At 69.9% G+C, this 456,176-nt stretch carries 365 protein-coding genes, 2 tRNA genes and 11 pseudogenes (1 of these 378 running past the window's edge); 211 read left to right on the plus strand and 167 right to left on the minus strand.

From position 1 onward, the window contains the following. A protein-coding gene (locus tag ACGFX9_RS12945) for a glycerate kinase (protein WP_393469373.1) crosses the window boundary here: on the plus strand, positions 1 to 404 show its final stretch. Its footprint begins 784 nt before the window's first position; only the last 404 of its 1,188 coding nucleotides appear in the window; its start codon lies off the left edge, out of view; it ends in the stop codon at positions 402 to 404. A gap of 124 nt (positions 405 to 528) precedes the next feature. Here the strand turns inward: ACGFX9_RS12945 and ACGFX9_RS12950 are convergent, their stop codons facing one another. Then, positions 529 to 1,728: a PucR family transcriptional regulator gene (locus ACGFX9_RS12950; RefSeq protein WP_393469376.1), complete on the minus strand. Its 1,200-nt coding sequence runs from the start codon at positions 1,726 to 1,728 to the stop codon at positions 529 to 531. Between the two features lie 259 nt (positions 1,729 to 1,987). On the opposite strand from ACGFX9_RS12950, the gene ACGFX9_RS12955 reads away from it, so the two are divergent. From ACGFX9_RS12955 to ACGFX9_RS12975, 5 genes are read left to right on the plus strand one after another with little or no spacing between them, the layout of a single operon-like run. Beyond that, the gene (locus ACGFX9_RS12955; RefSeq protein ID WP_393469379.1) at positions 1,988 to 2,800 is read left to right on the plus strand and encodes an ABC transporter ATP-binding protein; all 813 of its coding nucleotides are present in this window, start codon (positions 1,988 to 1,990) and stop codon (positions 2,798 to 2,800) included. Then, positions 2,797 to 3,615, plus strand: a complete 819-nt coding sequence (locus ACGFX9_RS12960) for an ABC transporter ATP-binding protein (RefSeq protein ID WP_393469382.1) — start codon at positions 2,797 to 2,799, stop codon at positions 3,613 to 3,615. Before ACGFX9_RS12955 ends, ACGFX9_RS12960 begins: the two co-directional genes overlap by 4 nt. Then, entirely contained in the window at positions 3,612 to 4,502 is an 891-nt protein-coding gene (locus ACGFX9_RS12965; protein WP_393469386.1) for a branched-chain amino acid ABC transporter permease, read from the plus strand. Before ACGFX9_RS12960 ends, ACGFX9_RS12965 begins: the two co-directional genes overlap by 4 nt. Next, entirely contained in the window at positions 4,495 to 5,610 is a 1,116-nt protein-coding gene (locus ACGFX9_RS12970; RefSeq protein ID WP_393469388.1) for a branched-chain amino acid ABC transporter permease, read from the plus strand. Before ACGFX9_RS12965 ends, ACGFX9_RS12970 begins: the two co-directional genes overlap by 8 nt. Next, a complete protein-coding gene (locus ACGFX9_RS12975; RefSeq protein WP_393469390.1) occupies positions 5,607 to 6,872 on the plus strand; it encodes an ABC transporter substrate-binding protein in 1,266 nt (421 codons plus the stop codon). The genes ACGFX9_RS12970 and ACGFX9_RS12975 overlap by 4 nt, the downstream gene beginning before the upstream one ends. Positions 6,873 to 7,011: 139 nt before the next feature. On the opposite strand, the gene pssA is transcribed toward ACGFX9_RS12975, so the two are convergent. The 9 genes from pssA to ACGFX9_RS13020 form a co-directional block, all read right to left on the minus strand. Beyond that, on the minus strand, positions 7,012 to 7,866 hold the full coding sequence (gene pssA / locus ACGFX9_RS12980; RefSeq protein ID WP_393469393.1) for a CDP-diacylglycerol--serine O-phosphatidyltransferase: 855 nt from the start codon (positions 7,864 to 7,866) through the stop codon (positions 7,012 to 7,014). Further along, positions 7,853 to 8,518 (minus strand): phosphatidylserine decarboxylase, encoded by a 666-nt coding sequence (locus ACGFX9_RS12985; RefSeq protein WP_249586748.1) that lies wholly within the window; start codon positions 8,516 to 8,518, stop codon positions 7,853 to 7,855. Before ACGFX9_RS12985 ends, pssA begins: the two co-directional genes overlap by 14 nt. A 170-nt stretch (positions 8,519 to 8,688) precedes the next feature. Next, entirely contained in the window at positions 8,689 to 9,894 is a 1,206-nt protein-coding gene (locus tag ACGFX9_RS12990) for an acyl-CoA dehydrogenase family protein (protein ID WP_344528704.1), read from the minus strand. Positions 9,895 to 9,896: 2 nt separating this feature from the next. Then, positions 9,897 to 10,421, minus strand: coding sequence for a MaoC family dehydratase (locus ACGFX9_RS12995; RefSeq protein ID WP_393469396.1), 525 nt, complete (start codon positions 10,419 to 10,421; stop codon positions 9,897 to 9,899). A 1-nt stretch (position 10,422) separates the two neighbouring features. After that, on the minus strand, positions 10,423 to 11,388 hold the full coding sequence (locus tag ACGFX9_RS13000) for an HpcH/HpaI aldolase/citrate lyase family protein (RefSeq protein WP_393469399.1): 966 nt from the start codon (positions 11,386 to 11,388) through the stop codon (positions 10,423 to 10,425). Then, a complete protein-coding gene (locus ACGFX9_RS13005) occupies positions 11,385 to 13,412 on the minus strand; it encodes a protein meaA (protein WP_393469402.1) in 2,028 nt (675 codons plus the stop codon). Before ACGFX9_RS13005 ends, ACGFX9_RS13000 begins: the two co-directional genes overlap by 4 nt. 16 nt (positions 13,413 to 13,428) lie before the next feature. Then, positions 13,429 to 14,766 carry a crotonyl-CoA carboxylase/reductase gene (gene ccrA / locus ACGFX9_RS13010; RefSeq protein WP_393470469.1) on the minus strand — a complete coding sequence of 446 codons (1,338 nt, stop codon included), beginning with the start codon at positions 14,764 to 14,766 and terminating at the stop codon, positions 13,429 to 13,431. Positions 14,767 to 15,171: 405 nt separating this feature from the next. Then, a complete protein-coding gene (locus tag ACGFX9_RS13015) occupies positions 15,172 to 15,975 on the minus strand; it encodes a TetR family transcriptional regulator (protein ID WP_393469405.1) in 804 nt (267 codons plus the stop codon). A gap of 166 nt (positions 15,976 to 16,141) precedes the next feature. After that, positions 16,142 to 17,923 (minus strand): 3-hydroxyacyl-CoA dehydrogenase family protein, encoded by a 1,782-nt coding sequence (locus ACGFX9_RS13020; RefSeq protein ID WP_393469408.1) that lies wholly within the window; start codon positions 17,921 to 17,923, stop codon positions 16,142 to 16,144. 357 nt (positions 17,924 to 18,280) lie between these two features. Between ACGFX9_RS13020 and ACGFX9_RS13025 the strand changes: the two genes are divergently transcribed. Continuing rightward, positions 18,281 to 18,850, plus strand: coding sequence for an adenylosuccinate lyase (locus ACGFX9_RS13025; RefSeq protein WP_393469411.1), 570 nt, complete (start codon positions 18,281 to 18,283; stop codon positions 18,848 to 18,850). Between the two features lie 166 nt (positions 18,851 to 19,016). Here the strand turns inward: ACGFX9_RS13025 and ACGFX9_RS13030 are convergent, their stop codons facing one another. After that, positions 19,017 to 20,057 (minus strand): Rv2578c family radical SAM protein, encoded by a 1,041-nt coding sequence (locus tag ACGFX9_RS13030; protein WP_393469414.1) that lies wholly within the window; start codon positions 20,055 to 20,057, stop codon positions 19,017 to 19,019. A gap of 165 nt (positions 20,058 to 20,222) precedes the next feature. Between ACGFX9_RS13030 and ACGFX9_RS13035 the strand changes: the two genes are divergently transcribed. From ACGFX9_RS13035 to ACGFX9_RS13050, 4 genes are all read left to right on the plus strand, one after another. After that, positions 20,223 to 20,666, plus strand: a complete 444-nt coding sequence (locus ACGFX9_RS13035; protein ID WP_393469417.1) for an SRPBCC family protein — start codon at positions 20,223 to 20,225, stop codon at positions 20,664 to 20,666. A gap of 217 nt (positions 20,667 to 20,883) precedes the next feature. Next, positions 20,884 to 23,298 (plus strand): MFS transporter, encoded by a 2,415-nt coding sequence (locus tag ACGFX9_RS13040; RefSeq protein ID WP_393469420.1) that lies wholly within the window; start codon positions 20,884 to 20,886, stop codon positions 23,296 to 23,298. Between the two features lie 154 nt (positions 23,299 to 23,452). Then, positions 23,453 to 25,879: a SpoIIE family protein phosphatase gene (locus ACGFX9_RS13045; protein ID WP_393469423.1), complete on the plus strand. Its 2,427-nt coding sequence runs from the start codon at positions 23,453 to 23,455 to the stop codon at positions 25,877 to 25,879. 127 nt (positions 25,880 to 26,006) lie between these two features. After that, positions 26,007 to 26,732: a methyltransferase domain-containing protein gene (locus ACGFX9_RS13050; RefSeq protein ID WP_393469427.1), complete on the plus strand. Its 726-nt coding sequence runs from the start codon at positions 26,007 to 26,009 to the stop codon at positions 26,730 to 26,732. Here ACGFX9_RS13050 and ACGFX9_RS13055 read toward each other — a convergent pair. Then, positions 26,668 to 27,618, minus strand: coding sequence for a substrate-binding domain-containing protein (locus ACGFX9_RS13055; protein ID WP_393469430.1), 951 nt, complete (start codon positions 27,616 to 27,618; stop codon positions 26,668 to 26,670). The two genes, ACGFX9_RS13050 and ACGFX9_RS13055, sit on opposite strands and share 65 nt — an antisense overlap. Here ACGFX9_RS13055 and ACGFX9_RS13060 point away from each other — a divergent pair. The 9 genes and pseudogenes from ACGFX9_RS13060 to ACGFX9_RS13100 form a co-directional block, all read left to right on the plus strand. Continuing rightward, positions 27,554 to 28,541, plus strand: a pseudogene (locus tag ACGFX9_RS13060) (MFS transporter); the annotation flags it as partial. The gene ACGFX9_RS13055 and the pseudogene ACGFX9_RS13060 sit on opposite strands and share 65 nt — an antisense overlap. 6 nt (positions 28,542 to 28,547) lie before the next feature. Continuing rightward, positions 28,548 to 29,381: a M55 family metallopeptidase gene (locus tag ACGFX9_RS13065; RefSeq protein WP_393469433.1), complete on the plus strand. Its 834-nt coding sequence runs from the start codon at positions 28,548 to 28,550 to the stop codon at positions 29,379 to 29,381. Continuing rightward, positions 29,374 to 30,723, plus strand: a complete 1,350-nt coding sequence (locus ACGFX9_RS13070) for a M20/M25/M40 family metallo-hydrolase (RefSeq protein ID WP_393469436.1) — start codon at positions 29,374 to 29,376, stop codon at positions 30,721 to 30,723. Before ACGFX9_RS13065 ends, ACGFX9_RS13070 begins: the two co-directional genes overlap by 8 nt. 42 nt (positions 30,724 to 30,765) lie before the next feature. Then, positions 30,766 to 32,751, plus strand: a complete 1,986-nt coding sequence (locus tag ACGFX9_RS13075; protein ID WP_393470472.1) for a prolyl oligopeptidase family serine peptidase — start codon at positions 30,766 to 30,768, stop codon at positions 32,749 to 32,751. Then, on the plus strand, positions 32,748 to 33,671 hold the full coding sequence (locus ACGFX9_RS13080) for an LD-carboxypeptidase (RefSeq protein ID WP_393469439.1): 924 nt from the start codon (positions 32,748 to 32,750) through the stop codon (positions 33,669 to 33,671). The genes ACGFX9_RS13075 and ACGFX9_RS13080 overlap by 4 nt, the downstream gene beginning before the upstream one ends. A gap of 165 nt (positions 33,672 to 33,836) precedes the next feature. Then, the gene (locus tag ACGFX9_RS13085) at positions 33,837 to 35,645 is read left to right on the plus strand and encodes a CocE/NonD family hydrolase (RefSeq protein ID WP_393469442.1); all 1,809 of its coding nucleotides are present in this window, start codon (positions 33,837 to 33,839) and stop codon (positions 35,643 to 35,645) included. Between the two features lie 127 nt (positions 35,646 to 35,772). Next, positions 35,773 to 36,012, plus strand: a complete 240-nt coding sequence (locus ACGFX9_RS13090; RefSeq protein WP_393469445.1) for a DUF1049 domain-containing protein — start codon at positions 35,773 to 35,775, stop codon at positions 36,010 to 36,012. 38 nt (positions 36,013 to 36,050) lie between these two features. Next, positions 36,051 to 36,617 (plus strand): GNAT family N-acetyltransferase, encoded by a 567-nt coding sequence (locus ACGFX9_RS13095; RefSeq protein WP_393469448.1) that lies wholly within the window; start codon positions 36,051 to 36,053, stop codon positions 36,615 to 36,617. A 40-nt stretch (positions 36,618 to 36,657) separates the two neighbouring features. Further along, a complete protein-coding gene (locus ACGFX9_RS13100; protein WP_393469451.1) occupies positions 36,658 to 38,637 on the plus strand; it encodes a DUF5107 domain-containing protein in 1,980 nt (659 codons plus the stop codon). Positions 38,638 to 38,716: 79 nt separating this feature from the next. Here ACGFX9_RS13100 and ACGFX9_RS13105 read toward each other — a convergent pair whose 3' ends face one another. From ACGFX9_RS13105 to ACGFX9_RS13115, 3 genes are read right to left on the minus strand one after another with little or no spacing between them, the layout of a single operon-like run. Continuing rightward, positions 38,717 to 39,070 carry a VOC family protein gene (locus tag ACGFX9_RS13105; RefSeq protein ID WP_393469454.1) on the minus strand — a complete coding sequence of 118 codons (354 nt, stop codon included), beginning with the start codon at positions 39,068 to 39,070 and terminating at the stop codon, positions 38,717 to 38,719. 10 nt (positions 39,071 to 39,080) lie between these two features. Further along, positions 39,081 to 39,677, minus strand: coding sequence for a hypothetical protein (locus ACGFX9_RS13110; RefSeq protein ID WP_393469457.1), 597 nt, complete (start codon positions 39,675 to 39,677; stop codon positions 39,081 to 39,083). A gap of 28 nt (positions 39,678 to 39,705) precedes the next feature. After that, the gene (locus ACGFX9_RS13115) at positions 39,706 to 40,806 is read right to left on the minus strand and encodes an enolase C-terminal domain-like protein (protein ID WP_393469460.1); all 1,101 of its coding nucleotides are present in this window, start codon (positions 40,804 to 40,806) and stop codon (positions 39,706 to 39,708) included. 237 nt (positions 40,807 to 41,043) lie between these two features. Between ACGFX9_RS13115 and ACGFX9_RS13120 the strand changes: the two genes are divergently transcribed. Then, on the plus strand, positions 41,044 to 42,936 hold the full coding sequence (locus ACGFX9_RS13120; protein WP_393469463.1) for a transketolase: 1,893 nt from the start codon (positions 41,044 to 41,046) through the stop codon (positions 42,934 to 42,936). Between the two features lie 6 nt (positions 42,937 to 42,942). On the opposite strand, the gene ACGFX9_RS13125 is transcribed toward ACGFX9_RS13120, so the two are convergent. Further along, the gene (locus ACGFX9_RS13125) at positions 42,943 to 43,443 is read right to left on the minus strand and encodes a hypothetical protein (protein WP_393469465.1); all 501 of its coding nucleotides are present in this window, start codon (positions 43,441 to 43,443) and stop codon (positions 42,943 to 42,945) included. Positions 43,444 to 43,775: 332 nt separating this feature from the next. On the opposite strand from ACGFX9_RS13125, the gene ACGFX9_RS13130 reads away from it, so the two are divergent. Beyond that, positions 43,776 to 44,534, plus strand: coding sequence for a GvpL/GvpF family gas vesicle protein (locus ACGFX9_RS13130; RefSeq protein WP_393469468.1), 759 nt, complete (start codon positions 43,776 to 43,778; stop codon positions 44,532 to 44,534). 66 nt (positions 44,535 to 44,600) lie between these two features. Here the strand turns inward: ACGFX9_RS13130 and ACGFX9_RS13135 are convergent, their stop codons facing one another. Then, a complete protein-coding gene (locus ACGFX9_RS13135) occupies positions 44,601 to 44,771 on the minus strand; it encodes a hydrophobic protein (RefSeq protein WP_393469472.1) in 171 nt (56 codons plus the stop codon). 153 nt (positions 44,772 to 44,924) lie between these two features. Continuing rightward, a complete protein-coding gene (locus tag ACGFX9_RS13140; RefSeq protein ID WP_393469476.1) occupies positions 44,925 to 45,734 on the minus strand; it encodes a class I SAM-dependent methyltransferase in 810 nt (269 codons plus the stop codon). Positions 45,735 to 45,960: 226 nt separating this feature from the next. Here ACGFX9_RS13140 and ACGFX9_RS13145 point away from each other — a divergent pair, with 226 nt between their 5' ends. The 3 genes from ACGFX9_RS13145 (at position 45,961) to ACGFX9_RS13155 (ending at position 49,325) form a co-directional block, all read left to right on the plus strand. After that, positions 45,961 to 47,580 carry an ABC-F family ATP-binding cassette domain-containing protein gene (locus ACGFX9_RS13145; RefSeq protein ID WP_393469479.1) on the plus strand — a complete coding sequence of 540 codons (1,620 nt, stop codon included), beginning with the start codon at positions 45,961 to 45,963 and terminating at the stop codon, positions 47,578 to 47,580. A gap of 94 nt (positions 47,581 to 47,674) precedes the next feature. Further along, complete coding sequence (locus ACGFX9_RS13150) at positions 47,675 to 48,268, plus strand: TIGR03086 family metal-binding protein (protein ID WP_393469482.1); 594 nt, start codon at positions 47,675 to 47,677, stop codon at positions 48,266 to 48,268. A gap of 88 nt (positions 48,269 to 48,356) precedes the next feature. After that, on the plus strand, positions 48,357 to 49,325 hold the full coding sequence (locus ACGFX9_RS13155) for an AraC family transcriptional regulator (RefSeq protein WP_393469484.1): 969 nt from the start codon (positions 48,357 to 48,359) through the stop codon (positions 49,323 to 49,325). 347 nt (positions 49,326 to 49,672) lie between these two features. Here the strand turns inward: ACGFX9_RS13155 and ACGFX9_RS13160 are convergent, their stop codons facing one another. Further along, on the minus strand, positions 49,673 to 50,044 hold the full coding sequence (locus ACGFX9_RS13160) for a CBS domain-containing protein (protein ID WP_393469487.1): 372 nt from the start codon (positions 50,042 to 50,044) through the stop codon (positions 49,673 to 49,675). Between the two features lie 138 nt (positions 50,045 to 50,182). Here ACGFX9_RS13160 and ACGFX9_RS13165 point away from each other — a divergent pair, with 138 nt between their 5' ends. Continuing rightward, on the plus strand, positions 50,183 to 50,332 hold the full coding sequence (locus ACGFX9_RS13165; RefSeq protein WP_393469490.1) for a hypothetical protein: 150 nt from the start codon (positions 50,183 to 50,185) through the stop codon (positions 50,330 to 50,332). A gap of 225 nt (positions 50,333 to 50,557) precedes the next feature. Then, the gene (locus ACGFX9_RS13170) at positions 50,558 to 51,355 is read left to right on the plus strand and encodes an RNA polymerase sigma factor SigF (RefSeq protein ID WP_393469493.1); all 798 of its coding nucleotides are present in this window, start codon (positions 50,558 to 50,560) and stop codon (positions 51,353 to 51,355) included. 7 nt (positions 51,356 to 51,362) lie between these two features. Here the strand turns inward: ACGFX9_RS13170 and ACGFX9_RS13175 are convergent, their stop codons facing one another. Continuing rightward, on the minus strand, positions 51,363 to 52,502 hold the full coding sequence (locus ACGFX9_RS13175) for a PAS domain-containing protein (RefSeq protein WP_393469496.1): 1,140 nt from the start codon (positions 52,500 to 52,502) through the stop codon (positions 51,363 to 51,365). 75 nt (positions 52,503 to 52,577) lie between these two features. Here ACGFX9_RS13175 and ACGFX9_RS13180 point away from each other — a divergent pair, with 75 nt between their 5' ends. Both ACGFX9_RS13180 and ACGFX9_RS13185 read left to right on the plus strand, forming a co-directional pair. Then, entirely contained in the window at positions 52,578 to 53,297 is a 720-nt protein-coding gene (locus tag ACGFX9_RS13180; RefSeq protein WP_393469499.1) for an ANTAR domain-containing response regulator, read from the plus strand. 80 nt (positions 53,298 to 53,377) lie between these two features. Further along, on the plus strand, positions 53,378 to 54,595 hold the full coding sequence (locus ACGFX9_RS13185; protein WP_393469502.1) for an aminotransferase class I/II-fold pyridoxal phosphate-dependent enzyme: 1,218 nt from the start codon (positions 53,378 to 53,380) through the stop codon (positions 54,593 to 54,595). A gap of 14 nt (positions 54,596 to 54,609) precedes the next feature. Here ACGFX9_RS13185 and ACGFX9_RS13190 read toward each other — a convergent pair whose 3' ends face one another. Next, positions 54,610 to 55,230 (minus strand): DedA family protein, encoded by a 621-nt coding sequence (locus tag ACGFX9_RS13190; protein ID WP_393469505.1) that lies wholly within the window; start codon positions 55,228 to 55,230, stop codon positions 54,610 to 54,612. Continuing rightward, the gene (locus ACGFX9_RS13195; RefSeq protein ID WP_393469508.1) at positions 55,227 to 56,015 is read right to left on the minus strand and encodes an MBL fold metallo-hydrolase; all 789 of its coding nucleotides are present in this window, start codon (positions 56,013 to 56,015) and stop codon (positions 55,227 to 55,229) included. The genes ACGFX9_RS13190 and ACGFX9_RS13195 overlap by 4 nt, the downstream gene beginning before the upstream one ends. A gap of 99 nt (positions 56,016 to 56,114) precedes the next feature. Between ACGFX9_RS13195 and ACGFX9_RS13200 the strand changes: the two genes are divergently transcribed. The 3 genes from ACGFX9_RS13200 to ACGFX9_RS13210 all read left to right on the plus strand — a co-directional run bounded on the left by ACGFX9_RS13200 (position 56,115) and on the right by ACGFX9_RS13210 (position 60,242). Then, entirely contained in the window at positions 56,115 to 56,537 is a 423-nt protein-coding gene (locus ACGFX9_RS13200; protein ID WP_393469511.1) for a hypothetical protein, read from the plus strand. Between the two features lie 68 nt (positions 56,538 to 56,605). Continuing rightward, on the plus strand, positions 56,606 to 58,753 hold the full coding sequence (locus tag ACGFX9_RS13205; protein ID WP_393469514.1) for an alkaline phosphatase family protein: 2,148 nt from the start codon (positions 56,606 to 56,608) through the stop codon (positions 58,751 to 58,753). An 82-nt stretch (positions 58,754 to 58,835) separates the two neighbouring features. Beyond that, complete coding sequence (locus ACGFX9_RS13210; RefSeq protein ID WP_393469518.1) at positions 58,836 to 60,242, plus strand: amino acid permease; 1,407 nt, start codon at positions 58,836 to 58,838, stop codon at positions 60,240 to 60,242. On the opposite strand, the gene ACGFX9_RS13215 is transcribed toward ACGFX9_RS13210, so the two are convergent. After that, positions 60,243 to 61,877, minus strand: coding sequence for a DUF6345 domain-containing protein (locus ACGFX9_RS13215; RefSeq protein ID WP_393469521.1), 1,635 nt, complete (start codon positions 61,875 to 61,877; stop codon positions 60,243 to 60,245). 261 nt (positions 61,878 to 62,138) lie between these two features. On the opposite strand from ACGFX9_RS13215, the gene ACGFX9_RS13220 reads away from it, so the two are divergent. Both ACGFX9_RS13220 and dnaK read left to right on the plus strand, forming a co-directional pair. After that, positions 62,139 to 62,564 carry an OsmC family peroxiredoxin gene (locus ACGFX9_RS13220; protein WP_393469524.1) on the plus strand — a complete coding sequence of 142 codons (426 nt, stop codon included), beginning with the start codon at positions 62,139 to 62,141 and terminating at the stop codon, positions 62,562 to 62,564. A gap of 150 nt (positions 62,565 to 62,714) precedes the next feature. Continuing rightward, positions 62,715 to 64,604 carry a molecular chaperone DnaK gene (dnaK, locus tag ACGFX9_RS13225; protein WP_393469527.1) on the plus strand — a complete coding sequence of 630 codons (1,890 nt, stop codon included), beginning with the start codon at positions 62,715 to 62,717 and terminating at the stop codon, positions 64,602 to 64,604. Positions 64,605 to 64,638: 34 nt separating this feature from the next. On the opposite strand, the gene narI is transcribed toward dnaK, so the two are convergent. The 4 genes from narI to ACGFX9_RS13245 are packed head-to-tail and all read right to left on the minus strand — an operon-like array spanning position 64,639 to position 71,226. Beyond that, positions 64,639 to 65,361 carry a respiratory nitrate reductase subunit gamma gene (gene narI / locus ACGFX9_RS13230; RefSeq protein ID WP_393469530.1) on the minus strand — a complete coding sequence of 241 codons (723 nt, stop codon included), beginning with the start codon at positions 65,359 to 65,361 and terminating at the stop codon, positions 64,639 to 64,641. After that, positions 65,361 to 65,933 (minus strand): nitrate reductase molybdenum cofactor assembly chaperone, encoded by a 573-nt coding sequence (gene narJ, locus ACGFX9_RS13235; protein ID WP_393469533.1) that lies wholly within the window; start codon positions 65,931 to 65,933, stop codon positions 65,361 to 65,363. The genes narI and narJ overlap by 1 nt, the downstream gene beginning before the upstream one ends. Beyond that, positions 65,930 to 67,543, minus strand: a complete 1,614-nt coding sequence (gene narH / locus ACGFX9_RS13240; protein ID WP_393469536.1) for a nitrate reductase subunit beta — start codon at positions 67,541 to 67,543, stop codon at positions 65,930 to 65,932. The genes narJ and narH overlap by 4 nt, the downstream gene beginning before the upstream one ends. Further along, positions 67,543 to 71,226: a nitrate reductase subunit alpha gene (locus tag ACGFX9_RS13245; RefSeq protein WP_393469539.1), complete on the minus strand. Its 3,684-nt coding sequence runs from the start codon at positions 71,224 to 71,226 to the stop codon at positions 67,543 to 67,545. The genes narH and ACGFX9_RS13245 overlap by 1 nt, the downstream gene beginning before the upstream one ends. Before the next feature lie 320 nt (positions 71,227 to 71,546). Between ACGFX9_RS13245 and ACGFX9_RS13250 the strand changes: the two genes are divergently transcribed. Next, the gene (locus tag ACGFX9_RS13250; protein ID WP_393469542.1) at positions 71,547 to 71,972 is read left to right on the plus strand and encodes a hypothetical protein; all 426 of its coding nucleotides are present in this window, start codon (positions 71,547 to 71,549) and stop codon (positions 71,970 to 71,972) included. A 31-nt stretch (positions 71,973 to 72,003) separates the two neighbouring features. Here ACGFX9_RS13250 and ACGFX9_RS13255 read toward each other — a convergent pair whose 3' ends face one another. Then, complete coding sequence (locus ACGFX9_RS13255; RefSeq protein ID WP_393469545.1) at positions 72,004 to 72,822, minus strand: helix-turn-helix domain-containing protein; 819 nt, start codon at positions 72,820 to 72,822, stop codon at positions 72,004 to 72,006. A gap of 177 nt (positions 72,823 to 72,999) precedes the next feature. Here ACGFX9_RS13255 and ACGFX9_RS13260 point away from each other — a divergent pair, with 177 nt between their 5' ends. From ACGFX9_RS13260 to fxsT, 8 genes are all read left to right on the plus strand, one after another. Continuing rightward, positions 73,000 to 73,305, plus strand: coding sequence for a 4a-hydroxytetrahydrobiopterin dehydratase (locus tag ACGFX9_RS13260; protein ID WP_393469548.1), 306 nt, complete (start codon positions 73,000 to 73,002; stop codon positions 73,303 to 73,305). Between the two features lie 6 nt (positions 73,306 to 73,311). After that, positions 73,312 to 74,091 (plus strand): class I SAM-dependent methyltransferase, encoded by a 780-nt coding sequence (locus ACGFX9_RS13265; RefSeq protein ID WP_393470475.1) that lies wholly within the window; start codon positions 73,312 to 73,314, stop codon positions 74,089 to 74,091. A 197-nt stretch (positions 74,092 to 74,288) separates the two neighbouring features. Next, positions 74,289 to 75,185: a methyltransferase gene (locus ACGFX9_RS13270; RefSeq protein WP_393469551.1), complete on the plus strand. Its 897-nt coding sequence runs from the start codon at positions 74,289 to 74,291 to the stop codon at positions 75,183 to 75,185. 136 nt (positions 75,186 to 75,321) lie between these two features. Next, positions 75,322 to 75,660: a CU044_2847 family protein gene (locus ACGFX9_RS13275; RefSeq protein ID WP_393469553.1), complete on the plus strand. Its 339-nt coding sequence runs from the start codon at positions 75,322 to 75,324 to the stop codon at positions 75,658 to 75,660. Between the two features lie 25 nt (positions 75,661 to 75,685). After that, positions 75,686 to 77,407, plus strand: coding sequence for a trypsin-like peptidase domain-containing protein (locus ACGFX9_RS13280; protein WP_393469556.1), 1,722 nt, complete (start codon positions 75,686 to 75,688; stop codon positions 77,405 to 77,407). Positions 77,408 to 77,488: 81 nt separating this feature from the next. Further along, complete coding sequence (locus ACGFX9_RS13285; protein ID WP_393469560.1) at positions 77,489 to 78,541, plus strand: AAA family ATPase; 1,053 nt, start codon at positions 77,489 to 77,491, stop codon at positions 78,539 to 78,541. Then, complete coding sequence (locus ACGFX9_RS13290; RefSeq protein ID WP_393469563.1) at positions 78,531 to 79,544, plus strand: SAV_2336 N-terminal domain-related protein; 1,014 nt, start codon at positions 78,531 to 78,533, stop codon at positions 79,542 to 79,544. The genes ACGFX9_RS13285 and ACGFX9_RS13290 overlap by 11 nt, the downstream gene beginning before the upstream one ends. Beyond that, positions 79,531 to 82,869, plus strand: coding sequence for an FxSxx-COOH system tetratricopeptide repeat protein (fxsT, locus tag ACGFX9_RS13295; RefSeq protein ID WP_393469566.1), 3,339 nt, complete (start codon positions 79,531 to 79,533; stop codon positions 82,867 to 82,869). Before ACGFX9_RS13290 ends, fxsT begins: the two co-directional genes overlap by 14 nt. Before the next feature lie 33 nt (positions 82,870 to 82,902). Here the strand turns inward: fxsT and ACGFX9_RS13300 are convergent, their stop codons facing one another. Further along, a complete protein-coding gene (locus ACGFX9_RS13300) occupies positions 82,903 to 83,694 on the minus strand; it encodes an aldo/keto reductase (RefSeq protein ID WP_393470478.1) in 792 nt (263 codons plus the stop codon). Positions 83,695 to 83,884: 190 nt separating this feature from the next. Between ACGFX9_RS13300 and ACGFX9_RS13305 the strand changes: the two genes are divergently transcribed. Then, complete coding sequence (locus tag ACGFX9_RS13305) at positions 83,885 to 84,352, plus strand: SAM-dependent methyltransferase (protein ID WP_393469569.1); 468 nt, start codon at positions 83,885 to 83,887, stop codon at positions 84,350 to 84,352. Positions 84,353 to 84,380: 28 nt separating this feature from the next. On the opposite strand, the gene ACGFX9_RS13310 is transcribed toward ACGFX9_RS13305, so the two are convergent. The 5 genes from ACGFX9_RS13310 to ACGFX9_RS13330 form a co-directional block, all read right to left on the minus strand. After that, positions 84,381 to 85,169 (minus strand): ABC transporter ATP-binding protein, encoded by a 789-nt coding sequence (locus ACGFX9_RS13310; RefSeq protein ID WP_393469571.1) that lies wholly within the window; start codon positions 85,167 to 85,169, stop codon positions 84,381 to 84,383. Next, complete coding sequence (locus ACGFX9_RS13315) at positions 85,166 to 87,925, minus strand: ATP-binding cassette domain-containing protein (RefSeq protein WP_393469574.1); 2,760 nt, start codon at positions 87,923 to 87,925, stop codon at positions 85,166 to 85,168. Before ACGFX9_RS13315 ends, ACGFX9_RS13310 begins: the two co-directional genes overlap by 4 nt. A gap of 15 nt (positions 87,926 to 87,940) precedes the next feature. Then, positions 87,941 to 89,203, minus strand: a complete 1,263-nt coding sequence (locus ACGFX9_RS13320) for an ABC transporter substrate-binding protein (RefSeq protein WP_393469577.1) — start codon at positions 89,201 to 89,203, stop codon at positions 87,941 to 87,943. A gap of 111 nt (positions 89,204 to 89,314) precedes the next feature. Next, on the minus strand, positions 89,315 to 91,138 hold the full coding sequence (locus ACGFX9_RS13325) for an AMP-dependent synthetase/ligase (RefSeq protein WP_393469580.1): 1,824 nt from the start codon (positions 91,136 to 91,138) through the stop codon (positions 89,315 to 89,317). Between the two features lie 203 nt (positions 91,139 to 91,341). Continuing rightward, the gene (locus ACGFX9_RS13330; RefSeq protein WP_393469583.1) at positions 91,342 to 92,844 is read right to left on the minus strand and encodes an MFS transporter; all 1,503 of its coding nucleotides are present in this window, start codon (positions 92,842 to 92,844) and stop codon (positions 91,342 to 91,344) included. Between the two features lie 113 nt (positions 92,845 to 92,957). On the opposite strand from ACGFX9_RS13330, the gene ACGFX9_RS13335 reads away from it, so the two are divergent. After that, positions 92,958 to 93,962, plus strand: coding sequence for an Lrp/AsnC family transcriptional regulator (locus ACGFX9_RS13335; protein WP_393469586.1), 1,005 nt, complete (start codon positions 92,958 to 92,960; stop codon positions 93,960 to 93,962). On the opposite strand, the gene ACGFX9_RS13340 is transcribed toward ACGFX9_RS13335, so the two are convergent. After that, on the minus strand, positions 93,937 to 94,824 hold the full coding sequence (locus tag ACGFX9_RS13340; protein WP_393469589.1) for a LysR substrate-binding domain-containing protein: 888 nt from the start codon (positions 94,822 to 94,824) through the stop codon (positions 93,937 to 93,939). The two genes, ACGFX9_RS13335 and ACGFX9_RS13340, sit on opposite strands and share 26 nt — an antisense overlap. 142 nt (positions 94,825 to 94,966) lie before the next feature. Between ACGFX9_RS13340 and ACGFX9_RS13345 the strand changes: the two genes are divergently transcribed. Next, complete coding sequence (locus ACGFX9_RS13345) at positions 94,967 to 95,998, plus strand: bile acid:sodium symporter family protein (protein WP_393470481.1); 1,032 nt, start codon at positions 94,967 to 94,969, stop codon at positions 95,996 to 95,998. On the opposite strand, the gene ACGFX9_RS13350 is transcribed toward ACGFX9_RS13345, so the two are convergent. The 3 genes from ACGFX9_RS13350 to ACGFX9_RS13360 form a co-directional block, all read right to left on the minus strand. Beyond that, positions 95,934 to 97,190, minus strand: coding sequence for a hypothetical protein (locus ACGFX9_RS13350; protein ID WP_393469592.1), 1,257 nt, complete (start codon positions 97,188 to 97,190; stop codon positions 95,934 to 95,936). The genes ACGFX9_RS13345 and ACGFX9_RS13350 overlap by 65 nt on opposite strands. Before the next feature lie 10 nt (positions 97,191 to 97,200). Next, entirely contained in the window at positions 97,201 to 99,102 is a 1,902-nt protein-coding gene (locus ACGFX9_RS13355) for an exo-alpha-sialidase (protein WP_393469595.1), read from the minus strand. Between the two features lie 165 nt (positions 99,103 to 99,267). Next, complete coding sequence (locus ACGFX9_RS13360; protein ID WP_393469598.1) at positions 99,268 to 100,203, minus strand: zinc-binding alcohol dehydrogenase family protein; 936 nt, start codon at positions 100,201 to 100,203, stop codon at positions 99,268 to 99,270. 95 nt (positions 100,204 to 100,298) lie between these two features. On the opposite strand from ACGFX9_RS13360, the gene ACGFX9_RS13365 reads away from it, so the two are divergent. Continuing rightward, positions 100,299 to 100,742 (plus strand): MarR family winged helix-turn-helix transcriptional regulator, encoded by a 444-nt coding sequence (locus ACGFX9_RS13365; protein WP_393469601.1) that lies wholly within the window; start codon positions 100,299 to 100,301, stop codon positions 100,740 to 100,742. Between the two features lie 80 nt (positions 100,743 to 100,822). Here the strand turns inward: ACGFX9_RS13365 and fdhD are convergent, their stop codons facing one another. The 5 genes from fdhD to ACGFX9_RS13390 are packed head-to-tail and all read right to left on the minus strand — an operon-like array spanning position 100,823 to position 107,426. Then, positions 100,823 to 101,686 (minus strand): formate dehydrogenase accessory sulfurtransferase FdhD, encoded by an 864-nt coding sequence (gene fdhD, locus ACGFX9_RS13370; RefSeq protein ID WP_393469605.1) that lies wholly within the window; start codon positions 101,684 to 101,686, stop codon positions 100,823 to 100,825. Positions 101,687 to 101,691: 5 nt separating this feature from the next. Further along, positions 101,692 to 102,552 carry a 2Fe-2S iron-sulfur cluster-binding protein gene (locus ACGFX9_RS13375; protein WP_393469608.1) on the minus strand — a complete coding sequence of 287 codons (861 nt, stop codon included), beginning with the start codon at positions 102,550 to 102,552 and terminating at the stop codon, positions 101,692 to 101,694. Beyond that, entirely contained in the window at positions 102,549 to 104,474 is a 1,926-nt protein-coding gene (locus ACGFX9_RS13380; RefSeq protein ID WP_393469611.1) for an NADH-ubiquinone oxidoreductase-F iron-sulfur binding region domain-containing protein, read from the minus strand. Before ACGFX9_RS13380 ends, ACGFX9_RS13375 begins: the two co-directional genes overlap by 4 nt. A 14-nt stretch (positions 104,475 to 104,488) precedes the next feature. Continuing rightward, a complete protein-coding gene (locus tag ACGFX9_RS13385; protein WP_393469614.1) occupies positions 104,489 to 106,438 on the minus strand; it encodes a molybdopterin oxidoreductase family protein in 1,950 nt (649 codons plus the stop codon). Positions 106,439 to 106,448: 10 nt separating this feature from the next. Next, the gene (locus ACGFX9_RS13390; protein ID WP_393469617.1) at positions 106,449 to 107,426 is read right to left on the minus strand and encodes a 2-dehydropantoate 2-reductase; all 978 of its coding nucleotides are present in this window, start codon (positions 107,424 to 107,426) and stop codon (positions 106,449 to 106,451) included. A 195-nt stretch (positions 107,427 to 107,621) separates the two neighbouring features. Between ACGFX9_RS13390 and ACGFX9_RS13395 the strand changes: the two genes are divergently transcribed. From ACGFX9_RS13395 to ACGFX9_RS13485, 19 genes are all read left to right on the plus strand, one after another. Further along, positions 107,622 to 108,956: an OFA family MFS transporter gene (locus ACGFX9_RS13395; protein WP_393469620.1), complete on the plus strand. Its 1,335-nt coding sequence runs from the start codon at positions 107,622 to 107,624 to the stop codon at positions 108,954 to 108,956. 235 nt (positions 108,957 to 109,191) lie between these two features. After that, positions 109,192 to 110,139, plus strand: a complete 948-nt coding sequence (locus ACGFX9_RS13400) for a beta-ketoacyl-ACP synthase III (RefSeq protein ID WP_393469623.1) — start codon at positions 109,192 to 109,194, stop codon at positions 110,137 to 110,139. Positions 110,140 to 110,236: 97 nt separating this feature from the next. Next, complete coding sequence (locus ACGFX9_RS13405) at positions 110,237 to 110,914, plus strand: GntR family transcriptional regulator (protein ID WP_393469626.1); 678 nt, start codon at positions 110,237 to 110,239, stop codon at positions 110,912 to 110,914. A gap of 185 nt (positions 110,915 to 111,099) precedes the next feature. After that, positions 111,100 to 112,281 carry an ROK family protein gene (locus ACGFX9_RS13410; protein WP_393469629.1) on the plus strand — a complete coding sequence of 394 codons (1,182 nt, stop codon included), beginning with the start codon at positions 111,100 to 111,102 and terminating at the stop codon, positions 112,279 to 112,281. Between the two features lie 118 nt (positions 112,282 to 112,399). Next, the gene (locus tag ACGFX9_RS13415; protein ID WP_393469631.1) at positions 112,400 to 113,917 is read left to right on the plus strand and encodes a sugar ABC transporter ATP-binding protein; all 1,518 of its coding nucleotides are present in this window, start codon (positions 112,400 to 112,402) and stop codon (positions 113,915 to 113,917) included. Further along, a complete protein-coding gene (locus tag ACGFX9_RS13420; RefSeq protein ID WP_393469634.1) occupies positions 113,914 to 114,933 on the plus strand; it encodes an ABC transporter permease in 1,020 nt (339 codons plus the stop codon). Before ACGFX9_RS13415 ends, ACGFX9_RS13420 begins: the two co-directional genes overlap by 4 nt. 56 nt (positions 114,934 to 114,989) lie before the next feature. Further along, positions 114,990 to 116,042 carry a substrate-binding domain-containing protein gene (locus tag ACGFX9_RS13425; RefSeq protein WP_393469637.1) on the plus strand — a complete coding sequence of 351 codons (1,053 nt, stop codon included), beginning with the start codon at positions 114,990 to 114,992 and terminating at the stop codon, positions 116,040 to 116,042. A gap of 48 nt (positions 116,043 to 116,090) precedes the next feature. Continuing rightward, complete coding sequence (locus ACGFX9_RS13430; RefSeq protein WP_393469640.1) at positions 116,091 to 117,332, plus strand: Gfo/Idh/MocA family protein; 1,242 nt, start codon at positions 116,091 to 116,093, stop codon at positions 117,330 to 117,332. Positions 117,333 to 117,344: 12 nt separating this feature from the next. Further along, positions 117,345 to 118,346: a sugar phosphate isomerase/epimerase family protein gene (locus ACGFX9_RS13435; RefSeq protein ID WP_393469643.1), complete on the plus strand. Its 1,002-nt coding sequence runs from the start codon at positions 117,345 to 117,347 to the stop codon at positions 118,344 to 118,346. 264 nt (positions 118,347 to 118,610) lie between these two features. Further along, entirely contained in the window at positions 118,611 to 121,112 is a 2,502-nt protein-coding gene (locus tag ACGFX9_RS13440; protein ID WP_393469646.1) for a PQQ-dependent sugar dehydrogenase, read from the plus strand. A gap of 31 nt (positions 121,113 to 121,143) precedes the next feature. Further along, positions 121,144 to 122,511, plus strand: coding sequence for a ThuA domain-containing protein (locus ACGFX9_RS13445; protein ID WP_393469649.1), 1,368 nt, complete (start codon positions 121,144 to 121,146; stop codon positions 122,509 to 122,511). 77 nt (positions 122,512 to 122,588) lie between these two features. Further along, on the plus strand, positions 122,589 to 123,767 hold the full coding sequence (locus ACGFX9_RS13450) for an inositol-3-phosphate synthase (protein ID WP_393469652.1): 1,179 nt from the start codon (positions 122,589 to 122,591) through the stop codon (positions 123,765 to 123,767). Then, positions 123,764 to 125,191, plus strand: coding sequence for a UbiA family prenyltransferase (locus ACGFX9_RS13455; protein WP_393469655.1), 1,428 nt, complete (start codon positions 123,764 to 123,766; stop codon positions 125,189 to 125,191). The genes ACGFX9_RS13450 and ACGFX9_RS13455 overlap by 4 nt, the downstream gene beginning before the upstream one ends. Further along, positions 125,188 to 126,111 carry a sugar phosphate isomerase/epimerase family protein gene (locus ACGFX9_RS13460; RefSeq protein ID WP_393469658.1) on the plus strand — a complete coding sequence of 308 codons (924 nt, stop codon included), beginning with the start codon at positions 125,188 to 125,190 and terminating at the stop codon, positions 126,109 to 126,111. Before ACGFX9_RS13455 ends, ACGFX9_RS13460 begins: the two co-directional genes overlap by 4 nt. Then, positions 126,108 to 126,791: an EboA domain-containing protein gene (locus ACGFX9_RS13465; RefSeq protein WP_393469661.1), complete on the plus strand. Its 684-nt coding sequence runs from the start codon at positions 126,108 to 126,110 to the stop codon at positions 126,789 to 126,791. Before ACGFX9_RS13460 ends, ACGFX9_RS13465 begins: the two co-directional genes overlap by 4 nt. Then, the gene (locus ACGFX9_RS13470; RefSeq protein WP_393469664.1) at positions 126,791 to 127,639 is read left to right on the plus strand and encodes a TatD family hydrolase; all 849 of its coding nucleotides are present in this window, start codon (positions 126,791 to 126,793) and stop codon (positions 127,637 to 127,639) included. Before ACGFX9_RS13465 ends, ACGFX9_RS13470 begins: the two co-directional genes overlap by 1 nt. 3 nt (positions 127,640 to 127,642) lie before the next feature. Then, positions 127,643 to 128,812: a metabolite traffic protein EboE gene (eboE, locus tag ACGFX9_RS13475; protein ID WP_393469667.1), complete on the plus strand. Its 1,170-nt coding sequence runs from the start codon at positions 127,643 to 127,645 to the stop codon at positions 128,810 to 128,812. Next, on the plus strand, positions 128,809 to 130,185 hold the full coding sequence (locus ACGFX9_RS13480) for an alkaline phosphatase family protein (RefSeq protein ID WP_393469670.1): 1,377 nt from the start codon (positions 128,809 to 128,811) through the stop codon (positions 130,183 to 130,185). The genes eboE and ACGFX9_RS13480 overlap by 4 nt, the downstream gene beginning before the upstream one ends. A 119-nt stretch (positions 130,186 to 130,304) precedes the next feature. Then, a complete protein-coding gene (locus ACGFX9_RS13485; RefSeq protein WP_393469673.1) occupies positions 130,305 to 131,465 on the plus strand; it encodes a sugar phosphate isomerase/epimerase family protein in 1,161 nt (386 codons plus the stop codon). A 67-nt stretch (positions 131,466 to 131,532) separates the two neighbouring features. Here the strand turns inward: ACGFX9_RS13485 and ACGFX9_RS13490 are convergent, their stop codons facing one another. The 5 genes from ACGFX9_RS13490 to ACGFX9_RS13510 all read right to left on the minus strand — a co-directional run bounded on the left by ACGFX9_RS13490 (position 131,533) and on the right by ACGFX9_RS13510 (position 139,513). Next, a complete protein-coding gene (locus ACGFX9_RS13490; protein ID WP_393469676.1) occupies positions 131,533 to 132,909 on the minus strand; it encodes an OFA family MFS transporter in 1,377 nt (458 codons plus the stop codon). A gap of 1 nt (position 132,910) precedes the next feature. Then, positions 132,911 to 134,299, minus strand: a complete 1,389-nt coding sequence (locus tag ACGFX9_RS13495; RefSeq protein WP_393469679.1) for an OFA family MFS transporter — start codon at positions 134,297 to 134,299, stop codon at positions 132,911 to 132,913. Between the two features lie 120 nt (positions 134,300 to 134,419). Further along, on the minus strand, positions 134,420 to 136,570 hold the full coding sequence (locus ACGFX9_RS13500; RefSeq protein ID WP_393469683.1) for an acetate--CoA ligase family protein: 2,151 nt from the start codon (positions 136,568 to 136,570) through the stop codon (positions 134,420 to 134,422). 3 nt (positions 136,571 to 136,573) lie between these two features. Further along, positions 136,574 to 137,806 (minus strand): formyl-CoA transferase, encoded by a 1,233-nt coding sequence (frc, locus tag ACGFX9_RS13505; RefSeq protein ID WP_393469686.1) that lies wholly within the window; start codon positions 137,804 to 137,806, stop codon positions 136,574 to 136,576. Between the two features lie 12 nt (positions 137,807 to 137,818). Then, the gene (locus ACGFX9_RS13510) at positions 137,819 to 139,513 is read right to left on the minus strand and encodes a thiamine pyrophosphate-binding protein (protein WP_393469689.1); all 1,695 of its coding nucleotides are present in this window, start codon (positions 139,511 to 139,513) and stop codon (positions 137,819 to 137,821) included. Positions 139,514 to 139,714: 201 nt separating this feature from the next. Here ACGFX9_RS13510 and sucC point away from each other — a divergent pair, with 201 nt between their 5' ends. The 3 genes from sucC (at position 139,715) to ACGFX9_RS13525 (ending at position 143,430) form a co-directional block, all read left to right on the plus strand. Then, on the plus strand, positions 139,715 to 140,854 hold the full coding sequence (gene sucC, locus ACGFX9_RS13515) for an ADP-forming succinate--CoA ligase subunit beta (RefSeq protein ID WP_393469692.1): 1,140 nt from the start codon (positions 139,715 to 139,717) through the stop codon (positions 140,852 to 140,854). Between the two features lie 11 nt (positions 140,855 to 140,865). Then, positions 140,866 to 141,744: a succinate--CoA ligase subunit alpha gene (sucD, locus tag ACGFX9_RS13520; RefSeq protein ID WP_393469695.1), complete on the plus strand. Its 879-nt coding sequence runs from the start codon at positions 140,866 to 140,868 to the stop codon at positions 141,742 to 141,744. 132 nt (positions 141,745 to 141,876) lie between these two features. Beyond that, on the plus strand, positions 141,877 to 143,430 hold the full coding sequence (locus ACGFX9_RS13525; protein WP_393469697.1) for an aldehyde dehydrogenase family protein: 1,554 nt from the start codon (positions 141,877 to 141,879) through the stop codon (positions 143,428 to 143,430). 53 nt (positions 143,431 to 143,483) lie between these two features. Here ACGFX9_RS13525 and ACGFX9_RS13530 read toward each other — a convergent pair whose 3' ends face one another. After that, a complete protein-coding gene (locus tag ACGFX9_RS13530; protein ID WP_393469700.1) occupies positions 143,484 to 144,821 on the minus strand; it encodes a DUF2254 domain-containing protein in 1,338 nt (445 codons plus the stop codon). Between the two features lie 140 nt (positions 144,822 to 144,961). On the opposite strand from ACGFX9_RS13530, the gene ACGFX9_RS13535 reads away from it, so the two are divergent. Next, positions 144,962 to 145,046: transfer RNA gene (locus ACGFX9_RS13535), tRNA-Leu, on the plus strand. A 108-nt stretch (positions 145,047 to 145,154) separates the two neighbouring features. On the opposite strand, the gene ACGFX9_RS13540 is transcribed toward ACGFX9_RS13535, so the two are convergent. Then, on the minus strand, positions 145,155 to 146,609 hold the full coding sequence (locus ACGFX9_RS13540; protein ID WP_393469703.1) for an MFS transporter: 1,455 nt from the start codon (positions 146,607 to 146,609) through the stop codon (positions 145,155 to 145,157). A 222-nt stretch (positions 146,610 to 146,831) separates the two neighbouring features. Between ACGFX9_RS13540 and ACGFX9_RS13545 the strand changes: the two genes are divergently transcribed. Beyond that, a complete protein-coding gene (locus ACGFX9_RS13545; protein ID WP_393470484.1) occupies positions 146,832 to 147,251 on the plus strand; it encodes a MarR family winged helix-turn-helix transcriptional regulator in 420 nt (139 codons plus the stop codon). A gap of 32 nt (positions 147,252 to 147,283) precedes the next feature. Here the strand turns inward: ACGFX9_RS13545 and ACGFX9_RS13550 are convergent, their stop codons facing one another. Then, a complete protein-coding gene (locus ACGFX9_RS13550; RefSeq protein ID WP_393469706.1) occupies positions 147,284 to 148,156 on the minus strand; it encodes a hypothetical protein in 873 nt (290 codons plus the stop codon). A gap of 126 nt (positions 148,157 to 148,282) precedes the next feature. On the opposite strand from ACGFX9_RS13550, the gene fes reads away from it, so the two are divergent. Further along, positions 148,283 to 149,578, plus strand: coding sequence for an enterochelin esterase (gene fes, locus ACGFX9_RS13555; protein WP_393469709.1), 1,296 nt, complete (start codon positions 148,283 to 148,285; stop codon positions 149,576 to 149,578). Here fes and ACGFX9_RS13560 read toward each other — a convergent pair. The 9 genes from ACGFX9_RS13560 to ACGFX9_RS13600 form a co-directional block, all read right to left on the minus strand. Next, positions 149,488 to 150,225, minus strand: a complete 738-nt coding sequence (locus tag ACGFX9_RS13560; protein WP_393469712.1) for a 4'-phosphopantetheinyl transferase family protein — start codon at positions 150,223 to 150,225, stop codon at positions 149,488 to 149,490. The two genes, fes and ACGFX9_RS13560, sit on opposite strands and share 91 nt — an antisense overlap. Further along, entirely contained in the window at positions 150,156 to 150,350 is a 195-nt protein-coding gene (locus tag ACGFX9_RS13565) for an MbtH family NRPS accessory protein (RefSeq protein WP_393469715.1), read from the minus strand. The genes ACGFX9_RS13560 and ACGFX9_RS13565 overlap by 70 nt, the downstream gene beginning before the upstream one ends. Next, the gene (locus ACGFX9_RS13570) at positions 150,347 to 154,231 is read right to left on the minus strand and encodes an amino acid adenylation domain-containing protein (protein ID WP_393469718.1); all 3,885 of its coding nucleotides are present in this window, start codon (positions 154,229 to 154,231) and stop codon (positions 150,347 to 150,349) included. The genes ACGFX9_RS13565 and ACGFX9_RS13570 overlap by 4 nt, the downstream gene beginning before the upstream one ends. Beyond that, positions 154,228 to 154,458, minus strand: a complete 231-nt coding sequence (locus ACGFX9_RS13575) for a phosphopantetheine-binding protein (RefSeq protein ID WP_393469721.1) — start codon at positions 154,456 to 154,458, stop codon at positions 154,228 to 154,230. The genes ACGFX9_RS13570 and ACGFX9_RS13575 overlap by 4 nt, the downstream gene beginning before the upstream one ends. A gap of 1 nt (position 154,459) precedes the next feature. After that, positions 154,460 to 155,092, minus strand: coding sequence for an isochorismatase family protein (locus tag ACGFX9_RS13580; RefSeq protein ID WP_393469724.1), 633 nt, complete (start codon positions 155,090 to 155,092; stop codon positions 154,460 to 154,462). Positions 155,093 to 155,154: 62 nt separating this feature from the next. Next, entirely contained in the window at positions 155,155 to 156,780 is a 1,626-nt protein-coding gene (locus ACGFX9_RS13585) for a (2,3-dihydroxybenzoyl)adenylate synthase (RefSeq protein ID WP_393469727.1), read from the minus strand. Then, positions 156,777 to 157,997: an isochorismate synthase DhbC gene (gene dhbC / locus ACGFX9_RS13590; protein ID WP_393469730.1), complete on the minus strand. Its 1,221-nt coding sequence runs from the start codon at positions 157,995 to 157,997 to the stop codon at positions 156,777 to 156,779. The genes ACGFX9_RS13585 and dhbC overlap by 4 nt, the downstream gene beginning before the upstream one ends. 39 nt (positions 157,998 to 158,036) lie before the next feature. Beyond that, positions 158,037 to 158,840, minus strand: a complete 804-nt coding sequence (locus ACGFX9_RS13595; RefSeq protein ID WP_393469732.1) for a 2,3-dihydro-2,3-dihydroxybenzoate dehydrogenase — start codon at positions 158,838 to 158,840, stop codon at positions 158,037 to 158,039. Then, a complete protein-coding gene (locus ACGFX9_RS13600) occupies positions 158,837 to 159,820 on the minus strand; it encodes an ABC transporter substrate-binding protein (RefSeq protein ID WP_393469735.1) in 984 nt (327 codons plus the stop codon). The genes ACGFX9_RS13595 and ACGFX9_RS13600 overlap by 4 nt, the downstream gene beginning before the upstream one ends. A gap of 157 nt (positions 159,821 to 159,977) precedes the next feature. Here ACGFX9_RS13600 and ACGFX9_RS13605 point away from each other — a divergent pair, with 157 nt between their 5' ends. From ACGFX9_RS13605 to ACGFX9_RS13615, 3 genes are read left to right on the plus strand one after another with little or no spacing between them, the layout of a single operon-like run. Then, the gene (locus ACGFX9_RS13605) at positions 159,978 to 161,066 is read left to right on the plus strand and encodes a FecCD family ABC transporter permease (protein WP_393469738.1); all 1,089 of its coding nucleotides are present in this window, start codon (positions 159,978 to 159,980) and stop codon (positions 161,064 to 161,066) included. A gap of 44 nt (positions 161,067 to 161,110) precedes the next feature. Next, entirely contained in the window at positions 161,111 to 162,220 is a 1,110-nt protein-coding gene (locus ACGFX9_RS13610) for a FecCD family ABC transporter permease (protein WP_393470487.1), read from the plus strand. A gap of 5 nt (positions 162,221 to 162,225) precedes the next feature. Beyond that, positions 162,226 to 163,056 (plus strand): ABC transporter ATP-binding protein, encoded by an 831-nt coding sequence (locus ACGFX9_RS13615; RefSeq protein ID WP_393469741.1) that lies wholly within the window; start codon positions 162,226 to 162,228, stop codon positions 163,054 to 163,056. Between the two features lie 51 nt (positions 163,057 to 163,107). Here ACGFX9_RS13615 and ACGFX9_RS13620 read toward each other — a convergent pair whose 3' ends face one another. After that, the gene (locus ACGFX9_RS13620) at positions 163,108 to 164,523 is read right to left on the minus strand and encodes a VWA domain-containing protein (protein ID WP_393469744.1); all 1,416 of its coding nucleotides are present in this window, start codon (positions 164,521 to 164,523) and stop codon (positions 163,108 to 163,110) included. Further along, positions 164,520 to 165,380, minus strand: a complete 861-nt coding sequence (locus tag ACGFX9_RS13625; protein WP_393469747.1) for an AAA family ATPase — start codon at positions 165,378 to 165,380, stop codon at positions 164,520 to 164,522. Before ACGFX9_RS13625 ends, ACGFX9_RS13620 begins: the two co-directional genes overlap by 4 nt. A gap of 148 nt (positions 165,381 to 165,528) precedes the next feature. Here ACGFX9_RS13625 and ACGFX9_RS13630 point away from each other — a divergent pair, with 148 nt between their 5' ends. The 3 genes from ACGFX9_RS13630 to ACGFX9_RS13640 all read left to right on the plus strand — a co-directional run bounded on the left by ACGFX9_RS13630 (position 165,529) and on the right by ACGFX9_RS13640 (position 167,788). Next, positions 165,529 to 166,026 (plus strand): winged helix-turn-helix transcriptional regulator, encoded by a 498-nt coding sequence (locus ACGFX9_RS13630; protein ID WP_393469750.1) that lies wholly within the window; start codon positions 165,529 to 165,531, stop codon positions 166,024 to 166,026. A gap of 122 nt (positions 166,027 to 166,148) precedes the next feature. Further along, positions 166,149 to 166,688: an SRPBCC family protein gene (locus ACGFX9_RS13635; RefSeq protein WP_393469753.1), complete on the plus strand. Its 540-nt coding sequence runs from the start codon at positions 166,149 to 166,151 to the stop codon at positions 166,686 to 166,688. Then, positions 166,688 to 167,788: an LLM class flavin-dependent oxidoreductase gene (locus ACGFX9_RS13640; RefSeq protein ID WP_393469756.1), complete on the plus strand. Its 1,101-nt coding sequence runs from the start codon at positions 166,688 to 166,690 to the stop codon at positions 167,786 to 167,788. Before ACGFX9_RS13635 ends, ACGFX9_RS13640 begins: the two co-directional genes overlap by 1 nt. Here ACGFX9_RS13640 and ACGFX9_RS13645 read toward each other — a convergent pair. Then, positions 167,762 to 168,892: a methyltransferase gene (locus ACGFX9_RS13645; RefSeq protein WP_393469760.1), complete on the minus strand. Its 1,131-nt coding sequence runs from the start codon at positions 168,890 to 168,892 to the stop codon at positions 167,762 to 167,764. The two genes, ACGFX9_RS13640 and ACGFX9_RS13645, sit on opposite strands and share 27 nt — an antisense overlap. Before the next feature lie 140 nt (positions 168,893 to 169,032). On the opposite strand from ACGFX9_RS13645, the gene ACGFX9_RS13650 reads away from it, so the two are divergent. Further along, on the plus strand, positions 169,033 to 170,682 hold the full coding sequence (locus ACGFX9_RS13650; protein ID WP_393469763.1) for a cytochrome bc complex cytochrome b subunit: 1,650 nt from the start codon (positions 169,033 to 169,035) through the stop codon (positions 170,680 to 170,682). A gap of 19 nt (positions 170,683 to 170,701) precedes the next feature. Here ACGFX9_RS13650 and ACGFX9_RS13655 read toward each other — a convergent pair whose 3' ends face one another. After that, positions 170,702 to 171,085, minus strand: a complete 384-nt coding sequence (locus tag ACGFX9_RS13655; RefSeq protein WP_393469766.1) for a YrdB family protein — start codon at positions 171,083 to 171,085, stop codon at positions 170,702 to 170,704. An 89-nt stretch (positions 171,086 to 171,174) separates the two neighbouring features. Here ACGFX9_RS13655 and ACGFX9_RS13660 point away from each other — a divergent pair, with 89 nt between their 5' ends. Further along, a complete protein-coding gene (locus tag ACGFX9_RS13660) occupies positions 171,175 to 171,789 on the plus strand; it encodes a TetR/AcrR family transcriptional regulator (protein WP_393469769.1) in 615 nt (204 codons plus the stop codon). Here ACGFX9_RS13660 and ACGFX9_RS13665 read toward each other — a convergent pair. Next, complete coding sequence (locus ACGFX9_RS13665) at positions 171,751 to 173,964, minus strand: germacradienol/geosmin synthase (protein ID WP_393469772.1); 2,214 nt, start codon at positions 173,962 to 173,964, stop codon at positions 171,751 to 171,753. The genes ACGFX9_RS13660 and ACGFX9_RS13665 overlap by 39 nt on opposite strands. Before the next feature lie 42 nt (positions 173,965 to 174,006). After that, positions 174,007 to 175,980 carry a hypothetical protein gene (locus ACGFX9_RS13670; protein ID WP_393469775.1) on the minus strand — a complete coding sequence of 658 codons (1,974 nt, stop codon included), beginning with the start codon at positions 175,978 to 175,980 and terminating at the stop codon, positions 174,007 to 174,009. A 223-nt stretch (positions 175,981 to 176,203) separates the two neighbouring features. On the opposite strand from ACGFX9_RS13670, the gene ACGFX9_RS13675 reads away from it, so the two are divergent. The 12 genes from ACGFX9_RS13675 (at position 176,204) to ACGFX9_RS13730 (ending at position 189,847) form a co-directional block, all read left to right on the plus strand. Next, a complete protein-coding gene (locus ACGFX9_RS13675) occupies positions 176,204 to 177,250 on the plus strand; it encodes a LacI family DNA-binding transcriptional regulator (RefSeq protein ID WP_393469778.1) in 1,047 nt (348 codons plus the stop codon). A gap of 81 nt (positions 177,251 to 177,331) precedes the next feature. Further along, on the plus strand, positions 177,332 to 178,975 hold the full coding sequence (locus tag ACGFX9_RS13680; protein ID WP_393469781.1) for an ABC transporter substrate-binding protein: 1,644 nt from the start codon (positions 177,332 to 177,334) through the stop codon (positions 178,973 to 178,975). Between the two features lie 4 nt (positions 178,976 to 178,979). Then, positions 178,980 to 180,056, plus strand: coding sequence for an ABC transporter permease (locus tag ACGFX9_RS13685; RefSeq protein WP_393469784.1), 1,077 nt, complete (start codon positions 178,980 to 178,982; stop codon positions 180,054 to 180,056). Continuing rightward, positions 180,053 to 180,973: an ABC transporter permease gene (locus tag ACGFX9_RS13690; protein ID WP_393469787.1), complete on the plus strand. Its 921-nt coding sequence runs from the start codon at positions 180,053 to 180,055 to the stop codon at positions 180,971 to 180,973. The genes ACGFX9_RS13685 and ACGFX9_RS13690 overlap by 4 nt, the downstream gene beginning before the upstream one ends. Continuing rightward, positions 180,970 to 182,001: an ABC transporter ATP-binding protein gene (locus ACGFX9_RS13695; protein WP_393469789.1), complete on the plus strand. Its 1,032-nt coding sequence runs from the start codon at positions 180,970 to 180,972 to the stop codon at positions 181,999 to 182,001. Before ACGFX9_RS13690 ends, ACGFX9_RS13695 begins: the two co-directional genes overlap by 4 nt. After that, on the plus strand, positions 181,988 to 183,010 hold the full coding sequence (locus ACGFX9_RS13700; RefSeq protein ID WP_393469791.1) for an ABC transporter ATP-binding protein: 1,023 nt from the start codon (positions 181,988 to 181,990) through the stop codon (positions 183,008 to 183,010). Before ACGFX9_RS13695 ends, ACGFX9_RS13700 begins: the two co-directional genes overlap by 14 nt. Continuing rightward, entirely contained in the window at positions 183,010 to 184,269 is a 1,260-nt protein-coding gene (locus ACGFX9_RS13705; RefSeq protein WP_393470490.1) for an alpha-L-fucosidase, read from the plus strand. Before ACGFX9_RS13700 ends, ACGFX9_RS13705 begins: the two co-directional genes overlap by 1 nt. A gap of 60 nt (positions 184,270 to 184,329) precedes the next feature. Next, entirely contained in the window at positions 184,330 to 186,267 is a 1,938-nt protein-coding gene (locus ACGFX9_RS13710; protein WP_393469794.1) for a beta-N-acetylglucosaminidase domain-containing protein, read from the plus strand. A 214-nt stretch (positions 186,268 to 186,481) separates the two neighbouring features. Then, entirely contained in the window at positions 186,482 to 187,342 is an 861-nt protein-coding gene (locus tag ACGFX9_RS13715) for a TetR/AcrR family transcriptional regulator (RefSeq protein ID WP_393469797.1), read from the plus strand. Positions 187,343 to 187,400: 58 nt separating this feature from the next. Further along, a complete protein-coding gene (locus ACGFX9_RS13720) occupies positions 187,401 to 188,297 on the plus strand; it encodes a 3-keto-5-aminohexanoate cleavage protein (RefSeq protein WP_393469800.1) in 897 nt (298 codons plus the stop codon). Positions 188,298 to 188,351: 54 nt separating this feature from the next. Then, on the plus strand, positions 188,352 to 189,344 hold the full coding sequence (locus ACGFX9_RS13725; protein ID WP_393469803.1) for a 3-hydroxyacyl-CoA dehydrogenase NAD-binding domain-containing protein: 993 nt from the start codon (positions 188,352 to 188,354) through the stop codon (positions 189,342 to 189,344). After that, complete coding sequence (locus ACGFX9_RS13730; RefSeq protein ID WP_393469806.1) at positions 189,341 to 189,847, plus strand: thioesterase family protein; 507 nt, start codon at positions 189,341 to 189,343, stop codon at positions 189,845 to 189,847. Before ACGFX9_RS13725 ends, ACGFX9_RS13730 begins: the two co-directional genes overlap by 4 nt. A gap of 19 nt (positions 189,848 to 189,866) precedes the next feature. Here the strand turns inward: ACGFX9_RS13730 and ACGFX9_RS13735 are convergent, their stop codons facing one another. The 3 genes from ACGFX9_RS13735 to ACGFX9_RS13745 form a co-directional block, all read right to left on the minus strand. Continuing rightward, positions 189,867 to 190,340 (minus strand): excalibur calcium-binding domain-containing protein, encoded by a 474-nt coding sequence (locus tag ACGFX9_RS13735; RefSeq protein WP_393469809.1) that lies wholly within the window; start codon positions 190,338 to 190,340, stop codon positions 189,867 to 189,869. Positions 190,341 to 190,444: 104 nt separating this feature from the next. After that, positions 190,445 to 191,749, minus strand: coding sequence for an MFS transporter (locus ACGFX9_RS13740; RefSeq protein ID WP_393469813.1), 1,305 nt, complete (start codon positions 191,747 to 191,749; stop codon positions 190,445 to 190,447). A gap of 102 nt (positions 191,750 to 191,851) precedes the next feature. Then, positions 191,852 to 192,727 carry a hypothetical protein gene (locus tag ACGFX9_RS13745; RefSeq protein WP_393469816.1) on the minus strand — a complete coding sequence of 292 codons (876 nt, stop codon included), beginning with the start codon at positions 192,725 to 192,727 and terminating at the stop codon, positions 191,852 to 191,854. A 129-nt stretch (positions 192,728 to 192,856) separates the two neighbouring features. Here ACGFX9_RS13745 and ACGFX9_RS13750 point away from each other — a divergent pair, with 129 nt between their 5' ends. Beyond that, positions 192,857 to 194,209: a 6-phospho-beta-glucosidase gene (locus ACGFX9_RS13750; protein WP_393469820.1), complete on the plus strand. Its 1,353-nt coding sequence runs from the start codon at positions 192,857 to 192,859 to the stop codon at positions 194,207 to 194,209. Positions 194,210 to 194,244: 35 nt separating this feature from the next. Continuing rightward, positions 194,245 to 194,634 (plus strand): (2Fe-2S) ferredoxin domain-containing protein, encoded by a 390-nt coding sequence (locus tag ACGFX9_RS13755; RefSeq protein WP_393469823.1) that lies wholly within the window; start codon positions 194,245 to 194,247, stop codon positions 194,632 to 194,634. 3 nt (positions 194,635 to 194,637) lie between these two features. Here ACGFX9_RS13755 and ACGFX9_RS13760 read toward each other — a convergent pair whose 3' ends face one another. The 3 genes from ACGFX9_RS13760 to ACGFX9_RS13770 all read right to left on the minus strand — a co-directional run bounded on the left by ACGFX9_RS13760 (position 194,638) and on the right by ACGFX9_RS13770 (position 197,089). Then, positions 194,638 to 195,138 carry an FBP domain-containing protein gene (locus tag ACGFX9_RS13760; RefSeq protein ID WP_393469826.1) on the minus strand — a complete coding sequence of 167 codons (501 nt, stop codon included), beginning with the start codon at positions 195,136 to 195,138 and terminating at the stop codon, positions 194,638 to 194,640. A 269-nt stretch (positions 195,139 to 195,407) separates the two neighbouring features. Further along, the gene (locus ACGFX9_RS13765; protein ID WP_393469829.1) at positions 195,408 to 196,166 is read right to left on the minus strand and encodes a GNAT family N-acetyltransferase; all 759 of its coding nucleotides are present in this window, start codon (positions 196,164 to 196,166) and stop codon (positions 195,408 to 195,410) included. Continuing rightward, entirely contained in the window at positions 196,163 to 197,089 is a 927-nt protein-coding gene (locus ACGFX9_RS13770) for an NADP-dependent oxidoreductase (RefSeq protein WP_393470494.1), read from the minus strand. The genes ACGFX9_RS13765 and ACGFX9_RS13770 overlap by 4 nt, the downstream gene beginning before the upstream one ends. A gap of 322 nt (positions 197,090 to 197,411) precedes the next feature. On the opposite strand from ACGFX9_RS13770, the gene ACGFX9_RS13775 reads away from it, so the two are divergent. Beyond that, positions 197,412 to 199,997: a beta-glucosidase gene (locus tag ACGFX9_RS13775; protein ID WP_393469832.1), complete on the plus strand. Its 2,586-nt coding sequence runs from the start codon at positions 197,412 to 197,414 to the stop codon at positions 199,995 to 199,997. 13 nt (positions 199,998 to 200,010) lie between these two features. Here the strand turns inward: ACGFX9_RS13775 and ACGFX9_RS13780 are convergent, their stop codons facing one another. Together ACGFX9_RS13780 and ACGFX9_RS13785 are read right to left on the minus strand one after the other, a co-directional pair. Next, positions 200,011 to 200,706, minus strand: a complete 696-nt coding sequence (locus tag ACGFX9_RS13780) for a TetR/AcrR family transcriptional regulator (RefSeq protein ID WP_393469835.1) — start codon at positions 200,704 to 200,706, stop codon at positions 200,011 to 200,013. 36 nt (positions 200,707 to 200,742) lie between these two features. Next, entirely contained in the window at positions 200,743 to 201,933 is a 1,191-nt protein-coding gene (locus tag ACGFX9_RS13785; RefSeq protein ID WP_393469837.1) for a serine hydrolase domain-containing protein, read from the minus strand. Between the two features lie 217 nt (positions 201,934 to 202,150). On the opposite strand from ACGFX9_RS13785, the gene ACGFX9_RS13790 reads away from it, so the two are divergent. Then, complete coding sequence (locus ACGFX9_RS13790) at positions 202,151 to 204,208, plus strand: phosphocholine-specific phospholipase C (protein WP_393469838.1); 2,058 nt, start codon at positions 202,151 to 202,153, stop codon at positions 204,206 to 204,208. 39 nt (positions 204,209 to 204,247) lie between these two features. On the opposite strand, the gene ACGFX9_RS13795 is transcribed toward ACGFX9_RS13790, so the two are convergent. Continuing rightward, positions 204,248 to 206,245 (minus strand): hypothetical protein, encoded by a 1,998-nt coding sequence (locus ACGFX9_RS13795; RefSeq protein ID WP_393469840.1) that lies wholly within the window; start codon positions 206,243 to 206,245, stop codon positions 204,248 to 204,250. 171 nt (positions 206,246 to 206,416) lie between these two features. On the opposite strand from ACGFX9_RS13795, the gene ACGFX9_RS13800 reads away from it, so the two are divergent. After that, entirely contained in the window at positions 206,417 to 207,427 is a 1,011-nt protein-coding gene (locus tag ACGFX9_RS13800; protein ID WP_393469842.1) for a phospholipid scramblase-related protein, read from the plus strand. 131 nt (positions 207,428 to 207,558) lie between these two features. On the opposite strand, the gene ACGFX9_RS13805 is transcribed toward ACGFX9_RS13800, so the two are convergent. Both ACGFX9_RS13805 and ACGFX9_RS13810 read right to left on the minus strand, forming a co-directional pair. Further along, complete coding sequence (locus ACGFX9_RS13805) at positions 207,559 to 208,485, minus strand: DMT family transporter (RefSeq protein ID WP_393469843.1); 927 nt, start codon at positions 208,483 to 208,485, stop codon at positions 207,559 to 207,561. Then, on the minus strand, positions 208,482 to 209,297 hold the full coding sequence (locus ACGFX9_RS13810; RefSeq protein WP_393469846.1) for a phosphatase PAP2 family protein: 816 nt from the start codon (positions 209,295 to 209,297) through the stop codon (positions 208,482 to 208,484). The genes ACGFX9_RS13805 and ACGFX9_RS13810 overlap by 4 nt, the downstream gene beginning before the upstream one ends. A 185-nt stretch (positions 209,298 to 209,482) precedes the next feature. On the opposite strand from ACGFX9_RS13810, the gene ACGFX9_RS13815 reads away from it, so the two are divergent. Continuing rightward, a complete protein-coding gene (locus ACGFX9_RS13815) occupies positions 209,483 to 210,109 on the plus strand; it encodes a TetR/AcrR family transcriptional regulator C-terminal ligand-binding domain-containing protein (protein ID WP_393469849.1) in 627 nt (208 codons plus the stop codon). A 158-nt stretch (positions 210,110 to 210,267) separates the two neighbouring features. Here the strand turns inward: ACGFX9_RS13815 and ACGFX9_RS13820 are convergent, their stop codons facing one another. The 4 genes from ACGFX9_RS13820 to ACGFX9_RS13835 form a co-directional block, all read right to left on the minus strand. Then, the gene (locus ACGFX9_RS13820; protein WP_393469853.1) at positions 210,268 to 211,278 is read right to left on the minus strand and encodes a DUF2510 domain-containing protein; all 1,011 of its coding nucleotides are present in this window, start codon (positions 211,276 to 211,278) and stop codon (positions 210,268 to 210,270) included. A 140-nt stretch (positions 211,279 to 211,418) separates the two neighbouring features. After that, positions 211,419 to 212,591 (minus strand): anhydro-N-acetylmuramic acid kinase, encoded by a 1,173-nt coding sequence (locus ACGFX9_RS13825; protein WP_393469856.1) that lies wholly within the window; start codon positions 212,589 to 212,591, stop codon positions 211,419 to 211,421. 327 nt (positions 212,592 to 212,918) lie between these two features. Further along, positions 212,919 to 213,914 carry an acyl-CoA dehydrogenase family protein gene (locus ACGFX9_RS13830; protein ID WP_393469859.1) on the minus strand — a complete coding sequence of 332 codons (996 nt, stop codon included), beginning with the start codon at positions 213,912 to 213,914 and terminating at the stop codon, positions 212,919 to 212,921. After that, entirely contained in the window at positions 213,914 to 215,146 is a 1,233-nt protein-coding gene (locus ACGFX9_RS13835; RefSeq protein ID WP_393469862.1) for an acyl-CoA dehydrogenase family protein, read from the minus strand. The genes ACGFX9_RS13830 and ACGFX9_RS13835 overlap by 1 nt, the downstream gene beginning before the upstream one ends. Before the next feature lie 106 nt (positions 215,147 to 215,252). Here ACGFX9_RS13835 and ACGFX9_RS13840 point away from each other — a divergent pair, with 106 nt between their 5' ends. The 4 genes and pseudogenes from ACGFX9_RS13840 (at position 215,253) to ACGFX9_RS13855 (ending at position 220,676) form a co-directional block, all read left to right on the plus strand. Continuing rightward, on the plus strand, positions 215,253 to 216,044 hold the full coding sequence (locus tag ACGFX9_RS13840; protein WP_393469865.1) for an SDR family oxidoreductase: 792 nt from the start codon (positions 215,253 to 215,255) through the stop codon (positions 216,042 to 216,044). A 51-nt stretch (positions 216,045 to 216,095) separates the two neighbouring features. Continuing rightward, on the plus strand, positions 216,096 to 216,683 hold the full coding sequence (locus tag ACGFX9_RS13845) for a TetR/AcrR family transcriptional regulator (protein WP_393470497.1): 588 nt from the start codon (positions 216,096 to 216,098) through the stop codon (positions 216,681 to 216,683). A gap of 58 nt (positions 216,684 to 216,741) precedes the next feature. Continuing rightward, positions 216,742 to 217,899: an acetyl-CoA C-acetyltransferase gene (locus ACGFX9_RS13850; protein ID WP_393469868.1), complete on the plus strand. Its 1,158-nt coding sequence runs from the start codon at positions 216,742 to 216,744 to the stop codon at positions 217,897 to 217,899. A gap of 129 nt (positions 217,900 to 218,028) precedes the next feature. Beyond that, positions 218,029 to 220,676: pseudogene (locus ACGFX9_RS13855) on the plus strand (ATP-binding protein). 114 nt (positions 220,677 to 220,790) lie between these two features. Here the strand turns inward: ACGFX9_RS13855 and ACGFX9_RS13860 are convergent. From ACGFX9_RS13860 to ACGFX9_RS13875, 4 genes are read right to left on the minus strand one after another with little or no spacing between them, the layout of a single operon-like run. Further along, positions 220,791 to 221,831, minus strand: coding sequence for an NAD(P)H-dependent flavin oxidoreductase (locus ACGFX9_RS13860; RefSeq protein WP_393470501.1), 1,041 nt, complete (start codon positions 221,829 to 221,831; stop codon positions 220,791 to 220,793). A 35-nt stretch (positions 221,832 to 221,866) separates the two neighbouring features. Then, positions 221,867 to 222,655, minus strand: a complete 789-nt coding sequence (locus ACGFX9_RS13865; protein WP_393469871.1) for a CoA-transferase subunit beta — start codon at positions 222,653 to 222,655, stop codon at positions 221,867 to 221,869. Then, complete coding sequence (locus ACGFX9_RS13870) at positions 222,652 to 223,548, minus strand: CoA transferase subunit A (RefSeq protein WP_393469874.1); 897 nt, start codon at positions 223,546 to 223,548, stop codon at positions 222,652 to 222,654. The genes ACGFX9_RS13865 and ACGFX9_RS13870 overlap by 4 nt, the downstream gene beginning before the upstream one ends. Further along, positions 223,545 to 224,312, minus strand: a complete 768-nt coding sequence (locus tag ACGFX9_RS13875) for an enoyl-CoA hydratase family protein (protein WP_393469876.1) — start codon at positions 224,310 to 224,312, stop codon at positions 223,545 to 223,547. Before ACGFX9_RS13875 ends, ACGFX9_RS13870 begins: the two co-directional genes overlap by 4 nt. A gap of 67 nt (positions 224,313 to 224,379) precedes the next feature. Here ACGFX9_RS13875 and ACGFX9_RS13880 point away from each other — a divergent pair, with 67 nt between their 5' ends. Both ACGFX9_RS13880 and ACGFX9_RS13885 read left to right on the plus strand, forming a co-directional pair. Then, on the plus strand, positions 224,380 to 225,147 hold the full coding sequence (locus tag ACGFX9_RS13880) for an SDR family oxidoreductase (protein ID WP_393469879.1): 768 nt from the start codon (positions 224,380 to 224,382) through the stop codon (positions 225,145 to 225,147). 20 nt (positions 225,148 to 225,167) lie between these two features. Further along, positions 225,168 to 226,100: an SDR family oxidoreductase gene (locus ACGFX9_RS13885; RefSeq protein ID WP_393469882.1), complete on the plus strand. Its 933-nt coding sequence runs from the start codon at positions 225,168 to 225,170 to the stop codon at positions 226,098 to 226,100. A 150-nt stretch (positions 226,101 to 226,250) separates the two neighbouring features. Here the strand turns inward: ACGFX9_RS13885 and ACGFX9_RS13890 are convergent, their stop codons facing one another. Next, complete coding sequence (locus ACGFX9_RS13890; protein WP_393469885.1) at positions 226,251 to 227,687, minus strand: DHA2 family efflux MFS transporter permease subunit; 1,437 nt, start codon at positions 227,685 to 227,687, stop codon at positions 226,251 to 226,253. A 155-nt stretch (positions 227,688 to 227,842) separates the two neighbouring features. Here ACGFX9_RS13890 and ACGFX9_RS13895 point away from each other — a divergent pair, with 155 nt between their 5' ends. Continuing rightward, complete coding sequence (locus ACGFX9_RS13895; RefSeq protein WP_393469888.1) at positions 227,843 to 228,511, plus strand: TetR/AcrR family transcriptional regulator; 669 nt, start codon at positions 227,843 to 227,845, stop codon at positions 228,509 to 228,511. Between the two features lie 67 nt (positions 228,512 to 228,578). After that, positions 228,579 to 229,595, plus strand: coding sequence for an alpha/beta fold hydrolase (locus ACGFX9_RS13900; protein WP_393469890.1), 1,017 nt, complete (start codon positions 228,579 to 228,581; stop codon positions 229,593 to 229,595). 61 nt (positions 229,596 to 229,656) lie between these two features. On the opposite strand, the gene ACGFX9_RS13905 is transcribed toward ACGFX9_RS13900, so the two are convergent. The 8 genes from ACGFX9_RS13905 to ACGFX9_RS13940 all read right to left on the minus strand — a co-directional run bounded on the left by ACGFX9_RS13905 (position 229,657) and on the right by ACGFX9_RS13940 (position 237,923). After that, a complete protein-coding gene (locus ACGFX9_RS13905; RefSeq protein ID WP_393469893.1) occupies positions 229,657 to 231,333 on the minus strand; it encodes a serine/threonine-protein kinase in 1,677 nt (558 codons plus the stop codon). Positions 231,334 to 231,417: 84 nt separating this feature from the next. Then, positions 231,418 to 232,530, minus strand: a complete 1,113-nt coding sequence (pcaD, locus tag ACGFX9_RS13910) for a 3-oxoadipate enol-lactonase (RefSeq protein ID WP_393469896.1) — start codon at positions 232,528 to 232,530, stop codon at positions 231,418 to 231,420. Further along, positions 232,527 to 233,870 carry a 3-carboxy-cis,cis-muconate cycloisomerase gene (gene pcaB, locus ACGFX9_RS13915; RefSeq protein ID WP_393469899.1) on the minus strand — a complete coding sequence of 448 codons (1,344 nt, stop codon included), beginning with the start codon at positions 233,868 to 233,870 and terminating at the stop codon, positions 232,527 to 232,529. Before pcaB ends, pcaD begins: the two co-directional genes overlap by 4 nt. Next, on the minus strand, positions 233,867 to 234,421 hold the full coding sequence (gene pcaG, locus ACGFX9_RS13920) for a protocatechuate 3,4-dioxygenase subunit alpha (RefSeq protein ID WP_393469902.1): 555 nt from the start codon (positions 234,419 to 234,421) through the stop codon (positions 233,867 to 233,869). Before pcaG ends, pcaB begins: the two co-directional genes overlap by 4 nt. Further along, positions 234,421 to 235,191, minus strand: a complete 771-nt coding sequence (gene pcaH, locus ACGFX9_RS13925; RefSeq protein WP_393469905.1) for a protocatechuate 3,4-dioxygenase subunit beta — start codon at positions 235,189 to 235,191, stop codon at positions 234,421 to 234,423. The genes pcaG and pcaH overlap by 1 nt, the downstream gene beginning before the upstream one ends. Before the next feature lie 61 nt (positions 235,192 to 235,252). Beyond that, a complete protein-coding gene (locus tag ACGFX9_RS13930) occupies positions 235,253 to 236,455 on the minus strand; it encodes a thiolase family protein (protein WP_393470504.1) in 1,203 nt (400 codons plus the stop codon). Between the two features lie 2 nt (positions 236,456 to 236,457). Beyond that, positions 236,458 to 237,141: a CoA transferase subunit B gene (locus ACGFX9_RS13935; protein WP_393469908.1), complete on the minus strand. Its 684-nt coding sequence runs from the start codon at positions 237,139 to 237,141 to the stop codon at positions 236,458 to 236,460. Next, positions 237,141 to 237,923, minus strand: a complete 783-nt coding sequence (locus tag ACGFX9_RS13940; RefSeq protein WP_393469911.1) for a CoA transferase subunit A — start codon at positions 237,921 to 237,923, stop codon at positions 237,141 to 237,143. The genes ACGFX9_RS13935 and ACGFX9_RS13940 overlap by 1 nt, the downstream gene beginning before the upstream one ends. A 182-nt stretch (positions 237,924 to 238,105) precedes the next feature. On the opposite strand from ACGFX9_RS13940, the gene ACGFX9_RS13945 reads away from it, so the two are divergent. After that, entirely contained in the window at positions 238,106 to 238,573 is a 468-nt protein-coding gene (locus ACGFX9_RS13945) for a MarR family winged helix-turn-helix transcriptional regulator (protein WP_393469914.1), read from the plus strand. A gap of 24 nt (positions 238,574 to 238,597) precedes the next feature. On the opposite strand, the gene ACGFX9_RS13950 is transcribed toward ACGFX9_RS13945, so the two are convergent. Together ACGFX9_RS13950 and ACGFX9_RS13955 are read right to left on the minus strand one after the other, a co-directional pair. Then, positions 238,598 to 239,536, minus strand: coding sequence for a DUF3048 domain-containing protein (locus tag ACGFX9_RS13950; RefSeq protein ID WP_393469917.1), 939 nt, complete (start codon positions 239,534 to 239,536; stop codon positions 238,598 to 238,600). Between the two features lie 36 nt (positions 239,537 to 239,572). Further along, positions 239,573 to 241,366 (minus strand): FAD-dependent oxidoreductase, encoded by a 1,794-nt coding sequence (locus ACGFX9_RS13955; protein WP_393469919.1) that lies wholly within the window; start codon positions 241,364 to 241,366, stop codon positions 239,573 to 239,575. Between the two features lie 429 nt (positions 241,367 to 241,795). Here ACGFX9_RS13955 and ACGFX9_RS13960 point away from each other — a divergent pair, with 429 nt between their 5' ends. The 5 genes from ACGFX9_RS13960 to ACGFX9_RS13980 are packed head-to-tail and all read left to right on the plus strand — an operon-like array spanning position 241,796 to position 247,140. Next, positions 241,796 to 242,890: an ABC transporter substrate-binding protein gene (locus ACGFX9_RS13960; RefSeq protein WP_393469922.1), complete on the plus strand. Its 1,095-nt coding sequence runs from the start codon at positions 241,796 to 241,798 to the stop codon at positions 242,888 to 242,890. After that, positions 242,887 to 243,741, plus strand: coding sequence for an ABC transporter permease (locus ACGFX9_RS13965; RefSeq protein ID WP_393469926.1), 855 nt, complete (start codon positions 242,887 to 242,889; stop codon positions 243,739 to 243,741). The genes ACGFX9_RS13960 and ACGFX9_RS13965 overlap by 4 nt, the downstream gene beginning before the upstream one ends. Then, positions 243,717 to 244,529, plus strand: a complete 813-nt coding sequence (locus tag ACGFX9_RS13970; protein WP_393469930.1) for an ABC transporter ATP-binding protein — start codon at positions 243,717 to 243,719, stop codon at positions 244,527 to 244,529. Before ACGFX9_RS13965 ends, ACGFX9_RS13970 begins: the two co-directional genes overlap by 25 nt. Further along, entirely contained in the window at positions 244,526 to 245,872 is a 1,347-nt protein-coding gene (locus ACGFX9_RS13975; RefSeq protein ID WP_393469933.1) for an LLM class flavin-dependent oxidoreductase, read from the plus strand. The genes ACGFX9_RS13970 and ACGFX9_RS13975 overlap by 4 nt, the downstream gene beginning before the upstream one ends. Next, positions 245,869 to 247,140 (plus strand): vanadium-dependent haloperoxidase, encoded by a 1,272-nt coding sequence (locus tag ACGFX9_RS13980; protein ID WP_393469936.1) that lies wholly within the window; start codon positions 245,869 to 245,871, stop codon positions 247,138 to 247,140. Before ACGFX9_RS13975 ends, ACGFX9_RS13980 begins: the two co-directional genes overlap by 4 nt. 15 nt (positions 247,141 to 247,155) lie before the next feature. Here ACGFX9_RS13980 and ACGFX9_RS13985 read toward each other — a convergent pair whose 3' ends face one another. Next, complete coding sequence (locus ACGFX9_RS13985) at positions 247,156 to 248,217, minus strand: ATP-dependent DNA ligase (protein WP_393469941.1); 1,062 nt, start codon at positions 248,215 to 248,217, stop codon at positions 247,156 to 247,158. A 73-nt stretch (positions 248,218 to 248,290) separates the two neighbouring features. On the opposite strand from ACGFX9_RS13985, the gene ligD reads away from it, so the two are divergent. Next, a complete protein-coding gene (gene ligD, locus ACGFX9_RS13990) occupies positions 248,291 to 249,319 on the plus strand; it encodes a non-homologous end-joining DNA ligase (protein WP_393469944.1) in 1,029 nt (342 codons plus the stop codon). 47 nt (positions 249,320 to 249,366) lie between these two features. On the opposite strand, the gene ACGFX9_RS13995 is transcribed toward ligD, so the two are convergent. The 3 genes from ACGFX9_RS13995 to ACGFX9_RS14005 all read right to left on the minus strand — a co-directional run bounded on the left by ACGFX9_RS13995 (position 249,367) and on the right by ACGFX9_RS14005 (position 256,186). Beyond that, entirely contained in the window at positions 249,367 to 251,490 is a 2,124-nt protein-coding gene (locus ACGFX9_RS13995) for a HEAT repeat domain-containing protein (protein ID WP_393469947.1), read from the minus strand. Positions 251,491 to 251,567: 77 nt separating this feature from the next. After that, positions 251,568 to 253,775, minus strand: a complete 2,208-nt coding sequence (locus ACGFX9_RS14000) for an OmpL47-type beta-barrel domain-containing protein (protein ID WP_393469950.1) — start codon at positions 253,773 to 253,775, stop codon at positions 251,568 to 251,570. Continuing rightward, positions 253,772 to 256,186 carry a ThuA domain-containing protein gene (locus tag ACGFX9_RS14005; protein ID WP_393470506.1) on the minus strand — a complete coding sequence of 805 codons (2,415 nt, stop codon included), beginning with the start codon at positions 256,184 to 256,186 and terminating at the stop codon, positions 253,772 to 253,774. The genes ACGFX9_RS14000 and ACGFX9_RS14005 overlap by 4 nt, the downstream gene beginning before the upstream one ends. A gap of 380 nt (positions 256,187 to 256,566) precedes the next feature. On the opposite strand from ACGFX9_RS14005, the gene ACGFX9_RS14010 reads away from it, so the two are divergent. From ACGFX9_RS14010 to ACGFX9_RS14025, 4 genes are all read left to right on the plus strand, one after another. Continuing rightward, entirely contained in the window at positions 256,567 to 257,607 is a 1,041-nt protein-coding gene (locus ACGFX9_RS14010) for a multicopper oxidase domain-containing protein (protein ID WP_393469953.1), read from the plus strand. Between the two features lie 182 nt (positions 257,608 to 257,789). Further along, positions 257,790 to 259,379 carry a GMC family oxidoreductase gene (locus tag ACGFX9_RS14015; protein WP_393469957.1) on the plus strand — a complete coding sequence of 530 codons (1,590 nt, stop codon included), beginning with the start codon at positions 257,790 to 257,792 and terminating at the stop codon, positions 259,377 to 259,379. A gap of 98 nt (positions 259,380 to 259,477) precedes the next feature. Further along, positions 259,478 to 260,494, plus strand: a complete 1,017-nt coding sequence (locus tag ACGFX9_RS14020; protein ID WP_393469960.1) for a LacI family DNA-binding transcriptional regulator — start codon at positions 259,478 to 259,480, stop codon at positions 260,492 to 260,494. Positions 260,495 to 260,674: 180 nt separating this feature from the next. Continuing rightward, entirely contained in the window at positions 260,675 to 260,917 is a 243-nt protein-coding gene (locus ACGFX9_RS14025) for a chaplin (RefSeq protein ID WP_393469963.1), read from the plus strand. 106 nt (positions 260,918 to 261,023) lie between these two features. Here ACGFX9_RS14025 and ACGFX9_RS14030 read toward each other — a convergent pair whose 3' ends face one another. Next, positions 261,024 to 262,250: a glycoside hydrolase family 64 protein gene (locus tag ACGFX9_RS14030; protein ID WP_393469966.1), complete on the minus strand. Its 1,227-nt coding sequence runs from the start codon at positions 262,248 to 262,250 to the stop codon at positions 261,024 to 261,026. A gap of 234 nt (positions 262,251 to 262,484) precedes the next feature. Between ACGFX9_RS14030 and ACGFX9_RS14035 the strand changes: the two genes are divergently transcribed. Continuing rightward, a complete protein-coding gene (locus ACGFX9_RS14035) occupies positions 262,485 to 263,267 on the plus strand; it encodes a VOC family protein (protein ID WP_393469969.1) in 783 nt (260 codons plus the stop codon). Positions 263,268 to 263,384: 117 nt separating this feature from the next. Continuing rightward, entirely contained in the window at positions 263,385 to 263,624 is a 240-nt protein-coding gene (locus ACGFX9_RS14040; protein ID WP_393469973.1) for a WhiB family transcriptional regulator, read from the plus strand. Between the two features lie 114 nt (positions 263,625 to 263,738). Here the strand turns inward: ACGFX9_RS14040 and ACGFX9_RS14045 are convergent, their stop codons facing one another. The 4 genes from ACGFX9_RS14045 to ACGFX9_RS14060 form a co-directional block, all read right to left on the minus strand. After that, on the minus strand, positions 263,739 to 264,710 hold the full coding sequence (locus tag ACGFX9_RS14045; protein WP_393469977.1) for an acyl-ACP desaturase: 972 nt from the start codon (positions 264,708 to 264,710) through the stop codon (positions 263,739 to 263,741). 184 nt (positions 264,711 to 264,894) lie between these two features. Next, entirely contained in the window at positions 264,895 to 265,671 is a 777-nt protein-coding gene (gene ddaH / locus ACGFX9_RS14050; protein ID WP_393469980.1) for a dimethylargininase, read from the minus strand. Between the two features lie 75 nt (positions 265,672 to 265,746). Then, positions 265,747 to 268,038, minus strand: coding sequence for an ATP-binding cassette domain-containing protein (locus ACGFX9_RS14055; RefSeq protein ID WP_393469983.1), 2,292 nt, complete (start codon positions 268,036 to 268,038; stop codon positions 265,747 to 265,749). 10 nt (positions 268,039 to 268,048) lie between these two features. Continuing rightward, positions 268,049 to 269,680, minus strand: a complete 1,632-nt coding sequence (locus ACGFX9_RS14060; protein WP_393469986.1) for an ABC-F family ATP-binding cassette domain-containing protein — start codon at positions 269,678 to 269,680, stop codon at positions 268,049 to 268,051. Between the two features lie 309 nt (positions 269,681 to 269,989). Here ACGFX9_RS14060 and ACGFX9_RS14065 point away from each other — a divergent pair, with 309 nt between their 5' ends. After that, a complete protein-coding gene (locus ACGFX9_RS14065; protein WP_393469990.1) occupies positions 269,990 to 270,679 on the plus strand; it encodes a GPP34 family phosphoprotein in 690 nt (229 codons plus the stop codon). Between the two features lie 26 nt (positions 270,680 to 270,705). Here ACGFX9_RS14065 and ACGFX9_RS14070 read toward each other — a convergent pair whose 3' ends face one another. Then, positions 270,706 to 271,122 carry an SsgA family sporulation/cell division regulator gene (locus tag ACGFX9_RS14070; RefSeq protein WP_393469994.1) on the minus strand — a complete coding sequence of 139 codons (417 nt, stop codon included), beginning with the start codon at positions 271,120 to 271,122 and terminating at the stop codon, positions 270,706 to 270,708. Between the two features lie 182 nt (positions 271,123 to 271,304). Here ACGFX9_RS14070 and ACGFX9_RS14075 point away from each other — a divergent pair, with 182 nt between their 5' ends. Beyond that, a complete protein-coding gene (locus tag ACGFX9_RS14075; protein WP_393470509.1) occupies positions 271,305 to 272,417 on the plus strand; it encodes a WD40/YVTN/BNR-like repeat-containing protein in 1,113 nt (370 codons plus the stop codon). 7 nt (positions 272,418 to 272,424) lie between these two features. On the opposite strand, the gene ACGFX9_RS14080 is transcribed toward ACGFX9_RS14075, so the two are convergent. Then, positions 272,425 to 272,721: a YciI family protein gene (locus ACGFX9_RS14080; RefSeq protein WP_393469997.1), complete on the minus strand. Its 297-nt coding sequence runs from the start codon at positions 272,719 to 272,721 to the stop codon at positions 272,425 to 272,427. Between the two features lie 212 nt (positions 272,722 to 272,933). Here ACGFX9_RS14080 and ACGFX9_RS14085 point away from each other — a divergent pair, with 212 nt between their 5' ends. Then, positions 272,934 to 273,533 carry a hypothetical protein gene (locus ACGFX9_RS14085; RefSeq protein ID WP_393470000.1) on the plus strand — a complete coding sequence of 200 codons (600 nt, stop codon included), beginning with the start codon at positions 272,934 to 272,936 and terminating at the stop codon, positions 273,531 to 273,533. A gap of 79 nt (positions 273,534 to 273,612) precedes the next feature. After that, positions 273,613 to 274,338 carry a deoxyribonuclease V gene (gene nfi, locus ACGFX9_RS14090; RefSeq protein WP_393470003.1) on the plus strand — a complete coding sequence of 242 codons (726 nt, stop codon included), beginning with the start codon at positions 273,613 to 273,615 and terminating at the stop codon, positions 274,336 to 274,338. Here nfi and ACGFX9_RS14095 read toward each other — a convergent pair. After that, positions 274,310 to 275,521, minus strand: coding sequence for a saccharopine dehydrogenase family protein (locus ACGFX9_RS14095; protein WP_393470006.1), 1,212 nt, complete (start codon positions 275,519 to 275,521; stop codon positions 274,310 to 274,312). The genes nfi and ACGFX9_RS14095 overlap by 29 nt on opposite strands. A gap of 151 nt (positions 275,522 to 275,672) precedes the next feature. Here ACGFX9_RS14095 and ACGFX9_RS14100 point away from each other — a divergent pair, with 151 nt between their 5' ends. The 5 genes from ACGFX9_RS14100 (at position 275,673) to ACGFX9_RS14120 (ending at position 282,676) form a co-directional block, all read left to right on the plus strand. Continuing rightward, complete coding sequence (locus ACGFX9_RS14100) at positions 275,673 to 276,821, plus strand: CaiB/BaiF CoA transferase family protein (protein ID WP_393470008.1); 1,149 nt, start codon at positions 275,673 to 275,675, stop codon at positions 276,819 to 276,821. After that, complete coding sequence (locus tag ACGFX9_RS14105) at positions 276,821 to 277,846, plus strand: LLM class F420-dependent oxidoreductase (RefSeq protein ID WP_393470011.1); 1,026 nt, start codon at positions 276,821 to 276,823, stop codon at positions 277,844 to 277,846. The genes ACGFX9_RS14100 and ACGFX9_RS14105 overlap by 1 nt, the downstream gene beginning before the upstream one ends. 10 nt (positions 277,847 to 277,856) lie before the next feature. Beyond that, positions 277,857 to 278,999 (plus strand): acyl-CoA dehydrogenase family protein, encoded by a 1,143-nt coding sequence (locus ACGFX9_RS14110; RefSeq protein ID WP_393470014.1) that lies wholly within the window; start codon positions 277,857 to 277,859, stop codon positions 278,997 to 278,999. A gap of 46 nt (positions 279,000 to 279,045) precedes the next feature. Then, a complete protein-coding gene (locus ACGFX9_RS14115) occupies positions 279,046 to 280,266 on the plus strand; it encodes an acetyl-CoA C-acetyltransferase (RefSeq protein ID WP_393470017.1) in 1,221 nt (406 codons plus the stop codon). Between the two features lie 238 nt (positions 280,267 to 280,504). Continuing rightward, positions 280,505 to 282,676 carry a 3-hydroxyacyl-CoA dehydrogenase NAD-binding domain-containing protein gene (locus tag ACGFX9_RS14120; RefSeq protein WP_393470020.1) on the plus strand — a complete coding sequence of 724 codons (2,172 nt, stop codon included), beginning with the start codon at positions 280,505 to 280,507 and terminating at the stop codon, positions 282,674 to 282,676. 76 nt (positions 282,677 to 282,752) lie between these two features. Here ACGFX9_RS14120 and ACGFX9_RS14125 read toward each other — a convergent pair whose 3' ends face one another. Further along, the gene (locus ACGFX9_RS14125) at positions 282,753 to 283,487 is read right to left on the minus strand and encodes a MerR family transcriptional regulator (protein ID WP_393470512.1); all 735 of its coding nucleotides are present in this window, start codon (positions 283,485 to 283,487) and stop codon (positions 282,753 to 282,755) included. Between the two features lie 181 nt (positions 283,488 to 283,668). Here ACGFX9_RS14125 and ACGFX9_RS14130 point away from each other — a divergent pair, with 181 nt between their 5' ends. From ACGFX9_RS14130 to ACGFX9_RS14140, 3 genes are all read left to right on the plus strand, one after another. Beyond that, on the plus strand, positions 283,669 to 285,480 hold the full coding sequence (locus ACGFX9_RS14130) for an AMP-dependent synthetase/ligase (protein WP_393470023.1): 1,812 nt from the start codon (positions 283,669 to 283,671) through the stop codon (positions 285,478 to 285,480). A gap of 203 nt (positions 285,481 to 285,683) precedes the next feature. Next, entirely contained in the window at positions 285,684 to 287,141 is a 1,458-nt protein-coding gene (locus ACGFX9_RS14135; RefSeq protein WP_393470025.1) for an amino acid permease, read from the plus strand. A gap of 126 nt (positions 287,142 to 287,267) precedes the next feature. Then, positions 287,268 to 288,119 carry an oxygenase MpaB family protein gene (locus tag ACGFX9_RS14140; RefSeq protein ID WP_393470029.1) on the plus strand — a complete coding sequence of 284 codons (852 nt, stop codon included), beginning with the start codon at positions 287,268 to 287,270 and terminating at the stop codon, positions 288,117 to 288,119. A gap of 83 nt (positions 288,120 to 288,202) precedes the next feature. Here the strand turns inward: ACGFX9_RS14140 and ACGFX9_RS14145 are convergent, their stop codons facing one another. Then, entirely contained in the window at positions 288,203 to 289,693 is a 1,491-nt protein-coding gene (locus tag ACGFX9_RS14145) for a M1 family metallopeptidase (protein WP_393470032.1), read from the minus strand. Between the two features lie 194 nt (positions 289,694 to 289,887). Between ACGFX9_RS14145 and ACGFX9_RS14150 the strand changes: the two genes are divergently transcribed. The 3 genes from ACGFX9_RS14150 (at position 289,888) to ACGFX9_RS14160 (ending at position 294,925) form a co-directional block, all read left to right on the plus strand. Continuing rightward, positions 289,888 to 291,852, plus strand: a complete 1,965-nt coding sequence (locus tag ACGFX9_RS14150; protein WP_393470034.1) for a Xaa-Pro dipeptidyl-peptidase — start codon at positions 289,888 to 289,890, stop codon at positions 291,850 to 291,852. Continuing rightward, positions 291,849 to 293,129 carry a M14 family metallocarboxypeptidase gene (locus ACGFX9_RS14155; RefSeq protein WP_393470036.1) on the plus strand — a complete coding sequence of 427 codons (1,281 nt, stop codon included), beginning with the start codon at positions 291,849 to 291,851 and terminating at the stop codon, positions 293,127 to 293,129. Before ACGFX9_RS14150 ends, ACGFX9_RS14155 begins: the two co-directional genes overlap by 4 nt. A gap of 131 nt (positions 293,130 to 293,260) precedes the next feature. Beyond that, a complete protein-coding gene (locus ACGFX9_RS14160; RefSeq protein WP_393470039.1) occupies positions 293,261 to 294,925 on the plus strand; it encodes a BCCT family transporter in 1,665 nt (554 codons plus the stop codon). Positions 294,926 to 294,937: 12 nt separating this feature from the next. On the opposite strand, the gene ACGFX9_RS14165 is transcribed toward ACGFX9_RS14160, so the two are convergent. After that, positions 294,938 to 295,906, minus strand: coding sequence for an FAD-dependent oxidoreductase (locus tag ACGFX9_RS14165; protein WP_393470042.1), 969 nt, complete (start codon positions 295,904 to 295,906; stop codon positions 294,938 to 294,940). 67 nt (positions 295,907 to 295,973) lie between these two features. Between ACGFX9_RS14165 and ACGFX9_RS14170 the strand changes: the two genes are divergently transcribed. The 3 genes from ACGFX9_RS14170 to ACGFX9_RS14180 all read left to right on the plus strand — a co-directional run bounded on the left by ACGFX9_RS14170 (position 295,974) and on the right by ACGFX9_RS14180 (position 298,939). Further along, entirely contained in the window at positions 295,974 to 297,005 is a 1,032-nt protein-coding gene (locus ACGFX9_RS14170; protein ID WP_393470045.1) for an oxidoreductase, read from the plus strand. 97 nt (positions 297,006 to 297,102) lie between these two features. Then, the gene (locus ACGFX9_RS14175) at positions 297,103 to 297,282 is read left to right on the plus strand and encodes a hypothetical protein (RefSeq protein WP_393470048.1); all 180 of its coding nucleotides are present in this window, start codon (positions 297,103 to 297,105) and stop codon (positions 297,280 to 297,282) included. A 13-nt stretch (positions 297,283 to 297,295) separates the two neighbouring features. Next, a complete protein-coding gene (locus ACGFX9_RS14180; RefSeq protein ID WP_393470051.1) occupies positions 297,296 to 298,939 on the plus strand; it encodes an ABC-F family ATP-binding cassette domain-containing protein in 1,644 nt (547 codons plus the stop codon). Between the two features lie 21 nt (positions 298,940 to 298,960). On the opposite strand, the gene ACGFX9_RS14185 is transcribed toward ACGFX9_RS14180, so the two are convergent. From ACGFX9_RS14185 to ACGFX9_RS14195, 3 genes are all read right to left on the minus strand, one after another. Continuing rightward, positions 298,961 to 301,342 (minus strand): Tex-like N-terminal domain-containing protein, encoded by a 2,382-nt coding sequence (locus ACGFX9_RS14185; RefSeq protein WP_393470054.1) that lies wholly within the window; start codon positions 301,340 to 301,342, stop codon positions 298,961 to 298,963. A 63-nt stretch (positions 301,343 to 301,405) separates the two neighbouring features. Further along, positions 301,406 to 301,573, minus strand: a complete 168-nt coding sequence (locus ACGFX9_RS14190; RefSeq protein ID WP_393470058.1) for an LPFR motif small protein — start codon at positions 301,571 to 301,573, stop codon at positions 301,406 to 301,408. Between the two features lie 97 nt (positions 301,574 to 301,670). Beyond that, positions 301,671 to 302,561 (minus strand): hypothetical protein, encoded by an 891-nt coding sequence (locus tag ACGFX9_RS14195; protein WP_393470061.1) that lies wholly within the window; start codon positions 302,559 to 302,561, stop codon positions 301,671 to 301,673. 134 nt (positions 302,562 to 302,695) lie between these two features. On the opposite strand from ACGFX9_RS14195, the pseudogene ACGFX9_RS14200 reads away from it, so the two are divergent. The 3 genes and pseudogenes from ACGFX9_RS14200 to ACGFX9_RS14210 form a co-directional block, all read left to right on the plus strand. Continuing rightward, positions 302,696 to 303,208, plus strand: a pseudogene (locus tag ACGFX9_RS14200) (AraC family transcriptional regulator); the annotation flags it as partial. A 192-nt stretch (positions 303,209 to 303,400) separates the two neighbouring features. Continuing rightward, positions 303,401 to 303,688, plus strand: coding sequence for a helix-turn-helix domain-containing protein (locus tag ACGFX9_RS14205; protein ID WP_393470515.1), 288 nt, complete (start codon positions 303,401 to 303,403; stop codon positions 303,686 to 303,688). Between the two features lie 7 nt (positions 303,689 to 303,695). After that, positions 303,696 to 304,328 carry a DJ-1/PfpI family protein gene (locus ACGFX9_RS14210; protein WP_393470064.1) on the plus strand — a complete coding sequence of 211 codons (633 nt, stop codon included), beginning with the start codon at positions 303,696 to 303,698 and terminating at the stop codon, positions 304,326 to 304,328. 13 nt (positions 304,329 to 304,341) lie between these two features. Here ACGFX9_RS14210 and ACGFX9_RS14215 read toward each other — a convergent pair whose 3' ends face one another. After that, positions 304,342 to 305,103 (minus strand): enoyl-CoA hydratase/isomerase family protein, encoded by a 762-nt coding sequence (locus tag ACGFX9_RS14215; RefSeq protein ID WP_393470067.1) that lies wholly within the window; start codon positions 305,101 to 305,103, stop codon positions 304,342 to 304,344. Positions 305,104 to 305,229: 126 nt separating this feature from the next. Here ACGFX9_RS14215 and ACGFX9_RS14220 point away from each other — a divergent pair, with 126 nt between their 5' ends. Further along, a complete protein-coding gene (locus tag ACGFX9_RS14220) occupies positions 305,230 to 305,859 on the plus strand; it encodes an HdeD family acid-resistance protein (protein WP_393470518.1) in 630 nt (209 codons plus the stop codon). Positions 305,860 to 306,027: 168 nt separating this feature from the next. Further along, positions 306,028 to 306,507, plus strand: coding sequence for an ATP-binding protein (locus tag ACGFX9_RS14225; protein WP_393470521.1), 480 nt, complete (start codon positions 306,028 to 306,030; stop codon positions 306,505 to 306,507). Between the two features lie 13 nt (positions 306,508 to 306,520). On the opposite strand, the gene idi is transcribed toward ACGFX9_RS14225, so the two are convergent. The 3 genes from idi to galE form a co-directional block, all read right to left on the minus strand. Then, a complete protein-coding gene (gene idi, locus ACGFX9_RS14230; RefSeq protein ID WP_393470070.1) occupies positions 306,521 to 307,114 on the minus strand; it encodes an isopentenyl-diphosphate Delta-isomerase in 594 nt (197 codons plus the stop codon). Between the two features lie 83 nt (positions 307,115 to 307,197). Further along, the gene (locus ACGFX9_RS14235) at positions 307,198 to 308,124 is read right to left on the minus strand and encodes a cation diffusion facilitator family transporter (RefSeq protein WP_393470073.1); all 927 of its coding nucleotides are present in this window, start codon (positions 308,122 to 308,124) and stop codon (positions 307,198 to 307,200) included. Positions 308,125 to 308,289: 165 nt separating this feature from the next. Then, the gene (galE, locus tag ACGFX9_RS14240) at positions 308,290 to 309,273 is read right to left on the minus strand and encodes a UDP-glucose 4-epimerase GalE (protein ID WP_393470076.1); all 984 of its coding nucleotides are present in this window, start codon (positions 309,271 to 309,273) and stop codon (positions 308,290 to 308,292) included. 260 nt (positions 309,274 to 309,533) lie between these two features. On the opposite strand from galE, the gene ACGFX9_RS14245 reads away from it, so the two are divergent. The 19 genes from ACGFX9_RS14245 (at position 309,534) to ACGFX9_RS14335 (ending at position 330,572) form a co-directional block, all read left to right on the plus strand. Then, a complete protein-coding gene (locus ACGFX9_RS14245; RefSeq protein WP_393470524.1) occupies positions 309,534 to 311,345 on the plus strand; it encodes a DUF5941 domain-containing protein in 1,812 nt (603 codons plus the stop codon). Then, entirely contained in the window at positions 311,342 to 312,079 is a 738-nt protein-coding gene (locus tag ACGFX9_RS14250) for a sugar phosphate nucleotidyltransferase (protein ID WP_393470079.1), read from the plus strand. Before ACGFX9_RS14245 ends, ACGFX9_RS14250 begins: the two co-directional genes overlap by 4 nt. Beyond that, positions 312,067 to 313,131 (plus strand): iron-containing alcohol dehydrogenase family protein, encoded by a 1,065-nt coding sequence (locus ACGFX9_RS14255; RefSeq protein WP_393470084.1) that lies wholly within the window; start codon positions 312,067 to 312,069, stop codon positions 313,129 to 313,131. The genes ACGFX9_RS14250 and ACGFX9_RS14255 overlap by 13 nt, the downstream gene beginning before the upstream one ends. Next, complete coding sequence (locus ACGFX9_RS14260) at positions 313,109 to 313,888, plus strand: CDP-alcohol phosphatidyltransferase family protein (protein WP_393470087.1); 780 nt, start codon at positions 313,109 to 313,111, stop codon at positions 313,886 to 313,888. The genes ACGFX9_RS14255 and ACGFX9_RS14260 overlap by 23 nt, the downstream gene beginning before the upstream one ends. Before the next feature lie 20 nt (positions 313,889 to 313,908). Beyond that, the gene (locus tag ACGFX9_RS14265) at positions 313,909 to 314,781 is read left to right on the plus strand and encodes a glycosyltransferase family 2 protein (RefSeq protein ID WP_393470527.1); all 873 of its coding nucleotides are present in this window, start codon (positions 313,909 to 313,911) and stop codon (positions 314,779 to 314,781) included. Between the two features lie 95 nt (positions 314,782 to 314,876). Beyond that, positions 314,877 to 315,815, plus strand: coding sequence for an ABC transporter permease (locus ACGFX9_RS14270; protein ID WP_393470089.1), 939 nt, complete (start codon positions 314,877 to 314,879; stop codon positions 315,813 to 315,815). Next, positions 315,790 to 316,593 carry an ABC transporter ATP-binding protein gene (locus ACGFX9_RS14275; RefSeq protein WP_393470530.1) on the plus strand — a complete coding sequence of 268 codons (804 nt, stop codon included), beginning with the start codon at positions 315,790 to 315,792 and terminating at the stop codon, positions 316,591 to 316,593. Before ACGFX9_RS14270 ends, ACGFX9_RS14275 begins: the two co-directional genes overlap by 26 nt. A 335-nt stretch (positions 316,594 to 316,928) precedes the next feature. Next, positions 316,929 to 317,825: a squalene synthase HpnC gene (gene hpnC, locus ACGFX9_RS14280; RefSeq protein ID WP_393470092.1), complete on the plus strand. Its 897-nt coding sequence runs from the start codon at positions 316,929 to 316,931 to the stop codon at positions 317,823 to 317,825. Further along, complete coding sequence (gene hpnD / locus ACGFX9_RS14285) at positions 317,822 to 318,772, plus strand: presqualene diphosphate synthase HpnD (protein WP_393470095.1); 951 nt, start codon at positions 317,822 to 317,824, stop codon at positions 318,770 to 318,772. Before hpnC ends, hpnD begins: the two co-directional genes overlap by 4 nt. A 124-nt stretch (positions 318,773 to 318,896) precedes the next feature. After that, positions 318,897 to 320,303, plus strand: coding sequence for a hydroxysqualene dehydroxylase HpnE (gene hpnE / locus ACGFX9_RS14290; RefSeq protein WP_393470533.1), 1,407 nt, complete (start codon positions 318,897 to 318,899; stop codon positions 320,301 to 320,303). Next, the gene (locus tag ACGFX9_RS14295; protein WP_393470098.1) at positions 320,303 to 321,430 is read left to right on the plus strand and encodes a polyprenyl synthetase family protein; all 1,128 of its coding nucleotides are present in this window, start codon (positions 320,303 to 320,305) and stop codon (positions 321,428 to 321,430) included. The genes hpnE and ACGFX9_RS14295 overlap by 1 nt, the downstream gene beginning before the upstream one ends. Before the next feature lie 103 nt (positions 321,431 to 321,533). Further along, positions 321,534 to 323,546 (plus strand): squalene--hopene cyclase, encoded by a 2,013-nt coding sequence (shc, locus tag ACGFX9_RS14300; RefSeq protein ID WP_393470101.1) that lies wholly within the window; start codon positions 321,534 to 321,536, stop codon positions 323,544 to 323,546. Next, a complete protein-coding gene (locus ACGFX9_RS14305) occupies positions 323,546 to 324,181 on the plus strand; it encodes a 1-hydroxy-2-methyl-2-butenyl 4-diphosphate reductase (protein WP_393470104.1) in 636 nt (211 codons plus the stop codon). The genes shc and ACGFX9_RS14305 overlap by 1 nt, the downstream gene beginning before the upstream one ends. 20 nt (positions 324,182 to 324,201) lie before the next feature. Beyond that, a complete protein-coding gene (gene hpnH / locus ACGFX9_RS14310) occupies positions 324,202 to 325,224 on the plus strand; it encodes an adenosyl-hopene transferase HpnH (RefSeq protein WP_393470107.1) in 1,023 nt (340 codons plus the stop codon). A 4-nt stretch (positions 325,225 to 325,228) separates the two neighbouring features. After that, positions 325,229 to 326,395, plus strand: coding sequence for a flavodoxin-dependent (E)-4-hydroxy-3-methylbut-2-enyl-diphosphate synthase (ispG, locus tag ACGFX9_RS14315; RefSeq protein WP_393470110.1), 1,167 nt, complete (start codon positions 325,229 to 325,231; stop codon positions 326,393 to 326,395). Between the two features lie 24 nt (positions 326,396 to 326,419). Continuing rightward, positions 326,420 to 328,303, plus strand: a complete 1,884-nt coding sequence (gene dxs / locus ACGFX9_RS14320) for a 1-deoxy-D-xylulose-5-phosphate synthase (RefSeq protein ID WP_393470114.1) — start codon at positions 326,420 to 326,422, stop codon at positions 328,301 to 328,303. Then, positions 328,300 to 329,685, plus strand: coding sequence for an aspartate aminotransferase family protein (locus ACGFX9_RS14325; protein ID WP_393470117.1), 1,386 nt, complete (start codon positions 328,300 to 328,302; stop codon positions 329,683 to 329,685). The genes dxs and ACGFX9_RS14325 overlap by 4 nt, the downstream gene beginning before the upstream one ends. Before the next feature lie 75 nt (positions 329,686 to 329,760). Then, complete coding sequence (locus tag ACGFX9_RS14330) at positions 329,761 to 330,399, plus strand: helix-turn-helix domain-containing protein (protein WP_393470120.1); 639 nt, start codon at positions 329,761 to 329,763, stop codon at positions 330,397 to 330,399. Between the two features lie 56 nt (positions 330,400 to 330,455). After that, complete coding sequence (locus ACGFX9_RS14335; RefSeq protein WP_389901519.1) at positions 330,456 to 330,572, plus strand: DUF6126 family protein; 117 nt, start codon at positions 330,456 to 330,458, stop codon at positions 330,570 to 330,572. Positions 330,573 to 330,594: 22 nt separating this feature from the next. Here the strand turns inward: ACGFX9_RS14335 and ACGFX9_RS14340 are convergent, their stop codons facing one another. Next, on the minus strand, positions 330,595 to 331,416 hold the full coding sequence (locus tag ACGFX9_RS14340; RefSeq protein WP_393470123.1) for a tyrosine-protein phosphatase: 822 nt from the start codon (positions 331,414 to 331,416) through the stop codon (positions 330,595 to 330,597). A gap of 182 nt (positions 331,417 to 331,598) precedes the next feature. On the opposite strand from ACGFX9_RS14340, the gene ACGFX9_RS14345 reads away from it, so the two are divergent. The 8 genes from ACGFX9_RS14345 (at position 331,599) to ACGFX9_RS14380 (ending at position 340,280) form a co-directional block, all read left to right on the plus strand. Further along, positions 331,599 to 333,716, plus strand: coding sequence for an alpha-galactosidase (locus tag ACGFX9_RS14345; RefSeq protein ID WP_393470127.1), 2,118 nt, complete (start codon positions 331,599 to 331,601; stop codon positions 333,714 to 333,716). Positions 333,717 to 333,861: 145 nt separating this feature from the next. Next, complete coding sequence (locus tag ACGFX9_RS14350; protein ID WP_393470130.1) at positions 333,862 to 334,683, plus strand: SGNH/GDSL hydrolase family protein; 822 nt, start codon at positions 333,862 to 333,864, stop codon at positions 334,681 to 334,683. A gap of 176 nt (positions 334,684 to 334,859) precedes the next feature. Beyond that, positions 334,860 to 336,083 (plus strand): MBL fold metallo-hydrolase, encoded by a 1,224-nt coding sequence (locus tag ACGFX9_RS14355; RefSeq protein WP_393470133.1) that lies wholly within the window; start codon positions 334,860 to 334,862, stop codon positions 336,081 to 336,083. Between the two features lie 353 nt (positions 336,084 to 336,436). Then, positions 336,437 to 338,260 carry an ATP-binding protein gene (locus tag ACGFX9_RS14360; RefSeq protein ID WP_393470136.1) on the plus strand — a complete coding sequence of 608 codons (1,824 nt, stop codon included), beginning with the start codon at positions 336,437 to 336,439 and terminating at the stop codon, positions 338,258 to 338,260. 68 nt (positions 338,261 to 338,328) lie between these two features. Further along, a complete protein-coding gene (locus ACGFX9_RS14365) occupies positions 338,329 to 338,763 on the plus strand; it encodes a roadblock/LC7 domain-containing protein (RefSeq protein ID WP_393470139.1) in 435 nt (144 codons plus the stop codon). A gap of 2 nt (positions 338,764 to 338,765) precedes the next feature. After that, positions 338,766 to 339,137, plus strand: coding sequence for a DUF742 domain-containing protein (locus ACGFX9_RS14370; RefSeq protein WP_393470142.1), 372 nt, complete (start codon positions 338,766 to 338,768; stop codon positions 339,135 to 339,137). After that, positions 339,115 to 339,711 (plus strand): ATP/GTP-binding protein, encoded by a 597-nt coding sequence (locus ACGFX9_RS14375; protein ID WP_393470144.1) that lies wholly within the window; start codon positions 339,115 to 339,117, stop codon positions 339,709 to 339,711. The genes ACGFX9_RS14370 and ACGFX9_RS14375 overlap by 23 nt, the downstream gene beginning before the upstream one ends. Then, positions 339,708 to 340,280: a GAF domain-containing protein gene (locus tag ACGFX9_RS14380; protein WP_393470537.1), complete on the plus strand. Its 573-nt coding sequence runs from the start codon at positions 339,708 to 339,710 to the stop codon at positions 340,278 to 340,280. Before ACGFX9_RS14375 ends, ACGFX9_RS14380 begins: the two co-directional genes overlap by 4 nt. A 33-nt stretch (positions 340,281 to 340,313) precedes the next feature. Here ACGFX9_RS14380 and ACGFX9_RS14385 read toward each other — a convergent pair whose 3' ends face one another. Beyond that, positions 340,314 to 342,230 carry a DUF2264 domain-containing protein gene (locus tag ACGFX9_RS14385; protein WP_393470148.1) on the minus strand — a complete coding sequence of 639 codons (1,917 nt, stop codon included), beginning with the start codon at positions 342,228 to 342,230 and terminating at the stop codon, positions 340,314 to 340,316. A 50-nt stretch (positions 342,231 to 342,280) separates the two neighbouring features. Next, the gene (locus ACGFX9_RS14390) at positions 342,281 to 344,752 is read right to left on the minus strand and encodes a polysaccharide lyase 8 family protein (protein ID WP_393470151.1); all 2,472 of its coding nucleotides are present in this window, start codon (positions 344,750 to 344,752) and stop codon (positions 342,281 to 342,283) included. A 223-nt stretch (positions 344,753 to 344,975) separates the two neighbouring features. On the opposite strand from ACGFX9_RS14390, the gene ACGFX9_RS14395 reads away from it, so the two are divergent. The 6 genes from ACGFX9_RS14395 (at position 344,976) to ACGFX9_RS14420 (ending at position 353,311) form a co-directional block, all read left to right on the plus strand. Continuing rightward, complete coding sequence (locus tag ACGFX9_RS14395; protein ID WP_393470153.1) at positions 344,976 to 346,451, plus strand: M1 family metallopeptidase; 1,476 nt, start codon at positions 344,976 to 344,978, stop codon at positions 346,449 to 346,451. Then, the gene (locus ACGFX9_RS14400) at positions 346,448 to 348,709 is read left to right on the plus strand and encodes a right-handed parallel beta-helix repeat-containing protein (protein ID WP_393470157.1); all 2,262 of its coding nucleotides are present in this window, start codon (positions 346,448 to 346,450) and stop codon (positions 348,707 to 348,709) included. The genes ACGFX9_RS14395 and ACGFX9_RS14400 overlap by 4 nt, the downstream gene beginning before the upstream one ends. Positions 348,710 to 348,776: 67 nt before the next feature. Then, a complete protein-coding gene (locus ACGFX9_RS14405) occupies positions 348,777 to 349,964 on the plus strand; it encodes a Gfo/Idh/MocA family protein (protein WP_393470160.1) in 1,188 nt (395 codons plus the stop codon). 124 nt (positions 349,965 to 350,088) lie between these two features. Further along, positions 350,089 to 351,117: an L-threonine 3-dehydrogenase gene (tdh, locus tag ACGFX9_RS14410; RefSeq protein WP_393470163.1), complete on the plus strand. Its 1,029-nt coding sequence runs from the start codon at positions 350,089 to 350,091 to the stop codon at positions 351,115 to 351,117. A gap of 34 nt (positions 351,118 to 351,151) precedes the next feature. Further along, positions 351,152 to 352,360: a glycine C-acetyltransferase gene (locus ACGFX9_RS14415; RefSeq protein WP_393470166.1), complete on the plus strand. Its 1,209-nt coding sequence runs from the start codon at positions 351,152 to 351,154 to the stop codon at positions 352,358 to 352,360. Between the two features lie 51 nt (positions 352,361 to 352,411). Next, positions 352,412 to 353,311, plus strand: coding sequence for a LysR family transcriptional regulator (locus ACGFX9_RS14420; protein WP_393470169.1), 900 nt, complete (start codon positions 352,412 to 352,414; stop codon positions 353,309 to 353,311). A 59-nt stretch (positions 353,312 to 353,370) separates the two neighbouring features. Here ACGFX9_RS14420 and ACGFX9_RS14425 read toward each other — a convergent pair whose 3' ends face one another. From ACGFX9_RS14425 to ACGFX9_RS14440, 4 genes are read right to left on the minus strand one after another with little or no spacing between them, the layout of a single operon-like run. Continuing rightward, positions 353,371 to 354,609, minus strand: coding sequence for a cytochrome P450 (locus ACGFX9_RS14425; RefSeq protein ID WP_393470172.1), 1,239 nt, complete (start codon positions 354,607 to 354,609; stop codon positions 353,371 to 353,373). Further along, positions 354,606 to 355,187: a cupin domain-containing protein gene (locus ACGFX9_RS14430; RefSeq protein ID WP_393470175.1), complete on the minus strand. Its 582-nt coding sequence runs from the start codon at positions 355,185 to 355,187 to the stop codon at positions 354,606 to 354,608. Before ACGFX9_RS14430 ends, ACGFX9_RS14425 begins: the two co-directional genes overlap by 4 nt. Positions 355,188 to 355,222: 35 nt before the next feature. Beyond that, on the minus strand, positions 355,223 to 356,419 hold the full coding sequence (locus ACGFX9_RS14435; RefSeq protein WP_393470177.1) for a cytochrome P450: 1,197 nt from the start codon (positions 356,417 to 356,419) through the stop codon (positions 355,223 to 355,225). Between the two features lie 31 nt (positions 356,420 to 356,450). Beyond that, the gene (locus ACGFX9_RS14440; RefSeq protein ID WP_393470181.1) at positions 356,451 to 357,572 is read right to left on the minus strand and encodes a type III polyketide synthase; all 1,122 of its coding nucleotides are present in this window, start codon (positions 357,570 to 357,572) and stop codon (positions 356,451 to 356,453) included. Between the two features lie 388 nt (positions 357,573 to 357,960). Between ACGFX9_RS14440 and ACGFX9_RS14445 the strand changes: the two genes are divergently transcribed. The 5 genes from ACGFX9_RS14445 to ACGFX9_RS14465 all read left to right on the plus strand — a co-directional run bounded on the left by ACGFX9_RS14445 (position 357,961) and on the right by ACGFX9_RS14465 (position 362,007). Further along, positions 357,961 to 358,842: an ABC transporter permease gene (locus tag ACGFX9_RS14445; protein ID WP_393470184.1), complete on the plus strand. Its 882-nt coding sequence runs from the start codon at positions 357,961 to 357,963 to the stop codon at positions 358,840 to 358,842. 46 nt (positions 358,843 to 358,888) lie between these two features. Then, the gene (locus ACGFX9_RS14450; RefSeq protein ID WP_393470188.1) at positions 358,889 to 359,917 is read left to right on the plus strand and encodes an ABC transporter substrate-binding protein; all 1,029 of its coding nucleotides are present in this window, start codon (positions 358,889 to 358,891) and stop codon (positions 359,915 to 359,917) included. Positions 359,918 to 359,955: 38 nt separating this feature from the next. Then, positions 359,956 to 360,792, plus strand: a complete 837-nt coding sequence (locus tag ACGFX9_RS14455; protein WP_393470191.1) for an ABC transporter ATP-binding protein — start codon at positions 359,956 to 359,958, stop codon at positions 360,790 to 360,792. 61 nt (positions 360,793 to 360,853) lie between these two features. Then, entirely contained in the window at positions 360,854 to 361,417 is a 564-nt protein-coding gene (locus tag ACGFX9_RS14460; RefSeq protein ID WP_393470194.1) for a helix-turn-helix domain-containing protein, read from the plus strand. Next, entirely contained in the window at positions 361,414 to 362,007 is a 594-nt protein-coding gene (locus tag ACGFX9_RS14465) for a GNAT family N-acetyltransferase (RefSeq protein ID WP_393470197.1), read from the plus strand. Before ACGFX9_RS14460 ends, ACGFX9_RS14465 begins: the two co-directional genes overlap by 4 nt. Here the strand turns inward: ACGFX9_RS14465 and ACGFX9_RS14470 are convergent. Both ACGFX9_RS14470 and ACGFX9_RS14475 read right to left on the minus strand, forming a co-directional pair. Continuing rightward, entirely contained in the window at positions 361,977 to 362,849 is an 873-nt protein-coding gene (locus tag ACGFX9_RS14470) for a sugar phosphate isomerase/epimerase family protein (RefSeq protein WP_393470199.1), read from the minus strand. The genes ACGFX9_RS14465 and ACGFX9_RS14470 overlap by 31 nt on opposite strands. Before the next feature lie 11 nt (positions 362,850 to 362,860). Continuing rightward, a complete protein-coding gene (locus ACGFX9_RS14475) occupies positions 362,861 to 366,391 on the minus strand; it encodes a ThuA domain-containing protein (RefSeq protein ID WP_393470202.1) in 3,531 nt (1,176 codons plus the stop codon). A 368-nt stretch (positions 366,392 to 366,759) separates the two neighbouring features. Here ACGFX9_RS14475 and ACGFX9_RS14480 point away from each other — a divergent pair, with 368 nt between their 5' ends. The 4 genes from ACGFX9_RS14480 (at position 366,760) to ACGFX9_RS14495 (ending at position 371,457) form a co-directional block, all read left to right on the plus strand. Beyond that, positions 366,760 to 367,782: an alpha/beta fold hydrolase gene (locus ACGFX9_RS14480; RefSeq protein ID WP_393470205.1), complete on the plus strand. Its 1,023-nt coding sequence runs from the start codon at positions 366,760 to 366,762 to the stop codon at positions 367,780 to 367,782. A 54-nt stretch (positions 367,783 to 367,836) separates the two neighbouring features. Beyond that, positions 367,837 to 368,217, plus strand: a complete 381-nt coding sequence (locus ACGFX9_RS14485; protein WP_393470208.1) for an MmcQ/YjbR family DNA-binding protein — start codon at positions 367,837 to 367,839, stop codon at positions 368,215 to 368,217. Positions 368,218 to 368,306: 89 nt separating this feature from the next. After that, the gene (locus tag ACGFX9_RS14490; protein ID WP_393470211.1) at positions 368,307 to 369,236 is read left to right on the plus strand and encodes a GNAT family N-acetyltransferase; all 930 of its coding nucleotides are present in this window, start codon (positions 368,307 to 368,309) and stop codon (positions 369,234 to 369,236) included. A gap of 892 nt (positions 369,237 to 370,128) precedes the next feature. Beyond that, positions 370,129 to 371,457, plus strand: a complete 1,329-nt coding sequence (locus tag ACGFX9_RS14495; protein ID WP_393470540.1) for an MFS transporter — start codon at positions 370,129 to 370,131, stop codon at positions 371,455 to 371,457. On the opposite strand, the gene ACGFX9_RS14500 is transcribed toward ACGFX9_RS14495, so the two are convergent. Together ACGFX9_RS14500 and ACGFX9_RS14505 are read right to left on the minus strand one after the other, a co-directional pair. Beyond that, entirely contained in the window at positions 371,423 to 372,337 is a 915-nt protein-coding gene (locus ACGFX9_RS14500; protein WP_393470214.1) for a transketolase, read from the minus strand. The two genes, ACGFX9_RS14495 and ACGFX9_RS14500, sit on opposite strands and share 35 nt — an antisense overlap. A gap of 68 nt (positions 372,338 to 372,405) precedes the next feature. Then, positions 372,406 to 373,140, minus strand: a complete 735-nt coding sequence (locus tag ACGFX9_RS14505; RefSeq protein WP_393470217.1) for a transketolase — start codon at positions 373,138 to 373,140, stop codon at positions 372,406 to 372,408. Positions 373,141 to 373,270: 130 nt separating this feature from the next. On the opposite strand from ACGFX9_RS14505, the gene ACGFX9_RS14510 reads away from it, so the two are divergent. Then, positions 373,271 to 373,344, plus strand: a tRNA-Pro gene (locus ACGFX9_RS14510). Positions 373,345 to 373,702: 358 nt separating this feature from the next. Here the strand turns inward: ACGFX9_RS14510 and ACGFX9_RS14515 are convergent. The 3 genes from ACGFX9_RS14515 to ACGFX9_RS14525 all read right to left on the minus strand — a co-directional run bounded on the left by ACGFX9_RS14515 (position 373,703) and on the right by ACGFX9_RS14525 (position 375,635). After that, positions 373,703 to 373,870: a hypothetical protein gene (locus ACGFX9_RS14515; RefSeq protein WP_393470220.1), complete on the minus strand. Its 168-nt coding sequence runs from the start codon at positions 373,868 to 373,870 to the stop codon at positions 373,703 to 373,705. Further along, the gene (locus tag ACGFX9_RS14520) at positions 373,863 to 374,141 is read right to left on the minus strand and encodes a tyrosine-type recombinase/integrase (protein ID WP_393470223.1); all 279 of its coding nucleotides are present in this window, start codon (positions 374,139 to 374,141) and stop codon (positions 373,863 to 373,865) included. Before ACGFX9_RS14520 ends, ACGFX9_RS14515 begins: the two co-directional genes overlap by 8 nt. A gap of 1,365 nt (positions 374,142 to 375,506) precedes the next feature. Continuing rightward, positions 375,507 to 375,635 carry a hypothetical protein gene (locus ACGFX9_RS14525; RefSeq protein ID WP_393470226.1) on the minus strand — a complete coding sequence of 43 codons (129 nt, stop codon included), beginning with the start codon at positions 375,633 to 375,635 and terminating at the stop codon, positions 375,507 to 375,509. A gap of 20 nt (positions 375,636 to 375,655) precedes the next feature. Between ACGFX9_RS14525 and ACGFX9_RS14530 the strand changes: the two are divergent. Continuing rightward, positions 375,656 to 375,970 (plus strand): annotated as a pseudogene (locus ACGFX9_RS14530) (IS110 family transposase); the annotation flags it as partial. Between the two features lie 153 nt (positions 375,971 to 376,123). Here the strand turns inward: ACGFX9_RS14530 and ACGFX9_RS14535 are convergent. Then, positions 376,124 to 376,489, minus strand: a complete 366-nt coding sequence (locus tag ACGFX9_RS14535) for a hypothetical protein (protein WP_393470229.1) — start codon at positions 376,487 to 376,489, stop codon at positions 376,124 to 376,126. A 372-nt stretch (positions 376,490 to 376,861) separates the two neighbouring features. Here ACGFX9_RS14535 and ACGFX9_RS14540 point away from each other — a divergent pair, with 372 nt between their 5' ends. From ACGFX9_RS14540 to ACGFX9_RS14550, 3 genes are read left to right on the plus strand one after another with little or no spacing between them, the layout of a single operon-like run. After that, the gene (locus ACGFX9_RS14540) at positions 376,862 to 377,212 is read left to right on the plus strand and encodes a hypothetical protein (RefSeq protein ID WP_393470231.1); all 351 of its coding nucleotides are present in this window, start codon (positions 376,862 to 376,864) and stop codon (positions 377,210 to 377,212) included. Continuing rightward, the gene (locus ACGFX9_RS14545) at positions 377,209 to 377,532 is read left to right on the plus strand and encodes a hypothetical protein (protein WP_393470234.1); all 324 of its coding nucleotides are present in this window, start codon (positions 377,209 to 377,211) and stop codon (positions 377,530 to 377,532) included. The genes ACGFX9_RS14540 and ACGFX9_RS14545 overlap by 4 nt, the downstream gene beginning before the upstream one ends. Beyond that, positions 377,529 to 378,017 (plus strand): hypothetical protein, encoded by a 489-nt coding sequence (locus ACGFX9_RS14550; RefSeq protein WP_393470236.1) that lies wholly within the window; start codon positions 377,529 to 377,531, stop codon positions 378,015 to 378,017. Before ACGFX9_RS14545 ends, ACGFX9_RS14550 begins: the two co-directional genes overlap by 4 nt. 586 nt (positions 378,018 to 378,603) lie before the next feature. Here the strand turns inward: ACGFX9_RS14550 and ACGFX9_RS14555 are convergent. From ACGFX9_RS14555 to drmD, 13 genes are all read right to left on the minus strand, one after another. Then, positions 378,604 to 379,017 (minus strand): hypothetical protein, encoded by a 414-nt coding sequence (locus ACGFX9_RS14555; RefSeq protein WP_393470239.1) that lies wholly within the window; start codon positions 379,015 to 379,017, stop codon positions 378,604 to 378,606. Between the two features lie 531 nt (positions 379,018 to 379,548). Continuing rightward, on the minus strand, positions 379,549 to 379,761 hold the full coding sequence (locus ACGFX9_RS14560) for a hypothetical protein (RefSeq protein ID WP_393470242.1): 213 nt from the start codon (positions 379,759 to 379,761) through the stop codon (positions 379,549 to 379,551). Positions 379,762 to 379,817: 56 nt separating this feature from the next. Beyond that, positions 379,818 to 381,887, minus strand: coding sequence for an Hsp70 family protein (locus ACGFX9_RS14565; RefSeq protein WP_393470245.1), 2,070 nt, complete (start codon positions 381,885 to 381,887; stop codon positions 379,818 to 379,820). Continuing rightward, positions 381,884 to 382,306, minus strand: a complete 423-nt coding sequence (locus ACGFX9_RS14570; RefSeq protein ID WP_393470247.1) for a hypothetical protein — start codon at positions 382,304 to 382,306, stop codon at positions 381,884 to 381,886. The genes ACGFX9_RS14565 and ACGFX9_RS14570 overlap by 4 nt, the downstream gene beginning before the upstream one ends. Before the next feature lie 274 nt (positions 382,307 to 382,580). Next, on the minus strand, positions 382,581 to 384,284 hold the full coding sequence (locus ACGFX9_RS14575) for a hypothetical protein (RefSeq protein WP_393470250.1): 1,704 nt from the start codon (positions 384,282 to 384,284) through the stop codon (positions 382,581 to 382,583). Between the two features lie 72 nt (positions 384,285 to 384,356). Continuing rightward, entirely contained in the window at positions 384,357 to 386,633 is a 2,277-nt protein-coding gene (locus tag ACGFX9_RS14580; protein ID WP_393470253.1) for a DUF262 domain-containing protein, read from the minus strand. Positions 386,634 to 386,795: 162 nt separating this feature from the next. Continuing rightward, positions 386,796 to 387,332 (minus strand): hypothetical protein, encoded by a 537-nt coding sequence (locus ACGFX9_RS14585; RefSeq protein WP_393470256.1) that lies wholly within the window; start codon positions 387,330 to 387,332, stop codon positions 386,796 to 386,798. Further along, entirely contained in the window at positions 387,329 to 388,435 is a 1,107-nt protein-coding gene (locus ACGFX9_RS14590; protein WP_393470260.1) for a helix-turn-helix domain-containing protein, read from the minus strand. The genes ACGFX9_RS14585 and ACGFX9_RS14590 overlap by 4 nt, the downstream gene beginning before the upstream one ends. A 103-nt stretch (positions 388,436 to 388,538) precedes the next feature. Continuing rightward, positions 388,539 to 389,294: a DISARM system phospholipase D-like protein DrmC gene (gene drmC / locus ACGFX9_RS14595; protein WP_393470263.1), complete on the minus strand. Its 756-nt coding sequence runs from the start codon at positions 389,292 to 389,294 to the stop codon at positions 388,539 to 388,541. Further along, positions 389,287 to 391,317, minus strand: a complete 2,031-nt coding sequence (gene drmB, locus ACGFX9_RS14600) for a DrmB family protein (protein WP_393470266.1) — start codon at positions 391,315 to 391,317, stop codon at positions 389,287 to 389,289. Before drmB ends, drmC begins: the two co-directional genes overlap by 8 nt. Continuing rightward, a complete protein-coding gene (drmA, locus tag ACGFX9_RS14605; protein WP_393470270.1) occupies positions 391,314 to 395,090 on the minus strand; it encodes a DISARM system helicase DrmA in 3,777 nt (1,258 codons plus the stop codon). The genes drmB and drmA overlap by 4 nt, the downstream gene beginning before the upstream one ends. Continuing rightward, positions 395,087 to 399,133 carry an Eco57I restriction-modification methylase domain-containing protein gene (locus tag ACGFX9_RS14610; RefSeq protein WP_393470273.1) on the minus strand — a complete coding sequence of 1,349 codons (4,047 nt, stop codon included), beginning with the start codon at positions 399,131 to 399,133 and terminating at the stop codon, positions 395,087 to 395,089. Before ACGFX9_RS14610 ends, drmA begins: the two co-directional genes overlap by 4 nt. Next, positions 399,130 to 402,354: a DISARM system SNF2-like helicase DrmD gene (gene drmD / locus ACGFX9_RS14615; RefSeq protein WP_393470276.1), complete on the minus strand. Its 3,225-nt coding sequence runs from the start codon at positions 402,352 to 402,354 to the stop codon at positions 399,130 to 399,132. Before drmD ends, ACGFX9_RS14610 begins: the two co-directional genes overlap by 4 nt. Positions 402,355 to 403,048: 694 nt before the next feature. Between drmD and ACGFX9_RS14620 the strand changes: the two genes are divergently transcribed. Next, the gene (locus tag ACGFX9_RS14620; RefSeq protein WP_393470279.1) at positions 403,049 to 403,522 is read left to right on the plus strand and encodes a type I restriction enzyme endonuclease domain-containing protein; all 474 of its coding nucleotides are present in this window, start codon (positions 403,049 to 403,051) and stop codon (positions 403,520 to 403,522) included. Between the two features lie 1,183 nt (positions 403,523 to 404,705). Here the strand turns inward: ACGFX9_RS14620 and ACGFX9_RS14625 are convergent. From ACGFX9_RS14625 to ACGFX9_RS14640, 4 genes and pseudogenes are all read right to left on the minus strand, one after another. Continuing rightward, positions 404,706 to 404,882: pseudogene (locus tag ACGFX9_RS14625) on the minus strand (HNH endonuclease); the annotation flags it as partial. Positions 404,883 to 405,216: 334 nt separating this feature from the next. After that, positions 405,217 to 406,164, minus strand: a complete 948-nt coding sequence (locus tag ACGFX9_RS14630) for a hypothetical protein (protein WP_393470282.1) — start codon at positions 406,162 to 406,164, stop codon at positions 405,217 to 405,219. Positions 406,165 to 406,260: 96 nt separating this feature from the next. Further along, entirely contained in the window at positions 406,261 to 407,268 is a 1,008-nt protein-coding gene (locus ACGFX9_RS14635) for a glycosyltransferase (RefSeq protein WP_393470285.1), read from the minus strand. Then, positions 407,269 to 407,817 (minus strand): annotated as a pseudogene (locus ACGFX9_RS14640) (aminoacyl--tRNA ligase-related protein); the annotation flags it as partial. A gap of 3 nt (positions 407,818 to 407,820) precedes the next feature. Here ACGFX9_RS14640 and ACGFX9_RS14645 point away from each other — a divergent pair. Beyond that, positions 407,821 to 409,357, plus strand: a pseudogene (locus tag ACGFX9_RS14645) (RHS repeat-associated core domain-containing protein); the annotation flags it as partial. A 620-nt stretch (positions 409,358 to 409,977) separates the two neighbouring features. Here ACGFX9_RS14645 and ACGFX9_RS14650 read toward each other — a convergent pair. Further along, the gene (locus tag ACGFX9_RS14650; RefSeq protein ID WP_393470288.1) at positions 409,978 to 411,180 is read right to left on the minus strand and encodes an IS110 family transposase; all 1,203 of its coding nucleotides are present in this window, start codon (positions 411,178 to 411,180) and stop codon (positions 409,978 to 409,980) included. A 15-nt stretch (positions 411,181 to 411,195) separates the two neighbouring features. On the opposite strand from ACGFX9_RS14650, the gene ACGFX9_RS14655 reads away from it, so the two are divergent. Continuing rightward, positions 411,196 to 413,208 carry a polyprenyl synthetase family protein gene (locus tag ACGFX9_RS14655; RefSeq protein WP_393470543.1) on the plus strand — a complete coding sequence of 671 codons (2,013 nt, stop codon included), beginning with the start codon at positions 411,196 to 411,198 and terminating at the stop codon, positions 413,206 to 413,208. A gap of 740 nt (positions 413,209 to 413,948) precedes the next feature. Here ACGFX9_RS14655 and ACGFX9_RS14660 read toward each other — a convergent pair. Both ACGFX9_RS14660 and ACGFX9_RS14665 read right to left on the minus strand, forming a co-directional pair. Beyond that, positions 413,949 to 415,295 (minus strand): cytochrome P450, encoded by a 1,347-nt coding sequence (locus tag ACGFX9_RS14660; RefSeq protein WP_393470291.1) that lies wholly within the window; start codon positions 415,293 to 415,295, stop codon positions 413,949 to 413,951. Positions 415,296 to 415,782: 487 nt separating this feature from the next. After that, positions 415,783 to 416,032 (minus strand): annotated as a pseudogene (locus ACGFX9_RS14665) (transposase); the annotation flags it as partial. Positions 416,033 to 416,339: 307 nt separating this feature from the next. Between ACGFX9_RS14665 and ACGFX9_RS14670 the strand changes: the two are divergent. The 4 genes from ACGFX9_RS14670 to ACGFX9_RS14685 all read left to right on the plus strand — a co-directional run bounded on the left by ACGFX9_RS14670 (position 416,340) and on the right by ACGFX9_RS14685 (position 419,627). Further along, positions 416,340 to 417,038 carry a site-specific integrase gene (locus ACGFX9_RS14670; protein WP_393470294.1) on the plus strand — a complete coding sequence of 233 codons (699 nt, stop codon included), beginning with the start codon at positions 416,340 to 416,342 and terminating at the stop codon, positions 417,036 to 417,038. 617 nt (positions 417,039 to 417,655) lie between these two features. Then, entirely contained in the window at positions 417,656 to 418,393 is a 738-nt protein-coding gene (locus tag ACGFX9_RS14675; protein WP_393470297.1) for an alpha/beta hydrolase-fold protein, read from the plus strand. After that, a complete protein-coding gene (locus ACGFX9_RS14680) occupies positions 418,369 to 418,773 on the plus strand; it encodes a CocE/NonD family hydrolase (protein ID WP_393470300.1) in 405 nt (134 codons plus the stop codon). Before ACGFX9_RS14675 ends, ACGFX9_RS14680 begins: the two co-directional genes overlap by 25 nt. 95 nt (positions 418,774 to 418,868) lie before the next feature. Further along, positions 418,869 to 419,627, plus strand: coding sequence for an IclR family transcriptional regulator (locus tag ACGFX9_RS14685; RefSeq protein WP_393470303.1), 759 nt, complete (start codon positions 418,869 to 418,871; stop codon positions 419,625 to 419,627). A gap of 122 nt (positions 419,628 to 419,749) precedes the next feature. Here ACGFX9_RS14685 and ACGFX9_RS14690 read toward each other — a convergent pair. Further along, a pseudogene (locus ACGFX9_RS14690) lies at positions 419,750 to 420,215 on the minus strand (DDE-type integrase/transposase/recombinase); the annotation flags it as partial. A gap of 59 nt (positions 420,216 to 420,274) precedes the next feature. On the opposite strand from ACGFX9_RS14690, the gene ACGFX9_RS14695 reads away from it, so the two are divergent. After that, complete coding sequence (locus ACGFX9_RS14695) at positions 420,275 to 420,535, plus strand: hypothetical protein (RefSeq protein ID WP_393470306.1); 261 nt, start codon at positions 420,275 to 420,277, stop codon at positions 420,533 to 420,535. Positions 420,536 to 421,059: 524 nt separating this feature from the next. Here the strand turns inward: ACGFX9_RS14695 and ACGFX9_RS14700 are convergent. Continuing rightward, positions 421,060 to 422,418 carry an MFS transporter gene (locus tag ACGFX9_RS14700; RefSeq protein ID WP_393470309.1) on the minus strand — a complete coding sequence of 453 codons (1,359 nt, stop codon included), beginning with the start codon at positions 422,416 to 422,418 and terminating at the stop codon, positions 421,060 to 421,062. A 195-nt stretch (positions 422,419 to 422,613) separates the two neighbouring features. Next, positions 422,614 to 423,144, minus strand: coding sequence for a hypothetical protein (locus tag ACGFX9_RS14705; protein ID WP_393470312.1), 531 nt, complete (start codon positions 423,142 to 423,144; stop codon positions 422,614 to 422,616). A 1,128-nt stretch (positions 423,145 to 424,272) separates the two neighbouring features. On the opposite strand from ACGFX9_RS14705, the gene ACGFX9_RS14710 reads away from it, so the two are divergent. From ACGFX9_RS14710 to ACGFX9_RS14755, 10 genes are all read left to right on the plus strand, one after another. Next, the gene (locus ACGFX9_RS14710; RefSeq protein WP_393470315.1) at positions 424,273 to 425,067 is read left to right on the plus strand and encodes a citryl-CoA lyase; all 795 of its coding nucleotides are present in this window, start codon (positions 424,273 to 424,275) and stop codon (positions 425,065 to 425,067) included. An 87-nt stretch (positions 425,068 to 425,154) separates the two neighbouring features. Further along, on the plus strand, positions 425,155 to 426,291 hold the full coding sequence (locus ACGFX9_RS14715; protein WP_393470318.1) for an acyl-CoA dehydrogenase family protein: 1,137 nt from the start codon (positions 425,155 to 425,157) through the stop codon (positions 426,289 to 426,291). A 79-nt stretch (positions 426,292 to 426,370) separates the two neighbouring features. Continuing rightward, the gene (locus ACGFX9_RS14720) at positions 426,371 to 427,174 is read left to right on the plus strand and encodes an SDR family NAD(P)-dependent oxidoreductase (RefSeq protein WP_393470322.1); all 804 of its coding nucleotides are present in this window, start codon (positions 426,371 to 426,373) and stop codon (positions 427,172 to 427,174) included. Between the two features lie 563 nt (positions 427,175 to 427,737). After that, the gene (locus tag ACGFX9_RS14725) at positions 427,738 to 427,926 is read left to right on the plus strand and encodes a hypothetical protein (RefSeq protein WP_393470325.1); all 189 of its coding nucleotides are present in this window, start codon (positions 427,738 to 427,740) and stop codon (positions 427,924 to 427,926) included. Then, on the plus strand, positions 427,923 to 429,059 hold the full coding sequence (locus tag ACGFX9_RS14730; protein WP_393470328.1) for a thiolase family protein: 1,137 nt from the start codon (positions 427,923 to 427,925) through the stop codon (positions 429,057 to 429,059). Before ACGFX9_RS14725 ends, ACGFX9_RS14730 begins: the two co-directional genes overlap by 4 nt. A 101-nt stretch (positions 429,060 to 429,160) precedes the next feature. After that, a complete protein-coding gene (locus tag ACGFX9_RS14735; protein WP_393470331.1) occupies positions 429,161 to 429,955 on the plus strand; it encodes an enoyl-CoA hydratase/isomerase family protein in 795 nt (264 codons plus the stop codon). A 66-nt stretch (positions 429,956 to 430,021) separates the two neighbouring features. Further along, the gene (locus tag ACGFX9_RS14740) at positions 430,022 to 431,218 is read left to right on the plus strand and encodes a CaiB/BaiF CoA transferase family protein (RefSeq protein ID WP_393470333.1); all 1,197 of its coding nucleotides are present in this window, start codon (positions 430,022 to 430,024) and stop codon (positions 431,216 to 431,218) included. Positions 431,219 to 431,281: 63 nt separating this feature from the next. Next, on the plus strand, positions 431,282 to 432,049 hold the full coding sequence (locus tag ACGFX9_RS14745) for a nitroreductase (RefSeq protein WP_393470336.1): 768 nt from the start codon (positions 431,282 to 431,284) through the stop codon (positions 432,047 to 432,049). A 31-nt stretch (positions 432,050 to 432,080) separates the two neighbouring features. Further along, on the plus strand, positions 432,081 to 434,054 hold the full coding sequence (locus ACGFX9_RS14750) for an MFS transporter (RefSeq protein WP_393470339.1): 1,974 nt from the start codon (positions 432,081 to 432,083) through the stop codon (positions 434,052 to 434,054). Between the two features lie 195 nt (positions 434,055 to 434,249). Continuing rightward, positions 434,250 to 435,329 (plus strand): LLM class F420-dependent oxidoreductase, encoded by a 1,080-nt coding sequence (locus ACGFX9_RS14755; RefSeq protein WP_393470341.1) that lies wholly within the window; start codon positions 434,250 to 434,252, stop codon positions 435,327 to 435,329. A 271-nt stretch (positions 435,330 to 435,600) separates the two neighbouring features. On the opposite strand, the gene ACGFX9_RS14760 is transcribed toward ACGFX9_RS14755, so the two are convergent. Together ACGFX9_RS14760 and ACGFX9_RS14765 are read right to left on the minus strand one after the other, a co-directional pair. Further along, a complete protein-coding gene (locus tag ACGFX9_RS14760; protein WP_393470344.1) occupies positions 435,601 to 436,695 on the minus strand; it encodes an integrase core domain-containing protein in 1,095 nt (364 codons plus the stop codon). A 260-nt stretch (positions 436,696 to 436,955) separates the two neighbouring features. Next, positions 436,956 to 440,939, minus strand: a complete 3,984-nt coding sequence (locus ACGFX9_RS14765; RefSeq protein WP_393470347.1) for a DEAD/DEAH box helicase — start codon at positions 440,937 to 440,939, stop codon at positions 436,956 to 436,958. A gap of 306 nt (positions 440,940 to 441,245) precedes the next feature. Here ACGFX9_RS14765 and ACGFX9_RS14770 point away from each other — a divergent pair, with 306 nt between their 5' ends. Then, a complete protein-coding gene (locus ACGFX9_RS14770) occupies positions 441,246 to 445,400 on the plus strand; it encodes a hypothetical protein (protein WP_393470350.1) in 4,155 nt (1,384 codons plus the stop codon). A 1,857-nt stretch (positions 445,401 to 447,257) separates the two neighbouring features. Here ACGFX9_RS14770 and ACGFX9_RS14775 read toward each other — a convergent pair. The 8 genes and pseudogenes from ACGFX9_RS14775 to ACGFX9_RS14810 form a co-directional block, all read right to left on the minus strand. Then, positions 447,258 to 448,274 (minus strand): hypothetical protein, encoded by a 1,017-nt coding sequence (locus ACGFX9_RS14775; RefSeq protein ID WP_393470353.1) that lies wholly within the window; start codon positions 448,272 to 448,274, stop codon positions 447,258 to 447,260. 294 nt (positions 448,275 to 448,568) lie between these two features. Next, positions 448,569 to 448,943: an SMI1/KNR4 family protein gene (locus ACGFX9_RS14780; RefSeq protein WP_393470356.1), complete on the minus strand. Its 375-nt coding sequence runs from the start codon at positions 448,941 to 448,943 to the stop codon at positions 448,569 to 448,571. Positions 448,944 to 448,948: 5 nt separating this feature from the next. Continuing rightward, positions 448,949 to 449,461: a DNA/RNA non-specific endonuclease gene (locus tag ACGFX9_RS14785; RefSeq protein WP_393470359.1), complete on the minus strand. Its 513-nt coding sequence runs from the start codon at positions 449,459 to 449,461 to the stop codon at positions 448,949 to 448,951. 78 nt (positions 449,462 to 449,539) lie between these two features. Beyond that, the gene (locus ACGFX9_RS14790; protein WP_393470546.1) at positions 449,540 to 450,250 is read right to left on the minus strand and encodes an RHS repeat-associated core domain-containing protein; all 711 of its coding nucleotides are present in this window, start codon (positions 450,248 to 450,250) and stop codon (positions 449,540 to 449,542) included. A 130-nt stretch (positions 450,251 to 450,380) separates the two neighbouring features. Further along, a pseudogene (locus tag ACGFX9_RS14795) lies at positions 450,381 to 451,198 on the minus strand (IS5 family transposase). 61 nt (positions 451,199 to 451,259) lie between these two features. After that, entirely contained in the window at positions 451,260 to 452,210 is a 951-nt protein-coding gene (locus ACGFX9_RS14800) for an endonuclease/exonuclease/phosphatase family protein (RefSeq protein ID WP_393470363.1), read from the minus strand. A 472-nt stretch (positions 452,211 to 452,682) separates the two neighbouring features. Further along, positions 452,683 to 453,318: an integrase core domain-containing protein gene (locus tag ACGFX9_RS14805; protein WP_393470366.1), complete on the minus strand. Its 636-nt coding sequence runs from the start codon at positions 453,316 to 453,318 to the stop codon at positions 452,683 to 452,685. 179 nt (positions 453,319 to 453,497) lie between these two features. Beyond that, on the minus strand, positions 453,498 to 453,746 hold the full coding sequence (locus tag ACGFX9_RS14810; RefSeq protein WP_393470368.1) for an integrase: 249 nt from the start codon (positions 453,744 to 453,746) through the stop codon (positions 453,498 to 453,500). Positions 453,747 to 453,831: 85 nt separating this feature from the next. Between ACGFX9_RS14810 and ACGFX9_RS14815 the strand changes: the two genes are divergently transcribed. The 3 genes from ACGFX9_RS14815 (at position 453,832) to ACGFX9_RS14825 (ending at position 455,285) form a co-directional block, all read left to right on the plus strand. Further along, a complete protein-coding gene (locus ACGFX9_RS14815) occupies positions 453,832 to 454,053 on the plus strand; it encodes a hypothetical protein (RefSeq protein WP_393470371.1) in 222 nt (73 codons plus the stop codon). Beyond that, positions 453,966 to 454,439 carry a transposase family protein gene (locus tag ACGFX9_RS14820; RefSeq protein WP_393470550.1) on the plus strand — a complete coding sequence of 158 codons (474 nt, stop codon included), beginning with the start codon at positions 453,966 to 453,968 and terminating at the stop codon, positions 454,437 to 454,439. The genes ACGFX9_RS14815 and ACGFX9_RS14820 overlap by 88 nt, the downstream gene beginning before the upstream one ends. A 474-nt stretch (positions 454,440 to 454,913) precedes the next feature. After that, positions 454,914 to 455,285 (plus strand): hypothetical protein, encoded by a 372-nt coding sequence (locus ACGFX9_RS14825; RefSeq protein ID WP_393470373.1) that lies wholly within the window; start codon positions 454,914 to 454,916, stop codon positions 455,283 to 455,285. A 62-nt stretch (positions 455,286 to 455,347) separates the two neighbouring features. Here ACGFX9_RS14825 and ACGFX9_RS14830 read toward each other — a convergent pair. Continuing rightward, positions 455,348 to 455,564, minus strand: a pseudogene (locus ACGFX9_RS14830) (transposase); the annotation flags it as partial. Positions 455,565 to 456,176 lie beyond the last annotated feature (612 nt).

A 456,176-nucleotide genomic window follows, 5' to 3' on the forward strand; every position in this document is an offset into this window, starting at 1 on the left:
CGGAGTCCCCGGGAGCCGGAGCGGCCGGCGGCATCGGCTACGGCGCTCTCGTCGGGCTCGGCGCGAGCTTCCGCCCCGGCATCGAGGTCATGCTGGACGTCCTCGGCTTCGCACCGGCGCTGGCGCGCGCCTCGCTGGTGATCACGGGCGAGGGCTCGCTCGACGAGCAGACCCTCCACGGCAAGGCCCCCGCCGGGGTCGCGGCGGCGGCGCGTGAGGCGGGCGTCGAGGTCATCGCGGTCTGCGGTCGCCTGGCACTCCCCGCGGAGGCGCTCGGCCGGGCGGGCATCCGACGCGCGTACGCCCTCACCGACGTGGAGCCCGACGTGGCGCGGTGCATTGCCGAGGCGGGGCCCATCCTGGAAACGGTGGCGGAGGGAATCGCCCGCGACTTCCTGAGCTGAGCGCTCCGCGGGGTGCGGTGACGTACCTGCCGCCCGGTGGGGGCTGGCCGCGCAGTTCCCCGCGCCCCTTACGGGGCGCTCCTCGGGCGGCGGCCGGGCTGGATCTCCAGCCCGGCACACCGCTCTAGCCCGGCGCCAGCCGATACGCATCCAAGGCCAACGTCATCTCCATCAGATCCCGAGGCCGCGCAAGCGACCGCGAGGTCAGCTGCTCAAGCCGCCGCAACCGGTTGAACACGGTGTTCCGGTGGCAGTAGAGGCGCCCCGCTGCCCGCCCCGCGGACCCCTCGCAGGCCAGCCACGCGTCCAGCGTCTCAAGCAGCACCGCCCGGTCACCCGGCTCAAGCGCGAGGACCTCCCCGAAGACGTCCGACACCAGCCGCCCCGCCAGCTCCGGCTGGCTCACCACCAGGGCCGTCGGCATCCGCTGGTCGAGCCGTACGATCCCGGTCGCGTCCGGCGGGCAGGTGCGCAGGGCCAGTTCGGCCAGGCGCCGCGCGTGCCCCAGCTCGGAGAGGCCTCCCACCACGGGGCTGATGCCGCCGGGCCCCGGGCACCGCCCCTCAAGCGCGGCGGCCAGTTCGTCGAGGCCCTCCTGAGCCCCGAGCGCCACCACGCCCACCTCCCGGTCCGTCCGCATCCGCCAGACGAAGCGGAACCCGGCCCGCTGGATCTGCCGGTGGAACGCCGCACGCCCGTCGCGCCGCTCGGCCCGCAGCACCACCACCGCGTACGGTCCGCGCTCCGGCAGATCGAGTCCCGCCGCCACCTGCGCGGCGAGCCCGGGCGCGGGCTGGCCCTCCAGGAGCGCGTCGAGCAGCGCCTGGAGCTGCTCGTCGGTGCGTCGCCGCAGCTCCATCTCCGTCGCCCGGTAGGCGTCCGACGCCGCCTGGGCCTGCGCGTCGACCGCCGACCACACCATCGTCGCCGAGCGCATCAGGACCGTCAGCTTCTCCGGGTCCTGCTCCACGGCGCCTTCGAGCAGCCAGTCCCACACCAGATAGCCCGCGTTGCGGTACGAGTGCACCACCAGATCGAGCGGCAGCCCCTGCTGGGCCCGCCGCCGGCCGGCGTCCTCCGCGTACTCCAGATCGCGGCGCGGTGAGGCGCGCGGCGCCGAGATGGTCTCGATGCCGATCCGCATCGCCTCCTCCGCCTCGCGCCACTGCTGGTCGTACGGCAGCACCCGCGCGTACACCGGCGAGTGCTCGAAGAGCTGCCGCAGATGTTCGTCCACCAGCTCCGGCAGCCGGGGAAGCAGCGCCTTGCACGCCTCCTCGAGGACCTTCCAGCCGTGCCCCGTCCGAGGTCTGCGCCCGCTCATGGTGCCCCCCATCGCCGCCGCCCGCCGTTCTCCTGTCTGCGGAGGATGCCACCGCCCGGCCACCCCTGGCAGGCCCCTGACACGGGGTGTTGTGCCCGTGCACAACGGGCGGCCGATAGCGCTGGTCACCCGCAGCGATTCGCCCGCGGGCCGTGGACGGGCGGGCGCGGCGGTGCTGGGCTGAGCGCCACGCGGAGCGCCGGGCCGGACAGCCGGCCGGTCGCCACGCGCGGGAACGACGGAGAACAGGGGGTCCCAGGTGGGTGGTTCCGGACTGGTCGTACAGGACGCGTCGGTCGGGTACGGGCCGGTACGCGCGCTGCGCCAGGTGTCGCTGGAGGTACCGGACGGCGCGGTGGTCGCCGTCCTCGGCGGCAACGGCGCGGGCAAGTCGACGCTCCTGCGCGCCATTTCACGCACGCTCTCCTTCCACCGGGGGGCGCTCACCACCGGCTCCATCCACTTCGGAGGGCGGCGCATCGACGGGCTGCACCCGGACCGGGTGGTCGCCGCGGGCATATCCCAAGTACCGGAAGGCAGGCAGGTGTTCGCGCGGATGACCGTCGCGGACAACCTGCGGGCGGGCGGCCTCGGTTCCGCGGGGAGCCGAGCCGCGAAAGCCGCGGCGATGGACCGCGTCCACGAACTCTTCCCCGTGCTCGCCGAGCGCGCGGGCCAGCGGGCCGGGCTCCTCTCGGGCGGCGAACAGCAGATGCTCGCGGTCGCGAGGGCGCTGATGGCCTCACCGAAGCTGCTTCTCCTGGACGAACCCTCCCTGGGGCTCGCTCCGTTGATGGCGGCGCGCATCGCCGAAACCATCCAGGAGATCAACGCCCAGGGCACCTCGGTCCTCCTCGTCGAACAGAACGCCGCCCTGGCGCTGCGCCTCGCATCGAGTGCGTACGTCCTGGACGTGGGCGAAGTCGCTCTCGCGGGCCCCGCGGACGAGCTGGCCGCCTCCGACGAGGTACGCCGCCGCTACCTCGGCGTGGTCGACGAGACCGCGGCGGCCGACGCCTCACGCGGCGTCAGCGAGCTTCCGGTGCTCGGACGTTGGGCGGGCCGACGGTGACCGACAAGCGAGCGGAAACCGATGCGCCATCTCAGGAACCCGACGTACCGACCCTGGACGTAAGGGAGTTGACCGTCCGGTTCGCTGGCCTCACCGCACTCGACGCCGTCAGCTTCACCGTCAGGCCCGGCACCGTGCACGCCGTCATCGGCCCCAATGGCGCCGGGAAGTCCACCTGCTTCAACGTCCTGTCCGGCGTCTACCGCGCCACAAGCGGCAGCGTCCGCTTCGGGGAGCAGGAGCTGACGGCGATGCCTCCGCACCGCATCGCCGACCTCGGTGTCGCGCGGATCTTCCAGAACCTCGCCCTGCCGCCACGCGCGACGGTCGCCGACAGCCTGATGCTCGGCCGTCACCGGCTCACCCGCACCGGATTCCTCGCCGCGGGCCTCCGTCTCCCGTCCGCGGCCCGCGAGGAGCGAGCCCACCGCGAACGTGTGCGGGAGATCGCCGCGTTCGTGGGCATCGAGCACCAACTGCACGCCCCGGCAGGCTCCTTGCCGTACGGGCAGCAGAAACTCGCGGAGCTGGCCCGCGCCCTGTGCATGGAGCCCCGGCTGCTCCTGCTCGACGAGCCGGTCGCGGGCATGACCGCGGACGAGCGCCGGCGCACGGCGGCCGTCATCGCGGGTGTCCGCGACAGCCTCGGAATCTCGATCGTCCTGGTGGAACACGACATGGGGGTGGTGATGCGGCTCGCGGACGCGGTGACCGTACTGGACTTCGGACGCCGTATAGCCGACGGCACTCCGGCGGACGTACAGAACGACCCGGCGGTCGTACGGGCCTACTTGGGCGAGGAGGCCACCTCATGACCACCTTCACCGAGCTTCTCCTCAACGGCCTCTCGATGGGCTCCGTCTACGCCCTGATCGCCCTCGGCTTCGTCGTCATCTTCCGGGCCACCGAGGTCGTGAACTTCGCGCACGCCTCGCTGCTCCTCACGGGCGGCTACGTCACCGCCTCCCTCCACGACGACATCGGCTTCTGGGCGGCGCTGCTCGTCGGCATCGCGGGCGCCGCCGTCGTCGGTGCCGCCATCGAGTTCCTGGTCATGCGGCGCTACCGCGGCTCGGACCACAGCGTCCTCGCCATCGTCACCATCGGCGTCGACATCCTGCTCACCACCGAACTCACCCGTCGCCTCGGCACCGACGTGCTCGCGCTCGGCGACCCCTGGGGCGACTCCGTGCTCACCATCGGGTCGGTCTCCATCGCTCACACGCGGATCGCCGCGTTCGTCGTCGCCGCGCTCCTGATCACCACTTTCCTGCTCGCCTTCCGCTACACCTCCTGGGGTGTGGCGATGCGCGCCGCGGCCGAGAGCCCGGAGACCGCCGCCCTGATGGGCGTGCGGCTTGGCAGGGTCTCGCTCGGCGCGTGGGCGGTGGCGGGCGGGCTCGCCGCCGTGGCCGCGCTCTTCCTCACCGTCTTCCCGACCCCGGGGCTCGAACGGGCCACCTCCCTCGCCGCACTGAAGGCGTTTCCCGCGGCGATACTCGGCGGCCTCGACTCCACCACGGGCGCGCTGGTCGGCGGCATCGTCGTAGGGGTCACCGAATCCCTCGCCACCGGGTACCAGAGCGAACTTACCTTCCTGGGCAGGGGATTGGGCGACCTCGCGCCCTACCTCGTCATGACCGTCATCCTCCTCATCCGGCCCGCCGGACTCTTCGGCACGAAGGAGCTCGCCCGTGTCTGAAGTCCTGACTCGCAGCCGCGAGTCGCACTCCCGAGGCCGTACGAAGCTGATGCGCCCACGGCCATACGTCTGGGGTGCGGGGGCCGTGCTCCTGCTCGCCCTGCCCTTCTACCTCGACCGGTTCTGGCTCCAGGCGGGCCTCTTCGCCATGGCCGCCGCGATCGGCGCGATCGGCATCAACCTCCTCACCGGCGCGACCGGCCAGCTCTCCATGGGGCACGCGTTCTTCCTCGCCATCGGCGCGTACGGATACTGCGTCTTCGCGGGGGAGGGGGAGGGCGGCCTGACCGGTCTCGGCCTGCCCACCTGGATCGCCGCCGCCCTGGCCGTCGGCGTCGCGGGCATCGCGGGCGGCCTCTTCAGCCCCATCGCGGGACGCCTGCGCGGCGCGTACCTCGGCATCGCGACCCTCGCCCTGATCTTCATCGGGCAGCACGTGCTCTTCAACGCCCACGACCTGACGGGCGGCTCCAACGGCCGCGACGTACCGCCGCTGAGCGTCTTCGGCATCACCTTCGACGACAGTGAACTCGTCGTCGCCGCCGTGCCGTTCGGGGCGTCGGAGAAGCTCTGGTACGCGGGGCTCGTCCTCCTGCTCGGCTGCGGGCTCTTCGCCCGTGGCGTGCTGCGCGGCAGGCCAGGGCGCGCCATGAACGCCATCCGGGACCACCGCATCGCCGCCGGCGTCATCGGAGTGCCCGTCGCCCGCTACCGGGCGGGCGTCTTCGTCCTCTCCTCGATGTACGCGGGCCTCGCCGGCGTACTGCTCGCGCTCATCTTCCAGCGCACCGTGCCGGACTACTTCGGCATGACGCTGTCCCTCGAATACCTCGCCATGATCGTCATCGGCGGCCTCGGCTCGGTAGCGGGCGCGGTGGCCGGTGCCGCCGTGGTGTCCCTGCTGCCACAGCTCCTGACCAGGTACAGCGACGCGCTGCCCCTGGTCTCGGCCCCCGGCAGTGGCGGGATCACACCGGGTGAGGCATCCCGATATCTGTACGGCGCCGCCGTCGTGGCGGTGGTGCTGTTCCTGCCCGGCGGTCTGGCCAGCATCGCCGCCCGGCGCTCCAGGCCGACATCCGGCACAACTCCAGCGGAGGAACAATGAGTTCACGCAGGCTGACAAAGGCCACCGCGGCGGCGACGGCGCTCGCCGCGCTGCTGGCGGTGGCGGGTTGCAGTTCGAAGGCGGAGGGCAACAAAGGTGACAAGGAGAGCGCGGGCGGGATCAAGACCGACGTCGGCGTCTCGGGCGAGACGATCACGCTCGGCGTGCTCACCGACATGACCGGCGTCTACGCGACCCTCGGCAAGAGCGTCACACAGGCCCAGCAGCTCTACGTGAAGCAGACCAACGCCGACGGCGGCATCTGCGGCCGCAAGCTGAAGCTGACCGTCCGCGACCACGGCTACGACCCCCAGAAGGCGGTCGCCGCGTACACCGAGCTGGAGCCGGATGTCCTCGGCTTCACCCAGTTCATCGGCTCCCCGTTCGTCGCCGCCGTCAAGCAGCGGATCGAGGGCGACAAGGCCCTCGTAGTGCCGCAGGCCTGGTCGGCGAACCTCCTGGGCAGCTCGTACGTCCGGGTCGTCGGCTCGACGTACGACCTGGAGACGATCAACGCGATCGACTTCCTGATGAAGGAGAAGGGCCTCAAGAAGGGCGACAAGCTCGGCCACGTCTACTTCGAGGGCGACTACGGCGAGAACGCCCTCAAGGGCTCGCAGTACATGGCGAAGAAGTCGGGCCTCACCGTCGTCGAGCAGAAGATCAAGGCGACCGACAACGACATGACGGCGCAGGTCGCGGCCCTGAAGAAGGCAGGCGTCAAGGGCATCGTCATCAGCGCGGGCCCCCGGCAGGCGGCCTCGCTGGTCGGGGTCGCGGCGGCGGGCAAGTTCGACGTACCGATCATCGGCAACAACTCGGCGTTCGCACCCCAGCTCCTCGGTACGCAGGCGGGCCCGGCCCTGGCCAAGAACTACTACGTGGCCTCGCCGACCCTCCCGATCGGCGGGGACACCCCCGAGGCGAAGAAGCTGGTCGCCGACTACAAGGCGGCCTACCCCAAGGACTCCCTGGACAACGGGGTGACGGCGGGCTGGACCGCCACGTCCATCTTCGGCGAGGCGCTGAAGAAGGCGTGCAAGAGCAAGGACCTCACGCGTGAGGGCGTCGACAAGGCGCTGCTGACCATCAACGACTACGACACGGGCTTCGGCGTCACGCAGGACTTCTCCGACCCCAAGGCCCCCTCGTCGAAGGAGAGCGTGATCCTGCGCCCCGACAAGAGCGCGACGGGCGGCATGAAGGTGGTCCGCGAGCCGGGCGCGGCCGAGGCGGCCGAGGGGTACACGGCGGGAGGCTGATATATCAGCCCGTGGGGGTCCCCCCTGCTCCTTCAGAGCTTGGGGGAGTTTGAGGACAGTCCGAAGGGCGATAAACGGCACGCGAAGGGGGGCCTGAACCGAATTGGTTCAGGCCCCCCTTCGCACCGTTCAAGCGCCGCTACGGCAATTGCGCCGCGCGAGCTTCACGCCGGTTGCCCCGGAAGTTGTTCACCCGGCGGGCCGTGGCGAAGAGGGGGATCACCGCACCGAGAACGACCTGGAGCGCGCAGCCGGTCTGCAGGAGCAGCAGCCCGCCCGGGGCGTCGAACGCCCAGGCCGCGAGCAGCCCCATGGCCGCGACGATCCACGCGAGCATGGCCACCGCGAGCGGACCCCGCGGCTTGGGGTACTCGACGCGGCTGACCATGAGCCAGGCCGTGCCGGTGATCGCCAGGAGCGTCGCCCAGAAGGGCAGCTCCAGGAGCACGATCGAGACGACCGTGAGCGCGCCGAAGGGCGATGGCATGCCCTGGAAGGTGCCGTCCTTCACGGTCACGCAACTGAACCGCGCAAGCCGCAGCACCACCGCCAGCAGCACCACGATGGCCCCTACCGCGGCGACTCTCTGGTGCGCGTCGTCGGCGACCATGCCGTAGACGAGCACGAAGTACGCGGGGGCCAGACCGAAGCTGATGAGGTCCGACAGGTTGTCGAGCTCCGCGCCCATCGGCGAGGAGCGCAGCTTGCGCGCCACGAGCCCGTCGAAGAGGTCGAAGACGGCAGCGCAGAGCATCAGGATCACGGTGGTCGCGGCGGAGTGCCGCGCCATGCCGCTTTCGTTGCTGCCCTGGAGGTGCGGGATGAGGATGCCGGTGGTGGTGAAGTACACCGCCATGAATCCGCACGTCGCGTTACCGAGCGTGAGGGTGTCCGCTATTGAGAGGCGCAGTGAGAGAGGCATCTCCTCATCGGCCTCGTCATCTGCCGCCTCGGGCACCCAGCCCGCCTGTGTCTCGGGATCAACCACGGTCAATGCGAGTCACCCCAGCCACGGTCTTCTGACCGACCTCGACGTCCACGTCGACACCCTCGGGGAGGTAGATGTCCACGCGAGAGCCGAAGCGGATCAGGCCGATCCGTTCGCCTTGCTCCACCTTCGTGCCCTGCGGCACGTAAGGCACGATGCGCCGCGCGACCGCGCCCGCGATCTGGATCATCTCGATGTCGCCGAGCTCGGTGTCGAAGTGCCAGACAACGCGTTCGTTGTTCTCGCTCTCCTTGTTGAACGCCGGGACGAACCCGCCGGGGATGTGCTCCACGGACGTCACCGTGCCCGCGAGGGGCGCGCGGTTGACGTGGACGTTCAGCGGGCTCATGAAGATCGCGACGCGGGTACGTCCGTCCTTCCACGGCATGATGCTCTGCACCACGCCGTCGGCCGGGGAGATGACCCGGCCCTGGGCGATGTCGCGCTCGGGGTCGCGGAAGAACCACAGCATGCCCGCCGCCAGAGCGGTGGCAGGCACGGCGATGGCCGCGGCGACCCCCGGCTTGGGAGCGCGACGCGCGCGGACCAGGCTGAGTGCCGCGGTGGCGACGGTCGGCAGGAGCCACGGCGATGCTCCGCGCGCAAGGCGTACGCCAGCGAGGCTGTCGCGTGGTGCAGAGGTTTGGCTGTGGGGCATGGATGACCTTCGTAGCGGATGATGCCGCGCGGTTAACGGGGGACGGCGGCTTTTTCCGGATGGTATCGGTTGCGAGCCACAACTGGGCAAGCCAGGAAGCGGAGTCGGCGGCCGAAGAGTGTTGACAGGGTGTGACCTTCTTCTCGAAGAAAACTCCCCAAAGCGGACATTTAGCCCTGGAGTCGATACTCTTCGAGCAGTCGCCGCCCAATGATCATTTTCTGGATCTCGGCGGTACCTTCACCGATGAGCAGCATCGGAGCCTCACGGTAGAGGCGCTCGATCTCGTACTCCTTCGAGAACCCGTAACCGCCATGAATCCGGAACGCGTCCTCTACGACTTCTTTGCAGTATTCGGATGCGAGGTACTTCGCCATCCCTGCTTCCAGGTCATTTCGTTCCCCGGAGTCCTTTTTGCGTGCTGCGTTCACCATCATCGCATGGGCGGCCTCGACCTTGGTAGCCATCTCGGCCAGCTTGAACTGAATCGCCTGGTGCTGGGCGATCGCCTTGCCGAAAGTGTGGCGTTGCTGGGCATACGAGACACCGAGCTCAAATGCACGCTGCGCCACGCCGCAACCACGCGCCGCGACATTCACGCGGCCGACTTCGACACCGTCCATCATTTGGTAAAACCCTCGGCCGGTGGTCCCGCCGAGCACACGATTGGCTGGAATTCGCAGCCCATCCATGATGAGTTCGGTGGTGTCCACCCCCTTGTATCCCATTTTGTCGATCTTGCCCGGAATGGTGAGGCCGGGGCGGACCTCTCCGAAGCCGGGCTCCTTCTCGACGAGGAAGGTCGTCATCGACTTGTGGGGCGCCGTGCCCTCCGGGTGTCCTTCGTCACTTCGGCACAGAACCGCCACCAACGTGGACGTGCCGCCATTGGTCAGCCACATCTTCTGACCGTTGAGGACGTACTCGTCGCCGTCCTTGACGCCCTTGGACGTGATCGCCGACACGTCGGAACCGAGCGCGGGTTCCGACATGGAGAACGCGCCGCGCACCTCGCCGGCCGCCATGCGCGGCAGGAAGGTGTCCTTCTGCTCCTGCGTCCCGTGCTGCTTGAGCATGTAGGCGACGATGAAGTGGGTGTTGATGATGCCGGAGACCGACATCCAGCCACGCGCTATTTCCTCGACACACAGGGCGTACGTGAGCAGCGACTCGCCCAGACCGCCGTACTCCTCGGGGATCATGAGCCCGAAGAGGCCCAACTCCTTGAGCCCGTCGACGATCTGCTGCGGGTACTCGTCACGGTGCTCCAGTTCCGTCGCGACCGGAATGATCTCCTTGTCGACGAAGTCCCGGACGGTGGACAGGATCTCCCGCTGGATGTCGGTGAGACCTGCGGTCTGCGCGAGTCGGCTCATCGCTACTTCTCCGTGCTCTTCGAAGGGGCCTTCAACTCCGGGCGGCCGGGCTGCTCGCCGCCGCGCTCCTTGATGTACGTCTCGGTGGGGACCATCACCTTGCGGCGGAACACGCACACCAGCGTGCCGTCCTGCTTGTAGCCCTTGGTCTCCACGTAGACGATCCCGCGGTCGGACTTGGACTTCGACGGGGTCTTGTCGAGGACCGTGGTCTCGCCGTAGATCGTGTCGCCGTGGAAGGTCGGCGCCACGTGCTTGAGCGACTCGACCTCCAGGTTGGCGATCGCCTTGCCCGAGACGTCCGGCACGGACATGCCCAGAAGCAGCGAGTAGATGTAGTTGCCCACGACGACGTTCTTCCCGAAGTCCGTCGTCTTCTCCGCATAGTTGCTGTCCATGTGGAGGGGGTGGTGGTTCATGGTCAGCAGGCAGAAGAGGTGGTCGTCGTACTCGGTGACCGTCTTTCCGGGCCAGTGCTTGTACACGGCGCCGACTTCGAACTCTTCGTAGGTGCGGCCGAACTGCATCTCAGGCCTCCGGGGCTTCGAACTTGGAGGTGCGCCGCATGCCGGCGGCACGGCCCTTGCCCGAGATGACGAGCGCCATCTTGCGGCTCGCCTCGTCGATCATCTCGTCGCCGAGCATCGCGGAGCCCTTCTTGCCGCCCGCCTCGGAGGTGCAGTACTCGTACGCGTCGAGGATCAGCTCGGCGTGGTCGAAGTCCTCCTGGGAGGGGGAGAAGACCTCGTTGGCGGCGTCGACCTGGCCGGGGTGCAGGACCCACTTGCCGTCGAAGCCGAGGGCGGCGGCGCGGTTCGCGACCTCGCGGTAGCCGTCGACGTTCTTGATCTGGAGGTAAGGACCGTCGATCGCCTGGAGGTTGTTGGCGCGGGCGGCCATCAGGATCTTCATCAGGATGAAGTGGTAGGCGTCCGCCGGGTAGCCGGGCGGCTGCTCGCCGACGACCAGGGACTTCATGTTGATGGAGGCCATGAAGTCGGCCGGGCCGAAGATGATCGTCTCGACGCGCGGGGAGGCCTGCGCGATCGCGTTGACGTTGTTGAGGCCCTGCGCGTTCTCGATCTGCGCCTCGATGCCGATCTTGCCGACTTCAAAGCCCATCGTCTTCTCGATCTGGGTAAGCAGGAAGTCGAGCGCGACGACCTGGTCGGCCGTCTGGACCTTCGGCAGCATGATGCAGTCGAGGTTCTGGCCCGCGCCCTCGACGACCGTGACGACATCGCGGTACGTCCACTCGGTCGTCCAGTCGTTGACGCGCACGACCCGCGTCTTGCCCGTCCAGTCGCCCTCGTTGAGGAACTTGACGATGGTGTGGCGGGCCTCCGGCTTGGCCAGCGGTGCGCAGGCGTCCTCCAGGTCGAGGAAGACCTGGTCGGCGGGGAGGCCCTGGGCCTTCTCCAGGAAGCGGGGGTTGGAACCCGGGACCGCCAGACAGGAGCGACGGGGGCGCAGGCGGTTGATGGGCGCGGTCATGCGGGGACCTCCAGAGGGTCGAGCTTGTTCGCTTTCCGGATCTCGTCGACGATACGGCCGATGATCTCCGTGATGCCGAAGTCCTTGGGGGTGAACACGGCGGCCACACCCGCCGCCTTCAGGTCCTCGGCGTCGCTGTTGGGGATGATGCCGCCCGCGATCACGGGGATGTCGGGCGCGCCCGCCTCGCGCAGGCGCACGAGCACGTCCGGCACGAGCTGCGCGTGGGAGCCGGAGAGGATCGAAAGGCCCACCGCGTGTACGTCCTCGGCGAGCGCGGCGGCGACGATCTCCTCGGGCGTGAGCCTGATGCCCTGGTAGACCACCTCGAAGCCGGCGTCACGCGCACGCACCGCGATCTGCTCGGCCCCGTTGGAGTGCCCGTCGAGCCCCGGCTTGCCGACCAGGAAGCGCAGCTTGCCGGTGCCGAGGTCGGCGGCGGTCCTCGCGACCTTGTCGCGGACCAGGGCGAGCGGGGTGCCCGCCTCCGCGGCGACGGCCACCGGGGCGCTGGAGACGCCCGTGGGCGCCCGGAACTCCCCGAAGACCTCCCGCAGGGCGCCGGACCACTCCCCGGTCGTCACACCGGCGCGTGCGCACTCCAGGGTGGCCTCCATGAGGTTGCCCGTGCCCGCGGCGACCTCCTTGAGCCGGTCCAGGGCCTTGCAGGGGCGCGGGTGGTTGAACGGCGGCTGGTAGCGGGTGTCGCGCCAGTGCTGGAGGGCGTTCACGACGCGGTTCTCGACCGCGGGGTCCACCGTCATGATCGCGGTGCCCAGGTCCGCGGTGAGCGGGTTCGGCTCGGTCGACTCGTAGCAGTTGACGCCGACGATCTTCTCCTGGCCGCCCTCGATCCGCGCCCTGCGCTCGGCGTGCGAGGAGACCAGCTGCGACTTCAGGTATCCGGACTCGACGGCGGCCATGGCGCCGCCCATCTGCTCGATGCGGTCGATCTCGGCGAGCGACTCCTCGACGAGGGACTCCACCTTGGCCTCGATGACGTGCGAGCCGTCGAAGATGTCCGCGTACTCAAGGAGGTCGCTCTCATGGGCGAGCACCTGCTGGATGCGCAGCGACCACTGCTGGTCCCACGGCCGGGGCAGGCCGAGGGCCTCGTTCCAGGCGGGCAGCTGCACGGCACGTGCGCGTGCGTCCTTGGAGAGCGTGACGGCCAGCATCTCAAGGACGATGCGCTGGACGTTGTTCTCGGGCTGCGCCTCGGTCAGGCCCAGGGAGTTGACCTGCACGCCGTAGCGGAAACGGCGCTGCTTGGGGTCGGTGATGCCGTACCGCTCGCGCGTGATCCGGTCCCAGATCCGCCCGAACGCCCGCATCTTGCACATCTCCTCGATGAAGCGGACGCCCGCGTTCACGAAGAAGGAGATACGGGCGACCACGTCACCGAACTTCTCCGGGGGGACCTGCCCGGAGTCGCGTACGGCGTCGAGCACCGCGACGGCGGTCGACATCGCGTACGCGATCTCCTGCACCGGAGTGGCCCCGGCCTCCTGCAAGTGGTAACTGCAGATGTTGATGGGGTTCCACTTGGGGATGTTCGCCACCGTGTACGTGATCATGTCGGTGGTGAGGCGGAGGGAGGGCCCCGGCGGGAAGACGTGCGTGCCGCGCGAGAGGTACTCCTTGACGATGTCGTTCTGCGTCGTCCCCTGGAGCTGCGTGATGTCCACGCCCTGCTCCTCCGCCACCACCTGATAGAGCGCCAGAAGCCACATGGCCGTGGCGTTGATCGTCATCGAGGTGTTCATCTGGTCCAGGGGGATGTCCTGGAACAGGCGCCGCATGTCGCCGACGTGGCTGACCGGGACGCCGACCCGGCCGACCTCACCTCGGGCGAGGATGTGGTCCGGGTCGTAGCCGGTCTGCGTGGGCAGGTCGAACGCGACCGAGAGGCCGGTCTGACCCTTGGCGAGGTTGCGCCGGTACAACTCGTTGGACGCCTCGGCCGTGGAGTGACCGGCGTAGGTCCGCATGAGCCACGGCCGGTCCTTCTGACGCTCTGTCATGTAGGAACCCCAGCCCTCAGACGTTACGGAAGCGGTTGATCGCGTCGATGTGCTCGGCCCGCATCTCGGGGTCGCGCACGCCGAGTCCCTCGCGCGGGGCGAGCGCGAGGACGCCGACCTTGCCCTGGTGGAGGTTGCGGTGCACGTCGTAGGCGGCCTGGCCGGTCTCTTCGAGGGAGTAGACGCGGGAGAGCGTGGGGTGGATCTTGCCCTTGGCGATGAGACGGTTGGCTTCCCAGGCCTCGCGGTAGTTCGCGAAGTGGGAGCCGACGATCTTCTTGAGGGACATCCACAGGTAGCGGTTGTCGTACTCGTGGTTGTAACCCGAGGTCGAGGCACAGGTGACGATGGTGCCGCCCTTGCGGGTGACGTACACGGAGGCGCCGAAGGTCTCGCGGCCCGGGTGCTCGAAGACGATGTCGACGTCCTCGCCGCCGGTGAGTTCGCGGATGCGCTTGCCGAAGCGCTTCCACTCCTTGGGGTCCTGGTTGTGCTCGTCCTTCCAGAACTTGTAGCCCTCGGCGTTGCGGTCGATGATCGCGTCGGCGCCCATCGCGCGGCAGATGTCCGCCTTCTGCTCGCTGGAGACGACGCAGATGGGGTTGGCGCCGCCGGCCAGCGCGAACTGGGTGGCGTAACTGCCGAGTCCGCCGCTCGCGCCCCAGATCAGGACGTTGTCGCCCTGCTTCATCCCGGCGCCGTTGCGCGAGACCAGCTGGCGGTAGGCGGTGGAGTTCACCAGGCCGGGCGATGCGGCCTCCTCCCAGCTCAGGTGGTCCGGCTTCGGCATGAGCTGGTTGGACTTCACCAGGGCGATCTCGGCGAGGCCGCCGAAGTTCGTCTCGAAGCCCCAGATGCGCTGCTCGGGGTCGAGCATCGTGTCGTTGTGGCCGTCGGAGGACTCCAGCTCCACGGACAGACAGTGCGCGACGACCTCGTCGCCGGGGTTCCAGGCGTTCACGCCGGGCCCGGTGCGCAGCACGACACCGGCCAGGTCGGAGCCGATGACGTGGTAGGGCAGGTCGTGGCGCTTGGTGAGCTCGCTGAGCCTGCCGTACCGCTCCAGGAAGCTGAACGTGGACACGGGCTCGAAGATCGAGGTCCACACGGAGTTGTAGTTGACCGAGGAGGCCATGACGGCGACCAGGGCCTCGCCCGGGCCGAGTTCGGGCACCGGCACGTCGTCCAGGTGGAGCGACTTGCGGGGGTCCTTGTCGCGGGTCTCGAGCCCGGCGAACATCTCCGCCTCGTCCTTGTGCACGGTGATCGCGCGGTACGAGTCGGGCAGGGGGAGAGCGGCGAAGTCGGCGGACGAGGTGTCCGGCGACTGGATCGCGTCCAGGATTTCCTTCACGGTGATGCCTCCGGCGAAGTACGAGCCCCCCTCTGAGGGGAGCACGCTCTTGAGGGTTACGTCGGGTGCTGCTGGTGCAGGTGGTGGAGGTGTGCCGTCGGTTCGGCGAAGGTGATGCTCGGCAGCGCTTGGTGTGGCGCGGGAGGTTGCCTGTGACGCAGGCGTCCGGGCACACGAGCCGTGGCTTGTGGGGACAGCCGGCGTACGGAAGTTCTCTGCACGCCGGCCGCCCGGACAACATCAACGTATGACACCGCGTGCCAGTGAGCAAGACACTGAGTGCCATCAATTTTTGAGCGATGATCGATCAGTGCAGGTCAGAGGGTGTGACGGCATGACAGAAGGGGCGCTACCCGTGGGTAGCGCCCCTTCGAAAGCCGAGGACAAATGGGTGGAGAGCGGGATCTATGACTCCCGCAGAGCCTTCTCGATCGTCCGCATGATCTCGTCCAGCGGTGCGTCCGTGCGGGCCACGGTGACCAGGACGTCGCCTCCGTTGCTCACCGAGGCCGCCGGGGCGGTCGTGGTGTCCCGGCCCGCCCCGATGCCCGAACCGAACGTCCGGCGCACGATGGCGAACGCGTGGTCCAGCTGGTTCTCGACGTCCCCCTGGCCGCCGGCCCGCAGCCACCGCCGCAGGACGTGGTTGTGGGCCGTCACCACCGCCGACGCCGCGACCTCCGCCAGGAGCGGGTCGTCGTTCCCGTCGTGGTGCGCCTGCTCGTCGAAGTGGCCGAGGAGATAGCGCGTGAAGAGCCGTTCGTAGCGGGCCACCGAGGCGATCTCGCGCTCGCGCAGGGTGGGCACCTCGCGCGTCAGGCGGTAGCGCTCGACGGACACGGCGGGCGAGGCCGCGTACATCTTCATGACTTCCTTGATGCCCCGGCACACCGTGTCGAGCGGGTGCTCGTGCGGCGGCGCCGCGTTCAGGACCGCCTCCGCCCGGATCAACGTGTCGTCGTGGTCCGGGAAGATCGCCTCTTCCTTGGAGCGGAAGTGGCGGAAGAAGGTCCTGCGGGCGACCCCGGCCTGCGCGGCGATCTCGTCGACCGTCGTCGCCTCGTACCCCTTGGACGCGAAGAGCTCCATCGCGGCCGTCGCCAGCTCCCGGCGCATCTTGAGCCGTTGGGCGGCGGCGCGGTTGCCCGCCGCGCTCTCCGGAACGTCGGGCGTAGCGGGCGTACGTGAGGACTTGGCGGCCTTGGGCATGCCCCGAACGTACTGCATATGCGCAGCCTGGCGCTCCTGAGGGACGGGGCCGCGCGACGGCGGGACGGGGCTGCCCGGCGGCGGGACGGGGCCGCCCGATGGTCCGAGCAGCCCGCCCCAGTCCGTGTGCGCTCCGCCCTCAGAGGCGCCCGCATCCGTTCCCGGCTTACCGCCGGGCATATTCGCGGAAGCCGCGGCCGGTCTTGCGGCCGAGGCAGCCCGCGGCCACCAGGTGTTCGAGCAGGGGAGCGGGGGCCAGGCCCGGGTCGCGGAACTCGCGGTGCAGGACCTTCTCGATGGCGAGCGAGACATCCAGGCCGACGACGTCCAGGAGCTCGAAGGGGCCCATGGGGTAGCCGCCGCCGAGCTTCATCGCGGCGTCGATGTCGTCGAGCGTCGCGTAGTGCTCCTGGACCATCTTGATCGCGTTGTTGAGGTAGGGGAACAGGAGCGCGTTCACGATGAAGCCCGCGCGGTCGCCGCAGTCCACCGGGTGCTTCTTGATCGTTGCGCAGACCTCGCGGACCGTCGCGTGCACGTCGTCGGCCGTGAGGACCGTGCGGACCACCTCGACCAGCTTCATCGCGGGCGCCGGGTTGAAGAAGTGCATGCCGATCACGTCGCCGGGACGCGAGGTGGCGCGGGCGCAGGCGACGACCGGCAGGGACGAGGTGGTGGTCGCCAGGATCGCGCCCGGCTTGCAGACCTTGTCGAACACCGCGAACAGCTGCTGCTTGATCTCCAGGTCCTCGGCGACCGCTTCGAGCGCCAGATCGACGTCGGCGAACGCGTCGTACGTACCGGCCGGAGTGATCCTCTCGAGCGTCGCCGCCGCGGCCTCCGGCGTCATCCGCCCCTTCTCGACGGAGCGCGAAAGCGACTTGCCGATACGGGCCTTGGCCTTCTCCGCCTTCTCCTCGCTGCGCGCGGCGAGGACCACGGCGTACCCACCCTTGGCGAAGACCTCGGCGATGCCCGACGCCATCGTGCCGGACCCCGCGACACCGACCGAGCGCACGGTGCGCCCGTCGTGCCCCTGCCCGCCTTCCAGCGGGGTCAGTCCGTCCAGCACGACGACCGAGCTGCCCGGCTCCTCGTACGAGTAGAAGCCGCGCCCCGACTTGCGGCCCGTGAGCCCGGCCTCGCTGAGCTGCTTGAGGATCGGCGCGGGCGCGTGCAGGCGGTCCTGCGACTCGGCGTACATCGCGTCGAGGACGGTGCGGGCGGTGTCGACGCCGATCAGGTCGAGCAGCGCCAGGGGGCCCATCGGCAGACCGCAGCCGAGCTTCATGGCGGCGTCGATGTCCTCGCGGGACGCGTACTTCGCCTCGTACATCGCGGCGGCCTGGTTGAGGTAGCCGAAGAGCAGGCCGTCGGCGACGAACCCTGGCCGGTCGCCGACCGCGACGGGCTCCTTGCCGAGCGCGTACGCCAGGTCGGTGACGGAGGCGACGGCCGCGGGCGCGGTCAGCACGGACGACACCACCTCGACGAGCTTCATCGCGGGTGCCGGATTGAAGAAGTGCAGGCCGAGGACCCGCTCGGGGCGCTGCGACTCGGCGGCGAGACGGGTCACGGACAGCGCGTTCGTGCCGGTCGCGATGATCGTCTCGGGGCGCACCACGCCGTCGAGCTCACGGACGATCTGCTGCTTGATCTCGTACGACTCCGGGGCGACCTCGATCACCAGGTCGGCGTCGGCCGCGGCCCGCAGATCGGTGAAGGTGCGGACACGGGCGAGCACGTCGCGCCGCTCGCCCTCGGTGAGGCGCTCACGGCGCACCTCACGGGCGGTCGACGACTCGATGGCGGCGACGGCCTTGGCGGCCGCCTCCTCGCTGATGTCGATGCCGATGACCTCGCGTCCCGCGCGGGCCAGGACCTCGGCGATGCCGGTGCCCATCGTGCCGAGACCGATCACGGCGACGGTGTTCAAGGGAGTGTCCATGCGTGGACTCCAGGAAGTGAGTGACGACTGAGGGGCGCACACGGGCGCGTCCAGGGAGGCGCGGCGTACGGAAAGTGCGATGCGGAGATGCGGCGTGTCGTGACCTGACCGGGCGGCGAAGAGGGCACGCCCGTGAGGAGTCGACCGGCTCTGTCCCGAAGCCGCGTCGTACTGGGGTGGAGCTGAGGTACCTGAAGTACCGAACCGACTGCACTCACGGCGGCTGCGTCACCAGGCCGCCATGAGGAAAGGAACTGCTTACGAGGAGTGTGCCCCGCTCACATGAGACTAACCGGCGAGTAACGAGCGCGCCAGTCCCCGGTGTTTGTGATCTACATCGCGGATAGGCTCCCCCGCATGGACGTGGAGTTGCGGACGGTGACGGAACGCTTACGCCGCGAGGCAGGAGTCTCGAAGGCCTACGAGAGGCTGGTCGCGACCGGCGATGTGGAGGAACTCGCGGAAGTGCTCTCGGCGGACGGACAGCCGCTGTGGGCGCGGGAGTTGGCGGCGGTCCGCCTCGGGGCCGCCGGGGACAACAGGGCCTTCGAGTCCCTGGTGCTGCTCCTCAACCACCGGGACCCCTCGCGGTGCGCCGCCGCCGCGTACGCCCTGGCCAGGCTGGGCGATCCGCGTACGGCACGGGCGGCAGCCGCCCTCGCCACCAATGAACTGCGCGTCGCCTACGCCCTGTACCCGGTGCGTCTGCTCACCGAACTGCGCGCACCCGAGTCGGCGCCGGCCCTGATCACCACCCTGGGCCGCAGGCTCGCCCCGCACGATCCGTACGGGAAGATCGCGCTCGCGTGCGTGGAGGGCCTCGGAGCGCTGGGCGACCCACGGGCCCGGCCGGTCCTGACCCGGGCATGCGGCTTCCCACGCCTGGCGGCCGCGGCGTCGGCGGCCCTGGCCCGCCTGCCGGAGTAGAGCGCCACGCGCGCGGATGGCGCGCTATCAGGACGGCGTACGCCTCGGCGCCGGTCGTGGTCCAGCTGCACCTCCAGCGAGAAGCACTGGAGCACTGGATAGTCCTTGGTCGCGCACTTCTGGGGTTCGGGCGCTGGTAAATGACCTGAAAGGCGCAGTGTGACGATCAGAGGAGAGTGAGCTGCGTGCCTCCGGCTGCGGGTACGGGCGCGGGTTCCTCCGGTACGCGGATACGGCGGGCCGCGCCCGCACGCGCGGGCCCGATGCCGAACTCCTCGGCCAGCTCGTGCACTTGCCGGGTGATCCGGCGCTGGTACCACTTGGGCGCGTAGGCCCCTTCCGCGTACAGCCGCTCGTAGCGCCGCACCAGGTGCGGATGGTGCTGGGCCAGCCAGGCCATGAACCACTCGCGCGCCCCGGGCCGCAGATGCAGCACGAGCGGCGTGACGGAGGTCGCCCCCGAAGCGGCGATGGCCCGCACGGTCGCCCGCAGCTGCTCCGGCCGGTCCCCGAGGAACGGGATCACCGGCGCCATGAGCACCCCGCACCCGATGCCGTGCTCGGTCAGCGTGCGTACGACGTCGAGCCGCCGCTCCGGAGCGGGCGTGCCCGGTTCGACGGTGCGCCACAGCTCCTGGTCGACGAAGCCGACGGACACCGAGATCCCGACATCGGTGACGGCGGCGGCCTGCCGCAGCAGGTCGAGGTCCCGCAGGATCAAGGTGCCCTTGGTGAGGATGGAGAAGGGGTTCGCGTGGTCCCGCAGGGCGGCGATGATCCCGGGCATGAGCCCGTACCGCCCCTCGGCCCTCTGGTAACAATCGACATTCGTGCCCATCGCGATGTGCTGGCCGTGCCAGCGGGGCGAGGCGAGCTGGCGGCGCAGCAGATCGGGGGCGTTGACCTTGACGACGATCTGGCTGTCGAAGCCGAGTCCCGTGTCCAGGTCGAGATAGCTGTGCGTCTTGCGCGCGAAACAGTAGACGCACGCGTGCGTGCACCCCCGGTACGGATTGACCGTCCACTCGAAGGGCATGCGGGACGCCCCCGGCACCCGGTTCACGATCGTCCTTGCCCGGATCTCGTGGAAGGTGATTCCACGGAACTCAGGTGTGTCGAAGGTCCTGGTGGTGACCGCGTCCGCGCCGAACAGCGCGGCATCCGCGACACCCCGTGACGGCCCGTCGGCGAGGTTCTCCCAGCGCATGACGCCTCCTCGGTAGCACTGACCACAGAATAGAACACATGTTCCCTTGATCGTGCGACCCGGTACCGACCCGGTGCCTCGGCGACCCCGATTTGAGGGGCCGGTACGCAGGGTGGTTGGCTTCCGGGGAACCACTACGAGTAACCGAGTGCTGGAGGAAGTGCCATGGCGCAGGTCGAGGCGACCACGGAGCGGATCATCGCGGCGCGGCCGGAGGACGTCTTCGACGCACTGGCCGACTACGAAGGCACCCGCCCGAAGATCCTGTCGGAGCACTTCAGCGAGTTCGAGGTGCGCGAGGGCGGCGACGGTGACGGCACGCTCGTCCACTGGAAGCTGCAGGCGACCAGCAAGCGCATCCGTGACTGCCTCCTTGAGGTCAGCGAGCCCACCGACGGGGAGCTCGTCGAGAAGGACCGCAACTCCTCGATGGTCACCACCTGGACCGTGACCCCGGCGGGCGAGGGCAAGTCGCGCGTGGTCGTCTCCACCGTGTGGAACGGCGCGGGCGGCATCGGCGGATTCTTCGAGAAGACCTTCGCCCCCAAGGGCCTCGGGCGGATCTACGACGAGGTGCTCGGCAAGCTCGCCGCCGAGGTCGAGAAGTAGGACAACCACCGCCCCGTCCTCAACTCCGGTAGCCCATAAGGGTTGTTGTAACGCTCACCGTTTCGAGTGGTTTTCCTTCCGGGGCAGTTGTACGCCGTAGGGCTCCCACCGGCGCATACGTGCGCAGGACCTCATGTAGGGGCGACTCGTCGCGCTTGCTCGCAGTTGTCGCGTAATGCGAGAAATGTGCGGCGAGGCGCGACGAGGGGAGCAGGACGTGGGTGGCACGACGCTGGTGAAGGGCGCCGAACGGGGGGAGCCGGAGGCGGCCTTGGCGCCTCCGGACGCCGCGGAGGCGCCTTCGCGCGACGAGCCCGCGGCTCAGGGAGGCGCACTCACCCCCGGACGCGTCCGGATGGTCTTCGTCGGCCTGATGCTCGCCCTGCTGCTCGCCGCGCTCGAGCAGATGATCGTCGCCACCGCGCTCCCGAAGATCGTCGGTGAGCTGCACGGCCTGGACAAGATGTCCTGGGCGATCACCGCCTACCTGCTCACGGCCACGGTCGGGCTGCCCATCTACGGCAAGCTCGGGGACCTCTTCGGACGCAAGGGCGTCTTCCAGTTCGCGATCGTCGTCTTCATCGTCGGCTCCGCCCTGGCCGGCTGGTCCCGGACGATGGACCAGCTCATCGCCTTCCGCGCCATCCAGGGCATCGGCGCGGGCGGACTCATGATCGGCGTACAGGCGATCATCGCGGACATCGTGCCGCCCCGGGAACGCGGGCGCTACATGGGCCTCATCGGCGCCGCGTTCGGCCTCGCGTCGGTCGCGGGACCGCTGCTCGGCGGGTTCTTCACCGACCACGTCACCTGGCGCTGGTGCTTCTACTTCAACGTGCCCTTCGGGCTCGTCACCCTCGCCGTCGTCAGCTTCGTACTGAAGCTGCCCAAGCGCACCGGCAAGGCCCGGCTCGACGTGCTCGGGGCGCTGTTGCTCGCCTCGGCCTCCACCTGCCTTGTGCTGCTCACCAGTTGGGGCGGCACCGAGTACGCGTGGGGCTCGCGCGTCATCCTGGGGCTCGGAGCCGGGGCCCTCGCCTCGACCGTGCTCTTCGTGGTCGCCGAACGGTTCGCCGCAGAACCGATCATTCCGCTGCGCCTGTTCCGTGATTCGGTCTTCAACATCACCTCTCTCGTAGGCATGGTCATCGGCGTCGCCCTCTTCGGAGCGGCCAGTTATCTGCCGACCTTCCTGCAGATGGTCGACGGCGCGAGCGCCACCGAGTCCGGACTGCTCATGCTGCCGATGATGGGCGGCATCGTCGGCGCCTCGATCCTCGCCGGACAGCTCATCAGCCACACCGGGCGCTACAAGATCTACCCGGTCCTCGGCTCCATCCTGTCCGTCATCGGCATGTGGCTCCTCTCGCGGCTCGAAACCGACACGCCCCGCCTGCACTACAGCATCTGGATGGCCGTACTCGGCGCGGGCGTCGGCCTCGTCATGCCGGTCCTCATCCTCGCCGTACAGAACGCCGTACGCCCCGGCGACCTCGGCACGGCCACCAGCGCCAACAACTACTTCCGGCAGATCGGCGGCAGCGTCGGCGCCGCGATCTTCGGCACGCTCTTCGCCCACCGGCTCGCGGACTCGCTCGCCGACCGCGTCCCGGCCGGGACCGGCCTCCCCGACCCGGAGGCCATCACCCCCCAGCTCGTCCACTCCCTGCCCGCCCCGCTGCGCGAGGCCTACATCCAGGCGTACGCCGACGCCATGCCGCGGATCTTCCTCTACCTGGTGCCGGTGCTCGTCCTCGGCATGCTGATCGCCTTCTTCCTCAAGGAGACACCCCTGTTGTCCAGCACAGCCCCCCAGAGCGCCCCCACGGCCGAGCAGCCCGCTTCCATCCCCCAGGCCCGCACCTCGTACGCCGCCGGGGTCCCCGTCTGCGGCACCGTGCAGCACCCGGACGGCACCGTCGTGCCCCGCGCCGCCCTCACCCTCATCGACGTCGGGGGCCGGCAGATCGGCCGCGGCGCGAGCGGCGACGACGGGCGGTACGCGCTCTCCACGCCGGGCTCCGGATCCTTCGTCCTGATCGCGGCAGCCGGCGGCCACCAGCCGCAGGCCGTCACCGTCACCGTCGGCGAGCGCCCCGTGGAGCTCGACGTCGTGCTCGGCGGCGCCGGGCGCCTTGCCGGGAGCGTGGTCACCGCCGACGGAACGCCCGTCAGGGACGCCGCCGTGACCCTCACCGACGTACGCGGAGAGGTCGTCGCCACCACCCGCAGCGGACGCGAAGGCGGCTACGTCATCACGGAGCTGGTGGCCGGTGAGTACACCCTGGCCGCCAGCGCCCCCGCATTCCGCCCCGCGGCCCTGCCCGTCTCCGTGCAGGCCTCCCGCGAGACCCGCCAGGACGTCGAGCTCGCGGGCGGCGCCGTCCTGCGCGGCACCGTGCGCGCGAGCGGTGGGCGGCCCGTGGAGGACGCGCGCGTGACGCTGCTCGACGCGGCGGGCAACGTCGTGGACACTCTGACGACCAGGGAGGACGGCACCTTCCGGTTCATCGATCTGTCGTCCGGCGAGTACACGGTCATCGCGGCGGGCTACCCGCCGGTGGCGACCGTCCTCCAGGTCGCGGGCGGCGGGCGTACCGAGCGGGATCTGCAGCTGGGGCACGAGGACTAGGATCCGGCGCTGGGGGGCGACGGGGGAACACCACCCGTCGGATGCGCCCCGGCGCGAGCCAATTCCCCCATTGCGCCGCATGGCAAGCCGCGCCGGTCGTACGGTGGTTGGGGCGGCGGAGGCCTTCGTGGTGCCGCCGGAAGGAGCGTTGGCCATGGATCAAGGCACCCCGGGCGGGCCGGTGGCGCAGAGTGCCGTGGCCGGCCGGATTCCGCTGGCCGTGGTCGTCGTCGACGGCGCGGGTCTGGTCTCCCACTGGAGCGTCGGCGCAAGGCGTCTCTTCGGCTACACCAGGGAAGACGCCGTGGGCACCCCGGCCGGCGACCTGCTTCCGGTGTCCGGCGCCATCCCAGAGGAGCGCACGAACTACGGGGCGTACGACGACGGCCTCGGCCCCGACCTGGAGACTTCCCTCGACGGGCGCATCTCCTACCCGGCCGCCGGGCGCGCGCGGCTCACCGTGCCCGGCCGCGGCGCCGACCGCCTGGACGTCCTGTGGTGGGCGTATCCACTGGTGGGCCCCGGGCCCGAGCGGTTGCTCGTCCTCGCCGCGGACGCCGACCGGATCGCCGACGACGAAGACCACGAGCCGGGCCAGGTGGAGCGGATAGCCCCAGGGTTCGCCCTGCACACGGACTTTCCCGGAGCGGACGAACTGGCGGAGCGGCTGCCCGAGATCCTGCCCAGCATGAGCGTCGGCGAGAGCTCCCGCATCGTGGCGCAGATCCTCGAACTGGGCTATCCCGTCCTGGAGTTCAGCAAGCAGGACCGCGTCCCCGTCACCCCGGACTGGGGCGTGCCGCGGCGCGCCGAGCGCAAGGCGCGCAGGCTGCGTGACCGGCAGGCCGCCGCTGACGGCGTCGCCCCCGAGGCCGCCCCCGAAGAGGCCGAGGACATCGAGTACGTGGCGGTGCGCGAGCGCCTTGAGTTCCTGAACGAGGTCAGCGGGCGCATCGGCTCCTCGCTCGACCTCTCCCGGACGATCATCGAGGTCAGCCGGGCCGTCGTACCGCGCTTCACCGACGTCGCAGGGACCTACCTGCGCGAACAGGTCGTCGCGGGCGAGGGATTCCCCGAAGGGGTGCCGGACGAGCGGACGATGTGGCACCGGGTGGCCCTCGAGCACACGGACGAGCCGGGCCGCTGGGACGACGTCGTCCCCGTGGGTGAGTCCATGCCGTTCCCCTCGCACACGCCGTTCTTCCAGTGCATGACCTCCGGTGACCCGGTCCTCGTACCGCGCATCACCGAGGAGATGGGCAACGCGATCGCCTCGCAGTTCGAGAAGCGCGACATCCGTCCGCTCATCAACCACCGCTCGATGCTCGTCGTACCGCTCAAGGCCCGCAACGTGGTCCTCGGGTTCATGATCCTGCTGCGCCACCAGGAGCGGCCCGTCTTCAACGACATGGACCGCGTCACCGGCGCCGAACTGGCCGCCCGCGCGGGCCTCGTGCTCGACAACGCCCGCATGTACACCTACCAGGAGAGCGTCGCCGACACCCTCCAGGACAGCATGCTGCCGCACATCGAGCCACGCATGACCGGCTGCGACATCGCCACGAGGTATCTGCCGGGCACGCTGCTCGGCCGGGTCGGCGGCGACTGGTTCGACTCCGTGAAACTGCCCGGCTCGCGCACGGCGCTCGTCGTCGGCGACGTGATGGGACACGGCCTCAACTCGGCCGCCATGATGGGCCAGTTGCGTACGGCCGTGCAGACCATGGCCGCCCTCGACCTGCCGCCCGCGCAACTCCTGCGCAACCTCGACGACCTCGCGCAACGCCTCGGCGAGCACTACCTCGCCACCTGCCTGTACGCGGTCTACGACCCCATCGTGGGCGAGCTGCACCTGGCCAACGCGGGACACATCCCGCCCGTCCTGGTCCGCGCCGACGACGGCCGCAGCGAACTCCTCGACCTGCCCACGGGGGCGCCCATCGGCGTCGGAGGCGTGCCCTTCGAGGCGGTCCGCGTGCGTGTGGCACCCGGCGACCGGCTCCTGATGTGCACGGACGGCCTCGTCGAGGTGCGCGGCGAGGACATCGGCGTAGGCCTCGCCACCCTCACCGAGACGGCGGCCCACCCGGCGGCCTCCATGGACGACGCCTGCGACACCATCATCCGGGCGCTCAACACCGGGGGCGGACGCAAGGACGACGTGGCCCTCCTGATGGCCCGCCTGAACGGCGTCGCGGACGAGGACGTCGCGAGCTGGCGGCTCGCGCTCGACCCCTGCGAGGTCGGCAGGGCGCGCGAACTGGTGCGCGAACAGCTGCGCGTCTGGTCCCGCGAGAGCCTGACCGAGACCGCCGAACTCCTGGTCAGCGAGCTCGTCACCAATGCCGTACGGCACTCGGGCGGTGGCCGCGTCGAGTTCCGCCTGGTGCGCTCGGGCCCCACGCTGATGTGCGAGGTCGAGGACGACGACCCCACCCTGCCCACGCTGATGAGCGCGGGCCCCGGCGACGAGTTCGGGCGCGGTCTGCGGATCGTCAGCGCGCTCGCCAAGGAGTGGGGCACCAGTCGTACGACCTCCGGCAAGACCGTGTGGTTCGAACTGGGCCCGCCCCGTACGTGATGGTGCGCAGCCCGTTTCGAAGACGCGGTGAATGATTGCGCCGGTGACTTGTCCGCGTACCCCGGGCGCGGTAGACCGATCTTGCCGCCGGCTTCGGCGGCCGTCGTCGCACCCTGGGGAGCTGGGCATGAGCGTCACGAGTCGGTACAGGGAGGCGTGGGAGGGGTTCTGGCGGGAGGCCCCCGGGGAACAGGGTGCCGTCCTCTGGGACGCCGAACCCGCGCTCACCGTCGGCATCCACCTCGCCCTCTTCGAACCGCACCTGACGGCCGCGGCCCTGCCCCTGGTGGACCTCGGCTGCGGCAACGGCACACAGACCCGCTTCCTCGCCGACCGCTTCCGGCGCGTCCTCGGCGCCGACCTGTCCGCCGCCGCCCTCGCACACGCACGGCGCGCCGACCCGGCGGAGCAGGTCGAGTACCGGCAGGTCGACGCCGCGGAGAAGGTCGAGGCGGAGCAGCTGCACGCGGAACTCGGCGACGTGAACCTCTATATGCGCGGGGTTCTCCACCAGTGCGAGCCCGCCGACCGCCGACCGCTCGTCGAGGGCATCGCGGCCCTCCTTGGCGAACGCGGCAGAGCCTTCGTCGTCGAACTCGCCGAGGCCGCGGGCCCCGTCCTGCGCGACCTCGTGCAGAGCCCCGCGGGACCGCCGCCGAAGCTCGCCCCGGTGTTCGCGCACGGCATCGCACCGGGCGAGGTCGCGGACGCCGCGGTGCTGGAGTACGTCGACGCGGCGGGCCTCACGGTTTTCGCACAGGGTGAACTGCCGCTCATCACCACGGAGTTCAGGCCGGACGGAACGCGGATCGAGCTGCCGTCGAGGTGGCTGGTGGTGGGCCGGGCGGACTGACGCGGCCCGGCGTCGGGGCCAGGAGGGCACCGCCCTGGCCCGTGCTCGCGGCGCCCTGCGGCACCACACTCCGGGGATCTCCCCGCGCCACGTCACGCGCCGCCTCGCGCGCGGTCCGCGCGAAGGTCTCGATCGCGCCCGTACCGTGTCCGGCCCGCCACACCAGGCCGTAACCGACCGGCTCGGCGTCGGCGAAGGGGACGTACGCGACACCGGGACGGGTGTAGTACGTCCCGGTGTGCGCGGGGGTGAGGAACGCGCCCCTGCCGCCCGCGACCAGCATCAGCGCCTCCTGCATGTTGGTCACGCCAGGACCGCGGCCGATCGCCCTGCCGGACGGCGTGCGCGAAGGGACGTGGTGTTCGAGCCGGTAGCCCGGCACCTCGCCCTCGATCGTCAGGAGCGGTACGTCGGCCAGGTCCTCCAGCGTCACCGAGTCCCGCGCGGCCAGCGGATGCGCCGCGGCGATCGCGAGGACGCGCTCCTCCGCGAGCAGTGCGGGACCGCCGCCCAGGTCCTCCTCGCGCACCGGGAACTCCGTGAGCTGCACGTCGAACTCGCCCTTGCGCAGCTGCCCGTACGGATCGCCGAGCGGCACCTCGCAGATCTCCACGGCGAGCCCCGGGTGGGAGACCCGCAGCGCCTCCGTCGCCCTCATCACGATCTCACCGGCCAGCGGATTGCCGAAGCCGACGTGCAGCACGCTGTCGATGCCGCGCGCGGTGGCCGCGGCCCGCTCCACGGCGGCGTCGATGGCCCGGTGGTGCGGCTCCAGGTCGGCGCGGAGCTGACGGCCGAGGGAGGTGAGGGCGACGCGGCGGCTCGTCGCCCGCTTCGTCACCGGGGTCGCCGCGGCCTTCATGATCCCCGCGGGCCTCTCCATCATCACCACGGGCTTCGAAGAGGGCCCGCGCCGCAACAAGGCGCTGCTCTTCTACTCCGGGACCGCAGCGGGCGGCTTCTCGATCGGCCTGGTCGTCGGCGGTCTGCTCACCGCCGTCGGCTGGCGCTGGGTCTTCTTCGTGCCCGTGGTGCTCTCCGCCCTGATCCTGACCGCCGCGCTCGCCTTCGTCCCCAAGTCCCGTCGCCGTCGAGCGCCGCTCGCCGTCCCCGCTCGTACGTCTCGGGATCTTCCGCAGCGGCGCCCTGGTCCGCGCCAACCTCTCGTGGCTGTTCTTCGCGGGCGGCTTCTTCGGATTCCAGTTCCTGGTCGTCCTCTACCTCCAGGAGCTGCGGGACTGGTCCACCCTCCAGACCAGCTTCGCGATGATCGCCATCGGCGTCGACGCGGTCCTCTCGCCCACCGTCACCCCCAGGCTGGTCGAGCGTTTCGGCAACGCCCGGGTCATCTTCGGCGGTCTGCTGCTCGCCGCGCTCTCCTACGCCCTGTTCCTGCCGGTCGGTGCCGACTGGACGTACCTGGCGATGTTCCCGAGCCTGATCATCCTCGGCCTCGGCTTCGCCCTCACCTACGGACCGCTCACCATCGTCGCCACCGAGGGCGTCAGGGAGGAGGAGCAGGGCCTGGCCGGTGGGCTCCTCTACACCGCCTTCCAGTTCGGTGCCGCGCTCGGCCTCTCCACCGACGCCGCCGTCAACGTCTGGGCCACCACGTCGAGTTCACCTTCCGCTTCGCCCTCCGCGCTCCTGGACGGCTACCGCGCGGCCCTGTGGGTCCCGCTCGCCGCGGCCCTGCTCGCCGCGCTCATCAGCGCCTTCGGGCTCCGCTCGCGGCCGGGCAAAATATTGGTGCGCGACGTGGTCACCGGCGGCGGATCTGGTCCAGGACTTGGCGAACGCGTAGCGTGAGGCCGCATGAAGATCCTGATCAGCGCCGACATGGAGGGCGCCACAGGCGTGACCTGGCCGGCCGACGTGCTGCCCGGTACGCCCCAGTGGGAGCGGTGTCGTTCCATGTTCACCTCGGACGTCAACGCCGCCGTGCTCGGCTTCTTCGACGGGGGCGCCGATGAGGTGCTCATCAACGAAGCGCACTGGAGCATGCGCAATCTGCTCCTTGAGGACCTGGACGAGCGGGCCGAGATGCTCACCGGGCGGCACAAGTCGCTCTCCATGGTGGAAGGCGTCCAGCACGACGACGTCGACGGCATCGCGTTCATCGGCTACCACACGGGCGCCGGCATGGAGGGAGTGCTCGCGCACACCTACCTCGCCAACTCGATCACCGGGGTGTGGATCAACGGCGAGAGGGCCAGCGAGGGGCTGCTCAACTCGCACGTCGTCGCCGAGTACGGCGTGCCGGTGGTCCTCGTCACCGGCGACGACCTGGCCTGTGAGGACGCGCTGGGCTACGCGCCCGGAGCGCTGAAGGTCGCCGTCAAGGACCACGTGTCGCGGTACGCGGCCGTGTGCCGCACCCCCAGGCGCACCGCATCCGACATCCGGGCCGCGGCCAAGGAGGCGGCGACGCTCGCCGTGCGGCACGAGCCCGTCCAAGGGGGTCCCTTCACCGTCGAGGTGGAATTCGACGCCGAGCATCTGTCCGCGGCGTCCACCGTCGTGCCGGGCGTCCGTCGCACCGGCGAGCGGAAGATCGCGTACACCAGCGAGACCATGTACGAGGGCATCAGAACGTTCAAGGCGGTCACGACGATCGCCTCGGCCGCAGTGGAGGAGCAGTATGGCTGAGCAGCCGACGAATGAGGCTGCCGGGCAGACCGACGGGCAAGCCCTCGACGAGGTCGTCAGATTCACCTCCGAGCTCATCCGCATCGACACCACCAACCGCGGCGGCGGCGACTGCCGGGAGCGGCCCGCCGCCGAGTACGCCGCCGAGCGCCTCGCCGGAGCCGGGCTCGAACCGGTCCTCCTGGAGCGCACGCCGGGGCGTACGAACGTCGTCGCGCGGATCGAGGGCACCGACCCCTCGGCCGACGCGCTGCTCGTCCACGGTCACCTGGACGTCGTTCCCGCCGAGGCCGCCGACTGGAGCGTGGATCCGTTCTCCGGGGAGATCCGCGACGGTGTCGTGTGGGGCCGCGGCGCCATCGACATGAAGAACATGGACGCGATGATCCTCTCCGTGGTGCGCGGCTGGGCGCGTGCGGGAGTGCGGCCCCGGCGGGACATCGTGATCGCGTTCACCGCCGACGAGGAGGCGAGCGCCGAGGACGGGTCCGGGTTCCTCGCCGATCAGCACGCCGCTCTCTTCGAGGGGTGTACGGAAGGCATCAGCGAATCCGGCGCCTTCACCTTCCACGACGGACGCGGCAACCAGCTCTACGCCATCGCCGCGGGGGAGCGCGGCACCGGCTGGCTCAAACTGACCGCGCGCGGCAAGGCGGGGCACGGCTCGAAGGTGAATCCGGCCAACGCCGTGAGCAACCTGGCGGCCGCGATCGCCCGCATCGGGAACCACCGCTGGCCCGTGCGGCTCACGCCCACGGTCCGGGCCGCCCTGACCGAACTCGCCGCGCTGTACGGGGAAGGCGCGGAACTCGACGCGCCCGGATTCGACGTGGACGCGCTCCTGGAGAAGCTCGGCCCCGCAGCCTCCCTCGTCGAGGCGACCGTACGCAACAGCGCCAACCCGACGATGCTGCAGGCCGGTTACAAGGTCAACGTCATTCCCGGCGAGGCCGTCGCCTACGTGGACGGCCGGTATCTGCCCGGCGGCGAGGAAGAGTTCGCCGCCACCCTTGACCGGCTCACCGGAGTGGACGTCGACTGGGAGTTCCACCACCGTGAGGTGGCGCTGCAGGCGCCGGTCCACTCCCCGACGTTCGCGAAGATGCGAGCCGCCGTCGAGGAGTTCGCCCCCGAGGGGCACGTCGTGCCGTACTGCATGTCCGGCGGCACGGACGCCAAGCAGTTCTCGCGGCTCGGCATCACCGGCTACGGCTTCTCGCCGCTGAGGACACCGGAGGGCTTCGACTATCAGGCTCTCTTCCACGGTGTCGACGAGTGCGTGCCGGTGGACGCACTGCACTTCGGCGTTCGCGTACTTGACCGCTATCTGCGAACGGCCTAGGGAACACAAGGGAATAGGGAATATGGGGGAAGAGAAGGAATGATGGAGACCCAGGCGTACGGATCATGGCCGTCACCCATCGACGCGGCGCTCGCCGCCACGCACGACGGCTCCCCGGCCCACGCGGGCTTCGTCGGGGCCGAGGCGTGGTGGACCGAGCCGAGGCCGAACGAAGGCGGCAGGCGTGTCCTCGTGCGGCGGCGTCCGGACGGCACGGAGGAGTCCGTGCTGCCCGAGCCGTGGAACGTGCGCAGCCGGGTCATGGAGTACGGCGGGCGTGCCTGGGCCGGGGCCGAGGGCCCCGGCGGGCCGCTGGTCGTGTTCGCCGACTTCTCCGACCAGCGCCTGTACGCCTACGAGCCCGACGCCCCGGAATCCGTCCCGCGCCCGCTGACCCCGCTCTCCACCGTTGGCGGCGGCCTGCGGTACGTCGATCCGTGCGTGCACCTGGACCGGGGGGAGGTCTGGTGCGTCCTTGAGGAGTTCACCGGCCAGGCGCCGACCGACGTGCGGCGGGTCGCCGTCGCCGTGCCGCTGGACGGCTCCGCGGCCGAGGACCGAGCGGCGGTGCGTGAACTCTCCGACGACCGGCACCGGTTCATCACCGGGCCCCGCCTCTCACCGGACGGCACGCACGCGGCGTGGATCGCCTGGGACCACCCCCGGATGCCGTGGGACGGCACGGAGCTCCTGGTCGCCGAGGTCCGCGCGGACGGCACGTTCGGCGCGCCCCGGGCCTTCGCCGGCGGCCCGGAGGAGTCCGTCCCGCAGGTGGAGTGGGCCCCCGACGGGCGGCTCCTGTTCGTCAGCGACCGCTCGGGGTGGTGGAACCTCTACCGCGGCGACCCGGCGGACGGCGACGACGGGGTGCCGATCTGTACGCGCCAGGAAGAGTTCGCCGGACCCCTGTGGCAGGTCGGCAACGAATGGTTCGCGCCCCTGGACAGCGGTCTGATCGCCGTCGTGCACGGCAAGGGCGCCACCGCGCTCGGCGTGCTCGACCCGGAGACCGGCGAGGTCGTCGACGCGGCGGGCCCCTGGACGGAGTGGGCGCCGAGCCTCGCGGTGCACGGCAGCCGGGCCGTCGGCATCGCGGCGAGCCCCCGCAGCGCCTACGAGGTCGTGGAGCTGGACACGAGCACGGGCCACGCCCGCGTGATCGGCGCCGCGCACGACGACCCGGTGGACACCGCGTACTACCCGGAGCCACGCATCCGCACCTTCAGCGGCCCGGAAGGCCGTGAGATCCACGCGCACATCTATCCGCCGCACCACCCGACCTGCATGGCGCCCGACGAGGAACTCCCGCCGTACGTGGTGTGGGTGCACGGCGGCCCGACCAGCCGCTCCCCGCTCGTACTCGACCTGGAGATCGCCTACTTCACCTCGCGCGGCATAGGCGTCGCGGAGGTCAACCACGGCGGCTCGACCGGCTACGGACGCGCGTACCGCAACCGCCTGCGCGAGCAGTGGGGCATCGTCGACGTCGAGGACTGCGCGGCCGTCGCCCTCGCCCTGGCCGACGAGGGCACCGCGGACCGCGCACGCCTGGCCATCCGCGGCGGCAGCGCGGGCGGCTGGACCACGGCCGCGTCGCTGACCACGACGGACGTGTACGCCTGCGGGACGATCATCTACCCGGTCCTGGACCTCACGGAGTGGGGCGCGGGCGGGACCCATGACTTCGAGTCGCGGTATCTGGACACGATGATCGGGCCGTTCGACGAGGTGCCGACCCGGTACGTGGAGCGCTCACCCGCGGAACACGCCGACCAGGTCACCGTGCCGTTCCTGCTGCTCCAGGGGCTCGACGACGTGATCTGTCCGCCCGAACAGGCCGAGCGGTTCGTCGCCGAACTCGAGGGACGCGGTGTGCCGTACGCGTACATCGCCTTCGAGGGCGAGGGGCACGGATTCCGCCGCGCGGACACCGTGATCCGCGCCCTGGAGGCCGAACTCTCCCTGTACGCCCAGGTGTTCCGGCTGAGACTGTCCGGCGGCACACCCACCCTGGAGCTCTCCAAGTGAAGCCCCTGACCCGTCCCGCGCGGCTGGCCCCCGGCGCGCGGGTGGCCGTCGTCGCGCCCAGCGGACCCGTTCCGGAGGAGCGGCTCCAGGCGGGCCTCGACATCCTGCGCGGCTGGGACCTGGAACCGGTCGTCGCCCCTCATGTCCTGGACGAGCACCCGCGGTTCGGCTACCTCGCGGGCACGGACGCCGGGCGCGCCCGTGACCTCCAGGAGGCGTGGTGCGACCCTTCCGTCTCCGCGGTGCTCTGCGCGCGCGGCGGCTACGGCGCCCTGCGGATGGTGGAGTCGCTCGACTGGGCGGCGATGCGGGCGGCGGGACCCAAGGTGTTCGTCGGCTACAGCGACATCACCACGCTGCACGAGGCGTTCGCGGCACGGATGGGCCTCGCGACACTGCACGGCCCGATGGTCGCGGCAGCCGACTTCCTCAAGAACGCCCGTGCGCAGGAGCATTTGAAGGCCACGCTTTTCGAACCGGAGCAGGTCCAGGTGATCGCCTCGGGCAGGCCCGCGCTCGTACCGGGCCGGGCGCGGGGCGTCACGCTCGGCGGCTGCCTCTGTCTGCTCGCCGCGGACCTCGGCGCCCCTGGGGCGCGTACGTCGGCGCGAGGAGGGCTGCTCTTCCTGGAGGACACCGGCGAGGAGAACTACCGCCTCGACCGGTATCTCACCCAGCTCGCCCGCGCGGGATGGCTGGAGGGGGTGGACGGGGTCGTGCTCGGCTCGTGGGCGGAGTGCGAGCCGTACGAGAGGGTGCGGGAGCTGCTGCTCGACCGGCTCGGCGGGCTCGGGGTGCCGATCGTCGAGGAGTTCGGGTTCGGACACTGCGAAGGGGCGCTGACGGTGCCACTCGGGGTCGCGGCGGAACTGGACGCGGACACGGGGACGTTGACGCTGGACGTGCCCGCGCTGGCGTGAATTCGCCCTCCCGTATGAACGGTCACCCTCGGTACTGAATTCTCGTCAACTTCCTTCGAGAAACCCCTGTCACGAGCGTTGACCCACACATGACACGTGTCACACCATGGCCCCTGGCCGGTTACTTACCGGTCGGTAGTCGGTTGTCCTCAGCGTGGAGGTCTCGTGTCCCGTCGTACCGCACCCCGTCGTGCCGTCTCCCGGCCCCGCGCGCCGCTCGCCCTCGCCGTCGGTGCCGCACTCGCCGCGCCCCTCGCGCTCACGGCACCGGCCCCCGCGAGCGCCACCGGCCAGTTCACCGTCACCCCGCTGAAGTTCACCGTCCAGGCGGGCGGCAGGAACTGCACCATCGACGCCGACCTCTACCGTCCGGCCGGCGTGGACGCCGCGCACCCCGCGCCCGCCGTCCTCACCACCAACGGCTTCGGCGGCAGCAAGTCGGACGGCTCGACGGCGGCCACCGGCAAGGAATTCGCCGAGCGCGGCTACGTCGGGCTCGTCTACTCCGGGCTCGGCTTCGGCAAATCCGGGTGCCTGATCTCCCTCGACGACCCGAAAATCGACGGCAAGGCGGCCTCCGGGCTCATAGACTTCCTCGCCGGGAAGCGCGCGGCCGACGACGGCACGACGATCGACTACGTCACCAAGGACGCCAAGGCCGATCCGCGCGTCGGCATGATCGGCGGTTCGTACGGCGGGGCGGTCCAGATGGCGACGGCCGCCGTCGACCGCCGGGTCGATGCCCTCGTACCGATGGTCACCTGGAACGACCTGAGCTACTCGCTCGACCCGAACAACGCGGCCGACCGCGGCGTCCCCGGCGCCGCCAAGTGGCAGTGGATGAACGGCTTCTACCTCATCGGCGAGGCCCAGCCACTCATCGAGTCGAACCTGGACCCGTCCCGCATCAACTCCATGACCTGTCTGCACTTCGTCACCCAGGCCTGCGAGACGATCCGGACACTCAACTCGGGCCGCTATCCAGCCGACAAGACCGAAGCTCTCCAGAAGTACGCCCGCAGCGTCTCGCCCGTCTCGTACCTGCCGCAGGTCAAGGCGCCGACCCTGCTGATCCAGGGCCAGACGGACACCTTGTTCAACCTCAACGAGGCGCAGGCGACGTACGAGACGCTCAAGGCGCAGGGCACCACCACGAAGATGATCTGGCAGTCCGGGGGACACAGCGGCGGCCTCACCGACCCGGCCTCAGGCGAACTCAACCTCGCGGCGGGCAACTTGGAGACGAGTTACGTAGGCAAGCGCGTCCTGTCGTGGTTCGACCGCTACCTCCAGCACAAGAAAGGCGTCGACACCGGCCCCGCCTTCGCCTACCACCAGGACTGGGTCCCCAGCGACAGCGGACCGAACGGCTCCTACGCGACCGCCTCGAAGGTGCCCGCACTCAGCCAGAAGCTGTATCTCTCCGGCGACGGCAAGCTCGTCGACAACCGCAAGAAGGTCGCCCGCGGCAGCCGTGAGTACCGCAACTGGCTGATCCCCACCAGCCACTCCGAGAGCTCACTCGCCGGCATGATCGGCCTGCCCGACCGCGCCCCGCACGACACCAAGGGCACCTATCTCGACTGGACGAGCGAGCCGCTGACCGGCGCCGTGGACGTCGTCGGCTCCGCGAAGGCCACCCTGAAGGTCGTCTCGCCCAGGACCGAGCGGGTGCAGAACTCCGGCGACGCGGCCGACAAGCTCGTCCTGTTCGCGAAGCTGTACGACATCGCGCCCGACGGCAAGAAGACGCTGGTGCGCCGGCTCGTGGCGCCCGTGCGCGTGCCGGACGTGACGAAGCCGTTCACCGTGTCGCTGCCGGGGACCGTGCACCGGTACGAGGCGGGGCACAAGCTGCAGTTCGTCGTGGCGGCAAGTGACGACGCGTACGGCGGGAACAGGGGCGTGAAGCCGGTGACCGTCACCAGCGCGCCCGAGGACACCGGGGTGCTCGAACTGCCCGTCGTCCGCTGACCCAGGCCTCACCCGCATGGCCCACACCCCCACCCCGCAGGGGCATCCACCGCGCGCGAACCAGGCCCAGCCGCCCATGCTGGTCACCGGGGGAGCGCGGTCGACGCTCCGACGGAAGGGTTCACACATGGGTCCCAACACCTCCTCGGGCGGCTCCAAGGGCGGCGGCGGTGGCGTCGTGACGCCGGGCAGGGTGGCCGTCGCCGCGGTCGTCGTCCTGATGCTCGTCTTCATCTTCGAGAACACCCGCAGCACCAAGATCAGGCTGCTGATCCCCGAAGTGACCATGCCCCTGTGGATGGCGCTGCTCGCCACCGGCGTGATCGGAGCGCTGTGCGGGGCCTACTTCATGCGGCGGCGCAGGTGAGGGCGTGGCTGCCCTTCCTGGAGGGATAGCGTGGGCGGATGCCTGACAGCACCACCTATCTCGCCGAGGGCCCCCGCGTGGGCATCCGCCCCTACACCTGCGCCGACGGCCGCGAGTTCACCGCGCGTGCGCGCGAGAGCCGTGAACTGCACCGCCCCTGGCTCTTCCCGCCCACCACGGACGAGGAGTACGCGGCCTACGCGGGCGCGCTCATCGCGGGCCGGTCCAAGACCGGGTTCCTGATCTGCGAGCGGCAGGCCGGTGGCGCCGTCGCCGGGTTCATCAACATCAACAACATCGTCGCGGGCGCCTTCCGGTGCGGGGCACTGGGGTACGGCGCCTTCGCGCACGCCGCGGGGCGTGGACTGATGGGGGAGGCGCTCGGGCTCGTCGTACGCCACGCCTTCGACGTCCTTGAGCTGCACCGCCTGGAGATCAACGTCCAGCCCGGCAACGCCGCGTCGATCGCGCTCGCCCGCCGCGGCGGCTTCCGCCGTGAGGGCTTCTCGCCGGGCTTCCTCTTCGTCGACGGGGCGTGGCGCGACCACGAACGCTGGGCGCTGACGGCCGAGATGGCGGGTCCCGCGCCCTTTGCTCAATCCTGACCGGGATAGCCCCTGGTCGGGACGGCGGCGACCGTGTTCCATGGTGATCGTGACGACCACCGTGCGACGTGACGTACTGACGCTGCCCGCCGCCCCGTTGGGCCCCGAGAACCCGCTGCCGCCGCTGCGGCCGCTGCGCAAGGCGCACACCCTGGAGGACCGCGGGAGAGAGGGCCTGCCGCGTGACATGGCGCGGCAGCTCGGGTACGAACCGCTGCGCGGCATCCTGCCGACGCGCGTCCTCGACGGGTACGGGCGGGAGCGGACCGAGACGGCGATCGACACGCTGGTCATCGAGAACGACCGGCTCCGCGCCACCGTCCTGCCCGGCTTCGGCGGCCGGGTCCACTCCCTCCTCCACAAGCCGACGGGCCGCGAACTCCTCTACCGCAACCCGGTGTTGCAGCCCGCGTCCTTCGCGCTCAACGGCGCCTGGTTCTCCGGCGGCATCGAGTGGAACATCGGCGCCACGGGCCATACGGCGCTGTCCTGCGCCCCGCTGCACGCGGCCCGGGTGACGGCGCCAGACGGCGGCGAGATGCTGCGCCTGTGGGAGTGGGAGCGGCTGCGTGACGTCCCGTTCCAGGTGGACCTGTGGCTGCCCGAGGACTCCGACTTCCTCCATGTCGGCGTGCGGATCCGCAACCCGCACGAGAAGGCGGTGCCCGTCTACTGGTGGTCCAACATCGCGGTGCCCCAGGAGCGCCGGGTCATCGCCCCGGCCGATGAGGCCTGGCACTTCGGGTACGCGGGCGGGCTGCGCAAGGTGCCGGTGCCTCGGAGTGATGACGGGGTGGACCGGACGTACCCGACGCGCAGTGAGTACGCCGCCGACTACTTCTACGACGTACCGGACCGGGCGCGGCGCTGGATCGCCGCGCTCGACGACGACGGGCACGGCCTCGTCCAGACGTCGACCGATCTGCTGCGCGGCCGCAAGCTCTTCGTCTGGGGAACGGGCACGGGCGGGCGGCGCTGGCAGGAGTGGCTGACGGAGCCGGGCACCGGCGGGTACGCGGAGATCCAGGCGGGCCTGGCGCGGACGCAGTTGGAGCACGTACGCCTTGACGCCGAGGGCGAGTTGACGTGGCTGGAGTCGTACGGTCCGATGTCGGCGGAGCCGGGGCCGGTGCACGGCGAGGACTGGCGGGCGGCGCGTGAAGAGGTGTCGGCGCGGCTCGCGGAGGCGTTGCCGCGAGGCGCGGTGGAAGCGGCGTACGACGCGTGGCGGCCGAGCGCGGACACCGCACCGGGCGAGGTCCTTGCCACGGGGTCGGGCTGGGGCGCGCTGGAAGTCCTGCGCGCGGACCACAAGCTGCCGGGAACTCCCTTCCCCGAGGCCACACTTGGCCCCGAACAGGAGCCGTGGCTGGAGCTGCTGCACTCCGGCGCCGTCCCCGAGCCGCGCAGGGTGGCTCCGCCGGGACCGACGCTGGTCGCCCCGCACTGGCGGGACATGCTGGAGACGGCGCCCGCGCGGCCGGTCGCCGAATACCACCTGGGCGTCGCGCAGTGGCACGCGGGCGACCTGGCCCAGGCGGTACGCAGCTGGGAGCGCGGCCTCGAACTCGCCCCCTCCCGGTGGCCGTTCCTGCGCTGCCTCGCGGTCGCCGACGAGGAGTCGGGCCACATCGAGCGAGCCGCCGACCGGTACGCGGAAGCCTTCGACGACCTGTGCCAGGAGCGCCGCGACGACGGCGTCCTGTGGACATCGGCGAGCGCCGCGCTGGGCAAGGAGGCGATAGGCGCCCTGCTGACCGCGGGACGACCGGCGGCGGCACGGGAAGTATGGAACCGCCTGCACGAAACGACACGAGGGGAGGGCCGCTTCCGCCTGGTGGAGATCCAACTCCTGCTGGCTGAGGGTGAGTTGACGTCGGCTCGGGCGATCTTCGACGAGGGCTTCGAGGCGGCCGACTTGCGCGAGGGCGCCGAGGTCATCGGCGAACTGTGGCACGCGGTGAGCGAGGAGGAGCTGCCTGCGCGGTACGACTTCCGGATGCGGGGGGCCGAGGGCTGAGCATTGGGGGTGCCCCAGACCCGGTACATCAGGGCCGTCGTGTGCGAGGCTGCGGGCCGGGCCCGTGGGCCGGGGCCCGTCAGGTTGTGGTGCGGCGGTCCGCGTACTCGAAGATCGCGCCGTCCGGGTGCATCGCGATGAGGTTGCGGCCCGCCGGGGTCGCGACGGGGCCGGCGACGACATGGGCGCCGGAGGCGTTCAGGATGGCGGCAGCCTCGTCCACGTCCTGCACCGCGATCGTCGCGGAGACCTTGCGGAGGATCTCCAGCTCCCGCTCGGGGCCGCTCATCAGCAGAAAGCAGCCGACCGCCGCGACCGAGACACCCCCACGCTCGAAACGCTGCGCGGGAGCGCCCGCGAGGCGTTCGTAGAAGGCGACCGAGGACTCCAGGTCCTCGACGCAGATACGCAGCGTGGCTCCCAGGATCTCCATACGGACGAGCCTAGTTGGCCCGGCCGGTGGACGTGATCGTTTCCCCGGACTTCCGCGCCGTCCACCCCGTGGCGGCCACCACATCGGCGGCGATGTCCCCGAGCCGCCGCCCGTCCGTCGGGACGCGATGCGTGCCCTTTGCCGCCCCCTCCTCCAGCCGGCGGGCCATGACGGCGCTCCTGCGCAGCTGCGCTCCGAGCTCCGAGCCCAGCTCGCGGGCGGTCAGCCGTGACTCGACGGTGGCGTCCGACGCCGTGAGGAGGACGCGGGTGATACGCGGCCCGCCGAGGGCGCCGGCGAACAGCCACTCCTCGCTGCCGAGGACCGCCGCCGTGTTCGTGTAGAGGAGCCTGCGGCAGCCGAGTTCCGCGTAGTTCGCCCACAGCGCCGCCAGATTGCGCCCGGTGATCCGGGAGCGGTCCGGGTCGCCGTCCGGCGCCGGATGGATGGCGTCGAGCGCGTCGCCCTCGATGAACGCGTGCCCCACGTCCGCCGCCCGCAGCAGCGCCGCGACCTCCAGGCCGACGGAGGACTTGCCTGCCCCGGAACGGCCGCCGATGAGCAGGAGTTCGGGCCGCGCCGCGGGGTGGTTCTCATCCGAGTCCATGCGCCGAGAGTGGCAGCCCGCGGCCCACTCACGCGACCCGGTATTCCTCCACGTTCTCCGTGCGCCGCAGCTCAAGACCGTGGCCCACGCCGCCGTCCGGGCGGACGAAACCGCCCGTCGGGTCGAGGGCGCCGTCGAAGAACATCGACTCGATCCGCACATGGTCGTGGAACCACTCGATGTGCCGAAGGTTCGGTACGCAGGCGGCCACCGCGGCGTGCGCGTGCGGGGCACAGTGCGCCGAGACCTCGATGCCGTGCGCCTGCGCGAGGGCCGCGGCACGCAGCCACTCGGTCAGGCCGCCGCAGCGCGTCGCGTCCAGCTGGAGGCAGTCCACGGAGGGGATCATCCGGGCGAAGTAGGAGAGTTCGTAGCCGTACGCCCCGGCCGCCACGTCGCAGACGAGCGCGTCCCGCACCAGGCCGAGCCCCCGCAGGTCGTCCGACGGCACCGGCTCCTGGAACCAGCCCACACCGTGCTCGGCGAGCACCCGGCCCACCCGAATCGCCTGCTTGCGGGTGTAGCCGCCGCTCGCGTCGACGTACAACTCGGCCTGTGCGCCGATGACTTCACGCGCGGTGCGCACCCGCAGCACATCGCGGGCGGCAGCGTGCCCCCAGTCCTCGCCGATCCTGATCTTGACGCGGGGTATGCCCTGGCCGTGCACCCAGCCGTTGAGCTGGGCCGCCAGATGGGTGTCGTGGTACGTCGTGAAGCCGCCGCTGCCGTAGACGGGGACCTCGTCGCGGGCCGCGCCGAGGAGACGTACGAGTGGTAACTCCAGGAGGCGCGCCTTCAGGTCCCACAGGGCGATGTCAATCGCCGAGACGGCGCACGCGGCGGCGCCGGGACGGCCGGTGTTGCGGACCGCCCGCGTCATCGCCGCGTGCGCCGCGGGGATGTCGAGCGCGTCGAGGCCGGTCACGGCGGGCGCGAGCTGCTCGGCCACCAGGGGCACGGTGGACGCGGGGGCGTAGGTCCAGCCCGTGCCCGTGGCGTCGCCCGCGGTGATCTCGGCGATCACGATGGTCGTGCTGTCCCATGCGAAGGTGCCGTCCGCCTCGGGGGCGTCCGCGGGCACCAGGTACGCGGACATGGCGGGGCTTTCGATGGGTACTGCGTCCTTCATCGGGACCGTCCTGGATCACGTGCGGGGTGGGGGAGGTGCACAGCGCGGGGCGGCATCGACGCGCGGCCCGCACGTGCGGCACCTGCTACGGCGCCGCGGTACGGGTAACCCGGAGCCCCGCAGGTAAACGGCGCGATCGGGAGCCGGGCCCCGGCGTCCGGCGGAGTTTGGCGGTGGTCCTCCAGGGGCACGCGGGGGGTTCCCCCGCGTGCCGGGAGCCGACGGTCGACGCGACCGGTGTACGGCTGGAACCGAACGCCCCCACTCCAAGGAGGACCCGCCATGACCAACAGTGAAACCGCCTCGCTCGCCCGGCAGCTGCGGGTCGACTCCGTCCGGGCCGCGGACGCCGCCGGATCCGGGCACCCCACCTCTTCGTTGTCCGCCGCCGACCTCATGGCGGTGCTCATCGAGCGACACCTCCACTACGACTTCGACCGGCCCGACCACCCCGGGAACGACCGCTTCATCCTCTCCAAGGGACACGCCTCACCCCTCCTGTACTCGGCGTACAAGGCGGCGGGCGCCGTCACCGACGACGAGCTGCTGACCTTCCGCGCACAGGACAGCCGCCTCGAAGGCCATCCGACGCCGCGCCGTCTGCCGTGGGTCGAGGTCGCCACCGGATCCCTGGGACAAGGGCTTCCCGTCGGCGTCGGCATGGCCCTTTCGGGCAAGCGGCTCGAACGGATCCCCTACCGGGTCTGGGTGGTGTGCGGCGACAGCGAGCTGGCGGAGGGCTCGGTGTGGGAGGCCGCCGAGCACGCCGGATACGAGCACCTGGACAACCTCACCGTCGTCGTCGACGTCAACCGCCTCGGGCAGCGCGGCCCGACCCGGCACGAGTGGGACCTCGACGCCTACGCCCGGCGCTTCGCCGCCTTCGGCTGGCACGTCATCGAGATCGACGGACACGACATCGACGCGATCGACCGCGCTTTCCAGGAGGCCGGCTCCACCGCCCGGCAGCCCACCGCCGTCATCGCCCGCACGGTCAAGGGCAAGGGTGTCTCCGCCGCCGAGGACCGCGAGGGCCTGCACGGCAAGCCGCTGCCGGACGCGGAGACGGCGATCGAGGAGCTGGGCGGCGTACACGAGGTACGCGTCGAGGTGCACAAGCCCGCAGCCGCGCGGACGACGCACGCGACGCGCAGCGGGCATCTGGAGCTGCCGCGCCACGAGCTGGGCGAATCCGTCGCCACCCGCGACGCCTTCGGCCAGGCGCTCACCGCCCTCGGCACCGCGCGCGGCGACGTCGTGGCCCTGGACGGCGAGGTCGGTGACTCCACGCGGACCGAGTACTTCGCCAAGGAACACCCCGAGCGCTACTTCGAGTGCTACATCGCCGAACAGCAGCTCGTCGCCTCCGCCGTGGGACTCGCGGCCCGCGGCTGGGTCCCGTACGCGTCGACGTTCGCCGCCTTCCTCAGCCGTGCCCACGACTTCGTCCGCATGGCGGCGGTCAGCGGCTCGGGCATCAACCTCGTCGGCTCCCACGCGGGCGTCGCCATCGGCCAGGACGGGCCCTCCCAGATGGGCCTCGAAGACCTGGCGATGTTCCGCGCGGTGCACGGCTCGACGGTCCTGTACCCGTGCGACGCCCACCAGACGGGGCGGCTCGTCGCACAGATGGCGGACCTCGACGGCATCCGGTACCTGCGTACGTCACGGGGGGACATGCCCGTCATCTACGGACCCGGCGAGGAGTTCCCCGTGGGCGGCTCCAAGGTCCTGCGCTCATCCGACACCGACCGGCTCACGGTCGTCGCGGCGGGCGTGACCGTGCACGAGGCGCTGACCGCCGCCGAGTTCCTCGACGAGGAGGGCATCCAGGTGCGGGTCATCGACCTGTACTCGGTCAAGCCCGTCGACCGCGCCACCCTGCGCGAGGCCGCCGAGCGGACCGGCTGTCTGCTCACCGTCGAGGACCACCGGCCCGAGGGCGGTATCGGCGACGCGGTCGCCGAGGCCTTCAGCGACGGCGGCCCGGTGCCACGCATGGTGCGGCTCGCGGTGCGGACCATGCCGGGCTCGGCGTCCCCCGCCGAGCAACTGCACGCCGCGGGCATCGACGCCGAGTCCATCGCGGCGGCGGCGCGGCTGCTCGTGGAGCAGGCGGTCGTGCGGTGACGCCGGTCAGCGCTTGCGGGCGGCCGCCCTGAACCAGGCGTTGGCCGCGGGCCGGAACATCAGGACCGTCGCCGTGAGCACCGCGCTCAGATGCAGTACGCGGCTCGCGCCGAACAGGGCGTCCACCAGACCGACATCCCGGAAGGCGTCCCCCGGTGAGTGCCCATCGGCCAGCCACTGCACGGGCCCGATCACCAGTGACAGGGTGCCGAGGACCCCGAGCCCCAGAGCGAGCGTCACGCGGGCCCAGTTCCTGCCGTGGCGCAACTGGACGGCGCACAGGACGGCCGCCGAGAACACGGCCATCCGCAGCAGCAGGCCGCCCGCGATCTCCCCGGTGGAGGCGTCACCCTCGGCGATCAGCCCGCCGACCGCGAGCACCGTCTCGAAGAAGCCCGCCACGACCGCGGTGATCCACAGGGCGAAGGCGGCGTGGACGGGCGGGGGAGCGGTGGGCTTGCCGCCGGCGGGCCGGGGGGAGGGAAGGGGAGCTCGGCGGCCTCCCAAGCCCTCCGTGCTCTCTGCGCGCCCCGGATCGCTCTGCGTGCCCCCTGTGTGCCCCGATTCGCTCTCCGTCCCCTCCGTGCGCCCCGGATCCGGGTGTCCCGGCTGTCTCCGTGTTCCGCTCGCCATGGTGTGTCTCGCTCCCCCGGCCCCACCTGGGCCGTCTCCCTGAATCCTTCCGGTGTACGCGGCGCGGGGCACGCCCGCGGGCACCCGGGTTCAGGTGTTGTCAGCACCCCTATGGACCATGGAAGGAACCCCACAGGCTCAGCTGAGGTTTGCCCATGGCGCGCGGGGTCACCCGGGCCTTGCGCGGGGAGTGAGGTGAGGGAGCAGTGAGCACGTACATCTACGGCATCGTCGGCAGCTCGTACCCGGACCCGCCGGACGGCACGAGAGGCATCGGTGAGCCACCCCGGCCCGTCCGGATCGTGCGGTGCGGCGAGCTGGCCGCGCTGGTCAGCGACGCCCCTGCGGACCTGAGGCCCACGGAAGCCGGACTGCTCGCGCACCAGGACGTCCTGTCCGACGCGGCGGCGCTGGGGGCGGTGCTCCCGATGCGCTTCGGCAGCCTCGCGCCGGACGACGAGGCGGCCCTCGCGGTCCTCGCCGAGCGGGCCGACCACTACGTGGAGCGGCTGCGGGCGTTGGACGGCAAGGTCGAGTACAACGTGCGGGCTTCGCACAACGAACGGGCCGTACTGCACCAGGTGCTCGCCGAGAACCCGGAGCTGCGCGCCATGGTGGAGGTCGATCAGCTCTCCGGGGGCGGCAGTCCCGAGCAGAAGCTACAGCTCGGCGAGCGGGTCAGCGCCACCGTGCGGGCGCGGGAGGCGGGCGACGCGGTCCGTGTGCTGCGCGCGCTGGAGCCGACCGCCGAAGCGGTCAGCGCGGGGCCCGAAGGCGCCGCGGAGCCGGAAGGCGCGGGCCGACTGGCCGACATCTCGTTCCTCGTGCACCGCGACGCGGCCCTGGGCTTCCTGTCCGCGGTCGACGAACTGCGGTCGTGCGAGCCCCACTTGGACCTTCGGGTGCGCGGTCCGCTGCCGCCGTACAGCTTCGTCGATCCGGGACCGGCCGAGCCCGCGGGCTGAAGCCCGCGGGCTCGGGAATCCGGGTTCCGCGAACGGCTGTCGGTCCGTCACCGGTGTCGGTGCGAGCTACCACCGATACCAGCGGGACCTCGTGCCGGTAGCCGTCGTGCTGCGCATCAGGAATCCGACCAGCCAGATGACGAGCACGGCGATGGCGAGCCACCAGAGAATCTTCACCGCGAACCCCGCACCGAAAAGGATCAGGGCCAGCAGAAGGACGAGCAGAATGGGAACCATAGTGTCTTACCTCCTGGTGCCCGGGTATCCCCAACAGGCCGCTTTACGCCGCCAATTGGGAACCTTTATGCATCGCCACACGTTCCATGGTTCTCGTCGGAGAGCTGACCGGCGGGCTCACCAGCAGGCTCACTTGCGGGGTCACCGGCGGGCTCACTTGCGGCAGAGGATCTCCCCGTGCAGCACGGCGAACCAGCCGTCCTCTTGCTTCCCCCACTCGCGCCACCCCTCGGCGACAGCCCGCAGTTCACCCTCGTCGGCATGCCCGCCGTCGACCACGCGTCCGGCGTACGCGGAGGCCAGCGTGCGGTCCGCCCAGAGCCCGCTCCACCAGGCGCGCTCCTCGGGTGAGCTGTAGCACCAGGTGCTCGCGCTCGCGGTGATGTCCTCGAAGCCGGCTTCCAGCGCCCAGGACTTGAGGCGGCGTCCCGCGTCCGGCTCGCCGCCGTTGGCGCGGGCCACCCGCCGGTAGAGGTCCAGCCAGCTGTCCATGGCGGGGGAGTTGGGGTGCCAGGTCATCGCCTCGTAGTCCGCGTCGCGCACCGCGATGATGCCGCCCGGCTTGCACACCCGCCGCATCTCGCTCAGCGCCCGCACCGGGTCGCCCACGTGCTGGAGCACCTGATGGGCGTGGACGACGCAGAAGGTGTCGTCGGGATAGTCCAGGGCGTGCACGTCCGCGACGGCGAACTCCATGTTCTCCAGGCCGCGTTCGGCAGCCGTGGCGCGGGCCTTCTCCAGGATGCCCGGAGCGTGGTCCACGCCCGTGACGTGGCCGTCGGGTACCAGCTCGGCCAGATCGGCGGTGATGGTGCCGGGCCCGCAGCCGATGTCAAGGACCTTCATGTGCGGCTTCAGCGAACCGACGAGGTACGCGGCCGAGTTGGCGGCGGTGCGCCAGGTGTGGGAACGCAGGACGGACTCGTGATGCCCGTGCGTGTAGACGGCGGTCTCCTTCGGCATGGCGGTACTCCTCAACGGTCGCTGCCGCTCTCTGCGGCGGATCGAACGGTACGCCGCGATGTCGAATAATGAGACCCACGTATCAATATGTGGGCAGCGTGTTCTGGGCGGTGTCCGTTCGTCACCCCGGACCAGCTGGGCAGTGAACCATCACATATATGCCCGAAACGGGTGAAGGTCCGAAACGTATTTGCCGCAACCCGTACCCCCCGCAGAGAATCCCGGCATGGGACATCTGGAAGCCGCGCACATCGAGTACTACCTGCCGGACGGCCGAGCTCTGCTCGGCGATGTCTCCTTCCGCGTCGGTGAGGGCGCCGTCGTCGCTCTCGTCGGGGCCAACGGCGCGGGCAAGACCACCCTGCTCCGCCTGATCTCGGGCGAGATCCAGCCCCACGGCGGCACCGTCACCGTCAGCGGCGGCCTCGGCGTCATGCCGCAGTTCGTGGGGTCCGTGCGCGACGAGACGACCGTGCGCGACCTGCTCGTCTCCGTGTCGAACCCCCGTATCCGCGAGACCGCGAAGGCCGTGGACGTCGCCGAGCACCTGATCATGACCGTCGACGACGAGGCCGCCCAGCTCCAGTACGCCCAGGCGCTCTCCGACTGGGCCGAGGCGCACGGCTATGAGGCCGAGACGCTCTGGGACATGTGCACCATGGCCGCGCTCGGCGTCCCGTACGACAAGGCACAGTTCCGCGAGGTCAGGACCCTCTCCGGCGGTGAGCAGAAACGCCTCGTGCTCGAAGCCCTGCTGCGCGGCGGCGACGAGGTGCTGCTCCTCGACGAGCCGGACAACTACCTCGACGTACCCGGAAAGCGCTGGCTCGAGGAGCGGCTCAAGGAGACGCGCAAGACCGTCCTGTTCGTGTCGCACGACCGCGAGCTCCTCGCCCGCGCCGCCGAGAAGATCGTCAGCGTCGAGCCGGGGCCCGCGGGCGCCGACGCCTGGGTGCACGGCGGCGGCTTCGCCACCTTCCACGAGGCGCGGCGCGAGCGGTTCGCGCGCTTCGAGGAGCTGCGCAGGCGCTGGGACGAGAAGCACGCCCAGCTGAAGAAGCTCGTGCTCAGCCTCCGGCAGGCCGCCTCGGTCAGCCATGAGCTGGCCTCGCGGTACTCCGCCGCGCAGACAAGGCTGCGGAAGTTCGAGGAGGCGGGGCCGCCGCCCGAGCCGCCGCGCGAACAGGACATCACCATGCGGCTGCACGGCGGGCGCACCGGCATCCGGGCCATCACCTGCAAGGGCCTTGAACTCACCGGCCTGATGAAGCCCTTCGACTTGGAGGTGTTCTACGGCGAGCGCGTCGCCGTCCTCGGCTCGAACGGCTCCGGCAAGTCACACTTCCTGCGCCTCCTGGCCGGCGGCGACGTCGGGCACACCGGCGAGTGGAAGCTCGGCGCACGCGTCGTCGCGGGCCACTTCGCGCAGACCCACGCCCACCCGGAGCTCTTCGGCCGCAGCCTCCTGGACATCCTGTGGCGCGAGCACGCCCAGGCCAAGGGCCCCGCCATGTCGCGGCTGCGCAGGTACGAGCTCACCGAGCAGGCGGAGCAGCGCTTCGAGCGGCTCTCGGGCGGCCAGCAGGCCCGCTTCCAGATCCTGCTCCTTGAACTGGAGGGCTCCACCGCGCTGCTGCTCGACGAGCCCACCGACAACCTCGACCTGGAATCGGCCGAGGCGTTGCAGGAGGGCCTTGAGGCATACGAGGGAACGGTCCTCGCCGTGACGCACGACCGCTGGTTCGCCCGTTCGTTCGACCGCTATCTGGTCTTCGGCAGTGACGGCCTCGTACGCGAGACGCCGGAGCCGGTGTGGGACGAGCGCCGGGTGGAGCGCAAGCGGTAACCGACGCCGGGCCGAGGAGGCCGATGCGGTAGCCGCCGCCGGCCAGGAGGCCGAAGCGGTAGCGGCTTCCCGCCTCAAGAGGACAATGGCGGGTATGGCAGACACGACTGGCACCGCGGGCCACCCGCTCCTCGCCCGGCACTCCGCCGCCCTCGAACTGTTCACCGAACGGGTGCACACGGTCCGGGCCGATCAGTGGGACGCGCCGACGCCGTGCACCGACTGGACCGTGCACGACCTCGTCAACCACCTCACCACCGAGCAGCTCTGGGTCCCCTCGCTCGTCCGCGACGGCGCCACCATCGACTCCGTCGGCGACTCCTTCGACGGTGACATGCTCGGCCCCGACCCCGTCACCTCCTGGGACACCGCCTCCGCCGCCGCCCGCGAGGCGTTCGGGGAGCCCGGCGCCCTCGACCGCACGGTCCACCTCTCCTCCGGTGACAGCGGGGCGGACTTCTACTGCGGGCAGATGATCACTGACCTCGTCGTGCACGCCTGGGACCTGTCCCGTGCGATCGGCGCGGACGAAAAGCTGCCGGACGACCTGGTCGCCTTTTCCGTAAGGGAAATCAAGCCGTACGCTGCGGACTTGGCGAAGAGCGGGCTGTTCGCCCCCGCGGTCGAACCGCCCAAGGACGCCGACGCGCAGACGGAGCTGCTGAGTCTGCTGGGGCGCGAGGTGTAGCCACGGGGGAGGACGGGAGAGGTCGGGGGAGCGGGTGGAATCGCGGGTGAGTGCTGCACCGCTGCGGACGTCCTTCAGGAGCGGGGACGTGGACGAGGCACAGCTGATGATCGGCGCCACGTTCTACAGCAACTTCATGGACGTCATCGAAGGTCCGCGCACCTTCCGGGCCGAGTTCGACGTCGGGCGGCTCGGCGCCCTCACCGTCGGCGAGATGAGCTGCGGCGCCGATGTGCGGATGCGGCTCGGCGAACTGGGCGCCTACCACGTGAACATCCTGCTCGGCGGACACATGAGCTTCCGTCAGGGCGGCGCCGCGGGCAGGGTCGCGACGGCGGAGCGGGCCGGGGTGTTCCAGCCCGTCGGCGACACGGTGGTGGAGCGGTGGAGCGGCGACTGCCGCGTCCTCGCGGTGAAGGTGGACCGCGAGGCGCTCGACCAGCGCCTCGAGCAACTCCTCGGCCGCTCCGTCCGCACCCCGCTGGAGCTCGGCCCCGAACTCGACACCACCCGTGGTCCCGGCCGCGGCTGGGCCCGGCTCGTCGCGGCGGTCATCGAGGAACTGCGCGACGAGCAGCCGGGCGCGGCACAGGACTCCGCGTCCCTGTACACGTCGCCGCTGATCGCGGCGCCCCTTCAGGAGACCATCCTGAACGGGCTGCTGCTCGCCGCCGAGCATCCCTTCCGCGCCGAACTCAACCGCCCGGCGGACAAGTTGCGTCCCGCGCCGGTGAAGCGCGCGATGGACGCCGTCCGGGAGCGGCCCGAGCATCCGTTCACCCCGACCGGACTCGCAGCCGAGGCGCGGGTGGGGGTGCGGTGGCTTCAAGAGGCGTTCCGCCGCTATGTGGGCATGTCACCGATGGCGTACGTACGGGACGTACGGCTGACCCGCGTCCGCGACGAACTGCGCGTGGCGGACCCCTGGGCGCTGAGCGTGAGCGAGGTGGCGCACCGGTGGGGCTTCAGCCATCTGGGGAGATTCGCCGAGCAGTACCGGGCCCGGTTCGGCGAACTGCCGTCGCAGACGCTGCGTGGGGCCGGACCCCGGTCGTGAGCGGTCTTGTGGCGGGCGGCGCGGTGGGCCTGCGTTATCCGGACAGTGGCCGCGCTCAGCGGATCGTGGCCGCGCGGTAGCTGATTTATCGTTTCAGCTGTCGTCGGCTGGGCCGGTCGCCGCCCACGGGTCCCTGACCCGCCCCCCGGGCGCCGCCGGGACGGACCACCGGCGACGATCCGGCCCGGCCTCGCGCCGGGTCGGGCCCGCGCCGCGGGTCCGGTCGCTCCCCCCGGCACAACCGTGCAACCGGACCCGCTCCGTCCAGGCCGGGCCAGGACCCCGCCCGGCCTGGGCGGGCCCGGCCCTCGCGGGCGATGCGCGCCACGCCGGGAGCCGCTTCTCCTTCAGGCCGATGCCGCCAGATCTCCGAGGCTCACCATGCCCACCGGCTGTCCGTCCTCGACGACGGGCAGCCTGCGTACGGCGTTCTCGAGCATCAGGCTGACCGCCGCCGACACCGCGTCATCCGGAGCGACCATCACGGGGTTGGGGGTGCAGACGGCCTGGGCGCTGACCGTGAGGGGATCGGCCCCGTCGGCGACGGCCCGCATGGCGATGTCCCGGTCGGTGAGCACGCCGACGAGCCGGCCCTCCGTCGCGACCAGGACGTGCCCGACGTCCTGAGCGCGCATCAGCTGTGCCGCTTCCACCAACGAGGCGTCGGGGCCTACCGCCACGACGCCCGGTGTCATGACGTCCCTTACGAAAACAGCCATGGTTCGGGCCCTTCTGAGGGGGGTTCGTGGTTCCGCCGCAGTACCCGTCTGCGGTCGGTCCATGCGGGTTTGCCCAAAGGAAGTAGGGAGACCCGGTCAATTCGCACCCCCCACGGGCGTCCTGGGAAAGAAGGAGTCATGGCGGTTCTCGCTGTGTTCATCCCGGTGGTGATGCTGGGCATCGTTTTGGCACTCGGCCGGTACGAGGAGTGGTTGCTGCCGTCGGTCGCGAACGTGAAGCGTGTCGCGGGCGCCGACGAGGCGGAAGCCGTTCGCCGCGCGATGTGACGAGCGGCGGGGCGGTGTCCGCTCCCCGCGGGCGCCGCCCTCCGGAGAGGCGATGTGTTTGTCCCTGGGACCTCGGGGCAAGCGAACGGAACAGTGCTTCGGACCGGAGGCACGTCCGTGGGAGTGGCTCGCGCCCCGCCCCGGGTGTGTTCCGTAGTGGATCCGCGCGCACCCCCACGGTGACTCTGTCAACCCTAGGCACCGACAAGGGAGTTGCGACGCATCATGCGTACCGACGCTCGAAAGACCAACCGGCACCCGCACGACGACGCCCCCGACACCGCGGCGTCGTTCCGCAAGCTCACCGAGATGCCGCACGGCCCCGAACGTGACGCGCTGCGTCAGGAACTGGTGCGGGCCTGGCTGCCGATGGCCGAGCGGCTCGCGAGCCGGTTCCGCAATCGCGGTGAAGCGCTCGACGACCTGCGTCAGGTGGCTGCCCTCGGTCTCGTCAAGGCCGTCGACCGGTACGACCCCGAGCGGGGCAGCGCTTTCGAGAGCTATGCCGTGCCGACCGTCACAGGTGAGATCAAGCGCCACTTCCGCGACCACATGTGGACCCTCCATGTGCCGCGCCGCGTACAGGACTTGCGCAATCGTGTGCGGTTCGCCCGCCAGGACCTGATGCAGACCGTCCCCGGGCGCACGCCGACCCTCGCCGAGATCGCCGAGAAGGCCCAGCTGTCCGAGGAGGACGCGGCCGCCGGCCTTGAGGCGCTCGAAAGTTTCACCGCGCTCTCGCTGGACGCCGAACTGCCGGGCAGCGAGGACGGTTACGCGCTGCGGGACGCGCTGGGCGCTCCCGACCCCGCCCTCGATGTCGTCATCGACCGCGAGGCCGTCAAGCCGCGCCTCGCCGCGCTGCCCGAACGGGAGCGCGACATCCTCTACATGCGGTTCTTCGGCGACATGACGCAGAGCCGGATCGCCGAGGAGCTCGGCATCTCGCAGATGCACGTCTCCCGTCTGATCAGCCGCTGCTGCGACCGCCTGCGCGACCAGGTCATGCAGGACGCCGCGTAGCCACCGCCTAGCGGCCCGCCCGCCGGGTCATGGCGAGCGCGATGTGACGCGACATCACGTCGGCCGCCCGTGCCTCGGCCATCGAGAAGGCGAGCCGGGACCCGCTCCTGAACAGTGTGAGGACACCCTCCACCGGGCCGTCCGCGCGCCCCCTCAGCGGCACGCACAGCAGGGACGTCACCTGCGCGCGTACGAGGACGGGGGCGCCGGACGAGTCCCGGCCGAAGGCCTCCGGGTCCTCCGGACGGACCTGCAGCATCGGCGCCCCGCCGCGTGCCGCCTCATCGACGAGGGGGCACGCGGCGGGCGCCTGCGCGAGGACGTCGGCGACCGGCGCGTCCTCGGGGCCGAGGACAGTCGTACGCCGCTGTCGCGCGGCCCCTTCGTCGGCTATCACCCAGTCGGCGAACCGCCCGTGCAGCACCCCGGCTGCCGCTTCGAGCACGGCCGCGCGGTTCCCGACAGGAGCGGCGAGCAGGGCGGCGGTCATGGCGTCCGCCAGGTCCATCTGGGCCGCGTGCCGGGTCGCTTCCCCGAGGTCGGGCGCGGGGAGCGGGAAGGCGTCCTGCTGCGGCGCGCGCGAACCGGTGGAGTGGACGCCCGGCTGCAGCGCCACGAGGACCGCCGTGCGCGGCTCGGCACCAGGACGCAGCGCGGTGAGGGTCGCGCGGACCGGAAGGTGCGGGTCGCGCTGGAGGTGGACGGTGAGGCTGCGGTCCCCCTCGCCGCGGGCGACCGCGGCGGTCTGCGAGCGGAACGCGACCCGGTCCGCGTGCAGCAGGAACCCGGTCAGGGGCCTGCCGGTCGCATAGCCCGCGCGTACGCCCGCCAGGCCGGTCGCCGCGAAGTTCATCCGCCGCACCACCGACTCCCGGTCGACCAGGGCGACGGGCAGCGGGAGGCGCTGGAAGATGGCCCGCAGCAGCTGCTGTTCGTCCCGGTCGGGCGAGCCGCCGCCCAGGTGTCCGTCGGCGGCGAGCCGGTCGTAGAGCGGCCTCAGCTGGTCCGCCACATGGTCGAGTTCGAATATCGCCGCGTCGAGAACCGTGCCGAGATCGTCCGCCGGTACCGAGCGGGCCGATTTCAACTCGGCTACGCGGCGCACGAAGTCCGCGAGCTCTTCACCGAACTCTTCCGCTTTGGCCATGGGTTGAACGTATCCGCTGCGATTGTTTTCCGGGGGTCATGGCGGGAAGGCGAACAAGAAGAGGAGGAAACCACCATGCCCCTCATGCCGGAACCGGACCTGGCAGGACCGGAATCAGCGCTGCCGGGCCGCAGGCTGTCGGAACTCGTCGAACAGGCCGTCCGCTGCACCACCGCTTGCTGCGGCGCGGGCACGACGGTCACCGAAGGCGGCAGTGAACATCCCGCGGCGGTGACCCACCCCGACCTCGCCGGCCTCGTCTCCGTCCAGTTGCGCTCAGGCGATGGGCCCATACCCGCCGCGCAGGAACGTGGCGCACCGGTGGACACGGGCGACCTGTTGCGCGACGAGAGGTGGCCCGAGTACCGCGCCATGGCGCTCGCCTCCGGCGTGCGCTCCAGTGTCACGCTCCCCTTCCAGCGCGCGGGGCTCACGGTCACCCTGACCCTGTTCAGCTTCCACCCCGGCACCCTGGACGACGCCCGGCACGGCCCGGCCCAGGCGCTCGGCGACCTCGCGACGACCGCCCTGGTCCGCGACCGCCACTACCGCGCGGCCCTCAGCGAACTCGACCACCTGGGCGCCGCGCTGCGCACCCGCCCCGTGGTCGACCAGGCGTGCGGCATCATCATGCACGTCCTGACCTGCGACGCGGACAAGGCCTTCACGATGCTGCGCCGCATCTCCCAGACCACGAACCGGAAACTCGCGGACGTCGCGTCCGCGGTGGTCCGGACGCGGGGACGGGGCCTTGAGCGGGAACTGACGTCGATGGCCTCGCTGGCGCAGGACTGAGGCAAGGAGCCGCGGGGCGGAAACCACCCGGCCGGGGGCCTCCGCGCGCGGCCACCGCCCGGCCGCGTTTCGATGGACGCATGCGGACGGAACCCGAAGGCCGTGGCCCTGTCCGGTACGGGCCTCCCCTGCCGGAGCCGGGGCTTCCGGTCCTGCCCGGGCTCTCCGCCGTCCTCGCAGGTGCCGCGGGCCAGGAGCACGCCGAACCACCCGGCGGCGGCCCCGCACTCCTGGACGCGGCGAGCGGCTACTGGGCCCGGCGCGGCGTCGCCGTGGAGCGCGACCAGGTCGCCGCCGCCCCCGGGGCCGCACCCCTGCTGCTCGCGCTGACCGCCGCGCTCGGCGGCGACGTCCTGCTCCCGCGCCCGTGCCCCGCGTGGTGGGCGCCCCAGGTGCGGCTGCTGGGCCGGTCGGTGTACCACGTGCCGACGCCCGCCGAGTGCGGCGGCGTCCCCGATCCGTACGCCCTCCTGGAGACCGTCCGCCGTATCCGTGACGAAGGCGGCACCCCTCGCCTGCTCGTGCTCTCCGTCGCCGACGACCCCACCGCCACCGTGCCGCCGCCGGAAGTGCTGCACGAAGCCGTGGAGGCCGCCGCGGACGAGGGCCTGCACATCGTCAGCGACGAGACCTGGCGCGACACCCTGCACCGTCCGCACGACACGGTCCTGGTCGGCCCCGCCGAGATGGCCCCCGACCGGGTGACGATTCTGAGCGACCTCTCCGGAGCGTTCCTGCCGCCCGGCTGGCCCGCCGCCGTCGCCCGCTTCCCGGCCGGTGCGTGGGCCGCCGCCCTGCGGGCCCGCACCCTGGACGTGCTCACCGCGCTCGGCGCGTTCCTCGCGACGCCGGTCGCGGCGGCGGCCTCGTACGCACTGGGCGAGCCGGACGAGATCACCGACCGCCTCATCCGCGCGACCCGCCTGCACGCGCGCGTGGCCGCCGCCGCACAGCGGGCCGTCCTCGCGGCGGGCGCGCTCGCCCGGCCCCCGCAGGCCGGCCGCCACCTCTACGTGGACCTCTCCCCGCTCCGCCCGGCCCTCGCCGAGCGCGGCGTCGGCGACTCCCAGGACCTGGAGGACTTCCTCGGTGAACGTCTCGGCCTGCCCGCGCCCGGCGGCCACCGGTTCGGCGACGAGCTCGGCGCGCTGCGCGTACGTCTGCCCACATGGCCGCTGCTCGGCTCGACCCGGCAGGAGCGCATGGACTCCCTCAACGCACCGGACGCTCTGGAACTACCGCACGTCAAGCGGGCGTTGAGCGACCTCGGATCGGCCTTCGGCGACCTTCGCGCCTAGGGCCTGTCCGGGCCCTACGACGACGCCGGCCGCCGGACCCTGCGCCACACCGTCGGCGCCGCGCTGATCAGCACCGTCAACCCGACCGCCACCGCCACGCCTTCCCATGGCTCCCTGAAGAGGGAGCCGCCGAGAATGCCGATCAGCTGGTACGTCACGGCCCAGGCGAGGCACGCCGGCAGATTCCCGCGGGCGAACTCGCGCAGCGGCATCTTCGCCATCAGGCAGGCCAGCATCACCGGAATCCGCCCGGCAGGGACGAGCCGGGAAAGGACGAGGACCAGCACACCGTGGTCGGCGAGCTTCTCCTGCGCCTGGGCGAGACGCTCCTCGGGCGCCCGGTCGCGGATCGCCGCCAGCCAGCGCGAGCCGTTCTTCGAGTGCATCCCGCGCCGGCCGAGCCAGTACAGGGCGATGTCCCCGAGGAACGCCGCGAACGCCGACACCCCGAACACCATGAGCAGCGCGAACGGCACCGTCTGATGGACGGCCACCACGGCGGCCGAGCTGACCAGCGCGCCCGTGGGCACCACCGGCACGAGCGCGCCGAGCACGATGAGCAGGAACAGCGAGGGATAGCCGAGCGCCTGCTGCGTCGACTCCGGCGGCACCTGTGCCGTCGCGGCCAGGATCACTGAGGTTCCCCCTTGGCGACCGCGGGCCGCACCCTCTCGCCGTGCCCCAGACGGTGCACCGTCACATCGGGCGCGAGCCGCGCCGCCTGGCGCACGAACTCCTCACCCGGAGTGTGGAATTCATGCGGCCGCACGGCATCCATGCCGACCGGCCAGTACGTGCCGTAGTGCACCGGCACCGCGCTGCGCGGCGCGATCTTCGCGAGGGCGATCGCCGCGCGCCCCGCGTCGAGATGACCATGGCCGAGAAACGGCCCCCAGCCGCCGACCGGAAGCAGCGCCACGTCGACCTCCCCGACTTCCTCGGCCATCGCGTCGAAGAGCCCGGTGTCACCGGCGAAGTACGTCCGCGCCTCACCCGCCACCACGAAGCCGAGCGCCGGCGAGCGATGCGGGCCCACGGGCAGCCGCCGCCCGTCGTGCCGCGCCGGCACCACGCGTACGACGAGATCGCCGACCCGCACCTCGTCCCCCGGCACGACCTCGGTCAGGTGCAGATGAGCGAGTCTGCGCGTAAGGCCCGGCACCTGCCGGCGGGCCCCGCGCGGCAGCAGCACACGGGTGCCGGGCGCGATGCCCGCGAGGGAGGGCAGATGCAGATGGTCGGCGTGCAGATGCGAGACGAGCACGGCATCCGCGACGGCCGCATCGGGCGACGGGAGCGCGCCTCCGCGCCGGCGCAGATGGGCGAGGCGGCGGGCGAACAGCGGGTCGGTGAGCACCCGCAGACCCGAATCCTCGACCGTGCAGGTGGCATGACCCCACCAGGTGATCTCCACCGGCACTCCGGTTCCTCCTTCGCGCGACTGTTTACGAGCCTACGGCCAGGAGTAGGGTCTTCGGCTGACGCCAGTGGTGAGGACGCCAGAGGTGAGGGAGACGCGATGGGAGACACCGCAAGCGTGACAGTGGTGCGGGTCGCGGCGATCGCCAGCCTGACACCGCTGGAGGAGCTGGACGACGACCCCTTCCTTGTCGACTCCCGCAGCCAGCACGCGATGTGCGCGCGGTGGGCCGCCGCCCGGGGATACGTCATCACCCGTGAACTCGTCGTCCGGGGGCTGCCTTCCGACCACGCCATGCTCTGGGCCGACGTCGACGAGGGCCTCGTGGACCTCTTCGTCGTGCCGAGCCGCCGGGTCCTCGACAGTGCCCTGCGCTCGCCGGACGAGTTCACCGCGGAGTGCGGGCGGCGCGGGGTGCGGATCGAGACGGCCGGCCTCGCGGAGCCGTCGTACGACGCGGTGATGAAGGCCCACGTCCACCGCCGTCTTTCGATGCCGACGGCGGGCTACGACGGCCGCTGACTCCGGGGGATGTCCCCGCCGTATGACACGCTGGTGTCCTGATCTGTCATGAAACGTAAGGCGGCGGCGTGGGGCGAGGGCGATGGCGGGCGGTCGGCAGCGCTCTGTGGCGGTCCGTCGCCGTGTGGGCGGTCAGCACGCTCACCCTGCTCGCGCTCGCCGGGATCCTGCCCGACTTCCAGCTGCAGTCCGACGACGGCGACAGCGCCACCCGCATCGCGGTCACCGGCGCCCTGGGGGCAGGCGCCTTCGGTCTGCTCTCCTCGCTCGTGTGGCCGCTGCTGGTCAGGGCGCTGCTGCTCGTGCCCGCGCTCGTCCTCGGGCTGCTCGCCTTCTTCCTCAACGGGTCGCTGCTGCTCCTCGCCCTGCGGCTCATCCCCGACGGCCGCGGTGAGGCCAACGCCGAGACCGCCGTCGTCGTCGCCGCCGTCATGTCCGCCGTCGCCTCCGCAACCGGCGGCGCCCTCGCCGTCCGTGACGACGACGCCTACCGCCGCCGTCTCTACCGCCTGGCCGACCGCAGGCGCCGCCGCCGGCGCGAGGGACGGACCGGTCCCGTCGCACCGGGCACCGTCTTCATCCAGCTCGACGGCGTCGGCCACGACGTCCTGCGCGCCGCCACCGACAAGGGCCTCATGCCGACCGTCGCGGGCTGGCTCGGCCAGGAGGGCACGCCGAGCCACCGCCTCACCCCCTGGCGCACCGACTGGTCGAGCCAGACCGGCGCGAGCCAGCTCGGCATCCTGCACGGCTCCAACCACGACGTCCCCGCCTTCCGCTGGTACGAGAAGGACACCGGGGAGGTCATGGTCTCCAACCGCCCCGCGTCCGCCGTCGAACTCCAGCGCCGCGCCATCGAGCGCACCGGCGACGGCGGCCTCCTCACCCTCGACGGCGCGAGCCGCGGCAACCTCTTCAGCGGCGGCGCCGAGCAGCTCGCCCTCGTCCTCTCCATGGCCGCGCGCCGCGGCAGACAGAACCGCTCGCGCGCCGGGTACTTCGCCTACTTCTCCGATCCCGCCAACGCCGTCCGCACCGCGCTCTCCTTCATCGCCGAAGTCGGCCGCGAGATCGCCGAGTCGACCCGCGCCCGGATCGGCAAGCGGCGTCCACGGGTCGGCCGGGGCGGGCTCTACCCCTTCATCCGCGCCTTCGCGACCGTCGTCGAGCGCGACGTCGTCGTCGCCGCGGTCATCGGTGACATGCTCGCCGGGCGCACCGCCGTCTACGCCGACCTCGTCGCGTACGACGAGGTGGCCCACCACTCGGGCCCCTCCGGCAGCGACGTGGACAAGGTCCTCCAGCGCCTCGACCGGTCCCTCGCGCTGATCGCGAAGGTCGCCGAACACGCCCCCCGCGCCTACCGCATCGTGGTCCTCTCCGACCACGGCCAGAGCCCCGGCGAGACCTTCCGCGCCCGCTTCGGCCTCACCCTCGCCGACCTGGTCAGGGCCGGCTGCGGCCTGCCCGTGCCGCGCAAGGCGCAGCGCACGCACAGTGGCGCCGAGGCCCGCTCGACCGTGCGCGCCGCGCTGCGCCGCCCCGTCGAGGAGGGCGCCGGAGAGCGCCGCCCCGCCCGCCGCGCGGAGCCCATCGTGCTGGCCTCCGGCAACCTCGGCCTCGTCTCCTTCCCCGACGTCCGCCGCCGCATGACCCGCGAGGAGATCGACGACCGTCACCCGGCGCTGCTTCCCACCCTCGCCAACCACCCGGGCATCGGCTTCCTCCTCGTACGCAGTGCGGAGCGCGGCCCGGTGGTCCTCGGGGCGCGCGGCGGCGAGGTCTATCTCGACGAGGAGCCGTGCGACCTCGGGCCGCTCGCCGACTTCGGTCCCGGCGCCGCCGATGCCGTGCGCCGCACCGACGGTTTCCCGCACGTCGCCGACATCATGGTCAACTCCTGGTACGACCCCCAGGACGGCGAAGTCCTCGCCTTCGAGGAGCAGATCGGCTCGCACGGCGGGCTCGGCGGCGCCCAGGCCCGCCCCTTCCTCCTGTCCCCGCTCGCGTTCTCCCCGCCGGTCGACGACGGTGACGAACTCGTCGGCGCGGAGCGGGTCCACGAGGTGCTCCGCGGTTGGCTCGGCGAGTACCAGGGACCCGAGGTTCCGCTGGTGGGAGGGGGCGTAGGGGCTGTGGACGATTCCCGGCACGAGGGCCTGGGCGACACAGCTTTTGCGGTGGCCGACCCCGTCGTACAGGACAAAACACGCTGATTTTGTACGGTTCCCGCCGTGCCCGACCATGTCTCTCGCCCCGGCGATCCCGGGCGTCCGGCACGATGAGAGGCACCACCCCATGCACGACACCGGAACCGTGATCCAGCCGGCTCCGGCCCCCGAACGGGAAGAACAGCGGACAGAGCAGGCCGAAGAGCAGAACAGCAGGCACGCCCGCCGTTTCGGACTGCCCATCGCCACCTGCCTCGTCATGGGCAACATCATCGGCGGCGGCATCTTCCTGCTCCCGGCCTCCGTCGCCCCTTTCGGGACCATCAGCCTCGTCGCGTTCGGCGTCCTGACCGCGGGCGCCATCGCCCTCGCGCTCGTCTTCGGGCGGCTCGCGCGCCGCGATCCGCGCACCGGCGGACCGTACGTCTACGCGCGTGAGGCGTTCGGCGACTTCGCCGGGTTCCTCGCCGCCTGGTCCTACTGGGCCACCACCTGGGTGTCGAACGCCGCGCTCGCCGTAGCCGCCGTCGGCTACCTGGACGTCCTGACACCGGTCAACGACCACAAGTGGACCGCCTGCCTGGCCGCCCTCGTCCTGCAACTCCTGCCGGCCCTCGCGAACCTCGCGGGCACCCGCTACGTCGGCGCGGTCCAACTCATCGCCACCGTACTGAAGTTCCTGCCCCTGCTCCTCGTCGCGGTCGGCGGGCTCTTCTTCTTCGACAGCGACAACCTCGGGCCCTTCCGGGCGAGCGGCGACAGCCCGGTCGGCGCGGTCTCGGCAGCCTCCGCGATCCTGCTCTTTTCCTACCTCGGGATCGAGTCGGCCGCCGTCAGCGCCGGTGAAGTACGCGACCCGCGCCGCAATGTCGGGCGCGCCACGATCCTCGGCACCCTCGGCGCCGCCCTCGTCTATCTGCTCGGCACCCTCGCCGTCTTCGGCACCGTCGCCCACGACAAGCTCGTCAACTCCACCGCGCCCTTCTCGGACGCCGTCGACGCCATGTTCGGCGGCTCCTGGGGCGGCACCGCGGTGGCGCTCGCCGCACTCGTCTCGATGGTCGGCGCCCTCAACGGCTGGACCCTGCTCAGCGCCCAGACGCCGTATGCCGCGGCCAAGGACGGGCTCTTCCCCAGCGCCTTCGGCAAGAAGCGGCGCGGCGTGCCGACGGCAGGCGTCCTGGTCACCGTCGTCCTCGCCTCGCTGCTCACCGTCTACAACTACACGGCGGGTTCCGGCGGCGTCTTCGAGTCCCTCGTCCTGATCACCACCTTCACCGCGACCGTGCCCTACCTCCTGGCCACCGCCGCACAGATCTACTTCCTCGTCTCCGGGCAGGGCGAGCGCGTCGACCGCGGGCGTCTTGCGCGCGACGGGGTTCTCGCGGGTGTCGCGTTCGGGTTCTCGATGTGGCTCGTCGCCGGGTCCGGGTACGCGGCCGTCTACCAGGGCGTCCTGTTCCTCTTCGTGGGTGTCCTCGTCTACGCGTGGATGGCGGCCCGCAAGAAGCGGACCGCCACTGCCACTGTCTGACTAGCGGGCTAGTGGTGCGATCACCCAGCGGCGCGTGACGAACATGCCGTCGGGCGGGCCGATCTCGATCAGCTTGCGGGCGGCCGGGTAGGCCTCGTTGCCCTCGATCTCATAGCCGACGTCGAACGTGTCAGGCACGTCCCTGACCTGCGGCTGCTGTGGTGCCTTGGCGCCCTGGCCCGGCTCGTCGGCCGTGACGGCGGCCAGCTCGGCAAGGAGCTTCTGCTGTGCCGCGGCAAGAGCCTTGCGCGGGTCGCGTTCCCGCGGCGCCGCCGACGCCGCGGCCTTGCCGCCGATGGGAGGCGGCGAGATGTCGGTGCTCGGGTCGCGCGTCGTGCCGGTGGTCGACCGGGTGGAGATCTGCGCCTGGACGATGGTGCCGTCGTTGTCGAGGGCCACACGGATCACACCGCGGTCGGGCGTGATGACCGGGATGCCGCCGAAGACCTGCCGGAAGGTCACATGGGTCTCCAGGGACACCGGCTGCCCGAGCTCGGAGCCGTCCTTCGCCCCGGAGTTCTGCATCAGGTCGTGCACGCTGTCGACGATCAGTTCGGCGCCGTCGGCGTGCTGCTGGGCGAACGTGCGCGCCGCCTCCACGGCCTGGTCGGTGGGCAGTTGGCGCAGGTTGCGGTGGTTGGCCTCGGCCAGCTTGACCCAACGTACGGCGTGCGGCGCGGTGGAGATGGTCCGGTCACCGGAAACGGCGCTGAGCACGCCCTGCCGCTCGACCTGAACCTCTTGCAGCGCCGCGGACGGGAAGCCTGCGATCCGGCCGAGCTTGGTGAGCTCGTCGGCCGGGTCGCGCGGCGCGAGCTGGACGATCTGCGGGCTGCTCGGTGCCTGCGTGATCGGCTCCCTGAGGCTGCTGCGCGCGTTGTACCAGCGCCACGCGTACCAGTTGTCCGGCACGTGCTCGCGGTAGAGGGTGCGCTCGCCGTTCAGCCGGGCGGTGGCCTCGGCCTGGTTGGCGCCGACCGCGGCGACCGAGGGCGCCTGGCCGTTGTAGATGTCCCAGCTGGCGTTCAGCCACGCGTCGGTGAACGTCTGGCCGGCCCGCCACTTCTCCCAGAACTTCTTGCCGTAGTCCGGACTGTCGATGCTGACCGACTCGAACCCGAAGATCATGCGGAAGCCGATGTTGGGCCCCGCCCAGGTGCGGATCGGGGAGTGCCCGCCGAGCACCCGCAGCGAGTTGCAGGTGGACCAGAAGACGTAGTTCGCCTTCTCGTTGCCCAGCGCCATCCGGTTGGAGACCGCGTCGCTGCGGCCGTCCCAGACCGCGCCGAGCGGCGCGAAGAAGACGCCGTTGCCGTCCATGCCGCCGTGACCCGAGTGGTAGACGGCCACCACCGCGTCCATGCCGTACCGGTCCTGCCAGTTGTCGTACGTCTCCTCGTACGCCCACACCTGCGCCCCGCCGTCCGCGAACCAGAAGTTCCGGTCGTAGAACTGCTGCAGGTACGCGAGCCAACCGGTGGCATCGGCGTGCGTGTAGAAGAGGGTGTTCTGGTTGACGAACTTCTGGATGCTGAAGGCGCCCCACCAGCCGAACGTGGAGTCGCGGTCACCAGCGGCTCCCTGCTTCTCGCCTTCCAGCGGAGACGGACCGCGTTCCGTGTAGTTCATGCGCATGGTCAAACCCCCTGAGTGGTCTCCTCGCCCCGTGGCCGAGGGGGCCTCAAAGTGTCACCGCCCGACCGCCTTGCACAGTTGCGATTCCGGCCATAGAGACCGTGCACCGGGGCTGTCGCCAGGCCACATCCTTCCCGGCCGTTCTCGTCGGCAGAGGCGTCCATGGACCGGTCTTCCGCGTGCGCCGAAGCCGGGTGTGGTCGGATGGGCGTACGGAAGTTCCGCAACGCATCACGGAACCGCACTGAAGGGAAGTACATCGTGGCTACCACGCGCTCCGCGCACACGGTCTGGGAAGGCAACCTGCTGGAGGGCTCCGGCACCGTCACCTTCGACTCCTCCGGCATCGGCGAGCAGGCCGTTTCCTGGCCGTCGCGCGCCGAGCAGGCCAACGGCAAGACCAGCCCGGAAGAGCTGATCGCCGCCGCGCACTCCAGCTGCTTCTCCATGGCCTTCTCCAACGGCCTGGACAAGGCGGGCACCCCGCCGACCCGCCTGGTGACGTCCGCCGACGTGACGTTCCAGCCGGGCACCGGCATCACCGGCATCCACCTCACCGTCGAGGGCACGGTGCCGGGCATCGACGAGGCCGCGTTCACCGCCGCCGCCGAGGACGCCAAGAAGAACTGCCCCGTCAGCCAGGCGCTGACGGGTACGACGATCACGCTGACGGCGAAGCTCGCCTGACGTCACGCTCGCCGACCGTTTCGACCGTGCCGCCGTCCCCGCCGGGGGCGGCGGCACCGTCATAGGCGGCATTGACAATGTGCCGCTCAAGTTTTGTGATGGAGGGCGGAGTACGCCGGGAAACGGGCTCGCGGTGGAAGGGGACTGGACATGGCACGTGCAGTCGGGATCGACCTCGGTACGACGAACTCGGTGGTGGCCGTCCTGGAGGGCGGTGATCCCACGGTCGTCGCCAACGCGGAGGGAGCGCGCACCACACCCTCGGTCGTCGCCTTCGCCAAGAACGGCGACGTCCTCGTGGGAGAGGTCGCCAAGCGGCAGGCGGTCACGAATGTGGAGCGCACCGCACGCTCCGTCAAACGCCATATGGGGGACGGGAGTTGGCGCTTCCCCGAGGGTGAATCCGTGAACGGCACGCGGTACACGGCGCAGGAACTCTCCGCCCGCGTCCTGCAGAAGCTCAAGCGTGACGCCGAGTCCTATCTGGGCGAGGACGTCACGGACGCGGTGGTCACCGTCCCCGCGTACTTCGACGACGCGCAGCGCCAGGCCACCAAGGAGGCCGGCGAGATCGCGGGCCTGAACGTGCTCCGCATCATCAACGAACCGACGGCGGCGGCCCTCGCGTACGGCCTCGACAAGGGCGACGACCAGACCGTCCTCGTCTTCGACCTGGGCGGCGGCACCTTCGACGTATCGCTCCTGGAGATGGGTGACGGGGTCATCGAGGTGAAGGCCACCAACGGTGACACGCAGTTGGGCGGCGACGACTGGGACCAGCGGATCGTCGAGTACCTGGTGCGGCAGTTCAAGAACGCGCACGGCGTGGACCTCGGCAAGGACAAGATGGCGGTGCAACGGCTGCGGGAGGGCGCGGAGAAGGCGAAGATCGAGCTGTCGTCGTCCAGCGAGACCGACATCAATCTGCCGTACGTGACGGCGTCGTCGGAGGGCCCCCTGCACCTGGCGGAGAAGCTGACCCGCGCTCAGTTCCAGGAGCTGACGGCGGACTTGCTGGAGCGCTGCCGCGGCCCCTTCCACCAGGCCGTGAAAGACGCGGGGGTGAAGCTCTCCGCGGTCGACCACGTGATCCTGGTGGGCGGTTCGACGCGGATGCCCGCGGTGAGTGAACTGGTCAAGGAACTCACCGGGAGCGATCCGCACAAGGGGGTCAACCCCGACGAGGTGGTGGCGCTCGGCGCGACGCTCCAGGCGGGTGTCATCAGGGGCGACGTCAAGGACGTCCTCCTCCTCGACGTGACGCCGCTGTCCCTGGGGATCGAGACCAAGGGCGGCATCATGACCAAGCTCATCGAACGCAACACGACCATTCCCACCCGGCGTTCGGAGACCTTCTCCACCGCGGAGGACAACCAGCCTTCGGTCGGCATCCAGGTCTTCCAGGGCGAGCGGGAGATCGCCGCTTACAACAAGAGGCTCGGCGTCTTCGACCTGACCGGCCTGCCGCCGGCACCGCGCGGCGTGCCCAAGATCGAGGTCACCTTCGACATCGACGCCAACGGCATCATGCACGTCTCCGCGAAGGACGAGGCCACGGGGCGTGAGCAGCGCATGACGGTGACGGGCGGCTCCGCCCTGCCCAAGGACGACATCAACCGCATGGTGCGGGAGGCGGAGGAACACGCGGAGGAGGACCGCAAACGCCGCGACGCCGCGGAGACCCGCAACCAGGCGGAGCAGCTGCTCTATCAGACGGAGCGGTTCATGCGGGAGAACGGGGAGCAGGTGCCCGCCGAGACCAGGGCTGAAGTGGACGGGGCCGCCGCGGAGTTGAAGGCGGTCCTCAAGGACAAGGGCGACGACACCGCGGCGGTGCGTGTCGCGGCGGAGAAGCTGGGGTCTGTCAGTCAGCGGATGGGGCAGGCCATGTACGCGGCGTCGGAGCAGGCCGGGGACGCGCCAACCGGGCAGGCCCCCGAGGAGGGCGTGGTCGACGCGGAGATCGTGGACGAGGAGAAGCCGGGGGAACAGCGGGAGCAGGGGGAACAGGGGGAGCAGGGCAAGGGGACTGAGGGGTAACCCCCAGTTCAGGACGGAGCGGTGAGGCGGGGGTTCAGGACCCCGTCCTCTCCCAGCCCCGCCGCTCCGGACGCGCCCCGACCCGCTTCGGGTCCCGGCTGCGGTAGACCACGTACGGCCGGAACAGATACTGCACCGGCGCGCTGAACATGTGCACGAGCCGGGTGAAGGGGATCAGCGCGAACAGTGCCATCCCCACCACCGCGTGGATCTGGTAGAGGATGGGCACGCCCGCCATCAGGTCCGTGTCCGGCTGGAGCGTGAACAGGCTCCTCGCCCAAGGAGCCATCGACTCGCGGTAGTTGAAGCCGTCGCCGGACGCGTGCGTCAGTTTCGCCACCATGCCGAGCACGATCGCCCCGAACAGCACCAGATACATCAACTTGTCGTTGGCGGTCGTCGCCCGGAACACCGGCGCGTTCGTACGCCGCCGGTAGAGCAGCAGCAGGATGCCGAGCACCAGCAGGATCCCCGCCGCCGTGCCCCCGTACAGCGAGAACAGGTGGTAGGTGTGCTCGCTCACGCCCGCCTTCTCCGTCCACGACTCCGGGATGAAGAGCCCCACCAGGTGCCCGACAAGGACGAAGAGAATCCCGTAGTGGAACATCGGCGACGCGATGTTCAGGAGCTTCGACTCGTACACCTGCGAAGAGCGCGTCGTCCAGCCGAACTTGTCGTAGCGGTAGCGCCAGATGATGCCCGCCACCAGGAGGACGAAGGCCACGTACGGGATGACGCCCCACAGCAGCGTTCTCATCAGTGCTCCCCGATCAGTGCGAAGGGTTCGAGGCCGACGTCCTCCCGCGGCGGCCCGGAACGCGCGAGCGCGAGAGCCTCCGCCCGGTCCTTCGGCGAAGGCCCCGGCAGCGTCGCGCACACCGCGTCGAGCACGGGCGCGTACGGCGTACCGAAGTCGGTGAGGGCGAGCCGCAGCAGTTCGAGGCCCGGGCGGTGTTCCTGGAGCAGGACGGGCCCCGCGTGCGCGGAGAACTCCAGGACCGCGGGCAGGAAGTCCGGCAGCTCCTCGCCGGTGAACTCAAGGCCGTGCTCGCGGTAGACCTCCTTGAAGCGGACCAGGGACATCCCGCGCCGGCGCGTGTCGCCGTCCCGCCACCAGCTCAGGTAGAGGCTGTGGCGGTTCTTGAAGTCGAAGACCTGGACGTAGTGCGCGGCAAGCTCGGAGGCGCCGGTCGCCGAGGCGTGCGCGAGGAAGCCGCTCAACTCCGGTGCTGCCTCGGCCAGTTGCGGGAGCAGCGCCCGGAACTCGTCGTCCGGGTAGGACAGGCAGTGCGCGGCTGCCTGGTAGAGCACGGCGTGATCGTCGCTCACAGTGCGTCCTTGTCGGTGGCGGCGGGCTGCTCGTCGGCGGTCTGCCGTTCCCGCAGCGTGTGGAAGTTCTCGACGGTCACAAGGGGCAGCTGCTTGCGGCCCGAGTCCTGCCCGAACGGACCGTCCCCGCCCGCTCCCGGGCCGCCGTCGAAGTCGAGGCTGCACGTGTCCGGCAGCGCCGACTCCTCCAGGCGCTGCGCGTCACCGACCGCTGCGGTCGGGATGACGTAGCGGTCCTCGTACTTGGCGATGGCGAGCAGACGGTACATCTCCTCGATCTCCTGGCCCGACATGCCGACGGCGGCGGCGACCGAACTGTCCGGGCTGCCACCGAGGTTGATGGCCCGCATGTGCGCCCGCATCGCCGCCAGCTTCTCCAGCGAGGCCCGCACCGGGCCCACGTCACCGGCCGTGAAGATCTCCGCCAGGTACTCCAGCGGGATGCGCAGGGTGTCGATCGCGCCGAACAGGTTGTCCAGGTCCTCGCCGTCGTGCCCGGTCTCGCTCAGCGCGTCCACCACCGGGGACAGCGGCGGGATGTACCAGACCATCGGCATCGTCCGGTACTCCGGGTGCAGCGGAAGCGCCACCTTGTACGTGCTGATCAGCGCATGCACGGGGGAGCGCCGCGCCGCCTCGACCCAGTCGTGGCCGATCCCCGCCTTCTCGGCCTCGCGCCGCACCTCGGGGTCCTCGGGGTCGAGGAAGACACCCAACTGGGCCTCGTACAGCGCCTTGTCGTCCTCGACCGAGGCCGCCGCCGTCACCTTGTCGGCGTCGTACAGGATCACACCGAGGTAGCGCAGGCGCCCCACGCACGTCTCCGAGCAGATGGTGGGAAGCCCCACCTCCAGGCGCGGGTAGCACATCGTGCACTTCTCGGCCTTGCCTGTGCGGTGGTTGAAGTACACCTTCTTGTACGGGCAGCCGGTCACGCACTTGCGCCAGCCGCGGCAGTGGTCCTGGTCGACCAGGACGATGCCGTCCTCCTCGCGCTTGTACATCGCGCCCGAGGGGCAGGACGCCACGCACGACGGGTTCAGACAGTGCTCGCAGATCCGCGGCAGATAGAACATGAAGGTCTGCTCGAAGGCGAACTTGACCTTTTCCGCGGCCTGTTGGCGTGTCTTGGCCACCATCGGGTCGAGGTCGCCGTACTCGGTGGAGCCGCCCAGGTTGTCGTCCCAGTTCGAGGACCACTCGATCTTCATGGGCTTGCCGCTGATCAGCGAGCGCGGTTCGGCCACCGGGTAGTCGTCGCCCAGCGGGGCGTCGGTGAGGTTCTTGTACTCGTACGTCCAGGGCTCGTAGTAGTCCTTGATCTCCGGCAGCTTGGGGTTGGAGAAGATCCCCAGGAGAGACTTGAACCGGCCGCCGTTCTTGAGCTTCAGCGCGCCCCGCTTGTTCAGCTCCCAGCCGCCGCGCCACTTCTCCTGGTCCTCGTAGCGGCGCGGATAGCCCTGTCCTGGCCGGGTCTCGACGTTGTTGAACCAGACGTACTCCATGCCGTCGCGGTTGGTCCACGCCTGCTTGCAGGTGACGGAGCAGGTGTGGCAGCCGATGCACTTGTCGAGGTTCATGACCATCGCGATCTGTGCCATAACGCGCATCAGTACTGAACCTCCTGGCTGCGGCGGCGGATGACCGTCACCTCGTCGCGCTGGTTGCCCGTCGGGCCGAGGTAGTTGAACGCCCACGACAACTGGGCGTAGCCGCCGATGAGATGGGACGGCTTGAGGATGAGGCGGGTCAGGGAGTTGTGGATGCCGCCGCGTTTGCCGGTGGTCTCCGCCTTCGGGACGTTCACCGTGCGCTCCTGCGCGTGGTGCATGTAGACCGTGCCGGCCGGCATCCGGTGCGAGACGATCGCCCGCGCCACCACCACGCCGTTGCGGTTGACCGCCTCGATCCAGTCGTTGTCCTTCACGCCGATCGCGTCCGCGTCCTGCGGAGCCATCCAGACGCACTGCCCGCCGCGGGAGAGCGACAGCATGAAGAGGTTGTCCTGGTACTCGGAGTGGATGGACCACTTGTTGTGCGGGGTGAGGTAGCGGACCGTCACCTCCTTCTCGCCGTCCGGGCCGAGGCGTGGCTCTCCGAAGAGACGGTTCATGTCGAGCGGCGGCCGGTAGACGGGCATCGCCTCGCCCAGCTCGTGCATCCAGTCGTGGTCGATGAAGAAGTGCTGTCGGCCGGTGAGCGTGTGCCAGGGCTTCAGATGCTCGGTGTTGAGCGTGAACGCCGTGTAGCGGCGCCCGCCGGACTCGCTGCCCGACCACTCGGGCGAGGTGATCACGGGGACGGGGGCCGCCTGAGTGTCGGCGTACGTGATGCGCTTGCCCTCGTGCTCCGCGGCCAGGTGCGCCATCTCCTGGCCCGTACGCGCCTCAAGGGTGTGGAAGCCCTGCGTGGCCAGGCGCCCGTTGGTCGTGCCGGACAGGGCGAGGATGGTGTTCGCCGCCTTCACCGCCGTGTCCAGGGCGGGGCGCCCGTCGGCGGGGCCGCCGCGTACGACGCCGTTGCGTTCGCGCAGTTCGTCGATCTCCTGGTCGGGCCGCAGCGCGATGCCCTTCACGGGCAGGCCCAGCTTCTCCGCCAGCGGACCGAGCGCGGCGAACTTCGCGCCGATCGCGGTGTAGTCCCGCTCGACCACCGTCAGACCCGGCATGGTCTTGCCCGGGATCGCCTCGCACTCGCCCTTGCGCCAGTCCAGGACGACACCGCCGGGCTGCGCCGTCTCGCCGGGGGTGTCGTGCTGGAGCGCGGTGGCGACGACGTCCTTGCGTACGCCGAGATGCTCCACGGACAGCTCGCTGAGCCGCTCCGCGATCGCCTTGAACGCGTCGAAGTCGGTACGGGCCTGCCAGGGCGGGTCGACGGCGGGGGTGAAGGAGTGGACGTAGGGGTGCATGTCCGTGGAGGAGAGGTCGTGCTTCTCGTACCAGGTCGCCGCGGGCAGGACCACGTCCGAGAGCAGCGTCGACGACGTCTGCCGGAAGTCCAGCGAGACGAGTAGGTCGAGCTTGCCCTCCGGGGCCTCGTCCCGCCATGTCACCGTCGAGGGCCGCTCGTCGGGTGCCGCCTCCTCCGCCCGCAGCGAGGAGTGCGTGCCAAGGAGATGCTTGGTGAAGTACTCGGCGCCCTTCGCGGACGAGCCGAGCAGATTGGCCCGCCACAGCGTCAGGACACGCGGCCAGTTCTCCGGGGCGTCCGGGTCCTCGCAGGCGAAGTTGAGGGTGCCCGCCTTGAGTTCCTCCACCACATTGGCGACCGGATCCGCCGAAGTCTCGCCCAGGACAAGGGAGTTGCGGTCGAAGGTCGGATAGGAGGGCATCCATCCCGTGCGTGCCGAGAGCGCGAGGCAGTCCGCGCCGGTCATCCCCGCGAACCGTCCCTCGCCGAGCGGCGAGGCGAGCACGTCCGCCGCGAACTTGTCGTAGCGCCACTGGTCGGTGTTCAGGAACCAGTACGCGGTGCCGATCATCTGCCGCGGTGGCCTGCTCCAGTCGTTGGCGCTCGCCAGCGTCGCCCAGCCCGTCGCCGGGCGGCACTTCTCCTGCCCCACGTAGTGCGCCCAGCCGCCGCCGTTGCGGCCCTGGCACCCGGTCAGCTGGAGCAGGGCGAGGAAGGCGCGGTAGATGGTCTCGGAGTGGAACCAGTGGTTGGTCCCCGCCCCCATGAGGATCATGCAGCGCCCGCGCGACTCCTCCGCCGTCCTCGCGAACTCCCGCGCGATCTTCACGGCCTTCGCGGCCGGGACCGAGGTGTGCGCCTCCTGCCAGGCCGGGGTTCCGGGCGCGTCGGCATCCTCGTACGAAGCGGGCCACTCGCCCGGAAGCCCCTCGCGCCCGACGCCGTACTGCGCGAGCAGCAGGTCGAAGACCGTCGTGACAAGGGGGCCGTCCTGGCCGCCGAGCCGCGTGGCCGGGACCCCGCGCCGCACGACCTCGCCACGCCCCTGCCCGTGCGTACCGCCCTCGGTGTCGAAGCGGGGCAGCAGTACCTCGACGCCCGCCGCGACATCGGAGCCGTGCAGCGAGAGCTGCGGCTCGATGCCGCCCAGCTGAAGATTCCACTTGCCCTTGCCGGACTCGGTCCAGCGGAAGCCGAGCGAGCCGTTCGGCACGGCGGGCTGCCCGGTCCTCTCGTCGAGGACCGCCGTCTTCCAGTCGCCGCCCTCGCCGCCCTGGCCGAGATCCGCGGCCCGCAGGAACTTCGACGGCACGAACGCGCCGTCGCGCTCGGTCAGCGTCACCAGGAAGGGCAGATCGGTGAACTTGCGGACGTAGTCGGTGAAGAACTCCGTCCGCCGGTCGACGAAGAACTCCTTCAGGATGACGTGGCCCATCGCGATGGCGAGCGCGCCGTCCGTACCGGGGTGCGGGTGCAGCCACTCGTCGGCGAACTTCGCGTTGTCGGCGTAGTCGGGCGCCACGACCACGACCTTCTGGCCGCGGTAGCGTGCCTCGGCCATCCAGTGCGCGTCGGGAGTCCTGGTCACCGGGACGTTGGAGCCCCACATCATCAGATACGCGGCGTCCCACCAGTCACCCGACTCCGGTACGTCGGTCTGGTCGCCGAACACCTGTGGCGAAGCCACCGGCAGATCCGCGTACCAGTCGTAGAAGGAGAGCATCGGGGCGCCGATGAGGCTCATGAAACGGGCGCCGGCCGCGTGCGACACCATCGACATCGCGGGGATGGGGGAGAAGCCCGCGACCCGGTCGGGACCGTACTTCTTGATCGTGTGCACATGCGCCGCCGCGATGATCTCGACGGCCTCGTCCCACGTCGCCCGCACCAACCCGCCCTTGCCGCGCGCCTGTTGGTAGGTCCGGCGCCGCTCCGGGTCGTCCTGGATGTCCGCCCAGGCGAGGACCGGGTCCTTCAGGCGCGACTTGGCCTCGCGGTACATCTCCAGGAGGACGCCGCGCAGGTACGGGTAGCGCACACGGGTGGGTGAGTACGTGTACCAGGAGAAGGCGGCGCCTCGGGGGCAGCCCCGCGGCTCGTACTCGGGGCGGTCGGGGCCGACGCTCGGGTAGTCCGTCTGCTGGGTCTCCCAGGTGATGATGCCGTCCTTGACGTACACCTTCCAGCGGCAGGAGCCCGTGCAGTTCACGCCGTGCGTCGAGTTCACGACCTTGTCGTGGCTCCACCGGTCCCGGTAGAAGGCGTCCGCTTCCCGGCCGCCGGTGAGCCCGATGCTGTGCAGGTCGGGGGCGGCGGTGCCACGCCGGAAGAACTTGCCCGCGCGCAGGAGGGCGGCGCCGGGCTCGGTCGTCTCTGTCACCGTTGAGCTCCCTAGGTCTGTCTTTCAACGAACCTAGGCGCGGGGTGGCGGGGGCACACGGCGGCGACGGCCGTACGGGTTGCGGGGGCGTGCGCGCGGTGCGTGGGGGGCGCGGCACTCAGGGGTGGGTGCGGCTCCTGGGTGGGCGCCGCTCCTGGGTGGGCGCCGCCCTTACCTCTGAGGTAATCGACCCCCGTGTGCCTGCCCGGCAGGGTGGTCCTACCGGATCCGGTCCGGCGCACTCCGGCCCGGATCCGGCCCCCCCTTTCCCATCCGCCCCTCATCCCTCACCCCTTCCGCGGCCTGGAGGTCGAACCCGCATGTCGACGTACTCTGCGCACCCGCTCACCGCACTGGCCCGCACGAACGACCCGAAGACGATGCTGCGCCGCTTCCTCGCCCTCGACGCGGTGGTGACCACCGGAAACGGCCTCGCGTACGCCGTCGCCTCCGGCCCGCTCGGGCGCTTCCTCGGCGTCGACGCGGGGCTTCTGCTCGGCCTCGGCGTCTTCCTCACGCTGTACGGCGTGGGCGTCGGCTACCTCGCGTCCCGCAAGAGCCCGCCCACGCTGCTCGTCCGGGGAGTGATCGAGGCGAACACGGTCTGGGCGGTGCTCAGTGTCATCGCCCTGGTCGCCTGGCTCTCGCCCAGCACGGCGGGCACGGTGTGGATCCCGCTGCAGGCCGTGACCGTCGGCGGCTTCGCCACGGTGCAGTACGGGGCGCTGCGGGCGCTCAGGGCCTAGGACCGGCCGCGCGGCCCGAGCCGCTTCGGGCTCAGGACGCCGACTGGAGGTACTTGACCGTCGCCGGGTCGGCCGGGAGCAGCGTCTCGATGGCCAGCTCGGCGACCGTCACATCCATGGGGGTGTTGAAGGTCGAGATCGACGAGATGAAGGAGAGCAGATGCCCGTCGTGCTCGATGCGCAGGGGCAGCGCGAAGCAGAGCGAGTCGCTGCCCACTCCGTCGGCCTCGAAGACGTCGACACCGGGATCCACCACCGGATACGCCGCCACCTCCTCGTACACCGCACGCAGCGCGTCGGACCGCTGCAGCGCGATCTGCCGGTCCATCTGGTGCAGCAGGTGCTCCCGCCACTCCCGCAGGTTACGGATCTTCGGGGCGAGGCCCTCCGGGTGGAGCGTGAGCCGCATGGCGTTCAGCGGCGGACGCAGGAGGTGCTCGGGGATGCCGTCGAGGATCATCGTGATGCCGCGGTTCGCGGCGATCACGTTGTACGTCGCGTCGACGACCAGGGCGGGGTAGGGCTCGTAGCCGCGCAGGAGCTGGTCGAGGCCCTCGCGCAGGGCGCCCATCGACGGGTCGTCCATGGGCGTCTCCCGGAAGCGAGGCGCGTAACCGGCCGCCAGGAGCAGCGAGTTGCGATCCCGCATCGGTACGTCGAGATGCTCGGCGAGGCGCAGCACGATCTCCTCGCTCGGGCGTGACCTGCCGGTCTCGATGAAGCTGATGTGCCGGGCCGACGAATCGGCGCGCAGGGCCAGTTCCAGCTGGCTCACCCTGCGCCGCTCGCGCCAGCCGCGCAGCAGCGGGCCGACGCCGGTACTTTCCTTGGCGGACAAGGCAGTTGTCATACCCAGACAGTAATCGAAGGTCCCGCGGCACGGGGGGCCACGCCGATGGCCTGATCAGGGCTGTGCGGACAGCTGTATGGGAGGCTGAGGAACGGAAGAATGGGCGTACCCGACGTACCCGACGTACCCACGTACGCCGTACGCACATACGCCGTACCCACGCGAAGGAGCGAGGCCATGTCACCCGAACCGCTGTCGCAGAAGGACGTGGAGGAGCGGCTCGCCGAGCTGCCCGGCTGGTCGCTCGAAGGCGACAGGATCACCCGCTCCTTCCAGCTCGGCTCGCACTTCGCGGCGACCGCGATGGTCGTCCACATCGCGCAGATCCAGGACGACATCGATCACCACTCCGACCTGACGCTCGGCTACAACACCGTCTCCCTCGCCGTGCACACGCACAGCGCGGGCGGCGCGCTCACCACGCTCGACTTCGAACTCGCCCGCAGGGTGGAGGGGTTGGCGGCACTGCACGGGGCGGTCTGAGTGTCCATGCTGGACTACGGCAAGGAAGCCGACCGCTACGACGCGTCCCGCGGCGGCGAGCCCCGCGCCGAGGCCGCTGCCGCCGCGGTCCTCGGCCTGCTGCCGCGGCACACCCGCACCCTCCTGGACGTCGCCTGCGGCACGGGCCTGGTGACGCGGGGGCTGGCCGGTGCGGGCCTGCGGGTGACGGGGGTCGACGCGGCGCACAACATGGCGCGGATGGCGGCGGGGCGGCTTCCGGGCGGCATAGTGCTCGGCGACAGCCGCCAACTCCCTTTTCCGGACGCCTCGTTCGACGCGGTGAGCGCGGTGTGGCTGCTGCATCTGCTGTCGGGCGCACAGGAGGCGGCCACGGTCGTCGCCGAGTGCGCGCGGGTGCTGCGGCCCGGCGGCGTGTTCGTCACGACGGTCGACAAGGCCGCGGCACACGACGTGGGCAGCGACATCGACACGGTGCTCGCTCCGCGCCCGGTGCGCCCCGCCGTCGACCGCGCCCAGGCGGTAGAGGCGTACGCGGCCGCACGTGGCCTGACGCCGGCGGGCAGGGCCGTGTTCCGCGGCCACGGCCAAGGCCGCACACCACGCTCCACGGCCGAGGACCTCCACCGGGGCTGGTTCACCCAGATCCCGCTCGACGGCCCACTGGCAGCGCGCCTCGCGACGGGCCTGGCGGAGCTGCCGGACCAGGATGAGCCGCGGCCGGACCCGCGGTTCGCGCTCATGTCACTTCGGAGGCCGCTCCGGGAACTGCTCGGGAAGCCGCTCGGGAGACCGCCCGTCGCGTGAACCACATCGTCCAGTTGACCAGTTGACCAGCGGCGGACTCGTCGTCCACGCCTGACGGGGACAGCCCACGCCGTTTGCCGAAACCGCAAGACGACTGGCCAGGAGGGAGGCGGCGGCGCAGGCTTGAGACGGCTGCCGGGGACACCCGCCCGGGGCGGCTGCGACCCCACCCCGACATGCGAAGGCGGCGGCAGAAGATGGCCCACGACCACGAGCACGGCCACAAGCACGGCCACACCCACGGCGGCCACCACCACGAGGACATCGACTGGGCCACCATGGGCCCCATGCTGGAGCGGAACGCGGAGCTCGCCGCCCCACAGAACCGTGAGATCGCCGCATGGCTGCGCACATGGCAGCCGGAGCCGACCCTGATCGCGGACGTCGGCAGCGGCTCGGGGTCCATCTCCTTCCTCCTCGCCGAGATCTTCCCCAAGGCTGAAGTGATCGCGGTGGACCCGGCGGAGCCGCTCCTGGAGCGCGCGCGGGAGCGGGCAGCCCGGGATGGCCTGACGGACCGGGTCAGCACCATCCAGGCGGAACTCCCCGAAGGGATCAGCGAGTTGCCGCTGGCGGACCTCCTCTGGATCGGCAGGGCCCTGCACCACGTCGGCGACCAGGAGGGAGCACTGTCCGCCCTCGCGGCCCGCCTCGCGCCGGGCGGCGCGATCGCGCTCCTGGAGGGCGGCCTGAACCAGCGCAGCCTGCCCCGCGACATCGGCTTCGGCCGGCCGGGCCTCCAGACCCGCTTCGACCTGGCGGACGAGAAGTGGTTCACGCGGATGCGCGCGGACCTGCCGGGCGCGAAGACGGTCACGGAGGACTGGCCCACGCTCCTCACCGAAGCGGGCCTGCGCCACGCGGGCACCCGCTCCTTCCTCCTGGACCTCCCGGCCCCCGTCCCGGACACCGCCCGCGCCCAGATCATCTCCGAGCTCACCCGCCGCCGAGAGATGCACGAGGACACGCTCGACGCCGACGACCTGGCAACGGTGGACCGCCTCCTCGACCCGAACGACGAACAGAGCCTGCACCACCGGCCGGATGTGTTCCTGCTGTCGGCGCAGACGGTGCATGTGGGGGTCAAGGACTGAGCCGCGTCGCAGCGAGGCGGGCAGCGGACCGGCGAGCAGTCGGTTCGCTGACGTATATGCCCAACACCGACTGCCCGAAGTGCTGTTGACGTTACCTTTTAGGCGACGTCGATCAGGCTACGGAGGGAGTCGGGCTTTGAGTGAGCTGATGCGATGGGAGTCCGACGACGGTCCCGTCGTCGTGGAAGTGGACTCCAGGGACCCGGGTTTCAGGTCGGTGTCGCGCAGGAGCGACGGCAGCGAGATCCATGATGTCGAGGGGCACTTCGGGGCGGCGCTGGGCAATGTGCGGGGTGCCGCGATGTCCGCGCTGCGGACGTTCCGTGACCAGGCGCTCGACCCCGACGGCATCGAGCTGGAATTCGGGGTCAAGTTGAGCGCCGTCGCGGGTGCCGTCATCGCCAAGACAGCCGCCGAGGGGCACTTGACCGTCAAGCTGACCTGGTCCCGGCGTGACGAGCCGGGTGAGCGATGACCGTACGAGGCGGATAATGCAAGGCATGCATTGGCGTGCCCGCATCGGCACAGTCGACGGCGCTCCCAGGGGAGCGGGCGTACTCCTCGACGGTACGCGCCTGATCACCTGTGCCCATGTCGTCGAAGGGCTCTCGGCGGTCTCCGTCACGCTGCCGGGCGTCACCGACGCACTGCCCGCGAAGGTGTCATGGTCCGGCGACTGGCGGCGCCTCGGGGACCGCGGTGACATAGCGGTGCTCGAACTCGCCCACGCCCTGCGGGTGGCGCCCTGCGCGTTCGCGCCGCTCGACACGCTGCGCCCGCGGCCGGGACGAGGCGCCCACGAACTGCGCGCGCTGGGCTTTCCCTTCGGTCATGAGCAGGACGGCACACACGTCACACTGACCACCAGCGCGGACCGGCTCCTCGGCCAGGAGTGGCTGGAGGTCGATGTCGTCCAGGCCCATCTGCGGCGTCTGGACGAGGGGTTCAGCGGTGCGGCGGTCTACGACCCCGAGTCCGGCAAGGTCGTCGGCATGGTCACTGACGCCGTCCTCGGCGGTGATCAGGAGGGTTACATCGGGCGGATGCTGCCCATCGACACCATCCGACGCCACTGGGAAGACCTGGACGACTTCCTGCCCCTGGACTGGCTGCCGGTCGAGCCGCGCCGTGAACTGCGTGCCCTGTTCGAGGGGGTGCGCCTCGATGCCGACAGTCTTGAGTTGCTCGTGCGGCGCGCCTTCCCCACCTTCCGCCGCCCGCTGCCGCCCTTCCGGTCGATCTGGCACGCCATTCGGTACGTGGGTGAGGAACTGACCGGCGACGAGCGGCTGTTGCGGCTGCTGCGCGAGCTCGGCGCGCGGCTGCCGGAAGTGGACATCGGAGTGTGGCTACGGCGCTGGATGCCCGAGCATTACGCGGAAGAGGCATACGACGGGAAGGCCACGCAACAGACGCCCGTGCCCGTCGGGTCCGTCATGTTCCGCGCGGAATCGATGACCCGTGGCGCCGGCCTCGACCTCACCGTGTGCACGGTCATCGACGGCGTCCCCGTCGGCTCGTCGGGGCCCGTCAGGATCCGCCCGCGTCAACTCCGCACCAAGGTCGAGGCGATGCTCGCCGAACAGGTCGGCCGGGTGCACGAATGCGACTGGATGCTGGAGTTCGTGGTGCCGGAGCGGCTGATGAGCGAACCCTTCGAGGAGTGGCAGATCCACGAGCCGGGGGCGGCGCGCCCCCGCCCCATGCGCACCGTGCCCGTGGTGGTCCGGCACATGGACCGCCTCAAGCCGCTCACCGTCTCCCGCTTGACCCGCAGGCGCTGGGAGACGGTGCGGGCCCGCGGCGAGACCCGGCCCCGGCGCGTGGAGTGCGGTCTTCCTTACGGCTACGACGAGTTCCACGACTGGCTGGACGCCGACGACGAGGTGTGCGCCCTCGCGTATGCCGCGACGCCCATGGGGGACTGGCTCTCGGCAGCCCTGGACACCGGTGTGCCGATCATGCTGTGGAGACGGCACGACTGTGGTGAGGACGGCCACGCACACTGCGCTCCCGACAAGTTTCTTGACAGGCTCACGGAAGCGGTGGCGGCCCTTGACCCCGACCGGTTGCCGTTCGAGATCATGAGGCTGCGCAAGGAGGCCCGCTCCCCGGACAAGGGGTGCGCCGAGCACTGCGGGCACCGGTTGACGCTCTTCTGGGACGACCCGGAGCGCAAGCCGGACCCACCGCTGGCGATGGGAATTCGGGGGGAACAGTGAGCGCACGGAGCACGAGGAGAGCAGTGAGCACCGGCAGCATGGGAAGTTCATGGAGTACGGGGAGTGCGGGGAGCGTGGAGCGTGCCTGACATCGACGGGACGGCGCCCAACTGGCGCATCTACTCCGGGAGCCGCATCCCGCACGACGGCATCGACCGCCTCCCGGCCCCGCCCCCATGGCGCACCTTCACCGGTGGCCCGGCCCTGAGCACCCCGCCGGGAGACTCCGGCAACCCGCACGCTGCCGTCAGCTACCGCCCCGGCGAGGACGCGATCCGCCAGGTCAACGCCGCGCTCTATCTGCGCAGGCCACTCCTGGTGACAGGTGCGCCAGGCACCGGCAAGTCATCCCTCGCGTACGCGGTGGCCCATGAACTCGGCCTCGGCAAGGTCCTGCACTGGCCGATCACCAGCCGCGTCACGCTCCGGGACGGCCTGTACGAATACGACCCGCTCACACGCTTGTACGCCGCGGAGCGCGCCCGCCGCGAGGACGTGAACGGCTCCCGGGGCGACGACATCGGGGACTATCTGCGCCTCGGGCCGCTCGGTACGGCGCTGCTCCCGTACGAGCGCCCCCGCGTCCTGCTCGTGGACGAGATCGACAAGAGTGACATCGACCTGCCCAACGACCTTCTCACCATCTTCGAGAAGGGGGCGTACGAGATCGTCGAGCTGGCCCGTCGCGCGGAGCCGACGGCCAGAGTGATGACAGCCGACAGCACGACCGACCGCGTCGAGATCCGCGACGGCACGGTCAGTTGTCGCGCCTTCCCCCTCGTAGTCATGACGAGCAACGGCGAGCGTGAATTCCCGCCCGCGTTCCTGCGGCGCTGCGTGACCGTGGACCTGAAACAGCCCGCGAGCGTGGCGGAGCTGACAGCGATCGTCCGCGAGCACCTCGGCCCTGTGGTCGAGGGCGAGGGGGGTGAGCTGCCCGCGGGTGCGACGGAGATCATCGACCGCTTCTTCGAGCGGCGCAGCGGTGGGCTGCTCGCGAACGACCAGCTCCTCAACGCCATCTACATGTGCCATCATGCCTCGTTCAGTGAACACCCGGAAACGGTGCGGCAGTTGGCGGACCAGGTGATGCCGTTCCTGAGCAGCGAGGCGACACGCTCCGATGGAGACTGAGCGACTGCGGAAACTGCGGGACCTGCTCGACACCCTGGGGCCCCAGGTCACTCCGCTGGAGCTCGCGGAGATGCTGTGGCTCGCGGAGCGGCTTCCTCCGGGCGAGGGGGGTGGTGAGGGCGAGGGCGATGGTGCCTACTCGCACGCTTTGCGGCCGTCGCTCGAAAGGGCGGGATACGCGTCAGTTTCGCAGGTGCGGTGGCCACGTGATCCGGAGGCCAGTGACCCGGACGCCGGCGATGCGACGGACGGCCAGGATGCGCCCGGCGACCCGTACCGCGCGGCCCTGCACATCCCGCGCGGCGCCCCCCGGCCCGGCACCGACGCCGAGGACGTCCTGGTCCCCGCCCCACAGGCCTTGCGCCACGAACTGGAGATCCAGCGCGCCCTGCGCCCGCTCAAGCAGCGTGTCCCCGACCGGCGCCGCCGCGTCCTGGACGAGGAAGCGACGGCCGCGCGCGCCGCACTCCACGCCGGTCTGCGCCCCTGGGCCCCGGTCATGGTCCCGGCCACCGACCGCCTCCTGAGCCTGGCCCTCGTCGTCGACACGAGTCCGGCGATGGAGGTGTGGCGCCCGCTCGCGCGCGAACTGCGCGAGGCGATGCAGCGCACCGGTGCCTTCCGGGACGTACGGCTCTGGCACCTGGCCGACCTCGGCGCGAGTGTCGGTATCCGCTCCTCACCCCAAGGCCCCGCACTGGCCCCGGCAGCCATGGTGGACCCGACGGGCCGCCAGGTGACCCTGGTGCTCAGCGACTGCTCGGGCCCGCACTGGTGGGGCGGGCGCACGGCCCCCGCACTGCGCCTGTGGGCCCGGCGTGGCCCCACCGCCATCCTGCAGCCTCTGCCCGAACGCCTCTGGCGCCGCACAGCGGCCCCCGCGATCCCCGGCAAGGCGATCGGCGTCCCGGGCGCACGCCCCCAACACCGCACTGCGTTTCACCCCGCACGACGGCAGGGCGGGACGCCACGCGCCGGACGCGGTCCCTGTGCCCGTCCTTGAGCTGGCTCCCGAGTGGCTGGCCGACTGGGCGGGGCTGGTGGCCGCGTCCGGCGATCAGCACCGGGACACGGCGATGGCGTACGTGAGCGCGGCACGACCACCGCACGGCCAACCACTCGCGGCGGAGGGAGACTTGACGATCACAGAGCGGATACTCCGTTTCCAGGCAGCGGCCTCGCCCACGGCGGTGGACCTGGCGGCGCATGTCGCCCTGTCGGTGCCCGCGCTGCCGGTGATGCGGCTGATCCAGCAGCGGGTCACGCCTGGCTCACGTTCCAGCGACCTCGCCGAGGTTCTCCTGAGCGGCCTTCTCGAGCCGGTCGATCCGGAGCGGGGCCTGTACGACTTCGTGCCGGGTGCGAGAAGCGCACTGCTGGAAACCCTGCCCCGCCCCGAGTCGCTGGCGGTCGCCGAACTGCTGAACCGGATCGGCGCGGAGATCGAGACCAGGGCCGGCTCGACGACCCGGGCCTTCAGGGCTGTCGTGCCGGTGGCGGAGGGGACAGGGGGCCGGGCACTCGGGGATGCGGGCCAGCCCTTCGCGCTGGTGAGCGAGGAGGCGTTGGGGCTGCTGCGGGGGCGGGCGATCCGGGTGGCGGAGCGTCCGGTGGGCGACGAGAGCGCTGTCAGCGGGGCGGGGCCGGATCCGTACGACACCGAAGGTGGGACCACGCAGGTCCACCCGCCTTCCCTGCTCGGGGGCTTCGACCCGCCCGCGACCGTCGCGTGTCCGCCGGACCTGACGAATGTGGAGGCGTGGCAGCGGTTCGTCGGCCGGAGAGATGTGCTGGAGCGCTTGGACCGGGAAATGTTCAGCCTGGGGCCATGGTCCGCGGTGCACCATGGGGTTGTCCTCCATGGGTCGGGCGGCGTGGGCAAAACCTGGCTGGCGGCGGAGTGGGCGGCCGGGGTGGCCCGGGGCGACGCCATGGGGCCGGTGTGGTGGGTGAACGCGGGGTCGCCCGCGTCGATCGTCAAGGGCCTCTCCGGCCTCACCCGGGCCCTGCAGCCCTCGGTACCGGACTTCCTTGCGAGGGAAGGGCGTTGGGAATGGGCGCTCCAGTGGCTCACCTCGCACGAGGGCTGGCTGCTCGTCTTCGACGGTGTGGAGAACCCCGAGGACGTACGCGTCCTCCTGTCCCGCCTGGGCTCGAAAGGGAATGTACTGATCACCAGCCGCCAGGCCACCGGCTGGGAGGGGATCGCCACACCCATGGAGCTGGACGTTCCCGAACTCGCCGAAGCCGTCGCGATGTTCCGCCGGCGCGCGGACGGGGAGTCCGCGGACGTGGAGCGTTTGTGCGAAGGCCTCGGGCGGTCTCCACTCGCGGTGGCGCTGGCGGCCGCGAACATCGCCGAATCAGAGATCTCCGTCGGTGCGTACCACGCCATGCTTGAGGTGGAACAGGACGAGCTGCGGGACGCCGAGGGCAAGGGGTCCAAGCCGCTCAGCCTCGGCGACAACGTCAGGCAACGCCTGCGAGCCGCCAACGCTCACCCGGCGAAGCAGCTCATGCAGATCCTGGCTTGGTACGGCCCCGAACCGATTCCCGTGGATCTCCTGGCCGGAGCCCAGTTCACGGAGTCACAGGTCTCCGATGCGTTGGAGCTTCTGATGAGTCTCCGTCTGATCGAGACCCAGGCGGCCGGGACGGTCGGTATGCCCCCCCTGGTCGCCGGCATCGTGCGCGTCAGCGAACCGGGCCACCAGGGGGTGAGCAGTGCCCGGGAGATTCAGGCGGCCCGCCGAGCGGCGGCGCGCTGCCTCGCGGACGCGCTCCCCGACGATGCGGACGACCCAGCAGGATGGCCACGCTGGCGCGCTCTTCTGCCGCACATCGAGGCGTTCGCCGGTCATTCCCCGTCCGAGGACGACGACGTGGTCTTCGGCTTTCTGCTCGCGGAGACCGCACGATTCCTCATGGCACAGGGCCAGTTGGAACGGGCCCTGGACTTCCTGCGGAGAGCGTCGGAGTCCTTGCAGAGAATCCTGGGTGCGGAGGATCCCCGAGCGCGTCGCGCCACGACGTGGCTCGCCGGAGCGTATTTGTCCTCGGGTGACACACCGCGGGCGCTTGCGCGATTCGAGGATGTACGGGCCGCGATGGAGAGGGCGGGGAGGGCCGAGGACGACCCCGAGAGGCTCGCGCTGCGAGCGGAACTCGCCGGCGCGTACCTGGTGTCGGGAGCTACGGGGCGGGCGATCAGGGAGCTGGAGGCGACCCACTCCCTCGCGGTGCGGAACCTGGGCGAGGACCACCCGGCGACCGTTCCGGTGCTGGCACGGCTCGCGGGCGCCTACCTGGCTGACGAGGAGTGGGACCGCGCGTTGTCCGCCTATCAAGAGGTGCTGGATGCATACCGGCGCGTTCTGGGCGATCTGTCGCCGCCCACGCTCGCCGCGCGCGGGGAGCTGGCGCTCGCGTTCGACAGGGTGGGGGACACGACGCGAGCGTTGGTGGAGCTCGAGCAGGTGGTGGGCGGTTACCGGGAAGTCCTGGGCGAGGGCCATCCGCGTACGCTCACGGCTCTGGCGGCCTTGGCCGGGGTGTACGAGCGCGAAGGAGTTCTGGGCCATGCCATAGCGATGTACGAGGACGCTTTGGCGCACAGCACCGAGGCCTTCGGGGACGAGCATCCGGAAACACTGGGCCTGAAGGATCGGCTGGCTCGCGCCTGCGTGCTGGCCGGGGACTTGGAGCGGGCGATTCCGCTGTACGAGGAGGGTCTGTCCAGCAGGGGCGAGGCCCTGGGCCACGAGCACCCCGAGACGCTTCGGGCGGCTGCGGCGCTGGCCGAGGCCTACCGGCGCGGGGGGATCAGGGAAAAGGCGATCGCGTTGTACGAAAGGACGCTGGCCAAACGGATCAGTGTCCTGGGGGAGTCGCACGTCGAGACCCGAAGGGCATACAGCGATCTGGCCGAAGCGCTGTTGGAGGGCGGAGAAGTGCGGCGCGCCATCGCGTTGTTGGAGACGACGCTGGACGAACGTATGACCAGCCTGGGCGACGTCCATCCAGGAACCGTGCGCACACGCCAACTGCTCGCGGAGGCCTACCAGCGGGCCGGAGAGCCGGAAGCGGCGAGCGTGCTCCATCAAGTGGCACTGGCCGGTCTGAAGAGCTCACTGGGTGAGGATCACCTCCGGACCCACGAGGCCAGGTCACATCTCGCGCATTCCCTCGCCGTGGACGGCGACATGGAGGGCGCCATCAGGCAACTGAGCCGGGCCGCCGAGGGCTTCGCCCGCGAGCTCGGCGAGGACGCCGCGGAGACAGTCGCCGCCCGCGATGCCCTGGCCCGGTGGCAGGAGCTCCGCTCCTGACCACCGGACCAAGGCCGCACACGAGGGATGCCCTCAGGCCACGTCGAACGCGGCCGGATCCGGCCCCAGCCGCCGGTCCTCGTTGAGGGCGCTGATCGCCGCCATGTCCTCGGGGTCCAGCTCGAAGCTGAAGACGTCGATGTTCTCCTTGATCCGCGACGGTGTCACGGACTTGGGGATCACCACGTTGCCCAGCTGGATGTGCCAGCGCAGGACGATCTGGGCCGGAGTGCGGCCGTGCTTCTGGGCGATCGCGACGATGGCCGGGACCTCAAGAAGGCCCTTGCCCTGGCCGAGCGGGGACCAGGCCTCCGTGGCGATGCCCTGTTCCGCGTGGAACTCGCGGGAGGCGCGCTGCTGGAGGTGCGGGTGGAGTTCGATCTGGTTGACCGCGGGGATGACCGACGTCTCGGCCAGCAACTTCTCCAGATGCTCGGGCAGGAAGTTCGAGACGCCGATGGACCTCGCCCGGCCGTCGGCCTGGATCTTCTCGAAGGCCTTGTACGTGTCCGCGGCGAGGTTCTTGGACGGCAGGGGCCAGTGGATCAGATACAGGTCCACATGGTCGAGTCCGAGCTTCTCCAGGGACGTGTCGAAGGCGCGGAGCGTCGAGTCATAGCCCTGGTCGGAATTCCAGAGCTTCGTCGTGACGAAGAGCTCCTCGCGCGCGATGCCGGAGGCTGCGATCGCCTTGCCGGTGCCCTCTTCGTTGCCGTAGATGGCAGCGGTGTCGATGCTGCGGTACCCGGCCTCCAGCGCCGTCGTGACAGCCGACGCGGCCTCGTCGTCCGGTACCTGCCAGACGCCGAAGCCGAGCTGCGGCATCTCGACGCCATTGTTCAGGATGATCGGGGGGACCTTGCTCACGAGCTCTCGATCCTTAAGTCGTCGGGTGGTACTCCCATGGTCAACGATCACATGCGGTGCCGCATTCCATGACCGGCCATTTTCATCCGGTCGCAACGTCGGCCGAAGAGGCTGACCGAAGGGCTGACCGAAGAGATAGAACCTTGTCATGCCTAGCTTCGAGATCACACCGATAGGTACAGTCCGCAACGACCGAACGGACGTCCAGCACACGGACAACTGGGGAGCCGTCCGCAGCACGATCACCGTCGACGAGCGCTTCGGCGAGGCGTGTCTGCAGGGTCTGGAGGGCTTCTCCCACGTGGAGGTGCTCTTCGTCTTCGACCAGTTCCCCGAACACGACGACCACCGCGAGCCCCGCCCCTACCGAGGCCGCTCCGACCTCCCGCCCGTCGGTGTCTTCGCCGGCCGCGGCCCCCGCAGGCCGAACCGCATCGGTGTGACGTGCTGCGCCGTCGAATCCGTCCACGGCCGCGAACTGACGGTGGTGGGCCTCGACGCGGTATCGGGCACCCCGGTCATCGATGTGAAGCCGACGATGGCGGAGTTCCGTGCGGTGGACATCAAGCAGCCCGAATGGGTCAGCCGCCTGATGTCGGAGTACTTCCGGCCGTAGACGGCCGGACGGCTGGACGGCTGGACGCCTAAGCGGCGCTTGTCCCGAGGTACGCGTCGCGCACCTTCGGGTCCGCGCGTACCTCGGCCGCCGTGCCCTCGGCCAGGACGTGGCCCAGGTCGAGGACGACGACGCGGGCGCAGAGCTCCATCACGAAGGCGACGTTGTGCTCCACGAGAAGTACCGCGCAGCCTTCCTCGTCCGCGAGGTGCCGTATGACGGCCGACAGTCGGCCTCGCTCATCGGCCGCCATCCCGGAGGCGGGCTCGTCCAGGAGCAGCACCCTGGGTGGGTCCGCCAGCGCACGCGCGAGCTCCACCATGCGGGCCTGGCCGACTGGCAGGGCGCCCGCGTAATCGTCGGAGAGGTCCGCAAGTCCGCACTCGCGCAGGACAGTTGACGCGCGCTTCCGTCGCTCCCTCTCGTGCGTACGACGGGTGGGAGCGGCAAGGAGATCCGCCGCGAGGCCGCCGCCACCGCCGCGCCACTCCTGCGCGACGAGCAGATTGTCGGCGACGGTGAGCTGTCCGAAGAGCTGCTGGCGCTGGAAGGTGCGGCGCATGCCGTGGCGGGCGCGCCAGACGGGGGAGCGGCGTGTGACGTCGACGCCGTCGAGCAGGACGCGCCCCTGGTCGGGGCGGCGGATTCCGGACACGACGTCGAACAGGGTGGTCTTTCCCGCCCCGTTGGGGCCGATGAGCCCGCAGACCTCGCCGGGGCGCAGATCCAGGTCCACCTGGGTCAGGGCGTGGATGCCGCCGAAGCGTACGCCGATGCCGTGGGCCTGCAGTATCCGGTCGTGCGCGCGCTCGCTCATGGCTGTCCCACCCCTTCGGCGTGACCGGCGTGACCGGCGTGCCCCGCGTGGCCCCGCGCGGCGATACCCAGATAGGCCTCGGTCAGCTGGTCCGCCCGTACCTCTGAGCGTGGACCGCACCAGGAGACGCGGCCTTGTGCGAGGTAGGCGACGGTGTCCGCGACGCCGAGGACCTCCGCCGCCTTCTCCTCCACCAGCAGCAACCCCGTTCCCGCGTCCCGGAGTTCGGCGAGGAGCCGGAAGACCTCGTCGACCACGCGGGGGGCGAGGCCGAGGGACGGCTCGTCGGCGATCAGTACCTTCGGCGGGCGCTGGAGGAGGGGCGCGAGGGCGAGCATCTGCTGTTCTCCTCCGGAGAGGGAACCCGCGGTGATCCTTCGCCGGGCGGCGAGGCCGCTGAACCGGTCGTAGACGGCTTCGCGCTCGGCCTTGTCGGGGAGGTGCAGCGTGAGGTTCTCCTCGATGGTGAGGCCGGGGAAGATGCCGCGGCCCTCGGGGGAGAGGGCGACCCCCGCCCTTGACCGCGTGACGGCGCCGCTGCGTGTGGCGTCCGCCCCGGCCACGTACACCCTGCCCCCGGTGGGCGCGAGGAGTCCCGCGGCGAGCTTGCAGGTCGTGGACTTGCCTGCTCCGTTGGGGCCCAGGAGGGCGACGATTTCGCCGGGGTGGACGGTGAGGGTCACTCCGTGGAGGACGGGGGCACCGTCGTAGCCCGCGTGGACGTCACGCAGGGCCAGGGAGGGCGGGGTCTCTTCCCCGATCCCGCCCCTTCCCGAAGCTGGGGGCTCCGCCCCCAGACCCCCATATCGGCCTTCGGCCTCGTCCTCAAACGCCGGACGGGCTGAAGATCCCGCCCGCCTCCGATGCATCCGCACAGAAACCGCCGCGCAATACCCATCCGGATCATTGGCCAGCGCCAGCCCCGCAAGGCCGAACAGGATCACCGGCAGCTGCACCGACTCCGTCACGTAGTCGGCGACCAGATGCGGCACGATCGCGAAGACGAGCCCCGCCACCACCGCGAACTGCGGCCTGCGTACCCCGGCGGCGACCGCGACAGCGAGCCAGATCAGGCCGGTCATGGCGGTGAAGTCGGTGGCGGTGACGCGGGTGTTGAAGGACGCGTACATCACGCCGCCGAACCCCGCGAGCCCCGCGGACAGCGTGAAGACGAGCAGCTTCGTCCGCACCACCGAGACGCCCGACGCCATCGCCGCCGCCGGAGCGGACCGCACCGCCAGCATCGCCCGCCCCGTCGCCGACCCCCGCAGCGCGCTCAGCGCGGCCACGGCCACCGTCACAAGGAGGACCATCGCCACGCCCATCGCGCGGTCGTCGCCCAGGTCGACGGGGCCGAAGACCGCCCGCGGAATCTCCCACCCGGTGTCACCGTTCCTCAACCAGCCCATCTGGAAAAGGACTTGATCGGCGAGGAAGGCCAGCGCGAGCGTGGCGAGCGCCAGTGACCGCCCGCCGAGCCGCAGCGCGGGGAGCGCGACCAGCGCCCCGAGCGCCGCCGCCGCGCAGGTCCCCACCAGCGCGGCGGCGATGAACGGCCATCCATGGCTCATCAGGAGCCCCGCGACCAGCGCCGCGCCCGTCACGAACGTCGCCTGCGCCAGGGACACCATCGCGCCGAGCCCCGTCACCACGGTGAAGGAGATGAAGACCAGCGAGATCGCGAGGCCCTGCGCGAGGATGCCGCTCCAGAAGGGCGTGGTGACCGTGTAGAACGACAGGGCGAGCAGCGCACCGCCGACCGCCCATGGCCCCCAGCGCCTGATCCAGGACCGCCCCGCCAGATAGTCGATCGGCGGCGCGTCCACCGCCGCCGTGCCCGCCGTCCGCTGCCGCCGCGTGAGCAGGAGCAGCCCGGCGAAGAGGATCAGGAAGGGCACCGCCGTGCGGAACCCGGTGATCTTCTCCGCGAAATCGGCGTACCCGGCGACCAGATTCTGCAGCACCCCGAGCCCGAGCCCGCCCGCGAACGCCAGCGGAATCGACATGAAGCGCCCGAGCACCGCCGCCGTCGCCGACACGAACAGGAAGAGGGTGAAGTCGTGCGACGAGAGCCCCAGCAAGGGCGTGGCAAGGACGCCCGCCAGGCCCGCGAGGCCCGACGACAGCATCCACGCCACCGACGAGAGCCGGTCCGCGCTCATGCCCCGCAGCTCCACCAGCGAGCGGTTGTCGACCGCCGCGCGCAGCCGGAGCCCCAGCGGTGTGTGCCGCATCAAGGCCCACAGGCCGAGCGCGACCGCGGCCGTCGCTACCCACGTGATCAGTTGGTCGGAGTCGATGCCCACGCCGTCCATCAGCTGCCAGGACCTGGCGGGGCTCGGCCCGACGCCGGGTAGACCGAACTGGTTCTCGGCCGGTTTGACGGACGCGCCCGCGTCCTCAAGGAGCTCCACCACCCACAGTCCGAGCGCGGGCAGCGCGACGAGCAGCCCGATCGTCGCCACGATCTGCGCGGTCTCGCCCACCCGCGCCAGCTTGCGGAACATCAGCCGGTCGAGTCCCCAGCCGAGCGCGGGCGCCACGACACAGACGAGAAGGAGCGCGGTCGGCACGGCCGGCCAGCCGAAGCCGGAGTGGAGTTCGTAGAAGGCGAGCGCGCAGAGGTAAGCGGTCGCGCCGTGCGCGAAGTTGAAGAGGCCGGATGCGGAGTAGGACAGGACGAGGCCCGTCGCGAGCAGCGCGTAGAGGGCGCCGGAGACGAGACCGCTCAGCACGAATCCCAGCAGGTCGGACATGGGCGACGCGCCCCTCTACTTGAAGGGGATGGGTTCGTAGCACTTGAAGGGCGCCGAGACCGCGTACTTCCCGCCCTTCAGCTGCACCATGGCCCCGCAGCCGAACGACTCCTTCTGCCCCTTGGGCAAACTGCGGTCGCCGACCATCGTGTCCTTGTCGGAGAAGCCGTTCGCCGCCCGCTGGAAGGAGGAGACGGTCAGGTCCTTGCCCGCCTTCTCGGCAATCGAGAGGAAGAGGTCAGCCGACATATAACCGGTCATCATGTGCATGTTGAGCGGGACGTCCTTGCCCGCCGTCTTCCTGATGTCCGCCTTGAACCGCTTCATGTCCGCGGTGTTCTGCTCGAACGGCTGGAAGGCCAGCAGGATGTGCACGCCGTCGAGCGCCTCCTTGGTGGCGCTCTTGGCCAGCAGGCCCGGGTCGTAGTCCGTGGGGTCGGTGATCACGCCCTTGAAGCCGGAACGCTTGACGGCCGTGAACAGGCCGATGTTGTACGGGGTCTGCATGACGGAGACGACGACATCCGGCGCCTTGCCGCCATCCGAGCGGAGAATCTCCTTCGTGTACGCCGACCAGTCGCTCGGCACGGAGGTCGCGGGCACGGTCGACTTGGCGTACGTCACCTTGTAACCGGCGGCGGCGAAGCTCTGCTTGTAGGTGCGGATGGCGAAGGTGCCCGCGTCGTTGTCGTTGGCCAGGATCGCCACCGACTTGCCCTTGGAGCCGTCGGTCACCTTCTTCAGGCCCTCGGGCCAGCTCTGCGTGATGGTGCCGCCGGGCATCGGCACCATGCAGCCGCCGAATCCGTACATGTAACTGGGGCCGCAGAACGGGGGGATGGTGCCCCAGCCGAACGTCGGCACCTTCTGCTTCTGGAGGAAGTCGGCCCCGGAGAAGGTGACCGAGCTCATCGGCGCGATCGCGAACACCTTGTCCTGCTGGACGAGTTTGCGCGCCGCCGCCAGATTCTTCCCGGGGTCCTGGCCGTCGTCCTCCGCTCCCAGGTAGTCGATCTTCCTTCCGTGTACGCCGCCTTCGGCGTTCGCGCGGTCGAAGCGGGCCCGGGCGCCGAGGTCGGTGTCCTTCTTGCTGTATCCGCTCGCGGTCGTCATGGAGACGATGCCGCCGACTTTGACGGAGTCGGCGGTCACACCCCGTACGGATCCGCCGTCCTTGCCGTCGCCGCCCGAACCACTGCTGGTGGAGGCGGAGTTGCAGGCGGTGGCGAGCAGAGTTGCGGCCACGGCGGCGGTGATGGTCCGGATAGTTCGCGACACGGGCGAGCCCCCTCCGACGAAGTGGGGCTGATTCTGTGCGCGACCTGATGAACCGTCAAGAACCGCCGCAGCAATAATTGACGCCCCATCAGATCTCAACGAGCCGCAGGGTCAAGACCGGTAGAGCGCCTCGACCTCAGCCGAGTAGGCGTTCTCGATGGCCTTGCGCTTCAGCTTCAGCGAGGGCGTGAGCAACCCATGCTCCTCGGAGAACTGATGAGCCAGTATCCGGAACGTACGGATCGACTCGGCTTGCGAGACAAGGGTGTTGGCTGCCACCACGGCCCGCCGCACCTCGGTCTCCAGATCCGGGTCGCGCACCAGGTCCGTGGGCGACATCGGAGGCTTGCGGCGCATGTTCAGCCAGTGCTCGACGGCCTCCCCGTCCAGCGTGACGAGCGCCGCGATGTACGGGCGGTCGTTGCCCACGACGATGCACTGCGCGACCAGCGGATGGTCGCGCACCCGCTCCTCCAGCTGGCCCGGCGAGACGCTCTTGCCGCCGGAGGTCACCAGGATCTCCTTCTTGCGCCCGGTGATCGTGAGGTAGCCGTCCTCGTCGAGCGCGCCCAGGTCACCGGTGGCGAGCCAGCCGTCGTGCAGGGTCGCGTCGGTGGCCTTGGGGTCGTTGAGGTAGCCCTGGAAGACGTTGCCGCCGTTCAGCCAGATCTCGCCGTCGTCCGCGATGTGCACGGTGGTGCCGGGGATCGCCTGGCCCACCGTGCCGTAGCGGGTGCGCTCGGGCGGATTGGCGGTCGCGGCGGCCGTCGACTCCGTCAGGCCGTACCCCTCGTAGATCTCGACGCCCGCGCCCGCGAAGAACAGACCGAGCCGCCGGTCCATCCCGGAGCCGCCGGACATCGCGTGCCGTACCCGGCCGCCCATGGCGTCGCGCACCTTGGCGTAGACGAGCTTCTCGAAGAGCTGGTGCTGCATGCGCAGGCCCGCCGAAGGGCCGGGACCGGTGCCGAAGGCCTTGGCCTCCATCGCGTCCGCGTACCGCACCGCGCACTCCACGGCCTTGTCGAAAGGACCCGTCTTGCCGTCCTTCTCCGCCTTGCGCCGCGCCGCGTTGAACACCTTCTCGAAGATGTACGGCACGGCCAGGATGAAGGACGGGCGGAACGCCGCCAGGTCCGGGATGAGCGCCGCCGCGTTCAGGCTCGGCTGGTGGCCCAGTTTGACCCGGCCCCTGATCGCCGCGATCTGCACCATCCGCCCGAACACGTGGGCAAGCGGCAGGAAGAGCAGCGTGGTCGCCTCGTCGCCGCGCCGGGAGTGGAAGACCGGCTCCCAGCGTTCGATGACCGTCTCCGCCTCGAACATGAAGTTCGCGTGGGAGATCAGACAGCCCTTGGGGCGGCCCGTGGTGCCCGAGGTGTAGATGATCGTGGCGATCGAGTCGGGGGTGACCGCGCGGCGGTGGCGGTTGACCACCTCGTCGTCGATGTCCAGGCCCGAGTTGTTCAGTTCGCCCACGGCGTCGGCGTCCAGCTGCCACAGCCTGCGCAGCTGCGGCAGCCGGTCGATCACCGAGCCGATCGTCATCGCGTGGTCCTCGTGCTCGACCATGGCGGCCGACACCTGCGCGTCGTGCAGCATCCAGAAGACCTGCTCGGCCGACGAGGTGGGGTAGACGGGCACCACCTGGGCGCCGACCGTCCAGAGCGCGTAGTCGAACAGTGTCCACTCGTAGCGGGTGCGGCACATGATGGCCACGCGGTCGCCGAAACGCACCCCTTGCGCGAGCAGCCCCTTGGCGAGCGACATCACCTGGTCGCGGAACTCGGCCGACGTGACGTCCTGCCACACTCCCTCGGACTTGCGGCCGAGCGCGATGCGGAGCGGATCCTCAAGGGCATGGTCGAACACGACGTCGGCAAGGCCGCCCACCGGCGGCGCCGACGCCAACGGAGGGTTCGTGAACTCGCGCAATGATGCTCCTTGTGGCGCTCCGCACAGCGCCGGTGACGGTACCCCACCGCGATGCCCGGCGGGAGAGGGTGACCGACCCCTCGGTATGTACCATCCACGCTGGTCAGCCGCTGAAATCCGGCCACAAGGGGAGGGGTGGGACAGATTACTTACGGTTGAGTAAGTTTCGGTGGCGTAATCTCCACCGAATCTGTACGCGGCGGTTACGGCTGTGGCTGCCTTTCGGAGGCCCGCCCGGCGGGTGCCGGAACCGAAGCCTCCGGTGTCGTCGGTGCCTTGCGCGCGGACCGCACCATGGCGAGGACCGCCACTCCGGCCACCAGACCGACCACGCCCGCGACGACCGCGGCGGAGTTCAGGCCGGAGGCGAAAGCCGCCCGCATCGTGTGCTCGGAAAGCGTGCCACGCATCGCCGACGCGCCGCCGCCCGCGACGGTGTGAGCCGCGTCATGGCCGAGCGTGTCCTGCATACGTGAGGTCAGCACCGTGCCGAAGACGGCGACTCCGAGCGCGTATCCGAGCTGACGGAAGGTGTTGACCGCCCCGCCCGCCATCCCCGCGTTCGCCGGCGGCACCGAGGCGAGGGCCGCGCCCGCGAGGCCCGGTGACACCAGGCCCGTGCCGATGCCCGCGAGGGTGAGGCCGGGGACGAGGGAGCCCCAGGACGACCCGGCGTCAAGGACCGCGAGGGCGATCCCGCCGGCGCCGATCAGGAGCAGACCCACGCCGATCGTCAGCCGCGCGGGCACCCCGTGCAGCAGCCGCCCGCCGATCGCGGCCACGACGAAGGACGTCGCGGCCAGCGGCAGCATGACGAGGCTGCCGGTCACCGGGCTCATGCCGAGCACGGTCTGCAGCCAGATCGAGAGGTAGGGCATCAGACCGAACGCGGCAGCGTTGTAGCCGATCGCGCCGATCAGTACGCCCGTGAAGGCGGGCATCCGCAGGAGCCTCAGGTCGAGCAGCGGATGCGCGACGCGGCGTTCGACGGCCACGAAGCCGACGAGCGCGAGCACCGACACGGCCAGGGTCACCACGGTCGGCGCCGACATCCAGCCCTCCGAACCGGCCCGCACCACGCCGTACGTCAGCGCCCCCGCGAAGAGCGCGAACGTCGCCGTCCCCGCCCAGTCGACCCGCCGCCCCGCCTGGCCCTTGGACTCCGGCACCACCCGCAGCGTCATCCACATCGCCGCGACACTCACCGGCAGGTTCACGAAGAAGATCCACCGCCAGCCGGGCCCCTCGGTGAGCAGCCCCCCGACGATCGGCCCGAGTGCAGCCGCCGCCCCGCTGACCGCACCCCAGATGCCGAGCGCGACCGACCGGTCCCGCCCCTGGTAGGCGGCGCCGAGCAGCGGCAGCGTCGTCGCGAACATCGCGGCGGCGCCAAGCCCCTGCAAGGCGCGGGCGGCCACCAGGACATCCGCGTTCGTCGCGAGCCCACAGCCGAGCGAGGCGAGCGCGAAGAGTCCGGTGCCCACGACGTTGAGCCGCCGGCGGCCGAGCACGTCCGCCGCGGCCCCGACCCCGAGCAGCAGCGCGGCAAGCGCCAGCGCGTAGCCGTCGATCACCCATTGCAGATCGCTCAGCGAGGCGTCGAGCGCCCGCGCCATGTCGGGCAGCGCCACGACCACGATCGTCACGTCCAGCAGCAGCATGAACGTCCCCAGGCATACCGCCGTCAGCGGCCCCCATGTACGCATCTCTTCAACTCTCCTCGTGCGACTTGTACGACGCGTGTGCGTGCCTCGTACGATGGACGCCGCACGGACGATCCTTGTCATCACCCATGGAAGAACGAAGGAATCCGACACCGATGGCCAGTGAACCCATGGAATTCCCCGACTCGGTGATGCAGGATCTGCTCGACGTCAAGCTCCTCCAGGCCCTGGAGGCCGACGGGCGCGCGCCCTTCAGCAAGATCGCCGCCGTCCTCGGTGTCTCCGACCAGACCGTCGCCCGCCGCTATCGCAGGCTGGTCGCCGACAGGGGCCTGCGGGTCGTCGCGGTGCGGGACCACGAGCGGCTCGGCCAGGACCAGTGGATGCTGCGGCTGCGCTGCGCCCCCGAAGGCGCCGAGGCGATCGCCGCCGCCCTGGCGCGCCGCCCCGACACCTCGTGGATCGGCCTCACCTCCGGCGGCACCGAAGTCGTCTGCTGCACCCGGCCCCGCACCCAGAGCGACCAGGACGAGCTGCTGCTCGGCAAGCTCCCGCGCACCCCGCATATCGTCGACATCCGCGCCCAGCAGATGCTGCACCGCTTCTTCGGCGGCCCGGACGGCTGGATCATGAGCCACGGGCCGCTGAGCGCGGAGCAGCTCGCGGCCCTGCGCCCGCCCGCGTCCGCCGTCCGCGCCGAAGGGCCCCTGTCGATCGACCCGGAGGACGAGCCGCTCGTCGCCGCGCTCGAACGGGACGGTCGCGCGACCTACCCGGAACTCCAGCAGGCCACCGGCCGTTCCGAGTCCGCCGTCAAACGCCGCCTCGCCGCGCTCCTGTCGTCCGGCGTGATCTACATCGACATCGAGTACGCCGATGACCTCATCGGTCTGCGCACCGGGGCGATGCTCTGGATCACCACCGCTCCCTGGGCCCTGGAGAGCGTCGGCAAGACCCTCGCGTCCCACGCGGAGATCGCCCACGCCACCGCCGTGGCGGGCCCCTCCAACATCATGGCGACAGCCGTGACCCGCGACATCCCGGCGCTTTACACCTACCTCAGCGGGAAACTCGGGCTGCTCGACGGCGTCCAGCACGTCGAGACGGCGCCGTTCATCCGCCGGATCAAGCAGCTCACCTACCGGCCCTACCCCCGCTGACGCCCCGGTGCAGCCGGTCGCCGCCCGCCAGGATCGCCGCCGCGAGCGCGTCCGCTGCCCCCTGCGCGGACGCCCGCCGCTCGCCGTGCAGCAGTACGAACTCGACCGCGCCCAGCTCCGGAAGTCCCGCCCGCTCCGGGACGCGGACCAGGCCAGGCGGGATCAGGCCCTGCGAGTGAGCCATCACGCCGAGCCCCGCGCGGGCCGCGGCGACCAGGCCGTTCAGGCTGCCGCTCGTACAGGCGATCCGCCAGGCCCGCCCGCGCCGCTCCAGGGCCTCCAGGGCCAGGGCGCGGCTGATGCCGGGCGGCGGGAACACGATGAGCGGCACCGGACGCTCGGGGTCGAGGCGCAGCCGCTCGGCGCCGATCCAGACGAGCTTGTCGTGCCGGACCAGTTCGCCGCGCGGGTCCTGCGGGCGCCGCTTGGCCAGGACCAGATCGAGTTTCCCCGCGTCGAGCCGCTCATGCAGCGTGCCGGACAGCTCGACCGTCAGCTCCAGGTCGACGTCGGGGTGGTCGTGCCGGAACGCCTCAAGGATGTCGGTGAGCCGGGTCAGGACGAAGTCCTCCGACGCCCCGAACCGCAGCCGCCCGCCGAGCCGCGTCCCGGTGAAGAACGCCGACGCCTGCTCGTGCACCTCCAGGATCCGCCGGGCGAAGCCGAGCATCGCCTCGCCGTCCTCGGTCAGCTCCACGGAGTGCGTGTCGCGCGCGAAGAGCTGGCGTCCCGTGGCGTCCTCAAGACGGCGCACGTGCTGGCTCACCGTGGACTGGCGCAGGCCGAGGCGGCGGGCCGCCTGCGTAAAGCTCAAGGTCTGGGCCACGGCAAGGAACGTACGGAGCTGCGCGGGGTCGTACACGCCCTGAGCTTATCGTGATGCGTGATGACAGTGAGAGCGGTATACGGGATTCCCGATCGCGGTGATCAGGAGGATCATCGAGAGGGCACGACATGAACCGAACCGATGGAGCAACGTGAAACGCCCGAGCTGGCCGAGCTGGATGCCGATCGACCCCTACATCCTGGCGTTGCTCGGAACGGTGGGGATCGCGGCGCTGCTCCCCGCGCGCGGCACCGGCGCCGATATCGCGGGCGGGGCCTCCACGGCCGCCGTCGGGCTCCTCTTCTTCCTCTACGGGGCGCGGCTCTCCACCCGCGAGGCGCTGGACGGCCTCAAGCACTGGCGGCTCCATGTCACGGTCCTCGCCTGTACGTTCGTCGCCTTCCCGCTGCTCGGACTCGCGGCCAAGGGTCTCGTCCCGTACGTCCTGACGCCCGCCCTCTACAGCGGGTTCCTCTTCCTGACGCTCGTGCCGTCCACGATCCAGTCGTCGATCGCCTTCACCTCCATGGCGCGCGGCAACGTACCCGCCGCGATCTGCGCGGGCTCCTTCTCCTCGCTCGCCGGCATCGTCCTCACGCCGCTGCTCGCCGCGGCCCTGCTCGGCAACAGCGGCGGCGGGTTCTCCGCGGACTCGCTCCTGAAGATCGTGCTGCAGCTGCTCGTGCCGTTCCTCGCGGGGCAGTTCCTGCGCCGCTGGATCGGGGGCTTCATCGCACGGAACAAGAAGGTGCTCGGCTTCGTCGACCGCGGCTCGATCCTGCTCGTCGTCTACACCGCGTTCAGCGAGGGCATGGTGCAGGGCATCTGGCACCAGGTGACACCGCTGCGGCTCGTCGCGCTGCTCGGCGTCGAGGCGGTGCTACTCGCCGCGATGCTCACCCTCACCTGGTACGGCGCCAAGCGGATGGGCTTCGCCCGTGGTGACAGGATCGCCATCCAGTTCGCCGGGTCGAAGAAGTCGCTCGCCGCCGGACTGCCCATGGCGAGCGTCCTGTTCGGGGCGCACGCCTCGCTCGCCGTGCTGCCGCTGATGCTCTTCCACCAGATGCAGCTGATGGTCTGCGCGGTGATCGCCAAGCGGCGCTCGCGGGATGTCGAGGCCGCCGAGGACGCCGAGGACTTCGTCAGCGAGCCGTCGCCAGCCGGACGGACACGAACCGCGGCCGGTACAGGGACACGTTCCGGCTGACGTTGGCCTGCGCGCTCGCGGGCGCCGCGTCCAGCCAGTTGACGTCGTAGCTGAGCAGCAGCCGCCCGTTGCCGCTGAGCGCCGGATGGGCCTGCGGGTTGTACGCGGCGGTGTCCTGCCTGGCCGCGCCGTCCTTCGGCAGGGGTGGCGCGAAGCCCTTGGCGGGGCCGTGCCAGGGGCCGGTGGGTGAGCACGCCCAGTAGGAGGTCACCTTGGTCAGGCCTTCGGCGCCCGCGGCCATGGTGAACAGGACGTACGTCCCCTTCACGCGCACCACCGTGAACGCGCTGCCCACGCCCTTGCGTTCACCGTCCCCGAGGACGGACCGGGGCTTCCCCGACCCGGTCCAGTCGTCGCCGTCCCAGTACCGCCACGCGCCGGGCTCCGCGAGCCTGCCCTTCGGGACGCGCGCCACATAGGCGTGCGATGCGGGGCGCGCGACCGCCTTGCCGTCGTTGCCGCCGAAGACGTACGTCCAGTCGCCGTCGTCGACCGTCGTCGTGCCGTACAGGACGCGCTTGTCCGGGTCGGGCACGGCACTCTGGTCGGAGACCTTGACGATGCCCTCGACGCGCAGATCGGGCAGCGAGAGCGTGGCGACCTCGGTGGCGGTCGGGACGCCGTAGATCCAGGGGCCCGTGCCGGTGGCGCGGGTCCACAGCAGGACGCGTACGACGTCGTCGGACGAGCCGGGGGAGCGCGGCTCGACCTTCGCGGCGACCGGCCAGCGCCACTGCTGCGGCGCCGGGTCGGGGAAGATCGGGGCGGGCAGGGTTTGTTGCAGGGTGCCCGAACGGGACATCACCACGGCCGAGTTGCGCACCATGGGCGCGGTCGTGTCCCGCCAGGTGTGCGGCTGACCGGCGGGGTTGGGCGGCGCGTGGACCTGGCCGAGGAAGGTGTCGGAGAACAGCCAGAGCAGGCGCCCGTCCGGCAGGCGCACCGAATGCGTGCCGTCACCGCCGGTCCAGTCGTCGGCCCGCGCCGTGTCGTCGCCGTAGCGGGCGAACGCCCCGGTGACCTTCTCGTCGGCGGCCCAGGACGAGACGGTGCGCGCCTCGCATGCGTCGCCGCCCTCCCGGTCGTCCGGGAGGGCGGTGAGCAGCACGGCCGCGCAGGCCAGGGCGAGCAGCAGGACGATCCAGGTCCTGCGCGCACCCCGGCCTCCGCGCTGACCTTGGTCGGCGGACACGTGCGGGACGTTAGTTGCTTCCGCTGATGTGGTCCATGGGGAGCCACGCGACGGTGTCCCGCGTCACAGGGGCCTTCGCCCCGCCATCCTGACCCAGCGCGTCGATTTCCGCGTCGCTCAACGCCCGGTCATAGACGCGTACTTCATCGATGGAACCGGTGAAGTGGGCGCGGCTGTCGACCCGTTGTCCGACGTGGAAGCCGTATCCCGAGTTGCGGGTGACCGTGCCCGGTACGTCGGCGGTGGTGATCCGCGTCCCGTCGACGGAGAGCGTGAGCTGCCCTCCGCCTCTGCGCAGCGCGATGTGGTGCCACTGGCCGTCGTTGTACGCGCCCGTGGTGCGCACGGAAGCGGACTTCGGGGGAGCCGCGCCCTCGCGCGTGGTGATCAGCCCCGTGAGGCGGTTGCTCGCGGGCTCACCGCGCAGCCACACCTGCGGCTGGTTGGTGCCTATGCCGCCCATCCACAGCAGCGGCTGCTCACCGGTGGTCGCCGAGTAGCGGAACCACAGTGATGCGGTGAAGTCCTTCGTGCCGAGCGGGAGTTGGCTGCGGAACGGCAGGCGTACGGCGTCATCCGTGCCGTCGAAGGTGAGCGCGTCGCCGAACCGGCCCTCGGTCGTTGACGCCCCGCCGAGCACGGCCGCGGGCTTCGCGTGCGGGGCGCGGTCCGCGGTCGTCGGGTCGGGGCCGCGGCGCGGTCGCAGCCAGTCCTCGGTGAAGCGCGCGAAGCGGATCTCGTCACGGGCGTCGACTGCCCCGCCCTCGTACATCAGACCCACGGTCGCGCTGTCGGCCCGCACCATGTCGGAGTAGCCGGACCAGTCCGTGGTCACCGTCGTCCCGCGGTCCACGCTGTCCCAGGTGCGGCCACCGTCGTAGGAGGAGCGGATCTGCATCGTGCGGCGGCGGTCGGGGTCACCGGGACAAGCGAGCAGCATTCGCTTGCCGAACTGCAGTGTGGAGCCCTGCACTTGGGGCGTGTAGAGGTCAGGAATGGCCTTGAAAGGCGCGACGAAGGAATCGCCACCGTCACGGCTGACGGTGTGCGTGCGGTGCCCGAGGTCGGTGCCGTCCTGCTCGCGCCCGCTGACGTAGAGCGCCCCGTCGGGCCGCTCCGTGATGGTCATCTCCGACGGCTTCTGCCGGAACGTGCCGTCAGCGGCTATCGGGTACGAGTCCTTGGCGCCGACCCGCCAGTTCTTGCCGCCGTCGTCGCTGACGGCCAGGGCGGCGTGGTTGGCGGTGATGCGACTCCCGTTCCACGTCTCGGTGTTGACGGTGAAGACGAGCCTGCCCGCGTGCCGCCCGTGGGTCAGCTGGAGGCCGTGCACGGGGCCGGTCGCGTACCAGGAGTTCCAGTCGTCGGGCAGGATCTGGTCGCTCAGGTCACGCGGCGCCGACCAACTGCGGCCGTCGTCGTCGCTGTACTGGAGGTGCGGGGTGCGGTCGCAGGGTATGGCGCAGTTCTGCCCGTCCGTGCGGCCCGTGTTCCATGTCTCCGCCAGGATGATGCGGCCGGTCCTGCGGTCCACGATGGGGGCGGGGTTCCCGTGGGTGTCGCCCGCGCCCTCGTCGACGACCTGGAGGGGGCTCCAGGTGCGGCCTCCGTCGTGCGACCGCTTGACGACGATGTCTATGTCGCCCGCGTCACTGCAGTCGTTCACCCGGCCCTCGGCGAAGGCGAGGAGCGTGCCCTTCACGGTCTTGACCACCGCGGGGATGCGGTAGCAGGCGTATCCGGGGTCCTGCGAGGCCTTGAACAGCACCTGCTGTTCGAAGCTCGCCGCACCTGGGTCCGGTGCCGCCTGGGCGGCGGGTCCGGGGAGCAGCGCCGCCCCGAAGGCGACGGCGGTCAGTGCGGCAGCGGCGGTGCGGAGGGATCTGAGACGTGCACGGAGAGCTGATGGCATGGTGCGACCCACCCTTCACGGTGACTGGACATCCTGACATCCCACGTCCAACGTTCGCGTCACAGACGCTACTTGGGTCGCTCGACACGCCACAAGAAGCGTGCGTGGTACGAATGCCCGTCACCCGGTCAGCGGGCCGGACCCCGTGGGCCCGCCCTCTTCTCGTCAGGGAATCAGGACGACTTTCCCGAGGTTGCTCCGTGCCTCGATCACCTCGTGCGCCTTCGCCGCGTCCTCAAGCGCGAACCGCGCGTGCACGGCCGGCCGCAGCTCTTTGGCCGCGAAGAGACGCCACAGCTCGCGCCGCCACGCCTCGTACACCGCGGGCCGCCCGCGTGCGATGAGCGCCATCTGGAAGCCGATGGCCGACTTGGCGCCCACGAGCAGGTCGTACGCCTGGACGGTGCCGCCGCCCGAGCTGTACGCGACGAGCCGCCCATGAGGAGCGAGCGCCCGCACGGCGGGCGTGAGGAGGTCGCCGCCGACGGCGTCGAGGACGTAGTCGACGGGCTCGCCCCAGGTCTCTTCGTCGTACGTGATGACCTCGTCGGCGCCGAGCGAGCGCAGGAAGTCCGCCTTTCCGGAGCCGCCGCCGTTGTCCGACGCCGCTCCCACGACCCGCGCGGCGCCCCGCAGCCGGGCCAGTTGCAGGGCGAGATGGCCGACCCCACTGGCGGCGGCCGTGACCAGCGCGGCCTCACCAGCGGCGGGCCGCGCGGCGTCGAGCGCGCCGTACGCGACGAGTCCGCTGCGGACCAGGGCGACCGCGTCGGCGGCGCTCGCTCCGTCCGGCACGGGCGAGGCCATCGCGGCGTGGAGCACCGCGTAGTCGGCGTACCCGTGGCCGAAGCAGAGCCCCGTGACGCGGTCGCCCGGCGCGTACCCGCTCACGCCCTCGCCGGTGGACACCACCTCCCCGGCGATCTCGCCGCCGAGCGCGATCGGCTCACGCGGCTCGCGGACCTTGCGTACGACGGGCAGGGTGACCCCGGCTGCCGCGACGTGGACGAGGAGCTCGCCGGGGCCGGGAACGGGGACGGGCGCGTCCTCGGTGAAGAGAACTTCGGGGCCACCGCTGTGTTCGTACCGAACGCGACGCATACGCAGCTCCATCAGGCCGGAGGGGGTCGTTGGGAGTCCCAACGGTACGCGTAATGTCATGGGGAAGTCCAATGATTCTCGGCTAGACTCGCCCCATGCCCAGCACTCCGCCCGCCCCGGGCGGCATCCGCACCCTGCCCAGCTGGCTCCTCGGCCGTGCGGCGGCCCGAGGCCGTGGTCTCGTCGCCGAAGCCCTCGCGGGCGAGGACATGAAGATGTGGCACCACGTGGTGCTGTCGGCCGTAGCCGATCAGGGGCCTGTCGCGCAGGCCGCGCTCGGCCGCAGCATCTCGCTCGATCCCAAGGACCTGGTCGGCGTCATCAACGACCTCCAGGACGCGGGTCTTGTCCTGCGCGCCCCCGACCCCGCCGACCGCCGCAAGAACGCGGTCACGATCACGCGGGACGGCGAGCGGACCCTTCGCCGGTGCGCCGAGGTGGCACGGCGGGCCAACGACGAACTCCTCGCGCCCCTCTCGGCCGCCGAGCGCGAGCGGTTCCTGGCCCTGCTCACCCGGATCTCGGGCACCGAGGCGTAAGGCGCGGCAGGGACCCCGCCGGCGCAGGGGGCGCTCCCCGCCGGCCGGGGTCCCGCCGCCGTGCAGCGGGGAGCCGCCGGTCAGCCCTGGGAGGCCGAGGCCCGCACGGCGATCCGGTGCTCGCCCGCGTACACGTTCATGGAGGCTCCGCGCAGGAAGCCGACCAGGGTCAGACCGGTCTCGGCGGCGAGATCGACGGCGAGGGAGGAGGGCGCGGAGACGGCGGCGAGCACCGGAATGCCCGCCATCACCGCCTTCTGCGCGAGCTCGAAGGAGGCACGCCCCGACACGAGAAGGACCGCCCGCGACAGCGGAAGGCGGCTCTCCTGGAGGGCGCGCCCGACGAGCTTGTCGACGGCGTTGTGCCGGCCCACGTCCTCCCGTATGTCGAGGAGTTCGCCGTCCTCGGAGAAGAGCGCCGCCGCGTGCAGCCCCCCGGTCCGGTCGAAGACCCGCTGTGCCGCGCGCAGCCGGTCGGGGAGGCACGCGAGCAGCTCGGTCCCGAGCCGGACCGGGGGAGCGGTGCCGCCGTCCGTGTCGTCGACGGCCCAGCGCGCCGTCGTACGGACCGCGTCCAGGCTCGCCTTGCCGCACAGGCCGCAGGACGAGGTGGTGTACACGTTGCGTTCGAGGGTGATGTCGGGCAGGACGAGCCCCGGAGCGGTCTTCACGTCGACCACGTTGTACGTGTTCGAGCCGTCCGCCGTTGCCCCGGCGCAGTAGACGATGGACTGGAGCTCGTCCGCCGAGCCGAGCACCCCCTCACTCACGAGGAAACCCGCCGCGAGCGCGAAGTCGTCGCCCGGCGTGCGCATGGTGATGGCGAGGGGCTTGCCGTTCAGCCGGATCTCCAGCGGCTCCTCGGCCACGAGGGTGTCGGGCCGCTCGCTGACGGCACCGTCCCTGATGCGGAGGACGCGGCGGCGCTCGGTGACTCGTCCCATGTCGATCAGTCCCGGTTCTGTACGTGCTGGTAGCCGAATCGGCCCTTGATGCAGAGGTTGCCGTGGGTCACCGGATTGTCGTGCGGTGAGGTGACCTTCACGATGTCATTGTCCTGCACGTGCAGGGTCAGATTGCAGCCGACTCCGCAGTACGCGCACACCGTGGTCGTCTCGGTCTGCTTCTCCTCGTCCCAGGTCCCGGCGGCCCGCATGTCGAACTCGGACTTGAAGCTGAGGGCGCCGGTCGGGCAGACCTCGATGCAGTTCCCGCAATACACGCACGCGGAATCGGTCAGCGGTCCGTCGTGCTCGACGGCGATCCGGGCGTCGAAGCCTCGGCCGACCACGGAGATGGCGAAGGTGTTCTGCCACTGGTCGCCGCAGGCGTCGACGCACTTGTAGCAGAGGATGCACTTGTCGTAGTCGCGTACGTAGAGGTCGTTGTCGACCCTGGGCTCCTCGTTGACCCGGGCGGCGTCCGGGCCGAAGCGCTCGGGCTTGGCCTCGTACTCCTTGAGCCACCCCGCGACCTTCGGAGTTGTCGACAAGTCCACCGAGGAGGCGAGCAGTTCGAGCACGACCTTGCGGCTGTGCCGGGTGCGTTCGGTGTCGGTGAGAACGGTCATGCCCGGCTCCGCCTTGCGGGAGCAGGCCGGGGCGAGGGTGAGGGCGCCCTCGACCTCGACGACACAGACCCGGCAGGCGTTCTTCGGGGTGAGGGTGTCGCCCTCGCAGAGGGTCGGGACGTCCTTGCCCGCCGCCCGGCAGGCTTCGAGGATGGTGGCCCCCTCGGGCACTCTGGCGTCCTGCCCGTCAAGCGTGAACTCGACGAGGCGGCGCGGGATTCCCAGCGGTACGGCGGTCACTTGTACGCCCCCAGGCGGTCGATGGCGGATTCCACGGCGTTCCACGCCGTCTGGCCGAGCCCGCAGATGGAGGCGTCCCGCATGGTTCTGCCCACCTCGCGCAGAAGGCCGATGTCGGCGGCGGCATCCGCCCCCGTCCGTTCGACGATGCGGTGCAGGGCCTCCTCCTGGCGGACGGTGCCGACCCGGCAGGGCACGCACTGGCCGCAGGATTCGTCACGGAAGAACTCGGCGATGCGCAGCAGGACGCGGGGGAGCGGCACGGTGTCGTCCAGGGCGAGTACGACACCCGAGCCGAGCGTGGTGCCCGTGTCCCTTGTCCCCTCGAAGGTGAGCGGGATGTCGAGCTCGTCGGGCCGTACGAAGCCTCCGGCCGCGCCGCCCAGGAGGACCGCGCGGAGGTTGTCCGGCATCCCGGCGATGGTGAGGAGCTCGCCGAGGGTGGCGCCGAAGGGGAGCTCGTAGACGCCGGGGCGTTCGACGCTTCCGGAGACGCAGAAGAGCTTGGGCCCGGTGGACTTCTCCGTGCCGATGGCGGCGTAGGCCTCCGCGCCCATGGTCAGGATCGGCAGGACGTTGACCAGGGTCTCGACGTTGTTCTCGGCGGTGGGCTTGCCGAAGAGCCCCTTCTCCACGGGGAAGGGCGGCTTGGCGCGCGGCTCCCCGCGGTACCCCTCGATGGAGTTGAAGAGGGCGGTCTCCTCGCCGCAGATGTAGGCGCCGGCGCCGCGCCGGATCTCGATGTCGAAGGCGTATCCCTGCCCGAGGATGTCCTGACCGAGCAGGCCACGCGCGCGTGCCTGCGTGATGGCGTGCTCAAGCCTTCGCAGCGCGCGCGGGTACTCGCCGCGCAGATACAGATAGCCCTTGTGGGCGCCGGTCGCGTACCCCGCGATGGTCATCGACTCGATCAGGGAGTACGGGTCGCCCTCCATGATCACCCGGTCCTTGAAGGTTCCGGGTTCGGATTCGTCGGCGTTGCAGACGAGGTAGTGCGGGTGGTCGGGCTGGGCCGCGGTGGCCTGCCACTTCCTTCCCGTGGGGAAGGCGGCGCCGCCTCGCCCGACGAGGCCGGAGTCGGTCACCTCCCGGATGACGGCGGTGGGGCCGATGGCGAAGGCGGTGCGGAGGGCGGTGTAGCCGCCGTGGGCGCGGTAGTCGTCCAGGGAGGAGGGGTCTACTGTGCCGATCCTGCCCAGGAGCAGGAGGTTTTCCTGCCCTGCCTGGGGGACGGCCAGGGCCGCGGGGGATTCTGCGGGGGCGATCTCCGGGGTGAGGGCGGCTTGGGCGAGGGTGTCGGGTGCGGCGGGGGCGAGGGTTGCGGTGACGTAGGTTTTCTCCCCGCTCCCGCCCCTACCCGGATCCTTCGGCTCCGCCGCCTGGGGTTGCCGTCGATCACCGGCTCCGCCGAGTTCGTCCTCAAACGCCGGACGGGCTGAAAGCCCCGCCCGCACCACCAACGCCGCAGGCGCCCTCTCGCACAGGCCGAGGCAGGGGCTCTGCTCGACCGCCACCCCGGACCCGGGACCGAGCCGCGCCGCGACCTCGCCGCACAGCTCGGCGCCGCCCCCGCACGCCAGGTCCGTACACACCCGCACCACCGTCGCGGGACGCGGCCGCACCGAGAACATCGAGTAGAACGTGGCCACCCCGTACCCCTCCGCCGGCGGCACCATCAGCCGTCGGCAGAGGTAGTCGAGGCCCCCCTCGCTCACCCACCCCACGCGGTCGTTGAGCGCGTGCAACCCCGGCAACAGCTCATCCCGCCGCTCCCGCGCCGCACGGCCTCCCCGCGCCCAGCGCAGATCCGCGTCGCTGCGGTCCTCGGCACCCTCCCACGCGGTCTCGGGCGGGCCGAGGAGCGCGTCGACGGCCGCCCGCTCCTCGTCCGTCGGCTTGCTGTCACCAAAGTGCAGATCCATACGTCACCCTCACCTCAGCTCACTGGCGAACTGGCTCCAGCCGGCTCGGCCGGCTCGGCCAGCTTGTCGATTCGTATCGCCGACGCCTTGAACTCCGCCGTGCCCGCGATCGGGCAATTGGCCTCGATCGTGAGCTGGTTGGTGTCGACCTCGTCGGGAAAGTGCATGGTCATGAAGGCGAGACCGGGGCGGAGTCCGGTGTCCACCCATACGGGCGCCGTCACCGTCCCGCGCCGCGAGGAGACGCGGACCTCCTCGCCCACCACGACCCCGTACCGCTCGGCGTCCTCCGGGCACAGCTCCACGTACTCGCCGCGCCGCAGCGGAGAGGCGAAACTCCCGCTCTGCACACCGGTGTTGTAGGAGTCCAGGCGACGGCCCGTCGTGAGCCGGATCGGGTACGTGTCGTCCGTGAGGTCCACCGGCGGGTCGTGCGCGACGAGACCGAAGGGCGCGAGTACGCCGCGCCGCGCGGGGTCCGACTCCCACAACCTGCCGTGCAGATACGTCGGTTCGACCCGGTCCTCCGATGGGCAGGGCCACTGGATGCCCTGCAACGACTCAAGACGGTCGTACGTCATGCCCCAGTGGTCCGGCGACACCGACCGCAGCTCGTCCCAGACCGACTGCGCGTCCGCGTACTTCCAGTCGTGGCCGAGCCGTTCGGCGAGATCGCAGAGGATGTCGATGTCCTCGCGCGCCTCACCGGGCGGTTGAAGGGCCTTGCGTACCCGCTGCACGCGACGCTCGCTGTTGGTCGTCGTACCGTCGGTCTCCGCCCAGGCGGCGGTCGCCGGCAGTACGACATCGGCCAACTCGGCTGTCTTCGTAAGGAAGATGTCCTGTACGACGAGGAAGTCCAGGGCACGCATCCGCCGCACGGCCTGCTCGCTGTCCGCCTCGGACTGCGCGGGGTTCTCGCCGATGCAGTAGACGGCCTTGAGCGCGCCCTCCTCCATCGCCTCGAACATCTCCGTCAGGTTCAGCCCGTAGCCGGGCTGGATGACGGTGTCCCAGGCCGTCTCGAACTTCAGCCGGCTCTCCGGGTCGAGGATGTCCTGGAAGCCGGGCAGCCGGTTGGGGATGGCGCCCATGTCGCCGCCGCCCTGCACGTTGTTCTGGCCGCGCAGGGGTTGCAGGCCCGAGCCGTAACGGCCCACGTGCCCGGTCAGGAGCGAGAGGTTGATCAGCGCGCGGACGTTGTCCGTGCCGTTGTGGTGCTCGGTGATCCCGAGCGTCCAGCACAGCTGCGCCCGCTCGGCGCGCGCGTACACGTGCGCCAACTCCTTGATGGCGGCGGCCGGTACGCCCGTCACCTTCTCGGCGAGGGAGAGCGTCCACGGCTCGACCAGGGCCGCGTACTCCTCGAAGCCGGACGTGGCACGCTCGATGAACGCCCGGTTGGCCAGGCCCGCGTGGATGATCTCGCGGCCGATCGCGTGCGCCATCGGGATGTCCGTGCCGACGTTCAGGCCGAGCCAGCTCTCCGCCCACTCGGCGGTCTTCGTGCGGCGCGGGTCGACAGCGTACATACGGGCGCCGTTCCTGATCCCCTTCAGGACGTGCTGGAAGAAAATCGGGTGCGCGAAGCGGGCGTTGGAGCCCCACATCACGATCAGATCGGTGTGCTCGACCTCTTCGTAAGAAGAGGTGCCGCCGCCCGATCCGAAGGCGGCCGTCAGGCCCGCGACGCTCGGCGCGTGGCAGGTGCGGTTGCAGGAGTCGACGTTGTTCGTGCCCATCACCACGCGGGCGAACTTCTGCGCCACGTAGTTCATTTCGTTGGTCGCGCGGGCGCAGGAGAACAACCCGAACGCGCCGCGCGCCGCCTCAAGTCCCGACGCGGTCCTGGACAGTGCCTCCTCCCAGGTGGCCCGGCGCAACGGCTCGTCACGCGAGTCGCGCACGAGGGGGTGGGTGAGCCGGGCGTACGTCTTGGGCACCCGGTCCCGTTTCTTGCTCATGCCGCGTTCCTCATGCCGCGCTCCTCATGCGGTCGGCCAGCAGATCCGAGATGGCGTGGACGGTACGGAGCGTCGGCACCGGAACCCCGGTGATCTCCGCGAGTTCCACGACGGCCGCGAGCAGCACGTCGAGTTCCAGCGGTTTGCCGCGCTCCAGGTCCTGGAGTGTGGAGGTGCGGTGGTCGCCGACGCGTTCGGCGCCCGCGAGGCGCCGCTCGACGGAGATGTCGGGGCGGCAGCCGAGTGCCGCCGCGACGGCGAGCGTCTCGTTCATCATGATCTCGATGACGCGGCGCGTGCCGCCGTGCAGGCACATCTCGCGCATCGTGGCGCGGGAGAGCGCGCTGATCGGGTTGAAGGAGATGTTGCCGAGCAGCTTGATCCAGATGTCGCCGCGCAGTTCGGGCTCGACGGGGCACTTCAGGCCGCCCGCCTGCATCGCCTCGCTGAACGCGAGACAGCGCTCGGAGCGCGAGCGGTCGGGCTCCCCCACGGAGAACCGGGTGCCTTCCAAGTGCCTTACGACACCCGGCCCTTCGAGCTCGGTCGCCGCGTACACCACGCAGCCGATGGCCCGTTCGGGCGCGATCACCGCACTGACCGCGCCCTCGGGGTCCACACTGCTGACGCGGTGGCCGTCGTGCGGGCCGCCGTGCCGGTGGAAGTACCACCAGGGGATGCCGTTCTGGGCGGCCACCACCGCCGTCCGCTCGTGCAGGAGCGGCTCGATCAGCGGCCCGCACGCCGCGTACGAGTTGGCCTTCAGGCCCAGGAAGACGAAGTCGACGGGGCCGATGTCGGCCGGGTCGTCGGTGGCGTGGGCCCGCGCGGTGAAGTCACCGCGGGGGCTGTGGACACGTACTCCGTGCTGCCTCATGGCCGCCAGATGCGGTCCACGGGCGACGAGATGGACGTCGGCGCCGGCGCGGTGCAGCGCGGCTCCGACATAGGCGCCGATCGCACCGGCGCCAAGGACTGCGACTCTCACGGTGGCGCGCTCCGTTCGGTCGAGGGTTCCGAAGAAGGCTCAGGATCGACATCGCATGCCATAACTGTCGATGGAATATTGTCTACAGTATGGAACTTGGCCCAGCAAGGGGTTGCGCGGCACATTGCATACCGTCGACGGAATCGGGCTCGGCCCCTTCCCAACTCCCCCCTTGTCTTCCTACTGTTCGGGATCATGAGGCCCCCCGTCGCACCTCCCGGATGGAGCCGCTGGCTCGTACCGCCCGCCGCCCTGTCCGTGCACCTCTCCATCGGCCAGGCCTACGCCTGGAGCGTCTTCAAACCCCCGCTGGAATCAGCACTCCACCTCAGCGGCACCCAGAGCGCGCTCCCCTTCCAGCTCGGCATCGTGATGCTCGGCCTCTCGGCGGCCTTCGGCGGCACCCTCGTGGAGCGCAACGGACCGCGCTGGGCGATGACGGTCGCCCTCGTCTGCTTCTCGTCCGGCTTCCTGATCGCGGCGCTCGGCGCGGCGATCAGCCAGTACTGGCTGATCGTCTTCGGGTACGGCTTCGTCGGCGGGATAGGCCTCGGCATCGGCTACATCTCGCCCGTCTCGACCCTGATCAAGTGGTTCCCCGACCGCCCCGGCATGGCGACCGGCATCGCGATCATGGGCTTCGGCGGCGGCGCGCTCATCGCCTCGCCCTGGTCCGCCCAGATGCTGGACTCCTTCGGCGCGGACAACGAGGGCATCGCGCTCGCCTTCCTCGTGCACGGCCTGACATACGCCGCCTTCATGGGACTCGGCGTGCTCCTGGTGCGGGTGCCGCGTACGGAAGGGGCGCGGGCGCCCGGTGCTCCCGGGGTGCTCGACGGGCCCCAGGTGTCGGCGCGCGCCGCCGTACGGACGCCGCAGTTCTGGTGCCTGTGGATCGTGCTCTGCATGAACGTGACCGCGGGCATCGGCATCCTGGAGAAGGCGGCGCCGATGATCACCGACTTCTTCTCCGACACCTCCACGCCGGTCTCCGTATCGGCCGCGGCGGGCTTCGTCGCCCTGCTCTCGGCCGCCAACATGGCCGGACGCATCGGCTGGTCATCGACGTCCGACCTCATCGGCCGCAAGAACGTCTACCGCGTCTACCTGGGCGTCGGGGCGCTGATGTATCTGCTGCTCGTCCTGTTCGGGGACGCGTCGAAGCCGCTCTTCATCGTCTGCGCCCTGGTGATCCTCTCCTTCTACGGAGGCGGCTTCGCGACCATCCCCGCCTACCTGAAGGACCTGTTCGGCACCTACCAGGTCGGCGCGATCCACGGCCGGCTGCTCACCGCCTGGTCCACGGCGGGCGTCCTCGGCCCGCTGATCGTCAACTGGGTCGCCGACCGTCAGGAGGAGGCGGGCAAACACGGGGCGGGGCTCTACGGCCTCTCCCTGACGATCATGATCGGTCTGCTGGTCATCGGCTTCGTGGCGAACGAGTTCGTACGTCCCGTCCATACCCGCCACCACATTCCGGCCCCGAGGGAGGAAGCCCATGACGGCACCGACCAGCACGCCGCCAAATAATCCGCCGCGCCGCCGGGGACTGATCGTCGCCGCGTGGCTCTGGGTGGGGCTTCCGCTCGGATATGGGCTGTATGAGCTCGTACACAAGGCCACCCAGCTCTTCACCGGGTGACCGGATGATGAGAAGTATCCAAAGCCCACGCCCGATTCCTGTCGCTTTACGCGTCCTGTTACTGGCGAGTCGCTGACCAGACTGGACGGTCCCGCATCTCCGGCAACAAGAGGGGACCCGTTCATGCACGGCTCACGCATCGCCGCCATCGGCCACTATCAGCCCGCCAAGATCCTCACCAACGAGGACCTGGCGGGCATGGTCGACACCAGCGACGAGTGGATCCGGTCCCGTGTGGGCATCCGTACCCGTCACATCGCGGGCCCGGACGAGCCGGTCGACGAGCTCGCCGCGCAGGCCGGGGCCAAGGCCGTCGCCGCTGCGGGCCTCACGCCCGACGCCATCGACCTGGTGCTGGTCGCCACGTCCACCGCGATCGACCGCTCGCCGAACATGGCGGCCCGGGTGGCGGCCCGCCTCGGCATCCCGTCGCCGGCCGCCATGGACATCAACGTGGTGTGCGCGGGCTTCACGCACGCGCTCGCCACCGCCGACCATGCCGTGCGGGCCGGGGGCGCGACCCGCGCCCTGGTGATCGGCGCGGACAAGATGTCCGAGGTTGCCGACTGGACGGACCGCACCACGTGCGTCCTGGTCGGGGACGGCGCGGGCGCGGCAGTCGTCGAGGCGTGCGCCCCGGACGAGGCGCCCGGCATCGGCCCGGTGCTCTGGGGCTCGGTGCCCGAGATGGGCAACGCCGTCCGCATCGAGGGCACACCCCCGCGTTTCGCGCAGGAGGGGCAGAGCGTCTACCGCTGGGCGACGACCCAGCTGCCGCCGCTGGCCCGCAAGGCCTGTGAGCGGGCCGGTCTCACCCCGGCGGACCTGGCGGCGGTCGTCCTGCACCAGGCCAACCTGCGCATCATCGAGCCGCTCGCCGAGCGGATCGGCGCGGTCAACGCGGTCGTCGCGCGCGACGTCGTGAACTCCGGCAACACCTCGGCGGGCAGCATCCCGCTCGCCCTGTCCAAGCTGGTGGAGCGCGGCGAGATCAACCACGGGGACCCGGTGCTGCTCTTCGGCTTCGGCGGCAACCTGTCGTACGCGGGACAGGTCATCCGCTGCCCGTAGCGGGGCCGCGCCATGTGACAGGCCCAACTCCCTCTGGTGCTGGCCATTGTGCTCGGTAGACTGTAGACAAAAGGCAATCGTCGACGAGGGGACCGCGATGTTGTCCACAGGACTGCCGCAGGGGGCGGTGCCCAGGCTCGAACGCCCCGGTCCGCTCCGGGAGCGGGTCTACGAAGCGCTGCTCGAACTCATCACGACCCGTGCGCTGCAGCCGGGCCAGCATCTGGTGGAGAGCGAACTGGCCGGACACCTCGGGGTGTCGCGCCAGCCCGTGCGGGAGGCGCTGCAGCGGCTCAACACCGAGGGCTGGGTCGATCTGCGGCCCGCGCAGGGCGCGTTCGTGCACGAGCCCACCGAGGAGGAGGCGGACCAGCTGCTCACGGTCCGTACGCTCCTTGAGGCGGAGGCCGCCCGGCTCGCTGCGGCCAACACGGGTACCGCGGGCATCACCGCCCTCGAAGAGCTGTGCGCCAAGGGGGAGCAGGCCGTCGCCGAGGGTGAGGTGGACTCGGTGGTGACCATCAACGCCGCCTTCCACGCCAAGGTCATGGAGCTCGCGGGCAATGTCGTCCTGGCCGAGCTCGCAGGACAGGTGGACCGACGGGTGCGGTGGTACTACACGCCGGTGGCCCGCCAGCGCGGCAAGCAGTCCTGGATCGAGCACCGTGCGCTGATCGCGGCGATCGCCGAGCGCGACGAGCGCAGGGCCACGGAGATCATGCGCGCGCACACCGAGCACACGCGGGAGACGTACCACCGGCGCGAGCGCGACTAGCGCGCCCGCGGGCTCCCCGCCACCCTTTGTCCTGTGACTGGAGAAAGTCATGGGTAATTCCTGCGCAACTTCTTCCCACCCCCGGCAGGCGCTGCTACGTTCCCCTCCAAAGCCCGACGCGAGAGACGAAAGTCGGGCGTGACGGCGTGAGTTGCCTATGAGGCGGGGAGGGGCGCGTGAGACGTATGACGGCTCGACCCGCCAATGCACACCAGGCGCGACTGCTGCGGCTGCTGCGTGACGGAGGGCCCAACTCCCGTGCCCAGCTGGGCGATCAGGTCGACCTCTCGCGGTCGAAGCTGGCCGTCGAGGTGGACCGGCTCCTGGAGACCGGACTCGTGGTCGCCGACGGACTCGCCGCCTCGCGCGGCGGCCGCCGCTCCCACAACATCCGCCTGGCCCCCGCCCTCCGCTTCCTCGGTGTGGACATCGGCGCGACCTCGGTCGACGTAGCGGTGACCAACGCCGAGCTGGAGGTCCTCGGCCACATCAACCAGCCCATGGACGTGCGCGAGGGCCCGGTCGCGGTCTTCGAGCAAGTCCTCGCCATGGCGGCCAAGTTGAAGGCCTCCGGGCTCGCGGAAGGGTTCGACGGCGCCGGAATCGGCGTCCCGGGTCCCGTCCGCTTCCCCGAGGGCGTCCCGGTCGCCCCGCCGATCATGCCGGGGTGGGACGGCTTTCCCGTACGGGAGGCCATCAGCCAGGATCTCGGCTGCCCCGTCATGGTCGACAACGACGTGAACCTGATGGCGATGGGGGAACAGCACGCGGGCGTCGCACGCTCCGTGGGCGACTTCCTCTGCGTCAAGATCGGCACCGGCATCGGCTGCGGAATCGTCGTCGGCGGTGAGGTCTACCGAGGGGTGACCGGCAGCGCGGGCGACATCGGCCACATCCAGGTCGAGCCGGACGGGCGGCCCTGCGCCTGCGGCAACAAGGGCTGCCTCGAGGCGTACTTCAGCGGCGCGGCACTCGCCCGTGACGCCGAGGACGCCGCAGGTCAAGGGCTTTCACCGGAGCTCGCGACCCGCCTCGAAGCCGCCGGGAAGCTCAGCGCGGTGGATGTCGCCGCGGCGGCCGCCGCCGGTGACGCCACCGCACTCGACCTCATCCGCGCGGGCGGCAACCGCACCGGCCAGGTCATCGCGGGCCTCGTCAGCTTCTTCAACCCGGGCCTCGTGGTGATCGGCGGCGGGGTGACCGGCCTCGGCCACACGCTGCTCGCCGCCATCCGTACGCAGGTCTACCGCCAGTCGCTGCCCCTGGCGACCGGCAACCTCCCCATCGTCCTCGGCGAGCTGGGGCCGACCGCCGGAGTCATCGGCGGAGCCCGGCTCATCAGCGACCACCTGTTCTCGCCGGCCTGACGGCCGGTCCGTACGTCCCACCCCGTACGACCTTTTCAGCACACCTCACCCAGTACAGCGCCCTGCTCTGCCCTGCCCTGCCCGAAATCGTCGGCCGCACCCGCCCAAGGGAACCGTCATGGCACCAGAACCACCGCTGCTCACCATGTCCGGCATCACCAAGTCGTTCCCCGGCGTCCGCGCCCTCGACGGCGTCGACCTCCAGGTCCAGGCCGGTGAAGTGCACTGCCTGCTCGGCCAGAACGGCGCCGGGAAATCCACGCTCATCAAGGTCCTCGCCGGGGCCCACCAGCCCGACGACGGTGAGATCACCTGGCGCGGCGAGCGCACCACGCTCAAGTCGCCCATCGCCGCCATGCGCCTCGGCATCGCCACCATCTACCAGGAGCTCGACCTGGTGGAGGGCCTGTCCGTCGCCGAGAACGTCCACCTCGGGCATGAGCCCACCGCGGCCGGGTTCGTCGTCCGCGGCCGGGAGGCGAGAGCATCAACAGCCGCCCTGCTCAAGCGACTTGGGCACAAGGAGATCGATCCCGGAACGCTCGTCGGTGACCTCTCCGCGGCCCATCAGCAGATCGTCTCGATGGCCCGCGCGCTCTCCCACGAGGTCCGTCTGATCGTCATGGACGAGCCGTCGGCCGCCCTCGACCCCGACGAGGTCGACAACCTCTTCCGCATCGTCAGCGACCTCACGGCGGACGGCGTCGCCGTCGTCTACATCTCCCACCGCCTCGAAGAGATCCGCCGCATCGGCGACCGCGTCACCGTGCTCAAGGACGGCCGCGCGGTCGCGGGCGGACTCCCCGCCAAGGAGACCCCGACCCGCGAGGTCGTCGCCCTGATGACGGGCCGCAACGTCGAGTACGTCTTCCCGGACCGTCCCGTCGAACCGCCGGTCGCCGAACCGGTGTTGAAGGTGACCGGGCTGTCCCGCGACGGCGAGTTCGAACCCCTAGACCTCGAACTGCGCCCCGGAGAGATCGTCGGCCTGGCCGGACTCGTCGGCTCCGGACGCTCCGAGATCCTGGAGACGATCTACGGCGCCCGCAAGCCGACCTCCGGTCACGTCACCGTCGGCGGACAGACGTTGAGGCCCGGCAGCGTACGCGCCGCCGTCCGCGCGGGGCTCGGACTCGCCCCCGAGGAGCGCAAGGCGCAGGCCCTGCTGATGCTGGAGTCGGTCACCAACAACGTCTCCGTCTCCTCCATGTCCCGCTTCTCACGCGGCGGTTGGCTCGACCGGGGCGCCGAGAAGAAGGCCGCACAGGCCGCGACCCGCGAGCTGTCCCTGCGCCCCGACAACCCGACCGCCCCGGTACGCACCCTCTCCGGCGGCAATCAGCAGAAGGCCGTCCTGGCCCGCTGGCTGCTCCGCGGCTGCCGCGTCCTGCTGCTCGACGAGCCCACCCGCGGTGTGGACGTCGGCGCCCGCGCCGAGCTGTACGCCGTGATCCGCAGGCTCGCCGACGACGGCCTCGCCGTCCTGCTCGTCTCCAGCGAAGTGCCCGAAGTCCTCGGCCTCGCCGACCGCGTCCTGGTGCTCCGCGAGGGCCGCGTCGTCCATACGGCGCCCGCCCGTGACCTCGACGAACACCTCGTACTCGACCTCGTACTCGAAGGGAGCCCGGCGTCATGACGCAGCCCGCATCGCCGCCACGGCCCGCCGCATCGAAGAGCGAACCGGCGGACGGCGCAAGGCCGTTGCGGACGCTCACCGCGCGTGTCGACGTGCGGACGCTGTCCCTGCTCGGTGTGCTCGCCGTCCTCGTCCTGATCGGCGGTATCACCCAGCCCGACTCGTTCCTCGACACCGACAACGTCCAGCTGATCCTGACCCAGTCGTCCGTCATCGGCGTCGTCACGGTCGGCATGACGTTCGTGATCATCTCCGGCGGCATCGACCTGTCGGTCGGCGCCATCGTCGCCCTCGCCTCGGTCTGGGCGACGACGGTGGCCACCCAGGAGTACGGCTTCGCGGGCATCCTCTTCACCGCGGTGATCGTCGGCATGGCCTGCGGCCTCGTCAACGGCATGCTCATCGCGTACGGCGGGATGGTGCCGTTCATCGCGACGCTCGCGATGCTGGCCGCGGGCCGCGGCCTCGCCCTGCAGATCACCGACGGCAAGACGCAGATGGTCACCGTGGACGGGGTGCTGAAGCTCGGTGAGCGCGACTCCTACATCCTCGGCATCCCGCCGCTCGTGCTCGTCTTCGCCGCCGTCACCGTCGTCGGCTGGCTGCTCCTGAACCGCACCACCTTCGGGCGGCGCTCGGTCGCGGTCGGCGGCAACGCGGAAGCGGCCCGCCTCGCCGGCATCGACGTACGCAGGCAGCGGCTCTATCTCTACCTGCTCTCCGGGCTCTGCTGCGGGATCGCGGCCTTCCTGCTGATCATCCTCTCCGGGTCGGGCCAGAACACCAACGGCAACCTCTACGAGCTGGACGCCATCGCCGCGGCGATCATCGGCGGCACCCTGCTCAGCGGCGGCCGGGGCACCATCACCGGCTCCGTGCTCGGCGTACTGATCTTCATCACGATCCAGAACATCTTCGCGCTGAACAACCTCCAGAGCGACGTCCAGCAGATCGCCAAGGGGGCGATCATCGTCGCCGCCGTGCTTGTCCAGCGACGCACGGCCTCCCATACCTGACCCGCTCCCTTCTTGACCGCCGATCCCTGACCCGCAGACCCGAAGGGTTCACCGCCATGCCAGACACCTCTCCATTCGCGAGCCGCAGGGGACTGCTCTTCGGAGCAGCCGCCGTGTCCACCGGGGCCCTCATCACGGGGTGCACCAGCAACGATTCCAAGGACTCCGACAGCGCATCGGACAAGGACCAGCCGGTCGCCGACGACAAGCCGGGCAAGAAGGTCACCATCGGGTTCGCGGGGCCGCAGGCCGACCACGGCTGGCTCAACGCGATCAACGACAACGCCACGGAGCGGGCGAAGAAGTACTCGGACGTGACGCTGGAGTCCACCGAGGGCTCGAACGACACGGCCGCCCAGATCGGCCAGGTCGAGACGCTGATCAACAAGAAGGTCGACGTCCTGGTGATCCTGCCGGCCGACGGCAAGGCGCTCACCCAGGTCGGCCTGAAGGCCATGAAGGCGGGCATCCCCGTCGTCAACCTCGACCGGGTCTTCGCCTCCCCGCAGGCCTACCGCTGCTGGATCGGCGGCGACAACTACGGCATGGGGCTCAACGCCGGGCACTACATCGGCGAGAAGCTCAAGGGCAAGAAGAACGCCAAGGTCGTCGAGCTCGCGGGCCTGGACAACCTGGAGCTGACCAAGCAGCGCTCGAAGGGCTTCGACGACGCCCTGAAGAACTACTCGAACATCGAGAAGGTCGCCCGGCAGGCCGCCGAGTTCACCGTCGAGTCCGGCCAGTCCAAGATGGCCCAGCTCCTCCAGGCGCAGAAGAACTTCGACGCCCTGTGGAACCACGACGACGACCAGGGCGTGGGCGCCCTGCGCGCCATCAAGCAGGCGGGCCGTGACGACTTCCTCATGGTCGGCGGCGCCGGGGCGCTCTCCGCGATGCAGGCCATCGAGTCCGACGACAGCGTCCTGAAGGCCACCGTCCTCTACCCGCCGACGATGGCCGCCTCCGCGATCGACCTGGCGCGTGCGCTCGGGCAGAGCAAGGGCGTCAGCGGCATGGCCGAGCTGGAGATCCCGGCCTTCATCACGCTGTACTCCGCGGTCGTCGACAAGGACAACCTCTCCAAGTACATGTCCACCGGCTTCAAGTGATGCGCGCTTCCGCACCCCCCACCGAGCGATTACGAGGAGGAGTACCGCATGCGTGAGACGGAACACGAGGCTGGGACAGGTAAGCGGCCACTGGGGGTGGGCATGGTCGGATACGCCTTCATGGGCGCCGCCCACTCCCAGGGCTGGCGCACCGTCGGACGCGTCTTCGATCTGCCCGTGCGGCCGGTCCTCTCGGCGGTCTGCGGACGCGACGGCAGTGCCGTGCGCGCCGCCGCGGACCGGCTCGGGTGGGCGGCGGCGGAGACCGACTGGCGCGCCCTCGTGGCCCGTGACGACGTCGACATCATCGACATCTGCACCCCTGGGGACAGCCACGCGGAGATCGCGATCGCCGCGCTCGACGCGGGCAAACACGTGCTGTGCGAGAAGCCCCTCGCCAACACCGTCGAGGAGGCGGAGGCGATGGCCGAAGCCGCCGAACGGGCCCGCGCACGGGGGCAGGTGGCCATGGTCGGCTTCAACTACCGCCGGGTGCCGGCCCTCGCGCTCGCCCGGCAGATGGTCGCCGAGGGGCGGCTCGGCACGCTGCGGCACGTGCGGGTCACCTACCTCCAGGACTGGCTGGTCGACCCCGGCTTCCCGCTGACCTGGCGGCTGCGCAAGGACCGTGCGGGTTCGGGCGCGCTCGGCGATCTCGGCGCGCACATCGTGGACCTCGCGCAGTTCCTGGTGGGGGAGCCGGTGGCGGGGGTCTCGGCGCTGACCGAGACGTTCGTACGGGAGCGGCCGCTGCTGGAGGGGGCGTCCAGCGGGCTCACCGCCGAGGGCGGCTCCGCGAGTGGTCCGGAGGGTGGCTCCGCGAGTGGTCAGGTCACGGTGGACGACGCGGCCGTCTTCACCGGCCGCTTCCCCTCGGGCGCCCTCGCCTCCTTCGAGGCGACGCGGTTCGCCGCGGGCCGCAAGAACGCCCTGCGCCTCGAACTCAACGGCTCCGGCGGCTCGTTGGCCTTCGACCTGGAGCGCCTGAACGAGCTCTCCTTCCACGATCACTCGGAGCCCGCCACATCATCGGGCTTCCGCCGCATCCTGGTGACCGAGCCGGGACACCCCTACCTGGAGGCCTGGTGGCCGCCGGGTCATGGCCTCGGCTACGAGCACACCTTCGTGCACCAGGCCCGCGATCTGCTGCACGCCATCGCCTCGGGGGAGCAGCCCGAACCGTCTTTCTCCGCGGGCCTTTCGGTGCAGCGGGTGCTCGCCGCGGTGGAGGAGAGCGCGGCGAAGAACTCGGTCTACACCCTTGTAGCTGCCACTCCCGTCACGGTCTGAGGAGGACTGTTCATGCCCCGCGACTTCACGCTCTTCACCGGCCAGTGGGCCGACCTGCCGCTCGAAGAGGTCTGCCGCCTCGCCCGTGACTTCGGCTACGACGGCCTCGAACTCGCCTGCTGGGGCGATCACTTCGAGGTGGACAAGGCGCTGAGCGACAGCTCCTACCTTGACTCGCGGCGCCAGCTCCTCGACAAGTACGGCCTCAAGTGCTGGGCGATCTCCAACCACCTGGTGGGCCAGGCCGTCTGCGACGCGATCATCGACGAGCGGCACCAGGCGATCCTGCCCGCCCGTATCTGGGGCGACGGCGAGGCGGAGGGCGTACGGCAGCGGGCGGCCCGCGAGATCGAGGACACGGCACGCGCGGCGGCGGCCTTCGGCGTCGACACCGTCATCGGCTTCACGGGCTCCGCGATCTGGCATCTGGTGGCGATGTTCCCGCCCGTGCCGGACGCGATGATCGAGCGCGGATACGACGACTTCGCCGAGCGCTGGAACCCGATCCTCGACGTCTTCGACGTACAGGGCGTCCGTTTCGCCCACGAGGTGCATCCCTCGGAGATCGCCTATGACTACTGGACAACGCAGCGTGCTCTGGAGGCCGTTGACCACCGCGCGGCCTTCGGCCTCAACTTCGACCCCTCGCACTTCGTGTGGCAGGACCTGGACCCGGTCGGCTTCCTCTACGACTTCCGGGACCGGATCTACCACGTGGACTGCAAGGAGGCCAGGCGCCGCCTCAACGGCCGCAACGGCCGCCTCGGCTCGCACCTTCCGTGGGGCGACCCGCGCCGCGGCTGGGACTTCGTGTCGGCGGGCCACGGGGACGTCCCCTGGGAGGACGTGTTCCGCATGCTGCGCTCGATCGCGTACGAGGGACCGGTCTCGGTGGAGTGGGAGGACGCGGGCATGGACCGCCTCCAGGGGGCGCCGGAAGCGCTTCGGCGACTGAAGGCGTTCGACTTCGACCCTCCGTCGGCGTCGTTCGACGCGGCGTTCGGCGGAAATTAGCCCGTCCGGCGTTTGACTCAGGGGCGGTCCCCTGGTTAGGGGGAGGGGCGCGGTGGGGGAGTTTCCCCTGCCCGCACCCACTTTGTCCACCCTGAAGCAAAAGACGAACTCCGTTACGGCACAAGGGCTTTCGGTCACGGAAGAACGTGGCTACCGTCCCTGATGTGTACAGGCCATGAACTTCTCCGGGGTGACGGCGCACCCCGGCGCCCAGCGCCCTCGCACCACACCCGCGTACGACCGTCCCCCTTCCGGAGGAACCCCGTGCACAGGAAACGCCTGAGACTCCGCAAGTCCCTCGCACTTCTCACCGGCACCTTGCTGGCCGGTGCCAGCCTTACCCTTGTCGCCCCCGCCGCGAACGCCGCCGACCCGGAGGCGGTACGCGCCGCCCGGACGCAGGCGGACAAGGCGGCGGGCAGCGCCGCCGCGGCCGAGGACTTCCAGCAAGTGACCCTCGCCAAGGGCGAGGCCGAGACGGGCGAGCCCATGACGCTCACCGTGCTCCCCGACCGCTCGGTCCTGCACACCTCCCGCGACGGCGAGCTCCGGCTCACGGACGCGGCGGGCAACACCAAGATCGCCGGAAAGATACCGGTTTACTCGCACGACGAAGAAGGCCTCCAAGGCGTCGGCCTCGACCCCAACTTCGCCGAGAACCGCGCGATCTACCTCTACTACGCGCCCCCACTCGACACCCCGGCCGGCGACGCCCCGGAGAACGGCACGGCCGAGGACTTCAAGAAGTTCGACGGCGTCAACCGCCTCTCCCGCTTCGTCCTGAAGGCCGACGGCACCCTCGACAACGCCAGCGAGAAGAAGGTCCTCGACGTCCCCGCGAGCCGCGGCATCTGCTGCCACGTCGGCGGCGACATCGACTTCGACAAGGACGGCAACCTCTACCTGTCGACGGGCGACGACTCCAACCCCTTCGCCTCGGACGGCTTCACGCCCATCGACGAGCGCGCGAACCGCAACCCCGCGTTCGACGCCCGGCGCAGCGCGGGCAACACCAACGACCTGCGCGGCAAGATCCTCCGCGTCAAGGTCGCCGACGACGGGACGTACACGGTCCCCGACGGCAACCTCTTCGCCAAGGGCACCGAGAAGACCCGCCCCGAGATCTACGCGATGGGCTTCCGCAATCCCTTCCGCATGAGCGTCGACAAGCCGACCGGCATCGTCTACGTAGGTGACTACGGACCCGACGCCGGCGCGGCCGACCCCAAGCGCGGCCCCGCGGGCCAGGTCGAGTTCGCCCGGGTGACGAAGCCCGGCAACTTCGGCTGGCCCTTCTGCACCGGCAAGAACGACGCCTATGTCGACTACGACTTCGCGACGCAGACCTCCGGCTCCGCCTTCGACTGCGCGGCCCCGAAGAACGACTCGCCGCACAACACCGGCCTGACGGACCTGCCGCCCGCGCAGGAGGCCTGGATCCCCTACGACAACGACTCCGTGCCCGAGCTCGGCTCCGGCTCCGAGTCCCCGATGGGCGGCCCCGTCTACCGCTACGACGCCGCCAACACCTCCCCGGTGAAGTTCCCCGAGGCGTACGACGGTGACTTCTTCGCCGGTGAGTTCGGGCGCCGCTGGATCAAGCGCATCGAGCAGGGCGCGGACGGCGCGGTGCAGTCCATCAACCCGTTCCCGTGGACCGGCACGCAGGTGATGGACATGGAGTTCGGCCCCGATGGCGCGCTCTACGTCCTGGACTACGGCACGGCCTGGTTCGGCGGCGACGAGAACTCCGGACTCTTCCGCATCGAGAACGCCACGGACGGCCACTCCCCGGTCGTCGAGGCGAGCGCCTCCGTGACCAGCGGCCAGACCCCGCTCAGGACGCAGTTCACCGCGAAGGCGACGGACGCCGACGGCGGGACGCTGACCTACGCCTGGGACTTCGGCGACGGCGGCAAGTCGACCCAGCAGAACCCCTCGTACACGTACAAGAAGAACGGCGTCTACACCGCGACCGTGACCGTCAAGGACTCCACAGGACGCACCGGTTCGGCCAGCGCGCACATCACCGTCGGCAACACCGCGCCCAAGGTGACCCTGGAACTCCCGGGTGACGGGCAGATGTTCACCTTCGGCGACAAGGTGCCGTTCAAGGTGACGGTGACCGACCGCGAAGACGGCGCCTCAGGCCCGATCGACTGCTCCAAGGTCAAGGTCACGCACATCCTCGGGCACGACAGCCACGGCCACCCGGTCACCTCGGCCAACGGCTGCGAAGGCACCATCCAGACGTCGGCCGACGGCGAGCACGACCCGAACGCCAACATCTTCGGGGTCTTCGACGCCGAGTACACCGACAAGGGCGCCAACGGCCAGCCCGCGCTGACCACCCACGACCAGAACGTCGTCCAGCCCAAGCACCGCCAGGGCGAGCACTACGACGGCTCCAAGGGCGTCTCCATCGTCAACCACACCCCGGCGCACGGCGGGAAGGCAGTCGGCGAGATCAACAACGGCGACTGGATCTCCTTCAAGCCCTACATCCTGGGCAACGCCACCAAGCTGACCGCGCGCGTGGCGTCGGCCGGCGCGGGCGGCACGCTCCAGGTGCGCAGCGGATCGGCCACCGGCAGGCTCCTCGGCACCGCCAAGGTCGCGCCGACCGGTTCGTGGGAGACGTACACGGACGTGAGCACCGCCATCTCCAAGGCACCCAGCAAGACCACGACGCTCTTCCTGGTCTTCAAGGGCGCGGGCTCCGGCGCGCTGTACGAGCTCGACGACTTCACCTTCACCACGAGCTGAGGCTTCACCACGAGCTGAGGAAGGAGTCACCATGCGCGCATCCGCACGGATCGCCACCGCGACCGCGGCGGCCGCACTGCTCATCGGCTGCGTGTCGGGCCCCGCGGCCTCCAAGCCGGACGGCAGGGCAGCCGCGGGCGAGAGGGTCCTGGTCTTCTCCAAGACCGCGGGCTTCAGACACGACTCGATTCCCGAGGGCATCGCGGCCATCAAGGAGCTCGGCGCGGCGAACGGTTTCGCCGTCGACGCGACCGAGGACGCCGGAGCCTTCACGGCCAAGAACCTCGCGCGGTACGACGCCGTGATCTGGCTGTCCACGACCGGCGACGTCCTCAACGCCGGCCAGCAGACGGCCTTCGAGCGCTACATCAAGAAGGGCGGCGGGTACGTGGGCGTGCACGCCGCCGCCGACACCGAGTACGACTGGCCCTTCTACGGCGGGCTCGCGGGGGCGTACTTCCAGTCGCACCCCGCGATCCAGCCCGCGAAGGTCGAGGTCGAGGACCACGGGCACCCGTCCACCGCGCACCTGCCGGGGATCTGGGAACGGACCGACGAGTGGTACAACTACCGCTCCAATCCCCGTGACCGCGCCCACGTCCTGGCCTCGCTCGACGAGTCGTCGTACACCGGCGGCTCGATGTCCGGCGACCACCCCATCGCCTGGTGCCAGGACTACCAGGGGGGCCGCTCCTTCTACACGGGCAGCGGTCACACCAAGGAGTCGTTCGCCGATCCCGCGTACCGGACACACCTGCTCGGCGGGATCCGGTGGGCGACGGGGGCGGCGCAGGCCGACTGCCGTCCGGAGAAGGGCTACACACCGCTCTTCGACGGTACGGCCAAGTCCCTGGACGCCTGGAAGCAGGCGGGCCCCGGTTCCTTCGCCCTGAACGAGGACGACGGAACGCTCACGACCGTCGGCGGCATGGGCATGCTCTGGTACGGGGCGAAGGAGCTCGGCTCCTACTCCCTCAAGCTGGACTGGCGCATGGACGGCGACGACAACTCCGGGATCTTCGTGGGCTTCCCGGCCTCCGACGACCCCTGGTCGGCCGTGAACAACGGCTATGAGATCCAGATCGACGCCACCGACGTCCCGGAGAAGACAACGGGCTCCGTCTACGGCTTCAAGTCCGCCGACTTGACGAAGCGCGACAAGGCGCTGAATCCGGCGGGGGAGTGGAACACCTATGAGCTCCGGGTCGAGGGCGAACGCCTTCGGATCTATCTCAACGGAGTGAAGATCAACGACTTCACCAACACGGATCCGGCTCGGAGCCTGCGGGAGGGCCACATCGGCATCCAGAACCACGGTGCCGATGACCAGGTCTCCTTCCGTGACATCCGGGTGAAGGACCTGCCGGCCTCCGCCGCCGCTTCTGGCGTGGGCCGCTAGACGACGGCGGGCGGGGGACGCCGGACCTCCGCCCGCCGTCTTTCTTCTCTGTATGACGTGTACGACAGGAGGCAGCCATGTCCAACTCTTCTTCCGCTGGTTCTTCTGGTTCTTCGGGTTCATCCGAGTCCTCGGGTGGCGGGCCGACCGGGGTGTGGCTGATCGGGGCGCGAGGGTCGGTCGCCACGACGGCTGTCGCCGGGTGCGCGGCCGTGGCGGCGGGTCTGCACCCGCCGACCGGCATGGTCACGGAGACCGAGCCGTTCGCGGAGTGCGGTCTGCCAACGTTGTCTTCGCTGGTCTTCGGCGGCCACGACGTGCTGGAGTGCCCGCTGCCCAAGCGGGCCGAGCAACTGGCCGCCGGGGGTGTGCTCCCGCATGGCGTCCCTTCGGCGGTGGGCGCGGAACTGGCCGCCGCGGACGCGGAGATCCGCACGGGTGGCCCCCGTGCGGGGGAGGGTGACGACAGGTCGGACGAGGAACTGATCGAGTCCTTCGCCGCCGACCTCCGGGACTTCGTACGCCGCCGGGGTCTTGCCCGGGCGGTCGTGGTGAACGTGGCTTCGACGGAGCCGCTGCCGGGTGAGGGCGAGGGGAGACTGCCGGCCAGCTCCCTCTACGCGGCGGCGGCGCTGCGGGCGGGCTGCCCGTACGTGAACTTCACCCCGTCGGTGGGCCTGCACCACCCGGCGCTCGCGTCGGCGGCCGCCGCGTCGGGGCTTCCCTACGCGGGGCGTGACGGCAAGACGGGCCAGACCCTGCTGCGCTCGGTCCTCGGCCCGATGTTCGCCCAGCGCGCGCTGGCCGTGCGGGCCTGGTCCGGCACGAACCTCCTGGGCGGCGGCGACGGCGCGGCCCTCGCCGACCCGGCCGCGGCCGCGGCGAAGAACGCGGGCAAGGAACGCGTCCTCGCGGACACGCTGGGCTCGGCACCCGAGGGCGAGGTCCACATCGACGACGTCCCGTCACTCGGTGACTGGAAGACCGCCTGGGACCACATCGCCTTCGACGGTTTCCTCGGCGCGCGGATGGTCCTCCAGACGACGTGGCAGGGCTGCGACTCGGCCCTTGCGGCACCGCTGATCCTGGACCTGGCAAGGCTGATGGCCCGCTCCCACGAACTCGGCCTCTGTGGCCCGTTGGGCGAACTGGGCTTCTACTTCAAGGACCCGGACGACGGGTCGTCGTCGGCTCTGGCAGAGCAGTACGAGTCCTTGCTGGGCTTCGCGGGGCGGTTGCGGGGGGCTTCGGTATGAGGGGGGCGGGGGAGGGGCGGGCCTCTGGTGGGGGTGGTGTCCGGCTTGGCGCAGGCCGTGACTGGGCCGAACTGCTGCGCGTCTCCGCCCTGTTCACCGTTCCCGGCGACGCCCTCGCCGGCGCGGCGGCCACGGGGCTGCGCCCGAACCGTCGCACCGCCCTGGCCATCGCCGCCTCGCTCTCCCTCTACGAAGCGGGCATGGCCCTCAACGACTGGGCGGACCGAGCGGACGACGCGGTCGAACGCCCCCACCGTCCGCTGCCCTCCGGCCGCATCGCCCCGCCGGTGGCACTGGGCGCGGCCGCCGCTCTGACAGCAGGAGGCCTGGCCCTGGCCGCGGGCGCGGGCCGACCCGCCCTGACGGTGGCTACCGCCTTGGCGGCAACCGTGTGGGCGTACGACCTGGGCCTGAAGCACACCCCGGCCGGCCCGGCAGCCATGGCAGCGGCCCGCTCCCTGGACTTGTTGCTGGGGGCGGCGGCTACGTCGACGGGGGCGATGGGCACGTTCGCGGATGCGCCGCGCGGCCCGGCGGGGCGGCGTGGGCTCAGGCTCCGGGCGGGTACGTGGTCCGGGGTGAGGGAGTGGCTCTCCGGGGCTACGGCAGCGGGACCGGCGGGAGTGTCGCCGGGCGCAGCCGCAGCCGCAGCCGCAGCCGGGGCCGGGGCCGGGGCAGTGCGAGGTGGCCTGGTGGGGCGGCGTGGGCTCAGGCTCCGGGCGGGTACGTGGTCCGGGGCGGGGGAGCGGCTCTCCGCGGCTGATGGGAGCGCTCGCTTCGGAGGGCCCGCGATTACCTGCCCCGGGACCGCCTCCGGCCTCCGCGCGGCGGTGCCCACCGCCCTCGTGCTGGGCGCCCACACCCTCGCGGTGACCGCCGTCTCGCGCCGCGAGGCAGAGGGCGGCTCCACGGCGGCACCGCTGGGCGCGCTCGCCGCGACCATCGCGCTGGCGCAGCTGCTCGCCAGGACCGGGGGTACCGACAATGGCGCCCACGCCGGAGCCGGCCTCGGCACCTCTCAACTCCCGGCGGGTCGCGGAGCCGCATCCTCCCGCGGCCTGCCGGGCTCCACTCGGGACGAGCTGACGCCGGGCTCCCTGAACCCGGGGTGGCGCACCGGCCTCGTGTCAGGCCTCGCCGCGGGACGCCCAACTGGCAGGGCAGCCTGGCGGACGGGCGCTCGCGGAGCCGTCCAGGCCGCGCTCGCCGCCACCTACGCGGCCACCGCGGCCCGCCCCCTCTTCCACGCCGCACTGAACCCCTCACCGCAGCTCACCCAACGAGCCGTAGGCGGCGGCATCCGAGCCATGATCCCGCTCCAGGCCGCCCTCGCTGCCCGCGCGGGCTCCCTGGGCCCCGCCCTCCTGACCGCCGCCTTGGCCCCAGCAGCCCGCAAGTTCGGCCGAAAGGTGAGCGTCACGTGACAAGGACAACGAACCCGCCGGCCACCCGGCCAGAAGCTTCGCACCCCCTCCGCTTCGGCTACGGCACCAACGGGCTGACCGACCTCCGGCTCGACGACGCCCTCGGTCTCCTCGCCGACCTCGGCTACGCCGGCGTCGGACTCACCCTCGACCACATGCACCTCGACCCCCTCGCCCCCGATCTCGCCGCCCGCACCCGCCACGTGGCCCGCAGCCTGGAGCGGCGCGGACTGACCGTCACGATCGAGACGGGCGCCCGCTACGTCCTCGACCCGCGCCGCAAGCACGGCCCCTCCCTCCTGGACCCCGACCCACAAGCCCGCGCCGCCCGCGTCGACCTGCTGACCCGGGCCGTCCAGGTCGCCGCTGACCTGGGCGCCCACGCCGTGCACTGCTTCAGCGGCATCACCCCCGAAGGCACCCCCGACGACATGGCCTGGCAGCGGCTCGCCGCAGCCCTCGGCCCCGTACTGGACGCCGCGTCCGGCGCCGCCGTACCACTGGCCATCGAACCCGAGCCCGGCCACCTCCTCTCCACCCTCGCCGACTTCCACCGGCTCCGTCACGCACTGGGCGACCCCGAGCCGCTGGGCCTGACCCTCGACATCGGCCACTGCCAGTGCCTCGAACCGCAATCCCCCGCCGACTGCGTACGCGCCGCCGCCCCCTGGCTACGGCACGTCCAGATCGAGGACATGCGCCGGGGCGTCCACGAACACCTCCCCTTCGGAGACGGGGAGATCGACTTCCCGCCCGTACTCGAAGCCCTGGCCTCCACCGGCTACGAAGGCCTCACCGTCGTCGAACTGCCCCGCCACTCCCACGCGGGCCCCCAACTCGCCGCCCAGTCCATCGAGTTCCTGCAGAGGGCCGCGGACGGGGCGATCCGCGTCCCCGCCGCCAGAGGAGGAACCCCGTGACCCAAGCGCCCGCCGTCGCCGACCTCCGCACCCGCCTCGAAGCCGCCCTCGACGGCGCCGCCCGCGCCTGGCTCGACCAGGCCACCGCGGAGGCCGCCTCCCACCCCGGACAGCAGGGAGAGAAGCCGCCCCCCGTATGGGAGTTGCGCTTCGCCGAGGCGGGACGACGCTGCGGCCAGGACCACGCCGACGCCGCCCGCGTACTCCTCCTGCACGCGGCCGGCGCGAACCCGGCCGCCCTCGCCCGCGTCTACGCCCAAGGCACCGCGGCCGAACGCCGCGCCATCCTGTACGCCCTGCCCTACCTGGTCCAGGGACCGGAGGCGCTGCCCCTGGTCGAGGACGCCCTGCGCACCAACGACACCCGGCTCGTCGCCGCCGCCGTCGGACCGTACGCCGCCCGGCACCTCGCCCCGCACGCCTGGCGCCACGCGGTCCTCAAGTGCCTGTTCACCGACGTCCCCGTGGAGGCCGTCGCCGAACTGGACCGCCGCGCAGGCGCCGACGCCGAACTCGCCCGCATGCTCGGCGACTACGCCGACGAACGCACCGCCGCAGGCCGCCCCGTCCCCGACGATCTGCACCGAGTCCTGGCCCTGACCGACCCTGCGGCCCTCCCCGCCACAGGGACCCCCACGGCCCCCGCGACCCCTTCCACCGGCGAGGAGCAGGAGTCCTGATGCGCATCTTCGACCCCCACATCCACATGACGTCCCGCACGACCGACGACTACCAGGCCATGTACGCCGCAGGCGTCCGCGCCGTCGTCGAGCCCGCGTTCTGGCTTGGCCAGCCCCGCACCTCCCCCGCCTCCTTCTTCGACTACTTCGACTCCCTCCTCGGCTGGGAACCCTTCCGCGCCGCCCAGTACGGCATCGCCCACCACTGCACCCTGGCCCTCAACCCGAAGGAGGCGAACGACCCCCGCTGCACCCCGGTCATCGACGAGCTGCCCCGGTATCTCATGAAGGACAACGTCGTCGCCGTCGGCGAGATCGGCTATGACTCCATGACCCCCGCCGAGGACGCCGCGTTCACCGCCCAGCTCCAGCTCGCCGCCGACCACGGACTGCCCGCGCTCGTCCACACACCGCACCGGGACAAGCTCGCAGGCCTGCGCCGCACCCTCGATGTCGTCCGGGAGTCCGCGCTGCCCCTGGACCGGGTCCTCGTCGACCACCTCAACGAGACCACCGTCAAGGAGGCCAAGGACAGCGGCTGCTGGCTCGGCTTCTCCGTCTACCCCGACACCAAGATGGACGAGGACCGGATGGTCGCCATCCTGCGCGACCACGGCACCGAGCGCGTCCTGGTCAACTCGGCCGCCGACTGGGGCAAGAGCGACCCGCTGAAGACCCGCAAGGTCGCCGACGCCATGCTGCGGTCCGGGTTCAGTGAGGACGACGTCGACCTGGTGCTGTGGCGCAACCCGGTCGCCTTCTACGGACTCAGTGGCCGCCTCGCCCTCGACGTCACGGACACCGAAGCCACCCACGAGGGCAACTCCATCCTCCGCGGCGGGGCGTGAGCCATGCGCTTCCGGCACCCCGACGGCAGCGTCGTCCACCTCGCGTACTGCACGAACGTCCACCCCGCCGAGACCCTCGACGGCGTCCTCGCGCAACTCCGCGACCACTGCGAACCCGTACGCAAGCGGCTCGGCAGGGACCGCCTCGGCATCGGCCTGTGGCTCGCCAAGGACGCCGCGCACGCCCTGGTCACCGACCCGGCCGCACTGCGCGGACTCCGTACCGAACTGGACCGGCGTGGCCTCGAAGTCGTCACCCTCAACGGCTTTCCCTATGAAGGGTTCGGCGCCGAAGAGGTCAAGTACCGCGTGTACAAGCCGGACTGGACCGACCCCGAGCGCCTCTCCCACACGACCGACCTGGCCCGTCTGCTCGCGGCTCTCCTCCCCGACGACGTCACCGAAGGCACCATCTCCACTCTTCCCCTGGCCTGGCGCACCCCCTTCGACGCCGCCCGAGCCGAAGCCGCCCGCGCCGCCCTCACCGCCCTCGCCCAACGCCTCGACGCCCTTGCGGAGTTGACCGGCAAGTCGATCCGCGTCGGCCTCGAACCGGAGCCGGGCTGCACCGTGGAGACCACGGGCGACGCGATCGCCCCCCTCACCGCGATCGGCCACGACCGCATCGGTGTCTGCGTCGACACCTGCCACCTCGCCACCTCCTTCGAGGACCCGCACACCGCGCTCGACGCGCTCGCCGCCGCGGGCATCCCCATCGTCAAGTCCCAGCTCTCCGCCGCCCTGCACGCCGAACACCCCCATCTCCCCGGAGTCCGCGAGGCCCTCGCCGCCTTCGACGAACCCCGCTTCCTGCACCAGACCCGCACCCGGACTGCCACCGGACTGCTCGGCACCGACGACCTCGGGGAATCCCTCACCGGCGACGTCCTGCCCGAGACGGCCCCCTGGCGCGCCCACTTCCACGTCCCCCTGCACGCCGCTCCCGCGCCGCCCCTCACCTCCACCCTTCCCGTACTCAAGGACACCCTCGCCGAGCTGGTCGGCGGCGCCCGTCCCCGCACCCGCCACCTCGAGGTCGAGACCTACACCTGGCAGGCGCTGCCGCCCGCCCTGCGCCCACGCTCCCGCCCCCAGCTCGCCGACGGAATCGCCGCCGAACTCACCCTCGCCCGCGATCTCCTGACAGACCTCGGCCTGAAGGAACTCCCATGAGCCCCACCCCTCTCCTCGTCCTGGACGTCGTCGGCCTCACCCCCCGTCTCCTCGACCACATGCCGCACCTCAAGTCCCTGGGCAGCTCCGGCTCCCAGGCCACGCTCGGCACCGTCCTGCCCGCCGTGACCTGCGCCGCCCAGTCCACCTTCCTCACCGGCACCACCCCCGCCGAACACGGCATCGTCGCCAACGGCTGGTACTTCCGCGAGCTCGGCGACGTACTCCTGTGGCGCCAGCACAACGGTCTGGTCGCGGGCGACAAGCTGTGGGACGCCGCCCGTCGCGCACACCCCGGCTACACCGTGGCCAATATCTGCTGGTGGTACGCCATGGGCGCCGACACCGACATCACCATCACCCCCCGTCCCGTCTACTACGCCGACGGCCGCAAGGAACCCGACTGCTACACCCGGCCCCCGGCCCTGCACGACGAACTCACCGAGAAATTCGGTACGTTCCCCCTCTTCCACTTCTGGGGCCCCGGCGCCGACATCGTCTCCAGCCGCTGGATCGTCGACGCCACGCGCCACATCATCAACACCCGCCACCCCGACCTGGCCCTGAGCTACCTCCCTCACCTCGACTACGACCTGCAGCGCTTCGGCCCCGACGACCCGCGCTCCCACCAGGCCGCCGCAGAACTCGACGCGACCATCGCCCCCCTCCTCGACGACGCCAAGGCCGAGGGCCGCACCGTCGTCGCGCTGTCCGAGTACGGCATCACCCGCGTGGACCGGCCCGTGGACATCAACCGCGCCCTGCGCCGCGCAGGCCTGCTCGAAGTGCACACGCAGGACGGCATGGAGTACCTCGACCCGATGACATCCCGTGCCTTCGCCGTCGCGGACCACCAGATCGCCCACATCTACGTCCGCAGACCCGAAGACATGGAAGTCACCCGCCAGGCACTCGCCGACCTGCCCGGAATCGAGCAACTCCTCGACGACGAGGGCAAGAAGGCCAACCACCTGGACCACCCGCGCTCCGGCGAACTCGTCGCCGTCGCCGAGCCGGACGCCTGGTTCACGTACTACTACTGGCTCGACGACGCCCGCGCGCCCGACTTCGCGCAGCTCGTCGAGATCCACCGCAAACCCGGCTACGACCCGGTCGAGCTCTTCATGGACCCCGAGGACCCCTACGTCCGCGTCAAGGCCGCGGGCGCCCTGGCCCGCAAGAAGCTCGGCATGCGCTACCGCATGGCGGTCGTGCCCCTCGACCCCTCACCTATTCGAGGCAGCCACGGCCGCCTCCCCACGAGCGACGACGACGGTCCGCTCATCATCAGCTCCACCCCCCACGCGCTTCCCGGCCGGATCCCGGCCACCGCAGTGAAATCCCTCCTCCTGGACCTGGCCGGCCTGGGCTGAGGCACACCTCGCCCCACCACCCGCCCGGTCAGGAGCAGTTACAGAAAGTGAAACACGCGTCACTGACAACGCGCCAGTGGCGTCCGCCCCGCACGTCGAAGAGCCCAAGAGAGGCACCCGTGACCGACTTCCACGACACTCCCGCCGACGAGGCCCTCAGACAGCGTCTCGGCATCGACCGCCGCCGCTTCCTCACCACGTGCACCGCCGTCGCGGCGGGCGCGGTCGCCGCGCCCGTGTTCGGCGCCGCACCGTCCTTCGCCCAGTCGCGGACGGAGGGCGGCCATGACCACGGTCACGGCCGCGAGCTGGTGCCCGCGAAGAAGCGGGGGATCATCCTGTACACGGTGCGTGACGCGACCGGCCGCGACCCGCTCGCCACCACCCTGCCCTCCGGCTTCCGCGAGGTGTTCAAGGAGCTGTCCCGCTACGGCTACAAGCAGGTCGAGTTCGCGGGCTACGGCCAGCACGCCAACGCCCCCGGCGGGGCCAACCTCGAGTCCGTCGAGGGTGCCAAACTGCTGCGTTCCTGGCTCGACGAGTACGGCCTGCGTGCCCAGGGCAACCACGGCTTCATCCCGGGGTCATGGCCGCTCTCGCAGCCCGACCTCGACACGTTCAAGAAGCACCTGGAGATCGCCAACATCCTCGGCATGGACCACATGGGCACCGGCGGCGACCCCACCAACAGCTCGTACAAGGCGGACTGGGACGTCGCCGCCGACAAGTGGAACGCCATGGGCGACATAGCGCGCAAGGCCGGCATCAAGCTCTACACCCACAACCACGACGCGGCGTACGGCTTCCTGCTCGACGGCGGTCCGCTCGACGCGCAGGGCCGTCCGACGCGCAGTTCCGGCATCCGCAAGCTGGAGTATTTCCTCAAGGCCACCGATCCGAGGACGGTCTGGCTGGAGATGGACATCTTCTGGGCGCACGTCGCGCAGTACAAGTTCCACACATACACCGCGCACGACGGCTCCCAGCGGGAGAAGGTCTTCGATCCGGCCGGGCTCGTCAGCCGCAACAACAAGCGCTACCCGCTGTTCCACGCCAAGGACGGCACCCGCAACGACACGAGCGGCCAGGGCTACGACATGGTGGCCTTCGGTGAAGGTGTCATCGACTACCGCACCTTCTTCAGCCGTGTGGGCGAGAAGAACTACCACAACCCCATGGTCGAGCAGGACAACGCGCCAAGTAGCACCAATCTGGGCCAGTCCCTGAAGTTCGCGAAGATCGGCTACGACAACCTGGCGGCCCTCCACAAGAAGCGCTGAAGCACCCGCACGCACAGCTCTCGCCGCGCGGCTTCCGCGCGGCGAGAGCTGTGTGTCGTACCCAGGGTCACGCGGTCGCCGACGCCCTCTCGCGGCCCGGCTGGCGGAGAAGCAGTGCGACGGCCGCGGCAAGCATGGAGATGCCGCCCGCGAGCGCGTACGCGCCGTTGTAGCCCCACGCGGCCACCACCATCGAGCCGAGCCCGCCGCCGAACAGGCCGCTGATCAGCTTGCCGCTGTAGACGAGCCCGTAGTTGGTGGCGTTGTAGTTCTCCCCGAAGTAGTCCGGGGTCAGCGCCGCGAACATCGGGTAGAACGCACCGCCGCCGAATCCCGAGAGGAACGCGAAGACCAGGAACAGCCACTCGCTGTGGATGGAGCCCGCCCAGATCACACCGAACTGTGAGAGCCCGAGGACCAGGATCACGAACACCAGGGTCGCCTTGCGGCCCCAGATGTCGGAGAGCCAGCCGACCACCCCGCGGCCGATGCCGTTGATGACGGCCATGAGCCCCATCGAGGTCGCGGCGACCAGCGGTCCGAACCCCACCTCCTTGGCGAAGTCCACCTGGAAGGAGATCCCGAAGATGGACACACCCGCGGTCATGACGAGGGTGAACCACATCAGGGGCAGCATGCCCGTCCTGATGGCCTCCGACGGTGTGAACTGACGTACGGCGGGCGGGTTCTTGGCGAGACTCGCCGTGTCCTTGGAGGCGCCCGACTTCTCCAGCGGATCGATGTCGGAGGGCCACCAGTTCTTCGGCGGGTCCTTGAAGAAGAAGGCGCAGGCCAGGACGACGACCAGGATGTACGCGCCGATCAGGTCGAGGACGCGGTGGTAATTGCCCGTGTCGAAGGCGTAGTTGAAGATGAAGATGAACGGAAGTGAGCCGTAGGCGAATCCGCCGTTGACGAACCCCGTCTTGGCGCCACGGCGTTCGGGGAACCATTTGGCGACCATGTTGATGCAGGTCGCGTAGACGAAGCCGGAACCCACGCCGCCGATGACACCGAACCCGATGATCGCGAGCCATACGTTGTTCAGGTGCGACAGGGCGAGGAATCCGATCATGCACATGAACGACCCGATGTACATGGCGTTGCGCGCCGTCAGGATGCCCTTCTCGCGCATCCATCCGGCCGGGAACGCTATGCCCGCCTGGAAGAAGACCCAGACGCTCAGAATCCAGAAGGTGTTGGACTGCGTCCAGCCGTGGGCGTGGGACAGCGTGTCCTCCGCCGAGCCGAACGCGTACTCGAAGACGCTGATGGCCATCATCGCGATCCACGGCAGGTACACCATGATCTTGCGGGAATGGCCGAGGATGTCCCGGTCCGTCTCGCCCACGCGGTAGACGCGGCCGTGCTCGTCGGTGATCTCGCGGTACGGGGTGCCGGCCTCCGGCGCCTTGTTGTCTGTGGCGATGGGCTCCGCCGTCATATCAGGCCATCTCCTCACCGAGGGGTTGCGGATTGGGTTTTACGCCCTTGGAGCTCGGCCTTCCCGGTTGGGAAAGGAAGAGCGCGATGAAGCCGGCGAACAGGGATATGGACCCGGCCAATGTGAATGCTCCGGTGTGGCCCCAATTGCTCACCACCACGGCGCCCATACCGGAGCCGAGGAGCCCGGAGACCAGCTTGGAGCTGTAGACCAGGCCGTAATTGGAGGCGTTGTTGTTCTCGCCGAAGTAGTCCGCCGTCATCGCCGCGAACATCGGGAAGATGGCGCCGCCTCCGAATCCGGAGATGCTGGAGAAGATCAGGAACAGCGGGAGGTTTTTCATGTCCGCGGCCCACAGAATTCCGTACTGCGAAAGGCCGAGGATGATACAGACGAAGATCAGGCAGCGTTTGCGCCCGTAGAGGTCCGAGAGCCAGCCGATGACGCCTCGGCCCGTGCCGTTGACGATGGCCTTCATCGACATGGCTGTGGCGACGATTCCGCCCGCGAATCCGGCTTCCTTGCCGATGTCCACCTGGAACGCGATGCCGAAGATGTTCACGCCCGATGTGCACAGCAGGCAGAACCACATCAGCGCGACCCGGCCGGTCTGCCACGCCTCCTTGGGCGTGTACTGCCGCACGGCGGGCGGGTTCATCGCCATCGCGCGCCGCGCACGCGGGTCGTCCGGCGGCCGCAGCGGGTCCACATCGGCCGGCCACCAGTTCTTCGGCGGGTCCTGGAAGAAGTAGCCCGCCACGGCGACCATCGCCGCGAGGAAGAGGCCGACGCTCACAAGGACCCAGCGGAAGTTCGTCAGGTCCATGAACCCGGTGAAGATGAACACGAACGGCACCGAGCCGTAGGCGAATCCGCCGTTGACGAATCCGGTCTTTCCTCCCTTTCGTTCGGGATACCACTTGCCGACCATGTTCACGCAGGTCGCGTACACCATGCCGGCGCCCATACCGCTGAACATGCCGAAGCCGATATAGGCGACGACGACATGTGGCGCGAACGCCAGTGACAGATAGCCCAGCAGCGTGCCGACAGCGCCGCACATCATCGCCCAGCGCGCCGGAAGCCTGCCGCTCTCGCGCAGTTTGCCCGCCGGGAAGGCCACCGCGGCCTGGAAGAAGACCCAGACTCCCAGCATCCAGAAGATGTGGGTGTCGCCCCAGGAATGCGCGGTGTGCAGGGTGTCCTCGGCCGACGCGAACGCGTACTCGGCCGAGCTGATGCCCATCATGCCGACCCACGGCAGGATGACCATCCACTTGCGCTTCCGGCCCATGATGTCGATATCGGTCTCGCCGACCCGGTACATCCGGCCGTTGGCGTCCGTCACCTCCCTGTACGGGACGGCTGTGGGAATGTCAGTTGTCGTCATGTCGCTTCAGCACCCCTTGCGTCGAAAAGATCCTGGCCAGCGCCCCCTGTCCAATTCCTTTCGTGTGCGCACGGGTCCCGGGGCTGGCCGACGCGCACCGCAGGCCGGCCCCAACACCGGTCACGTCATCGACCGCCCTCCCAACAGACCGGCCGCCCGGGCCCACCGGTACTTCGCGCCGAGCGCGGCCACCGGCTTCTCCGTCGTGTACGGGTACGCCACGACGCCCCGCTCGAAGAGGTACTGGCAGGCCTCCTCCACCTCGACATCGCCTGCGAGCGACGCCACGACGGGCTTCTCGATGCCGCGCTCACGGAACTCCGCGACCACGCGGGCCGTCAGTTCGGCGAAGACCATGGGAGGGGTGACGATGGTGTGCCAGTAGCCCAGGACGAGCGCGTGAATGCGCGGGTCCTCCAAGCCGAGCCTGATCGTCGCCTCGTACGTCGACGGGGGCTCGCCCCCGGTGATGTCGACGGGGTTGCCCGCCGCCCCGAAGGGCGGGATGAACGCCCGGAAGGACGCATCCAGGTCGTCGGGGATCTCCATCAGCCGCAGCCCGTTGTCGGTCACCGCGTCGGAGAGCAGCACACCGGATCCGCCCGCGCCCGTGATGATCACGATGTTGTCGCCCTGCGGGGTGGGAAGCACCGGCAACGCGCGCGCGTACTCCAGCATCTCGTTGAGCCCAGGGGCCCTGATGACGCCCGCCTGCCTGAGGATGTCGTCGTACACGGCGTCATCGCCCGCCAGGGCGCCCGTGTGCGATCCGGCGGCCTTGGCCCCCGCGGCCGTGCGTCCGGCCTTCAGGACCACGACCGGCTTCTTCGGGACGGTCGCCCGCGCGGCCTCCACGAAGGCGCGGCCGTCCTTGAGGTCCTCCAAGTGCATGGCGATGCACTTGGTGTTGGGGTCCTCGCCGAACCACGTGAGGAGATCGTCCTCGTCCAGGTCCGACTTGTTGCCGAGCCCGACGATCGCCGAAACGCCCGTCTTCGTAGTGCGCGCGAAACCGAGGATGGCCATCCCGATGCCACCGGACTGACTGGTCAGGGCGACCCCGCCCTTGACGTCGTACGGCGTGCAGAACGTGGCGCACAGGTTCTGCCACGTCGAGTAGTAGCCGTAGATGTTCGGGCCGAGCAGCCGCACCCCATGACGCTCGCCGATCTCCACGATCTCGTCCTGGAGGGCCTGTTCACCGGTCTCGGCGAACCCGGAGGGGATCAGGACAGCGTTGGGGATGCCCTTGCGACCCACCTCCTCCAAGGCCGACGCCACGAACTTTGCGGGGATCGCGAAGACCGCCACATCCACCTCGCCGGGAACGTCCGTGACACTCTTGTACGCCTTGCGGCCCAAGATGTCATCGGCCTTGGGGTTCACCGGATGGATCTCTCCGGAGAAGCCGCCGTCGATGAGGTTGCGCATCACCGAATTGCCGATCTTGCCCTGCTCGTTGGACGCGCCGATCACGGCGACGGAGCGGGGCTCCATCAGCCGCCGCATCGACGTGAGCATCTCCTCGCGCGTGTACCTGCGCCGCTGCTTGGGAACCCCTTCGGCGAGGATGACGCGGATGTCCGCGGCGATCGCCCCCTCCGGAGTGGCGATCACCGGGTTGAGGTCCACCTCTGCGATCTCCGGGAAGTCGGTGACCAGCTGGGACACCCGGCGTATCTGCTCGGCGACAGCCCACCGGTCCACCGCGGGGGCGCCCCGCACGCCGCGCAGGATCTCGGCGGCGCGGATCGAGTCGAGCATCGAGGCGGCCTCGTCCGCGTCGACCGGCGCGAGGCGGAACGTGACGTCCTTGAGGACCTCGACGAGTACGCCGCCAAGGCCGAAGGCGACGACCTTCCCGAACGTCGGATCGGTCACCGCCCCGACGATCACCTCCTGGCCGGAGGGCAGCAGCTCCTGCACCTGCACACCCTCGATGCGGGCCTTGGGTGCGTACTCACGCGCGTTCTTGACGATCTCGCAGAAGGCGGCCCGCACGTCGGCGGCGCCCTCCACCCCGACGATGACGCCGCCCGCGTCGGTCTTGTGCAGGATGTCGGGGGAGACGATCTTCATGACGACGGGCCCTTCGAAGCGGGCCGCGTGCGCCACCGCCTCGTCCACGTCCGTCGCCAGCTCCTCGCCCGGCACGGCGATCCCGTACGCGTCGGCGAGGATCTTGCCTTCCGGCGCCGTCAGCGACGTACGTCCCTCGGCGCGCACGGTGTCGAGGAGCGCCCGCACTCTCAGTGCGCGGTCTTCGGCCATCAATCAGATCACTCCGTTCGACTTGAGCAGGCGCAGTTCCTCGTCACCGAGGCCGAGCTCACCGACGAAGACCTCCGCGTTGTGCTCGCCGAGCAGCGGCGAACTGACCACGTTCACGGGGGAGTCCGACAGCTTCAGCGGCGAGCCGACCGTGGTGAAGGAGCCGCGCTGCGGGTGCGCGACCTCGACGACCATCTCGTTCGCGGCCAGCGAGGCGTCCTCGATGATCTCCTTGGTGGAGAGGATCGGTCCGCACGGGATGTTGTGGGCGTTGAGGCGCTCCAGGACGTCCCACTTGGGGAGCGTGGATGACCACTCCTCGATGAGCTGGAACATCTTGCCGAGCTTGGGGAGCCGCGCCTCCGGAGACGCCCATTCGGGGTCCTCGGCGAGCTCAGGGCGCCCGATGAGCTCGGTGAGCGGCTGCCAGCCCACGGGCTGCACGATCACGTACACGTAGTCGTTGGGCCCTCCAGGAGCGCACTTGACCGCCCAGCCGGGCTGCCCGCCGCCGCTCGCGTTGCCCGAGCGTGGCACCTCGTCCCCGAAGTCCTCGTTCGGGTACTCGGCCAGCGGCCCGTGTGCCAGGCGTTGCTGATCGCGCAGCTTGACCCGGCACAGGTTGAGCACCGCGTGCTGCATGGCCACGTTCACGCGCTGACCGCGACCGGTGTTCTCCCTCTGGAAGAGGGCGGCGAGAATGCCGGCGACGGCATGGATGCCGGTCCCGGAGTCACCGATCTGGGCGCCCGTGGCGAGCGGCGGACCGTCCTCGAAGCCCGTGGTCGACATGGAGCCGCCCATGGCCTGGGCGACCACTTCGTAGGCCTTGAACTTGGTGTAGGGGCCCTCTCCGAAGCCCTTGATCGAGGCGTAGACGATGCGCGGGTTGATCTCCTGGATGCGTTCCCAGGTGAAGCCCATGCGGTCCACGGCGCCCGGGCCGAAGTTCTCGACCATCACGTCGGAGCGCCGGATGAGCTCCGTGAGGAGCTCCTTGCCGCGCTCGGTCTTGGTGTTGAGGGTGATGCTCCGCTTGTTGCAGTTGAGCATCGTGAAGTAGAGCGAGTCGACGTCCGGGAGATCACGCAGCTGCTTGCGCGTGATGTCCCCGGAGGGCGCCTCGAGCTTCACCACGTCCGCGCCGAGCCACGCAAGGAGCTGGGTGGCGGATGGCCCGGACTGGACGTGTGTCATGTCGAGGACGCGTACGCCCTCAAGAGCCTTGGTCGTCATCGCGCGGGCTCCTCACTTGTACATGGTCTGGTTCATGGTTCCGGGGGCGTACGCGTCCGGATCGACCCATACGTTGATCAGCGAGGGCTTGCCCGACTCGCGCGCCCGCTGCAGCGCGGGGCCGATGTCGGCGGGGTCGCGGACCTCTTCGCCGTAGCCGCCCAGCATCTGGGCGAACTTGTCGTAGTGGACGTCTCCGAGGGTGTTGCCGACCCGCTCGCGTTCCTCGCCGTACTTGGCCTTCTGGCCGTAACGGATCTGGTTCATCGAGGAGTTGTTGCCGACGATTCCGACGAAGGGCAGGTTGTAGCGGACGAGCGTCTCGAAGTCCCATCCGGTCAGCGAGAAGGCACCGTCTCCGAAGAGGGCCACCACCTCCTTGTCGGGGCGTGCCTGCTTGGCGGCGAGCACGAAGGGGATGCCGACGCCGAGCGTGCCGAGCGGGCCCGGGTCCATCCAGTGGCCCGGCGACTTGGGCTGCACGACCTGACCGGAGAAGGTGACGATGTCGCCGCCGTCACCGATGTAGATGGAGTCTTCGGTAAGGAAGTCGTTGATCTCGCTGACGAGGCGGTACGGATGGATCGGCGAGGCATCCGACTTCAGGCTCGGCAGCCGCTTCTCGATCGCCGTCTGCTCGGCGGCCCGCAGCTCGTCGAGCCACTCCTTGCGCTTGGACGCACCTCCGTTGAGGCGACCGGACGCGGCTTCGGTCACCGACTTCAGGATCAGCCCCGCGTCACCGACGATGCCCAGGTCGATGTCCCTGTTCTTGCCGACGGTGCGGTAGTCGAGGTCGATCTGCACGACCGTGGCGTCCGGGGAGAGCCGCTTGCCGTAGCCCATGCGGAAGTCGAAGGGCGTCCCCACGATGACGATGAGGTCGGCGTTGGAGAAGGCGTACCGCCGCGACAGCTGGTAGTGGTGCGGGTCGCCGGGCGGCAGGGTGCCGCGCCCCGCGCCGTTCATGTAGGCGGGCACGTTCAGGGTCCGCACGAGCTCGATGGCGGACGCCGTCCCCCGTGTCGTCCACACCTGGCTGCCGAGCAGGATCGCGGGCTTCTCGGCGTGCACGAGCAGATCGGCGAGCTTCTCGATGGCCTCGGGGTCGCCGGCCGAGCGGGTGGAGGCGCGGTACTGGCCGGCCTGCGGCACTCGCGCCTTGTCCACGGGCACCTTGGCGTCGAGCACATCGCGCGGTATCTCCAGGAAGGAAGGACCCGGAGCACCGTGGTAGCACTCGCGGAACGCCATGGACACCATGTCGGCCGCGCGCGCCGTGTCCGGCACGGTCGCTGCGAACTTGGTGATGGGCGTCATCATGTCGACGTGCGGGAGGTCCTGTAGTGACCCCATCTTGTGCTGGGTGTGTGCCCCCTGGCCGCCGATAAGGAGCATGGGGGACTCCGCCCGGAAGGCGTTCGCGACGCCCGTGACGGCGTCCGTGGTGCCGGGGCCAGCCGTCACCACGGCGCATCCCGGCTTTCCGGTGAGGCGTGCGTAGCCGTCGGCCGCGTGGGCGGCGACCTGCTCGTGGCGTACGTCGACGACCTCGATCCCCTCGTCGACGCAGCCGTCGTAGATGTCGATGATGTGGCCGCCGCACAAGGTGTAGATGACCTCCACACCTTCTGCTTTGAGTGCCTTGGCGACCAGATGCCCACCGGAGATGTGGGTTTGGTTCGTGTCGCTGCTGCCGTCGGGCATGGCGAAGTCCTGTCCCTTCGTAGGGGAGTTGGAGCGCTCACACGCTGCTCGGAGGTGCTCTCGCGGTAGATTGCATACAGTCGACGAATACTGTATGAAACTTGTTATCCCGCATCCGGTGGGTGGTGTCCAGGGGGCGTGCGGCACTTTTCGGGGGTCCGGGGGTCGCTCCCCGGACCGACACAGCGGTCAGGAGCCGGAATGGACCTGTTCGAGCACCAGGCAAGGGAACTCTTCGAGGAATACGGCATCTTGGTGCCGCAAGCAGAGGTCGCCGACACGGCGAAGGAGGCACGCGAGGGCGCCGAGCGGATGGGCGGCCGCGTCGTCGTCAAGGCACAGGTGAAGACCGGAGGCCGCGGCAAGGCGGGCGGCGTCAAGATCGCAGCCGACCCGGCGGCGGCCGAGATCACGGCACGCCAGATCCTCGGCATGGACATCAAGGGCCACACCGTGCACAAGGTGATGGTGGCCCAACCCGTCGAGATCGACAGCGAGTTCTACGTCTCGTACGTCCTGGACCGCGCGGCAGGACGCTTTCTCGCGATCGCCTCCGCCGAGGGCGGCGTGGACATCGAGGAGGTGGCGGCGAGCCGCCCGGAGGCCGTCGCGCGCGTGGAGATCGATCCGGGGGAGGGAGTGGACCAGGCGAAAGCAGCCGAGATCGCCGCCGCGGCGGGACTGCCCGAAGCCGCGGCCGACGTACTCGTCAAGCTGTGGCAGGTACTGGTCCGTGAGGACGCGCTACTCGTCGAGGTGAACCCCCTCGTCCGTACCGCCCAGGGAGAGATCCTCGCCCTCGACGGCAAGGTCACCCTGGACGACAACGCCCGCTTCCGGCAGGCGCGCTGGGGCTCCGACGACTCCGCGCACGACGACCCGCTGGAGTCGAGGGCCGCTTCCAAGGGCCTCAACTACGTGAAGCTCGACGGCGAGGTCGGCATCATCGGCAACGGCGCGGGCCTCGTCATGTCCACCCTCGACGTGGTCGCGGGCTGCGGAGCGCGCCCCGCGAACTTCCTCGACATCGGAGGCGGCGCCTCCGCCCGGATCATGGCCGACGGCCTCTCCGTCATCCTCTCCGACCCCGCCGTCAAGTCCGTCTTCGTCAACGTCTTCGGCGGCATCACGGCCTGCGACGCCGTCGCCGACGGCATCGTGCAGGCCCTTGAATCCGTCCAGCTGACCAAGCCGCTCGTCGTCCGCCTCGACGGCAACAACGCCGTACGAGGCCGCGCCATCCTCGACGAACGCGCACACCCTCTCATCCAGCAGGCCACCACCATGGACGGCGCCGCACGCCGCGCCGCCGACCTCGCAGGCCACACCAACGCAGCCTAAGGAGCCGGGACATGGCGATCTACCTCACCAAGGAGAGCAAGGTCCTCGTCCAGGGCATGACCGGCGCCGAGGGCATGAAGCACACCCGCCGCATGCTCGCGGCGGGCACGAACGTCGTCGGCGGCGTCAACCCCCGCAAGGCCGGCCGCAACGTCGACTTCGACGACCGTGCCGTGCCCGTCTTCGGCTCGGTCCGCGACGGCATCGAGGCCACCGGCGCCGACGTCACCGTCGTCTTCGTGCCGCCCGCCTTCTCCAAGGCGGCGGTCGCCGAGGCCGCCGACGCCGGGATCGGTCTCGCCGTCGTCATCACGGAAGGCATTCCGGTGCACGACGCCGTCACCTTCCACGCGTACGCCAAGGAGCGCGGCACGCGCGTCATCGGCCCCAACTGCCCGGGTCTCATCACCCCCGGGCAGGCCAACGCGGGCATCATTCCCGCCGACATCACCAAACCCGGGCGCGTCGGCCTGGTGTCCAAGTCCGGCACGCTCACCTACCAACTCATGTACGAACTACGGGACATCGGGTTCTCGACCTGCGTCGGCATCGGCGGCGACCCCGTCGTCGGCACCACGCACATCGACTGCCTCGCCGCCTTCGAGGACGACCCCGAGACCGAACTCATCGTCCTCATCGGCGAGATCGGCGGCGACGCGGAGGAACGCGCCGCCGCCTACATCCAGCAGTCCGTCACCAAACCCGTCGTCGCCTACATCGCCGGTTTCACCGCCCCCGAGGGCAAGACCATGGGGCACGCGGGCGCCATCGTCTCGGGCTCGTCCGGCACCGCACGCGCGAAGCAGGAGGCGCTGGAAGCCGCCGGAGTGCGGGTCGGCGCCACACCGACAGAAACGGCCCGCCTCGTTCTCAACCAGCTGGGGGCGTGATGTCACTCATAGGTGAGCGGCCCTGACTGCACTACCGTCCCCCAGCACACACCCGCGGGGCACGAACTCAGCGCCCCGCCACGAGCCATGTACCTCCCTCCCCGACTGTGCACCGTGAGCGGAGACCCTCGAATGGCACCCACCCTCAACAGCCCCCTCGTCCTCAAAGCCGGTACGGCCTGGGCCGACGCCTGGCGACGCTGTATCGCCGTCGCGCCCGAGGCCTTCCGCGACGACCGCGTCCTGAACCTGTGGAACGGGACCTGGCAGGCGGACGGCCGGACCCTGCCGGCCACCTCACCCGTCGACGGCAGCCCCATCGCGGGCCCGCCGCGCCTCGACGCCGCCACCGCCCAGCAGGCCGTACGCGCCTCGCTCGAACAGCACCGGGCCTGGCGACACGTCCCGTTGGAGGAACGGCGCGCCCGCGTCGCCGCCACACTGGACGCTCTCGCCGAACACCGCGAACTCCTCGCGCTTCTCCTCGTCTGGGAGATCGGCAAGCCCTGGCGACTCGCCCAGGCCGATGTCGACCGGGCCATCGACGGCGTGCGCTGGTACGTCGACGGCATCGAGCCCATGGTCGAGGGCCGGACCCCGCTGGACGGTCCGGTATCCAACATCGCGAGCTGGAACTACCCGATGAGCGTGCTCGTTCACGCAGTGTTGGTACAGGCACTCGCGGGCAACGCGGTCATCGCCAAGACCCCGACCGATGGCGGCGTCGCCTGTCTCACCCTGGCCTGCGCGCTCGCCGCCCGCGAAGGGATCCCCGTCACCCTCGTCAGCGGCAGCGGGGGAGAACTGTCCGAAGCTCTGGTCCGCGCGCCGGAGATCGGCTGCGTCTCCTTCGTCGGCGGACGTGACACCGGCGCCGCGGTCGCCACGGCCGTCGCCGACCTCGGCAAGCGGCACATCCTCGAACAGGAAGGACTCAACACCTGGGGCATCTGGAACTACAGCGACTGGGACGCGCTCAGCGCCGTCATCCCCAAGCTCTTCGACTACGGCAAGCAGCGCTGCACCGCGTATCCGCGCTTCGTCGTCCAACGGGGCCTCTTCGACGAGTTCCTCGCCGCCTATCTCCCGGCCGTACGCACCCTCCGCGTCGGCCATCCCCTGGCGGTGGATCACGCCCAAGACCCGTTCCCACAACTGGACTTCGGCCCGCTGATCAACGCCGCCAAGGCGAAGGAACTGGGCGACCAGGTCGCGGAAGCGATCGACCGCGGCGCCGTGCCGCTGTACCGCGGGGCCCCGGCGGCGGACCGTTTCCTGCCCGGCCAGGACACCGACGCGTACCTCCACCCCGTCACGCTCCTCAACCCGCCCCCGTCCTCTCCGCTGCACCACGCGGAGCCCTTCGGCCCGGTCGACACCATCGTCCTGGTCGACACGGAGGCAGAGCTGCTCGCTGCCATGAACGCGTCGAACGGAGCGTTGGTCGCCACCCTGTCGACCGACGACACGGCGACGTACGAGCGCCTCGCCCCTCAGATCCGCGCGTTCAAGACGGGCCGTGGGAAGCCCCGGTCGCGCGGTGACCGGGACGAGCTGTTCGGCGGGTTCGGCGCGTCCTGGCGCGGCGCGTTCGTCGGAGGCGAGCTGCTGGTGCGCGCGGTCACCCACGGCCCGACGACGGAGCGGACGCCGGGCAACTTCCCCAGCTATCACCTGATGGCGTGAGCCCCGGGCCGGCAGCAAAGCATTAGCCCCCGACCGGCAGGGGCATCGGTCGCCTAGCCGATGCCCTGCCGGTCGGGGCGCAGGGCGAACGTGCGGTCCGCGGCCTCCGGGACCGTGCGTTCCACCTCCTGCGCGAGCAGCTCGCGATGGCGCAGGAGGGGCTCGCGGCGCTCATCGGGCGCGAGCCGCAGCAGGTCGTCGAGGCCGGCCAGCATGCGGCGCGTGACCTGCGGATTGCCGACCGCGCACCCCCGGATCTCGGCGAACCCGAGGTCCACAAGGGCGGTCCAGTCCGGCACGGGCTGCACAAGCCGGACCGCCCCGCTCCGGTCGCGGTGGCGCAGGGCGCCCAGGGGGTAGCCGGCCAGGGAGGCAAGGAACTGGATGATGCGGTCCAGGGCCTGCACGGCGGTGGTCGGGTCGTTCACCGCGGGGGAGAGGGCACGCAGAGCGATGTCGGCGAGCTGACGCAGCCCGAACCCGAGGTCCTGGTGGAAGGAGCGCTCCACACCCACGGACACCGTGTACCGCAGCGCGCGCCGCGAAGGTTCCGTACCGCCGTGCACCGTGAACAGCAAAGTGCCCGGCACCACGAAGTCGCCGATGCGGGGCAGCAGCCGCAGCACGACGCCGTGGCGTTTCGCCGCCCGCACGACGCGGGCGATGTGCACGTCCCGCAGCACCCCGGCCCGCCCGCGGTGCAGGATCCGCGCCGTCTCGGGGCCAAGACGTTCGTCGTCCACCGTTCCTTCGGGCGGGTGCTTCACGGCGACCCGGAACGACTCCCGGGCGATCCGGTCGATGACGAAGCTGATCCGCATCATGCGGAGGGTGCCGTTCACGTACGCGACGAAGAGCAGCAGGCTGAGGAACAGCATCGCCATCGCCAGGACCGACTCGACCAGCGGCACGCTCGTCAGGAGGTGGGGATCTTGCTCGCTGTCGAAGGACGTCAGCGTCATCAGTGAGAACAGGAACGTCGCCAGGAAGACGGTGAGCGTCATCTTGGTGATCCGCGACCTGATGTACAGCCGCACCACCCGCGGGCTGAACTGCCCGCTGGCCATCTGCACGGCCACCAGGGAGATGCTGAAGACGACCCCGATGAACGTCATCATGGCCGAGCCGATGGTGCTGATCACCGCCTTCGCGTCCTCGGCGATCCCCATCAGGCTCTCGACGGTGTCGTAGTCCCCGGCGTCCTGCAGCACCGTCACGAGCCGGCTGTCCAGCTCCGACGCGACGGCCCACAGCACCATGGCTCCCACAAGCCCGGCGGTGGGCGCGAACCACATGGTGTCCCGCAGGTGCTCGCGCAGCGGAGACAGCACCCGGGGCCGCCGCACCTTCGCCGCCTCACCGGGCACCCGCGTAATCAGACCATCACTCATGGTGAGACTCTAGAGGCGTCCACGCGGGCCGCCGCGCAGCCGCCCGCAGGCGTGCGGATACGCAGGTGAAAGGCACTCCGAAAGCTTGGTATTGTTGTCCATGTCGCCGCGGGGAACACCCCGCGAACGGCAGACACCTGGTCCGGGTGGCGGAATGGCAGACGCGCTAGCTTGAGGTGCTAGTGCCCTTTAACGGGCGTGGGGGTTCAAGTCCCCCCTCGGACACTTGAAGAACGTTGTATGAGTGAGGGCCGTGACCGGAAGGTCACGGCCCTCACTCGTGTTCGTGCGTCGTCAGCAGGGGGTCGCCTGGCGGCGATCACTCCACGGTGATCACGCCGTCGCCTCCTGGGCCGGGTGCGGCTCCGTCCCCGTGCCGGGCTCGGGCGCGGCGGCCACCGGCTTCACCGGGATCAGCGCCGCCACCACCGCCGCAGCGAGCCCCACCCCGCAGCCCATCAGCATGGCGGCGCGGAAGCCGCCCTCCGACGGCAGCAGGTGGCCGCCGAAGTCCGTCGTCATCTGGGCAAGGACCACCCCGATCACCGCAGCCGACACGGAGCTGCCGATCGAGCGCATCAGGGTGTTGAAACTGTTGGCCGACGCGGTCTCCGACTGCGGCACCGCGCCCATGATCAGGGCGGGCATGGCACCGTACGCCAGGCCGACGCCGGTGTTGCAGACGAGCGTCACCGCGAGAAGCCCCCAGGTCGAGCCCATCAGGAGCAGCGAGGCGCCGTAGCCGACGGCGATCACCAGGGAGCCGAGGGACAGCGTCACCTTGGGGCCGCGGGCTGCCGAGAGCTTGGCGCCGAGCGGTGCCAGCGCCATCATCATCAGGCCCGCCGGAGCCATCCACAGGCCCATCGCCATCATCGACTGGCCGAGGCCGTAGCCGGTGGCCTCCGGAAGCTGGAGGAGCTGGGGCACGACCAGCGACTGGGCGTACATCGCGAAGCCGACGAGCACCGATGCCGCGTTGGTCATGAGCACCTGCGGGCGGGCCGTGACCCGCAGATCGACCAGCGGCTCGGCGCTGCGCAGCTCCCAGGCGCCCCAGGCGAGGAGCACGACGACCGCGGTGGCGAGGAGGCCGAGCGTGGTGCCGCTCGTCCAGCCCCAGTCGGAGCCCTTCGACACGGCGAGCAGCAGAGAGATGAGACCGGCGCCGAGCCCGACCGCGCCCGGGACGTCGAAGCGCCGCGAGGACGTTCCCGCTCGCCCCGCGGGTACGAACAGCCAGGCCATGGTGGCCACCAGGAGGCTCAGGGCTGCGGTGACCCAGAACAGCACCCGCCAGCTGGCGTTCTCGGCGACCGCCGCGGAGAACGGCAGGCCGAGCGCGCCGCCCACTCCCATGGAGGCGCTCATCACGGCGATGGAGGAACCAAGGCGCTCAGGAGGCAGTACATCGCGCAGCAGGCTCACCCCCAGCGGGACCACGCCCATGCCGAGGCCTTGCAGGCCGCGCCCGACGATCATCGGGATCAGCGAGGACGACAGGGCGCAGACCACCGAGCCCAGGACGAGCGGCACCACGGAGATCAGCAGCATGCGCCGCTTGCCGTACATGTCACCGAGCCGTCCGGCCACCGGCGTCGCCACCGCCGCCGACAGGAGCGTGGCCGTGACCACCCAGGAGGCGTTCGACGCGGTGGTGTCGAGGATGCGCGGGAGGTCGCCGATGAGCGGAACGACCAGCGTCTGCATGACCGCGGCGACGATGCCCGCGAGGGCGAGTACCCCGACTATCCGCCCCGGGCGGACATCGGACTTGGAACCGACCACTGATTTCTCCCTCGACTCTTTCTGCCGTCGCGAGGCTCTCCGTATCTCCAGGAGCCCACGATGTGCACTCTACACATGATGTGCATGATGCATATCCTGAGTACGATGCATCATGGCGGCAGAGCTGGTCAGGGCAGCTCGCTATGCAGGTGAGTCAGGAACCGGAGAGTGTCCCGCGTGAGCAAGTCGAAGAAGCCCGTCCGACTGGTCGAATTCGAGACCATGCTGCTGGGTCGGCATTCACACCTCTACAACCCGCGTACGCGCGTGAGCGGCGGGCGCCTCGACCGCAGCGCGTACATCCTGCTCAGCCGCATCCAGATGGACGGCCCCATGTCCATCGGTCAGCTCAGCGAGGCGTTCGGTCTCGACGCCTCCACGCTCAACCGGCAGACCGCGGCCATGCTGCGCGCCGGCCTCGTCGACCGCATCCCCGACCCCGAAGGCGGCGTGGCCCGCAAGTTCCGCATCAGCGCCGAGGGCGAGCACCAACTCGACGCCGACCGCGCCGAGTACACCCAGGGTCTGGAGAAGGTGCTCAGTGGCTGGACAGCGGAAGAGGTGGCGGATTTCGCCGCCTTCCTCCACCGCTTCAACAGCGACATCGAGAACCTGGAAGGGCATCCCTGGCCGCGCCCCTGAACCCCTGGCCGCGCCCCTGAACGGCTCGTCGGTCAGGACTTCTTGAGCCCGTCCATCGCCGCGCGGGTGTCCGACGTGAGCATCTCCTCGACCTCCGTCGCCGTCGGCGGCTCGGTCTTGTCGTCCGTGCCGCCGTAATAGCTCCAGTGCGTCTCGATGGTGAACCAGCCCTCGCGCACGGCGAGCGTCATGCCGGTGAGGGAGTCCTTGCCCGTGGTGCGGCTCTCCTCGGTCACCAGGTACGCCTCGTCGCCGATGCCGCTCACGGCCTTGGTCTTGTAGCCGTACGTCTTCTGCGACTGGTCCTCGAACGCCTTCTGCTCCGAGGCGAACTCGCCCTGTGGGTCGGTCGCCTTGTGCCACCGGGCGGTGGAGTAGACGTAGATGCTCGAGTACGTGTCGGCGTCCGCCTCCGGGTCCTTGAGCTTGCGGCTGCAATAGCTCTGGTCGAACCCCTTCTGCCGCGATCCGTAGTGGGTCGTGGAGGTGGAGTCCGAGTCGATCTCGTACTCCTTCTTGAAGGCGTCGAGCGGAGAGGCGTCGCAGAGGTTCTTCGCGTACTGGTAACCCGCCAGATCGGCCTTCTCGCCGTCACCGCTCCCGCTGTCCGAGCCGAGGTTGCCGGTCGCGAAGAGCGCCCCAGCCCAGAGGGCCGACGCGACCACGACGCCGCCAAGTCCCCATACCCAGCCCGGCGTCGGCTTGCGCGGGCCGGCCGGGGGAGCGGGCGGGGTGGGCGGCTGGCCGTAGGGTCCTGGCTGCTGGCCGTACGGGCCCGGCTGCTGGCCGTAGGCCTGGGGCGGCACCGCGCCCGGGGGCTGCTGATAGGGGTTCGGTGGCTGTTGGTACGGATTGGGCTGACCGGGCTGACCGGGCTGGTTGGGCTGCGGATTCGGTATCGACATAGGCGGCAATGTACCGCCGGTCCCGAGGCCGCCGGGCGCTGCCCGGCCCTGGTCCGCCCCTTGGCGGCGCACTCAAGTAAGGTCACCCTTAGCTCCCGTACGCAGTGAACTCCTGGAGGCTGCCCCATGCCGCTCACCGCTCCTCCCGACGGGGCGACCCGCCGGCCGCCCCGCATCCCGCGGCCGCGGCCCGTCGAGCGGGCGGACAGCGCGTGGGTGGCCCGGGCGGTGGAGCGGGGCGGCGGCTTCTGGGAGGCCGTGCGGGCGGCGGGCGGCGCGCCGGTCGTCGAGCCCGATCCGCAGGGCGACGAGGAGCACCGGGTGGTCACGTTCCTGTGGCGCGGCACGGACGCGACCCGCGCGGTCCTCGTCCTGCCGAACAAGGTCGTCGATCCGCGGGACATGGCCCGCAATCTGATGGACCGGGTGCCGGGGACCGACATCTGGCACTGGTCGGTCCGGATGCGTGCGGACTGGCGGGCGACCTACAGCCTGTGTGTGGATGAAGGGGACGGCCCGGACGCGAGCGGATCCCAGAGCGCCTACTGGTCCTGGCTGCGCGGGCAGCAGCGCACCGACCCGCTCAACTCGCGCACGCTCAGCCGGCGTTGGGGCGGGGATCCGGTGTCGTACGTCGAGCTGCCGCACGCCCCGGCAGGCGACGACTGGCAGCGGCGTGCCGGTGTCGCACGCGGCACGGTCAGCACGCACACCGTCCACAGCGGACTGCTCGGCAACGAGCGGCGGGTGCATGTGTACGAGCCGCCGGGCGGCGGGGACGACCTGCCTGTCCTGGTGCTGATGGACGGCGAGATGTGGCAGCCGGGGCTCGATGTCGCGGCCCTCCTCGACAATCTCATCGCCGATGGGCGCATCCCGCCGCTGGCCGCCCTGCTGCCGGAATCCGTGAGCGCGGACCAGCGGTGGGGCGAACTCGCATGCAACGAACGGTTCGTACGGTTCCTGGAGACCGAGCTGCTGCCCTGGGCGGGCGAGCGGCTCTCCCTGACCGCCGATCCGGCGCGGACCGTCGTCGCGGGCCAGAGCCTGGGCGGTCTCACCGCCGCGTACGCCGCCGTGGTCGCGCCGGGGCGGTTCGGACAGGTGCTGGCGCAGTCGGGGTCCTTCTGGTGGCCGGACGGGCCCGACCTCGAACGCTCCGAGTGGCTGACCGGGCGCATCGCCGCGAGCGACAGGCTGCCCGTGCGGTTCTGGCTGTCGGCCGGCGAGCAGGAATGGGTCGCGCTGCCCGCGATGGGGAGGCTGCGCGCCACCTTGCGGGAGAAGGGGTACGACGACGCCGTGTACCGCGAGTACAACGGCGGGCACGACTACTTGTGCTGGCGCACCGAGCTCGCGGACGGTCTTGTCGGGCTGCTCGCCGCGGAGTCCGGGTCCGCGGTGGAGACCGCCGCCGCGTAGCCCTCGGGGACGGTCACGTCCTTCACCGTCCAGCCCGGTACGTCACGGGGCGCGAGCCCTGTCCCCACCAGGAGCGATGCCAGTCCGTCACCGGCGAGCCCCTCGCCCGTCCCCTTGAGGCACGCCTCCTTGCGGGTCCAGCAGCGGGCGAAGGCGAGCGGTCGGTCCGAGGCGGGGAGCGCGGCTAGTTCGGCCCGCTCCTGGGGGTGCAGGGACGCCGCCACGTCGGCCACCGCGCCCGGGGCGGGCAGCTTCTCGATGTCCGCGCCGACCGGCCGGTCCGCGAAGGCGAGCAGGGCGAGGCCGTCCGTGTGCGAGAGCGAGAAGTGCGGGCCCGCTCCTCCCGCCACGGCGGGGCGCCCGTGCGGGCCCGCGCACAGGGGGCACGGAAGCCGCGTCAGCTCCACCGCCGCCGGGGCGACGCCGAGGTACGCGCCGAGATGGCGGCGCAGGGCCGTGTGCGCCGCCGCGTACAGCTCCCGGTCCGCCGGGCGCCGCAACGCCGCCGCCCGGCGCCGCTCATCGGCGTCCAGGAGCGACACGTCGAGCGGGGCCGGGCGAACCAGATGGAGGTCCGTCACGCGGGCGGCTCCTGGAGGCGGGCCACGCAACGGCCGTACGTCTGTGGGCCGTAGACCGCGGTCCATCCCTCGGGCGCCTGGCGGAAGACGGGCCACAGCGAGTACTCGCCGAGCGCGTTCTCCAGGACCAGATGGGTCGGCTCGGCGTCGGCATCGGCGCTGGTGTCGAAGGGGTCGGGTGCGGTCGTCATGCGTGGTCCAGCTCCTTGAGACGGGCGGCGAGGACGCCGCAGACCTCGTCGAGGCGGCGCGGCTGGGTGAGCTCCGGGTGCAGGCAGTCCACGTCGTGGTTGTGGATCGGTCCGCTGATGTACGGGGCCCAGGACTCCCTGGTCAGCCAGTCCTCGGCACGCGGCGCTGCGGCCGTGAAGAACAACGCCTCGCCGTCGTACGGGCGGTGCTGGTGCTCGCGCATCAGGTGGGCGTTGTTGACCACGATGTCGATCACCGCCGTCAGCGTCCGGTCGGGGAGCCCGGCCAGGGCGCTGCCCTCGCGCCGCAGCGTGGCGAGGACGTCCTCCCGGGTCAGCTCGTCCGTCAGGTCGTAACCGGCCATCCGCAGGAGCGCCGCCAGGGCGTCCGCCTCGGCGGGGACCGCGGAGTCACGCCACTGGTCGGACGGGTAGGCGTCGAGCAGCGCGAGGAGTTCGACCTCCTCGCCCGCCTCCTGGAGGAGCACGGCGACCGTATGGGCGAGGACGCCGCCCACCGACCAGCCGAGCAGCCGGTAGGGGCCGTGTGGCCGCACAGTGCGCAGCGCGTCCACGTAGGCACTCGCCATCTCCTCCATGGTGGACGGGAGTTGGCCCTCGCCCTTCAGGCCGTGCGCCTGGAGCCCGTACACCGGCTGGCCCGGGTCGAGCCGTGCGAGCAGGCCCGAGTAGCACCAGCTCATGCCACCCGCCGGGTGGAACACGAACAGCGGAGTGCGGTCGCCGCCCTTGCGTAGCGGAAGCAGTACGTCCAGGGCGTGGTCGGTCTCACCGCGCCCCGCGTCCAGTTGGGCGGCGAGCGCGGCCGGGGTCTGGGCCTGGAAGAGCGTGCCGATGGTCAGCTCGACGCCGAGCGTGTCGCGGACCCTGGCGACCAGGCGGGCCGCCAGGAGCGAGGTGCCGCCGAGGTCGAAGAACGCGTCGTCCACGCCGAGCCGGGGCACGCCGAGGATCTCGGCGAACAGCCGGGTGAGCGTCTCCTCACGGTGGCCGCTCGGCACCCGGCCGCCGTCGCCCGACCCTTCGAAGGCGGGGGCGGGCAGGGCGCGCCGGTCCAGCTTGCCGTTCGGGCTGAGCGGGAAGGCGTCGAGGACGAGGATCGCGCCCGGCACCATGTAGTCGGGCAGCGCGCGGGCGAGCCGGGCGCGCAACTCCTCGGGGTCGGGGGCGGCTTCGGAGTCGGACGTCACGTACCCGACCAGACGCTGATCGCCGGGCCGGTCCTCGCGGACCATGACGCCGGCCGCGCTCACCGCCGGATCGGCGGCCAACTCGGCCTCGATCTCGCCCAGTTCGACGCGCAGGCCGCGCAGCTTCACCTGGTGGTCGGTGCGGCCGAGGTACTCGACCTCGCCGTGTTCGCTCCAGCGGGCCAGGTCACCCGTGCGGTACATGCGGGTGCCGGGCGGGCCGTAGGGGTCGGCGACGAAGCGGGACGCGGTCAGTTCGGGCCGCCCCAGATACTCAGCCGCCAGCTGACTGCCCGCCAGGTACAACTCGCCCTGGATGCCGGGCGGGCAGGGCTGGAGCGCCGCGTCGAGGACGTACAGGCGGGTGTTCCAGACGGGCCTGCCGATCGGCACCGGGCCCGTGGCGCCGGTGACGCACGGGTGGTAGGTCACGTCGACGGCGGCCTCGGTCGGGCCGTACAGATTGTGCAGCGGTACGCCGTCAAGGACGCGCCCGAACTCCCGCACCGTCTCGCGCGGCAGCGCCTCGCCGCTGCAGAAGACGTGCCGGAGGCCCGCGCACTCCGCCGCCGCCGGTTCGGCGAGGAACACCTGGAGCATCGACGGCACGAAATGGCAGACGGTGACGCCCTGTTCGAGGATGACGCGCGCCAGATACGCCGGGTCCTTGTGGCCGCCCGGCTCGGCGACGACGAGCGTCGCGCCGACGCGCAGCGCCCAGAAGAACTCCCACACCGACACGTCGAACCCGGACGGCGTCTTCTGCAACACCCGGTCACCGGCGGCGAGTTCATATGTCGCCTGCATCCAGCGCAGCCGGTTGTCGATCGCCGAGTGCGGTACGACGACGCCCTTGGGGCGGCCCGTCGAACCGGACGTGTAGATGACGTACGCGGGGTGGTGCGGGGTGAGCGCGCGCGGCGGGTCGTACGTGCCGTACGACGACGTGTCCAGCTGGTCCAGGGCGACGAGCGGAGCGCCCGAAGCGGGCACCCGGCCGGCGCGGTCGGCGATCACGCACGCCGGTCCGGCGTCGTCCAGCATGTACGCGAGGCGGTCCGCCGGATAGTCCGGGTCCAGGGGGAGATACGCGCCGCCCGCCTTGAGGACGGCGAGCAGCGTGATCACCAGGTCGAGGGAGCGGGGCACGGCGACCGCCGCCGGCGCGCCCGGACGTACGCCGACCTCGATGAGGTGGTGGGCGAGCCGGTTGGCGCGGGCGTTCAGCTCGGCGTACGTCAGCTTCTGGTCGCCGAAGACGAGGGCGGTGGCGTCCGGGGTGCGGACCGCCTGGGCCTCGATGGGGCCGATCAGGGTGGTGGGCGGCACCGGATGCGCGGTGGCGTTGAACTCGTCGACCACCAGGGTGAGTTCGGCGCGGCGGGCGATGGTGTGCTCGGCGAGCGCGGTGTGCGGTCCCGCGTCGGCGACGCGTTCCAGGAGTTCCATGAACCGTGCCTGGTGGGCGCCGAGTTCCTCCGGCTCGTACAGGGAGGGATTGCCGTCGTAGTCGATGCGCAGACCACTGCCGTCGGCACGGTCGTAGACGTTCACCGTGAGGTCGTCGACCGGGCCCGCGGAGAGGTTGTGGGCGTCCGTGCGGGCGCCCGCGAAGGTCAGGCCGTAGTCGAAGGGCATGACGTTGACGAGCGGCCCGACCAGTGACCGGCCATCGCCGAGCAGCCCCAGGTCACGGCGGATGTCCTCGTAGCGGTAGCGCTGGTGGCGGCGGGCGGCGCGGATGCCGAGCACCACCTGCCGGGTCAGCTCCGCGAAGGTCGCCTGCGGGGTCACCGTGAGCCGCAGCGGCAGCACGTTCATCACCATGCCGGGTACGCGAAGCGCCACCGAGCCCATGCGGCCCATCATCGGCAGGCCCAGCACCACCTCGGCCGAGCCGGTGGCCCGCGAGACGTAAAGTGCCTGTGCGGCGACGAGCACCTCGGGCCAGGTCGCCCGCATCGATGACGCCAACTCCCTCAGCCTCGCGGTCGATTCGGGGGAGAGGCGGGCGCTGCGGCGGTGGAAGGTACGGGAGGGCAGCGCGGTGCGTCCGGCGAGGTTCGGCGCGTCGGGCCGGTCGGCGAACGCGCCGTCCCAGTGGCGCCGGTCCGTCTCGAACGCCTCCGACGCGCGGTACGCCGTGTCCTCGGCGACCAGTTCCTCGAGCCGCCCGAAGGGGCTTGCCCCCGGCGCCTCGCCCGCAGCGAGCGCGGTGTACACCTCGGCCGTGCGACGGGCCAGCAGCGAGTAGCCGAAGCCGTCCATCACGATGTGGTGCACCCGCTGGTACCAGAGCCACCGCTCGTCCCCGACGCGGAACAGCGCGTGCGCGAACAGCGGCCCGGCCGCAAGGTCGAACGGCGTGGCCAGGTCCTCGCGCATCCACGCCTGAGCGTCGGCGTCCGGGTCGGAGGCGGCGCGCAGATCACGCACCTTCAGCGGAAGCGTCGGGTCGGGCACCTCCAACTGGCCCGGCCCGTCGTCCCCTTCGATGATCCGTACGCGCAGGGCGTCGGCCTCGGACACCACCTGACGCAGCGCCCTGGCGAACACGGACGGGTCGACGGGACCGTGGATCTCCAGACACTCGGCCGTGTTCTGGGCCGGACTTCCGGGGTCGAGCGCCTGCGCGAACCACATGCCCGACTGGGCAGCGGTGAGCCTCATGCCGAGGCTCCCAGAAGCGGCGCCCAGGCCTCGATGGCGGGCTGCTCGGCCAGGTCCACGAAGGTGGCGGTGATGTCGTGCTCGCGGCGCCAGCGCTCGATGAGCGACATGATGCGCACCGAGTCGAGGCCGTGGTCGACCAGGTTCTCGTCGAGAGGGATGTCGGCCGGGTCCTCGCCCAGGACGTCGGCGACGTCGGCCCGTATGAGTTCCACGCTGAGCGCCATGTCAGATTCCCTTCAGGACCGCGTCGGTGGTGGTGACGACCGCACAGCGGCCCGCCGCGTAACGCAGCGCCATGTCGTGGTCCTCCCGCGAGAAGTCGGCCACGGCGTCCGCGACGACGAACGCCTGCACGTCACGCATCCACGCGTCGCAGGCCGTCATCAGGACGCCGATGTGCGCGTACACGCCGACCACGACGATCTGGTCCCGGCCCGCCTCGCGCATGCGCTCCTCAAGGTCGGTACGGACGTACGCGCTGTACTTCCACTTCGTGAGCACGGTGTCGCCGGGCTCCGGTGCCACCGGGCCCGCGATCGCCTTGGCGTGCTCGTCGTCGGGCAGTCCGGAGCCCCAGAAGTCCTGCTGGAGCCCGCGCTCGGCCGGCGACTGGCCGCCCGGCTGCGCCGAGTACATCACGGGGATGCCCGCCGCGCGGGCCGCCTTCGCCAACTGGCCGACGTGTCCCAGGAGTTCGGTGGTCGGTGAGGTGTCCGGGGTGTAGGCGGCCAGGAAGTGGTTCTGCAGGTCATGGACGAGCAGTACCGCCCGCCGCGGGTCGATGGTCCACGCGACCCGGTTGTCGGGCAGCTCGTCGGGCGAGGGCATCGGGTACGGCGTGACGGCGGGGAGCGCCATGGTGGGGGCCTTTCGGGGAACTCAAGGTAGCTGGGTGGATCGGGTGGTGCTGCCGGGCGGGGTCAGCTGCCCGGAGCGGCGGCGGTCGACCGCTGGTCCTTCTTGCTGACCTTGCCGATGCCGGTCTGCGGGAAGGCGGTCACGAACTCCACCCGGTCGGGGACCTTGTACGCGGCCAGGCCCCGCTCCCGTACGAACTTCTTGATGGCGACGGGCTTCAGCGGTTCGGCGTCCGCGCGCATGATCACGTACGCGAGAGTCCGCTCGCCGAGGTACTCGTCGGGGACGGCGACGACCGACACGTCGTGGACGTGGGGGTGGGCGAGGATGATGTTCTCGACCTCCTCCGGCGCGATCTTCTCGCCGCCGCGGTTGATCTGGTCCTTCGCCCTGCCCTCCACCACCAGATGCCCGGTGGGGGTGCGCCTGACGATGTCGCCGGTGCGGTAGAAGCCGTCGGAGGTGAACGAGCGGGCGTTGTGCTCGGGTGCGCGCCAGTAGCCGCGGATGGTGTACGGGCCGCGGGTCAGCAGGTGACCCGCCGTGCCGTCCGGCACGTCCTGGTCGGCGTCGTCGACGACGCGTATCTCGTCGGCGGGGGAGATCGGCCGGCCCTGGGTGGTGACGATCGTCTCCGCCGGGTCGTCAAGACGCGTGTAGTTGACCAGGCCCTCCGCCATCCCGAAGACCTGCTGGAGAGTGCAGCCGAGCGCCGGGGTGACACGGCGCGCGGCCGACTCGCTGAACTTGGCGCCGCCCACAAGGAGGACGTCGAGGCTGGAGATGTCGTACGGAGTGGTGCGGCCCGCGTCGGTCCACACAAGCGCGAGCGGCGGCACGAGACCGGTGATCGTCACGCGCTCCCGCTCGATGAGCGGGAAGGCGGTGTCCGGGTCGGGCCGCGGGCACATCACGACACGGCCGCCCGCGTAGAGCAGACCCAGCGAACCGGGCGACGAGAGCGGGAAGTTGTGGGCCGCGGGCAGGGCCACGAGGTAGACGGAGTCCTCGGTCACACCGCAGAGCTCGTTCGAACCCCACAGCGAGTACATGTAGTCGTCGTGGGTGCGGGGGATCAGCTTGGGTACGCCGGTACTGCCGCCCGACAGCTGGAGGAACGCGAGGTCGGACGGGGCGGGGCCGTCGAGCGGCGTCGGCTCGCACGGCACGTCGGACAGTGCCGTGTGCTCGCCGGGGTCGCCCACGATGAACACCTCGCGCAGCGTGGGTACTTCGGCGCTGACCTTCGATGCGAGGTCGCGGTGGTCGAAGCCGCCGAGACGGTCCGGGATGACGTAGGCGACGGCCTCGGTGAACTCGCAGAAGTAGTGGATCTCCGTCTCGCGGTGCGCGGGCAGCGCGAAGACCGGCAGCGCGCCGATCCTGAAGAGCGCGAAGATCACCTCGAAGAACTCGGCGATGTTCGGCAGCTGCAAGACGACGCGGTCACCCTTGGTGATACCGCGGGCGGCGAATCCGGCGGCCAACCGCGCGGCGCGCGCGTCGAGTTCGCCGTACGTCCAGTTGCGCGGCCCATCGGTGATCGCGACGCGGTCGGGGTGTGCCTGGGCGCGCTCGCGGAGCATGCTCCCGAAGGTCTCGCCGCGCCAGTACCCGGCGGCGCGGTACCGCTCGGCGAACTCCGCCGGGATGCGGGGCGCGTCTTGGAGACTGTCGGTCCTCGTCATCGGTCGACCCCCACCGCGTCGAGGAACGTGCGGAACTTGGCGCCCGTCTCGGCCCGTTCGGCCTCCGGTGAGGAGTCGGCCACGACGCCCGCGCCCGCGAAGAGGCGCAACCGGCCGCTGCCGCCTCGCGTCTCCTCGGCCTCCGCGCAGCGGATCGTGACGACCCACTCGCCGTCCCCCTGTGCGTCGCTCCACCCGACCATGCCGGTGTAGTGACCGCGGTCGAAGGGCTCAAGCTCGCCGATCACGTCACGGGCGTGCCCGGTAGGGGTACCGCAGACGGCTGGAGTCGGGTGCAGGGCGGTGGCCAGCTCAAGGGCGGAGGTGGATGGTTCGGCCAGGTCGCCGGTGACCGTCGTCGACAGGTGCCACATGGTGGCGGTGCGGACCAGGGTGGGGCGCTCCGGCACATCGAGGTCGGTGCAGAACGGGGAGAGCGCCTTGTGCACGGCGTCCACGACGACGGCGTGCTCATGCAGGTCCTTCGCCGATTCGAGCAGCGCGGCGGCCCGGCGTACGTCCTCGGCGAGATCCGCGGAACGCGGCGTCGACCCGGCGAGCGGGTTGGCGGTCAGACGGTTGCCGCGCCGTGCGACGAGCAGCTCCGGGCTCGCACCGAGGAGGGTGCGGCCCGCGCCCGTTGGCACGGCGAAGGAGTAGCCGCGCGGGTCGCGGCGGGCGAGGCGCTGGAGCATCGCGGGCAGGTCGAGCGGGCCGTCCGTGGACAGCTCCAGGGTGCGGGCGAGGACGACCTTGTCGAACTCGCCGCTCTTCATGCGCGATACGGCGGCCTCGACCGAAGCGGCGTACTCCTCGCCCGAGGGGGCCTCGCGGACCTGCCAGCCGCCGGCGGTGACGGGCGGCGGCGTGGGCAGCGCCACGAGCGGGTCGGTGCGCAGCGCGGGCGCCCAGCGGGCCGCTTCGGGCACGGCGAGCACGGCGCGCGCGGCGGGGTCGAACGGGATGGAGCCCACCACGACCGGGGCATGGTTGCCCGCGCGGCGCTGCGCGTCGAGCGTGGCGGCGACCCGCTCCGTCAACGGCCGCTCGTCGTGCGGTACTTCGGCCGCGGTGCCGTGGGTGAGGAGCGTACGGGTCGGGGACGCGAAGAACCGGGTGTCGCCGGGTCGGTAGGCGTCGAGCAGAGCGGTTGCCGCGCCGACGGCCCCGGGGGTGGTGGGGGCGGCGACGGCGACCGCGTCGTTGGGGGGTGTCACGGATGACTCCTCGTCAAGTAGGGGAAGGCGGCGCGGTGTTCAGGCGCGCAGGGTCGCGCCGCCGTCCACGTACAGGTCGTGCAGGGTGATGTGGCGGGCCCGGTCGGACACCAGGAAGGCGACGGCGTCGGCGATGTCGGAGGGGTCGGCGATCCGGCCGAGCGGAATGCCGACCCGGTACGAGGCGGAGTCGCCGTCGATGACCCGGGCCGCGGCCTGCTCGTGGTCGCCCGTCCACAGCTGCCGCTGCATGTCGGTGTCGGTGGACCCCGGCGACACGACGTTGCAGCGCACACCGTCGCGGGCCACCTCAAGGCCGAGGCATTTGGTGAACATCGTGGCCGCGGCCTTGGACGCGGCGTACGCGGCCATCTGGGTACGGGGCACTCCGGCGGCGTTCGAGCCGACCGTCACGATGGATCCCCTGCCCCGCGCGGTCATGCGGCGGGCCGCCGCGCGGGAGGTGTGGAAGACGCCGTTCGTGTTGACGGCGAAGGTCTCCGCCCAGTCGGTGTCGGTGAGTTCGACGACCGGGGCGGGCCTGAGGACGCCCGCCACGTTGACGAGGATGTCCAACGGCCCCGCGGTGCGCTCGACTTCGTCGAACGCCGCGTCCACGGCCGCCGAGTCGGTGACGTCGAGGACCATGCCGGTGGTGCGGCCGCCGCCCGTCTTTCCGTCGACGTCTGACTGCTCCTTGACGTCCGGCGAGCGGTCGGCGGCCACGACCCGCGCGCCGCGTTCGGCGAGCGCGCGGGCCACGGCCCCGCCGATGCCCCGGCTCGCGCCGGTGACCAGGGCCACCCGGCCCGCGAGCTCCAGGTCGGTTATGCCGGAGGTCACTTGCCCATCGCCTTCTCGACGTCCGCCAGGACGGAGACGGCGGCCTGCGCGCCGCCGAGGCTGGTCCACTTCGAGCCGTCGATCTCGGTGGTGTGGTTCTTCTTGACCGCGTCGAGCTGCTTGTACGCGGCCTTGCCCTTCAGCTCCTTGAAGAGGTCGGCGTCCGGTCCGGCGGAGCCGAGCGTGCCGATGAACAGCCAGTCGGCGTCGATCTGCTTCAGGTCCTCGTCGCTGAGCGGCGTCGAGTGGCCCTCGCCCTTCTTGTTCTGGATGCCGGGACGCTTGAAGCCGAGGTCCTTCAGGACGTCGGAGATGAACACGCCCTGCTGCATGACGGCGGTGCCCTTGGCGGAGTAGCGGGCGACGGAGACGCTCGCGCCCGCGTTGTCGCCGAGGTTCTTCTTCACGGCGGCGGCCTTGGTGTCGTACTCCTTGAGGAACGCGCTCGCCTCGTCGGACTTGCCGAGCACCTTGCCGGTGATCTCCAGGGACTTCTTCCAGTCCTTGGTTCTGTCGATCGTGACGACCGTCGGCGCTATCGCCTTGAGCTGCCCCAGCACCTGCTGGTCGGCGAGCTGGCCCGCGAGGATGACGTCCGGCTTGGTCTGCAGGACCTTCTCGATGTCGGGTCCGGTGACCGCGCCGACGACCGGGATGCCCTTCGCCTGGTCGGCCAGGTACTCGGGGGCGCCCTTCTGGCCGCGGCCCGCGGAGAGGCCGACGGGCTTGACCTTCAGGGCGAGGGAGGAGTCCAGGTCCATCTCGCTCAGCGCGATGACCTTCTGGGGGTTGGCCGGAACCTTTACCTCCGCACCGGAGGCGTCGGTGACGGTCACGTTCTTCGCGGCGTTCTTGGCCTTGTCGCCCGAGCCGGAGTCGTCGGACGAGTCCGAACCGCAGGCGGAGAGCGTGAGCGCGGAGGCCAGGGTGAGGGCCGCAACCGCGGTCAGCCGGGTGCGCGGGGAGTGGTTCGAGGACATGTCCGTGATCTCCATGCTTCTGTGGTCCGGCGGTCACTCCGGACATAAAGGTCATCTCTGGCCGTGTCGGGGCATGGCGAACTGGCCCTGAAAGAGCAGGGAGTTCGCCGCCGCCCCGACTCGGGGCTCCAGGTCGAGGTTAGGTTAGGCTAACCTCATGTTGGTTGCGCAAGAGGGGCGGGTCCCAACGTCCGGATCCAGACCTCCGATACCGGGCTTGGCGAATACGCATCGCCCCACACTGTGGGCGGCCGCCGCCCTGCTCGTCCTGCTCCTGTCGCTCGGCCTGCTCTCGCTCCTGATCGGCTCCGGGTCGACACCGATGGGCCGCGCCTGGGACTTCCTCACCGGGGAACCGTCCGCGCGGGCCGACGCCCAGATCCGCCTCGCGGTCATGGACGTACGCCTTCCGCGTACGCTCGCCGCCGTCCTTGTCGGCGTCGCGCTCGGCGCCGCGGGCTGCCTCCTTCAGGCCGTCACCCGCAACCCGCTCGCCGAGACCGGGCTCCTCGGGGTCAACTCCGGGGCCGCGCTCGGCGTCGTGATCGGGCTCACGTACTTCGAAGTGACGTCGGCGTACGGGGTGTTGGCGTGGGCGCTCGTGGGCGGTATGGCCGCGAGCGCGGTGGTGCTGCTGCTGGCCGCGTCGGGGCGGGCCGCGGGCTCGCCGTTGCGGCTCGTGCTCGCCGGATCGGCGCTCGGCGCCACCTTCCACGGCATGACGTCGTACGTCCTGCTCGGCACACAATCGACCTTCGACACCTACCGCTACTGGACCATCGGTTCACTGGCGGGCCTCAAGACGTCACAGACGTACCCCCTGATCCCCTTGATCGCGGCCGGCCTGCTGATCGCCTTCTGCTGCGTACGGCCGCTGTCGGCCCTCGCGCTCGGCGACGACAGCGCTCGCTCCCTTGGCCACCATCCGGGACGGATCCGCCTGACCGTCGCGGCGGCCGTGACGCTGCTCGCGGGCTCGGCGGTGGCGCTCGCGGGGCCCATCGCCTTCCTCGGCCTGCTCGCCCCGTACGCCGCGCGGGCCGTCACCGGCCCCCGGATGGCGGGCCAGTTGGTGCTCTCCGCGCTGGTCGCGGCCAACGTCATGATCGCCGCGGACCTCCTTGCCAGGATCGTCATCCGCCCCTGGGAGACCCCCGTGAGCGTGCTTCTCGCCTTCATCGGCGGCCCCTTGCTGATCTGGATCGCGCGATCGCAGCGGATGTCGACGGCGGGGGTCGCCGCGTGAGTACTCAAGAGATGCCGGAGGCCGGGGTTCCGGAGATCGCGCAGATGCCGGAGGCCGGGGTTCCGGAGACCGCGGTTCCAGAGGGTGCGCACGAGACGCGTGCCGACATCACTCCGCCCGACTCCACCGCCGTCCGCGTCGGGACCCTCTCCTGGCTCTTCCCCTACCGCAGCGCCCTCGCCGCCGTCGGGCTCACGCTGCTTATCGCGGTGGTCGTCTCCCTCGCCACCTTCGCGAGCTCCACCGGAATGAGCTTCTCCGACAGCCTCTCCGGGCTCCTCGGAACCGGTGACTCCGCCACCGTCATGCTCGTCCGGGACTTCCGCCTCCCGCGCATCGCCGTGGGCCTGATGGTCGGCGCGGCGCTCGGCATCGCCGGGTGCCTCACCCAGACCCTCGCCGGGAACCGGCTCGCCACCCCCGACATCATCGGCGTCAACGAAGGAGCCACCGCGGCCGTCGTCGCCTCCGTCGTCGGATCGTCCACCGGCATGATCGGCGACTGGTGGCTCGGCCCGCTGGGGGCCGCCGCCGCGGCCATGGTCGTCGTCGCCTGCGCGGGCGGCGCGGGCAGCGGGGGATACCGCATCCTCGTCGTAGGCATCGGCGTCTCCACCGTCATCGGCGCCGTCACCGACCTCGTCATGTCCCGCGAGAACGACAACACCGCGGGCGGCGTCTTCCTGTGGACCGTCGGCTCGCTCAGCGGCCGGGACTGGGCCGTCGGCACCCCCCTGTCCCTGATCCTGCTCGCCCTGATCCCGCCGGCCCTCGTCGCGGGCAGCCGCCTCCAACTCCTGCGCTTCGACGACGACATGGCCGCCACCCTCGGCGTCAACGTCCGCCGCGTACGCGCCCTGACCCTCGCGCTCGCCGTCGCCCTGTCCGGCGTGGCCGTCGGCATCGGAGGACCGATCGCCTTCGTCGCGCTCGCCGCACCCGTCGTCGCCACCCGGCTCAGCGGACCCACCCGCGTCCCCGTCATCGGCTCCGCCCTGGTCGGAGCGGCGCTCGTCGGCGCCGCCGACGCGCTGGGCCGCGTCGTCGCCCCCGTGGAGATCCCGGTCGGCGTCATCACCAGCGTCCTCGGCGGACCCTTCCTCCTGTGGGTCCTCTTCGGCAAGAACTCCGAGCAGCAGACCGGAAAGGCCTGACCCCCGTGCAACTGACCGTCGAGGCGCTCACCTCCGGCTACCCCGGCCACACGGCCGCCGTGGACGGCGTCGACCTGACCATCCCCAGCGGGCAGGTCGCCGCCATCGTCGGCCCCAACGGCTGCGGCAAGTCGACCCTGCTGCGTTCCATCTCCCGCCTCCACAAGCCCAGTTCGGGCACTGTGCGCGCCGGGGACGAGGACGTGTGGCGGCTCACCCAGCGCCGCGCCGCCCACCGCATCGCGCTGCTCGCCCAGTCACCGCAGGCCCCCGAGGCGGTCACCGTCGCCGGGCTCGTCCGCTACGGCCGCCACCCGCACCAGGGCCTGTTCCGCCAGTGGTCGCGGGAGGACGAGACCGCCGTGCGCGACGCACTCGAAGCCACCGGTACGACGGACCTCGCCACGCGCCGCCTCGACCACCTCTCCGGCGGCCAGCGGCAGCGCTGCTGGCTGGCGATGGTCCTGGCCCAGCAGACACCGATCGTGCTGCTCGACGAGCCCACCAGCGCGCTCGACCTCGGCCACGCCGTCGAAGTCCTCTCCCTGGTCCGGGAAGTGGCCGCCGCCGGCCGCACCGTCGTCATGGTCCTGCACGACCTCGCGAGCGCCGCCCGCTACGCCGACACCGTGATCGCCATGAACGCGGGCAAGGTCGTCGCGAACGGCCCGGCCCGTGAGGTGGTGACCGCCGCGCTGGTCAAGGAGCTGTACGGGATCGACGCGGACATCCTCGAAGCGCCGGGCGACGGCTCCCCGGTCGTCGTACCGACACTGAACGCGAAGGCGACTACGAAGGCGACAACGACGGAGCCTACGAAAACGCCGACCGGCTGACCGCGAAGCCCGCCGCCGGCCACGCGTCCTCCCCGCCACCCACCCACCCGCTCAGACCGGCAGCAGCCGGGTGATCAGGGCGCTGAGCTGCCGGACATTGCGGCACTCGTACATCTCGACAAGCTCGGCGTAGGTGCCGGCCGCCGAGTCGCCCGTCTGCCACTGGGCGCGGCGCTCGGGGTTGAGCCAGTACACCTGGCGGGCGCGGGCCGCGACGGCGCGCAGGGCGGGGACGTTCGGGTCGCTCATGTTCGTGCGGGCGTCGCCGAGCAAGAAGACCGTGGAGCGTGAGGTGACCGCGTCGGCGTACCGCTCAGCGAACTCGCCCAGGGCGGAGCCGTAGTCACTGCTGCCGTGGTAGCCCGTGACGGCCGCTCCCGAGATGATCCGGCTGCCCAGGCCCTCGGGGTCGGCCGTGCCCCGCGCGATGAGGTCGGTGACCTCGTCGACCCGGTTGACGAAGGCGAAGACCCGCACCTTGCTGAACTGGTCGTGCAGCGCCTGGACGAGCAGCATCGTGAAGTTGGCGAAGCCCGCCACCGAACCGGACACATCGCAGAGCAGGACCAGTTCGGGGCGTGCGGGGCGGCGCCGCCGCAGCACCGGGCGCATCGGGATGCCGCCCGTGGACAGCGAACCGCGCAGCGTTCTGCGCAGGTCGATCCGGCCGCGAGCGGCGCGGCGGCGGCGCGCGGCGAGGCGCGTCGCCAGCTTGCGGGCCAGCGGCTGGACGCTCCTGCGCAGTTCGTCGAGCTGGGCGCGGCCCGCGACCAGGAAGTCGACCCGGTCGGCGGTCGGGGCGATGGCGCGCCGGGCGATCTCGTCCGTCCCGCGCCGCTCGGCGACCCGGCGGCGCGCCTCGGTGCCCACGAGCGCGCGGAAGTTCTCGATGCGGCGGCGGATCTCGTCGGCGGTGAGCCGGTCGGTGAACTCGCCTTCGGCGGATTCGGCGGATCCCTGGCGGATGCCGGCGAGGACGCGGGCCAGCAGGGTCTCAGGGCGGAGCCGGGACAGCGTCTGGTGTGACGACCACCCGTCCGAGCCTCCTGTGCCTCCCGACCCGGGCCGCGTTCCGTATCCGCCCATGCCGTCCACCGCCTCGGCCGCCAACTGGGCGAGCAGCGCCTGGTCGTCAGCGGCGAGCGCGGCGACCAGCCGGTCACGCAGGTCGTCCCTGTCGAAGCCCCGGCCCGAGTCGCTGGAGCCGCCCAGCGCGTCAGGCGCCCCGATCCCGCGCGGAAAGTACAGCTCGAAGACCGGATCGAACACCGGCCGCTGCCCCTCGCTGTGCAGCAGCGCGGCGGCGAGCCCCTCCCGTACCCGCTCCCGGTCGGCGAGGCCGAGTGCTTCCAGGGCCTGCCCGGCGTCCACCGTCTCGCCGGTGCCGATCCGGATGCCGTGCGAGCGCAGCGCCTGCACGAGTGCGGTCAGGCGCTCCGGGACCCCGGCGGCCGACGCGGCGGTCACACGGCGTCCAGGTCCAGCTTGGCCGCCGCCTTCAGCACGTCCTCCTGGTGCTTGAGGACGACGCCGAGACTGTCGCGTACGACGCCTTCGTCGAGGGAGTCGGCCCCGAGCGCGAGCAGCGTATGGGCCCAGTCGATGGTCTCCGCGACCGACGGGACCTTCCGCAGGTCCATCGCGCGCAGCGCGCCGACCACGCGGACCACGGACCGCGCGAGCGCCTCGTCGAGGCCCGGCACCTTCAGCCGGACGATGCGGCGCTCCAACTCCTCATCGGGGAAGCCGATGTGGAGGAAGAGGCAGCGGCGGCGCAGCGCCTCGGAGAGCTCACGGCTGGCGTTGGACGTGAGGACCGTGAACGGGCGGCGTGTCGCGGAGATGGTGCCCAGCTCGGGGACCGTGATCTGGAAGTCGCTCAGCACTTCGAGGAGCAGCCCCTCCACCTCGACGTCCGCCTTGTCGGTCTCGTCGATCAGGAGCACCTTCGGGTCGCTGCCGCGGATGGCGGTGAGCAGCGGGCGCGGGAGCAGGAACTCCTCGCTGAAGATGTCCGTGCGCGTCTCGTCCCACGACTCGTCGCGGCCCGCGGTGATGCGGAGGAGCTGCTTGGCGTGGTTCCACTCGTACAGCGCGCGGGACTCGTCCACGCCCTCATAGCACTGGAGCCGGACCAGGCGCGCGTCCGCGACCTGCGCGACGGCCTTGGCCAGCTCGGTCTTGCCGACACCTGCCGGGCCCTCCACGAGGAGCGGCTTGCCCAGGCGGTCGGCCAGGAAGACGGTGGTGGCGACGGCCGGCGAGGCCAGATAGCCGGTCTCGGCGAGCCGTGTGGCGACATCGTCCACGGATGAGAAGAGCAACGGAGCCTCCGGCTGGGCAGGGTGCGACGTGCGCGCGCGTCGCGCACAACGGCTTCGGCCACTTGATCAGCGCTGCGGTCCTCCCCACAACGGGGCCGCCATGTTTGCGTCGAACGTCACGTGAGCGTGCCTCTCGTATCCTTGCGGCATGAGGCGGACCTCCTTTGCCGACTGGCCCTGCTCCATCGCCCGCACCATGGACCTGCTCGGCGACTGGTGGACGCCGCTCGTGCTGCGCGAGGCGTTCTACGGCATCAAGCGGTTCGACGCCTTCCAGCAGGAGCTCGGCATCGCGCGCAACACCCTGACCGACCGGCTGCGCCGCCTGGTCGACGAGGGGCTGATGGAGAAGCGCGCCTATCAGAGCGAGCCGGTGCGCTACGACTACGTCCTCACGGAAAAGGGCCGCGACTTCTTCGGCGTCCTCGCGGTGATGAACAGCTGGGGCAACCGCTGGCTGAGCGGCGACGAGGGCGCGCCGGTCGTCTTCGAGCACGACCGCTGCGGGCACGAGGGGGCGGCCGAGGTGGTCTGCTCCCACTGCAAGGAGCCGATGTCGGCCGCGGACACGCATCCGCGCCTCGGCCCCGGCTATCCGGAGCGCCTGGCCGCACGACCGGACATCCGGGAACGCTTCAGCGGCTGAAACCCGCCCCCTCCGCGCGGCAAAGGCATGCGAGTCGACCCTTGACGAGTGAGTCTATCTACGCAACTCTCATGGTCGGCGAGGCAAGGACGAGGACGAGGGCGACAGAGAGGCGAACCACGATGGAGTGGACAGGCGCGCGCTACGCGGACCGGCCGACGGCCGAGGTGAGCAGACACATCGCGGCCTCACCGGAACGCGTATGGGAGCTCGTCTCCGACATCGCCCTGATGCCCACGCTGAGCGCGGAACTGAGGTCGGTCGAGTGGCTCGGCGGGGCGACCCGGCCCGCGTGCGGCGCCCGGTTCGTCGGCCGGAGCGAGCACGCGTCCTTCGGTGAGTGGCAGACCACGTCGTACGTCGTCGAGTGCGAGGCGCCGCACGTGTTCGCCTGGGCCGTCGAGGACCCCGAACGGCCGAGCGCCGTATGGCGGTTCACCCTCCGGGCGGCGGACGACGGCGGCACCGAGCTGACCCAGTGGATGCGGATGGGGCCCGGCCGGTCGGGCCTGTCGTACGCGATCGACCGGATGCCGGAGAAGGAACAGAAGATCGTCTTCGTACGGATGCGGGAGTTCGAGCGGAACATGGCGACGACCCTGGACGCGATCAAGCGGCTGGCTGAAGGCGCCGCCATCTCCTCCGAAGGGCGGGACGCCTGATGCGTACGTCGACGACGATCGAGGCATCCGGGGCGAACTGGCGGGAGACCGTCGACTTCGTCACCGAGGCCGAGAAGCTGGGCATGGACATCTGCTGGGTGGCGGAGGCATGGGGCTCCGAAGCCCCCTCCCCGCTCGGCTACTTGGCAGCGCGCACGGAACGCATGCTGCTCGGCTCCGCCATCATCCAGCTCGCGACCCGCACCCCTGCGGCCATCGCCCGAGCGGCGATCACCCTCTCGAACATCTCCGACGGCCGCTTCATCCTCGGCCTCGGACCGTCGGGACCGCAGGTGATCGAGGGGCTGCACGGAGTGCCGTTCGCGCGGCCCCTGACCCGGATGCGGGAGACCGTGGAGATCGTCCGCCAGGCGGCCACGGGCGAGAAGATCTCGTACGCGGGACGGGAGTTCACCATCCCGCTGCCCGGCGGCGAGGCGAAGCCCATGCGCCTGTCGATGCGCGCCGAGCACGAACTCCCCATCTACCTGGCCACTCTCTCGCCCAAGATGCTGCACCTGACCGGCGAGATCGCCGACGGCTGGCTCGGCACAAGCTTCGTACCGGAGGGCGCGAAGGAGGCCTACTTCGACCACTTGGACGCGGGCCTGGCCGCCTCCGGGCGCACCCGCTTCGACCTGAACATCTGCCAAGGCGCCGAAGTGGCCTTCGCCGACGACGAGGAGGCGCTGCGCGCGATGGTCGCGGGCCGCAAGAAGGAACTCGCCTTCAGCCTGGGCGGGATGGGCTCCTCCACCACGAACTACTACAACAACGCCTACAGCAGGCAGGGCTGGGCCGAGACCGCCGCCGAGGTCCGCGAGCGGTGGCAGGCCGGTGACCGTGACGGCGCGGCGGACCTGGTCACCGACGAGATGGTCCTGGCCACCACCCTCATCGGCACCGAGGACATGGTCCGCGAACGGCTGGGGGTGTGGCGTGCCGCGGGCGTGGACACCGTCCGCTTCTATCCGGCGGGCGAGAGCCTGGAGGCGCGGCTCACGACTCTGGGCCGGGCGCTCGACCTGGTGCGGGAGGTGGACGGGCGGCCCGGCGCGGCTACCGATCGGCCGTCAGACGGCCGTCAGACGCCACAGTGACGTGACCTCCGCCGCGCGGGCCGTGTGCAGCGGGTCCGTGGGGTCGGACGCCCGCGGGTGGCGGGGCTTGGTGTCGAGACGGTCCGCGACGCGCAGGCCCGCCGCCGCGATGGCGGAGCGCAGTTCGTCGGGGGCGCGCAGGCCCAGGTGTTCGGCCAGGTCCGACATGATCAGCCAGCCTTCGCCGCCCGGCAGGAGGTGAGCGGCCAACCCCGTGAGGAAGGCGTGGAGCATGGCGCCCTTGGGGTCGTACACACCCTGTTCCAGCGCCGAGTTGGGCTTCGCGGGGAGCCAGGGCGGGTTGCATACGATGACGGCGGCGCGGTCGGGCGGGAAGAGCTCTCCGCCGGTGGTGATCTCCACCTGGTCCGTGAAGCCGAGGCGGCTCATGTTGGCGCGGGCGCAGGCCACCGCACGAGGATTGTTGTCGGTGGCCACGACGTGGGAGATGCCTCGGTGGGCCAGGACAGCGGCGAGGACCCCGGTCCCGGTGCCGAGGTCGAAGGCCGGTCCGCCCTGTGCGGCGGGGGAGGGCAGCGGTGCCTGCGCCACCAGATCGACGTACTCACCCCTGACGGGCGAGAACACCCCGTAGTGCGGGTGGATCCGGGCGTCGAGCGCGGGGACGTCCACCCCCTTCGTACGCCATTGATGCGCGCCGATCACACCGAGCAGCTCCCGAAGCGAGACCACCGAGGGGGTCGGCCGGGGCGCGCCGTACGCCTCCTCGCAGGCGGCCCTGATGTCCGGCGCCCTGCGCAGCGACAGCGTGTAGTCCGCGCCCAGGGGCACGAGGAGCCTGCCGAGCACGCGGGCCCGGTGGCCGCTCGCGCGGCGCTGGAGGTGGAAGGCCGCCGTCGGCGACGGAGCCGCGGAGGGGGTTTTGCGGTCGACGCGGCGGCCCATCGCCAGGAGCAGCTGGCGCGCCTGGTGGTAGTCGCCCTGCCACAGCAGAGCGGTCCCCTCGCAGGCGAGGCGGTGGGCGGTGGACGCGTTCATGCGGTCGTCGGCCGTGACGACATGGCCGGGCGCCGGCAGCCCGGTCTCGGAATGCCAGCGGGCGGTGTGCTCGGTGTCGCCGTCGGTCCAGTGGATCTCGGACACAGGTACTCCTCAGTCAGTGAACGTGCGGGGCGCGGAAGGCCGACCAGCGTGCCCCTTGATCGTCAACTCCCGGTCCTGTAGGCGCTGTTGGCTGTCCGAACCCCTGGATCTACCCTGGTATCCGTCTTAGGGGGAGATGCATGAGCGGAAGCGTCGAGCACACCGGGGACAGCAAACGACCGGCCCCGGCCGGCAAGGGGGAGCGGGTCGCCGACTGGGCGGACGGCCGCCTCGGCATCAACACTCTGGCCAAGAGCCAGATGCGCAAGATCTTTCCGGACCACTGGTCTTTCATGTTCGGCGAGATCTGCCTCTACAGCTTCCTGATCCTTATCCTCACCGGCGTCTATCTCACCCTCTTCTTCGAGCCGAGCGGCGCCGAAGTCGTCTACGACGGCGTCTACACCCCGCTCAAGGGCATCCAGATGACCCGGGCGTTCGAGTCCACGGTCGACATCAGCATGGAAGTGCGCGGGGGCCTGCTGATCCGGCAGATCCACCACTGGGCGGCCGTCGTCTTCGTCGCCGCGATGCTTGTGCACATGATGCGGGTGTTCTTCACCGGCGCCTTCCGCAAGCCGCGCGAGGTCAACTGGGTCTTCGGCTGGACGCTGCTGTTCCTCGGAATCATAACCGGTCTAACCGGTTACTCTCTCCCGGATGATCTGCTCTCCGGAACCGGCATCCGCTTCGCGCAGGGCGCGATCCTCTCCGTACCGGTCGTAGGGACGTATCTCTCCTTCTTCCTCTTCGGCGGAGAGTTCCCCGGTGACGACATCATTCCGCGGCTCTTCAGCGTGCATGTGCTGCTGCTGCCGGGGATCATGCTGGGCCTGGTCGTGGCCCATCTGATCCTGGTCTTCTACCACAAGCACACCCAGTTCGCCGGGCCCGGGAAGACCGAGAAGAACGTGGTCGGAGCGCCCTTCCTGCCCATCTACATCGCCAAGGCGGGCGGCTTCTTCTTCCTCGTCTTCGGTGTCCTGGCGATCATGGGCGCGATCGCCACCATCAATCCCGTGTGGGCGATGGGCCCCTACCGCCCCGATCTGGTCTCCACCGGCGCTCAGCCCGACTGGTATCTGGGCTTCTCCGAGGGCCTGATCCGGGTGATGCCCAGCTGGGAGATCAACGCCTGGGGGCACACGCTCCAGCTCGGCGTCTTCATCCCGTTCTCGCTCTTCCCGCTGATCATGGTGGCCATCGGCGTCTATCCGTTCATCGAGTCCTGGGTCACCGGCGACAAGCGGGAGCACCACATAGCGGACCGCCCGCGCAACGCTCCCGTGCGCACCGGGCTCGGCGTGGCCTGGCTGACGCTGTTCGGTGTGCTGATGGTCGGCGGCGGCAACGACCTGTGGGCCACGCACTTCCATCTCTCCATCAACTCGATCACATGGTTCGTGCGGGTCGCCTTCTTCGCGGCGCCGGTGCTCGCCTTCTTCGTCACGCACCGGTGGTGCATGGGGCTACAGCTGCGCGACCGCGAGAAGGCGCTGCACGGCCGGGAGAGCGGCACGGTCAAACGGCTGCCGCACGGTGAGTACGTGGAAGTCCATGTCCCCCTTTCGCAAGGCGAGTTGTACACCCTGACCGCGCACGAGCAGCCCAAGCCGTACGAGCTGGGAGAGCTGGTCGACGCGAACGGCGTACCGCGCAAGGTCACCCGGGGCGAGCGAGTGCGAGCACGCCTCGGCCGGGCCATGTACGGACCATCGGCCCAGGTACCCAAGGCGACCCCCGAGGAGTACCTGGAGATCCAGCAGGGCGGCGGGGACGGGCACCACTGACGGTGGGGGAGAGAAGGCTCTACTTCGTCAGGAGCCACCACACCCGGTCGTAGGCGAGGACGTGGTAGACGATGAGGGCGATGAGGGACCAGCGGGCGGTCCGGCGGATCTCCAGGTGGTAGAGGGCCGCGACGGCCCCGAAGAACACGGCGAGTTCGAGGAGCAGCCGCAGCGGCCCTGGTGTCTCGTAGTCGGTCTCGCCCGAGCGTGACGCGTCATCCGAGACGGCGAAGGCGCCCCAGGCCCAGCCGACGAAGACGGGTAACGCGACCATGGCCGGCCAGCGCCAGGGCGATGGTGTCCTGCGCCACGCCCACAGGCCGAGGCAGCCGAGCGCGAAGAGTTCGAAGAGGAAGCGGATCAGGAGCATGGCCGGGTTGTAGGCCAGGGCGGTGGTGGTCAACGTGCCTCCAGGTGCAGGAAGTCGAGAGCACGCAGACTAATTACGCTACGGCCGTTGCGTAAAGGGGAAGGCCCAGTAAATTGGTGGCCATGACCACCACTGCCCGACGAGGCCGCCCCCGAGACGAAGGCACCGATGCCCGCATCCTCGCGGCGGCGTACGAGCTGCTCCTGGAGCGGGGGTACGAGCGCTACTCGATGGACGAGGTGGCCCAGCGGGCAGGCGTCGCCAAGACCACGCTCTACCGACGCTGGCCCACCAAGGATCACCTCGTCGTCGCCGTCGTCGCCAAGATCCAGGACGATGTCCCGGTGACGGACACCGGGGACATCCGGCACGACCTGGTGACATACCTCGCGGCGATCGTCGCGGGCCTGGACCGCATGCGCCGGGTCGGCAGGCCCGCGACGCCTGACGACCGGTCGGCCGGCCTTGTCGCGGAGATCACCGCGGCCGCCGCCCGCCATCCGGACGTGGGAGAGGCCGTACGGGCGCTCTTCGCCCGCCGCAACGCGCTGCCGCTCGCGCTCCTGGAGAGCGCACGGGCGCGCGGGGACCTCCGCCCCGACGCCCGGCCCGACCTGCTCTTCGACGCGTTGGCGGGCGCGGTCTACTACCGGCTCCTGATCACCGGCGAGCCCTTCGACGGCGACTACGCGGCAGAACTAGTCGACCAGGTACTGGCCGGAGCCCGCGCCCTGTAGACGCGGGGCCACCCCCATGCCGATCCACGAAGGGGCCGGCAGTGGGCCGTGCGACAGGTCCTCCTCGCGGTAGCGGCGGCAGTCGCGGTGCCAGGTGTAGATGCCGGCCATCCAGTTCTCCAGCTCGCGTACGTAGCCGTCGAGGATGTCCCTGGTCTCCTGGGGGAGGTTGAAGTCGTCGTACAGGACCGGGAGTTCGTGGGCCGCCACGTGCTGGAACTGGCTCAGGCGAGACCGCATCAGGTCGTCGATGATGCCGAGCGCCGTCGGATAGTCGCAGCCGAAGAAGTTCTGGACGACGAGCACGCCGTTGTGGATCTCACCCTCGTACTCGATCTCCTTCCGGTACGAGAAGACGTCGTTCATCAGCGCCGCGTAGTCGACGGCAGAGTTCTCCAGGTTCCGCATCGGGCCCGAGCGGTAGATCTCCTGCGGGACCCGCGGGCCGTGGCCCAGGCGGCACAGGCTCATGGTGAGCGGGGCGCCGAAGGTGAGGCGGCGCATCTCGATGTAGTCGACGGGGTCGGGGACGCGGTTCTGGGCCTGGTTGTCCAGCTCCCAGAGCCAGCTGGCCGTCATGACCTCGTTGGCGGTGCGCAGGGTGCGGCGCGCCCTCTGGTCCATCGGCTCCGCCGTGCGCACCCACAGGTCGGCGAGGCCACGCTCCAGGGCGTTCGTCGCCGCGGGCATGTCGGCGAAGTCCAGCGGCATGAACAGGGAGAGCCGTTCGTTGCAGAGCTTGGCGCCCGCGAGGTCGCGGGGCCTGCCGAAGACCACGGGGAAGTAGTCGTCCCCGTACGTCCCCCAGGTCAGCCACTGCGAGCCCAGGTCGAGGGCTTCGAGGTCCGCGTCCGGATGAAGGCCGGCGGCGCAGAGCGGCAAGTCGTAGCCGTACAGCTTGTGCGTGTCCCAGACGCCGGAGCCAGGCACTCCGGGTTGCGGCGCGAGCATGCCCATCCGGTCCGCCCACTCCACCGTGCGCGGACGCGCCGCCGCGAGGTGGGGCGAGAGCCTCGTAGCGAACGGCAGGTTGAAGTCGGGCAGTTGTGAGGGGCCCACCCGCTGGAAGGGGACGTGTGTGTATCCGCGCAGCCGCTGCGCGCCCGTGGCGGCGATCAGGGCCTTGATCCCGGCGGCCGACGTGCCGGGGCCGGTGGGGCCCGCGAGCGGCGAGGGCGTGGCGCCGCCCTTGTTCATGTAGCGGCTGGACACCATGTGCCACTCGTGCCCGCCGGACTGCCAGTCCTGGAGGCCCTTCGCGTACGCGAGGACGTCCGCGCACTCTCGGGGCGGCAGGCCACTCTCGGCGAAGAGCGGGGCCAGTTCGGTCAGCGCCGTGTTCTCGAACTGCTGCATCCGCGAGGTCAGGAGGTCGTTCACGGCGTCCGCCGCCTCCTGCGTGGTGCAGTTCAGGAACTTCTCCAGGACCAGGACGCCGTTGGAGAGTTCCCCCTCGTCCTCGATCTCACGCTGGTAGGAGAAGAGGTCGTTGCGGAGGTGGACGGCGTCGGAGAACGTCTCCTTCAGGACGCGCAACGGCCTGGACTCCGCGACAGAAGCGGGGACTTCGGCCCGTGTCGCGTACTCGACGAGCCCCGCCGACCAGGGCGCGCCGCCCACCTTGCGGCGCATCTCGATGTACTCGACGGGGTTGGCGATCCGGCCCTCGTTGATGTTCGAGAGCTCCCACAGGGACTCGTCGAGCAGGTTCTCCGTGCTCTCGGCGAACCGCTTCCGCCAGCCCCTCGACATGAACGGCACCGTCCGCGCCCACAGATCCGCGAGCCCCGCCTCGACCGGATTCGTCGGCTCCGGCACGGGCGTGGACAGGTCCATCGGCATGAAGGCGGGCAGCCGGTCGAGATAGGCCTTGCCGCCCTCCCGGTCCTGAGTCCGCTTGAACAGTTCGAGGAAGTGGTCGTCGAAGAAGAACACCCACACATACCAGTCGGTGACCAGGGACAGCGTGGGGCCGTCACAATCAGGGTGGGTGTACGCGCACAGGAGGGCGTAGTCGTGGGCGTCCAGGTCCCGCTGCTCCCAGACGCCCGAGCCCTCCAGCATCCCCATGCCGCGCGCCCACTTCCTGGAGTGCTCCCTGGCCTCTTCCACATGGGGATTGAGGCGGGCGGGATGATCCATGTAGAAGACGGGCAGTTCGAAGGGCTGCGACATACGGTGCTTCTCCTCGCGCGGCGACGTACGGGCAGCGGAGCACTACCCCTGCGGAGGCGGCCGATGCGGTGATCGCCGCGGTGTCACACCAACGCGTGATCCGCGGAAGTTCAAACACGCCGTGGCCGATTGCCCGCGCGTTCCGTCGGGGGCGACCGGGGTGAGGGTCAGTTCAGCCGAGGGCTCCTCGCCTCTTCTGCGCAGCGACTTCACGTAGTACACGTCGTCGTAGATCCGGCCGAGCCACTCCTGATCGCGGTGCAGGTCGTAGTGCCGGACCTGCCCGGGATCCGCGAGGCGCCAGGAGAGAAAGACCTCCGCGGTGTCGCCCTGGACGTACGCGGTGTCTACCTGGAAGTCCGCCGGGCGCCGAGGTGGCTCGAACCGCCCATCACGCAGGGCGAGTTCACCGAGGCTGACGGGCGCCGCGGTGCGTACGCCGAGAGCCGCGATCGTGCGCCCGCGGTATGCGGCGAGTGAACGGGTCGACGTCCGCCACCCCGTTCCGTGCCCCGCGGCCGACGCCTGCCACACCCAGTCGTCCGGAGCGTCGGCGAAGAGCATCCCCACCTCCGGCGCGCTGCCCGTATAGGTGAGCGAGACGGTCTCCTCGCCCGTGCGCACCGCGAGCTCCGTCTTGTAGAGGCGGACCGTGGCGGCTCCCGGGATGTGCAGCGAGGAGCCGCCGTCGTACGCACGCGTGTAGTCGAAGTGCGGAACCGCGCCGCCCTCAGGGCCCTCCGTCCAGAACTGCCAGGTGGGCAGCACGTCCTGGATCGACGCGTTGTACCAGTCCGCCTCGCTGACCCGGCGCCCCGCCAGGAAGAAGCCGCGGCCGTGCCCGGTGTTGAAGCGCGTCACGAAGGGGAACGCGCCGATCACCGACCGCTCGGCGATGTAGTGCGCCACACCGTCCCACTTGCCGGGGTCGGCGGGAGCGGGGGCGCCGGGATCATGGGCGCGGATGCGGCCGGTCCGCGTGGGGTCACCGGCCGGGCCCGACCAGTACTGCCGCTCCCGCTCGAAGACGGCGTCCTGAGCGTCGGGATCCTCGTGCCCGGGGTGCAGCTCCCAGACGAAGTGCGAGCCGAACAGGGCCCAACTGGTCCTGGCGGGCCCTGAGTCGGGGAAGATCAGCCGTGGGTCGTACTCCGGATCGAAGCCGAACTGCTCGTTCTCCGTGCCGTGGAAGACCGTCTCGTACGGATCCCTGCCGAGGCGCAGCGCCGTCACCCGGGACGTCTCCACCCCCGCCTCGGTCATCCAGTAGTTGGCGAAGAAGCTGTCGGCGGCCGACTCCAGCCAGGGGGCGTTCTCGTCGTTCAGGTGGTTGAGATAGTCCAGGCCGCCGTCGGGCCTGATCGTGTCGTACCACTGGAGGTGGAAGCCATCCGGAGCCCTCGACCGAAGATACGAGAGGAGCTCGCGCAGCCGCTTCGCCTCGTCGGGCGGGGTCTCTGCCTCATGATTGATGAAATAGCCGTCGAATCCGAAGTAACCGGCCATCTCGATGAGTTTGTCCGCCACCGGGAACGAACCGTCCGCATACCGTTCGAGATAGGGGGCGAACTCACCCGGCCTCGGCCAGAACCAGCATCCGAGACTTCTCACGCCATTGCGGTGGGCCGCGTCCGTGTAGGCGGGATTGGGCGGGTTGATCAGGCCGTGTACGACGCGCTCCGGTTCGGCGGTGGGGGAGCCGTCGACCGGCAGACCGTGCCAGGAGCCGTAGAAGTCCGAGTACTGCCAGAAGCGGAGCAGGCGGCGGGCGAAGGCGTCGTCGTACTTGCGGGCGGTGAAGAAGGCGCCGTCGTAGTCGTTGCAGAGGTTCATCACCTGGGCGCCGGTGGGGAGTCGGGGACGCGCCTGGGTGGCGGGGAACGGCGCGATGCGCTGGGCAAGCGGCACGCGCGAGCGGAAGTACCGCGCCCAGCGGTCGACTCCAGGACTCCAGGACTTCAGCGCCTCGGCGTCGTACCCGTGCATGAAGGGCTGATGGCCCGCTGCCGGGCTCATCGCGGGGCCAGTGGTGTCGGGCTCATCCGGGTGAGGGTGAAGGAGAAACGAGTGCCCGTCAATACCCCTCGCAGCGCGAAAATTGCCATTCCTACGCCCTCTTGTCCCCGCCACCTTTAGCGCTTTAGCCTGCTCGCCCTCAAGCGCTTTAGCCGAGCGTCAGCGGTCGGTCCGGCTGCCGGCCGTCAGCAGTCGGCAGCCACCACGCGAGGGGAGGTCACGCATGCGCCGCACCCCGGCCCGACGCGCCACCATCAAGGACATCGCCCTGCGGGCCGGTGTATCGGAGAGCGCGGTCTCCTTCGCGCTCAACGGCCGGCCCGGAGTCTCCGAGGCCACCCGCGACCGCGTCCGTCGCGTCGCCGAAGACCTCGGCTGGCAGCCGAGCGCCGCCGCCCGGGCGCTGTCCGGTGAGGGCTCAGGAACCGTCGGACTCGTCCTGGCGCGCCCGGCGAAGACACTCGGCGTCGAGTCGTTCTTCCTCCAACTGGTCTCCGGGATCCAGGAGGTGCTCTCACGGCGCAAGCTCGGCCTGCTCTTCCAGGTCGTCGAGGACATCGACGCCGAGTGCGCGGTCTACCGCCGCTGGTGGGCCGAGCACCGGGTGGACGGCATGCTCGTCGTCGACCCGCGCGGGCCGGATCCGCGGCTCGCGCTCCTGGACGAACTGGGGCTTCCCGCGGTCGTCGTGGGCACCCTCCCGGAACCGCACACCGAGTACTCCGGCATCTCCAACCTCTGGGCCGACGACGCCCTCGCCATGGCCTCCATCGTCGACCACCTGTACGCCCTCGGCCACCGCCGCATCGCGCACATCGCGGGCCTGCCCGACCTCACCCACACCCGGCGGCGCATCCACTCCCTGCGGGTGGAGGCCGACCGGCGCGGGCTGCGTGACGTGGACTCGGTCACCACGGACTACTCCGACACCCAGGGCGCCGAGGCGACCCGCCGCGTCCTGGCGTGGGACCCGCGGCCCACCGCGATCGTCTACGACAACGACGTCCTGGCCGTCGCCGGTCTTGGCGTCACCGCCGAGCGCGGCATCGCCGTTCCGGCAGGGCTGGCCATCGTCGCCTGGGACGACTCCGTCCTCACCCGCTCCACCCACCCCGCGCTCACCGCCCTCGTCCGCGACACCGCCCTCTACGGAGGGCACGCCGCCGAGCAGCTGATCGCCCTCCTGGACGGCGGCCCCGCCGTACGCGTCCAGGACGAACTCCCGCACTTGGAGGCGCGCGGCAGCACCGCGGCCCGCGCCGCCCCCTGACCCGCGCCGCTCCGTGACCGGCCACGCACCCGCACAGTCCCCGCTCGCCCGACAACGTTGCCAACCGGAGGTATCAACGCCATGAAGTGGACCAGACTGGGCGTCACGGGCGCGGCCGCTCTCGCGCTCGCCGTCACCGCGGCAGGCTGTTCGGCGACCCCCGCCGCCTCCGGGGGCGGCGGCACCGACGTGCTGACCGTGAACATGGGCTTCTCCGGCAACACCATCCCCCGCAACTTCAGCCCCTTCTCCCTCAAGGCGAGCCAGGGCACCTTCGGCTTCCAGTACGAGCCGCTGTTCTCCTTCAACACCCTCCAGGGCGGCAAGTTCGTCCCCTGGCTCGCCACCAAGTACGCCTGGTCCGACGGCGGCAAGAAGATCACCATCGATCTGGACAAGCGCGCCAACTGGAGCGACGGCACCAAGCTGACCGCCAAGGACGTCGTCTTCGCCCTGAAGTACGTCACCAAGCAGGACCTGCCCGTGGACTGGAAGTTCGACTACGAGAAGGTGACGGCCACCGACGACCACACCGTCGTGATCACCTTCGACACCCCCGGCTACGCCCGCCTGCGCAGCATCGGCTCCATCCGCCCCGTCCCGGAGAAGATCTGGAAGGGCAAGGACGGCAAGACCTTCACCAACCCCGAGCCGGTGGCGAGCGGCCCCTACACGCTCAAGCGGTACGCGGCCCAGCAGCTCACCTTCGAGGCCAGGGACGACTACTGGAAGCAGAAGGTCCCGGTGAAGACCCTCAAGGCGCCGGTGGTCGCCTCGTCATCCGAGATAGGCAAGCTGCTCAGCGGCGAGGTCGAGTGGAGCGGCGGTGCCGTTCCCGACGTGAAGAAGTCGTACGTGCAGAAGGACCCGAAGAACCACCACGCCTGGTACCCCACCTACGGCGGCACCTACATGTTCTTCAACCACAAGAAGGCACCCTTCAAGGACGTCCACGTCCGCAAGGGCATCTCGCTCGCCGTCAACCGCTCCGAGCTCGCCGACGTAGGCAACCCGGGCATGTTCAAGCCGCTCAACCTCACCGGGCTCGACTCCAAGACGCAGGGCAAGTGGATCGACCCCCGGTATCAGGACGCCGTGCAACCCAAGCCCGAACTCGCCGCGGCGGAGAAGGAGTTCGCCAAGGCCGGATACGAGAAGAAGGACGGCAGGCTCGTCGGCGAGGACGGCAAGCAGCTCAGCTTCAAGATCCTGGAGGTGACCGAGTTCGCCGACGCCATCCAGCGCGACAGGGTCCTCGCCCAGCAGCTGAAGCAGGCCGGCATCGCGGTCGAGGTCGAACCCGTGGCGAGCGCGCAGCTCGACACGGCACGCCAGGAGGCCAAGTTCGACGTCCTGGTCGGCGGCGCCGTCTTCTACAATACGCCGTACAACTTCTACAAGGACATGCTGCACAGCGAGAACGGCGGCATCTGGACCAACTACGGCCACTACAAGAGCGCCAAGGCCGACGGCATCCTCAAGGACATGGAGCGCGCCGGGGACGACGCGACCATCAAGAAGCTCTCCGCGAAGCTGGAGAAGCTGATGATCGACGAGGTGCCCGCCGCCCCGCTCATCACGAACGGCGCCTCCACCCAGTACAGCAGCAAGAACTGGACCGGCTGGCCGGACGAGAAGAACCCCTACGCCATCCCCGCCCCCTGGGCGGGACCCACCGACATGGTGCAGACGGTCCTGTCGCTGCGCCCGGTGAAGGCGGGCTAGGCGGATGACGGCCTCCTCCGAAGCGGTGGCTGTGGTCGCGGCGCGGGAGAGCCCGAAGGGTCGGCGAGGGCGCCGTCCGCGACTCGGCGCCGCCCGCTACTTCGTGCAGCGGCTCGGCTTCTATCTCGCCGCCGCCTGGATCGCCATCACGCTCAACTTCCTGTTGCCCCGGCTCATGCCGGGTGACCCCGCCTCCGCGCTCATCGCACAGATGCGGGGCCGCTCGGCGCTCAGCGGGGAACAGATCGCCAGCATCTACCGGCTCTTCGGCGACCCGGGCGAATCCCTCTGGAGCCAGTACGTCACCTACCTCGGGCAGGTGGCGCACCTCGACTTCGGGCTCTCGGTGGCGTTCTTCCCGACGCCGGTGTGGGAGATCATCAGCGCGGCACTGCCGTGGACGATCGGGCTCGTCGGCATCACCGCCGTCCTCTCCTTCGTCATCGGCACCGCGGGCGGCATCATGGCGGGCGGCCGCGCGGGCTCGCGCACGGACTCCGTGGCGACGCCCGCCGCGATGTTCCTCAACGCGCTGCCCACCTTCTGGATCGCCCTGCTCTTCGTCCTCGTCTTCGGCTTCCAACTGGCGTGGCTGCCGACCGGCGGGGCGTACGACGGGGACCTGACGCCCGGCTTCTCGGCCGCGTTCATCGGCAGTGTCATCAGCCATGCCGCGCTGCCCGCGCTGACCATCGCGCTCGGCTGGTCGGCCACGTGGTTCATCGGCATGCGGAACATGATGATCACGACGGTCTCCGAGGACTATGTGCTCCTGGCCCGCGCCAAGGGGCTCGGCAGGAGCCGGGTGATGTTCCGGTACGCGGCGCGCAACGCGATCCTGCCCAGCGTCGCGGGCTTCGCGATCAACATCGGCAACGTGGTCGGCGGACAGCTCCTGGTGGAGGCCGTCTTCGCGTATCCCGGCGTCGGCTATCTGCTCTACCAGTCGGTGGCCAGCGTCGACTATCCGCTGATGCAGGCGCTGTTCCTGATGGTCTCGCTCTCGGTGCTCGCCGCGAACTTCCTCGCCGACTCCGTGTACGGACTGATCGACCCGCGCGCCAGGGAGGGCCGCTCATGAACCTCAAAATGGCACCTCGCCTGCCGGAGAACCGCAAGGTGCGGGCCGGGCTCGCGATCCTCGCGTTTCTCGCGCTGCTCACGGTGGCGGGACCCTTCCTCGTGGAGGACGTCTTCGGGCTCTCCGCCACCGCCATCCACACCGCCGACGGCATGCAACCCCCTTCCGGTGAGCACCTGTTGGGAACGACCGCCACCGGCGAGGACGTGCTGGCCCAGCTGGTCGTGGGGAGCCGCGTCTCGCTGCTCGTGGGCCTGGTCGCCGCCGTCATCTCCACCACCCTGTCGGTGCTGGTCGGCGTCGCGGGCGGCTATCTGGGCGGCACACCGGACGCGCTGCTCACCGCGGGCACGAACATCGCCCTGGTCATTCCCAGCCTGCCGCTGCTGATCATCGTCGCCAGCTACGTCAAGGGGCGCGGGGGCTGGCTCACGGTGGCCCTCATCATCGGCCTCACGTCCTGGCCGTGGGGCGCCCGCGGCAAACGCGCGCAGACGCTCTCGCTGCGGCGGCGGGACTTCGTGACGGCCGCCGAGATGACCGGCGAGAGCCGCTGGTGGATCATCACCCGCGAGCTGATCCCGAGCATGGCGCCGCTCATCTCGGCGAGTTTCCTGTCCGCCGTGGTCCTCTCGATGTTCGCCGACGCCGGGCTCTCCTTCATCGGCCTCGGCAACATCAACCTCACCAGCTGGGGCTCGATGCTCTACTGGGCGCAGAACGCGTCGGCACTCGCGCGCGGCGCCTGGTGGTGGTTCATCCCGCCCGGCGCGTGCATCGCCGTCGTCGGCATCGCGGCGGGCCTCATCAACTTCGGCATCGACGAGATCGCCAACCCCCGGCTGCGCAGGCCGAGCCGGGCGGTACGGCGACGGGCCGCGGCGGTTGCCCTGCGCACACCCGAGGAGGCGCGATGAACGACAGCCGGGACGTGCTCCTGTCCGCGCGCGGTCTGCGCGTCGACTACTTCGACCAGGCGGAGCCGGTCCACGCCGTACGCGACGTCGACCTCACCCTCTACCGCGGGGAGACCCTCGGGATCGTAGGAGAGAGCGGCTGCGGCAAGTCCACCCTGGTCACGGCCCTGACCCGCCTCGAACGTCCGCCGGCCGTGACGACGGGCGGCACGGTGGACTTCCACGGTGAGGGCGGCCCGGTCGACCTGCTGCGGCTCGGCGAACGCGAACTGCGCGCCCTGCGCTGGGAGCGCATCGCGATCGTCTTCCAGAGCGCGATGAACGCCCTGAACCCGGTACACCGGCTCGGCGCGCAGTTCGCCGACGTCCTGCGGCTGCACCGCGGCCTGTCACGGGCGAAGGCCTGGCAGCGGGCCGAGGACCTGCTAGGCATGGTCGGCATCCCCGCCGACCGGGTGCGGGCCTACCCGCACGAGCTGTCCGGCGGCATGCGGCAGCGCGCGACGATCGCCCTCGCGCTCGCCTGCGAACCGGACCTCGTGGTGATGGACGAGCCGACGACAGCCGTGGACGTGGTGATGCAGCGCCAGATTCTGCGCCAAGTTGCACGTCTGAAAAGGGAGTTGGGGTTCTCGGTCATCTTCATCACGCACGACCTGTCCCTCCTCATCGAGATCGCCGACCGGATCGCCGTCATGTACGCGGGCCGCGTCGTCGAGACCGGCCCGGCGAGGCAGCTGTACACCGACCCGCGGCACCCCTACACCGCCGCCCTGCGCAGCGCCTTCCCGCCGCTGCACGGGCCGCGTCGCGAGATCACCGGCATCCCCGGATCACCGCCGGGCCTGCGGCCCCCACCGTCCGGCTGCCCCTTCCATCCGCGCTGCCCGAAGCGGTTCGACCCCTGCGACGAAGAGGTTCCGCCGCTGCTCGGCGGGGAGGGCGGCGAGGTCGCCTGTCACCTCCACGACGAGCGTCACCTGGACCCCGCACGCCACGAGCCGAGGAGCACCAATGTCCCTGGGTGAACCGGTACTTGAGGCCCGCGAGGTCACCAAACGTTTCCCCCTGCACGGCCCGGGCCTGCACGGCCAGGTGGTCCGCGCCGTCGAACCCACCACCCTCGCCCTCCACCAGGGCCGCATCACCGCCCTCGTCGGCGAGAGCGGCAGCGGAAAGTCCACGCTCGCCCGGCTGCTCGCGCTCGGCTACCCGCCGAGCGAGGGCGAGATCCGCCTCGACGGCGCACCGGTGGCGGCGGCGCGCTCGGCCAAGGGCAAACGGGCGTACTACCGCCAGGTGCAGATGGTGTTCCAGGACCCCTTCTCCTCGCTCAGCCCGGTGCACCGGCTGCGCTACATCCTCGGCCGCCCGCTGCGGCTGCACGGACACGTCCGGGGCAGGGCGGAGACCGAGAAAGCGGTCACCGACCTCCTGGAGCGGGTCAACCTCACCCCTGCCGACCAGTTCATCGACAAGTTCCCGCACGAGCTGTCGGGCGGACAGCGCCAGCGCGTCGCCATCGCCCGCGCGCTCGCCGCCCGCCCCAAGGTGCTGCTCGGCGACGAACCGGTGTCGATGCTGGACGTCTCCATCCGCCTCGACATCCTCAACCTGCTCGGCAGGCTCCGTGACGACGAGGGCCTGGCGATCCTCTACATCACCCACGACATCGCAAGCGCCCGCTACTTCGCCGACGAGATCAAGGTGCTCTACGCGGGCCAGCTCGTCGAGTCGGGTCCAAGTGACGCGATCGTGGAGAACCCCCGACACCCGTACACCCGGCTCCTGTTGGAGTCCGCGCCCGACCCGGACCGCGGCGGACTCCTCGACGAACCAGACGCCCCGGACGTCCTCGACGACGAGGAGACGCTCGGCGAACCACCGAGCCTCGTCGACCCGCCCACCGGCTGCCGGTTCCACCCGCGCTGCCCGATCGCCAGGCCGGTCTGCGCCACGGCCTTCCCGCCGCGCACGCACTTCGACGACGGGCAGTGGACGCACTGCTGGAGCTACGACGAGGAGAACTTCCAGTGATACAGCCGTGGTTCACGAATTCCAAGCTGGGCATCTTCCTCCACTGGGGCATCTACAGCGTGGACGGCGTGGCCGAGTCCTGGTCCTTCTTCCACGACGAGGTGCCCTACGACCGCTACATGGCCCAGCTCGACGGTTTCACCGCCTCCGCGTACGACCCCGAGGCCTGGGCGGATCTCTTCGTCCGGGCGGGCGCCCGTTACGCCGTCCTGACCGCCAAGCATCACGACGGGGTCGCCCTCTGGGACACGGCGGCGAACGACCTGTCGGTGGTCAAGCGCACCCCGGCGGGCCGCGACCTCATCACTCCGTACGTCGCCGCCCTGCGCGCCCGTGGCATCAAAGTCGGCCTGTACTACTCCCACTTGGACTGGTCACACCCCGACTACGCCACCGTGCGCCCCGATGGACAGGACCCGGCAGAGCGCGGCAACCGCTACTCGATGCCCGCAGCCGGGGAGGAGAACGAGGCGAGGTGGGCGGACTTCCTCGCCTTCCACCGCGTACAAGTGCGGGAACTCCTGGAGCGCTTCGAGCCGGACCTGCTGTGGTTCGACGGCGAGTGGGAACGCAGCCCCGAGCAGTGGCGGATGGCGGAACTCGCCGAGGAGATCCGCGCTCTGTCGCCGCACACCGTCGTCAACGGCCGCCTCACCGGTCATGGCGACTACGCCACCCCGGAGCAGGGCGTCCCGATCGAACCGCCCGCCCAGCCATGGGAGTTGTGCCTCACCGTCAACGACTCCTGGGGGTATCAGCCGCAGGACGCCCACCACAAGTCACCCCGTCAGCTCGTCCGCATCTTCGTCGAGGCAGTCGGAGGCGGCGGCAATCTGCTGCTCGACGTCGGCCCGAAGGAGGACGGCACGCTGCTGCCCGAGCAGATCGAGCGGCTCGAAGCGCTGGGGGAGTGGACGTCCCGGCACGCCGCCGCCGTCTACGACACGGTGCGAGGCCTGCCGCACGGCCACTTCTACGGCCCTTCGACGCTCTCCGCCGACCGCCGCACCCTGTATCTGTTCCTCTTCGACCGGCCCAACGAGTACGTGGTGGTGCGCGGCGTACGCAACGGCGTGATCTCCGCCCGCGTGCTGGGGAGGGACACCGCCGTCCGGCACGATCGGGTCGGCGGCCTCGGTGACGTACCCGGCTGGGAGTACGTCCACCTCACCGACGACGTGCTCGATCCGCTCTGCACGGTTATCGCCCTCGAACTCGACCGCGAACTGGACCTGTACCGCGCGCATACGCGCGACTGAGCACCCCTCGTCGGCCCACCTGACCCCACCCGCACCCCCATCAAGAAGCCCGGAGGTTCCATGCCCCGCTCCACCCGCACGCTCAGACCGCGTACGGCGCTCCTCGCGCTGGCCGTCCTCGCCGTCCCCCTGGCCCCGGCGGCATCCGCCGCGCAACCCCCGGCCAAGGAGGAAGCCGTGTCCCGTCGGCTCCCCGTCGTCTCCCCGACCCCGCAGCACATGGCCCGCGCCGGCGACGACGTGCCGCTGGCCCGGCGCGCCGAACTCGTCGTCGGTGACGACACGGACGAGGCGGCCCGAAGCCGCGTCACCGAGACGCTGCGCGCCCACGGGGTGCGTGACATCGACGTACGCACGAAGGCGTCGGGCCGTGCGCCGCTGACCGTGCTGCTCGGCCCCGCGACCCGGCCCGACATCGCGAAGGCCCTGCGCGACGCGTTGGTCCCGGAACAGACCGAGGGGTACGCGCTGCGGGCCGAGCGCCGCACCGTCGCGCTCGGCGGCAAGGACGCGACCGGGCAGTTCTACGCGGCGCAGACGCTCGGCCGGCTCGTGTCCAAGGGGCGGATCGCGGGGGCCGAGGTCTCCGACTACCCCGCCATGCCGCTGCGCGGCAGCATCGAAGGGTTCTACGGTCCGCCGTGGACCGAGGCCGAACGCCTGGACCAGATGGACTTCCTGGGCGACACCAAGGCCAACACGTACGTGTACGCGCCCAAGGACGACCCCTATCACCGCGAGAAGTGGCGCGAGCCCTACCCCGCGGACAAGCTCACCGAGCTCGGCAAGCTGGTGGACCGCGCCACCGCCAACCACGTCCGCTTCACCTTCGCGGTCTCGCCGGGCGGCTCCATCTGCTACTCGGACCCGGCGGACGTCAAGGCGCTGACGGCGAAGCTCCAGGCGCTGTACGACCTCGGGGTGCGGTCCTTCTCGGTGCCGCTTGACGACATCAGCTACACCAAGTGGAACTGCGATGCGGACAAGACGAAGTTCGGCGAGCCGGGCCGTGGTTCCGCCGCGAAGGCGCAGGTGGGGCTCCTCAACACCATCCAGCGGGACTTCATCGCGAAGCGCGAGGGCGCCAATCCGCTGCAGATGGTGCCCACCGAGTACGGGGACCTCACGGACACCGCGTACAAGCAGACGATGCGGGCGGAGCTCGACGGCGCCGTGGAGGTGATGTGGACGGGCACGGACGTGGTCCCGCCGGAGATCACCAACTCCCAGGCGGAGAAGGCCGCCGAGCTCTTCGGGCGGAAGGTCTTCGTCTGGGACAACTATCCGGTGAACGACTTCGCTCGTACCGCCGGGCGCCTGCTGCTCGCGCCCTACGACAAGCGCGAGCCGGGCCTCTCCGGTCACCTGAGCGGCATCGTGTCCAACCCGATGAACCAGGAGGGGGCCAGCAAGCTCGCCGTCTTCACCATGAACGACTTCTCGTGGAACGACCGCGGGTACGAACGGGCGAGGTCGGGGCGGCAGGCCGCGCTGTATCTCGCCGGGGGCGATGAACGGGTCGCCGACGCGGTGCAGACGTTCGTGGACCTCAACCACGCGGCGCCCACCTTCGGAGAGTCGAACTGGCAGCCGCAGTCGCCCGTGCTCGGGCCGAAGCTTGACGCGTTCTGGAAGCGGTACGAGAGTGATCCCTCCGGGGCGGTACGAGGGCTGCGCCCCACGGCGCGGGAGATCGAACGGGTTCCGGCGGTGCTGCGGGCCGGGGTTCCCGATGAGCTCTTCCTGCATGACGCGAAGCAGTGGCTCGACGCGACGGAACTGTGGGGTTCCGCGATGCGGCACGGCCTTGCGGCGCTTTCCTTCGCCCAGGAGGGGGACGATGCGGGGGCTGCGCGGGAGCGGGCCTCGATGGAGTCCCTCGTGAAGCGGGCCCGTGCGATTTCCGTCGACCCGGCGGAGCATCATCAGGTGGGGCCGGTGAAGATTGCTGATCCTTACCTGGATGAGTTCTTCACGGGGGTGCTGGACCGGACCTAGGCCGCCCGCTTCGCGGCGGATCTTTCCCGCCCACCCACCCGATTGCCCCGTAGTGGTGAGCGAGTGGGTGGGTGGCTGGGGTGGTTCCGAAGCTTCCCAAGCTTCCTATTGCGGTAACTGAGGAGTCAGTCAGGATCGCAATATCGGCGTTAACTGCAGAAAGAGCCGCCCCTAGAATTGCGATCCGCTCAATCCCCAGGTAGCGTCACCGCCCATGCAGCAAGACCCCGAGGTCGCGGACAGGGTCCGCAAAGTCATCGCCGACGCCGGTGCGACCCAGCGTGAATTCGCCCGGCGCATCGTCATGGACCCCTCCAAGCTCTCCCGCTCCCTCGGCGGCACCCGCCGCTTCACCGCCGCCGAGCTCGCCCGCATCGCGGACACCGGCGGGGTCGACGCGGGCTGGCTCCTCGGGACCCATGCCCAGGCTCAGGCCGCGGCCCCTCAGATGCGGCGCGAACGCACCTCCGCCGCCCCGGAAGGCGGGCGCCCGCTCCAGATCGTCCGGGAAACCGTGCGGCTCGTCGCGGAGCGGGGCTTTCACGCCGTCCGTGTCACGGACATCGCCGAGGCCTGCGCCACCAGCACCGCCGCCATCCACTACCACTTCCCCGGCCGCGACGACCTCCTCGAAGCCGCCGTCCGCTGGTGCATGGACGAGGACACCGCGCGCCGCGCGGCCCGTATCGCGGACGCCGCCGACGCCGCCGACGAGCTGCGCCAGCTGATCGAACTGCAGATCCCGCGCACCCCGCAGCAGCGCTGGCAGTGGAGTGTCTGGCTCGACCTGTGGGCCGAGGCCGCCCGCTCCACCGCCGTCGGCCGGATGCACGCCGACTACTACCGGCAGTGGCGCTCGACCGTCGCCGACGTCATCCGGCGCGGCGTCGACCAGGGCGTGTTCCGCCCCGTCGACCCGCAGTCCGCCGCGCTGCGGCTCACCGCGCTGATCGACGGTCTCGCCACCCAGGTCCTCGCCACCACCCCGGGCGCCGACGGCACGACCACCGACGACATGCACGAGGCGCTGCTCGTGTACGTCGACGCGACGCTCGCCGCGCCGAGACCCGCGTAAGCATTCAGCGAAACAGTTGCCGCACCCCCAACACCCCACCCCCGAGGGAGAGTTCACCATGCCCGTGAACCAAGACGTCATCATCACCGCCGCCCTCACCGGCGCGGGCGACACCGTACGCAAGAGTCCCCACGTCCCCGTCACGCCCGAGCAGATAGCCACCTCCGCCGTGGAGGCCGCCGAGGCCGGCGCCGCCGTCGTACACATCCACGTACGCGACCCCGAGACCGGCGACCCCTCGCGTGACCCGCGCCTCTACCGCGAGGTCGTCGAGCGCATCAAGGAGACCGGCACCGACGTCGTCATCAACCTCACCGCGGGCATGGGCGGCGACCTCGTCATCGATCCGGTCGAGCCGCTGAAGGAGCTCGGCGAGCTGCCCGGCACCGACCTCGTCGGCGGCCTCGACCGGCTCCCGCACGTCGAGGACCTGCTCCCCGACATCTGCACCCTCGACTGCGGCTCCCTCAACTTCGGCGACAACCTCTACATCTCCACCCCCGACATGCTGCGCCAGGGCGCCAAGCGCATCCAAGAGCTCGGCGTGCGGCCCGAGTTGGAGATCTTCGACACCGGCCAGCTCTGGTTCGCCAAGCAGCTCCTGGCTGAGGGGCTGCTCGACAACCCCACCGTCTTCCAGCTCTGCATGGGCATCCCGTGGGGCGCCCCCGCCGACCCGGGCGTCCTCCAGGCCATGGTCAACATGCTCCCCGAAGGCGCCCAGTGGGCCAGCTTCGCGCTCGGCCGCATGCAGATGCCGTGGGTCGCCCAGTCCATCCTGCTCGGCGGACAGGTCCGCGTCGGCCTGGAGGACAACCTCTACCTCGGCAAGGGCAACAAGGTCAGCAACGCCCAACTCGTCGAGCGCGCCGTGCAGATCACCGAGAACCTCGGCTCGCGCGTCGCCACCCCGGACGAGGCCCGCCAGAAGCTGGGCCTCAAGCCCCGTTCCTGATCTCCCCCCCCCCAAAACGAGACTCTCTCTCCCCCCACGATGAGTAGGACCCGTATGAACGACATAGCCACGCCTCCCGCCCCCTGCGCCCCCGAAGACGTACGCCGCATAGCCTGCGTAGGCGCCGGAGTCATCGGCGGCGGCTGGGTCGCCCACTACCTCGCCCGCGGCTACGACGTCACCGCCTGGGACCCCGCCCCCGACGCAGAGCAGAAGCTGCGCCGCCTGGTCGACGCCGCATGGCCCGCGCTCATCCAGCTCGGCCTCGCCGAAGGAGCGTCCCCGGAGCGCCTGCGCGTCACGCCGACCCTCGAAGAGGCCGTCGCCGACGCCCAGTTCGTGCAGGAGAGCGCCCCCGAGAAGCTGGAGCTCAAGCGCGATCTGCTGGCCCAGCTCGACGCCGCCGCGCCCGCCGGAGTCGTCATCGCGTCCTCCACCTCCGGCTACCCGATGACCGACATGCAGACCACGGCAGCCGACCCGGGCCGCCTCGTCGTCGGGCACCCCTTCAACCCGCCCTACCTCATCCCGCTCGTCGAGGTCGTCGGCGGCGACAAGACCGCGCCGCACGCGGTCACTTGGGCCTCCCGCTTCTACGAGGTCGCGGGCAAGTCCGTGATCACGATGGCGAGCGAGGTGCCCGGCTTCATCGCCAACCGCCTCCAGGAGGCCCTCTGGCGCGAGGCCCTGCACATGGTCGCCAACGGCGAGGCCACGGTGAAGGAGATCGACGACTCGATCACCGAAGGACCCGGCCTGCGCTGGGCGTTCATGGGCCCCATGCTCACCTTCGCGCTCGCCGGCGGCGAGGGCGGCATGGCCCACATGCTCGACCACTTCGGCCCGTCCCTGAAGTCACCGTGGACGCGCCTCGAAGCACCCGAGCTCGACAAGGAGTTGTACGACGCCGTGGTCGCCGGTTGCGACGACGCAGCGGACGGCCGGACCATCGCCGACCTGGTCGCCGAGCGCGACCAGGGAGTCATCGACGTACTGCGGGCGACGGGACGCCTGCCGCAGCAGCGTGCACAGGAGGAGACCAAGTGAGCGAGATCGTGCCCGTCGAGCCCCTGCCTCTCCTGCACCGGACCGTACGGCCCGAGTGGATCGACTACAACGGCCATATGAGCGAGGCGTTCTACGTCCTCGTCTTCGGCTACGCCACCGACGCCATGATGATCGAGACCGGCCTGCACGCGGGATACCGCGAGGCCACCGGCTGCTCGCTCTACACGGTCGAGGCGCACATCCGCTATCTCGACGACGTAGCGGAGGGCGCGCACCTCGCCGTCCGCACCCGCATCCTGGGCGCGGACGCCAAGAAGGCCCGCTTCACCCACGAGCTGTACGTGGTCGAGGAGGCCGACGCGGCTGTCGCTCCGGAAGCGACCCCCGTGGCGACGACGGAACTCCTCGCCATCCACGTCGACCAGAACGCGGGCAGGTCGGCCCCCTTCCCGGACGCGATCCGCGAACACCTGACGGCCCTCGCAGAAACGCCCCCGGAGTGGGCGGGCCGAGCCATCGGCCCCGTACCCCGCGAGCCGTAGCCATAGCCGTACGGCAGCGTCAGCTGTCGCAGCCGACGCCGTCCCCGTCACGGTCGAGGTGAGGCCCGTAGCCGGGTTCGCCACGGTGAATGGGCGCGGCTCCGGCGGCACGGGCTTCCGTGCAGTTCCCGTAGGAGACGCTGCCGCCCCCTCCGGTGCTGGAGCCGCCGTCACCCGAGCCGGGGTCGGCCGCTTCCGGCTGGGCGGTGACGGTGGCCTTCACCGTCTTGGTGGCCTTGACGGTCTTGGTGACGGTGGGAGCGGGCTTCGGCTTGGCCGTCTCGGTCGCGGTCGCCGTCGCTGTCGCCGTGACGGTGGACGTCGGGCCCGCCTCCTTCGCGGCGGCCTTCGTGGCGCTGCCGCCGTCGTCACCGAGACCGGCACCGAGGCCGATGCAGAAGGTGAGGAAGAGGGCGGGGAGCACGAAGCGCTTGCGTGCCCACTTCGGTGCGGGTCTCGGTGCCGACGGCGGTGCGGGATATGGATTGGTCATGGTGCCCCCCTGGTGCGGTAAAGAGGCATGACGCTAGTCCCGCGATGTGCGGATGTGAAGATAATCTGTGCGAGCAGTGGTGAATTCGTGACCAACGAGGGCGGCTAGCGCTCCAGTTCCTTGTGTGCTGTCTCCGGAAGCCTGAGATACACGGCCGATGAGGCGAGGCAGAGCACAGCCACGTACCAAGGGAAGAGGCCCGGTTCGCCGAGTTCCTTGAACAGGGTGCCCATGTACGGGGCCGTGCCGCCGAACAGCGCGACGGTGAGCGAGTACGGGAAGCCGATGCCCGCGGCCCGGACGCGTGCCGGGAAGACCTCCGCGTTCACGGCCGCCGAGATCGAGGTGAAGCCCGTGAGCAGCACCATGCCCGCGCACTGCACCATCAGCAGCGAACCGAACGAGCCGTCCAGGGACCGCAGCAGCGGCACGCTCAGGGCGGCGAAGCCTATGCCGAAGAAGAGCAGGAGCGGCCTGCGGCCGAAGCGGTCGGAGAGCAGGCCGCCGACCGGCTGGAGCAGCGCGAAGAACGCGAGCGAGAGGGTGCCGGACAGCAGCGCCTGGCTCTTGCTGATGTCGGTGTTGAGCTCGGCGTACGTCGGAAGGTACGACGTCCACGTGTAGTACGCGATCGTGCCGCCCGCCGTGATGCCGCAGATCAGCAGGGACTGGCGCGGATGCTTGCGCAGGGCGTCGAACAGGCCGGGGCGTTCGGACGCGTCATCGGGTGCCTCATGTGTCTCGTACGCACCTTGCCTGATCCAGAAGCCGACCAGGCTGAGCACGGCGCCGATGACGAACGGCAGCCGCCAGCCCCAGCCGTCCATCTGCCCCTCGGAGAGGACGCTGACCAGCAGGGCCGCCACGCCTGACGCGGCGAGCTGGCCCGCGCTCGTGGACACGTACTGGAAACTGGAGAAGAGACCGCGCCGCCCGGGCCCCGCGGACTCGACGAGGAACGTCGTCGACGCCGCGAACTCGCCGCCCACGGACAGACCTTGGAGCAGCCGCGCAAGGACGAGGGCGACCGGAGCGAGCACCCCCACGGACGCGTAGGTGGGGGTCAGGCCGACGAGCAGACTGCTGCCGCCCATCAGCAGGATCGTGACGGTCAGCGCCGCGCGCCGCCCGCGCCGGTCGGCGACCGCGCCCATGAGCAGGCCGCCGACGGGGCGCATGAAGAAGCCGACGGCGAAGACGGCGAACGTGGAGAGCAGGGGCACGAGGGAGTTGCCCGAGCCCTTGGGGAAAACCTGGTCGGCGATGTACGTCGCGAGGAACGTGTACGCATACCAGTCGTACCACTCCACGGCGTTGCCCACCGATGCGGCGAGCAGCTGCCGCACCGGGCGGCGGGGCTGAGCGGGGAGTGTGTCGGTGACGGCCTCTGGCCGGTGTTGCTCTGTCATGATCGCGACCATCCCCCGCCCGGCCCCGTCGCACACGTCCGTGGTGTTCAGGATGTGTGCAGGTCAGGTCAGGTCTCGCTCAGGCCGGGGCAGCCGGGCGGGTCAGCCGGTCGTCGGCTTGTACGCGTAGACCGATGTCGTCACGAGACACGGCGACGGCGGGACGACCTCGGCGCGCAGGGTGCGGCGCTCCGCGTCGTAGTCGACGCCCTCCGTCTCGAATGTGCCGGAGCAGATGCTCCGCTGCGGTGCGGCGAACAGGCTCGTGACCTTGCCGGTGACGGGCTTCCCGTCGAGCGCGCGCTCCAACTCCACCTGGAGGATGGGCCGGTCCTCGGGCCACAGTTCCTTCGATGCGTCGTTGGAAGCGCAGACGAGCCGGGTGGCGGAGACGAAGTCGCAGCCCTGGATGTCGCGCACCGGCTTGTCGAGCGAGATCTGTCCGGCCTGGGGGAGCGCGCCGCCGGTGGGCGGGGTCGTGGAGTTGAGGAGCGGGGCGGGGAAGACCTGGAGGCGGTTCTGGTCGCCCCATTCGCCGGACACCAGCCACTGGTTGTCGGGCGAGACGGAGGCGAAGGAGTTGTTGAGCTTCTCGCCCGTGTCGAGCTGGTGCTCGTAGAGGTAGCGCTTCCCGCCGGGGGTGGTCACGGCGAACATCTTCGACTTCGCGTCGTCGCCGCCCTGGTACGCGTCGACGGTGTGCCCGGCGGCTATGTCCGGGTCGCCGACGTGGGTCCAGCCCTTGATGCGCAGGTCGAGCGGTACCGAGCCGAGGCCTCGGTAGAGGAGGCTGCCGTCGGCGCGGCTCGCCAGGCCCTGGCTGCCGGTGAGGGAGTTGACGGAGGATGAGCCGGATTCCTGCCAGCCGCCGGGGGATCTCGGGGACTCGGCGGAGGCGGGACCGGCTGTCGCCGCGGCCAGGGTGAGGGCGCCGAGCAGGGCGACGGTTGCCTTCGCGGACGTCTTGAGGGGTGTCATCGGTGCGCTACCTCCGTGGGGGGTCGATCGCTGCCGGGCAATCGTACGTAACGTGACCTCTGTCGACGGGTGAGTTCTGACAGGTCGACAGATGTACGCGCGCCGGTTGCGACAGAAGGTGGTTGAGACGTGAAGCTGGTCATTCTCGGTGGCGGCGGATTCCGCGTCCCGCTCGTGTACGGGGCGCTGCTCGGCGACCATGCCGAAGGCCGCGTCACCGAGGTCGTGCTGCACGACCTGGACGCGGGGCGGCTCGGCGCGGTCGCCCGCGTACTGGCCGAGCAGGCAGCCGGGGTGCAGGACGCGCCGACTGTGACGGCCACGACCGATCTCGACGAGGCGTTGCGCGGCGCGGACTTCGTGTTCTCCGCGATCCGGGTGGGCGGCCTGGAGGGACGTGCGGCCGACGAGCGGGTCGCCCTCGCGGAGGGTGTCCTGGGCCAGGAGACCGTGGGCGCGGGCGGCATCGCGTACGGCCTGCGGACGGTGCCCGTGGCCGTCGACATCGCACGCCGGGTGCGGGAGCTCGCCCCGGACGCGTGGGTCATCAACTTCACCAATCCCGCGGGCCTGGTCACCGAAGCCATGTCCCGGCACATCGGCGACCGGGTCATCGGCATCTGCGACTCGCCGGTGGGCCTTGGCCGCCGGGTGGCGCGGATGCTGGGCGGCGATCCGGACGAGGCGTACATCGACTATGTGGGGCTCAACCACCTGGGCTGGCTGCGGGGCCTGCGGATCGGGGGCCGCGACGAACTGCCGCGGCTGATGGCCGACAGCGAGATGCTGGGTTCCTTCGAGGAGGGAAGGCTGTTCGGGCCCGAGTGGCTGCAGTCGCTGGGGTCGATCCCGAACGAGTACTTGCACTACTACTACTTCAACCGCGAGGCGGTACGCGCGTACCAGGAGGCCGAGCAGACGCGGGGCGCGTTCCTGCGCGACCAACAGGCGCGCTTCTACGACGAGTTGAAGGGGAACGGGGCTTCCACCTCAGCGCTGAGGGCCTGGGACGAGACGCGCGCCGAGCGTGAGGCCACGTACATGTCGGAGAACCGGGAGGCTGCCGGGGTCGGGGAGCGGGCTGCCGAGGACCTCGAATCCGGCGGCTACGAAAAGGTCGCCCTGGCCCTGATGCGGGCCATCGCACGCGACGAGCGGACGACGCTGATCCTCAACGTCCGCAATCGCACGACCCTTTCGGCACTGGACGCGGAGGCGGTGATCGAGGTGCCGTGCTCGGTCGACGCCAACGGCGCGCATCCCCTGGCCACCGATCCGCTCCCCGGGCACGCGACGGGACTCGTATGCGCGGTGAAGGCGGTGGAGCGAGAAGTCCTCTCCGCCGCGGAGAGCGGTTCAAGAGCCACCGCCGTGAAGGCATTCGCCCTGCACCCACTGGTGGACTCGGTAGCGGTGGCCCGAAGGCTCCTGGACGGCTACAGGGAGGCGCATCCGGGGTTGGGGTATCTGGACCGGGCATAGCGCGGCACGGACAACGGGGCTGAGATGATCACGGGATGAGTCCCGTCATTTCCATCGGATCCGCCGCCGCCCGACCCTGCACGCTGGTCGTGTGCAGGGGCTGCTGCTGCGGCAACGCGCGCAAGCATCCCGGCATCGACCACGCCTGGCAGCTTGCGCGGCTGCGGGGCGCGGCCGCGGAGTCGGCGGGGAGGTTCGCGGTGCGGACCAGTGAGTGTCTGGGGCCCTGCGGCCAGGCGAACATCATCGTCGTACAGCCCTCCCGCGAGGGCCGCCGCCGAGGAGGCCGGGCCGTCTGGGTCGGATTCGCCATGGACGACGAATCGATCGACGAGATACTCGACTGGGCCGCGGCGGGCGGCCCCGGAATCGCCGCACCATCGGCCGCGCTGACACTTCAGGTGGTGGACCCCCGTAAGACCTGAGACTCAGCCCTCAAGCACCTTGTCGACAAAGCCATGCAGGTTGCCCAGGGTGCGCGCGTTCTGCTCCTCCACGGTGAGGCTCTCCTCGAAGCGGCGGGCCAGCGCCGTGATCTTCTTCCCCCGTACATACAGGGAGCAGGCCAGGTCCGCGCAGATGTAGATGCCGACCGAGTTGCCCTCACGGCCCGCCGCACCGGAGCGGGGCGCCACGAGCAACGTGATGCCCGACCCGGCCTGCGGGGTCACGCAGACCGAGCAGATGCTGGACTTGAGCAGACTCTTGCGTACGCCTGTCGAGGCACGCAGCGCGAGACCCACGTACGCACCGTCCCGCTCCGTCACGATGTAGCCGCGGTCCGGCGCCTTGGGGTCACGCCACCCAAGAAAGTCCAGGTCGGCCCAGGGGGTGTCCGGAAAGCCCACAGGGAGAGTGAGCCTACGGGCCTCGCCCTTGGAGCAGTTGACGAAGGACGCGCGGATCTCTTTCTCGCCGATCGGTTCCATGATCCGGAATTTACCAACGAGAAAGCGAATCCGTCCTCCCCTTTTCGCCCGCCCCGCCCCGCCGCCCGCGGTCGTAGCCCGCGCCTGCACTTACCCGCAGTCGGCAGCGCTCGCGAGGGGACGTGTCGGTATGTCTGCCCGGAGCACGGTGAGCCGGACTCCGGCGCCGAAGCACCAGAGCGTTCGGACCGTGATAGCGAGGACGGACATACCGGCGCGGCCCCGCCCCACAGACGGAGCAGGACCGCACCCCGCAGCCGCGTCCCGCGTCAGGCCGCCCCGCCCGGCACTCGCGCCGACACAAACCGAGTAGTACGCCGCAGCCGAAACCCGAGGGTCTCGTACAACCGGATCGCCCCCGTGTTCCGCGCAGACGTATGCAGAAACGGAGTCTCCCCGCGCGAGCGAATCCCGAAGGCCACCGCAAGGACGAGCCGCGAGGCGAGACCCTCCCCCCGGTACGCGGGATCCGTGCAGACCGCGCTGATCTCCGTCCACCCCGGCGGACGCAACCGCTCACCGGCCATGGCCACAAGAGCACCCCCACGACGTATGCCGAGGTAAGTGCCCAGCTCAACCGTCCGCGGAAGGAAGGGACCAGGCTGCGTGCGCGCGACCAGGTCCAGCATCTCCGGCACATCCTCCGCCCCGAGCCGCACCGCCTCCGGATCAGGCGCGGCGTCCACCCCGTCATCCACCAACTGGACGCCCTCCATGTCGAAGGTCACCTCCCACCCGGCAGGCAGAGCCACCCGCACCCCGGGCAACGGCACCTCCGCGCCGGCCCCCGCCAGCGCCGCGAGATCGGCCCAGTCGCCGGGTTCCGGGGCTTCGGGCAGACCGAGCCACGGCGAAACGTCCAGCTGATACCGCACCACGCGCCCGCGCCGCTCGGCGAACCGGGCATGGGGCCCGTTCAACGCGGCGTAGGCGGGATTGTCCAGAGGATGCACCAGGGAGGATCCACCGCCAAGAGACCCCCCGCCTCCAGCCACCCCGTTCAAGGCCTCAAGGCCAGTCCCGCTCATGCCCCCACCTCAATCACAACCTTGCCCCGCGCATGCCCGCCCTCCACAGCCCGCAGCGCCTCCCCGGCCCGCTCCAGCGGATACACCGCCGTCACCTCAGGCCGCAGCACCCCGTCCACGGCAAGCCGCGCCACCGCGTCCAGAACCTCGCTGGTCCGGGCCCGCGCGACCGCCGCCCCGCCCAGCTCGCCGACCGTCTCCTTGGCCGCGGCCGTGATCAGCTTCCCCCGGCGGTCGGAGAGGAGGGACGCCACCGCCGACAGATCCTCGCCCCCGACCAGATCGAAGACCGCGTCCACCCGCCCGCCGGGCGCAGCCGCCCGCACCCGGTCCACGAGATCGGGCCCAGACGGCACATGTACCACCCCCAGGGACTCGACGAACTCCTTCTTGCCCGCGCTGGCCGTACCCACGACGAAAACACCAAGATGCCGAGCGAGCCGCGCCGCGGCCACGCCCACACCACCCCCCACCCCGGTGATCAACAGCGTCGCCCCGGCAGGCAGATCCAGCTGGCGCACCCCGTCGTACGCGGTGGCCGCCGCGACCGGCAGCGCCGCCGCCTCCGCGAAGGTCAGGTCCACCGGCTTGTGCGCGGTGAGCGAGGCGGGCAGGAGGGTGTACTCGGCATAGCCGCCGGTGTCCGGGTTGCCGAACACCGCATCGCCGACGGCGAAACCGCCGACCCCCGCGCCGACCCCCTCGACCACCCCGGAGACCTCGCTCCCCAGCACCTCGGGGAACACGACGGGCGGCGCCCCCGGCCTCCGCTTGCCCGCCCGCAGCTTCCAGTCCACGGGGTTCACCCCGGCCGCGCGCACCGCGACCAGGAGCTGTCCCGGGCCCGGCTCCGGCCGGCCTTGGTCGACGAAGGCTTCCACTTCGGGGCCGCCGTACCGGGTGAATACGTACGCCTTGGGCATGTGCTCCCTCGCTTCGAGCTCTGAACCGACGTGGCGGTCACGGGTGTCACCTTGGACGACCGCCATGATCCCCCGGCTATTCCCCGGGCGGCCGGGCGTTCACGAGGTCGCAATGAGAGCCACAGTCACCCACCCGCACACAAAGCGATCCACAAACTGAACAGCCCACAAACTTTTCCCCGCACGAGCCTTGACCTTAAGCGTTCAACCAATCAAGACTCAGGCCCCGAACACCCGCACTGGCGCGGATGACGCATTCAGCTCTTGGCGTCGCCGGACCAGTTCCGCCTGCCCAGAGCCGCGTTCCGGAGGCCATTTCGCCATGCCTGCCACCACACGTCGTGAACTTCTGAAGCAACTGGGCGGCACCGCGGCCGCCTTCGCCTTCGTGGCCGCCGCCAGCCCGCTCGCCGCAGCCACGCCCGCCACGGCGGCTACCGGAGCCACCCGCTCCACGGACGCCCGCCGCGTCCAGCGCCTCCTCGCCCGCCTCACCCTCGACGAGAAGCTCAGCCTCGTCCACGGCGCCACCGACCCGAGAAGACTCGGCCAGGCGGGATACCTCCCCGGCATCAAACGCCTTGGCATACCGGAGCTGCGCCTGTCCGACGGACCGGCCGGGGTGAACGTCACCAGGTCGGCGACGGGCCTGCCGCCGGTCTCCACGCTCGGCGCCGCGTTCAGCCCCCGCCTCGCCCGCGAGTACGGCGCGGTGATGGGCCGCGAGGGCCGGGCCCTCGGCATGGACGTACTGCTCGCCCCGCAGATCGAGCTCTCCCGTACCCCGTTGTTCAGCCGCAACAAGGACCAGTCGGGCGAGGACCCCTATCTGAACGGTCTGATCGGCGCCGCGCAGGTCGAGGGCGTCCAGGCGCAGGGCATGCTCGCCCAGGCCAAGCACTTCATCGCCAACAACCAGCGCCTGCACGAGTTCGACCGCGAGAAGCCGGAGAACTCCTACGACTTCGTGGTCGACGACCGCACCCTGCACGAGCTGTACCTGCCCGCCTTCGAAGCCGTCGTCCGCGCCGGGGTCTCCTCGGTCATGTCGGCGTACAACCACCTCAACGGCGAGTGGAACAGCGAGAACCGCACCGTCCTCACCGACATCCTCCGCGGCGAGCTCGGCTTCAAGGGCTTCGTCACCTCGGACTGGGGCGCCACCCACTCCACCGGGGCGATCGAGGACGGTCTCGACATGCAGATGTGGGACGGGTCGTACTTCGGTGCGCCTTTGAAGAAGGCCATCCAAGGCGGCTCCATCCCCGAGGCCGCCCTGGACACGGCCGTCTCCCGCATCCTCGGCCAGTACGACGCCTTCGGCATGCTCGACGGCAGCCGGGTGCCCGCGCCCAGGTCCGTGGACGTCAGCGCGGGGGCTCGCGTGGCCCGCGAAGTCGCCACGCAGGGCGCGGTGTTGCTCGCCAACGACGGCGGCCTTCCGCTGTCCCGCGCGGCCCTGCACAGCCTCGCGCTCATCGGCCCGACCGCCGGACAGGTCGCCGTCTCGGTCTCGGGCGAGCGCGCGTACGGCTTCGAGGACCGGATGATCAGCCCGCTCGAAGCGCTGCGGCGCACGAGCAAGCGGACGATCTCCTACGAGGTCGGCGTCGATCTCACGGGGACCGCTGTGCCCGCGTCCGCGTTCCCCGAGGGCCTTACCCGCAAGGGCGGCGGCACGGACAAGGCCGTCGACTTCACGGGCAAGAGGGCGCTGCCCGTGGGGACGGCCGCCGAGTGGACCGGTACGTTCGTGCCGCCCACCAGCGGCGAGTACGCGCTGAAGATCCAGGGCTGGGGCGCCGCGGTCTCGGTGAGCCTGGACGGCAAGGAGATCGCGGCAGCGGGGGCGGCGCGCGACAGCTTCACGCGCAAGTGGTCCTCGATCGTCCCGACCACGGACGGCCTGGACAACGGACAGGCCGCGCCCGCCGAGCTGACGGGCGGCCGTGCCTACCGCGTCACGGTCAAGGCCACCGGCTGGGACGAGACAATCGCCGAACGCGGCCCGGTCCAGGTGAGGTTCGCCTGGGTGACGCCCCAGCAGCGCACGGCCTCCGTCGAGGCGGCGGTACGCCTGGCCAAGCGGGTCCATACCCCTGTCGTCTTCGCCTTCAACGGCGAGGGCGGCGCGCTCGGCGGCAGCGGCGACCTCACCACGCTCGCGCTCCCCGCCCACCAGGACGAGCTGATCGCGGCGGTCGCGGCGGCCAACCCCCGTACCGTCGTCGTCCTCAACACGGGCTGCCCGGTGACGATGCCATGGCTCGGCAAGGTCGGCAAAGGCAAGGTCGGCACCGTCCTGCACGCGGGGTACGTCGGCCAGGAAGGCGGCTGGTCGACGGCGGACCTCCTGCTCGGCCGCGCGAACCCCGGCGGCAAGGCGACGATGACCTGGCCGAAGAAGGAAGCCGACCACCCCACGCTGGACCCCGCGCACCCGGAGCGCTACTACGGCGTCGACGGCGTGGTGACGTACAGCGAGGGCATCTTCACCGGCTACCGAGGCTTCGACAAGGCGGGCATCGAGCCCCTCTTCCCCTTCGGGCACGGCCTCTCCTACACGGAGTTCGGCTACCGCGGCCTGTCCGTGGGCCGGGCGGGCACGGGCTACGAGGTGTCGTTCACGGTGACCAACCGGGGGCGGCGTACGGGCGCTGAGGTGCCGCAGGTGTACGTGGGCGCGCCGCGCGAGGCGGGCGTGGAGATGGCGGTGAAGACCCTCGCGGGCTTCGAGCGGGTCGAGCTGCGGGCGGGGGAGTCGCGCCGGGTCACGGTGCGGATCGACGGACGGCAGCTGTCGTACTGGGACACGGACGGCGCCCGTTGGGTGCGTCCGGAGGGGCGTCGCGCGGTGCTCGTGGGGGCGTCGTCGCGCGATATCCGGCTGACAGGGGCGGCCGGCTAGGGGCAGGGAACCCCTAGGCCCCGGAGTCCGCTTCGGCCGGCTCGTCCAGGCCCTTGCCGTCCACGGTGAGCGCGCGGGTGAGCCGGTCGAGGTGGGCGCGGTACAACGCCACGAAGTCCAGGCGGCCCTCGGCGACGGCCCACTGGACCTGGAGGCCGTCGGAGACGGCGAGGATCTCGCGGGCGACGCCTTCCGCGTCGATGTCGGCTCTCAACTGCCCTGATTCCGCGCAGCGTTGGAGAGTGTCCGCGAGGGCGTGGGCGACGCGTTCGTAGCGTTCGGCGAAGTAGCCGTGCGCCGGGTGCGCGGGGTCACCGGCCTCCGCCGACAGCTTCGTATAGAGCTGGATGAGGCCGGGCTGGGTGAGGTTGTACTGGGCCAGGGCGAGCACCTCCCGGAAGAGCGCGCGCACATCGTTGCCCCCGGGACCGGGACCGGGACCGGGACCGGGGCTCAGTCGTCCGAAGGTGCGGACGGTGCGGTCCTCGCGGGCCTCGAGAACCGCCATCAGGAGGCGCTGCTTCGAGCCGAAGTGGTGGGTGATGACGGTGGCGGAGGTGCCCGCCTCCGTGGCGATCTTCGCCAGGGAGGAGTTCAGATAGCCCGCCTTGGCGAAGAGGGCGAGGGCGGCGTCGATGATGGCCGCCCTGCGGGTGTCGGCGGCGGCGTACTGCCCGCTGGGGCGGTGGCGGGGGGTGGGTTGCTCCATGGGGGAGAGGCTAAGGGGAGAGATGAAGAACCCCTCCTAACGCAACCCCCGATACACCGCCCCCACCACATGCACGCTCCGCAGATCCTCCCCCGAAGTCCCGCTCCCCATCCGGTTCATCACGTACGCGTAAGCGACCCTGTTCTCCGGATCGGCGAAGGCGTAGGACCCGCCCGCGCCGCCGTGGCCGAATGCCCGCGGATTGGGCCCTGCCTGCCCGTACAGGTTCAGCATGTAGCCGAGCCCCCACTCCCACTTCTCGCCCCACGGCGTCCCCGCCGCGAGAACTACATCCCGCTCAGCAGGCTCTCCCTGCCGCGTCCGCAACTGTTCCAGTGCCGCCTCGCTCAGCAACTCCCCGCCGCCCAGAGCCGCATAGACCGTCGCGAGCCCTCGCGCGGAGGCGTGCCCATTGGCCGCGGGGATCTCGGCGCACCGATAGGCGGCACTGTTCACGTTCCCGACGGGGAGGTACCCCAGGGCGAGCGTGACGGGGGCCAGCGGATGGGCGTCGATCGACGCCACCGGCGGGTCGGGCGGCGGTGAGGAACCGAGCACACTGCGCGGGCCGCCCTCCGCGGGGGCGGCCGGTCTCACCAGGTCCGCGCACCGGCTGTGCTCACTCTCCGGAGTGCCCACGTAGACGTCCGCGCCCAGCGGCCCCGTGACCTCGCGGCGCAGGAACGTGCCGAGCGAGACCCCGGTGATGCGGCGCACCACCTCGCCCACGAGATAGCCGAAGGTCACCGCGTGGTACCCCTGCGCCGAGCCGGGCTTCCACCACGGCGGCGTCGCGGCGAGCGCCGCGCACACCTTGTCCCAGTCGTAGAGGTCCTCCGACGTCATGGGCTCGCGCGGCGCGATCACTCCGGAGCGATGGCTGAGCAGCCAGCGCACCGGGATGTCCGCCTTGCCCTCCTGTGCGAACTCCGGCCAGTACCGCGCCACCGGGGCGTCCAGATCCAGTTCGCCGCGGTCGACGAGCAGATGCGCGCAGAGCGCGGTCATCCCCTTCGTGGTGGAGTACACGTTCACCAGGGAATCGCGCTCCCACGCGCGCGTGCCCTCCTTGTCCGCGTCGCCGCCCCACAGGTCGACGACGAACTCGCCGTCGACCGTGACCGCGACGGACGCCCCGAGATCGCCGCGCTCGGCGAAGTTCCGCTCGAACTCCTCACGGACGCCCTCGAACGCGGGTGCACAGGTGCCATGGATACGCGCGGTCATGACTCTCCTCGCTCGCAGGAAGCGCCGACCCGCCCCATCCTCCCGCATGGTTGCCCACGGCACCTAGGGTCTGTCGGGGCGGCTTGTGTCCCGCGCATCAGCAATTGGACTTCTCTTCACATCCAGGTCACCGCCCCTTCCCTCATCCTTGCTCCCCTTGAAACACTTCACCCGCTCGCGTCCCTCACACCCCACACTTACGAGGTCGAAACCACCCATGCCTGAACTCAATCGGCGCCGATTCATGCAGCTCGCCGGTGGCACCGCCGCTTTCGCGAGCCTCTCGCAGAGCATCAGCCGTGCCGCCGCCCTGCCCGCCCAGCGTCGCTCCGGTTCCATCGAGGACGTCGAGCACATCGTCGTCCTGATGCAGGAAAATCGGTCCTTCGACCACTATTTCGGGACCATGAAGGGCGTACGAGGCTTCGGCGACCCGCGCCCGGTGACCCTGCCCAGCGGCAAGTCGGTCTGGCACCAGTCCGGTGGCGGCAAGGAGGTCCTGCCCTTCCACCCGGACGCCGAGGACCTCGGCATGCAGTTCATCGCGGGGCTCGACCACGACTGGGCCGGTGGCCACAGCGCCTTCAGCAACGGCAAGTACGACAACTGGATCCCCGCCAAGTCCGAGCGGACGATGGCATATCTGACGCGCGAGGACATACCGTTCCATCACGCGCTCGCCGACGCGTTCACCGTCTGCGACGACTACCACTGCTCGTTCATGGGGGCCACCGACCCCAACCGCTACTACATGCTGTCGGGCCACGTCGGCAACGACGGCAAGGGCGGCGGCCCGGTCCTCGGCAACCAGGAGGCGGGGTACGACTGGACGACGTACGCCGAGCGCCTCGAGCAGGCCGGGGTCTCCTGGAAGGTCTACCAGGACATCGGCGACGGCCTGGACGCGGCCGGACACTGGGGCTGGATCGACGACGCCTACCGCGGGAACTACGGCGACAACTCGCTCCTCTACTTCAACAAGTACCGCAACGCCAAGCCCGGCGACCCCCTCTACGACAAGGCCCGCACCGGCACGAACGTGAAGGCGGGCGACGGCTACTTCGACCTCCTGAAGGCCGACGTGAAGGCGGACAAGCTCCCCAAGATCTCCTGGGTCGCCGCGCCCGAGGCCTTCTGCGAGCACCCGAACTGGCCCGTGAACTACGGCGCCTGGTACATCGCACAGGTCCTCGATGCCCTCACCTCCAACCCCGAGGTGTGGGCCAAGACGGCGCTGTTCATCACGTACGACGAGAACGACGGCTACTTCGACCACGTCGTCCCGCCCTACGTCCCCTCCTCCGCCGACCAGGGCCTGTCCACCGTGGACACGAAGCTCGACTACTTCCCGGGCAACGCCCAGTACGCCGCCGGACACTACGGCCTCGGCCAGCGCGTCCCGATGCTCGTCGTCTCGCCGTGGAGCACCGGCGGCTACGTCAACTCGCAGGTCTTCGACCACACCTCGATCCTCCAGTTCATGGAGAAGCGCTTCGGAGTGCGGGAGACCAACATCTCGCCGTGGCGCCGCGCCATCTGCGGAGACCTCACCTCCGCCTTCGACTTCGCGGGCAAGGACATCGACCCCGCGAAGCTGCCGGACACCGACGCGTACGAGCCGCCGGACAACAAGCGCCACCCCGACTACGTGCCCAAGGCGCCCGCGCAGGCGAACCTGCCCAAGCAGGAGCCCGGCTCCCGGCCCGCGCGCCCGCTGCCGTACGTCCCGCTGGTGGACGGGGCGGGCACTCCCGCAGACGGAAAGTTCACGCTCACCTTCAGCGCGGGCGCCGCGGCGGGTGCCTGCTTCCACGTCCGCTCCGGCAACCGCACGGACGGGCCCTGGACGTACACCACGGAGGCGGGGAAGAAGATCTCCGACACCTGGAACACGGCCTACTCGAAGGGCGCGTACGACCTGTCGGTGTTCGGCCCGAACGGCTTCCTGCGCGTCTTCAAGGGACCCGGCAAGACCGCGGGCCCCGAGGTGACCGCCCGCCACGACAAGACCACCGGCAACCTCAAACTGACCCTGAGGAACGCGGGCGGCACGGACGTCAACCTCAGCGTCTCCAACGCCTACGGAGGCGCCGCCCAGACGTTCAAGGTCAAGGCGGGCGGCACCGTCGAGCACACCGTCGACCTGCGGGCGAGCAAGCGCTGGTACGACGTGAGCGTGAAGTCCGACAAGGACGGCACGTTCCTGCGCCGCCTCGCCGGGCACGTCGAGACCGGCCGCGCCGGTGTGAGCGACCCCGCGATCATCACCGCGTGAACGCCTGACGCCCTCTGCTCCGTGGGGCCCGTCGCCGGACTACAGCTCCGGCGGCGGCCCCCACGCGCCCAGGTCCGGGCGGCCCCAGGGCAGCCCGGTCCGCTCGCAGGCGAGCCGCAGCTCCTCGGGGTCGGGGACGTTCAGGCTCTCCTTGCGGATGACCTGGCCCGTCGGGGACCAGACGAGGAGCGCGTCGACGCCACCGTCGTGGTCGTCGACGCCGACACCGCCGACCGTGGGCCGCGCGTGCTCCCACTCGGCCTTCCCCTGGCCGCCGTTGGCCGCCATCCGGATGCCGCGCCCGCCGAGTACGAGGGCCGGGCGGCGGCGGTCATACATCCAGCCGCAGAGTGCGCCGGCCGCGGCACCGGCGGGGACGCCCCAGGCCGCCCAGCTCAGACCGCTGTCGAACAGATAGCGCAGCTTGAAGGCGAGTACGCCCATGACGATGACGCCCGCGAGCACGCCGGTGATGTAGTACCACTTGCGGGTTCCCCCTGGCATGCCCACCGTCACGTCGGAGGCGGGCGCGGGGGCTGCCGGGGGAGCGGCGTACGGGGACGGGGCGGGCGCGGTCGGCGTGTTCTGCGCGGTCTGTGCCGAGAGCCCTGCGAACGCCGCCGACTCGTACGCGTCCCGCTCCGGATCGCTCACCGGATAGCCCAACGCCCGCGCCTGGTCACGCAGTTCGCTGCGCGAGACCCGCAGCGCGCCGAGCGGCGCGTGCAGCAGTTCCTCGCCCCGCGTGCCGCGGAGCCGCAGCCAGGGGTGCCCTGAGCGGGTGTGCAGTTCGAGGCCGCCGATCTCCGTGCGCGGGATGCGGATCGCGCCGTGCTCGCCCTCCCAGCCCACGTGGTCGGCGCCGAGGGTGAACCGTGCCTCGGGCAGCAGCTGGTGGGGCAGGAAGCCGGGGTCCACGTCGTAGGTGTTGCTGCGCTGCTGGTCCTGGATGACGCGGTAGCCGCGCGAGCGGAGCACGGCGAGCAGTTCGTCCGGCGGGATGTCACCCGAGTAGGAGGTGGAGAGCAGGGACAGGTCGTGGCCGTAGAACTGCAGGATGAGCGAGACGCTGACCTTGCCGTCGCCCAGATCCCGGGTGAGGTCGGTGGGCACGATCCCGGCGATCGCGGACGCGGGCAGCTCCGTCGTGCCGAACCACGGGTCGCGGGCGGTGATGCCCTGCGGGCTGACGGTCCAGTGCGCGGGCGGGGTGCGCAGGACGCGGTAGAACGAACCGGCAGCCCACACCAGAACCACCATGGCGAGCGAGCTGATCAGGGCAACCCGCCCCTCGATGCCGCCGTCCGAGGGCACGATGACCGCGCCCAGACCGACAAGACCGACGACACCGAAGCCGATCCGGCGCCCCAACTTGCGGGAGCGGACGTCCGCTTCCGGCCGGGACAGCTCGATGGGGCCGACCGCTTGTGCGGGCAGTGGCCCTTCGGCGGCGGCCGAGAGCAGCGCCGCCTCGCGCCGCGAGAAGCCGGCCTCGCGCGCTGCCGCGTTGCCCTCCGGTTCACCGGGCCCGTCGAAGAGCCGCAGCGGTGCGCCGAGCCGCCGCGTGGTGATCCAGAAGGGGAACATGGCGATGGCCATGTCCTCCAGGCCCATCGCGCAGAGGTTGCCGACCTTGGTCGAGCCGTAGTCGGTGGGCGCGCGCACTTCGAGGGCCATCGCGCTCAGGAGCAGGGGGTGCTCCCGCGAGAAGGAGTACGTCTCCGTGGCCCGGCCCCCGCGCAGGCGCTGCAGGCCGGCGCCGCTCAACCGCCAGACGGTGCGCGCCCGCAGGCGCGGCCAGGCGGCGCCGAGCAGCCAGCCGAGCAGCGCGGCGGCGAGCGGCAGCAGCGTACGCAGAAGGGTGTCGTCGGCGCTCACGTACGCGAGGACGCCCGCGAAGAGCGCCGTCAGCGGTGGCATCCACCATGGCGCGAAGACGGACCTCGGCCTGTTCGACTCGATGAACGGTCCCGCGACCGAAGCCGCCAGGTCCTGTCGCGCCGCCGCCGCGCGTGCTGATGCGCGTGCTGATTCCATGCTGATGCCTCCCCGTGAGTCGCCCGAGCCTGCCGCCGAACCGAGGAGGCCGTCAAATCGCCCGCGCGCCTACCACGCGAGGCGTGACCCGGGGCTCGGTCGGCGAGTCCGACGTCACAGCACCTGCCAAAGGCTGGCGAACGCCCCCTGCCCGCGGGGTAGTGTGCGCGGGTGACGACGCATTCGAACACTCCTGCAGGCTGGTATCCGGACCCCCAGGGCGCGCCCCAGCTGCTGCGCTGGTGGGACGGTTCCCAGTGGACCCAGCACACCAGCGCGGACCAGCAGGGCGGCGGCCAGGGCCAGCAGGCCCCGCAGCAGCCCCAGCAGGTCCCGCAGCAGGCCCAACCGGCCCAGCAGCAGCCGGTCCAGCAGCAGGCGCAGCAGCATGCGCAGGCCCAGTACGGCCAGCAGCAGGGGCAGTTCGGCCAGCAGCAGGGTCAGCCCCAGGCCGCCCAGCAGCAGGCCCAGGGCCAGGGCCACTACGGTCACCCTCAGCAGGCGGCTCCGCAGGTCGACCCGGCCAGGGTGCAGCGCCAGGTCCAGCAGCAGGCCGGGGTCGCGCCCGCCGCTCAGGGCGGCGGCACGCTCTTCACCGAGCCGGTCCTTGTGGTGAACCAGAAGGCCAAGCTCATCGAGCTGACGAACGAGTACAGCGTCATGGACCAGTCGGGCAACACGCTCGGCACGGTCGTCCAGGTAGGCCAGAGCACGCTGAAGAAGGTCGCGCGCTTCGTCTCCAGCATCGACCAGTTCATGACGCACAAGCTGGAGATCCGCGACGCGTACGGCCAGCCGGTGCTCCAGCTGACCCGGCCCCGCAAGTTCATGAAGTCGCGGGTGATCGTCGAGCGCGCGGACGGGCAGCCGATCGGTGAGATCGTCCAGCAGAACATGATCGGCAAGATCAACTTCGCGATCATGGTCGACGGGCAGCAGGCCGGCGCGATCAAGGCCGAGAACTGGCGTGCCTGGAACTTCTCGATCGTCGACCACGCCGACAACGAGGTCGCCCGGATCACGAAGACCTGGGAAGGCCTCGCCAAGACGATGTTCACGACCGCGGACAACTACGTCCTGCAGATCCACTACCAGCTGCCCGAGCCGCTGCTCAGCCTTGTCGTGGCGACGGCGCTGACGGTCGACACCGCCCTGAAGCAGGATTCGCGCGGCTTCGGGTAAGGGTCTCTCCCTCTCGTACGGCATCGGCCGCGCCCTGCATCCAGGGGCGCGGCCGATGCCGGTTCTGTTGTCTGCGGGTCCGTCGTGGCTTGTCGCGCCGTTCCCCGCGCCCCTGACGGGGCGCCTCCTGCTCAGCGGTGTGACAGATGTAGTGCGGCGGGTTCCGCTTGGCCTGGAAGGGATGGCAGGAAGTCCTCCGAGGACAGCTCCGAGGGTGCCTTCGAGACCGCCTCGTCCCGCGGCGAGCGGGTCAGTACGACCACTCCGTACGCCGCGATCGCCGCGCCCCCGCCCGCGAGGAACAGCCCGCCCACGCCGCCCTGCAGCCGTTCCCCGAGGAGCGTCAGGCCGATGGCCGCGGCGGCCAGCGGGTTGGCCAGGGTGACGACGGCGAGCGGCGCCCCGAGCCCCCCGCGGTACGCGGTCTGGGACAGGAAGAGGCCTCCCACGGCGAACGCCGCGACGAGCAGCGCCACGATGATCACCTGAGGGCTGAGCAGCGGACCCGTGCGGTCCGTCGCGGCGACCGTGACGGTCTGGGTCAGCGCCGAGGCGACGCCCGATGCGAACCCGGAAGCCGTCGCGTGCCGAAGCCCCGGCCGCGCACCCGGGCGGGAGAGGACGCCGATCACGGCCATCGTGCCGCCCGCCACGGCCAGCGCCTCGGTCAGCGTCAGCGTGTCGTCGGGCGCGGGCCCGGAAGCGGTGAGCAGCAGGGCGCCGAGCCCGATGAGCGTGAGACCCGTGCCACGCCACTCCAGCGGCGTGACGCGCCGCCCCGCGAGCCGGGCGCCCAGCGGTACGGCGGCGACGAGCGTGAGCGCGCCGAGCGGCTGGACCAGGGTGAGCGGCCCGTACTTCAGGGCCGCCACGTGCAGCAGCGCCGCGGACGCGTTGAGCCCGACGGACGACCACCAGGTCCCGCTGCCGAGCAGCCGCAGGAAGCCGTCGCCGGTGCTCGTGATGCGGGCGGCCAGGCGTTCCTGGGCCACGGCGGCACAGGCGTACGCGGCTGCCGAGACGAGGGAGAGCGCGACGGCGAGGAGGGTGGCGTTCACCGGCGGACCCCCGGTGCGGCCAGCTCGCGGGCGGCGGGCGCGTGCCGTCGCACGACGAGCGAACGCGCGGGATCCGGCAGCTTGATCACGGCGAGTGCGACGCCGAGCAGCGCGGTCACCACGAGGGCGTCGAGCCAGTAGTGATTGGCGGTGCCGACGACCACGAGCAGGGTGATCAGCGGGTGCAGCAGCCACAGCCACCGCCACCGCGAGGAGGTCGCGGCGATGAGTCCGACGGCCAGCATCAGTGCCCACCCGAAGTGCAGGGACGGCATCGCGGCGAACTGGTTGGCCATCGTGTCGGTCTGCGGGGCTGCGCCGTAGACGGTCGGCCCGTACACCTGGCCGGTGTCCACGAGCCCGGTCGCCTCCAGCATCCGGGGCGGCGCGAGCGGGAAGGTCAGGTGCAGCACGAGGGCCGCCGCGGTCAGCGCGGCGAGCACCCGGCGGCTCCATACGTAGTGCCGGGGCCGGCGCAGATAGAGCCAGACCAGGAACAGCACGGTGGCCGGGAAGTGCACGGTCGCGTAGTAGGTGTTCGCGATGTGCACCAGGGTGTCGCTGCCGAGCAGCACACCTTGTACGCCGCCCTCGCCTGGCAGGTGCAGGGCGCGCTCGGCGTTCCACACGTGGTGGGCGTTGCGAAAGGCCTCATCGGTGTGGCCGTTGGCCAGCTGCCTGCCGAATTTGTAGACGAGAAAGAGTCCTACGACGAGGAGGAGCTCGCGGACGAGGGGCGGTCGGGCAGATGTGTCCGGCTCCCGGACGGCTATGTCCGGTTCCCTTTCGGCAGGCTCGGTTCGGGATTCCATCCCCCGGCCCCTTTACGTGATGACTGGGTGGTGCGGGTAGTGAGTGAGGGATCGCCCCGCTCATCGATACGTCAGTGTACCGATACGTTCGTGTACCGATACGCCAGTGTACCGATACGGAGGCGTACCGGTACACTGGCGTATCGATAGGGTCGGTCGAAGCCGACGCACCGAGGAGAAGAGTCATGACGCCGCCGGACCAGGCACCAGACGCAGAGACAGCCGACCCCGTGGGCTCGTCGCGCCGCTCCAAGCTCACGCCCGAGCGTGAGCAGGAGTTCTACGACGCCGTCCTGGACCAGCTCCGCGAGTGCGGATACGACGCCGTGACCATGGAGGGTGTGGCCTCGACCACCCGGTGCAGCAAATCCACGCTCTACCGCCAGTGGAAGACGAAGCCCCAGTTCGTGGCGGCGGCGCTGCGTGCCAACCGCTGCGTGCGCTTCGCGGGCATCGACACCGGCACGCTCGCCGGCGATCTGCGCGAGGCGGCGCGGGCCGCGGGGGAGTGGTCGAGCCGGGACAGCATGCTGGTCCAGGCGCTGAGCCACGCGGTGCTTCAGGACGAGGACCTGCGCAACGCGCTGCGCGAGGCGCTCGTGGAGCCGGAGACGCGGGCTCTGGACGAACTGGTCGAGCGGGGGGTGGCCCGGGGCGAGATCGCCGCGGACCATCCGGCGACGAAGTTCATCACGGCCCAGCTCATGGGCGTGGTCCGGGCCCGCCCGCTTCTCGAGGGCAAGTACGCGGACGAGCAGTATCTGTCCGACTTCGTGGAGGCGTGCGTGCTGCCCGCCCTGGGTCTCACCTGACCCACCTGATCGTGGACCGGAGCCCGCTGGATGACGGGCCCCGATCTGCCTGCGCCGCGCCGCACCGTGGGGACGGGGGTGGCGTGGCCAACCTTGGCCGGGCGGTCCGGAACCCTCGTGGTTCCGTCCCGCCCGGCCCTATGCGACCCGGCCCCGCGTCACACTTCCTGGCCGTTGCCGCCTCCGCCGCCCGCCGCGGCCTTGATGCCCTTGGTGATCTCGTCCATCACGGACAGCTTCGGCGACTTGTCGTTGACGTCGATGCCGAAGCGGACGATGACCATCGTGCCCTTCACGGTGGGCGAGGGGAAGGCGAGCGACTGCACATAGCCGTCGTCGCTCTTCTCCGTGACGGCCTTCCAGCGGACGAGGTAACCCTTCTCGCCTGCGACGGTGACGGCCTTGGACTCCAGCTCCTTGTGCGAGGTGATCTTGCCGTAGGTCTTGCCGCCGTAGGACTCCTTGGCGTTCAAGGCGATGTCGGCCTTGGCGGCCTTCTCGGCGGTCTTCTCCTTGTTCTTGAACCCCTCGGCGGGTCCGGCGTAGGCGCCGCCCCGGGAGCAGGTCTTGGAGGCTTCCCTCGGGCAGGGGTAGGGGCCCGTCGTCACCGAGGCGCCGCCCTTCGGGCCCGACGTGCCGGTCCACTCGTCGGGCACGGGCATGCTGATGCCGCTGAGGATGTCGGTGGCGTACCCCTCCTCGCTGGGCGGCGAGGCGGAGGGGCCGCCGGGGGGCTGGGAGGACTCGGGGTCCTTGGGGTCCTGCGGGTCCTGGGGCGCGCCGGGCTTCGACGGGGCGGAGCTCGCGGGGGGTTTGGCGGCGTTGTCGTTGTCGCCGTCCCCGCTGTCATCGGCGGTCAGGAAGTAGACGCCGCCGCCGATACCGGCCAGGACGACGAGGGCCACACCTACGGCGATTCCCGTACGGAGGCCGCGCCGCTGGGCGGTGGGCTGTTCCGGGTAGGCGGGGTAGCCCGGGTAGGCGGCCGGGGCGCTTACCGGTGCGCCTGCCGGGGCGGTGGGCGGATAGGCCGGGGGAGCCGCCGGGGCGGAGCCCACCGCGCGGACCTGGTCGGTCCATATGGTCCCGTCCCACCAACGCTCGGTACGGGGGCCGTCGGTTATCTGTCCGGGGTCGGGGTACCAGCCGGGAGGGGTTACCTGGGTCATGGGCGTCAGGGTATGAGTATTCGGTGAAAGGCGGATGAGAGGGGGCTGTTAGCGGGGCCATTGCTCGCCGGGGCCCGGTGTACTCGCCCCAGGGGAAGCCAAGTTCAGCGGCTCCTGCCATGCTCACCGCGTCCGCCCGTCTACTGTCCCCGGCCGTCCACCACCAGCCGCGCGGGCCCGCTGCCGCCCCTCTGCTCAGGTACCCGCACGCCGCTCCGCCCCGGAGTGAGCGACCCCAGCACGCTCGGATGCCGGGCCCCGGTGCTCTCCGGGACCGTCCCCGGAAGGCCGTGCGCCGTCAGGAAGCCGAGCACGGCGAACGCGTACGCCTCCTTCGCGGCGGACGAGAGCCCGAGCTCATCGGAGGTGCGCAGCGGAATCCCGGCCCCCAACTCGGCCCGCAGGAACGCCATCAGCGTCGGATTGCGCGTGCCGCCGCCGGAGACGATGACCTCGGATGCGCCGACCGAGCGGACGGCGTCGGCGACCGTGCGGGCGGTCAGCCGGGTGAGCGTGGCGATGACGTCTTCGGGGGCCAGGGCCTCGTATCCGCTGAGGGCCGTTCGCAGATAGGGCAGGTGGAAGAGTTCCTTGCCGGTGGTCTTGGGTGCGGGCAGCGCGTAGTACGGCTCGCGCAGCAGCCCGGCCAGCAGCCCTTCGTCGACCGTGCCGCGCGCGGCCATCTCGCCGTCGAGGTCGTACGTGAGCCGCTCCCGCGTCAGTTCGCGTACGGCGACGTCGATGAGGGCGTTGGCGGGTCCCGTGTCGAAGGCGGTGCCGTCCGGGGCGGTGATGTTGGCGATGCCGCCGAGGTTCAGCGCGGCGGGGGCGCCGGGCCTGCCGCGCAGCCACATCTGGTCGACGATGCTGACCAGGGGCGCGCCCTGGCCGCCGGCGGCGATGTCACGGGGGCGGAAGTCGCTGACGACCGGCAGCCCCGTCGCCTCGGCGATCCACGCGGGCTGCCCGATCTGCAGGGTGCCGCGCGCCTGGCCGTCCTCCACCCAGTGGTAGACCGTCTGCCCGTGCGAGGCGACCAACTCGGCGCGTCCGTCGCACAGTTCCCGGTCGGCCTCGGCCGCGGCCGAGGCGAAGGCCTGCCCGATGCGGGTGTCGAGGCGGCAGACGTCCGCAAGTGTGGTGGCGGCGGGCGGCAGCGCGGCGCCCAGCGCTTCTCTCAGCGACTCGTCATACCCGCGGGTGATGAGACCCAGCGGGGAGAGCAGCAGCCGGTCGCCGTCGATCGTCAGGTCGGCCGCCGCCGCGTCGATGGCGTCGTACGAAGTCCCCGACATCAGCCCGATTACGCGCACGTGCCGCCCCTCTCGCTCTCCTCACCAGTGCGTTTGATCATCGCAGCGATGACGGGGCACGCGCACTCGCACGTACGATCCAGTTCTGGTCGCGGAACCGGCAGAGGGGGCGACTTGTCCATGTCCACCACGGGATCGCCCGGCCCACGCCCGAAAACGCACCGCACGAACCTCACCCGAATCGACTGCACCCGAACCGGCGGCACCCGAACCGGTGGCACTCGAATCGACAGCACCTGAACCGACGGCACCTGGAGCGGATCGGCCGCCGCCGCCCGCTCGTCCCGTCCCTGCCGCGCGACGAGGCGCGGGCCTCGGCCCCGGCGGTCAGCCGTCCTCCCGTCCCGTCGACAACACCAATCCCCGGCACACCGCGGGGCTGCCCCACGCGCCCCGGAGCGCCCGTGCCTTCGTCAGCCACAGTGACAAGTCGTACTCCGCCGTGTAACCGATCGCGCCGTGCAGTTGCAGTGCCGCCCGCGCCGCGCCGTACGCTGCTTCGCTCGCCGCTGCCTTTGCCGCCGCGACGTCTGCTCTCCGCATCGTCAACGCCGCCCCGTACAGCAGCGGTCGGGCGAACTCCAGGGCTATCAGGACGTCCGCCAAGCGGTGCTTGACCGCCTGGAAGCCGCCGATCGGGGTGCCGAACTGGGTGCGCTGCTTGACGTACGCGACTGTCTTGTCCAGCAGGGCGAGTCCGACGCCCAGTGCCTGCGCGGCCGTCGCGAGCGAGGCCCAGGTGGCCGCGTACCTGGCGGACTCCGTCACCGCCGGGCCCGCTGCCAGGAGTTCGCCGCCGGGCCGCAGGCGTGCGAGGCGTCGCGTCGGGTCCAGGGATCGCTCCACGCGCGCCTGCCCGGCGGACAGGCGTAGTTCCGCGTCCTCGGCGCTCAGGCGTAGCGTCGCCGCGTCCGCGTCCAGCGCGAACGGGCCCCCTTCGGGGAGGGTGAGTGTCGCGATGGCATCCCCTGAGGCCAGGGGAGGGAGCAGTCGCTTGGCCGGGGCCGCATCGCCGAGCTCTGCCAAGCGGCCGAGCAGCGCGGCCACCGCCACCGTCTCGACCACCGGACCCGGCACGGCATGCCGCCCCAACTCGACGTACGACAGGGCTACTTCGACCGGGAGCGGCCCCACCCCCTCGTACTCCTCCGGGACTGCGAGCGCGAACACGCCCGCTTCCGCGAGGCGCCCCCATGCCGCCCGCCCCAGGGCCTGGTCCCCCGCGGCCCAGGCCCGCGCCGCCGCCGGAGTGTCCGCCGCCGTCAGCATCGCGTCGAGCGAGCGCGTGAACTCGCGCTGCTCGTCGTCGAGGAGGAACCTCATCAGCGCCGTCCCTTCGGCAGGCCGAGCAGCCGCTCGGCGATGATGTCGCGCTGGATCTCGTTCGTGCCCGCGTAGATGGGACCGGCGAGCGAGAAGATGTACCCCTCCGCCCACTCGCAACCGGCACCGTCGCCGCCCGTCAACTCGCCCTCCGGGCCCAGGAGATCCAGCGCCGTCTCGTGCAGCGCGATGTCGTACTCGGACCAGAAGACCTTGTTCAGGCTCGACTCGGCGCCGATCGTCTCGCCCGCGGCGAAGCGCGACGCGTTGGCCCAGGTGAACAGCTGGTAGGCGCGCGCCCCGATCACGGCGTCTGCCACCCGGTCGCGCAGCGCCGTGTCCGCGGGGTCGCCGTGCGCGTGCCACTGCCGCACCAGACGGTCGGCCGTGGCGACGAAGCGGCCGGGTGAACGCAGGGTCAGGCCACGCTCGTTGCCGGTCGTCGACATGGCGATCCGCCAGCCCTGGCCGGGCTCGCCGATCACGTCCTCGTCCGGTACGAAGACGTCGTCGAGGAAGAGCTCCGCGAAGGCGGGCTTGCCGTCCAGGCGGCCGATGGGGCGGACGGTCACGCCGTCCGCGTCGAGCGGGAACATCAGATACGTCAGGCCCCGGTGCGGCTTGACCTTGCCGGTCTGGTTGCTCCCGTTGCCCTCGTCGCTCCCCTCACTCCCCTCACTCCCCTTACTCCCGTTGCTCTCGTGCGGACCGCTGCGGAAGAGGCCGAAGGCGCGGTCGGCGAACGCGGCCCGCGAAGACCACGTCTTCTGCCCGCTGATCAGCCAACCGCCCTCCGTGCGGCGCGCGGTGGAGCGCAGAGAGGCCAGGTCCGAGCCCGACTCCGGCTCCGACCAGGCCTGCGCCCAGATCACCTCGCCGCGCGCCATCGGCGGCAGCACCCGCGCACGCTGCTCGTCGGTCCCGAAGTCGAAGAGGGTCGGCGCGAGGAGGTTGATGCCGTTCTGCGAGACCCGGCCGGGGCCGCCCGCGGCGAAGTACTCCTCCTCGAACACCAGCCACTTGACGATGTCGACGCCCTGCCCGCCGTACTCCTCGGGCCAGGAGACCACCGACCAGCGGTCGGCCGCGAGCTCGCCCTCCCAGGCGCGATGGGCCGCGAAACCCTCCCGGGTCTCCAGCGACGGCAGCGGCTCATCCGGCACATGCCCGGCGAGCCAGGCGCGCGCCCGCTGCCTGAACTCCTCTTCCCCGGCGGTGAAGTCGAGGTCCATCAATGCCCACCTCTTCGGTCGGATCTTCCCCAGCGGTCTTCCCTAACAAGTGTTTGGTAGATTACCCTGAGGTGAGTCAGTCGTCGAGAGCTGAGGAGGCCGGGGCATGGACGCACCAGACGCACCCACGTATGTGCCGGGGCATGGTCTGCTCGCGGGCCGCACGGCCGTCATCACCGCCGCGGCCGGAGCCGGCATCGGCGGCGCCACCGCCCGCCGTTTCCTGGAGGAGGGCGCGCGCATCGTCATAGGCGACGCCCACCCGCGCCGCACGAAGGAGACGGTGGAGGCGCTGACCGGGGAGTTCGGCGCCGGCCGAGTCGACGGGACGCCGTGCGACGTCACGGACGAAGCCCAGGTCCAGGCTCTCTACGACCTGGCGGAGCAGCGCCACGGCGGCCTCGACATCGTCGTGAACAACGCGGGACTCGGTGGCACCGCCGAGCTCACCGAGATGACCGACGAGCAGTGGGACAAGGTCATGGACGTCACGCTGAACGGCACGTTCCGCTCCCTCAGAGCCGCCCTGCGCCGCATGCGCGCCGCCGGCCGCGGCGGCGTGATCGTGAACAACGCCTCCGTGCTCGGCTGGCGAGCCCAGGCAGGCCAGGCGCACTACGCCGCGGCGAAGGCAGGCGTCATGGCCCTCACCCGCTGCGCCGCCGTCGAAGCCGCGCCCCACGGCATACGGATCAACGCGGTGTCGCCCAGCCTCGCCATGCACCCGCACCTCGCCAAGGTCACCTCGCCCGAGCTCCTCGAAGAGCTCACCGCGCGCGAGGCGTTCGGGCGCCACGCCGAGCCCTGGGAGATAGCCAACGTCATCGTCTTCCTGGCCGGTGACTACTCCTCGTACATGACGGGGGAGACGGTCTCTGTCAGCAACCAGCACGCCTAGGCGGAGAATGACCGTGTGCCGAAACCGAAGCAGACCAGCAAGAAGGCCCCGGTGAGCCCCTCACCCGAGCGCCGCAAAGAACTCCTCGCCATCGCGGCCGACGTCTTCGCCGAACAGGGGTACAACGCGACCACGGTCCGCAAGATCGCGGACGCCGCGGGCATGCTCGCCGGCAGCCTCTACTACCACTTCGATTCCAAGGAGTCGATGCTCGAAGAGATCCTCTCCACCTTCCTCACCGAGCTGTGGGACGGGTACGACACCGTGCTCCAGTCGCAGCTCGACCCCCGCGAAACCCTTGAGGCGCTCGTCACCGAGTCCTTCCGGGAGATCGACCGGCACCGCTCGGCCGTGGCCATCTACCAGAAGGAGTCCAGACATCTGGTCGCACAGGCGCGCTTCCAGTACCTCGCCGACTCGCAGCAGCGCTTCGAGAAGGCGTGGCTGACGACGCTGGAGCGCGGCGTCGCGGAGAGCGTCTTCCGCGACGACCTGGACGTCCGGCTCGCCTACCGCTTCGTGCGCGACACCGTCTGGGTCGCCGCGTCCTGGTACCGCCCCGGGGGCGGCCACAGCCCCGAGGAGATCGCCCGCCAGTACCTGTCGATGGTCCTGGACGGCATCGCCGTACGCACGTAGGAGGCGCGTCGTCACCCCGGCGACCGCACCGACCGAGGAGCACGAGGAGTACGCAGTCATGGCCGAGGCCTACATCGTCGAAGCGGTCCGCACTCCCGTCGGCAGGCGCAAGGGGGGCCTCTCGGCCGTCCACCCCGCCGACCTGGGAGCCCATGTCCTGAAGGCACTCGTCGAGCGCACCGGCGTCGACCCCGCCGCCGTCGAGGACGTCGTCTTCGGCTGTCTGGACACGGTCGGACCGCAGGCCGGGGACATCGCCCGCACCTCCTGGCTGGCGGCAGGACTGCCCGAGGAGGTGCCAGGCGTGACGATCGACCGGCAGTGCGGATCCTCCCAGCAGGCCGTGCACTTCGCGGCGCAGGGTGTCCTGTCCGGCACCCAGGACCTCGTTGTCGCGGGCGGCACCCAGAACATGTCGATGATCCCCATCGCGTTCGCCTCCCGGCAGGCCGCCGAACCGCTCGGCCTCACCGAAGGCCCGTTCGCGGGCAGCGAGGGCTGGCGCGCCCGCTACGGCGACCGGCCCGTCAACCAGTTTTACGGCGCCCAGCTGATCGCGGAGAAGTGGGGTATCACCCGCCGTGACATGGAGGAGTTCGCCCTCCGCTCGCACCAGCGGGCCGTCCGCGCGATCGACGAGGGCCGCTTCGACCGCGAACTGGCCGCCTATGGAGACGTGACCACCGACGAGGGCCCGCGTCGCGACACGACCCTGGAGAAGATGGCGGGCCTCAAGCCCGTCCTGGACGAGGGCACCATCACGGCGGCCTGCTCCTCGCAGGTGTCGGACGGCGCCGCCGCCATGCTCATAGCGAGCGAACGGGCCGTGCGGGAACACGGGTTGACGCCCCGCGCCCGTATCCATCACCTCTCGGTGCGCGGCGAGGACCCGATCCGGATGCTGTCCGCGCCGATCCCCGCCACCGCGTACGCCCTCAAGAAGACCGGCATGAGCATCGGCGACATCGACCTCGTCGAGATCAACGAAGCTTTCGCGCCCGTTGCCCTCGCCTGGCTGAAGGAGACGGGAGCCGACCCGGAGAAGGTCAACGTCAACGGCGGCGCGATAGCCCTCGGCCACCCACTCGGCGCGACCGGCGTCAAGTTGATGACGACGCTCCTGCACGAACTGGAGCGCACCGGCGGCCGGTTCGGCCTCCAGACCATGTGCGAAGGCGGCGGCCAGGCGAACGTCACCGTCATCGAGCGCCTCTGACCGCGTCCAGTTCCTGGCCCGTCCCTCACCCCTTGCGGCAGTTGCTGCCCGGACCCCGCACCTCGGGGCCCTCTCCCCGGCTAGTCTCGATGTCTGTACGTCGATTGAGCGACCTCGGGAGGTAGCGCGATGACACAGGGACGGCCCGGAGGTGGCACCTGGGCCCCGCTGTGGGAGCGCGACGCGGAGCTCGCCGCGGCCGCACGGGCCGTCGACGAGCTGTGCTCCGACTCGGCCACGGCGGGCGGACTGCTCGTCTTCCAAGGTGAGGCGGGCATCGGCAAGACGGCCCTGCTGTCCGAGGTCCGGCGCATCGCGGAAGGGCGGGCCACGGTGTGGTCCGCGCGGGGCGGTGAGACCGTCACCTCCGTCCCCTTCAACGTCGTACGGCAGTTGCTGCAGCCGGCGCTCCTCGATCTGTCGCCCGAGGAGGCCAGGGAGTATCTCGGCGACCGGTACGAGATCGCCGGACCCGCGCTGGGCATAGTCGAGCCGGGCGGCAGGCAGGCCGACCCACAAGGCGTCTGCGACGGCCTGGTCGAGGTGGTCGCGCGCTTTTCGGGACTGAACTGGCCGCTCGTCCTGCTCATCGACGACGCGCACTGGGCCGACCAGGAGACCCTGCACTGGCTGGCCGCGTTCGCCCAGCGCCTCGACGAACTGCCGGTCCTCGTCGTGGTCGCCCACCGCCCGGACGAAGCCGACGGCGAAAGCGCCCGCCACCTCGCGGCGGTCGGCGCCGCGGCCCGCCCCACGCCCCCGCTGCGCGCCCTCACCCCGGACGCGGTGGCCGGGCTCACCCGCGCCACCCTCGGCGAGCACGCGGACCCGCCCTTCTGCCGGGAGGTATGGGCGGTCACCGGCGGCAATCCGTACGAATCAGTGGAACTGCTCGCCAAGGTGCAGGACAGCGATCTTGATCCGGTGGAGGGCTCCGCCGCCGAACTGCGCGCCCTGAACCGCTCGGCGCGCGGCCGTGGCCTCGTCGCCCGGCTCGAAGGACTCGGCACGGACGTCACACGTTCGCGTGGGCCGCCGCGATCCTCGGCACCGCCATCCCGCTCGACCTCGCCGCCGCGCTCGCCGGTCTTACCCACGGGACGGCCGAGCGGTGCGCGGAGCGGCTGCGCACCGCGCGCATCCTGCTCGGCGGCGAAGAGGGCCTGGAGTTCGTCCACCCGCTGATCGCCAGCGCCGTCTACCGCTCGATCCCCGGCGCCACCCGCACCGCGATGCACGGCCAGGCCGCCTGGGCGGTCACCCTGTCGGGGCGTGGCGCGGCCGCCGCGTCCCGGCATCTCCTGGAGGTCCATCCGGACGACGACCCCGAGCTGGTCAAGCAGCTGCGCGAGGCGGCGGCCGAGCACCTCGCGGTCGGCGCTCCCGACGCGTCCCGCCGCTGCCTCGAACGCGCCCTGCGGGAACCGCCCCTGCCCGAGATCCGGGCCAGCGTTCTCTACGAGCTGGGCTGCGCCACGCTCCTCACCTCGCCCGTCACGACCATCGGCCACCTGCGCGAGGCCCTCCACACGCCGGGCCTGGACCGCGGGATGCGCGTGGACGCCGTCTGCCGTCTCTCCCAAGCCCTTGTGCACAATGACCAGTTGGAGGAGGCCCTGCGCGTCGTGGACGCCGAGGCCGCCCGCCTTGAGCCTGGGCCTGACCGGATGCGGCTGCAGGGCGTCCACTACATGTGGGAGGGCATCCACGCGCGTGAGCATGACGCGACGGGCCGTTCGCGCAGTCTCGCGGCGGTCGCGGGACCGCTGTCCGGACGCGACAACTCCGAGCGCGCGCTGCTGACCCTGCGCGCCTTCGACGCCATGACCCGCGGGGAGAACGCGGAGGAGATCGTCGAGCTCTGCGACCGCGGCCTCGTCAACGGCCGCCTCGCGCCCGGGCTCGGCTGGACCGACACGCAGTGGGGCTTCGAGCTCCTGATGATGCTCGGCGGCGCCTACATCTTCACCGACCGCCTCGACCGCGCCGAGAGCCTCTTCGTCGAGGGGGTCCGTGGCTACGAGACGGCGGGCTGGAGCGGCGGCCATCTCGCCCTCGCCAACGCCTGGCTCGGTCTGGTGCACCGCAGGCGCGGACGGCTCGTCGAGGCGGAGGCCTCGCTGCGGGAGAGCCTGCGCCTGGCCGACCGGGTCGGCACCGGGCTCCCGATGCACTGGGACGCCGCCTGCAAGCTCATCGAAACGTTGCTCGCCCGCGGCAAGGTCGACGAGGCCCAGGAGATCGCCGACCGCTACGGCATCGCGCCGCCCTACCCCTCCACGATCTTCCTGCCCGACATCCACTCCGTGCGGGGCCGCCTGCTGATCGCCACGGGGCAACGGCGGGAGGGAGTAGCCGAGTTGGAGGTGGCGGCCAAGACGGCCAACGAACGCGGCCGCTACAACACGGTCGTCAACCCCTGGGCGTACGACCTCGCCCGGGTACTCGCCGTGGAGGACCCGCGTCGGGCCGGCGAACTGGTCGCGGACGCACGGGTCCAGGCGGAGTTCTTCGGCACGGAGACCGCGATCGGTGAGGCGCTGCGCTGTGCGGCGTCCCTGGAGAGCGGCCAGCGGGCGATCACCCTGTACGAGCGGGCCGTCGCCTGCCTGGAGGCGTCCCCGTGCGCCTACGAACACGCGGTCGCACGGGTCGAGTACGGCATAGCGGCGGGGTCCGCGAGCGAGCTGGCGCGGGGCCTCGCGCTGGCCGAGTCATGCGGGGCGGACGGGCTGGTCGCCCGGGCGCGGGCGTCGTTGGAGGTGGCGGGAGTGTGAGGTGGGGACCTTTCCCTGAGCCCCACCGCGTTCCTCATCCCCACTGCCGCGGAGCCGCCAACAGACACAGCCGGGAAGGGCCGGGCTCGGGCAGAGACCGCCGAAGGCCACCGCTCAGCTCAGCCGCCCCACCACCTCCGCCGCCTCCACCATCACGCGCGACACCAGCTCCTCGCACGAGGGCAGGTCCCCGATGACCCCCGCCACCTGCCCCGAAGCCATGACCCCCGCCTCCGGCAGCCCGTCCACCATCGCCGACTTCAACATCATCGGTGTGTTCGCGGCCAGCAGCACCTGACTCCACGTCAGCTGCTTGCCGTGCCGCATCGCAAGCCCGTCCTTGACCATCTCCCCCCACCCCATCCCGGATATCTTCCGGAACGCCGCCGCGTGCCGCACGGCCCGCGCGAGGGACGCCGCCCGCCCCGACTTCTCCAGCGAGGCGACCAGCTCCGTCCGCAGCATTCGGTGCGGGAGCCCGTCCACCCGCGTGGTCACCGTGACGTCCTTGACCGAAGCTGCCAGATAGCGCGCCTTGACCGCGTCCGGCACCGTCGAGTCGGACGTCAGCAGGAAGCGCGTGCCCATCGCGATCCCCGCCGCGCCGTAGGCCAGCGCGGCGACGAGCCCCCGCCCGTCGAAGAAGCCGCCCGCCGCGACCACCGGTATGTCCACCGCGTCCACGACCTGCGGCAACAGCACCGTCGAAGCGACCTCCCCGGTGTGCCCGCCGCCCTCGCCGCCCTGTACGACGACCGCGTCCGCGCCCCATGCCGCGACCTTCTCGGCATGGCGGCGCGCGCCGATGGACGGGATGACGACCACCCCGGCGTCCTTCAGCTCCGCGATCAGCTCCTTCGAGGGGGCCAGTGCGAAGGACGCGACCCGCACGCCTTCCTCGACGATGACCCGCACCCGGTCCCGCGCGTCACCCGCGTCCGCGCGCAGGTTGACCCCGAAAGGCTCGCCCGTACGGGACTTGACCTCACGGACGGCCGACCGCAGCTGGTCGACCGTCATCGTCGCGGAGGCCAGGATGCCGAGGGCGCCCGCGTTCGCCGTCGCGGAGACCAGGCGGGGGCCCGCCACCCAGCCCATGCCGGTCTGCACGAGGGGATATCTGACCCCGACCAGTTTGGTCAGCGCCGTCTCCATGGCCGCCGGGGGAGGGGCCGGAGCCGACGTCGGTGTCACGAGCGCACCTCGCGCTCGCGCAGGCCGCCGGGGTCCAGCACGTCCCGGATCAGGCGCAGTTCCTCCGCCGTCGGCTCGCGGGTGAACGGGACGTCGTCCCCTGCCGCGAGGGCGAAGCCGGTCGCCTCGCGCACCTGGTCGACCGTCACGCCCGGATGCCGGGACACCAGGCGCATCGCGTGGTCCGCCGCCCCGAAGTCGAAGACGCCGAGGTCCGACACGACCCGGCGCAGGTCATGGAAGCGGGTCGCCGATGGACCGGCAGCCGCCGCGCTGTCGTAACCGACGCCGCTGATCATGTCGACCTTCGCGACGAAGACGCGCGTCGAGTGGCGGGGGATCCAGTAACTCACGGGGTTGTTCAGGGTGTTGACCGGGGCGCCGCGTACGCCGAGCAGTTGGCGCTTGGGCTGATTCCAGTCGCCGATGCAGGAGATGTTCTGGTTCCCGAAGCGGTCGATCTGGCTCGCGCCCATCATCACGTGACGCCTGCCGCCCATGACCATCGTCAGGTGCCTGCGGTACGGAAGCCAGCCCTCCGTCACCCCGGACGGCTCACCCACGGCGGGTACGTCGCCGATCAGGAGCGCCTCCCCGTCCGTCAGCAGCAGCTCCGGCGAGAACGTCAGCTTGGCCAGGCGGGCGGCGATCGCGGGAACCGTGCCCATCGGGGAGGCGAGGATCTCGCCGGCGTCCCGCCAGGCCTCGGCGCAGGCGATCACGCAGTACTCCGCGCGGGTGGCCACGGCCGGGCCCGGCGCCGCCGTCGAGTCGGTGTCCGTCATCGCTGCTCCTTGTGCCAGGTCCGCACGGCCTCTTGGTACTCCCGCTCGGTGCCGGAGAGGAAGCGTTCCTCGAACGCCTTCCACGTCTCGGGGTCGCCCGCCGCGACGGCGTACGCCTTCTGGAAGGGCTCGTCGCGGCCGTAGTCCGGCACGCACGACGTGAAGTGCGCGCCCTTGGGTGTCTCGGCGACCCCCGTCACCGAGTGCCGGGAGATCAGCATCGTCTGAGGCGCCGCGTGCTCGGTGAGCTCACTGGACCCGATGATCCGCTCGCACGACACGTACGCCGTGTCGGCCGCCTCGCAGAACAAGTCGTCGAAGTACGGGTCGGGTCCGAGGTATTGGGCGTTGCCGAGGTGGTCCGCGCGGTTCAGGTGGACCAGTGCCGCGTCCATCCGCAGGGCGGGCACGGCGACCAGTTCCTCCCCGTCCTCGTACGGCGAAGTGACCGTACGCAGCTGGGGGTTGACCCGCAGGACGTCCGAACCGAGGCCCGCGCGGATCGGCAGGAACGGCAGCCGCTGGGCGCCCGCCGTCAGGCCCTGCATGAACATCGCCTCGTCCAGCTCGACCAGTTCGAAGGCGCCACGCTCGCGTGCCGCGCGGAAGTGCGGCTCCAGGGGGATGGAGTCCAGCGTCGTGAACGCCGTGATGAGCCTGCGGATCTTCCCGGCGGCGGCGAGCAGGCCGATGTCCGGGCCGCCGTACGAGACGACGGTGAGGTCCGTGATCCCGGACTTCAGCAGGGCCCGCACCAGAGCCATGGGTTTGCGGCGCGACCCCCAGCCGCCGATGCCGAGCGTCATCCCGCTCCGCAGCCGCCCCACGATCTCGTCGGGCGTCATGGTCTTGTCGGCCACGCCCGGGAACCGGGTCCTGTCCTTCTCCGTCATGCCCTGCCCTCCTCGTTCCTTCCGGGGCCTGTCCCGAAGCCCTCGCGGACGCGGTCGGCCAGGCCGCTCAGGTTCGCCTCGAAGGTGAAGCCCTGCTCGAAGCGGTAGCTCCGGTGCACGTCGACCGGGTCGATGCCGTTGATCGCGGCCTTGGCGAAGCGCAGCAGTGTTCCGTCCTTGCGGGCGATCTCGCGCGCCAGCTCCAGCGCCGCATCGCGCAGTTCCGCGCGCGGGACGACCCGCCACACGGAGCCGTGCGCGTGCAGCTCGGCCGCGGTGACCGTGCGCGAGGTGTAGTACAGGGCGCGCATCAGGTGCTGGGGCACCAGGCGGGCGAGGTGCGTGGCGGCGCCGAGCGCGCCGCGGTCCAGCTCGGGAAGCCCGAAGGTCGCGTCCTCGCTCGCCACGATCGCGTCCGCGTTGCCGACCAGGCCGATGCCGCCGCCCAGACAGAAGCCGTTGACCGCGGCGACGACCGGTACCTCGCATTCATAGACCGCTGAAAACGCTTCGTAACACCCGCGGTTGGCGCCTATCAGCGCGCCATGGCCGCTGTCGCGCTGCATCTCCTTGATGTCCACGCCCGCGTTGAAACCACGGCCATCGGCGGCGAGGACGACGCAGCGCGTCCCGGGGTCGCGGCCCGCCGTGCGCACCGCGTCGGCCAGGTCGAACCAGCCCTGCACGGGCAGGGCGTTGACGGGTGGGTAGTCGACGGTGACGACGGCCACGCCTTTGTCCGGGGTCGAGGTGGAGACAGACATCGGGAGATCCGCTACCTTTCAACCAGGCTCTTCAACCAAACATTTGTTAGTTGGAAAGGTAGCAGCGATGACTGACACCCAACAGGTGGTCGTCGTCACCGGCGGCACCCGCGGCGTCGGCGCCGGCATCGCCCGCAGCTTCCTCGCCGCCGGTGCGCGGGTCGTCGTCTGCGCCCGCAGGCCGCCGGAGCGCCCGGTCGAAGCGGGGGGCGCCGTGGCCGAATTCCGGCCCCTCGACCTGCGTGACGCGGTGGCGGCGCACACCTTCTTCGCCGAAGTGGCCGCCGATCACGGTCGTCTCGACGCGCTGGTGAACAACGCGGGCGGCACGCCTTTCGGGCTGCTCGCCGAGTCCGCCCCGGCGCGCCAGGCCAAGATCGTCGAACTCAACCTGCTGGCGCCGCTGTACGCGTCCTTGGCGGCGTACGAGGTGATGCGCGGCCAGGCGGCGGGCGCGGCCAGCATCACCATGATCGGGAGCGTGAGCGGCACCCGGCCCTCACCCGGCACCGGCGCCTATGGCGCGGCCAAGGCGGGCCTGGAGAACCTCGCGCGCACGATGGCCGTCGAGTGGGCGCCGCAGGTGCGGGTGAACACCGTCGTCCTCGGCCTTGCCCGCACCGAGAGCGCCCATCTGCACTACGGGGACGAGGACGGTATCGCGCAGGTCGCCCGGACCGTACCGCTCGGGCGTCTCGCCGACCCCTCGGACGTCGGGGACGCCTGCGTCTTCCTCGCATCCGACGGCGCGCGCTACATCAGCGGCGCCGCGCTGCACCTGCACGGGGGCGGCGAGCGCCCCGCGTTCCTGGACGCCGCGTCCGTCAACCACTGAACGCATCCGAGGAGTTCCCCATGACCTCAGCCGACAAGCCCGGAACAGGAATCTGCGAGGACCGTGTCGTGATCGTCACGGGCGCGGGCCGCGGCCTCGGCCGTGCGCACGCGCGCGCGTACGCCGCCGAGGGCGCCAAGGTCGTCGTCAACGACCTCGGCGTGGGGCCCGACGGCTCAGGGGTGTCCGGCGGGCCCGCGCAGGAGGTCGTCGACGAGATCCGCGCGGCGGGCGGCGACGCCTTCGCACACGGCGGTGACATCGCCACGTCCGAGGGCGCCGCGTCCCTGGTGCGGGCCGCACTTGACGTCTACGGACGTCTCGACACCCTCGTCAACAACGCGGGGTTCCTCCGGGACCGGATGCTGGTCAACCTTGAGGAGGACGACTGGGACGCGGTGATGCGCGTGCACCTGAAGGGTCATTTCCTGCCGCTGAAGCATGCGGCCGCGTACTGGCGGGGCGAGGCGAAGGCCGGGCGCGCGCGGCACGCGTGCGTGGTCAACACCAGCTCCGGGGCGGGCCTGTTGGGGAGCGTCGGGCAGGGGAACTACAGCGCGGCCAAGGCCGGGATCCTGGGCCTCACCCTGGTCGCTTCCGCGGAATTCGCCTCCTACGGAGTGCGGGTCAACGCGATCGCGCCTGCCGCGCGGACGCGGATGACGGAAGAGACGTTCGCGGAGGACATGGCCGCGCCTGAGGAGGGCGGCTTTGACGCGATGGCTCCGGAGAACGTGTCGCCGGTCGTCGTCTGGCTCGGCTCCGAGGCGTCGGCGGGGGTGACGGGCCGCGTCTTCGCAGCGGAAGCGGGGCGCATCACCGTCATGGAGGGCTGGCGGCCTGGCCCGACCGCCGACAAGGGGGCACGCTGGACCCCGGCGGAAGCGGGCGAGGCGACGCTGAAGCTGCTCTCCGGGGCGGAGGTTCCTCTGCCGGTGTATGGGGCGCGGTAGGGGGGCCCGCCCCCAGGCGCGACCGAGGCCGACACCCCCAACTGCCCTACGAGCGCCCCCGGCGAGGGCAGCGACACGAACGAGCCCAAGCCCGGCGGCCAACAGCGAGCCAGGCCCCGTCAGAGCCTGGCGGCGCTTCCGCCCGGCAGGTCAGTGCACGTGCGGCCCCCCGCTGAGCCGCGGCTTCCCCCGCGGTACCAGCGCGAACGTCGCTGCCGCGCTGACCACGGCCGCGACGGCGCACACCAGGAACGCGTCCGTGAAGCCGCCGCTCGTCCCGCCCTCGATGCCCGACGCGGCGACCGTCGAGACGACGGCGACGCCGATCGAACCACCCACCTCGTGGAAGGTATTGACCACCCCGGAGGCGACGCCCGCCTCCTCCGGTGCGATGTACCCCAGCGCGGTAGTAGTCGCCGCCACGAACACCGAACCAAGCCCCAGCGCCGCCACCGACATACCCGGCACCACAGTCGCCCACGCGGAGCCGTCCGGCCCCGCTCCGGTGAGCAGACCGGTGCCGAGCCCCGCGAGCGCGAGCCCCACGCCCGCGGTCGGCCGTGCGCCGACCCTGCCCACGAAGTGTCCGCCGATGTGCGCCCCGACCCCCGTGGCGACGGCCACCGGAAGGAACAGCACCCCGGTCCTCAGGGCGCTGTAGCCACGTACCTCCTGGAGGAACACCGAACCCAGGAAGAAGAGGGAGATCAGCAGCGCCGTCGCGACCAGCATCAGGTACGCGCCCACGACCACCGGGCGGCGCCGCAGGACCGCCAGGTCGATCAGCGGTGCCCGCTGTGCCCGTTCGACGGCGGCGAAGGCTCCGTAGGCCACCACCGCCGCCGCCACGGACACCAGCGTCCGGGGGCCCGACCAGCCCGAGTCACCCGCCGCGACGAGGCCGTAGATGAGCGAGCCCGTACCGGCGGTGACGAGCAGGGCGCCCGGGATGTCCAGGCGGGCGGGCCGTGGCGCGCGGGCGGGGACGACGGCGGGCAGGGCCAGCAACAGGGCTGTCCCGATGGGCACGTTGACGTAGAAGATCCACTCCCAGCCGGGACCGTCCGTCAGGATCCCGCCGAGGAGAACACCGATCGCCGCCCCCGCACCGCCGATCGCCGCCCATACCCCCAGCGCGCGATGACGGTCGCGGCCGTGGAAGGACGTGGTGACGATCGCGAGGGCCGAGGGGGAGAGCAGCGCTGCTCCGACGCCCTGCGCGGTACGGCCCGCGAGGAGCGTCGCCGCGTCCGAGGCGAGTCCCGTCATCAGGGAGGCGACGGTGAACAGGGCGAGCCCGGCGAGCAGGGTGCGGCGCGTCCCGAGAACGTCCGCGAGCCGCCCGCCGAGCAGCATCAGACCGCCGAAACAGAGGGTGTACGTCGTGACGACCCAAGTCAGCGCGGTGCGCCCGAGGTTGAGGTCGGCGGCGATGCTCGGCAGCGCGACGTTCACGACGGTCACATCGAGCACCAGCATGAACTGGGCGACGCACAGCAGCGCGAGCGCCAGCCACGGGCGCGGGCCGGTGGGAGGTGGCGCGGCCGTATGGGGTGCGGCGGCCGGGGTCGGGTGGGGATGCGTCATCGCAGGTCCTTGGGAGGAGAAGAAGTGGGGCGGTGGCAAGCAGGCGTGGTCGCCCGCTTGCCACCGCAGGCGTCGTCGCCTGACGCATCTGAACTGTACTGACTAGTTCACATGAACTCAACTGTTCAGTTCAGTTCGCTGGTAAAGTACGGCGCATGCGACACCAAGGCAGCGCAACCGCAAACGGCGAGGGAAAAAGCGCCCGACCCACGGGCCCTCGCGCGGAACGCAAGCGCGAGGCCATCGTCCAGGCGGCCCGCACCCTCTTCCTGCGCGAGGGATTCGGCGTCGGCATGGACGCCATCGCGGCCGAGGCGGGCGTGTCCAAGGTGACCGTCTACAACCACTTCGGCAACAAGGAAGCGCTGTTCACCGCGGTGATCGCGGGCGCGCTCGACGAGCCACTCGCCGCCTCCTCCTCGGTCGCCGCGCTCGACGGCCTCACCGAGGCGCACGATCTGCGCGAGGCGTTCCTGAAGGCGGCCCGCATCTGGGTCGACGCCGTCCGCACCGATCAGGAGATGAACGCGCTGCGGCATCTCGTCGCCCGCGAGATCCACCGCTTCCCGTCGCTGGGCACGGCATGGGAGCAGCACGGCCCGGAGAGCCACCACCCGGCGATCGCGGGCGCGTTGCGCGACCTCGCGGACCAAGGGCGCCTCACCATCCCGGACATGGAGGCCGCGGTCATCCAGCTCTACTCCCTGCTCGTCTTCCCGCACCTCGTCTTCGGCTCGTACGGAACCGACATCAGCGACGACCTGACGGAGCGCCTGATCGTGGCCGGTGTCGACATGTTTCTGGGGTGCTACGCGGCGGGGTAGCCCGAATTACGCCACCCGAAACCGCCCTGAAACCACCCCACCGCCCCGCCTGCCTACACTCCGGCGCATGGCGCGGATCCTGCCCTTCCAGTCCAGGCGGCTTCCCACCGGCGACGAGAGCGGGGCGACCCTGCGCTTCCGTACCGTGCACGGATACCGGCGCGCGTACCGCGTCGCCGGTGAAGGGCCCGCGATCCTGCTGATCCACGGCATCGGCGACTCGTCGGCGACGTGGTCCCCGCTCATTCCCCAACTGGCCCGCAGTCACACGGTCATCGCCCCCGACCTGCTCGGCCACGGTGCCTCCGAGAAGCCACGCGCCGATTACTCGGTGGCCGCGTACGCCAACGGAGTCCGGGATCTGCTCGGCGTACTGGGCGTCGAGCGCGTCACCCTCATCGGGCACTCGTTCGGCGGCGGAGTCGCCATGCAGTTCGCCTACCAGTTCCCCGAGCGCGTCGACCGGCTCGTCCTCGTGAGCACGGGAGGAGTCGGCCCGCAGGTCAGCCCGGTGCTGCGGGGTGTCTCACTGCCCGGCGCCGCGCTGCTGCTCTCCCTGCTCGAACTGCCGGGCGCCGACCTGCCGGTGCGTGCGGTGGTCGCGCTGCTCCGGCTGCTCGACACCGGACTCGGGCAGGACGCCCCCGAGTTGATGGGCCTGGTCGACGCGCTGCCGGACGTCTGGGCGCGGACCGCGTTCATCCGCACCCTGCGGTCCGTCGTCGACTGGCGCGGCCAGGTGGTCACCATGCTGGACCGCTGTTACCTCGCCCAGGGCATGCCGACGCTCCTCGTCTGGGGCGACAGGGACAGCGTCCTGCCCGTCGATCACGCGTTCACCGCGCACGAGGCGATGCCCGGCAGCCGCCTTGAGATCTTCCCGGGCGCCGGGCACTTCCCCTTCCACAGCGACCCCGCCCGCTTCCTCTCCCTCGTCCAGGAGTTCATCGGCGCGACGGAACCGGCCAATTGGAGCATCGAGCAGTGGTGGCGCCTGCTGCGGGCCGGGCGGCCGGGCGACGACGCGTACGACGACGAGATCGAGCGGCGCTACCGCGAGGCGAGCGAGCGGAGCGCCACCTGACCACAGCCGTGGACACCTGACTCAGGCCGCTGGACACCTGACTCAGGCGCTGACCAATGGCTCAGGCCGCCTTCCAGACCGTCATGTCCGCGCTCAGGAAACTGACCCCGTCCTGCGGCATCGCGGTCGACTTCACCAGGACCACGAGCAGGGCGATGTCTCCGGCGGGGTTCTTCACACAGATCTCGCTGCCGGCCGCCACCGCGGCCAGCGGCAGGTCATGACTGTCGGCACCCTTGAGGGCGACACGGCACGAGTCGAGGGTGGCCCCCGGCTTGCCGTACAGCGGGGTGAACACGCTGGTGTCGCTCTCCAGCGCACAGCTGTCGTCGTCGCAGGCGAAGCGGATGTCGCCCTTGCGGTCCTTGCGGTCGACCGGCTCCCTGAGGCTCACGGAGTTCTTCTCGTCGAACCACTCCTGGGGATGCGCGACGGGTCGCGGTGGGGTGGACGCGTTCGAGGAAGAGCCGGAGGAGGGGCGCGACCCACCTGACGCCCCCTCGCTCCTGTCGCCTGACCCTGAGTTCGCGTCGGTCCCGGTCTTCTCACCGGCCGCTGATCTCTCGTCGTCCCCCGAGGTCCCCCCGGATGCCGCCCCGGACCCCGACGACCGTTCGGACACCGACGAACCGGACTTCGACGACGAGTCCCGCTGCCGGAGCAGGTCCGTCGCGTCCATGACCGTCCACGTAAGGCCCGTAAGGGCCAGCGCGCCCGCCGTCACGGCCGCCGTGATGAGCGCGGCGCGCCTGCGGCGGGACCTCGGCTCCTCCGGCACCGTCGGCCGCGGAGGCGCGAACATCGGCAGCGGATGCACCGGGGTGGGGTCGGGGACCGGAGCCGGAACCGCCACCTCCGGCCCGGCGACCTCCCGCCAGACGGTCGGCCCCGCGCCCGCGGAGGCGTCCGCGCCGAGCCGCTGCCGGCACCACTCGACGATCTCCGCCAGGGTGGCCCGCTCCGCCGGGTCCGCGGCAAGGCAACGGGCGAACAGCGGCCGGAGCTGCGCGGGCAGAAGGGACAGGTCCGGCTCTGAGTGCACGATGCGGTACAGCACGCTGACCGAGGGCCCGTCCCCGTACAGCGGCTCACCCAGTGCCGCGAACGCCGCGGTCTGGCCGAGCGCGAAGACGTCGGTGGCCGCCGTGACCGCGACCCCGGACGCCTGCTCGGGAGCCATGAACTGAGGAGTTCCCGCGACGGAACCGGTGACGGTGTGCGGGGAAGTGACGCTGGAGGTCAGCGAGATACCGAAGTCGATCACGCGCGGCCCGTCGGCGGCGAGCAGCACGTTCGACGGCTTCAGGTCCCGGTGGACGATTCCCGCGGCATGGATGGCCTGGAGCGCCTCGGCCACCCCCGCCATCAGCCACAGCACCGCGGGCACCGGCAGCGGTCCGCGCCGGGCGACGGCGTCCGAGAGGGAGGGCCCGGGCACGTACAGCGTGGCGAGCCAGGGCGGCACGCCGTCCGCGTCGGCGTCGATCAGCTCGGCCGTGTACGCGCCCCGGACCCGCTGGGCCGCCCTTATCTCCCGGCCGAACCGCCGCCGGAACGCCGGGTCGTCGGCCAGCTCGGGCCGGACGACCTTGATCGCGACCGCGCGCCCGCCCTGCGTGTGCGACAGGTAGACGCGGCCCATGCCTCCCGCGCCGATCCGGGCGGCGAGCCGGTAACCGGCCACCACGGGCGGATCGTCCGCCTGCAACGGCTGGAACACCTCAGTGGCGTTGTTCATCGGCCCACGTCCCCCTTGATCCCCTGCTCCCCTGATCCCCCTGATCAGCAGCAGCCTAAAGGGTGCCCCGTGACCGCTGCTCCGCTACTCCTCGGCGAGGACCCGCTGCGCCACCGCGAACGCCGAATTGGCCGCGGGGACACCGCAGTAGACGGCCGTCTGGAGCAGGACCGCGCCGATCTCCTCGGGCGAGAGGCCGTTGCGGCGGGCCGCACGGACATGCATGGCCAGCTCGTCGTAGTGCCCGTGCGCGACCAGGGCGGTCATGGTGATCATGCTGCGTTCGCGGTGCGCGAGGGTGGGGTCGGTCCAGATCTCGCCCCAGGCGTAGCGGGAGATGAAGTCCTGGAAGCGGGCCGTGAAGGGCGTGGTGTTCCCCTGCGCGCGGTCCACGTGCGCGTCGCCGAGCACCGCGCGGCGCACCGCCATCCCGCTCGCGGCAGCGCCCGTGAAGTGCGTCCGCAGCGCGGCGATCACGGCCTCCGGCCGCTCCACGGGCGCCAGATGCGAGGCGCCCGCAAGTTCGGTGAGCGAGGCGCCCGGCACGGCGTCGGCGATCTCGCGCGCGTGGGCGGGTGGTGTCGCCGGGTCCTCGCGGCCCGCGATCACGAGCGTGGGCGCGGTGATGGACGCCAGGGACTCCGTGATGTCGTACGCCGCCAGCGCGTCGCAGCACGCCGCGTACGCGTCCGGGTCGGTGGTCCGGTGGTCGTCCACCAGGCGGGGGACCGTGAACCCGGGCGTGAACCAGCGGTCCGGCGCGGACTCCGCGAGGGCGTCGAGGCCTTCGCGGCGTACGAGTGCCGCGCGCTCCTGCCAGCGGGCGCTGCCGCCGAAGTGCGCCGATGAGCAGATGACGGCGAGGCTCTCCACCCGCTCCGGGTGGTGCGCGGCAAGGTGCAGTCCGATCGCGCCGCCGAGCGAGACACCCGCGTACGCGAAGCGGTCGATGCCCAGGGAGTCGGCGAGCGCGATGACCAGCGCGGCCAGGTCGGCGACGCTCGCTCCCGGGCCGATCAGATCGGCGGGGGACTTGCCGTGACCGGGAAGGTCCCAGCGTATGACCCGGTGGGTGGTGGTCAGTTCGGGCGCTACGGCGTCCCACAGCGCGGTGGAGGTGCCGACGGAGGAACCGAGCAGGAGAGGGGGCGCGGTGGGGGCGCCTTCGATGGTGTGGTGCGGCAGCTTGGCGGTCATCGTCGCTCCAGGGCTCGGTCCGTGAGGGTTCCGGCGGAGCCGGTGTAACGGAGGGGGTCGGTGAGTTCGGTGAGGTCGACGGCCGCCAGGTCGGGCTCGTCGGCAAGTACATCCGCGAGGGTCCTGCCCTCGTCCCGGGTGCGGCGGGCGGCGGCGGTGAGGATTTCCTTCGCGCGGGCCCGCCCGAGGAGAGGCGTCAGCTCTGCGGTGAGTCGTTCGGAGACGATCAACCCGTGGGTGAGGCCGAGGTGTTCACGCATCGTCTCCGGGTGGACCCGGAGATTCTCCGTGAGCTCCGCCGCGTGATCGCAGGCGCCGCCGATCGTGCGGAGCAGGTCGCGCAAAGGTTCCCACTCCGCGTGCCAGGGGCCCGCCGGGCGTTCGTCATCGGCGACCATCGAGGCGTGCAGCACTGCCGCCAGGGCGGGGGTGCGGCGGGCCGCAGCAGCGATGAGGGTGGAGCGTACGGGGTTCGCCTTGTGGGGCATGGCGGACGAGCCGCCGCCCGATCCCTCGGAGAGCTCGGCGATCTCGGTGCGGGTCAGGGTGAGTACGTCCGCCGCCGTCTTGCCCAGGGCGCCCCCGGTGAAGGCCAGGGCCGCGGCGAGGTCGGCGACCGGGGTGCGCAGGGTGTGCCAGGGGAGTGCGGGTTCGGCGAGGTCCAGGTGGCGGGCGTAGGCCGGGACAAGGGCCTCGACCGCCCCCGGGCGATCGCCATCCGCGTACGCCCCGAAAGCGGCCAACGTCCCTGCCGCGCCGCCCAGTTGGGCGGGCAGCGCGTCACGCACGATCCGCACCCTGTCCCGCGCGTCGAGCACCAGCGCGCGCCAGCCCGCCGCCTTGAGACCGAAGGTCGTCGGCACCGCGTGCTGGGTCAGGGTGCGGCCCGGCATCACCGTGTCCCGGTGCGCCGATGCGAGGCGCGCGAGTGCCGCCTCCGTACGGGACAGGTCGGCCAGGATCAGGCCGAGCGTGCGCCGCGCGACCAGCATCATCGCCGTGTCCATGATGTCCTGGCTCGTCGCGCCCCGGTGGACGTACGGCGCCGCCTCCGCGGGCACCGCCGCCGTCAGGTCCGCGACCAGTGGGATCACCGGGTTGCCGCCGGTCCGCGCGCGCAGCGCCAGGTCGCGTACGTCGAAGCGGCCCGCGTCGGCCGCCGCCGTGACGGCCGTCGCCGCCTCCGCCGGAGCCAGACCCACCGCCGCCTGGGCCTGCGTCAGCGCCGCCTCCGCGTCCAGCATCGCCTGCAGAAAGGCGGCGTCGCCCGTCGCGGCCTCGGCCGGGGAGCCCGCCCGCCCGGGGGCGAGCAGTCCGAGATCGGTACCGTCAGAACTCACTGAAACTCCAGGAACACCGTTTCGCCCTCGCCCTGAAGGCGGATGTCGAAACGGTACGTGTGCGACGTCTCGGCCCGGGTGATCAGCGTCGCGCGCCGCGCCGGATCGAGGGCGCCGAGGAGCGCGTCGCCCGGCTCGTCGACCAGGTAGGCGCGGGTGTAGAGGTGGTGGAGCAGACCGCGCGCGAAGACCGCGACGGCGATGTACGAGACGCCGCCCGGCGGCAGCGTACGGATCGTGTAGTGGCCGTCCGCGTCGGTCGGGACACGGCCGAAGCCGGTGAACGCGAGGCCGTCGCGGCCGATGACCTCGCCGGTGACCGGGTCGTGGCGCAGCGAGCCCGGCGCGCCCGTCCGGGAACCGTCGGGTGCGGGCTGCCAGGTCTCGATCAGCGCGTCGGGTACGGGGTTCCCGGCGCCGTCGTACACATATCCGTGCAGGGTGATGGTCTCCGGATGGCCGACCGGTGCGACCTCGCCGCCGCGCGGGAAGGGCAGCGCGTAGCCGTAGAACGGGCCGACGGTCTGGGAGGGGGTGGGAGCGTACGACATCAGTGCTGGTCGCCTTCCTCGAAGAGCGTCGCGGAGGGGCCGTCGAGGACGATGTCCCAGCGGAAGCCGAGCGACCACTCGGGGGTGGACAGATCGTGGTCGTAGGCGGAGACCAGACGCTGACGCGCCGACTCGTCGGTGACCGAGCGCAGGACAGGGTCGTAGGGGAACAGCGGGTCGCCCGGGAAGTACATCTGCGTCACCAGACGCTGCGTGAACGCCGTGCCGAAGAGCGAGAAGTGGATGTGCGCGGGGCGCCAGGCGTTGACGTGGTTGCGCCACGGGTAGGCGCCCGGCTTGATCGTCGTGAAGGAGTACGTTCCCTCGTCGTCGGTCAGGCAGCGGCCGAAGCCCGTGAAGTTGGGGTCGAGCGGCGCCGGGTGCTGGTCGAGCTGATGGGCGTACCGGCCGGACGCGTTGGCCTGCCACAGCTCGACCAACTGGCCGCGCACGGGGCGCCCTTCGCGGTCCAGGACACGGCCGGAGACGGTGATCCGCTCGCCGAGCGGCTCGCCCAGGTGCTGGCGCGTCAGGTCGTGGTCGAGGGCGGTGATGTCGGTGACGCCGAACGCGGGACCGCTCAGCTCCACCGCCTCCGGGTCGTGCAGCGGGATCAGCGGCTGCTTGGGGTGACGGAAGTGGCTGCTGCGGTACGGGGGATAGTCGCGCGGCGGGTGGTCGGAGGGCGCGGCCGAAGCCTGCGCCTTGGCGACCTCCGTGTCTATCTCTCGCTGGCTCAGCCCGTCGGGCAGGGGTGGGGTGAGGGTCATGTCTCTCGACTCCGTGAGTACGGCTGGTGCTGGCGGTCGGCGGCGGATCAAACGGAACGGCTCAGCGTTCGAGTACCAGGGCCAGGCCCTGGCCGACGCCGATGCAGAGGGTGGCGACGCCCGTGCCCGAGCCGCGCCGGGCGAGCTGGTGGGCGACGGTCCCGGCGAGACGGGCGCCGGACGCGCCGAGCGGATGCCCGAGTGCGATGGCGCCGCCCTGCGGGTTCAGGACGTCGGGGTCGAGGTCCGGCCACTCGGCCGCGCACCCCAACACCTGGGCGGCGAAAGCCTCGTTGAGCTCAAGAGTGCTCAGGTCGCCGAACGTCCGGCCCGCCTTCGCCAGGGCGCGGTTGACGGCCTCGACCGGCGCCAGCCCGAAGTAGTGCGGCTCGATAGCGGAGACGGCGGACGCCGAGACGCGGGCCAGCGGCTCGCGCCCGGTGGCCCGCAGGCCCTCCTCGTCGACCAGGAGCAGCGCGGCGGCGCCGTCGTTGAGCGGCGAGGCGTTGCCGGGCGTGACCGTGCCGTCCGTAGTGCGGAAGGACGGCTTCAGGTTGGCCATTGCCTCCAGGGACGCGTCGGCGCGTACGCATTCGTCGCGTTCGAAGAGGACCGGCTCGCCCTTGCGGCGGGGGATGGAGACCGGCGCGATCTCCGCGTCGAACAGGCCGTCCTTCTGTGCCGCCGCCGCTTTCTGATGACTGTTCAGGGCGTACGCGTCCTGCTGTTCGCGCGTGATCCGGTGCTTGTCCGCGATGAGTTCGGCGCTCTCGCCGAGCGGCACCGTCCACTGCGGCTCCATCTTCGGGTTGACCATGCGCCAGCCCAGCGTGGTGGAGTACAGCTCGGTATGCCCGGCGGGGAAGGGGCTCTCGCTCTTCGGCAGGACGTAGGGGGCGCGGGTCATCGACTCGACTCCGCCGGCCAGGGCGATGGAGACGTCGCCGAGCGCGATGGCCCGCGCGGCCTGGATGACGGCTTCGAGCCCGGAGGCGCAGAGCCGGTTGACGGTCACGCCCGGCACCGTCACGGGGAGACCGGCGAGCAGGGCGGCCATGCGTCCGACGTTGCGGTTCTCCTCGCCCGCGCCGTTGGCGTTGCCGAAGTAGACGTCGCCGATCCGCGCGGGGTCCAAGTCCGGCGTACGGGCGAGGAGTTCGCGGATGGCGTGTGCGCCGAGGTCGTCGGGGCGGACGCTCGCGAGCGCGCCCTTGTACTTGCCGACGGGGGTGCGCACGGCGTCGACGATGTAGACGTCACGCAGGCTCATGACGGGGTTCCTTCGGAGACGACATCAGAGAGGGCTTCGGAGATGGCTTCGGGGACGCGGACCTTGGTGGCGGTCGTGGCGGCGATCTCGCCGACGCCGACGCCCGGCGCCAACTCCACGAGTTCCAGGCCCTCTTCGGTGACATCGAGGACGCAGAGGTCGGTGATGATCCGGTTGACGCAGCCCTTGCCGGTCAGGGGCAGCGCGCACTCCTCAAGGATCTTGGGGGAGCCGTCCTTGGCGGTGTGGGTCATCGCCACGATGACCGTGCGGGCCCCGTGCACCAGGTCCATCGCGCCGCCGATCCCCGTGATCATCTTGCCGGGTACGGCCCAGTTGGCGAGGTCCCCGCGCGCCGAGACCTGCATCGCGCCGAGCACCGCCACGTCGATGTGGCCGCCGCGGATCATCCCGAAGGAGAGCGCGGAGTCGAAGTAGGAGGCGCCCGGCTGGACGGTGACCGTCTCCTTGCCCGCGTTGATGAGGTCGGGGTCCACCTCGGCCTCGGTGGGGTAGCGGCCGACCCCGAGGATGCCGTTCTCGGACTCCAGGATCACCTCAACGCCCTCGGGGAGGTAGTTCGGGATCAGGGTGGGCAGGCCGATGCCCAGGTTCACGTACTGCCCGTCACGCAGTTCGCGTGCGGCGCGTGCGGCCATCTGCTCGCGTGTCCAGGCCATCAGCCGCTCACCGTTCCTCGTGCCGAAGGCGCGGAAACCGTGCGCTTCTCGATCTGCTTGTCGGCGGCCTGCTCGGGGGTGAGCGCGACGACCCGCTGTACGTAGATCCCCGGCAGATGCACGGCATCCGGGTCGATCTCGCCGGGCTCGACGAGTTCCTCCACCTCGGCGACCGTGACCCGCCCGGCCATCGCGGCCAGCGGGTTGAAGTTGCGGGTGGACTTGTTGAAGACGAGGTTCCCGTGCCGGTCGCCCTTCGCGGCCCGCACCAGCGCGAAGTCGGTGCGGATGCCGTGCTCCAGGACGTACTCCACGCCGTCGAACTCCCGCACCTCCTTGGGCGGCGAGGCGAGCGAGACCCCGCCGTCGCCGTCGTAGCGCCAGGGGAGACCGCCGTCGGCGACCTGCGTGCCCACTCCGGCCGGCGTGTAGAACGCGGGGATACCACAGCCCCCGGCCCGCAGCCGCTCGGCGAGCGTGCCCTGCGGGATCATCTCGACCTCCAGCTCACCGCCCAGGTACTGGCGCGCGAACTCCTTGTTGCCGCCGATGTACGACCCGGTCACGCGGGCGATCCGGCCCGCCGAAAGCAGCACCGCGAGGCCCGTGTCCATCGCCCCGCAGTTGTTCGACACCACCGAGAGGCCCGAGACGCCGGCCTCGTGCAGCGCCCCGATCAGCACCCCCGGCACGCCGCTGAGCCCGAACCCGCCCACCGCGAGGGACATGCCGTCCCGTATGTCGGCCACCGCGTCGGCGGCCGAGGCCACCACCTTGTCCATCCGTCGAGCCCCATCTCTTCCAGGCCTTCGATGCCCCAGTAATTAATCAGGGCACTGACTATCTCTGCGAGGTGGAACTTACGCTGCCACTCGTTCCCTAAGCCGTCAAGGGCGAGTATTGTTCAGTACACCTACGAAAAAGACCCCGCATAGAGCAGCAGGGCGAGGCAGTGGAGGAACACATGGCGGCGGTGGACCTGACCACCCACCCCGGGCATCTGGCCCGGCGGCTGCAGCAGGCGCACTATCTGCTGTGGAACACGATGGTCTCCGAGGAGATCACCTCGCCGCAGTTCGCCGTCCTGAACGCCCTCGTCGCCGAGCCGGGCCTCGACCAGCGCACCGTCGGCGAGCGGGTCGGCCTCGACCGGTCGACCATCGCGGAGGTCATCAGCCGGCTGATCCGCCGCGAGCTGCTCGACAAGGTGCGCGACCCGCAGGACGGCCGCCGGTACCTCCTGCACCTCACCGACGAGGGCAAGCGCACGCACCGCAAGCTGACCGTGCGGACGGCCCGGATGAACCAGATCTTCCTCGGCCCGCTCTCCGCGGAGGAGCAGACGGTGTTCTTCGACCTGATCCAGCGGGTCTCGGACGCGGCCGAGGGCCTGCGCAACCCCACGGAGCCCGTCGCCGCGACCAACGGCTGACCTGCCCGCGATCCCTCGCGCCCCTCACGCCTTGGCGTACACCACCCACACCTGGCCCTTCGCGAACGGCAGCGGCCTGCGGCCCTCCTCCGTCGTGAACTCCGTGCCGGAGCGCCCGGCCGGCCGTTCCCAGTGCGCCTTGTAGGCGCGGCCGTCACGCAGGACCCGCGCCTTGCCCGAACCGACGGTCTCGGTGAACGGCGTGACATTGCCCGAGCGGTCGTGGAAACGGGACTCGTGCACCTTCACGTACTGCACGACGACCGTCGACGCGCCCAGCGTCCCGCCGTCCGTGGTGCGGGCCCGCTCCCCGTCCATGGAGACCAGCCAGCGCTGCCGCTCGGCCGACCAGCTGAAGGTGAACCGCGCCGCGGGGAAGCGGACGGTCTCCTCACGCTCCGGGGTGCCGCCCTTGGGGCGCGGACCGAAGCGGAAGCCCGTGCTCTCCAGGCCTCCCTCGCGCGGGTCGGCCTTCAGCGCCTTGGGGCGTACGAAGAGGTTGTGCGGGGCCACCTTGCCGCCTCCCCGGAAGTAGGCGCCGGTCGGTGCCTTGCCGGGTGGAAGGGGCCGCAGGGGAGCGGTCGCGATCAGCGGCAGGAGCTTCGACTGGGCGCCGGAGAACGCGAGTGCCGGGTCTTCGAACTGCCGGAGCAGTTCGAGGTCCGTCTCCCGCGCGCTGCGCACCGGGCCGATGACGGGCGGCAGCCGCCCCGCGTACACCGCCATCAGCCGGCTGAGGCCCGCCTCCACCTGTTCCGCGTAGACGACGTCCGCCGCGTCGAGCCCCGTCTGTGGGCGCGCCGGGCCCACGTTGTCGATCTTCACGGCGAGTATGCGGCCGTCGGACGACGGCGGGTTCGGTCCGTCCGTCTTGCTCAGGGTGCAGCCCGGCGCCAGGGCCAGGGTGGCGGCGGCCGCCACCACCGCCACCGCCGTACGTCGGGTCTGTGTCCACGGTCGCATACGGGGTTCCTACCCTCCTGCGCCCCGCCTTGCCCCTCAGCCCAGATCGAGGGCGTTGCGCAGGCCGAGCCGGTAGCGGGTGCGGTCGTGGCGCTTGAGGAGCTCGATCGCCGGAGCGCGGTACATGGAAGCCACCGTGCAGGGTTCGGAATCCGAACCGACCCTCTTCAGAAGTGCGTTCACCGCCTGGCGTGCCGACGTGTTGGCGCCCTCCATCGTCGCGAGGTCGATCGGCACGGCCACGTAGTCACCCGCCAGATAGAAGTTGGGGATCTTCGTGGCGGCCGAGGGACGGTTGTGGAGGGTGCCTACCGGGTGGATGAGGAGCTCGTCCTCGTTGGTCGGGTTCGGCGTCCCGATGCCGTCGACGCCGGGGTCCAGGAACCACGAGTGCAGCTTGCCGTCGCTCAGGACCACCTTGCCGGTGTCGTTGAGTGCGGCCTTGAGCTGGGCCCACACCTCCTTGGCGACCTCGTCGCGCGTGCACTGCTTGGCCGTCTTCCCGTACAGGATCCCCGGCTTGTCCCACTCGGAGATGTCCACCGAGAGGCACTCGACCGCGCGGCCGTCCCCGTAGTCCGCCGCGAAGTCGCGGCCCGGCCAGTGGCCCGCCTGCGCGATGCCGGTGAGCGACCAGGGCGAGTCGATGAGGTTGAAGTGGCCCTTCACCACGGGCGGGCGCTCCGTCAGATAGAACTGAATACCCGTCATCCAGTCTGTCTCCAGCTTGTCGCAGCGCGCCAACTGCGGGTCCGTCGCCTTGAGTTCCGCGCTCCATGTCCTGCGCGCGTGCTCCACCGGCATGGCCTGGATGTAGTGGTCGGCGGTGATGTCCTCCACCGTGCCGTCCGGATCCTCGATTTCGGCCTTCGTGACGCGGCCGTCGGCGAAGCCGAGGCGGCGCACGGTCCAGCCGATGCGGAACTCCACGCCGAGCGACTTCAGATGAGCCACCCAGGGGTCGATCCATGCCTCGTTCGTCGGCGCGTTCAGGAGCCGGTCGGGCGGGCCGTCCGCGCCCCGGCCGAGCGCGTTGAAGACGAAGGCCTCGCCGAGCGTGCCGACGGTACGCGTGCTCGCCACCTCGGCCTTGGTGGCGACGATGTTGCGGGTGACGCCGATCGCGAGGATGCGCTGGTAGTCCTTCGACATCTTCGCGGCGCGCACGAACTCCCACCAGGGCGTCGACTCCCAGGTGGCATCGCGGCGTTCGTCGCAGCTGGTGAGGAAGACCAGGGCGCGGTTCACGAAGTACGCCACCTCGTGCGCGGGCAGGTTGAACGCGGTGTCCAGGAGCGCGGTCAGCGCCCGCCCGATGTCGTCCAGGGTGAGCTGCTCCGGCTTGCTGCCCGGCCACGGGACCGGCATGCGGATGTCCTCGCGCCCGGTGCGGGCGAACGACATCTCGCGCGGCGCCGCCAGGTTGTCCCAGACGCCGTTGGCGTTCCCCGGGAAGGGGATGCGGCGCATCGTGTCCGGGAGGTTGTGGTAGATCCCGGGGATGAACCGGAACCCGTGCTCGCCCGGCAGCGGCTTGCGGTTGCCCTTCGCGCTCTGCGGTACGTCCATGCTGCGGGCCTTGCCGCCGAGCGCACGGCGTTCGTAGACCGTGACGGCGAAGCCGCGCTCGGCCAGTTCATGGGCGGCGGTGAGCCCGGCGACGCCGCCGCCGAGCACGGCTACGGACGTCTTCGCGGGGTCAGCTCTTGGGGCGCGGTCGTCGGCCGTTGCCGGTAGCGCCGCCGTTCCCAGCGCGGCCACGCCGCCCGCCGCTGCCGCCCCCGCGACGAACGTCCGTCTCGTGCTGCCCGCAGCTACCGGGTGCGCCATGTCCCGTCCCCCTTACCGTAGGTAACTCCCGTGTCAGGCGCCGGAGCTTACGGTCGCCGCCGGTGACGTGGAAGCGGCGTGCGGTCACGTGACCGAACAATGGCGTGATTGCGCTGCCGGGGTGTCGCGGAGCTGGGCGAGACGCAGTGGTGTGACGCGCGTATGGCAGCAGTACGAAGGCTGCGTTTCCGGAAAGCCGGGGCGGGTGAGATGACTTGACCCTCTCTTGGTGGCGTGGCTAGTTTCGACGCCATGCGAATATCCCGGCGGTTCAAGCAGCGGCGCGCTGTTGATCTGATGCACGTCTGTGCCGCCCTGTGTAGCTGACCTTCGGAGCACACGTTTCCCCGTAAGAAGCCGCAGGGAATTCCCCTGTTTTTCCCCTGCCCGGCTTCCCCTCCGTGAAGGTCCGCACTCCGGGAAGAAGTCATGCCCACACATATACGGGCGGCGCTCAGCGCTGCCCTCCTCGCACCGCTGCTCCTTGCCGGGTGCGCCGGCAACACCTCGTCGACCACGACCGTCGACGCCAAGAAGGTCTCCGCCAAGATCCCGGAGAAAGTGGATCCGGACACCACCCTCACCATCGGGGCACCGGAGATCCAGGTCGCCCTGAAACTCTCCGGACAGCTCGACAAGATTCCCTTCAAGGTGAAATGGGCCAACATCAGCGGCGGCCCCCAGTGCTCCGAGGCATTCCGGGCGCATTCCCTCGATGTGTGCTCCGCGGCGGAAATCCCGTCCATTCACGCCCACTGGACGGGACTCGACACGAAATTGGTGGCCGCCAAATTCCGCAAGGACCCGCTGAAGCACCCCACGTACGAACTCGGCATCGCACCGGGCGCGGACATCGACACGCTGAAGGACCTGCGCGGCAAGAAGATCGCCTACAGCCCTGGCCAGGCGCAGGGCGCCCTCGTCCTGCGCATCCTCGCCAAGGCAGGGCTCAGCAAGGACGACGTGGAACTGGTCGAACTGCCGAGCACCGGTGACGTCTATCCCTCCGCGCTCGGCAGCGGCCAGGTCGACGCGGCGCCGCTCGGCAGCGTGAACATCAAGCGATACCCCGCGAAGTACGGCAAGGACGGCGCGAAGACGATCAAGCACGGACTGCGGGACGACCCCGGCCATCTGTGGGTCCCGACCGAGTCCGTGGAGAACCCCAAGAAGGCCGCCGCCATCAGGGAGTTCGTGAAGTACTGGGCTCGCGCAGGTGAGTGGGCCGACCAGCATCCCAAGGAGTGGATCGACGGCTATTACGTCAAGGACCAGGGTCTGAGCCGCGCGGACGGCGAGTACCTGGTCAAGGGCGTCGGCCACCCCGACATTCCGGCCGACTGGACCTCCGCCATCGCCCGGCAGCAGAAGACCGTCGACCTGCTGGCGAAGGAGACCGGAAAGAAGACCTTCGACGCGGAGGTCCTCTTCGACCGGCGGTACGAGTCCGTCGCCGCGGACGCGATCAAGTCCGGTGCGCTCAAGTCCGGTGTACTCAAGTCCGGTGCGAAAGAGGGGACATGAGCGCCCAGGCACCGACTCTGACCAAGGCCGCCGCCCGCAGCGAACCCGTGGCCAAGAAGCGCTCCCGCCCCCGCCGCCGCAGGCTCGGGCCCGGCAGGCCCATCCCGTACGGCTGGGCGATCGGCCCCGTGCTGCTGCTCGCGATCTGGTCGGCGGGGTCGGCCGCCGGGTTCATCGACGCCCGTAACCTCTCCGCGCCCTGGACCGTGGTGAGCACAGCGGGTGATCTGATCGCCGAGGGGAGACTCCAGTCGAACCTCGCCACATCGGCCGAACGCGCCGCCCTCGGGCTGCTGTTCGGCACTCTGGCCGGGCTCGCCCTGGCGGTCGTCGCGGGGCTCAGCAGGCTCGGGGAGGGCATCGTCGACGGGCCCGTGCAGATCAAGCGGGCGATCCCCTCGCTCGCGCTGATCCCGCTGCTCATCCTCTGGTTCGGCATCGGCGAGTCGATGAAGGTCATCACCATCGCGCTCGGTGTGTTCGTACCCGTCTACATCCACACCCACAACGGCCTCAGGACGATCGACGGCCGGTACGCCGAACTCGCCGAGACGGTCCGGCTCTCGCGCGCCGGGTTCGTGCGCCACGTCGTTCTGCCGGGCGCGCTGCCGGGCTTCCTGCTCGGCATGCGGTTCGCGGTCACCGCGGCGTGGCTCTCGCTCGTCGTGGTCGAGCAGGTCAACGCGACCAGCGGCATCGGCTACATGATGGAGCTCGCCCGCACCTACGGGCAGACCGACATCATCATCGTCGGCCTCGTCGTGTACGGCCTCCTCGGCCTCATCTCGGACGCACTGGTCCGGCTCGTGGAGAGGAAGGCACTGTCATGGCGACGCACACTGGCGGGCTGACTGTCGATGGCCCGACGGTCGACGGGCCGACGGTCCGGATCGAAGGGCTCGTACGCTCCTTCGGCGACCGCACGATATTGGACCACCTCGAACTCGTCATCGGCGCAGGGGAGTTCGTGGCGCTCCTCGGGCGCAGTGGCTCCGGGAAGTCCACGCTCCTGCGAGCCCTCGCGGGGCTCGACCACGAGGTGGCGGGCAGCGGCGAACTGTCGGCGCCCGGCGATGTGTCGGTCGTCTTCCAGGACGCCCGGCTGCTGCCCTGGAAGCGCGTCCTGGACAACGTCGTCCTCGGACTCACAGGTCCGGGCGCACGTGAGCGCGGACAGGCGGCGCTCGCCGAGGTGGGCCTCGCGGGCCGCGAGAACGCCTGGCCCGCGGACCTGTCCGGCGGCGAACAGCAGCGGGTCTCGCTCGCCCGCTCCCTGGTGCGCGAGCCCCAACTCCTCCTCGCCGACGAGCCGTTCGGCGCCCTTGACGCGCTCACACGGATCCGTATGCACGCCTTGCTGCGGCGCCTGTGCGAGGCGCACCGCCCCGCCGTGCTCCTGGTCACCCATGACGTCGACGAGGCGATCGTCCTCGCCGACCGGGTGGTGGTCCTGGACGAGGGGCGCATCGCGGCCGACGTGACGGTGGACCTGCCCGCGCCGCGCGGGCAGGGGACGCCTCAGTACGCGGCACTGCGGGGGCGGCTGCTGCGGCAACTCGGAGTCGATCCGGCCGACGGTGACCCCGGAAGTACCGGGAGCGCCGAGCCCACGCGCGAGGGAGAGGTGGCCGCCGCATGAGCCGCCGCGAGCTGCACCTCAACCTCTTCGTCTACCCCGGCGGACACCACGAGGCCGCCTGGCGCCACCACGGCACCGACCCCGAGCGGTTCCTGGACATCGGCTTCTACCAGGACCTCGCCCGGCGCGCCGAGGCCGCCACCTTCGACGGGATCTTCTTCGCCGACGGTCCGGCCCTCGCCGACAACGTCCGCTACGCGAGCCGCTTCCGCCTGGAGCCCTTCACCTGGCTCTCCGCGATCGCCGCCGTCACCGAACGCGTCGGCCTCATCGCGACGGCGTCCACCACCTACACCGAGCCGTACAACCTGGCCCGGCTCTTCGCCTCGCTCGACCACCTCAGCCGTGGCCGCGCGGGGTGGAACATCGTCACCACCGGAGCGCCCCAGGCCGCCCTGAACTTCGGCCTCGACGCACACCCCGTGCACGCCGAACGGTACGACCGGGCAAGGGAGTTCCTCGACGTCGTCACCAAACTCTGGGACAGCTGGGAGGACGAGGCGCTCGTCGCCGACCAGAAGACCGGACTCTTCGCCGACACCGACCGCATCCACGCCATCGATCACGCCGGGCCGCACCTCAAGGTGCGCGGCCCGCTGAACACCCCGCGCACCCCGCAAGGCCGCCCCGTCTACGTACAGGCGGGCTCATCGGAGGACGGCCGTGCCTTCGCCGCGCGGTACGCGGAGGCCGTGTTCACCGCGCACCAGACCCTCGGCAACGGCCAGGACTTCTACGCCGACCTCAAGAAGCGGGTCGCGCTGGCCGGGCGTGACCCCGACAAGGTGCTCGTCCTGCCCGGCATCAGCCCCTTCATCGGCTCCACGGAGGCCGAAGCGCGCGCCCTGCACGACGAGTTCGACGAACTCACCCAGCCCGACTACTCGTTGCAGCTCCTGCACCGCATGCTCGGCCTGCGCCTCACCGCCGAGCAACTGGACGGGCCCGTACCCCGCGAACTCATCGAGACCGGCGGGGAGCGCGGCAACGGCAGCCGCTTCCAGGTGATCCTCGACATCATCGACCGTGAACAGCCCACGGTGCGCGGCCTGTTGCACCGGCTCGCCGGGGCCCGCGGACACCGCGTCATCGCCGGGACGCCCGAGCAGGTCGCCGACCAGATCCAGGAGTGGTTCGAGCAGGGGGCGGCCGACGGGTTCAACGTCATGCCGCCAGGGCTCCCCGGCGGCTTCGACCTCTTCGCCGACCACGTCGTGCCGATCCTGCGCTCCCGCGGCCTGTTCCGCACCGAGTACACCGGCACGACCCTGCGCGACCACTACGGCCTTGACCGCCCCGCCAGCCAGTACGCCGACTCTGCACTCGCCAAGGAGAGTTCGTGACCGTGTTCAGATCCCGCCCCGCACTTACCGCGCTCGGCGCCACCGCTCTCCTCGCCGTCTCCACGGCGGTACCGTCCGAGGCCGCGACGCCGACATCCGTGACTTCCGCTGCCGCATCGCGCTCGTCAGTGGCGCTCGACTGGTACGACACGACCGCGGAGACCATCACCTCGGCCGGGGCCAGCACCCAAGTGACCAACAACCGTACCTGGGCGATCAGTTGGCTGGCCGCCGCCCGCGCCACCGGAACCGTCCCGCGAGGCGTGGACCGCGCCGAATACCAGGACGCAGCCCTCGCCTCCGCCGTCCACGACGCGCTCATCGCCCTCGCGCCCGCCCGCACCCGGGAGCTGGACGCGGCGCTGCGCGAGACCCTCGACGCCATCCCGGACGGCACCGCCGAGGACAGGGGAGTGGCCGCCGGGTCCCGTCAGGCCGCCCTGACCCTGAAGTCCCGCGAGGGCGACGGACTCGACCCCGCGTCGGTCAACGCGCCCTTCACCGTGCCGCCCGCCGCCCCCGGCGTCTGGCAGCCCACCCCGCCCGCCTACGCCCCCGCCACGCAGTACGGCAACCGCCTCGCCAAGCCCTTCGTGCTCCGCGGCGCCGACCAGTACCGGCTGCCCGCACCGCCGGCGCCCGGCTCCCGGCAGTACAAGGCGGACCTCGCCGAGGTGCGCGCCTACGGCGTCAGGGAAGGCAGCAGGCGCACCGCGCACCAGACCGAGACCGCCAACTTCTGGTACGGCTCATCGCTGACGCTCTACACCGCGCCCCTGCGCGTCGCCGTCGACCGGGCCCCGCGCTCGCCCGCGGCCCGCGCCCGCCTGGTCGCGCTCTTCCACGTCGCGTCCGTCGACACCCAGATCGCCACCTCCGACAGCAAGTACGCCCACCAGCGCTGGCGCCCGGTCACCGCGATCCGCACCGGCGACATCGGCCAGGACCCGGCGTGGACCCCGCTGCACGACACACCCGCCCACCCCGACTACCCGAGCGGCCACACCACGTACTCCGGAGCGGCCGAAGGCGTCCTCGATGCGCTCGCGGGCCCGCGCACTGCCCCGTACGACCTCACAAGCCCCACCGCACCCGGCGTGACCCGCACCTACACCGACTGGCACCGGCTCACCGCGGAGAACGTGGAGGCCCGCGTCTTCTCCGGCATCCACACCCGCGCGGCCGACGAGGCCGGGGTCAAGCTAGGCCGGCAGGTGGCGGGGGAGACGCTCCGCGACGCCGAAGGCCTCCTGCGCCCGGCCCGCTGACGCCGCCCGCGTCGGCTACCGCAGCACATCCGCCAGGTCGTACCGGACCGGCTCCTCCAGCTGGGCGAACGTACAGCTGTCAGGGGTACGGTCCGGTCGCCAGGTCCGGAACCGGGCCGTGTGCCGGAAGCGCCGCCCGTTCTCCATGTGGTCGTAGGCCACCTCGCAGACGCGGGAGGGACTCAGCGGCACCCAGGACAGGTCCTTCTTGCCCGACCAGCGGCTCGGGGCGCCCGGCATCCGGGACGTCTCGTGCGCGGCCTCATCCGCCCAGGCCGCCCAGGGGTGACCCTCCGCGGAGTCCATGAGCAGGGGCGCCAGCTCGTCGATCAGCTCGGCGCGCCGCCGCATGGTGAACGCGGCGCAGACACCGACGTGCTGCAGGGCGCCCTCGTCGTCGTACAGGCCGAGGAGCAGCGAACCGACGATGGGGCCGCTCTTGTGGAGGCGGTAGCCCGCGACCACGCAGTCCGCGGTGCGCTCGTGCTTGATCTTGAACATCAGGCGTTCGTCCTGCCGGTAGCGCAGGTCGAGCGGCTTGGCGATGACACCGTCGAGGCCCGCGCCCTCGTACTGCTCGAACCATGCCCGGGCCAGTTCGGGGTCCGTGGTGGCGGGCGCGAGATGCACGGGGGCGCTGACGCCCTCCAGGGTCCGCTCCAGGCGCGTACGCCGGTCGGTGAGGGGCGTGTCGAGGAGCGCCTCGTCGTCCAGGGCGAGGAGGTCGAAGGCCACGAACGAGGCGGGGGTCCGCTCGGCGAGCGTCCGCACCCGGGAGGCGGCGGGATGGATGCGCTCGGTGAGCGCGTCGAAGTCGAGCCTGCCGTTCCGGGCGATGACGACCTCCCCGTCCACGACGCAACGGGCGGGCAGGCGGTCGAGGAGGGCCTGGGCCAGCTCGGGGAAATAGCGGGTCAGCGGCTTGCCCGTGCGGCTGCCGATCTCCAGGTCGGCGCCGTCCCGGAAGACGATGGCGCGGAAGCCGTCCCACTTGGCCTCGTACTGCATGCCCGGCGGGATCCTCGCCACGGGCTTGGCGAGCATGGGCTTGACGGGGGGCATCACCGGCAGATCCATGGTCCGATTCTGCGGTGCTTCGCCGCATATCGCCCGGTGTGCGGGGATTGTCCACCCCACTTAGCGTGGCTCCATGGGCGAAGCACAGGGCAAGAGCGCGGCCGTGGAGATCGACACGGGGGAGCGGAAGGTACGCCTGTCGAGCCCCGACCGCGTGGTCTTCCCCGAGCGTGGCTTCACCAAGCTGGACGTCGCCCAGTACTTCGTATCCGTGGGCCCCGGCATCCTGCGCGCGCTCAGGAACCGCCCCACGACCCTGCAGCGCTACCCGGACGGCGCGGCGGGCGAGTTCTTCTACCAGAAGCGCGCCCCGAAGAACCACCCCGACTGGATCCCCACCGCCACCATCGCCTTCCCCAGCGGCCGCACCGCGGACGAGATGTGCCCCACCGAGGTGGCCGCCGTGATCTGGGCCGCCCAGTTCAACACGCTGACCTTCCACCCCTGGCCGGTACGGCGCGACGACACCGACCATCCTGACGAACTCCGCATCGACCTGGACCCGCAGCCCGGCACGGACTACGCCGACGCGGTGCGCGCCGCGCACGAGCTCCGCGCCGTCCTGGACGAGTACGGCCTCCAGGGCTGGCCCAAGACGTCCGGCGGGCGCGGCATCCACGTCTTCGTGCCGATCGAACCGCGGTGGGACTTCACTGGGGTGCGCCGTGCCGCGATCGCCTGCGGGCGCGAGCTTGAGCGCCGGATGCCGGACGCCGTCACGACCGCGTGGTGGAAGGAGGAGCGGGGAGCGAAGATCTTCGTCGACTACAACCAGACCGCCCGCGACCGCACCATCGCCTCCGCCTACTCGGTGCGGCCCCGGCCCAACGCCCCCGTGTCGGCGCCGCTGCGCTGGGACGAGATCGACGACGCGGTCCCGGAGGACTTCGACATCGGCACCATGCCGGAGCGGTTCGCCCAGGTCGGCGACGTACACGCGGACATGGAGAAGCACGCCTTCGGTCTGGAGGCGCTCCTCGAACTCGCCCGCAGGGACGAACAGGACCACAGCCTCGGCGACCTGCCCTATCCGCCCGAGTACCCGAAGATGCCGGGCGAGCCGAAGCGGGTGCAGCCGAGCAGGGCGAGGCACGAGGACTGAGCGTCAGGCAGCGCGACGGCGGCGGGCCCGAGCGGCCTCGGGACCGCTCAGCGGCTCAGTTCGGCCACTATGCGGCGGCAGCTCCTCAGGAGGCCCTCGTCCTTCGCGACGTCATAGCGCATGTTGCCCTCCGCCCCGTAGTTGTTATGGCGGCGCGTGGACGCCAGTTCACCGTGGATCAAAGGGAGGGCCGGGGCCGCTGCCCCGCCCATGCCGAGGAGACACGCGGCCGTCTCGGGGCGGGAGTCCGGTTCCGCCGTCCACTGATGCAGCAGCACCGGCAGGGCCTCCGACACATCGCCCCGTATCTTCCATAGCGCGACCGCCACCTGCGCCGACCGGCCGTTGGCCATCAGCTCGCGGAGCCGGGGAACGAGCGGCTCCGCCTTGGGGCCGAGCGCGCCCGCGATGCGCAGGGCGACCTCGCGGGCGTACCAGCGGTCTCCGGCGAGGGCGTCGTGCAGCGCGGGCAGGACGCGATCTGTCTCGCCCGTCACCGCACGGAGGGCGTCCGCCGCCTCCAGCCGGTTGCCCGCCGCTGCATCGGACGTCAACTCCCGCAGAAGCGGGGCTGTTTCAGCCGCCTCGGGGCCGAACCGTGCGACGGCCCGCAGCGCCGCCCACTGCGTCATGCCGCCGCTCTCGCTGTGTAGGGCGGCGGCTATCAGGGGAAGTGACGCGGCGGGGGCCAGGACACCCAGTGCCTTGACCAGACGCATACGGGACTCCCCGCGCGCGGTGGGATTCAGCTCGGCCAGCCTGCCGTGCAGGACGGGCACGAGGGCATTCGCCGCGGGGCCCAGCGCTTCGACCCAGTCGTCAAGGTACTCCGGGATGGCGCCGCCGCTCTCCAGCGCCGCTGCGAGATGGGGGACCGCCCGCACGTCGCCCTGCAGCGCGAGCGCCTTCAGGGCTCCGCCGAACAGCGAACGCTGCCAGTCGCCCGGTTCCCAGTCGTCCTCCCACTCGACAAGGCACGCCTCCAGGACGTCCGCCGTCACCCGGGCGATGGGGTGCACGTGCGCCAACTCGCTCAGTGCTGCCCGGGACAGCCGCTCATCGTGCGCGGCGAGCTGCCGGGCAAGCAGGGCCACCGCGAGATCGTCCGGCGCGCGCCAGCCGGTCAGGAGGCGGCCGCTCTCCTCGACCGCGGCCATGCGCTGTCCCCAGTCCGCACCGCACAGCTGTGCGCGCAGCAGTCCGAACCGCTCCTCCGTGCGGTCACCGAGCGCGATGTGCAGATCCTTCAGCAGATCGCCGGTGAGGTCGGCGTCGATGCTCGCCCGGTGCGCTGTCTCCAGGTCCCGCAGGTACGACACCATCGTGTCTGTACGTGGCCGTTCGGGCCCGGCGGTTGCCTTCGTCTCCTCTCGCGCGCTCTCGTACGCGATCCGCATCACGTCCGCCGCGATCCCCACGCTGTCCGGGGGTAGCAAGTGCGGTGCGCACCGGGCCAGTTGGGCGAGGATCGTGAGCTGGAGCTCCGGATCGGCAGTCCTCGACGACAGGACTCCGGCCAGGCAGGCACCCGCCTCCGCCCCGAGCAGTTCCCCGTGGTCCACGCCGAGCCTGCCGATCGCGGCCGCCAGAGAACGTACGACCTCGCTGTCCTGCTCCTCGGCGAGCCGGGTCCGCAGCGCGGCGAACACGCGAGCGGGATCGCCGTGCAGATGGGCCAGCGCACCCGGCACCGCCGCGCGTAGACCCGGATCGGGATCGGCGACGCGCTCCAGGAAGAAGTCGGCGCGCCCCCGCACCAGCGCGGCGGCGTCCACGAAATTCGCCACCCACTCCGCGTCCTCCGCCTCGTCCTCGAAGAGCCCGCCGATCTCCTCGGGGTCTGGCTCCTGCGCACCGGCGACGCTGCGCAGCAGATCCACGATCGAGCCCTTGTCCTCGACCGACGCATGGTCCAACAGGTCGAAGAGATAGGGGACGCAGGCGACCGTAGAGTCGTACACATCCCCCTGGTGATGCACCGCCCCGTACATCCCGTCCAGCGCCACCTCCCGCTCCGCCGGGTCCGCAGACGCGAGGCCGCGCAGCAGATCCGGCACGTCCGAAGCGTCGCCGTACGCGTGATTCATCGACGCCCAGTCGATGTCGTCGATCCCCGCGAACATCCCAGCTGCCCCGCTTCCCCCGTGCTCGTACCTGTTGATCAAAAGCATGCCGCACGCCACTGACAACGGCGCCCCCGCCCCATGAGGGGGCGAGGGCGCCGAGGCTGATCAGGGGGTTTCTCCTCCTACAGCTCCTTGACCCTGATGTCCCGGTACGAGATCACGTCCGTGACCCCGTGCACCTGCAGCCCGACATAGCCGGACGAGTACCGCCGTCCGTCCGTGCCGGGGTCGTCGCCACGCGGCGGTGTGAAGTCCTGGCCGCCCGTGTTGTCGAACTCGTTCAGCAGGACGCCGTTGCGGTAGACCGAGTAGTGCTGGTCCACCACCCGGATCTCGTAGTCGTTCCACGTGCCCTTCGGGGTGACGCCGGCGCCGCCGAGGCCCACCCGGTCGAAGCCGTAGATCGACCCCGTCTTGTACATGTCGCCGTCAGGCTTGTCGAGCACCTGCACCTCGTGCCCGTACTTGATGGCGACCCACTCCGGACGTGACTCCTCCGGGTGGTCGTGGACCTGTGGGAAGCGCACGAAGACACCGCCGTTGGCGTTTCCGTTGCCCGGCGCGTCGTCCCGCCACTGGAGCTTCAGCGAGAAGTCGCCGTACTTGCGCTCGGGGAACCACAGCATGCCCATGCCCTCGACGGTCGTGCTGCTGGTGATCGAACCATCCGCGTTCAGGCCGAACTTGCCGCCGCCCACCTGCTCCCACTTGTTGAGGGAGTCCTGGGTGCCGTCGAAGATCTTGCGGTAGCCCTCCGTCTGGCCGGGCTTGCCGATACCGGACTGCTTGGCGGCGCGGTTGATCTTGTTGTACTCGCGCTGGTCGATCTCACCGGCCTTCAGGAGCTTGTCCGTGACGCTCTTGACGTGCTTCAGGAAGAGCGCGTGGGACGTCCACTCCTTCTCGTCCTCGATCAACTCGTTGATGCGGCACCGGTTGTTGGTGACGCGGTTCGGGATACCGGTGTCGACCGTTCCGACGATGACCGTCAACCGCTCGTCGAACTCGGGGCAGTTGGGGGCGGGAACCCCGCCGCCCTCCGCGACGGTGAAGGAGACGTCCTTGGCCGCCGAGGTGTTGCCCGCCTTGTCGCTCGCGCGGTACGCCACCGTGTGCCGGCCCACGCGGTCGACGACGACCGGAGCGGCGTACGCGAGATACGGACCGCCGTCGAGGGAGTACTCGACCTTGTCGACGCCCGAGTCGGCGTCCGTCGCGGTGACTGTCACCTTCGCCTTGCCGACGTACGCGCCGTCCGAGTTCTTGTCGCCCTCGACCTTCGCGGCCGTCTCCGGCGGCGTCTTGTCCTCGACCGGCGGCGTGACCACGGTGAACTCGACGGACTTCTCCGCCGCCTGGTTCCCCGCCTTGTCGGACGCGCGGTAGCGGATCTTGTGCGCGCCCGCCGCGTGGACCATGACCGGCGCTGTGTACGCCGTCCAGGCGCCGCCGTCCCCGATCGCGTACTCGATCTTGTTGACGCCGGAGCCGGTGTCGGACGCCGTCACGGTGACGGTCGCCATCCCGACGTACTCGCCCTTGTCGTTCTTCTCGCCGCTCACCGTGGCCGAGGTCTCCGGTGGCGTCTTGTCGTCGGTCGACGGCGGGACCACCGTGAAGTCGACGGATTTCTCCGCCGCCACGTTGCCCGCCTTGTCGCTCGCCCGATAGCGGATCTTGTGGGTGCCGACCTGGTCGACGACCACGGGCGCCGTGTACGGCTGCCAGGCGCCGTCCGCTCCGACCGCGAACTCGGTCTTGTCGACGCCCGAGCCCGCGTCGGTCGCCGTCACCGAGACGGTGGCGGAACCGACGTACGCGCCATCGGCGTTGGTCTGCCCCTCGACCTTGGCAGCGGTCTCGGGAGCCGTGGTGTCCTCGCCGCCGCCCTCGGTCACCACGAGGATGCCCTGCATCGAGCCGTGGCCGGGGATCGTGCAGTGGTAGCGGTAACGGCCGGGCGTGAGGGTGACCTCGGCGGTGTGCTTGCCGCCCTGGTCGTCGTTCGGGTTGGCCAGGATGTTCAGTGGTACGTCGTTGTTGTACTCGGGGTCGGAGACGTCGAATGTCAGCGTGTGCGGCATGCCCGTGTCGTTGCCGGTCGCCACGCTGTTCTCGAAGACGATCGTCGTCGCGCCCGCGACCGCCGTGGCGGGCGCGGATGCGTACTTGTCGATGCCGTTGTTCGCGGTCCAGGTCAGTGTCTGGGCGGCCGCGGCGCCTGGGTTGTCGGGCTGGCTCGCGGCCGTCGACGTCAGGCCGAGCACCATCAGGAGCGACGCGAGAAGCGCCGTCCAGAGTCTTCGCTTGCGTATCGCGGGCAATGTCATCCCGCCCTCCTTGCCAGGTCCTTGGCGGCCGGCGTGGCCTCGCCGCCCGAGTAAGTGACGCGCCACAGAGCCGACTTGGGGTCCGAGGTGAAGAAACCGCGGCCGTAGTCCAGGACGTAGAGCGAACCGTCGGGGGCGAACTTCCAGTCCATGAGGTTCTTGATGCCGTCGTTGCCGATCGGGATGATCTTCTTCAGCGATTCGGCGTGCGTCGGAAGACCACCGCTGCCGACCGTCTTCGGGTCGGTGAGCACCGCGTGCCGCGGCTGGTCGCCGTCGTAGAAGTCACCGACGAACCACTTGCCGTCCCAGTACGAAGGCCACTTGTCCGCGCTGGTGCTCGCGGCGTCGTAGCGGTAGACCGGGCCGTTCATCGTGGCCTGGCCGCCGCCCTTGAGCCACGGCAGGAGCTGCTTCTGCTCCTCCGTCTTGTAGCTCGGGACGCCGTTCGCGTCGCGCGGGTAGTCGATGCCGCCGCCCTGCGGCGAGTACCAGATGTTGTTCGGCTCGGCCGGCGGGATGTTCACCAGGCCGTCGTTGTTGGGCGACTCGTTCTTGAGCTTCTTGCAGTCGTACCAGCCCAGCGGCTTCGTCGGGTCCGGCAGATTGCGGTCGCGGTAGGGCTGGTTGTTGCCCATGCAGTACGGCCAGCCGCGGTTGGACGCATGCGTGATCGCGGCGAACGTGTCGTACTTCGCCGGGCCCCACGTAGTCGACGGCGCACCGGCGTCCGGGCCGACCCAACCCGCGTACAGCGTGTCGGTCTTCTTGTCGATGGAGATGCGCGCCGGGTTCCTGACGCCCATCACATAGATCTCGCCGCGCGTCTTGCCGCCGCCCTCGTCCGGCTCCTTGCCCGTGAAGAGGTTGCCGTCGGGGAGCGTGTACGTCCCGTCGGCCTCCGGGTGGATGCGCAGGATCTTGCCGTTGAGGTTGTTGGTGTTGCCCGCAGTGCGGCGCGCGTCGGCGAAGGAGACGCCCTTGAAGTTCGGCTGCGGGTTGTTGCCCGAGTAACCGTCGCTGAAGCCCGAGGAGTTGTTGTCACCGGTGGCGATGTAGAGATTGCCCTTGGAGTCCCAGGCCATCCCGCCGCCCGCGTGGCAGCAACTGTGGATCTGCACCGGCCACTTGAGCAGGACCTTCTCGCTCGCGAGGTCCAGCTTGTTCGTGGTCTGGTCGAGCGTGAAGCGCGAGACATAGCGCTCGGCCATGTGCGTCTCACGGTTGATCTTCGAGTGGGGCGTGTAGTGCAGATACACCCAGCCGTTCTGCTCGAACTTCGGGTCCAGCTCAATCCCGAGCAGTCCCTCTTCGACCTTGATCAGCTCATCGCCGCCGCCCTTGTTGCCGAAGACGGTGAGCGCTCCCGCGAGGGCCGTCTTCTTGGTCTTGGGGTCGTAGACGTGGATCTCGCCCTTGCCCTTGCCGATGTCCGGGTTGTTCCAGTCGGTGATGACCGGCTGGGAGGAGTCGGCGCCGCCGCGGCCGATGTAGAAGACGCGGCCGTCGGGCGCGGTGACCAGGCCGTGCGGCTCGCCGATCTGGTCGTTCTGGCCCGGCTGGTTGGGCTGGGTCAGACGCGTCGCCTTGTAGTTGGCGTTGATCGTCGACTTGCAGTCGGCGCGCGCGATGCGGGTCGTCCACAGCAGGGCGCCGCGCAGGTGCTGGCGGAAGTCGGTCTCGTCGTACGAGGACGCCGTGCCGCCCATGCCGGTGTAGAAGGAGCGTCCGCCGTCGTAGTCACGGCACCAGGAGACCGGGTGGTCCGCGCCGTTCTTGCTCGCGCCCGGCTGGTACGTCGACTCGCGTACGCGGGCCACAGTGTGCACGTCACCGGACGGGTTCTTGGTCCAGTTCAGCCACTGGTCGGGGCGCTTCCACTGCAGGGGCAGGTCCTTGGTCGCCGGATTCTCCCGGTCGCCGACCTCGACGGTGGCGCGCTGTACGTTCGTGGGGCTGGAATCGGCGGGGCGAGCGCCGATCAGGCCGGTGAACCAGTTCGAGTACGGCTCGGCGCGGGCCGCGTCATGGACGCCGAGGAAGCCGCCGCCCGCCTCCATGTAGGCCTCGAGACCCGCCTCCTGCTCCGGGTCGAGGATGTCGCCGCCGCCGGTCAGGAAGGCGACCGCGTTGAACTTGCCGAGCTTGGTCTCGTTCGTGAAGACCGCTGGGTCGTCGGTCGCCTCGATCTTGAACCGCTGGGCGGCCGGGCCGGACAGGCCGATCTTCTCGATGGCCTCGATGCCCGCGTTGACGACGGGGGACTCGTCGCCGCCCGCGGCCGATCCGTGGAAGACGAGGACGCGCACGTTCGCCTGGCCTGGCGGCGAGGGGAGGGACATCGTTGTCAACGGTGGCTCGGGATAGGGCCGCGCGGTCGCGGCCTGCGCGGAGAGGGCGCCGGTGACCATGGCTCCGGAGAGCAGGGCGGCGGCCCAGGCGCGGCGCGAGCGGATGCGGTTCGGGCTCCGGTTCTGGTTCCGGTTCCGGCTCCCGGTCCGGTTCTCGGTCCGGTTCTTGCGGTTCGGTCTGCGTCTGACTCTGCTCAACCCTCGTACAGCCAAGGGCTCTTGATGCGGTGTGAGCCGCATGAGTACACCCACCCCTCGTCGGTCACAGCAACAGGCGCGGATGAAGCTAGACTTCTTTTTGCCACTCGCCAAGAGGTATCACCGGAATTCCGCGAACTTTGTCCTGAGTGTGGATAAACGAAGATTCCCTCGCTACCGTGTGGCCGTCCCCGGGGCCACCTGCGCCCCGTCAGTCTCCGTACCGCAGTGGGGAGTTCGGCATGGACCGACGGAGCTTCAACCGGCGGATGCTCGTGGGTGGGGCGGTCGCGACGGCAGGGGTGACATCGTTGTCGCTGGCGACCGCGCCCGAGGCGAGCACGGCCGAAGGGCCGAAGACCGCGCCGGCGGGCGGCGAGGTGCGCCGCATCAAGATGTTCGCGGAGAAGCTGCCGGACGGGCAGATGGGTTACGGCCTGGAGAAGGGCAAGGCGACCGTCCCCGGCCCGCTCATCGAGCTGAACGAGGGCGACACGCTGCACATCGAGTTCGAGAACACGATGGACGTGAACGCCAGCCTGCACGTGCACGGCATGGACTACGAGATCTCCAGCGACGGCACGAAGCACACCAAGAGCGACGTCGAGCCGGGCGGCAAGCGGACGTACACCTGGCGTACGCACGCGCCGGGCCGACGCAAGGACGGCACCTGGCGCCCCGGTACCGCGGGTTACTGGCACTACCACGACCACGTCGTCGGCACCGACCACGGCACCGGCGGGGTGCGCAAGGGGCTCTACGGACCGCTGATCGTGCGCCGTAAGGGCGACCTGCTGCCGGACAAGACGTTCACGATCGTCTTCAACGACATGACGATCAACAACAAGGCGGGACACGACACCCCCAACTTCGAGGCCACGGTGGGGGATCGGGTCGAGTTCGTCTCCATCACGCACGGCGAGTATTACCACACGTTCCACGTCCACGGTCACCGCTGGGCGGACAACCGCACGGGCCTGCTCACCGGCCCCGAAGACCCGAGCCAGATCCTCGACGACAAGATCACCGGCCCGGGGGACTCGTTCGGCTTCCAGGTCATCGCGGGGGAGGGGGTGGGCGCGGGCGCCTGGATGTACCACTGCCATGTGCAGAGCCACTCGGACATGGGGATGGCGGGCCTGTTCCTGGTCAAGAAGGCGGACGGGACGATCCCGGACTACGAGCCGCATCACGCGACTGGGGCGAGCGACTCCGGTGGGGCCGACTCCGGGGAGTCCGGGGCGTCCGGGGAGCCTGGGGCGGCCGGGCACGATCACGGCTAGAGGCGCCCGACAGGGCGGGCGCGCCGGATGCCGGGGGCCGATGCGGGCCAGAGGCGGACGCCACGTGGAGATGTTGTGGGACACGCCGATCCGCGCGCCATCTCCTTACCCGGCGGTACACGTTGGGTGTACTCCTTGTACGCCTCATCCATGCGCGCTAACTGACGCCCCAGGGAGTCGAGTTGAGCAAGGACAGCGTGTACGACTACGTCATCGTCGGTGCGGGCTCCGCGGGGTGCGTCCTCGCCGCACGCCTCTCCGAGGATCCCGCGATACGAGTGGCGCTCGTCGAATCCGGACCACGTGACCGCAAGCCCGAGATCCGTATACCGGCCGCCTTCCCGAAGCTGTTCAAGACGCCCTACGACTGGGACTTCACCACCGCGAAGCAGCCCGCCCTCAACGGCCGCGAACTGTACTGGCCACGCGGCCACACCCTGGGCGGCTGCTCCTCGCTGAACGCCATGATGTGGGTGCGCGGCCACCGCGACGACTACGACGCCTGGGGCGAGGCCGCGGGGCCCGAATGGTCCTACGACGCCCTTGAGCCCTACTTCAGGCGCGCCGAGCGGTGGACGGGCCCGGCCGCCACCGGCAGCGCGTACGGAACCGAAGGGCCGCTGAGGATCTCCCCGCCCCGCGACCTCAACTTGACGACCACCGCGTTCCTCGACGCCTGCCGCGAGACCGGCCTTCGCGAGCTGAGGCAGCTGAACGGGCCCGACCACAGCGGCTTCGCGCTCACCCCGGTAAACCAGCGCCGAGGCCGCCGCTGGAGCACCGTCGACGGCTATTTGAAGCCCGCGAGGCGCCGCCGCAACCTGGACGTCCTGACCGACGCGCGGGTCCGCAGGCTGGAGCTGGACGGGACGCGCGTGGCCGGTGTCATCGCCGACGGGGTCCCCGGGAAGCTGATCGCCCGCCGCGAAGTGATCCTCAGCGCGGGCGCCATCGGCTCCCCGCAGCTTCTCCAGGCCTCCGGCATCGGCGACCCGGACGACCTCGCGAGGGCGGGCATCAGTACGCGCGTCGCCTCCCCGGGCGTCGGCCGCCGCCTCCAGGACCACCTCTCCTACCCGGTCACCGTGCGCTGCCCGCAGCCCATCACGCTGACCGGCGCGGACTCCCTGGCCAACGTCGGCCGATTCCTGCTCGCCGGGCGCGGCCCCCTCACGTCGAACGTGGGCGAAGCCGTCGCCTTCATCAAGACGAGGCCCGAACTGACGGCGCCCGACGTCGAGTTGATCTACGCCCCGGTCCCCTTCGTCAACCACGGCCTGACCCCGCCCACCGAACACGGAATCACGATCGGCGTGGTGCTGCTCCAGCCGGAGAGCGAGGGCCGGATCACGCCGAAGGGGCCGGGTGTCGGTTCGGCGCCCCACATAGACCCGGGCTACCTCACGGCGGAGGCCGACCTCCGCACGCTCGTCGCCGGGGTGCGCCGCGCCGAGGAACTGCTCGCGGGCCGCGCCCTCGCGCCGTACACATCGGATCCGCTCGCGCCGTATCCGGGCGCGGTCGACGACGCGACGCTCGCCCGCTCGATCCGCGGGGCGGCCGAGACGCTCTACCACCCGGTCGGCACCTGCCGGATGGGCAGCGACGAGGAGTCGGTCACGGACCCGGCGCTGCGGGTGAGGGGAACACAGGCGCTACGGGTGGTGGACGCCTCCGTCATGCCGCGGATCACGCGCGGTCACACGCAGGCCCCGACGGTGGCGCTCGCGGAGAAGGCGGCCGAGCTGATCAGGGCGGACGCGACGAAGTGACGCGACGAGGCGAGGCGGGTGGGTGGCTCCGCCCGCCTCGCCGGTCAGTCGTATCCTGACCTGCGCGTACCAGCCAGCCGCCACCGAGGAGCCCCCACGTGACCGAGCCGCCGAGCGCTGCCCCGCGCCCCACACTGGAGGCCGTGGCCGCCCGCGCCGGAGTCTCCCGGGCCACGGTGTCCCGCGTCGTCAACGGCGACACGGGCGTACGCGAGGCGCTCGCCGAGAAGGTCAAGCGGGCGGTCGACGAGCTCGGCTACGTACCGAACCGCGCCGCCCGCAGTCTGGTGACCCGCCGCCACGACGCGGTAGCCGTGGTGATCGCCGAACCGGAGACCCGGGTCTTCGCCGACCCCTTCTTCGCTCTGCAACTGCGGGGCATCAGCAAGGAGTTGACGTCACGTGACGTCCAGCTTGTGCTGCTCCTGACCGAGGGCCGGGACGATCACGTACGGGTCGGCCGCTATCTGTCCGGCGGGCACGTCGACGGCGCCCTCGTCTTCTCCCTGCACCTCGACGACCCGCTGCCCGGCATCATCCAGGGCGCGGGCGTGCCGACGGTGTTCGGCGGGCGCCCGGGGTGGCCGGAGGGGACGGTGACGTCCCCGTACGTCGACTGCGACAACCGCGGCGGTGCGCGGGATGCCGTACGCCATCTGGTCTCGCTCGGCCGCAGCCGCATCGCGCACATCACGGGCGCACTCGACCAGACGTCGGCGGTGGACCGCCTGGACGGCTTCCGCGATGTCGTGCCCGAGATGGGGGAGAGGCTGGTCGCGGAGGGCGACTTCACCCCGGCAGGGGGCGAGCGCGCGATGCGCGAACTCCTCGACCGGGTCCCGGACGTGGACGCCGTCTTCGCCGCGAACGACCTGTCGGCGGCGGGGGCGATGAGGGTGCTGCGGGAGCGGGGGAGGCGGGTGCCGGAGGATGTCGCGGTGGTCGGCTTCGACGACATGCTGCCGGTGGCCGAGCAGATGGATCCGCCGCTTACGACGGTGCGTCAGGACATCGAGGGGATGGGCCGGTTGATGGCGCGCATGCTGCTGGCGCGTGATGTCCCGGCTCAGAGTGTGGTGCTGTCCACGGAGCTGGTGCGCAGGGGATCGGCGTAGGGGGGGGCGACTCCTCGTGGGCGCGGTCGGAGGCGAAGTCGGAAGTCGGGACAGGGTGATGACCGCCTTTCGTCCCACGAAAGGGTGCCTTCGTTACCCCGCACGGTCCACCCGGCGTTTTTATCGCACCGTCTCCGGGTGAGGCTCGCTTCAGCACTTCCCCTCAACGGAGGTAACACCATGCGCAAGTGCGCGATCCTGGCAGCAGCGGCGTTCACCGCGGTCACCGTCATCGGCGGGGCCGGCTCCGCCGTCGCCAACCCGGGCCCCGGCGCCCACGCCGGGGGCACGGCACAGAACTCGCCGGGCGTCCTCAGCGGCAACGTCATCCAGGTCCCCGTTGACATTCCCATCAACGTGTGCGGCAACTCCGTGAACGTCGTCGGCCTCCTCAACCCGGCCGCAGGGAACCACTGCAAGTAAGCCTCCGGACCGGCGGGCGATGGCTGCCGGACGGCACACCGCCCCGTCGCGACCAGCGCGCGACGGGGCGGCGTACGTGGGGGCAGGGGAGGCCCGGGCCGGGACGCTAGGCGCCGACGCTCACCGTGAACCGCCGCGGATTGCCGTCATGTGCGGCTCCGGACACGTCGGGCTCCCCGTCCGGCCGGACGTCGTCGTACGGGAAGGCGTACCCGATGGGCGAGTTGCCGTGCACCACCCGCGCCCAGTGGTTGGTCACATCGCCCTTGTAGTAGTCCCCTGATCCGGCCCCGTTCGGCTGTTCCGGGTTGGTCAGCATGATGCTGCGGTTGAACCCCGCCGCGAGCCGGGCAAGCAGCCCCTTCTTGTCGTCAGGGTCGCCCGGGTTGTTGGTGAACGGCCCGTGGTTGCAGGTGAAGATGTCCTTCGACGTCGGCTTCGGGAACGAGTGTCCGCCGTTGAACGTCAGTGTGTCGCCGCTCACCCGTCCGGTGAACACGCCCCGGCCGCCCTGCAGATCGATCTTCAGGTCGGTGCCGCGGTACTTCTCCCACGTCTGGTCGATGTAGCTGTTCCACACGTCGCGGAACGGCATCTGGTCGGGCCGGTCGAAGTACGGGGCCATGAGATTCTGCGGCGAGATGACGCGCAGTACGTCGCCGCTGTCCCCCCGGATCACCAGGTCACCCCACGGCTGCCCGTCCTTGGCCTGCTGGGCGGCGAGATCGGCGGCGATCTTGTCCACGGCTCCGTCCGGCAGCGGCGCCACCGTGTGTGTGGCGTCCCCTTCCAGCGTCAGGCCGATGGGCAGCGCGGTCACGAGATCCACGTAGCTGATGTTGGCGTACAGCTGCGAGCTGTTGAAGGTGAACTCACAGAACGACCAGGTGCGCGCGTAGTTGGCGTCTTCCTTGGTCGCGAACGCGGGCTCGACGAGCGAAGGGCCGGGGTTGAGGAAGAAGTCCAGCTTGTCGTCCCGTACGAAGTAGACGCGGGCGCCGTACATCTGAGGGAGCGTCAGGATCTTCGGCGCGGAACCCGCGGCGCCGAGCGGGATCGCGCAGTCGACCGGCAGAGGGGTCTGCGGGGCGGAGGGTGAGTCGGGGCGGTAGACGCCACCGTCCGGCTTCAGCAGGACCCAGCGGTCGGTGCCCTGCTCGTGGCCGGTGACGTAGGCGCGCACGGTGCCGGGCAACGACTTGTTCTGGAGGGCGAGTTCGCAGGTCGCGGGGGCCGCCTTGGCGCTGGGGCTGAGGGTGCTGCCCCAGACCGGATAGGTGAGGGCTCCGGCGGCGCCGGCGGCAGTGGACAGGAACACTCGACGCGATATCACGGAAGGTCTCCCGGGATGTGTGGGGGGAACAGGCGGGGGATGCGGCGGGGCCGTGGGGGATGGCCGGCCGTGTGGTGCGACCACTGTCGCCTCGGTGAAATCGAGCGTCAAGAGTTGTGGCTGAGAGCGCTCTCAGAATTTTTGTTCCTTCACAAGATGGCGGCCCGTACGCGTTGTCAGTGCCGGGTGCCAGACTCGGAGAGACGGACGAGAGATGCGACAAAGGAGTCGATCATGCTCAATACCCGTTATGTCGCAGGGGCTCCCACGTGGGTGGACCTCGGCAGCCCGGATCTGGAAAGCGCCCACGCTTTCTACCGCGCACTCTTCGGCTGGGAGTACCGCTCGAGCGGCGAGGAATACGGCGGATACGGCACGTATCAGGCCGACGGCAAGGCCGTGGCGGGCGCCATGACCGTCACCGCCGATCAGGCCCCTCCGGCCTGGACGCTCTACTTCAAGACGCCGGACGCCGACGCGACGGCCAAGGCGGTCGAACAGGCGGGCGGCAGCGAGATCTACCCGGCCATGGATGTCGGCGACCTCGGCCGCATGGCGGTCTTCGCCGACGCCCAAGGGGTCGGCTTCGCCGTATGGCAGCCGGGCAAGAACAAGGGCCTTGACCTGGTCGACGCCCCGAACAGCCTGTGCTGGACCGAGCTCTGCACCCCGGACATCAAGGCGGCCCAGGACTTCTACGGCTCCGTGTTCGGCTGGTCCACCTCCACCGCTTCCCTCGGCGGCGGTTCGTACACGATGGTGCACCCCAGGAGCGGCACCGAGGACGACATGTTCGGTGGCCTGTGGCCGCTGGCCGACGCCCCGGAGGAGATAGCAGCCGGGCCGTACTGGACTCCGTACTTCCAGGTGACCGACATCGACGCGGTGATCGCCCAGGCCGAGCCGGCCGGGGGCACGGTGCGGGTGGGGCGCATGGACCTGGAGGGCGTCGGCAGCTTCGCCAAGCTCGCCGATCCATCCGGGGCGCGGTTCGCGCTGATGCAGCCGGGAGGATAGGACGGCAACGTTTCGTCATGACCTCCCTGGGCAAGCAGGAGGTGCCTGAACGGCGCCCGCAGCGGCGTTGATCGTTCGTTGATCCTTTGTTTCGCGCGCCCTGCCAGCATCGACGGCATGCAGATCCACATGACAGCCGAGCCGGAACTCGCCTGGCAGAAGCAGGCCCTGTGCGCCCAGACGGGAGCCGAGTTCTTCTTCCCCGAACCAGGCAGCTCGGTGCGCGAGGCGAAGTACATCTGCCAGCTCTGCGAGATGCGCCCGGCATGCCTTGAGTACGCCCTGGCCCACGACGAGCGGTTCGGCGTCTGGGGCGGGCTCTCCGAGAAGGAGCGGCTCCGCCTCAGGCGTACGTGACGTACGAGTGGCGGCAGCGCACCGCGAGAAATGCGGGTGGGTGGGCGGGTACTGGACCCACCCACCCCGAAGAAGGCCCCCGAAGAAGGCCCTCAAAGGGAGCCCTCGAAGGGGCTACTTGCCCCGGGCCACCAGCCGCGCCTTGCGGGCGGCGAGCTTCTCGTCGAACTTGGACGCCTCGGAGTCGAGGCCGCTCATGAAGAAGCCGAGCTCCTCCTGCGCCTTGAGGCCCTCCGGGCCGAGCCCGTCGATTTCCAGGACCTTCAGGAAGCGCAGAACCGGCTGGATCACGTCGTCGTGGTGGATCCGGATGTTGTAGACCTCGCCGATCGCCATCTGCGCGGCGGCCCGCTCGAAGCCCGGCATGCCGTGCCCCGGCATGCGGAAGTTGACGACGACGTCCCGGACGGCCTGCATCGTCAGGTCGGGCGCCAGCTCGAAGGCGGCCTTCAGGAGGTTGCGGTAGAAGACCATGTGGAGGTTCTCGTCGGTCGCGATGCGCGCCAGCATCCGGTCGCAGACCGGGTCACCGGACTGGTGCCCCGTGTTCCGGTGCGAGATGCGCGTGGCCAGCTCCTGGAAGGCGACGTACGCGACGGAGTGCAGCATCGAGTGCCGGTTGTCCGACTCGAAGCCCTCGCTCATGTGCGCCATGCGGAACTGCTCGAGCTGGTCCGGGTCGACGGCACGCGAGGCGAGGAGATAGTCGCGCATCACGATGCCGTGGCGCCCCTCCTCCGCCGTCCAGCGGTGCACCCAGGTGCCCCAGGCGCCGTCGCGGCCGAAGAGCGAGGCGATCTCGTGGTGGTAGCTGGGGAGGTTGTCCTCGGTCAGGAGGTTGACGACGAGGGCGATGCGGCCGATGTCGGTGACCGGGGACTGGCCCTTCTCCCAGGCCTCGCCGTCCTCGAAGAAGCCGGGGAAGTTCCGGGCGTCCGAGAACGGGACGTACTCGTGCGGCATCCAGTCCTTGGTCACCTTCAGGTGCCGGTTGAGTTCCTGCTCGACTACTTCTTCCAGGGCGAACAGCAACCGGGCGTCGGTCCAGTCTTCCGTGCTGCCGAGATGGGGAGAGGTGATCGTCACAGAGGCTCCAGGGGGGACGAGGAGTTTTTCTTACGGATTTCGTGCGTAGGGGTTACGCGGTCGCAGAGCGGGTGCTACCTACCTACGGTCTCGTAGGTTACGTTGCCGTAGGTTAAGCCCTCCGTAAAGTGCTCGAGACGCCGGGCCCCATGGGCATCTCTCGCATCAGGCGCCCCAGGACTGGTCAGGCGTACAGCTCCCTCAAGCGTACCGAGAGGCATGTCACACAGCCTTCGAGCTTCTCAAACTCGCGGATATCCACCACGACCGGATCGAAACCAAGGTCCGCGAAGAGCTCCGCACTTTTCGGCGCGCTGGCAGCGAGCAGCAGCTTCGAGCCGCCGAGCAGCACCACATGGGCCCCCGACTCCTCGGGCACCGGCAGGAAGCGGGGGAAGAGCGAGGGGGTGTCCACGAGCGGTGGGTGGCCGATGACGGTGCCGTCCGGCAGCGCAGTCACCGCGGACTTCAAATGCAGGACCTTACTGACGGGTACGGTCACGATCCGCGCCCCCAGCGGCTCGAAAGCGGCCCTCAGCTGCCGCACCCCCGCCGCGTTCGTCCGCCCGCCACGCCCTACGTAGATTGTGTCGCCGACCTTGAGGATGTCGCCGCCGTCCAGCGTGCCCGGATCCCACACCCAGTTCACCGAGGCGCCGAGCCGGGCCACCGCCTCCTCCACGGCCGCCGTCTCCGCCCGGCGCGACTCGGCGCCGGGACGGGCGATCAGCGCCACGTTGCGGAAGACGACGACCGCGTCCTCGACGAAGACCGAGTCCGGGCAGTCGTCGGCGGGCTCCACCTCGACGGTCTCCCAGCCGTGCGCCCGCAGCGCGTCCCCGTACGCCTCCCACTGCTCAAGGGCGAGAGCGGCGTCGACCGGGGCCCGCTCGATGTGCGTGACGAGGCCTTCGGCGAGGCGCGGGCCGGGACGGCGGATCAGCGCTTTCTGGCTTGGCACGGGGTGTTCTCCGTAGGGACGCGGCGGCGGGGGCGCCCCGCCCGGCACGGCGCCGGGCCGGGGTGTTGCCGCACATCATGCAGTGCGTGAGGGGTCCAGGCCCAGGTCTCGCCGCAGATGAGCGGCGGTGAACGAGCCGTCCGCCCCGATCAGCCGCTGAGGTGTCCCCTCGAAGACGACGCGTCCGCCGTGCTTGCCGCCGTCGGGTCCCAGGTCGATCACCCAGTCCGCGTGCTTGACGACCTCCAAGTTGTGCTCGACGACGATCACGGTGTTCCCCGCGTCGACGAGCCGGTCCAGGAGGGCGAGCAGGCCGTCCACGTCCGCCATGTGCAGGCCGGTCGTCGGCTCGTCCAGGACGTACGTGGTGCCCGAGCGGTGCAGCTGGGTGGCGAGCTTGATGCGCTGCCGCTCGCCGCCCGACAGGGTGCTCAGCGGCTGCCCGAGTGTCAGATAGGTGAGCCCCACGTCACGCAGGGCGCGCAGCCGGCGGCGTACGGCGATGTCGTCGACGGCGGCGAGGAAGTCAAGGGCGCGCCCGGCCGTCATGTCCAGGACGTCCGCGATGGAGCTGGAGCCGACGGTCAGCCGCAGCACCTCGTCCTTGAAGCGGCGCCCCTCGCACGCCTCGCAGGTCGTCGTCACCGGGTCCATGAAGGCGAGGTCGCTGTAGATGATCCCGCGCCCCTGGCAACGCTCGCACGCACCACGGGAGTTGAAGCTGAAGAGCCCCGCATCCTCGCCCGTCTCCCGCGCGAAGAGCTTGCGCAGCGAGTCCATGATCCCGAGGTACGTCGCCGGGGTCGACCGTCCCGAGATGCCGATGCCCGACTGGTCGACGACCACGGCGTCCGGATGCTCGGCGACGAACACCCGCGACACCAGCGTGCTCTTGCCGGAGCCCGCGACCCCCGTCACCGCGGTGAGCACCCCGGTCGGCACGCGCACGCTGACGTCCTTGAGGTTGTGCAGGTCGGCGCCCTTGACCCACTGCCCGCCGACGGCCTCGCGCGGGCTCTCCTTGACGCCCGTCGAGCGCCGCAGATGCCGGCCCGTGAGCGTGTCCGCCCGCCGCAGCTCGTCCGGTGTCCCCTCGAAGACGACCAGACCACCGCCGGTGCCCGCGGTCGGCCCCATGTCGACGACGTGGTCGGCGACGGTGATCACGTCCGGGTCGTGCTCGACGACCAGGACGGTGTTGCCCTTGTCGCGCAGGCGCAGCAGCAGGTCGTTGAGGCGGCCCACATCGCGCGGGTGCAGGCCGACGCTCGGTTCGTCGAAGATGTACGTCATCCCGGTCAGGCTGGAGCCGAGATGGCGGACCATCTTCAGGCGCTGGCCCTCGCCGCCGGACAGGGTGGACGTCTCGCGGCCGAGGCTGAGATAGCCGAGGCCGATCGCCTCGATGCGCTCAAGCGCTGTCACGGCCGCCGCCGCGACCGGGCCCGCCACCGGGCCCTCGATCCGCTCCAGGGCGGCGATGAGGTCGGTGACCTCCATGCGCGCGCAGTCCGCGATGCTCAGGCCGTCGATACGGGTGGCTAGGGCCGCCGCGTTGAGCCGCGCCCCGTGGCAGACGTCGCACTCGCCCTCGACGAGGAAGCCCTGCACCAGATCGCGGGTCTTCTGGGAGAGCGCCGACAGATCCCGGTTGAGGTAGAGCCGCTCGAAACGGTCGGCGAGCCCTTCGTAGTCGATGTCCCGCGCCCCGCCCGTGTTGTCGACGCTGACCTTGCCGCTCTTCTTGCCGCCGCGCATGAGGAACTGCCGTTCCGCCGCGGTGAATTGGCCCACCGGCTTGCGCGTGTCCAGGTCGGGGGTGTTGGTGTACGTCTGGCCCTGCCAGGTCCCCGCGGCGAACGGCGGGAAGAGGATCGCGCCGTCCGCCAGGGACGTGGCGGGGTCGATGATGCGGTCGTAGTCGGGCCGCACTGTCTTGCCCAGGCCGTGGCACTCGGGGCACATGCCCGACGGGTCGTTGAACGAGTACGCGGTGGCCGGCCCCGCACTCGGTGTGCCGTGCCGCGAGAACAGCACGCGCATCACCGAGTAGATGTCCGTCATCGTGCCCACCGTGGAGCGGGAGTGGCCGCCGATCGGCTTCTGGTCGACGACGATCGCGGGCGAGAGATCCTCGATGCCGTCCGCATGCGGCCGTTCGTACTTGGGCAGCCGGTTGCGGACGAACCACGTGAAGGTCTCGTTCAGCTGACGCTGCGACTCGACCGCGATCGTGTCGAAGACGACCGACGACTTCCCCGACCCCGAGACGCCGGTGAAGACCGTGAGCCGGTCCTTCGGAATACGCAGGCTCACCTCCTTCAGGTTGTTCTCACGGGCTCCGGTGATGGTGATGTATTGGTGCATACAGACGAAGCTAGCCAAAATACCCGACAGCTTCTGACGTGATTTCCTTCATTTCTCCGTCGAGAAGCAGCCAGCGCGTGATGCCGATGGACTCAAGGAACGGCACGTCGTGACTGGCCACGATCAGGGCTCCCTCGTACGACTCCAGGGCCGTGGCCAGCTGTTTCACGGATGCCATGTCGAGGTTGTTCGTCGGCTCGTCGAGCATCAGGAGCTGCGGCGCGGGCTCCGCGAGCAGCAGCGCGGCCAGCGCCGCCCGGAACCGTTCGCCGCCCGACAGGGTCGCCGCCTGCTGGTCGGCCCGCGCGCCCTTGAACAGGAAGCGGGCCAGGCGGGCCCGGATCCGGTTCTTGGTGGCTTCGGGTGCAAAGCGGGCCACGTTCTCGGCGACGGACAGATCGTCGTCGAGTACGTCGAGACGCTGCGGCAGGAAACGCAGCGGGACATGCGCGAGCGCCTCCCCTTCCACGGGGTCGAGCTCCCCGTTGATGGTGCGCAGGAGCGTCGTCTTGCCCGCGCCGTTGCGGCCGACCAGCGCGATCCGCTCCGGCCCGCGTAGCTCGAACTGGCCCTGCACGCGCGCTCCGTAACGCAGGGTCAGACCGCTCAGCGTGAGGACCGTGCGGCCCGGTGGAACCGCTGTGAACGGCAGGTCGACGCGGATCTCGTCGTCGTCCCGCACCGCCTCGACGGCGTCGTCCAGGCGCTCCTTCGCCTCGCTGAGTTTCTCCTCGTGCATGATGCGGTGCTTGCCCGCGGACACCTGGGCCTGGCGCTTGCGCTCGCTCATGATGACCTTCGGCTCGCGCTTGGTGTCCCACATCTTCTGGCCGTACCGCTTGCGGCGGGCCAACTTGACCTGCGCGTCGGCAAGTTCACGCTTCTGCTTCTTGAGGTCGGACTCGGCGACGCGCACCATGCGCTCGGCCGCCTCCTGCTCGGCGGCCAGCGCTTCCTCGTAGGCGGTGAAGTTGCCTCCGTACCACTTGACCTCGCCGTCCCGCAGATCGGCGATCTGGTCGACCAGGTCGAGGAGTTCACGGTCGTGGCTGACCACGACCAGGACTCCCGGCCAGGAGTCGACGGCCGCGTACAGGCGTCGACGGGCGTACAGGTCAAGGTTGTTGGTGGGTTCGTCGAGCAGCAGGACATCGGGCCGGCGCAGCAGCAGCGCGGCGAGCCGCAGCAGCACGGACTCGCCGCCCGACACCTCGCCGGTCGTGCGGTCGAGGCCGATGTGGCCGAGGCCGAGCTGATCGAGGGTCGCGACGGCGCGCTCCTCGACGTCCCAGTCGTCGCCGACCGCCGTGAAGTGCTCCTCGGCCACGTCGCCCGCCTCGATGGCGTGCAGGGCGGCGCGGGCCGGGGCGATACCGAGCACCTCGTCGACGCGCAGACCGGTGTCGAGGGTGACGTTCTGCGGAAGGTATCCGATGTCACCCGCGACGCGGATCGCACCCTCGGTCGGCATCAGTTCACCGGCGATGAGCTTCAACAGGGTTGATTTACCTGACCCGTTGACGCCGACGAGCCCGGTCCTGCCGGGCCCGAAGGCCGCCTGGAGCCCGTCGAAGACATTGGTGCCGTCCGCCCAGGTGAAGTCGAGCGCCGTGCAGGTGATGGAGGTGGGGGAAGTAGACATACAGGCCTCGCGATTGCGTGAGATGAAGCGCGGTCAGGGGCAACGCGTTTCGGGACACCGCGGGGCGCGACAGCACTACGGAGGCAGAGTCATCAGCGGGGGAGGGCGGAAAGAAAGGCCCTGCGCCGGGGGACGGCTCGTACGCCGAGGTCGCACGCTACGCACACGGCCGAGCCGTGTGACGCGGTGACTCCAGACCTCAGACGAGCAACGTCCTACTCCTATCGGCGACAACAGAACCGCTGTACACCGTAGGGCGCGACTCGGCCGCCGTCAACGTTTTATCGTGACCGCGAACAAGGAGGCCCCATGCCCTACGGCTCGCTCTCGCTGCCGACCCGGATCTACCTGCTGGCCTGGGACACCGGCCGGAACAGGATCACGGGCGCCCCCGATCTGCACTTGGCCGTCCGGGCCTGCGCGCTCGCCGAGCTGGCCCAGCGCCGGCTCGTCACGGACGTGGACGGCATCGTCACACCGGTCTTCGGCGCACGCACCGGTGAGCCCGCGCTCGATGGTCTCCTGGAACTCATCGAGGAGTCCCGGCCCCGCACATGGCGCGGCTGGATGACGCACAAGGCCCGCGACACCCGGGCCGCCGTCCGCGACCAGCTGGTCTCCGAGGGCTATCTGCGAGCCGAACGCACGCGGGTCTTCGGGATCTTCCCCGCCAGGCGCTACGAACTTCAACGCGCCGGATACGTGGAGGTCCTGCACGCCGAGGCGCTCGCGGTCCTGCACGGTCCGGTGCCGGTGTCCGAGGTCCCCGAGGGAGACGCGGCCCTGGTGGTCTGCGCGGCGACGGGCAAACTGCGAGGCGTCGTCCCGGGCAAGGACCGCAGGCGCTACAGCGACCGCATCGACGAGCTCACCGACCGCAGCGGGGCCTCGGCTCCGGGGCTTCCCGAGGTGATGCGCGCGCTGCGCAAGGCGCTGGCGTCAGCGGTGTCGTCGGCGGAGGCGGCCAGGTCGTCCAGTGGTGGGGGCGGCGGGGGCTGAGGGTGTGGGGCTGACGCGGGCCGGGTTCAGCGGGCGTCCCGCATCAGCTCGGCGAGATCCTGGTCCAGGTCGAGGTGCAGATGCTCCTCGCCCGTGGGGACCAGGGCCAGGGAGCGGTGCAGGAAGCGGCGCACCTCACCGGTGCGGATGTGCACGATCGCCGTGCCCTCGGGCGCGTGGAACTCCACGACGGTGCGGTCGAAGCCGTACGGCCGCACGCGTACGTCGCCGTCGCCCACCGCCTGCTCCATTCCCTGGGCGAGCAGTTCGCGGGCGAAGGTCCAGTAGACCTCCACGCCCTCCAGGGTCGCCGGGGCGGGAAAGCTCATCCGGACGGCGAACGGATCGGCGCGGTCGTAATGGAGCGTCGCGGGGATGGTCGACATCCGCGGCGCGGCGGCAACCAGGCGGGCCTCGACGGCTTGCTCGATGTGGTTGGACAACGCCTGCTCCCTTACTCACGGCTGGACGACTCGGGTCGCACTCTCATAGACGTCGGAATGAGGGAATCCGTGCACGCGAACACAGAGTGACCTCGGTCACCGTGGCCTCTTCACCGTCTTCACAGAAACCCCGGCAGGAATCCCGCGTTCCGGTGGTAACTTCGCCCGCCATGACGTCCTTCATGAAGTCCTTGGGGAAGACGAGATGGGCGCGGTCCACGGGCCGTGCGGTGACGGTGGGACTGTGCGGGGCGGCTCTCGCCGCGACGGCACTGGCGGCGCCCGGGCTCGCCCAGGCGGCGCCGGAGCGTCCTTCGCGGCCGGGCGCCGGCTGGGATCTCAAGGACAGCGGCACCGACGCGCGCTTCCGGGGTCTCGCCGCCGTTACCGGGAACACCGCCTGGGCGGCCGGTTCGAAGGGCACGGTGCTGCGCACCTCCGACGGCGGCGGGAGCTGGCGGAACGTCTCGCCGCCCGGAGCCGCGGATCTTGAGTTCCGCGACATCGAGGCGTTCGACGGCCGCCGCGCGGTGGTCCTGGCCATCGGTGAGGGCGAGGCCTCCCGGGTCTTTCGCACGGCGGACGGCGGGGCGACCTGGACGGAGTCCTTCCGGAACACCGACCCGAAGGCCTTCTACGACTGCATGACGTTCTTCGACCAGCGCCACGGCCTGGCCATGAGCGACCCGGTGGACGGCAAGTACCGCATCCTGTCCACCGCGGACGGCGGCCACTCCTGGAAGGTCCTGCCCAGCGACGGCATGCCGGCGGCCCAGGAGGGCGAGTCGGGCTTCGCGGCGAGCGGCCAGTGCCTGGTGAGTTCGGGCTCCCGTGACGTGTGGCTGGCCACCGGCGGCGCGGCACGGGCGCGTGTGCTGCACTCCGCCGACCGAGGCCGCACCTGGACGGCCACCGACGCGCCGATCCCGGCGGGCGATCCGGCACTCGGGGTCTTCGGCCTCGCCTTCCGGGACCGTACGCACGGCATCGCGGTCGGCGGTGACTACCGCGCCGGTCAGCCCTCGCCCAGGGCCGCCGCCACGACCCGCGACGGCGGCCGCACCTGGACCCCGTCCGCCGAGCCCGTGCCCGCCTACCGCTCGGGGGTGGCCTGGCTGCCGGGAAGCCGCCGGGGCGCGCTCGCGGTCGGGCCGACGGGCACGGACGTCACGTCGGACGGCGGGCGCAGCTGGCGGACGGTCGACGCGGGGTCGTACGACACCGTGGACTGCACCCGCGACCGGACCTGCTGGGCGTCCGGCGAGAAGGGCCGGATCGCGCGCTGGGAGCGGTGAAGCGGGGTCAGGGCAACTGCTGCCGGTAGGGGGCGAGTTCGGGGGCCGTCTTGGTGGCGATGAACTCCGTGACGCGGTAGGCGCAGACTTCGGCGAGCACGAAGGGATCGCTCGCCGTGATCTTCTCGATCTCCGCGCGGTCCTCGCCCACGGCGAGGATCACGCCGCCGTCGCGCGGGTTCTTGCGCCCGGAGGCGATGAAGACGCCCTGCTCGTACAGCTGGTCGAGCCAGGCGACGTGGGCTTCCAGCGCCTCGTCGACGGCGGACACGGGTGCGGTGTAGGTCAACTCAAGAACGAACATGATCGCGAGGCTACCGCCGGGCGCCGACAGGCGCGCCCGCTGGGATGTTCGCTTTGCATCACATTCGTAGCAAGTGTGAACGCATCTCGTGTGTACGGTGCGGAACCGCCTCGACCGCTTGCGTAGTCGACTCGTATGCTGACCGCTCAACCGGCCGCTCCATACGCTGACTTCGTGGTGGGCGGCCGACCCATTTCTGCCAGGAGTTCACTTTGCTGTACAGGAAGACCGCTTTGCGCGTTGCCGCGCCCGTGGCTGTGCTCGCCCTCGCCCTGACGGGATGCGGCGGCGACGACAAGGCGTCGGGTTCCGCCGACGAGAAGCCGCAGGCGAAGGCGAGCTCGAAGCCGTCGCCCAAGTCCGGCGGGCAGCTCGGCACGGGGGAGAGCGCCACGGGCAAGGTGAAGGAGGGTGACGCAAAGGTCACCTACGAGATCACCGCGCAGAAGGTGGACCTGGGCACGGAGGCCGACACCAAGAAGATGGTGGCGGACCCCAAGGAGGCCAAGGGCCTGGTCCCGGCCATCGCCTACGTGAAGTACACGCACAAGTCCGGCCCGGCCCTCACCGAGACCCCCGACGCCAACGACGGCGCCAGGGTCTTCGCTGACGGTCAGCGCGGAACCCTGGTCATCGGCGCCGCCGAGGACGCCCCCGGCTGCGAGGACGCCTCGTCCATCGAGGGCTGGAAGCAGGGCGAGAGCCACGTCCTGTGCGAGACCTACCTGGTCCCCAAGGACGCGAAGGACCTGGAGATCCAGTGGTCCGAGGAGGACGGCGAGCCGTTCATCTGGAAGTTCGCGGCCAAGTAGGCGACTGAGCGCCGTACGGCCGGGCGGGCTGCTCAGCCCGCCCGGCCGTACGGCGAAAAGGCCTAGTCTTGACCGCACCATGACGACCCACACCGCTGCCCTGGCCCGCGTCCCCGTGGGCTGGCCCACCGACGAGCCGACCGCCCGTGCCGTCCAGGACGAACTCCGCGCCCGGGTCGTACACGACGAAGCGGGACCGCCACCGGGCACGGGACACGTCACGGGGGTCGACGTCGCCTACGACGACGAGCGTGACGTCGTCGCCGCCGCGGTCGTCGTGCTCGACGCCGCGACGCTCGACGTCGTCGAGGAGGCGACCGCGGTGGGGAGCGTGGCCTTCCCCTACGTGCCGGGGCTGCTCGCGTTCCGCGAGATCCCCACCGTGCTGGCGGCTCTCGGAGCACTCGAAGCCGACCCCGGCCTCGTCGTCTGTGACGGCTACGGCATCGCCCATCCCCGCCGGTTCGGCCTCGCGAGCCACCTCGGCGTGCTCACAGGCCTGCCCACGATCGGCGTGGCCAAGAATCCCTTCACGTTCACGTACGAGGCTCCCGGCGCGCCGCGGGGCAGCGCGGCCCCCCTGCTCGACGGGGAGGAAGAGATCGGCCGCGCCCTGCGCACCCGCGAGGGCGTCAAGCCGGTCTTCGTCTCCGTCGGCCACCGCGTGAGCCTGGACAACGCCTGCGCCCACACCCTGCACTTGGCGCCGCGCTACCGCCTGCCGGAGTCGACGAGGCGAGCGGACGCCCTGTGCCGACAGGCCCTGCGCACCACCGTCAGCGCGACGCCACCACCCGGAAGCTGAGCCCCGCCGCCGTCAGCCGCGCCGTCAGCGCGTCGCCCATCGCCACCGCCGGGGTCACCTGTCCGCAGACCGCGGGCAAGTCGTCGTCGAGGGCGAGGCACAGCGCCGCCTCGCCGAGCATCTTCGCCGTCTCGTCGTATCCCGGGTCACCGCCCGAGACTTCGGTGAAGACCCGCTTGCCGCCTCCCTCGCCGACGAACCGCACGGAGAACCAGCTCGCCGCCCTGCGCCGCTCGCTCGGACCCTCGCCCGGCTTGAGCCGCGACGACAACCACCGCCGTGCGGGCGGCAGTTGAGCCGCCGTCACCAGACCCGCGACGGCCGCCGCGCCGCCAAACGCGAACGGCAGCGTCTTGACCGCCGCGTAGTGCCGGTAGCGGAAGTCGGGCCCGTAGCGCTCAAGCGCCCGCGCCGAGCGCTGCACCACCTGCGGGTCGATCGTCGGCAGGGGCAGGGCCCAGGCGCCGACCTCGCCCGCGTACCGGGGCGCGCTCGGCGGGGCGTACGCCTTGCGGCCCACCAGACGGGGCTCGTGCCGGCGCCGGTCGCGCGCGGCGGCCAGCATCTGCGGGCCCCGCGCGAACTGTTCGAGGGCCGAGGCGAACGTGCCGCCGGAGAACGTCGCGTTGCTGCGCACGAAGCCGTCGACCCGCAGCGGCACGTCCTGGGGAAGCTGCCCCACCGTGAAGTACGCGCCCAGGTCGTGCGGGATCGAGTCGAAGCCGCAGGAGTGCACGAGGCGCGCGCCCGTCTCCCGTGCGCGGCCGTCATGCCGCACGTACATCAGGTCGACGAACTCCGGCTCACCGGTGAGGTCCACGTAGTCCGTGCCCGCCTCCGCGCACGCGGCGACGAGCTCCTGCCCGTACGTGAGATAGGGCCCGACGGTCGTGGCCACCACGCGCGCGTGGCCCGCCATCTCGCGCAGGGACGCGGGGTCCGCCACGTCCGCGCGCACGAGGGGGAGCTCCGCACAGGCCGGATGGGCTTCGGTGAGCTTGTCCCGCAGCCGCTCCAGCTTCCCGGTGTCACGCCCCGCGATCGCCCAGCGCAGCCCGTCGGGCGCGTTCGCGGCGAGGTACTCCGCGGTGAGCACGCCGACGAAACCGGTCGCCCCGAAGAGCACGATGTCGTACGTGCGGTCCGCCGCACGCTCCTTGCCGTTGCCGTTCTGACTGGTCATGGCACCTCTCTGCCGTGAGCCCCGCGCCGATGTCGGTGGCTGAGGCTAGCGGAATTGGCTAAGCGCTTGCTTGCTAGGGTCTTGTGCAGAGTGGAACACGTTCTTAGCATCGCTGGTGTTACATCAGTTGTGTCATAGCGCTGGGGGCTCAATGGCAGTGCCGGACAAGAGCGTTCACGGGCCGCTCGCAGGGGTGCGCGTGGTGGAGCTGGCGGGCATCGGGCCCGGCCCGTTCGCGGCCATGCTCCTCGCCGACCTCGGCGCCGATGTCGTACGCGTCGACCGCCCGGGCGGCGGCGGCCTCGCGGTCAATCCCGAGTACGACGTCACCAACCGCAACAAACGCTCCGTGATCGTCGACCTCAAGGCGGCGGACGGCGCGGAACGCGTCCTGGACCTGGTCGACCGCGCCGATGTGCTGATCGAGGGCTACCGGCCCGGCGTCGCCGAGCGCCTCGGAGTCGGGCCCGGCACCTGCCACGCCCGCAACCCGAAGCTCGTCTACGGACGGATGACCGGCTGGGGTCAGCAGGGCCCGCTCGCCCAGCGCGCCGGGCACGACATCGCGTACATCGCGATCACCGGCACCCTCGGCATGATCGGCGACCCCGGCGAGCCGCCCACAGTCCCCGCGAACCTCGTCGGCGACTACGCGGGCGGTTCGCTCTACCTCGTCGTCGGCATCCTCGCGGCACTGCACCACGCGCGCGCGAGCGGCACCGGCCAGGTCGTGGACGCCGCGATCGTCGACGGCACCGCCCACCTCACGTCGATGATCCACGGCATGCTCGCGGCCGGCGGCTGGCAGGACAGGCGCGGTGCCAACCTCCTGGACGGCGGCTGCCCGTTCTACGGCAACTACGAGACGGCGGACGGCAATTACATGGCCGTGGGCGCCCTTGAGCAGCAGTTCTACGACGAGTTCATCGCCCTGCTCGGCCTGACGGACGAGGCACCCGCCCGCAAGGACCTCGCGCGCTGGGGCGAACTGCGCGAGGCGGTCGCCGCCCGCTTCAAGACCCGTACGCGCGAGGAGTGGACGGCGGTCTTCGAGGGTTCCGACGCGTGCGTCGCGCCCGTGCTCTCCCTGCGCGAGGCCCCCCGCCACCCGCACCTCGCCGCCCGCGGCACCTTCGTCGACCACGGCGGCATCACCCAGCCCGCCCCCGCGCCCCGCTTCTCCGCGACCCCCACGGACATCCGCTCAGGCCCCGCCCAGCCGGGCGCGGACACCGAGGCCGTGGCCCGCGACTGGGGCGTACCGCGACTGAAGGACACCCTCACGAAGGAAGACGACTGATGGAGATCTCCGCACCTCTCGCCTACGCGGGCGATCCGCGGCAGGCCGCCGACGACATCGCGGCCCTGGAGTCCGCGGGCCTGGACGCCGTCTGGGTGGCGGAGGCCTACGGCTTCGACTCGCCCACCATCATGGGCTACCTGGCCGCGCGCACCGAGCGTATGAGGATCGGCGCCGCCATCCTCAACGTCTACTCGCGCACCCCCGCCCTCATCGCCCAGACGGCAGCCGGACTCGACGCGATCTCCGGCGGGCGGGCGATCATCGGACTCGGTGCGTCGGGCCCGCAGGTCGTCGAGGGCTGGCACGGCAAGGCGTACGACAAGCCGCTCGCCCGCACCCGCGAGGCCATCGAGCTGACCCGCCGCATCCTGCGCCGCGAGGTCATCGACCACCACGGCATCACGGACATGCCGCTGCCCGAGGAAAAGGGCGGCAGGCTGGGCAAGCCGCTGAAGATCCTCACCAAGCCCGTCCGCTCCGAAGTGCCCCTGTACGTGGCATCGCTCGGCCCGGCCAACGTCCGTATGACCGCCGAGATCGCCGACGGCTGGCTGCCCACCCTGTTCATCCCGGAAAAGGCCCACCAGGTGTGGGGCGCTTCGCTCGCCGAGGGCAAGGAGAAGCGCGATCCGGCGCTCGGCCCCTTGCAGACGGTCGCGGGCGGACTGCTCGCCATCGGTGACGACGCGGCTGCCGTACGGGATTTCGCCCGGCCCCAGATCGCCCTCTACGTAGGGGGCATGGGCGCTGTGGGGAAGAACTTCTACAACGACCTCGCGGTCGCGTACGGCTACGAGAAGGAAGCGAGGCGCATCCAGGAGCTGTATCTGTCGGGCAAGAAGAAGGAAGCCGAGGCCGCCGTCCCGGACGAGTTCTGCGAGCTCATGTCGCTGTGCGGGCCCGAGGGGTACGTCCGCGAGCGTGTCGAGGCCTTCCGCGCGGCAGGCGTCGACATGCTCAACGTCATTCCCGTCGGTCCCGAGCCGGCCAAGTTGATCGAAACCGTCAAGGGCTGGCTCTAGGAGGCCGAACGTGAAGCGACAGATCTTCTCCGCGGAACACGAGGCGTTCCGCGAGACCGTGCGCACCTTCCTCGCCAAGGAGGTGCTGCCCCACTACGAACAGTGGGAGCAGGACGGCATCGTCAGCCGTGACGCCTGGCTCGCCGCGGGCAGGCAGGGGCTGCTCGGGCTCGCGGTGCCCGAGGAGTTCGGCGGCGGCGGCAACACCGACTTCCGCTACAGTGCCGTCATCGCCGAGGAGTTCACGCGCGCGGGCGCGGCCGGGCTCGCGGTCGGCCTGCACAACGACATCATCGGCCCGTATCTGACCTCCCTGGCCACCGACGAGCAGAAGCGGCGCTGGCTGCCCGGCTTCTGCGCCGGCGAGATCATCACGGCCATCGCGATGACCGAGCCGGGCGCGGGCTCCGACCTCCAGGGCATCCGCACCACCGCCACCGATCAGGGCGATCACTGGCTGCTCAACGGTTCCAAGACGTTCATCTCGAACGGCATCCTCGCCGACCTCGTCATCGTCGTCGCCAAGACGTCGGCGGAGGGCGGCGCCAAGGGCCTGTCCCTGTTGGTCGTCGAGCGCGGCGCTGAGGGCTTCGAGCGCGGCCGCAACCTCGACAAGATCGGCCAGAAGTCCCAGGACACCGCCGAGCTGTTCTTCAACGACGTACGCGTCCCCAAGGAGAACCTCCTCGGCGAGCTCGACGGCGCCTTCATCCACCTGATGACGAACCTCGCGCAGGAGCGCATGGGCATCGCCGTCGCCGGGATCGCCGCCGCCGAGCACCTCCTGGACATCACCACGACGTACGTGAAGGAGCGCGAGGCCTTCGGGCGCCCGCTCTCCAAGCTCCAGCACATCCGCTTCGAGATCGCCGAGATGGCCACCGAGTGCGCCGTCACCCGTACGTTCCTCGACCGCTGCATCGTCGATCACTCGAACGGGGAACTCGACGCCGTGCACGCCTCGATGGCCAAGTGGTGGGCCACCGAGCTGCAGAAGCGCGTCGCCGACCGCTGCCTCCAACTGCACGGCGGCTACGGCTACATGTCCGAGTACCGCGTCGCCAAGGCCTTTACCGACGGCCGTATCCAGACGATCTACGGAGGGACGACCGAGATCATGAAGGAGATCATCGGCCGCTCTCTGCTGGCCTGAGCCTTCCCCACCCTCACCTGCACAGTTCTTGCGAAAGGCTGCTGTCTTGACCACCGAAGCGTACGTATACGACGCGATCCGCACCCCGCGCGGACGCGGCAAGGCCAATGGCGCCCTGCACGGCACCAAGCCGATCGACCTCGTCGTCGGCCTGATCCACGAGATCCGGGCGCGGTTCCCCGACCTGGATCCGGCGGCCGTCGACGACATCGTCCTCGGCGTCGTGGGCCCCGTCGGCGACCAGGGCTCCGACATCGCGCGCGTCGCGGCGATCGCCGCCGGGCTGCCCGACACCGTCGCGGGCGTCCAGGAGAACCGCTTCTGTGCCTCGGGTCTCGAAGCGGTCAACATGGCCGCGATGAAGGTGCGTTCGGGCTGGGAGGACCTCGTCCTCGCGGGCGGCGTCGAGTCGATGTCGCGCGTCCCGATGGGCTCGGACGGCGGCGCCTGGTTCGCCGACCCGATGACCAACTACGAGACGGGCTTCGTGCCGCAGGGCATCGGCGCCGACCTGATCGCCACCATCGAGGGCTACACACGGCGTGACGTCGACGAGTACGCGGCCCTGTCCCAGGAGCGCGCCGCCGCTGCCTGGAAGGACAACCGTTTCGAGAAGTCCGTGGTGCCGGTGAAGGACCGCAGCGGCCTGGTCGTCCTCGACCACGACGAGTACATGCGCCCGGGCACCACCGCCGATTCGCTCGCCAAGCTGAAGCCGTCCTTCAAGGACATCGGCGACCTCGGCGGCTTCGACGCCGTCGCGCTGCAGAAGTACCACTGGGTCGAGAAGATCGACCACGTCCACCACGCGGGCAACTCCTCCGGCATCGTGGACGGCGCCGCGCTTGTGGCCATCGGCACGAAGGAGGTCGGCGAGCGCTACGGGCTCGCGCCGCGCGCCCGGATCGTCTCCGCGGCCGTCTCCGGCTCCGAGCCGACCATCATGCTCACCGGCCCCGCGCCTGCCGCCCGGAAGGCGCTCGCCAAGGCGGGGCTGACCATCGACGACATCGACCTCGTCGAGATCAACGAGGCCTTCGCGGCCGTCGTCCTGCGCTTCGTCAAGGACATGGGCCTGTCCCTGGACAAGGTCAACGTCAACGGCGGCGCGATTGCGTTGGGCCATCCCTTGGGCGCGACCGGGGCGATGATCCTCGGCACTTTGGTCGACGAGCTCGAGCGGCGGGACCTGCGGTACGGCTTGGCCACGTTGTGCGTGGGCGGGGGCATGGGGATCGCCACGATCGTGGAACGGATCTCCGGCTAGGCGCCGTGGGGCTGTTGTCCGTTGCCGACTGCGGGTGCGTCGTGGTTGCTCGCGCAGTTCCCCGCGCCCCTGAGGCATGCGGCTGCGCCGCGCCTCATGAAGGCGCACGCAGTGCGCCCTTCAGGGGCGCGGGGAACTGCGCGATCAGCCCCCACTCACCGGCAGTCGGCGACGAACGGCACCACCCACCCCAGTAGCCGCTCACCCCGCTCATCACAGACTTCACGGAGACCGAACCATGACGCAGAGCACCACCATCCGCTGGGAGATGGACGCCACCGGCATCCTCACCCTCGTCCTCGACGACCCCAACCAGTCCGCGAACACCATGAACCAGGGGTTCAAGGACTCCATCGCGGCGATCGCCGAGCGCGCGGAGGCCGAGAAGGACTCCATTCGCGGCATCATCTACACCTCCGCCAAGAAGACCTTCTTCGCGGGCGGCGACCTGAAGGACATGATGCAGGCGGGCCCCGAGAACGCGCAGCACGCGTTCGAGGCGGGCGTCGCCATCAAGAGCTCCCTGCGCCGCATCGAGACCCTGGGCAAGCCGGTCGTCGCCGCCATCAACGGCGCGGCCCTCGGCGGCGGTTACGAGATCGCCCTGGCCAGCCACCACCGCGTCGCGCTCGACGCGCCCGGCTCCAAGATCGGCCTGCCCGAGGTCACCCTCGGCCTGCTCCCGGCGGGCGGCGGCGTGACCCGCACCGTACGCCTCATGGGCATCGCGGACGCGCTCCTGAAGGTGCTGCTCCAGGGCACGCAGTACTCCCCGAAGCGCGCCCTGGAGAACGGCCTCGTCCACGAAGTGGCCGCCACCCGCGAGGAGATGATCGAGAAGGCCCGCGCCTTCATCGACGCCAACCCGGAGTCGGCCCAGCCCTGGGACAAGCCCGGCTACCGCATCCCCGGTGGCACCCCGGCCAACCCGAAGTTCGCGGCGAACCTGCCCGCCTTCCCGGCCAACCTGAAGAAGCAGATCAACGGCGCCCCCTACCCGGCCCCGCGCAACATCCTGGCGGCGGCCGTCGAGGGCTCGCAGGTCGACTTCGAGACCGCGCTGACCATCGAGGCCCGCTACTTCACCGAGCTGGTCACCGGGCAGACCGCGAAGAACATGATCCAGGCGTTCTTCTTCGACCTCCAGGCCGTCAACTCCGGCGCCAACAGGCCCAAGGGCATCGAGGCCCGCAAGGTCCGCAAGGCCGCCGTCCTCGGCGCCGGGATGATGGGCGCGGGCATCGCCTACTCCTGTGCCCGCGCGGGCATCGAGGTCGTCCTCAAGGATGTGTCGGCCGAAGCCGCCGCCAAGGGCAAGGCGTACTCCGAGAAGCTGTGCGCCAAGGCGGTGCAGCGGGGGCGTACGACCCAGGAGAAGGCCGACGCGCTGCTCGCCCGCATCACGCCGACCGCCGACCCGCGGGACCTCGCGGGCTGCGACGCCGTGATCGAGGCCGTCTTCGAGGACACCTCGCTCAAGCACAAGGTGTTCCAGGAGATCCAGGACGTCATCGAGCCTGACGCCCTGCTCTGCTCCAACACCTCGACGCTGCCCATCACCCAGCTCGCCGAGGGCGTCACCCGGCCCGTCGACTTCATCGGCCTGCACTTCTTCTCGCCCGTCGACAAGATGCCGCTCGTCGAGATCATCAAGGGCGAGCGGACCGGGGGCGAGGCGCTTGCCCGCGCCTTCGACCTCGTACGCCAGATCAACAAGACGCCGATCGTCGTCAACGACTCGCGCGGCTTCTTCACCTCGCGCGTCATCGGGCACTTCATCAACGAAGGCGTCGCGATGGTCGGCGAAGGCATCGAGCCCGCGTCCATCGAGCAGGCGGCGGCCCAGGCGGGCTACCCGGCGAAGGTCCTCTCCCTGATGGACGAGCTGACCCTCACCCTGCCGCGCAAGATCCGCAACGAGACGAAGCGCGCCGTGGAGGAGGCCGGCGGCAGCTGGGCCGGGCACCCATCGGACACCGTCATCGACCGCATGGTCGACGAGTTCGAGCGCCCCGGCAGGAGCGGGGGAGCGGGCTTCTACGACTACGTGGACGGCAAGCGCGCGGGTCTCTGGCCGGGCCTGCGCGAGCACTTCACCAAGCCGGGCACGCAGATCCCGTTCGAGGACATGCAGGAGCGGATGCTGTTCTCCGAGGCGCTGGACACCGTGCGCCTGGTGGAGGAGGGCGTCCTGACGTCCGTCGCGGACGCCAACATCGGTTCCATCTTCGGCATCGGCTTCCCCGGCTGGACGGGCGGTGTCCTCCAGTACATCAACGGGTACGAAGGCGGCCTCCCCGGATTCACGGCACGCGCGCGTGAGTTGGCCGACCGCTACGGGGAGCGGTTCACGCCGCCCGCGCTGCTGGTCGAAAAGGCCGACAGGGGCGAGAAGTTCAGCGACGCCTGAGTTTGGTTATCGGCGCCTGACCCCAGTCATCGACGCCTGACCCCGGCCCCGCGCAGGACACGCACCCGGGAGTGGCTCAGCTTTCCTTGAGCCACTCCCGGAGCTCCTCCTTCAAGGAGCGCTGGAACGCGGTCACCAGGGCCTGCACCACCATCGGCTGCATATGGGCCGACAGGGAGCGCATCGCCGCCACGTGCTCCGGGTCCGACTCCCGCTCCCGGTAGGGGCCCCACACCTCGTCGCGGAAGAGCCGGGACATCTCGTGGGCCGCCGCGCGGGTGTGCTCCATCAGGACCGTGCGCGCCGCCAGGATCGTCTCGTGCGCGATGGGTACGTCGAGCAGCTCAACGCCCAGGCGCAACAGCCCCGGATCGACGCGATACGCCCCCAGGGTCTCCGTGGTCGCGACGACGCCCATCGCCGCGAGCCGGTCCAGGTCCCCGTCCGTCAGCGACCGGCCCGCCCTGCGCTCCAGCTCCGGCAGGTCGGTGTCCTCGGCCGAGTCGGGGGCCCACGAGGCCACCACCGCGCGGTGGATGGCGAGGTCGTGGGCGCTCAGGTCGGGCGGAAGCTGCTCCAGGTACCGCTCGATCGCGGCCAGTGTCATGCCCTGGTGCTGCAACTCCTCGATGAGCCCGAGCCGGGACAGATGCTCCTGCCCGTAGTGACCGACCCGGCGCGGGCCGATCACGGGCGGCGGCAGCAGACCCTTGGTGCTGTAGAAGCGGATCGTGCGGACGGTGACGCCCGCGCGCGCGGCCAGTTCGTCGACCGTGAGCGTCGGCTCTTCGGTGTCCGACGTCGTCGACATCGTCATGGCAGCGCCTCGCCTCCCCAGTTGTGCACCAGCGGTTGTGCACCGGCGGTCGTGTACCCCTAGTTGTGCACCGGCGGTTGTGCGCCGATCCAGTGCAACAGTATTGCTGTCTCACCACTGTTGTGAAAGCGTCCCGGCCAGTCACTTGCTTCGTCGATGACGCCAGGAGGCGGTCATGACCACGATCCTGCGACTCCCCGGTGAACCCGCCGACCTCACGCTTCCCGCCCTGCTGCTGCGCAACGCCGAGGACCACGGCGACCTCCCCGCGCTCTCCTGGCGCACCACGCCCGGAGGGGAGTGGACGACACTGACCTGGCGTGAGGCACGCCGCAAGATCGCCGTCCTGGCCGCCGGGTACGCGGCGCTCGGCGTACGGCGCGGCGAACACGTACTGATGATGATGGGCAACCGCCCCGAACACTGGCTGAGCGACCTCGCCCTCGTGCACCTCGGCGCCGTCCCCGTCACGGTGTACGGCACCTCGGCCCCCGACCAGATCGCGCACATCGCCCGGCACAGCCGTGCCCGCTTCGCGATCGTCGAGGGCGCCCGCGAGCTGGCCCGCTGGGAGCCCCTCCTGGCGGACAGCACGGCACCACTGGAGCGCCTGGTCGTCGTCGAGGGGGCCGAGGCGGGCCCGCACCGCGCGTACGGCTCCCTGCACGCCACCGGAGGCCGGCTGTTCGATCCGGACGCCTTCGAAGAGGGCTGGCGCGAGTCCAGGGCCAAGGACCCGCTCACCGTCGTCTACACCTCGGGCACCACAGGCGACCCCAAGGGCGTGCGCATCACGCACCGCAACGTCGTCCTCGACAGCGTGGCCCTGGACGCCGTCGTCTCCCTGCCCGATCACGTCGAGCACATCTGCTACCTCCCCTTCGCCCACATCGCGGAACGGATGCTGAGCATCTACCTGGCGGTGTTCCGTGCCGCGCACGTCTACCTGTGCGCGGACCCGGCCGCCGTCGCGGCGACCGCGCGCGAGCTGCACCCCGCGCAGTTCTTCGGGGTTCCGCGCGTCTGGGAGAAGCTCGCCACGTCCGTACGGGCCGCGCTCGCGGGCCTTCCCGACGAGCGGCGGCAGGCCATCGAGGCGGCGAACGAGACGGCACGCGCGCGTGTGGCGTACGTGGAGCGCGGCGAGGACCCGCCCGCCGACGTCGAGGCTGCCTACCGCGAGGCCAAGGAGAAGATCCTGGACCCACTGCTCTCCCTGGCGGGCTTCGACCGCCTGGTGTGGACGGCGAGCGCGTCAGCGCCCATGCCACAGGACGTGGTGCGCTTCTGGGCGGGCTTCGGAATCGTGATCATGGATGCCTGGGGCCTGACGGAAACGACAGGTGTCGCCACCACCAACAGCCCCGCCGGCTTCCGCCTCGGCTCGGTCGGCAAGCCCCTGACCGGACTCGAGGTCCGCACCGCCGACGACGGCGAGATCCTGGTGCGCGGCGAGACGGTCTTCGACGGCTATCTCCTGCCGGACGGCGGCGTCGAGCGTGCCTGTGACGAGGAAGGCTGGTTCGCCACCGGTGACATCGGGCGGATCGACGAGGACGGCTTCCTCTGGCTCACCGACCGCAAGAAGGAAATCATCGTGACCTCCACGGGCAAGAACGTCTCGCCCGCGCTCGTCGAGAACACCCTCAAGGAGCACCCCCTCATCGGCCAGGCCCTCGTCCACGGAGACGGCCGCTCCTACCTGGTGGCGCTGCTCGTCCTCGACGCCGAAATGGCCCCCGCGTGGGCCGCCGCGCGGGGGATCACGGGCGACCCGGTGGAGAGCGAGGCCGTGCAGGAGGAGATCGCGCGGGCCGTCGAGGAGGCCAACGCGCGCCTCAACCGCACCGAGCAGATCAAGCGGTACCGGCTGCTCGGCGAGGAGTGGGGCCCGGAGACGGGGGAGCTGACACCGTCCCTGAAGCTGCGGCGCAGGATCATCAGGGAGAAGTACGAGGACGCCATCGACGCTCTGTACGCCACGTGATTCACGAGCCATACACCCGGTGGTCATCGCGTGTACATCCCCTGCCCACCATGTGAGAAGTGCCGCTATGTGACGTGCGCCACCGCATGCCGGGGGATCTCTGGGGGAAGGTGTCGCGTCGGTCCACGCACGACAGGGGTGTCGTGGGCCGGAGCACATCCGGACACCGGAGTTTTCCGGGCACCAGAGAGTAGACCCCCCACGTGAGCAAGGAAGCCGTAGACACGGCCGCTGCGGACGCATCCCGCACAGATGCGTCCCAGGCCCCCGCGGACGCGGGCGACGCCGGTTACAGCAAGGACCTCAAGGCCCGTCACGTCAACATGATCGCCATCGGTGGCGCGATCGGAACTGGACTCTTTCTCGGTGCGGGCGGCCGCCTGCACTCCGCGGGCCCCGCGCTCGCCGTCGCGTACCTCGTGTGCGGCATCTTCGCCTTCTTCGTCGTACGCGCTCTCGGCGAGATGGTCATCTACCGGCCGTCGTCGGGTTCGTTCGTCAGTTACGCGCGTGAGTTCCTCGGCGAGAAGGGCGCCTACGTCGCCGGCTGGATGTACTTCCTCAACTGGTCGACCACCGGCATCGCCGACATCACCGCGATCGCGCTCTACACGCACTACTGGAGCTTCTTCACCGACATACCCCAGTGGGTGCTCGCGCTGATCGCCCTGGCCGTCGTCCTCGTGATCAACCTGATCTCGGTGAAGTACTTCGGCGAGATGGAGTTCTGGTTCGCGATCGTCAAGGTCGCCGCCCTGGTCGCCTTCATGCTGATCGGCATCTTCCTGCTGGTCACCCAGCACGACGTCGACGGCCAGACGCCCGGCCTGAGCGTGATCACCGACAACGGCGGCTTCCTGCCGCACGGCCTGATGCCGGTCGTGATCGTCATGCAGGGTGTCGTCTTCGCGTACGCCTCGCTGGAGCTGGTCGGCGTCGCGGCGGGCGAGACGGCCGAGCCGCAGAAGGTCGTCCCGCGCGCGGTGAACTCCATCATGTGGCGCGTGGGCCTCTTCTACGTCGGCTCTGTCATCCTGCTCGCGCTTCTGCTCCCCGGGTCGGTGTACTCGGCGGACCAGAGCCCCTTCGTGACGGTCCTGTCCAAGATCGGCGTTCCCGCGGCCGGTGACGTGATGAACCTGGTCGTCCTCACGGCGGCCATGTCCTCGCTGAACTCGGGCCTGTACTCCACGGGCCGCATCCTGCGCTCGATGGCGATGGCGGGTTCGGCGCCGAAGTTCACCGCCAGGATGAACCGCAGCCAGGTCCCCTACGGCGGCATCCTGCTCACCTCCGCGGTGTGCGTGCTCGGCGTCGGCCTGAACTTCCTCATGCCTAGCCAGGCCTTCGAGATCGTCCTGAACGTGGCGTCCCTCGGCATCATCAGCACCTGGGTGATCATCATGATCTGTCACCTGGCGTTCGTCCGCCGCGCCAAGGAGGGCCTGATCAGCCGCCCCAGCTTCCGGCTGCCGGGCAGCCCGGTCACGGAGATCGTCACGATCGCCTTCCTGCTCGCGGTCCTCGGCCTGATGTGGAAGGACCCCGAGATCGGCCGCAAGACGCTCTACCTCATCCCGATCATCGCGGCGGCGCTGGCCGTCGGCTGGTACGGAATCCGCAAGAGGGTGGACCGCGAGACAGCGGGCCTCACGAAGTAACGGCCAACGGCCAACGACTCACAGCCCCGCGCCCCGTAAGGGGCGCGGGGCTGTGGCATACCCTCTGGCGCCCACCCCGACGCCGCCGCCCGGTAGGCGCCAGGCGGTCGCATACTGGAATACGCCATGAAGACCGAGGACCACCGCGACCCAGCCCCGCCCCCGCCCGGCGGCATCCTCTGGAGCATCGCCGGGGACATCCGCGTGTTCCTGACCCTCCCCGCCGCCCTGACCATGCAGGTCGCGCACCCCGCTGTCGGCGCCGGGGTCGACGAGCACTCCGTCTTCCGGACGGACCCGTGGGGCCGGGGCGAACGCTCGGTGCGCTCGGTGCTGCTCTGGGTGTACGGGGGTCAGGAAGCGGCAGCGGAAGGCCGCAGGCTGCGGGCCCTGCACAAGACGATCCAGGGCACGGACGCGCACGGCCGCCGCTATCACGCGCTGCAGCCCGCGAACTACGCCTGGGTGCACGCCACGGGGTTCCCCGTCTACCAGCACGCCCAGAAGTATCTCGGGCGGCGGCCCTTCACCGAGGCGCAGGAGCGGCAGCTCTACGCGGAGTGGCTCCAGGTGGGGCGGATACTCGGGATACATGACCGGGACATGCCCCAGTCGATCGAGGAGTTCTGGCCGTACTACCGCAAGATGCTGGCCGACGAGCTGGAGGAGACGGAAGTGGTGCGCGACCTGGTCGCCACCGACCGCCCGGTCCCACCGCCCGACCGGGGGCCCTTCCTCCTGCGCCTGCTCCTCCGCACCCTCTGGCCGGCCCTTCTGCCGCCCCTGGCGCGCTTCCGCCGCTTCGTCACGATAGGCCTGATGCCGCCGGACGCGCGGGAAGCCATAGGTCTGCCCTGGACCCGGGACCAGGAACGAAGGCTGCGCCGCTTCTGCCTCGTCGTACGCACGGTGGTCCCGCTGCTGCCGGAGCGGCTGCGGTATCTGCCGATGGCCCGCGAGGCGAGGCGGCGGCGCTGACGCGCTGAAACCCACGCCGCCCGACTGCGGGGCAATCGGGCGGCGTGGGCGGGAAACATCCGCCGCGAAGCGGCGGCTCGGTCTCAGTGACCGTGCACACCATTCGTGGCAGCGATCCCCTTCCACGACTTGGGCGCGGCCGGGACCCCCGCGGTACGCGAGACCCCGGCACGGTCGGCGGCCGGAGCGGACGGCTTCGACGGCTGGTAGAGCCACGCGTCGAACAGCGAGGCGAGCGGCTTCCCCGAAACCTTCTCCGCGTACTTCACGAAGTCACCCACCTTCGCGTTCCCGTACGCGTGCTCCTTGGGCCAGCCCTTCAGAATCGCCGAGAAGGACTCCTCGCCCACCGCGTTGCGCAGCGCCTGCAGGGCCAGCGCACCGCGGTCGTAGACGGCGATGTCGAACTGGTTGTCCGGGCCCGGGTCGCCCGGCTTGACCTTCCAGAAGGGGTCGTCGGCGGGGTGCTGGGCGTACACGTAGTCGGCCAGTTCCTGCGCCGTGCCCTCGCCCTCCTTCTCCGACCACAGCCACTGGCTGTACCGAGCGAAGCCCTCGTTGATCCAGATGTCCTTCCAGCCGTCGACGGACACGCTGTCGCCGTACCACTGGTGGGCGAGCTCGTGCACCACGACGGAGACGTTGGAGCCGTTCGCGAACTGCCTCGGGCTGTAGAACGGCCGCGTCTGGGTCTCCAGGGCGAAGCCGCTCGTCACGTTCGGGACGTACCCGCCAAGGGCGTTGAACGGGTACTTGCCGAAGACCGTCTCCAGCCACTCCGCGACCTCGGTCGAGCGCTCGATGCTCGCCCGCGCGGCGCCCGCGTTGTCGCCGAGGTCCTTGCTGTAGGCGTTCAGGACCGGCAGACCGTCCGCGGTCTTGTCGGTCGTGATGTCGAACTTGCCGACGGCGAGCGTCGTCAGATAGCTGGCCTGCGGCTTGTTCGAGCGCCAGTTGAAACGCGTCCAGCCGAGCTTCGAACTCTGCGACTGCAGCACGCCGTTGGAGATGGCCTGCGAGCCGTCCGGCACGGAGACCGAGACGTCGTACGTCGCCTTGTCGAGCGGGTGGTCGTTGGACGGGTACCACCAGGCGGCCGAGTCCGGCTCCTGGGCGGCCACGCCACCGTCCGGCGTACGCGCCCACGCCGTGAAGCCGTTGATCTTCACCTCGGACGGCTTGCCCGCGTAACGGACCACCACGGTGATCGGCGTGCCCTTGGGCAGTCCGGCCGCCGGGGTTATCTCCAGCTCCTGCTCGCCCGACTTCTTGAAGGCCGCCTTCTTGCCGTTGACGCGCACCTCGCTGACCTTCAGGCCGAGGTCGAGGTTGAAGCGGGAAAGGTCCTGCGTCGTTACGGCGTTGAGGGTCGCCGTGCCTTCGAGCAGGTCGGTCTTCGGCTGGTACTTCAGCCGCAGGTCGTAGTGCGAGACGTCGTAGCCGCCGTTGCCGCCTGCCGGGTAGTAGGGGTCGCCGATACCCGGGGCTCCAGGCGTGAAGTCAGCGGCCGATGCCGGGATCGCCAGCAGCAGGGAGGCCGCCAGCGCGCCCGGGGCGATGAGTCTGCGGTGCACAAGAGCTCCAAGTCGTAGGGGCACTTCGGTAGATGGGTCGACCATATTGAGCGCCCTGGCCACGCGTCATGTCCATGGTCGCTGCTGTCACACGATCGCCATTCGGCCGACATGTGCCAAAACACCCCATGAGCCTGACGCCGTCGCGTAGGGCCCTCTGTCGCGCGGGAGTTGACCGGTGTACCTTCCGCGCCATGCCGATACGTGCGCGTCGCACGCGCTTGATCCGGAGATCCCTTGTGACGGCCGCTCTGGCCGCCCTGCTGTCCACACTCATGTCCCCGGGCGCCGCACAAGGGGCGCCCGGCGCCCCGCGTGAGAGCAAGCCCGTCTACTCGTACGAGAGCGCGATCCGGGAGTCCGTCTGGGTCGACACCAAGATCGACGGCGACGACGACGGGAAGACCGACCGCGTCGCCGTGGACATCGTCCGCCCCCGCGAACCCGCCCAACAGGGCCGGAAAATACCCGTGATCATGGATGCCAGCCCGTACTACTCCTGCTGCGGGCGCGGCAACGAAAGCCAGAAGAAGACATACGACGCGGACGGCAACCCCGTCCAGTTCCCGCTCTACTACGACAACTACTTCGTGCCCCGCGGCTATGGCTTCGTCGCCGTCGACCTCGCGGGCACCAACCGCTCCGACGGCTGCGTGGACGTCGGGGGCCGCTCCGACATCCAGTCCGCCAAGGCCGTCGTCGACTGGCTGAACGGCCGGGCCCGCGGCTACACCACCCGCACCGGAGGCAAGGACGCCAAGGCGTCCTGGACCAACGGCGTCACCGGGATGATCGGCAAGAGCTACGACGGCACCATCGCCAACGGCGTGGCCGCCACTGGAGTGCGAGGGCTCAAGACCATCGTGCCCATCGGCGCGATCTCCTCCTGGTACGACTACTACTTCGCCAAGGGAGCCCCGCTCTACGACAGCGGCCCCGAGTGGCTCTCGGACTACGTGGAGAGCCCCGAGGCCAGGGCCCGCTGCGCCGCCGTACAGAAGAGACTTGTCGACGAAGCGCCGCGCACCGGCGACTGGACCCGGCTCTGGGACGAGCGCGACTACACCCCGGACGCGGACAAGGTGAAGGCCAGCGTCTTCGCCGTACACGGCATGCAGGACCTGAACGTCCGCACCAAGCACTTCGGGCAGTGGTGGGACGCGCTCGCGGACGAGGGCGTCGACCGCAAGGTATGGCTCAGCCAGACCGGCCACGTCGACCCGTTCGACTTCCGTCGCGCGGAGTGGGTGCGCACCTTGCACCGCTGGTTCGACCACGAACTCCTCGGCTACGACAACGGCGTCGACCGCGAGCCGATGGCCGACATCGAGCGCGCCCCCGGGCAGTGGACCACCGACCGCGTCTGGCCCCCGCGCGCCACGGACACGGTGAAACTCCGCCCCGGCAAGGGCACTTCACCGGGCGTCGGCACCCTCGGCACACGTCAGGGCACCGGCAGCGAGACCTTCACCGACGACCCGAAGCTGAGCGAGACCGACTGGGCCGCCCAGATCGACACCTCGGCCCCGTCCAAGGCCGGGTTCATCAGCAAGCCGCTCGGCGGCGACCTGCGCCTGTCCGGCTCGTCCGAGGTGACCGTCACCGCCACCCCGACGACCCGCACCGCCCACCTCTCCGCCGTCCTCGTCGACCTCGGCCCCGCCACCATCCGCGACTACGCCGGCGCGGGCGAGGGCATCACCACGCTCCCCGAACGCACCTGCTGGGGCCCGAGCACCGGCGGCGACAGCTCCTGCTTCAAGGAGACGAAACCGAAGACCGCCGACGTCGACTACACGGTCTTCAGCCGCGGCTGGGCCGACCTCGGCAACTTCGCGGACGACCACAAGGGCCGCCCCCTCACGCCGGGCAAGCCGCACACCATCACCCTCGACCTCGCCGCGAGCGACCACGTCGTACCGAAGGGGCACCGCCTCGCCCTGATCATCGCGGGCACCGACAAGGACCTCATCGACCCTCCGGACTCCACCCCGACGCTCGCCATCGACCTGTCCCGCACCTCCGCGAAGGTGCCGCTGGTGGGCGGCGACGACGCGTTCAGCACCGACTCGGCAACCGTCGCCCCGCGCGAATCCCGTCTCGACGGCGTGGCCCCGCCGCGTCCGTTCCGCCCCGTCCCGGGAGGCAGCACTTCATGAGGCCCCGCATCCGCACCCTGGCGCTCGCCTGCGCCACCGCCGCGCTCGCCGCGCCGCTCGTGACAGCGCCCGCGCAGGCGACGCCGACCCCGCCACGCACCGGCTTCGAGGAGAGCAACGGCGCCCGCTGGACCAGTCAGCCCGAGGAGCAGGACTTCCTCGCCGCCGTCGACAAGGCGACCGACCGGGTCTCGATCGCCCGCATCGGCACCACCAAACAGGACCGGCCCCTCCAACTGGTCCGCATCGGGGACCGCCCCACGAAGAACACCGTGCTGCTGATCTGCAGCCAGCACGGCGACGAGCCATCGGGCCGCGACGCCTGCCTGTCGACCATCCGCGATCTGGCGTACGCGAAGGACAAGAAGACGCGGAAGTTCCTCTCCCACACCACGCTCCTCGTCGTCCCCACCGCCAACCCGGACGGCCGCGCCGCCGACACCCGCGGCAACTCCGACGGCGTCGACATCAACCGCGACCACATAGCCCTGCGAACCGCGGAGGCCCGCGCCATGGCCGCGGTCATCCGCGACCGGCAGCCCGACTCCATCTACGACCTGCACGAGTACGGAGCGACCCCCAAGTACTACGACAAAGACCTGTTCGACCTGTGGCCGCGCAACCTCAACACCGACGAGGCCGTGCACGACGAGGCCAAGACCCTGTCCGAGGACTATGTGAGGCCGGCCGCCAACGCCTCGGGCCACACGACGGGGACGTACGGGATCTGGACCGACCCGGTGACCGGTGAACCGATCAAGCAGACGGCGGGCGACGGCCAGGAACGCATCCTGCGCAACGTATCCGGCATCAAGCACGCCGCCGGTCTCCTCATCGAGAGCCGCGTCGACCCCCTCACCGACGCCGAGAAGAAGGACGAGGCGCTGAACAACCGGCGCCGTGTGAACTCCCAACTCTCCGCACTCAGCGGCCTGTTCACCTACGCCGACGCCAGGCGCGGTCAGCTGGAGGCAGCCACCGCCGCGGCCCGTCTCGAAGGCTTCCGTGACCGTGGCCCCATCTACCTCGGCGGGGCGGACAACGACCCCGCGGAGCCGTCCGAAGTGATCCAGGACCCGGCCTGCGGCTACCGGCTCGACGCCGCGCAGTACGGCGACATCAAGGACGAACTCGCCTTGCACGGAGTCAAGGCCAAGCGGGCCGGAGCGGGCGCCTATGTGCCATTGCGGCAGTCCGCGCGCGCCCTCGTCCCGCTGCTCCTCGACGAGCGTGCCCCCTACCACCTCGTCACGGGCAGGCCCGACACCAAGTGCTGAGCAAGTGGTAGGTGCGTCACATGTGGTAGGGGGTAGCGGAGTACAGAGATTGCACGTGATCGACATCCGCGAAAGGTGTACTTGTGACGCAAGACCAGCAAAAAGCGGACGACGGGGGAAAGGGGCCGATCATGGCTCCCTCCCCCGACGGCCGACATCCACAGACCGACCGGATCGTGTTCGGGGTGACGGCTGTCCTCACCCTGGCCTTCGTGGTCTGGGGCGCCGTGGCGACGGACTCGCTCGAGAGCGCCTCGACGAAGATGCTCAACGGCCTGATCCACAACGGCGGCTGGGCCTTCATGCTGGCCGCGAGCGGCTTCGTCGTCTTCGCGCTCTGGCTCGCGGTCAGCAGGTACGGGAAGATCACCCTCGGTGAGGAGGGTGAGGAGCCGGAATTCCGCACCGTCTCCTGGGTCGCGATGATGTTCAGCGCCGGTATGGGCATCGGTCTGATGTTCTACGGAGTGAGCGAGCCGCTCGCGCACTTCACCACGCCACCGCCGGGCACGGACCCCGCCGACTCGGCGGCGAAGATGGAAACGGCCATGGCCACCACCCTCTTCCACTGGACGCTCCACCCATGGGCGATCTACGCGGTCGTGGGTCTCGCCATCGCGTACAGCACGTTCCGGCGTGGGCGCAGGCAGACCATCAGTGCCGTCTTCGAGCCGCTCATCGGCCCGAAGCACGCCCACGGCGCCTGGGGCAGGGTCATCGACATCATCGCCATCTTCGCCACGCTCTTCGGCTCGGCGGCCTCCCTGGGGCTCGGCGCCCTGCAGATCGGCAGCGGCTTCGAGGTGCTCGACTGGAGCAAGGATGTGCCCACCAGTCTGCTCGTGGGCATCATCGCCGTACTGACCGTGGCGTTCGTCGCCTCCGCCATCTCCGGTGTGGAGAAGGGCGTGCAGTGGCTTTCGAACATCAACATGGTGCTCGCGCTGCTGCTCATCGTGTTCGTCTTCATCGTGGGCCCGACCGTCATCGTCCTCGACCTGCTGCCGACCTCGATCGGTGCCTACCTCGGGGACCTGCCCCAGCTGGTCGGGCGTACGGAGGCGTCCAGCGGCAAGGGCGTATCGGACTGGCTCGGCAGCTGGACGGTCTTCTACTGGGCCTGGTGGATCTCCTGGACGCCCTTCGTCGGCATGTTCATCGCCAGGATCAGCCGCGGGCGCACGATCCGGCAGTTCGTGGGCGGCGTCATCCTGGTGCCGAGCACCGTCAGCCTGCTGTGGTTCGCCGTCTTCGGCGGCACCGCCATGAAGGTGAAGGAGCGCGGCGGGCTCGCCGACGCGAGCACGCCCGAGGGCCAGCTCTTCGGCCTGCTGCACGAGTACCCGATCGCCACGGTGACCAGCCTGCTGGTGATGATCCTCGTGGGCATCTTCTTCGTCTCGGGTGCCGACGCCGCGTCGATCGTCATGGGCACGCTCTCGCAGAAGGGCGCGCTCGAACCCGGCAAGTTCGTGGTCGTGTTCTGGGGCGTCGTGACGGGAGCCGTGGCGGCGATCATGCTGCTCATCGGTGACGGAACGGGCAACGCCCTCACGGGTCTGCAGAATCTGACGATCCTGGTCGCCGCGCCCTTCACCCTGGTGATGATCGGGATGTGTGTGGCCCTGATGCGGGACCTGCGCCACGACCCGCTGATCGTGCGGGGCGAGCACGGCACGGAGGCCGTCGAGAAGGCCGTGATCGCGGGCCACGAGCAGTACGACGGCGACTTCGAGATCCGCATCGGCCCCAGCGACACCGGGGACGACGAGGACGTCACGGTCAAGCCCGTCTGAGTTCGCGCCGGTTCAGGAGGCGGCCGCCTCGTCCGCGAGGCGCGCCGCCTCCCGCGCGCAGCCCCAGGCCACGGTGACCCCGGCACCGCCGTGGCCGTAGTTGTGCACCAACACCCTTCCATCAGGGCGCAGTTCACGCTCGATCCGTACCGCGGGGCGCACGGGCCGCAGCCCCACCCGATGGTCGAGGACCCGGGCCCCGGCTATCTCGGGCCGCACGGCGGCGCACCGCTCCACGATGGCCTTGGCCACCACCGGATCGGGTTCGAGCGACCAGTCGTCCTCCTGCGCCGTGCCGCCGAGCACGAGCCGGCCCGGCTGCGGGAAGAAGTAGGTGGAGGTCTGCCCGCTGGGTCCGGCCGAGGCGAACCAGGTCCGCACCCCGGGGTTCTCCACCAGCACCAACTGCCCCCGAACCGCCCGCACCGAGAGGTCGGGGACCAGGCTGCGCGCCCCGATCCCCGAGCAGTTGACCACGCAGCGCGCCTCCGCCAGCGGCTCGTCGAGGCTCTCCGCCGAGCGCGCCTGCACCGTCCCGCCGGCCCGCGCGAGGCGCTCGCGGAGCCACCCCAGATACACGGGCATGTCGATCAGCGGCACACGCGCCCACACCCCCGGCCCGTCGAACTCGTCCCGGGTGGTGGGCCGCAGCCCCGTCACCTCTGCGGCCCACGGGCCGAGGTCGTCCAGTCGCGTGTCGCCCTGTACTCCGTCGACCATGCGTACGCCGGTCTCCTCGGGCCGCGACGCCAACTCCTCGTAGAGGGCGAGGGACTGGAGCGACCAGATACCCACGGGCGCGGCCGGTTCGATGCGGTACGGCCACCACAGCGCACCCGCGACGGCCGAGGTCGTCCGCTCGGCGGCCTCCCGCGCCCACACCCGCACGCGGCGCCCGCCTTCGGCCAGCAGCACGGCGGTCGTCAGGCCCACGACACCACTGCCCACCACGATCACATCGTTGTCATCTGTCCCGTCCATCCCAGGAACGTAGCGGATTGACGCAATGCCGTGCTCACATCACGTCGGAGATGGGGATACTCACACCATGTCTGCCGAGTACGCGACCTTCGGACTGGCACCGGCCATACGCGCCGGTGGGGTTCTCGCCAACGGTGAATATCAAGTCCACCGGGATTTCGTCGACTTCATCGTGGACGGGCGCCCGCTGCTGTTCCAGCTCTCCGACCTCGACGCCGTCTCCCCGCTCGCCTCCGACGTACCACCCGCGATCTTCTCCCACCACGTGCGCGGCCTCCTCCTGGAGACGGCGGCGCCCCTGAGCGAGGGCCGTCACGTCATCTATGGCTGTCCCGAGTGCGAGGGCCTGGAGTGCGGGGCGGTCACGGCGGTCATCGAGAGGGCACCGGACGGCACCGACGCCTACGTATGGCGTGACTTCGCCTGGCAGACGGCCGAGCGGGCCGATCTGGAGCTCAACGGCTACCACGGCATAGGGCCCTTCCGCTTTCAGGGCGACGAATACCGCGCGGCGCTCGGCCAGTTGCTGACCGCCGGTGAACCGGCCGCCCGCCGCAGGGTGCTCCTGATCGGCGCCCGCGTCGCCGTCCTCGCCAAACTCGCGGCGGCGCTGCGCACGATCGGGGTCGGCGCGGACATCGCGGCGGACGCGACGGGCGTGCCGCCGGACGAGCTGCGCACGTACGGGGCGGTGGCCTTCGGGCGGGCCGTCCCGGCGGCGACGCGCGACAGCGTGCGCGCGGCGTTCGAGGGGGCGGGGCTCCAGGTCGCGTACGTCGACGGCCTCGCCCCGATCATCCCGCTCCTCGTCGCGCAGATAGAGCACGCCCTTGACCGCAGCCCGGAGGCGCAGCGCCGCCTGACGCGGCTCGCGGCAGCGGACGGTTCGGCGGCGGTCGAGACCACATCGACATGCCGGGTCCAACTCATCGCCTACCGCCAGGACCGGCTCTTCCGCACCCAGGTCCACGAGGTCTTCGAGGGCGTCCTGGAACCGGGGTCGCACCGCATCGAGCTGGACGCGAAGGCGACGAAGGGGGAGTCGTACGTGGTGGCACGGACGACGGACAGTGTGCTGGTGGCGCCGATAGTGCGGTAGCCGGCGGCCGGCAGCCGCGAGGACCGCCGATGTTGTGACGCGGCACACATCGGCGACCTGTCGCCCACGGCGATCGCGCGAAGCCCTTGATGACGTGATGACGGGCGTCACTTGCGAGCTCGCCACCATCAACGGCGAACTGGGCGCCCTGTTCAAGCTGGGCGACCGCGTCGCGGGGCGCCTGACCTACGACCTCGCCGAGCGGCTTGTCCCTCTCGCGGCGGCCCGGCCCCGCCGCGCCCGTGCTGCCGGGCAGGCAGTCCCGGGCCTCGCCTAAACTCGACCCCCTGATGACCGCAACCCTCGTCGCCAAGAACCTCGCCGCCGGCCACGGCGACCGCTCCCTCTTCTCCGCCCTCGAACTGGTCGTCGCCCCCGGCGACGTCATCGGCCTCGTGGGCGCCAACGGAGCGGGCAAGTCCACCCTCCTGCGCCTGCTCGCGGGCCTGGACACCCCGGAGACCGGTGAACTGCGCCTCTCGCCGCCCACCGCGGCCGTGGGCCACCTGCCCCAGGAGCCGGACCGCCGCCCCGGGGAGTCCATCCGCGCCTTCCTCGCCCGCCGCACCGGCGTCGACGAGGCCCAGCGGATCATGGACGAGGCCACCCAGGGCCTGGTCGACGGGACCCCGGGAGCGGACGACGCGTACGCCGTCAGCCTGGAACGCTGGCTGGCGCTCGGCGGTGCGGATCTGGACGAGCGGGCCGAAGAGGTCACCGCGTCCCTCGGCCTCGGCGTCAGCCTCGACCTGCCGATGACCTCCCTCTCCGGCGGCCAGGCCGCCCGCGCGGGCCTCGCGTCGCTGCTCCTCTCCCGCTACGACGTCTTCCTCTTGGACGAGCCGACCAACGACCTCGACCTGGCGGGCCTCGACCGCCTGGAGAGCTTCGTACGAGGACTGCGTGCCGGCACGGTGGTCGTCAGCCACGACCGCGAGTTCCTCACCCGCACCGTCACCAAGGTCCTCGAACTCGACCTCGCCCAGCAGCAGATCAACCTCTACGGAGGCGGCTACGAGGCGTATCTGGAGGAGCGGGACGTCGCGCGCCGGCACGCACGCGACGACTTCGACGAGTACGCCGACAAGAGGTCCGCCCTTGAGGGCCGCGCCCAGATGCAGCGCTCCTGGATGGACAAGGGCGTCAAGAACGCCCGGCGCAAGGCGGGCGACAACGACAAGATCGGCCGGAACTTCCGCAGCGACGCCAGCGAGAAGCAGGCGTCGAAGGCACGCCAGACGCAGCGCATGATCGAGCGCCTGGACGTCGTCGAGGAGCCCCGCAAGGAGTGGGAGCTGCAGATGGAGATCGCGTCGGCGCCGCGCTCCGGCAGCGTCGTCGCCACCCTTCGCGACGCGGAGGTGCACCGCGGCGACTTCACGCTAGGACCCGTGACGCTGCAGATCGACTGGGCGGACCGGGTGGCCATCACCGGCGCGAACGGCTCGGGTAAGTCGACCCTGCTCGGCGCGCTTCTGACCCGCATCCCCACCGACGCGGGCCACGCGGCCCTCGGCTCCGGGGTGCTCGTCGGCGAGGTGGACCAGGCCCGCGCGCTGTTCCACGGCACGGAGTCCCTCCTGGACGCGTTCTGCGCGGCCGTGCCCGACACCGAACCGGCCGAAGTGCGCACGCTGCTGGCCAAGTTCGGCCTGAAGGCGGCGCACGTCCTGCGCTCCGCGGCCACCCTCTCCCCGGGCGAGCGCACCCGCGCGGCCCTCGCGCTCCTCCAGGGCCGTGGCGTCAACCTCCTGGTCCTCGACGAGCCGACGAACCACCTCGACCTGCCCGCGATCGAGCAGCTGGAGTCGGCACTGGAGGCCTACGAGGGCACGCTGCTCCTGGTCACGCACGACCGCAGAATGCTGGACGCGGTGCGGGTGACGCGGCGGCTGGAGGTGACGGAGGGCAAGGTGACCGAGCTGTCACCCTGACCTCCGCAGCTCCCCCCCGACTCAGCGCTTCTTGGGGTCCAGAAGCCCGGCCCGCCGCAGCGCGTCAGCCATCGCGTCATTGGCAGGGGGCGGCCCCTGCCGCTTCGGCTGCCGCTGGCCCTGACTTTGGCCGTCCTGCTGGCGCGGGGGTCGCTTGCCCCTCTGCTGTGGGGGACGCCCGCCCCGCGTCGGCTGCTCGCCGTCGGCAGGGCTCGCCTCGTCGTCGAGGCGGAGCGTCAGCGAGATCCGCTTGCGCGGGATGTCGACGTCCATCACCTTCACCTTGACGATGTCACCCGGCTTTACCACGTCCCGCGGGTCCTTGACGAACGTCCTGGACATCGCGGAGACATGCACGAGCCCGTCCTGGTGAACACCGATGTCCACGAACGCGCCGAACGCCGCCACGTTCGTGACGACCCCTTCGAGCACCATCCCGGACGCGAGGTCGGAGATCTTCTCGACGCCTTCCTTGAAGGTCGCCGTCTTGAACGCCGGACGCGGGTCACGTCCGGGCTTCTCCAGCTCCTTGAGGATGTCGGACACCGTGGGCAGACCGAAGGACTCGTCCACGAACTCGTCCGCCCTGAGCGAGCGCAGCGTCGCCGTGTCGCCGACGAGGGAGGCGACCTCACCGCCGGTCTTCTTCGCCATCTTGCGCACCACGGGATACGCCTCGGGGTGCACGCTGGAGGCGTCCAGGGGGTCGTCGCCGCCGCGGATGCGCAGGAAGCCCGCGCACTGCTCGTACGCCTTGGGGCCGAGCCGCGCCACGTCCTTGAGGCCCTTGCGGGAGGCGAAGGGGCCGTTGGCGTCGCGGTGCGACACGATGTTCTCGGCGAGCCCGGCGCCGATGCCGGAGACCCGGGCGAGCAGCGGGGCGGACGCGGTGTTCACGTCCACGCCGACGCCGTTCACACAGTCCTCGACGACCGCGTCGAGCGAGCGCGACAGCTTCACCTCGGAGAGGTCGTGCTGGTACTGGCCGACGCCGATGGACTTCGGGTCGATCTTCACCAGCTCGGCGAGCGGGTCCTGGAGGCGGCGGGCGATGGACACGGCGCCGCGCAGCGACACGTCCATGTCGGGCAGCTCCTGCGAGGCGAACGCCGACGCCGAGTACACCGAGGCGCCCGCCTCGGAGACCATCACCTTGGTGAGGTTCAACTCCGGGTGCTTGTCGATGAGTTCACCGGCGAGCTTGTCCGTCTCGCGGGACGCCGTGCCGTTCCCGATCGCGATCAGGTCGACCGCGTGCTCCTTGGCGAGCTTCGCAAGCGTGGCCAGGGCCTTGTCCCACTTGTTCGCAGGGACATGCGGGTGGATGACGTCCGTCGCGACGACCTTGCCGGTCGCGTCGACCACGGCGACCTTCACACCCGTACGGAAACCGGGGTCGAGCCCCAGCGTCGCGCGCGTGCCCGCCGGTGCGGCGAGCAGCAGGTCGCGCAGGTTCGAGGCGAAGACCCGCACGGCCTCGTCCTCGGCGGCCGTCCGCAGCCTAAGGCGCAGGTCGATCCCGAGGTGCACCAGGATGCGGGTCCGCCAGGACCAGCGCACCGTGTCCTGCAGCCACTTGTCGCCCGGGCGCCCGCGGTCCTGGACGCCGAAACGGTGGGCGACCATCCCCTCGTACGAAGAAGGCCCTTCCGTGGCCTCCTCCGGTTCGAGGACGAGGTCGAGCACGTCCTCCTTCTCGCCGCGCAGCATCGCCAGGATCCGGTGCGAGGGCAGGTCCTTGAAGGGCTCGGCGAAGTCGAAGTAGTCGGCGAACTTGGCGCCCGCCTCCTCCTTGCCCTCGCGGACCTTCGCGGAGAGCCGGCCGCGCACCCACATGCGCTCACGCAGCTCGCCGATCAGGTCGGCGTCCTCGGAGAACCGCTCGGCGAGGATCGCGCGGGCACCGTCCAGGGCGGCCTGCGGATCAGCGACGCCCTTGTCCGCGTCCACGAAGGCGGCGGCCGCGGCGAGCGGCTCCACCGAGGGGTCGCCGAGCAGCCCGTCGGCCAGCGGCTCAAGGCCCGCCTCGCGGGCGATCTGCGCCTTGGTGCGCCGCTTCGGCTTGAACGGCAGATAGATGTCCTCGAGCCGCGCCTTGGTGTCCGCCGCGCGGATCCGGGCCTCAAGATCGTCGCTCAGCTTGCCCTGCTCGCGGACCGATTCGAGGATCGCCGCACGCCGCTCCTCGAGCTCCCGCAGATAGCGCAGCCGCTCCTCGAGCGTGCGCAGCTGCGCGTCGTCGAGCATCTCGGTCGCTTCCTTGCGGTAGCGAGCGATGAAGGGCACCGTCGAGCCGCCGTCGAGCAGGTCGACGGCGGCCTTCACCTGCCGCTCCCGTACGCCGAGTTCTTCGGCGATCCTGCTTTCGATGGATGCTGGAGTGGACGTCTGCAGAGGTGCCACGTTTCCCGCCTTCTCACTGGGGTTGCCGGGCAATTGTGGCAGGTGGCACCGACAGCGGGGGGATCAGACCCGGCGTGCCCGCCCCGGCCGACGCCCCGAACGGCCTCCGGAACGGCCTCCGGAACGAGAGGCTCCGCCGAAGAGCCGGGCAACTGCGCGGAACGGCAGCGTCACCACTGTGGCGAGCGCCGCGCCGATCTGACGCAGGACATCTGCGATCGCACGGAACACGGGACTACCCCTTTCGTCGCCCGGTCCGGCGCCAGACGCACCCGACCGGAGGCGAACGGGTACCTCACCCAGTGCGGTGCATGCTCGGCGCGGCTGCCTACTCCTTGCCGAGCAGATCCGCCGGGAACGCCCCGGACTTCAGCGCCGCCCCGGCGAACACCGACCCCAGCTCCGTCAGGCGCTCGACGCCCGCGGCCCCCAAGTGCTCGTACGGCGCCCGGTCGAGGCGGTCCGTGGCCTCCTCGACGTCCCGGCGCAGCGCGACCCCGGCCTCCGTCAACTCGGCCTTCCCGTCGTGCAGTCCGCGGGCGCGCAGCCGCTCCACCGCGGCGTCCCAGTCCTCCTGGCTCCAGCCGCGAATGGCGACGTTCCACTTCGGCGTCATGCCCTTGCCCGTCGCCGTGTGGCTCACCAGGGCCTCCACCCCGTCGAGTTCGCTGTCCATGAGGACCGCGAGGTGCCCGTCCCCCCGGTGCTCGCGCAGCAGCGTGGCCGCGTGCCAGAGCGCGAGGTGCGGCTCCTCGGGGACGGGCAGGTCCGCGTGGGCGGCGTAGAGCGGGCGTGCGGCACGGGAGCAGGCCTCGGTGGCGCGCAGCGCGAGCCCCGCCGCCTCCGCCATCTCGGGGGACGTGAGGGCCTCCTCCCCGAGGAGGCGTCGCAGCGTCGCGTCGACGGCACGCAGGCGTGCGGCGAGGACGTCTTCGGGGGACGCGGTACGCCAGATGCCGGGGACGTGCCGGGCCACGAGGTCGTACTTGTAGTTGTAGAACGCCGCCGCGACCACTCCGGGGCCGACCGGACCCATCGCCGCCGTGCGTACGGCGAAATTGACGGCCCTGGGGTGGCTGATGCCGAGGCCGGCCAGCTCGCTGCCCACGTCGGGGGAGAAGTAGTGCGTCGAGTGCAGCGAATTGAGCACGGTGTGACATCGGCGTCCCGCGCGGGGGTGGAGGGCCGTGGCCGGGGCGGGGGGCGTAAGAGAAGTCATGACCGCACGTTACCGACTGGTTGGTATGACGTGAAGCCCCGGGCTCGGCATCACCGGCCCCGACGGGACCCATGGCAGGAAAGGTGGGCACCTCGTCATTGCGGCCATCGCGCCCGGGCCCAAGAATCAGGGACATGGAGCAGCGAACCGTCCTGGTCGTCCTCTACGACGGCGTCCAGAGTCTCGATGTCACGGGCCCGGTGGAGGTCTTCGCGGGCGGCGCCGCCCACCGCGGCGGTGACGTACCGGCGTACCGCATCCACACCGCGTCCCTGGACGGCGCCCCCGTACGCACCTCCAGCGGACTGACGCTCGTCCCGGACTCCTCCCTCGCCGACGCCCCCGTACCGCACACGCTCCTCGCCCCGGGCGGCACAGGCAGCCGCACCGCCGACCCCCGCCTGATCGACTGGCTCCGCACACACGCCCCGCGCGCGCAGCGCCTGGTCTCGGTCTGCACCGGTGCCATCCTGCTCGCCGAGGCGGGCCTCCTGGACGGCCGCCGGGCGACGACCCACTGGGCGTACTGCGACGCGCTCGCCCGCGACCACCCCGCCATCGAGGTCGACCCGGACCCGATCTTCGTACGCGACGGCCATGTGGCGACGTCCGCGGGCGTGACCGCCGGCATCGACCTGGCCCTTGCCCTGGTCGAGGAGGACCTGGGCCGCGACGAGGCGCTGACCGTCGCGCGGTACCTCGTCGTCTTTCTGCGGCGCCCCGGGAACCAGGCGCAGTTCAGCGCCCAGCTCGCCGCGCAGACGGCCAGGCGTGAGCCCCTGCGCGAGGTCCAGCAGTGGATCACCGAGCACCCGGACAGCGATCTCTGCGTCGAGTCGCTGGCCGCCCGCGCCCGGCTCTCGCCCCGGCACTTCGCCCGCGCTTTCCTGACGGAGACCGGGATGACCCCGGGGAAGTACGTCGAGCGCGTCCGCGTCGAGCACGCCCGCCGCCTCCTGGAGGACACCTCCGACGGCGTCGAGGAGGTCTCGCGCGCCTGCGGCTACGGCACCCCCGAAGCCATGCGCCGGTCCTTCGTCAAGACCCTCGGCGCGGCGCCCGCCGAGTACCGGCGGCGCTTCCACGCCCCGCCCGCCGCCCGGACGGCGCCCACCCGCAACGGATAGGCACCCCATGCAGATCGCCATCGCCCTGTTCGACCGCTTCACCGCCCTGGACGCGGTCGGCCCGTACGAGACCCTCAGCCGTATGCCCGGCGCCGAGACCGTCTTCGTGGCCCACCGCGCCGGTCCCGTGCGCAACGACAGCCGCTCCCTCGCGCTCGTCGCCGAGCGGGCCTTCGCCGACGTACCGGCCCCCGACATCGTCGTCGTCCCCGGCGGCCCAGGACAGAGCGACCACATGGAGGACGAGACGCTCCTGGGCTGGCTCCGCTCGGCGGATGCCACCAGCACCTGGACGACGTCCGTGTGCACCGGCTCCCTCCTGCTCGCCGCCGCGGGGCTGCTCAGGGGCCGCCGCGCCACTTCGCACTGGCTCGCCCTCGCGGAGCTCGAGCGGTTCGGCGTGGAGCCGACGGGGGAGCGGGTGGTGTTCGACGGCAAGTACGTCACGTCGGCCGGTGTCTCCTCCGGGATCGACATGGGGCTCGCCCTCGTCGGCCGTATCGCGGGAGAGGAGCAGGCCCAGACCGTGCAGCTCCTGACGGAGTACGACCCCCAGCCGCCCTACGACGCCGGATCCCCGCAGAAGGCGCCTGCGCACCTGGTCGAGCGATTCCGCGCGGGGAGCCGATTCGGCCAGTAGCGGGGCAGTCGCTTCAGCTCGCAGTGGTTTCGCCGGGCGTCCACGTGAAGCGCGGCTCGCGGCGATCGAGGAAGGCGGCGACCCCCTCCGTGGTGTCGCCGCCCGCGCGCGCCTGTTCGCTCCAGTAGGCGTCCCGGTCCAGACGCCCCGCCGTGAACTCCTTGGCCGCGGCCTGCGTCAGCTGCGACCGCGCGGCCAGTACGGCGGTGAACTCAGCGACCCGCTTGTCGAGCCCGTCCCCGGGCAGCACCTCGTCCACCAGACCGGTGCGCAACGCACGCTCCGCCCCGATCAACTCGCCCGAGAACAGGAGGTACTTGGCGGTGGCAGGTCCCACGAGCGACACCAGGCGCCGCGTGGACGACGACGGGTAGACGATCCCCAGCTTCGCCGGAGTGATCCCGAACAAGGCGTCCTCGTCCGCGAACCGAAGATCGCAGGCCGCGGCCAGCTGGCTTCCGCCGCCCACGCAGTAGCCGCGCACCGCGGCGAGCGTCGGCTTCGGGAAGGCCGCGAGCGCCTCCTCGGCCCGCACCGCGAGCTCCTGCGCCTCGCCCGGCGACTGCCGCAGCGAGGAGATGTCGGCGCCCGCGCAGAAGGTCCCGCCCTCGCCGGTCAGCACGACCGTACGGACGGCCGGATCGGCGGCGAGCCCCGCGAGCAGCGGCGGCAGCCCGCGCCACATGTCCGTCGTCATGGCGTTGCGCTTGGCCGGATGGTCGATGACGACGGTGGCGACGCCGTGCGTGACGGCCTGCCTCAGCTGCGACTCCATGCGCCGGATGCTATCCGCACGCCTCGAACGTACGATCAAGAAGGGGCGGCCCTGAGAACTCTGCTCGGCGGGGGAAGCAGGACGGAGACGCTGATGGCCCGACCCAAGTCCGCCAAGACGGCCAAGATGGCCAAGACCGACGGCACCGCCACGCCGGGCGCCCAAGGCACCCAGGACGCCAAGCAGCTCAGCCGCAGCCTCGGCTGGCTGGCCCTGCTCGGCGTGATCCTCGCGCTGGCCGGGATCGTCGGCCTCGTCTACACGGGCGTCGCCACCCTCACCTCGATGCTCCTCTTCGGCTGGCTGCTGCTGATCGGCGGCTGTGTCGGTCTGCTGCACGCGGTCCAGTCGCGCGGCACGAACTTCTTCTGGCTCGGTGTCGTCGTGGCCGCCCTGAACCTCGCGGCCGGCGTCGTGATCATCCGCAGGCCCGAGGTCGCGGCGGAGGCGCTGACGATGTTCGCGGCGCTGCTCTTCCTGACCGGCGGAGTGTTCCGTCTGGTCGGCAGCCTGGTGGTGCGTGGCCCGCAGTTCGGCTGGACGCTGGTGCAAGGAGCTTTCGGGCTGCTGCTCGGCATCCTGGTGCTCGCCAACTGGCCCAGCAGCAGCCAGTACGTGATCGGCTGCTTCTTCTCGCTGGCGCTGCTCTTCGACGGCCTCGGCTTGCTCGCCGCGGGTCTCGGCGGGCGCCGGATCGTGAGCATGGTGGCCGATGGGCCGGGCGGGCCGGAAGCCGTACAACCCGAAGAACGCTAGAGGGCGAAACCAGAGGGACAGGACTAGTCGCTCAACCGACGAGTTCGGACGCCAGTGCTCAATTGCCGTCGATAGTCGCTGACTTCTGGTCAGTCATTCGGTCCGGACCAGCGCATTCTCAACACTCGATGTGTGGTGACAATCGAGCGCAAGGGCGGGGACCGGACGATGGGCGACGACGGGAGGGGGCCCGGCCCACTCCCTCGGGGGAGCGGAAAAGTGCCGTACGAGGGCGTGTGGCGGTTCACCGCCGCCGCCGTCGACGCCTCGGTGCCCCAGGCGCGGCACGCCGTACGCGATCTGCTCGCCCGGCAGGGCGTGCCCGCGTCGGACGACCTCGTGCAGGGCCTGCTCCTGATCGTCTCCGAGCTGGTCACCAACGCCGTACGGCACGCCGCCCTGCTCTCGCCGATGCTCGCGGTGGAGGTGGCGGTCGGCGCGGAGTGGGTGCGGGTCTCCGTGGAGGACGACCACCCCTACCGCCCGACCGCCCTGGTGGCCGACCACGGTCAGACGGGCGGCCGCGGTCTTCTCCTCGTCCGGGAGATCACGAAGGAGGCGGGCGGCGCCTGCGACGTCGAACACACCGCGAGCGGGGGCAAGGTCATCTGGGCAGCCCTGCCCCTGAAGCCCAACGGCACCGCCTAGAGCGGGAGTTGGGTCACCACCCGGCGGAAGGCCCCGTCAGCTCCCGGATCGCGGGCCGCGCCGAGTCCAGGACGGTCATGAACCACGCCGAGAACGTGCCGTTGGCGTGCCGCTCCGCCAGCTCGGCGGCCGTCACGAACGCGGTCTCGCCGACCTCGGACTCGTCGGGCCGCAGCGGCGACTGGACCATCCCCACGAAGAGATGGTTGAACTCCTGCTCCACCAGGCCCGAGTCGGGGTCCGGGTGGTTGTAGCGGACGGTGCCCGCCTCCGCCAGGAGCGAGGGCGAGACGCCCAGCTCCTCGTACGTCCGGCGCGCGGCGGCCGCGAACGGCGCCTCACCCGGGTAGGGGTGCCCACAGCAGGTGTTCGACCAGACGCCGGGGGAGTGGTACTTGCCGAGGGCGCGCTGCTGCAGCAACAGCCGCCCCTGCTCGTCGAAGAGGAAAACAGAGAACGCCCGGTGCAACTGCCCGGGCGCCTGATGCGCGGAGAGTTTCTCCGCTGTGCCGATCGTCCTGCCGTCCTCGTCGACGAGTTCCAGCAAGATCGCTTCTCCGGTGCCGTTCGACGAACTGTTCGCCGCGGTGGCAGGTGTGATCGGCATACCCATCCTTCGCTTCGGTCTACGAACCTCAAGTCTGCCGTACGTGAGTGGCGCTACCGGCAAGGAACCACCGAAGCCACTCCTCAGTGGCAGAGCTTCGCCTCGTGCTCCGCGTGACCGACCGGCTCCAGCTGGAAGGTGCAGTGCTCCACGTCGAAGTGGTCGCCCAGGCATCCCTGCAGCTCGTGCAGCATCTTCTCGTGGCCGATCCCGTTCAGCGTCTCGGTGCTGACGACCACATGCGCTGACAGGACCGGCATGCCCGACGTGATGGTCCACGCGTGCAGGTCGTGGACGTCCTCGACGCCCGGCAGATCCAGTATGTGCGAGCGGACCTCGGCCATGTCGACGCCCTTGGGTGCGGACTCCAGGAGCACGTTCAGGGTCTCGCGCAGCAGCTTCACCGTACGCGGCACGATCATCAGGCCGATGACCAGCGAGGCGATCGGGTCCGCCGCCTGAAAGCCGGTCGTCAGGATGAGTACCGCCGCGACGATCACGGCCAGCGAGCCAAGCGCGTCGGCCATCACTTCGAGGAAGGCGCCCCGCACGTTCAGGCTGTCCTTCTGGCCGCGCATCAGGAGCGAGAGGGAGATCATGTTCGCGACGAGGCCGATGACGCCGAAGACGATGGTCAGTCCGCCCTCGGTCTCCGCGGGCGTGATGAACCGCTGGACGGCCTCGTACAGGACGTAGCCGCCGACCCCGAGCAGCAGCAGGCAGTTGGCGAGCGCGGCAAGGATCTCGGCGCGGGCATAGCCGAAGGTGCGGTTCTCCGTCGCCGGGCGGCCCGCGAACTGGATCGCGAGCAGTGCCATGCCGAGACCGAGCGCGTCCGTCGCCATGTGCGTCGCGTCCGCGATGAGCGCAAGTGAATCCGCCATGACGCCACCGACGATCTCGACCACCATGACGGTGATCGTGATCGAGAGCGCGATGCGCAGCCGACCTCGGTACGCCGCCGTCGCCGTCCCCCCGTGCGTGTGTCCGTGATCGTGCCCAGCCCCCATGGAAGCCGCCTCCGTGTGCTCGGTATCGGTCGTCTGTCCCCTGGTCGCGTCGTTGCCGCGATCACAGTGAACTACGGGTGGGGGGTATCCGGCAACACGGCACTGAACACCGTTGTCATATGCTCTGACCTGCGGAAATGACCGCAGGTCAGAGCCCTGACGTGATCAAGAGCGGCGCGCCTCGGGGTGGTGGAGGCACCAGCCGGCCCACGCGGACTCGACCATCTCGCGTACACCGCGCCGGGCCGACCAGCCCAGCTCCTTCGCGGCGAGGCGCGCGTCCGCGACCGCGCGCGGCGCGTCGCCCTCGCGGCCCGGCTCGACGAGCGCGGGGCGGTCGTCGCCGGACACCTCCCCGATGAGCGTCACAAGTTCGCGTACGGAAACGCCCTCACCGCGGCCGATGTTCACCGTCAGATCGCCCTCGGGGACCGACATGAGACGGCGGGCCGCCGCGAGGTGCGCGTCGGCGAGGTCGGCGACGTGGATGTAGTCGCGGACGCAGGTGCCGTCCGGCGTCGGATGGCCGGCGCCGAAGATGCGCGGCGCCTCGTCGCGCGTGAGCCGGTCGAAGACCATCGGGATCACGTTGTAGACCCCGGTGTCCGCGAGCTCGGGAGTCACCGCGCCCGCCACGTTGAAATAACGCAAGCACACGGTCGCGATGCCATGCGCCCGGCCCGCGGCCCGCACCAGCCACTCCCCGGCGAGCTTCGTCTCGCCGTAGGGGTTGATCGGCACGCAGGGGGTGTCCTCGGCCACCAGCTCCACGTCGGGCGGGTTTCCGTACACGGCGGCCGACGAGGAGAAGACGAACCGCTTGATCCCGGCCTCGGCCACCGCTTCGAGCAGCGTCACCAGGCCGCCCACGTTCTCCCGGTAGTAGCGCAGCGGCTGCTCCACGGACTCGCCGACCTGCTTACGGGCCGCGAGATGCACCACACCCGTCACCTCGTGCTCGGCGAAGACCCGCCGCAGCAGCTCACCGTCGAGCGATGAGCCCCTAATGAGAGGGATGTCCGAGGGGAGGCGCTCCGGCACTCCGGCCGAGACGTCGTCGAGGACGACGACCCGCTCCCCGGCACCGGCCATCGCCCGCGCCACATGTGCCCCGATATATCCCGCTCCACCTGTGATCATCCATGTCATGGGCGTCGACTTTATGTCGTTTGTGCCGGTCGCATGAAGCGCGGTTTGTGGGCGCCGCCCCCGATCGACCATGATGATCGAGTTGACGGAGGCCTTCGCAGGTCGTGCTTATGGGGCCGTAAACGGGCGGTGAACGCCCGCTTCCCATCATCCGATAGCCTCTGCCGACGTGCCGCCCGGCCGCTGCCGGCCAGGGGCGCCCCTCATCATCACGCACGTGCCCGGCGCGAGCCGCGCCGGCAATCAAGGAGTGAGTTCGTCTGTCGACCGCCATCCTGACCGGTCAGCCGGTCCCCGGGTCGCCGCTCGAAGGCGATCTGCGGTCCCTGGGGTTTGACGTCCGCATCGCATCCGACGCCGCGGACACCGAGACACTGCTCGCCGCCGTCCCGGCCGGACAGCGGGTCGCGGTCGTCGACGCGCGCTTCGTGGGCCACGTCCACGCGCTCCGCATCGGCCTGACGGACCCGCGCTTCGCCGCGTCCGCCGTCCCCGGCGCCGTCACCGCGCAGCCCGAGGCCCGCACGGACCTGACGAGCGCGCTGCGTACGGTCACCGGCTCCGGCAGCGGCGGCGGCTCCGCCCTGACGGTGGAGGCGCTCGCGGACCACGTCTCCGAGACGCTGGCCGCCGAAGGCCGCGACGTCCACCGCCCCGACCTCGGCACCCTCGTCGCCACCGTGCCCAGCGATCCGCAGGCGCGGAACGAGGCGCGGCAGGCGGTGGCGGCCGTGGACGACGAGGCCGTACGCCTGCGGACCGCGGTCAAGTCGCGGGACGGCTTCTTCACCACGTACTGCATCTCCCCTTACTCGCGCTACCTCGCCCGCTGGTGCGCGCGCCGCGGCCTCACCCCGAACCAGGTCACCACCGCCTCGCTCCTCGTCGCCCTGATCGCGGCGGGCTGCGCGGCCACCGGCACCCGCGGCGGCTTCGTCGCGGCCGGCCTCCTTCTGCTCTTCTCCTTCGTCCTGGACTGCACGGACGGGCAGCTCGCCCGCTACTCCCTGCAGTACTCGACGCTGGGCGCCTGGCTGGACGCGACGTTCGACCGGGCCAAGGAGTACGCCTACTACGCGGGCCTCGCACTCGGCGCGGCCCAGGGCGGCGACGACGTATGGGCGCTCGCGCTCGGCGCGATGGTCCTGCAGACCTCCCGGCACGTCGTGGACTTCTCCTTCAACGAGGCGAACCACGACGCCACCGCCAACACCAGCCCCACCGCGGCCCTTTCGGACAAGCTCGACAGCGTGGGCTGGACCGTCTGGCTGCGCCGGATGATCGTCCTTCCGATCGGTGAGCGCTGGGCGCTGATCGCCGTCCTCACCGCGGTGACCACCCCGCGGATCACCCTGATCGTGCTGCTCATCGGCTGTGGGCTCGCCGCCTGCTACACCACGGCGGGGCGCGTCCTGCGCTCGCTCACCCGCAGGGCGACCCGCACCGACCGCGCCGCACAGGCACTCGCCGACCTCGCCGACACCGGACCGCTGGCCTCCGCCTTCGCCGCGCTGCGGCCCGGTGGTCTGCCGCTGCCCGCGCCGCTGCTCGCCTTCACCGGCGGCGCCGTGCTGGTCTGCGTGGCGGGACTCACGTCCTACGGCAGCCCCTGGGTCGTCGTCGCCGCGGTGATCTACGTCATCGCTTCGGGCCTCGCCGTCGCCCGCCCCCTCAAGGGCGCCCTCGACTGGCTCGTCCCGCCGTTCTTCCGCGCGGCCGAGTACGGCACGATCCTGCTGCTCGCCGCCAAGGCGGACGTGAACGGCGCCTTGCCCGCGGCTTTCGGACTGGTGTCCGCTGTCGCCTACCATCACTACGACACGGTGTACCGCATCCGCGGTGACGCCGGAGCACCCCCGCACTGGCTGGTGCGGGCGATCGGCGGGCACGAGGGCAGGACACTGCTGGTCGCTGTCGCCGCAGCTCTGCTCACGGACACAGATTTCACCGTCGCGCTCACGGCACTCGCCGTGGCCGTGGCACTCGTGGTGCTCGTCGAGAGCATCCGCTTCTGGGTGACCGCGCACAAACGTGGAGCACCCGCCGTACACGATGAAGGAGAACCCGCATGATCGGCCTCGTGCTGGCGGCCGGCGCCGGACGGCGTCTTCGCCCCTACACCGACACGCTCCCCAAGGCCCTGGTGCCGGTCGACGGTGACACCACCATCCTCGACCTGACCCTCGGCAACTTTGCGGAGATCGGACTGACCGAGGTCGCGATCATCGTCGGTTACAAGAAGGAAGCGGTCTACGACCGCAAGGCGGCGCTCGAGGAGAAGTACGGCCTCAAGCTCACGCTGATCGACAACGACAAGGCCGAGGAGTGGAACAACGCCTACTCCCTCTGGTGCGGTCGTGACGCGATCAAGCACACGGTGATCCTCGCCAACGGCGACACCGTGCACCCCGTCTCCGTCGAGAAGACGCTGCTCGCCGCCCGCGGCGACGGCAAGAAGATCATCCTCGCCCTCGACACGGTGAAGAACCTCGCCGACGAGGAGATGAAGGTCATCGTGGACCCCGACAAGGGTGTCCAGAAGATCACCAAGCTGATGGACCCGGCGACCGCCACCGGTGAGTACATCGGTGTCACGCTCATCGAGGGTGACGCCGCCGAGCAGCTTGCCGACGCCCTGAAGACCACCTTCGAGCGCGACCCCGACCTCTACTACGAGGACGGCTACCAGGAGCTCGTCAACCGCGGCTTCAAGATCGACGTGGCCCCGATCGGCGACCTCAAGTGGGTCGAGATCGACAACCACGACGACCTCGCCAAGGGCCGGGAGATCGCGTGCCAGTACTGACGAGGCTCATCCCCTCGCCGGTCGTCGTGGACATCCGGCCGGGGGCGCTCAACGACCTGGCCGGGGTCCTGGCCGACCAGCGGATCTGCTCGTCAACCGGCAAGCTCGCCGTCGCGATCAGCGGCGGCTCCGGCGCGGTGCTCCGTCAGCGGCTCGAACCGTCGCTGCCCAGCGCCGATTGGTTCGAGGTCGGCGGCGGCACGCTCGATGACGCCATCAAGCTCGCCGACGCCATCAAGAAGGGCCGCTACGACGCGGTCGTCGGCCTCGGCGGCGGCAAGATCATCGACTGCGCCAAGTTCGCCGCCGCGCGCGTCGGCGCGCCGATGGTCGCCGTCGCGACGAACCTGTCGCACGACGGCCTCTGCTCGCCGGTCGCCACGCTCGACAACGACGCGGGCCGCGGCTCGTACGGAGTCCCGAACCCCATCGCGGTCGTCATCGACCTCGATGTGATCCGTGAGGCCCCCGTACGTTTCGTGCGCTCCGGCATCGGCGACGCCCTGTCCAACATCTCCGCGATCGCGGACTGGGAGCTCGCCGCCCGTGAACGCGGCGAGGACATCGACGGCCTCGCGGCCGCGATGGCGCGCCAGGCGGGCGAAGCCGTCCTGCGGCACCCCGGTGGCGTCGGCGACGACGCCTTCCTTCAGGTCCTCGCCGAGGGGCTGGTCCTCACCGGCATCGCGATGTCCGTGTCGGGCGACTCCCGCCCGGCGTCCGGCGCCTGCCACGAGATCAACCACGCCTTCGACCTCCTCTTCCCCAAGCGCGCCGCCAGCCACGGCGAGCAGTGCGGCCTGGGCGCGGCCTTCGCGATGTTCCTGCGCGGGGCACGCGAGGAGTCCAAGTACATGGTGGAGGTCCTGCGCAGGCACGGCCTCCCCGTGACGCCGGAGGAGATCGGCTTCACCGTGGACGAGTTCGTCCAGGTCGTGGAGTACGCCCCGCAGACGCGCCCCGGGCGCTACACGATCCTCGAGCACCTCAATCTGAATTCCGACCAGATCAAGGACGCATACGCCGACTATGCCAAGGCCATCGGTAGCTGAACTCCGCCCCGTCGTTCACCCCGCAGGGGTGAAGGACCGGCGCAGCGGTGAGCACTGGGCGGGACGCCTGTACATGCGAGAGATCTCGCTGCGCTGCGACCGCTACCTGGTGAACACCAGGATCACGCCCAACCAGCTCACGTATCTGATGACCGTGGCCGGCGCCCTCGCCGCCCCGGCCCTCCTCGTGCCGGGCATCTGGGGCGCCGTTCTCGGCGTGGTGATGGTCCAGCTGTATCTCCTGCTGGACTGCGTCGACGGCGAGATCGCCCGCTGGCGCAAGCAGTACTCGATGGCCGGGGTCTACCTGGACCGTGTCGCCGCCTACCTGTGCGACGCCGCGGTCCTGGTCGGCTTCGGTCTGCGCGCCGCCGACATATGGGGCTCCGGCCGCATCGACTGGCTGTGGGCCTTCCTCGGCACGCTCGCCGCGCTCGGCGCCATCCTGATCAAGGCGGAGACCGACCTCGTCGGCGTCGCCCGTCACCAGCAGGGCCTGGCGCCGGTCAAGGAGTCGGCCTCCGAGCCGCGCTCCTCCGGCATGGCCCTGGCCCGCAAGGCCGCGGGAGCCCTGAAGTTCCACCGGCTCGTGCTCGGCATCGAGGCGTCGCTGCTCATCCTGGTCCTCGCGATCGTGGACTCGGTCCGCGGCGACCTGTTCTTCTCGCGGCTCGGCGTCGCCGTCCTCGCCGGCATCGCGCTCCTTCAGACCCTGCTGCACCTCGTGTCCATCCTCGCCTCCAGCAGGCTGAAGTGAGTACGGCAGCGAACCGGCCCATGAAGGTCGGAGCCGTCATCATCACGATGGGCAACCGGCCCCAGGAGCTGCGCGCCCTGCTCGACTCGGTCGCCAAGCAGGACGGCGACCCCGTCGAGGTGGTCGTCGTCGGCAACGGCGCCCCCGTCCCGGACGTCCCCGAAGGCGTACGCACCGTCGAGCTGCCCGAGAACCTGGGCATCCCCGGCGGACGCAACGTGGGCATCGAGGCCTTCGGCCCCGGCGGCACCGACGTCGACATCCTCCTCTTCCTCGACGACGACGGCCTGCTCGCCAACATGGACACGGCCCAGCTGTGCCGTGAGGCCTTCGCCGCCGATCCGGAGCTCGGCATCATCAGCTTCCGCATCGCCGACCCGGAGACGGGCCAGACCCAGCGCCGCCACGTGCCGCGGCTGCGTGCGGCCGACCCGATGCGCTCCTCCCGGGTGACGACCTTCCTCGGCGGCGCCAACGCCGTCCGTACGCAGGTCATGGCCGAGGTCGGCGGGCTGCCCGACGAGTTCTTCTACGCCCACGAGGAGACCGACCTCGCCTGGCGTGCCCTGGACGCCGGCTGGATGATCGACTACCGCGCCGACATGGTGCTCTTCCACCCCACGACCGCCCCCTCCCGGCACGCGGTCTACCACCGGATGGTCGCCCGCAACCGCGTCTGGCTCGCCCGCCGCAACCTGCCCGCGCTCCTGGTCCCGGTCTACCTTGGTGTGTGGATGCTCCTGACCCTGGCGAGGAAGCCGTCGGGCCCCGCGCTCAAGGCCTGGTTCGGCGGGTTCAAGGAGGGCTGGACGACGCCCTGCGGACCTCGTAAGCCGATGAGGTGGCGTACGGTGTGGCGCCTGACCCGACTGGGCCGACCTCCTGTCATCTGACAAGCTCGGGTCTGAGAACATCTGGGCCGTACCCCGGTCCCTGGCCCACGCCTACGCCCGACCGGCTGCGCATCTGAAGACGAAAGTTTCCACTCGTGAGTGAGACAACGCATGACGGCGGAGTCGCGGTGACAGCATCCCCGTCGACACCGCCGCCCGATGACGGGCTCTCCCGGGCCGATCTCGCCGCCAAGTACGGTCTGACCGTCAGCGGCGCACGGCCCGGACTTTTCGAGTACGTCAACCAGCTCTGGGGACGGCGCCACTTCATCCTCGCCTTCTCGCAGGCGAAGCTGACCGCCCAGTACAGCCAGGCCAAGCTGGGCCAGCTGTGGCAGGTGGCGACGCCGCTGCTCAACGCGCTCGTCTACTTCTTGATCTTCGGTCTGATCCTCAAGGCGGACCGGGGTTTCGAGCGCGAGGTCTACATCCCGTTCCTGGTCACGGGCGTCTTCGTCTTCACCTTCACGCAGAGCTCGGTGATGGCGGGTGTCCGGTCGATCTCGGGCAACCTCGGCCTCGTGCGCGCCCTGCACTTCCCGCGGGCCTCGCTGCCGATCTCCTTCTCGCTCCAGCAGCTCCAGCAGCTGCTGTTCTCGATGATCGTGCTGTTCATCATCACGATCGGCTTCGGCAGCTACCCCAAGCTGTCGTGGCTGCTGATCTTCCCGGTCCTCGCGCTCCAGTTCCTGTTCAACACGGGCCTGGCGATGATCATGGCGAGGCTCGGCAGCAAGACCCCCGACCTCGCGCAGCTGATGCCGTTCGTGATGCGTACGTGGATGTACGCGTCCGGCGTGATGTTCTCCATCCCGGTCATGCTCAAGAGCAGGCCGGAGTGGATCGCGGACATCTTGCAGTGGAACCCCGCGGCGATCTACATGGACCTGATGCGCTTCGCGCTGATCGACGGGTACGGCAGCGAGTACCTGCCGGCGCATGTCTGGGCGGTCGCGGCGGGCTGGGCCGTGCTGGTCGCCGCCGGCGGCTTCGTGTACTTCTGGAAGGCTGAGGAGCGTTACGGCCGTGGCTGACGAACCCGGCGTCGACAGGACGCACATCCCCACCGTCATCGCCGACGAGCTGCACATCGTCTACCGCGTGAACGGCGCGAAGACCGGCAAGGGCAGCGCCACCTCAGCGATGAGCCGCATCCTCAGGCGCGGCGAGGAGCGTGGCGTACGCAAGGTGCACGCCGTGCGCGGCGTCAGCTTCACCTCCTACCGCGGCGAGGCCATCGGCCTGATCGGCTCGAACGGCTCCGGCAAGTCGACCCTCCTGCGCGCCATCGCCGGCCTGCTGCCCGCCGAGCAGGGCAAGGTCTACACCGACGGCCAGCCCTCGCTGCTCGGCGTCAACGCGGCCCTGATGAACGACCTGACGGGCGAGCGCAACGTCATACTCGGCGGTCTCGCGATGGGCATGACGCGCGAGCAGATCAGGGAGCGCTACCAGGACATCGTCGACTTCTCGGGCATCAACGAGAAGGGTGACTTCATCACCCTGCCGATGCGCACCTACTCCTCGGGCATGGCGGCCCGCCTGCGCTTCTCCATCGCGGCGGCCAAGGACCACGACGTACTGATGATCGACGAGGCGCTGGCGACGGGCGACCGCAAGTTCCAGAAGCGCTCCGAGGCCCGCATCCGCGAGCTCCGCAAGGAGGCCGGCACGGTCTTCCTCGTCAGTCACAACAACAAGTCCATCCGCGACACCTGCGACCGCGTGCTCTGGCTCGAACGCGGTGAGCTGCGCATGGACGGACCGACCGACGAGGTCATCAAGGAGTACGAGAAGTTCACGGGCAAGTAGCCCGCTCGGTACACCCGCACGCGACAGGGCCTCGCCGGAGTCAACCCGGCGGGGCCTCGCTGCGTCCTGAGTCCCGACTGCCCCGGGAGTTCACCCAAGTCCCTGGATTCCAGGGAAGTTTGACGCCAATCGGTGTGTTGTTGTGACGTGCAGAACACCCCGACGACGCACGCCGCGTTGTACAACGTAAGCTGTACCGGTGCTGATTCGCGGCAAGTGGGGCGATATCGTGCGGCGCCCCGGCTCATGGCCCGGTCCGTCTCGCGGAGGACCGGGCGGCGTGTCCGAAATAGGATGTATTGGGTCGGCAGTGTAGAACGGGAGATGTGACGGCAATGGCTACGGATGATCTCCAGCTGCGCGACGCATCCGCCGTCCTCGCGAAGGCCGCGGACGAGAACTTCCCCGTGGCGCCTTTCTTCCTGCCCCGCGCCTGGCGCGACGACCTCATGGCCGTCTACGGCTTCGCCCGCCTCGTCGACGACATCGGCGACGGCGACCTGGCGCCCGGCGGCGCCGACGCCCGGTATCTGGGCGTGGACCCCGAGGCCGCCGACGACCGGCTCGCACTCCTGGACGCCTTCGAGGCCGACCTGCACCGGGTCTTCGACTCCACACCTCGCCATCCGCTGATGCGCGCCCTTCAGCCCACCGTGCGGCGCTGCCGCCTCACGCCCGAACCCTTCCTCGGCCTGATCGCGGCCAACCGCCAGGACCAGCTCGTCACGCGCTACGAGACGTACGACGACCTCCTCGCCTACTGCGAACTGTCCGCGAACCCCGTGGGCCGCCTGGTCCTCGGCATCACCGGCACCACGACCCCGGAGCGGATCCGCCGCTCGGACGCGGTGTGCACCGCACTCCAGATCGTCGAACACTTGCAGGACGTCGCCGAGGACCTCGGCCAGGGCCGCATCTACCTGCCCGCACAGGACATGAAGCGGTTTCATGTCCAGGAGCGGGATCTGGCCGCGCCGACAGCAGGCGCGTCGGTGCGCGCACTGGTTGCATATGAAGCAGAACGCGCCCGCTGCCTCCTGAATGAAGGCACCCCCCTGGTGGGTAGCGTCCACGGCAGGCTGAAGGTGCTGCTTGCGGGCTTTGTGGCTGGGGGGAGGGCGGCGGTCTCGGCGATCGCCGTTGCCGGATACGACGTACTTCCCGGACCGCCCAGACCCACCAAGCCGCGCTTGCTGCGCGAGGTGGGGGCGGTTCTGCGAGGAGAGGGGTGAGCCGGACTGTGGAGTCAGGCCCGAACGTGTCCGCGCCGGTACTCGCCGCATACAGCTACTGCGAGGCCGTGACCGGGCAGCAGGCACGCAATTTCGCGTACGGCATCAGGCTGCTCCCGATGCCCAAGCGCCGCGCGATGTCAGCGCTCTACGCCCTCTCGCGGCGCGTGGACGACATCGGCGACGGGGCGCTCGCCCCTGACGTCAAGGCCGACCGCCTCGACGACACCCGGGAGCTCCTCGCCCGGATCCGCGAGGGCCAGGTGGACGAGGACGACACCGACCCCGTGGCGGTCGCGCTCGCGCATGCCGCGGCGCACTTCCCGATCCCGCTCGGCGGCCTCGACGAGCTGATCGACGGCGTCCTGATGGACGTCCGCGGCGAGACGTACGAAACGTGGGAGGACCTCAAGGTCTACTGCCGGTGCGTGGCCGGGGCCATCGGGCGGCTCTCGCTCGGCGTCTTCGGAGCGGAGCGGGGGGCGCTCAACGCCGACCGCGCGCCGGAGTACGCCGACACGCTCGGCCTCGCGCTCCAGCTCACCAACATCCTCCGTGACGTACGCGAGGACGCCGAGGACGGGCGTACGTACCTGCCCGCCGACGACCTCGCCAAGTTCGGCTGCTCCGCCGGATTCTCCGGCTCGGAGCCGCCCGCCGGTTCCGACTTCGCCGGGCTCGTGCACTTCGAGGTGCGCCGCGCACGGGCACTGTTCGCCGAGGGGTACCGACTGCTTCCGATGCTCGACCGGCGCAGCGGGGCCTGCGTCGCCGCCATGGCGGGCATCTACCGGCGGCTTCTCGACCGCATCGAGCGGGAGCCGGAGGCGGTCCTGCGCGGCCGTGTCTCGCTGCCGGGCCGCGAGAAGGCGTACGTCGCCGTACGCGGTCTCTCCGGGCTCGACGCGCGCACCATCTCCCGACAGACCGTCAGGAGGCGTACGTGATGGGCATCCACGGCGAATGCGGTGAACGCAGGGCAACCCCCCGCAACCGGTGGGCAACCCTCCGCTCACCCCTGGCGTCCCAGATGGCAACGGCCGAGGGGGAGAGTGCGTGACCAACGACGACATGCGGCCCGGTGGGCCGGACGCGGAGGGCACAGGCCGCCCGGGTAGGGCGGCCGCTGTAGTGGTCGGCGGCGGTCTCGCCGGGATCACCGCGGCGCTGTCGCTCGCCGACGCCGGGATGCGCGTCACCCTGCTCGAAGGACGGCCGCGCCTGGGCGGGCTCGCGTTCTCCTTCAAACGCGGGGAACTGACCGTCGACAACGGCCAGCACGTCTATCTGCGCTGCTGCACCGCCTACCGCTGGTTCCTCGACCGCGTCGACGGCGCGGCCCTCGCACCCCTGCAGGAACGTCTCGACGTGCCCGTGCTCGACGCCGACCGTAACCGGCTCGGGCGCCTTCGCCGCACCGCGCTGCCCGTGCCGCTGCACCTGGCGGCGAGCCTCGCCACGTATCCGCATCTGTCGCTCGCGGAGCGCGCAAACGTGGGGCGCGCCGCGCTCGCCCTCAAGGCGCTCGACCCGGCCGACCCCAAGCTGGACGGCCAGGACTTCGGCAGCTGGCTGGCCGCGCACGGTCAGTCGGCGCGCGCCATCGAGGCCCTGTGGGACCTGGTCGGTGTGGCCACGCTCAACGCGGTGGCGGGGGACTCCTCGCTGGGCCTGGCCGCGATGGTGTTCAAGACCGGGCTGCTCTCCGAGCCGGGCGCCGCCGACATCGGCTGGGCGCATGTGCCCCTCGGTGATCTCCATGACACGCTCGCCCGCAAGGCGCTTGACTCCGCGGGCGTGCGAACCGAACTGAGGACACGAGTCACCTCCATCTCCCGTACGGACAACGGGGGTTGGAAGGTCGAAGTTCCCGGCGAGGAGATCGAGGCCGACACCGTCGTGCTCGCCGTACCGCAGCACGAGACGCACGACCTGCTCCCGGACGGCGCCCTTGACGAGCCCGACCGGCTGCTGGACATCGACACCGCGCCCATCCTCAACATCCACGTCGTGTACGACCGCAAGGTGCTCAAGCGGCCCTTCTTCGCGGCCCTCGGCACACCCGTGCAGTGGGTCTTCGACCGGACCGACGCCTCCGGGCTCACCGAAGGCCAGTACCTCGCACTGTCCCAGTCCGCCGCCCAGGACGAGATCGACGCACCCGTCGCCGCGCTGCGCGAGCGCTATCTGCCGGAGCTGGAGCGCTTGCTGCCCGCTGCGCACGGTGCGGAGGTACGGGACTTCTTCGTGACCCGGGAGCGCACGGCGACGTTCGCGCCCACTCCCGGTGTGGGCCGGCTGCGGCCCGGTGCTCGCACCAAGGCTCCCGGCCTGTACCTGGCCGGGGCGTGGACCGCCACCGGGTGGCCCGCGACCATGGAGAGCGCCGTCCGCAGCGGCATCAATGCCGCCGGCGCCGCTCTCCGTGCACTGGACCGCCCCCGTGACCACCTCTTCGACGTCGAGGAGGCCGCGTGATGCCAGACCTTCTGGGGTCAGGTCCCCAGAAATCCAGCACCGGAACAAGAGGAGAGACTGTGCCGACTGTGCCCTCGGCCGAAGCGGCTGCCGACACGGTGGACGTGACCTCACTGCTCGAGCGCGGAAGGACGCTGGCCACCCCGGTGCTGCGGTCCGCCGTGGACCGCCTCGCGCCGCCCATGGACACCGTCGCCGCCTACCACTTCGGCTGGATCGACGCCGAGGGCAACCCCTCCGACGGCGACGGCGGAAAGGCCGTGCGCCCCGCGCTCGCCCTGCTCTCCGCGGAGGCCGCTGGGGCCGCGCCGGAGGTCGGCGTACCCGGAGCGGTCGCCGTCGAACTGGTGCACAACTTCTCGTTGCTGCACGACGACCTGATGGACGGCGACGAACAGCGCCGCCACCGCGACACGGTGTGGAAGGTGCACGGCCCGGCCCAGGCCATCCTCGTCGGCGACGCCCTCTTCGCGCTCGCCAACGAGATCCTCCTGGAGATCGGCACCGTCGAGGCGGGCCGCGCCACGCGCCGTCTGACCTCCGCGAGCCGTGCCCTCATCGACGGCCAGGCGCAGGACATCTCCTACGAACACCGCGAGCGGGTCACCGTCGAGGAGTGCCTGGAGATGGAGGGCAACAAGACCGGCGCCCTGCTCGCCTGCGCGGTCTCCATCGGCGCCGTCCTCGGCGGCGCCGACGACCACACCGCCGACACCCTGGAGAAGTACGGCTACCACCTCGGCCTCGCCTTCCAAGCGGTGGACGACCTCCTCGGCATCTGGGGCGATCCGGAGGCCACCGGAAAGCAGACCTGGAGCGATCTGCGCCAGCGCAAGAAGTCCCTGCCGGTCGTGGCCGCGCTCGCCGCCGGTGGCCCCGCGTCGCAGCAGCTAGGCGAGCTGCTCGCGGCGGACGCCAAGAGCAACGACTTCGACAGCTTCTCCGAGCAGGAGTTCGCCGCACGCGCCGCCCTGATCGAGCAGGCGGGCGGCCGCGAGTGGACCGCCGAGGAGGCCCGGCGCCAGCACACCGTCGCCATCGAGGCCCTTGACACCATCGATATGCCGGAGCGGGTGCGGGCGCAGCTCGTCGCGCTCGCCGATTTCGTCGTCGTACGGAAGAGATGATCACTATCGGGCAGATATAGCGCTCGCAGTCGCCGGCCGGCGCCCAACGCGTCGGCCGACGGCGGACCCACAGCAGAGAAGACGACTGCACGAAGGGGAAGCCATGACAGCGACGACCGACGGAAGCACCGGAGCGGTGACGCCCCGCGCAGCCTCGGCCAGCCAGCCACTCGACACGACCGCCACGACGACCACGCCACGTGAGGCCGCCGCGCGCGCCATACAACGCTCCACCGCCTTCCTTCTGGGGAAGCAGGACGCCCAGGGCTGGTGGAAGGGCGACCTCGCCACGAACGTGACGATGGACGCCGAAGACCTGCTGCTCCGTCAGTTCCTGGGAATCCAGGACGAGAAGACCACCCACGCCACCGCGCTCTTCATCCGCGGCGAGCAGCTCGACGACGGAACCTGGGCCACGTTCTTCGGCGGCCCCGGCGATCTCTCCGCCACCATCGAGGCCTATGTGGCGCTGCGTCTGGCGGGCGACGCCCCCGACGCCCCGCACATGGCCAGGGCCTCCGCCTGGATCCGCGACCAGGGCGGCATCGCCGAGAGCCGCGTCTTCACCCGCATCTGGCTCGCCCTGTTCGGCTGGTGGAAATGGGACGACCTGCCCGAACTCCCGCCGGAGCTCATCTACTTCCCCAAGTGGCTGCCGCTCAACATCTACGACTTCGGGTGCTGGGCCCGGCAGACGATCGTGCCGCTCACGATCGTGTCCGCCAAGCGCCCCGTGCGGCCCGCGCCCTTCTCGCTGGATGAGCTGCACAGCGACGCGCGTGTACCGAATCCGGGCAAGCCCCCTGCTCCCATGGGGAGTTGGGACGGCGTCTTCCAGCGGCTCGACAAGGCGCTGCACCTCTACCGCAAGGTCGCCCCGCGCAAGGTGCGCAAGGCCGCGATGAACAGTGCCGCTCGCTGGATCATCGAACGCCAGGAGAACGACGGCTGCTGGGGCGGCATCCAGCCGCCCGCCGTCTACTCCGTGATCGCGCTGCACCTGCTCGGCTACGACCTGGAGCACCCGGTCCTCAAGGCGGGCCTTGAGTCGCTCGACCGGTTCGCGGTCCGGCGCGAGGACGGCGCCCGGATGATCGAGGCGTGTCAGTCGCCGGTCTGGGACACCTGCCTCGCGACCATCGCGCTCGCCGACGCGGGCGTGCCCGCCGACCATCCGCAGCTGATCAAGGCGGCGGACTGGATGCTCGCCGAAGAGATCGCGCGGCCCGGCGACTGGTCCGTACGCAGGCCGCAACTGGCCCCGGGCGGCTGGGCGTTCGAGTTCCACAACGACAACTACCCCGACATCGACGACACCGCCGAGGTCATCCTCGCGCTGCGCCGGGTGGACCACCCGGACCGTGCGCACCTGGAGAACGCCATCGGCCGCGGTATGCGCTGGACCCTGGGCATGCAGTCCAAGAACGGAGCCTGGGCCGCCTTCGACGCGGACAACACAAGCCCCTTCCCCAACCGGCTGCCGTTCTGCGACTTCGGCGAGGTCATCGACCCGCCGTCGGCCGACGTCACAGGACACGTCGTCGAGATGCTCGCGATCGAGGGCAAGGCCCATGACCCCCGTACCCGGCGTGGCATCGAGTGGCTGCTCGCCGAACAGGAGGCGGACGGCTCCTGGTTCGGCCGCTGGGGCGTCAACTACGTATACGGGACAGGGTCCGTGGTGCCCGCGCTCACGGCGGCGGGTCTGCCGGGTTCGCACCCCGCCCTGCGCCTGGCCGTCAGCTGGCTGGAGTCGGTGCAGAACGACGACGGCGGCTGGGGCGAGGATCTGCGCTCCTACCGCTACGAGGAGTGGCGGGGCCACGGCGTCTCCACCGCGTCCCAGACCGCCTGGGCGCTGCTCGCGCTGCTCGCCGCGGGGGAGAGGGACAGCAAGGCCGTGGAGCGCGGCGTCGCCTGGCTCGCCGAGACGCAGCGGGACGACGGCTCCTGGGACGAGCCGTACTTCACCGGCACCGGCTTCCCCTGGGACTTCTCCATCAACTACCACCTCTACCGCCAGGTGTTCCCGCTCACCGCGCTCGGCCGGTACGTCAACGGGGAGCCGTTCGCGGGGCTTTCGGGCAAAGCGAGCCTCTCGGGCAAGGGGGGCTGATGGGCCGCACCCCGGCCGGGCCGGACCCCGCACCGCTGCTGATCGCCTGCGCGCTCGGCATCGAGCGCCTCGCCCTGCGCACGGGCGACCGCGGCGGTTCCCGCGGGCGGATCACCGTGCTCCGTACGGGGATGGGCCCCAAGAACGCCGAACGCGCCGTCACCGGCGCGCTCGGCAAGGAGCCGCTGCGCCACGCCGCCGTCGTGGCCACCGGCTTCTGCGCTGGGCTCGCACCCGGCATGCACCCCGGCGACCTGGTCGTCGCCGAGGAGACCCGGAACGCGCACGGCAGCACGCCCTGCGTCGGTACCGAGCTGCTGGTCAAGGAGTTGGAGCGGATCGCGCCCGGCCGCACCGTGCACACCGGCCCGCTCACCGGCTCCGATCACGTCGTCCGCGGACCCGAACGCGCCGATCTGCTCGCCACGGGCGCGATCGCGGTGGACATGGAGTCCGCCGCGACGCTGCACAGCGCCCTGCGAGTGGGACCCCGGCCGGTTGCGGCCGTCCGGGTGGTCGTGGACACCCCACAGCACGAACTGGTCCGCATCGGCACGGTGCGCGGTGGAATATCGGCCTTCCGCGTTCTTCGTGCAGTGCTTCCCGCATTTTTCGAATGGCACCGTTCTTCGTAGCTCCCCCGGAGGTGAGCCAGATGGCCATGCCGCTGCGCCAGACCGTCAAGGTCGCGACGTATCTCTTTGAACAGAAGCTGCGCAAGCGGGAAAAGTTCCCGCTGATTGTCGAGTTGGAGCCGCTCTTCGCGTGCAATCTCGCGTGCGAGGGATGCGGAAAGATCCAGCACCCGGCCGGAGTGCTCAAGCAGCGTATGCCGGTGGCCCAGGCCGTGGGTGCCGTGCTCGAATCCGGCGCGCCGATGGTGTCCATCGCCGGTGGCGAACCGCTGATGCACCCTCACATGGACGAGATCGTCCGGCAGTTGGTGGCCAAGAAGAAGTACGTCTTCCTCTGCACCAACGCCATGCTGCTGCGCAAGAAGCTGGAGAAGTTCACGCCTTCCCCTTACTTCGCGTTCGCCGTGCACATCGACGGAATGCGGGAGCGGCACGACGAGTCCGTCGCGAAGGAGGGTGTGTTCGACGAGGCGGTGGCGGCCATCAAGGAAGCCAAGAAGCAAGGATTCCGGGTCACCACCAACTCGACCTTCTTCAGCAACGACACCCCGCAGAACATCATCGAGGTCCTCAACTACCTCAATGACGAGCTGCAGGTCGACGAGATGATGCTGTCGCCCGCCTACGCCTATGAGAAGGCGCCGGACCAGGAGCACTTCCTGGGCGTCGAGCAGACCCGCGAACTCTTCAAGAAGGCCTTCGCGGGCGGCAACAGGCGGCGCTGGCGCCTGAACCACTCGCCGCTGTTCCTCGATTTCCTCGAGGGCAAGGCGGACTTCCCGTGCACCGCGTGGGCGATCCCGAACTACTCGCTCTTCGGCTGGCAGCGCCCCTGCTATCTGATGAGCGACGGGTACGTCCCCACGTACAAGGAACTCATCGAGGAGACCGACTGGAGCAAGTACGGCCGCGGCAAGGACCCGCGGTGCGCCAACTGCATGGCGCACTGCGGCTACGAACCCACCGCCGTCCTCGCCACCATGGGCTCCCTGAAGGAGTCCATCCGCGCCGCCCGTGAAACGGTCTCCGGAAACCGCGGGTGACGTCATGACCGCTGGAACGCCTGTGGCACTGGGCCTTCCTGAGCTGCCGGTCCGGCCGATCTCGGAGCGCCGTGTATCGCGGCGCATCGAGGTCGGGCCGGTGGCGGTGGGGGGCGGTGCGCCCATCTCGGTGCAGTCCATGACGACGACGCGTACGTCCGACATCGGGGCGACGCTGCAGCAGATCGCCGAACTGACGGCGTCCGGCTGCCAGATCGTGCGGGTTGCCTGTCCTACGCAGGATGACGCGGACGCGCTCGCGACGATTGCGCGGAAGTCGCAGATCCCGGTGATCGCCGACATCCACTTCCAGCCGAAGTACGTGTTCGCGGCGATCGACGCGGGCTGTGCGGCGGTGCGTGTGAACCCCGGCAACATCAAGCAGTTCGACGACAAGGTGGCCGAGATCGCGCGTGCGGCGTCGGCGGCGGGTACGCCGATCCGGATCGGCGTCAACGCGGGGTCGCTGGACGCGCGTCTTCTCAAGAAGTACGGGAAGGCCACTCCGGAGGCGTTGGTCGAGTCGGCCCTGTGGGAGGCGTCGCTCTTCGAGGAGCACGGCTTCCGGGACATCAAGATCTCGGTGAAGCACAACGACCCGGTGGTCATGGTCAACGCCTACCGCCAGCTCGCGGCGGCGTGCGACTATCCGCTGCACCTCGGTGTGACGGAGGCCGGTCCGGCTTTCCAGGGCACGATCAAGTCGGCGGTCGCCTTCGGCGCGCTGCTGAGCGAGGGCATCGGCGACACCATCCGCGTCTCGCTGTCCGCCCCGCCCGCCGAAGAGGTGAAGGTCGGCATCCAGATCCTGGAGTCGCTCAACCTCAAGCAGCGCCGCCTGGAGATCGTCTCCTGCCCGTCCTGCGGCCGTGCCCAGGTGGACGTGTACAAGCTGGCCGACGAGGTCACGGCGGGGCTCGACGGCATGGAGGTGCCGCTGCGTGTCGCCGTCATGGGATGTGTCGTGAACGGGCCGGGGGAGGCCCGTGAGGCGGATCTCGGTGTCGCGTCCGGCAACGGCAAGGGGCAGATCTTCGTCAAGGGCGAGGTCATCAAGACCGTCCCCGAGTCGAAGATCGTCGAGACGCTCATCGAAGAGGCGATGAAGATCGCCGCACAGATGGAGGACGACGGCGTCACCTCAGGGGTGCCCGACGTCACCGTGAGCTGAGACAACCAGAGAGGGGGCCCGAGCATGACCATTCTGGACACCATTCGGGGGCCGCGGGACCTGAAGGCGCTGACCGAGGCCGAGCTCGATCAACTGGCCGAGGAGATCCGGGAGTTCCTGGTGCACGCGGTCGCCAGGACCGGAGGTCACCTCGGGCCCAACCTGGGGGTGGTGGAGCTCTCCATCGCCCTCCACCGGGTCTTCGAGTCGCCCGTCGACCGCATCGTGTGGGACACCGGCCACCAGAGCTACGTACACAAACTCCTGACCGGCCGGCAGGACTTCTCCAAGCTGCGCGGCAAGGGCGGCCTGTCCGGCTACCCCTCGCGCGCGGAGTCCGAACACGACATCGTCGAGAACAGCCACGCCTCGACGGCGCTCGGCTGGGCCGACGGTCTGGCCAAGGCGCGGCAGGTCCTGGGGGAGCGGGGCCATGTCGTCGCCGTCATCGGCGACGGCGCGCTCACCGGCGGCATGGCGTGGGAGGCGCTGAACAACATCGCGGCCGCGAAGGACCGGCCGTTGATCATCGTCGTCAACGACAACGAGCGTTCGTACGCCCCCACCATCGGCGGCCTCGCCAACCACCTCGCCACGCTGCGTACGACCGACAGCTACGAACGGGTCCTGGCCTGGGGGAAAGACATACTCCAGCGCACACCTGTCGTCGGACACACGCTGTACGAGTCGCTGCACGGCGCCAAGAAGGGGTTCAAGGACGCCTTCGCGCCACAGGGCATGTTCGAGGATCTGGGGCTCAAGTACGTCGGGCCGATCGACGGGCACGACACGGCGGCCGTCGAGTCGGCGCTTCGACGTGCCAAACGCTTCCACGGGCCCGTCCTCATCCACTGCCTCACCGAGAAGGGGCGCGGCTACGAACCCGCGCTCGCCGACGAGGCCGACCGGTTTCATACGGTCGGCGTGATGGACCCGCTGACCTGCGAGCCCCTCGCCCCGTCCAACGGGCCCTCCTGGACCTCGGTGTTCGGCGACGAGATCGTACGCGTGGGCAGGGAGCGTCCCGATGTCGTGGCGATCACCGCGGCCATGCTGCATCCGGTGGGCCTGACGAAGTTCGCCGAGGAGTTCCCCGGCCGGGTCTGGGACGTCGGTATCGCCGAACAGCACGCCACGGTGTCGGCTGCCGGGCTCGCGACCGGCGGCCTGCACCCCGTCGTCGCCGTCTACGCCACCTTCCTCAACCGTGCCTTCGACCAGCTCCTGATGGACGTCGCGCTGCACGAGTGCGGCGTCACCTTCGTCCTGGACCGGGCCGGTGTCACGGGCGTCGACGGGGCCTCGCACAACGGCATGTGGGACATGTCGATCCTCCAGGTCGTGCCGGGCCTGCGAATCGCCGCGCCACGCGACGCCGACCAACTGCGCGTGCAGCTGCGGGAGGCGGTCGCCGTGGACGACGCGCCGACGTTGCTGCGCTTCCCCAAGGAGTCGGTGGGGCCCGCCGTTCCCGCCGTGGACCGCATCGGCGGCATGGACGTGCTGAGCCAGGACGACCGGGACGCGGACGTGCTGTTGGTGGCTGTCGGCGTGATGGCGCCCGTCTGCCTTCAGGCCGCCGAACTGCTGCGGGAGCGGGGCCTGACCTGCACCGTGGTGGACCCGCGCTGGGTCAAGCCGGTCGACGCCGAGCTGCCCGCCCTCGCCGCACGGCACCGTGTCGTGGGGGTCGTGGAGGACAACAGCCGGGCGTCCGGGGTCGGCGCCGCGGTCGACCTCGCGCTCGGCGACGCCGAAGTCGACGTACCCGTACGGCGGTTCGGCATCCCCGAGCAGTTCCTCGCACACGCCAAGCGCAGCGAGGTGCTCGCGGACCTCGGGCTCACGCCGGTCGAGATCGCGGGGCGGATCAGCGCCACCCTGTCAGCCAAGGAGCACGCAGAATGACCAAGGAGTTCGACCTCGGCAAGCTCCTCGCCGAGCGGGGCGCCGAGCGCTACGAACTGCACGCGAAGCATCTGAACCATCAGCTGCCGCGCATGCTGCACACCATCGGCTTCGACAAGGTCTACGAACGGGCCGAGGGCGCGTACTTCTGGGACGCGGAGGGCAACGACTACCTCGACATGCTCGCCGGCTTCGGTGTGATGGGGCTCGGCCGCCACCACCCCGTCGTACGCAAGGCGTTGCACGACGTCCTCGACGCCTCGCTCGCCGACCTGACGCGCTTCGACTGCCAGCCGCTGCCCGGCCTCCTCGCGGAGAAGCTGCTGACCCACAGCCCGCACCTGGACCGGGTCTTCTTCGGCAACAGCGGCACCGAGGCCGTCGAGACGGCGCTGAAGTTCGCGCGGTACGCGACGGGCAAGCCGAGGGTGCTGTACTGCACGCACGCCTTCCACGGCCTGACCACCGGCTCGCTCTCGGTCAACGGCGAGTCCGGCTTCCGGGACGGCTTCGCGCCGCTGCTCCCCGACACGGCGGTCCCGCTCGGCGATCTGGACGCCCTGCGCGCGGAGCTGAAGAAGGGCGACGTGGCCGGGCTCATCGTCGAGCCCATCCAGGGCAAGGGCGTGCACGAGACGCCGCCCGGCTATCTGCGCGCCGCCCAGGAGCTGCTCCACCGGCACAAGGCGCTGCTCATCGCCGACGAGGTGCAGACGGGCCTCGGCAGGACCGGCGACTTCTACGCCTACCAGCACGAGGAGGGCGTAGAGCCGGACCTGGTGTGCGTGGCCAAGGCGCTGTCCGGCGGCTATGTGCCGGTGGGCGCGACCCTCGGCAAGGACTGGATCTTCAAGAAGGTCTACTCGTCCATGGACCGGGTGCTCGTGCACTCGGCGAGCTTCGGGTCCAACGCGCAGGCCATGGCGGCGGGGCTCGCGGTCCTCGCCGTCATGGACGACGAGAAGACCGTCGAGAACGCGCGCGTGACCGGTGAGCTGCTCAAGAAGCGGCTCGGCGCGCTCGTCGACCGTTATGAGCTCCTGCGCGAGGTGCGCGGCAGGGGACTGATGGTCGGCATCGAGTTCGGGCGGCCCACCTCCCTGAAGCTGCGCAGCCGCTGGACGATGCTGCAGGCGGCGCGCAAGGGGCTCTTCGCGCAGATGGTGGTCGTGCCGCTGCTGCAGAGGCACCGCATCCTCACCCAGGTCTCCGGCGACCACCTGGAGGTCATCAAGCTGATTCCGCCGCTGACCGTCGGGGAGCAAGAGGTGGACCGCTTCGTGGAGGCCTTCACCGCGGTGATGGACGAGGCGCACGGCGGGGGCGGGCTGATGTGGGACTTCGGGAAGACGCTGGTGAAGCAGGCGGTGGCGAACCGCTGAGGCAGAGGACCGGAAGGTTTTTGCCTCTGAGGCAATAAAGTTGCCTCGGAGGCAAGGCCCTGGCTCAATCGAGGCATGAGCAATGCCGAGCCGGAACCGCTCGACGCGGAGGCCGACGCCCTGCCTGCCGTCGCCCCGCAACTGCGTGAGCTGCGCCGCCGTGCCGCGCTGACCCTGGAGGCCGCTGCCCGCACCGTCGGACTCTCGCCCGCCCATCTCTCCAGGCTTGAGACCGGGCAGCGCCAGCCGTCCCTGCCGATGCTGCTGGCACTCGCCCGCACCTACGGTACGACGGTCTCCGAGCTCCTCGGAGAGACGTCCGCCGACCGGGACGCGATCGTCCGCGCCGCGGACATGGAGCCGACACGGGCGGGCGGCTGGACCTACTGGCAGGCGGGCGCCCCGGCACGCTCCATGCAGGCCCTGCGGGTGCACGTGCCGCACGGCGCCCAGGGTGACATCGTGCGCGTCCACCCGGGCGAGGAGTGGCTGTACGTCCTCCAGGGGCGCCTGAGGCTGCGGCTCGGCGACACCACGTACACGCTCGACCCCGGCGACAGCGCGCACTTCGACTCGCTGACCCCGCACCGGATCGCCGCCGCGGACCACCTCGGCACCGATCTTCTCTTCGTCCACACCCTGCTGCAGAGTCCCGCCACCGCACTGTGCCTCGGCGGGACCTCGCACAGCTCCACCATGGGAGACCCGCGATGACGGAACCTGAAGCGCAGCAGCCGGAGCGGGCGGTGCCCGCCAAGAAGGTCATGTCCATGGAGGAGAAGTTCCCCCGCGGGCTTTGGGTCCGGCTGATCGTCTACGTGGCCGTGGGCCACCTCTTCGCGGCCTTCGTCTACCTGCTGTTCACGCTGGGCGCGCAGAACCAGTAGAGGCCGGTCGAGTCAGGCGGAGTCAGTCGAGAAGGTGCGCGCGGAGCCGCTCGCGGATCTCCGGGGTCACCTTGAGGCCTTCGGTGAGGTAGGTCTCCGTGTCGCCCCAGGTCTGCTCGATCGTCTCGAAGGCGGCGTCCAGATACTCGACGCGGGCCTCGAAGAGCGGGCTGAGCAGCCGCATGATCTCGGGGGACATCGCGTCGGGGGAGCTGTCGCTTCGGCGCACCTTGTAGCGGCGGTGGGCGGCGTTCGACTCCAGGTAGTCCGCCTCGATGGCGTCCCGCTCGACGCCGATGGCCAGGAGCGTGACGGCTATGGAGAGGCCCGCGCGGTCCTTGCCCGCGGCGCAGTGCATAAGGGCGGGCACGCTGTCCGCGGCCATCTCGCGCAGCACACGGCTGTGCTCGGCGGTGCGGTCCTTGATGATCACGCGGTAGGTCTCGGCGAGGCGGTCCGCCGCCTGGCCGTCCGAGAGGGCCGCGCGCAGCTGGTCCAGGTCGCCGTCGCGGACCATCGTCCAGAACTCGGCGCCGTGGGCCGGGTCGGTCAGCGGCAGGTTCACGTTGCGTACGCCGGGCAGCTCGACGTCAGGGCCCTCGAGCCGCTGGTCGGCCGCGTTGCGGAAGTCGAAGACCGTGTGCAGGCCCAGGGTGGAGAGGAACGCGGCGTCGGCCGCCGTGGCGTGGGCCAGGTGGCCGCTGCGGAAGAGCCGGCCCTGCCGGACCCTGCGGCCGTCCACGGTCGGAAGTCCGCCCACATCACGGAAGTTGCGGACTCCGGCCAGCTCCGGCTCCGCCGGCTCGGTCGTCGTCAGCTCTGTCGGCGGGACCTGCTGCGTCACGGGGGCTCCTCCCGTCCGGCCGCCGGCGCGACTCGCCGGTGGGGGTGCGACTTCGACCATACGACATGGGTTCCTGGGGCAATCACTGCTGGTGCATGAGCGTTGCCTCACAGGTGATCGGCCTTGATGATGTGCGTACGCGTGCGTGCCTGTCCGGATCGGGTCGGATCTGTGGAGGGTTGATGATCGAGGTCGGCGAAGACGGTCGTACGTGGCTGCTCTCGGGCCCCACCAGCAGTTATGCGCTGCGGCTCACCGACGACGACGAGCTGCTGCATCTGCACTGGGGGCCGCGTATCGCGCCGGCCGACGCCGAGGCGCTCGCGGCGGAGCCGCTGCCCGCGGAGTGGGCCTTCGAGTCGCGGCTCGACGGGCGCGAGGAGTACCCCGCCGAGGGTGGGCGGCGCTTCGTGCGTCCCGCGCTCTCCGTACGGGGCGCCGGAGTGCGCGGCAGCGAGTGGCGGTTCTCGGGGGCCCAGACCTCGGGAGCCCAGGCCGAGGACGACGAACTGCGGCTGCGATTCACCGATGCCGTCCACCAGTTGGGGATCACTCTGGTCTACCGGTCGCGCGGGGACGTCATCGAGCGGTTCGCCGTCCTGCGCCACGAGGGACCTCCCGACGCCCCTGAACTTGAGCTGCTGCGCGCCGACTCCGCGACCTGGACGCTGCCCACGCGCGAGCGCTGGCGGCTCTCGCAGCTGCACGGGCGCTGGGCGGCGGAGTCAAGGCTCGTGCGCTCGGAGATCACGTACGGCGAGCAGGTCATCGGCAGCCGCCGCGGGCACACCGGTCACCAGCACCTGCCCTGGGTCGCGCTCGACGCGGAGGGAGCGACCGAGGAGCACGGCGAGGTCTACAGCTGCGCGCTGGCCTGGTCGGGGTCCTGGCGGATCGCGGTGAGCCAACTCCCGGACGGCGCCGTGCAGATCACCGGCGGCAGTGGACACGACGACTCCGGGCAGGAGCTGCTCGCTCCCGGCGCGGAGATGGTGACGCCGGTCTTCGCCGGGTTGTGGAGCGACGGCGGCTTCGGAGGGGCGAGCCGGGCCTGGCACGCCTACCAGCGCGCGCACGTGATCCCGGACGCCGACGAACCCCGGCCCGTGCTCTACAACTCCTGGGAGGCCACCGGCTTCGACATCTCCGAGGAGCAGCAGCGGGCGCTCGCGGGTCGGGCCGCGGCGATGGGCGTCGAGCTGTTCGTGGTGGACGACGCGTGGTTCGGGCGGCGTGTCAGCGACCGGGCCGGGCTCGGTGACTGGACGCCCAACCCGGACCGCTTTCCCAGCGGTCTGAAACCGCTCGCCGACGACGTGCACGCCCTGGGCATGCGGTTCGGGATCTGGGTCGAACCGGAGATGGTCAACCCGGACAGCGATCTCTACCGGGCGCACCCCGACTGGGTGCAGCACCAACCCGGCCGCAGGCGCACGGAGTTCCGCAACCAGCTGGTGCTCAACCTCGCCCGCGCGGACGTACAGGAGTATCTGTGGGAGCAGCTCGACGCGCTTCTCTCCAGTGCGCCGATCGACTATGTGAAGTGGGACTTCAACCGCTGCTTCACGGACGCGGGCTGGCCCGGCGATGACTATCCGCAGCGGATCTGGAACGCCCATGTGCACGCCCTCTACGGGCTGTTGGACCGGCTGCGGGCCGCGCATCCCACCGTCGCCTTCGAGTCCTGCTCGGGCGGCGGCGGCCGGATCGACCTCGGGATCCTGTCCCGCACCGACCAGGTGTGGACCTCCGACAACACCGACCCCCTGGACCGGATCGCCATCCAGCACGGCTTCAGCCAGCTGCACCCGGCCCGGATCATGGCCGCCTGGGTGACGGACAGCCCGAACACCCAGCTCAACGGCAGGGCCAGCTCACTGCGCTTCCGTTTCGTCAGTGCGATGGCGGGCGTCCTCGGTATCGGCGGGGACCTCACGCAGTGGGGTGCGGAGGAGCTCGCCGAAGCGGGTGAATGGGTGAGTCTCTACAAGGAGATCAGGCCCGTGGTGCAGCTGGGCGACCTGTATCGGCTCCGCCCGCCGTCCCAGGCGCTGAGCGCCGTGCAGTACGTTCACGGCGACGAGACCGTCGTCCTCGCCCTGCTGCGGGCGCAGGCCTACGGGGAGGAGCCGCCCAGGCTGCGGCTGCGGGGCCTCGATCCCACGGCCGCGTACGTCTGCCGGTCGACGGGGGCGGTGCACCGGGGCGCGGTGCTGCTGCACCACGGACTGCGGACGGGACTGCGCGGAGACCTGGACGCGGCGGTGTTCCGCTTCCGGCGGGTGCGACCGGCGCCGTGACCTGCCGCGTATTCCTGAACTGCCGTTTCCTGGACTGTCGCGTATTCCTGGCTTGGGTGAATCTTGACCGGTGGCTTATCTCACCCCCCGTCAACCCCTCCCTACGGTGGCGTAGGACACTTAGCGAGGTGAAAGATGTGACGACGTGACAGCAGAGTCGACAACCTTCATCCGTGACACATTCACCTCCTACGCAGCGGTCGGCGACAGCTTCACCGAAGGCGTGGGGGACCCCGGGCCTGACGGGACGTTCGTGGGCTGGGCCGATCGCCTCGCCGTCCTGCTCGACGACCGGGTGCCGGAGCACACCTTCCGGTACGCCAACCTCGCCGTACGCGGCAAACTCCTCGACCAGATCGTCGCGGACCAGGTGCCCCTGGCCAAAAAGCTCGGCCCCGACTTCCTGACGTTCTGCGCCGGCGGCAACGACATCATCCGGCCGGGCACCGACCCGGACGAGGTCGCCGAGCGGTTCGAGCGGGCCGTCGCCGATCTCACCTCGGCGGTCGGCACGGTCATGGTGACCACCGGCTTCGACACCCGCGCCATGCCGGTCCTCAAGCACCTGCGCGGCAAGATCGCCACGTACAACGGCCATGTCCGCGCGATCGCCGACCGGTACGGCTGCCCTGTCCTCGACCTGTGGTCCCTCAAGACCATCCAGGACCGCCGCGCCTGGGACGGCGACCGGCTGCACCTCTCGGCCGAGGGCCACACCCGCGTGGCGCTGCGCGCCGCCCAGGTCCTGGGCCTCGAAGTGCCCGCCGACCCGGACCAGCCCTGGCCCACCCAGCCCCCGCGCGGCACGCTGGAGGTGCGGCGCGACGACCTGCACTGGGCGCGCGAGTACCTGGTGCCGTGGATCGGGCGGCGGCTGCGGGGCGAGTCGTCGGGCGACCACGTGGAGGCGAAGGGCAGCGTGGACCCGTACACGGTGAGGATGCACATCGAGGCTGCGGCGTCCTGACCGAGCCGAGAACCCGGTGACGCGAGCCGTCCGCCCTCGTCCGCCTTCGGGGGAGAGCGGGCAGGCGGCTTCGTCGCGCCGGAGCGACGACAGGCCCATGCGGGTCCCTTCGTACGGCCGCTGTCAGACGTGGTGCACATAATGGAGATCTGACCTACCCCTTTCCAGGAGGTGCTGTGTCCCGTTCGCTGAGCTCTGGGCTCCGCTCGCTGAGGACCGCTGCCTTCGGCGCGGATCCGGCCGGCGAGCGCCTCGCGAGGATCCACCGGTCGCCGAACTTCGCCGATGGGTCCTTCCAGAACCCCGAGGGGGCGCGGACCCGGCCCACCGGTTCGACGCTCGAGTTCGCGAAGATCTACTTCCGCAAGGAGGAGCGTGCCAGGCGCGGCCCCGCGGGCACCGTCCCCGTGCATGCCACGACCCTCGCCGACCTCGCGAGGCCCGCGGTGAGCGGGTTGCGTCTCACCTGGATGGGGCACTCCAGCGTGCTCGCCGAGATCGACGGACAGCGGGTGCTCTTCGACCCGGTGTGGGGCGAGCGGTGCTCTCCCTTCTCCTGGGTCGGGCCCAAGCGGCTGCACCCCGTGCCGGTGCCGCTCGCGGCGCTCGGCCCGGTGGACGTCGTGGTCATCTCGCACGACCACTACGACCACCTGGACATGCCCACCATCAAGGCCCTGGTCGGCACGGACACCGTGTTCGCGGTCCCGCTCGGCGTCGGCGCCCACCTGGAGCGCTGGGGCGTCCCCGCCGACAGGCTGCGGGAGCTGGACTGGAACGAGTCCGCGAAGGTCGGGAACCTGACCCTGACGGCGACGCCCGCACGCCACTTCTGCGGTCGCGGCCTGCGCAACCAGCAGCACACGCTCTGGGCGTCCTGGGCCGTCACGGGCTCCGAGCACCGGATCTACCACAGCGGGGACACCGGCTATTTCGACGGCTTCCGTGACATCGGCGCGGAGCACGGACCGTTCGACGCCACGATGATCCAGATCGGGGCGTTCAGCGAGTTCTGGCCCGACATCCACATGACGCCCGAGGAAGGGATGCGCGCGCACCTGGACCTCCAGGGCGGGCGGCCCACCGGTGTGATGCTGCCGATCCACTGGGGCACGTTCAACCTCGCGCCGCACCCGTGGTCCACGCCGGGCGAGGGCACGGTCGCCGCGGCGGACCGCGCCGGGGCGAAGATCGCGCTGCCGGTCCCCGGAGAACCGTTCGAGCCCGCGTCCGACTCCGTACCGGCGAAGCCGTGGTGGCGCGGGGTCGCGATCGAGCCGGAGGGCGGCTGGATCGCCCGCGCGGAGGCCGCCGTCGTCGACGGGCTGCGGGCCGAGCGGCCCGAGGGCTCAGAGGGCACAGAAGGTACGGGAGAGCCCGAGGCCGCGCGGGTCGGCTGAGGCGCGACGGGGCCGGGCGGAACCGGCACTGGTCATGACTGCGGGGCGGTGCGCACGACGCGCCGCCCCACAGTCATGAGCAGCGCCGGATGGGTTTGACGCCTCGGAGGAGGAGCCGCATGGAACACACGTCCGAAGTCGTATTCGGACTGCCGTGCGACGTGTCATACCAGAGCGGGATGTCGGCCACCGGACTTTGTCAACTGCCCCCCGCACTTGATGCGTTGGTGACTACCGTGAGTATCCGCCGGTCGACGCAGGGATCATGCTCTGGCCCTCCCGACCGGCACGGCGATGCCGCGAAGCCACGCGTCGCGCGACCGTCGGAGCCCGTACCCTGACCGAGGACGCTGATGTCTCACCTTCGTGCACCGGCCGCCCGCGCAGACCGCCGTGAGGGCGGCAGGCACGGCAAGCCCGGCAGCCGTCCCGTCATGCCGCTGCCCGAGGCCCGGATACGGCCCCAACTCCTGCGCATCGCCGTACTGCCCGTCATCGCCGTGATGCTCTGCGCCGGTGCCGCGGTCCTGTTCATCGTCCGTTCGACCCCCGCCCCCCTCGGCCTCCCCCTCCTCCTCATCCTCGCCGCCGCCGGTGCCATCAGCCTCGCCAGCATCGTGATCGCCGCCGTCGCCGCCGACCGCACCGCGGCCTCCGTACGCGAACGCGTCGGCTCCCTGCGCCGCACCACCGCGCGCGGCCAGGCCGAGCTGCGCGAAGTCGTCGAACAACTGCGCCGCGGCGAGGGCCCGCCCACGCGCAGCGCGCCCACCAGATCCGCCCAGGACGGCGACGAGTTCGGGCTGCTCGCCGACGAGCTGGCCCGAGCCCAGGACGTCGCCGTCACCGCCGTCGTGCAGGCCTCGCAGCTCTCCAGCCACGCGGGCAGCGAACAGAAGGTCGAGGTCTTCGTCAACCTCGCCCGGCGCCTGCAGTCGCTCGTGCACCGCGAGATCTCCCTCCTCGACGACCTGGAGAACGACGTCGAGGACCCGGAGCTGCTCAAGGGCCTCTTCCACGTCGACCACCTCGCCACCCGCATCCGCAGGCACGCCGAGAACCTCGCCGTACTCGGCGGCGCCATCTCGCGCCGTCAGTGGAGCAAACCGGTCTCCATGACCGAGGTGCTCCGCTCGGCCATCGCGGAGGTCGAGCAGTACTCGCGGGTCAAGCTGGTGCCCCCGATCGACGGCACCCTGCGCGGCCACGCCGTCGCCGACGTCATCCACCTGCTCGCCGAACTCGTCGAGAACGCCACCGTGTTCTCCGCCCCGCACACCCAAGTCCTGCTGCGCGCCAACCTGGTGACGGCCGGACTCGCCGTCGAGGTCGAGGACCGCGGGCTCGGCATGCCCGTGACCGAGCAGAACAAGATGAACCACCTGCTCGCCGACCCCGACCAGGTCAATGTCGCCAGCCTGCTCCAGGACGGGCGGATCGGCCTGTACGTGGTCTCCGCCCTCGCCCGCAGGCATGGCGTCTCCGTCCGGCTCCAGACCAACATCTACGGAGGCGTGCAGGCCGTACTCATCCTGCCGCAGGGCCTGCTGGGCGCCGAGCCGCAGCATGAGCCCGTCACCGCAGGACATCCGCAGCGCGCCCCGGAAGCCACACCACCGGGCGCCCCCGGCTCCGTACGGGAAACGCCACCGCCCCCCATGGCGGCCCCCCACCCCGAGCCGGTCTCCGTACCGCGGCAGCCGCAGCGGGACTCACCCCCGAGCGCGCCGCAGGCTCCGGTGGTCCCTGGCTCCGGGCCCGCCCCGCTCCCCGTACGGGGCAGGGAGGGCAGGGCGACCCCCGCCGAAGCCGTGCCGGGCATCCGGCCCGAGGACCGGCAGGCCGCCGCCGAGCACGCCGGGACTCCGCCGACCCCCCTCAACGGCGCCGTGCACGGGAGGGTGGGAAAGCCCCGGCTGCCCAAGCGGCGCGCCCAGGAACACATCGCGCCCCAACTGCGGGACGCGCCGCCGCCCCGCCCGGAGAGCGAACACCACATCGGCCACGACCCGGGCCTGATGGCCGCCTTCCAGCGCGGCATCGGGCTCGCCGCCGCCCAGGAAACGCGTGACCAGGCACCCGAACCCGACCAGAGCGTTCCCCGCGACGGGGGCGACAGCCTCCTCCGCGACGGGGGCGAAAGCGTCCTCCGCGACGGCGGCGACCTGGGTGGCTGAAACCTCGCCATCCCACCAGCACCACGTCTGCCCCGGCAGACCCTCGTACCCCAAGGAGTCGATCCACCATGGCGAGCGATGCGCCGACCGCGCAGGTATCCGACCTCGACTGGCTGATGAGCGGCCTCGTACAGCGCGTGCCGCACACCCACAGCGCGGTCCTGCTCTCCTCCGACGGACTCGTGAAGTCGGTCCATGGCCTCGACCCGGACAGCGCCGACCACATGGCGGCCCTCGCCTCCGGGCTCTACTCACTGGGGCGCAGCGCCGGCATCCGGTTCGGCGACGGCGGTGACGTGCGCCAGGTCGTCGTGGAACTCGACTCCACCCTCCTGTTCGTCTCCACGGCGGGCTCCGGTACGTGCCTCGCGGTGCTCGCGGGGCGCGACGCGGACGCGGCGGTGCTCGGCTACGAAATGACGATGCTGGTCAAGAGCGTGCGCCCCTACCTGATGACCGCACCCCGGCAGGCCACCGGCGAACCCGCCCCGATGAGGCATTGAGCGTGGCGGCCCCGCACGACGGGCCCTGGCTCGACGAATCCGCCGGACGGCTCGTCCGCCCCTACACGGTCAGCGACGGGCGGACCCGGCCGACCGCCCAACTGGACCTCCTGACCCAGGTGATGGCCACCGGGCGCCCGGTGCTCGGATACCTCGGCCCCGAGCACACACAGGCGCTCGGGCTCTGCGCGGCACCCACGTCGGTCGCGGAGATCGCGGCGCAGCTGAAGCTGCCCGCGGTCGTGACGAAAGTGCTGCTCTCCGATCTCGTCGACTGCGGGGCGCTCACCCTGAGAGCCCCGGACTTCTACCACAACCCCACCGACCGGTCCCTGTTGGAGGCAGTGCTCGATGGACTACGACGACAGCTCTGACCCCTTCCCCACCGCATTGAAGATCCTGATCGCGGGAGGATTCGGGGTCGGCAAGACGACCTTCACGGGCGCGGTGAGCGAGATCGCGCCACTGAGTACGGAGGAGCTCCTCACCACGGTCAGCGAGGGCACCGACGACCTGTCGGGCGTCGAGAACAAGACCACGACCACCGTGGCCATGGACTTCGGACGTATCACCCTCGACCCGGAGCATGTGCTGTATCTCTTCGGGACGCCGGGCCAGGAACGCTTCTGGTTCATGTGGGACGAGCTCTCCGAAGGCGCGCTCGGCGCGGTGGTCCTCGCCGACACCCGCCGCCTGGAGGACTGCTTCGCGGCCGTGGACTTCTTCGAACAGCGTGGCATGGGCTTCATCGTCGCCATCAACGAATTCGACGGCGGCTACCGCTACGAACCCGAAGAGGTGCGCTCCGCCATCGACCTGGATCCGCAGGTGCCCGTCGTGCGGTGCGACGCGCGGATCTCCAGCTCGGGCATCGCGACCCTCCTCACCCTCGTCAAGCACCTCCTCGCCCACGCCCCGGCCGCACCGAGCTACGGAGCCCACACCTGATGTACGACTCCACCGCGCATCTGCTGCTCACTCCCGTCGACAAGGAGGCGCCGAACCGGGTGCGGCGGCTGCGCAGACTCGGCATAGGACTCCGCCCCGAGCTCGCCTTCGACGCCTTCGCCGACCGGCTCGCCGAGGTGACGGGCGCGCCGTACTCCATGGTCAACTTCATCGACGAGAACCGGCAGTTCTTCGCGGGCCTGCACACGCCGGACGACACGGGGGCCGGTCACCTGCTGACCTCCGCGGCGGCCGCGGAGAACGCGGCGTGCCGCTACATGGCACGCGACCACGGGTACTGCCCGCATGTCGTCGTGCGGCGCAAGGCACTCGTCCTTGAGGACGTCTGCGACTATCCGCGGTTCGCCGGGAATCCGGTGGTCGACGAGATCGGGATCCGCTCCTACCTGGGCGCGCCGCTCATCGACCGTACGGGCATCGCGCTCGGCACGGTCTGCGTCGTGGACGTCGAGCCGCGCCCCTGGGGGAGGGCGGGCCTTGAGACGATCAAGGCGATGGCGGCGGAGCTGGTCGAACAGATCCACCGGCGGGAGGACGGCGGGATCTGACTCGCAGTACTTACAGTGCTCACAGCACAGTACTCACAGCTCCAGGACGGTGTCGTCGGGGAAGCGCAGGCGCACGGTGTCGCCGTCCACCGAGCAGATGATGGCCTCCCTCAACGCTGTTGGCCGGACGCTGTCTTGGGACAGTGCGACGAGCGTGACGTGGATGCCGGAGCCGCCCGGATGTCCGGCCAGGGTCAGATACGGCGTCGCCGAGTGCGGCCCGTAGGCGTTGGCCGCCACCTCACGGGCGATGCCCGCCTCCTCGTCCCAGCCGTGCAGCGCGACGACGGCGCTGGTCAGCCCGGATCCGGTGCGGGTCAGGGCCCAGCCGGGGCCCTTTTCGGCGTACGGCTGTGCCTCGTCGGCCACCGCGTAGCCGCCCTCGCGGATCGTCACCCCTTCCGGTGCCTGGAGCCGGTGGACGCGGATCTCCCACGGGCCGTGCAGCGCGCTGGTCGTCTCGACGGGGAAGTCGCCTTTGATGCCGGCCAGTTGGGCGTCGTGGCGGGAGGTGGCCACGCGTCCCTCGCAGCGCACCGGGTGAATTCGGCGGCGGCGTGAGGGGGTGCCGTCCGGCGCGAGCAGCGCGAGGTGGTTGTCCACGGTGCGTTCCCAGGCGCTCGGGGCGGTCTCGGGGGCGGTCGCGGATGAGTAGCCGAACTTGGCATAGTGCGGGTCGTCGGCCGCGGGGCCTTCCAGGGGGTTGTGGTCGCTGCCGTGGTTGACCAGACGGACGATGCCGTCGTGGCGCGTGCCGTGCAGGAGCCAGCCCGGCTCGGGGAGCGCCGTGTACTGGTCGGACTCCTCGACGGGGAGCGGGAGTTCGCGCTCCGTCCACACCGGGTGGTCGGCGGGCAGCAGCAGCCCGAGGAAAGCCTTGCTCGCCCAGTAAGGGGAGGCCGGGCCCGAGTAGGCCTGGGTGGCGGGCAGGAACGTGCCGTACCAGCCGAGCGGAAGCAGCCCGCGCTCGTCGGGGACGCCGCGCTCCACGAAGTGCCGTGCGGTGCCGGACGCGAGACGCCGGGTGAGACCGGGGGCCAGGGGCGTGCACCCCGCGAGGGCGCCCATCCATACGGGGGCGGTCGCCGCGAAGCGGTACGTCAGGGAGCGGCCCTGGTGGACGGGGGCGCCGTCGGCGCCGAAGAAGTGCGGGTAGGTGGTGAGGAACTGGGCGAGGCGCTCGCGGTAGACCTTGGCGCGCCCTCCGTCGTCCGGGCCCGCCATGCGTGCCCAGAGCAGCGGATAGAGGTGCATCGCCCAGCCGATGTAGTAGTCGAAGTTGCGCCCGTCGCCGTCGCTGTACCAGCCGCCGCCGCGGTACCAGTCCTCGATCCGGTCCAGGCCGCCGTCGACGTCCTCCTGGCGGTACGGGGCGCCGACGGAGGCCAGGAACTGCTCGGAAACCACTTGGAACAGGCGCCAGTTGTTGTCCCAGGTCCTGCCTCCGACGAAGCCGGAGAACCAGTCCACGACCCGCTCCTGGACCCGGGGATCGAGCTTGTCCCAGATCCAGGGGCGGGTCTCGTGCAGGGCGACCGCGATGGACGCCGCCTCCACCATCTGCTGTGAGCAGTCGCTGAGTTCGGGCCAGGCCTCGCCGCTCGCGCTGTCGCGGTCCGTGCCCGTTGTCAGACCCTGCGCGTAGCGTTCCAGGAGGTGGGGGTCTACCTCGCCGCCGGCTCCCGCGATCCGGAAGGAGGCCAGGAGGAATGACCGCGCGTACCCCTCAAGGCCGTCCGACACGACCCCCGACCAACTGCCGCGCCCCGGCAGGCGGTACTGCGCGAAGTGCGGCGTCGCGTACGGGACGAGCGCCTCCAGCTGCCGGTCGGCGAGCGCCTCCCAGTGGGACCGGGTCCAGCCCGTGAGCGGGGACAGGATGCGGTCGGTGGGCGGCAGGGACAGGTGCGGCGCGGGCCCGGGTGCTGCGGGCCTGAGTGGTGCGGGCATGGCGGGGCCGTGCTTCCTTTGTGGGGGAGGCTTCTGCGTGAGGGCGCCGGTCACCTCAGGTGCGCGGTGTGCGTGTGGCCTCGCGAGCCCGCGACGCGGACCGTGACGACGGGGCGGCGGCCTGGGGTGACGGTGACCGTGTCATCGGCGCGGACCACCTTGCGTACGGCGAAGGGCAGTTCCAGGGTCAGCGTCGTGCTGGTGCGGCCCGGGTCGGCCACGGCCAGCGATATGCCGTCGCCGCCGCGTCGCGCGATCACGGTGCAGGGGCCCGACGCCGCGATCCCGGCCGCGCTGCCCGGCCCCCAGAAGTGCGCGGCGACGAGGCCGTGGCGGCGGGCCTCGACGGCCTGGGCCGTGGCGTTGTTGGCCAGGATGCGGACCGGCCGTGAGTGGGCCCAGACGGCGGTGGCGGTGGCGCTCGCACCGGGCAGGAGGACATAGGCGTACGAGGACGCGGCGGGGGAGACGCCGTGATCGAGCCACAGGGTCAGATAGCGGCGGGTGACGGGGGTGGTGCTGCCTCCGGTGTCCGCGCCGGTGTTGACGGCCCGCCAAGTGCCGGTGCGCTCCTCGCGCAGGGCGTGGAGCCCCGTACTGGACTCGGGGAAGACGTAGCCGCCGGTGCCGTCCAGGTGGGCCCAGCGGACGCCGGGCAGGGGCGCCGACCAGCCCGTGCGTGAGGGCTGGCGCCGGCCGTCGACTGTGAGCCGCGGTGCCCCGTCCGCGTACAGATTGCGGTTCTCGACGACCGTCTCGATGGCCCGCCCGTCGCTCGCCGTGATGTCCGCGCCCAGGGCGACGACCGCGTTGTCGAGGAAGAACCACGCCTTCCGGGCCCGCAGAGTGCTGCCGTCGGCGAGGAGTTCCATCGCGGCGGCGCCGTAGGTGCCGTCGAGCACCGCGCCGCCCGCCACGGCGTTCTTCGGGCGGTAGGTCGCCGTCCCGCCGCCCGAGCCGATGTCGGCGCGCTCGCGGGTGTCCACGGTGGTGCCCGGCAGGCGGTAGGGATCGACGGTCGCCCAGAAGCCGTCCCCGAACTGGCCCAGGTCGTCGCCGTCGTACAGGTAGGCCATGCCGTCGCCGGTGTACCAGCCGTGCAGGTTCTCGCCGTTGCCCGCCTCGTACGCGGCGATCCGCTGGGAGGAGAGGGAGAGCGTGAGCGCCCAGCCGGGGCGGCGGTGCACCACCCGGTCCATGTCCGCGAAGGTGAAGTGTCCGGTGAGCCGGCCGGCGGCCGGTATGGCCGTGTCGTCGAGCACGGTCTTGGCGCGGGCCAGCGCGGGGACGCCGACCAGGCCCAGATAGGGGTGGGTCTTGTTGCGGCGGATCCAGCCCTTCGCCAACGCCCGCCAGCGTGCGGCGTACGCGGCGGGGGCCCCGTCCGCCAGTTGCAGGATGTTGGTGAGGGCCGCCGCGCCGTCCTTGTGGTCCGGCGCCTTCTCGCGGGAGATCGCACGGCCGCGCAGCGCGTCCATCATCAGGCCGTCGAAGACGACCGGCGAGAACGTCCTGTCCACCGCCTCGTAGAGCACGGAGGTCTTCGGGTCGCTGACGGCCCACTCGGAGCCGGTGAGCAGCGCGATCAGCTGGCCGGCGCTGCCGAGCAGGACACTGCCGTACGTTCCCGTGTACGCGACGGAGCCGTGCTGCACGAATGACCCGTCCTCGTAGAAGCCGTCGCCCGAAGTGACGTACGTGAACAGGCTGTTCTTGCCCCCGTCCCGGACGTCCGAGAGACCGTCGCGGGCCAGGGCCAGCGTGGCCGTGTCCCGGGCGAGGAGGCCGCGCAGGGCCACGATGACGGCTTTGTCGGCGCGGTTGGCGCCCGTCTCGGACAGCGTCGGGGCGTTGGTACGGCGGTCGGGGCTCGGGCAGAACTTCGCCACCGTGGCGACGTACGCCGACAGGTCGGCCGCGGGGAGCCGCTCGCGCAGCAGCACACAGGTGTCCATCAGGGCGCGGGGCGCGCCGATCTCCCAGAACCACCAGTTGCCGGATTCGGGGCGGCCGGTGTTGTAGCCCTCGGCGTGCAGGAAGCGCAGGGCGGCGAGCAGGGTGTCCGCCACCTCGGCGCTGTCGCTGAGGGAGGTGCCGGGGGTGGCCCAGGCCGTCGCGATGGTGCGCAGGCGCGTATAGCTCTGGCCGAAGTTGCCGGGGTCCTTCGCGGGGGAGAGGTCGGCCCACAGGGCGGTGCGGTCCTCGGAGCGGTCCAACTCCCGCCACCAGCCGGAGGCTTGGGCGTCCAGGGTCTTCAGGGCCGCCGCGAAGTCCGGGTCGGTGGCGTCGAAGGCGCCGCCGGTGAGTTGCGCTGCCGCGCGGGTGAGGAGGGTGTCGTACGGGTCCGCTTCGTCCGCGGCGGCTGCGTCGGTGGCTTCGGCTGTGGCTGCCCATGCCGTGCCGCTCGTGGCCGGCGGCAGGAGCGCGGAGGTGGCACCTGCGGCGAGGAGTGCGCGGCGGCGGGGGCCGGCGGGTCCGGTGGGTCCGGTGGGTCCGGCGGGTCTGGGGAGGGGCTTGGGCATGCGGGACTCCCAGGGGTGTCAGGCGGGGGAGGAGGCGGAGGACCGAGAGGCGTGGGCGATTCCGCGACAGCATGTAAGCGGTTGCTATGTCGGGGCAAGAGGGCCCGGCATCTTTCTATGTTCTTTCTGTCCGGTGGAGGTCTGGAGGGCGCCCATCGCACGTCAACCGGTTACATCAGGCGGTGTTGACGCTGACGGTAAGCGATTACTACGTTGCGGCCCCATGGCTGAGAACAGGACCCGAACCGTACGCGCCCGTAGTACCCGGACCCTCCGCGCCGCGACGGCGACCGCAGCCGCGGCCGCCACCCTCGCGCTCGCCCTCCCCGCCCACGCGGCCCCCTTCGAGCCGACCCCCGGCTCGGACGGCGTCGGCGACCCGCTGTTCCCGACGCTCGGCAACGGCGGCTACGACGTCCGCCACTACGACCTCTCCTTCGGCTTCACGCCTGTGACGTACGACTTCACCGGCACCATGAAGATCAAGGCGAGAGCCACCCAGGACCTGCTCTCCTTCAACCTCGACGTCGACTCGCTGGCCATCGACACGGTCAAGGTCAACGGCAGGAAGGCCACATGGGCCATCGGCCCGGGCCGGACCGGCCAGGAGCTCACCGTCACCCCGGCGGGCGCCCTGCGCGACAACCGCGCCTTCGACGTCGAACTGACCTACCACGGCAACGGCAAGACCAAGCCGGTCGGCCAGCCGCGCTGGCGCTACATGTCCGACGGCGGCTTCGCGTCGGCCGCCCAGGCCTCCCGCGCGGACACCTTCGCGCCGGTCAACGACCACCCCTCCGACAAGGCCACCTGGTCCTTCCACCTCACCGCCCCCGACGGCTGGACGCCCGCCGCCAACGGCAACCTCACCGGTGCCCGCGAGGCCGCCGGGTCCAAGAAGACGTGGGACTTCTCCCTCAAGTCCCCGATGGCGCCCGAGCTGTTGGGGATCTCCGTCAACAAGCAGACTTATCTCTACGGACGCGGCCCGCACGGAGTGAAGCTGCGTCACCTCGTCCCCGAGGACCAGCAGGCGAAGTACCGGCCGATCGCCGAGGAGACCGGCGGGCAGCTCGCATGGCTGGAGAAGACCCTCGGTGTGCGCTATCCGTTCGACACCTACGGCGTGCAGATCGTGCGGGACGGCTACAGCGACGCGTTGGAAAATCAAACCCTGTCACTCTTCGGGCCGTCGTGGTTCGACCGCCCCACCTACTCGACCACCATGGTCCACGAGCTGACCCACCAGTGGTTCGGCGACTCCGTCACCCCTTCCACCTGGCAGGACGCCTGGCTGAACGAGGGGCCGGCCGTCTACTACGCGGCCGTGTGGGCGGACCAGAAGGGCTTCCAGCCCATCGAGGAGAAGATGAAGACCGCGTACGCCAAGCTCGACGCGGTCCGCAAGACCGACGGCCCGCCCGGAAAGCCCACCGGGCTCGGCGGCTTCAACATCTACGACGGTGCCGCGGTCTCCCTCTACGCCCTCGACCAGCAGATCGGGATGGAGAAGTTCGAGGCCGTGATGAAGGCGTGGCTGACCAAGCACCGGCACGGCAACGCCTCCACCCAGGACTTCATCGACAACGCTGTCAAGGTCACCGGTGACGCCTCGGTCGGTACGTTCCTGAACCACTGGCTGTTCGACCTCGACAACCCGCCGATGCCGGGCCACCCCGACTGGGGCGTGACGAAGTGAGGCGCCCACGCGTCACCGCGGTGTGCGTGGCCTTCGCGGCCGTAGCGGCTGCCGGAGCCGTCATCGCCCCGCAGAGCGCGGCACAGACAGCCCAGGCAAGCCAGGCCTCCCCGGCCCCCAAGATCCTCCACGTGGCACCGAACGGCTCAGGCGCCTCCTGCACCGTCGCCCGCCCCTGCTCCCCGGAGGCCGCCCGCGACGCGGCGCGCGCCGTCAGCGGACGGGACGTGCGCGTCGAACTCGCCGACGGCACCTACGAGATGAGCGATCCGCTCACACTGGGCGCCGCCGACTCCGGGCGCGACGGGCACGCCGTCACCTGGACCGCCGCCCGCGGCGCCCGCCCCGTACTGTCCGGTGGGCGTGCCCTGACCGGATGGGACAAGGGGACCGACGGCACCTGGACGGCCGACGTCCCCGAAGGCATCACTCCGCGCCAGCTCTTCGTGGACGGGAAGCGGGCGCTGCGCGCGCGGGGCGAGGCCTGCGCCGCGAACATCTGTGACGCGACGAAGACCGGCATGACGGGCGCCACCGCCACCGGCATCAGAGAGTGGCGGCGGCCCACCGGCGCCGATGCCGTCATCAAGGTCCGCTGGCGCGACTACCACTGCCGGATCGCTTCCGTCGACGGCGACCGGATGACCTTCGCCCAGCCCTGCTGGACCAACTCCGCGAGCGGCACGAACCGTACGGGACCGGCCTGGGACTCGACCACGGTCGACTCGTCGCGCTACTCCCAAGTGGCCTTCTTCGAGAACGCCCGCGAACTCCTCGACGAACCCGGTGAGTTCGTCTGGGACGCCGAGGACCGCACCGTCACCTACCTCCCGCGCAAGGGCGAGAACATGAGCCACGCGCGCGTGCTCACCCCGGTGACCGAACAGCTCATGGTCATCGACGGCGCCCACGACCTGCGCGTACAGGGCATCGGATTCGCCTACGCCGCCTACCGCCGGCCCTCCACCGACGAGGGGTATGCGGGCACCCAGGCCGGTCTCACCCTCACCGGGGCGAGCGGCCCGGTCGATCACGCGGGGCGTCACTACACCAAACCGAGCGCCGCCCTCACAGTGCGCGGCGGGCGTCATGTGGCCGTAAGCGGCGGTGAGTTCACGCATCTGGGTGGCGCCGGAGTCGTCCTCGAAGCGGGCACCAAGGACACGTCGGTCACGCGCTCACGCTTCAGTGACCTGTCCTCCGGCGCCGTGTACGTCGGCGACACCGAGCCCCAGCCGGCCGCCGAACTCGCGGGTGAGCGGAACACCGTCGCGTACAACACGATCCGCGGCGCCGGAGCCGAGTACACGGACGCGGTGGGCATCTGGGCCGGATACGAGGCCGAGCTGACCGTCGACCACAACACCCTTGAGGACCTGCCCTATTCGGGGATCTCGGTCGGCTGGGGCTGGAACCAGCCGGAGGCCCAGAAGTCGGTCCTGCGGGACAACCGGGTGACCGGCAACAGGATCACCGACGTGATGCGCGTCGAGCACGCCCAGCACGACGGCGGCGCCATCTACACCCAGGGCGCCCAGCCCGGCACGGTCGTCTCCGGGAACTACATCAACCGCTCCGCCTACGGGAACACCGAGCGGGACGGCAACGGCATCTACCTCGACGAGCAGTCCTCGTACATCCGCGTCGAAGGCAACGTCATCACCCGCATCGGCTACAAGTGGGTCTCCAACTGGGCCGATTACGGCATCCAGAACCACGCGAGCGGCAACTGGACCGACACCGACGCACCCGCCCTCACCGGCACGGGATCGACGATGAACGACAACCACACCAAGCTGGACCGGCTGCCGCCCCGGGCACTCGCGGTGGCGGCACGCGCGGGCGCGCGCGAGGTGGCGGCCGAGCAGCTCCGCCCGGACCTCGCCCGCGCGGGCACGGCGTCGCAGTCCTCCACGGACGGCGCGGCCACCGCGTCGTACGCCACCGACGGGGACACCACCACCGACACCCGCACGCTCGCCGAACCGGGCGCCTGGTGGCAGGTCGACCTCGGTGACACGCGGCGCGTGGGACAGGTCGAGGTCTGGAACAACACCTCCATGACGACGGCCGGCTTCGACGTCCAACTCGCACGGACCGCGGACTTCGCCGACGCCACGACCCTGCACGTCACCGGACGAGCCCTGCGGCCCACACTCCTCGACACGGACGCGGAAGCCAGATACATAAGGATCAAGCTCACCGGCACGGGACGCGTGGCGCTCGCCCACGTGCTCGTCCATCCGGCCCGTACGTAGGCAACACCCGCACCCGTACGTGGGCAACACCCGCACTCGCACAGCTCTTTGCACGGAAAGGCACACCATGACCGACCTCCGTCTCGGCGTCCTCGGCTACGGCCTGCGCGGCTCGCTCGCCCGCACCGCACACCGGCCCGGCGCGGGCTCCCGCGTCACCGCGCTCGCCGACCACGACGTCACCGCGCGGACGGAGGCGGCCGTGGCCTTCCCCGGCGCCCTGATATCCACCGACCACCGCAAGGTCGTGGAGGACCCCGACGTCGACGCCGTCGTGATCCTCACCCCCGACCACACCCACGCACAGCTCGCCTGCGAGGCGCTGCGCGAGAAGAAGCCCGTCTTCGTGGAGAAGCCCCTGGAGATCGGCATCGAGGCCTGCGACGAGATCCTGCGGACGGCGTTCGAGACGGGAACCCGCCTCTACGTAGGTCACAACATGCGCCACATGCCCGTCGTCAGGCTGATGCGGGACATCATTCAGCGCGGCGAGATCGGCGAGGTCAAGACCGTCTGGGTACGCCATTTCGTCGCCTACGGAGGCGACTGGTACTTCAAGGACTGGCACGCCGAGCGGCAGCACACCACCGGCCTGTTGCTCCAGAAGGCAGCCCACGACATCGATGTCCTGCACTGGCTCGCGGGCGGCTACACCCGCCAGGTGCAGGCCCTCGGCGACCTCATGGTCTACGGCGACAACCCGCACCGCCGCGAGCCGGGCGAGCCGAAGACGGAGGACTGGTACACCAAGGACGGCCACTGGCCGCCGCACACCCAGCGCGACCTCAACCCCGTCATCGACGTCGAAGACGTATCCCTGGTCAACATGCGCCTCGACAACGGGGTGTTGGCCTCCTACCAGCAGTGCCACTTCACCCCCGACTACTGGCGCAACTACACCGTCATCGGCGACGCGGGCCGCCTGGAGAACTTCGGCGACGGCCCCGGGGGAGTGGTGAAGGTCTGGAACGCGCGCCGTTCGACGTACCGCCCGGACGCCGACGCCGAATATCCGGTGCCGGACGCCCAGGACGAGGGCGGGCACGGCGGCTCCGACCCGCTCCTCATCGAGGAGTTCGTACGTTTCGTACGCGAGGGAGGGCGCACCGACACGTCGCCGGTCGCCGCCCGGATGGCGGTGGCGGCGGGCGTCCGCGCCACGCAGTCGCTGCGGGACGGCGGAGTGCCGCGCGAGGTGCCGGAGCTGGATCCGGAGCTCGTCGCGTACTTCGAGCGGGGCCAGCGGCGGGCCTGAAGGACCCGGGCCTGAAGGAAAGCTGCGGCGGCGCTTAAGAAATCCTCGATGGACCAGGGCGCCGCCGTAGGGAAGATTCCTGTGTCGTCGGGGGTAGAAGCGACGTACGACAGGAGCCGTTGCGTTGAAGGCGCTGGTCAAGGAGAAGGCGGAGCCAGGGCTCCGGCTGATGGACGTACCCGAGCCGGTGATCGGCCACGGGGACGTTCTGATCAAGGTGCTCCGCACCGGGATCTGCGGGACCGATCTGCACATCCGGGCCTGGGACGGCTGGGCGCAGCAGGCGGTCGCGGCGCCGCTGGTCGTTGGACACGAGTTCGTCGGCGAGGTCGTCGAGACCGGCCGTGACGTCGCCGACATCAACATCGGTGACCGGGTCAGCGGCGAGGGCCACCTGGTCTGCGGCAAGTGCCGCAACTGCCAGGCCGGACGCCGCCACCTGTGCCGGGCGACGGTGGGGCTCGGCGTCGGCAGGGACGGGGCGTTCGCGGAGTACGTCGCGCTGCCCGCCTCCAACGTGTGGGTGCACCGCGTCCCCGTGGACCTCGACGTGGCCGCGATCTTCGACCCGTTCGGCAACGCGGTGCACACCGCGCTGTCCTTCCCGCTGGTCGGCGAGGACGTGCTGATCACCGGAGCCGGACCGATCGGCCTGATGGCGGCGGCCGTGGCCCGCCACGCGGGCGCCCGCAACGTCGTCGTCACCGACGTCAACGACGAGCGTCTCGACCTCGCCCGCAAGGTCGGCGCGAGCCTGGCCCTCAACGTCGCCGAGCGCTCGATCGCCGACGGCCAGCGCGAGCTGGGCCTGCGTGAGGGCTTCGACGTCGGCCTGGAGATGTCCGGCAACCCGGTCGCGATGCGCGACATGCTCGCCAACATGACCCACGGCGGCAAGATCGCCATGCTCGGACTGCCGGCCGAGGACTTCGCCGTCGACTGGTCCCGCGTCGTCACCTCCATGATCACGATCAAGGGCATCTACGGCCGCGAGATGTTCGAGACCTGGTACTCGATGTCCGTGCTGCTCGAAGGCGGCCTCGACCTCGCCCCCGTGATCACCGGCCGCTACGGCCACCGTGACTTCGAGGCGGCCTTCGACGACGCGGCGAGCGGCCGCGGCGGCAAGGTCATCCTCGACTGGACCTCCTGAACCACCACCGCCTCAGCTGCTGAAGGAATCAAGCATGTTCGACTCCGTACGCGACGACCTGCGCACCACCCTCGACGAGATCCGCGCCGCCGGACTGCACAAGCCCGAGCGCGTCATCGGCACCCCGCAGTCCGCCACGGTCGCCGTCACCGCGGGCGGGCGCCCCGGCGAGGTGCTGAACTTCTGCGCGAACAACTACCTCGGCCTCGCCGACCACCCCGAGGTGATCGCGGCCGCCCACGAGGCGCTCGACCGCTGGGGCTACGGCATGGCGTCCGTACGCTTCATCTGCGGTACGCAGGAGGTGCACAAGGAGCTTGAGGGGCGCCTGGCCGCGTTCCTCGGCCAGGAGGACACGATCCTCTACTCGTCCTGCTTCGACGCCAACGGCGGTGTCTTCGAGACGCTCCTCGGCGCGGAGGACGCGGTCATCTCCGACGCCCTCAACCACGCGTCGATCATCGACGGCATCCGGCTGAGCAAGGCCCGCCGCTTCCGGTACGCCAACCGCGACATGGCCGACCTGGAGCAGCAGCTGAAGGAGGCGTCCGAGGGCGGCGCGCGCCGGAAGCTGATCGTCACCGACGGCGTCTTCTCCATGGACGGCTACCTCGCGCCGCTGCGGGAGATCTGCGACCTCGCCGACCGCTACGACGCGATGGTGATGGTCGACGACTCGCACGCCGTCGGCTTCGTCGGCCCCGGTGGCCGCGGCACCCCTGAGCTGCACGGCGTCATGGACCGCGTCGACATCATCACGGGCACCCTCGGCAAGGCGCTCGGCGGCGCATCCGGCGGTTACGTCGCGGCCCGCGCCGAGATCGTCGCGCTGCTTCGCCAGCGGTCGCGCCCGTACCTCTTCTCGAACACGCTCGCCCCGGTGATCGCGGCGGCGTCCCTGAAGGTGCTCGACCTCCTGGAGTCGGCGGGCGACCTGCGGGAGCGGCTCGCCGTGAACACCGCGCTGTTCCGCTCGCGGATGACGGAGGAGGGCTTCGACATCCTGCCGGGCGACCACGCGATCGCCCCGGTGATGATCGGTGACGCCTCCGTCGCCGGACGCATGGCCGAGCTGCTCCTGGAGCGCGGCGTGTACGTGATCGGCTTCTCGTACCCGGTGGTGCCGCAGGGCGCGGCCCGCATCCGCGTCCAGCTCTCCGCCGCGCACTCCACGCAGGACGTGAACCGTGCGGTGGACGCCTTCGTGGCGGCGCGGGCGGAGCTGGAGGGCGCGGAAGCCTGAGCGTGAGGCCGATGGTTCCGGCGCGACCGGCGGTTTGGGAGAATCGACCTCATGATCGAAGCGCGGCGGCTGCACATCCTCCGTGCGGTGGCCGACCACCGCACGGTCACGGCCGCTGCCGCCGCGCTCTACCTCACGCCCTCCGCGGTCTCCCAGCAGCTGACCGCCCTGGAGCAGGAGACGGGCCACCGCCTGGTCGAGCGGGGCGCGCGGGGGGTCAGGCTGACCCCGGCCGGCGAGATCCTGCTCTCCCACACGAACGCGGTCCTCGCCCAGCTGGAGCGGGCCGAGGCGGAGCTCGCCGCGTACAGCTCGGGCGCGGCGGGCACGGTGACCGTGGCGTCCTTCGCCACGGGCATCGCCCTGGTGGTCGGCCCCGCCCTCGTCCGCCTCTCGGCCGGGGCGCCCGGCATCCGGGTACGGGTCCAGGACGCGGAGGGCGACGCGAGCCTGCCGATGGTGCTCGACCGGCAGGTGGATGTCGCCGTGGCGGTGGAGTACCGGGGCGCGCCGGGTGTGGACGATCCGCGGCTGACGCGGGTCCCGCTGTACGCCGAGCCGTTCGACGCGGTGCTCCCGGTGACGCACCGCCTCGCGGACGCGGAGCGTGTGCCGCTCGCCGAGCTGGCCAAGGACGCCTGGATCGGGCCCTTCGCGGGCAACCCCTGCCATGACGTGGTGATACTCGCCTGCGAGGCCGCGGGCTTCCAGCCCCTGCTCGAACACTGGTCGGACGACTTCAGGGCGGTCGTCGCCCTGGCATCGGCGGGAGCGGGCGTGGCTCTGGTGCCACGCTCCGCGCTGCGGGGGATGGACGTCTCCGGGGTGGTGATCCGCCCGGTGGAGGGCGTGGCCCCTACGCGCCGGGTGTTCGCGGCGGTGCGGTGCGGGGCGGAGGAGCATCCGCTGATCCGTCCGGTGCTCGATGCCTTGGGGGAGGCCGCGGAGTAGGGGTCGCCGACGTAGGTGCCGCGGTGAGGTCGTTCCCCGTACGGTCCCGCCCGGGGTCCTCACCACGCAAGCGGCAGCGCCTCCGGGCCCCGGTTGATCGAGCCGCGGCGCCAGCGCACCTCTTCGGGCGTGATCGCGAGCCGCAGGCCGGGGGCCATGCGCAGCAGCGTGGAAAGGATCACCTCCGACTGCATCCGGGTCAGCGCCGCGCCCAGGCAGTAGTGCGCGCCGTGCCCGAAGGCGAGGTTGGGGGACTCGTCGCGGGTCAGCTCGAAGCGGTCCGGGTCGGTGTAGACCGCCGGGTCGCGGTCGGCGGCCAGATACGAGACGTAGACGGCCTCCCCGGCGCGGATGAGCACATCGCCCACGGGCACGTCCTCGGTGGCGATCCGGGGCAGCCCCACGCCGTTGCGCTGCGGGATGAACCGCAGCAACTCCTCGATGGCGGTGGGCAGCAGCTCGGGTTCGGCCCTCAGCCGTGCCAGCTGCTCGGGGTGGGTGAGCAGCGTGTACACCATCGTGGTGCACTGATTGCGGACCTGGTCGAGGGCGTTGAGGACGATCATCACAGCCAGCGAGATCAGCTCCGGGCGGCTGAGCGCGCCCTCGGCCTGCGCCTGCGACAGCTCGCTGAAGAGGTCGTCGCCCGGGTGTTCGAGGCGGTGGTCCGCGAGCTTCCTGAAGTGCCCGGCGATCTCGGCCTTGACCGCGTTGCTCTCCTCAAGTGAGCGGTCGCTGGAGAGGATGACGCTCCGCCAGGCCTGAAGCCGGCCGAGGTCGGCCTCCGGCACCCCGAGCAGTTTCCCGATCACCTGTTCCGGCATGGGCCCGGTCACGTACTCGGCGAGATCGGCGGGTGCCCCCTTGGCCAGCATCTCCCCGACCAGCCGCTCCGCGATCGCCTCCGCCTCCACCTTGAGGACCGCGACCCGCTTGCGGTTGAAGGTCTGGGCGAGGAGCCGCCGCAGCCGGGTGTGGTCGGGCGGATCGGTGCGGCCGATGCCGCCGACGGGGGCGACGACGTGCGGGGTCATGCTGGTCACCGGCCGGTCGACGGTCAGCGCCCGGCTGAACCGCGGGTCCGATGTGACCTCCTTGACGTCCTGGTAGCGGGTCACCAGCCAGGCGTTGCCCTCCCCGAACCGCATCCGTACCAGGGCGACGGGCTCCGCGCGCAGCAGCCGGTGCAGCAGCGGGTCGAACTCCAGCTCCTCCAGGTGCTCCACCGGCCAGAAGTGCTCGACGGCCTCCGCGGAGGTGCGCCGGCTCAGCTCGCCGGTGGTGATGTCCTCGCTCATGACGTCACCCCGACGTCCGCCATCGGGGCCTGGACGGGAGGCGAGTGCCGCAGCGGGGTCAGCTGCTCGATGTCGTACCGCACGCGCAGCTCCTCCACGGCCGCCGGGTCGATCCCGCCGCCGGCGAGGAGCTCCAGCAGCTCCTCGAAGTAGCGCTCGTGGTCCGGGGGAGGGGATGCCTGGAAGAGCATCCGGGCGGGGCGTCCTGTCGGGTTGGCGAAGGCGTGCGGGCAGCCCGGCGGCACCAGGATCATCGTCCCGGCCGTGGCCCGGATGTGGCGCAGACCGGACGGCGACTCCCACTCCCGCCAGTCGTCGCGGGTGCGGACCTTCGGCTCGAATGCCAGCACGTCCAGCTCGCCCTCCAGCAGGTAGAACAGCTCCTCGCTGCGGCTGTGGGTGTGCGCGCCGACGTCGAAACCGGGCGGCACCACCACCTCGAAGGTGGAGGCGACCGTCGAGTGCGCCCCAGTGACCTTGAAGGTCACCTGCTGTGCGGCGGTCCTGACGGTCCGGCCGCCGCCGGGCGGGATCACCAGACCCTCGGTCGGGCGGGTGGACGGGCCGGGGTCTTTCACGGCTCTCTCCTCTGGGTACGGCTCCTCGACGGTCCTCACCACTGCACCGGCAGTTCCCTGGGTCCGCGGATCAGCGCCCCGCGCTCCCACACCAGCTCCCGCTCCGGCACGGCCAGTTGCAGACCGGGGAAGCGGTCCCAGAGCGAGCGCAGCAGGATCTCGGACTCCATCCGGGCCAGAGTGGCGCCGGGGCAGTAGTGGGGGCCGTGGCCGAAGGCGACGTGCGGGTTGTGTGTCCGGTCGAAGTCGAGCCGCTCCGGGTCGGCGAACACCTGCGGGTCGCGGTTGGCCGTGAGGTACGAGACGTAGACGGGGTCACCCGCGGGGATCAGCACGCCGCCCACCTCGACGTCCTCCAGGGCGATCCGGGAGAGGCCGACCGCGTTGCGGTGCGGGATGTAGCGCAGCAGCTCCTCCACGGCCTGGGGGAGGAGCTCCGGTTCGGCGCGCAGGCGGGCCAGGTGGCCGGGCCGGGTGAGCAGCGCGTACACCATGTTGGCGCTGTTGTTGCGCACCGCGTGGGCCCCGCCGATCTGGATGAGCACGGCGAGGCCGACCGCCTCGTCCTGGTCGAGCACCTCGTTCCCCATGGCGTCCGCCAGCACTCCGGCCAGATCCTCCTCGGGCTCGGCCCTGCGCCGTTCGATGAGGTCGCGGAAGTACGCGGCCATCTCCGCCTTGGCCTGCTCGCTGGCCTCACGGCCGTGCGCGGCGGAGATGATGGTGTCCGACCAGTGCGCCATCTTCGACTGGTCCTCGTCCGATACACCCATCAGCGCGCACACCATGGCGAGCGGGAAGGGCCGGTTGAGGTGGGCCATCAGGTCGAGCGGTCCGCCCCGGTCCGCCATCCGGTCGAGGAGCCGGTCGGCGACCTGCTGGGCGTGGTCGCGCAGGCGGCGCATCGAGCGGGCGGTGAAGGCGCCGGCGACCACGCGCCGCATCCGGGTGTGGTCCGGCGGGTCCGCGAACCCGACGGCCCCGTCCATCGGGATGAAGTGCGGGGCGAGCCGGGTGACTTGGCGCCCCATCACGGCCTGCCGGCTGAAGCGGGGGTCCACGGAGACGAACCGTACGTCGTCGTAGCGGGTCGCGAGCCAGGCGTGGCCCTCGCCGTTGGGCAGTCGCACCCGGGCCACCGGCTCCTCGTGCAGCAGCCGGGCGAGCAGTGGGTCGAAGGCGAGGCCGGGCAGGTCCGGCGGTGCCCAGAAGTGGGTCTGCGGTTCGGGCATGGTGTTCTTTTCCTGTCTCGGTGGTGCGCGGTCAGACCGCCGGCTCCGGCGAGGCGGCCTTCGGTACGGCGGACTCCTCGGGCGTCACGGACCTGCCCGACGCTCCCTGGACGGTCCAGTGCCCCAGCGCCACCTCGGCGGTGATGCCCGGCCCGAACCCGGCGATCAGGCCCTTGGCCCGGTGCTCCGCTCCGCCCTCGTCGAACAGCCGCCCGAGCGCGTCGAGGACGACGGCGCTGGCGATGTTCCCGTACTCGGTGAGCGTGGCGCGGCTGAAGCGGAACGCCCGGGGCGGCACGCCGAGGTAGGTGCAGAGGTCGTCCAGGATGCGCGGTCCGCCCGCGTGGACGATGTAGAAGTCCAAGTTGGAGGCGTTCCAGCCGTGCTGGTCGGCGAGGGTGCTCAGGACGGGCGCCAGGTCCTCCATCGTGCCGGGGACCCTCTTGTCGAGCAGAAAGTGGAATCCGGTTTCACGCACCGCGTACGCGATCCAGTCCTCGGTCTGCGGTACGAGGTAGGAGCCGTTGCGCTCCAGATGCATCCCGGTGCCGCCGGAGCCCCGGACGACCGCTGCGGCCACGGCGTCGCCGAACAGTCCGTTGGACAGCAGGGTGCCGACGCCCACGTCGGTCGGCTGGTAGCTCAGCGAGCAGAACTCGCAGGCCACGATGAGGACGTTGGTCCCCGGGTAGGCGGTGCAGAAGTCGTGCGCCCGGTTGATCGCGCTGCCGCCTGCCGCACAGCCGAGCTGGGCGATCGGGACCTGCCGGGTCTCCGGCCGGAAACCCATGGTGTTGATCAGCCAGGCCGTCAGGGAGGGCATCATGAAGCCCGTGCACGAGACATAGACGATCAGGTCGATGTCACACGGCGACAGCTCGGCCGTCTCCAGCGCCTGCCGCACCACTTGCGGCACCCGTGCCTTGGCCTCCGTCTCGTAGAGCTTGTTGCGCACCTCGAAGCCCGGGTGGCGAAGCGTGTCCTCGAGAGGCTGGACGAGATGCCGTTTGGCCACTCCGGTGTTCTCGATCAGGCGTAGTGCGAGTGCGAGCTGGGGATGGTCGGCGTGAACGGTGCGCACCAGATCGAGGGTCTGTTCAGAGGTGATCACGTGCTCGGGCACCGCGACGGCAGGTCGGCACAAGACGGCCATGGGCGGAACATCCTGAGGGGTAGACGGCGCCCGGTCTCGTGGCGGGGTTCGGGCGGGCTGCCGGACAGCCGTGGTGGATCATTTCAGACCTAAAGGGGAAGGCCCAGCAAGTCGGCCTGAAACTGTACATAAGTTTCATTCGAGTGGCGGGCGGGACGCCGGACCGTCAGAGGTCGGCGGCGCCGGAGCGAACGGCGGGGAATGGACGTATGCCGTCGGCGTTACTGGACGGGCGAGCCCCCTTCGTCCCGCGCCGCGAAACTTCGAGCCGATCTATTGACCCTGCGGTCGGCCAGTCATTAGCGTGGCGGACACCTCAGAAAGCGCTTTCTGAAAGCGGTTGACGCTTCCGCACCAACGCTCCGCAACTGCCTCCGAAGTTCGCTGAATGCCAGGGGAGTTCTCCGTGAGCCAGAGCGCACTGCAGGCAACTCCCGTCAAAACGGCAGGCGTTGCCGACCGAAGCCGCCCCACCCTGCGGCAACGTACGGCCGAAGCGGCCGAGAAGAGCTGGCGGCCGCTCGTCCTGCTGCTCGTCTGCTTCGGTGCCTGGTGGCTCGTCGCCGCCACCGAAATGGTCGAGGCCTATCTCGTACCCTCGCCCGGCGCCACCCTCGACGTGATCCTCGACAAGCCCGACTATCTCTGGCAGCACAGCTGGGTCACCACGTACGAGACCCTGCTCGGCTTCGTCATCGCCGTGGGCGTCGGCATCCTCTCCGCGGTGCTCATGGTCTATTCGACCACCGTCGAGAAGACGCTCTACCCGATCCTCCTCTTCGCCCAGGTCGTGCCGAAGATCGCGATCGCGCCACTCTTCGTCGTCTGGCTCGGCTTCGGGATCGCACCGAAGATCCTCATCGCCGTGCTCATCGCCTTCTTCCCCGTCGTCATCTCGATGGTCACGGGACTGAAGGCCGTCGACCCGGAGATGCTCCAGCTCTCCGCCACCATGGGCGCGCGGCCCTGGCAGACCTTCCTGAAGATCCGCTTCCCGGCGTCGCTGCCGCATCTGTTCTCGGGTCTGAAGGTGGCCGTCACGCTCGCCGTCACCGGAGCCGTCGTCGGTGAATTCGTCGGCGCGAACGAAGGCCTCGGCTATGTGATCCTCCAGGCCAACGGAAACCTCGACACCCCGATGCTCTTCGCGGGCCTGCTCGTCATGTCGCTGATCGGCGTCGTCCTCTTCGTACTCGTCGAGATCGCCGAGAAGCTGCTGCTCCCGTGGCACGCGAGCCGCAGGGACGTGGCCGCCACCACGGCGTACTGATCCACGCCGCCAGCACCAGCCACCCGTACGCGAGAAGGGCCGTCCCATGCACGCGCGCAGACTGCTCACCGGCCTCGTCCCCCTGGCACTCGTCGCGGTGACCGCGACGGCCTGCGGCGGCGACGACGACAAGACGAGCACCAGCGACTCCGGCAAGAAGCTCGACAAGGTGACGCTGACGCTCAACTGGTATCCGTACGGCGAACACGCTCCGTTCTACTACGGCAAGAAGCAGAAGATCTTCGAGAAGCACGGCATTGACCTGGACATCAGGGCGGGCCAGGGCTCGCAGAAGACCGTGCAGGCCACCGGCACCGGGCAGACCGACTTCGGCTGGGCGGACACCCCTGCGGTGCTCGCGGGTGTCGATCAGGGGGTCAAGGTCAAGAGCCTCGGGGTCTTCCTGCAGACGACGCCCGCCTCCGTGCAGTTCTTCGCGGCGCAGGACGTCGAGGCGCCCGCCGACCTCAAGGGCAAGACGATCGCGGGCACGGCGGGCGACGCGCTCACCAAGACCTTCCCGATCTTCCTGGAGAAGAACGGCATGGAGCTCTCCGACGTCAAGGTCCAGAACACCGACCCGGCGGGCAAGATCGCCGCGGTGATCTCCGGCAAGACGGACGCGCTGCTCGGCTACGCCAGCGACCAGGGGCCCACCATGCGGAACAAGGCCAAGAAGGACGTCTCGTATCTGCGCTTCTCCGAGAACGGCCTCAACTTCTACTCCAACGGCCTCATCGCAGGACCCAAAACCCTTCAGGGCAGGGGCGATCTGGCCAAGCGCATGACCGCCGCCGTGAGCGAGTCATGGGCCGCCGCCGAGAAGAGCCCGGAGCCCGCGGTCGCCGCCATGGAGGGCGCGTCGGAGCAACTGCCCCCGGAGTCCGTGCTGTCCGAGCAGTTCAAGACGACGCTGACCCTGCTGCACACCGACGCCACAGAGGGGAAGGCGCCGGGCGCGAACACGGAGGCGGACTGGCAGCAGACCATCGACGTCTTCGCGGAGGCCGGCATGGTCAAGAAGGCCAAGCCCGTCGCCGAGTACTGGGACGCGGCCAAGGGGATCAAGGGCTGAGGGGCGGCAGGGCAATGACGAAGGATGCGACTCTCAAGATGAGTGACGAGCCACGGGCCCCGGTCGACAAGGCGGGACGCGCGCCATCGGGGGCGGCGGCGGGGCCTTCCGCCGTACGCCTCGATGACGTCGCCGTCCGCTTCCGTACGAAGAAGAAGGACGTCACCGCATTGCGGGACGTCTCCGTAGACGTCGCCGCGGGGGAGTTCGTGGCGATCGTCGGGCCGTCGGGCTGCGGCAAATCCACCCTCCTGAAGCTGGTCGCCGGACTGCTCGCACCCTCATCGGGCGACGTGCTGCTCAGCGGCGAGCGGGTGCGCGGTCCGCGCCGCGACATCGGATACGTCTTCCAGCGGGCCGCCCTCCTGGACTGGCGCACCGCGCGGCGCAACATCCTGCTCCAGGCGGAGATGCGCAGGATCCCCGCCGCGTCGGCACGCGCGCGTGCCGACGATTTGATCCGCATGACCGGACTCGACGGCTTCGAAGACGCCTATCCGCACGAGCTGTCCGGCGGCATGCAGCAGCGCGTGGCGCTCTGCCGCGCCCTCCTCCACGAACCACCCGTACTGCTCATGGACGAGCCCTTCGGAGCGCTCGACGCGCTCACCCGCGAGCAGATGAACGTCGAGCTGAACCGGATATGGCGCGAGACCGGCACCACCGTGCTCCTGGTGACCCACTCGATCGCGGAGGCCGTCTATCTCGCGGACCGCGTCGTCGTGATGAGCCCGCGCCCCGGCACGGTGACGGAGATCATCGACGTCGGCCTGCCGGCGGAACGTTCGTACGCGACGACGCTGGCGACAGGCGAGTTCCGCGAGGCCACGGGCCGGATCCGCGAGCTTCTGGGGGCGGTGTCCGCGCACGAGTGAGGCGTGAGCCAAAGGTCCCGACGTTTGCCGTTCGTCTCATATTCGGGATAGCGTGCCGAATATGGAACATGATGGCGTCGACGACCGGCTCGCCGCCCGCCTCGCCGAACTGCGCGCGGAACGCGGCTGGTCCCTCGGCGAGTTGGCGGACCGCAGTGGCGTGAGCCGCTCCACCCTCTCGCGGGCCGAGCGTGCGGAGATCAGCCCCACCGCGTCCCTCTTGAACCGGCTCTGCGCGGTCTACGAGCGCACCATGTCGCAGCTCCTGAGCGAGGTGGAGGCCGAGCCCGCGCAGCTGGTGCGCGCGGCCGAGCAGGGCGTCTGGACGGACAGTGCCTCCGGCTTCGTGCGCCGCTCGGTGTCGCCGCCGCACGCGGGCCTGCGCGGCGAACTCGTCGAAGGGCGCCTGGATCCGGGCGCCGACGTCTCCTACGACCGACCTCCCGTACCCGGCCTCGAGCAGCACATCTGGGTGCTCGAAGGGGCGCTGGAGGTCACCGTGCAGGGCGAGGCGCACACCCTGGAAGCGGGGGACTGTCTGCGGTTCCGGGTGTGGGGGCCGACGCGGTTCCGGTGTTCGGGGAAGCGGGCCGTGCGGTACGCGCTGGTGGTGGTCGCGGGATGAAGTCACTGGAACGGCCGGTGCCGACCCGTCTCACCTCCGCTCAACTCCACGCGTCTGCGGACGACTTGGCGGACCTCCTCGCCGACGTCGTGGACGGCGGAGCCTCCCTCGGCTTCCTCGCGCCCTTCGACCACGCGGCAGCCGCCGACTGGTGGCGCGGCCTGGCCCCTGCGGTGGCGGAGGGGCGGCTCGCGGTCTGGGCCGTGCGCGAAGCCGAGCGGATCACCGGGACGGTCGGCGTCAGCTTCGTGGACAAGCCCAACGGCAGGCACCGCGCCGAGATCATCAAGCTGATGGTCCACAGCTCCGCACGCGGCCAGGGCCTTGCCCGCACGCTCCTGGCCACCGCGGAACAGGCGGCGGCGGACGCGGGCGTGACCCTCCTGGTCCTGGACACGGAGACCGGCAGCCCCGCCGAGTCCCTCTACCGGTCCGGGGGTTGGACGGAGGCCGGGATGATCCCGGACTACGCGACGGACCCGGCCGGGGCACTCCACCCGACGACACTCTTCTTTAAGAAGGTGGGTGGTTCGGGCGCACCCCGACCGGACCGGGCACGTCAGTACCGCAGCGCCGCCAGATACGCGTAACTGTTCCGCGCCGTGGCGAACGGATCGGCGGGGCTGTCGTGCTCCACCAGCCACTGCTTGACGCCGCCCACGCGCGCGTGGTCGAACATCGCGGCGAAGTCCAGCGTCCCCGAGCCGACGTCGGCGAAGTCGCCGTCCGGTGCCATGTCCTTCACGTGCAGCGCGGGGAACCGTCGCGGATGACGTACGAAGTACGTCCCCGGATCCGCGCCGCCCTTCGCCGCCCAGTACACGTCCAGTTCGAAGCCGACCAGATGAGGATCGGTCTCGGTGAGCAGGATGTCGTACAGGCTCGTGCCGTCCACCACCACATGGTCCGTGCCGTGGTTGTGGAAAAGGACCGGGCCGAGCCCCGCGTCGCGCGAGGCCTGCCCGATCCTGTTGAACTGCCGTGTCGCTTCCCGGAATCCGTCCGGTGTGTGCAGCGCGCCGGGCAGGCTCGGCACCACCGGCCACTTCGCGCCGAGGGTGTGCAGATCCTCCAGGGCCCGCGGCAGGCCGCTGCCCTTGAGGATGTCGTACGAGACGTGCTCCAGGACCGCCCGCAGGCCCACCGCGTCGAGCATCCGCCGGATGTCGGCGGCGCCGTACCCGTGCCGGCCGCTCACGCCCACGGTCGCGTACCCGATGCCGGCGAGCCGCTCCAGGGTGCCCGCGAAGTCCTGCGCGAGGACGTTGCGCATGGTGTAGAGGTGCATGCCGATGCCACCGCGCGGGATGCGCCGGCACCGTGACGCCTCACCCGCGCGCGCGGGCAGTGCGGTACCGAGCGCTGCCGCGAGCCCCATCGACGTACCGAGAAAGGCGCGTCTGGTCCCGTTCGGACCGGTTCTTCTCTCCATGGTCGGCCTCCTCACTTCGCCGTGATCCGGACAGCGCCGGTCGTCGTGTCGCCCTTGTCGTCGGTGACGGTCAGATGCGCCGTGTACGTCCCCGCGCGCGCGTACGCGTGCTCGGCGTTGCCGCTCTCCGCACCACCGGGCTTGGAGTTGTCGCCGAAGTCCCAGTGGTACGAGGCCGCGGTGCGGCCCTGGGGGAGCCGCACCGTGCTGGTGAGCTTGACGGTGAGGGGCGCCGTGCCGCTGCCCGGGGCCGCCTTGACCGTCACCTTCGCCCCTGCCCTCTTCTCGACTCCGGGGCCGTTGAAGCGCAGCCAGTCGACCGAGAGGAGATCGGCCTTGTCGGAAGACCACTCCGGGTTGGTGAAGACGGCGTACAGCTTCGTCGTGCCGTCGTGGTCGGCCAGTTCGGTCGTCGGCGAGACGAAATTGCCCCAGCCGCCCGTGTTCGGCACGCTCACCTTGCCGAGCAGGTCGCCCGTCGGTGACCCGGCGCGGAACTCGATGTCACCACCGAGACCGCCCGAAGAGGCCCCCACCGTCACGGAGTCGACGCCCTTGAGGTGCACCGGGTCGAAGGAGACCCAGTCCCCGTCCTCGATCTCGATGATCCGCTTGCCGCCGGACGCGTCCGCGCGGTCACCGATGTCGACGCCGTTGTGCGCGCCGCCGGTGGCGGTGCGGTGCTCGGCCTCGCGGAAGGAGGTCCGCAGCGTCAGGGAGGCGGAACCGGTCAGGGCGGGCACCCCGGGCGCGCCCTTGTCCTCGTACTGGGCCGTGATCCCGTAGTAGAGGTTCTGGCCCGGCCCGTGGCTGTCCCCGGCGTCCGTCACGATCTCGCCCGTGCAGCCGGTGTAGTTGTCCAGCGGATGCAGATGGGTGTCGTGCCCGAGCTGGGACTGGACGACGACCTTCTTGCAGTCGACAGGACCGTCCTCCCTGTCCGTCACCTTGATCTTGAACGGAATCGTGTCGCCGAAGCTGAACGTCCCGCCGTTGGGCGGCTGTTGGATGCTCACCACGGGCCGGGTGTTCCCCACGGTGATCTCCTGCACGGCCAGACTGCTCAGCTCGTCCTGACCCGTGACCTTCAGGCGCGCGCTGAACTGCCCCTTCTTGGTGTATGTGTGAGTCGGGTTCGCCTCGGTCGAGTCGGTCGTGCCGTCGCCGTCGAAGTCCCACGCGTACGTGACGGGCTTACCGCCGGGCAGTCCCGAACCCTCGCTGGAGAACTTCACCTCAAGGGGCGTCCTGCCGTTGTCCGGAGTGGCCTTGACGCGGGCGTCCGGCAGCCGTCCGTCCGCCACGTAGTCGATGCGGTAGATGCCCGCGCCTTCGTTGCCGCCACCACGGCCCGTGCCGCTGCCGAGCCCGAAGTCGATGACGTACATCGCGCCGTCAGGACCGAAGTCGGCGTCGAAAGGCTGATTCCATTTCATGTCGCCGAAAATGGAGTTGACCGACTGGAGATCGCCCGCCTTCGCGGGGGCAAAGCGCGGGTCGGTGAACGTCTGGTCCTTCTCCTGCATCGAGAAGACCTTGAACCACTGCCGCGTCAGCTCGTAGTTGAACCACTTTCCCTCGAAGTACTCGGGGAACTTGGTCTTGTACGTGTTGGCGGCGTCGTAGTCATAGACGGGGCCGCTCATCGGACCGCCGCCGCCCGTACCGAGTTCGGGGAACTGCTCGGAGGCGGAGTAGGCGTACCAGACGTTCGCGGGCTTCGCGGGCGGCAGATCGCGCAGGCCCGTGTTGTTCGGCGAATCGTTCACGATCTTCGCGCAGTCGAATTTCGCGCCCGACTTCTTCGCTGCGAAGTCGTAGTCGTTGAACGGGGTGTTGTCGCCGACGCAGTAGGGCCAGCCGTAATTGCCCGCCTTGGTGATGCGGTTGAACTCGACGGTCCCCTCGGGGCCCCGGTCGGCGACGGCGGCCTTGGCGTCGGGCCCGTAGTCGGCCATCAGCAGGGCGCCGCTCAGCGGGTCGGTGGTGATGCGGAAGGGGTTGCGCATGCCCATCGCATAGATCTCGGACCGGGTCTTGTCCGTTCCCGGCGCGAAGAGATTCCCCTCGGGCACGGCATACGTACCGTCGTCCTTCGGGGTGACCCGCAGCACCTTTCCCCGCAGGTCGTTCGTATTGCCGGCTGTGCCTTGCGCGTCCCAGGCGCGGCGGCCTTCGCGCTCGTCGATCGGGCTGAATCCGTCCGACGCGAACGGATCGGTGTTGTCACCCGTCGCGATGTACAGGTCTCCCTTCTTGTCGAAGGCGATCGAGCCCGCCATGTGCGAGTTCGCCCGGCCCTCGCCACGCCACGTGGGAATGGTCAAGAGCCGCTTCTCCGTGGCCGGATCGATCTTTCCGCCCGCTTCGGTGAAGCGCGAGAGATTGATGCGTTTCTCGGTCTTGTCGGAGTTCAGGAGATAGACCCAGTGGTTGTCCTCGAACTTCGGGTCGAGCGCGAGGCCGAGCAGCCCGTCCGACTGGCTCGTCATCTCGGGGGTGTAGTCGAAGTCGAGCGCCGTGGAAACCTTCAGCGTCTCCTGGTCGATGATCTTCAGCTTCCCGGTGCGCTGGATGAAGAACACCCGGCGGTCGGGGGCCACGGCCAGCTCGAAGGGGTCGGCCAGGTCGTTGGTGGCGAGCGGCGTGCGCTGGAAGGCGCCGGTCTTGGTGGCGGTGCAGTCGCCGGGCTTGTTGCCGGCGGCCCACTCGATGCCGCCGAGGATGTGCTTCAGGAAGCCCTCTTCCTGGAAGGCCGACTTGGCGTGCCCGCCCGCCGTGTACCAGGAGCGTCCGCCGTCATAGTTCTGGCACCAGGACCACGGCTGGTCGACGCCCTCGTCGAGCCCGGTGACACCGTCGCGCACCTTGACCTGGGCGAGCGTGTGCACCTTCCCCGTGGGATTCGCGCGCCAGTTGTACCACTCCTCCGTACGCTCCCAGAGCTCGGGAAGGCCCTTGGTGGAGGGGTGCGCGTGGTCGAGGACCTTGATCCGCCCGGTCTGTACCTCGGGGTGCTTGTCGAAGATCGCGCCGACAAGCCCCTCGTACCAGCCCCAGTCCCGCTCACTGGCGGACGCCGCGTGCAGACCGACCCAGCCGCCGCCCGCGCGGACGTACTTCTGGAAGGCCGCGCGCTGCTCGGCGTCGAGCAGATCGCCCTTCTCCGGGGTGGAGTTGGTGTTGTTGAAGACGATGGCCTGGAAGCGGGCGAGGTTGGCGTCGGTGAAGGCGGACGCGTCGTCCGTGGCCTCCACTTCGAAGCCGTTCTCACTGCCCAGCCTCTTGATGGCCTCGACGCCGGCGGATATCGAGTCGTGGGGGAAGTTCGTGACCTTGGAGAAGACGAGGACGCGGAAGGGGGCGTCGTTCGTATCCGGTTGCGCCGACGCGGGAGGCGGTGCGGTGAGGCCGAGGCCGAGGCCGATGACCAGGGCCAGCAGGGCGAGGATCGCGAGGAGGGGGCGGGGTCTTGGCGCGTGGGGTCCGGATCTGGGCCGGAGGGGGTTGCGTCTGGGCGCGGTGGTACTCGTGGAACTCATGGCGCTCCCTGGGCTGGCGGGTGGAGACGGCTGCCGGTAGCCGGGTTTGCGGTGAGTGCGAGTTGCGCGAGTGCGCGAGGGCTGGGAAGCGCGGCTAGAAAGCGCTTTCCCTTGCGCGTTGCTCAGCGTAGGTTCCGCTCTGACGGAGGGTCAATGGGTCGGAAGGGCCTGGCGTGAGGAGGGAGCGGTCGGGGGGGGGCAGGGGTGCTGCGGGATCGGGTTCGGCGGGCGGGGGTGCTGCGGGATCCGAGTTGCCGGGCGGCGGTGCTGCGGGATCCGGTTTGCGCGGCACTGGTATGAGGCCCCGCAGGCGGGGGAGGGTCTCAGGACCAGGAACTGAAGCAATCCGTACAGGGGAGCCTTCCGCAATGCCTGACCAAGCCTCGACCGCCGCCCCCGCGTCTGCCTCCGCGCCCGCCCCCGCCGCGTATACCGCTGGACTCGTGAACGCGGCGGACGGCGTACCCGTCGCCACGTACACCTGGCTGCCCGACGGCGGCAGGCCGCGCGCCTTCGTGCAGATCGCGCACGGCGCGGGCGAGCACGCCCTGCGCTACGACCGCTTCGCGCGCCACCTGACCTCGCACGGCTACGGAGTCATCGCCTCCGACCACCGGGGACATGGGGCGACGGCACAGGCGACGGGTGGGTACGGGGTGACGGACACGTCTTCCGGTTCGGATGAGACGCCTGGCACCCCCGGCTCGTCGGGCGACAGTTGGCGCGCCATCGTCGACGACCTGAAGGCGATCGGCGACCAAGTACGCACCCTGTACCCCGGAACCCCGGTCTTCCTGCTCGGCCACAGCATGGGGTCGCATCTGGCCCGGGACTACGTCCAGGAGTACGCCGACGACCTCGCGGGCCTGATCCTCTCCGGGACGTTCCGCTCCCTGCCCGGGGTCGGGGTCGACGAGTCGATCGCCCGCCTGGAGCGCGAGATCGCCGAGGAGGGCCGCGCGGCGCTCTCCTCGTACCTCCCCGAGCTCTTCGCCGCCTTCAACGACCCGTACGCGCAGCGCACCGGCTTCGAGTGGCTCACGCGAGACGAGGCCGAGGTCGATGCGTACGTTGCCGACGAGCGCTGCGGATTTCCCTTCTCCGCCGGGCTCTGCCTGGACTGGGTACGTGCCGTGCGCAAGATGAACGACCCGCGCAATCTGGCCCGGATCCCGGCGGACCTGCCCGTCCACATCGCCGTCGGCACCGAGGACCCCTGCAACCAGGGCATGACGCTGGTCCATGAACTCGTGGAGGACTTCCGGTACTTGGGGGCGGACGACCTCACCTGGCGGGGGTATGAAGGGGCGCGCCACGAGATCCTCAATGAGACCAACAGGGACGAGGTGCAGGAGGATCTGAGGGCGTGGCTGGACAAGCACGTGCTGTGAGGCGCGTCGTCGGCCGGGGGCCCGCTGTCAGTGGCGTTGGCTACCGTTCAGGGCATGTCTCGGACTCATGCCAAAGCCCAGGTCACGGGCGACGACGTACGCCGTATCGCGCTGGCCCTGCCGGATACGACGGAGAAGATCGCCTGGAGCATGCCCACCTTCCGGGTGGCCGGAAAGATGTTCGCCACGCTTCCCGAGGACGAGACGTCCATCGCCGTTCGGTGCCCGAAGGAGGAGCGCGACGAGTTGGTCCTGGCGGAGCCGGGGAAGTTCTGGATCGCCGATCACGAGGCGATGTTCGCGTGGGTCCGCGCCCGGCTCTCGGCCCTCGACAAGGGTGAGCTGACCGACATCCTCGCCGACTCCTGGCGCCAGGCCGCTCCCACCCGACTCCTGGAGTCCTACCCGGAGTTGGGGGTCCCGCCGGTGGGCTAGTGCGTTGGTGCCGGGTGGCTGGCTGCCATGCCCAGGGGCTCCTGAAAACGGCTCGACGGCTCTGCGGAGTCCTGACACAGTGGCGCACTATGTCGAATGCCGAGCTTGTTACCGCCGTGGACGTGCGGCTCATGCAGGGCCTGGCCCAGCGTGTCACCGCCATCCGCCCGGACCTCGTGAACGGTGACGCGACGTTCGGCGAGCTGGCCTGGAACTGGGGCAAGGGGCACGCCGGAGCCGGGGCGGGCTGGACGCGTCGGCTGTGGTTCTCCGGCGGGGAGCTGGTGGCGTGGGGATGGGCCCAACTTCCGCACCGGTCGGGGAAGGAGGTGTCCGGCACCGGCGCCTATCTGGCGTATCAGATCCATCCCGATCACGCGGGCCTCGTCGACGAGGTGATCGACTGGTACGACGCTGCGGCTGCCGACCTCGAACGTACGGTGATGCCGAGCGCCGCCGATGAGTTCGCACTGAAGCGCTGGGCGGCGCACGGCTATGAGACCGACCCCGCGGCGCTCGGCGACACCGGTTCCTGGACCCAGCTCAACGAGCGAGACCTCACCGACGTGGAACAGCCGGTGCTGCCGGACGGTTTCCGGTTCCGCACCGCCGACGAGGCCGGGCCGAAGGCCGCGGTCCAGGCCCACCTGGACGCCTGGCCCCGATCGACGTACACGGTGGAGGCCTACCAGGGCGTCCGGCAGACGACGGGGTACCGCGGCGACCTGCACATCCTGGTGGAGGCACCGGACGGAACGATGGCGTCCTCGACGATCATGTGGCTGGACGAAGCGAACAAGACGGCCGAGTTCGAGCCGGTAGGGACGCGCCCGGACTACCGGCGTCTGGGCCTGGGAAGGGCGATGCTTCTGCACGGGATGCGCGTGGCCCGGTCGGCGGGTGCCACCCATGTGACGGTCGCCTGCCTGGGCGCGCCGGGGCATCCGCAGGCGCGGGGGCTGTACTACGGCGTCGGTTTCCGGGAGTTGACGCGGGACGCGCCGCTCATCAAGACCTAGCCCGCGCCTCGCGCGCTCGCTGAGGAGTGGGGGATGGAGCCGGGGTGCGGGCGGCGGCTCCTCACCTCGCTCCGCCACGGCATCTTCTGCCCCGTCAGCAGGCAGTCAGCAGGCGGTCAGCAGGCCTCAGCAGGACGATCTATGCCCGGCGCCAGGCGACCAAATCCGGTCGTCCGCTGTCAGTGCCCCGTGTCATGATCCGGGGCGGCACGGAGGTCGAGACCCGTGGACTGCGGGCCCGCCGCTTCTGCCGGGGGAGGGGACAGGGGTGCCGTCAGGGGGCAAATGGATCGACGTCGGCCGGGACGACGGGGAGGCGCGTGGCGGCCGAGAGGGTACGGGAGTGCCTGGCGGCGGGGAGGGTACGGGAGTGCCTGGCCGTGGGACGGCCGCCGGGCCCCTTGGCGACCGGAAGGGCACGGAAACGCCCGGCCGCCGGACGGACGCGGGTGCGCCTGGCGACCGGAAGGATGCCGGAACGCGTGGTGGCCAGGAGGGCATGGAAGTGCCCGGGGGCCCCACGGACGCGGGTGCGCCTGGCGACCGGAAGGATGCCGGAACGCGTGGCGACCGCAAGGGTGCACGGCTGCCCGGCGGGGATGACGGGGAGGGCGCGCGGCTGCCCGGCGGCGGCCGCAAGGGCGAATGGATGCCTGGCGGGAGCCGCCAGGGCGAACGGCCGCTGAGCGGGGGCCGCAAGGAGGCACGGCTGCCTGGCGGGGATGACGGCGAGGGTGCACGTCCGCCCGGCGGGGGCCGCCAGGGCGAACGCACGCCGAGCGGGGGCCGCAAGGAGGCACGGCCGCCCAGCGGGGACGACCGCAAGGAGGCACGGCAGCCCAGCAGGGACGACCGCACGGGCGCACGGCGGCCCAGCAGGGACCGCCAGAGCATCTGGTCGCGGGACTTCGGCTTCTTCTTCGCGGCGCGATCCGTGGCCAAGCTCGGCGACACCATGCTGCCCGTCGCGCTCGCCGCGGGACTGCTCCAGCACGGGCATGGCGCGGGTGCCGTAGGACTCGCGATGGCCGCCACGACCGTCTGCTTCGCGGGGCTCGTGATCTTCGGCGGAGTCTTCGCCGACCGCGTAAGCACCCGCCTGCTGATGATCGGCGCCGACGCCGTCCGGCTCGGCACGCAGTCCGTCGCGGCGGTCCTCTTCTTCACCGGCCACGTCGTCCTCTGGCAGATCTGCGTGATCGGCGCGGTCAACGGCGCCGCGGGTGCCCTCTTCCAGCCCGGCGTCGCCAGCACGGTCCCGCGCCTCGCCACCGACGTCCAGAAGGCCAACGGCGCGATACGCGTGGCCGAGTCGGCCGCGGCCCTGGCAGGACCGGCCGTAGCGGGCGTCCTCGTGGCCTTCGCCTCGCCCGGCGCCGTCTTCGCCGCGCACGCGGGAACGTACGGCCTGAGCGCCCTGTGCCTGCTCCTCCTCCGCCTGCCACCCGCACTCCCCGGTGCGCTCCCGCACAGCAACGGCTTCCGGGCCGATCTGGTGCAGGGCTGGCGGGAGTTCAGGTCCCACACCTGGCTGTGGGGCGTCATCGCCATCTTCTGCCTCCTGATGATCACGACGACGGGCCCGCTCACGCCCCTCGTGGCGACCCTCGTCGTCCAGGAGCACGGCTCAGGCGCGTACGGCCTGATCAACTCCGCCCTGGGCGCCGGCACCGTACTCGGCGGCCTGGTCGCCCTGCGGCTGCGCCCCCACCGCATGCTCCGCGCGGGCTCCGTCGCCCTGATCGGCTACTGCGCGTTCCCCGCGGCGGTCGGCGCCCAGCTGGGCGTCCCGCTGATGGCGGCGGGCGCCGCGGTCGCGGGCGCCGGACTCTCCTTCTGGGGCGTGATGTGGGCGACGAGCGTCCAGACCCAGGTGCCCCCCGACGTCCTCAACCGCATCCACGCCTACGACGTCGCGGGATCCATCGCCCTGCTACCGGTCGGCCAGGCCCTCGCGGGCCCCGCAGCGAACGCCTTCGGCACGGAACAGGTACTGATCACGGGCGCGGTGACGACGGTCGTCGTATGCCTGGCGATGCTGTCGGTGCCCGCGATACGCGGGTTGGTGCGGGTGGATGCCAGAAACCCGGTCTCAGGCGGCGGGCCGACGCGCGAAGTGAGAACGGCCGATCGAGAGCCCGCCACACGAGAGCCCGCTGTACGAGAGCCCGCCACACGAGAGTCCGCTATACGAGAGCCCGCGCCCCCAGAAAGCCGGTGATCCGCTCACGCAAGGACCGTACGTCGAGCCCATGCGCGGCCATGTGCTCGTCGACCTGCCCATAGCGGCGCAGCTCGGCACGGCCGACACCGAGCCCGAGCACCCGGTGCGGGACATCGGCGAGGGCGTCGTTCGCGGCGGCGGTGGAGGTCCCGGCCAGATAGGGCTCGACGACCACGACATCGGCCACCGCCCCGGCCGCCGTCGCCCGCCGCAGCGCCTCGACGTCGAAGGGCCGCACCGTGGTCGCGTACAGCACGGTGAGATCGAGCCCCTCACTCGCGGCGAGTACGTTGTCCAGCATCGGCCCGACGGCGATCACGACCCCGCCGCCCCCCTCACGCACGGTGTGGAAGTGCTTCCCGTCGACCGGCAGCCCACGCCCGTTGGACTGCTCCGAGAGCCGGACGTACACCTTGTCGTCGCCCGCGGCGACAGCGTGTCGCAGCAGCGTCTCGGCCTCGTCGGGATGCCCCGGCACCTGCACGGTCCAGCCGTCGAGCGTGTCGAGCAGCGCCACATCGCCCGGCGACATGTGCGTAAAACCACCGGCGGGCCAGTCGAAGGAGGCGGCCGCGCTGACCAGTACCCCGCCCACGCCCTGATGCCCGAAGTCCAGCTTGACCTGCTCGAACGGCCGCTCCACGAGAAAGCTCGCGAACGTGTGTACGACGGGCCGCAGCCCGGCGAGCGCGAGCCCGGCCCCGGCCCCGATGAGCAACTGCTCCCGGATGCCGACATTGATGACCCGGTCCGGGTGCTTGCGCTGCGTCTCCTTGAATACGTCCGTGCCGATCTCGGCGAGGACGACGGCGACGCGAGGATCCTCGTCGAGCAAACGGGAGACGACGGGGGCGAAGCGATCACGCATGGTGTCCATGACAGAGGAACCTTCCAAGAGAAGCGGAAACGAAGCCGTTCGGGGCCACGCGGACGGCGGACGACCGATCACCCTCGAGCAGGCGTGGGCGCGCCCACGCCACCCTTCGGCTCGACCTGGGCCACGACCACCCGCGGCCGGCCCGGATGCGGCGCGGTGAACGCCGCGTACAGCGCGTCGTGATCGCGACCGTCGACGGTCGCGGTGGACCACCCCGCCACCTCGAAGCGCGCGGCGATGCCACCGGGCCGCGCATGGCGCGCGGAGGCGTTGTCGATCACGACGGTGTGCAGCTGTTCGAGCCCGGCCGGCCCGGCGAAGGCGATCGCTTCGTGATTGCTGCCCTCGTCCAGCTCGGCATCCCCCACGAGGACCCACACCCGCGCGTCCCGGTTCCCCTGCGCCCGAAGCCCGAGCGCGGTCCCGACGGCGATCGGCAGCCCATGCCCGAGCGACCCACTCCCGATCTCGACCCCCGGCACGAGCACCCGGTCCGGGTGATGCCCCAGCGGAGAGTCGTACGCCCCGAACCCCTCCAGCCAGTCGACGGGTACGAAGCCCTTGGCGGCGAGGACGGCGTAGTACGCCATGGGCCCATGCCCCTTGGAGAGCAGAAACCGATCGCGCTCCGGATCGTCCACGCGCTCGGGCGTGACCCTGAGCACCCGGTCGTAGAGGACCCAGAGCGCGTCGAGAGTGGAGGTCGCGGCGGGCCCGTGCTTCTCGTCCCCTGTCATCAGCGCCATGAGGCGGGAGAGATCTGCGTGTCCGTAGTCGTATCCGGGTTCCGTGGTGGTCGTCATGACACAGAGCGTGCAACCTCAAGTAGGCTTGAGGTCAACGCCCCGCGAAAGGTGTGAGCGATCACCGCCCGGAGTGCGGTATTGTTTCGGTGCACGTTCGGCCAGGGGAAACCCCAGGTCACACGGGCACCGGGACGTGGCGCAGCTTGGTAGCGCACTTGACTGGGGGTCAAGGGGTCGCAGGTTCAAATCCTGTCGTCCCGACTAGTTCGAACTATCGAACGTCGCAGGTGAAGGGCCGTTTTCGAACGGCCCTTTTTCTGTTGCCCGGTCGCTCCCAGGTGGGAGCGGGGAGCGGGAGCACGCCCCCACACGACCCCTTACCTGTTTGCTCCCACTCGGGCGGCTGCGCACATATTCGGTTTCTTGGGAGTGAAGCGGTGACCCCATATCCGGAGGCCGGGATATGGGGCCATGCGAATCCTTGACCCCATGTCCGGTTCCGTTTGGCGGGTATGTCGCTTTTTCGGTGATCGTGGTTGCGGGACGCATGGAATTGTTGAATGCGGAAGCGAGAGGTTCAAAATCCGTCGGAGGCGCGGGTGGCTGGAGCTTCTCTGAGCTACAGCGGGAACAACTCGTCCTGGAAGCAGTCGGCGATGCCGCGCCGGGGATAGAACAGCCCGAGGAGTATGAAGGTCCGGGGCGCTTGGCGAGGTTTCCCGACGAAGCGGTGGACGGCCTTGTCGGTCTTGAAGATGCGGGTGTCGCGGTGTCGGCCGTCAGGCACGTGGGGGCCGCAGCGCTGCCTGCATGATCGTTCGGCAGCGTTCCCAGGAGGCGGGGATGAGGTGGCCGTAGATGTCGACCGTGGTCTTGATCGACCGGTGTCCGAGCCAGCGGGAGACTTCGTGTACGGGAATGCCGTGGCCCAGGGCACTGGAGGCGAAGAAATGGCGCAGGCAGTGCGGCGTGTACCAAGGGGTGCCGTCGGGGTGGACGAGTTCTGCGTCCCGGAGTGCCTTACGGAAGTGGTAGGCGTACGTGGTGGCCGTGGGCATGGTCCCCTTTCCGCGGACGCGTGGCGCGAACAGCACCTCGTGGCCGGACCGCTCGACGTACCCCACATGCGTAGATGCGCCTCGATCTCTTGATTGAGGAAAGGTGGCAGCGGGACGTCCCGGTACTCCTTGGCGGAGCGGTGCTTGAGCGGCACGAACCGCGTTGCGCAGTCCATGCGGTGCCCCTTGGCACTGACCTGTCGGCGCAGCCGCAGAAATTCGGAGCGGTGGCAGTCGGCTGTGAAGGCGAGGGCCTCGCTGATCCGTAGCCCCGCCCCAGCTTGCAGGTAAACGGTCAGCCGATAGTGCGGCGAGATGTGCTCAGCGATCAGATCGACTTCTTGCAGGGTGGGCAGCAGGTCCTCGTCGAGCGCGGGGGATGCCCTGCGGGGGAGTTTGACGCCGTCGGTGGGGTCATCGGGCCGTCGCTTGTCTTTGACAGCGCTTTGAAAAAGGCTCGAGACCGTCTTCATGCGGTCGCGTACCGTGCTCGCGGCCAGATCCTGGCCAAGGGCAGTGACGAGCACGTCGATGTCGCATCGCTCGATTCCGGCGATGGGCCGATCTCCGAGCGGTGGGAGCACGTGGATGCGCAGAAAGCTCTCGTAGTTGCGGTAGGTGGAGTCGCAGATGACCTGGCGTTGCAACCATTGCTTGGCGTAGGCGCGCAAGGGGATTTGTCCGCTCGGGGGTCGAGGAAGAGACCGTCGTACTTGTCTCGTTGCAATCGTGCGGCGTAGGCGTCTGCCTGCCACTTATTCTCGAAGCTCCGTTCACGTTGGCGGCCTCCGGCGCTGCGCGGTTCGCGATAGCGCACGGTCCAAGGGTGTCCGCATCGGGCCTTCTGGCAGAGGTAACGAGTGCTGCGTTTGTCGCTTTTGCATCGCTGCTAGACGGGCATCGAATCTCGCTTCGGTACCGGTGGGCGCCTGCAGTTGCTGCTCAGTGGCGCAGCGTCGGCGTCTGGAGGACACCACACGTCCTGGGCAGTTACTTCGGCGGGTTCCAGGCGCAGGCTTACTGGGCTACGGCGCCCTGGCGTGGCGGGCTGCGCCGGATGGAGCAATAGAACCTTCGGTGATGGGCCCATGCATGCCGTAGTGCAAAGCTCCGGAAGGACAGCGGTGTTCGTTGCTCGTTCGGTGTCGGGAACACGCATGCCGCGCTGGCAGTGGGACGCGACCGGGCCTCGGCTGTTCTGACGGCTCATGGCCAAGCGGTCGGCGATTGCTGGCTGCACCCTGACAAGTGGCTCAGCCCCCGCTGCGGGCATGATGCGGCTTGATCAGAGCGAGGTGCCGGGCAGCGTCGTGTCGGGCCGGTTCAGTAATGGGGGCCGGCGCAAAACCTGACGGGGTAGTGACATCAGGAGACGACCAGGGGCGCCCGGCTTTGCGCAGTGAACGTAGTCCGTTTCGTGCCTAGTTGCCGCTCCAGGATGACGAACTGATGGCGCAGGGCGAGGGTCTCCACATCCTTGTTACGGTCGCTCACCGGACATCCTGGAGATACGGGTCGCCGCCCTGCTGGGGGCCCACCCTCTCGCGAAGGTCCTGACCTCCATGCCCGGGGTCGCGGTCAGGACCGGTGCTCGCATCCTGGCCGAGGTCGGCGATGCCGGCGCGTTCCCCACCGCCGCCCACCTGGCCTCTTACGCGGGACTGACCCCCACCACCCGCTGATCGGGAACCTCCATCCGGGGCGAAGGACCGCCCCGCGGCGGCAAGAAGATGCTCAAACGGGCCCTGTTCCTGGCCTCGTTCGCCTCGCTGAGCAGCCCCGAATCGCGGGCCTGCTACGACAGGCGTCGTTTTCCGTCCCGCGCCCATCTGTCTTGTTGCACCCTGTCCTGTCGGTCTTCCCGCTCGGCAGCGAGGGCCTGGTGCCGAGCGCGGGCGGTGGCACGTTGCCGACACTGGCGCTGTTCCTCGGTGAGTTTGGCCATGGCTACGGGCGCCGCACCTGGGGCACAGTGGCGGGACTCACCCCGCTCCAAACGCTTGCGACGCCATCGACTGCTTCCGCGTCCCGTCTGCCAAAGCCGTCAGGACACGGCGTTTGATCTCGGCGCGCTGCGGGCTGGTGACGAGCGAGTTGGGCAGAAAGTCATCGCGCCCTTCGTGGGGCCGCAGCACGGCGCGAACGTAGCCGTACTTGGACTGGTGCCCCTCGATGAGGAACTGGCTCACTGTGGCCTTGGCTTCGGCCGAAGCAACGACACGAGGGCATTCCCGCTCCCGTTCGCGCAGCACCTGGGTGATCTGACGGGCGTACCGCTTGTACTCAAGACGCCGCTGCTGGAAGGGATCACGTCGACTGAGTGGCTTGACCTCTCGTAAGGGGGTCACTCTTCCCTAGACGAGGAAGGGCCGACGGACCAACGGGGCGCTGCTGCTGCCATTCGGCACCCCAGCCGTCATCCTCACTCTCTTCGCTTCCGCAACCCAACCCAGCGATTCCAGATTCTCCCGGCGCGCCCGACGCGGTGATGTTGAGCAACGGCTTCGCAAATGGACTGGAGAGCATGGCTGCCGAACTGAAGCGGCGCATTTTACCCGCAAATCACCAAGAGGTGACCTGCATCCGGGAGCGGCCCCCCTCGAACGAGGCTTCCACCTCGACCGTGCCCCACGGGACATCTATCAAGACAGGGAACTCAGCCGCAGCTCTCATCCCCGCCACGAGACAACAGCCCTTTATCCTCTCCCAGGAGGCGCAGTATGCCGAAGACGGCAGCGACAATCCCCGACGCCAGGCGCACGGAGTCCCACGGTTCAAAGCACCGGACAGTCGGAGAGGTTCTTGCGTCAGACAACGACAACCTGAATCACTCTAGCTACGTCAAAACCAACCCGGTGATGGCGTTCGAGGCGCTCACCGCTGAGTACGGACTCCGGGTGGTGGCGTGGGACCTATCCACACTGGATCATAAACTCCGTGAAAGCTACGTCGCCGCCTACGTGGAATTGAACGGCGATCGGGTCTTCGTCGTCCCCGTCGACCAGGACCCGCACCTTCGCCTCTCAGCCCTCAACCACGTCCTCACGCATCATGAGGTGACACCGGTATGACACTCACCGACACCTCCGTGTGCGTCTACGAGGGCGGCCCAGCCGTCACGGTCCGCTCCGGCAAGACCGGCGAGCAGTACGGGTTGTGTGCTTCGTGCGCTGACAGTACCGATCGCACCGACGCCGTCAGCGAGGTCATGGAAGGCTTCCGTACCCGCATGCGGGAAGCCGGACGCCTCGACGAACGCATTGAGGTCTTCATCAATGCGGTGATCGTCTGCGCGCCGCTGGCGCCCGGCAGCGACCCGCTGGCCGGGATCAGCGCCGTCTTCCTTTACCTCGCCAAGCGAACCGGAGTCGAAGCAGAGGTGACAGCATGACCTCGCTCTCCGCCGCGCACGTCATTGCCCAGCTTGAGGCCGACCATGTCGCTGCTGGCGCGATCGGGCTCGGCAGCCCAGCCCTCGACGCCTTTTACGGGGGAGTTATCGATGTCGTCGCCGGCTCCCCCGACCCAATAGCCGCCATCAGTGCCATCGCCGAGCTCATCTCCTGCGAACGCCGCGAGCAACACGCCTGTCCGAGCTACCGCGACTGCACCGAGACCGGGCCGCACTTTGACCACTGCCGCCACAATCTGGAAGTAACAGGCAGCAACGGCCGCCCCGTCCTGGAGTGTGGCATGGTCGCAAACTCCGGCGAAAACATGCGGTCGATCGTCTACATTCGCGACGAGGAGTTCACGGATGTTGTCTCCGTCCGTGCGAAGACCACCGAGCTAAGAAACCTGTTGCATCAGGATGATGAGATGGCAGACCGGGTCTTCGCTGACGGGCATGATCGATTACACGGAAGTACTGGATGAGCCAGGCTTCTGTCGCCGCCGACACCGGCAACCCTGAAGCCGCTCAGAGCAGGGGGACATCGAGGAGAAGTTCGGCGCGCAGGGCTTCCTGAGGAATTCTGCGTCCTGCAATAAGAAGTCGACGGGCCTGCTCTCGGAGGTCTTCCGGGAGCCAAGCGGATGCTGCACGGGACCTCTTGGCTGCCAGCCCGTTCTCCCTCACGCGATGGCTGGGCCAGCAGTAGCGCCCACAGTCTTTGTGCCGGGCCTGCTTCGACACTGGCGTCGTGGACGATCGCGCATACCGTTGCCGCGATTTTCAGGCCGGTTGAGTCCAGGTCTCCCATGTAGTCGAGGCGCATGACCGGAAACGGGAGGGCGGAGATGGATTCGAGGGGGGGCGGTGTTGCGGCCCTGCACCCACGCGACAGCCGCCCAGGGTGCCGGAGTCCTGGCACGTAGCACTTTGAGCAGGGTTCGATAGGTGCTGTGGTTTTCCACGCAGACCATCGGCACGGGCGCCTGGGAGATCTCTTTGCCCCGTCGAACAGTTGGGCGGGGAAGGTGGCGCTGCCGATGGGGAATTGCGTGTAGTTTCACAGGGGCGTCAGTGGTGAGGGTTAGGCGCCCCGGTGTTCGGGAAAGCGGGGCATGGGGCCGGAGCGATGGCGTCCACGGGTCCGGGCGGGGCGAACCACTGGTGCCAGTAGAAGGCGATGGCGCAGTTGACCTGGGTCTGGTGGCGGCGGATGGCGCGGTCGGTGCGGACCTGGAAGTCGGCCCAGCCGAGTTCGTCCTTGATCTGCTTGTAGCTCTGCTCGATCCACGGCCGCAGAACGCAGAGGCGGAGGATCTCGGTGAGGCCGGCCGGCGGGTGTGGGCTGGTGGAGGCGCGGGCGGCGTTGGGGTGGGGCAGGTTGGTGGTCAGGTACCAGGTGGCCTTCTCCGGCAGGGTGGCCGGGTTGGTGGGCCACGACCAGGCGGCAGGGTGCGTGGGGGCCGTAGCCGCCGAGGCGGGCATCGGCGGCCCACCAGGTTTTGGTATGGCCGTCGCGGAAGTGACGCTCAACTGGTGTGCAGTCGCCGGGATGTTTAGCGTTGCGCCAGGTCATGGCGCGGGCTGCGTCGACGGGGGCGTGCGGTTGGTTGGCTCGTGCCCGGGTGACGCGGTGCGGTTTGAGCGCGACCACGTAGGCCAGGGCGGCCTCGCACTGGGCGAGGTACCAGTCGTCGCTGACGGAGTAGGCGCAGTCGGCGACCACCGCCCGGCAGCCGAAGCCTGCCTCCCCCCCCCCCCCCCCCGCGGACCGCGAGAGCGGCACCGATCTGTGGTTTTGTGGGGAAGGCCGGGGCGGAGCCGGTGCGGGTGAAGTGGTGGGCGGGGGTGTAAGGGGTCGCGTGCACGTGCAGCGGGTAGTACACGCGGCCGTCGGTCCATACCGTGGTCACCGTGACGATGCCGTTGTCCGTCTTGCCCAGCCGGCCCAGCCACTGCCGTGTGCGGAGCCGTCGCCGCCTGCTCGCGCAGCAGCTCGAGCCGCCGGTTGCCGATCTACTCGGCCTCCCAGGGGGACTCGGACAGGAAGAACTGCAGACGCTGCACCCCCGGCATCCCCGCACCCGCCACCGGCTCCGCCCCTGCCAGGCACGTGATCGTCTTGTTCCGCTCCCGCGGCGCCAGCAGCCCGGTCAGATACTCGCGGAAACCCCGCCGCTGGGCCAGACTGAAGAAGAGGTCGTCGAACCGGGCCGCGTACTGCTCCAACGGCCCCGACGCAGGCGGACACGGGCGTCTTCCCGGCACCCGACGCACGGATCGATCTACCTCCGCTGGGGTGGCGCAATAGGATTTGGGACCCGTCGATTGAAGACCCACACTCCCTGCGTGTGGGTGGCTCCGATGACTCGTCCCGCGTTCCGCAGCCATGGATTGGCCCGCTGGAACGGTGCGAAGTTGTCGTTCGAGACGATCACCCCACCTACTTCGTCGGCGATGCTGATCACTAGGGCGTCGCCTCGGCCCTCAGTACCGGCCGGCGGCTGTACCACGGTTCCGTCGGCGATGGCCGCCTCGACGGACGGCCGTTCCCCAGCAGTGACGTCGTGCCGGAGGGTGGCGTCGACTACTACGTGGATGTCGCGCTGAGGGTGCTTGAACTGCAGGGACCGCACGGCCGTCTCCAGAGCCGCGAAGCTCGGCTTGCCGCCGGACGCACGTGGCGGCCGCCCGTTCCAGGCGAGATTGGATCCGTCGACGACGAGTGGTGCCGTGTCGGCCTTCTGACCGACCGAGTGAGGGGTGGAACGCGGTGGAGCGGGTTTGGCCACATTCGCGCTGTGTCCATTGGCCTGCGACTGCTGGGGATGAGTCGGGGCGGCCGTAGACCGGACGGGAGAGGTGAGGGCGAGCAGCCGGTCGAGTTCCTCCTTCACTTCCGGCAGAACGTTTCCGTCCCCGAAGACCTTCACCTCGCCGTCGAGGACGACCTGGCCGGTCTTCTGGAGAGTCGCTGTGACGGTCAGTAGACCTTCCTTGCTGTAGGTGTACTCCAAGTCGAAGACACCGTCTTCGGCCTTGCAAGGCTCGGGGTATGTCAGGACGAGGTCGGTCAGTTTCACGTTGTCCGGATGGTCGACCTCACGGTCCGGGTCGCCCTCCCAGACCTCGACGGTCAACTGCGAGACGTTGTGCTTGGTCGGTTCGTACGACTTCATGCGTTGTTGAGGCAACCGCTGGTTGCGGTCGATGAGGGCGCTGAAGCTCCGTCTGCCCCCGCGGTCTTTGGTGACGGTTCCCAGGGCGTGTGCGTTGACCACGCGGATGATGCTCTTCAGCTCGCCGTCCATCGCGGCGGCGCTGATCGCCGCGCCCTGGGCCACCGCGGTCATCGGGTCGCAGAGGGCGGTGTCCACGAGTTCGCAGTCGAGTGCCTCTGCGACGGCGGCGCGCACGGCGGGGATCTGGCTGCTGCCGCCAATCATCAACACCGCGGTGAGGTCCTGCGGATCGATCCGCGCCTGCTCCAGGCACTTCTCCACCGGGTCGAGCGCACGGTTGATGAGGTCCTGGATGGCCTCCGAGAACTCGTCCTGTCCGATTTCGACGTGGGCGCCGTCGGGGGTGCGGATGCCGACTGATTCCTGGTGGGACAGCAGGATCTTGGCCCGCTCGATCTCCAGGGCGAACGCTCGCTTCTCGGAATCGCTCCAACGCCCCTGTGAGGGTGCGCGGTCGAGGACCATGCGGCGCAGTCGGGCGTCGATCTCCAGGCCGCCCAGGCGGTTGACGCCTCGGCTTGCCTTCTCGTCGAAGAAGCCGTCGTCGTGCAGGAGGAGGGTGGCGTCCATTGTGCCGCCACCCCAGTCGAAGACCAGGAACTCGCCGTCGACCTCCATCTCGTGTGCGTAGGCGATCGCCGCCGCTGTCGGTTCGTTCAACAGGGTGCGGACCGTGATCCCTGCGGCTCGCGCGGCCTCACGTGTCCGGAAGCGGGCTGCCCCCGTCGCGTTGGCGGGCACGGTGATGACGGCCTCGCGGATCTCGGTAGCGGCCTCCTCTTCCGCCGCTCCCGCGATGGCATGGAAGACACCGGCGGCGGCCGTGGTAGCGGCGAACCGCTCGCCGCCGAGCTTGACGAACGGCTCCTCGCGCAACATCCTCTTGCACGCCTCGACGGCTTGCTCGGAGCGGAGCTTCGCCTCCCAACCGAACAGGGCGCCCGGCCGCAGAGAACTCGTTCCGACAACCGACGGGTAGAGCAGCTCGAACCCCCGGCGCCCCCAGTTGGCGTCTAGGCCCTGCCCGCCGATCTCCAGTACTTCGACATATTCGCCGTTCCACTGCGCGGCGACTGAGTTGGTGGTCCCGAAGTCGATTCCGGCTGCCGTCATGCTTCTTCCCCCGCCTGCACATCCGCGGGTCCGGCAACGCGCCGCAGCTGCCCCGCGAGAATGACCTTCCCCGTCAACTCGTCCACATAGGCCGGACTCAGCAGCTCGAAGGCGTCTCCCTCGCCTTCGGTCACCACGAACCGGTCGCTCTCTTCCGGCTCTGTGACCCGTAGCAGCCGGAGCTCCCGCAGGTGCCCTGTCATCGCGCCCTCGATGGCCTCGCGGCTCGCCCCAGCCCTGGACCAGAGCAGAGCGTCGATCTCGGCAAGATGCCCGGAGAACTGGGCGCGAGTACGGAACTCGTCCAGGACTGCTCGGCGCACCGCCGCGGTGAGCGCACTGGCTGGGGGCCCCTCGTCGGACCCCGCGGCCTCAAGAGCCTCCGGTACGCGGGCCGCCACCCCCTTGATGACCGTCATCGCGTCGATCGGATCAGGTCCAGGAGGAGCCTCGGCGACACTGGCCTCCGCGGGATTGACCGAAATACCCGTCCGTTGCCGTCGCTCCTTACGGCGCTTCAGGCCTCCGGGCCTGTGCGGTGGCGGCGAGTCATGCGCACCGGGTTGCGTCTGGCCGCACGCAGGGCAGAGACGGTGCGGTCGCTCTCTTTTGGGGATCTTCTTCTTGGGAGGCATCAGGGCTGTTCTGTCTGGTTCGGACGGATGTTGGGGCAAGGCGATGGCGTTGGTCGGGTCATTGTGTGGAGCTGTGGCGGTCGAGGCGCGGCGCGGTGGTGCGGAAGTTGGCGAGGAGTTCTACTGCGGCACGGGCACGGATGGCCTCCAGCTCGCTGCCGCTTGTCACCGGAGTTCGACGGGGCATGGCTTCCACCTGGGGCACCAGATGCTGCGGCACCTGGGATGGCAGAACATACCGGGATCTGTCGAGCGGTAGTTGGTAGAAGACGTCCCAACCTGCTTCCCCGCGCTGTGCACCACGGATGCGTTCCTCGGCCATGTTCAGTTGCGACTGGGCTTTCGCATCGCCCTCGTGCTGTCGGAATATCTCCCTGCAGCGCTGCTCCCAACCGTCGGCTCCGTGTTCCAGGCCGATGTCGAGGAAGGGGTTGCTGAACGGACCGCGGTCGTTTCTTCTCATCCCTCTCCAGGCGCGGAAGAGCCGAAGGTTGCTTTCGGCGACGGCTCCGCCCTGTGCGGCGGCCCTGTCGACGTAGTCCTCTGCGGCCTCGAGAAGCTTGTCGCGTTCCGTGCGCGAATCGGCTTGTTCGCTCTGCCTCGCCGCCGCGTACGCTGCAAGGGCGTAGCCCTCCTGCACCAGCTCCACGGGAACCTTGCGGCTGCCCGAGCCGTCCCGGGTGAGGGAGCGAGCCTGCCGGGCCGCAGCCTCTAAGCCACCAGTCTTGACCAAATCGTACGCACGGTTCACGGCGACGAGGGCGTAGAACGGACTCCGCCCAGCGTCTACGAGCTCTCCTGGGCTCCAGAGAGTGGCCATCAGCAGCCAGAGTCCACGGTCTTCGACCATGCCCGCCGGCCACTGCCCGGACAGAGCACCCGACTTGAGATCGCGTAATTCGACCTGCTGGGCTCGGGGCAGGGCGGCATCGAGCGCGGCCATGGAGGTCACGTCGCCATCCATTACGACGTCGCACAGCAGGTCCCATACATCGTCCGGTTCTTGGCGGACCAGGGTCTCGCCGAGCAGAAAGGACTGCCGCCGCAAGTAGGCCTGCCAGTTGCGGCGCTTGGCCTGCTCGCTTGTGACCTGGCCAGGAGCTAGACGCGCGAGGAGGTAGAGGGCTTCCCCCTCATCCCGCTTTGTCCAGGGCGCATCCTCGCGCACGAGGCCCCCGTGGTCGATCAGATCGTCGAGGACGGAGAGGGGTGCCCAAGGGAGAAGCTCGTCGAGAAAGCGATTCGGTACGGGGACGGCGCCGCGTGTCGCTGCGGTCGCGAAGAGGGAGAAGGCTGGTCCGCCCGCGACCGCGTGGGAACGCTTACTGACGAGGTCCAAGCCGGGCGCCGTAGAGCACAGCAGCCTGCACCGGTCCAGGCCGGCCTCGTTAAGCCATCGCACATCAGCGGCCCAGAGGCTCCGCAGATGAGCGAGGACCGACTCCGGCGGCATGGCGCTCAAACCCGCGTGCACCGCGGGCATCAGGGCCTCGCGGTCAGGGTCCCCCTGCAGGGCCCGCTCGAGGATCGCTCGCTCCGCACTGGGTACTTCGGTCGCAGCCACCGCCTCCGTGAGCATCGCGAGCACCGACTCGACTGCCTCGCCGCCTCCGACGCCGAGCCAACGCCACTTGCGCTGAACGAAACCGCTGACTCCAGAGACAGCCTGGTTCTCCCTGCGGTCACGCGCACGTGCCAACCGCTCCTGCTCAGCGGCTTTGGCCGCGTGACGCGCGGCAACCGGGTCCGTTATGTCGTACACGCCGACAGGCTATCCGCAAGATCTGACAATCCGTATGGCTTCATGCGTATCGTGACCTTCGGCGATGGACTCTCACCCCCAGTGTTCCTCCTGGTAGCGCAGGAGGTCGTCGCCGTGGAGTTGCTTGGTGGCGTTGCCGACCCGGACCCAGAAGTCGGTTGCCTCGTTGCCGCCCTTCGTGGGCTTGGCGAACACCGGTCGACCCGCCGCGGCAACACTGATCTGACAGACGACCTGGCCGGACACTTCGGGGAAGTGGACGCGGACGGTGGTCGCTGTCGGGGTGGACAGACCGTTGTCCAGGAGTTGGCGTACGAAGAGCTCGTACCCGTCAACACTGGCCTGCGACTCCAGGGTGGCGAGATCGCTCTCGATGCCGAGGACAGTCGAGTCGTCGGCCACACCGATGAACAGATTGCCGCCTTCGCCGTTCAGGAAACCGCAGACAGCCTTGACGATGTTGTGCCGTAAGGATTTGTCGGCTTGTTGCGTGTACACGTTCCAGCGGGCACTGGCCTTGAATTCGGTGCTCTGGGACTCGCCGGCGGTGATGATGTCGGCCGACGCGGTGGGGACATACGCAGGCCGTTCCTTGATAAGGCTCTCGAACGCTTCCTGCACCACCCGGGCGATCAGCTGGCGCCGCCGTTCCAGGAAGGTCGGGTAGTCAAGCTGCTCCCAGCCGACTGGGAGCGCGTGCCAACGTACCTGCCGCTCGAGTACCACCGGGTCCATCGCGTCGGTGATCCTCGGCCAGTAGTCGTGCGGCGCGTCGGTGTTGGTCATCTCGCTTGCCGGCCATGTCACGTAAGCCATGTTGGCGATGGCGTTGACCTGCCGCCGGTCGGTGATGCCCAGCCCGGCGAGCGTCTTGGGGTGGAACAGGTGGTACCGATCGACGCCCTTGGCCGGTTTGACCGAGGGGTCCAGAAGATCACGGATTCGTAGGCTGCCGCACAGCATTTCGGCGTCGAGAATGTTCAGCGCAGCCTGGTAGGCGAACAGCACCGGTGAGCGCGACGAGGAGGTGTCCAGCCGGTTCGGCAGCGAAATGTTCCAGTAGTCGCCAGTGAAGTTCGCCGCGATGATGCGGTCGAGTTCCGCGGAGAAGGCTTGGCCGTCGCCGTGAGGCAGACTGCCGATCCGCCCCAGGTCGAACTCCATCTGCGACTCTGGGGAGTTGGAGTACCGGCCGGTGGTGTGCGCCATGAAGAACCAGCGTGCGATCACCGGACGGAGTTCGTCGGCCGTCAACCCGAAGTCGTGGTGTCCGATCAGCCAGATCGTATAGCCGTACAGCAGGGCGTTGTCGGAGGTGATCATCTTGCGGCTTCGAAATCCGGCCTCCGTGACGCACTGAAAGAATTCGTGCCAGTTGGTCAGGTCCAGGACCTTCGTGTGCGCTTTGGCCAACCGGTCGAACTGCTCCTGTCGCCGTGTGACGGTGACCTTGCCGGTTTCGAGGTCCTTGCCCCGCAGGACGCTGTAGACGTGCTGCAGTCGGGCACGCCTGAAGGCCACAGCGACCGCGACGCGCAGGAGTTGGTCTGGCCGGGGATCCAGGAAGGCGTTCCGAGGGCTCGGGCCTGGGAGTCCCGCGATCACCGCGGCCCGGCTGAAATCTTCGAGCTGGCGCCGGCCCTTCTCCCAGTGCACCGACATCAGGGTGAGGATGAAGTCGGACTGGTTGAGCTTCACGCCCTCGGAGTTGATGCGAACGAAGATGTCGGCTACCTGCTCCTCGTCGGCCGAAGCGCCCAGCTCCACCACCTGAAAGCGAAACTCGTGCGGGTCTCGGACTCGGTCTATTCGTTCTTCGAGTTCGTCCTTGGCGGCGTCGGACAGGGCCTGTCTGCTTGCCTGTTCCAGGCGTTGGAAGAACTTCCGGACGGTGGGCTTGTAACCGCCTTGGGTCCAGAGTGCGGTGATGTCCGGAATGAAGTGGGCGTCACGCTCGATCGCCGCATCTGTGACCTCGAACGTCTGATCCTCCGGACGAAAGGCGATGCGCACGTTGATCTCTTCGAAGGACTTGGTGACGATCTTGCGGCCTGTCAGGACGGCGAAGAGGGCGGTGAGCCGCTGCTGTCCGTCAACGACCAACAGCTGGGGTGCCCGATCCCCAACTTCCGTCCCGATCTGCCGTGTCCCCACCTCGGCTCCGGTCTCCCAGAACATCAGGGTGCCGATCGGGTAGCCCCGATACATCGAGTCGAAGAGATCCCGAGTCTTCGCCGCCGACCAGACGAACGGCCGCTGAATATCCGGGAGTCCGATCCGGCCGCCTTCGATGTTCTCGATCAGGTGCCGGAGCGTGTAACCCGTATCGCGGTACAGAGTGGGTGGCACGGCCAAGAGCTCCTAGTGTCCGAGGTCGGTTGGTCGGCGGAAGCAGGAAGAGTGTGGAGCCAGCATCAGACTTCTACCACGCGGACTCGTCGCGCCGCAGCGCCAATAGCGCCTGTCGCAAGGTAAGTTGGGGTAAAGCCCACGATCGGAATGGCCCGGGAGCTACGCGAGTTCGGTGACCGATCTGGGCATTCGCGGGTGACGGTCCTCGTCCTGCATCTTCTGCATGAGGTCGAAGCCGTCCTGCGCTGTGATCAAGCCCGCCTTGACGGCCTGCTGCATCATGTCGAGTGTTTCCGCTGTACGCAGGCCCTGCTCGCGGGCGTAGTTCAGCGACTCTCGGTCGTCCGATATCCAGCAGGCGTTTTCGAACTCGGCCCAGTGTGTGATGACGTAGCAGGTTTCGGCCTCGCCGAGGTGTTGCAGGGGGCGGTCGTCGGAGCCGCCGAACACGGCGGTGCGGATGCGGCGTATGCGGGCCGCGTCCGCTGCGTCCGTGACTCTGAGTGCTTCGCCGAGCCAGCCCTGCAGTTGGATGTTCTGCAGGGCCGGGAGCCAACGTGCCGACCTTCGGGCTTCTCGCGCCACGCTCTGGGTCCACCTGCCGCGGCCGCCGAGTACTGCGCGGAGGATTTCGAGGCGCTCGATGGCGGCGAAATTGCACAGGACGGTGTTGTCAGGGAACAGGAATTCGCTCATGCGACACCGCCGGTCCTCTGCTCCGTCTCGATCCTATTCCTGAGTTCGTCCACATCGATGCCGAGCAGCGTGGCGTAAGGGCGCAGCGTGGACTTGCCGGCCTTGTAGGCGGCGAGTGTGTCGCGTGCGAGCAGCCCGGGTAGCCGGGGCTGCTGCGAGAGCCTTGTGCGCCTGTCGAACTCCTCGCCACGACCAGCGAGTTCCGCGGCCTCGACGGCCGTCATCCGCTTGAAGCGATCGCACATGCCGGAGTCGACCATTCGCAAGTGGAGCATCCGGTACGCCAGGCTGGTGGGGCTGACCATCAGTTCGCAGGCCAGGGTGGCGAAGCTTTCGCGGCTCAGGCCTGTGGCCTTGATGGCTCCTCGAAGGGTGTCCTCGGGCATGAGGAAGGCGGATGCGAAGGCGTTCGCGCACTGCTCGCTCGGATCCCGCTTCTGAGCGGGCGCGAAGATGTCCCGGTCGAGGTGGACAGACTGGTTGTCGCCGGCGAGGAGGTGGCCGAGTTCATGGGCAAGGGTGAAGCGCTGACGTGCGGGGGCGGATGTAGCGGCCAGGAGGATGAGCTTGGCGTCGTCGGTGGTTCCCGTGAGGCCGTCAAAGCCGTCGCTGTGCTGGACAACAGCTACATCGGCGCCGAAGACGTCCTCGATCAGCTCCGCCAGATCACCTTCGGAGATTGAGTGGCTGCGGCGCGCGACCTCCTCAAGGGCTACCTGCGCCAGGCTCTCTCCCCGAGCCTTGTAGCTGCCGATAGCGAGCACTTTCTTGGTGACGGGCCGCCAAGGCTGCGGATAGCCGAGCGTGCCCAGATCCGCGCGCCGGGACGTGTACTCCCGTGCTGCCTCTATGGCTTGTGCGGCCTCGCCGGTGGTGGTCCTCGCCGCAACAGCGAGCGGGGGTTCGGCTCCGGTGAGCAGGAAGTCCATCGAGACGTCGAATGCCTCGGCGATGGATGCGAGGTCGCCTACGGAGAAGGGGCTCACACCACTGAGTGACTCGGCGAGTTGCGTGGCCTCCAGGTCTGCTCGCTCGGCGAAGGCGTCGAGGTCCAGTCCTGATTGTTCCATCAGGTTTCGAACACGGTCGGAAGTGCTGGGCATCAGCGGACAGTAGCCGGTCGATTGCACAGCCGACAAGGCAAACAGTGGGCTTGAGTGCTGGCTGACGCGATGGCCAGCACGAGGAAGTAGCCGGGCTGATTCGCTACGCCGCTACGACGCGCTCGTACAGCGTCTCCTGGGTCTCGAAGAGTTCACGCTCCACCGCTTCGGCGAGGTTCGGATTGTCCACCAGGACGCCGAATTCGACATTGGCGTTCTCCGCGCTCCAGGAGAAGTTGGCGCTGGTTACCAGCAGCAGGTGGTGGTCGATTATCAGGAACTTGGCATGGTTTCGGACGTACTTCCCGTCGAAGGTCTTGGTCCGCCAGATTTCGGCCGGGCTCAACTGCTCGGCGACCTCGATGCTGGACGGACCCCATGCCCGCTGGCCGTTGCCGTCGGCCGCCTTGGCGTCCAGGTAGACGCGTACGGCGAGATCTCCGCGCTGCGCGGCCCTCCGCAGTGACGTCCAGAGCCCGGAGGTGCGCTGAAAGTTGAAGGTGGAACAGGTGATGCTGTGGCGGGCGGTGTTCACGAGTTGAGGTACGGAAGAGGTCAGGGGGCCGCTCTGAGCGAGATGGCCGGGCATGGTCCACAGCGGAGTGAGCGTGGTGGGCAAGGCACGGGCGCCCTCGATCGCGCGCAGGGCCAGGATGCGCCGGGTCTCGGCGGCGGTGCGGGTGGCGGCGTCGGCGCCGAGAAGCTCCAGCAGACCGCGGCATTCGGCACGGTGGCCGACGGCGATCACCTTGAGGGCGGCGGTCAGGGTGTCGCCGTCGGCGAGTCTGTCCGCTACGTCCTTGGCCTCGGTGCCGGTGAGGAGTTGCCCGAGTCGTCTGGCTGCGGTGGCTTCATCCATGAGTGGGGAAGAAACCGAGGCCGCTGCCGCCGGGGAGGTCGAGAAGGAAGCGGCGGTCGAGGAAGCGGTTGGCGCGTTCGCAGGAGGTTTCCGAGGCCATGACGCAGCAGTGGCAGGCGGCGCCGTGGAGGAAGTCCTCGGGGTCCTGCGGGGTGCGCATGGCGCAGACGGGGTCGGAGGAACAGCGCTCGGCCTTGTGGAGGGCACTGGCGACGAGGCGTTGGAGCCGGTCGGGTTCGCTGAGCTGGACCAGGCCGCCGAGAGTGCCGTCGCTGTCGGAGGCGGTGGTGCAGATGAGAAGGCCGGCGGCGGGGTCGCGGCCTTCGGCGGCTGGCCAGGCGTAAAGGCGTTCGCTGAGGCTGGCCGCGGAGTAGCCGCAGGTCAGGGCAGCTTCGCGGATGAGGATGTGGGCGAAGGTGTGGACCAGCCAGTAGCGCGGGGGGCGCAGGCGGGTGTCGGGATGGACGTGGACGGCGGTCTCGGAGAAGCGGCGGTTGAAGTTGCGTTCGTGGGAGGCGCGGTGGAGTTCCCAGAGGTCGGTGTCGAGGATGCGCTTCTCCCAGGCGGCGACGGCGGTTTCGTCGAGCTGGAGGAAGATGCCTTCGCCGCGGTCCTCGGTGGCCACGGTCCAGGCCGGGCGCGGGGCGCGGGTGAGGGGGGCGAGGCGGCGCGGGAGGTCACCGACGCGGTCCATGTCGTCGATGCGGGTGAAGCCGACCAGGGCGTTGACTTTGCGGAGGCGTTCGACGGCGAGGACGCGGCCGACCTCGGGGCGTAGTTGTGGGCCGCGTTCCCTGGTGGCGAGGGTCAGGCCGCTCTTGGGGTCCTCGACGCGGGTGGAGAGGATGTCGCGGAGCAGGTAGCGCCATTCGGGGACCAGCAGGTCCACTGGGTCCCAGTCGCGGAGTTGTTCCTCCTGCTCCTCGGGGGTGGCGACCGGAGCGGAGGCGGTGGCGAGGACCTGTTCCAGGTCGTGGTCGGTCAGGCCGGTGACGTCGACCTTGCCGTCGAGGAGGTCGCGGATCATGTCGAGGTTGTGGCGCCACTTGCCGAGCTTCTCGCCCAGTGCGGTACGGACTCGGTCGGCGAGGTCGTTGGCCTTCTCTTCTTTCGACTCGGGCATGACGATGATCGCTTGAGTGGCGGGGAACCACAGGTTGGAGGCGCCGACCAGCATCAGCTTGGTCTGGCTGTTGCAGCCCTTGGGCTCGAAGGCGTCCAGGTGCGGGTGGCGGCCCCGGCAGAGGGGGAGTTTGCGCTGTCCGGCCTCGCCCTGGGCCTCGCCCATGGGACGCCGCTGGTTGCAGGAGGCGCACTTGATCACGGCCGAGGCACCCTTGCCCGCCGTTCGGTCCTCCATCTTCAGCGCGGGCAGCTCGGCCACTTCGCAGGGCCGGCCATGGTGCACCCACAGGTCGTAGGGGAACTCGTCGAGGTGACCGTCGGCGCAGGCCAGGAGATAGCGGGCCGGGATGGCGGTGCGGCGCATCGCCTTCCGGGCACCGTCACCGGCGCGGCCGGTGCACTTGGCGTGCTCGAAGACGGCGAGGTCGGTGCGGAAGGGATGGGTGTTCTTGTAGTCGAACTGGGCGAGCAGCCCGAGCATGTCGCAGCCGGTGCAGCGCAGCCACTGCGGGAAGACCCGGGAGGGGACGCCGAGGTCATTGCCCTCGGCGGAGCGCATGTGCTTCTTCGGCTGCCAGGGGTAGGGGCGCAGCTGGACATCCGGTGAACGCAGCATCATCCGCACCACCTCGCGCAGACGCGGGGCATGGATCTGCGGGGGCGCGGAGTCACGGCGGCGCCAGATGCGGTCCCAGTCGTCCAGACCGGTCGGCATGATCGTGAACTGCGGCAGATCCATGATCGCGCCGGGCCCGTAGGTGTAAAGCAGGGAGCTGGGGCGCGCCGATCCGACCTTCGCCCGGTTGTGCTTGGCGGCCTTCTCCTGCTCCTCCTCCAGATCGGCGAGCGGGTCGACGCCACGGGATGCGTCGTAGATGAAGCGGTTCTCGTCACTCACGACTGGTCCTCCGGCATCCGCCACTGCGGGGCATGGTCGGGCGCGCGGTACACCAGACGCTCCTTGATCGGGCTCACCAACAGATTGATTTCCGGCTGCACTTCACGCATGGAGTTCGCTACGACGAACGGCGCGGCGTCGCGCGAGTCGATGCCCGCCTTTGCGTTCTCCGCGCTCATCATCAGCGCGTCGTGACGGCTCTCGTCCAACACCCGCTCGTAGACGAGGGACTTGCGCAGCTCGCCCAGGGACTTGCGGCGATTGCCCCACTGGTCGAGACGGTTCTCAAGGCGCAGCCGACCGCGCTCGGCCGCGTCCTCGTCCCCGGCCCGTGCGATCCGGCGCACCAGAGCGTCGAGAAGCTCACCGGCGAAGTGCTGCTCGGCCTCGATCCGGCCCGCGCCCTCCTCCGGCGACAGTCCCTCCCGTACGTGCGGCTTCGCCGCCTGTAGCACCCGTGCTGCGCTGACCAGTACGCCATCCAGACCGCGTTCCAGGGAGGTCACCGAGAACGGGGTCACCGACAGCGCTTCGACCTGCGAGTAGAACGTCTCGTGGTAGTGCTTGAATTGCTCGAAGTGCGCCAGATCGCGCGGACGCGCCCAGTTCCCGAGTGCCACCACCAGGCCCGGCTTGTCCTCGACACGGCCGACCCGGGACGAGGCCTGGATGTACTCGGCGGTGTTCTTCGGCTGACCGACCACCAGCATTAGTCCCAGGCGGGGCACATCGACACCGACCTGCAGCATCGAGGTCGCGAGTACCACGTCGTACGGATTGACCTCCCGCTCAGGCCCCTGCTTCTTCGCCTGCCGCAGCGCCCGGCGGTTCGCTTTGCCCGCGGTGGAGTCGAAGGCCGGTTCGAAGGCCACACCCATCTGGTCCAGGGTGGCGGTAATGTCCGCACTGGCCACCCGGGAGGTCAGTTCGGCCACATGCAGCGAACCGAAATTCGCACCGAAGCGACGCGGCAGCCGGGACCAGGGGCGGCCCTTGGCGAGCGCGGTCTGGATGTCGTCGCTCATATACCGGGCCATACCGGCCAGTTCACGGGTGGCGCTGAAATAGCCGACCAGACCCATGTACGGGTCGGCCGCGCTGCCGGAACGGTCCATGAGGAGCTGCCCGGCCGCCAGGAGCACCTCGGCGATCCGGATCTCCGCGGTCGTCAGACGCACCCCGGTCGTACTCAAGCCGATATAACGCCGGCCGGGGGACTTCTCCGAGATCTCCATCTCCTTGGAGAAGAAGGTGTTCCCGGCGTCCAGGACCTGCGGCGGGAAGATGGTGACGTCCCGCCCGTACAGCGCACGCACCTGGTCAGCCGCATTACGGGCGGTAGCGGTGGAGGCGACCAGGAGCGGACGCACTGGACGGCCCTCGGCGGTACGCCAATCGGTCATCACATCGACGGCCACCTCGAACAGGCCCACCGTCGTACCCAGCGCACCACTGATCAGGTGCAGCTCGTCCTGAATCACCAGGTCCGGAGGACGCAGCCGGTTCGCGGGATGCACCGGGGCGGCTGGCCAGCCGTCCTTCTTCGGATGCTTGTTGCCGTCCTTGATATCGCAGTGCTGATAGTCGGGGTGGACGAAACCGTGCCGCTCACAGCGGCGCGAGACGTACCCGAAGAGGGAGGCGGCCTCGCCCTCACGGGCGAGGCGCGCGAACTTGTCCACGGTCGCGATCACGAACGAGGGCGCGAGCCGGTAGATCTCCTCGTCCACCGTGAGCACCGGCAGACCGTCCGCGACCTCGCCCCCCTCGGCGAAGGGACACTCGGCCAGCTCGTCACCGCAGTACACGTACACCCGCCGCAGAGTGGGATCGGTGCCCACATCCCTGGCCTGGATCCGGGTCCCGCACCAGGGGCAGCGCTGGATCTGCAGCACGGTGAGCCGGTAACTGAACCCCTTGTGCGCGTCCGCGATCTGCTTGGCTGCCTCGTCGTACCGTTTGGGGCTCACATCCGTGCCGACCCACAGGCCGATCCGGAACGGCTCCTGGCCCCAGGTCACCGGGTCTTCACGGCGTGCGACCTCGGCCGCGCAGACCAGCGCGGTGGCGCGCTGGAACTGCTGGGCGGTCAGCAGCCGCAGTGTGTAGCGCATCAGCACGGCCACGCCGGACAACCCGTCCAACGGCCCGCCGTCGGACTCCACCACGCCTTGCCGCCGCCGTACCGCGAACGTATACGCCGCCAGACCCAGATACGCCTCGGTCTTGCCACCACCGGTCGGAAAGAACAGCAACTGCGCCTTGGCCAGATCCCCTGATCGCTTCTCGGCCGACGGGTCGGACAGCAAGGGCAGCTGCATCAGCACGAAGGCCAGCTGGAAGGTACGCCAGGAATGCGCCCGTGCGCCCTTTTCCTCGAGGATCGCCTCTCGTGCCTCCTCGATGCCCTCCTCCGGCCGGGCCGCCCGCCGCTCGGCGACCTGCGACTGCACACGCTGATCGGCCATCACCCGGTTCATGAACCGGAAACAGCGCAAGGCCTCCGTGTCTGAGAGCAGGAACGCGAGGCCGTCGGACAGCTGCCGGTGGACGCGTCGCGCCTCGGCCACCGCGTCGAGCCCTTCGGACCGCAGATGCGCGGGAAGAGCCTCCGCCCGCCGCTCCTCGCCGTCCAGCCAGGCCCCGTACCCGGCGACGATCGGCTCAAGGCCGGCCCGCAGATCGTCGGGCGAGGCTGCCTGCAACTTGCCCATGTCCAGCAGGGCCGAGCTGATCTCCTCGGCCCGGGTCTGCGGCGTCTCGCTGACCGGCAGCCATGTCGTCCGTACGCTTCGGGCCCGGCGCGCGCCTTCGTCCGTGTCCCAGTCCACCGAGCAGGTGCGGCCGACAGCGAACTCCAGCCGGCTGCGGTACTGCAGCTTCAAGCGGCGCAGCTCGTCGTCCCACTCCTGGCGGGTGTCGAGCAATACGTCATTGACCGGCAGGAACACCTCCGCGCCGCCGGCGGTGACCTCCAGTTCGGTCTGGTACAGCCATGCCTCGACCGGGATCTTCCGGGGCGTTTCCCGGTCGTTGCAGAGTGCCACCTCGATGAGACGGCAGCCGCGCTCCGCGTCGTCGTAGCGGTCAATACGGAGGACGATCTTGTCCTTCAGGGGGATCTCGGTCGTCCGGGACGGCTTCAGATCGGCCACGGAGATCGTCGTTGCGATGGAGTGCGGCGTGCGCTGGAAACGGCGGAGGGCCGGGGGTGTGGTGCCGTCTTCCGTGCCGGTGCCCTCGGGACCTCCCTCGCCGCGCTTCTCCTTCACCGGCTCGTACGTGCCCCAGGAGGCGATCACCGTGAACTCGTTCAGATCGTCCGGGATCTGGCAGCGCAAGCCCATCGACGCCGGGATCATCAGCCCGCGTTTCTGCGGCTGGTCCTCGACCTCGTCCTCTTCCGACCCCGCACTGCTCTCATCGACGGCGGTGACCGGTACACCCCGGCTGCCGGAGGCGTCCACCGCGTCACCGACGTCGGTCGCAGCCTCCTCGGAACCGGCCTCGCTTGGATCGTCCTGTCCGCTTGGACTGCCGGTGAGGCGGACCGGGGCGATTCGGCCGACTAGGTAGGCCGAGTCCGGGACACCGTCGAGGATCTCGTCCGGGCCGTTCGCGGGGCCGAGGAGCTCGCGCTCCAGGATGTCGACCAGGTTCTCGCGGGCTGTCCAGGAACGGCCGTCGGGATCGTGGGCGAGACGGAAGGCGGGCGCCGGGGGGCGGGCCGATGCAGCACGGTGCGGCTGGCCGCTGCGCGGGGGAGTGCTCATCGCTCGTCACCTTCCTGATCGTCGTCCTCGTCGCCGCCATTGTGGTCGGAGGGATTGACAACGCCCTGCGCGGCGGCGCGACGGTGGTTCTCTTCGAGGAGCCGGTCGAGGATCTCCACGCGGGCAGCGGGGCTCACGGTCCAGCGCTCCATCTGGCGGTAGGTGTGGAAACCGTGGTCCAGGGGGACGTCGTCCCAGCCATAGGCGGCCATGACCGCTTGGTCGAGCTCGACGTGGAGGGCGCGGAGACGGGCTACGTCGAGGTCGGCGGAGTCGGGGATGGCGGGGTCGTTGACCAGGTTGTAGAGCTTGGTCAGGCCGAGGTTGCGGCGGAGCATGATCTCGCGGCGGGTGGTGTCAAGTGCTGCGCCTGCTGAGAGAAGTTGAGACGTCTCCTGCGGCCGAGGAAACGTCTCGAACACATCGGACGGTACGTAGCGGATGTCTGTGCGCATCGTTGAGCCGTATTTGATGGCCCATGCCTGGTGCAGTGATGAGGACAACACCGCCTGGCCTGCATACGAATCCATCGCGAAAACGCCCAAGACGTTGCCGAAGACCTGACGGTTTTGTACCCGCATCGGCATCAAGGTTTTACTGACCAAGGCAATGACGAGCACCTCATCCAAGCCGCGGACTGCCTTTCGCATGGCTGGCCGAGTCTTCTCGTACTGCCACCAGCGCTCACGCACTGCCTTCTGGTTGATCTTCTGGCGTTCAGGCATGACTCGCTCGCGCACCCGCTGATACGGCGCCGAGTATCGTGCCGCCTGACTTTCAGCGCGGTCGTTGAAGTCAATGACCCAACGGGTCGCAGTCAGGTCTGGGCGTGAGTTGAGGTCCTCGCCATTGAGATATGGGAAGACCACATCCGCAGTTTCGGCGTCAGCCTGAACCCAGGCCGCAGCTTCTTCAGGATCAAGTGCGAAACCCTGCCCTCGGGTAATGAATCCCTGGAAGACGACGCCCGTGTTCTCCTTCAGTCGTACGGGGGCACCGTCCACCCTGCCTCCGGCTTCCAGAAGCGTAGTGATCCGCATCACCTCGACATCGTCCGCGACGCGTGGGACCTCAGGCGCGAGATTGCCCCGGCTGCCCCACACCGCCGCGTACTCCAGATTCGCGCTCGCCGCTGGCCATGACCGGCTCTGGATCGCGCGCGTGATGGTGAACCCGTTCTCGGCGAGCCGGTCGAGGCCGACCTGCCGGGAGTCGCCCTGTGCGACCGTGTTCGTCGCGATCAGTCCGAGCCCGCCCCGCTGGGTGAGTAGCGCGTAGGCGCGCAGGAAGAAGTACGCCACTAGGTCGGCGCTGCCCTTCCGGCCGCCCGCGAGGGTGTTGACGAACCAGTCGCGGACGTTCGTCCCCATGCTGCCGGTGAGCTTTTGCCCACCGAGGAACGGCGGGTTGCCGATGATCGCATCGAAGCCGCCGCGCTCCATGACGTCGGGCACGGCCAGGATCCAGTGCAGTGGCTTCCACCGTGTGTAGTCCGTCGTGACCGTCGGGGTGAGTCCGGCTTCCTTGATGCCGTCGAGCATCGTCGAGTTGCGTTCGCCCGTCGCGTTCCCTGCCGGATACGCCATCTCGACGGCGACCCGCAGATTCTCGTACGCCGTGCGCAGGGGCTTGCCCGGCTTCCCGCCCCACCGCAGTCCCGCCGCGACGACCGCGTCAGCCACGTCTGCGAGCTGAGCGGTCATCTCCTGGTAGCGCCGCCACTGTCGCCGTTTGGTGGCGGCTGAGCGCTGGGGGTCGTTTTCGTCGACCTCGGTGGCGAGCTGGCGGCGCAGGCGGGCGGCCTGGTCGAGGATGCCGTCCACGTCCAGGCCGAACATGTTGAGCTGGGCCCCGGCCGTATCCGGGGCGATGTGCAGTTCGCGCAGCTGCTTGGCGCTGGTCAGCCCGAGGAGCGCGTTGCCGTGCAGCACCTTGTCGTCGACGAAGGAGAACGGCAGTTTCGGGTCCAGGGAGACCAGCCACAGCGACAGCTTGCACATCTCGACGGCCATGCCGTTGATGTCCGCGCCGTACAAGCAGCTGGCGACGACGCTCCTTATGGCGTGGACGTGCAGATCGTGCGGGCTCATGCCGCCGGTGGTCTCTTCGCGACGCCAAGCTTCGACGAGGCGGTCGGCGAGGTACCGGGCGGCGGCGACAAGGAAGGCCCCCGACCCGCAGGCGATGTCGGCGATACGCAGGTCGAGAATCTGGTCGGCGTAGATCGGGACCCAGGTGTCCTGGTCGGCACTCTGGTGCGGGCCGGGGGAGTAGACCAGGGGCTCCAACGCGTGCTTGACGACTTCCTCGGCGAGCGAGCGCGGCGTGTAGTGCGCGCCGGCCGAGGCCCGCGACGGTGTCTCGACCAGCAGCACGCCGCCCGGCTCGACCACGAACGGACGCCCGCGCAGGTCGCGGCGGATGATGCCGAGGAACGGCCGCAGCCGCTCGCGCAGTTCGGCGTCCTCGGTGACGTCGCGGAGCGCGATCTCCGCATCGTCGAGGGTGTCGCCCGCCTTCAGCGCCTTCACCAGCGTCGGCTTGGTGGGCGGCTTCGCCGCCGGCTGGTTCTGCTTGACCCAGGCGAGGATCGCCTCCACCAGGGTGGTCTCGGTGGTCTTGGTCTCGGCGAGTTCCTCCAGGACGGCCAGGGGGATCTCGGGCTCGGATCCCGCGCTGCCGGTCAGTCCCAGGACGACCTCGTCTACCGGCTCGCAGGAGTAGCCGAGCAGGCCCTCGTAGATGTAGCCGATCTGCTCGACGTCGATGTCGCGGAAGGAGATCCGGCGATCTCCGCCCGGTAGTTTCGCGTACTGGACGGCGCGCAGGACTTCGAGCATGACGCGGTCGCTGACCGTGATGGCCAGGGTGTCCTGGGCGTCGCGGGCGGTGAGGAAGGGGAATCGCTTGGGGTCGAAGAGCGAGCCGCCGTACTCGGGCAGGCGCAGGTCCTCGAAGGAGGCGCCCCGGTAGAGGGCCTGGGAAGTGGCGAGGAGACGGTGCCAGGTGAGGGTTGTGGCGTCGAGGGCCTGTTCGACCTCCTCCTTCTCCCGGCGGTCAAGGAGGTCGAGTTCGTCGCTGATGCCGTAGCCCATGGCGAACAGGCGGCTCTGCGGGAGTAGTCCGCGTTCTTCTGCGAAGAGGAGGAAGACGACGCGCATCATGACGGTGACGGCGGCTTCGTATACCTCGCCGCGGTTGTCCGGCAGCGGGTCGGGCTCGTTGCGACGGCGGGCTTCCAGGGCGCCTTCGGACAGGGCTTGGACGATGAGTTCGACGGCGTGGCGGACCTGGGTGCCGAGCGCTTCGGTGATCTTCTCGGCGGCGGTGACGGACTCGCCGAACAGCTCGGTGAGGCGGTCGGCCGGCTTTCCGCCGATGAGGCGGCGCAGCTGGAGGAGGGCGAAGAATGCGTTTCGGGTGGGGGGTTCTTCGATCCAGGTCTGGGCGTCGACGATCCCGGAAGCGGCCATGGTCTGCGGGCGCGCGCTGACGACGGCCCACCAGCGGCCGTCGGTGACGACGCCGATGGGGACGTTCGCGGTGCGCAGGAGTTCTTCCATGCGGTCGATGGGACTGGCCGACCAGTTGTCGGTGAGCGGGTCGCGCAGGGAGGCGACCGGGTCGGTGACCAGGACCAGAGCGCCGGTGTCTTCGCCCCGTACAAGCGCGCCGTCGGCTCGTACGGTGACCGCGTAGTCGGGGGAGCGGACCTCGGGGGTGGCCGGGGCAGGCGCGCTGTAGTGGGCGCCCCAGCGCAGGCCCTGGCGCAGTACGAGGTCGACCCAGGTGCCACGGGCCTCGCGGTACAGCTCCAGGGCGGCCAGGTCGTCGGGGTGCTCGTCCCAGTTCTCCCAGGCCTTCTCGAAGGCGGGTTTGGCGTCTTTGACCGCTTCCAGGGCGCGGGCCTCGGGCTGAGGGATGCCCTGGGGCCAGACGCGTTCCAGGGCGGGTACGGCGAGGAACGGGCCGTCGGTGTCGACGAGTTCAAGCCAGGCGCGGTGCAGCTCGGCGGTGCTCGGGGGGCGCTTGCGGCCGCTCATGCTTTCACCGTTCCGTTCTTCTCGGCGCCGTCACCAGAGGCGGCGTCTTCGGGCGTCAGGGCGAACACGACCGCGGCGGCTGACACGTATGGCTTGATGTCGGTGTAGCGCTCGCGGATCATGGCGACCTCGCGGGCCTCTTCCTCTTCCAGGCTGTCGAGGCGTTCGTTCATGTGGTGCAGATCACGGCGACGCTGCTTCTGCTGGTCATCGGTGAACAGCAGCTCCTCCTCGGTGCGGATCTCCTGCTCCAAGCGATCGCGAGACTCTCGCAGGTTGATCCGGAACGCGTCGAAGATCTCGTGGGCGCGGGTGATGTCGGCATCTCGGCGCTGGATGAGGGCCTCGGTGACCTTCTCCTGCCGGGCGGCGCTCTTTCGTTCCATGGCGTTCAGCAGGCGGTCGCGCAGTCGGGCATCGGAGCTGTTCCACTGGTCGGCGAGGCGGGACCGCACGGTGTCGTCGGCCAGGTGCAATTCGGTGGAGTCCAGGGTCTCGTCCAGGACCTGTTCGACCTTGGCCTCGGCCAGAGCCCGGCCCTGCAGGCGGATGCCGGTGAGGAAGACCTCCTCGTGCAGGCGCAGCCCGCCGCGGCCGACCAGAACGAGCCGGGAGACCGCCGCGACGCAGGACTCGGGCAGGTCGGGGGTGACGACTGCGGTGACCCGGTTGACCGGTGACTCCGCGCTGAACAGGGCCGAGCGCAGGGTGCGGGTGGCGCGCTGCATCAGGGCGTGGCCGAGGTGGATGTGGACCAGGTCGGTGCGGTTCTGCGCGGCCTTGTCATCGAAGGTGACCGGGCGCAGGACGCCGGGCTCCAGGCGGGTGTCCAGGCCGCGCAGGGCCGCCTGCCAGGTGCGGCCGAGCGCGGGGAGCTCGAAGACCTGGGCTTCGGTGCGGTCGTCGCCGGTCTCGATCAGCGGCGGCTGGGAGGTCAGGGCCAGCGCGGTGTCCACCACGCGCCGCGCGTTGGCGGGCGTGAGGTGCATGCCGACCTTGCTGTCCTCGTAGGTGTCGGCCATCTTCGTCAGCTGCCGGTTGAGCTCCATGCCACCGGCCAGGACCCGGTTGATGACCTCGCTGTCGGCGTCTGGCGCAGACGGGTGGGCCTTGCGCGAGGAACGGGTGGGGCTGAAGTGCTCCTGGATCTCGGCGTCGATGACCTGGTTGACCTTGCCCAGGTCTTGGGTGGCCGTACCGACCTTGGTGGCGATGATGCCCATGAATCGCATGTCGGCGGCGTACCGGGTGGAGCTGTCGACCGGTTTGAAGTGGAAGATCTTCGGATCCTCTGTTTGCCCGTACCGGTCGATGCGGCCGATGCGCTGTTCCAAGCGGGAGGGATTGAAGGGGATGTCGAAGTTCACCAGGCGGTGGCAGTGCGTTTGCAGGTCGATGCCCTCACCGGCGGAGTCGGTGGCGAGCAGGACCCGGACCTTGTGCCGGTCGGGGCTCTCGGTGAAGCGGGCACGGATCCTCTCCCGCTCCTCGGCCGGGGTCGAGCCCTGGATGATCTCCAGGACGTCGTTGTAGCCGCGCTGACGCAGCACACCGGCGATCCAGTCGAGGGTGGCCGCGTACTCGGTGAATACCACGACTCGCTCGTTCATCCAGTGCGTGCCGTCCGGGCGGCAGACGGCGTTCAGGAAGGTCAGTAGCGCCTCCAGGCGGGAGTCCGCCTTGTGCTCGTAGCCGCGGCCCCACTCGATCAGCGAGTCGATCTCGCTCTGCGTCGCGGTGACCAGCGGGTCGGAGCCCTTGGTCTGACGCAGCGCGGTGAACTCGGGGTGCTCGGCCTCGCCCTCCTCCTCGTCGGACTGACCGCTGCCCATGACCTCGGTGAAGTACTGGTCCTCGTCATCCATCTGGAGCTGGCGGTCACCGCCTTCGGCGCCCTCGTACAGCTCAAGGGTGCGGGCGAAGGACCACGGGCTGGACAGGAAACGCTTCTTCAGCAGCATCGAGACGATGTCGCCGCCCGCGCCCTTGCCGTTCGCCCGGGCGCTTTCGGCCAGGAGAAGCTCCAACCGCTCGAACTGCCGCTGCTCCTCCGCGGTCGGATCGAAGACCAGGCTCTCCAGCTTCCTGGCCTTGAAGCCCTTCTCGGGCAGCTCGCTCTTCAGACGGCGCACTCCGACCTCGCGCAGTGCCTTCTCGTCGATGCTCGCGCCACGGGTGAAGCGACGCCCGTCGATCATCTCCAGGAGGGCGGTGAAGGACTCGGAGTAGCCGTTGTGCGGCGTCGCGCTCAGGAACAGGCGGTGCTCACAGGCCTCGGCGAGCTTCGTCGTCGCGATGGTCCGCTTGCTGTCCACGGCGTAGCCGCGCTGCCCTGGCGCCGTGGTCGGGCTCGCCGGAGCCACGTGATGCGCCTCATCGACGACAAGTACGTCGAAGGCGTAACGGCGGGCGGTGGAGGAGTCGCGCATGTCGGCAAGGACGTCACGCAGCAGGCGCTGGGCGCGCAGCGAAGGCAACCACGCCATGCTCACGATCACACGGGGGAACAGCCGGAACGGGTTCGCGTTCAGTCCGTGGCTGCGCCGTACCCGCGCCATCAGCTCGCTGTTGACGATCACGAAGTCCAGACCAAACTTCTCCCGCATCTCGTCCTGCCATTTCAGCGACAGACTTGGCGGACAGACGATGATCACCGAGCGGGCGCGGTGGCGGAGCAGCAGCTCCTGTACGACCAGCCCGGCCTCGATGGTCTTGCCCAGGCCGACGTCGTCGGCGAGCAGCAGGTTCGTACGTGACGACTTCAGGGCGCGGCTCAGCGGCACCAGTTGATAGGCCTCCACGTTCGCGCCACTGCGGAACGGAGCCTGAAACGAGTCCGCGTCGGCGGAGGTCACGGCGCCCCACCGGACGGCGTCGACGAAGGCGGCCAGGGTGTTCGGGTCGTCGAAGTCATCGGAACGCACAGACTCCGGGAGCCCCTGGTCGGGCTCGAGGGTGTGTCCGACCTCCAGCTCCCACACCACGGAGAGCTCCTGACCGAGGCGGTCCTCCTCCAGCGACTGCAGGCTCACCACGTGAGAGAGGCCGGGTACGCCCTCGTCAGCGGGGCTGCGGGGCAGACCCTGGCGGCGGACGTCGGTGACGGCCCAGGTGGAGCCCCGTACTTTGACCACCTGGCCGGGCTCCGGCACCGGCGGCAGACCCGCCGTGGCGGCCGTACTCGGCTGTGCTCCTTGCGGAGATTCCATAGTGGTCGCCATCCGAGCAGGCTCCTCCATCAGCACTTCACATCCCGGTCCGAACCCGGCCTTATGGCACGCTTTTCGGCGCGCTCAGGCAAGATCGCAGAGGGTTCTCGTGCCTAGTATTCCTGATCACCCCGGGTCTCCTGGGGCCGATCCGGGAGATCGGGAGGCATCCCGGACCGCGGGCCGTTTCGCACACCCGATGGCCAGGCCGTCTGCGACGGGCCGGGGTGCCGCGGCCGGGGACTGTTGGGAGGCGTAGGGGCCGAGGAAGAGCTGGCCTACGGCAAGCACGCCGACCAGGAGTAGGGCGTGGCGCCGGATTTGCACAAGGTATTCAGAAACGGTTCGCGTACAAGGCATGGGACAGGACCGATCGCTCTCGCTCCGTGGGAGCTGGCCCGGAGCAGCAGCCGTGATCGCGCCGTACGCGTTGTCAGTGCGATTCGATGATGGTCCGGCACTGGGACACTGCTTCAGCCGACTGTATATGGCCGCGCTGCATGCGGAGGTAGGTGCTCAGTCCTCCCGGTCAAAGGACCGACGGGCTGCCCCTCGCATGGGAGGGACGGCCAGCCGGTTCCTTCGTCAGCTGTCGATACGGGCGACCTTGCGGCCGAACTTCAGGTAGAGGTCGGCTGCCTCAGAAGTGGCCGTCTCGGACGGTACAGCCGACAAAGTCTGCTGCACGGCACTCATGCGGCGCTCCATGCTCCGACAGCTCACCAGCGCCCAGGCGATCTCCGAACTCGCCGCCATGATCCAGGGATTCCTGGCTGAAGCCGACTGTGGCGAACGCTTCGAGCCGCCGCTTAGCCCTGCTGAACTTGCCTTCTACGACGCCGTCGCCCACCGGGGCATGGCAGAACTCATGGTCGGCGGCGACGAGACCCTGGCTGAGATCGCCTGTGCGCTCGTGGCGGACATCCGTAAGGACCTGTCCGGCGGCGGCAACGCTCCTGGGCCCGATGCCGCTACAGGCCACCAAAGAACTCGGCCATGTCGGACTCGGCTTGACGTAGATCCTCAGCGCTTTGCTGCTCGTCCTCTTCCCATGAAACGGATCGAAAGCCCTCGAGGCCCTCCAACTCGGACAACCGGCCGTGATCCCGTTGGTCTTCGATCCCGTACTCCTCGCTGTACTCTCGCGCGCTGTACAGCAGCCGGAGGTCTGTGCCGGTAATCCGGAACGTGGGGGAGTCCCCGTAGAGGAACTTGTGCAGGGGGCGCTCTACCCGAACTTGCAGTGCGCCGAGGTAGCTATCTGAGTGACTGAGGAGTTCGTGATGAAGGTCAGCGAGATCTCCCTGGCGAATACCTTGTACGCAGGCGAAGGCGATCTCCCGTGTCCTCAACACTGTCTCCCAAGCATCGATCGAATGAGAGGCCCAAACCTTCGGTGATCCTCCCAGCAGTGCCGCCGAGAGGTCAGTCGGTGACATGCCTTGGGAAGTCAATGCGAACGTGGCGAGACTTCGTACGCCGACGGTGATATCACGGCGCACTTCTGGCAACACACGCATGAGCTGGCGGAATGTCTCGCGCTCCAATTGCCCTGGAAGGAGTGAGTTCTCGTCGAAGTGCAGTGCCACGGAGACGTCGTCGCCTGCGCGACCCACCTTGTGCGGGGTGCTTGGTGATGTCGAGCTGTTCACCGTGAAGTCATCGCTGTCGAGGTGCTGGGTCATGGTTCCCCTGCTGTGCATCCTGTACTTCCAGTAAGCGCCGAACGAGGTTTGTGGTCGGCCGAAAACGTGGGCTGACACCCGAATATTCTTCTCCGAAACGGCCACAACCAGGCCGAAGCCTGCATAGCGCGCGGGTTCGCTCTCCGCGGTGACGAGGTCATTGGTCGCCGTGCCGGTGGTCAGCCATGCAGGGTCATACCTGACGGTGATCGCGTGGCCGTCAAGGGGGAAAGAAAGATTTGGACCACTCGACCATGAGCCGTCCGGACGCTGCTGCGGCGTACCGTGCAAAGTATTGTGGCTGCGCATAGTCGCATCGAAGGTCACGTACATGCCCGTGCGAATGTCTGTAACGTGCGCTGTATCCAACGGAACCGCGTGCTCACGCCAGGCTTCGAATGCCGGGCGCAACTCTGCGACGAAGAGGCCGGGAGCGGCACCTTGGTGTCGAAAGGGCTTCTGAGGGTCAAGTCCTGCTCTCTGGGCGACTTGCAGAACGGCGTGCCCGCTCAGGAGCATAGCCACACGGGGCATGTTGACGTAATCAATGGCGCTGTAGCTCATGCTCCACGGCTGCGCCGACCGGCGCAGCATGGCCATCAGGCTTTCGTGATCCCGTTTGATCCTGAGGAGATGCTCGGTGGTGAAAGCCTCGGCTCCGGTCGCCTTATCGATCTTGTCGTGGCAGTTTGGGCAGAGATACATGAGGTTGGATACGGCGTTCCTGTCGGCAGTGGGCATGTTGGCAGATGCCCGTGGGCCGCGATCGCTGAGAGCTCGAATGTGCGCGGCCTGGGCTGTCGCTGTCCGCCCCGAGGTGCCCGGATCCAGCTCGCATCGGCACATGGAGCACATACCGTTCGCTAGCCGCCAGAGCTCTCTGCGAGTGCTGTCGCTAACTTCAGCCGCTCTACCCACGATTCCTCATCTCGCCGGAATGGTCCGCCAGTTGAAGCTCTCGGATCAAGATAGTCGAGTCCTCATCCTGGCCGAGGGTCGGATGTGGATGTGTCGCAGCGCTGACGAGGTGCCAGATGCCAGCTCTTCGCGCGGTACGGCTCGCCCGTTTGTAAGGCTTCGATACCTGCAGGAGCCGCCGCTGTCGGGCCGGCTAGGCCAGGGCAGTCCTCGCTTCCACCGCCGCGATCAGCCAACTCAACCTCATCGTGCCGCGGTGCGCGCCGCATAGTCAGCGGAGTGGCGCATGGCCGCGTGCTGTGACCTCACGTTCGAGTTGGGTGGATACGTCGCCCCATGGCGTGGCCAGAGGGGATAACCCTGCCCAGTATGCGTAGTACGCGCGGACAGCGGCGCTGAGACCAAGCGCGGCCGTGGTGTGGGGGATGGGGGCGGCGACGCGGCGGGTGATGTTGCCCGCGCCGCGGGCGCTTGGAGTGATGCCGTGGCCCAGGAGGAGCGTCGCGGTGCGGATGGCGTCGAGCACGTCTGGCGGGGCGGCGTTGGCGAGGGGGCCGTGGATCAGGTTGCGCCAGGGAAGGCGGGAGCGCGCCCAGGTGAGACGTTCGAGGGAAGTGCCGAGGTCGACGGCGAGGTGGGTGGGGTCTTCGGTGTTCCACAGGAGCACGAGGTCGCCGAGGGGGAGGCCGGCGTGGTCGTAGCGGAGGGTGATGCCCGATACCTGGCGGCGGCTCCAGGTCCGGAGGGAGCCGTGGATCTTGAGATGGCGGGCATGGAAGCCCATGCGGGACAGGGCGGTCAGCCATTCGTCGAGGACGGTGCCGTAGGCGGTGAGTTCGGTGATGGGGTGGACGCGGGAGGTGTTGACGAAGGAGGTCGGGAAGCCGTCGTGGAGGTTACCGTGGGCGTCGCGCTTGCCGGTGAGGCGGACGACGGGCTGCGGGAGGTAGCCCTGGCGGTAGGGGGCGGGGGCGTGCTGCTTGAGGTAGGGGTCGAGGGCCTGGACGGCGGAGATGGTCAGTTCGGTCTCGCGGCCCCAGTGCAGCGGAAGGCAGTGGGCTCGGGGGACGCCGAGGTCGGCGAAGGCGCATGCGAGGGCGGTCAGGAGATCCGGCCAGCGCGCCGCGAGGCGGGGAGGCCGATAGGGGGTGCCGCGTTGCGGGTGTTCGATGATCAGGTGGTCGCCGTCGCGGGTGAACTCCCAGTGGGGCCGAGGCACTTGCGGAGGATGGCGGGGAGCTGGGAGGCGGGGCCGGTCAGCATGGCTGGGTGGCCAGCGCTTTGAAGTGGCTTCGGGGGTAGAAGCGTTGGAGGCCTATCGACTGGACGTCGGTGTGGTCGAGGGATTCGGTGCGGCGGATGGCCTCTGCCAGGGCGTGGGCGGCGCTCTCGTCGTCTTCTTCGGGGTCGGCGATGGTGATGGTGCCGGTGCGGTCGCACAGGGCAGCCTCGGCACACGTGCCTTTGCGCCAGGTGAGGCGGGGATCGGGGTGCCCGCGCGCAGCGATTCACCGAAGACGGCGGCACCGGCCTCCACGTAGGTGCGGGCGTATGTGTAGACGAAGACGGATGCGTCGCGGAACGCGGCGGTCTTCGCCGCGCCGCCGACTTCACCGACCCACTCGACGTGCTCGGCGGTGAGCAGCGCGGCGTGGTTACGAACGTAGGACTCGTCGAAGACCGGGCCGACCAGGCGGATGCGGCGGCCGAGTATCTGGGCGGCGCGCACGGCCAGGTGCGGGGCTTTGTCCTCGTCGATGCGGCCGACCCAGACCAGATCGCGGCCGGGGGCGGAGGGCGGTTCGGTCTCGTTCAGACCGAGGTGGACGGCCTGTTCGGCGATCGGGCGGTGGACGGCGTAGCGCTCGAGCATTTCCGGCGAGTAGCAGTACAGCCGGTCGCGCACACCGTCGAAGGAGTCCGCGGCATGCTGGAATCCGGGGTGGTGCTGGAAGGTGGCCACGTCGCAGTCGAGCAGCTCGCGGGTGCGATGCGAGGCGGGCAGGGTCGGGTACTCGTGGCCGACGATCAAGAGGTCGTAGCCGGTGGCGCGCAGCTCGCGGGCCGCGCGTGAGCCGGGTTCCAGATCCTCCAGGCGTACCGGTCGGCGGGTCCACTCCGGCGCAAGGTCATCGCGCCAGAGCGGTCCGAGGAGGTGCACATCGGCGCCTGCGGCCCGGGCGCCTGCGGCCCGGGCGCCTGCGGCCCGGGCGCCTGCGGCCCGGGCGCCTTCGGCGACTGCCCAGAGCCATCTTTCGATCCCGCCGTATCCGGACGGCGGGAACGCGTAATCGCCGGGGAAGTCGCAGACGCCGACTAACACCTATGCCTCCGAGGGGGTTCCGTCCGCCGCGATCCGGCGGAAGCCGAGGTACTTCACCAGTGATTCGAGCAGCAGGATCGAACCGTCTTCCTGCTGGTGCTGTTCGAGGACGGCGGCCAGGGTGCGGCCGATGGGCAGGCCGGAGCCGTTGACGGTGGCGACGGGGGTGGGCTTGCTGTTCTCGTCGCGGGTGCGGATAGCGGCGCGACGGCCCTGGAAGGTGCCGAAGTCGGAGACCGAGGAGATCTCGCGGTAGGTGTTCTGGCTGGGCAGCCAGACTTCCAGGTCGTATGTGAGCTGGGCGGAGAATCCGGTGTCGCCGCCGGCGAGGGTGATCACGCGGTAGGCGAGGTCCAACTCCTTCAGGCAGGACTCGGCGTGGCCGGTCATCTTCTCCATCTCGGCCCGCGCCGTCTCCGGAGCGCAGATGCGGACCATCTCGACCTTGGAGAACTGGTGCTGGCGGATCAGTCCGCGGGTGTCGCGGCCGTAGGATCCGGCCTCTGAGCGGAAGCACGGTGTGTGCGCGGTCAGCGCGAGTGGCAGGTCGCCCTCAAGCAACGCACCGACGACGTAGGCACGGTCAAGTACGACTTCGACCCGCTCTCCCGCGAGACGATCCGCACTCTCCAGGACGGCTCCCAGACCGTTCTGGCCTACACGGCGGCTGGCAACGTCGACACGTTCAAAGACCCGACCGGCACCATCGACTACACCTGGGACGACGCCAACCGCCTGGAGGTCCTCAAGGACCAGTCCGGACGCACCACGTCCTACGAGCACAACAACAACGACGCCCGCACCAAGACGACCTACCCCGGCGGCACCGTCCAGGCCATCGACCTTGACGCATCGGGCCGACCCGAGAACATCAAGGCCACCTCGCCCACGGGCACCCTGGTCGACCTCGCCTACAGCTACGCCAACGCGGGCAAGGACGGCGCGAAGATACGTACCTCCACCGACGCTGTCTCGGGGCTGAAGACCACCTACAGCTACGACAGCGCCGGCCGCTTCTCCTACGCCAAGGAGGAGAAGGGCGCCACGCTGAACTCCTCCTGGCAGTACTGCTACGACGCCGCGGGGAACCTCACCTCTCAGGGGGATCGACCCCGGCTGCCCGCGCGGCACGACGTACACCTACAACGACGCCTCCCAGCTCACATCGAAGAACGGCTCGACGACCGACTGGTCCTACGACAAGGCCGGTAACGAGACCGCGGGCGCATCCACTTCCGAGGGGACGCGTACGGCGGAGGAGTGGTCCGACTTCTCCCAGCTCACGTCGCTTACCGTTGGCGGAAAGACCTACCCCGCCGACTACGGTTCCACCGACTCCAGCGAGCGGCACCGTCTGGGCGACACCTACTTCCACCCCGGGCCCATCGGCCTGGCAGCAGAGACCACTGCCGGTGTCGACACGGGATTCGTCCGTGAACCCGGGGGCACTCTGAACAGCATGACCCGCAGCGGCAAGGCGTACTACTACCTCACCGACGCCCTCGGCTCCGTCGTCGCACTTACCGACGAAGCGGGTGCGAAGGTCAACACGTACTCCTACAGCCCCCGCGGCGTCACTCGGACGGCGACGGAGAAGGCTGGCGTGAGCTAGCCCTACCGCTTCGCCGGGGGCCACCAGGACCCCACCGGGCTCTACCACTTCGGCGCCCGCTACTACGACACCAACATCGGCCGCTTCAACAGCCCCGACCCCTCCGGTCAGGAGAAGAACCCCTACCTCTACGCCGAAGGCGACCCCGTCAACCGCATAGACCCTGACTGCCTGGCCTCCATCGGCATCAGTGGTGAGGTATGTGCCTTCGGCGCATGCGTCGGAGGAGGCGTGGCCATCAACGACGACGGCTCAGTGCACCCCAGTGTGTCGGTAGGTGCAGGCACACCAGGAGCCAGCGGCGGTGTCGAAGCCAGTGGCAGTGACGCTACTTCCGGTCCATCAGGCACCCTTGAATGCTCTGCCGGCGTTTATAGCGCGTCAATAAGCAACGAGGGCGATACCACGGCTGGGGTCAGCAAGGGTGGATACTCCACCAATCCCAAGTGCTCTGCGACAGTTCAGTACACCTTCTAGAGGAGGATGGCTAAGAATGCTGACCCTGTGTGCAGCTGGTCGCGGTGGTGGCCCTGACTTCCCAGTCTGGGGCCAGATTCTGTTCGTTGCCGTGGCCGTCGTTCTAGGTATCGCCATCGTGACAAAGCTGGTACGCCAACGCAATAAGTGATGTCGTTGGGTGCACTGGCTACAGCCTGTGCACCCAACACTCGTGCCACAGCAAGCAGGCGATTCGTCGCTGAACTCACCTCCTCGTCCGTTGCCGCGGGTACGTCGGCGGGCACTGCCGAGGTGCGTGACGCCTGATGCTGTCTCAAAGGCACCCGCAGGCAAAAAGCCAATCCATGACGTAAGAGGAGAACAGGTGAGGGTACTCGTTGCGATCCTCGCCATCGTCGGGGGAACCACGTTGATGGCACTGCGGAAGCATTTCGGGAACAAGGCGGTAAAACAGCAGAACTTCTTCGGACGGGCGAATGCGGCCGCTGGAGAATCCGTCGCCCGCCTAGGCCCGGTGGTCATCGGATGCTTCCTGCTGATCATTGGCGTTCTGGTAGCCACTGGACTCGTAGAAACCGGGTAGATCGGCGGGTCGGTGCGCCCTCGCAATCGAAGGGGGGGTGCCCCTATGGCTTTGGTCAAGGGGTTGGGGCGGGTTGCGGATCGTAGAAGGTTCCGTCGCGGAGCATGGCGAACAGGACGTCGGCTCGGCGGCGGGCGAGGCAGAGCAGGGCTTGGGTGTGGTGCTTGCCCTGCGCGATCTTCTTGTCGTAGTAGGTGCGCGATGCCGGGTCGCCCAGGGCGGCGAACGCGGAGAGGAAGAAAGCTCGCTTGAGCTGCTTGTTTCCTCTGCGGGAGGGCTGTTCGCCGCGGATCGACGAGCCTGAATTGCGGGTCGCGGGAGCGAGACCTGCATAGGCGGCAAGGTGGGCGGCGGTGGGGAAGCTGGTGCCGTCGCCGACCTCGATGAGGATGCGGGCTCCGGTCCTGACGCCGACTCCCGGCATGGGCGTCAGGACCTTCGAAAGAGGGTGGGGTTCCAGGAGTTCCTCGATGCGGGTAGCCAGGAGTGTGCGCTGGTCGAGGACGGCTTTGAGGGAGCGGGCCAGGCTGGGGACGATCAGTGAGGCCGCGTCAGTGCCGGGAACGACGACGGTCTGATCGTCGAGCGCGGCGAAGACGTCGGTGACAAGTCGCTCGGCCATCCTGGGAGCCTTGGGCCGGATCAGGGTGACCAGTCGCCGCCTGCCGGCCTTCCTCAACTGGCCTGGTGAGCCGTGCTGTTCGAGCATCAGCAGCACGGCCGGGTGCTGGATGCGCGGGCCAAGGACACGTTCCAGTGAGGGGTGGATCTGGGCGAGGAGGCCGTGGAGCCGGTTGGCGATGCGGGTGGCCTCGCCGGTCAGGTCGTCGTCGAAGCCGACGATCATCTCCAGCTCGGCGATGGTCTCGTCTTCGAGGTCGATGGAGCGCAGGGTGTGGGGCATCGACCGGGCGGCGTCCGCGATGATGAACGCGTCCCTCGCGTCGGTTTTGGCCTCGCCGGGGTAGAGGTCGGCGATCCGCCGCATCGTTAATCCGGGCAGGTAGGCGAGCTGGCAGCCCACGTCGCGGGCGACGGCCAGCGGCAGGGCGCCAATGGACGCGGGCTGGTCCACGACCACCAGCATGGCGCCGTACTTGGCCGTCAGCTTGTCGAAGAGCTCGCGGAGTTTGGGTTCGGTGTTGGGCAGCCGCTTGTCGAAGACCTTCTTCCCGGCCGGTGACAGAGCGGTGGCGTGGTGTTCGCCCTTGCCGACGTCCAGGCCGAGGTAGATGTCGATGTCGCTGGTGTCGATCACGTGCGTCCTCCGGTTGTGCTCATCCGGCCTCAAAGCCACGGCACCGATCGCCACATCCACATTACGAAGAGCCTCCCGACCTGCGAAGAAGCCGGTGGTCATGCCCCTAATCAGCGGTCAGTCAGTGCCTCCGGGACCGGTGACACCACCCCCCCCGAATCATGGTCAACAGGAGGGGGAAGTCATGCCGGCCCCAGAGGCCGGAAGCTCCGTTGCGGAGCCAACGAAAACGGTAATGGGGGGCTGGAGCTGACCCTGGTGCCGCGCAAGCCGGGGGTGCCCCAGATGACTGAGGGGTGCTTGGCCGGACGGTTTCCCGATAACTGGGACGCGCTGACGACGCACGTCCTGCCCCGGCTCGACGCCCGCGGAACCCTGCTCACGCCGCAGGGCGCCCGGGTGGAGGTCGAGGGGCAGGCGTGGTTCGAACACGCCTGGGGCGGATCGTGGAACCGAGCCACGCGCGAGCCGGGTGTCGGGGATCGTGCCTGGCAGTGGGCCGGCGTGCAGCTCGACAACGGCTGGGAGATCAGCGCGGCGCATTACTACATCGCGCTGCCCGATTCTGGGGACCGTCGTGGTGAGGAGATGACGGCCACGGTCGTTGCTGCGGACGGGAGCGTCGGTCACCACGCCATGTCCTGGCAGCCCACCCGGCTGTGGACGTCCGCGGCCACGCTCAACACCTATCCCACGGCGGTGCGCCTGACCGTCGCTGATCTCGGGTTGGACCTGGAGGTTGCTGGGCCCGCCACCAGTCACGAGATCCGTACCCTCGCCGCTGGCCGCAGTGTGTGGGAGGGCCCCGCCACGGTGACCGGCACCGTGGGTGCCACCGCGGTGACGGGGGTGGCGTTCCTTGAAACCCTGCCGGTCAATACCGTCGACGACTTCGAGCACTACACGCGTCGCGCCTACGCCATCGCCCGCGAGGAGGCGAGCGCCGTGTATCCCGCCGACCCCGGTGACGACGTCGCGGCCCTCGCTGGCGTGGAGGACGGGCCGCATCTGGACCCGTCCACGCACGAGCGGCTGGACAAGGCCCTCGCCGACCCCGTGCGCCACCTCCTCGATGTCCCGGGTCGCACCTGGCGCCCCTACGCCAGTCTCGCCGTGCTGGACCTGTTCGGGGTGGATCCCGAGCCTTACCGGCCTCTGGCCGCAGCCACCGAACTCCTGCACACCGCATCCGCGATCATCGACGACATCCAGGACGAATCGCCGCTTCGCCGGGGCCGGCAGACATCCCACGTGCGGTTCGGCACGGCCGCGACGATCACCGCGGGCACGTCCTGCTACTTCGCCTTCGAGCCACTCCTCCAGCGCATCCCGCAACACGACGCCGCCACCATGCTGCGCGTCTACCGGCTCTACCTGCGGGCCCTGCGCATCGCCCACGCCGGACAGGCCCTGGACATCGCCGGACACCGTGAAGCCTTCGACCACGCCGTCGACACCGGCGACAACCAGGCCCTGCTGGAGCGCATCCACACCGCGCACCGGCTCAAGACCGGCATGCCGGTAGGCTGCTTCACCGAGGCGTCCGCCGTGCTCGCCGACGCCGACGAGGGACAGATTGCCGCGATCGGTCACTACTTCGAGGCCGTCGGCACCGTTTACCAGATCAGTGACGATGTCGCCGACCTGGACGGAGTGACCACCGCCGAGGACCGCCTGCGGGGCCTGACCACGAAACTCCCCGCCGAGGACCTGCGCAGCGGCAAGGTCAGCTACCCCGCCGCCCACGCCCTCGCTCTGCTCGACGCGGCCGACCGCCGCAGCCTGCGCGCGGCACTGCACACGCACAGCCCGTCTGGGGCCGACAACGCCGTCGCCCTCATCCACGGCTGCGGCAGCCCCAAGACCATCCTCGCCGCATCCCGCGACATGATCGAGCAGGCATGGGCGCCCCTCGCCCCCCTGCTTCCGCCAAGCCAGCAAAAGGCCACGATTCGCGCCCTGGGCTGGTACGCCGCCCAACGCATCCCCGACCAGGCAGCGCCCATGCCCCAGCCCTGCACGGGGTGAGAACCCGGCCCCGTGCCACGGCGAGGCGGCCCGCAAACCACCCGGCCAAGACCGCCCGGTGCGGGAAGCGCCCGCTGGCGGAGTCCGCTCTGTCGGATCGGCGTGGTGATCCTCATCCCGAGGGAGTTGTGGTGTCCCTCAGCGTCAAATGCGGTGCTGGCGAATCTGATCCTCACCCTTCTAAGCTTGCAGACCCTCTGCGCCCGCGGTCTGCCGACGCTGGTAGCCCGCGAGAACGTCGGCGAGAGGCCGGGGCCGGAGCGCCAAGGGGGACCTGCCACAGCTGCGGTTCGTCGTCTCTACTGCCGCCCTTGGTACGGATGCACTGGTACGTCCAGGCAAACTGCGGTCCGTGGGTACAGGCGGTCAGACGCTCGGTGAGCCACGGTCGCCGCAAGCGATCACATCCCGACCGAGCGGCCCACACCAGGTTCCGGTTGCGCCTGACCGCGAACCCGCCGCGACAGCTGGGCGCCATTCGCGTCGGCACTCCAGCGGCCGGCCGATCGCGTGGCTCCGCCGACGCCGCCAGCGGTGAAAACGACGGGCAGGCGCTTGCGACATCCGGTCAGGCGTACCCGCTCCGGCGATGCGTGCGTGCATCCATCCGCGCCGCACGGTGATCTTGTGTGCGCTGCGATGCGCCGGGGAGAGAAAGGATCTCCTTGCCGCGTCGACACCGCGCACTGTCACCGGCTTTGAGGGCTGGGGCTGGGGCCGGATCGCTGACCTCGATCGGTCTACTGGGCAGACCTTGGGGTCACCTGCATGCGCAGTCCGTTCGGGGCCAGTGTGATCGCCATGGACGGGCGGATGCGGCAGCCGGGAACCAGGGTCAGACGCCAGCGGGCTGTGATGGTGGCCAGGGCGATGGTGGCATGAGTCATGGCGAAGTCTTCGGCGATGCACTTGCGGGCGCCTCCTCCGAAGGGGAGGAAGGCGTGGCGCGGTGGCTGTGGACGCCGTTCGTGGTCCCAGCGGTCGGGATCGAAGCGGTCGGGATGCTCGTACAGGTCGCTCCGGCGGTGAATGACGTAGGGGCTGTATCCGATGGTCATGCCGGTGGGAACGTGATGGCTGCCCAACCGCGTATCGGCGGTGGCGGTGCGGGGCACCAGCCAGGCCGGCGGGTACAGGTGTAGCGCTTCCTTGATCACCTGAGCGGTCAGCGGTAGGCAGGGCAGGTGATCAATATCTGCCCCGGCGCCCGCAAGAACAGCATCCACCTCGGCGTGTACTCGGTCTTCGACATCTCGATGCTGCGCCAACAACAGGAGCGCCCAGGCCAGCGTGGTGGCAGTGGTGTCCGTTCCGGCCAAGTAGAAAGCTGTGAGCTGGTCGATAATTTCTCGGTGGGTGAAGCTCTGGTCTTCGGTTTCTGTCGCTGCCGAGGGCCGGACGGCCAAAAGGGCGGAGAGTGGATCTCCGGGGTCGGCACCGCCGCCGCAACGGTCGCGGAGCATCCCCCCGGTGACTTCCCGCAGGCGGATGCCTGCTTGGCGGAAGCGGCGACCGCCAACCAGCGGCAGCCGAGCCAGCGCAGGCGGCAGGACGGTCAAAGGGCCACTGAGCTTGGCGAGGGTGAGAGTGTCCTTGGTGGTTTGGCGCAGCATCCCAGGTGGCGGGGTACCTGAGAACATCGCGCGCACCAAAGTGCGCGTCGTCAGTAGCGTCATCTCGTTTAGGGCATCGAACTCCTGCCCGTCGCGCCAGGCCCCAGTGGCGGCCGCGGTCTCGCTGGTCATCACCTTGGCGTAGCCAGGCAGCCTGCTCGGGTGGAAGACCGGCTGGACCAGACGCCGAGTCCGGCGGTGCCCGCTGTGGGGACAGATGAGGAGGCCGTCACCCATCACCTCACGGCCTTTGCCGTACAACTCGGTTTTGTCGAAGGTGCGGTCGCTGACGAGTACTTGGCGCGTCAGTTCCGGTTCACGGACCAGGAGCGCTGGTTCTCTGCCCATCAGCAGCCGGACCACGTCGTGGTCTGGCAGGGAGTCCAGAAACCCCAGCGGGTCACGGAGTAGAGCCGGTACATGGCCGAGCACCGGCAGAGCACCGGGGGCCTTGGGGATGGTCTGCGTCGTCATGTTCGCGAACCCTCCAACGGCGCGCTGCCGGCCGTTCGTCCAGAGCGCCGCGGATTCGAGTAGTGAACGTGCTCCTGAACCGTCACAGCAGGGTGCAGCACGCTGTTCTGTGGGCAGTAGTAGACCATCCGTCCGCGGTATAGAACCGTTCCACTGTCGGCTGCCGCCTCCACGATGCGCAGCAGCGTCGTGCTCTTGTCGGCACCGTTCGCCCCGATGGTGCCGAGCAGTACCGGGCACCGGCCATAAGCCTGACGCACGTCACCCAGACGTACAACGGCACCCGTAGGCAGCGAAGTTGAGAAGTTCATCGTCGTCCTAACGACGAGGTGGCGTAATGGTGTCGGGCACGAACCCACGGCACTGGCACGGGCGCGAGACCCGATTCTGCCTCCACTGAAAGTCGCGGTCACCTGGGCAACTTCGCGGTTCGCTCGGGGTGCGCGGCGGAGACGTAACGCATCGCGGTCTGCTCGGTGATGCGCCTGCTGCCAGCAGGCGAAGTAGTGGTAGGTCCTGGGCCAGGGCGGGAAGTCGTGCGGCAGGTAGCGCCAGGGAACGCCGGTGCGGTCCACATACAGGACCGCGTTCATCAGCAAGTGCAGGTCGTGTTCGGGCGGGCGGCCGATGTCCAGGCCGCGGCCGCGGCGTTCGGCACGCCAGGCCGAGAGCACCGGCTCGATCAGCGCCCAGCGCTCGTCGGGCAGGTCGCTCGGATAGCCGCTGTCGGCAGACATGTTTCAGATGTACCGCGCGGCGGTCGGCCCGACCAGAGGTCAAAGGCCTGCGCCGGGCCACGGGTTGGGATCAGACAGGAGGCATTGGGATCAAACAGCCCTCTGGCGTCTCAAGGCGAACTGAGGGCCCGACTTTCACTTCAGTGCCAGTAGAACGGCCTCCGCAAAGCATCACGTAGCGCCATCAGACAGGGCGAAACGCTCAGTAAGAGCCCGCTACAAGCCGACCACCGTCGCCGCGATCGGGAAACTCCTCAGCCTCATCCTGTCCACGGCCGTCCTCGAACGTCTCATCCCAGTCAACCCTGTGCGCATCCCGCGCCAGCGCGGCCGTACCCGTAACGAGGAAGCCGCCTGGTGCGACGAGTACGACGTCCTCGACATCGCCCGCCGCATCACCCGCCTCGGCAGCGCCAACCTCGGCCTCCTGATTGTCACCGCCGCCTACACGGGCATGCGTTGGGGTGAACTCACCGGCCTGCGCCGCGACGCCGTCGACCTCGACACCGGAACGTTCAGCGTCCACCCCGACCACGGCGCCCTCCACGAGATCAACGGCCACCACTCCTACGGCCCTCCCAAAACCGCAGCCTCCGTACGCACGGTGACCCTGCCGCCCTTCCTCACCACACTCCTCACCCAGGACCTCGCCGCCCACCGCCGCGAACACGTCTTCACCACCGTCACCGGCAAACTCCTGCGCCGCTCCACCACACAACGCCGGTACTGGGCCCCGGCCGTCTCGGGCTGCACCCTCCCGGACGACACCCTCTGGAAGCCGATCAAGCCGGGCCTCACCTTCCACGGCCTGCGCCACTCCCACAAGACCTGGCTGATCGAGGACAACATCCCCGATGTGGCCCAGGCCCGCCGTCTCGGCCACGCCATGAACAACGACATCTACTCCCACGTCGCCCACAAGATCAACACCCGGATCCTCAGAGTGCTAGAAGACCGCTGGCAACGCTCGCTCAAGCCTGGCCGTACGAAGACTCGCAAGCTGTAGGAGGCGCGCTTTGGCCATCCGGGGAACATGAGCAGAGCTGTGACCGCATCTGCTCCCCGCGTTGTTGAGGCCCGGAACATGCTGTGGCTCCGGGCGGCCAGGAACTGCACTACGAGGGCGTCGGCTCATGAAGGTGAGGCCGCTCAACGAGGGAGAGAGGAGGCCCAGGCTCGTTTGAAGCGGCCCGGAGCGTCCTCTCCACCTTGGTGATCTCGTGGGATACAGAAGAAGCTGGCAGATTCTTCGTCTGCTGGTGGTACAGCGCTCGTAGTGGTGCTGACCTGCTGCAACGGTGGTTGTTGCTGCCCGCCGGAGAGCGTTGGTCCGTACATGGTCCGGATCTTGCAGTGAGCTATCCGGATGCCTGGGGTGGGCCCGTCGTGTCGTTCAGGAGGACCGTGACAGACTCTGGCGTCGAGGAAGGGCAGGCCAGTGGCCCTCAGTGGGCTTGGTGACGATCAGCCGCCATACCCGCGAGCCGTATGACCTGCCAGGCCATACGGGCAACGCGGGGTGCCTTATACGGGTCCTTCACGACGTGGCCGTTGGCAGTGGAACCACATGGCACAGGTAGGCACCACGGTGCTGACAACGGCGTGCACCAGGGCGAGATCCCCATGACCGTCGGCCTCTTCCACAACTCGGGGGAGACCGGACCGGGATATCCGATCTACGGCGGGAGCACGAACCGTGCCGTCGAGTACGACTCGGTCACTGAGGTCTTCGCCGGACTCCTGGTGGAGGAACTCTTTCCTGTCATCAGGACGGAGGTCCGGCTGACGGATGGCCCGAAGGGCCGCGTCATCTGCGGCCTCAGTTCCGGTGGCGCCGGTGCCTTCACCGCCACGTTCCATCGCCCCGACGAGTTCTGGAACGTGACCTCGCATTGGGGCCGGGAGGCGCGACTGGTCATCGGCCCGTGGACGCACATGGACGTTGGCAACCGGATCGGCGCGCAGGATTTTGGGATCATGTCGATGCGGGACGCGGGGGTACCTCCGAATGGGAGTTGGAGCGATGACGTGCTGGCATTCCTCCGGCGCCACACTTCGGATGACGCGCCTGCAAGCACCTCGGCGCCGGTACGAATACTCGTGATGGGACGCAACGAATGGCGCGACGGGGAAACCTTGCCTCTGCAGCGCTCCCGTGTCGAACGCTGGCATCTGCATGCCGATGGCTGCCTCAGCACGACGCTGCCGACCATCGATGGAAGGCCGAGCGAGATCGACTACGACCCCGCCGACCCGGTCTCCACGTGTGGTGGGCCACTCGGCCTCGGCCCCGGACCGGGCCCCTTGACCAGGCGCTCGTTGAGTCCCGATCTGACGTGCTCGTCTTCACAACCGATGTGATCGAGGAGGACCTCGAGGTCACAGGGCGGATCTGTGTACGCCTGCATGTCCAGAGCTCGGCGCCGTCGACCGACTGGGTCGCGCGCCTCTGTGACGTGGACGCCACCGGTCGATCGCTGAACCTGAGCGACGGCATCCTCCGTATGGATAGCGGCGCCGACGAGGCTCAGGAGACAGCGATCGATTTGTGGTCGACGAGCAACGTGTTCCTGACCGGACACAAGCTCAGGGTGCAGGTTACGAACAGTCGCTTCCCTCGCTGGGACCGCAACCTGAACACGGGCGACCAGCGCGGAACGGAGTTCGTCACCGCGCACCAGCGACTCTTTCACGATGCCCGCAGTCCTTGGTACTTCGAGCTGACCGTCGTTCCGGAATAGGAGGTGACGTACCTCTTCGGCGACGGAGGGTCGAGTACGCGGCGCAGTAGAGTGGCGCTGGAATCTGCAGTTGTTCGGATGGTTGAGGGGATCGAATGACCAGCGCCGCCGTGAGAAGTGTGTTGACGGGTATGCGGGTGCTGGAGCGGCTTGCGGAGCCAGGGCTGGTGGGTGTGTCAGAGCTGGCCAGAGACTTGCAGCTCCCGAAATCGTCTGTGCAGCGGATGCTCCGCACGCTCCAGGAGGGCGGCTGGGTCACGGAGGTTCACGATCAGGCGACGCGCTGGACACTGACACCCAAGATGTTCCAGCTGGGGCAGCGGCACCAGGCAGGCAACGATCTTTGCACGATCGCCCTGCCGGTGATGGAGCAGCTTCGTGAGGAGACTCGCGAGACCGTCCATCTCGCTGCAATCAAGGGGGATTCGGTCATTGTTCTCGAGTCCCTCGAGAGCCCCCAGGGGGTACGCGCCCACGTCTCCCCTGGCATGACGCTCCCAGCGTTGGCCTCCGCCAACGGGCATGCCCTGCTATCGACATGGTCGGACGACGAGATCGGCGAACTCACATCTCGGGGACTGACCGCATATACGTCTTTTACCCTGACTGATGCTGATGCCCTTGCGTCTGCCATCCACGAGGTCCGTCGGCGCGGCTACGCCGTGAACGATCAGCAGTGGCGAGAAGACGTCCACGCCGTCGCAGCGCCCATCGTGATCGCCGGGGTAGGGATCGCCGGCATTGGCATCTCGACGCCGATTCATCGAATGTCTGCTGCGTTGCAGGCGAAGTTCGGGGGCATGGTGGTGGAGGCTGCCAGCGCCATCGCCCACCGCTTGGGAGAAGCGCCCTGAGCTTGACTCTGTCGGGGATCTTGGAGTTTGCCGGTGCGCCTGCATGATCAGCGGGCATGCTCGGGGATGCTGTCCCAGACCGATGCAGTTGTCGAGGTGTCCGTTGTCGCTCCGTCCAGGCGTCCGCCGCAGGGGCGGGCGGCGTTCTCCAACGCCTGGGTGATCAGCTCGGTCCGCATGTGATCAGCGATCGCCCACCCGGTCAGACGGCACGAGCAGAGATCCAACACCGTTGCGAGGTGGAGGAATTGGCCGCCCCTGATCGGCAAGTATGCGATGTCGCCCACGTACTTGGTGTTCGGCGCCTCGGCGGTGAAGTCGCGCTGGATCAGGTCGGGCACAGCGGCTGCGTCCGGGTCCGGGACCGTCGTCTGCACCTTCACCTTCTTGCGCAGGTGTACGCCGACGTTGCCGGCCTCGCGCACGATGCGATCGACGCGCTTGTGGTTGACCTCCCAGCCATGGGCCTGTAGCTCGGCGGAGAGCCGTAGGAGCCGTCCCACTCGTCGTGGATCCGCCGGGCCTCCCATCCCGGGTCAGCTCGGCGTCGGCGAGCCGGCGCGAGCGCCGCGCCGCCTCGGTGGTCTTCTCGTAGCAGTGAGTGCGGGGATGAGGTTGATGATCGACTGGGACTGTACGTGCCCCGGGTGCGGGCGGCCGACGACGAGCGGCATGAACTCGCCGGCATTGCGGTCAAGTTGGAGTTCTCGACGAAGCCGGATCAGGCCGTGGCCAGGGTGCGCGGCGCCTTTGACTCCGGTATCGGAGCCGATTGGTTCGCCGGTGACGAGGTCTACGGCAGTCGGGCACTGCGGCACAGCATGCGCACGATGGGACTGGGCTATGCGGTCGCGGTCAAGCAGAACCAGGAGGTCGCTCGGGCCTGCACATCGAGGTCCGCAAGGTGATCAACAAGCTCACCCCGCAGAACTGGATGCGCATGGCTACCGGCCAGGGTTAGAAGGGCACCCGCGAGTACGACTGGTCGATGATCGACATCCGTGCGGACGACACCCCCGACGAACATGAGGCCGGGACGTCCACACTGATCGTCCGCAGGCACCGCTACACCCCGAGAGGCATCCTTCTACCTCGACCAACATCACACCACACTCGCGAAGTTGGTCGAGGTGATCTGTTGCCGCTGGGAAGTGGAGGAGACCTTCCAGCTGGGTAAGTCCTTCGTCGGCCTCGAACAGGGCCAGGTGACCTGCAGGAACTCCTAGCACCGCTGGTCTCATGCCCCGAACTGCTGAAGCTGCTCCGGGTGTTCGCCCTGCTATCGCCGGCCCGGGGCGGTGACCACGTGGTGTTCTGGTCCGCCTGTCGACTCCGCCACCAGGCCTGCCACCGACAACGCCACCACCTCGACGACCACGTCGCTGAACAGGAGGGACACAGTGGAACCGCTATCTACGGCTGCCGTATCAGTTCAGTCAGAGGCCTGATGCGCTCGCGAGGCATTTCCCACCGCGGACTTCTCGAAAGACGGGGCTGTCGTCCTGCCCCTCCACGCTGCAATCAAAAGCATCATTCCGCCCAGAGCGAAGAGCATTGATACGCCAGAAGTGCTGGATGTCCCGGAGGCGCTGACGAGACCGAGCGCTAGCACCGGCCCTAGGCCGGCCGCTACGGCAGCACTGGTTTCTTTGGCCACCCCGAGACCAGTGACGCGCGTATTAGTCGCGAACTGACTAGCCATGAACGGGCTCGCCGCTACGGAAAGCAATGGAGCAAGAAAGCCCGTGCCCAGGATCAATGCGATCCAGATCCAAATAGCGGTTCTTGTGTCGAGTAGCCAGAAAAAAGGAAATGAATAGAGGATCACCAAGAGGCCGCCAGTTACAAGGACCCGTCGGACTGGAACTGCATCGCAGAGCCTGCCGCATATTGGAGTCCAAACGATCGCAAAAAGGCTGGCCAATGTCACGCCAAAGCTGCTAACAGCTCCACTGATGTCTTGAAATTCAGACAGATAAGAGAGCGAGAAGGTCTTCCACAGTGTCGCCACGAGCGCGTAACCGCTGTACGTCACGAACACTATGACTAGGCCTTTCCAGTCAGATCTGAACAGGTCTGCCAGGACTTGGAGCCATGTACGCCGCGTTTCCTCTACCGGTAGTTCCGTAAACTCGGGACTCTCCGGAAGCCTCATGCGAATGACGTACCCAACCAGGGCCAGAACGAAGCTGGCAACGAACGGGATGCGCCAGCCCCAGGAGTAGAAGAAATCATCTCCCATCAAATTCAGACCAGCGACCGTCAGTGAAGCAATGAACACTCCCAGGTTGATGCCCAATGTTGGCAGTGAACCGAGTCGCCCTCGGGTGTCGGCGGTAGCGTACTCGTAGGAAATTGCTAGCGCGGAACTGAATTCTGCACCCGCGCCGATTCCTTGAATTATACGCAGCGCTACGAGCAAGATCGGAGCTGCCACACCAATGGATGCATAAGATGGAATCAGTCCCATCAGCCCCGTCGAAGCACCCATCAAAATGAGGCTCCAAGACAGCACCGTCTTGCGGCCGAACTTGTCCCCAATGATTCCAAATATTAGCCCCGCGAAAGGACGCGCAAGGAATCCGACACCGAAAGACGCCAATGCAGCCATAGAGCTGGCTGCGGAATTGTCTGAGGGGAAGAACGTGGGGCCGATGACGAGCACCGCCATAGCCGAGTAAAGGAAGAAGTCGAAGTATTCAAGAGCGGTGCCTACGACAATGGCCGCAGCAGCACGCCTGTTGGATGTCTCGGGCGTTGGCGACGCGGGTTTGGCAACTGGGGTCTCCATTGACTCCGCCTTTCGGTGGTCAGTGCGACGATCCGTGTCTCAGTTCAAAGCGTGCCACCTACTGGCACGACGTCTCGCGCTGTAGAACACTCATGTTGTGGTCGCACCTGCTCGGCGTCAAGGGGTGCGTAGGAAGGGTCTGTACGGTCTCCGGGTCTTCCAGGATTTTCGTACGCGTTGATCGTTCCTAATAGTTCAGCTGAGCAGGATGCGCTGGCACAGAGGCCGGTGTCCGGCGCGGCCGGGCGTCTGACGCCGGATCAGTTTGATCTTGTTGTTGACGCCGTCGGTGCGTCTGTTGTGCTGCGGCAGGGTGAGCGCGGCATCGACGGCGGCGCGATCGCGTGCCAGGCCGGTGGCGAAGGCGTGCAGGAAGGGCAGGTCGGTGTCGCGGGTGCGGGTGATCCACCCGTTGAGGGCGGCGGCGTTGCCCGGGGCCGGGCTGAGCGGAGCGGCGAAGCTGCTGATCTGGGCGGCCAGGGGGAGTTGGTCCTCGCGCAGCCGGTCGGGGCGGCGGGTGAGCATGTGGCTGCCGGGGTAGCCCATCTCCCGGGTCTCCCGCAGAAGGCTGGTAACGGGGACGGCCGGGTCATCGGGCCGGCGCCGGCGCAGGTGATCGCGGTAGGGGCCGACCAGGGTGGGCCGGTACTGCGAGGCCTTGACCATCTGTTCGGGCTTGTCGTGGCGGGCGTAGTGCGCGAGGTTGAGGCGGCGGGCACATTCCAAGAGGCCGCCCCCGGCCTCGCGCAGGTCATGGACCTGCTGCCTGCGCTCGCGGGTACTCGCGGCGCGTCGGCCCTCGGCGATCGCGGGCCCGTAGGCGGCCCAGGAGGCGTTGCGCGCGCCGACCTCCTTCGGGTGTCTCTCGTCCTCTGGGAACGTAGCGGCATGTCACGCGGCGAGTTACTGATCTGTTCGGGATGTTGTCGGGATGGGTGATGGGTTAGGGCGGGCACCTCGGCACGCATCACGCAGTTCAACACGCTCGCCCAGGGCTGGGTGTGGTGCAGCACGCTGAGCAGACGGGCTCCGGCCGAGCCGGCCAGGGCCACCGCCACCGCGGCGATCACCTGCTGCAGAGCCGGAGTCCGGCGCCGGTAGCCCGCCGTCAGCCCGTTCACCTGCTCGGCGAACGTCACCTTCGTACAGTCCGGGCTCTCGCAGTACAGCCGACGCACCTACAGATCGATTACCACCGGGCGGCCGCCGACCGCCTCGTCAGCAACGTGCCGCACGTAACGCAAGTACGCCCAGTCCGAGCACGCCCCGCACCCCGGCCACGCCACCGGAGCGTCCTCCACCCTGACGACACACACCACTAGCCTGCCGCCAACAGGCCCCGCACGACACCGAGTCACGCAAGCCGATCAACAGCTACGAAAATGTTGGAAGACCCATCCGCTGGACAGGCCCGAGCCTGTGTTTGTGTTCCCCAAGTCCGGTGACGCCGAGCTGGCGTTGCTGGCCCCCCGCTTCTTGCAATCCCACGTTGAGCGGTGCGGTGTGCGCTGAGCCGGGGTGGGCCCGGCTGAAGGTCGGTTGCCCGAGCACACCGTGCTGTGGACTGCTGCGGACGTGTGGCTCGACGTCCACGCGGTGGTCGATGTTCCAGTGAGCTGAACGCGCGGGGTGCCCCTTGCGCTCGTGGAGCGCAACGGCGACGGCATCAGCGACGGAAGATCGCAGATCCTCTGCCGATCACTGGCGCGCCTCTCCGCCCCCCCCATTGACAGGTACTCAGGGGTGCGCCACGCTGCGTGTACCGACAGGCGAGACGTTGTGCCGCTGTGTGGAACACGCTCACTCGGGCTTCGCCGCTGAGCGGCGGCGTACGACGACCAAAAGGGACTTCGAATGGGTGCACGAGACACGAACTCCTGGGAAACCGGGATCGCGAAGGTCGAACGAGATGACGTGATCGTCCGGGGCCACCGTCTGACCGAGCTGATCGGCAACACCTCGTACGCCGAGATGATGTTTTTGGTGCTCACCGGCAACCGCGCCACCAGTGGCCAGGCCAGAGTCATGGACGCCATCCTCGTCTCAGTGATGGAACACGGGATCTCCCCGTCCAGCACCGTCACGAGACTTCTCTCGTCGTACGGCGTTCCGATCCAGGCGGGCGTCGCGGCTGGTGTCATGACGTTCGGTGACATCCACGGCGGAGCGGGCCAGCAACTGGCCCACACCCTCCATTCGGTCGTCGCGAGAGTTGCCGCCGATGGAGAGGTCACCGATGAGGCACTTCAGCGTGCGGCGCGCGAAATGGTCGCTGACAGCAGGGCGCGGCGCACTCCCCTCGACGGGTTCGGCCACCCGCAGCACGGCGCTGACCCTCGGACTCCCATCCTGATCGAACTCGCCAAGGAAGTGGGCGTGTACTCGCACCATTGCGCACTGGTCGAGCACCTCGAGCACGAGCTCAGCCAGGCAGTCGGCCGCGTAGTACCCGCGAACATCGACGGCGCCTCCGCGGCCCTGCTTCTCGATCTCGGATTCACATGGGAAGCGGCTCGGATCTTCGTGATCGCCCCCCGGACCGTTGGTCTCGCAGCCCACTACCTGGAGGAGAAGGAGCAAGGGAACACGTGGCGCCACGTGCCCTCCGAGCAGGTTTCGTACACGGGGCAGAGCCCCGACAGCCCGTGAGAAGCCCACGGACACGGGGGCCGATGCCATGAGCGAGACAGCTCGTCGGACGGGGACGACGACTCATACACCGTCCAGGAGGATGTTGTGACTGACGACCAGGACGCACTGCGTGCGGCAGTGCGGGAATTCATCGACAAGGAAGCGCCGCAGGAAACGGTCAAGAAGTGGGACGAGGACGGCCATTACCCCCAGCACTTCTTCGAGCAGCTGGCTTCACTGGGCTACTACGGCCTCCCGTTCCCGGAAGAATACGGCGGCGACGGACGCGGTGTGACCGAGATGCTGATCGTCTCCGAGGAGCTCGGACGGCGAGGGCTCGATTTCGCTGCCGGGTACGGCATCACGATGTACCTCGCTCTCAACATCCTTCGCAACGGAACACCGGCCCAGAAGAAGCACCACCTGTCCCGGGCCATTCGCGGAGAAGAGCGCTACACCATCTGCATGACCGAGCCCGGCGCGGGCAGTGATGCGGCGGGCATCCGTACCTCAGCGCAGCAGCGTGACGGCGCCTGGGTGCTCAATGGCCAGAAGCTGTACATCACCGGGGCTGGGCTGCCTGGAACCATCCTGCACGTCACCGCGCGGACCGATCCGGAAGCAGGACGCCATTCAGGACTGTCCGTCTTCCTGGTACCTGCCGACGCTCCTGGCGTAGAGGTCCGGCGGCTGAAGACGCTGGGACGTCACCTGCTCGGAACCAACGAGGTCTTCTTCGACGATGTTCGTGTCGGACCCGAGCAGATGCTCGGACCCGTCAACCGGGGATGGGACGTGCTCCACTCAGGCTTGGAGTTTGAGCGGGTGTTCACGTGCGGTGGCTACATCGGGGCCCTCAACACCGTGTTCGAGATGACTCGCTCGTACGTCAACGCGCGCGAGCAGTTCAACCGTTCGATCGGATCGTTCCAAGCTGTCGCCCACCCGATCGCCGACATGTATTGCGACCTCCAGGCGGCAAAGCTGCTGACCTACAAGGCCGCAAGCATCATCGACTCAGGTGAGTCGGCCTTCACTGAGGTGACGGCCGCGAAGCTGTTCGGCTCCGAGGCGCTACAGCGTGCGACGAACACAGGCATGCAGCTGATGGGCGGTGCCGGTTTCATGCTCGAGTACGACATGCAGCGGTACTGGCGCGAGGCGCGGGTCGCGACCGTCACCGCGGGGTCGTCCCAGATCATGCGCACCATTCTCGCCCGCGCCGTCGGCGTCTCCAAGTAGCACATGCGCACCCCCAATATCCCCGGCGTGCGCATCAGAACCCAAGTTCCACTACAGCGGGGCGCGGGCTCGCACGGACTTGAAGAAGACGAAGGGAAGACAACACATGGGTGTCCTCGACGGAAGAGTAGCGATCATCACTGGGGCCGGCCGTGGTCTCGGCCGGGAGCACGCGTTGCAGTTCGCGGCCGAGGGTGCGCGGGTCGTGGTGAATGACGTCGGCGGATCGGCGTCCGGCGAGGGGACGGACTCCGATCTCGCGCACGAGGTGGTCGCAGAGATCAAGGCCGCCGGCGGTGAGGCCGTCGCGAACACCGACAGCGTCAGTGACTGGGCGGGCGCTCAGCGACTCATCGAGACCGCGGTCGACACCTTCGGTGACCTGCACGCCGTGGTGAACAACGCAGGCATCCTCCGCGATCGGATGCTGGTCAACATGACCGAGGACGAGTTCGACTCGGTCATCAACGTCAACCTGAAGGGCACCTTCGCCGTCAGCCATCACACAGCGCGGTACTGGCGTGGTCGGTCGAAGCAGGGGCTGGACGCGGATCGAGTCATCGTCAACACCTCTTCGGGGGCGGGGCTGGCGCCTGGAGTGGGCCAGACGAACTACGCCGCGGCGAAGGCCGGGATCGCGGCAATGACGCAGGTCGCGGCCAAGGAACTGGGTCGGATCGGGGTCCGGGTCAATGGAATTGCCCCACTCGCGCGAACCCGGACGACCGATGCGACTCCCGGGCTCAGCGAACGGCTGGCGGAACCCGAGGCGGAGCAGGAGTTCGACGTATACCACCCGAGGAACGTCTCTCCTCTCGTCGCGTATCTGGCGACAGAGGACTGCCCACTGTCGGGTCACGTCTTCCGGGTCGTCGGGGGCTGATCGGGGTGTACGAGGGGTGGCACCTCGTCGACACCTTCACGAGTGATCAACGCTGGAAAGTCGGCGAGATCAGGAAGGCGTTGGCCGACGTACCTCCGGTTCCTGTCGGCGAAGCCACCCGGCTGGCGTGATTGTCAGCGGCAACTGGCATCGGTCTCGAATCGAGATCACGCCGGACGACATCAGATCCAGAAATGGAGGAGACAGCATGAAACGTAGAGCCACCCTCTTTGCGGCGTCCCTCGAGATATCGCTCCAGCGCAGCGCGCGACGCGCTCGCGGAACTGCGGGAACCGGGGGACGACATGGATGAGAAGCAGTCGTCCCCACTGGCTCGAACGAACAGTGCAAGCAGTGGTTCCGCAGCTTCAGACCCGGTCCACGAGGCCAGGCCCCTGTGGGAAGAGTCCGAGGACGGGATTCAACTGACGGGCTGGATCTGTCATACGTGCGGCCAGCGCGGACTCCCGCGTCAGTTTTTCGGTTGCGAACGGTGTGGTGCGTCGATGGACGAGATCGGCGAGTCCAAGTTCGCAGCGCGGGGAACCCTCCGAAGTTTTGCCGTGATCCAACGTCACGCGGTCTGGCCGGTCCCGTTCGTCATGGGCGAGATCCACCTGGACAGCGGTCACACCATCCACGCGTTCTTGTCGGACGAGATCGCCTGGCGCCCCGGAGCGAAGGTCGTCGGCCAGGGCGGCGACGAGCTGCGCCAGTCCTATGTGGTCTTCACGTCAGGGGAACCAAGGTGAGCCGTATTACCGATCTGCGGCCGGTGTATGTCGTCGGCATCGGGCTGCATCCCTACCAGTACCCGACAGGGACTTCCTACATCGAGCTAGGACTGCGTGCGGTCCGTGAGGCTCTCGCCGACGGCGGCATCACCTGGCCGAGCATTGACGCAGCCTTTGTCGGTACCGCCCGCTTGGGCATGGCGGCCGGCGTGCCCATGCTCAGGTACCTCGGCATGACAGGGATACCGGTCTCCCAGGTCGAGAACGCATCAGCCACCGGCTCGACTGCGTTCCGCCAAGCTGTCGCGGAGGTTGCCGGCGGCCTGGCCGAGGCGGCGATCGCTGTCGGCGTAGACAAGCCGCTGGGCAAGATCGCAGCGCCGGACACCGGTATCACTCCGATATCGCCGGCATTCGACGTCCCCTTCGCGCGCTACGCGCTCCTGACGGAGAGGTACCTCGCCGACTCGGGCTACACCAAAGAGCAGATCGGTCTCGTTGCGGTGAAGAACCACGGCAACGGAGCCCTCAATCCCTACGCGCAGCGCAGGAAGAAGCGCAGCCTCGAAGAGGTGCTGCGTCCGCCGTACGTGGGTGGATCGCTGAACAGTCTCCAGATCACGCCCATCGGCGAAGGCGCGGCGGCGGTCATCGTCATGTCGGAAGAGGCGATGCAGCGACACGGTGTGCAGCGAAGCCGCACCGTACGCGTCGCCGCATCCGCCACGTTGAGCGATCAGGCGTTCGATGGCGCAAACGCTGACGTGGCCTTGACGGAGGCCGCAACCAATGCGGCGTACGAGGAATGGGGCGGGGAGCCCGCAGACCTGGACGTGGTCGAGGTCCACGATGCCTTCGCGATCGAAGAGCTTCTGTTCGTGGAGGCGATGGGACTGTGTCCGCCTGGAGAGGGTGCTTCGGAGCTCGCCAAGGGGGCTTTCGACATCGGCGGGCGGCACGCAGTCAGCCCCTCGGGCGGGCTGCTCTCCATGGGGCATCCGCTTGGTCCTACAGGGCTGGGACAGATCGCCGAGATCACTCGGCAGTTGCGCGGAGAGGCAGGCGAGCGGCAACAACCGGACGCCAGCGTCGGCCTGGCACACATGGTCGGAATCGGTCCGGTGTGTGTCGTCCACATCCTGCAGCGATGAGGCAGGGCTGCTGATCGCGGAAGTGCATCACCCGCCCATCACCACCGAGCAGTCACCGGCCTCCCGAGAGGTTCGAGAACCCAGAAAGGGTCATGGCAATCATGGCATCAGACGACACCACCGCCGAGGAGCTCCTGCTGACGCGAAGCGGAGCGGTGCTGTGGCTCACGCTAAATCGTCCGCACGCGCTGAACGCGCTGACGGCAACCCTCGTGGACTCCTTGACCGCCGCGATCAAGGACGGCGGCCGGGATCCCGAGGTACGCGCGATCGTGCTGACAGGGAAGGGCCGCGGATTCTGCGCCGGCGCCGATCTGAAGGACAGCGCCAAGCGCAGCCACGAGAGCGGCGCGGAGTTCGTGCAGAGGATCGGCGAGCTCACGAACCTGATCGAGTCGTGCGGCACCCCCGTCATCGCCGCGATCAACGGGATCACCGTCGCCGGCGGACTGGAGCTGGTTCTCTCCTGCGACGTCGTCGTGGCAGCGGAGTCGGCGGTTCTCGGTGATGCCCACTCGAACTTCGCCATGTTCCCTGGCGCCGGAGCCACCGTGCGCCTCCCGAGGAAGATCGGCAGCAACAACGCGAAGTACCTCATGCTCACCGGCGAGACGCCGTCGGCCCGTGAGTGGATGGCGCTGGGTCTGGTGAGCCAGGTGGTCGCGGACGGAGATCTCCACGACTCGGTCGCGCTACTCGCCGAAAGACTCGCGTCGAAGAGCCCACTGGTGCTGGCGCGCATGAAGCAGGCCCTGAACGACTCGCTCGATCAGCCGGTGCCGATCGGCCTTCGCTACGAGCGCGCCCTGTGCAACGCGCACAGCCACTCCGCCGACCGCGTCGAGGGGCTGGCCGCTTTCCGGGAGAAGAGGACGCCTCAGTTCGAGGGCAGGTAGCGGACGCGCAGTCGAAAACCCCGCCGGAGCCAGTCAATCGCTATCGATGGAGAGGTAAGAACGATGATGTCAAAGGACAAGGGCCCGCTGTCGGGCGTGCGTGTGATTGACGTGGGAACCATGGTGGCCGGGCCTGTCGCCGGCACTCTCCTCGCGGATTTCGGCGCAGACGTGATCAAGGTCGAGCAGCCGGGCCTCGGCGACACGCTTCGACACATCGGACCGTTCGCAGAGGGTGAGAGCCTGTGGTGGAACGTCGAGGGGCGGAACAAGAAGTCGATCACGCTCAATCTGCGCGAGCCCGAGGGCCAGCGAATCTTGAAGGAGCTGGTGAAGGACGCCGATGTTCTCGTGGAGAACTTCCGCCCTGGCACCCTCGATCGCTGGAACCTGTCCTGGAAAGAGCTGGAGCAGGCGAATCCGCGACTGGTGATGCTCAGCGTCTCCGGGTACGGCCAGACAGGGCCGATGGCCACGCGGGCAGGCTACGACCGCATGGGCCTTGCTTTCGGCGGAGTGATGGGAATCACCGGATATCCCGATCGTCCTCCCGTGCGTCCGGGCACGGCTGTCGCCGACTACCAGACGGCACTCTTCGGTGCCTTCGGCACGATGGTGGCGCTGTACAACCGCGACGTGAACGGCGGGCGGGGCCAGCAGGTCGACCTGTCGCTGTATGAAACGGTGTTCCGATTCACCGATGTGATGGTGACCGCGTACGACAAGCTGGGACTCAATCGCGAGCGCACAGGGAACCTCCACTTCGCGGCTGCTCCGGGTGATCATTTCGAGACCAGCGACGGCCGCTACATCGCTCTCACGGTCTCCTCGGACCGCATGTACCGCCGTCTGTGCGAAGCGATGCCAGAGCTGCTGGACGACCCACGGTTCGCGACACACACCGAGCGACTGGCCAACGTGACGGAGATCAACCGGACCGTCGGGGCCTGGATCAAGTCGCTCCCAGTGCCGGAGCTGTGCGAGATCCTGGACGAGAAGGGACTCGCGTACGCACTGATCTACTCGGTCGAAGACATCATGACGGACCCGCAGTACGAGTCCCGCGGCACGATCGCGACGGTGGACCATCCGCGGATCGGTCCGCTCAAGATGCCCGCGCCGCAGCCTCGATTCAGCGATACACCAGCCCCGCTGGTACGGCCGGCGCCGGAACTCGGGGCGAACACCGACGAGGTCCTGCGTGAGTACGTGGGCCTCACGGACCAGCGGATCGCCGAGCTGCGCGCGGCAGGCACCATCTAGCGGCTGGAACTGACGGCTTGCCTGTCGACCAGCGTCATTCCCGGCCTTCTGAGGAGTTCTGCGTTGCCCACGTCCCGAGTCACCGCGGTGGTGAACGATCCCGACAGTGTCGTCTCCGCCATCACCAACCGCCTCTCCTGCCGCGCCTTCGAGCGCGACAAGCCGGTCGACCGCAGCGACATCGAAGAGATCCTGCACGTCGCCAGTCAAGCGGCGTCCGGGACGAACACCCAGCCGTGGAAGGTGTACGTGCTGCAGGATCAACCGAGAGACGAACTCGTCGATCGGGTGTGTGCTGCGGACGACGCCATTCACGCGGATCCTTCGCTGGCGTCGCTGTACCGAGAGCAGCCCGACTTCTATCCGGAGGAATGGGTCTCCCCGTACATCGATCGACGCCGCCAGAACGGGTGGAGCTTGTACGGCCTTCTCGGCATCGCGAAGGGCGAGAAGGAGAAGATGCGCGCACAGGTGCAGCGCAACTACCGATTCTTCGACGCCCCGGTAGGTCTGATCTTCACGGTCGAGCGGGTCATGGGTCGCGGGGCGTTGCTGGACTACGGGATGTTCATGCAGAACATCATGCTGCTGGCGAGGGCGCGCGGCATGCACACATGTCCCCAAGCCGCCTGGAACTACTACGCGAAAGTCATCCTTCCCTTCGTGGGTGCGGGCCCCGATGAGCAGCTGGTGTGCGGGATGGCGCTCGGCTACGCCGACGAGGCGGCGCCGGTGAACACGCTTCAGACGCCGCGGGAGTCGGTTGACACCTTCGCCCAATGGGTGGGCTCGGCGACGGTCGGTTCGAGTCGTCATGAACATTCCCGGTAGGCAAGCACTTCCCCCCTCTGAGGAGCATGATGTGGCTTCGTCCGCCCCGGTCTCCGCCCCGGCGCCACCGCAGGGAAGTCCTCCTAGGACCGTCGGCCGATCCACGAACGTCGTCATTGCCGTGCTCGCGCTCGCAGGAATGCTCGCGTCCCTGCAGCTGACGCTCGTCGTACCCCTTATTCCGGATCTGCCCGAGATCCTGGACGTAGGTCCGACGACCGCATCCTGGGCCGTGACCGTCACGATCCTGACCGGCGCCGTCGCGACGCCCATCGTGTCCCGCCTGGCTGACATGGTCGGCAAAAGGCGCATGATCGTTGTCGCACTCACCGCGATTGCAGCCGGGTCCATCCTCGTCGCAGTCGGAGGGGGCTTCGTCACCACGGTGGCCGGACGTGGCCTGCAGGGTTTCGCGATGTCCCTGGTCCCGGTGGGGATCAGCATCATGCGTGACTCGCTGCCACGCGAACGCGTGGGCTTCGCGATCGCCCTCATGAGCGCCACGGTCGGCATCGGGATGGCGTTGGGCCTCCCTCTGTCCGGAGTGCTGTACGGCCACTTCGGGTTCGCCTCCATCTTCTGGGTCGCGGCGATCGGTGGCGTGCTGCTCACTATCGCCGTGCTCCGGTTGGTGCCTGAGTCGACCGTGCGCACACCGGGACGGTTCGACTATCTCGGGGCGCTCCTGTTGTCGCTCGCGCTGGCGGCATTGCTGCTGGCGATCTCCAAGGGCGGCGATTGGGGCTGGGGGAGCCGCACGGTCGTGGGCCTGTTCTGCGCGAGCTTCCTGACGCTTGTCGTCTGGTTCCCCTACGAACTGCGTGTCAACGATCCGATCGTTGATCTGCGTACGGCGGCACGCAAGCCCGTGCTGCTCACGAACATTGCCTCGATAGGCATTGCCTTCGCCCTGTTCGTCAACCTCCTCGCCAGCGGACAGCAACTGCAGATGCCGACAGCCACCGGCTACGGCTTCGGATTGACGGTGACGCAAGCCGGGTTGGCCATGACGCCCGCCGGCCTTGCCATGGTGTTCCTGTCACCTGTCTCCGGGCGGATGCTGGACCGGCTCGGCGGCCGCGTCACCTTGCTGGTGGGCGCCGGGATCGTGTCCGTCGCCTACCTGTTCCGTGTCTTCGCGACGGGCTCGGTTGCCGAGGTGGTGCTCGGTGCGAGCCTGGTGGGTATCGGAGCAGCGGTCTCGTTCGCAGCCATGCCGACCCTCATCATGGCCCATGTGCCGATCACCGAGTCGGCCTCGGCCAACGGGCTCAACGCGCTCATGCGTGCCATCGGTGGGTCGACGGCGAGTGCGGTGCTCGCCGCCGTTCTGTCGTCGGTCAGTGCCACAGCCGCCGGCAAGGCCTTTCCCACGTTGGCGGCATTCGAGGACATGTACTGGATCAGCGCCGCGACGTCTCTGCTGGCCGTGGTGCTGGTCGCGTTCATTCCGACGCGGCGCCGGCGAATCCCCTCCGCCGCGGTCTCCGGCGCGGGTGGCGAGACCGTGGTGCACGGCCGGATCCTGCCCGGCGGTGGCAGAGGCCTGGGGCACGCGGCCATCGTGACCGTCACCCAGCTCGATGGCGAGCCCGTCGACTGGGCACGCACCGACAACGACGGCCGCTACTCAGTGGCCCTTCCCGGATCGGGGCGCTACCTCGTCGTCGCGAATGCTCGCGGGTGGTCCCCCCGAGCAGTTGTCCTGGACTTCCGCGAGGGGGACATGGAGCTGCACGTGGAGCTGACGGAGGAGCTGGCGCTGACAGGTGTGGCGGTTCGTCTTGGCGTGCCCATATGCCGGTCCCTCGTACTGCTCCACCAGGGGACGGGCGAGTTCGTTTCCAGGGAGCGGACGGACGAGCACGGACAGTTCCGCTTCCCGCTCCCTCCTGCAGGTGCCTACATCTTGACCGCGGTGAACGAGTTCGGTCAGCAGGCACATTCCCGCAAGGTGGTTGTGACCGCGCTCGGCGCGCACATCGTGATCGAGGTAGGGCCATGAGCGTGCAGGCACCGGCCCGGACAGGGACAGCGGTAGGAAGCCGTGATCAGAGTCTGCAGGATCGCCGGACCTGCCGGGGTGTCGCCCGGTTTGGCCATCAAGACGGCGACAGACGATCTACGGAGACACCCGCCAGATCATGAAGGAAAATCCTCGGTCGCGACGTCGCCGGCCGCTACGGCAAGGAGAATTCAGATGGTTGCGTCCGTGAAGCTCGGCATGATCCTCAACCATACGGGCAGGTTTGACGAGGCAGTCGAGCTGCTGCTCGCCTACGAGCAGGCCGGCCTCCAGCTGGCCGCCGTCCCGGAGTCCTACTCTTTCGACGCGGTCAGCAAGTTGGGGTACCTCGCGGCGAAGACCGACAGGATCGAGCTGATGTCGGCGATTCTTCCGGTTTACTCGCGCACGCCCGCCCTGACGGCGATGACCGCCGCCGGCCTGGACTACGTCTCGGACGGCCGGTTCACTCTGGGGCTGGGAGCCAGCGGCCCGCAGGTCGTCGAGGGATTCCACGGCATTAAGTACGACGCCCCACTGGGGCGAACGCGCGAAGTCGTCGAGATCTGCCGCAAGGTCTGGCGCCGCGACCCGCTCGCGTACGACGGCAAGTACTACCGCGTACCGTTGGCGAAGGAGTACGGAGGCTCCGGGCTGGGCAAACCAGTGAAGATCATCAACCACCCCGTGCGTGCGGAGATCCCGATCTCGGTCGCGGCTCTCGGAGTCAAGAACGTCGCCCTTGTGGCGGAGATCGCGCAGGGCTGGCAGCCGCTGTTCTTCCACCCCCTCAAGGCCCAGCAGGTGTGGGGAGAGGCCCTCAACGCGGGATTCAGCAAGCGCGACCCGGCGCTGGGTGAGCTCGATATCCAGCTCCAGGTCCAGTTCCACCTGGGTGAGCCGTCGCCGGAGGCTGTGCAGAGGGTACGCAACCAGCTCGCGCTCTACATCGGCGGCATGGGCGCGCGCGACAAGAACTTCTACAACCAGTTGGCATGCCGCTACGGCTACGAGGCCGAGGCCAAAGAGATTCAGGATCTGTACCTGTCCGGGATGAAGGCGGAGGCCGCGGAGGCCGTGCCCCAGGAGCTGCTGGACGCGGTCACCCTCATGGGCGACGAGGACTCGATCCGCCGCCAGGCGGAGGAGTTTCAAGCGGCGGGGGTGCGGACCTTCCTCCTCAACCCGCTGGCCGAGGACCCCGGGGAGCGCGTGGAGCAGGTACGGATCCTGGCCAGGATCGTCGCCGGGGAAACTGTAGGTGGAGCGGTATGAGGACGGTCGTCGCGCTGGGTCGCACCGATCGCGCGGCCGGGGTCTCGCCCGGTGGTTCGCTGCCGCGGTACCAAGTTGGTCCTCGGCAGTCGGGCCGCGGAATGTGCCGTTGAGGTAGCGCGCGACCTGACCGCCACCGTTGTCGGCGACGTCACCGGCGCCGACAACCGTGCCGATACGGCGGTCGTGGATATCGACCTGGTCGTGATGCCCCGGGCCGGCCAGGCCGAGCTGCTGACCTTGCGCCTGCCGAAAACCCCATCTGTGCAGCTCAGGCTACGTGTCGGTATTCGTTCAGGATTCCGCCGAGGCGGTCTCTTCGGCGTACGTCGAGGTGTGAGATTTGTGCGCGGGGGAGCGGTTCGGGGGCGGCGCGCAGAGGCGCTGCCTGATGGATCGCTTGGTGGGGGCGATGGAGGTTGTAGTGCAGCTTGAACTGGCGGAGCGCGTAGCGCAGATGGCGCTCATTCCAGATGAGCGTGCGGTCCAGCAGCTCGTGGCGACAGGTCTGGACCCAGCGCTCCATATGGGCGTTCATGCGCGGGATCCGGACGCCGGTGAGAACGACCTGGATGCCGGCGTTGCTCAGGATCTCGTCGAAGAGGTCGGGGTACTTCGCTTCCCGGTCCCTGATCAGGTACGCGACGCTGGCTTTGGTGTCTGCCAGGTCCATGGCCAGGTTTCGGGCGGCCTGGGTCACCCAAGCTGCGGTGGGGTGTGCGGTGGTGCCGAAGATCCGGACGCGGCGGGTGGCGTGCTCGATGACCGCGAGGATGTACTGGCGCCTGCCGGTCAGGGTGATGGCCTCGATGAAGTCGCAGGCCAGGAGAGCGTTGGCCTGGGAGCGCAGAAAGTCGGTCCAGGTGGTGGCGGCCCGGTCGGGCGCTGGGTCGATGCCCTCGCACGTGAGGATTTCCCAGACTGTGGAGGCAGCGATCTCGATGCCGAGGTTGGCGAGTTCGCCGTGCACCCGGCGGTAGCCCCACGATGGGTTCTCACGGACCAGGCGCAGGATCAGCGTGCGGATCGAGCGGACCGTGGGTGGTCGACCGGGCTTCTTCGGCCGGCATGTGCGGGCGTGGCGTCGCTTGATCAGGTCGCGGTGCCAGCGCAGCAGGGTATCGGGTCGGACCAGTAGCCGTAACCGGCGCAGGGCTTGGCGCGACAGGGGTACCAGCAGAGCGGCAAGCAGCGCCCGGTCCTCCGGAGCGAACCTCACCCGGACCGCACCGAGCTGGCGCTCAAGGACGGTGAGCTGGTGGCGCAGGGCGAGGATCTCCGCGTCCTTGTCGCGGTCGCTCATCGGCAGCAACCGCAGGGCGGCGAACAGGTTGGTGACGGTCAGGTAGGCGAGACGGAGCAACACAAGCGCTCATCCTGCCGCACCAACGAACAGGCTCCTGAGCTGTATGGATGACATTTTCGGCAGGCGCAGAGCCGTGCAGCGGCTCGCGGCTGTGCAGGAGCTTGACAGCGACATCCCGGTCAAGCCGAGAGTCCCTCGCCAATGCCTCCGGATCCGAGTCTCGCAACGAGCCGGTACCTGCCGTCCAGAACCTGCTCACGCATCCTCAACTCCCAGTGTTTCCCGATCTGGCCACGCCCATCGTGCTCTGGTGCTTTCCCTCACTCCCGCCACTCCCGGGCGTTGGTGTGCTGTTGGAGGGAGTGGTCGGCGAGGGTGGAGAAATAGCGGTGGCGGGACCAGACGGTACGGTCGCCGATGACAACGAGACGGCGGCGGGCACGAGTTACTGCGACATTGAGGAGGTTGGGGCTGCTGGCAGCCCACGCGCGCGAGCCGTTCGCGTCACAGGCCGTTCCCAGGACCAGGACGACGACATCGGCCTCCTTGCCTTGGGTGGTGTGCACGGTGCCGACACGGCCGGCCGACAACCGGTTGGAGGTCACCCGGTGCAGGGCACTGGCCACGTCGCGGAACGGGCTCACCACGAACACGGACTCCTCGAGTCGATCCCGCGGTGAACGGCCGGTGCCCTCCGCATCCGGGGCGGTGCCGACCTCCTGAATACGCTGTTCGATCAGGTCGAGAGTGCGCTCGAGGAAGCGGCCCTCCTCGGGGTTCCACTTGCCGCCGGACGGTTTGGCCGGGACGTGCAACCAGAGGCTGCGGTGAAGCAGTTCGTACTCCGCCTCCCGGCCGCCGACCCCGTAGACCATCATGCCGTCGTACGCGATCTCGTTGCTGACCTCGAACATGAGCCGGTCGCAGCGGCGGTGGACACGCAGCGGTGACCCCAACCAGACGGGGCTGGAGTCCGGCGCGCTCAGCCAGGTGCCGTACGGGGTGACACGGTCGGCAAGGCTCTGCACGGACCCGGCCGCGGGAGCCCACTGTTCATCGACGCCGAAGTGCCGGCACAGGCGCTTCTGGCCGGTCCAGGGGAGGGTGACGACCGGTTCGAGCTGGAGGGGGTCGCCGACGACGACGGCGCGCTTGCTGCGCCAAAGCGCACCGACCGCCTGCTGGGGCGATGCCTGCCCCGCTTCGTCGATGAACAGCCAGCCCAGAGCCTCTTGGCCCAGCTCGCCGAACATCCGGCCCAGGGAAGCGAAGGTGGTGGAGACGACCGGGACGATCAGGAAGAGCATCTGCCAAGCGGCCAGTACGGTCGCGGCGGGCAGCCCGGGCGGCGCTGCTCCCTTGACCACGTCCATGGCGGCCCTCAAGTTCTCCCGTACCAGCCGGGGCTCGCAGGCCAGGACCGCTCGGTGCAGATCCAGCGCGGCGAGGAAGAGGCGGGTGCGGGCGGATGCGAACTCGGGGTCCATCCACGGTGCGGACAGCTCACGTTCCTCCATGGCGGCCCGGTCGTCCGGAGCCGCCTGCCAACATTGGCCGGGGAAGGCGGCGCCCCAGCGTGTCCTCGCCTCCTCCACCTGCCGCCGCTGCTGTGCGATGTGCCGCTGGTGTACGGCGATGTCCTGCTCGCTTGCGGACAGTGCACGGCGAGCCGAGGCAAGCCGGCTTGTGGTCGCGGCGAGCTCCTGCTGTGCAGTGCGCAATGCTGTGTTGAGGCGGTGGTGGTGGAGCTGGGCGGTGTATAGGGCATCGTCGAGGCGCCGGCGCTCCGCCTCAGCCTGGAACAGGCCAAGGTCGGCTGCCTCCTGCTGCTGAACGAGGGGATGACGGCGGTCGCGCCAGCGCTCAACGGCGTCGCGTTGGAACCAGCGCCGTAGACGGCCGGGGCGCTGGTGATGACGGTCGTGATCGCGCACGACGCACTCCGCGACGGCGACCGCGTCGGAGGCCCGTCGCACGAGCACGTCACTGTTGTGGCGTGCCGTTTCGGCCGCTGCGACGTCGCCTCGGTGCTCGTCGAGGCGGGCACGTGCCGTCAACTGGCCTTCTGTTTGTCGGGCGTGCAGGTCTTCCAGCCCGTGGAGGAGGCGGCGAGCCGCGGCAGCGCCGTCATGTAGATCGTCGAGGACGGGGTCATGTGTGGCGAGCCGTTCGGCCATCTCAGCGACGCGGGCACGCTCGCGCGCCAGGGAGCGCACCTTGGCCTGCGCTGTCCGGAACTGGGTGACGGCCGCGGCCCAGTCATTGTCGCCGAGCGGCGGTGCTGGGGCATCGTGACCCGGACGGCTAGCTGCTGTGAGTGCCTCTGCCTGTTGGGTGAGCAGTTCACGCAGACCACTGGAGTCCGCTACGGGTTTCCGGTCCTGGCCGGGCTCAAGGCTCTGGGTCGCGAATGAGGGCGTAGGCGCGGCGGCCTGCCGTGCGCGTGGAGGCTTGTGCCACCAGAAGTCCTCCACGAAGTCGTGGCGGAGTTTCCGCTTCCCCAGGCAGGCGGCGATCGCACCCCAGGCGGGGGTGGGGTCGAGCAGCAGGCCAGCGGGACCGGACAGATAGTCCGCTTCCTCGCGCCAGCTGGGACCCACGGCCTTGGCAGCGGGGATCTCCAGGGTCACGTTCTGGACGGCGCCGTTGTTGGAGGAGGCCAGGAGGATCTCGAAGCCGGTCAGTCGGGACACGAGCGGTCGCAACCGGAGCTTGTAGGGCTTCCCGGCGACGGGCTCGGTCTGCCAGGTCTTCGGCTGTTTCTCGAACGCCTTGTCAGGCCGGTCGAGTTCGGCGAGGCGTTCCGCTCGGCGGACCACGATAGCGGCGACGAGGTCACGCAGCATCGTCGTCTTGCCGGTGCCCGGCGGCCCGTTGACCGCATAGATCCCGGCGGCCTCTGACGCGCCGAGCTGCCGCATGATCTGGTTGACGGCGAACTGCTGGCTCACGGCGAGCGGCTGGTCCGGTTCGGCCGGCCAGCGGCCGGGCGGTACCAACTCAGGGTGGATGCCTGTCCGGACGTCGGCCAGGTCGGTGCGTACGTCCGTCCGGGCGGTGGTGTCGATGGCTTGGCCAGGGGTGAGGTAGTGCACCAGGGCCTCGCCGACAGCGCCGTTCGTCGCCGCGTCGGTGACCTTGGCGAGATCGTCGGCGTAGAAACTGTTCATGATGGCGTCACCGGCGGCCTCATCCGCGCGGCCCTCGCCGACCTGCTGACTCTTGACCCGGATCGCGTCCGGGTGCAGAGCCTCCCCGACGCCCAGTCGCTTGGTGATCCATCGTGTGACGGCGACAAGGTCGTGGATGTCGAGCACCTTCGTACCGAGATCCGGGGGCGGTTCGTGCGACGCTTCATGCCCAAGACTCTCGGACGTCTGCTGCTCGGCGGGCATGTCCGCATTCTCCGGGCCGCCTGACCCCGTCGTGCTCTCCGCCGCTGCGTCGGTATCTGCGGGAGCCGCGGCGTGGGTTCGGACGGTGTCCAGCAGAGCGTTGCCCGCCTCGTTGATGACCTTGGCGGCCATAGCGCCGGCGACTGGGCCGAGCCCTAAAGCGGTCGCTGCGGCAGCGCTGATGCCTTCGATGCCGGCCTTGGCCGCGCCGACCGCCAATGTCGACAACAGCCCGGCTACCGGATGTCCCGGACCTTCGGAGTCGTGGGATGCCTCCGGAAGGCCGCCTCGGGGGGAATCGATCGGGGCTGCGCCTTGCGCCGGGAGCCGGATGCGATCGACCGGGATACGACCGTCCGCCGCTTCGAAGACCACGGCGAGCACGGACTTCGCCGTGCCGTCGAACCCCTCCAGCCAACTGTCGTCCTGCGGGCCGGGGCCGAGGGTGCGGCTGACCGCCCAGGCACATGAGGAGAGGACGGCACTGTCCTTGATCAGCTGACCGTCCTGATTGACGGAGAAGCTCAACAGTGCGCTGTGGCCCGAGACCCGGCTGTCGAAGTCCGTCTCCTGCTCCGGGGCACGGAAGGCGTCCAGCAGGACGTCGCGCATCCGAGAGATGTCGAAGACACCGGCGTAGACCGTGTGCTGCCACACGCACCGGGGACGGCAGCTGCGGGAGGACAGCGGACCATCGTCCTCCCACGGCAGCGGCCTACCGTCACGCACGGGGAAGACGTCCCGATCCGCGTTCACCCGTTCGACGCTCGGAGGGCTGAAGTACTCCACCGCACGCCAGTACCGCAGGATGTCGGCCTGCCGCAGCCCTTGTGAGCGACGCTGAGCGACGACCGCCGGTTCTGGAGTGTTCCCCGCAGCGAGTCGGCGCTGCTGATCCGCTTGCCTCACGCCGCCCCCGCTCAGCACCGCTCAGGATGTGGCAACCCGTCACGTCCCTCGGGTTGGCCAGCATAGTGGCGTCTGCGAGAGCGTGATCAGCTGTTGTCGACATCGGGCCGCTGCGGAGCTTGAAACCGGTAACTGATCGACTTCCGGGGCCGACAGAACAGCGCCTATACAGGCCTGGGACCCTCGTCGTCATGCAACAGGCATACGGGCTTGCGCACTTGCGGTCGGGCAGAGCCGGTCGGCGGACTCTGCGTTCAAAGCGGGGTCACGGCCGCCCTGTCAGTACCAACTGGCACGATCGGGGACATGACCAGCTGCACCGGCACTCCCGTCCCGCTTCCGGCCAACCACCGCATCTCCGAGACCTACGCCGAATGGGCGCGCACCCGGGATCCGGGTGCCGAGCCCGCCGCGCGCGCGGTGCTCGACGACGCCGACAGTAAGCGGGGGCGGGCCTGGGAGAAGCCCGGCCGGTTCGTGGACGATATGGAGAGCTTGGCCCGAGGTCTGCCGACGGCCCATCTGCCCTGGTTCTGGGACACCATCGGCCACTGGCTGTTGGAGACGCACCGCCGCTCGGCCGCCCGCGCCTACGGCCAGGCGCGGGCCGCCGAACGCGATCACCGGCTGCACGTCGACCCCGACTGGCGGCGGGCGAATGTACTGCTGTTCGCCCGGTTCGGCGCCCTGCCCGCCATCGAACTCAGTGGTCACCGCACCTGGCTGGCCGAAATCCTCGAACCCGGTGACGCGCATCGCGAGTTCGCCGGTCTGCTGGCCACCTGGGCGGCGTCGCCCGGCGAGCTCCCCGCCGACCTGGCCCGCCGGGTCGGCGAATCGGCCCGCGCCGCCGGCCTCGGCACCGAGGAGGAGGCCCGAGTGCTGGGCAGGCTGCTGGCCGCAGCCCGAGGTAAGGCCGTACCCGACCGGCTGTTCGCCGCCGCCGCCGGACCGCTCGCCGCGCACCCGCCGACGGACGACCAGGCCACCGGGCTGCTTGACCTGTTCCCCGAGTCGAAGAACAACGCGGCTGCCTGGCTGCGGCTGCTCATCAGCTGTGGTGCCGCCGACGCCGCAGCGGCGGCCCGGATCGCTCCCGAGGGCGGCCTCGGCGACTGGCTGCGCCGCTACTGTGCCGGCTACTCGCACCACCGTGTCGCCGGCGGCGGGGTGACCAGCCAGCCCATGCCGACCGAACTCCTCGACCTGGTGAGCCGGTTTGCACCGCTGCTGCGGGCAGCCGGCACCCCGCTCCAACTGCACGAGGACCGCTACCGATGGACGCACCTGGACGCGGACCTGCTCGACCTCTGCCTCGCCGAGGGCATACCCGTCCAGGATCCAGGCGCCGCCATCCCCATGCAGTTCTGGGACGAGCGCTCGCAGCGGGACCTCAAGGCGCTCGCCGCCGACCCGGTGTTTGGGCCCCGTCTGGAGGGCACCGTGCACGCCGGGCTCCGCTCAGGCATCGGTGCCACCGCCGGGCCCCGCACCGGCACCGCCATCAGCCGACTCCCCCACAACCCCGGCGTTGCCGCCGAGGTGCACGCCCGGGTCGAGAAGCTGCTCGACGCCCTGCGCGGGGGAGGCCTCGCCGCCGCCGACGAAGCCGTCGACGAACTACGGGACCTCCTCGACCGGCCCACCGCCATCGCCCTGGACGGCATCGAGGAAGCCCTCGACGCCCTCGACCTCACCGGCCCGCTGGCCCGCACCCTGCGCGCCGGACTGCCCGAGGAGCTGGGCTGGCCCGCCCTGGAGCAGGCCCTGGCCGAGTTCCGGCCGGACGAGACCGTGCACGTCACCTGCACCTGGCCGGTGCTCACCTTGTACGGGGAGGCGCGCGCCATCGCGATTGACCACGCCGGCCGCCGCGGCGATCACATTCTGGAGCTGCCCGACGCCTCCCGTTCCCACACCGTGCACTGGGTAGGCGGCCGGTTCCTCGTCGCGTGGGATGAGGCCGAGGACGACTTGCGGCCCCAAAACGCCTACTGGTCCGACCGGGTCGGTGAGACCTTTGCACCGGAGGAGACGTTCGGGCTGGCCCCCTACAGCGGCAGCATCCAAGGCGGCATCGGCTATCAGTTCGAAACCCCCGACGGCGGTGGGCGCTTCGACGGCGAACGCATCCTGCGCGCCGGTGGCCACGAGGGCATCGGCCACCACGACTACCAGATGTACGACGGCCAGGCCCTCTGGAGCTCCGAGGTATTCGGCGAACATGGCGATGGCTGGGCCCGCTTCGACCCGGACACGGGCGCCCCCACCGACGACCGCACCCTGCCCGCATTCCACCGTCCCACCGATACACCACCCGGAACCGAGCCCTTCCCCGACCACCGGATCCTCGCCGCGCTGCCACCAGGCGCCCCGCCCTCTCCGCTGGGGCAGGACGGGCGACTCACCGGCTGCCGGGTCCACTACCGCACGCCGCATGACGGGCCCTCACCCCGCGAATTCGTGCTGGAATCCATCGACGGGCGCACCGCCTCCTACCGCAGCCGCACCTGGGGCCGCCGCCCCTGGGGCATCCTCGCCCTGCCGCTCGGCGGGGAGGACGCCGTCCTGGCCGGCGAGATCACCATCCGCAGCCACGCCGCCGAGGACAACTCCCTGCTCTGGCAGGTCCAGGGCTTCCCGGGCAGCCGTGACCGCTCCCCGGTACGCGCCACCCTCGGCGAGCAGGCCGGGCCGATGCCGCCGCCCGCCTATTGGCACTTCCTCACACCCCGTGACGAGGCATCCTCCAAAGCCCTGCGGGCCGTTACCGACAACGACATGCGCCGGCTGCTGCACCCCGGCACCGGGATCGGCAACGACGCCCCCAACCCCCTGCCCGGCGTGACCGACCTGCGAGTGGGGGCCGGCGTCGACCGCGCCGCCCGGCTCGCCGCCGACGTACTGCGCCGTCGCCGGGAACTGTCCCACCGGGTCGCCATCATGCGGTCCGGGCCGGTCGTCGACCTGCCCGACCCGGCACCCGACACCCGCCTCACCCCCGCCCTGCGCGGCCTGCTGCCCCAACTGCGGCCCTTCGAGGTGCAGCCGCCGCAGTTGCAGCCCGCGCTCCTCACGTCGGTCGCCGCCGATGGCCGGCACCTGCGCGGTGAGATCGAGGACGAAGTCCGGGTGCTCGCCCTGCCTGCCACCCCGCCCGAGTGGGCGGTGCTGACCGGGTGGATCGACGCAGTTGCCTGGCGTGCCGCCACCGCCGCCACCCCCGACAAGGAACGGCAGGCCCTGACCGCCCTGCTCGATGTGTGGAGCCGACAGCCGTTCGCCGAGGCCGACAGCTCCTGGCGGACCGGCCGCGCCCCCGAGCAGCGGATCGCCGAACTCCGCGCCGGCGGCGCCCTGATAGCCTCCGGCCCGGTCCGCGGCGGCCTCGCTCCCTTCCTCCACCGCGCTGCCGACCCGGCGCCCGCCGACGCCGAGGAGTGCGAGACCCACACCATTACCGGCGACGACACCACCCGGCTGCCCCGCCTGCTGGCCCTGCTCGCCAAGCACGGCCCGCTGCCGGTGCCCGAGGAGGCGGTGGACCTGTTCCACTGGCGCACCGGCGTGCCGCGCCCGATCGCTGCCCTGGTCCTCGACGGGTTCCCCGGCAGAGACAACTACGACGAGCACCGCAAGCTGCTGCGCACCAAGCCGTACAAGGCGGATCGGAACGCCGTCTGGGCCTACGCCGAGATCCAGGGGCGGCTAGGCCCGGTCGGCCGGCGCGTTGTGCTCGCGGCAGGCCTGCCCGCGGACCCGGCCGAACTGTGGGCACCCGGCGGCATGACCGCCGCCGCGGACCGGATGGCCGCCGCCTGGGCCGGACTCCTTGATACCGGCCCCTACACCGACGACGGCAGCCACGCCGCCGCCCTCGCCGCAGACCACGGCCTCCCCGAAACCTGGGCCACCGCGCTGCTCACCGGCCGAGCCCCGGAGCCCCTGGACGCCGACGGAGTGCGGGCCGCCGCAACCGCCGCCACCTGGGCACTCACCGAACGCCCGATCGGCGACCCGGCCACGGCAGGCGCCCGCGCTCTCATCGACCGGCTCACGGGCGCCCCCGCCGAACTCCGCACCGCCCTGCGCCGACTGGCGGACCGGTCCGCCGCCACCCCGGTCCCGCCGGGCCAGTACGAGACCAACCCGCTGTTCAGCACCCCGGCCCTGGTGGACGAGGCAATGGCGGCTCTAGGCGTAGGCCGCGACGCGGCGGCCCTCCACCTCCAACTGCACGCCCTCGACCGCCCGGCCGACCGCACCATCCGCCGCTGGAACACCTGGACCCTGGATCACCATCGCGCCGTACGCAAGGAGCTCACTGCCGCGAAAGCCCCCCGCCCCGCGCCGCCCGCCCCGGCAGACGACCCCGCAGCCCTCGCCGTCCCGATCCCCGTTCACGAACGGTTCGCCCGAGCCTGGGCGGAGCACGCACAGCCGAGGCCGGGGCGCGGCTAACTGATCGCTTCAGACTGAGTTCGGTCAGCCGATTGGGAGTATCGACGTGAGCTGATGATGGCGATCGCGGCTCGGAGAGCAGGAGAGCAGGACGAAATCGCGGATCGGCGTCGAGATGTCGTTCGCGGGGGTTCCGGGCTTCTGTATGAAGAGATCGCCTCCGGTCGTGATGTTGACGCGGAGGCTTACGCCTTTTGGGTGCTGGAGGAAGTTGAGGCGGATACGGGGAGGCTGGAGTTCTTCCGTACCGCCTCCCGTGACAACCTTTCACCGGATCTGCGCTAGTAGTCGAGTGGGCGTCACGGCCCTCGCTCGTTGGGTGAGGCAGGCCATCATTCGAACCATCCGAGCCTGCTGGCCACCGCAGTGGCAGGCGTGGTCCCGCTTTGGACTGACGCGCCGATCGCCGCGGGGCCGCAAACCGGGATCGGTCGGCCTGGAGCGAGTGACAGGGCGTTCAGTCTGAGGGGCCGGTCCCGGCCCGCGACGGGCCGGGATGGTCTGCTGCTGGGGCGGTTCCCGCAGCTGATGCTCTAGAGGAACGCTGGGGTTCGAACCGACAAGGGCTGTCCGGGCGATCGGAGTCTCAACGTCGTCGCCGACGCTCGACAGTCAGCATGAGGCGTGATGCCGCGAGCCGTGTGCAAGGGAGATTGGGGACGCGCAACGGACGTGAACGTGTGCCAAGGGCTGGCCTGCTCTGGCGATCGCATTGCCGGAGAGGTGAATTGACGCCTCGAGCGGACGCGTACTTTCGTAAGCGGCTTCGAGTTGCGTTCAAGAGCATCCAACTGCGCCGCTAAGGTGTGTAGTTCCGCAAGTTACATTGTGATTCCTGCAGAAGTCCCTCTACAGCGGGCTATGACCTTCGAGTCCTTGGGCGGGAGCGACCGCACCGCTGGGGGTCAAGGGGTCGCAGGTTCAAATCCTGTCGTCCCGACTATTTCGAACTATCGAACGTCGCAGATGAAGGGCCGTTTTCGAACGGCCCTTTTTCTGTTGCTCCCATGCTCCCCGGTGGGAGCGGGCGAGTGGGAGCAGGGTCCCACTGTCCCCTTGTCGGTTTGCTCCCCCGCGCGCCGATGCGCACATATTCGATTCCTTGCGCGCGTTCACATCCACGCCCGGTTTGTGACCTGCGGCTCCCATCGATCGGGTGCTCTTTCGGTTATGCGCTTCCGCTCTTGCTGCTGGTCGTGTGCGCTCCCAGTGGGAGTGGGGTCGGGAGCGGCGTCCCTATATCTGGAACCCGGGGTGTGGGGTCATGCGAATCCTTGACCCCAGTTCCGATTTCGTGTGGGCGGTATGTGGCTTTTGGGTGGTGGATGTTGCGGGATGCATCGAGATGTTGAACGCGGGTGGGGGTAGGTGGGAGCGGTTCGGGGCGGGCGGGTGGTGGACGGTGGTGTCGGTTCGTTGCTCGCGGTCTCTGCTCGCGGTGTGTCGGCGCGCTGGGCGGACCGCGGCGGCTGCTTGTGCCCTGCTTTTTGTCGGCCGACGAACTGGTGTCCGGCCTTATTGGGGAGGCGCTGGAGGCCCCTTACCAGGCGGGAGCCATCGCGTCTTGCGCGTTCGGTGACCTCGGTGGGGCGGTGGTGATGATGTTGTCGAGCGTGGGGCGGGAAGTTTGAAGGTCTGTGAGTAGCGGTAGTTCTTCGGCTTCTCGGCGGCCGTGCGGTCCCGGATGGGTGTCGGGGTGGCGTCCATGATGTGCACGACCCTTCGCAACGCGTACCAGGAGTACGCACGCCACATCGGTCACCTCGACGTCACTCGTGAGTTCATTGACGGAGAGATTGGCGAGCGAGATAGCTGGGACTTGCCGAGGTGTGCGGGACAACGTGGGGCGCGGCCGTGTCAGCCGACGCCGACCCCGGACGCCGAAAGCAGCGAGGGGTCGTAGCCATCGGAGGCGAGGACAGTCGCCGGGGACGCTTCTGCGGGCGGCACTTCGATCAGTACGGTCATGCTGCTGACGACCTCGACGCTGTGCCAGTCTCTGCCGTCGTCGGCCAGAGCCAGATCAATATCCGAGCCTTCGTCGTATGCGACCGTGTCGTCGGGGCCGGTCCCGGCCACACGGTAGGTCTGCTCGAGGGTGCAGCCTACGAGGGCGCTCCCGTTGGTAAGACGGAACACCGGGAGAGGAGTACCGACTTTCCTGGAGGAGAGAGTGCTGGCGAAGTTCTTGTCCGCCCCGTGGTTGTAGAAGCTGACCAGACCGGTGGTGAACGGTCCCTTGGCGAAGCGGTTGTCGTTGCTGTGGCCGTGCGGAGGGGAGAAGCTGAGGAAGTCGGCGAACGCGTCGCAGATCGCACGGTCGGCGGCGGCTGTGGTCGACAGCTGAACGCCACCGGCGGCGCTGCGGCGGAAATCGGGGAGCTGTTTCGGCCGGAACGAGATGTGGACCGAGCCGTCCTTGGCTGTCGAGGTCGGGACGGGTGAGGGGTCCGAGGCCGGCGGCTTTCCGAGGGGCTCGGTGAGTGCCCACGTGGCGGCGGTTGCCCGCCACGGGCCGTGAGGCCTCTTTTGGACGAAGTAGCGGAGCTGCGAGGCGCGGTCCTTTTCATCTCCCTTCCGTTTGCTGAGCACGACGAAGAAGCGTGGGTAACCAGTGCCAGGCTGCACGGCCGGAATGACGAACCGCGGCCGAGCGGAGCGGACGGCCTTGTCGTGGGCCCCCGCCTTGCGGTGGAGTCGGTACACGGTCCGCGACTCCCTCAGTAGCACTCCCGTCTGCACCTCGCGGATAGCCGAAATGTCCAGGGAAGCGTCCGCGGAGGCGTTCACTCGGCCGTACTGCTCGAAGACGCGCTCCGCCTCCGACGTCGTCAGGACCGGTTTTGGAACGGACGCCGCCGGCGATGCGGCCATGTCCTTGGGCGGTCTCGCTGCCCCGAGGCTTTGCGACATCTGCTGCCGGCGGTGAAATCAGGCTCACATTCCGCGATCTGGTCCATGCCGTGTCACAGGCCGTTGATCCGGAGCCATGGGCAAGTCCTGCAGAGCTACAGGGCCAGGATAAAAGGCCGAAGTTCCAGGGCCTGCCATGTCCTCACCGATGAGCCAGCGGTAGAGCCACTCCGCGAACCCCATCGCGTATTCAAAGAATTCACCATCGCCGTCCTCGATGAAGAGCGCACCCTTCCCCATCGCCCCCCGAGGAGCTTAGAAGACCGTCTCACCCCGGTCCGTGGAGGTGATCGGGATCAGCCCCTGCGCGGTTCCGAAGAGCAACTCGGGGATACCAAGAGAGCTGCGGGGGTCGCCTTCAGCCTCGGCCCAGTCCCAGTCAATCTGCGACCAATCTTCGGATGTGCTCCGGATCCACTCTCCAAGGTTCCAGGGTTCGGTCGCCGGATGATGCAACCACAGATGGCCGTTGATCTGGATCGGTGCATAGTCATCGACGAGCTCCTTGAAGTCTGCCGGCAGGCTCACTCCGAGATCGTCCTCAAGTGTGTGCCAGGCCGCCGCGCCCTCATACCGCTTAGGCGACGCGCCGAGCATGCCATGTACACGTCCCAAGTAATCTTCCGCCATCGCCATCACCTCTGCGGGCAGTCTGCACTGCCTCGGGTGGTGCCACCGGTGGGTGATTGCTTGATCACACAATGCTTCATCTTGCCATCCTCAACAGTCCCGTAGTTGTACTCAATTTCGGTGGGGATGCCGGAGTCACGGTTCCCGTAGTGCGGGATCACCGAGATCGCCAAGTGCTTGCCAGACTTGACGGCAACCCTGATCTCCTTCTCCACACCGTGATTGAGATAGGGAGTGTTCGTTTTGCCGTACTCCGCGACCAAGTTCCGCAAATCAATCCCCGACCCGGATGCCGCCGCGGGGATGAGATGCCCGTTGGCTGGCACGTGGCCCTGAGATGCGATCTCACGCATGCCAGGCGGCTGAGTCGATTGGTTGGTGTTTGTTCCTGCCGCCTTGCGTCCCTTGTTGTAGTCGCTGCTATCGAGCAGACCGTTGGAGTAAAGAGAGCAACGCCCGCCAAGTTCAGCATGGCCTGCGCTGTGACGGTCGTGCTGACACCTTGGCCTGTCGTCCACGTAGCCGAACTCCAGATTGCCTTGAGTGCGGGGCGAGCGGGGGCAGCAGCCGGGTGAGGGCCGTTGTTGGGGTTCTGGTCAATCGGCGGCTTCGGGGGGCTTCGTCGGACGAACATATGTGCCGTTGCTGGCATAACGCGCCCCGCCGCCCGCGTAGTATCCACTTCCGCCTGCGTAGTAGCCGCCTCCGGAGCCGTAGTTGATGTATCCGAGGGTGTAGGAGGAGCTATATCCCCATGTCGTCGAGTAGCCGTTGGAGGGGCCGCTGCGTCGCTTGGGACGGTTGAAGTACTCGTCGCAGTCCATTCCGTAACGACCCGTGCAGGAATCATCTCCGATGCTGTCGTGGCCCATGGTCCATGTGTTCCAGAAGACGCCGATCGGGTCAGGCTTCTTCTTGGCGACCGAGATGGCCCACCCCAGTACATCCCAGCCATCGTGCCCGGTGGGATCGGTCCCGTTGAGCGGGCCGTCGTAGGCGTAGGCGTACCGGTTTCCCCTCACCGAGGGCTGCGCGTCGAGCAGCCAGGTGTCCCGTGAGTTGAAGGAGCCAGCGCCGGGCTGGTACCAGCGGGCGGCCATGTTTACGTCACCGCTGTCGGGATCGGTCCAGCCGGACTGGTAGCCGATGGCAGGGGTGGTGCCGTCTGTGGCGGTCTCAGTGCCGAAGGGGTCGTACGCGGTGGAGCTGCTGACCTGCTTGCCGTCGGGGGTGAGACCTGCGACGAGGTCGGTGTGTTGGTCGGTCAGTGCCCACTGCTTGGTTGTGCCGGTGGACGAGGACAGCAGGGTTCCGTCCGGGGCGCGGTTGTAGGCGCTGGTGCCGTCGGTGGCGAGGTTGTTGGAGCCTCCGTCGTAGGTGAAGGACGTTTGGCCGCGCGTCTGGACGCGGTCGAGGGAGTCGTAGGTGTAACTGGTTCTAACAAAGGCGTTGGACGTGGCGGTGGGTGATCAGGCAGACGGCGATTCCGAGGGATGCTTCGTGGATGTCGTCGCGTCGTTCCCAGCGGATGCGCAGGCGGCGAAAACCGTGGAGCCAGGCGATGGTGCGCTCGACGACGTAACGGAAAATGCCCAGGCCAGTGCCGTGCGGCTCGCCTCGTTTCGCGATCACGGGGCGGATTCCGAGCTGCCAGAGCAGGCGCCGGTACTTGTCGTGGTCGTAACCCCCGTCGGCCAAAAGGGCATCGGGCCGTCGGCGAGGTCTGCCGACCAGGCCCGCCACTGCCGGGATCTTGTCGAGCAGGGGCAGGAGCTGGGTGACATCGTTGCGGTTGCCGCCGGTCAGCGTGACCGCGAGCGGGATGCCCTGGCCGTCGACGATGACGTGGTGCTTGCTGCCCGGCCGTGCGCGGTCGACCGGGCTGGGCCCGCTTTTGGGCCCCGCCGAGCCGCCCGCACATGGGACGAATCGATCACCGCCCGCGACCAGTCCAGCTGATTCTTCGAGCGCAGCTTCTCCAACAGCACGACGTGCAGCCGGTCCCAGACACCGGCGTCGTTCCAGGCGGCAAGCCGCCGCCAGCAGGTCATGCCCGAGCCGAAGCCCAACTCCTGCGGCAGATACTCCCATTGGATGCCGGTGTGCAGCACGAACAAGATCCCGCACAGTGCCTGGCGGTCCGGCACCCGAGGTCTGCCCTGCACCAGCTTCGGCCCCGGCTCGGGCAGCAACGGCTCGATAAGCGACCACAGTTCATCCGACACGATCCACGGTCGCGACTGACGCTTCGCCACAACCAGACCAACGAGCCGACACCCCAAAAGTCACATGATGAATCGCTTTTGTTAGAAGCAGTCAGAGGGTGAAGGTGGTGAGGACGGCCAGGTGATCGGAGGGCCAGTCGGAGCCTCCTCCGTAGACGTTGGATGTGGTGGGCTTCAGCGAGCCGCCCTTGTGGAGGATGAAGTCGATGCGGTCCTGCGGCTCCGGCTTGTTGTCGTAGTCGCTGTTCTTCTTGGTTACGGGTGACCAGGTGTTCCCGGGCACCGTTGCGGGGTTGGGGTGCAGTTCACGGTAGGAGTCCTTGAACCCCTTGTCCGCGAAAGCCTTGGTCGCCGGCCACTTGACCGCCGAGTTGCAGTGCTTGACCTTGGTCGTCTTGGTCCAGTCCAGGTGGGACGGCGAGTTGAAGTCGCCCGCGACGATCGCAGGCGCCGAGCCGGTCCACTTCGCAATGGCCCGGGCCTGCGCCTTGCGGCTCGCCTCGTCCGCGTAGATCTTCTGGTAGCTGTCCTTGTCGAAGCAGGCGTTGTACGGGCCGTACTTCGTGTAGTCGAGGTGTATCGAGTACACCCAGACACCCTGGATCTTCGCGGCGATCGCCTTCGCGCCGGAGGACTCCTTCGAGAACCAGTCGGTCTTTTCGATCGGCTTCCTGCTGACGAGATCGACGTCCGAGCCGCTGGCCGTGTGGTACTTCCATCCCAGTTTGTCCGCGATCTTCTTGGCCACGGGGCTGGAGGATTCCTGGAGGGCGACGACGTCGGCGCCGGAAGCCTTGGCCTGCTTTGTGATCTTGTTGACCCCGTCCGAGACCTTGGCGCCGCCGTGCCAGGTGTTCAGACTCATCACCTTCAGGGACTTCGACCGCGGGGCCGAATCCCCGTCCGTCGCACCTCCGCCGGTGGCTGCCATCGCGGTGGCTCCCACGGCCAGCGCCGCTATGCCACCAGTCAGACCGAGGGCGAGGCGCCGTTTGGTCCGCACGTTCTTGGGGGCGTCCGTGTGCTTCACGCTCTTGCTCACGTGGTGCTCTCTTCTGTCGCACGCCGGAGGAACCGGCAGTTGTGGGGGGAGGAACCGGGGCGAGGAAATTGCCCGTAACGGCCCCTGTCCGGCGCCTCTTGCCAGTGACCGGAGACCTAAACCCGGTTTCCGGACCCGGCGAGGGGCCTGTTGCCGGGCTGTGACAGTCGAAACCTCAACGCAACCTGTCTGAACAAGCTGGGCCGGGACACAGAAAAGCGCAGCCACCGCAAACACGCGACCGAGCAGCGATTCCTGGGGGCCGCGACGGGCTGCCGGTATGTTGCCGGGCCCTGGCAGCCGCGCGGAGTGCAGCGAGTTGTTGTGCTCCGGACTGCCCGGTAGGGCAGCCTGGCAGCTCTCGGACAGCCCTACGCGGAGTGCGTGGTGATCTGACCGGCGCGTCAGCCGCGACGTTCAGTCGTGGTTTGACCCTGTGGGTGCCCGATACTCGGCCGCTCTATCGGCCGCTCTATACGACCTGCGTGTATTCGTGGATCACTTCACCGAGTAGATCACGGCGGATGATCTTTCCGTCCGGGTCCACTGGATCGGGGAGCGGGCGCAGCGGTGCTGCTTGGCTGAGGGCGCGGTGTGGGCGATGGGTATTGAAGTGCTTCTCGTACGCGGCCAACACGTGTCGCAGATGCCGGTCGTTGACGATCAGCATCTGGTCGGGGAGTTCTCGGCGGCAACCGTCGATCCAGCGCTCGACGTATGCGTTCGCCCTCGGGGCTTGGACTGAGGTGAGCAATACCCTGATGCCTTCGGACGCGAGGACGGCATCGAAGGCATCGGTGAACTTCGGATCCCTGTCCCGCAGCAGGAACTTCACCTGGTCGACGCGGTCGTCCAACGCCATGAGGAGGTCACGGGCCTGTTGCACCGCCCAGTTGCCGGTCGGGTGGGCAGTGACGCCAAGGAGATGGACCCGACGGGTGGAGATCTCCATAGCCACCATGCAGTACAGGCGCCTCAGCAGCACGGTGTCGACATGGAGCAGGTCCACCGCGATGATCCCGGAAGCTTGGGTGCGGAGGAACTGGGCCCACGTCGTGCCCGAGCGTCGTGGCGCCGGGTCGATCCCGGCTCTCTTGAGGTCGCCCACACCGTGGAGGCGCCGACTGGGCGGCCCAGGCCGGCGAGTTCGCCGGCGATTCTGCGGTATCCCCAGTGCGGGTGCTCCGCGACCATGCGCAGCACCAGCGCCCGTACGGTGGGCCGGGTCGGCGGACGGCCGGGACTTCGGCGTTTGTAGGTCCAGCGGCGTTCGACCAGGTCGGAGTGTCAGCGCAGCACCGTGCCCGGAGTGACGAACAGGTGCCCTCGAAGGGCCTTGGGCCGCAGCCCGGCCAGTGCCGCGATCACTGCCCGGTCCGCCCATAAGGGTTGTGGCCGGGCGACCTGGCGGCGGAGGACGGCGAGTTGGTGCCGCAGTACGAGGATCTCCGCGTTCTTGGAAGCCTTCGATCGCGCAAGTAACGCCATCCATCCCGAGATCTTCAGGAAGGCCAGGTACAGCAGTCGCAGAGCCATGCCCCAGGGTCTCGCCATGCCTGGCCCTGACCGCAAGGCCAGGTCAGCAGGGATAGCTGAGTTTCGGGCACCCACAGGCAACAACGTGTCCGAGTCCACCGTCCGCCGCTGGCGGGACGAGCTGATCATCCTGCTCGCCGCCCAGGCACCGCGCCTGGACCGCGGCCTGAAGAAGATTGCCAAGGGCGGCGGGGAGGTGGTCCTGATCGACGGACCCTCATCCACACCCAGCGCCGCACCGGAAAGGCCGACCGGCGGAACTACTCCGGCAAACGCCGCCATCACGGCCTGCACTTCCTCGCCCTGACCGACGAAAACGGTCGCCTGATCTGGATATCTGCCGCCCGTCCCGACCACACCCACGACAACACCGCCGCCCGCCACGACCACATCCCGGCCCACCTGCGCGCCACCGGACTCGGCGCCCTCGCAGATCTCGGCTTTCGCGGCCTGGACAACGACATCCGGGACCCCGTGATCGTCACCGGCTTCACAGCCACCCGCACCCACAGACTCACCCCCGGCCAGAAGACCGCCAACCGAGTCCTCGCCACCGGACGCGCACCGGTCGAACACGGCTTCGCCCACCTCAAGAACTGGCGGACCCTCACCAAACTCCGCACCGACCCCTCCCGCGCCCCCCAACTCCTGCGCGCCCTGCTTGTCCTGACCAACCTCGAAATCAACTGCTGACAAACGATCTGCTCCAGAGACTGAGGGCCGTCGGTTCGGTCTCCGTTTCTACGGTGTTTGCACCGAGCCGACGAATGCGCCGCAGTCGGGAAGGACTGTGCCAGCGGCGGCCCTGCTCCGGTGCACGGGGAGCCGTCCTTGGGTGTCAATGGCCTTGAATGTCGCGGCCGCGGTCACCGCGTCGTAGCCGTAGCTGTTTTTGGTCGGCGGCCTTGAGTACCTGCTCTCGAAGGCCGGCCGATGCGTCGCCGACTGTGTCATCGGCGTGCGAGGACGGTCAGGTTCACCCGGCGTGCGCTGACAGAACAGGTTGCTCATCCATGAGCTTCAGCATCCTTCCAACTGGTGGTTTGCCGCGACAAGTCGGCAATCAGGGCAAAGCGTGCCAATAGCTTTGTTTGTGCCGCCGCCGGGGAGGCAGCGGCCATTCAAGCGAAGGGAAACTGCATGTTCAAGGCCAAAAGGACACGTGTCATGGCACTGACCGGCGCAGGGCTCGCAGTGGCGACGACAGCACTGGCAGGGGTGGCCATGGCGGCTCCGGATGCCAGCAGCTCCCAGGCTCCATACGCGCAGGCCGGCGCCCTGGTCAACGCCGACGGCTCGGTCGTGCACTCCAAGGGCGTCAAGTCGGTGACCGCCTCGAGCCACGTCTACTGCGTCGAGATCGAAAACCCCGACGTCGATCTGTCCAGAGCCATCATCACCGCCACCCCCCGCGATACCCCAGGCTCCACCCTCCGGGTCATCCCGGGCAACTGTGCGGGCGGCAAGGGCATCACCGTCGGAACCTACAACCACTCCGGCGGCGGGATGGCCAACGCGTTCTTTATCGCCGTGCTGTGACCTGAGTTTCGTTCAGAAGCAGCTCAGCCCCGTTGCACAGCAACGGGGCTGAGCTGAGTCTTTTATGGTTTGTGAGCTCTAAGTTGATTACGTTCCGCGATGTTTTCTGGGCGCTTGGTCGATTTGCCCACATCGTAACGGGTGGCGGGGCGTCGGTTCTTCGAGCCAGGTGGGCGTCCAGGGCCGGGAGTTGAGGGTTTGGGTGCACGGGCCGGGCAGAGCAAGTGGGGGGCGGATGTTCCTGAACCCGCGGCGGGCGCGGGCCGGGGTGAGTCGGGCGCCGCCGCTTGATCCCCCGGTTACACGCCATCCCGGGACAAGGCCACCGCGTTGTGCGTCAACCACTGACGGACGATCTACTCTGCAGACTGCCGCCCACGACCAGCACGAGCACCCCGAAGGAGCATCACACAAGCCCTTTGACCTGCGACTTCAAGTTGGCGGAGGCTCACTGAGACGACCTGCGAGCCACCGATGCGCGTCGTGGCCTTGCCCGGTGAGGCCGGCTCGCCGGCGTGCGCTGCCACCGTGCCGAAGGCAGGCACGGCCAGCGCTGCGGCGAATACACCGGCAGCGAGAACGCCGCGGCGAGAGGGATCCATGTCCGCCCTTCCCAGGTCAATCAACTCCTCAACATTGTCGAGGGGTTGAGAGCCCTCGGCGGACGTGGCCGGAGTCAGGCCCGCTTCCTCATGCGTGACGGGCCTGAAGGAAGCAGGCTCCTCGGACACCAACCACGAGTACGACAGCCTCAAGGTCTGACCCGTACCCAGCACCCGTGCGCGTAGGGCCCGGTCAGGCCCAGACCCCGCCCGGCCGGGCCCCGCGCCCCACCTCGTGGAGGACCTTGTGCTCAAGCTGCGCATCCAACCCGCCCCGATGAGCCGCGAG

It is taken from the genome of Streptomyces sp. NPDC048436, assembly GCF_043200355.1.
In the GTDB taxonomy this organism is placed as follows: domain Bacteria; phylum Actinomycetota; class Actinomycetes; order Streptomycetales; family Streptomycetaceae; genus Streptomyces.

What these genes read in the sequence shown, in the direction of transcription:
- ACGFX9_RS13300 (WP_393470478.1), bottom strand. Translation starts at nt 83,694, where the DNA reads ATGCCGCAGCTCGGCTTCGGCGTCTGGCAGGTACCGGACGACGAGGCC.
- ACGFX9_RS14550 (WP_393470236.1), top strand. Translation starts at nt 377,529, where the DNA reads ATGACCTCGCTCTCCGCCGCGCACGTCATTGCCCAGCTTGAGGCCGAC.
- ACGFX9_RS14235 (WP_393470073.1), bottom strand. Translation starts at nt 308,124, where the DNA reads ATGGGGGCTGGGCACGATCACGGACACACGCACGGGGGGACGGCGACG.
- ACGFX9_RS14035 (WP_393469969.1), top strand. Translation starts at nt 262,485, where the DNA reads ATGCTCAATACCCGTTATGTCGCAGGGGCTCCCACGTGGGTGGACCTC.
- ispG (WP_393470110.1), top strand. Translation starts at nt 325,229, where the DNA reads ATGACCGCTGGAACGCCTGTGGCACTGGGCCTTCCTGAGCTGCCGGTC.
- ACGFX9_RS13330 (WP_393469583.1), bottom strand. Translation starts at nt 92,844, where the DNA reads ATGCGTACATGGGGGCCGCTGACGGCGGTATGCCTGGGGACGTTCATG.
- ACGFX9_RS14755 (WP_393470341.1), top strand. Translation starts at nt 434,250, where the DNA reads ATGGTTGCGTCCGTGAAGCTCGGCATGATCCTCAACCATACGGGCAGG.
- ACGFX9_RS13745 (WP_393469816.1), bottom strand. Translation starts at nt 192,727, where the DNA reads ATGACACCCCTCAAGACGTCCGCGAAGGCAACCGTCGCCCTGCTCGGC.
- ACGFX9_RS13045 (WP_393469423.1), top strand. Translation starts at nt 23,453, where the DNA reads ATGGATCAAGGCACCCCGGGCGGGCCGGTGGCGCAGAGTGCCGTGGCC.
- ACGFX9_RS13960 (WP_393469922.1), top strand. Translation starts at nt 241,796, where the DNA reads ATGCCCACACATATACGGGCGGCGCTCAGCGCTGCCCTCCTCGCACCG.
- drmA (WP_393470270.1), bottom strand. Translation starts at nt 395,090, where the DNA reads ATGAGCACTCCCCCGCGCAGCGGCCAGCCGCACCGTGCTGCATCGGCC.
- ACGFX9_RS14770 (WP_393470350.1), top strand. Translation starts at nt 441,246, where the DNA reads ATGACCAGCTGCACCGGCACTCCCGTCCCGCTTCCGGCCAACCACCGC.
- ACGFX9_RS13640 (WP_393469756.1), top strand. Translation starts at nt 166,688, where the DNA reads ATGCGTACGTCGACGACGATCGAGGCATCCGGGGCGAACTGGCGGGAG.
- ACGFX9_RS13975 (WP_393469933.1), top strand. Translation starts at nt 244,526, where the DNA reads ATGAGCCGCCGCGAGCTGCACCTCAACCTCTTCGTCTACCCCGGCGGA.
- idi (WP_393470070.1), bottom strand. Translation starts at nt 307,114, where the DNA reads ATGCCGATCACACCTGCCACCGCGGCGAACAGTTCGTCGAACGGCACC.
- ACGFX9_RS13360 (WP_393469598.1), bottom strand. Translation starts at nt 100,203, where the DNA reads ATGCGTCGCGTTCGGTACGAACACAGCGGTGGCCCCGAAGTTCTCTTC.
- sucD (WP_393469695.1), top strand. Translation starts at nt 140,866, where the DNA reads ATGGCGATCTACCTCACCAAGGAGAGCAAGGTCCTCGTCCAGGGCATG.
- ACGFX9_RS14080 (WP_393469997.1), bottom strand. Translation starts at nt 272,721, where the DNA reads ATGTTCGTTCTTGAGTTGACCTACACCGCACCCGTGTCCGCCGTCGAC.
- ACGFX9_RS13760 (WP_393469826.1), bottom strand. Translation starts at nt 195,138, where the DNA reads ATGGAACCGATCGGCGAGAAAGAGATCCGCGCGTCCTTCGTCAACTGC.
- ACGFX9_RS13740 (WP_393469813.1), bottom strand. Translation starts at nt 191,749, where the DNA reads ATGACAGAGCAACACCGGCCAGAGGCCGTCACCGACACACTCCCCGCT.
- hpnC (WP_393470092.1), top strand. Translation starts at nt 316,929, where the DNA reads ATGGCTACGGATGATCTCCAGCTGCGCGACGCATCCGCCGTCCTCGCG.
- ACGFX9_RS13470 (WP_393469664.1), top strand. Translation starts at nt 126,791, where the DNA reads ATGCGCATCTTCGACCCCCACATCCACATGACGTCCCGCACGACCGAC.
- narI (WP_393469530.1), bottom strand. Translation starts at nt 65,361, where the DNA reads ATGAGAACGCTGCTGTGGGGCGTCATCCCGTACGTGGCCTTCGTCCTC.
- ACGFX9_RS13400 (WP_393469623.1), top strand. Translation starts at nt 109,192, where the DNA reads ATGCACGGCTCACGCATCGCCGCCATCGGCCACTATCAGCCCGCCAAG.
- ACGFX9_RS14260 (WP_393470087.1), top strand. Translation starts at nt 313,109, where the DNA reads ATGCCAAGGCCATCGGTAGCTGAACTCCGCCCCGTCGTTCACCCCGCA.
- ACGFX9_RS14150 (WP_393470034.1), top strand. Translation starts at nt 289,888, where the DNA reads ATGCCGATACGTGCGCGTCGCACGCGCTTGATCCGGAGATCCCTTGTG.
- ACGFX9_RS13610 (WP_393470487.1), top strand. Translation starts at nt 161,111, where the DNA reads ATGCCGGAGGCCGGGGTTCCGGAGACCGCGGTTCCAGAGGGTGCGCAC.
- hpnH (WP_393470107.1), top strand. Translation starts at nt 324,202, where the DNA reads ATGGCCATGCCGCTGCGCCAGACCGTCAAGGTCGCGACGTATCTCTTT.
- ACGFX9_RS13135 (WP_393469472.1), bottom strand. Translation starts at nt 44,771, where the DNA reads ATGGTTCCCATTCTGCTCGTCCTTCTGCTGGCCCTGATCCTTTTCGGT.
- ACGFX9_RS14505 (WP_393470217.1), bottom strand. Translation starts at nt 373,140, where the DNA reads ATGACGACCACCACGGAACCCGGATACGACTACGGACACGCAGATCTC.
- ACGFX9_RS12950 (WP_393469376.1), bottom strand. Translation starts at nt 1,728, where the DNA reads ATGAGCGGGCGCAGACCTCGGACGGGGCACGGCTGGAAGGTCCTCGAG.
- ACGFX9_RS13820 (WP_393469853.1), bottom strand. Translation starts at nt 211,278, where the DNA reads ATGACCCAGGTAACCCCTCCCGGCTGGTACCCCGACCCCGGACAGATA.
- ACGFX9_RS13200 (WP_393469511.1), top strand. Translation starts at nt 56,115, where the DNA reads ATGGGAGACACCGCAAGCGTGACAGTGGTGCGGGTCGCGGCGATCGCC.
- pcaG (WP_393469902.1), bottom strand. Translation starts at nt 234,421, where the DNA reads ATGTCGTACGCTCCCACCCCCTCCCAGACCGTCGGCCCGTTCTACGGC.
- ACGFX9_RS12965 (WP_393469386.1), top strand. Translation starts at nt 3,612, where the DNA reads ATGACCACCTTCACCGAGCTTCTCCTCAACGGCCTCTCGATGGGCTCC.
- ACGFX9_RS12985 (WP_249586748.1), bottom strand. Translation starts at nt 8,518, where the DNA reads ATGCCCCACAGCCAAACCTCTGCACCACGCGACAGCCTCGCTGGCGTA.
- ACGFX9_RS14700 (WP_393470309.1), bottom strand. Translation starts at nt 422,418, where the DNA reads ATGGAGACCCCAGTTGCCAAACCCGCGTCGCCAACGCCCGAGACATCC.
- drmD (WP_393470276.1), bottom strand. Translation starts at nt 402,354, where the DNA reads ATGGCGACCACTATGGAATCTCCGCAAGGAGCACAGCCGAGTACGGCC.
- ACGFX9_RS14120 (WP_393470020.1), top strand. Translation starts at nt 280,505, where the DNA reads ATGACGCAGAGCACCACCATCCGCTGGGAGATGGACGCCACCGGCATC.
- ACGFX9_RS14570 (WP_393470247.1), bottom strand. Translation starts at nt 382,306, where the DNA reads ATGACGGTCATCAAGGGGGTGGCGGCCCGCGTACCGGAGGCTCTTGAG.
- ligD (WP_393469944.1), top strand. Translation starts at nt 248,291, where the DNA reads ATGGGCGAAGCACAGGGCAAGAGCGCGGCCGTGGAGATCGACACGGGG.
- ACGFX9_RS13365 (WP_393469601.1), top strand. Translation starts at nt 100,299, where the DNA reads ATGCCCAGCACTCCGCCCGCCCCGGGCGGCATCCGCACCCTGCCCAGC.
- dxs (WP_393470114.1), top strand. Translation starts at nt 326,420, where the DNA reads ATGACCATTCTGGACACCATTCGGGGGCCGCGGGACCTGAAGGCGCTG.
- ACGFX9_RS13185 (WP_393469502.1), top strand. Translation starts at nt 53,378, where the DNA reads ATGCGGACGGAACCCGAAGGCCGTGGCCCTGTCCGGTACGGGCCTCCC.
- ACGFX9_RS13260 (WP_393469548.1), top strand. Translation starts at nt 73,000, where the DNA reads ATGTCACCCGAACCGCTGTCGCAGAAGGACGTGGAGGAGCGGCTCGCC.
- ACGFX9_RS14460 (WP_393470194.1), top strand. Translation starts at nt 360,854, where the DNA reads ATGGAACATGATGGCGTCGACGACCGGCTCGCCGCCCGCCTCGCCGAA.
- ACGFX9_RS14685 (WP_393470303.1), top strand. Translation starts at nt 418,869, where the DNA reads ATGACCAGCGCCGCCGTGAGAAGTGTGTTGACGGGTATGCGGGTGCTG.
- ACGFX9_RS13840 (WP_393469865.1), top strand. Translation starts at nt 215,253, where the DNA reads ATGGACGCACCAGACGCACCCACGTATGTGCCGGGGCATGGTCTGCTC.
- ACGFX9_RS14735 (WP_393470331.1), top strand. Translation starts at nt 429,161, where the DNA reads ATGGCATCAGACGACACCACCGCCGAGGAGCTCCTGCTGACGCGAAGC.
- ACGFX9_RS13170 (WP_393469493.1), top strand. Translation starts at nt 50,558, where the DNA reads ATGCGTACCGACGCTCGAAAGACCAACCGGCACCCGCACGACGACGCC.
- ACGFX9_RS13435 (WP_393469643.1), top strand. Translation starts at nt 117,345, where the DNA reads ATGCCCCGCGACTTCACGCTCTTCACCGGCCAGTGGGCCGACCTGCCG.
- pcaD (WP_393469896.1), bottom strand. Translation starts at nt 232,530, where the DNA reads ATGACCGCCAAGCTGCCGCACCACACCATCGAAGGCGCCCCCACCGCG.
- ACGFX9_RS13695 (WP_393469789.1), top strand. Translation starts at nt 180,970, where the DNA reads ATGAACGACAGCCGGGACGTGCTCCTGTCCGCGCGCGGTCTGCGCGTC.
- ACGFX9_RS13795 (WP_393469840.1), bottom strand. Translation starts at nt 206,245, where the DNA reads ATGGAATCAGCACGCGCATCAGCACGCGCGGCGGCGGCGCGACAGGAC.
- ACGFX9_RS13210 (WP_393469518.1), top strand. Translation starts at nt 58,836, where the DNA reads ATGCACGACACCGGAACCGTGATCCAGCCGGCTCCGGCCCCCGAACGG.
- ACGFX9_RS13630 (WP_393469750.1), top strand. Translation starts at nt 165,529, where the DNA reads ATGAGGCGGACCTCCTTTGCCGACTGGCCCTGCTCCATCGCCCGCACC.
- ACGFX9_RS13900 (WP_393469890.1), top strand. Translation starts at nt 228,579, where the DNA reads ATGGCGCGGATCCTGCCCTTCCAGTCCAGGCGGCTTCCCACCGGCGAC.
- ACGFX9_RS14010 (WP_393469953.1), top strand. Translation starts at nt 256,567, where the DNA reads ATGGACCGACGGAGCTTCAACCGGCGGATGCTCGTGGGTGGGGCGGTC.
- ACGFX9_RS13985 (WP_393469941.1), bottom strand. Translation starts at nt 248,217, where the DNA reads ATGGATCTGCCGGTGATGCCCCCCGTCAAGCCCATGCTCGCCAAGCCC.
- ACGFX9_RS13965 (WP_393469926.1), top strand. Translation starts at nt 242,887, where the DNA reads ATGAGCGCCCAGGCACCGACTCTGACCAAGGCCGCCGCCCGCAGCGAA.
- ACGFX9_RS13115 (WP_393469460.1), bottom strand. Translation starts at nt 40,806, where the DNA reads ATGAAGGACGCAGTACCCATCGAAAGCCCCGCCATGTCCGCGTACCTG.
- ACGFX9_RS13895 (WP_393469888.1), top strand. Translation starts at nt 227,843, where the DNA reads ATGCGACACCAAGGCAGCGCAACCGCAAACGGCGAGGGAAAAAGCGCC.
- ACGFX9_RS13545 (WP_393470484.1), top strand. Translation starts at nt 146,832, where the DNA reads ATGCTGCTGGGTCGGCATTCACACCTCTACAACCCGCGTACGCGCGTG.
- ACGFX9_RS13305 (WP_393469569.1), top strand. Translation starts at nt 83,885, where the DNA reads ATGCCTAGCTTCGAGATCACACCGATAGGTACAGTCCGCAACGACCGA.
- ACGFX9_RS14780 (WP_393470356.1), bottom strand. Translation starts at nt 448,943, where the DNA reads ATGGCGGAAGATTACTTGGGACGTGTACATGGCATGCTCGGCGCGTCG.
- ACGFX9_RS14360 (WP_393470136.1), top strand. Translation starts at nt 336,437, where the DNA reads ATGTCTCACCTTCGTGCACCGGCCGCCCGCGCAGACCGCCGTGAGGGC.
- ACGFX9_RS13785 (WP_393469837.1), bottom strand. Translation starts at nt 201,933, where the DNA reads ATGACCGCGCGTATCCATGGCACCTGTGCACCCGCGTTCGAGGGCGTC.
- fes (WP_393469709.1), top strand. Translation starts at nt 148,283, where the DNA reads ATGCCGCTCACCGCTCCTCCCGACGGGGCGACCCGCCGGCCGCCCCGC.
- ACGFX9_RS14005 (WP_393470506.1), bottom strand. Translation starts at nt 256,186, where the DNA reads ATGGTCACCGGCGCCCTCTCCGCGCAGGCCGCGACCGCGCGGCCCTAT.
- ACGFX9_RS14590 (WP_393470260.1), bottom strand. Translation starts at nt 388,435, where the DNA reads ATGCCCAGCACTTCCGACCGTGTTCGAAACCTGATGGAACAATCAGGA.
- ACGFX9_RS13255 (WP_393469545.1), bottom strand. Translation starts at nt 72,822, where the DNA reads ATGACAACTGCCTTGTCCGCCAAGGAAAGTACCGGCGTCGGCCCGCTG.
- ACGFX9_RS13890 (WP_393469885.1), bottom strand. Translation starts at nt 227,687, where the DNA reads ATGACGCATCCCCACCCGACCCCGGCCGCCGCACCCCATACGGCCGCG.
- ACGFX9_RS14620 (WP_393470279.1), top strand. Translation starts at nt 403,049, where the DNA reads ATGCTCCGACAGCTCACCAGCGCCCAGGCGATCTCCGAACTCGCCGCC.
- ACGFX9_RS13310 (WP_393469571.1), bottom strand. Translation starts at nt 85,169, where the DNA reads ATGAGCGAGCGCGCGCACGACCGGATACTGCAGGCCCACGGCATCGGC.
- ACGFX9_RS13495 (WP_393469679.1), bottom strand. Translation starts at nt 134,299, where the DNA reads ATGACGACAACTGACATTCCCACAGCCGTCCCGTACAGGGAGGTGACG.
- ACGFX9_RS13020 (WP_393469408.1), bottom strand. Translation starts at nt 17,923, where the DNA reads ATGGACACTCCCTTGAACACCGTCGCCGTGATCGGTCTCGGCACGATG.
- ACGFX9_RS14565 (WP_393470245.1), bottom strand. Translation starts at nt 381,887, where the DNA reads ATGACGGCAGCCGGAATCGACTTCGGGACCACCAACTCAGTCGCCGCG.
- ACGFX9_RS13025 (WP_393469411.1), top strand. Translation starts at nt 18,281, where the DNA reads ATGGACGTGGAGTTGCGGACGGTGACGGAACGCTTACGCCGCGAGGCA.
- ACGFX9_RS13095 (WP_393469448.1), top strand. Translation starts at nt 36,051, where the DNA reads ATGCCTGACAGCACCACCTATCTCGCCGAGGGCCCCCGCGTGGGCATC.
- ACGFX9_RS14130 (WP_393470023.1), top strand. Translation starts at nt 283,669, where the DNA reads ATGACCACGATCCTGCGACTCCCCGGTGAACCCGCCGACCTCACGCTT.
- ACGFX9_RS14545 (WP_393470234.1), top strand. Translation starts at nt 377,209, where the DNA reads ATGACACTCACCGACACCTCCGTGTGCGTCTACGAGGGCGGCCCAGCC.
- ACGFX9_RS14295 (WP_393470098.1), top strand. Translation starts at nt 320,303, where the DNA reads ATGCCAGACCTTCTGGGGTCAGGTCCCCAGAAATCCAGCACCGGAACA.
- ACGFX9_RS14060 (WP_393469986.1), bottom strand. Translation starts at nt 269,680, where the DNA reads ATGTCTACTTCCCCCACCTCCATCACCTGCACGGCGCTCGACTTCACC.
- ACGFX9_RS13105 (WP_393469454.1), bottom strand. Translation starts at nt 39,070, where the DNA reads ATGGAGATCCTGGGAGCCACGCTGCGTATCTGCGTCGAGGACCTGGAG.
- ACGFX9_RS13530 (WP_393469700.1), bottom strand. Translation starts at nt 144,821, where the DNA reads ATGAGTGATGGTCTGATTACGCGGGTGCCCGGTGAGGCGGCGAAGGTG.
- ACGFX9_RS13030 (WP_393469414.1), bottom strand. Translation starts at nt 20,057, where the DNA reads ATGCGCTGGGAGAACCTCGCCGACGGGCCGTCACGGGGTGTCGCGGAT.
- ACGFX9_RS14125 (WP_393470512.1), bottom strand. Translation starts at nt 283,487, where the DNA reads ATGTCGACGACGTCGGACACCGAAGAGCCGACGCTCACGGTCGACGAA.
- ACGFX9_RS13500 (WP_393469683.1), bottom strand. Translation starts at nt 136,570, where the DNA reads ATGGCCGAAGACCGCGCACTGAGAGTGCGGGCGCTCCTCGACACCGTG.
- ACGFX9_RS14215 (WP_393470067.1), bottom strand. Translation starts at nt 305,103, where the DNA reads ATGGAGTCGCAGCTGAGGCAGGCCGTCACGCACGGCGTCGCCACCGTC.
- ACGFX9_RS13290 (WP_393469563.1), top strand. Translation starts at nt 78,531, where the DNA reads ATGGAGACTGAGCGACTGCGGAAACTGCGGGACCTGCTCGACACCCTG.
- ACGFX9_RS13670 (WP_393469775.1), bottom strand. Translation starts at nt 175,980, where the DNA reads ATGAGCCCGGCAGCGGGCCATCAGCCCTTCATGCACGGGTACGACGCC.
- ACGFX9_RS13405 (WP_393469626.1), top strand. Translation starts at nt 110,237, where the DNA reads ATGTTGTCCACAGGACTGCCGCAGGGGGCGGTGCCCAGGCTCGAACGC.
- ACGFX9_RS13575 (WP_393469721.1), bottom strand. Translation starts at nt 154,458, where the DNA reads ATGGCGCTCAGCGTGGAACTCATACGGGCCGACGTCGCCGACGTCCTG.
- ACGFX9_RS13720 (WP_393469800.1), top strand. Translation starts at nt 187,401, where the DNA reads ATGCCCGTGAACCAAGACGTCATCATCACCGCCGCCCTCACCGGCGCG.
- ACGFX9_RS14335 (WP_389901519.1), top strand. Translation starts at nt 330,456, where the DNA reads ATGGAGGAGAAGTTCCCCCGCGGGCTTTGGGTCCGGCTGATCGTCTAC.
- ACGFX9_RS13395 (WP_393469620.1), top strand. Translation starts at nt 107,622, where the DNA reads ATGAGGCCCCCCGTCGCACCTCCCGGATGGAGCCGCTGGCTCGTACCG.
- ACGFX9_RS13455 (WP_393469655.1), top strand. Translation starts at nt 123,764, where the DNA reads ATGAGGGGGGCGGGGGAGGGGCGGGCCTCTGGTGGGGGTGGTGTCCGG.
- ACGFX9_RS14455 (WP_393470191.1), top strand. Translation starts at nt 359,956, where the DNA reads ATGAGTGACGAGCCACGGGCCCCGGTCGACAAGGCGGGACGCGCGCCA.
- ACGFX9_RS14480 (WP_393470205.1), top strand. Translation starts at nt 366,760, where the DNA reads ATGCCTGACCAAGCCTCGACCGCCGCCCCCGCGTCTGCCTCCGCGCCC.
- ACGFX9_RS13090 (WP_393469445.1), top strand. Translation starts at nt 35,773, where the DNA reads ATGGGTCCCAACACCTCCTCGGGCGGCTCCAAGGGCGGCGGCGGTGGC.
- ACGFX9_RS14095 (WP_393470006.1), bottom strand. Translation starts at nt 275,521, where the DNA reads ATGACCAGTCAGAACGGCAACGGCAAGGAGCGTGCGGCGGACCGCACG.
- ACGFX9_RS14100 (WP_393470008.1), top strand. Translation starts at nt 275,673, where the DNA reads ATGGCAGTGCCGGACAAGAGCGTTCACGGGCCGCTCGCAGGGGTGCGC.
- ACGFX9_RS14520 (WP_393470223.1), bottom strand. Translation starts at nt 374,141, where the DNA reads ATGCCCACGGCCACCACGTACGCCTACCACTTCCGTAAGGCACTCCGG.
- ACGFX9_RS13770 (WP_393470494.1), bottom strand. Translation starts at nt 197,089, where the DNA reads ATGCCCAAGGCGTACGTATTCACCCGGTACGGCGGCCCCGAAGTGGAA.
- ACGFX9_RS14440 (WP_393470181.1), bottom strand. Translation starts at nt 357,572, where the DNA reads ATGGCCGTCTTGTGCCGACCTGCCGTCGCGGTGCCCGAGCACGTGATC.
- ACGFX9_RS13850 (WP_393469868.1), top strand. Translation starts at nt 216,742, where the DNA reads ATGGCCGAGGCCTACATCGTCGAAGCGGTCCGCACTCCCGTCGGCAGG.
- ACGFX9_RS14075 (WP_393470509.1), top strand. Translation starts at nt 271,305, where the DNA reads ATGAAGTCCTTGGGGAAGACGAGATGGGCGCGGTCCACGGGCCGTGCG.
- ACGFX9_RS13420 (WP_393469634.1), top strand. Translation starts at nt 113,914, where the DNA reads ATGACGCAGCCCGCATCGCCGCCACGGCCCGCCGCATCGAAGAGCGAA.
- ACGFX9_RS14710 (WP_393470315.1), top strand. Translation starts at nt 424,273, where the DNA reads ATGGGTGCACGAGACACGAACTCCTGGGAAACCGGGATCGCGAAGGTC.
- ACGFX9_RS13940 (WP_393469911.1), bottom strand. Translation starts at nt 237,923, where the DNA reads ATGGACAAGGTGGTGGCCTCGGCCGCCGACGCGGTGGCCGACATACGG.
- ACGFX9_RS13870 (WP_393469874.1), bottom strand. Translation starts at nt 223,548, where the DNA reads ATGACGGAGAAGGACAGGACCCGGTTCCCGGGCGTGGCCGACAAGACC.
- ACGFX9_RS14775 (WP_393470353.1), bottom strand. Translation starts at nt 448,274, where the DNA reads ATGGCCGCATCGCCGGCGGCGTCCGTTCCAAAACCGGTCCTGACGACG.
- ACGFX9_RS13830 (WP_393469859.1), bottom strand. Translation starts at nt 213,914, where the DNA reads ATGAGGTTCCTCCTCGACGACGAGCAGCGCGAGTTCACGCGCTCGCTC.
- ACGFX9_RS14485 (WP_393470208.1), top strand. Translation starts at nt 367,837, where the DNA reads ATGTCTCGGACTCATGCCAAAGCCCAGGTCACGGGCGACGACGTACGC.
- ACGFX9_RS13180 (WP_393469499.1), top strand. Translation starts at nt 52,578, where the DNA reads ATGCCCCTCATGCCGGAACCGGACCTGGCAGGACCGGAATCAGCGCTG.
- ACGFX9_RS13780 (WP_393469835.1), bottom strand. Translation starts at nt 200,706, where the DNA reads ATGGAGCAACCCACCCCCCGCCACCGCCCCAGCGGGCAGTACGCCGCC.
- ACGFX9_RS13250 (WP_393469542.1), top strand. Translation starts at nt 71,547, where the DNA reads ATGTCGACGTACTCTGCGCACCCGCTCACCGCACTGGCCCGCACGAAC.
- ACGFX9_RS13415 (WP_393469631.1), top strand. Translation starts at nt 112,400, where the DNA reads ATGGCACCAGAACCACCGCTGCTCACCATGTCCGGCATCACCAAGTCG.
- ACGFX9_RS13880 (WP_393469879.1), top strand. Translation starts at nt 224,380, where the DNA reads ATGACTGACACCCAACAGGTGGTCGTCGTCACCGGCGGCACCCGCGGC.
- ACGFX9_RS14195 (WP_393470061.1), bottom strand. Translation starts at nt 302,561, where the DNA reads ATGACTTCTCTTACGCCCCCCGCCCCGGCCACGGCCCTCCACCCCCGC.
- ACGFX9_RS14040 (WP_393469973.1), top strand. Translation starts at nt 263,385, where the DNA reads ATGCAGATCCACATGACAGCCGAGCCGGAACTCGCCTGGCAGAAGCAG.
- ACGFX9_RS14325 (WP_393470117.1), top strand. Translation starts at nt 328,300, where the DNA reads ATGACCAAGGAGTTCGACCTCGGCAAGCTCCTCGCCGAGCGGGGCGCC.
- ACGFX9_RS13660 (WP_393469769.1), top strand. Translation starts at nt 171,175, where the DNA reads ATGACCACCACTGCCCGACGAGGCCGCCCCCGAGACGAAGGCACCGAT.
- ACGFX9_RS13865 (WP_393469871.1), bottom strand. Translation starts at nt 222,655, where the DNA reads ATGACGGACACCGACTCGACGGCGGCGCCGGGCCCGGCCGTGGCCACC.
- ACGFX9_RS13000 (WP_393469399.1), bottom strand. Translation starts at nt 11,388, where the DNA reads ATGACCGCGCCCATCAACCGCCTGCGCCCCCGTCGCTCCTGTCTGGCG.
- ACGFX9_RS14180 (WP_393470051.1), top strand. Translation starts at nt 297,296, where the DNA reads ATGACCGCAACCCTCGTCGCCAAGAACCTCGCCGCCGGCCACGGCGAC.
- ACGFX9_RS13075 (WP_393470472.1), top strand. Translation starts at nt 30,766, where the DNA reads ATGGAGACCCAGGCGTACGGATCATGGCCGTCACCCATCGACGCGGCG.
- ACGFX9_RS13970 (WP_393469930.1), top strand. Translation starts at nt 243,717, where the DNA reads ATGGCGACGCACACTGGCGGGCTGACTGTCGATGGCCCGACGGTCGAC.
- ACGFX9_RS14165 (WP_393470042.1), bottom strand. Translation starts at nt 295,906, where the DNA reads ATGGACGGGACAGATGACAACGATGTGATCGTGGTGGGCAGTGGTGTC.
- ACGFX9_RS13035 (WP_393469417.1), top strand. Translation starts at nt 20,223, where the DNA reads ATGGCGCAGGTCGAGGCGACCACGGAGCGGATCATCGCGGCGCGGCCG.
- ACGFX9_RS13055 (WP_393469430.1), bottom strand. Translation starts at nt 27,618, where the DNA reads ATGATGGAGAGGCCCGCGGGGATCATGAAGGCCGCGGCGACCCCGGTG.
- ACGFX9_RS13710 (WP_393469794.1), top strand. Translation starts at nt 184,330, where the DNA reads ATGCCCCGCTCCACCCGCACGCTCAGACCGCGTACGGCGCTCCTCGCG.
- nfi (WP_393470003.1), top strand. Translation starts at nt 273,613, where the DNA reads ATGACGACCCACACCGCTGCCCTGGCCCGCGTCCCCGTGGGCTGGCCC.
- ACGFX9_RS13585 (WP_393469727.1), bottom strand. Translation starts at nt 156,780, where the DNA reads ATGACGAGGACCGACAGTCTCCAAGACGCGCCCCGCATCCCGGCGGAG.
- drmC (WP_393470263.1), bottom strand. Translation starts at nt 389,294, where the DNA reads ATGGATGAAGCCACCGCAGCCAGACGACTCGGGCAACTCCTCACCGGC.
- ACGFX9_RS13280 (WP_393469556.1), top strand. Translation starts at nt 75,686, where the DNA reads ATGCATTGGCGTGCCCGCATCGGCACAGTCGACGGCGCTCCCAGGGGA.
- ACGFX9_RS14390 (WP_393470151.1), bottom strand. Translation starts at nt 344,752, where the DNA reads ATGCCCAAGCCCCTCCCCAGACCCGCCGGACCCACCGGACCCACCGGA.
- sucC (WP_393469692.1), top strand. Translation starts at nt 139,715, where the DNA reads ATGGACCTGTTCGAGCACCAGGCAAGGGAACTCTTCGAGGAATACGGC.
- ACGFX9_RS13765 (WP_393469829.1), bottom strand. Translation starts at nt 196,166, where the DNA reads ATGAGCGGGACTGGCCTTGAGGCCTTGAACGGGGTGGCTGGAGGCGGG.
- ACGFX9_RS14220 (WP_393470518.1), top strand. Translation starts at nt 305,230, where the DNA reads ATGGCCAAGACCGACGGCACCGCCACGCCGGGCGCCCAAGGCACCCAG.
- ACGFX9_RS14450 (WP_393470188.1), top strand. Translation starts at nt 358,889, where the DNA reads ATGCACGCGCGCAGACTGCTCACCGGCCTCGTCCCCCTGGCACTCGTC.
- ACGFX9_RS14210 (WP_393470064.1), top strand. Translation starts at nt 303,696, where the DNA reads ATGCAGATCGCCATCGCCCTGTTCGACCGCTTCACCGCCCTGGACGCG.
- ACGFX9_RS14490 (WP_393470211.1), top strand. Translation starts at nt 368,307, where the DNA reads ATGTCGAATGCCGAGCTTGTTACCGCCGTGGACGTGCGGCTCATGCAG.
- ACGFX9_RS13860 (WP_393470501.1), bottom strand. Translation starts at nt 221,831, where the DNA reads ATGGAGACGGCGCTGACCAAACTGGTCGGGGTCAGATATCCCCTCGTG.
- ACGFX9_RS14675 (WP_393470297.1), top strand. Translation starts at nt 417,656, where the DNA reads ATGACCGTCGGCCTCTTCCACAACTCGGGGGAGACCGGACCGGGATAT.
- ACGFX9_RS13945 (WP_393469914.1), top strand. Translation starts at nt 238,106, where the DNA reads ATGGCGGCGGTGGACCTGACCACCCACCCCGGGCATCTGGCCCGGCGG.
- ACGFX9_RS12995 (WP_393469396.1), bottom strand. Translation starts at nt 10,421, where the DNA reads ATGCAGTTCGGCCGCACCTACGAAGAGTTCGAAGTCGGCGCCGTGTAC.
- ACGFX9_RS14425 (WP_393470172.1), bottom strand. Translation starts at nt 354,609, where the DNA reads ATGAGCGAGGACATCACCACCGGCGAGCTGAGCCGGCGCACCTCCGCG.
- ACGFX9_RS13950 (WP_393469917.1), bottom strand. Translation starts at nt 239,536, where the DNA reads ATGCGACCGTGGACACAGACCCGACGTACGGCGGTGGCGGTGGTGGCG.
- ACGFX9_RS13315 (WP_393469574.1), bottom strand. Translation starts at nt 87,925, where the DNA reads ATGTCCGACCTGCTGGGATTCGTGCTGAGCGGTCTCGTCTCCGGCGCC.
- narH (WP_393469536.1), bottom strand. Translation starts at nt 67,543, where the DNA reads ATGCGCGTTATGGCACAGATCGCGATGGTCATGAACCTCGACAAGTGC.
- fdhD (WP_393469605.1), bottom strand. Translation starts at nt 101,686, where the DNA reads ATGGGACGAGTCACCGAGCGCCGCCGCGTCCTCCGCATCAGGGACGGT.
- ACGFX9_RS13175 (WP_393469496.1), bottom strand. Translation starts at nt 52,502, where the DNA reads ATGGCCAAAGCGGAAGAGTTCGGTGAAGAGCTCGCGGACTTCGTGCGC.
- ACGFX9_RS13050 (WP_393469427.1), top strand. Translation starts at nt 26,007, where the DNA reads ATGAGCGTCACGAGTCGGTACAGGGAGGCGTGGGAGGGGTTCTGGCGG.
- ACGFX9_RS14435 (WP_393470177.1), bottom strand. Translation starts at nt 356,419, where the DNA reads ATGCCCGAACCGCAGACCCACTTCTGGGCACCGCCGGACCTGCCCGGC.
- ACGFX9_RS14465 (WP_393470197.1), top strand. Translation starts at nt 361,414, where the DNA reads ATGAAGTCACTGGAACGGCCGGTGCCGACCCGTCTCACCTCCGCTCAA.
- ACGFX9_RS14065 (WP_393469990.1), top strand. Translation starts at nt 269,990, where the DNA reads ATGCCCTACGGCTCGCTCTCGCTGCCGACCCGGATCTACCTGCTGGCC.
- ACGFX9_RS13215 (WP_393469521.1), bottom strand. Translation starts at nt 61,877, where the DNA reads ATGCGCATGAACTACACGGAACGCGGTCCGTCTCCGCTGGAAGGCGAG.
- ACGFX9_RS13345 (WP_393470481.1), top strand. Translation starts at nt 94,967, where the DNA reads ATGCCGATCGACCCCTACATCCTGGCGTTGCTCGGAACGGTGGGGATC.
- ACGFX9_RS14155 (WP_393470036.1), top strand. Translation starts at nt 291,849, where the DNA reads ATGAGGCCCCGCATCCGCACCCTGGCGCTCGCCTGCGCCACCGCCGCG.
- ACGFX9_RS13875 (WP_393469876.1), bottom strand. Translation starts at nt 224,312, where the DNA reads ATGTCTGTCTCCACCTCGACCCCGGACAAAGGCGTGGCCGTCGTCACC.
- ACGFX9_RS13570 (WP_393469718.1), bottom strand. Translation starts at nt 154,231, where the DNA reads ATGAGGCTCACCGCTGCCCAGTCGGGCATGTGGTTCGCGCAGGCGCTC.
- ACGFX9_RS14420 (WP_393470169.1), top strand. Translation starts at nt 352,412, where the DNA reads ATGATCGAAGCGCGGCGGCTGCACATCCTCCGTGCGGTGGCCGACCAC.
- ACGFX9_RS13665 (WP_393469772.1), bottom strand. Translation starts at nt 173,964, where the DNA reads ATGTCGCAGCCCTTCGAACTGCCCGTCTTCTACATGGATCATCCCGCC.
- ACGFX9_RS13335 (WP_393469586.1), top strand. Translation starts at nt 92,958, where the DNA reads ATGGCCAGTGAACCCATGGAATTCCCCGACTCGGTGATGCAGGATCTG.
- ACGFX9_RS14500 (WP_393470214.1), bottom strand. Translation starts at nt 372,337, where the DNA reads ATGGACACCATGCGTGATCGCTTCGCCCCCGTCGTCTCCCGTTTGCTC.
- ACGFX9_RS13735 (WP_393469809.1), bottom strand. Translation starts at nt 190,340, where the DNA reads ATGACCAATCCATATCCCGCACCGCCGTCGGCACCGAGACCCGCACCG.
- shc (WP_393470101.1), top strand. Translation starts at nt 321,534, where the DNA reads ATGACAGCGACGACCGACGGAAGCACCGGAGCGGTGACGCCCCGCGCA.
- ACGFX9_RS13005 (WP_393469402.1), bottom strand. Translation starts at nt 13,412, where the DNA reads ATGACAGAGCGTCAGAAGGACCGGCCGTGGCTCATGCGGACCTACGCC.
- ACGFX9_RS14555 (WP_393470239.1), bottom strand. Translation starts at nt 379,017, where the DNA reads ATGCCCGCCTCGGCGGCTACGGCCCCCACGCACCCTGCCGCCTGGTCG.
- ACGFX9_RS14540 (WP_393470231.1), top strand. Translation starts at nt 376,862, where the DNA reads ATGCCGAAGACGGCAGCGACAATCCCCGACGCCAGGCGCACGGAGTCC.
- ACGFX9_RS13410 (WP_393469629.1), top strand. Translation starts at nt 111,100, where the DNA reads ATGACGGCTCGACCCGCCAATGCACACCAGGCGCGACTGCTGCGGCTG.
- ACGFX9_RS14330 (WP_393470120.1), top strand. Translation starts at nt 329,761, where the DNA reads ATGAGCAATGCCGAGCCGGAACCGCTCGACGCGGAGGCCGACGCCCTG.
- ACGFX9_RS13650 (WP_393469763.1), top strand. Translation starts at nt 169,033, where the DNA reads ATGAGCGGAAGCGTCGAGCACACCGGGGACAGCAAACGACCGGCCCCG.
- ACGFX9_RS14385 (WP_393470148.1), bottom strand. Translation starts at nt 342,230, where the DNA reads ATGCCCGCACCACTCAGGCCCGCAGCACCCGGGCCCGCGCCGCACCTG.
- ACGFX9_RS13100 (WP_393469451.1), top strand. Translation starts at nt 36,658, where the DNA reads ATGGTGATCGTGACGACCACCGTGCGACGTGACGTACTGACGCTGCCC.
- ACGFX9_RS13550 (WP_393469706.1), bottom strand. Translation starts at nt 148,156, where the DNA reads ATGTCGATACCGAATCCGCAGCCCAACCAGCCCGGTCAGCCCGGTCAG.
- ACGFX9_RS14445 (WP_393470184.1), top strand. Translation starts at nt 357,961, where the DNA reads ATGCCAGGGGAGTTCTCCGTGAGCCAGAGCGCACTGCAGGCAACTCCC.
- ACGFX9_RS13065 (WP_393469433.1), top strand. Translation starts at nt 28,548, where the DNA reads ATGAAGATCCTGATCAGCGCCGACATGGAGGGCGCCACAGGCGTGACC.
- ACGFX9_RS13725 (WP_393469803.1), top strand. Translation starts at nt 188,352, where the DNA reads ATGAACGACATAGCCACGCCTCCCGCCCCCTGCGCCCCCGAAGACGTA.
- ACGFX9_RS13150 (WP_393469482.1), top strand. Translation starts at nt 47,675, where the DNA reads ATGGCAGACACGACTGGCACCGCGGGCCACCCGCTCCTCGCCCGGCAC.
- ACGFX9_RS13995 (WP_393469947.1), bottom strand. Translation starts at nt 251,490, where the DNA reads ATGCTTTTGATCAACAGGTACGAGCACGGGGGAAGCGGGGCAGCTGGG.
- ACGFX9_RS14660 (WP_393470291.1), bottom strand. Translation starts at nt 415,295, where the DNA reads ATGACGACGCAGACCATCCCCAAGGCCCCCGGTGCTCTGCCGGTGCTC.
- ACGFX9_RS13355 (WP_393469595.1), bottom strand. Translation starts at nt 99,102, where the DNA reads ATGCCATCAGCTCTCCGTGCACGTCTCAGATCCCTCCGCACCGCCGCT.
- ACGFX9_RS13790 (WP_393469838.1), top strand. Translation starts at nt 202,151, where the DNA reads ATGCCTGAACTCAATCGGCGCCGATTCATGCAGCTCGCCGGTGGCACC.
- ACGFX9_RS13955 (WP_393469919.1), bottom strand. Translation starts at nt 241,366, where the DNA reads ATGGCGCACCCGGTAGCTGCGGGCAGCACGAGACGGACGTTCGTCGCG.
- ACGFX9_RS13160 (WP_393469487.1), bottom strand. Translation starts at nt 50,044, where the DNA reads ATGGCTGTTTTCGTAAGGGACGTCATGACACCGGGCGTCGTGGCGGTA.
- ACGFX9_RS13600 (WP_393469735.1), bottom strand. Translation starts at nt 159,820, where the DNA reads ATGTCCTCGAACCACTCCCCGCGCACCCGGCTGACCGCGGTTGCGGCC.
- ACGFX9_RS12975 (WP_393469390.1), top strand. Translation starts at nt 5,607, where the DNA reads ATGAGTTCACGCAGGCTGACAAAGGCCACCGCGGCGGCGACGGCGCTC.
- ACGFX9_RS13165 (WP_393469490.1), top strand. Translation starts at nt 50,183, where the DNA reads ATGGCGGTTCTCGCTGTGTTCATCCCGGTGGTGATGCTGGGCATCGTT.
- ACGFX9_RS13385 (WP_393469614.1), bottom strand. Translation starts at nt 106,438, where the DNA reads ATGAGCAAGAAACGGGACCGGGTGCCCAAGACGTACGCCCGGCTCACC.
- ACGFX9_RS13270 (WP_393469551.1), top strand. Translation starts at nt 74,289, where the DNA reads ATGGCCCACGACCACGAGCACGGCCACAAGCACGGCCACACCCACGGC.
- ACGFX9_RS14810 (WP_393470368.1), bottom strand. Translation starts at nt 453,746, where the DNA reads ATGGCTCTGCGACTGCTGTACCTGGCCTTCCTGAAGATCTCGGGATGG.
- eboE (WP_393469667.1), top strand. Translation starts at nt 127,643, where the DNA reads ATGCGCTTCCGGCACCCCGACGGCAGCGTCGTCCACCTCGCGTACTGC.
- ACGFX9_RS14025 (WP_393469963.1), top strand. Translation starts at nt 260,675, where the DNA reads ATGCGCAAGTGCGCGATCCTGGCAGCAGCGGCGTTCACCGCGGTCACC.
- ACGFX9_RS13450 (WP_393469652.1), top strand. Translation starts at nt 122,589, where the DNA reads ATGTCCAACTCTTCTTCCGCTGGTTCTTCTGGTTCTTCGGGTTCATCC.
- ACGFX9_RS14140 (WP_393470029.1), top strand. Translation starts at nt 287,268, where the DNA reads ATGAAGACCGAGGACCACCGCGACCCAGCCCCGCCCCCGCCCGGCGGC.
- ACGFX9_RS13700 (WP_393469791.1), top strand. Translation starts at nt 181,988, where the DNA reads ATGTCCCTGGGTGAACCGGTACTTGAGGCCCGCGAGGTCACCAAACGT.
- galE (WP_393470076.1), bottom strand. Translation starts at nt 309,273, where the DNA reads ATGACATGGATGATCACAGGTGGAGCGGGATATATCGGGGCACATGTG.
- ACGFX9_RS13935 (WP_393469908.1), bottom strand. Translation starts at nt 237,141, where the DNA reads ATGGCCTGGACACGCGAGCAGATGGCCGCACGCGCCGCACGCGAACTG.
- ACGFX9_RS13815 (WP_393469849.1), top strand. Translation starts at nt 209,483, where the DNA reads ATGACGCCGCCGGACCAGGCACCAGACGCAGAGACAGCCGACCCCGTG.
- ACGFX9_RS14000 (WP_393469950.1), bottom strand. Translation starts at nt 253,775, where the DNA reads ATGACATTGCCCGCGATACGCAAGCGAAGACTCTGGACGGCGCTTCTC.
- ACGFX9_RS14405 (WP_393470160.1), top strand. Translation starts at nt 348,777, where the DNA reads ATGACCGACCTCCGTCTCGGCGTCCTCGGCTACGGCCTGCGCGGCTCG.
- ACGFX9_RS13425 (WP_393469637.1), top strand. Translation starts at nt 114,990, where the DNA reads ATGCCAGACACCTCTCCATTCGCGAGCCGCAGGGGACTGCTCTTCGGA.
- ACGFX9_RS14740 (WP_393470333.1), top strand. Translation starts at nt 430,022, where the DNA reads ATGTCAAAGGACAAGGGCCCGCTGTCGGGCGTGCGTGTGATTGACGTG.
- ACGFX9_RS14305 (WP_393470104.1), top strand. Translation starts at nt 323,546, where the DNA reads ATGGGCCGCACCCCGGCCGGGCCGGACCCCGCACCGCTGCTGATCGCC.
- ACGFX9_RS14175 (WP_393470048.1), top strand. Translation starts at nt 297,103, where the DNA reads ATGACGGGCGTCACTTGCGAGCTCGCCACCATCAACGGCGAACTGGGC.
- ACGFX9_RS13480 (WP_393469670.1), top strand. Translation starts at nt 128,809, where the DNA reads ATGAGCCCCACCCCTCTCCTCGTCCTGGACGTCGTCGGCCTCACCCCC.
- ACGFX9_RS13265 (WP_393470475.1), top strand. Translation starts at nt 73,312, where the DNA reads ATGCTGGACTACGGCAAGGAAGCCGACCGCTACGACGCGTCCCGCGGC.
- ACGFX9_RS13580 (WP_393469724.1), bottom strand. Translation starts at nt 155,092, where the DNA reads ATGGCGCTCCCCGCCGTCACGCCGTACCCGATGCCCTCGCCCGACGAG.
- ACGFX9_RS12990 (WP_344528704.1), bottom strand. Translation starts at nt 9,894, where the DNA reads ATGAGCCGACTCGCGCAGACCGCAGGTCTCACCGACATCCAGCGGGAG.
- ACGFX9_RS13140 (WP_393469476.1), bottom strand. Translation starts at nt 45,734, where the DNA reads ATGCCGAAGGAGACCGCCGTCTACACGCACGGGCATCACGAGTCCGTC.
- ACGFX9_RS13560 (WP_393469712.1), bottom strand. Translation starts at nt 150,225, where the DNA reads ATGGACCGCGGTCTACGGCCCACAGACGTACGGCCGTTGCGTGGCCCG.
- ACGFX9_RS13605 (WP_393469738.1), top strand. Translation starts at nt 159,978, where the DNA reads ATGTTGGTTGCGCAAGAGGGGCGGGTCCCAACGTCCGGATCCAGACCT.
- ACGFX9_RS14055 (WP_393469983.1), bottom strand. Translation starts at nt 268,038, where the DNA reads ATGCACCAATACATCACCATCACCGGAGCCCGTGAGAACAACCTGAAG.
- ACGFX9_RS13715 (WP_393469797.1), top strand. Translation starts at nt 186,482, where the DNA reads ATGCAGCAAGACCCCGAGGTCGCGGACAGGGTCCGCAAAGTCATCGCC.
- ACGFX9_RS13905 (WP_393469893.1), bottom strand. Translation starts at nt 231,333, where the DNA reads ATGAACAACGCCACTGAGGTGTTCCAGCCGTTGCAGGCGGACGATCCG.
- ACGFX9_RS13690 (WP_393469787.1), top strand. Translation starts at nt 180,053, where the DNA reads ATGAACCTCAAAATGGCACCTCGCCTGCCGGAGAACCGCAAGGTGCGG.
- ACGFX9_RS13145 (WP_393469479.1), top strand. Translation starts at nt 45,961, where the DNA reads ATGGGACATCTGGAAGCCGCGCACATCGAGTACTACCTGCCGGACGGC.
- ACGFX9_RS13755 (WP_393469823.1), top strand. Translation starts at nt 194,245, where the DNA reads ATGAGTCCCGTCATTTCCATCGGATCCGCCGCCGCCCGACCCTGCACG.
- ACGFX9_RS14265 (WP_393470527.1), top strand. Translation starts at nt 313,909, where the DNA reads ATGAAGGTCGGAGCCGTCATCATCACGATGGGCAACCGGCCCCAGGAG.
- ACGFX9_RS13680 (WP_393469781.1), top strand. Translation starts at nt 177,332, where the DNA reads ATGAAGTGGACCAGACTGGGCGTCACGGGCGCGGCCGCTCTCGCGCTC.
- ACGFX9_RS14475 (WP_393470202.1), bottom strand. Translation starts at nt 366,391, where the DNA reads ATGAGTTCCACGAGTACCACCGCGCCCAGACGCAACCCCCTCCGGCCC.
- ACGFX9_RS14470 (WP_393470199.1), bottom strand. Translation starts at nt 362,849, where the DNA reads ATGGAGAGAAGAACCGGTCCGAACGGGACCAGACGCGCCTTTCTCGGT.
- hpnE (WP_393470533.1), top strand. Translation starts at nt 318,897, where the DNA reads ATGCGGCCCGGTGGGCCGGACGCGGAGGGCACAGGCCGCCCGGGTAGG.
- ACGFX9_RS14170 (WP_393470045.1), top strand. Translation starts at nt 295,974, where the DNA reads ATGTCTGCCGAGTACGCGACCTTCGGACTGGCACCGGCCATACGCGCC.
- ACGFX9_RS13110 (WP_393469457.1), bottom strand. Translation starts at nt 39,677, where the DNA reads ATGGACTCGGATGAGAACCACCCCGCGGCGCGGCCCGAACTCCTGCTC.
- ACGFX9_RS14250 (WP_393470079.1), top strand. Translation starts at nt 311,342, where the DNA reads ATGATCGGCCTCGTGCTGGCGGCCGGCGCCGGACGGCGTCTTCGCCCC.
- frc (WP_393469686.1), bottom strand. Translation starts at nt 137,806, where the DNA reads ATGACGACCAAGGCTCTTGAGGGCGTACGCGTCCTCGACATGACACAC.
- ACGFX9_RS13070 (WP_393469436.1), top strand. Translation starts at nt 29,374, where the DNA reads ATGGCTGAGCAGCCGACGAATGAGGCTGCCGGGCAGACCGACGGGCAA.
- pcaH (WP_393469905.1), bottom strand. Translation starts at nt 235,191, where the DNA reads ATGACCCTCACCCCACCCCTGCCCGACGGGCTGAGCCAGCGAGAGATA.
- ACGFX9_RS13525 (WP_393469697.1), top strand. Translation starts at nt 141,877, where the DNA reads ATGGCACCCACCCTCAACAGCCCCCTCGTCCTCAAAGCCGGTACGGCC.
- ACGFX9_RS14610 (WP_393470273.1), bottom strand. Translation starts at nt 399,133, where the DNA reads ATGAGCGGCCGCAAGCGCCCCCCGAGCACCGCCGAGCTGCACCGCGCC.
- ACGFX9_RS14225 (WP_393470521.1), top strand. Translation starts at nt 306,028, where the DNA reads ATGGGCGACGACGGGAGGGGGCCCGGCCCACTCCCTCGGGGGAGCGGA.
- ACGFX9_RS14415 (WP_393470166.1), top strand. Translation starts at nt 351,152, where the DNA reads ATGTTCGACTCCGTACGCGACGACCTGCGCACCACCCTCGACGAGATC.
- dnaK (WP_393469527.1), top strand. Translation starts at nt 62,715, where the DNA reads ATGGCACGTGCAGTCGGGATCGACCTCGGTACGACGAACTCGGTGGTG.
- ACGFX9_RS14345 (WP_393470127.1), top strand. Translation starts at nt 331,599, where the DNA reads ATGATCGAGGTCGGCGAAGACGGTCGTACGTGGCTGCTCTCGGGCCCC.
- ACGFX9_RS14585 (WP_393470256.1), bottom strand. Translation starts at nt 387,332, where the DNA reads ATGAGCGAATTCCTGTTCCCTGACAACACCGTCCTGTGCAATTTCGCC.
- ACGFX9_RS14395 (WP_393470153.1), top strand. Translation starts at nt 344,976, where the DNA reads ATGGCTGAGAACAGGACCCGAACCGTACGCGCCCGTAGTACCCGGACC.
- ACGFX9_RS13015 (WP_393469405.1), bottom strand. Translation starts at nt 15,975, where the DNA reads ATGCCCAAGGCCGCCAAGTCCTCACGTACGCCCGCTACGCCCGACGTT.
- ACGFX9_RS13445 (WP_393469649.1), top strand. Translation starts at nt 121,144, where the DNA reads ATGCGCGCATCCGCACGGATCGCCACCGCGACCGCGGCGGCCGCACTG.
- ACGFX9_RS13565 (WP_393469715.1), bottom strand. Translation starts at nt 150,350, where the DNA reads ATGACGACCGCACCCGACCCCTTCGACACCAGCGCCGATGCCGACGCC.
- ACGFX9_RS14105 (WP_393470011.1), top strand. Translation starts at nt 276,821, where the DNA reads ATGGAGATCTCCGCACCTCTCGCCTACGCGGGCGATCCGCGGCAGGCC.
- ACGFX9_RS13675 (WP_393469778.1), top strand. Translation starts at nt 176,204, where the DNA reads ATGCGCCGCACCCCGGCCCGACGCGCCACCATCAAGGACATCGCCCTG.
- ACGFX9_RS13380 (WP_393469611.1), bottom strand. Translation starts at nt 104,474, where the DNA reads ATGGATCTGCACTTTGGTGACAGCAAGCCGACGGACGAGGAGCGGGCG.
- ACGFX9_RS13810 (WP_393469846.1), bottom strand. Translation starts at nt 209,297, where the DNA reads ATGGAATCCCGAACCGAGCCTGCCGAAAGGGAACCGGACATAGCCGTC.
- ACGFX9_RS13775 (WP_393469832.1), top strand. Translation starts at nt 197,412, where the DNA reads ATGCCTGCCACCACACGTCGTGAACTTCTGAAGCAACTGGGCGGCACC.
- ACGFX9_RS14375 (WP_393470144.1), top strand. Translation starts at nt 339,115, where the DNA reads ATGGACTACGACGACAGCTCTGACCCCTTCCCCACCGCATTGAAGATC.
- ACGFX9_RS14825 (WP_393470373.1), top strand. Translation starts at nt 454,914, where the DNA reads ATGGCACTGACCGGCGCAGGGCTCGCAGTGGCGACGACAGCACTGGCA.
- ACGFX9_RS13510 (WP_393469689.1), bottom strand. Translation starts at nt 139,513, where the DNA reads ATGCCCGACGGCAGCAGCGACACGAACCAAACCCACATCTCCGGTGGG.
- ACGFX9_RS14160 (WP_393470039.1), top strand. Translation starts at nt 293,261, where the DNA reads ATGGCTCCCTCCCCCGACGGCCGACATCCACAGACCGACCGGATCGTG.
- ACGFX9_RS13835 (WP_393469862.1), bottom strand. Translation starts at nt 215,146, where the DNA reads ATGGACCTCGACTTCACCGCCGGGGAAGAGGAGTTCAGGCAGCGGGCG.
- ACGFX9_RS13685 (WP_393469784.1), top strand. Translation starts at nt 178,980, where the DNA reads ATGACGGCCTCCTCCGAAGCGGTGGCTGTGGTCGCGGCGCGGGAGAGC.
- ACGFX9_RS13490 (WP_393469676.1), bottom strand. Translation starts at nt 132,909, where the DNA reads ATGACGGCGGAGCCCATCGCCACAGACAACAAGGCGCCGGAGGCCGGC.
- ACGFX9_RS13885 (WP_393469882.1), top strand. Translation starts at nt 225,168, where the DNA reads ATGACCTCAGCCGACAAGCCCGGAACAGGAATCTGCGAGGACCGTGTC.
- ACGFX9_RS13430 (WP_393469640.1), top strand. Translation starts at nt 116,091, where the DNA reads ATGCGTGAGACGGAACACGAGGCTGGGACAGGTAAGCGGCCACTGGGG.
- ACGFX9_RS13635 (WP_393469753.1), top strand. Translation starts at nt 166,149, where the DNA reads ATGGAGTGGACAGGCGCGCGCTACGCGGACCGGCCGACGGCCGAGGTG.
- ACGFX9_RS14365 (WP_393470139.1), top strand. Translation starts at nt 338,329, where the DNA reads ATGGCGAGCGATGCGCCGACCGCGCAGGTATCCGACCTCGACTGGCTG.